This window comes from Kaistella sp. CFF1-2, from assembly GCF_059509915.1.
Map to the genome: position 1 here is coordinate 230,687 of NZ_JCAKLF010000001.1, position 461,373 is coordinate 692,059.

Here is a 461,373-nt window from a genome sequence, read left to right on the forward strand (position 1 = left end):
AAAAATTTATGTGTAAAAATCAGTTGGAAGACTTGGTCGTATTCTTTATATTTGCTTAAATAAAAAATTCATGAGCTCCACGGAAAAAATTCTTATTACCGGTGCCTTAGGACAAATAGGAACCGAACTTACCAACCGCTTGGTTGAAATTCACGGAAAAGAAAATGTAATTGCATCTGGCCTAGATCGTTGGGACAAGTCACTTACTTCAGCTGGATATTATGAACGAATGGACGTTAGTAACACTCAATTAGTGAAACAAGTTGTTCAAGATTACGAGATTACAACGGTATATCATTTGGCTTCTTTACTTTCCGGAACGTCAGAAAAACAGCCACTTTTCGCTTGGAGACTGAATGTGGAACCTTTATTGAATTTCTTAGAATTAGCTAAAGAAGGGTTAATTAAAAAAGTGTTTTGGCCAAGTTCAATTGCCGTTTTCGGTACAGGTATTCCAAAACATGATGTTGGTCAAGATGTCGTTTTGAATCCGACCACGGTTTATGGAATCTCAAAAATGGCAGGAGAGAAGTGGTGTGAATATTATCATGCAAAACATGGAGTTGATGTACGAAGCATCCGTTACCCTGGTTTAATTTCTTGGAAAACGCCTGCGGGTGGAGGAACAACTGATTATGCGGTTGAAATTTTTTACGAAGCTTTAGAAGAAGGTAAATACAAAAGTTTTATCAAAGAAGATACGGGAATGCCAATGTTGTACATGGATGATGCCATTGATGCAACTTTGAAGTTAATGGAAGCTCCAAAAGAACAATTAACTGTACATTCATCGTATAATTTAGGGGGAATGAGTTTTACACCATCGGAATTAGCTGCTGAAATCAAAAAACATCTTCCTGAATTTGAAATTTCCTACGAACCTGATTTTAGACAAGCCATTGCCGATTCTTGGCCTGCGTCTATCGATGATTCGATTGCGAAAAAAGATTGGGGACTTAATTATCAGTTCGGTATTGAAGAAATGACCGCTGATATGTTGAAAAACCTTCGAGTAAAACTTGGAAAATAAATAGTAGTTCGTCCCAGCCTTTGGCTGGGATGAATTGTTTTTACACCGAAATCTGTTTTCATTCTAAAAACGTATCTTTGCACTCCCATAAAGGAAAATCAACCTTAATTTCATCACATGAAAACCACATTTGCCCATTTTGACCTTTCAGAAAAAATCTTGGATGCTCTTGCAGACTTGAACCTTTTCGAGCCTACACCAATTCAAGAAAAAAGCTGGAGTCCGATTCTTTCTGGGCGCGATGTGATGGGAATTGCACAAACGGGAACGGGAAAAACATTAGCCTATTTACTGCCCACTTTAAAAACCTGGAACTATAATAAAACAGGAAATCCTTCCATCTTAATTCTTGTTCCAACAAGAGAATTAGTAGTTCAAGTAACCGAAATTGTTGAGTCGTTAACAAAGAATTTAACAGCTCGAGTAATCGGAATTTACGGTGGAAAAAATATCAATACACAGAAATTATTATTCAATGACGGTTGTGATATCTTAATTGGAACTCCCGGACGTGTGATGGATTTATCAATTGATAACGCAATCTCTTTAAAAGAAGTTAAGAAATTAATCATTGACGAATTTGATGAAATGCTAAACTTAGGTTTCCGACCTCAGTTGACGCATATATTCGAAATGATGAAGGAGAAAAGACAAAACATCCTATTTTCGGCTACGATGACGGAAGCTGTTGATGTGATGTTAGACGAATATTTTGCAAATCCTTTAGAAGTTACCCTTACAAAATCGGGAACGCCACTTGAAAAAATTGCTCAAAAAGGCTATAAAGTGGAGAATTTCAATACGAAAATCAACCTTCTAAAACACCTTATAGAAACTCAAGAAGATCTTTCGAAAATCTTAATTTTTACCAATAATAAACGTCATGCCGATTTGCTTTTCAACAAAATTGACGAGCTTTTCCCAGAACAATTTGATGTAATTCACTCCAACAAATCTCAAAACTATCGTCTTAAGGCGATGAATCGATTTGAACATGGTGAAATCAAAGGTTTAATTACCACCGACGTCATGGCTCGTGGATTGGACATTTCAGACATTACTCATGTTATTAACTTTGAAGTTCCAGATATTCCAGAACAGTACATTCACAGAATTGGTAGAACAGGTAGAGCTGATAAAGACGGAACTTCGATAACATTTACGACCAAGAAAGAAGAGATTTTACTTCTTGAAATTGAGATGTTAATGAGCAAAGAAGTGGATATGATTGACTTTCCTTCAGAAGTGAAAATCAATCCGCAGAAAATTGCGTCTGAAAAAGAAGATGTGATTATGAAAAACCCAGTTCAAATCAAGATGAACGAAGGTGGAGCGGCTTTCCATGAGAAAAAAGATAAAAACAAAAAAGAAAATTGGGGAGGCCCACATAAGCGAAAAGCACCAAAAAAAATCGGAGCCAATCGTGCACAACAAAAGGCAAAATCCAAAGCCAAAAGAAAAAAATAGCGAAAGTCTTTACTTTCGTTTTTTTATGTCTTAACTTTAAGTCTAGGAACACTTTTTGAAAGTCTAAACATAGAAATTATCGTATGTTCGAAAACCCAAGTAGAAAAATAAAGCGTTCGGCTAAGCTTATTTCCGTTTTAAGTAAATATGGATTTCAAGATTTACTTTTTCGGATGAATTTGCTGTCTGAAAACAAGAAAAATACATCTGAAAATCAAGAGCCCAATTCCGTGTATGTACGGATGCGAGGTGCGATTGAAGAATTAGGCCCAACCTTTATTAAGTTGGGACAAACCTTTAGTAATCGGGAAGATTTGCTACCGCTGCCCTTGATTAAGGAACTTCAAAAGTTGCAAGACAATGTCGATTCCGTAACGTTGGATGTCCCACAAATTCTAGAAGACGAATTTGGAATTTCTTGGCAAGATCACTTCATTTCAATTTCGCAAGAACCTTTGGCTTCCGCATCTATTGCTCAAGTTTATAAAGCCGTTTTAAAGGACGGAAGTCCCGTTATTTTAAAGATCAAGCGTCCAGGAATTGACCAAGTAATCAAAGATGATTTGATGTTGTTGAAAGATTTAGTAAAATTGATCGATTCTTATTCTGAGATTGCGGATAAAATCAATTTGAAAAATGCGATTGCAGCTTTTGAAAAATCTCTTTTGGAGGAACTTTCCTTGGTTAAAGAGCGAACAAATATTCAACAATTTGCATTGAACTTTAGAAATCATCCCGAAACGTACGTTCCGAAAGTCTATGATGATTATTCATCCGATTCGGTTTTATGTATGGAGTTTGTAGATGGCGTCAAAGTAACTGATGTTGACAAATTAAAAGCGCTAGGTTTAGATGCTAAAAAGATTTCGGAAACGGGTTTACGACTTTTCGTAGCACAGATGTTAGAGTATGGATTTTTCCATGCAGATCCGCATGCAGGAAATATTTTAATCCTCAAAGATGGTCGAATTGTGTTTATCGATTTCGGTGCCGTTGGTGTTATTCAGCCTAATGATCAAGAGATTTTGGAAAGTTTAATTCTCAATTTTCTAGCCAAACGACCGCAAAAAATTATTCGGAATCTAAAGAAAATGGCGATACAATACGATATTCCTGATGATAAAAAGTTTGAAAATGATGTTCGTCAAGTCCTAGAATTCATTCATAACACTTCTTTGAAAGATATTGAAGTTGCTGATATTTTGGATAAGATGAAAGATGTTCTCAAGGAAAACAAATTGGTGATGCCCGATTATTTTTATCTTTTATTTAAAGGAATCTCCTTGATTGAAGGTGTTGGACGAAGCATAAATCCTGATTTGGATATTGTTGAAAGTTTAAAACCCTACACAAAAAAGCTATTTTTCAATAGAATTCAACCAGAAAAACTTGCTAGAACAGGTTTTGAAAAGGCAAGTATGTTTGCAGAACAATTGGAGGAAATCCCGAATGAAGTTCGGTCTGTGCTTCATAAATTGGATGAAAATCAACTTAAAATAAATGCTGAAATCAAAAACATGGATCGTTTGGATTCGGTTTTGAAAAACGGAATGATCAATCTAATTTTAGGAATGATAATTTCTGCAAATATCATATCAACGGCAATACTTTGGGCGGCAGATTTAGGTCCCAAAATTGGCGACGTTTCCGTTTTACCAATTATTGGGATATTAATTTCGCTAAGCTTGATTATTTTGCTATTCGTACGAGTATTACGTAGATAAAAAAACTCCCAATGATTGGGAGTTTTTCAATTTTCTATTTTAAATATGGAGCCATTTTCTTGGTCCACAATTCGTATCCCGAAGGCTTCATGTGCAGCATATCTTCTAAGAAAATATCTTTGCGAACATTTCCATTTTTATCTTCCATCACTTTGGTGATATCAATGTATGACGCATTTTTCTCGCGCTTCATAAACTTTTTAATCATCTTGTTTGTTGCTTCAAACTGATTCCAAAGACGCTCTCTACTTGGCGACATTTTGATAGAAACATAATCCACTTGAATGTTTGGATAGTATTTTCTAATTGTTGAATAGAACTTCTTATAACGCTCAAAAGCAACTTTTGGATCTAATTTTTCATCAGCAGAAAAATCGTTTTCGCCACAATAAATAACAATTTGTCTTGGATTATATGGCTTAAGCAAGTCATCAGCAAAAACGTTTAAGTCTTTAATGGAAGAACCTCCAAAACCTCGATTAATAATGCCTTTTCCTGGAAAATAGTCGTTTACATCTTGCCAATTTGTAAAGGAAGAACTTCCGATAAACAGAATTTCATTTGCTTTTGGTGGCGAAGCAACGTCTAGTTGTTTAAATTTTTGAATATCATCCCAAAATTGGGGCTTTTGTTGAGCCATTGTCAACATAGAAATGCATACGAGCATCCAAGTCATCCATCTTTTCATAAAACCTAATTTTCCTCGAAATTACGGATAATCTAGGGAAGTCACGAAAGACTGTGAACCCAATTTTTACAAATTCTTTTTAGTACCTTTGTAGTCCTTATTTTTTGAAGTTATGCATAAAGCAGGATTTGTAAATATCGTCGGAAAGCCCAATGCTGGGAAATCAACTTTACTCAACCAATTAATGGGTGAGAAGTTGGCTATCGTTACCCAAAAAGCGCAAACGACACGACATAGAATTTTTGGAATTTATAACGAAGACGATTTGCAAATCGTGTTTTCGGATACGCCAGGTGTGTTAGATCCAAAATATATATTACAAGAAAAAATGATGGATTTTGTAAAGGATTCTTTACAAGATGCTGATGTTTTCTTATTTATTGTTGATGTGACGGATACAGCGCATCCATCGGAATTTTTAATTGATAAATTGAATAAAATTCCGGTTCCAGTTTTACTACTTTTAAACAAGGTAGACCAAACCAATCAACAAAAATTGGAGCAATTGGTAGAGGAGTGGCATCAAAAAATTCCAAAAGCAGAGATTTTACCAATATCGGCGTTAAATGCTTTTAATACGGATATTATTCTTCCAAAATTGAAATCTTTATTGCCAGAAAACCCGCCTTATTACGATAAAGATCAATATACCGATAAGCCTGAACGTTTCTTTGTAAACGAAGCGATTCGTGAAAAAATCTTGTTGAATTACGATAAAGAAATTCCATATTCTGTGGAAGTTGTAACCGAACTTTTCAAGGAAAAAGAAGGTATCATCTTCATAGATTCTATTATTTATGTAGAGCGCGATACCCAAAAAGGAATTTTAATTGGGCATAAAGGCGAAGCGATCAAAAAAGTTGGTACGGAAGCTCGTTTGGATTTAGAGAAGTTTTTCGGCAAAAAAATTCACCTTAATCTTTTTGTAAAAGTGAAAAAAGATTGGCGTAAAAATGATCGAGATCTTAAGAATTTTGGTTACAGATAGTGTATATTACACCTAAAAGTTTAGTTTATTACAATTATAATCTCTATTTTTGAGTTTAAAACACAGATTTATGAAATATTTTACATCAACCAAAACAAATACAATCGTGTCCGATGTTGTTTTATTGATCGTACGTTTGCTAGTAGGTTTCGCAATGCTTTCGCATGGTTTTCCGAAGTTGCAAATGCTGATGTCAGGAGAAGAAATTCAGTTCTTTAACTTCCTTGGATTAGGCCAAAAAACCAGTTTATTTTTAGCTGTTTTTGCTGAATTTGTATGTTCAATCTTTCTTATACTAGGTTTATTTACCCGATGGGCAAGCTTTTTCTTATTATTTACGATGTTGGTTGCCGTATTAGTTATTCATGCACCCGACGGATTTGATAAGAAGGAATTAGGAACACTTTACGCATCCATTTATATGATTTTTCTAGCGATGGGACCAGGAAAATTTTCCATCGATGCCATGATCAATCGAGGCAAAGAGAAATCCGAATGGTAGCTTTTCAGAACCTATAAAATTAAACAGTAGTTTGGCTACTGTTTTTTTTATGCCTATTTTTAGGACGATAAACTCATCAAATAGAAAATATGAAGATTAAACTTACTATTGCGTTGCTGGCATTTTTATCATTTGCCAAGGCACAAGAAAACATCGAGTATCAAAAACCATCAAAAGAAATTCTAGCTCTTGCCGAGTTTGAAAGAGCTCCGTCTGTGAGTATGACTGGAGATCGCGAATGGATGGTTCTTTCCTACAGAGATACGTACAAAACCTTGGATGATTTGAACCAAGACGAGTTACGTTTGGGTGGTTTAAGAATTAATCCAGTGACCAATATTTCAAGTTCGGTAACGTATGTGAAAAATTTGAAGGTTCAGAAAGTAAAAGGTGGTACCGAAACCCAAGTAAAAGGATTACCGCAAAATGCAAAATTGACCAATTTTAGCTTCTCACCGGATTATAAAAAAATGGCATTCACCAATACAACGGCGAAAGGAGTGGAGTTGTGGTATGTAGATTTAGCAACTGCAACAGCTAAGAAATTAACTTCCGACAACTTGAATGCAAATATGGGTGGACCATTCGATTGGTTTAAGGATTCAAGCGCACTTATTGTAAAGACAATTCCGGCAAACCGACCGGCTTTAATTGATAATCTAAAAGATTTACCAACCGGACCAATCGTTTCTTCTTCTGATGGTAAAGTTTCCCAAAATAGAACGTATCAGGATTTATTGAAAAATCCACAAGATGAAACGAATTTCCAAACAATCGTTACTTCAGAATTGTATAAAGTTGATTTAAATGGAAATGCTTCCAAGTTTAAAGGAGCAGACATGTATGCGGGAAGTTCATTCTCACCAGATGGAAAATACTATATGCTTACAACGCTTAAAAAACCGTTTTCGTACATCGTTCCGTTAAGCCGTTTCCCAATGACTACGTCAGTTTACGACTTAAATGGAAACCTTGTTAAAACCGTAAACGAAGTTCCTTTAAGTGAGATTATGCCGAAAGGTTTCTCATCTGTAAGAACTGGAAAGCGTAATATGAATTGGAAAGATAACGAACCTTCGACACTTGTTTTCGTAGAAGCTTTAGATGGCGGAGATCAATCTAAAAATGTAGAAAATAGAGACGAAATTTTCTTCTGGAAAGCGCCATTTAATAATGCGCCAACATCGTATTTCAAAACAAAACAGCGTTACGGTGGAATGGCTTCAACGAATAGTGATTACAGTATCGTTTATGATTCTTGGTATGACACAAGAAACTCCAAAGGCTACTTAATTGATAATAAAACAGGGAAGTCAAAGATTATTTTAGACCGAAATTATCAAGATGTTTACACAGATCCAGGAAATCCTAACACGGTTAAAAATGAATTCGGAAGAGATGTTATTGATGTTAACAACGGTAAAATGATCATGGTAGGAGCGGGTTATACTAAAGATGGCCAATTTCCTTTTATTGAAGAGTTTGATTTGCATTCTGGTCAGAAAAAACGTTTGTATACGTCAAAATTAACGGACAAAAAAGAATCATTTATTGAGATTCTAGATCCGAAAAAAGGTGATTTATTGGTTACTCAACAATCAGCAAAAGATTTCCCAAATTATTTTATTCGAAACTATAAAACTGGAAAAACAACGCCAATTACGAACTTTGAAAATCCGTTCAAAGCATTAGGAAATGTACATAAAGAAGTAATTACCTACAAGCGTAATGATGGTGTAACCTTATCTGGGACACTTTATTTGCCAGCTGGTTACGATATGAAATCAAAAAAGGAGAAGTTACCTTTACTAATTTGGGCTTATCCAGCAGAATATAAAGATAAAAATACAGCAGGACAAAGCACGAAAAATGCAAACGACTTTACATACCCAAGCTACGGATCTTTCATTTATTGGGTAAGCAAAGGCTATGCGGTTCTTGACGATGCAGCTTTCCCAATTATCGGTGAAGGAAAAACGGAACCTAATGACACATTCGTTCCGCAATTAGTTGCCAATGCGCAAGCAGCAATTGATGCCGTTGATAAATTGGGTTATATTGACAGAAAAAGAGTAGCAGTTGGTGGACATTCTTATGGAGCGTTTATGACGGCTAACTTGTTAACACATTCTAATTTATTTGCATGTGGAGTAGCTCGTAGTGGGGCTTATAACAGAACGTTAACACCATTTGGTTTCCAAAGTGAACAACGTAATTATTGGGATGTTCCGCAAATTTACAACACGATGTCACCATTTATGAACGCAGATAAAATGAAAACACCTTTGTTGTTAATTCACGGAGATGCAGATAACAATCCAGGAACATTTACACTTCAAACAGAACGTTATTTCCAAGCGTTGAAAAACTTGGGAGCACCTGTAAGAATGGTACTTTTACCAAAAGAATCGCATGGATATCAAGCTAAAGAAAGCATCATGCATACCTTATGGGAGCAAGATCAATTTTTAGAAAAATGTCTAAAAAAATAATAGAAAAGCCTTCAAAATGAAGGCTTTTTTTTATATTTGATAAAAGCTGAATTATGAATGATGACTATTTAGATTCCGAATTTGATCGTGCTGATCATTTAATTTCTCAAGATTTAATTGAAGAAGGAAAAGCAGTTCTGCAAAGTATTTTGGAAGAAAATCCCCGTTACGGAAAAGCCCATAATCACTTAGGTTGGATTTATAAAACCAAAGAAAATGATAATAGAACGGCAGAAAAACATTATCAACAAGCCTTAGAATTGGTTCCAGAATACGGTGCGATTTATATGAACTATTCGTATTTGCTATCTGAGGAAAAGCGTTATGAGGAATTAGAAAGACTTTTAACAAAAGGTGAATCAGTTGAAGACGTTAACAAAAGCAATCTTAATCGTGAATGGGCTTATTATTTTGAAGATACCAAACAATACGAACGCGCCATTGATAAATATAAAGAATACGCTTTAAGTCTTTATGATAACGCATTAATTGAAAAAGCTAAAGAAGGCATAATGCGTTGTCGACAGAAATTAGAAATCATGAATTTGTAAATAGAAAGCTATTTAAGGTAGCTTTTTTAATTTCACTATGAATGGAGGATTTCCATAATTTAAAAATTAGTACAATTTAACATAATATAAATTATAGGATTATTATAATTCATAAATGAATTAGTCAATCGTATGAAAATTCCAACTTCAAATTGAAGAATGTAAAATAAATTGAACAGCAACATAATTAATCCAATTTACTAGGTTACTCAATCAAAATATAGAAAATTCAAATTTTCGTATTTCGATATTTTGTTCGGAAATAAAATTCTGAGCGATTCTCAGCGATTAGGATTTTCTTGTAATTCTATTTAACATAATTTCAATTTTCGTAAATTTATACCTATAAAATTTAAAACTATGAAGAAGTTAAGTATTGCTGCATTTGCAATTTTGTTTGGTGTCATTTCCTGTACTAAAAAAGAAACAACCCATATCGCTCAAGAATCTGATAGTACGGCGACAACTGAAAATGTAGATTACGATACCATGGATATTAAAGTAAATTGTTATTTAGCAACATCTGGAAAAGATTCTGTTTTCTTACGCGTACAAGATAATCTTGGGACTTTAGTTGGAACTCTTAGCTACAAGAATTTCGAAAAAGACAATTCGTCTGGTGAAGTTATGGGAACTTCTAGTGGCGATACGTTAAAACTTAATTACGAATTTACCGCTGAAGGTCAAAAATCAGAACGTGAAATCTGGTTTTTAAAGAAAGATAACGGATTATTAGAAGGAATTGGTGATTATGATGCCACGGGTACTAAATATGCGAATCCAAAGAAAATACAATATGGTGATGGCCATAAATTTGAATCTCAACCATGTAAGGATTAATACAATAAGAAATAAAGAAAGCAGCTACTAGAGCTGCTTTCCTTTTGTTAACATGATATGAAAAATGGTGTTTTTTCGCTTATTTTTGTCCGCTTGTTTTATAAATTCGGACATAATCAATGTAAAACTTTTGAGGGTAAATAGATTCGTTAACACCTTCTTTACCGCCCCAATTTCCACCAACGGCTTGATTTAAAATCAAGAAAAATGGTTGATCAAAAGGCCACGCTTCATAACTTTTCTCTGTATTGATATACGTGAAAAATTTCTGATTATCTACAAACATTTCAATTTTATCGGGAGTCCAATCTGCACGATACACATGGAATTTTTCGCTCACATCTTTCACAACGATTGTATCGGTTTTTTGAGTTCCAATAATGTGATTGTATTTTTTAGTGTGTACCGATCCATGTATAAATCCATGATTGTAACCAACATGCTCCATGATATCAATTTCCCCATCATCAGGCCATTCCTTAATATTTTCACTCAACATCCAAATGGCTGGCCACGTTCCCACTCCTTTTGGAAGTTTTGCTCGAACTTCAACACTTCCATACTGAAAAGGAAATGTTTTTTGAGTTACCAGTTTTGCTGATGTGTACTCATTTTTCTCCCATTTTTCTTTCCGAGCTTCAATAATTAAATTTCCATTTTCGAGCCTCGCATTTTCAAGACGATCTTTGGTATAATATTGAAGTTCATTATTTCCAAAACCATCACCACCTGTTTCATACGTCCACTTTTTAGAGTCTGGAAGTCCTTTTCCATTAAATTCGTCGCTGAAAACGAGAACTCGATCTTTTGATTTTTCTACATTAGAACGACATGAAATTGCACTTACAAGCAAAACGAGTGCAATAGACGAAGTGGATAATTTGAATACAGGCTTCTTCATGGTATTACATTTTTTCTCTATTTATCAAAAACATACGTTGCAGCAGATTGCGCTGGTAACGTTGTTAAAGCCGAGTTTCCTTTGTATTTAATATTAAAATTTTCAGGTGATGAACCTTCATTTTGAATAATAACGACTGTTTTTCCTGCCGGAGTTAGAAACGCAACACTGCTTAAATTCCCTACCTGATTAGATTCAATTCTTTGTGAGTTTACAGGAACAAATTTTGAAGCTTGTCCAACAATATAATACGCTACATTTTTCTCAAAAGTATCATTTCCATTAATGGTAATCGCACCTTTACACACAGTACATCCACCAGGTGTGTAGGGTTGGAAACTCGCATTATTTGCAAGATTCCATTCCAATGCCGTTTTACTGTAATTACGCATACTTCCGATAATTACATTTTTTACATGCCACATGAAATCACCTCCAAATGAACCATTTGATGGTGTATATTGCTCTGTAAAATATACGTTTTTATTGGCAAATGCATTGTGTAATGTTCCCATTGCAGAGATATCTCCGTTGTACAAATGGAAAGCAGTTCCATCAACGTAAGGGTTTGCAGCAGCATCGTTTAAGATGGTTGTTGCATACGTGATGTTATCCAAATTATGATCATAAATCACAATCTTTGTATTGATTCCCGCAGCTTTAAAAGCTGGTCCCAAATGATTTTTAATAAAATCTGCTTGTTGTTCTGCAAGCATCAACAAAGATGGATTATTTCCTGGATGCAAAGGTTCGTTTTGAGGCGTAATTGCATCAATTGTAATTCCATTCGCCTTCATTGTTTGAATATACTTTACAAAATATTGCGCATAAACACCCAAGTATTCTGGTTTCAAACTTCCACCAATGGTTGATCCGTTATCTTTCATCCAAACCGGTGGCGACCAAGGTGTAGCCATTAATTTAATGTTCGGGTTGATCGCTAAAATTTTCTTTAACATATCAATTACAGGCTGGTCTTTTGCCATGTTGAATTTTGATAAAGTAAGATCGGTTTCGCCCGCTGGTAAATCATTGTATGAAAATACAGAACTATTAAGATCGGATGCACCAATACTCAACCGTAAATAGTTAACTCCTATCCCATTCTCTCCTAGTCCGAAAACCTCCTGTAATAGTTGATCTTTTTTTGCTGGACTCAGATTGTTGATTACTTCAACACTTCCACCAGTTAATGTATATCCGAATCCATCAATACTTTGATATACTTGATTGGGATTTACTTCAATGGTATTAAACAAATTTGGCTTCGCATTAAAAACGATATCAGCTTGTTTAAGAATTTTCGCACTTTCATCTGATTTAGTCATCCAAACCGATGCTGTCGGTCCTGTTGTGGTTGGCGGATTTGTTCCTCCTCCACCATTATCTGGGGTTTCTCCTCCACTTGCACTTTGGCAATAGATTAGTGTTGTTAAACCAAAGAAATACAAAAATTTTCCTTTCCTTAGGGTATTAAATACGTTATTCATTTTCGTTAATTTTTGTGTTATACTATGAATAAAAAAGGGAGACTAAGCTCCCTTTTTTTATTTTGAATTAATTTAGGCCTCTAAATTCTACGTTATCAACTTTAACATTGGCACTTGCGCCACCACATTTGATAAGGAAAAATACTTTACCCGTTTTTGTTGCTGTATAAACTCCTTTATTTTTATCACCATCACAACCGACAGCTGATATTTTACCATTAAATTCAGAATTTCCACAACCTGCCCAAGTATTGATCGTTCTATAAACTGTTCCGGAAACGTCATTTCCTTGAGGAGGTTCATTATCTAGAACTAGAACTTCAAACCAAGTATCTTTTAGACCTGGAGAAGAAACTTGCATATCCATTGTATATTTAGTTCCAGCTACAACATCCACCGCTTGATAAATCGCTTGTTGATTACTTAAACTTGCAATAAGTGTTGCTGCACCATTCCCTAAAGTCCATGCCGCATTTGCATTACTAATTTTTAAAATCTTCCAGTTTGCAATATCTTCAGCCGAATCAAATTTTCCACCTTTAATAAGATTTCCAGATTTAGGGTCAGATTTAGCAACCGTAATCGTTTGTTCTGTGATACCAGCAACATTACCACCTTGTCCAATCGCCGCATGTTTTATAACATATTTGCCAGCATCAGGAAGGAACAATTCTTCAGTTTGTTTACCATTATTAAAGCCTCCACCATCAATGTTCCATTTAGAAACAATATAATTATTAGCGTTCGCTTTTAATACATAGTGATTTGCAGAAGTTTCTGTGATCGTAAAACCAGCATCAATACTTGCATCCGGAACCAAGCCATTCCCATCCCCATCGATACTTTCAGGAACGCATGAAACAGCAAGTGTGCCTAACATGATCCCCGATAAAATAACATATTTTAAATTTGTTTTCATAATTTCTAAAATTAATAGTTAGGGTTCTGCTTAATTGCAGTGTTCAACAATTCATTGTAAGGGATTGGTAAAATTTCATTTTTACCAGCTTTAAATCCTTTAGATGCAAGTTTAGAAGAAGCTTCTCCCCATCGTACAAGATCATAGAAACGGTGTCCTTCTCCTGCTAATTCTTTTCTCCTTTCGTCTTTAATTGCTTGCATAGAAACTGGTACTGAAGCTAATTTCACTCTGCTTCGTACAGCATCTAATAACGCTTGAGCCCTTGCTCCTGTTCCACCCAAGGCTTCAGCTTCCATTAAATACGTATCCGCTAAACGAATCGCAATATAATTTTGTCTAAAGTTCAATTCCATTGCTCCTGGAAGAGTTGACTTATTAGCTTCGTAAGGGGCATATTTTTTCAAGAAATATCCTGTATCTGCGAATGCAGGCGAATAACTTGCTTTTCCTTCTGCTTGAAGTTTATTCATGTTAAGAATCGTAGCATTCTGTCGTGGATCTCCATTCAAAGCATTGAATAAACCTTCCGATGCCGTGTTAAATGACCAACCAGAAACTAATTTTGGAGCATCTCCACTCTTGTAGTTGTAGGATCTTGGACCAGTCATGATACAAATAGAGTTACCTTCGTCTTTACCCCAACCCCAGAATCCCCAATCGGACATTCCTTTGTTTGTGTAAACTGCTTCTAGAACGGATTCTGTCGTAAATTTATTATCTGTAACCCATAGGTCGTCATAATTAGCAACCAATTTGTAACCAAACTGACTGGTTCCTCCTGGAGTTCCATTAACTAAAGCTAATTGCGTTGCTGCTTCTGCTTTTTTGTTATTGTACAAATAAATCTTTCCTAGAATAGCTCTTGCGCTTCCTTGAGTAATACGACCTCTTTCGTCACCAGCAACTGTCATTGGCAAATCATCAATCGATTTTACCAAATCACTTTCGATCTGCGCATACACTTCAGCAGGTGTATTTTGAGGGATATTCCAATAATCATCATTTGCTCCGATTGGCGTTAAAATTAATGGAACATTTCCAAACATTCTTACCAATTCAAAGTAATAAAGTGATCTAAGAACCGTTACTTCGGCAACAATTCTCTTCTTAAAGCTATCGCTTACAGGCGAATCTGGCATTCTTTGAATTACCCAGTTTGCTCTAGCAACTCCTTGATAATAATCTCTCCAATAGCTACCTGGCATTGTGATTTCATTAATTGTAAAATTATTGAATCCCTGGATACCAGCACCATCTGTTGCACTACCACCTCCTGAATAAAAATCATCTGATCCTGCATTAAGGAAAGTTACCATATTCTCGAAACCACCGGCATATTTCTTCATGATATCATAAACAGATGCGGTAGCACTTAAACATTGTTCTTCACTTTTGAAATAATTCACATCATCAAAAGTTCCGATATTTTCAACATCACCAATGTAATCACCATTACAACTAAGGCTGCTGAAACTTAATCCTGCAAGCATTACTACTGCAAGACCTTTGTATATATATCTTCTATTTTTCATATTGTTTCGTTCTTAAAAAGTAATATTTGCTCCTAAAATAAAGGTTCTAGCTTGTGGATAATATCCTCTATCGATACCATACTCGTTACCTCCAGCGATTTCTGGATCGTATCCTGTATATTTTGTAAACGTAAATAAGTTTTCACCTGTTACATAGAAACGAACTTTGCTAGCTCCGAAGTTACTCGTAATATCTTTTGGAAGGGTATATCCTAATTGTACCAACTTAATTCTCATGTAATCCCCTTTTTGAAGGTAATACTTCGACATTTTACGGTAGTTTCCGTTAGGGTCATCACGAGTTAAACGAGGGTTAGAATTTGTAGAACCTTCACCTGTCCATCTATTTAGAATTGCAGTTTGCCAGTTTGCATCTAGCATATCCAATCTTCTAAGTCCTTGCAGCAACATATTTCCACCTTGACCTTGTGCAAACACCATGAAATCAAAGTTTTTGTAGTTCATGTTTAAAGTGAAACCGTAGTTGAACTTCGGTAAAGATCCGCCGATATCAACGATATCTTCTTCAGATATTTTACCATCGCCGTTGTTGTCTTGCCAAATAAAATCTCCAGGTTTTGCTCCAGGTAAAATTGCTTCACCGTTAGCGTTCACATAAGAATTGATTTGATCTTGATTTTGGAAAACTCCGCTATACGTATATCCATAGAATGTTCCCATTGGTTTCCCAACTTGCAATCTAGAAACGGTACCCATGGAGTGAAGTGAAGAAAACTCTCTCCATTCTACATCATCTTCCAAACGTAACACTTTGTTTTGGTTGGTTGAGAAGTTTCCGTTAAATGAAATATCAAAATTATCCCAACGTTTTTTATATCCTAATTCGAATTCCATCCCTTTATTTTCCATATCTCCAATGTTAGAATATGGGTTCGTAGGTACACCTACATATCCAGGAATAGAAACTTGTCTTAAGATATCTGTTGTTTTCTTACGATACCAATCGAATCCAAAAGTAAAATTTTGAAGGAATCTAATATCAGCACCAACGTTTGTTTGTGCCGTTTCTTCCCATTTTAAGTTTGGATTTCCTAGTGTATTTGGAGTATATCCGATAATAATAGAAGGATCTAACTCACCATTTGGATAATTACTTCCTGAAACTAGTGAACTTCTAAACATGAAATTCGGGATTGCATCATTTCCTAAGATACCATAACCACCACGAAGTTTCAATGTATTAATAATGTTATTATCTTTCCAGAATCCTTCTTTATGAACGTTCCATCCTAATGAGAATGATGGGAAATCTCCCCAATATTTAAGGAATTTTGAAGAGCCATCTCGTCTGTACGTTCCTGTAAATAAATATTTATCTTGATAATCATAGATTACTCTCGCAAAATAAGATGCTCTTCTTGTTTGAGCATAATCCCATGCACTAGCTGTAATATTTTTAGGATCTACCTCGTAGAAAGCTGCGTCTTGCCAGTTCTCAACAGGTAAATTGGTGTATGTAACACTTTCTCCCGAACCAATATCATAGCGGTAAACTCCTTGACCTAATAATACGCTTAAATTATGATTGTCGAATTTTTTCTGATACGTTAAGGTATTTTCAAAACTCCATTCAAATTTCGTTTGTGTCGTTCTGTTTAAGCTGTTGAATGATTGGTTATTCAAAGATGGACTCAAATAGAATTTTGGATTAAATCCTTGACTTCCCCAATATGATTTTTTACCATTTAATGATGTTTTGAAAGTTAAATCTTTCATTAGCTTTAACTCCGCAAAAACATTCCCAACGAAATCATCAGACCAACCTGTTCTACCCAAACGAGTATATTTATACGCTAAAGGATTAGACATTTCTTGATGTACGTATGGAGAAATACCATATGGATTCCCATGTTCATCACGAATAATTAATGGATTGGTATAATTCGCTGGATCGACCATAGACCAATCTGTAACAACAACTGGAGTTGTTGGATCTAAGTTGATTGCTGAACTTAAAGGTCCACCAAATAATTCATTGGTTCCAATACCTTGACTTTTCTGATGTGTGTATAAAAAGGTTTGACCAACTGTTAAAAAGTCTAGTACTTTATGAGTTGAATTCAACCTCGCATTAATTCTCTTATAATTTGAGATGTCACCCATTACAATACCCGACTGATCAAAATATCCGAATGAAGAAAAGAATGTTGACTTATCATTTCCTCCACTGATACTGATTTCTTGAGATTGTCTTTGTCCTGTATTAAAAATAGTGTCTTGCCAATCTGTTCCCTGACCGAATTTTGTTGGGTCTAAAAAGCGTGGCGCTTTATTATCATTAACTAAAGATTCATTAATCATGCTTGCATACTGAACTCCATTAAGAAGGTCCAATTTTCTTGCAGCATTAGAAACACCAAAACTTCCGTTATAAGAAATGGTTAAGGCTCCTCTTTTTCCTTTCTTTGTTGTGACAAGGATTACCCCTCTTGCAGCAGATACCCCGTAGATTGCAGATGAAGCTCCATCTTTTAGGATTTCCATACTTTCGATATCCGATTGGTTTAACCACCCGATACCATCTACGATAATACCATCAACAACCCAAAGCGGATCATTTCCACCAGCACCAAAACTGGTGATACCTCTAACTCTCACTGTTGCACTAGATCCCGGTTGCCCAGAATTGGTTACAACAGAAACACCGGCAGTTCTACCTTGAAGAATTTGCTCTGGTTTACCAGCGGGGATATCTTCAATATCTGAAGCTTTTAAGCTGGCAATAGAACCTGTTACGTTACTTTTTTTCTGAGTACCATAACCAATAACTACTACTTCCTCGATTTTATTCTCCTTAGTAATAGTGTCATTTTGCTGAGCGTGCATTGTTCCTGTAAAGTACATTACAGCAACCAATCCAAGACTCTTAGTAATCTTTATATTCATAGGATAATGATTTGTTTATCTCATTTTGAGACAATAAATATATTAAATTTTCTTTAACACCAAGAAAAATTTATTTTTTTTGCATATTTCTTTTATTTACCGATATTTACAGCCCTAAAATTACTAGATCAGTTAATTTTTTATTAACAAAGTTTAACGTAAACTGCATGACACAAGCTCTTTTTAGAGAATTTCTACCTTTAAAGCTCTCTTTTCTCATTTTTTCAATGTTACTCAACTGTATGGGGATTATCATCCTATTTTATTCAGGTTCAGATATTTCATACACGGGCTTAGGACAATTAGAATTTTTTAAGGATATTCCAATTGCGTTAATGTCCATTCTAGCCGTAAGTTTGATTAATAAAATGGGAACAAAGCGGTCTTTACAAGCTTCTTTATTTCTTGTTATGCTTTGCTGCTGCCTTTTACCCGTTGTTGATGATTTTTGGTTTTTAAGAATTTGGTTCGTGATTATTGGAATTTCGTTTGCGATAGCTAAAATCAGTGTCTTTGGATTGATTCGAGGAAATTCTGAAAATGAAAAACGACTTTCTCAAGTCATGAATTCTGTGGAAGCTTCCTTTATGATAGGGATTTTCTGTGTCAATATCTTATTCGGATGGTTGTTAGAAAGCTATTTTAAAGACAATTGGAAATGGGGATTTTTTCTTATCGCCGTTGTATCTTTAGTAACCATTATTTTGCTTCAAAGACGCGACTATAAAGATATTCCGCATCAAGATTCAATATCTAATTTTTCCAATATTAAACAGATAATCAATTCGAAAACCCTTATTTTCTTTGCAATTCTGTTCTGTATTGTCTTTGTAGAACAAGGTTTCAACTCTTGGATGCCTACTTTTTATAAGGAACATTTTGGTGTAAATTCCTTTTTTGCGTTACAATCAACCGCTTTTTTAGCTTTATTTTCTTTTATTGGAAGAATTGTTACGAGCAAGCTTATCCAACGATTCCATTGGTGGAACTACATCTTGTTTTGCTTAATTTCGGCGGGAAGTATCATGTTATTTGGTCAGTATTTAATTTCAAATATCAATCCCGTTCCTTTTTATTTAATGATGCTGCTACCTTGCATAGGATTATTCATATCACCACTCTATCCACTTTACAATTCGAAGTTTTTGGTACAAGTTCCGGTAGAGAAAGTTAATCTTTTGGTATCATTTATTGTCATCATTTCATCGCTTGGAAGCTCGATTGGATCGATGTTTATGGCATTTATTTTTGATTTTTCATTAAGTATATATTATTTATCATTTTCTTTTATACCTTTGGTTTTCATTTTTTTGCTAACTGCTGGATTCTTAAAAACCATCATTAAAAAAGACTGATCTTCAAAAAAAGAGACCTATGAAAATCGACGATTCTAAAAATAAACAGAATTTACAGGAACTAATTGACACCAGTAATTTCGTTCAACATATTTCAGTAGACTGTGTTATTTTTGGTTACAATAAAGAAAAATTACGTGTTTTACTTTTGAAATACCATGATTTGGATTTATGGTCGATTCCCGGCGGCTTCGTTTTTAATGATGAAGATTTAAGAACCGCAGCCGAGCGTGTTTTGTTTGAAAGAACGCATCTAGAAAATTTATTTTTAGATCAGTTTCACACGTTTGGGCGTGTTAATAGAACCGAAAATAACGTCCACCAAATGCTTCTACGAAATCGTGGAATTGATGTTTCTTTAGATCACTGGATTTTTCAACGTTTTATCACGGTTGGTTATTGCAGTTTGATTAATTATTCGTTGGTAGAAACCTTCCCAGATTCATTTAACGAAACCTGCGCTTGGTTTGATATTAATCACCTTCCTTCGATGGCGTTTGACCACGATCGAATTATCCAAGTTGGTTTGAATCACCTTCGTAAAAACCTAGATACCAAGATGGTTGCGTACAATCTTCTTCCAGAAAAATTCACAATGAATGATCTTCAAAAATTGTATGAAATCGTTTTGGGTGAAGAGTTTAGACGAAATAATTTTCAAAGAAAAATGTTAAGTTCTAACCTTCTTGAAAGAATGGAAAAATTGTATGATGGATCTGCTAACAAAGCGCCTTATTTGTACAAATTTGTAGAAAGTGAGGTTTTTAATATTGAAGATTAGAAGGAAAAGTTTTACCTTAGGGAAAAATCTTTTCTATGTCATATTACCCTCTACAAACCATTCCCGACTATTTTTTAATTGATCAATTATTAACGGAAGAACATAAACTTATCCGCCAATCTGTTCGTGATTGGGTAGAATCGTTTGTGATGCCTCAAATTGATCAAGCGGCACAAGACCACCATGATTTACCCAATTTAATGCGTGAATTAGGTGCTATTGGCGCTTTGGGACCATACATTCCCGAAGAATATGGTGGTTCAGGTTTGGATCAAATCTCTTACGGAATCATTATGCAGGAATTGGAAAGAGGCGATTCGGCAGTACGTTCAGCAGCTTCTGTACAAAGCTCTTTGGTGATGTACCCTATTTTTCAATTCGGTTCTGAAGAACAAAAGAGAAAATATTTACCACAATTAGCGAAAGGCGAACTTATTGGTTCATTTGGTTTAACGGAGCCTAATCACGGTTCTGATCCGGGTTCTATGGAAACACGAATCAAAGATAACGGTGATCATGTGATTTTAAATGGTGCCAAAATGTGGATTACCAATGCACCCGTTTGTGATATTGCAGTTGTTTGGGCAAAAAATGAAGATGGAAAAGTACAAGGTGTCATTGTAGAACGCGGTATGGAAGGTTTTACAACGCCAGAAACGCACAACAAATGGAGTCTTCGGGCTTCTAAAACAGGGGAATTGGTATTCAACAATGTCAAAATCCCAAAGGAAAACATTTTACCAAATGTCATTGGTTTAAAAGGTCCACTTTCGTGTTTAAATTCTGCTCGATACGGAATTTCGTGGGGAGTAATCGGTGCGGCGATTGATTGTTATTGTACAGCTTTGCAATATGCAAAAGAACGTCAACAATTTGGAAAACCAATCGCTTCATTCCAGCTTCAACAAAAGAAATTAGCGGAATTTGTAACAGAAATTACGAAAGCACAATTGCTTTGTTGGCAACTAGGAAATTTGAAAAATGAAAATACCGCAACTCCAGCGCAAATTTCGATGGCGAAACGCAACAACGTAAAAATGGCAATTGATATTGCTCGTGAAAGCCGTCAAATCCTAGGTGGAATGGGCATTATGGGCGAATTCCCAATGATGCGTCACGCAGCAAACCTAGAATCGGTAATTACGTACGAAGGAACACACGATATCCATCTATTAATCACAGGTTTGGACGTTACGGGAATTAACGCGTTCTAACCTTGAAATTGATACGTCACCTTTTCAGATTCAATAAACGGAACTTCCGGATTGAGAATTTCGAGAATTAAATTTTTAATGGAAATCATGGCGGTGTCATGGTTTCCATTTATATATTCGAGGATTTGTGGACCTTTACTTGCATCTGCAAAACTCCAAATTCCCGCTTCAAATTGATTTCCTGAAAACTCATTAGATTGCTCCAGATAATGCATGTAAATACACAATTGTATTGCTTGCTTAAATTTATCCTGCATCAAAAGTGTATCGATATTATCATCCTTAAAAGTTAATTTTAACTCTTTGGCTTTCGCCGTCTTATAATCAATTAAACGAATAGTTCCATCCAAACGGTCAATTCTATCGATATATCCAAAAAACAAAACTTCATTTTCATTGGCTTCATCTAGGAACAAGGAAACATTTTCAATACGTTTTTCAATGGCTATAATTTCTAGCGATTTTCCATTTTTGACTTCATTTAAATCATGCTGAACAATCTTTTCTAAAACCTTTTTAGCAATGTTTTTATGAACATAGTTCATCCCACGACTGTAAAATTCGGGTTGATGTTTTAATCGAATAATCGCTGCATCCAAAGCTGCATCTACCCTATTTAAAAGGTTTTCTAAATCTTGCGTTGTTAGTTTTACTCCAACAAGATCTCCATAAAGTTCTTCCAAAGAATAGTGAACTAAATTTCCATAATTTCGGTTAGAAAGTTCTTCTTCAATTTCCGAGGTTTCCTTTGTTTTCAGAATATAATTCAAATAAAACTGAATTGGATCATACAAATACGAAGTTAAATGGGTAGCCGAAATATGTGTTTTCCATTCGGCTAATTTTTCTTGAACTTTCGGCGTTTTTTCAATCGTAATCCGTGTTTCCGCAATGGGTTCCGATTGATTTTCGATGACAATTTCTTCAATATGATGTGGACTTTCAAGTTCTAATTGAGTAATAAATCGACTTTTTTCCCCAGTATTAACACCCGAAGAAAGTCCGTTGTAAAGCAAGAAAGCATTTTCCGTATCCTGCAATAATCGATAAAAATGATATGCATAAATACTGTCATTTTCTAAGAATGTGTGCATATCAAATTTCTTCCGAACATCAAATGGCAGATACGTATTTTGCGTATTCCCTAAAGGTAATTTCCCTTCATTAACCGAGAGTAAAATGATATTTTTGAAGTTCAATAACCGCGTTTCCAAAAGTCCCATAATTTGTAAACCTTCCAATGGTTCCCCTTGAAAATCCAATGTTTCCAAATTAATCATTTGGTTGACGAGAACTTCTAAAGTTTCAATTTTAATTTCTGTTTTGAACTCAGAAATCAAATTTTTAATTAATTGAAAACTCTGTTCGAAATGCGAAATATTTTCAAAAACAATCGAATCGCTCACTTCAAATTTAAGTGTAAAACAGAACGGAATCAAATGATTTAAAAATGAAGTTGCACTTTCAGCCTTTTTTAGCAACGAATAATGCGACCAATCTGAAAGCATTTCATTCATTTTCTTAGCCGAAATATAGACCATGTTACGATCTTTGATTTCAAAAAGAAACTGATTAACCAATTTTCGATCTTCTGAATTCTGAGGAATTCCTTCCAAAAACGCTACGATGTCGCTATGATAGTAGGTTTTCGGATTTTTAACCAATTGTTTTTGAATGTGAAACAACTGTTTTATCAAATTACTAAAATGAAGATTTTTCAGCGGAAACCCCATTGTAATGTTCATTTCCGAAACGGAATTTACCGCGTCCAAAGTCGCTGGCAAAAGGTTTTCATCAAGAAGAACCAAAGCCGTATTTTCTAATTTATCATTTGAGATTTTAGCAAAAACTTCTGGCAAAACTTTGGTTTGTGTTATATTTCCTGAAACCTCAAAAACTTGAATGTTTTTTGGTTTTTCAAAATCATCTTCAATCCACTTGAAAGCTCGATAATCATTGAATTCTTTCCATTGAATGTGCTTTCTAAGAAATGATCCCGCTTCTTGTCGAGTATCATTAATGTAATATGAATCGGCTTGAAAATAACATAATGCTTTGTCCCATTGCAATAATCCACGAACCAGTTTTTCTTCAACTGGAGTTAATGCATTAAAACCGATGAACACGAATTTTTTAGTCGTTTTTTCAACATAATCTGCAATGTTTTGCTTGGAAAACTGATGAATCATTCCAGAAGTCGCCAGATTTTTATCTATCAACGTTTGCTTAAAAATAGGCAAAAACTGATTCATCTTTCGCCAAAAATCAAGATTTTTCTTTCTAGCCGTATCATCGCCAAGATCTTCTCCCCAATTTTTGATTCGTTCTTCGTCCAACATATAACGAAGAACAGCTTCATCATTCTCCGAAAACTTCATCATATCATCCCAATCTTTTGCCAAGGTTGGAAACCACTTCACAAACGAATCAAAATCTTCGTCACCAATGGTTTGCTGATATACTTCAAAGCCTAAAAGCCACATTCCAACGCCTTGAATAGGCGTTTTTCCCGAAATATCCGTAATGCAATCTTCAATGGTAAGAAAATCTGGAAGAAAGCCTTCATACTGCTTGCTAGCAAGGATTTGTTTGATAAAAACAATCGGTCTTTTTCCAGGAATAACAAAGGTATATTGGGATAAATCACTCGTTTGTGAAAGGATGTCGTCTAGGACTTTGTTTAAAAACTTCATAAAAAAATTCTCTGCTAAAATTAGCAAAGAATTTTTGATTTCCCTTTTAAAAATACGCTATTTCACGACTATTTTCTTTTCTATCCAAAGGTCGCCACCGGCAGTATCTTGACCATTCCAAAATTGAAACGTATAGGTTCCGGTAGTTTGAGGTTGAAAGTTTAATTTTGATTCAACCGCCGTTTCATTAGTTCCGCACGCTTCATTCGTTTTAAATTTTACTGCGGCTACTTTTCTTAGTAAACCCGATTCACTTCGATAATCATAACCAGAAAAACCTTCACAATTATCTTTTAACTGCGAAAAAGTAGAAATAACTTGTGTTTGATAAACATCCATGGTATCACTTGCAATTCGAACACTATCAATTTTCACTATTTCTATTGCTTCTATTGGTGTATCTTCGTCATTAAGACATGACGTTACGACCAACAATGAAAACCCGCAAAGCATTGAAATTGGAATAAACTTTTTCATAATCAGTTGATTTTATCAAGTAAACTTACGAATTAAAATTTCCTTTGGAAAGGTAAACGACTTTTTTAGTTTCGAAGAACTCTTCTTCAAAATGCGAACTCAACTTAAAAATTTCACATTTTATTCCTGCTAATTCTTCTCCTAAATCACCACCTTTCAAATACAAAACGCCATTATGTTTAGCATTGATTTGATCTTTTAGAAATTTTCCTTTCAACCATCGTAAAAATTCTGGCATTGCCGTAACCGCACGCGATACAACAAAATGAAACTGATCTTTCACTTTCTCCGCTCTTCCATGAATGGCAGTCACATTTTTCAAACCTAACGCTTCAGAAACGCCTTCTACCACTTTAATTTTTTTACCAATAGAATCTATTAACGTAAAGTGGGAATCTGGAAATAAAATAGCTAATGGAATTCCTGGAAAACCACCACCAGTACCAATATCCAAAACTTTGGATCCTGGAGCAAATTCCATGATTTTTGCAATTCCCAACGAATGAAGAATGTGTTTTTCGTACAAAAACTCGGTGTCTTTTCTTGAAATCACATTGATTTTTTCGTTCCAATCCAAATACAATCCTTCCAAAGCTTCGAATTTCTGCTTTTGATCTTCTGTAATATTTGGAAAATATTTTAAAACTAAGTGAACTCCCATAAAATAAAATGTCTACAAAAATAAGGTTTTAAAAGTGTTTGAAAAAATGTTTTACAACTTCTATTTGTTATCTAACTTTTGTATCTTTAAGGCATGATTACGTTGTCTGAAGAAAACTATTTGAAAGCCATTTTCCATTTAATTGATTCTAAAAATCAAGTTACGGTGAATGAAATTAGCAAGTTTTTGAACATTAAAATGCCGAGTGTGAATAGCATGATGAAGAAATTTGCGGATAAAAATTGGGTTATTTATGAAAGTTACAAACCGCTTACGATAACCAAAGAAGGGAAAATTCAAGCGGCTCAAGTAGTACGTAAACATCGATTAACAGAGATGTTTTTGGTGGATAAAATGGATTTCGGATGGGAAGAAGTTCATGAAATTGCGGAGCAAATTGAACATATCAAATCCGAACGATTTTTTGATAAGATTGATGAACTTCTGCATTATCCAAAAGTGGATCCCCATGGCTCTCCGATTCCTGATAAAGAAGGAAATATCATTGAAAAAAATTATAAAAAGCTCAGCGAATGTCAGGAAAATCAAACGGTCATTTTCAAAAGCATTGCAGAATCAACCAAAGAATTTTTAAATTATCTTAATCAAAAAGAATTGGCTTTAGAAGCGGAAATGAAAATTTTGGAAAAAGATAGTTTTGACAAAACCATCTTAGTTGAATACGATCAAAAGAAAGAAAAATTCAGTCTTATTGTTTCAGAAAAGCTTTTAGTTGAACAAAAAAAACCGGAATAAATTCCGGTTTTTATTTTTAGTAGTTGCTACTATTTATTTTCCTTTCGCTTGTAAAGCTGCTTCCTTCGCTTTGAATTCTGCTGCTTTAGCTTCATTTCTTGTCGAAGTATATAAACCTCTTAGAAGTGATACTGCATCGATGTTTTCTGGATCTGCTTGATACCATTTTTCTGCAACTGGTAATGCTGAAGCCATTCTCTTTCTTCTTGCATCAATAACCGCATTCGCTTCATCTACTTTCCCAGATTTTCTCAAATCATTGTATTCCTTCATAACCTTTTCATCATCACCAATCGTCAAGAAAGCCATATTCTGCCAAGCATTTGCAAATTTCGGATCAATATCCGTTGCTTTTTTCAAATATCCAAGAGCTTCATCTAAACGTGCTGGATCTTTTCCAGCTAAAACTCCAAGGTTATACCATGAATTTTTATCGTTTGGATTTTTAGTAACTGTATTTTTCAATGAAGCCATGAACTGATCTGTGTTTCCAGAATTATAAAACGCTAAGCCTTTCGCTTCTTCAAATTTTGAATTATTTGGAAACTTCTTAATCGCTTTATCTGCTAAAGAAATTGCTTCATCATAACGTCTTAATTCACTCAATAAAACAATATTGCTTTCGTACAATTCTGCTTCAATGTTCTTTGCTGTTTCTGTTGTGAAATCTTTATATTCTTTAGTTCTCCAGTTTTTTTTGTAGTATTCCCAAGCTTTTTTTTCTAATGTTACTAAATGTCCAGTCCTATTTCTTGCAAGATATTTAGTTTCCGAACCTGTATATCCAGAATCAATTAAATGATTGAAAGCTTCTACCGCTTTGTCTTTATAATCTGAAACTGCATAGGTAATTGCAGAGTAATATAAATACTGCTTGTTGTCTTGTCCAGCTGCTTTTAATAAGTTGTACAATTCTCCAAATTTAGGTCCTGCTGTATTGTAATCTTTTTTTTCATAGGCTGCCATTGCTTCATCATTTACTTTTTGAATCTTATATTCTAAATTTTTGTTAATATTAACAGCCATATTTTTATTGAAATCACTATAAGAATCAATCTCTCTTTTTTTTAAAATTATTAACTCATTACCAGATAATTGTATTGTTCCTAATTTAGAGATTGCAGAAAGCCCCAATAGTAATGGTGCTTTAGTTTCATGTACAATAGATGCTGAAACATTATATAAAAAATGACCTTCTATTTCAATAACCTTAATATTAACTAGAGTTCCTTCATGTATATCTCCATTTGCTATACTATACCTGACCTTCCCACCAATATCTTCAGTTGAAAGAAAACCATTCTTTAACATAAACATGGCTTCAGTTAGTGAAATTGAAACATCTGAAGCACCTGTATCTAGAATAAACTTCATGGGAAGTCCATTTATTTTACAAGGTACTAAATAAACTCCACCATATTCCTCCATTAGAACACGAGTTTGCGCAAAACTAGAACTTGTAAAAAATAGAAAAAAAAAGCATATCAGTTTAATAAGAAATTTACTTTTTCTCTCCCTTTTCATTTAGCATTTTTTTAAATTCTTCCGCCTTTAAATTATTACCAGTTGATGAATATAGACTTCTTAGTATTGAGATAACATCTAAGTTACTTGGATCTGTCTGATACCATTTTTCTGCAATTGGTAATGCTTCAGCCATTCTTTTTCTTCTTGCTTCAATTACTGCATTAGCCTCATCTACTTTTCCCGATTTTCTCAAAGCATTATAGCTATCCATCGTTTTCTCATCGTCACCAATTTTAAGCATAACCATCTGGTACCATGAATCAGTATTTTTTGGATCTAATTCCACTACCTTTTTAAAATAATTAAACGATTCTTCAGAACGAGATGGATCTTTACTTGTCACAATCCCTAAATTTAGCCAAGAAATTTTATCATTTGGGTCTTTTGTTATAGATTCCTTTAATGAAATAATAAATTGATCAATTTGGCCAGTATTATAATATGCAAGCCCTTTCTCTTCTTGAAATTTACTATTCTTTGGGAATTTTTTAATTGCTTTATCAGTTAACTCAATAATTTCATTATTACGTTTAAGTTCCTTTAATACTTGAATATTTGCTTCATATATTTCCTCCTCAATATTCTTTGTAGTTTCTATTGTGAAATCTTTGTATTCACTTCCACCACCCATTTTTTTATACAAATCCCAAGCGCTCTTATCTAAAGCAACTGTTTGTCCAGTCTTATCTTTAGCTAAATATTTAGTCTCAGATCCTGTGTAACCAGAATTAATTAATTGATTAAAAGCATCTACCGCCTTATCTTTATGATCTGAAACCGCATACGTAATTGCAGAATAATATAAATACTGTCTACCGTCTTGTCCAGCAGCTTTTATCAAATTGGACAATTCTGCAAATTTTGGTCCTGCAGTATTATAGTCTTTTTTCTCATAGGCTCCCATTGCCTCTTTATTAACGGCTTGGATGGTTGGTTCTAGAGATTGTCCAATTTTTGGGGCAAGTATTGGTGTATACTTTTCCTCTTTTAATCCAGAAATTCCTGATTGATCAGCTGCGGCTTTACCTACAAAATAAACTCTTTCTTTACCTTGTTTACCCGTATAAATAGTTTGCTTCAGATCGCCTATTCTCGCAAGAATATCTCCACCTTCAGCCACTTTTCCAGTTTTTAATAAAGCCAAACCTTTTGCATAATAGTATTGTTCTAAAACAGAAGGCTCTAATAAATATAATTTTCCTCCTAATTGAGATTCAGCTGCAGAAATTTGAGAATTTGCTGTAGAGGTATCTCCTGATTCAATTGCTTTTACAGCTGCTGCAATCTCTTTTTTCTGAGCATAAGAAAATGTCGCTGCTATTAACGTCAAACTTAAAATTACTTTTTTCATTGATATCGTATTAAGTGATTATAAACAGATTTTATTCATCATCTGCTTCATCTTCTAGTTTTTTATTGTCTTTTTCTTCTTGTTCTTCAATTTTCTTTAGAACGTCAGCGTCCCCCATATTGCTCACGGAATTATCTCCCGTTTGCGGAGCATTTTTAAACTCAGGGAAATCACTATTTACCGAAGCTTCACCTTCTTCCAATTCTTCCTCATCTCCTTCTACATCTTTATCCATTTCTACTTTCGCGATAGCTGCAATTTCGTCTCCTTTTTTCAGGTTAATAACACGAACTCCTTGTGTATTTCTACCCATAATACGAAGTTCGTCCATTCCCATTCGGATCGCAACACCAGACTTATTGATAATCATCAAACCATCTTCATCTGTTACATTCTGAATTGCAATTAACTCTCCTGTTTTTTCAGTGATATTTAAGGTAATAACTCCTTTTCCTCCTCTGTTGGTGATACGGTAATCTTCTACTGCTGTTCTTTTTCCATATCCTTTCTCCGAAACAACAAGTACTGATTCGTTATCAATGTCTTTCACAACAATCATACCAACCACTTCATCTTTCTCCTCAAGGGTAATTCCTTTCACCCCGATAGATCCTCTACCAACTTCACGAACTTTCTCTTCAGGGAAACGAATACACTTACCATTACGAGATGCAATCATAATTTCCGATGTTCCATCTGTTAATCTAGCCCCTAATAATTGGTCATTTTCACGAATTTCAATGGCGTTAATACCATTAACTCTTGGACGTGAATAAGCTTCTAATGACGTTTTCTTGATTGTTCCGTTTTTCGTAATCATCACGACGTTCATTTGGTTTACGTATTCAGTATCCTTAAGATCGTTCGTTCTAATATATGCCTTAATCTTATCATCTGGTTCGATGTTAATTAAGTTCTGGATCGCTCTTCCTTTTGCCGTTTTCGAGCCTTCTGGAATTTCGAATACACGTAACCAATAACATTTTCCTTTTTCTGTAAAGAACAACATATATTGGTGATTCGTTGCAGAAACGATGTATTCTAAGAAATCTTCATCACGAGTTGTTGCAGCTTTATTTCCTACACCACCACGGCTCTGAATTTTATATTCTGAAAGAAGTGTTCTCTTAATATATCCAGCATGTGAAATTGTAAGAACCACATTTTCATTCGGAATGATGTCTTCAATAGACATTTCACCACCAGAATAATCGATATCGGTTCTTCTTTCGTCACCGTATTTTTCTTTAACTTCTAATAACTCGTCTTTAATAATTTGGAATCTTCTTGGTTCGTTCGCCAAAATATCTTCTAAATCATTAATTAAATTCATGATTTCTTCGTATTCAGAACGGATTTTATCCAATTCCATACCCGTTAAACGAGCCAAACGTAAATCTAAAATTGCTTGAGCTTGAATATCAGATAATTCAAATTCCGACATTAAGCCTTCTTTCGCATCCTGCGGATTTTTCGCTCCACGGATAATTGCAATCGCTTTATCTAAGGTTGCTTGTGTTGCAATAACACGCATGAAACCTTCTAAAATATGCGCTCTTTCGCGTGCTTTTTTAAGATCGTATTCCGTTCTTCTGATCACTACTTCATGACGGTGATCCACAAAATGACGAATAATATCTTTTAAATTTAGCTGTTCAGGTCTTCCTTTAACTAAAGCAATGTTATTTACTGAAAACGAAGTTTGTAGCGCAGTGTATTTGTACAATAAGTTTAATACAACATTTGGAATCGCATCGTTCTTTAATTCATAAACAACACGCAAACCTTTTCTATCCGATTCGTCTCTGATTTCGTAAATACCAGGAATTTTATCGTCCTTCACCAACTCTGCAGTTCGGGCGATCATTTCCGCTTTATTTACTTGATATGGAATCTCGGTAACAATAATTGCATTACGGTTTCCGATTTCTTCAAAATTTACTTTTGCACGAAGAACGATTCGTCCACGACCTGTTTGGAACGCATCGCGAACTCCATCATAACCATAGATGATACCTCCTGTTGGGAAATCTGGAGCGATGATCAACTTCATTAAATCATCAATAGAAACTTCGTTATCATCAATGTAAGCACAAATCGCATCAACCGATTCTGATAAGTTATGAGGCGCCATATTCGTCGCCATACCTACTGCAATACCCGACGCTCCGTTCACTAATAGATTTGGGATTTTTGTAGGTAAAACCGTAGGTTCTGTTAAACTGTCGTCAAAGTTATTTTGAAAATCAACCGTTTCTTTGTCTAGTTCAGCCAGAACTTCATCTGAAATTTTCTTCAAACGAGCCTCGGTATAACGCATTGCTGCAGGCGGATCACCATCCATAGAACCGAAGTTCCCTTGTCCATCCACTTGCGGATATCTCAAACTCCAAGGTTGCGCCATACGAACCATTGCGTCGTACACGGAAGAATCTCCATGTGGGTGATATTTACCCAAAACATCCCCAACGATTCTGGCAGATTTTAAGTATTTTCTATTGGAAAAAACTCCCAAACCATACATCCCGTACAACACTCTTCTATGTACTGGTTTCAAACCATCTCGTACGTCTGGTAACGCTCTCGAGACAATTACAGACATCGAATAATCGATGTAAGACGATTTCATCTCATCAACAATGTTGATTGGAATTAACCTTTCTCCTTCCTTGTGCATATAATCTTTTATTTTACTGATAATCAGCGTTTAAAAAAGTTCGCTGATTGCAATTGTTTTTTAGTATTTAATAACGTGCTAATGTACGAAATTTTGCCGACTTTCTTTATAATAAGACCGTATAAAAAATCGAAAATCTTATCCACATTCAACTTTAAATAAAGCTCATTTTAGAGATTAAAATATTTTCATGGATAAATTCCTTATTTTCGCATAAAAAATTGAAATATGAGCGTTTTAAGCATCACCTTTCACTGTCCTAAGAGCTATTTAGAAGCTTGGGAAACCTATGTAAACGATACTTTGGGTTTGATGGCGGAAAATTTAATGGAAGTGGATCAATACATTTTATCGGAAGTACACACCGAAATGCTTAGTGAGGGAAAAAATTATAATTTGCTACTCATTTTTGCAAACGACGACCTAAGAGCACAATTCGTAGAAAACGAAATGCTTAATATCGAGGAACGAGTGCAAGCAAAATTTGGTGAAAATGTTATGATTTTCCCAACATTTTTAAATCCGATAAAATCTAGAAAAAACTAAAATCCGGCTTATGCCGGATTTTTTTTTCGTAAAATTATAAAATTTAGTAGCCAGTAATACTAAAAGTAAAAGATTCTGATTGCCTTGATTCCAATTTCCGAATTCCTTCTTTTTCTGTCAACTCTTGATTATGATCTGCATGATCTGCAACGCCTAACCATGGTTCAATACAAATATAAGGAGCATCTTTTTTAGTCCAAATTCCTAAGAATGGAAAATCAGGAAATTCTATCTTTACAACTTTCAAATCCTCTTTCCATAAAGTCACCTGACTTGTAGTATAATTTTTAAAGACAAGTGTATCATAATCAAATAATTCAATATTCAAATCAAAACGATTATTTTTCAAAGGAATATCAAACGTCCTTCCAGAAACAATTCGGTTATCCAATTGATACGAAATTACGTCTTCTTGAGGATCAAACTCTATCGAAAATTCGTCCAATTTCCCATCCAAAGCAAACGCGGGATGCGCTCCAATACTATACCACAACTCTCCACTACTTGGATTCGTAATTGTATACGTAATACACAGTGAATCATCTTTTAACAAATACGAAATCTCTAAAATAAAATCAAAAGGAAATTTCTTTTTGGTTTCTTCGTTGGACTCAATAAAAAAGGATACAAAATCTTCCTTTTGCGCTTTAATTTTGAATTCTATATCGCGAGCAAATCCATGGATAGTTAATGGATATTTTTCACCTTGATAGAAAAACGAATCATCTTTCAAAGCGCCTACAATTGGAAAAAGAACAGGTGAAGTTTTATTCCAAAACCGAGTATCAATATCCCAAAGTAGGTTTTTGCCGTCTTTTTTCAGACTGAACAATTCGGCACCTTGATGTTTGATCACCGCTTCTAATGACGAATTTTTAATTTTTGTTTCCATAAAAATCAATTATAAAACTTCTAAAAACTGCATCGTATCCACATTATCGGCATACGTATTTAGTGACGGATGCTGAGCTTCACCAAGACCAATACTGTCTTTAATGGACAATTTTGGACTTGCTACAACGCATTGGATGTCTTTTTCGTTTTCTGTCAAGAATTTTTCAACTTCTTTAATATCCGAATATCGACTGAAGTTAAGCACCGAAAGTGGAGAAAACAATTGATCATCTTCCTTCAAAAGGACAAAATTATTATCCCAGAACTTTTCTTGATTCAGTAAGTAAATTGCTCGATTATATTCGTAATTATTGGCGTATTTGTTATGATTAATCACCTCGCCAAAATTGATAAAATTCTCAAAAAGACGATCCAATTTAAAATCTTGCGGAATAAAAAGTCGAGTCACATTACGACATCCCAAACCATAATATCGGAAAATATCTTCAGCTAGAAGTTGTAATTCTTCATCGGTTTCAGTTCCTGATAAAACCGCAACTGAAGTTCTATTTTTTCTAATAATTGACAAATAATCTTTAAAGTAGAATTCTAGATAACGCGCCGTATTATTACTTCCAGTGGCAATTACAGCGTCAAAATTTTCTAATTTTTCAACAATTTCATACGAAATTGAATTATCAGAAAACTCATTCCATTTTTTCATTAAAAACGGAATCATCACTTGATCTTTTGATGACAATTTAATTAAAGGAATATTTCCACTTAACACAACGGAAATCACATCATGAAAACCAACCAACGGAATATTTCCTGCCAAAATCAACCCTACTTTTTTCGGTTTTTCACTTTGACTATACTGCGAAAGCCAATTCTCAATAGATTCCTTTTTCAACAAATCTGCCCATTGACCAAGCGCATACTTTTGATTTTCAATGGTGAACCACGGGTTATCAATTAAAGACTTTCTTAAAATAGGGTTCAATTCATCTTCCTGATTCATTGAATTTTCAGGATCTAATTCTACAAAATTACGTAGGTAATCTCCTAGTTTACAAAGACCTAAAATTTGCTTCTCTCGTGTGATAAATTCCATAAAATTGACAGATTTTTCTTACTTTTGTGCAAATTTAAAAATAATATCAGCAATGGCTATTAAAATAACAGATGAATGTATCAACTGTGGGGCATGTGAGCCAGAATGTCCGAACAATGCAATCTATGAAGGCGCTGTGGACTGGAAAGCTTCTGATGGAACCACTCTTAACGGAATGGTTACATTAACTTCTGGACTTACAATTGATGCAGATGCTCCTCAGGAACCGGTAAGTGACGATGTTTATTTTATTGTTACAGACAAATGTACCGAGTGTAAAGGTTTCCATGAAGAGCCTCAATGTGCGGCGGTTTGCCCTGTTGATTGTTGTATTCCGGATGAAGATCATGTGGAAACTGAATCTGAATTGCTAGAGAAAAAAGCATTTTTACACGAGGAATAATCGATCCTTGAACATAACTCGATTTTATTAAAATATTTTAATGAAGAAACATAATTTCAGCGCAGGACCAAGTATTTTACCTCAAGAGGTTTTTGAGAAGGCATCGCAAGCAGTGTTGGATTTTGAAGGAATGGGGCTTTCTATTTTAGAAATTTCGCATCGTAGTAAAGAATTCGTAGCAGTAATGGAGAATGCCAGGACCTTGGTGAAGAAATTAATGAAGCTTGGTGATGATTACGAAGTTTTGTTTTTACAAGGAGGCGCAAGTCTTCAGTTTGCAATGGTTCCCTATAATTTGCTTTCAGAGGGTGGAAAAGCAGCATATCTAGATACTGGAAATTGGGCAGCAAATGCTATAAAAGAAGCTAAAAAATTAGGAAATACCGAAATTATTGCATCTTCAAAAGCAGATCAATATTCGTATATTCCGAAAGATTACGTGGTAGATTCTTCTTTTGATTATTTCCACTGTACATCAAACAATACCATTTACGGAACGCAAATGCATGAATTTCCTGACATGGAAATCCCAATGGTTTGCGATATGAGTTCGGATATTTTTTCAAGAGAAATTGATTTTTCAAAATTTGGATTAATCTACGCTGGAGCTCAAAAAAACATGGGTCCGGCTGGTGCAACATTGGTTGTTGTAAAAAAAGATATTTTAGGAAAAGTTCAGCGAACGATGCCTACGTATTTTGATTTACAAGCACATATCGAAAAAGAATCCATGCTCAATACTCCACCTGTTTTTGCCGTGTACACTTCCCTATTGACTCTTCAATGGTTGGAAAACAACGGTGGAATTGCTGGTGCTGAAGCGAGAAATCAAGCGAAAGCAGATTTACTATATAACGAAATAGACGAAAACCCTTTGTTTGAAACATTTTGCCGAAAAGAAGATCGTTCTTTGATGAATGTTTCGTTTAAATTAACCGACGAAAATAGCAAAGAAGCTTTTGATAAAGCTTGGAAAGATGCTGGTATTAGCGGTTTGAATGGTCACAGAAGTCTTGGCGGTTACCGCGCAAGTATTTACAACGCAATGCCAATTGAAAGTGTTCAAGTATTGGTAGATGTAATGAAATCGTTTAGATAAAAAAGGAAAATTCCAAATTAAGGAAGGAAGCAAAATATGAAAGTGTTAGCCAATGACGGATTTTCTAAAGCAGCAGAACAAGTGCTTCAAAATTCGGAAATCGAACTTATCGAACATAAAGTGGCTCAAAGTCAGCTAGCCAAATTCATTCAAGAAAATGAAATTGAAGGCTTGGTGGTGAAAAACACGACAAAGGTTGATCAAAACCTTTTAGATGCTTGTCCTAACCTTAAACTAATCGGAAAATTAGGAAATCAACTCGATAATATTGATGCAGATGCTGTTATCGATCGAGGGATTTATTTACTTCATACCCCAAAAGCCGTTGCGCGATCTATCGCCGAATTGGTTTTTGCACACTTCTTTACCTTAGCCCGTTTTCTTCACGATTCCAACCGAATGATGCCTTTGGAAGGCGATACCATCTTTACAACGTTAAAGAAATCGTATAGTAATGCTTATGAATTAGAAGGAAAAACATTAGGTGTTATTGGAAGCGATGCTTCTGCACAAGAAGTTTTAAAAATGGGAATTTCTTTAGGAATGAAGGTATTCTACTTCGATTCTGAACAAAAAGAAGTATCTTTAGAAATAGACTTTTTTGATGGTCAAAAACTACAGTTTACTCTTCAAAGCGAAGCGAGTTTAGACGATCTTTTAGCGAAGTCAAAATTCATTTCTATCAATCAAAGAAAAGAAAGTAAGTATATCATTGATTTTCCAGAAATTGAGAAAATGCAAAGTGGTGCATTTCTTGTTAATGCTGGAGAAGCAGGAACTGTGAATGAAGTCGCTTTAGTAGAAGCTTTAGACAACAATAAATTGGCAGGAGCCGCTTTGGATGTCTTTGAGAAAGGAACCAAACCTGAGTTGCCTATTTTAATGAACACATCCATGTCGCTTTCGCCCAATTTAGGGAGTTACACTCTAGATGCCGATGATAAAATGGCCATTGAAATGGCAGAATTAGTAGTAAAAACACAAAAGAAATTTTAGGATATGCCCATATTTAGACCTTTTAGAGGGGTAAGACCAAATACCGATTATATCGATAAATTCCCGACGCGATCTTTAGACTTGTTTTCAGAAGAAGATATTGCAAAGAAAGCGCAGGAAAACGACACGTACATCCAAATGATTAAACCATTTGTGGTAAGCAAGTCGAAAGATTTAGATCGTAATCTTCGAAAAATTAGACATAATTTCGAAGAACTTTTGGAAGAGAAAAAATTGGTTCAAGATAATTCTTGTTATTATCTATATCAACAAATTATGCCTAACGGAACCATTTTCAGAGGTTTGTTAGGTCTTGCAAGTGTAGATGATTTCAACGAAGGGAAAATCAAAAAGCACGAAGCAACCATCAAAGATCGCAAAGAGAAACTTGCTCATTATTTGGACAAAGTGAATCTTCAAGCAGAACCTGTTCTTTTAACATACAAATCCAATTCGAAAATCGAATTGTTTATGAATCAAGAAGAAAAATCGGTTCCGATTATCAATTTCACTTCCGAAACGGGGACAAAACATAAAATTTGGCGCATTGACAATCGTTTGAAAATGCAACAGATTAAAGAAGTTTTAGATCAAGTTGATTCATTCTATATTGGTGATGGGCATCACCGAATTGGTTCTAGTGCGCTTCATGCACAAAAAATGAATGGTAAAGGCAAAAAGCATAATCCAAACGAACCACACAATTTCGTATTCAGTTATATCGTTTCCAAAGATTCTGTAAAAATTCATGACTACAATCGTCTTGTGAAGTCTTTGAATGGAATGAAAAAAGAAGATTTTTTAGCTAAAATTGAAAAAAACTTCAATATTCATAATAAAGGCGAAACTCCGTATTTCCCATCTCAAAAGTTTCACTTAAGTTTGTATTTAGACGGAGAGTTCTACTCGCTTCACGTCACGCATGATTTACGTAAAAAACATGCTGGTGGAAACGATTTAGATCATTTCTTTTTAGAAGAATATATTTTCAAAGAAATTCTAGGAATCGAATTGGAATCTGAAAGTGACAATATTGATTATCTGAAAGGAAATTCGTCTATTGATGGCATTAAAGCATTAAAAGACAAAGTAGATTCGGGTGAATATGAAGCTGCTTTTGGTGTGTATCCGGTAAGTTTTAATGATTTGATTAAAGTATCGGACAAACAAATAAAAATGCCACCAAAATGCACTTTAGTGGTTCCAAAATTAATGACTGCTTTGGTGATGTATGATATGAAACCATAAGATCACATCAAAATACTATGAAAAAATTAACGATGATTCCACTCTTTTTGGGTGGAATGTTGTTTTCACAACAAAAGCAAGACTCGGTTGAGTTTAGAAAAATCGCCTACGAAGTTCTAAATTACAGTAATGCGTACGACAATCTGAGATCATTAACCAAAGATATTGGACATCGCTTAAGCGGTTCGGATGCCTACGAAAAAGCAGTTGATTGGTCTGTTTCCAAACTAAAAGAAGCTGGAGCTGATAAAGTTTGGAAACAAGAAGTGATGATTCCCGTTTGGAAACGTGGTGCAGAATCACTTCAAATCAGATCCAAAGGTCAAAGATGGAAATCGGTGAACATGCTTTCACTTGGAAACTCAGAAGGAACCAAGGGAAAAGATTTAGTAGGTGAAGTAATCGTTGTTAATTCTTATGCTGAATTTGATAAACTTCCAGAGTCCGCTGTAAAGGGGAAAATCGTTTTGTTCAATTACCCTTTCAAACAAGAATTAATTAGCATGTCCGATGCTTACGGAGACGCATCTTCATATCGTTCAAGATCAGCATCAATTGTGGCTAAAAAAGGCGGAAAAGCAGTTATTGTACGTTCTTTAAGTTCAACTTATGATGAACATCCACATACGGGAAGTATGCGCTACGAAGAAAATACGGAGAAAATTCCTGCGGTTGCAGTTGGAACAAAAACGGCAGACCAAATGGAAAAACAGATTCGAAATCGTGGTTTAGAAATTAAACTTAATTCGAATTGCGGTATGCAAGCCGACAAGAAATCCTACAACGTTATAGCGGAAATCACAGGAAAGGTGAATCCACAAAATATTATTATTGCTGCGGGACATTTGGATTCTTGGGATGTGGGCGAAGGTGCGCATGATGACGGTACCGGAATTGTACAATCGATCGAGGTTTTGAGAGCTTTTAGAAAGTTAGGAATTCCAAATAAAAATACAATTCGTGTAATTTGTTATGCGAACGAAGAAAACGGCGTTCGTGGTGGAAACTCGTATTTAGATTATGCAAAAAAGACGAATGAAAAACACCTTTTTGCTATTGAAAGTGATGCGGGAGGCTTTACACCAAGAGGTTTTTCCTTGGATATGCCCGAATCAGATCGTCAGAAAATTCAAGCTTGGCGTGAGTTGTTTAAACCCTATCAACTTCATGATTTCGAAAACGTTTGGGGCGGTGTTGATATTGCGCCACTAAAAGCATTGAAAGTTCCTTTGGCTGGGCTTGTTCCCGATTCTCAACGTTATTTTGATTTGCATCACAGCGCTTTGGATACGTTTGAACAAGTTAACAAAAGAGAGCTTCTTTTAGGTGCGATGGCGATGACTCAATTAATCTATATGATTGATCAAAACTGGAAATAAGTTTAAACCAATTAAAACATAAAATAAAAAAGAGTAGAAAAATCTACTCTTTTTTTATTGTTATTTGTTTCCGGCGTCAACTAATTGAACTTCAAAAATCAACCAAGCATTTCCTGGAATAACTCCACCTCCTGCTCCTCTAGCACCATACCCTAAATCTGGCGGAATAAGGAACGTTGCTTCGTCACCTTCATGCAACAAAAGAACTCCTTCGTCCCAACCTTTGATAACTTGACCAATTCCTACTCCAAATTCAATAGGTTCTCCTCTTTTGAAAGAGTTATCAAACTCGTTTCCATTGGTTAGCTTTCCAGCATAATGAACTTTTACCGTGTTTCCAGGTGATGGTTGAGATCCCGTACCTTTTTTGGTAATTTTATACATCAAACCTGAAGGCGTTGTTTGCATTTCTGCTTTTAAATCTGCTAATTTTTTAGCAGCTTCCGCTTCTAATTTTGCTTGATAGGCTTTATTATTTTCTTCGATTTTGTCTTTACCCGCTTCAAAAATCTTCGCTGCGTCGTAATGCTTGTACTGATCTCCTTTAGAGAAAATAGATACTTTTTCTAAAACGATATCCGTTTTTGGTTTATCCGAAGGCCCTTTTTCAACATTAGCAATCACATCAATAATTCCTTCTCCTTGAACCACTTTACCGAAAATCGTGTGTCTTCCATCCAACCAAGGCGTAGCTACTTCCGTAATGAAAAATTGAGAACCATTTGTATTAGGACCTGAGTTTGCCATCGACAAAATTCCTTTTCCTGTATGCTTCAATTCGTTTTTCTCATCACCAAATTTGTATCCAGGATCACCCATTCCAGTTCCTTTTGGGTCACCACCTTGAATCATGAAATCCTTAATCACACGGTGAAAGATCGTTCCATCATAAAACGGAACTCCTTTTCCTTTTGATTTATTTTCAATTTTACCTTCAGCCAAACCAACGAAATTCGCTACCGTTACTGGTGATTTTTCGTCTTCAAACTTAACCACCATATTTCCTTTGGAAGTTTGAAAATTAGCATACAAGCCATCTTTTAAACCTTCGTACGTTTCTTTGTCTACATTCATTTTTTTATAAATTGGCGTACAGCTGACCATAGAGCCTATAACTGCCGCAGTTAATAATCGTTTTGAAATCATATTTATTGAATATCGTTTACTTTGAGTTTGATGATGATGGGCAAATCATTAGGGATTTTGTTTTCATCACCTTTCGATCCAAATGCAAGGACCGATGGAACTAGTAAAGTTGCTTCTTCTCCTTTATTCATGTGCATCAGGGCATCTTCAACAGCCAGAACTTCTCTTTCTTTTACTGGATAAACCTGATCTTTTATCGTTTTCTCAGGATAAATTTTCTCATTGTTAAAATCAAACAACTCATATTCGTAGGAAAACAATTTCGCTTGGTTAATCATTTTTCGATTTGAAAAATCAATCGACGACCAATAATTTTCTGTAGTTGAAAAAAAGGTTTGCTTACTTTTTACAATCCAATCCTCAATAAACTTTCGTTCTTGAGCATTACGGATTTTGTTTCGTTCCTTAGAAACATCCAAGTCGGTCACCTTTTTTTCGCCACCAATAGGAGCAAAAGCTTCCTGCTTTTTGCAAGCAAGACAAACCAAAAGAACTAAAAGAAAATATTTCCCATTCATGCAGGTGCGAAAATAAGAATAATTATCAAGTTTTTCAAACAAAAATGCCGAAGCATGTGCTCGGCATTTTATATCGATAATGTTTAAATCTTAGTATTTTTTCTCAACCAAAACTCTCCATCCGAATGGATCTTCTGCTTGGTTTGTTTGGATATCTACTAAATCTTTTTTCAAAGTCAACGCGTAGCTATCTTCTTGTGATAAAACTTCAAGATCAAGTCTTTCTCCTTCATATCCTAACGCTTTAAACGTATTGGTAACAACGGCAGTTCCTACACCCCAAACTTCTTTCAGGCTACCATGTTTGTGCGCAGCTACTACATCAGCAACTTTGATATCACCAACAACAACTTCAATTCCTCTTTTCTTAGCCAATTGAAGGAAGCTATCACGTGTAACTCCATCCAAAATTTTATCAGATGTTTCTGGCGTATAAATCGTATCGTTAATACGAACGAAAACGTTCATTGTTCCACTTTCTTCAAATTTAGTGTGCGTTGCATCATCCGTCCAAATAATTTGGTCGAAACCTTCATCATTAGCCAGTTGCGTTGGGTAGAAAGAAGCTGCGTAGTTTCCAGCCGCTTTAGCCGAACCAACACCTCCACTCGCTGCTCTTGAATAATAATCTGAGATTTTTACCGCAACTGGTTCTGCATAATACGTTTTTGCAGGTGTTGCAACAATTGCGAACATATATTTTTCTGAAACTCTCGCTTTCAAAGCTTCTTCAGTAGCGAAAATCAACGGTCTAATATATAATGACATTCCTTCTCCTTGCGGAATCCAACCTCTATCGATGTCTACTAAAGCTTTCAAACCTTCAACGAAGATTTCTTCAGTAACCTCAGGCATCGCAAGACGCTTCGCCGATTTGTTGATCCTTTCAAAGTTTTTCTGAACTCTAAATAAGAAAACATCGTCGTTTTGGTCTTTGTAAGCTTTCATTCCTTCGAAACAAGCTTGACCATAGTTAACTCCCATCATCGCTGGTGAAAAAGGTAGCGGTCCGTAAGGAACTACTTTTACATCACCCCATTTTCCGTTTTCATACTCACAAATCACCATATGATCGATGAACGTATTACCAAATGAGAAATTTTGAGGATCAAAACCTGCTAAACGAGAATCGGTGGTCTTTTGAATTATCATTTTTTTAAATTTTATTGAATAAAACAAATATATGATAAATTCTGTAAACTGAGAAAATTAATTTAAATTTGACAAAAAATAGGCATGCAACGGGAAATAAGAACGACCGAAGACGGTTATAAAACTTTATTTATCAATAAATTAGATGAAGGCTACCATTCAAGTCATGGTGCGCTTCAAGAAGCTAAACACGTTTTTATTGATAATGGACTAAAATTGATAAATGATTGCGAAATCAATATTTTAGAACTCGGATTCGGTACAGGTTTGAATCTTTTAGTGACAATTGATGAATTTTTGCAAAATCAGAAGTATGATAAAAATCATGTCATTCATTATTATACGATTGAAAAATATCCCGTTTCAGCAACTGAAATAGAAAGTCTAGCGTATTCACCACTTTTTACCTTTCCTAATGCGGAAGCTATTTTCAATAAAGCGCATGATTCAGTGTGGGGAACCGAAGTTGAGTTGCTTCCTAATTTCTTTCTTACAAAATTTGAAGCCGATTTTTTTGCAATTCCGCAATTGAATCTTCCACAAATTAATTTGGTTTATTTTGATTGTTTTGGTGCTCGTGTTCAACCTGATTTGTGGGAAAAGCCTTTATTTGAACTAGTTTCTGACCTTGTTAAATCCAATGGACTTTTAACAACGTATTCGTCTAAAGGAAGCGTACGTCGTATCTTAAAAGAATTAAATTTCAATGTTGAAAAAGTTCCTGGACCTCCTGGAAAACGTGAAATGATTAATGCATGGAAAGCCTAAAATTTCGTAGAATTTAGTACATTCGTTTAGAATTCAAATTTCAAAAAATGATTGATCGATTCAATGTTCGTGTTTATGGAGTCTGTTTAAAAGACCAATCCGTATTGGTTTTACATGAAGAGTATGCGGGAAATTATCTCACCAAACTTCCTGGTGGCGGACTCGAATTTGGTGAAGGAACAGTCCAATGTCTCGCTCGTGAATTGGAAGAAGAATTGAATCTGACACTTAAATCAGCTACTCATTTTTATACGCAAGAAGATTTCGTGCAATCTCGCTTTCGAGAAAACGAGCAACTTTTGACCATCTATTATTTAATGGAAGTTGAAAGCACGGAAGATTTATTAATTCTTGATCCTTGTATTGAACGTGTTGAGTGGGTTCCTATTTTCCAAGAAAATCCCTTTGAACTTCCTGTTGATCAAATTGTATACAAAAAACTACAAGAGCAATTCTTGTAGTTCTGTATTATTTTCGGACTTTAAAATCTTGATAACCCTCGTAAGGTTGTAGATAACCGAGATTCCAGTTACTTTGTAGCAGATTTTCTACAAAAGCATCTACTCTATTTTCGTGCGGATCGTAGGGCTCTTTCAAATCAACATCTGCGATATTCCCTTTAACATTCCACCAAAATGCGCTAAAACCACCACGAAGATCTTTGATGATTTCGTAGACTGTTTTTCCCGTTGCACGATTCATTAATTTAGCAAAAACTTGCCCTTCAGAAGTCGTTAAATCGCGCAATTTACTCTCATATTCCGATGCCAATTCAGCTTGTTTTTGTCTGGCAAATTTCCTTCTATCACTTCCCTCCATTGCGGCTAATTCTACCTGCAAATCTCGATATTGTTGCAATGCCATTAAAAACAACGGATACACACGATTCAGTTTTTTATTTAAAAAGAAATAATAATTACGATCTAGTTGATTATTGAAATCAGGTTTACTTGTTAAGATTAATTCATCCAAAACCACGACAGTTTCCCCATTTATCTCATAAATCTTCGCTTTTTGCGCTGCATCATAAACATAACGATTGCCAAACTCATCTACCTTAATTCTATCGGCTGGATACTGACTAAGCGTCTTAAAATCTTCTTTTTCTGTCTGCGCACTTAAGATTGATGAAGAAGTGATGAAAAGGATGAAACAAAACTTATTAAAATTCATTACTTTTACCTTCGTTATTTTGGTTCTCAAACCGCAAAAATCATTCCCTTTCTATGAAACTAACTAAAAATTCTGAAAGATTTCTTAAAAATTATTTAAACACTTCATCTCCAACAGGATACGAACATAACGGGCAAAAAATATGGATGGATTACATTCGGCCCTATGTGGACAAAATTGAAGTGGACAATTACGGAACGTGCTATGGTGTCATCAATCCTGAAGCCGAATTCAAGGTCGTTATCGAAGCACATGCTGATGAAATTTCATGGTATGTGAATTATATTACCGATGATGGATTGATTTATGTGATTCGAAATGGTGGTTCCGATCAAACGATTGCCCCATCGAAAGTAGTCAACATTCACGGTGAAAAAGGAGTTGTAAAAGGTGTTTTCGGATGGCCAGCTATTCATACAAGAGCTAATCAAAACGAACCAATCCCTAAAATTGAAAATATTTTTATCGATTGCGGAGCAACGACCAAAAAAGAAGTTGAAGATTTGGGAATTTATGTTGGATGCATGATTACGTATCCAGATGAGTTTTTCGAATTGAATGATCGTTATTTCGTTTGCCGCGCATTAGATAACCGAATTGGTGGATTTATGATTGCTGAAGTCGCTAGAATGCTGAAAGAAAACAAGAAAAAGTTGCCTTTTGGATTGTATATTACCAACTCCGTTCAGGAAGAAGTAGGACTTTATGGCGCTGACATGATCGCTGATACAATAAAGCCAAACATTGCTATTGTAACGGACGTTACGCACGATACAACAACACCAATGATTGATAAAAAGAAAGAAGGTGACCAAAAATGCGGTGATGGACCGGTTGTGTTTTTCGCACCAAGCGTTCACCATACCATTCGAGAATTGATTATTGATGCAGCTAAAGCAAATAAAATTCCTTTTCAAAGAGCGGCAGCTAGTCGAGCTACGGGAACGGATACGGATGCATTTGCGCATTCTAACGGCGGTGTTCCAAGTGCATTAATTTCGCTTCCACTTCGATACATGCATACAACGGTTGAAATGGTTTCTAAAGAAGATGTTGGAAACGTCATCAAACTGATTTACGAAAGTTTGCTGAAAATTAAACCAACAATGAAATTAAAATACCACTAGAATCTAATAAAAATCTAAATAAGAAGTAAAAATGAAAACAAAACTTATCGCTCCTTCCCTTTTATCAGCGGATTTCGGAAACTTGCAACGCGATATCGAAATGCTAAATCGATCTCAAGCAGATTGGTTCCATGTTGATGTCATGGACGGAAGATTTGTACCCAATATTTCGTTCGGTTTTCCAGTAATGAAGACAGTTCAGAAACACGCGAAGAAATTCGTTGACGTGCATTTGATGATTGTAGAACCAGAAAAATATGTTGAAGAATTTATTGATGCTGGTGCCGATTTGGTTTCGGTTCATTACGAAGCGTGTACGCATTTGCACAGAGTTATTAATCAAATTCAAAGTAAAGGAGCAAAAGCAGGTGTCGTTCTGAATCCTGCAACTCCCGTTTTAATGTTAGAAGACATTATCGCAGATGTTGATTTGGTTTTATTGATGAGTGTGAATCCAGGATTTGGAGGTCAGAAATTCATTGAAAACACGTACAAAAAGATTAGCGAGACCAAAGATTTAATCTTAGCAAACAACTCAACTGCTTTAATTCAAGTTGATGGCGGTGTTAATTTAGATAATGCATCAAAGCTATTTAATGCTGGTGCCGATGTTTTGGTTGCTGGAAACGCTGTTTTCTCTGCTGAAAATCCAGAAAGCATGATTGAATTGTTGAAGATTTAATTCAACACCAAATATAAAGCAATAAAAAAAAGTTCGGAGATTCTCCGAACTTTCTTTATTCTAAACCAATTTTCTTAGAAAATCTCTTTTCCTGCAAAATGGAAAGAAGCTTCGATTAACGCATTCTCATCAGAATCTGATCCGTGAACTGCATTTTCTCCAACGCTTCTAGCGAACATTTTTCTGATTGTACCTTCCGCAGCATTTTCTGGGTTAGTCGCTCCAATTAATGTTCTGAAATCTTCAACAGCATTGTCTTTTTCAAGAACAGCTGCAACGATAGGACCTCTACTCATGAATTCTACCAACTCCCCATAGAAAGGTCTTTCTGCGTGAACTTCATAAAATTTCTTTGCATCAGCAACCGTTAATTGAGTTAATTTTAAAGCTTTGATATTGAATCCCGCTTCTGTAATTTTACCAAGGATTGCTCCAATGTGCTTATCCTCAACCGCATCCGGTTTAATCATCGTAAAGGTGATGTTTCCTGCCATAATCTTTAAATTTTTGTTGTGCAAAATTAAGAAATAGTTTGTATATTTGCTATGGAAATTCACACATGTAGAGCTCAATGTCACTTTGGCATACTAGTTGCTAATTATTAATTGATTCTCATGTTTAATTTGAGTTTTCATGGTTATTAGTTTTTACCCAGCTTAGGCTGGGTTTTTTTATGCGTATATCGCTGAAAATCATATAAAAAAAGTCGAAACAAAAATTTCGACTCTAACTTTTATAATGATATTAAATTTATTTAGCATTCATTTCTTCTGCCTCATCCATCAACTTGATATAATTCATATAGCGACTTTCTTGGATTTCATCTTCCTCGACCGCTTGCAAAACCGCACATTTGGGTTCATTTATGTGCAAACAATTGTGAAACTTGCATGATCTTCCTTTTGTAAAAATCTCTGGAAAGAAATGTTGAATTTCTTCTTTCTCAACATCAATCATGGCAAATTCGCGGACTCCAGGTGTATCGATAACGCTTCCTCCAAAATCCCAAAAATGCATTTGAGCATAGGTTGTCGTATGTTTTCCTTTTAAATGAACATCAGAAATCTCACCAGTTTTTAAATTCAATTCCGGTTGTAAAGCATTAACTAATGTTGACTTTCCACATCCTGAATGTCCAAAAAATACAGAAACTTGATCTTTTATTTTCGATTGAAGAATATCTAAATTTTCTTTTGAAAACGAAGATGTTTGCAACGTTTCATATCCAATTTGCTCGTAAATCGATTGAACGAACTCAACAACTTCCAATTCTTCTTCATTCAATGTATCAATCTTATTAAATAAAATCAACGGTTTGATATTGTACGCTTCACAACACGCTAAAAATCGATCTAGAAAACCTAAAGACGTTTCTGGAAATTTATACGTGTAAATAAAGCAAGCAATATCAATATTGGACGCAATGATATGAGCCTCTTTTGAAAGATTTACAGATTTCCGAATTAAATAATTTTGTCTGGGTTCAATTTTCGTGATCCAAGCAACATCGTCTTGTTCCAAACTAAACTCAACTCGATCGCCAACCGCCAAAGGATTGGTTAATCTCGTTTTTATTAGTTTGAATTTCCCACGAATACGGGCCTCAAAAACAGTGTTGGTATCAAGTTCTAAGACCTGATACCAACTTCCTGTAGATTTTATGACTAAGCCTTTCAAGCCCAATTATTTATTGATCATAATACCATTTTGTACCTCGATAGATTCTTCGTGAATCGCTTTGAAAACCTTCTCAATAAAGTCTTGAGACATTCCTGTTTCTTGAGCTTTTGCTGTAGCATATTCCGTAATCACTTTCCATCTTTCCGGTTGGAAAATGGTGATGTTATTCTCCTTTTTAATCGTACCGATTTTCTCAGCAATTTTCATTCTGTTAGAAAGCAATTCAATTAATTGAAAGTCAATATCCGAAATCAACGTTCTTTCCTTATCTAAATCACTTTCGTATCCATGTGTATTCGAGTTACGAACTTCTAATTTAGAAACCAATTGACTCAAAACCTCAGGTGTAATTTGCTGTGCAGCATCACTCCACGCTTCATCTGGATTAGAATGCGTTTCGATCATAGAACCTTGGTAACCAACATTCAACGCTTCTTGTGTAACTTCCGCAAGACCAGTTCTATTTCCACAAATATGTGAAGGATCCACGATCATTGGAATATTTGGAAATTGATTTTTGAAATCAATTGCAATTTGCCAGTTTGGTGTATTTCTGTATTTCGTTTTTTGGTACGATGAAAACCCTCTGTGGATTGCTCCCAAGTTTTCAATTCCTTGACCTAAAAGACGCTCCATAGCACCAATCCATAAAGCTAAATCTGGATTTACAGGGTTTTTAACCAACACTGGTTTGTTCGTTCCTCTTAGAGCCATTGCAATTTCTTGAACCGTAAACGGGTTTACCGTAGAACGTGCTCCGATCCATAAAATATCAACATCCGCTTCTAAAGCAGCAAAAACGTGATGCGCATTCGCAACTTCCGTAGCTGTTTTAAAACCATATTCTTCTTTTACTTTCTTCAACCAATTAAGTCCAATCACGCCAACGCCTTCAAAACCATTTGGTTTCGTTCTTGGCTTCCAAATACCTGCACGAAAGACAGGAACATCAGCTGATGATTCTTTGATTCTTCTAGCGGTCTCCAACATTTGAGACTCACTCTCCGCACTACATGGTCCTGCAATGATTAGCGGATTGGGGAATTCGTTGATCCAATCGTTTTTAAGATCTTTCAATTCCTTTGTTTTTTCTATCTGCATTGTAAAAATTCTATTAAATAGTACTAAATTCTATACAAAGTAAAATAATTTTTAGGAGAAATCAAACTTTACTAAATCGTCTAAATCTTTTAGTAATGGGTTGATTTCTAAATATTTTTCAAAGATTGTTTTCTTCGTCACAATTTCTTTCTTCAAGGCAACATCTAAACTGAAAATTATTTCTAAATTAAAATGATTTACTTTATGTTTGAATTTGTTGAAAAATTCGGCTTGTATTTTTTCGAATTTCGATTTCGCCGAATCCGATGGATATCGAATTTCGATCGTATTTTGATCTATTTTATGCATGGTAAAGCCGCTTACAGCACTATAAACCACCATATCTTGATCTCGCAAGTTTTGTAAATACAAAGACCAAGCTTTTTCTAAATCGAGTTGTGTAAAATGATTATTTGGGAGCTCCTTTCCAGATTCAATGGTTGTCTCTTCTTCTTTAACAACTTCTTTTTCCCTCAAAGCATTACCAATATTAAAGCGCGAAATCGACAGTTTTTGCCCAATTGGTTGACTGACTTTTTTGATTCTAACTTCCTCTTTTTCAGGAATAACCACAGACGGCTTCGGCTCTACTTTTTTCTGAGGTTCTTTGTATTCTCGGACTAAAGCAGCTTCATTTCGTAAAAAAGGAGCAATTATGCTAAACTTTTTTTTTTTTGAGCGTCAGGATTCGTTCGAAGACTAGACAATTGCATCAATGCAATTTCCACTGTTAAACGAGGGTTCTTAGAAGCTTTGTAATGAATATCGGCATGGTTGCAAATTTCAATTGCATCAATAACCAATTGCGGCGCCCAAAGCTGACTTTGTTGTGCGAATTTTGACTTTGTATTTTCTCCAACTTCAATTAAAGCCAAAGTAGCTGGATTCTGAGCCATCATCAAATCACGGAAATGACTTCCAAGACCTGCAATAAAAATATGAGGATCAAACCCTTTTTTAACGATATCATTAAAAGCGGTAAGAACTTCTGGAATTTTATTTTCTGCTGCCAAATCAACGATTTTTAAATATTGATCGTAATCTAAAATATTTAAAACTTCCGCCGTTTTTGCTAACGTAATATTTTTCTGAGAAAACGTTGTTAATCGGTCGAAAATAGATAAAGCATCACGAAGCGCTCCATCGGCTTTTTGAGCAATTAAATATAGAGCATCATCTTCATAAAGAATTCCTTCCTTATCGGCGATTTTCTTTAAATGATCTTGAATGTCTTCAATTACGATTCTTTTGAAATCATAAATCTGACAACGCGACAAAATCGTCGGAATAATTTTATGTTTCTCCGTTGTTGCTAAAATAAAAATAGCATGCGCAGGCGGTTCTTCTAATGTTTTAAGAAAAGCATTAAACGCCGACGTAGATAGCATATGAACCTCGTCAATGATATAGACTTTATATTTTCCAACTTGAGGTGCAAAACGAACTTGATCTGTTAAATTCCGAATATCCTCCACCGAGTTATTCGAAGCAGCATCGAGTTCATGAATGTTATATGCAAAACCATCTTCAGACGTTGAACCGTCTTTTTCGTTAATTTTTCTAGCTAAAATACGAGCACAAGTTGTTTTACCAACACCACGAGGCCCGCAGAAAAGAAGCGCTTGCGCAATCTGATTAGATTCTATCGCATGTTCCAAAGTATCTGTAATATGCGACTGCCCAACAACAGTATCAAACTCTTGTGGACGGTACTTTCTTGCAGAGACGATGAAATTTTCCATAGGTCAAAAATAGGGAATATTCTTGTAAAAAGAAAACCGTTTTGAAGTAAAAATTTAACTACTTCTCTACCATTATTTTAGCATAAAAAAAGCCGACTGTTAGTCGGCTTCTGTTTATAGTTTGGTTACTCGAACATCAATTCTTCGATTTTGAGCTTTGCATTCGTCTGTTTCATTTTCAGGACAAATTGGAAATTGCAATCCAAAACCTTCGGTTGTTACTCGATCTGCATTTACTCCTAATTCCATTAAACGAAGTTTAGCGGTTTCGGCTCTTAATTTTGACAAAGTCAAGTTACTTTCTTCATTTCCTGTGTTATCGGTATACCCACCAAGTTTTACATTCAAATCAGGGTGAGCAACCATAATTTCAGCTAAGTTTTTTAAATTCTCTTCAGAAGCAGGTTTCAAATCACTACTTCCCGAATTGAAGAACAAATTTTCAATGGTGAACCAATTTTCATTGCTTAACAATTTTTGATCTTTACCTTTAATTCCAGTGTACAATTCGGTCATTTGACTCGTCGTTCCTAAAAGAATTTTTTTACCATTAGGAAGGCTGATTTCTTTCATGGTTCCCATTTCGTAAACATAATCGCCGTCCGCATTTACAGTTCCGATAGGAGCAACGGTTTGACTAACATCTACAGAACTCGTCTCTGTTGGCGCAACAAGTACTGCTCCACCAAGACCAATCGTTTGTAATTGATGAAGTTTTTCAGCTCTATTTTTTTCAATTTTATCTTTATGCATCGTGGCTAAAGTTGGCGCAATAACCAACGATACGATTGACATCAACTTAATCAAAATGTTCATTGACGGACCTGATGTATCTTTAAATGGATCACCAACGGTATCACCAGTCACTGAAGCCTTATGCGGATCTGAACCTTTATAAAACGTTTCTCCATTGATATCTACTCCTTTTTCAAATGATTTTTTAGCATTATCCCAAGCACCACCAGCGTTGTTTTGGAACATCCCCATCAATACACCCGAAACGGTTGCTCCTGCAAGGAAGCCTCCTAAAACTTCAGGACCAAAAATGAACCCCATCAACAAAGGCGAAATAATCGCAATTGCACCCGGAAGCATCATTTTTCTAATAGAAGCATCTGTAGAAATTGCGACACATTTGTCGTATTCTGGTTTTGCTTTTCCCTCTAGAATCCCTGGAATTTCGCGGAACTGTCTTCTCACTTCTTCAACCATCGCCATAGCCGCTTGACCAACCGCTGTAATTGCTAAAGACGAGAAAATAAATGGAATCATCGCTCCAACAAACAATCCCGCCAAAACATCAGCTCTATAAATATCAATACCATCAATTCCTGCGATACCCACAAACGCTGCAAATAATGCTAAAGCCGTTAAAGCTGCGGAAGCAATGGCAAATCCTTTTCCTGTCGCTGCTGTTGTGTTACCAACCGCATCTAGAATATCTGTTTTTTCACGAACTTCTTTTGGTAGTTCACTCATTTCTGCAATTCCACCGGCATTATCTGCGATCGGTCCAAATGCATCAATAGCCAACTGCATCGCCGTTGTAGCCATCATTCCTGCCGCTGCAATCGCAACACCATAAAGACCTGCACACAAATACGAACCGTAAATTCCCGCTGCTAAAACCAAGATTGGAAGTAAAGTAGATTCCATACCAACTGATAAACCACCAATAATGTTGGTTGCATGTCCTGTTGACGATTGTTTTACGATACTAGAAACAGGGCGTTTTCCCATTGCCGTATAATATTCTGTAATAATCGACATTAAAGTTCCGACTAATAAACCAACCATAATAGCTCCAAAAACGCCCATTCGAGTGAATTCTACACCACGAAGTTCCATTTTTTCTGGCAACAAATAGGTTACTAAGAAATATGATGCAATCGCAGTAAATATAATACTTCCCCAGTTTCCTAGGTTTAAAGCATTTTGAACAGCAGCCGTATTCGAATCTGAATCTTTAATTTTTACTAAGAATGTTCCCGCAATTGAAAATAGAATTCCAAATCCGGCAATTAACATGGGAAGAAGAATCGGTGCAAAACCACCAAAACTATCATTAGATAAGGTTTCTCTTCCCAAAACCATCGTTGCTAAAACCGTTGCCACGTACGAACCAAATAGATCAGCTCCCATACCTGCAACATCACCTACATTATCCCCAACGTTATCCGCAATTGTAGCTGGATTTCGTGGATCATCTTCGGGAATACCTGCTTCTACTTTTCCAACTAAGTCAGCGCCAACATCGGCTGCTTTTGTATAAATACCACCACCAACTCTCGCAAACAACGCAATGGATTCGGCTCCCAAAGAGAATCCTGTAAGAATCTCAATCGTTCTTCCCATTTCAACAGAGTTTGCTGCTGCTTCTGGCGCAAAAATTTGTTTAATGATTAAATATAGCGCTCCTAAACCTAGAACCGCTAAACCTGCAACACCCATTCCCATTACGGAACCTCCTGCAAAAGACACTTTTAAAGCTTTCGAAAGGGATGTTGTCGCTGCTTCGGCAGTTCGAACATTGGCTTTGGTTGCGATTTTCATCCCGATAAATCCCGCTAAAGCTGAAAAAACCGCTCCAATGACAAATGCTAAACCAATACTCCAATGCGAATGCTCGTTTGACATTCCCATCACGGCTAATAAAATACCAACTACAATAACAAAATACATCAGAATTTTGTATTCTGCTCGTAAGAAAGCCATGGCTCCATCTGCAATATGCCCACTAATTGTGCGCATTTTTTCGTTACCTGCATCTTGCTTAGAAACCCAATTGCTTTGTATAAAAGTGTAAAGTAAGGCCACCAATCCGAAAATTGGAATCAAAATGAATAGATCCATATCTAATTTTATTTAGGTGTTAATTAAATAAAATTAAAAAAACTTTATGAATTTTTAACCATAATCCCCTAATAATGGTAAAAAATAAAAAGACGACCTAAAAAGATCGTCTTTTATATGATAAAAAATCAGAAGATTATCCTCCGAATTTTTCTGCGTAGTCCTTTTGCGAAGCTTTGATTACTTCTCTTGCGTGTTCTGCGCCGTAAACCTCTTGAATACGGCATTTTGCAGGCTCATCCGGTAAATTTTTGTACGTTAAGAAGTAATGCATTAATCTTTTTACTTCCGCTAATGGCAATTCATTAATGTCTTTAAAGTGACCGAACGCGTGATCATCAACCATTACAGCTACGATTTTATCATCCGCTTCTCCTTTATCAATCATTTTGAATCCACCGATTGGAATAGCTTCCATTAACATTCCCCCAGAGTGAATCGTGTGCGAACTCAAAACGCAAATGTCCAATGGGTCATTATCTCCCATCGTTACGTCATCCGCTCCAGATTCAACTGCCAATTTCATTACTTCGTCGTGGCAATATGTTCTAGGAACAAAACCATATAACGCAGGAATAATATTAGAAAACTGTTGTGGTCTGTCCACTTTAAGATATCCTGTTTGTTTATCTACTTCATATTTAATCGTATCTGATGGAACGATTTCTACAAAAACATTTACTTTTTTTGGTGCATCCTCTCCTGCAGAAATTCCATGCCATGGATGTGCTTTAAAATTTGGTATCATTGCGTTGTTACTTATTGTAATTTATTATTAATTAGTCAAATTCGTTCTTAAAAACTCCAATTTCAGATCTTCTAAAACCTGATTTATGAAATCTCCTTCATTAATATAAGCCATTAACAAAACGGCTTTATAGTCTTTCAGATTTGGCTTCTCACCCATTCCTTCATACGTTGAATGTATTAGGTTAACCAGTTTTGTTTTGGCTTGCGAAACATCATTCCACTTCGCTTTACTTAAATACAATTGTTGCGAAGCATTGTAATCAAACTCTTCCTGAATACTTTTTGTAGCAAGGAAAACAAACTCATGTGCTGCCAAATTTTGATCTAAACGAGTAATCAAATTTGCAGGTTTGCTTCTCTCCAAAAACAAAGTCATTCTTTCGTAAGCTTGCGTTCTTCCGTCTAACGAGTTTCCTTGAGAGAGCATTTTTAGCTCTTTTTCTTTCATCGAAATATACGTATACACGAATTGTCTTAGCAAAACCAAAAATGGAATCACAAGCAACAATGCAAATGCATATGGAAGAATATTTTCGAAACTAAAACTCATCTCTTAAAAGAGTGCAAATTTACAAATAATGCGGTGAGAAATCTAATAATTCGACCAAAAACGTACGTTCATTTGAAAATTAAATTAGAATTTGAAAATTCTAAAAACAGAATTGAAAAGCATCTTTCTAATACCCTGATGAATAAAAGAATACGAATACTTTTCTGAACCAAAACGTTCATTAAATTCGGCAACTTTTGGAATGGAAGATCCAAAAAAATCAAAATTGATTTCTTCACAATGTTTTTGAAGAATTTTATCGATCACAATCGAGGGAATAGATTTGTTTTCCAAACGTTCATTATTCACAAAAAGTGATAAATAAATCGTTGATTTCCCTTGAAACAACAAAGCATATGATTGTGGAATTTCATTATACTGAACTCCAATTGAATAGCAATTTCCATCATCAAACAAAGAATTTGCTAATTGAAGAAGTTTTTGTTTTCCGCTTTCGCTGTGCGAATTTTTTCCATTTTCAAGAAGAAATTCGTGCCAAGAACTGGGATTTGAATTTTCTTCAATTTGAATCTTTGACTTCTCCGAATCTGGAATTTTCACATTTCGCTTTCGTGATTTTGAATATTTAGCTTGAACTACTTCATACTTGTCCTTGGAAATTTTATAAGAAACTTTCTGATCTAAATCTTCTTCAAATTTATTTTCGGGATTGAAAGCGTAATAATGTAGAAAAGACATTTTACGCAACTCGTTCACAAAAAGTTGATTAATTTTCGTCGAATCTACTTTTGAAAAAACACCAAAATAAGAAGCAAACATCGGCATCAGAACAATTTTGAATCCCCATTTTTCTTTAAAATAAACGGGCATCACGGCTTCATAATCGTTGTAAACTAGCAAAAACCAGTTTTTATCGGCAACCAAATCTAAAAATTCAAGCCCTACAAAATCTGAGTTTTGGACGCTTTCAGCAATACATTTTTGATATTTTTCGACCGAAATTTCGGAACGATGGAATTTTCTAATCATAGTAAACCTTCATCATTAAAGCTAAAATAAGCAGATCTCGTAATAATTAAATGATCAAGAAGTTGAACATTTAGAATTTTCCCGCCCTCGGAAATCTTTTCCGTAATTGATTTGTCTTCTGAACTTGGCTTTAAACTTCCACTTGGATGATTATGCGCAACAATAATTCCTGTTGCGTACTTTTCTAAAGCAACTTTAAACAAAATGCGAACATCTACAACCGACTGCGTAATTCCGCCTTGAGTAAGCTTTTCGGTATGAATCACTTTATTTGATTGGTTCAAAAACAACGCCCAAAACTCTTCAGTTTGTAAGTCTTCCAAATAGGATTTCAACAAAACATAAGCATCTTTTGATGACGAAACTTGGGGCTTATCAGGAATTTCTTGCAAACTTTTTCGTCTTCCGATTTCCATGGCAGCTACGATGGTTATTGCTTTGGCTTCACCAACGCCTTTAAAAGTCATTAAAGCATTCAATGTCATATCCGAAAGTTGGTTCCAATTATTTCCAACTGATTGCAAAATCCGTCTTGCCAATTCTACTGCCGACTCTTCCCTATTTCCGCTTCCCATAATGATTGCCAGCAATTCGGAATCCGAAACTGCTAGTTTTCCTTTGGAAAGAAATTTTTCCCGAGGACGATCATCTTGGGCAAGAAATTTAAGGCTCATGGTTCTCTAAAGTTACTTAATAAAACGCATATAAAATCACAGGTTTCTTTGATTTTTCAATATAAGACTCTAAAGTATCGAGAAATTTTGGCGAAACCATGGGACATCCCAAACTTAAACACAGTGGAGTTTTCAATTCAGAATCGGGAACGCAATCAAGCGAGTGTAAAACAATAGCACGTTCCATTGCGTTGGAATTGGAAGCGTCTAAACCTTTTAAACGGTATGACTTCCCAAATTTTCCTGAATACTTTTCTGCAATTTCATATTTCCCTAAAGAAGATTGATAGGAACCTTCAATATTGCTAAATTTAAGGTTTGAAGAACCTTTTATTTGAGAACCCGAACCGTGAGAAACCATTCCTTTTTCTAAAATTTCAGATTTTTTCAAATCATAAATATAGAATCGATACGTGTTTGAAGGTTTTTTGAAATCAATGAGAAAAACAAAATCTTGTTGGTATTTTAAATTTTCTACGAATTTGGAAATCTTTTGAATTTCCTGGTTTGAAATTTCATTTGAAATTATTTTATCTTCCTTTGAAATGCTTTCATAGGCATAAAATCCTGAAAAAAGGAACGCAAAAATCCAAAATAAAAATTTCCAAGTTTTCATTATTCAACTATCAAACCATCGCTCATCACCAATTTTCGATCGGTGATTTCTGCTAATTCTTTATTGTGCGTTACAATCACAAAAGTTTGATTGTACTTGTCTCGTAAATCGAAAAACAATTGATGCAAATCATTCGCATTTTTAGAATCTAAATTCCCCGTTGGTTCATCTGCAAAAATGATTTTTGGGGAATTGATTAGAGCTCTGGCAACGGCAACTCGTTGCGCTTCACCACCAGAAAGTTGATTGGGTTTGTGGTGCAAGCGATCTGCAATTTTTAAATCTTCAAAAAAAGTATATGCTTTTTCCATAGATTCTTTTTCATTCTTTCCTGCAATACGAGTCGGCAACAAAACGTTTTCTAATGCCGTAAACTCTGGTAAAAGCTGATGAAACTGAAAAACAAAGCCAATATTTTGATTTCGAAATTTTGATAATTCTTTATCAGACATATTAACAAACGAGTTTCCTGCAATCGCGATTTCCGTTTTGTATTGATTGGGGTTCGTTGGCGAATCCAAAGAGCCCAAAATCTGCAAAAGTGTTGACTTTCCAGCACCCGATTCTCCTACAATAGACACCACTTCGCCTTCTTTAATGTGGACATCAACCCCTTTTAGAACTTCTAAATTCCCGTAAAATTTATGAATATTTTTCGCTTTAATCATAATTCAAAAATAACAAATAAATGCTTCTAAAAAAACAAACCCTCTTAGAAAATCCAAGAGGGTTTGTCGTATGTGTAAAAACGATTACAGTAACAACGTTAATGGTTGTTCTAAATACGTTCTTAAAGTCTGTAAAAACTCGGCACCAGTTGCACCGTCAATTACTCTATGGTCACAAGCTAGAGACAATTTCATTGTATTTCCAACAACGATTTGTCCGTCTTTAACGACAGGCTTTTCGATAATTGCACCTACAGAAAGAATTGCAGAATTCGGTTGGTTAATAATCGAAGTAAATGTTTCGATACCGAACATTCCAAGATTAGAAATCGAGAATGTAGAACCTTCCATTTCATTTGCTTTAAGTGCTTTTGTTTTCGCTCTTGAAGCCATATCTTTCACACCTGCAGAAATCTGATTGTAGTTCATGAAATCTGTATTTTTCAATACAGGAACTACCAATCCGTCTGGAACTGCTACCGCAACACCAACGTTGATATCTCCATGGTGAACAATTTTATCACCTGCCCATGACGAGTTCACTTGTGGATGCTTTCTCAAAGCCATTGCACATGCTTTGATAATCATATCGTTGAATGAAATCTTCGTGTCTGGAAGTGAATTAATCTCTTTTCTCGCTTGGATTGCTTTATCCATAGTAATTTCTACCATTAGATAATAATGCGGAGCTGTAAATTTACTTTCAGCTAAACGCTTCGCAATAATGTTACGCATTTGAGAATTTGGAGTTTCTGTGGTTTCTCCAGCAACAAAATTCATTGCTTGAGCAGCAGCAGGCGCAGCCGAAGCTACAGTTTGAGTCGCTTGTTGTGCAGAAGGTTGATAGTTTTCAACATCTTTCTTTACAATTCGACCATTTTCTCCCGTTCCTTGAATTGCGCTAAAATCAATTCCTTTATCTTGAGCAATTTTCTTAGCTAAAGGCGAAATTGCTACTCTTCCTGTTGTGCTTGCCGCAACTTGAGGCGTAGCAACCGCAGCTGTTTGCGTTGGAGCATTAGCCGCTTCTGGCGCTGCTTTTCCAGGAGTCGAAGCTGGTTTACCACCACCTGCTACAATTGCAGAAACATCCGTTCCCGCAGGACCAATAATTGCTAAAATAGAATCTACTGGGGAAGAACCTCCTTCTTGAACACCTTGAAATAATAAAACTCCATTAAATTCCGATTCGAAATCTTGAACGGCTTTATCGGTTTCAATTTCAGCGATAATATCACCTTCTTTAACTTGATCACCAATATTTTTATTCCACTTGGCAACTTTACCTTCCGTCATCGTATCTGAAAGTCGAGGCATATTAATTACTTCTACACCAGCAGGGATTTCCGCTGGAGCTGCCGCTACTTCAACAGCAGGGGCCGCAGTTTCTATAGCCACGCTTTCTTGACTTGGAGCTGACGCAGGAGCTGCACCACCTTTCAAAGCAGAAATATCTTCACCTTCTTTTCCGATAATTGCTAACACCGAATCCACAGGAGAATTTCCCCCTTCCTGAACACCGATATACAATAAAGTTCCTGCAACTTCAGATTCGAAATCCTGAACGGCTTTGTCCGTCTCGATTTCCGCAAGAATATCGCCTTCTTTTACAGCGTCGCCTACATTTTTATGCCATTTTGCCACTTTACCTTCCGTCATTGTATCCGAAAGACGCGGCATTGTAATCACTTCAGCCATATAATTTTATTAGTTTTAGATTTGACTCTGAAATTCGAGATTATGAAATCGTTGAACTTCAAACGTCAAACAATCCTTTTTAGTTATTTTCTAATTTATTTAAGAACGGATAATCTTCTTGAGCATAAACATACTCGTAAACCTTATCTGGATCCGGATATGGTGAATTCTCCATAAAATCAATACACTCTTCTACAAAGTCTTTCGATTTGTTATCGATTTCTTCCAATTCCTGTTCTGTAGCCCATGAATTTGCTAAGATTCTTTCTTTCACCAATTCAATCGGGTCATCTTGCTTATGTAATGCAACTTCTTCTTTCGTTCTATACGGTTCAGCATCAGACATGGAGTGACCTCTATAACGATAGGTTCTCGCTTCGATAAACGTTGGTCCATCTCCTCTTCTTGCTCTTTCAATAGCTTCGTAAGCTGCTTCTGCAACTTTCTCAGGATCCATTGCATCTACTGCAAGGCAAGGCATTTCGTATCCTAAACCTAATTTGTAAATATCTTCGTGGTTTGCAGTTCTGTGAACTGAAGTACCCATTGCGTATTGATTATTTTCAACAACGAAAACTACTGGAAGCTTCCAGTTCATCGCCATGTTAAAAGTTTCGTGCAAAGAACCTTGTCTTGCTGCACCATCACCAAAGAATGTGATGTTTACTGCTTTTCTATCATAATATTTGTCTGCGAAAGCAATACCAGCTCCCAAAGGAATTTGTCCTCCTACAATACCATGACCACCATAAAAACGGTGTTCTTTGCTAAAGATATGCATAGACCCCCCCATTCCTCCAGAAGTTCCCGTTGCTTTACCGCATAATTCTGCCATAATTCTACGAGGATCAACGCCCATCGCCATTGGATGAATGTGACAACGGTACGCTGTAATCATACTATCTTTTGTAAGATCCATTGCATGTGCAAATCCTGCTGGAATTGCCTCTTGACCATTATACAAGTGTAAAAAACCTCTGATTTTTTGCTTTAAATAAAGAGAACGGCATTTATCTTCAAACCTTCTCCACATTGTCATATCTGCATACCATTGCAGATATACTTCTTTGGAAAATTCCTTCATACTTTTAGAAATTATAGCACAAAAATAGCAAAAAGAATTTGTATTATTTGCATATTAATCAGATTTCAAATAAATGATTAAAATCAATATTGTACATTTGATGTTTAAATGATTTTATGACAGCACCAAGTACGAATTGGGTAATTTCTGTTTCGAAACTTATTTCCAACTTTTTCAACCCAATTGTTTCGCTACTGATATTCTATGGTTATCATTCTGCAAAAAACTTAACTGTAAAAGGAGCGTTAAATTACATTACGCCTATCCTACTTATTATAATCATTCCTGTTGTTGTTTGGATTGTGATGAATGTTAAAAAAGGAAACTACACCAATATGGATGTTTCGAATCGGAAACAACGAAAAAGCTTGTATTACTTTCTAATAGCTGCTTTAGCTATTTATTTAGGATATTATTATTTTCGATTTTCCGAATTGGATTATATGATGTTTTATTTGTTGATTCTACTTATTCTAATGCATTTTTCCAATTTTTTTATAAAAAGTTCCATGCATACCGGCTTAAACATATTTGTGGCTGCCTTATTTTACAGTGAAAATCATACTTTAGGAATCGCTTGGTTTATATTATCATTAATTATTGGTATTACTCGTATTATTCTGAAAAGACATACACCAGCCGAAGTTTTTTCAGGGGCATTTCTAGCGATTTTAGTATCAATTCCTTATCTTTATAGCACCAACCAATTATATTATTAATGGATTTGAATATTTTAACTACCGCAGAAGAAAGTTTGATGAAGCTTTTATGGCAAATGGAAACCTTTTATCTAAAAGATATTATGGAGAAACATCCCGAGCCAAAACCGCATCAAAACACAGTTTCTACCTATTTGAAAATATTGGTTGAGAAAAATTTTTTGGGAACGGAAAAGGAAGGCCGAATTTTCAAATATTCTGTTAAAGTACCGTATCCTGAATACAAAACGTTTTTGGTAAAAACTTTGGTAGAACATCATTTTGATAATTCCAAACCGGAATTTATTAAGTTTTTAATTGATCAAAAAATCGTAGAATCATCAGATTTAAGTGATCATTTTGCCATTAAAACATCCATCATTCCGATTGTTGAAAATTCACAAACAACGGAAGAATCCAACCCACTTTCGGATTATATTGAAGAACTAATCCATCCTAAAAAAGAGGATAAAAAAGGAAAAGACAAGGATAAGAAAAAGGATAAAAAGAAGAAAAAGAAGTAATTTTTTCTAAACCAAATTAAGATCAATGCTTTGATGAGAAGCATTTTTTATTACTTTTCCATTTTCTAAAACAAGTAACTGTGGACTTTGGTGCGTCACACCAAAACGATTTTCTATTTCATTAGAAATAGCTCGATGTTTAATTAAATCCAGAAAATAGAATTTCACATCTTTCTTGTTATTCTGCATTTGACTTTCAAAATTTCGTAAAACTGTTTTGCTGATAAAACATCGCGTTGAATGTTTGAATAAAACAACCTTCTTTTCAAAGGATTCTTTTTCTGCACGGTCCAAATCTTCCATCGTTGTTAGAACTTCCCACAATTCCTCATGATTTCCCGAATCGGATTTCCCAGCAAATAATGATTGTAAAAAACTCATACCTATAAATTTGAAAAAATGGCACAAAAAATGCGCCGAAATGTCCCATTCCTTTTTTGGAAGTATTTTTGATACCTTGTACGAAGATACACATTAATCAAAATAGAGACTTAACAAATGAAAAAAGCACTTATTATAGTTGACGTTCAGAATGACTTTTGTGAAGGTGGCGCTTTGGCCGTTCCAGAAGCTAATTCTGTCATTCCATATATCAATTCATTAACACAAAACACCGATTACGATGAGATTATTTTAACTCAAGATTGGCATCCTGCAAATCATAAAAGCTTCGCTTCAAATAATGGACGAAATGTTGGTGAAACGATTACATTGAATGGTGGCCCCCAATTTATGTGGCCGGATCATTGCGTTCAAGGAACTTTTGGTGCCGAATTTCATGCAGACCTGGATCGCAGCAAAGTAACCCATATCGTTCAGAAAGGTAAAAACCCTGAAGTTGATAGTTACAGCGGTTTCCAAGACAACAACCATTTTGTAAAAACGGATTTGAATGATTACTTAAAATATCATGACATTAAATTGGTTGAGATCGTTGGTTTGGCGCTTGATTATTGTGTGAAATACACATGTCTCGATGCTGTAGAAAACGGTTTTATTACATGTTTACACTTCAAGGGAACTAAAGCAGTGAATGTAAAACCTGAAAACGGAAAAGATACAATCTATCAACTTATAGAAAACGGAGTTTCCATTTTATCCTAAACATACAAATTTAAATAAATATAAGCCAACTAGTTAAGTTGGCTTTTTTCTTTTACATAGGTTACCACCGATTTATTTTATCGAATGTAAATTTCATAATGATAGAAAAATAATATTTAATTATTCTAAATAAGCTTAATTTGTATTGATCTAAAATCTAAATTTGCGCCATCAAAAAATTGAATAATTGAAGTTAAGATGAATAAATCAATCATCCTTTTAGGATTACTAAGTATTTCAGGAGTTGCTCTTGCCCAAGATCGCTTTGAAGAAGACACAATTAAAATAAGACAAATTGAAGATGTAAAGCTTCACAAAACAGGAAATCCAAATACAGCAAAAAGCTTAACAAATAAATCTAGCTTAACGATTATGGAAACGCCTCAACCGCTTTCTATTGTTACGCATGAAATTATCGAGCAACAACAAGCGAAGCAATTGAGCGATGTTTTACAAAACGTAAACGGTCTTTACATTACATCAAGTCGTGGAAATTCTCAAGACAGTTTTGGTGGACGTGGTTTTTCTTTAGGGAATGACAATATGTTCAAAAATGGTGTTCGTGTAAACAGCGGAACGTTCCCAGAAGTAAGCGGACTAGAACGTGTTGAAGTTTTGAAAGGCGCTAATGCCATGATGTACGGAAATACAGCTGCCGGCGGTGTAATAAACATGGTAACTAAAAAACCAAGATTCGAATTTGGCGGAAGTGTTGGTCTAAGTGCAGGAAGCTGGAATACGTACAAACCTACAATCGATATTTATGGGCCGCTTTCTAAAGATGTTGCTTTCCGTGTTAATGGAACGTACGAAACGGCTGAGAGCTATCGTGATGGTGTGGAGTCTCAGAAATACTATTTCAACCCTTCGTTCTTATTCAACATTGGAGAAAAGTCTCAATTAATTGTTGAAGCCGATTATTTAAAGCATGATTTCACACCTGATTTCGGAATTGGATCGATTACCAACAAAGATAATTCATATGCTTTATTGAAAAATGTAGGACGAAATGTTTTCTTCGGAACGGATTGGCAATATCAAAATGTACAACAAGCATCTACTAACGTAACATTCAATCATCAAATTAATGATAATTGGACTTTGAACGCCGTTGCTTCGTATCAGAATTATACCAAAGATTATTTTTCTTCAGAACGTGTACAATGGGCTTACGATGCGAAAGATCGATTATTTTGGAAGAGACCTTTCAATAAAACATACAACGAACAAAACTACGGTTCTGCCCAAGTGAATGTGAATGGAGAATTTTCTACAGGAAAAATTTCACACAAATTATTAGTTGGCGCTGATGCGGATTACAGCCAATCAGATTCATACAGTTATACATTACCAACGATAAACAATACATTGTATTTAGATGATCCTTCAACTTGGGCTTCAATTGCTCAACCAGAATCAACCCGAAATACAAAAAACAGAATCAACACAAGAAGAGTTGGAGCCTATGCACAAGATTTTATTGGTTTAACAGATAAAATTAAAGTTCTAGCAGGTTTACGTTGGTCGTATTTGGAGAATATGCCAACCATCCAAACTAACTTTAAAAAAGGAACTAAAGAACTTTTAGGAAACACGGCGACTTATGATCAAGCTTTTTCACCGAAAGTAGGTTTAGTGTACATGCCGAATGATAATTTATCAGTTTTCGGAACCTATACCAATTCCTTCGTAACCAATACAGGATATACATCGGATGGATTTGGATCGATCAATACGTCATTACCTGATCAAGATGTTCAAAACCAATTGGCAAGTTTAGAAGTGAAAGCATTAAAGCCAACAACCATCGATCAATATGAAGTTGGTGTAAAGAAAAATTTCTGGAATGGAGGTTTAGCGGTAAACGTAACAGCGTATCAAATTCTATACAATAACTACTACCAAACCTATTGGTTTGAAAATTCAAAAGGACAAGTTGTTACCTCTCAAGATTCAAGCTTGAAAGCTTTTGCAGGAAAAATGAGAAGCCGCGGAGTTGAATTGGACATTACAGGAAATCCAACGAATTCACTTTCTATTATTGGAGGTTTCTCTTATAACAATGCGGTGTATTTGGACACACCAGAAAATGGATATGTTGAAAAACAGAGATTGGTAAGAACACCGGCTACAACTGCCAACTTATCCGTTTTTTATAAATTCCAAAGTGAATTGAAAGGATTGAAAATCGGAACTGGAATTTACTATATCGGCGATAGAATCGCTGGTTGGAATGATACGAAATCTACGTTAATTTCCAGAAAAGACGTTTCGAGAATGATGCCTTTGGACGATTATGCAACGGTTGCATTAAGCGTTGGTTACGAATGGAAAAAATACAGCATTCAAGCTCGTTTGAACAATGTGTTTAATGCTTTGAACTACAATGTTCACGAAAACTATTCGGTAAACCCAATTCCTCCAAGGAATTTCTATTTAACGTTTAACTATAAGTTATTCTAAAAACACAAATGAAACAAAAAAAAGATCCTCAATTTTGAGGATCTTTTTTTATTTAAAGATTTGAAAAGTATTAAAGCATTTTCAAATTATTCACTTCTAATTCGGTAAGAATTCTCCAGTGACCGCGTTTTACATTCTTCTTCGTAAGTCCTGCAAACGTTACTCGATCTAAAGTTTCTACTTCATATCCTAATTTTTGGAAGATACGTCTGATAACACGGTTCCAACCAATATGAATTTCGATTCCGATTTCATTTTTTGGTTTTCCTTCGATAAACGAAACGCTATCCACTTCCGCAACACCTTCTTCCAAACGAACACCGTTTTGGATTGCTGCTAAATCTTCTCCAGATAATTTACGATCTAAAACAACATGGTAGATTTTTCTCACGTTAAATGAAGGATGCGTCAACTTTTTAGTTAAATGTCCGTCATTCGTTAACAAAATAACCCCAGTCGTAGAACGATCCAAACGTCCAACAGGATACAAACGATATGGTGAAGCGTTTGCCACCAATTCCATAACCGTTTTTCTAGCTTTGTCGTCTTTGGTTGTTGAGATGTAGCCTTTTGGTTTGTTCAAAAGAACGTACACATTTTTTTCAGGAGTAATTGGTTGTCCGTCGAAAACAACTTTGTCTTCTTTCTGAACTTGGTACCCCATTTCAGAAATTACTTTTCCATTGACTTCAACTAAACCTTGAGTGATGAATTGATCTGCTTCTCTCCTACTGCAAATACCCGAGTTTGCGATGTATTTATTCAGACGGATGGTATCTTTATGAAGATCTTTATCAATTTTATTTTGCTTTCTTTTCTGTACGTACGAATTTACGCGATCATTTTGGTGATCGAAATTTTTCTTAAAAGGTTTACGATCTCCTTCACGAAGGTCTCCTTTTTCGTACTTCTTTCTGCTGTCGAAATTTCTAGAGCTTTGAGAACTTGGCCCATTTGTGCTTTTACTGATTCTTGGTCGTTTGGGTCTTCCTGATCCTTTCCCCTCTATGCTCATTATGTAAAAAATTTTTGCAAAAATACAACATAGTTTCCATTATTGAACCTTGAATCTAAAAATATTAACATTTGTACTAGTAAAATGAAAACAAAAAATCCAATCTGGTGAAAGATTGGATTTTACGTATTTTGAAATCGAATTCTCGATTATCCTTTAATAGCTCTGATTTTCTCAGTAAGAGCTGGAATAATTTGGAACGCGTCTCCAACAACTCCATAATCTGCAGATTTGAAAAAAGGAGCTTCTGGATCGTTATTAATTACCACAATCGTTTTCGATGAGTTTACTCCTGCTAAATGCTGGATTGCTCCCGAAATTCCTACGGCGATGTACAAGTTTGGAGAAATCGCTTTCCCTGTTTGCCCAACGTGCTCAGAGTGAGGTCTCCATCCGATATCAGAAACAGGTTTAGAACATGCTGTTGCCGCACCTAAAAGGTTGGCTAAATCTTCGATCATCCCCCAGTTTTCTGGACCTTTCATCCCTCTACCTGCAGAAACAACAACTTCAGCTTCTTTCAAATCTAATTTTCCAGAAGATTGTTCGTGTGAAATAACTTTCGTATCATCATTTGACAAGGTCATTTCTTTCACTTCTTCAGAACCTGCAACCGGATTCTCTTTAACACCATAAGCATTTTGAGAAACTGTTACTACTACATTTGCTAAATCTGATTTCGCATGCATAAATCCTTTTCCAGAAAAAGCTCTTCTTTTTACTTGGAATGGTGCCAAATTTTCAGGTGTATCAATTGCATTCGTAATCAAAGCATAATTTTTTGCTACTGAAAACATCGGTGCAATGGATGAAGCGTCTGTTGTATGTGGGAAAACAACGATATTCCCATCCACTATATCCCCAATTGCTTGAGCGAAAGCTTTCGGCGAAAAAGAAGCTAAACCAGAATCTTTAACATTAACAACTTTCGTAGCTCCATATTTATATAAAGCGTCTGAAGAATCTGTTGGGTTAATCGTAATTGCTGTTACGGTATCTCCTGCTTTATCAGCAATTGCTTTTGCATAAGAAACGGCTTCAAAAGCGGCTTTCTTATAAACTCCATTTATATTTTCTGCGTATACGTATACTGCCATTTTTCTAAGTTTTAAAAGTTAATTAAATTACTTTAGCTTCTTCGTGTAACAAACGTACCAACTCATCAAGATTATCTGCTGCAACCATTTTCACCGCTGCTCTTGGTGGAACGCTATCGTAAGAAACTCCTTCTACATGAACTTCTGTAGAAACAGGCTCTACAACTTGCAAAGGCTTTGTTCTTGCAGACATAATCCCTCTCATGTTCGGAATAATTAATTCTTTCTCATCCACTAAACCTTTCTGTCCTGCAACTACCGCTGGAAGTTTTACAGAAATTGTTTCTTTACCGCCTTCAATTTCACGAACTGCAGTAGCTTCGCCTCCATTAACGTCAAATCCAACAGCCGCATTTACGAATGGTTGATCCAACAATTGAGCAATCATTCCTGGAACCGAACCACCGTTATAGTCGATAGATTCTTTACCACACAAGATAAGATCGTAACCACCTGCTTGCGCAACGCTTACAATTTCTTTTGCTGTAGAATAGCTGTCTTTCGGATCTAGATTAACACGAACTGCATCATCAGCACCAATTGCTAATGCTTTTCTGATCACAGGTTCTGTATCTGTATTTCCTACATTAACTACGGTAACTTTCGCTCCGTTTGCAGCTTGCAATTTAATCGCTTTTGTTAAAGCGAATTCATCCAACGGATTAATTACCCACTGAATTCCGTTTTTATCAAATGCAGATTTGTCTGCAGTAAAATTAATCTTAGAAGTAGTATCAGGAACACTACTTATACAAACTAATATTTTCATAAGTGATGTATTGTTTTTAAAGTTTGATTTTGGTAAAGATAAACATAAAAGTATTATGCATGCATAATATTTATTAAAATTTTATATTCCATACATAAAATACTAATTCCCAGTCTTCAATGGCCGAATTTCGATCTTACTAGGAAGGATTGTAGAGCTCATTTTCAGAATATCCATAACTAAAATCCCAACATCTTCTGGAGTGATTTTCCATGAATCTTTTTCCGAAGGTTCGTTATTATTAAAGTGCGAAGTCACCGATCCTGGTAATATCGTGGTCACTTTCACATCGTCTTTTCGAAGGTCTAACATCGCAGCTTGTGTGAAACCTACAACACCAAATTTGGATGCATTGTAGCCACTTCCCTTTTCAAAGAAATTAATTCCAGCCAAAGAAGCAATCGAAATAAAATAGCCTTTATGTTCTTTCAATTGAGGAACAGATGCTTTTAGCGTATGAAAAACACCTGTTAAATTGGTATCAATCATCGCGTTCCATTCGTCCAATTCCATTTCGTAAACGCTTTTGAAAATTCCTAAACCGGCATTAGCAATGCTAACATCCAATTTTCCAAATTTCGAAACGATTGCTGAAATTGCTTTCACTTCATCTTCATAATTCGTTACATCCGAAACCAAACCTAAAACTTGATCTGAAATCTTTAACAAACCTGAAACCGCTTCATCAACTCCTTGCTGATTTCTCCCACTTATTGCAACTTGATACCCGTTTTTCAACAAAACTTCGGCAATTCCATAGCCAATTCCCTTTGTGCCACCTGTGATATAAACCACTTTTGAACTCATACTTTCTATTTTGTTTAAAGATACAATTTTGACTGCTTTTGAAACGAGGTTTTAACAAACTTTAAAACAAAAAAAGCAGCCTTATCGACTGCTTTTATTATATTTGATTTGAACTTCTTATGCTTTTGAATAATTTTCAAAAAACAACGGAATACTTTCAATTCCTTTATAGAAGTTAAACAAACCATAATGCTCGTTTGGTGAGTGAATCGCATCCGAATCCAATCCGAATCCCATTAACACTGATTTTGCACCTAAAACTTTCTCGAACATCGCTGTAATAGGAATACTTCCACCACTTCTGTACGGTAAAACTTCTTTTCCAAACGCTTGTTCCATTGCTTGTTTAGCAGCCAAAAATTCTTTGGTATCGCTAGGTAAAACGTACGGCATTCCTCCGTGATGCGGACGAACCGTTACTTTTACATTATCTGGAGCAATTTTCTCGAAATATTTCGTGAATTTTTCAGTGATTTCTTCTGGAGTTTGATACGGAACCAAACGCATTGAAATTTTCGCAAATGCTTTTGAAGGAATCACCGTTTTCGCTCCCTCACCTGTGTAGCCACCCCAAATTCCGTTGCAGTCTAAGGTTGGACGAATGGATGTTCTTTCCAAAGTTGTATAACCTTCTTCGCCTTCAACACCTTTCAATCCAATTGATTTTTTGAATTCCTCAGGATTGTCTTTCAACTTGTTCATATCCGCTCTTTCGGCATCAGAAACAACTTCAACATTATCGTAGAATCCATCAATGGTGATATGTCCTTTGTCATCAATTAAATCCGCAATCATTCTTGATAAAACGTGAATCGGATTTGGAACCGCTCCACCGTACAAACCAGAATGTAAATCACGATTTGGACCTTCTACTTCAACTTCAACATAACTCAAGCCACGAAGTCCCGTCGTTACCGTTGGTTGCTCGTTAGAATAAATATGCGTATCCGAAATCAAGATGCAATCGCAAGCTAATTTTTCCTTATTTTCATTAACAAAATCACCTAAACTGACCGATCCAACTTCTTCTTCCCCTTCTAAAATAAATTTCACATTACAAGGAAGCGTATCCGTTTTCATCATCGCTTCAAACGCTTTCACGTGCATGAAAAACTGACCCTTATCATCGGCAGAGCCACGAGCGAAAATTGCTCCATCTGGGTGAAGTTCTGTTTTTTCAATATATGGTTCAAAAGGAGGCTTCTTCCATAAATCCAATGGATCCGGTGGTTGAACATCATAATGTCCGTACACTAGAACTGTTGGCAAGTTTTTATCTAGAATTTTCTCTCCATAAACAATAGGATACCCTTTCGTTTGACAAACTTCTACTTGATCAGCACCCGCATTTTTTAGATGCTCTGCAACTTTATCTGCACATTGCAATACTTCATTTTTATACGCTGGATCCGCAGAAATAGAAGCAATTCGAAGCAACTCGAAAAGCTCTTCAACATAACGATCTTTGTTTTGATTAATGTAATCTAATGTCTTTTGCATTTAATTTTGATTTGGGTTAAAATTAAAAAAAATGTCTTGCAAAAGCAAGACATTCTATGATATAAAAAGTACTTTTATTTTGTAAACCGAACGGCTAATCTTCTATCTTTAGCTCTTTCGGCATCGCTTGCATCTGCAGGAACCGTAGCAAATTTGCTTCCGTAACCTTCCGCAGAAACAACTTGTGCTCCAACACCTAATTTACCAAGTTCAGCACTGATAAATTTAGCTCTTTCGGTTGAAATTTTAGTATTAACGGCTTCATCACCTGTTTTATCTGTATATCCACCAATTTTGATTTTTGAATCTGGATATGCTTTCAAGATAGCGGCTAAGTTCTTCAACTGTACATCAGAACCTGCTTCTAATTGTGTAGAAGATCCCATTTTGAATGTAATATTATCAAAATCAAACCAACGATCTTTCAAAGCGGCATCATCCGCTGCTTTTGTGTACGAACCATCTTTTAAGAAAGTAATCAATTGAGATTCCATCCCGTTTGCTTTTCCTTTAAGAGCAACTCCGTTCAAATCAACATCAACCAAAGCCGCGTGTTCTCCCGCTCCTGAAGCGTGTGCAGCATCATGCTCACCACCTTGATAATCTTCAGAATAACGTTCAACACCATCTTCTAATTTGATTCTCCCTTTATTCCCTCCGTCTGGAACTTTTTTACAACTTACGACTAGAGCTGCGATAGATATCCCTAATAATACTTTTTTCATTATTGTAAATTTAATTTTCCAAAAATAGCAAATAAACTGAGTTAAGACCAAACATTTTCCCAATTTTCATCCCAAATTTTGCCTGATTTTTCGTATTTTCGTCTGTTAGAATTGCTAATAGAATATGGCATACGATATAGAACAAGAAAATAAGGAAATCTCTGCTCGATACAAAGATTTGATTTCCAATACCTACCGCACACTTGATGAAGAAAATAACAAACTCATTCGTAAAGCTTTTGACATTGCCCTAGACGCGCACAAAGATCAAAGGAGAAAAACGGGTGAACCTTATATCTTCCATCCTATTGCTGTTGCTAAAATTGTCGCTGAGGAAATTGGTCTCGGTGCAACTTCCATTGCTTGTGCACTTTTGCACGATGTTATCGAAGATTCTGATTATACGTACGATGATCTCAGGAAAATTTTTGGTAAGAAAATCGCTGATATCGTTCAAGGTTTAACAAAGATCTCGGTGATGACCAATCAAAATATTTCTGCTCAATCGGAAAATTATCGTAAACTTTTATTGACACTTTCAGAAGATTTCCGAGTTATATTGGTAAAAATTGCAGACCGACTTCACAATATGCGAACGTTGGACAGCATGGCGCCGGACAAACAAAAGAAAATTGCTTCAGAAACTGTTTATATTTACTCGCCTTTGGCTCACCGTTTAGGTCTGTACAATATTAAATCTGAACTTGAAGATCTTTCCTTAAAATACAACAATCCAGATGTTTATAATGAAATTGTAAGCAAACTAGAACTTGCCGAAGAGCAACGTGAAAAATATATTGAAGAGTTTAAAAAAGAAGTTTCGGAGCAGTTAAGTGCCGAAGGTTTAAATTTCAGTATTAAAGGTCGAGCAAAAGCAATTTCCTCTATTTATCGAAAAATGCTGAAGCAAGGTGTTACCTTCGAAGAAGTTTTTGACAATTATGCTATTCGAATTACGTATAAATCAGATTTGAAAAACGAGAAATTTCTCGCTTGGAAAATTTATTCGATTGTTACCGACCTTTATCATTCGAATCCGTCGCGAATGCGTGATTGGATTACCCAGCCTCGAGCAACAGGTTACGAAAGTTTGCATTTAACGGTTTTAGGTCCTGATAAAAAATGGATTGAGGTGCAAATTCGTTCTGAAAGAATGGATGATATTGCGGAAAAAGGCGTTGCAGCACATTACAAATACAAAGAAGGCTTCAAAAAACAAGAAGAAATTAATTCCGATGAAAAGAATTTTGAGCATTGGGTAAAGGAAATACGTGAGGTTTTAGAAAATCAGCAATCCTACTCCACCAATGATTTCTTGGATGATATTAAGCTTAATTTATATTCCAAAGAAGTTTTTGTTTTTACACCAAAAGGTGAGATTAAAATTCTTCCGAAAGGTGCAACGGCATTGGATTTTGCTTTCTCCGTGCACTCGGATTTAGGAATGAAGTGTTTGGGTGCAAAAGTTAATGGAAAATTAGTTCCGATTTCCTATGTGCTTCAAAATGGCGATCAAATGGACATTTTATCGTCTCAAAATCAGAAACCCAAAATCGATTGGTTGGATTTTGTAGTAACGTCCAAAGCCAAATCAAAAATCAAGGCTTTCTTAAATTCTGAAAAAAGTTCGCTTGTTGAAGAAGGAAAAGAGATTATGCAACGAAAACTTCGTCATGCGAAATTAAATTTCAATGATGAGGAAATCAACAAAATGCAAAAATTCTTCGGCCTAAAAACATCTCAAGACTTATTTTTAGGATTCCAAGATGGAAGTTTGGATGCCTCGAGCATCAGAAAATATGTGGAAAGTAAAAATGTATTGAATAATCTACTTTCCAGATTCCGAAAGTCTCCAAATAAAAATAGCACCTACGAAGAAGCTCCAGAAACCAATCTCGACATGATTGTTTTTGGAAAAGATGAGGAAAAATTAAACTATACCTTTGCAAAATGTTGTACGGTTCTTCCAGGTGACAAAATTTTTGGATTCATCACGATTTCGGAAGGAATCAAAGTTCATAGTGACAACTGTCCTAATGCTATTAACCTACGTGCACAATACGATTATCGTGTAATTCCAGCGAAATGGGTGAACGAAGAAAGCTTCAAAAATAGAATTAAAATCGAAATTGAAGGTCTCGACCGTATGGGGATGATTAACGACATTACCCAAGTTATTTCCAATTCCATGAACTTGGATATGAAGAGTATGTCCATAGAATCCAACAATGGAATTTTCACTGGAAGTATCAATTTGGAAGTTAAAAATAGAAGTCAGCTCGAAGAAACCTTTAAAAAACTTAAAAATATTACCGGAGTTTCCAAAGTGAAGAGACTCTAAACCTATAAATAGAATTCATGACATTAACTCAGTATTTCAACAAATTTTTCCACAGTTCTCAATCATCAGGAATCCTTTTAATTCTTTGCGTTTTGGTTTCGCTACTCGTTGCCAATTCCGAATGGGGAATTCCTTTTCAAAATTTTCTAGACAAAAAAGTCGGTACCGAAATCTTCCATCTAAACTACAGCGTTAGCGTTTGGATAAACGACGGCTTGATGGCGATTTTCTTCTTACTTGTTGGTTTAGAAATAAAACGGGAAATTGTTGAAGGAGAATTGTCAAGCTTTAAAAACGCGTCACTGCCTATTTTCGCCGCAATTGGTGGAATGGTTGTTCCTGCAGGAATTTTCTATTTGTTGAATTACGGAACTCCTTACGCGAACGGTTGGGGAATCCCGATGGCGACTGACATTGCGTTTTCGTTAGCAATCGTCTCTATGCTTGGGAGTAAAGTTCCGGCGTCGGTGAAAATTTTCCTTGCAGCATTAGCTATTGTTGATGATTTGGGCGCGATTTTAGTCATTGCCATTTTCTACACAGACAATCTAGAATGGATGTATTTAGGACTTTCGGGATTGGTTATTTTAGTATTGATTGCATTAAATTATTTCAAAGTAACAAAGCATATTTTCTATATCGTTCCCGGTATTTTATTGTGGTATTTCATGCATCATTCTGGAATTCACGCCACTATTGCTGGCGTTTTATTAGCATTCACCATTCCAACCAATGTTTCAGTAACGGAAATTTCACCACTTGAAAAGTTAGAACAGAAGCTTCATCTTCCGGTGAATTTTATCATTATGCCAATTTTCGCTTTAGCCAACACCAACATTATGTTCCAAAAAGGCATGGTTGAAGGTTTATTTTCAACCTTTGGTTTAGGAATTATTCTTGGACTTTTTGCTGGAAAAGTGATCGGAATTTGCGCCTTTTCTTTCGTTGCCATCAAATCTAAAATCAGTTCGCTCCCACTTCACAGCAATTGGGCTCATATGATTGGGACAGGATTTTTGGCGGGAATTGGATTTACAATGTCAATTTTCATTGCCTTACTTTCCTTTAAAGGTCATGCGGAAATTCAAGCGGAGGGTAAATTTGCGATTCTATTTGCTTCCATCATTTCGGGATTTGCTGGCTATATCATTTTGAGTAAAGCTGCAAAAAAGTATCCGATGAAAGATATCGAAACGAATTTGTAATTAATTTTTGTTGAATTTTAAACTTCCGTTGCGGAAGTATTTAGTTCCGATTCTTGATTTCGAGCGGCCATTTCGTCGGCAATCATCTTTTCAAGACGCATTTTCTTTAATGTGATGTTCAACTCGTTCCCCAAAAGAATGAGAATGATGTTGATATTCACCCAAATCATAACGATGATAATGGAACCAATTGATCCATAGAAAACGTTGTATCTTGCGAAATTTGAAAGATAGATTGCAAAGAAATACGTTAACGCAATAAATAAAATTGTTGTTAAAACCGCTCCGGGAACGGCTTCTTTCCATCGCGTGATTTTCAAACAACCGACCCAATAGAAAAGGCTTAGCAAAACAAAATAGAAAACAGGGAATGAGAAATACCCAATAATTTTCGAAAGGTTTTGTACTAGCCACGACAATTCGAAATTTGGGGTGAAAAGTTTTAAAACAACTTCACTGTAGTAAATTCCAAGAAAGGTTAAAATAATCAAAGCGATGAACGCAATCGTTATCACCATAGAAATGGTGTATTCCTTGAGAAAATTACGCTTTAAATTCGTGTTTTCGTTAAATCCATTGATCAAAGAATGCGTTCCGTTTGTCCCAAAAATTAAAGCGAACAAAATCGTTAGATTGTTAATGTTTTTCAGGTTTGGAATAATATAATTCTCCAAATAATCGGTTACGTCGTACAAAATGTTTTCGGGAAGAATATTCGGGAGGAGAACATCAAAAATGTAAAACTGCAGTTTATCGTAATGCGGTAGAAACGGCAAGAGCGAAAGCATGAACAATAAGAACGGAAAAAGACTCAAGAAAAAAGCCCACGAAATGCTCGCAGCCTGCTTCCCTATTTGGTTTTTAAAAATACCCGAACCATAAACTTCGAATAACTTGAAAAGTGAAATTCCTAAAAAAGGAATGTAAATACTGTTCAGAAATTTCTTGATTTTGGTTAAGATCTTCGGAGTTTTCACCGCCATTGCTCTATATTTGCATAACAAAGATATAAAATGAGAATCAATTTGCTCTGCATTGGTAAAACAGATGATCGAGAAATCAAAAATTTAATCAATTATTACCTTCCTAGGCTTCCAAAACATTGGAATTTTGAGATGGTGGAGATTCCAGATGTCAAAAATTCTAAAAATCTAAGTCCCGATCAAATCAAAAAAGAAGAAGCCAAGTTATTTCTGAATCATTTTGAACCAGGTGATTATCTAATCATTTTGGACGAAAAGGGCAAACAATTTACGAGTCGCGAATTTGCTCAAAAACTAGATTTCCACATGGGAAATTCGGTTAAACGAATTCAACTTGTTATTGGTGGTGCTTATGGTTTTGCTGATGAAATTTATCAAAAAGCCAACGAAAAAATGGCGCTTTCTAAAATGACATTTACTCACCAAATGGTACGCTTATTTATTGTAGAACAAATTTACAGAGCGCATCAAATACTAGCGGGAAAGCCGTATCACAACGATTAATTTTTCTTGAAATACTGCTTGGCGATGACATTCTTTGCCAATGTCGCAAAAAATCCTCCAAGTAAAAATCCTATTAAAGCTCCGAACAAAATATCCATTGGAAAATGGACGCCTAAGTAAATTCGGCTGTAGGAAACCACAGCTGCCCAAACGAATAAAATGTACGGTAAAGCTTTGATTTTGTTTTTCAACAAAATAGAAATGTAGGTTGCTAGAAAAAATGTATTGGAAGCGTGCGCAGAATAAAAACCGAATCGACCACCGCATTTAACTTCACGAACCAAACCATCAATAGTTGGATCATGACATGGGCGAAAACGCATAATTCCATGTTTGAAAATACTGGCCAACTGGTCAGAAACTGTTACGCCTAATGCAATGAAAATGAAAATGAAAATTAAGGAGTTGAGTTTGAAATTTCGGAAAAGCAAGTACGCTAAAATAAAATAGAACGGAATCCAGATCCAAACTTCGGAAATAAGTATCCAAAAAGGATCAAACGTTTTGTTTCCGAAATTATTGAGATAGATCAATAATGCTTTATCTTCCTGAATTAGTTCGTACATCGTATCAATTATCTACTTACAGGGCCTTCGTGAGTTATGTCGTCTTGAGGTTTTAGTTTTGCTGTTTCATCAGCAACGTCATCCAACGGATTTTTCACATCATTAAACTGACTCATCGGATTGAAATCTTTTGCGGCATCTTTTACCTTTTCAATCTCTTTTTTGATTTCAGAAACCGGATTATCCGTTTCCTTCATAATTTCTGTTTTGATATCTTCTACCGCACCACGCATTTTGCGCATTCCTTGTCCTAGATCACGGGCAATAGACGGTAGTTTATCTGGGCCGAATAACACGATGATTACCAAGGCAATCAACAACATTTCACCAATACTCAATTCCATACTGCGAAAGTACAAAAGTTTCTAAATTAAATAAATCAAAAAAATCATTTTTAAGATGATTTTAATACAATTATGCTTTAAAAGTTCGTCGAACTAGAAAAATACTAATAACAAACAAGATAAAAGCTAGGAAAAATGGCGCTCCCGGAAACTTCATCGGCGCTTCATCATGCGTAAAATAATAAAACAACTGTGTCATTAATGGTGGACCAATAATAGATGTTCCACTCATTAAACTAGTTAAAGCACCTTGCAATTCTCCTTGACTGTTCGCAGGAACCGCTTTTGTAATAATAGACTGCAAGGAAGGGCCGCAAATTCCACCCAGACAATACGGAACAAGAAAAGCAAACATCATCCAACTTTCCGTAACAAAAGCAAATAACAACATTCCAAAGGCATACAAAGCCAAACCAACGTAAACACTATTATAATCACCCAAACGAGGTGTTGTCCAACGAATTAAACCGCCTTGCACCAAACCAATCACCAACCCCATTACACCAAGCGAGATCCCAACCATCTTTTCATCCCAATTGAATTCGTACATGGTGAAATAACTCCAGTTACTTTGCACCGCATGTCCACCAATATAAATTAAAACTAAAGCCGTAATTAAACCAGAAAGCTGCGGATGTTTTCTCAAAAATTTAAATGAACCTACAGGATTTGCACGTTTCCAATCAAAAGGACGCCTTTTTTCTTGAGGTAAACTCTCGGGAAGAATAAAATAACCGTAAATAAAATTGATAAAACACAATACAGCCGCCGCGTAAAACGGAACTCGAGGTCCATAAGCACCAAGCAAACCACCGATTACTGGACCAATAATAAATCCAACCCCAAATGCGGCACCTATAAGTCCAAAATTCTTTGCCCGATCTTCATCTGTTGATATATCAGCAATATAAGCACTTGCAGTCGTAATACTTGCGCCCGTAATTCCAGCGATAATTCGACCAACAAAAAGCCACCAAATACTTGGAGCCAAAGCCAAAAAGACATAATCGACCGCAAAACCAAACAAGGAGATCAGAATAATCGGGCGTCGGCCGTATTTATCACTCAAATTTCCAACAATTGGCGAGAAAATAAATTGTACAAAAGCATACGCAAAACTCAGCCAACCTCCATATTTAGAAGCTTCACTGATATCGGCATGAATTAACTCCTCAATCAATTTCGGGATTACAGGGATAATAATTCCCCATCCCGTAATATCGATGAGCATGGTGATAAAGATAAAACCGATGGCGGCTTGTTTGTTTTTCATTTTCATAAGCGGCTGTAAAGATAAACTGAATTCTAAAAATATAGCGTATTTCCTAAAATTTTGAAACGAATTTGAGTTTATAAACAAATGCAAGTCTTGACCTATATCAATGCAAAAGGAAATCAAAACCCCTACCTTTGTGTAAAATTTAGAAAAAATGAAAGTAGATATTTGGAGTGACACTCGGTGTCCGTTTTGTTTTGTCGGCAAACGAAATTTTGAAAATGCGTTGGCTCAATTTCCAGATGCAAAAAAAATCGAAGTTAATTGGCATAGTTTCCAACTGGATCCCACGATTGTTACCCAACCTGAAAAAGATCCATACGAGTTTCTGGCAGAGATTAAAGGACTTTCTTTGGATCAAATCAAAGGAATGCACGAACATCTAATTCAATCGGGAAAAGCGGTTGGTATTGATTTTAATTTTGATGAATCGAAAGTGGCGAATTCATTTCGTTCCCAAATGCTTCTTCAATTAGCAAAAACCAAAGGAAAAGCCAATGAAATGGAAGAATTGCTTTTTGAAGCGCAGTTTTTGAATGGTCAAAATGTTGACGATCCTTCTGTTTTGGTTGAATTAGGCGAAAAAGCTGGCATTTCGAAAGAGGAAGTTCTTAGCGGAATTGAATCGGATGATTTTAAATTTGCCGTAAATCAAGATATTCAAATGGCTAATAATCTAGGTATTCGCGGTGTTCCGTTCTTTATTTTTAATGATAAATATGCGGTTTCTGGCGCGCAACCTGAAGCGTTATTTTTAGAAGTTTTAGAAAAATCATATAGTGAATTCAAAGCTGGAGATTCTGGTTTGAAAATTATCAACGAAGGCGAATCTTGCGATATTAATGGAAATTGCAACTAAAAAATAGCATAACTAATTTTGAAAAAGCTGAAGTTTACCTTCGGCTTTTTTTATCTTAAAACTTCTCGAAGATTCCGTTTAAAAGCAAAAAAATAACTCCAATAAAAATCCAAAATCGAAGGACATTCATCAGCCAAAAAATACGTTTGATTCTGAAGTGAAAAACGGGCCATAACGAGGCTGCTAAAACTAAAGCCGAAAGACTAAAATAAATGACAACGAAATTAAATCTAGGTGCAAAAACCACAACCAAATACGCAACAAGCGCATTCAAAACTAAAAGAATTGAAATCACAACGGTTGTTTTCTTAAATCCAATCTTTAATGGTATGGTTGAATAGCCAAAAAGCTTGTCGGGACGCATGGTTAAAATGTCTTTCATAATATCTATAATCCACAAAAGCAGAAATAGAAAAGCGGCCATCCAAAACAATTTCCACGAAAAGTGTTGATAATACACCAATAATCCAAAAAACGGATACAATGATAATGAAACGTAGGTAAGATTATTAATGATGAAGATCTTGCTCAACTTATGGCTGTAAAACCACATCACAAACTGATAAATAAGGAAAAAAACAAAAATTCGCCACGACAAAATTCCAGCTATACTCAATGAAACGGCATTGAGAATCACATACATGTACAGAAAATATTTCTGTTTCAAAAAACTCTGCAACTTAGAACGAAAAGGTTTCTGAATTTTATCTTTTTCAAGATCGTAAAACTGATTGATTAATCCGCCTGCGGCAATGCTCAACAACGAACAAAAAATGATGCCGTGAACTTTGATATCAAAAACAAAACTTCTCAAACTTTCTTCTTGATTAAACAAAAAAAACGTAGAAACGTAAAGTCCGAAAGTGAAAAATATTAAAACAAAAAAACGTGCTCCCAGCAGCAAACTGATGAATTGCGAGAATCGATAAATCAAATTTTTATTTTGATTCATGCAGCTGAGTTTTATGTTTTAGAAATTCGAGGATAGAAACTAAAATCGATAGATCACCTCTTTTTGAAAACCTTCGAGCATTTTTTCGGCTTGGTCATAATCTTTGGTAAAACCTAAGATATAGCCTCCACCACCGCTACCACAAAGTTTTAAATAATACGCATTGGTATCCAAACCTTTTTTCCAAACATTGTAAATGCTTTCCGGAATCATCGGTTTGAAATGTTCATACGCCCAAACAGATAGTTTTTTCAAGTTTCTGAAAAACGGGTTCATCTCTTTCTTCAAAAATGCATCAATACACGCATTATTATAGCGGATAAACTCTTCTTTCATCGTTTTGCGGAAACCTTCGGTTTTCATTTTTTCAAAGAAAATCTGTACCATCGGTCCCGTCTCACCTACCATACCTGAGTCAATTAAAAAGATCGCTCCTTTTCCTTGCTCTCCTTGCGGAATATTCACCTTATCTACGTTTTCACGATTTTCAATAAGGATTGGAAGGTTCATATAACAAATCAACGGATCAATTCCTGAACTGGTTCCATGGAAATAACTTTCTAGTTTTCCGAAAACCTTTTTCAGCTCTTTTAATTCGTTTTTTGAGATTTCGTCTGGAGTTCGTTTTGTAAACGAATATTTTTCAAAAATAGCAGCCACCAAAGCTCCTGAACTTCCAACTCCATATCCTTGCGGAATATTCGAGTCGAAAAACAATCCTTTCGAAATATCTTTCTTGAAAGCGGAAACATTTAATTTGAAATTTTCTGGAAGTTCCAAATCAGCCAAATATTCAGCATAGCGCTGTAAATGCTCGTTGGATTTCTTTTCAAAATCTGAAAAGTCTTTTGAAAACTTCAAAGTCCCTTTGTAGAAGCTATAAGGCAAGGTAAGACCTTGGGAATCCTCTATAATTCCGTATTCACCGAAAAGTAAAATTTTTGCGTAGAATAAAGGGTTGGTCATGTAGTTACTATTTTGTTGCAAAATTACTAAAAATCAGCCAATAAGATACAATAATCGCACCAGAAATTACATCTTCCTATTTGTGATTTTTAATAACTACAAATCGAATAAGAAGAATTCCTAACGCAAAGAATATAGACATTGCAATAAACGCATATTGCATGTTTCCAAATTTCTGAATAAACACCGTGAAAATAAGCATTCCACAAATAATTGCAAGCTTTTCTAATACATCATAAAAACTGAAAAACGTGGTATTTTCCATGGAATTTTCCGGCAATAATTTGGAATACGTGGAACGTGACATCGCCTGTAAGCCGCCCATAACCAAGCCAATAAAACCTGCTAAAATGTAAAACTGCATTTGCATGTTCGGGTTTTCTTTCTTCAATAAATAAGCCGATAAACAACATGCAATCCAAATAACTCCAGCGATCGAAATAACGTTTTTATTTCCGATTCGTTTCGACAATTTAGAGAAAATAAAGGCCCCAAAAATTGCAATAATTTGAATAACCAGAATCGTGATAATCAACTTGTATTTATCTTCCTGCTTTGGAAAAACCATCGTACTTCCAAAAGGCGTTGCCATTAAGAAAATCGTTTGCATCCCAACACTGTAAAAGAAGAAACTGGATAAGAAGAATTTTAAATTTCGGTTTGCAAAGAGTTTGTTTCCAACCTTGAAAAGTTCTCTAAAACTTTCTTTGGCTACATCAATATAAAAGCTGATATTATCCTTTAAAACTTCAAAAAAACCACCTTGTTCCTCGTGTCTTTTGAAAATATTCTTGTAATTAAGCAAGACCAAATCCTTTGGTAATTTATCACTAACATTTCCAAATTGAGGTAAGTTTTTGAACGTATATTGAGAAAAACCAAACCACCAAGCTCCTGTCAATAGGAATGTAATTCGGATCATAATATTTTGTTGTTTCGGGTCTGTTGTTATTCCTTGAATTAAAAACAAACAAATAATCAACAAAACAACCGATCCCACATACCCATAAATATAGCCTTTTGCGGAAAGTGAATCTTGCTTATCAGGCGTTGCAATATCGGGTAAAAAGGAGTTGTAGAAAACCAAACTCCCCCAGAAACCGACGCTGGCTGTAATACTAAATAATAAACCTAAAAAGACGTTTTCCATCCCTGTAAATAAGGCTAATCCCATACAAGATGTCGCTCCCAAATAACAGAAAAACTGAAGAAAAGATTTTTTGTTCCCAATGGTATCCGCCAAGGAGGATAAAAATGGGGAAATCAAAACAACTAAAAAGAATGAAATAGCATACGAAAAACTTAAAACTGCGTCGGGCTCATAATGCTCTCCGAAAATTTTAATCATATGACGTACGGGAATTTCCTGATACTCATTTGCGGCTTCCACAAATTCTTTTTTATTGAATTTGGTGGTAAGAATCGTATAGTAAATAGGAAAAATAGTAGATGTAATTACCAATGAATATACCGAATTTGCCCAGTCATATGTGGCCCAAGCCTTCATTATTTTCGGGTTATTCTTGATATTCTTTTGCGCCAAAGCATCGTTTGTCTCAGACATTCTTCAAAAATTGTTTAAACAAAAATAAAAAAACCATTAAGATAAACACGAAAATAATCGTGAATTATGCTTAATGGCTATATTTTTATGGAAATTGGCTTACGCCATGTTCTCAATCACAATGGCAGAAGCTCCTCCACCACCGTTGCAGATTGCTGCTGCACCGTATTTTCCGCTGTTCTGTTTTAGAACGTTAATCAATGTTACGATGATTCTAGAACCTGAACTTCCCAGTGGGTGACCTAAAGAAACCGCACCACCGTTCACATTCACTTTAGCTCCATCTAAACCTAAAATTTTATTATTCGCTAAACCAACTACAGAAAACGCTTCGTTGAACTCGAAAAAGTCAATATCAGAAACTTCCAAACCAGCTTTTTTCAAAGCAATTGGAAGCGCTTTTGCAGGCGCTGTTGTAAACCACTCTGGCTCTTGCGCTGCATCCGCATACGAAACGATTTTTGCTAAAGGTTTCAATCCTAGTTCTTCCATTTTTTCTTTGGAAACTAAAATTAAAGCCGAAGCTCCATCGTTAATTGTCGAAGCATTCGCTGCTGTTACCGTTCCACCATCTCTTTGGAAAGCCGGTGGCAACGAACCAATTTTATCGAATTTCACGTTTTTATATTCTTCGTCTTCTGCAAAGATTACAGGATCACCTTTTCTTTGAGGAACCGAAACCGGAACTACTTCATTCGCAAATTTTCCATCCGCCCAAGCCTGTGATGATCTTTTGTACGATTGAATCGCAAATTGATCTTGATCTTCTCTTGAAAACTCATATTTTGAAGCACATTTCTCAGCGAAATTTCCCATATGTTGTCCGTGGAATGCATCAAGTAAACCATCGCGAAGCATTCCATCTTGCATTTTGATTTCACCCAATTTTACTCCATTTCTTCCATCTAAATAATGTGGAATACGAGACATATTTTCCATTCCACCAGCAACGATAACGTCAACATCTCCAGCTTTAATTGCTTGAGCGCCCATCATTACGGCTTTCATACCAGAAGCACACACTTTATTTACGGTTGTACAAGGTGTTTCGTTGGATAAACCTGCTCCTAAAGCAGCTTGTCTCGCTGGCGCTTGACCTTCTCCTGCTTGGATTACATTTCCCATATACACTTCTTGAACAGCGTTTGGGTCTAGGCTAATTTTTTCTAAAGCTCCTTTAATTGCTGCAGTCCCCAATTGTGGTGCAGGCACGGAAGATAAACTTCCCATAAAACTTCCCATCGGCGTTCTTACTGCCGATACGATGAAAACTTCTTTCATATTCTTAATTAATCTTTTTTTGTTTGAAAAATGAGGAAAATAATAAGACAACTGCACCTATCAAGATTACTTGCCAGCCCCATTTTAAAGTCACCATTCCTGTCGCAAGATTCTTCAACTTTGCAATAGGAATAAAGGAAAAGAAATCGTTGGTTTGATAGCGAACGGCATACATACTAAAAGCCATGTGAACCAAGAGCAGAACCGCTCCTATCCTCACGACTTTCGAATGTTGAAATACAATTCCTAACAAACACAATAAGCAAATAGCCCAAAAACTAATTGCTAAATAATGATCGGTTTCCCAAAAATTCCAATTTCCCAAAATTGGAACATGCACTAATGGAAGAAAGCTTCCGATGAAGGCTAAAAATAGCGCAAAGTACTGTGTATAGGGTATTATCTTCATAATTCTCTCTTTGCCAAGATACAAAAAAAAACGCACTTTCAAAAAGTGCATTTGCTTATTTTAATGAGTGGCTTTCGCCATTTCTTCGGGATTATGTTTATGCTTAAAGATAAACGCAAACAAGATGGTAACCACTAATGCATAGCCTGCAAAAATATACCAAGAGGTCTTCCAACCTTCTAATTGAGCTCCTAAATCGGTTTGACTAAACACAAAATGATTTACAATTTCTTGTGCTCCAAGCATTCCTAAAGTTGCACCAAAACCGTTGGTCATCATCATAAAAACACCTTGAGCTGATGAACGAATATCTTTATCCGTTTCGTTATCCACATACAATGAACCCGAAACATTAAAGAAATCAAATGCAATTCCGTACACGATCATGGAGATAATGAACATCCAAACACCTGTTCCTGGATTTCCTAATCCGAATAATCCGAAACGTAAAACCCAGCCTACCATCGCCATTAACATTACGGTTTTGATCCCGAAACGCTTCAAGAAAAAGGGAATTAACAAAATACACAAGGTTTCCGAAACTTGAGAAAGAGAGATTAACGCATTCGCATTATTCGCTCCCCACGTATTTGCATATTCTGGGACGCTTTTAAACGTTGTAATAAACGGATTTGCGTATCCATTGGTAATTTGCAACGAAACACCTAACAACATCGAGAAGACAAAGAAAATCGCCATCTTACGATCTTTGAACAAGGAGAATGCTTTTAAACCTAAAGCTTCATTCAACGTTTTCTTTTCTCTTGATTTATCTACTGGACAATTCGGTAATGTGAAGCTATACAAGAACAAAACAATTCCTAAAATCCCTGAAACATAAAACTGATTGTAATCGGATTGGAAACTTTTAAACGTTCCTTCGCCCGAGAAATTGAAACTAAAACTTCCGTCTTGAGTTCCAAAGAAATTTACAAACAACATCGCGACAATAAAACCAACCGTTCCGAATGTTCTAATCGGTGGAAACGCTTTAATAGTGTTGAGATTGTTTTGTTTTAGAATAGTATACGCTGTAGAATTGGACAAAGCAATCGTAGGCATAAAGAACGCCACACTTAAAGAATACAAGGTGAAAATCGTTGTAAAATCTACATCTGCACCCGAAGTTTGTCCATAATATCCAGCAGCGATAATAAATACAGCAGCAAGGAGATGATTAATACCTAATAATCGTTGAACGGGAATCCATCGATCGGCAATGATACCCATAATAGCCGGCATAAAGATGGAAACAATTCCTTGCATGGCATAAAATAATCCGATTTTCGGACCCAATCCCACAGAACCTAGATAATTACCCATTGAGGTAAGATAAGCCCCCCAAACGGCAAACTCCAAGAAGTTCATTATGGTTAAACGTAACTTTACATTCATATAGCGTACACGTATTTATTTAGTCAATTTTCTTTTTTCTGCGTTTGATTTCTTCTTGAATTTCAAGCGCTGTGTCATAATCTTCGTCACGAACAGCACAATCTAAAAGATTTTGCAAATCTTCCATCGTAAGATCGCTAAAACCTCCAGCAGCAATAGGTTCGTCTGAAATTTCTTCGGCATCTTCAGGCTTTGAAGCATCTTCAATATCCAATAAAATTCCAGCCTCGTTAAGAACTTGTGAAGTGGTATAGATAGGCGCATCGAAACGAACTGCCATGGCTACAGCATCCGAAGTTCGAGCATCCAAAACCAATTCTTCTTTGGATTCGTTATTTACAAAATTAATGTTCGAAAAAAAGACACCATCTACAATCTGATAAATCACCACTGAAGAAAGTGTATAATTGGCTAATTCTACAAATTTTGAAAATAAATCATGCGTTAATGGTCGTGGTGGATTAATATCCTTTTCTAACCCCAATGATATGGACTGCGCTTCAAAATTACCGATAACAACAGGCAATTTTACCGATGTTTCTTCATCTTCTAATAACAAAGCGTATGCCCCAGATTGGGTTTGGCTATAGGAAATACCACGAATTATCAATCTCTTAAAATCCATGAAGCAAATATAGGATAATTAGCGTATCACACCGAGACTTTTATTAAAAAATGAAACCAAAAAAAAGTCCTTTAGCAAAAACTAAAGGACTCTTTTATGTTGTATAACTAAATTTATTTAGCCGTTGTGGTTTTACCCGTAACTTTTTCCTCTTTACCTTTCCCTTTCAACGTGTCATACGCAATTGCAGATGCTACGAAGATTGATGAATATGCACCGAAACCAATACCGATTAACAACGCGAAGATAAATCCTCTCAAGTTGTCACCACCAAAGATGAAGATTGCTAACAATACTAATAATGTCGTAAATGTTGTGTTGAATGTTCTACCCAATGTACTTGAAATAGAGTCATCAAACAATCCTGCTAAAGTGATAGATTTTTTCTCACGTAAATACTCTCGAATTCTGTCGAAGATAATTACGGTATCATTCAAGGAATATCCAATTACGGTAAGAATTGCCGCAATGAAATCCTGATTGATTTCTAAGTTGAAAGGCATCACTTTGTATAATAATGAGTACGCACCGATTACGATTATAGCATCGTGGAATAACGATACAACCGCTCCTAATGAGAACTGCCATTTGTTGAATCTAAACAAGATATAGATGAAGATTCCCGCTAATGCAGCAGCAACTGCTAATGTACCACGGTATTTAATATCTTCTGCTACAGAAGGTCCAACTTTCGCCGAAGAAACAATTCCATAGTGATCTTTATCTGCCGATTTGAAATCTTGAATCGTTGTTTTAGCTGGTAAGAATGGTTTTAAACCTTGGAATAGTTTATTTTCAATTTCTTGGTCAGCTGCTAATGATTCATCATCAATTTTGTAGTCTGTTGTAATTTTCAATTGGTTATCTGTACCAAATGTTTTTACATCAACTGTATTATTTTTTCCGTCTTTCGTTACAAACAATTTAGATAAAGCATCTTTCGCTTGATCCGAATCGATTGTTTTTTCCAACTTCACAACGTAGTTTCTACCTCCTTCAAAGTCAACGCCGAATTTAAATCCGTTTGTGAACATTGAAGCAACACAAATACCAGTAAGAACTAAAGAGAAGATGTATGCATATTTTCTTTTTCCAATAAAGTCGATCCAAATATTACGGAACATATTCTTCGTTGGAGCCGTCCAAACCGAAAGTTGTTTTCCTTTTTCAAGTCTGTTGAAGATCATTACCCTAGCCAAACCAACGTTGGTAAAGAACGTCATCACAATACCGATAATTAACGTTACAGCAAAACCTTTAATTGGTCCCGTACCGAAAACTAACAATACAACTGCCGTTAGAATTGTCGTTAAGTGACCATCTAAGATCGCCGAGAATGCATGTTTGAAACCATCTTTATAGGCTTGCATAATGTTTTTCCCTGCAAATAATTCTTCCTTCGTCCTTTCGTAAATAATTACGTTGGTATCCACTGCCATCGCCATGGATAAAACAATACCTGCGATACCTGGAAGCGTTAACGTAAAGTCTCCCGAATCCATAATACCGAAGATGTAGAACAAGTTGATGATCATCGCGATTACCGCATAAACACCCGCTCCACCGTAATAGAAAATAATGTAGATAATCATTACTGCAAAAGCAACGATAAATGACATTAAACCTGCATTAATAGACTCTTGTCCTAAGGATGGTCCTACAACATCTGCTTGTACTACTTTGGCACCAGCCGGCAATTTTCCTGCTCCTAAAACGTTTACTAAGTCTTGTGCCTCGTTCAATGAGAAGTTTCCAGAGATCTGGGTTCTACCATTAGGAATTACACTTACAACGTTTGGTGCCGTATATACGTGACCATCTAACGTAACCGCAACTGGTTTGTTTACGTTTCTTTCGGTCATTGTTTTCCATTCTTTTGCTCCTTTAGAATCCATCTGCATATCTACAACTACTCTACCCATTTGGTCGTAGTTGATGTTTGATGTTTCTACTGCTCCATCTACTGGTGCTTTCTTTTGAGGATTCCCACGAATTGCATATAATACCAAATGCTCTGGACTGCTAGATTCTGGCTTGTACCCCCACATAAACTCCGTATAACGCATGTTTATTGGTCTTGCTTTGATAGCAACAGCACTGTTCAAAACCTTATTAACCATCGCTGTATCTGCCAAGTTTACATTTGCAATACCGTTAGACTGCAATTCTTTTGAAGTTAAAGCTTTGATTAAGTTGGTGTTTTTATCAACACCCATAGAATCTCCTTTTGCAGCGATTACTGATTGTAATTGCTCTAAATATGGAGCCACTTCGTTTACTTGCTGTACCTCCCAAAATTGAAGTTTTGCAGAAGATTGAAGCATTTTTTTAACTCTATCGATATCTTTGATACCTGGCATTTCTACAGAAATTCTTGCGGTACCTGGTACTCTTTGTACGTTCGGTTGTACAGCACCAATCTTGTCAATACGCGTTTTGATAACCTCAAACGCCGTTCCTACTGACTGGTCAATTTTTGTACGAACGATTTTTTTAACTTGATCGTCTGTTGTGTTGTATTTTACCTCAGTAAGCGTCGTGTTTCCGAATACTTCTGGGTCTGCAAGTTTCAAACCAGCATTTTTTTCCTTATTTACGGCATCAAACTGATCAAAGAAAATATCGATGTACGCTTTGTTCGCAGTCGTTTTTTGGAGTTTGTCTGATCTATCCAACGCTTCAACCACTACTGGGTTTGCTGTATAGTTGGTTAAATCATTCACCAAATCTCTTTGGTTGATCTCTAATAAAACGTTGATCCCTCCTTTTAAGTCAAGACCTAGTTTCATTTCTTTCTCCTTCGCTCGGGAATAGTACAACTTGGTGAAACCAAGATTTAGTGTGTCTTCTTTGAGTTTTTTAATTTCCTTTTCATTGCCGTTTGCAGCTTCTATCTTTCTTTCAATGCGGCTTGCATACCAAGTTGGCAACAATTCATTGAAACAGATAAGGCCCAAAACGATCGCAATCGTAATAATAAATCCTTTTCCTTGCATATGAATACAACATTAATTTTATAGTCGGCAAATATAATGAAATTCTTCATAGTTTAAGATTTTTTTAAGACAATCTCAGACTTGATTTCGTGCATTTTCAAATGTTTAGCTTAAAATTTAATTTCCATCTCAATCAAATTAAAAAATGTGAATCGAAAATTGAAATTGATAAAACAAAAAAGCAGAACCAAAGTTCTGCTCTATTCTCTATTTTTTTTAAAGTAAATTTCGTTAAATCGTCATCGAAAAAATTCTAGTTTCAGGCTTACTGCGTAACATTCTCAAATCAAACGTCATCGCTACATTTCGTGTAAATGCACGACCTTTTTCAGTGATTTTAATTCCGTTTTCTTCAATAATAACCAAACCATCTTCCTGCATTTCTTCAAGTTGAATCAACGAGTTATCCAATTCGGAAACAAAATTTTGGGCATCCCAAGACGTTTCCAAACGGCACATTAAATTCAAAATATGTTTTCTAATTAGCAAATCTTCTTCTGACAGAATATGGCCTTTCACAACTGGAATTTCACCCTCTTCAACCAATTTTTGATATTCTTCAACCGATTTTTCATTTTGTGCAAAAACATACCACGAATCGGAAATGGAACTCATCCCCAAACCAACCATTAACTGGGTTTTACTTGATGAATATCCCATAAAATTACGGTGAATTTTACCATTAATCATCGACTGGTACAAATCATCATGCTCCAAAGCAAAATGGTCCATTCCCACTTCTTTATAACCTAAATCTTCTAAAAGTTGCTTTCCGTTTTCGTATAATTTTCTTTTCTCTTCGCCACTCGGAAGGTCTTTTTCATCAAAACCACGTTGTCCAACTCCTTTAATCCAAGGAACATGAGCGTATGAATAAAATGCCAAACGATCGGGTTTCAATTCCATAGTTTTACGAATCGTGTTTTCCATACTTTCCCAATTGGAAAATGGCAAGCCAAAAACCAAATCATGCGAAATACTCACATAACCAATTTCACGTGCCCATTCGGTAACGTTTTTCACATTTTCAAAAGGCTGAACTCGATTAATCGCTTTTTGGACTGTTGGATTGTAATCTTGAACTCCAAAACTGCATCGTCTAAAACCTAAATCATACAAAACCTGCAAATGCTCACGGGTTGTATTATTTGGATGTCCTTCAAAACTAAATTCGGGTTCTTCCGCAATATCTGAAATTGAAAAAATCCCTTCCAATAAGGTTTTCAAATTGTCAGGCGAAAAGAACGTCGGCGTTCCGCCACCTAAATGCAATTCTTTAATTTTAGGTTTTCTTCCAAACAAATCAACATATAATTTCCATTCTTTGAGAACGGTTTCTATGTATGGGGTTTCTACAGAATGTTGTTTTGTAATACGCTTGTGACATGCACAAAATGTACATAAAGCTTCGCAAAAAGGAAGGTGAATATAAATTGAAATTCCTTCAGAATCATTGGATTCATTAAATGATCGAACGACTGAAGATTCCCATGCTTTTTTATCAAAATTTTCCAAATCCCAATACGGAACCGTTGGATACGACGTGTACCTCGGACCTGGAATATTGTATTTGTCTATTAAAGAATTCATGTTGCAAAATTACGGAATAAAGAATGGATTATCCCCTATGAATCGAACTGATATTTATTATCAATTAAAAGTCATTTTGGAGATTTTGTTATTCCCTGCAAGAATCACCGTGTTATAATCTTGCCATTCGCAAGCGTAAAAACCAGTTTCATTGGAGATTTTCGTCCACGTTTTACCAGCATCTTTAGAATACGAAATATGCTGATCTCCAATTGCTAAAATCTCTTTCCCTTTTGTTCTTGGACGAAATTTAACACAAGTAGAATATCCTGCATTCTTTCCAGATGCCTGAATTTGCCAAGTTTTCCCACCATCCTTAGTCGTTGCAATATTGTTTTCGTTTCCTGATTGATTTTTATAATCGCCTCCAACAGCAATTCCGAATTTAGAATCATAAAAATCGATGGAATAAATTCCAGTACTCGCCGTTCCTTGAATAAAAGGCGTTTCGTAAGCCGTCCATTGGTATGGGTTTTTCCAATTAAATTTAAAAATTCGAGATTTCATACCGCCTGTTGCAATCCACACATTGTCTTTTACCATTGCAATATTTGAATTACTCGCCGCAAAATGAGCTTCTCCTTGCGCATAATTTGGCAACTTCGCTTTGCTTTTATCAAAAAATTTCTTCGACGTTATTCTAAACAAAGGTCGGCCGTCATTATAGGGATCACTTATAGCCAAACTATTTTTTCGTTTGGTTTTGGAAACTTTATGAGAATCAAAAAAAACTTCACTTTGAGCATATCGATCCAAAGATGAAACTTTTAGATTAGAAGAAACATTTTTGAAAACCGCTGGAGAACCAATATTTACCGTCGTAAAAGCATTTTCAGGATACAATGCAATGGTTCTAAAGTCCTGATTTAAAGAATCTAAACGAACTTGTTTTTGATTTTTAGGATTGGAAATATCCACATATCCAAACTTGGATTGAGAACCCGCGTACCATACTTTTCCTCTCCAAATCTCAATTGCTCGAATACTAATTTGGTCTTCCAATAATGTTTCAAATTTTACATTTTGAGAAAACCCAAGCGCAGAAATTGTTAAACCAAAAATCAAGAATGTTTTTTTCATGGTGCAAAAATAAAAATTCCGCATGGTATGCGGAATTTCTTTTGATATTATTTTTTTACTTAATCTTTGGAATCAGGATCTTTATTGTCGATATCAATTTCAATATCTTCTAAAGGCTGTTGTTCTGCTTTAAACGTCTCCCCAAAACCTCCATTTTGAAGCTTCGAATGTTTTTTCGAATACAAGAAATAAACGATAATTCCAAGAACAACCCAAATAAATGATAATTGTAATGCTAATTTATCCAAAGTAATAATCAAATAAATATTAATTAAAACTCCGCAAGCAACAATTACATTCACAAAAGGAACTTTGAAAGGTCTAATCAAATTCGGTTCTTTTCTTCTTAAAACCCAAACAGCGATACACACCATCGTAAAAGCGAACAACGTTCCGAAACTTGTCATGTGAGCAAGTGTTGAAATTGGCGTCATAGAAGCGACAACTGATACAACACAACCTAAAAGAACGATTCCTTTTACTGGAGTTTGTGTTTTAGGATGTACTTCTCCAAAGAATTTCGGAATCAAACCATCTTTCGCCATTCCCATGAAAATTCTTGATTGTCCCATGATCATAACCATGATTACTGAAATTAATCCAACAGTCGCTGCAATGGTAATAATATTACTTGCCCAGTGCTTTCCTGCAACTTCAAATGCATAGGCAACAGGCGCTTTAATCGCTTCTGGATAAGGACCTTGCGGATCGAATAATTTGTAATCCATCATACCAGTTAATACTAAAGAAACAGCAATATAAAGTACCGTACAAATTAATAATGAAGCGATAATTGCAAATGGAACATCCTTTTTCGGATTAATTGCTTCTCCAGCTTGTGTTGAAACGGCATCAAAACCAATATAGGCGAAGAAAATTGCGGCGGCTCCAGAGATAATCCCATGCAAACCATAAGCAGAAGCTTCTTCCCCATTTGGCATTACCAATGTTTTTTCTTCAGGAATAAAAGGAATCCAATTATCAGGAATTACATAAAAAGCACCAACAACCACCACGAAGACAACAGCTGAAGTTTTTAATAATACAATTAAGTTATTTGTTTTAGCCGCTTCTTTAGTTCCTTTTGCAACCAAAGCTGTAATTAGTAGTACAATTACAAAAGCCGGCAGATTCATAGAAAACCCTTCACCGGTATAACTTATAGGGTCATTTGTAAGATAATCTGGAAGATGAACTCCAAACATCTTGAGAAATTTATTAAAATATCCGGACCAGGAAACGGCGACCGCCATACTTGCCATCGCATATTCGAGGATTAAACACCAACCCAATCCCCAAGCAAAAATCTCACCTACAGTTCCGTATGCATAAGCATAAGCTGAACCTTCCACAGGAATAATTGATGAAAATTCCGCGTAACATAAAGCGGCAAAAATACAAGCGATACCCGCAACAACGAATGATAAAGCAAGTGCAGGTCCTGCATGGTAATAAGCTCCCGTACCCGTTAGAACGAAAATCCCTCCTCCGATAATGGCACCAACACCGATTGCTGTTAAACTCCATTTACCCAAAACGCGTTTCAGTTCGCTTTTCTTCATTTCAGCTTCATAAGCGCTGATGGGTTTTTTAATCCAAATATTAGACATAAAGTGATTTGATAAAATTAATTTCACGAAAATATAAATTAATTCGGAATGTTAACGTTTATTAAGATTTTTTTTTCAAAAAATGTATGTATTCGTCATTAGTTGATTCAATATGTTATCAAGTTAATATTTAGATTTTACGAATTCAAATTGAATATAAAACAGAAATCAAATCATTTTTTTACTAAATCTAAAACGTGTTTATCACTAATAAATCAACTAAATTATAATACAACTATACTACAAATAATCTAAAATTTAAATTATGAAAAGGCATTGGGATTTCGAAAAATTTTGAATTAATTTAGTCCACTGAAAAACAAAGCCCTTGGATTTATACGAATTATTCTTAAAACCGTACGAAACCTATACAACGACTCAAATCGCAATTGAAGCAATTGCCGTCGTTTTTGGAATTTTAAGTGTTTACTTTTCCATCAAGAAAAATATTTGGGTGTACCCTACTGGGATCATTTCTACCTCACTTTATGTGTATATCCTTTTTGTTTTTGGTCTTTTAGGAGATTGTCTTATCAATGTCTATTACACAATTATGAGTGTTTATGGCTGGATTTTGTGGTCCAAGCATACGAATGATCAAATTCATATTTCTGTTTCTTGGGCTACGAAAAAAGATTGGATCGTGTCGGGAGTTCTTTTCGTGCTAAGTTTACTTTTGGTCACATTCGTTTATTACTACAAGCCTTTTATTGATAATAATTTTTCTCATGTAAATGTTGAGCTCGGTTTGTATCATCTCGATTGGGCAAATTGGATCGATATTTTTGTTACCGCATTACTTTTAGTTGGAATGTGGTTAATGGCCAAAAGGCGCATTGAGAACTGGATTTTCTGGATTATTGCCGATATAATATCGATACCCATGTATATTTATAAAGGACTTGGATTAACTTCGGTTCAATATTTGGTATTTACCATAATGGCTATCATTGGATACCAAGAATGGAAAAAAAGTTTAAAAGAGAATTAATTAAAAAAGTCATGAAAAATTTATTGAAAATATCTATTGGTTTAGTATTGATGGGATCATTAACATCTTGTGTTATTTACCCAGACAATTATTCAGGGAACGAGCAATATTATGATCCGTACTACCAAGGAGGATACTACTACGCACCACAATCCTATTACGGAAACGGTGGTTATTATGGAAATGATGGATATTATTATCGTGATAATTTCAACTATTATTATGATAACGGAGCTCCTTATTATTATGGGGTAAATCGTCAAAAGATTTACGTTCAGAGAAACGATTATTATTATAACAACAATAATAATGGATACAATAATGGATATAGAGATACAACGACCAACCGAAATACGAATACGAACAACGGACCTGGGTTTAATGCGAGCAGCAACAGACCGAATAACGTAAATTCGAATTCAAATAACAATTCGTCAGGACGTTATCCTTCTACAAACCAAAATAATACGAGTACGAATAGAAATGGTGGCGGAGGTTTCAGAACCAACACGCAACAACAGCAGCAACAAAACACACAATCTAATAGAAGTTCTTCAAACTCAGGATTTAGACAAAACGCATCAAGCCGTTCTAATTCTCAGCCCACAAGAACTGAAAATACGACAGTACAAAGAAATGTTGCCCCACAGAACTCAAACTCCAATTCGAATTCCAACTCAAATACGAATACTAGAGGGAATAATTCGAGCAGAACGAGAACAGGCGATAATAGATAATTTATTGATCTAAGGTATTAAAGTGAACAAATTCTTTTTGTAATTTTGTTCACTTTTCTTTTTAATATATATGGAATTTTACAAATATCAAGGAACAGGAAACGATTTTATCCTGATTGATAATCGAGATCAGCAATTTCCTAAAGAGCAACCAACGATTGAACGCTTATGCGATCGCCGATTCGGGATTGGTGGCGACGGATTGATTCTTTTAGAACACGATAACGCTTCTGATTTCCGCATGGTGTATTACAATTCGGACGGAAACGAAAGTACGATGTGTGGCAATGGAGGTCGATGTATAGTCGCTTTCGCTCATTTTCTGAATGTTTTCGATAAAAAAACATTGTTCAATGCAATCGATGGACTACACGAAGCAGAAATTGATGGAAATATTGTTAAACTTAAAATGATTAACGTTTCCGAAATCAATAAAGATGAAAATAATTTCGTTTTAAATACGGGTTCACCTCACTTTGTACAATACGTTTCCGATTTAAAAAATCTAGATGTTTATAAAGAAGGCTACGCCGTGCGAAATTCTGACACGTATAAAAAGGAAGGTATCAACGTCAATTTTGTTGAAAAAACAGGAAACAGTGATTTGTTTGTTCGGACCTACGAACGTGGTGTTGAAGATGAAACTTTCAGTTGTGGAACGGGCGCAACAGCCGCTGCCCTATCATTAATGAGTCAAGAAAACACCAATGAAGTTGCTATTCAAGTTTTAGGTGGAAAACTGAAAGTTTATGCCGAAAAAGAAGGTGATGCTTTCAAAAATATTTGGCTTGAAGGTCCTGCAGATCAAGTTTTTAAAGGAAAAATTTCCCTATAACGTATTCTATGAAAAAAGTCGTATTAATCATATTGTTAGTTGTAATCGCCATTGCGGGATATTTCGGCATTCGCTATTACACAAAAAACATGTCTAATAACGTTGCAAAAGATGGTTATTTATTAATTCCGTCTAATGCGAAATTTGAACAAATTTTAGATTCAATTAAACCGTATTTGAAAGATCCAGAAAGTTTCAAAGCCGTAGCTTTGGACAAAAATATGAATCAATATTTCAAAGGCGGGCGTTACGCAATTAAAGACGGAGCCGATAACCGAGAGTTAGTCAACATGATTAAAGCGGGAAATCAAACTCCAGATCAATTCCGAATTGGAGATTTTTATGATGTCTATCAAATGGTAGGTCGAGTAAGTCGAAAAACGGAAGCCGATTCGGCGACTTTTGCAAAAAGCTTAGATCAAATTGCGATAAAAGAAGGCTATCAAAATGCTGAAGATTTAAAGAAATATTTCTTTATCGATACCTATCAATTCTTTTGGACCGTAACTCCAGAAGAGTTTTTCAAGAAATTCCAAGATCAGTATAATGAATTTTGGAATGCGGAACGCGTAGCGAAAGAAAAACAAAGTGGATTAACCCGAAATCAGATTTATGCTTTGGCCTCCATCGTTTATAAAGAATCAGGTGGAAAAACGGATGAGCAAAAGACGATTGCAGGTTTGTATCTCAACAGATACCATAAAGGAATGAAGTTGCAAAGTGATCCAACGGTAATTTACGCTGTAAACAAAGCCAATAATTTTCAGTCAAAAATTAGACGTGTTTTGTATAAGGATTTGCGAACACCTTCGCCATACAACACCTACTCCAATGCAGGAATTCCTCCAGGACCAATTTGCGTTGTTGATAAAAACTCTGTGGATGCAGTTCTTAATGCAGAATCGAATAAGTATATCTTCATGTGTGCTGATCCTAAAAGACCAGGATTACATAAATTTACCGATAATGATGCGGAACATGCACGAAATGCAAAAGAGTATCAAGATTGGTTGAATTCGAAAAATATCAAGAATTAAAAATCATTATTTAGAATTATTCTAAAAAAGAGACGGAGTTTAACTTTTCGTCTTTTTTTTCGTCTAATACCATTGTAAACTATAGAATTTATGAGTACTCAAATTGAATTTTCTTCAATTATCAAAAAACGAACTTTAGGATTAGTATTTGTGTTAGGAGCAGCCAGCATGGCCTTCGCACAAGAAAAAGTAAATGTAGGTGGAAAAATTGTAGACAATGCAAACCAAGCGATTCCTTATGCTTCGGTTACTTTCTCCAACAAAACCAATAAATTATTAAGCGACGCTGTACTTACCGATGAAAGCGGAAGTTACCAAGTTGCCCTAGTTCCAGGCCAATACGAAGTTAGTATTGAAGCCATTGACTATAAAAAACTAGTCACAGATCGATCGATCACAGCAGGAAAAAATGATGGTAATTTCACCATTACTAAAGAAGCTGGACAAACATTAACGCCCACTCAAAATATTGAAGGGGTAACAATTGTAGCGGCATCAACAAAACCTTACAAAGTTGAATTAGACAAGAAAACCTATAACGTAAGTGCCGACTTATTAAGCAAGGGAGGAAACTTACAAGATGTTTTGCAAAACGTACCTTCGGTGTCTGTTGATACAGATGGAACGGTAACGATGAGAGGAAATTCGAATGTTCGATTCTTAATTAATGGAAAACCATCTTCCCTACTTGGAATTGATGACGGAGCCAATGCGCTTCAATCAATCCCGTCTGAAAGTATTGATCGTATCGAAGTGATTACCAATCCATCTTCAAAATACGAAGCTTCAGGAACTGCCGGAATCTTAAATATTATCTTGAAGAAAGAGAAAAAAGCTGGATTTAATGGTAGCGTAACAGGATCTATTGGATATCTTCCGAGAACAAACCTGAACGCCAACTTAAATTGGAGAAAAGGTGATTGGACTTGGTATGTGAACGGTGGTGGTGGTTACCAAAAAGGTGAAAGTACCAGCAAAAATTACATGACAAGAAAAGAAGATCCATCTTCTTTAACTTCGGATAAATTCCCGTTCATTAAATCATCAAATCAGGATGGAAAAAGTACTCGTGAGGGTGAAAACTATAATTTAACTGCAGGATTTGTTCGTGACATTGGCGAGAAAACATCCATTAATTTTTCAGGAATGATCCGTACATTCGATAATGATTCGGATAATCTAAACCGTTACGGAGAAAAAATCTACAGTGATGCATCTAATTTTCAAGATGTGGTTAGAGAAAGACAAAGTATAGGAAACAACAATAACCTTGCAACTCAAATCGATTTTGGGATCGATCAAAAATTGGATGATAAAGGACAAAACCTATCGGTTTCTGGAAGTTTCCAAACTAATAAAACGGATGGAGACAATCAAATTCTACAAAACTTCTTCGTAAACAATATCATTCAGAATACCGGTAATTCCGTTAATAATGTAATGACTGATTCTAAATCTACTACATTCATTGGAAAAGCAGATTACGAACTTCCTTTAGGTGAAAATTCAAGAATTGAAGCTGGTGCGAGATACGATTACAATAAAAATACGTACGATTATTTTGTAAACCAAAGTGATGATGGCGGACCTCTTTTCCAACGTTATGATTTTACAAGTAACACCGTTTATGCAGAAAATATTTTAGGACTTTACGCTCAGTTTAAGAGTAAAATCGGAGAAAAATTTGCTTATCAATTAGGTTTAAGAAGTGAAATGTCAAAAATTGATATTGATTTCAATAACTATGATACCAATGGAAATCCAGCGCACACGCCAACTGTAAATAAAAACTACACCAAGTTTTTCCCAACTGTTTTCTTAAGCTATAATATTACAGATGATAGTCAATTCTTAGTCAATTATTCTAGAAGAATTAATCGTCCTAGAGCATTTTCTATGATTCCGTTTATGTCATTTGATGACGATAGAAACTATTTCAGAGGAAATCCAGATTTGAACCCGAGTTATGAGAACTCATTTGAATTTGGATATAGCATTGCTAAAAAGAAATTTACCATCAACCCAACTTTATACTACAAAAAGTCGGAGGATGAGCAGAATAGATATCAATACCTTGATGACTCGAATGCAATTAATACCATTCCAGTTAACGTCGGATCAGAAAACAATTATGGTTTAGATTTAAACGGTACCTACGATCCATTCACTTGGTGGAAAATGATGTTTTCAGCCGATTTATATGGATATAAAAACACAGGAACGTACAATATGTTCCCGAATGATCCAACGAAAGAAATGGACTTTTCGGGTGATGGTTTTTCTTACAGATTGCGTTTAACAAACACGTTTAGACCAAACAAAAATCTGAATTTACAAATTCAAAGTTTCTACAGAGCTGGAGAAAAAACAGCAATGATGAACCGTAAAGCGATGTATGGAATTGATTTTGGAGCAACGCAAACCATTTGGAAAGGAAATGGAACCTTAGCTTTTAACGTTCGAGATATTTTCAATACTAGAAAAATGCGTGTAGATACCAATTCTCAGCAGTTTACAAGAAGTATGGAAATGCAATGGATGCCAAGACAATTCTCACTTTCTTTAACGTATAGATTCAAACAAGGAGATCGTGTTGAAACCAAAAAGCAGAAAAAAGACATTAACAACAATTACTCTGGCGACGACGAAATGGGCGGCGGTCAAATGTAAAAAATCAATAAATCCTGAAAGTAGTTTCAGGATTTTTTTATAATATTACTACTCGAAAAAAAATCACAGTCAACCGAAAATTTTCATGAAAAAATCATTGTTCCTTATTGGGCAACTCGCTCTTGTACTTTCTGCAAGCGCTTTGGCTTCCAATTATGCGAGCTCGCAAACAACGACCATTGCGCCGCAATCCAATACCAAAACAGCATCTATCACATCAGCAAAGATGCTTAACGAAACCCTAGTTGAAGTTCAATTTTCAGATTCCAAGAAAATGCTTGTGGATTTTTATGGAAAAGGAATTTTCAGAATGTTTCAAGATCCAAATTCTGAATTAGGACTTCGAAATCCTGCAGCAAAGCCAGAAGCACAGATTTTGGTTAATCAGCCAAGAAAGAATCCCGGAAAAATTCAAATAAAAGAAGATGGAAACTCGTTAGTTATCGCCTCAGAAGCCATTTCTATTCAGTTTAATAAATCGGCAGCAACGTTTATTGTTACGGATTTGAAAAGGAATAAAGTTATTCTAGAATCTGTTGAGCCTTTAAAATTTGAAAAAGGTAGAACAACCGTTACTTTCAAAGAAAATCCAAATGAATATTTCTTCGGAGGTGGCGTTCAAAACGGCCGCTTCTCACATAAAGGAAAAACGATTGCCATTGAAAATCAAAATTCGTGGACGGATGGTGGTGTTGCCTCACCTACTCCATTTTATTGGTCAACCAATGGGTATGGCTTGATGTGGTACACCTTCAAAAAAGGGAAATACGATTTCGGAACTCAGAATTCTAAGAAAGTAAAAATTAGCCATGATGATAATTATGCTGATTTCTTTATCATGGTCAATGACGGAGTTGTCCCGCTTTTGAACGATTTTTATCAATTAACAGGAAATCCTGTTTTGTTACCAAAAATGAGTTTGTACGAAGGACATCTTAATGCCTACAATCGTGATTATTGGAAAGAAGACGAAAAAGGAATCTTATTTGAAGATGGTAAAAAATATAAGGAAAGTCAAAAAGATCAAACAGGAATCAAAGAATCCTTAAATGGAGAAAAAAACAACTATCAATTTTCTGCAAGAGCTGTAATTGACCGCTATAATAAACACGATATGCCATTAGGTTGGATTCTTCCAAATGACGGTTATGGTGCAGGTTATGGACAAGAAGAAACTCTAGATGGAAATATTAAAAACCTGAAAACTTTTGGCGAATACGCCAAGAAAAATGGAGTTGAAATTGGTTTGTGGACGCAATCTGATTTGCATCCAAAAGAAGGTGTAAGCGCTTTATTGCAGCGTGATATCGTAAAAGAAGTTGGTGAAGCTGGCGTTCGTGTTCTAAAAACCGATGTTGCGTGGGTTGGGCCAGGTTACTCTTTTGGTTTGAATGGTATTACTGACGTTGCTCAAATCATGACGAAACACGGGAATAATGCAAGACCATTCATTATTTCTTTGGATGGATGGGCTGGAACGCAGCGTTATGCAGGGATTTGGAGTGGTGACCAAACGGGTGGAGTTTGGGAGTATATTCGTTTCCACATTCCGACGTATATCGGAAGTGGGTTGTCAGGTCAACCCAATATCACTTCCGATGTAGATGGTATTTTCGGTGGAAAAAATGTAGCAGTCAATGTTCGAGATTTCCAATGGAAAGCCTTTACACCAATACAATTAAATATGGATGGCTGGGGAAGTAATCCGAAATATCCGCAAGCATTGGACGAACCAGCAACTTCCATCAATAGAAATTATTTGAAGTGGAAATCCGAGTTGGTTCCGTATGCCTACTCTATTGCGAAAGAGTCTGTTGATGGTCTTCCCGTGATTCGTGCGATGTTCACAGAAGAGCAAAATCCGTACACATTGGGTAAGAAAACCCAATACCAATTTATGTATGGACCAAATATTTTGGTAGCACCAATTTATCAAGAAACAAAGGCTGATAAAGAAGGAAACGATATTCGAAATCAAATCTATTTACCGAAAGGAAAATGGATGGATTATTTTTCAGGAGAAATTTACGAGGGTAACAAAATCATCAACAATATTAATGCGCCACTTTGGAAACTTCCTGTTTTCGTGAAATTGGGAGCGATTATTCCGCTAACGAATCCCAATAATAATCCATCTCAAATTGATAAGACACGTCGAATTTATGAGATTTATCCATCTGGAAAATCAACTTTTACAGAATATGATGATGATGGAACAACGCAAGAATACTTGAATGGTAAAGGAGCAAAAACAAAAGTTGATGTTGAAGATTCTAAAAATTCAGTAAAAATTGCAATCAACAAAACGGAAGGTCATTTTAAAGGAATGGTTGTTGAAAAAGCTACAGAACTGAGAATCAAAACGTCTCAAAAACCAGAAAAAGTAAGTGCGAAAATCAATCGTAAAAAAGTAAAACTTACGGAAGTAAAATCGCTTGCTGAATTAGAAAAAGTAGATCAAGGATATTTCTTTAATTCTGAACCCGAATTCAATCGATTTGCAACCGCAAATACAGAATTCGCAAAGAAAAAATTGACTTTACCGTCCGAATTGGTTATTAAACTTCCAAAAACGGACACAAAGAAGAATACAATTGATGTCGAAATCAAAGGGTTTCAGTTAAACTCTAAAACACCACTTCAAGTAAAAACGGGAAGTTTAGCAAGTTTTAATTCTGCTGAAATTAAACCTGAAAACACAACCGCTTATACCGTTAAACCAACTTGGAAATCGGTAGATAACGCCGATTACTACGAAGTTGAATTTGAAAACATGCTGTATTCAACAATCAAAGATTCAGAATATCTAATAGACGGATTATCGCCAAGTATGGATTACGAAGTGAAAGTTCGTGCCGTGAACAAAGAAAATACTTCCGATTGGATAAGTGTAAAAGCCAAAACGAAAACCGATCCATTACAATTTGCAATAAAAGGAGCAACTGCGGAAACAACATATGGCGACCAAAGTGGATTCCCAATTTCGAAATTATTTGATGGTGACGAAGGAAGTATATGGCATACGAAATACGCGGTGAAGAAAGTTCCGTTTGATGTGGTTATTGATTTAAAATCAGTAAACCAACTTGATAAAATTCAGTATTTACCGAGAACGGATGGTAAAAACGGAATTATCTTGAAAGGAAAAATCTTTGCAAGCACCGATAAGAAAACATGGAAGGAAATTTCTGATTTCAAATGGGAAAATAATTCCGAAGTAAAAGAGCTTGTTTTTGGACAAAAAATCACCGCTCGTTACATGAAAATTGAAGTTGCTGAAAGTATTGGAAACTTCGGAACGGGGCGTGAATTATACATTTTCAAAGTTCCTGGAACCGAGTCTGTTTATCCTGGAGACATCAACAACGATAAGAAAATTGACAGTAACGACCTTACTTCCTACACGAACTATACTGGTTTGAGAGCTGGTGATGCCGATTTTGAAGGTTATGTAAGCAATGGTGATGTCAATAAAAATGGATTGATTGACGCTTATGACATCAGCCAAGTTACCACACAATTGGAAGGTGGAATTACGAATTTGGAAGAAACAGATTTGGAAGGAAGTTTAGATTTCAAATCAGATAAAACGAAATATCAAACGGGAGATTTAGTAACAATTACCGTTTCTTCGAAGGATTTCAAAGATGTGAATGCGTTGAGTTTTGCAATTCCATACAACCAAACCGAATTGGAATACGTACAAGTAAAACCATTGGGAATGAAAAATATGGAAAACTTAACCAACGATCGACTTCACTCTAATGGTAAAAAAGCTTTGTATCCGACGTTTGTGAACTTGGGTGACCAACCCCAATTGGAAGGAAATACGGAGTTAATGCAAATCATTTTCCGAGCGAAACAACCGATTACGTATCAGCTGAAACCACAAGATATTATCTTAGTCGATCAGCGATTAAATTCAAAATAAAACAAAAAGCGAGGTGGAAATTCCACCTCGCTTTCTGTTTCAATACGTCGAGATTAATTTGCTCTCGATTCCAAATACTTTTGCCATTGCCAAGTCGTTCTCAACGCTTCTTCCAAGGTTGTTTCCGACTTCCAATTTAATTCTCTTTCGGCTTTATCTGCATTCGCATACGCAATCGTGATATCACCAGCGCGACGCTCACAGATTTGATACGGAACTTGAACATCATTCGCCGATTCAAAAGCTTGTACAACTTCTAAAACTGATGAACCTTGCCCCGTTCCCAAATTATAAATATCAATAACGGTAGATTCCGTTTCAGCCATTAATTTCTGCAACGCTTTTACGTGTGCTTTCGCTAAATCAACCACATAAATATAATCACGAACCGCCGTTCCATCATTCGTTGGATAATCGTCACCCCAAATGTTTAGTTTTTCACGAATTCCTGCCGCCGTTTGCGTCACATACGGAACTAAATTATTAGGAATACCGATAGGTAATTCGCCCAACAAAGCTGTTGGATGTGCTCCAATTGGATTGAAATAACGTAATAAACAAATTTTCTTTTCATGTCCAAGTGCGAAATCTTTTAAAATCTCCTCGCCCATTTGTTTTGTTTTTCCGTAAACACTTTCCGGCATTTTCAGAGGCGTATTCTCATCAATTGGCATTTCATCCGCTTGTCCATAAACTGTACATGAAGAAGAAAAAATGAAATTTGAAATATTTCTTTGTTTGAATTCTTGAAGAATATTAATCAACGAAAATAAATTGTTTTCGTAATAATCAATTGGCTTTTCTTGACTTTCTCCAACTGCCTTAAACGCCGCGAAATTAATGCAACCTTGAATATCATGCGCATCAAAAACTTGATTCAACAATTCTTTTCTTTTCAAATCAAAAGGATAGAAAATCGGTTTCTTACCCGTAATTTCTTCAATATTTTGTAGAATAAATTTCTCCGAATTGGAAAGATCATCTACGATCACCACGTTGAAATTCGCATTCAATAATTCTACCACAGTATGCGAACCAATATAACCTAATCCGCCAGTTACTAATATCGTCATTGTCTTTTTTATATTTAAAAAGCTATCCAAATCTGAATAGCTCAAGTTTTATTTTATTAAGAATTCATGAATTCTAAAACGGCTTCGGTAATGTACGTCAGCTGCTCTTCGTCCAATTCGGTATGCATTGGTAATGAAATTACTTCTGTTAAAAGCTTGTCTGTATTCACAAAATCGGCATCGTTGCTTTCTTGGTAATACGCTTTTTGCTTTCTCAATGCCACTGGATAATAAATCATTGCCGGAACTTCTTTATCTGCTAAAAAAGCTTGCAATTCATTTCGTTTTCCATTCAAAATTCTCAAGGTATATTGATGAAAAACGTGTGTTGAATTCGGATCACGAACCGGAACTAAAATATGTGGATGCTCTTGAAAAGCTTCATCATAGAAATCGGCAGCTTTTCTTCTCGCTTCATTATACAAATCCAATTGTGGTAGTTTCTTTCTAAGAACGGCAGCTTGTACGCTATCCAAGCGGGAATTCACACCAACTTCATCATGATAATAACGCTCATACATTCCGTGGTTTACAATTCCGCGAATACGATGCACAATTTCATCATCATTGGTGAAAATAGCACCACCATCACCATAACATCCTAAATTTTTCGAAGGAAAAAACGACGTGGTACCAATAGTTCCCATCGTTCCAGACTTTTTCACTTCACCATTAGCAAACGTATATTCTGCACCAATAGCTTGGGCATTATCTTCAATAACGTACAGATTATGTTCTTTCGCGATTTTTAGAATTTCCTCCATGTTGGCGCACTGTCCAAACAAATGAACCGGAATAATCGCTTTTGTTTTATCCGTTATTGCTGCTTTTAATTTATCGGTATCAATCGTAAATGTGTTGTAATCAACATCAACTAAAACAGATTTCAGTTTCAATAAATGGATCACTTCAACGGTTGCTGCAAAAGTGAAATCTGCCGTAATAATTTCATCACCTTCTTTTAAATCCAACGCCATTAACGCAATTTGCAACGCATCCGTTCCGTTTGCACAAGGAATAACATGCTTTACATCTTGATATTCTTCTAATTCTTTTTGAAACAATTTTACCTCGGGACCGTTGATAAATGCTGCAGAATCCATCACATTAAGAACCGCATTATCTACATCATTTTTTATCTTGTAATATTGACTCTGTAAGTCAACCATTTGAATTTTCTTCATAAAAAAAATTTGTGTCGTAAATTTAGTGTTTTCAATCGGGAATCTCTAATTTTATTCAATGAAATTCTAAAGTAAAAAACACATGAAAACAATCTACATCTTCTGTATTCTTTCCTTTTTTACGAATCTGAAAGCACAAAACGAATTTATTTTTTTATTTTTTAAAGATAAACCAAACAAAGCGCAGTTTTACGCCAATCCATCTGCTGAATTAAGTCAATTTTCTTTGGATAGAAGGGCAAAAATGAACATTCCCCTAGCCGATTCGGATGCACCTTTGGAGAAGTCTTACGTTACTTCATTGCAGCAATTAGGTTTTACAATTACCGCTCAATCAAAGTGGTTAAACGGTGTTGGACTAGAAATTAACACTTCGCAACTGGCTCAAATTCAAAACCTTGCTTTTGTAGATCACGTTGAATCTTTTGTGAAAAATCAAGCAGCAAAAAATGCAATTCAAAAAACGAAATCGAAATTTGAAAACTCAAAAGCGAATAAAAATTTAAATTATGGAGTTACACAAAGTCAATTGGAGCAAATTAATATCAAAGCCTTGCATGACTTAGGTTATACAGGAAAAAACGTTCGAATTGCCGTTATTGACGTTGGTTTTCCAACGGTAGATACAGGAAGTACATTTGCTAAAATTCGAAATCAAAATCAAATCAAAGAAACCTATAATTTCGTTTCTCGATCTTCTAATGTTTATGATCCAAATTTAAATGCTCATGGAACAGCATGTCTAGGAATTTTAGCGGGTTCTATTGAAAACACCTTCGTAGGAAGTGCTCCCGATGCCGATTACTACTTGTATGTCACCGAAGTTAATGATCAAGAAATTCCAGCGGAAGAGTTGTATTGGATTGAAGCTGCAGAACAAGCGGATCGCTCTGGCGTTGATGTTATTTCGTCGTCATTAGGCTACGCCAATGGTTTTGATGATCCTCGTTACGACTATACTTATTCTTCAATGAATGGTAAAACATCGTTTATCGCTCGCGGTGCAAAAATCGCCACCGATAAAGGAATTTTAGTAGCCAATGCCATCGGAAATGAAGGCAATAAGACTTGGCATTACTTGGTTTCGCCTTCGGATGTTCCACAAGTTTTTAGCGTTGGAGGCGTTGATGTTTCGGGAAATCCATCGGTTTTTTCATCGTTTGGTCCCAATGCCGATGGTGTAACAAAACCTGATGGAAGCGCACGTGGTACAGCAACCTATTTAACCATCGATAATTCGTATTTTAGTGGAAACGGAACTTCATTCGCAACACCGTTGGTCGCTGGCGGTTTTGCTTGTTTGATTCAAGCTTCACCCAATCAAAAGATAGATGAATTACAAGATAAAATTCGGAAAACCGCTTCGTTATACCCGTCAACAACAGATCAATTAGGAAATGGAATTGTCAATTTTTATGCGGCGTATCAAAGCGTTTTAGCTACTCACGAAAATCCATTTAAGAATGATGTAAAAATCGCTCCAAATCCAGTGAAATCGAGCTTTAAAATTCAAACCAATTTTAAAATTCTGAATGTTGAAGTTTATGATAGTTCTGGACGACTAGTCAAATCATTTCCAAATCAAGAATCCTATTCATTAGAAAGTTTTTCCAAAGGAATTTATCATATAAAAATTCAATCGGAAAAAGGAACTTCTATTGAAAAACTAATCAAAGAATAAAAAAAGAACCTTCAAAGCAACTGAAGGTTCTAGTATAATTATTGTATAAAAATTGTACTTAAGCCGAGTTTCTACCTGCATTAATATTTCCGAATAAGGAACGAATAACGAGTTTTTCGTAAACATCTTTGAGTTCGTCTTCTTGTTGAATTTTCATCAACGCATATTGCTGAATCGTCAATAATGGAAGAACAATTTTTTCGCGAATTTTCACGGATTTACGTGACATGGGTTCATCTTGTTGAAGCATTGTATAGCCCGTCAATTCCAACATAATGCTTTTCGATAGTTCAAATTCATCATGAAGGACATTCCAAAATGCGCCAAAACGAGCGTTGGATTTCATGTACGAAGTCAACGGAAAATAGGTTTTATTCATACTCATCATCGAGTTCAGAACTAAGGTTTTGAAAAACGCAGATTCTCTAAACAAAGCTTTCAAATCATCAAAACGACCTTCTTCTTTCAATTGATTCAAAGCGAAACCAAAGCCATAAAAACCTGGCACATTTTGCTTCAATTGTGACCACGAACCGACAAAAGGAATCGCTCGTAAATCTTCAAACTTAAGTTGATCATCACCACCACGTTTGGAAGGACGACTTCCAATATTGGTTTTCCCGTAATACGGAAGCGTGCTCATCTCCTGTAAATACGGAACAAACATTGGATGCGCCTTCAAATCTGAATATTTTTTATAACTAATCTCCGCCAATTCTTCAATTAACGCTCGATTCTTTTTACAAAGCTCATTTTTAGCACTGTAGAAAACCGCGGTTTCAATTCCCGCAGTCAAAAGTTGCTCAAAATTATATTTCGCTTGATCCACATTTCCATAAACGCTGGTAATCGTTTGTCCTTGAATGGTTAATTCAATTTTATTATTTGCAATCGTATTTCCCTGTGATGCGTAGAAGTCGTGTGTTTTTCCACCACCACGAGCTGGTGGTCCGCCACGACCATCAAAGAAAATAACGCTAATTCCATTTTCTTCCGAAACCGAAGTTAATCGCTCTTTCGTTGTATAAATTTCCCAATTCGCTTTCAGATAACCACCATCTTTCGTTCCATCAGAAAAACCTAACATGATGGTTTGATTTTTCTTACGGCGAGCCAAATGATCGATGTATAGCGGATTTTGATACAAATTTCGCATCACTTCCTCCGCTTGATCAAGACCTTCCATCGTTTCAAAAAGAGGAATAATGTCCATCTTGATTTCGTCATCTTGATAGCCAGCAACTTTAAACAAAGCCAAAACATTCAATACGTCTTTCACTTCACTCGAATTAGAAATAATGTAGCGATACATTCCACGCTCACCATTCGTTTTCTGAATGTCTTTTATTTGAACAATATTTTTCAGTGTATCTTGAGTCGTTTCAGAATACGTATCAAATGGTAAATGTGTTTTAGCTTGAATTAATTTTTCAAATTTTTCATCATTTGAAGCCGTTGTATTTGGAAATTCAGCTTCAAAAATTTCATCAATAACCGATTGATGCACACGACTATCTTGACGAATATCCAAAGTCGCGAAGTGAGTTCCGAAAATTTTCACTCGATCTCGGAATTCATGTAACAAGTCGATAAACAAGGAATTATGTTCTTCAACAAGAATTTTTTCCGCTTCACTAATCTTGTTCAAAATGATTTCAGAGTCCAAATGTAAATTATCAAACATCGCTTGATAAATATGGTCATTAAGCTCGGTAAGAACTTCTGCAACACCTCGAAAACTCATTCTACGACGAATTTCTTTCAAATGCGCGTAATATTCTTTAATAATCGACGAACGCAATTCTTGAGCGACAGAACGGGTGACATCGGCCGTCACAAATGGATTTCCGTCACGATCTCCTCCAGGCCAGAATCCCAGTTGAAAAACATCTTCATGAATATGCGTTTTCCCATCACCAAACATGGTGTTGATTTTCGTGTACAACTCACCAATTGTGTCATAATAAACATAACGCAAGTAATAAATAATGCTCAATGCCTCGTCAAAAGGAGTTGGTTTTTCTTTATTGACGAACGGCGTTTTCCCTAATTGCTGCAACAAAACATCAATATCAGAAATCGAATCATTAAGAACCGCTTGTCGCAAATCATGGATAATATGCTGAACAGAAGACGGATAAAACTGCGTTGGATGCGCTGTAAACACCATTTTCACTGCAAAATGCTGCAATTTCTCACGAACCTTTTCTAACTGATGTTCTTGCATCGTTCTTTCATGCAAATTCATCAAGGTTCCGTTGTCACTATCCGAATGAAGTTGCGGAAAAGCCGCGTCTTCAATAGAATCAAAAAGAACGACTTGTCTTTCGATGTACTGAATTATTTTAAACAAAAGATCAATCTTTTGCTCGTCGGTTTTCAGGTCGGTATGATTTTTAAAAAAGGTTTCTACAATAGCCAAAGGCGTTTTTTCTTCTTCATATCCCACCCGACTTTCCTCGGTAAGAAACGGGAGCAACATCCCAATGTTAGTCATTTTATCATAAGGCAAGCTCATGAAAAGCGCATTGTAAATTTGGAATTTGTTTTCTACAACTTGCCGAAATTGTTCTTTCTTCTGATCGTTTAGCATACTTCATTTTTTAGCACAAAAAAAGAGTGCGGAAAGAATCTCGCACTCGATTTTTTGTTTATTTCCAAACAAATTTATAAAATAATTTGTCAGTTTTTAAAGATCAGAGGTAAAATTTCATTTTTATTCAATCCATACTTTCGAATTTCTTCGTCTGAGAATTTCTGTGAATAAAAATTAGCATCGACTTCAAAGCCTACACTCTTCAAACGATCAAAATAATCCATTCCATACCAACGAACATGATCGTACTGTCCGAAATGCTTTTGACGCTCTTTTGGATCGGTAATTGTGAAATCCTCGTAGGTTTTTTCCAATGAAATTTTCATCGGAACCTGAACAATTCCCCATCCACCTTTTTTCATCACACGATACAACTCGGACATCGCTTTTGTATCGTCTTGAATATGCTCTAAAACATGGTTGCAAATAACCACATCAAACGATTCATTTTCAAAAGGAAGATCCAAAATATCTGCTTTGACATCCACAATTGGCGAAAATAAATCGGCAGACGTGTAGTCCAAATTCTTCATTTTTTTAAATTTCCTTAAAAACTCTTGTTCAGGAGCAATATGAAGAACTTTTATTTTTTTTGAAAAGAATTCGGTTTCGTTTTGCAAATACAACCACATCTGACGATGCCTTTCCAAAGATAACGTTCCTGGAGAAAGTGCATTTTCTCTTTGTTTTCCGTATCCGTATGGCAAAAATTTGCGGTAACCTTTTCCATCAATCGGATCAAGGAACTTATCACCCTTGAAAAATTGATAAATTAACGGACGAGCCGCAATACTCAATTGAATGAGAACAGGTCTCGGTAAAGTATTGAGTAATATTTTAGAAAGCTTTTTCACTAAATACGTGTATTACCAATCGTATTGGAAGGCTTTTTCTTCGTCACTTACAATTCCCAATGCATCGTAAATATATTGGAACGTCGAAAGCAAGACCGGTTTCCCGTTGATAATCGTCACATCATGCTCAAAATGTGCAGAAGGCTTCTTATCTAAAGTCGTTACTGTCCAACCATCTTTATGGAACTCTACTTTTTCGGTTCCTAAATTCACCATCGGTTCAATCGCAAGGGTAATTCCGTCTTTTAAAACTTTTCCGCTTCCTTTTCTTCCGTAATTCGGAACTTGAGGATCTTCATGCATTGTTCTACCAACTCCATGCCCGACCAACTCACGAACGACACCATAGCCTTCGTTTTCGCAATAGGTTTGGATGGCATTAGAAATATCTCCTACTCGCTTTCCACGAACACATTGTTCGATTCCTTTGTACAAAGATTCTTTGGTGATTTTTAATAATTTTTTTGTTTCAGGAGCAACTTCTCCAACCTCAAATGTATAAGCGTGATCTCCAACTAAACCGTTCAGGAAAGTTCCGCAATCCACCGAAATAATTTCTCCATCTTCTAAGGGAACATCCGTTGGAAAACCGTGTACAACTTGCTCGTTAGGCGACATACATAAAGTGTTTGGAAAACCTCCGTATCCTAAAAAAGCAGGTTCGGCTCCATGATCTTTAATGTAGTCATAAGCCAATTTGTCTAAATATTTGGTCGTAACTCCTGGTTTGATTTCTTTCGCTAGCATACCCAAGGTTTTAGAAACCAATTGCGCTGCTTCACGCATCAAATAGAGTTCTTCTAATGTTTTTAAATGAATCATTTAGTATAATTTTAAAGAAGATATTCTGCTTACCAGAACAAACCTTTCTTTTTATCTTTTTTCAATTTGGAATAGGCCAAAACCTCTCTTCCTTCAACACGAAATTCAATTTTCTCGTTGATAATGTTGTAAATTTCTCCCCATCCTGGAAAACCACCTAGATTTCGGTCGTCAATAAACAAATCTGCATCCAACTTACGAGATTGTGTTGCCGAATCAAAAACTTCACCTTCAAAACTAGAGTTTACGGCGTAAAACTCAATTCCGTTTTTACGACAAAACTCAACAGCATCTTGCAAGGTTTGACCGTGACGGTACGTCCATAAAATCAAACGATAACCTTCAGCTTGAAGTTGTTTTAAAGTTTCGAAAACAAACGTTTTTGGTTTCCCAATTCCCGGATAGGCATCATCTACGATCGTTCCGTCAAAATCTACAGCAATTTTTTTATTACTTTTCAACATGGAAATTAATTTAATGGATGCAAAGATACTAAAATCCACAAAAAATGGCTGATTTCTCAGCCATCTTAATTTTTATCTTCGTTTACGATCGTACCCATTTAAAATTATACGACGTATCTGGAGTTGTAATTCTGTCCGTAATACGTTGCAAACGGTCTGGTAGCTTCAATAAATATTCTCTTGCGCGTTCTGCAGAATCATTCAGTCCTGTCACCGATTCGATTTTCCAAGTATCCAATAAATCCTTCAAAATATTGATATAATCTTGCGCAGTATAAACGGAGCAACGTTGAGCTGCATCCGAAAAATGCTGCCACAATTCGCCAACTTTCTGACCTGATTCACGCATTAAATGTGCTGGCATAACAATTTTGCTCTTCATCATTCCTTCGAAAGCCTTCATCATTTCGGAAGGATCCATTTGGAAAATTTCATTCACAAAAGTTTGATATGCTTTGGCGTGACGTGCTTCATCAGCAGCGATAACACCACACATTTGAGCTAATTTTTTGTTTCCACTTTGCTTCGCCAAAGTTCCTACACGACGGTGCGAAATATTGGTTGCTGTCTCTTGAAAACTCGTATATACAAAATTACGATACGGATCACTTCCGGTTTCAATATCAAAACCATCACTAATCAAATATTGCGTTGTAATCTCCATTTCTCGCATGTTGACGCGACCACACAAATACAAATATTTTCCAAGTAAATCTCCGTGTCTATTCTCTTCTGCTGTCCAGTTTCTAGTCCACTTTGACCAACTGTTATTTTCTTGCTGATTCACTCCATCAATACCCATAATCCAAGATTCGTATGTTGGTAGAGCTTCCTCTGTAATACAGTCTCCAATAAGCGTTACAAATAAATCGTATGGCATTTCGTGCGCAAATTCACGAAGTTCATTAAGATCCTCAACGAAAGAATCTTTTGAGCTATCGGGTAAAAAGTCTGATGGTTGCCAAATCTTTTCAATTGGCGTTAAAAATGAAGAAATGTATTCGTCCATTTTTTTACCAATGGTTTCCATGACTTCAAGTTTGGTGAAGGATAAGTTCATTCTGTTTGTTTATTGTTAAGGCAAAAATACAAATTACAATGCAATGCATATTAGTAAAACTAAAAAAAGCCGAAAGTAATTCGGCTCTAAAATACTATTATTTCGTTAAAGTATCGATAAACACTAGGAAATAATTACATTTCCTGACATTTGTTCAGGAACTTCCACACCCATCGCAACTAAAATCGAAGGCGCCAAATCTCCTAATTTACCAGGTTTTAAATGCCAAGTTCTTTCTTTATCCATCACAATTAACGGAACCAAATTCGTAGAATGCTGTGTATTTGGACTTCCATCAGGATTAATCATCACATCAGAATTCCCATGATCGGCAAGAATAAATACCGTATATCCATTTTCATAAGCGGCTGTCGCCACTTTTTGAATGCATTGATCTACCGTTTCGGCTGCCTTTACTGCTGCAGAAAAAACGCCCGTATGCCCAACCATATCTGTATTTGCAAAGTTTAAAACAACAAAATCAGGTTTTCCTGCTTCCAATTCTGGAACAATCTTTTCGGTAATATCGTATGCCGCCATTTCAGGTTTTAAATCGTAGGTTGCAACGTCTTTCGGACTTGGACAAAGAATTCTACTTTCTCCAACGAAAGGTTCTTCCCGTCCACCCGAGAAAAAGAAAGTTACGTGAGGATATTTCTCCGTTTCTGCAACACGAATTTGTGTTTTCCCATTGGCTTCAAGAATTTCGCCCAAAGTATGACTCAACACTTCTTCATCAAATACAACATGAACTTTTTTGAATTCACTATCGTAGTTTGTTAAAGTCACATAATACAAATCTAATTTCTGCATTCCATACTCTGGAAAATCTTGCTGTGTAAGGACTTCTGTAATTTCACGTCCACGATCTGTTCTAAAATTAAAACAAACCACCACATCTCCATTTTGAATGGTTGCTACAGGATTATTTCCTTCGTTTAAACAAACAATTGGCTTAATAAATTCATCCGTAACATCAGCATCATACGACTTTTGAATCGCGTCTAAAACATTGAAAGTAGTTTCACCTACTCCATTAACCATGACATCATACGCCAATTTCACACGCTCCCAACGCTTATCACGATCCATCGCATAATATCTTCCAACAACGGTTGCTAATTTACCAACCGAATGCTCCATGTGAATCAACAATTCTTCAATAAAACCTTTACCAGACTTCGGATCACAGTCGCGACCGTCTGTAAATGCATGAACATATACGCGATCATTAAATCCGAATTCATGAGCCGCCGTTAACAAACCTTTTAAATGGTTAATATGGGAATGAACCCCTCCATTAGAACACAAACCAATGAAATGAACATTAACATTTTCTTTCATCGCGTATTCAAAAGCAGCAACGATTTCTTTTTCCTTTCCTAAACTTCCGTTTTCAACCGCCATATTGAGTTTAACCAAATTTTGATAAACTACTCTTCCGGCACCTAAATTCATGTGTCCAACCTCCGAATTCCCCATCTGTCCAGCAGGCAAACCCACAGCCAAACCGCTCGCTTCAAGCGTTGTGTGCGGGAATTTCTCATAACAAGAATCTATAAAAGGAGTTTTTGCTTGCGCTATTGCTGAAACTTCAGGATTCGGACCTAATCCCCAACCATCTAAAATGGCTAAAAGTGCTTTATTTGACATTGATTTTCTTCGCTTTAAATTGTAACAAACAAATTTACAAATTCTAAAATGGATTTTCAACAGACTTTTGATGATATTTTTAGGCTTTATTTTTTTTGAATTGCTTAATTTTAGCCTTTCAATACAAGACTATGGATTTACGAGATCAATTAAAAAATCTTTTCCCAGAACACGAAGAACAGGATTTTGAGATGCCCGAAGAAAAATTCGAGCAAAAGGAACCTTTGATTTGTAAATTTGAAAAAAAAGGCCGCAATGGCAAGCCCGTAACCCTTATTGAAGGTTTTGAAGGAAGCGATGAAGACTTAAAAATTATCTCAAAAAAAATAAAGACAACCCTAGGAATTGGTGGTTCTGAAAAAGATGGAACCATAATTATCCAAGGGGACAACAGAGATAAAATCATGAAAATCCTAAAAGACATGGGTTACAAAACCAAACGTGTTGGCGGCTAACCTAGTTCTCAAACAATTTAAAAATAAAAATTAGACGATATGCTTAATAAACTTGCAGCTTCTGAGCTGGTTCTTAATGATGATGGAAGTGTCTATCACTTGAATTTATTACCCGAAGATATTGCCCACAAAATCATTTTAGTTGGCGATCCAGATCGTGTTTCGAGGGTTTCGAAATATTTTGATTCTATTGAAATCAAAAAGAATAAACGTGAATTTTACACGCATACCGGAATGTTACGCGGTGAGCGAATCACTGTAATGTCATCTGGAATTGGCACTGAGAACATCGATATCGTAATGAACGAATTGGATGCTTTGGTGAATATTGACTTAAAAGAAAAGGAATTCAAAACCAATCATACATCGCTTGAACTTTTCCGTTTGGGAACGTGTGGAAGTGTAAATCCGGATATTCAAGTAGATAATATGTTAGTTACTCAAAATGTTGTTGGACTAGATGGTTTGCTACATTTTTACCAAGATTATCAGTTTGAAAATGAGTTTTCAAAGAATTTCCTAGAAAAATTCCCGTACGAGAAAATTAAGCCAATGTTGTATTTTTCGGATTGGGCAGAAGAAATCTCTCCTTATTATAAAGATGCAAAATACCACGGAAACACAGCGACTTTTCCAGGTTTCTATGCACCGCAAGGAAGACAATTGCGTCTAAAGGCACTGGATGATCAGTTTTTAGAAACATTGAATGATCTTGGCGTAAGTAATTTCGAAATGGAAACATCAGCTATTTATGGACTTTCAAAGCTTTTAGGTCACAAAGCATTAACCGTAAACTGCGTCATTGCTAACCGAAGAAGAGGCGAATTTGCTTCTGACCATCATGCATCAGAAAAAATGATGATTGAGTGGGTTTTGGAGCGAATTATTCCTTAGGAAAATAGTAATAAAAATATTTTTCCACGAGTTTCGGGCGGCCTTTGGCCGCCCGAAACTCGTGGAAACTCAATCAAAAAAAATCTACTTTCGAGTATGACAATTTAAAATATGATCGTTCACCATCCCTGTCGCTTGCATATGCGCATAAACAACGGTTGGCCCCAAAAATTTAAAACCTCGTTTTTTCAAATCTTTAGCCCAACGATCGGAAATTTCTGTTGTTGCAGGAACATCCTTTAATGAATTCGGTTTATTGTCAATGGGCTTTCCACCAACAAAATCCCACATGTATTTTGAAAAACTCCCGAACTCTTTTTGAACTTCGATAAACGCTTTTGCATTGTTAATCGTCGCCAAAACTTTTAATCGATTACGGACAATTCCTTCATCTTGCATTAACGCTTCAATCTTTTGATCATCGTATTTTGCAATCTTTTTATAATTGAATTTATCAAACGCTTTACGGAATGAATCGCGCTTCTTTAAAATCGTATACCAACTTAGCCCTGCTTGAAAGCTTTCAAGAATCAAAAACTCAAAAATAGTTTCATCATCATATACAGGACTTCCCCACTCAGAATCGTGATAATCCCTATACAAATCATCTTTTTCACACCATCCACAACGTACTATTTCGTTCATTTTCAAATGTTTTTAAAATTGTAAATCAAAATTTATATAATTCGCATATTAAGATTTATTTAACGCTTAATATTTTAGAAAGGTAGTAATAATCTCTAATTTTAGGGTACAAAAGTGATAAAGTTTAACCCAAAAACCTTAAAAAAATGGACAATTCAGATTTCAATAAAGCAGAAAATGCAGTAAATGAAGCAAAATGGAAAATTGATCAGTATGCTGATAGAGTAAAAGATTATATCCGTGATCAAAAAGCTAAAAACCAAGAAGCAACGCAAGAAGGTTGGTTTGATCAGGTAAAAAATAACGTTTCTGACGCTTGGGAAGACACGAAAGACGCAGCAGGTCAAGCATGGGAAAACACCAAAAGCTGGGCAGATGAAGCTTGGGATAAGACGAAAGATGCCGCTGAAGATGTAAAAGCGGAGATTAAAAAATCGACAAACTAAAATTCATCACAATAACATACAAGGCTATTTCGATAACGGAATAGCCTTGTATTTTTTTTATTTCAATGATTTTAAAACCTCAATAAATCGATCGACTTCCTCTTCTGGTGTTGCCCAAGAAGTTATCAAACGTATTGCCGACTTTTCTTCATTAATTTTCGTCCAAACATAAAAGTCAAATTGTTGCGCTAAGACTTCAATTTCCTGATTTTTTAGAATGGGAAAAATCTGATTGGTTGCTGTATCAGAAAGCAATTCAAAATTCAAATCTAAAAAAGCTTGCTTTACCTTCATCGCTTGCTGATTGGCTTTTCGAGCTAATTCAAAGTATAAATCAGATTCAAATAAAGCCAAAAACTGCAAACCTAAAACACGACCTTTAGCTAATAAAGCACCATTTTGTTTCAAATGAAAATCAAAATCTTGGGAAATAATTGGATTGGTAATGATAATTGCTTCACCAAACAAAGCTCCGTTTTTAGTTCCTCCAACGTAAAAAGCATCAGTTAACTTAGCAATATCAGCCAATGTCAAATCCGATGATTCCGCAGTTAATGCATGTCCTAGACGCGCTCCATCCATAAATAGGAACATATTTTTGGATTGGCAAAACGAATACAAAGCTTTCAATTCTGATTTCGTATAAATGGTTCCTAATTCCGTAGAATTGGAAATATAAACCATTTTTGGTCGTACTTGATGCGGAAAATTGGTATGCTCATCTAAAATTAGTTGAATATCGCTTGGGTTTAATTTTCCATCATCGGACAAAACGCCATGAACTTTGTGTCCTGTATTTTCAATTGCTCCCGTTTCATTCGTATTGATATGTCCAGTATAAGCGGAAATAACGCTTTCATACGGCTTTAACGCTGCGCCAATAACTAAAAGATTCGCTAAAGTCCCACCCGAAACAAAAAATATATTAGACTTGGGAGCTTCACATTGTGAGCGTAAAACTTGTTTCGCATTTTCGCAATATTCATCCAATCCATAACCATTTTGCTGTGTCATATTATGTTCCAAAAGCTTTTGAAGCACTTGTGGATGCGCACCTTCGGAATAATCATTTTTAAAAGAAAATTTCATAGCGTAAAAGTAAATAAAATCATACTTCAAACGCATTTTTACCCATAAATACTTCCTATCTTTGTAAGGAAAACAAACCTAGATACATATATGAGCAAATTATCAGACCGCATCAACAGATTGAGTTACTCCCAAACCTTTGTTATGAGTAATAAAGCGAGGGAAATGAAAGCAGAAGGAATAGATGTCATCAGCTTAACACTTGGAGAGCCTGATTTTGATGTCCCTGATAATATAAAGGAAGCCGCTTTTAAAGCAATTAATGAAAATTTTAGCCATTATTCGCCGGTTCCAGGATTTTTGGATCTTCGAAAAGCGATTGCTCATAAATTAAAGCGTGATAACAATTTAGACTACGCTCCTACCCAAATTTGCGTTTCAAATGGCGCAAAGCAATCCATTATTAATATTTTGATGGCCTTGGTAAACGATGGTGACGAAGTGATTTTGCCAGTTCCATTTTGGGTGAGTTATGAAGAAATGGTGAAAATGGTAGGCGGAAAAGCCGTTTTGGTGAAATCTTCTTACGTTAATGATTTTAAAATTACAGCGGAACAACTAGAAGCGGCTATTACAGACAAAACGAAAGTTATTCTGTATTCATCACCTTGTAATCCATCTGGAAGTTACTACACGTATGATGAATTAAAATCCATTGCAAAAGTTGTCGAAAAATATCCGCATGTAACCGTGATTTCCGATGAAATCTACGAATACATTAATTATGAAACGACTCACAAATCAATAGTCGCAGTTCATCCAGAAATCTACGAACAAGTTGCGATTGTCAACGGAATGTCAAAAGGTTATGCGATGACTGGTTGGAGAATTGGATATTCAGCCGCTCCGGAATGGTTAGCAAAAGCGTGCGATAAAGTTCAGGGTCAAATGACCAGCGGAGCCAATACGGTTGCTCAGCAAGCTTCTATTACTGCTTTAATGACAGATCCAAAGGAATATCGTTACATGATTGATGAATTCAGAAAACGAAGAGATTTGGTTTTTGATTTAATGAAGGAAATCCCTGGTTTTAAAGTTCTACTTCCGAAGTCGGCGTTTTATTTCTTCCCAGATATTTCTTTTTATTTAGGAAAATCAATTAATGGTATTGAAATTAAAAACTCGGACGACTTTGCGATGTTTTTATTAGAACAAGCTCATGTTGCATGCGTTGGTGGTGTCTCTTTTGGGAGCCCAGAATGTATCAGATTCTCATATGCAGCATCTGAAGAAGAGCTCAAAGAAGCAATGAAAAGGCTTAAAACATGCTTAGAAACAGCTGAAATCCGCTAAATAAGTTTGATAGATTTTATAAATCGATTTTAATTTGTTTGATAGATAATTATATATATCTTTGCATCAGTAAATAATCACAGAACTAACATCAAAAAAAATTATAAAATTATGTCATTAGTAGGAAAAAAATTCCCAAATGTAGCAATCGATGCCATGTCAGAAATGGGGGACAATTTAAGAATTAACGTTTTAGAAGAAGCGGTAAACAACGAGCAAAAAATCGTTCTTTTCTGGTATCCAAAAGACTTTACATTCGTATGCCCTACAGAATTACACGCTTTCCAAGAAGCTTCTGAAGAGTTCGCAAAAAGAAACACGAAAGTTATCGGTGCTTCTTGCGACACAAACGAAGTACACTTCGCATGGTTGAACACACCAAAAGATCACGGAGGTATTGAAGGAGTAACGTACCCAATTTTAGCTGATACGCACAGACAACTGGCTAATATGTTAGGAATTGTTGATCAAGATTTCGAATTCGATGAAGAAGGAAACGAAATTTTCACAGGATCTAACGTTACGTACAGAGCAACGTATTTAATCGATGAGACTGGAAAAATTTTCCACGAGTCAGTAAACGATATGCCTCTTGGTAGAAACGTAAAAGAATATTTAAGATTAATCGACGCTTACACGCACGTACAAAAGAACGGAGAAGTTTGCCCTGCAAACTGGGAAGAAGGAAAAGAAGCGATGAGTGCTGACAGAAAGTCTACAGCTGAATATTTAGCTAAGCATTAATCTCAACCCACAGAATGAGGTTTGAGATGATTTTCAAACCTCATTTTTTTTAACCTCAAATTTTTATACCATGTTCACAGAAATTACAGAAGATAATTTACAAGAATTAATCGCTAATAACGACAAAGTTGTTGTACAATACGGAGCAACTTGGTGCGGAAACTGCCGAATTATGAAGCCAAAATTCAAAAAATTGGCTACAGAAAACGAAAACGTACCATTCTTATATGTTGATGCAGAAAAGTTTCCCGAAAGTAGAAAATTAGCGAACGTAAGCAACTTACCTACATTTGCAACCTTTGTAGGCGGACAATTGAAAGGCGAAGTACAAACAAACAAAGCAGAAGTTTTAACAGATTTAGTTCATGAAGTTACCTCTAATTAAGCATCTTACTCAATTTATTGAGAATAACGATGAAGATTACATTGTAGAAACCATAGAAGTTTTAGAACACATCACAGAACTTCCTTCCTTGAAAGATGAAGAATTGGACGTTGTGGGTGAATTAATTTCTAACCTTTATGGCGCTCTCGAAGTTAAAAAAATGACCCGCGAAGGGAAAGATCAAAAAGAAGCTCTTAACGAGTTTATGAAACGAGTAATGGGAAGTATTGATAAATAATCTCCACTTCTAAAGCATAAAAAAGGTAGACCAATCGGTCTACCTTTTTTATTAATCGTCGTAACGATCGTAGTATTTTTTGTTCTTTTTATACTTTTTGTTTTTATGGTGGTGATCATTTTTGTAGTATTTCTTTTGTTGACCAGGTGCATAATCTTTTGCACTTCCACCATAAATTTTCTTCGCTTGTCCAGGAGGTAATTTCTTACCATTTCTGTAACCTCCGTAACCATATGTATCATTACCACCATAACGGTAGATTCTACCATCTCGGTACACATTACCATTTAAGTCTCTATAGATTTGTCCAGATTTGTAAGTACCACCATCTGGAGCTCGATATACTCTACCGTTGTTTCCGTAATATCCATTATCATAGGTTGTACAAGCAATCACAATTGAACCTACGAAAAATGACATTAGAATAATTTTTAAACTTTTCATAACACTAAAATTTCACATTATGAATAGTTACGATCCAAGGATAATGCCAAAACCTTACAAATTCCACAATCAGTCGATTCCTACTTCTTTACTTCGGCGCTCTAATAAAACAACATCTTCCCAACGACCATTGAGTTTTCCCATCTTTTCACGAATACCCACTTTTCTAAAACCAGCTTTTTGATGTAGTGAAATACTTCCTTCATTTTGCGGGAAAATTCCCGCTTGAAGCAACCAAATTCCATGTTCTTCGGAATCTTTAATTAGTTTTTGAAGCAACATCGTTCCCAAGCCCAATCGTTGAAAATCTTGGTGAATATAAACACTTACTTCCGCGACTCCGGCATAACAATCCCTCTTGCTGATTGGTTTTATCGCCACCCAACCAACGATTTTATCCTCTGAATTTTCGATGACAAAACGAGAAAAATTATAAAATTCAATATCCCAAGCGTCCCACGTAGGAACGCTGGTTTCAAAAGTAGCCAAACCGTATTCAATTCCTTGTTTAAAAATTTCTAAAACACTTTTACCATCATCAATGGTCATGCGTCTAATTTCAAAGTTATTGGTGTTCATTTTCTGATTTAATTGAAATTAAAATTACTAAAAAACTCAACACAAAATAAAACCGATTTGAAAAAATCAAATCGGTTCGAGTCATTAAAAATAATAGATAGGATTCACGGATCTCTGGAAATGAACTTTCTCATCCTAATCCACAACAAATTTAGTTGTAATCATGAAATCCTACTACAGGAAAAACACCTTTTTTAGGGCTTTATTTGAAATTTAATTCATTTCTTTCTTCAAGAATTTCCCTGTTAATGATTTCTTACTTTTTATAATATCTTCTGGAGTTCCTTGAGCAATGATTTGTCCACCATGTTTTCCACCTTCCGGACCAACATCAATAATATGATCTGCTAATTTTATGACATCCATATTATGCTCAATAATAATGAATGAATTTCCTAAATCAACCAAACGATTAATCGCTTCCATCAGGATTTTCACATCCTCAAAATGCAGTCCAGTTGTTGGTTCATCCAAAATATAAAGCGTATTTCCAGTTGCTTTTTTAGCTAATTCTGTTGCTAACTTAATTCGCTGCGCTTCCCCACCCGACAAGGTTGTCGATTGTTGACCTAACGTTACATAACCTAAACCAATTTCTTGTAAAGTTTTCACTTTAGCGAATATTTTTGGAATCGGTTGGAAAAAATCTACCGCTTCATCAATCGTCATTTCCAAAACATCTGAAATCGATTTTCCTTTATAACGAACTTCCAAGGTTTCTCTGTTAAAACGCTTTCCATGACACGTTTCGCAATGTACATAAACGTCTGGCAAGAAATTCATTTCAATAACTTTTAACCCGCCTCCTTGACAGGTTTCACAACGTCCACCTTTCACATTAAATGAAAAACGACCAGGCTTGTAACCTCTAATTTTCGATTCTGGAAGTTCAGAAAACAAATTTCGAATATCCGTAAACATTCCCGTATACGTTGCTGGATTTGATCGTGGAGTTCGACCAATAGGCGTTTGATCAACATCAACAATTTTGTCGATATTCTCTATACCTTCAATTTTCTTGTATGGTAACGGCTCTTGAACGGCTCTATAAAAATGTCGGTTCAAAATAGGATACAACGTTCCATTAATCAAAGAAGATTTTCCACTACCTGAAATCCCCGTAACAACAGCTAATAACCCCAATGGAACTTCTAAAGTAACATTCTTTAAATTGTTTCCAGAAGCACCTTTAAGAACAATTTTCTTCCCGTTTCCTTTTCTTCTTTCCTTCGGAATTTCAATATTTTTCTTGCCGTTTAAATACTGCGCAGTAATTGTATCAGCTTTTGTCAAATCTTTTGGTTTCCCTTGCCAAAGCACTTCTCCACCAAATTTTCCTGCTTTTGGACCAATATCTAAAACTTCATCCGCCTCCAAAATCATGTCTTTATCGTGCTCAACAACCAAAACGGAGTTTCCAATATCTCGTAGATTCTTAAGCGAATTAATCAAACGTTCGTTATCTCGTTGATGTAAACCAATACTCGGCTCATCCAAAATATACAATACATTTACTAATTGCGAACCAATTTGCGTCGCCAAACGAATCCTCTGTGATTCGCCTCCAGAAAGAGTTCTCGAACTTCGGCTTAAACTTAAATAATCCAAACCAACATCTAAAAGGAATTGCAAACGAGTAGAAATTTCTTTCAAAATTTCGTAGGCAATAATTTTATTTTTTTCGGAAAAACTCCCTTCAACTTCCGCTAACCAATCTTTGAAATCAGCTAAACTTAATGCGCTAACTTCGGCAATATTTTTTCCGTCAATTTTAAAACTTAAACTCGATTGTTGCAAACGAGCACCATGACATTCCGGACACGTTTCTTCCGTTGTATAACGTCTTTCAAGCAAAACTGCGTCGTAACTTTCCTTATCTTCAATCATTTCGCTGATGATTGAAATTAGTCCGTCGAAATTCAGTTTTACTTTCTTCGAAATCCCAGCATACGTTAAATCCTTCGTAAATTCTTTATGAATTCCGTTGTAAATAAAATCCAATGCTTCTTTTGAAATTTTCTCAAACGGAGTCGATAAATCCAAACCAAAAGTTTCTAAAATTAATTTGATTTGAGCGACAATCCATTTGTTTGATTTAATATCTTCCAAAGGCAACAAAGCACCATTACTGATGGATAATTTACCATTTTCGACAAAATAATCTGGATTCACTCGCTTGATCGTTCCCAAACCTTTACAATTCGGGCAACTTCCTTTGGGTGAATTAAAAGAAAACGTATTCGGCTCTGGAACCGCCATGGACATTCCTGTATCGTCGTCCATCAAATTTTTAGAAAAATACTCCACTTCGTCATTCCCCATAATTTGGATTCCAATCGTCCCCTCGCCCATTTCCATGGCTGTGCGAAGGGACTTCTCCATGCGGGTTTCTGTTGCGTTTTCGCCAATAATCCAGCGATCAACCACAATATCAATATCGTGGGTTTTATATCGGTCAAGCTTTAAATCGTATTCAATATCTTGTAATTCGCCATCAATTCTAGCTTGAGAATAGCCTTTCTTCGCCATTTGAACGAACAATTCATGATAATGTCCTTTTCTTGCTCGAATAACAGGCGAAAGCAACAACACTTTTTTTCCTGAGAAATTGGTTTTGATGATTTCTAAAATCTGCTCTTCTGTATAACTAACTAGTTTTCTTCCTGTTGTCAAGGAATACGCGTCCGAAACTCTTGCATATAACAATCGCAAAAAGTCATACAATTCCGTAATGGTTCCAACTGTAGAACGTGGATTTTTATTCGTTGTCTTTTGTTCAATGGCAATTACGGGAGAAAGTCCATCAATTTTATCAACATCAGGTCGTTCCAAACCACCTAAAAACTGTCTTGCATAAGCTGAAAACGTTTCAATATATCGTCTTTGCCCTTCTGCAAAAATCGTATCAAAAGCCAAAGATGATTTTCCGCTTCCCGAAAGACCAGTAATGACCACCAATTCGTTTCTAGGAATGCGAACATTGATATTTTTAAGGTTATGTTCGCGAGCGCCATAAACCTCTATATATTCTTTATTTTCAGTATTTTTCATGAGAATTTCTCCTACCTGCTTCAGTTAAAATTGAAACGTGCAAATTTACGAATTTCTACCAAGAAAACCTTTCATTCTTAATTTAAAATCAGAAATATCCTACCCAAAGTATCCTAATTTTTATCATTTTTAAATTCAACTAAACTTTTCGTCGAATTCCGTTAAAATTACTACCTTTAGAGAAGATTTTAAATACAGAAAGCCCTTTGGCCTAAATTATTTTCTTAAAAATTCAAAACCCTGTTAGTGATATGAAAAAAATACTTTTTCCAACCGATTTTTCTGAAACTGCCAACAATGCCTTTATTTATGCTATTCATCTTGCAAAAAGTTTGGAAGCCGATTTAATTGTCTTGCATACGTTTGAACGACCTGTAATTTCTAGTTTACATGGTGGTCGCCCCGAACTTTTGGAAGACGTTTACACCAGCATCGAAATGAACCAGTTTGATCATTTTAAAGCTGAAGTTCCCAAAATGCGTGAAATAGCCGAAAAATATAATCTTCAAGATACAAACATGTCGTTTGTTTTCGAGAATGGCTTATTAGTGCATGTCATTAAAAACATTGTACGTAAGGAAAAAGTAGATCTTATCGTGATGGGAACCAGCGGTGCGAGTGGATTTTTGAAAAAATTCTGGGGAACCAACACCGTAAACACCATTCAAGCTTTGAATGTACCGGTTTTAAGTGTTCCGCATTATGCGAAATTCCATTCAATAAAAAATATCGGATTAACAACAACCTTTAAAGAATCAGACAAGCCAATTGTTGCTGCCGTTTTGAAAGCTGCAGCTTATTATGATGGAAAAGTAAAATGCTTGCATCTTATGGAATACAGCGGAAATATGGACCGTAAGCAAGCAGACGCGGATAAACATATTAAAGAATGGACTCAACTTTTTGACAATCCAAGGTTGGAATTTTTTGTTGAAAAAACAGACGATATGAAAAAATCCGTAATTCAATTTGTAGCTAACGAGAATATCGATATGCTAGTTGTTGTAAAACGAAATCTAAGTTTCGTAGATTCCATGTTCTACTCTAGTTTGAGTAAAATGCTCGCAACGACCGTAACCATACCACTTATGATCGTTCGTGAACCTGGAAATAAAGTTAAAGACCACTAAATACAAAAGCTTTCTAAATTTTAGAAAGCTTTTGTGTGGATAAGTTAAAATAAGATTCATCTAAAATACATTTTGAAAAAGTATCTTTGCGCTATGAAATCATCACATTCTTTTATTACAAAACTAGCGTGTTTATCGCTATTAGTAAGTCATATATCGGTTTTCGCTTGGGGATTAACAGGCCACCGTGTGATCGCTGAAATTGCAGAAAATCATTTAAGTTGCAAATCAAAAAGACAAATCAAAAAGCTTTTAGGAAAAGAAAAGTTGGCTTATTGGGCAAACTGGCCAGACTTTATCAAATCGGATACAACTGGAGTTTGGAAAGAAGCTGGTGCTTGGCATTACGTAAACATTGAACCAAGTGCAGACTTCAAAACTTTTGAAACCGAGTTAAAGAAACAAGCTGGACCAAGTTTGTACAATCAATTATATGTTTTGCAAAGCAAACTAAAGAACAAAAACTTACCTGAAAATGAGCGTAAAAATGCTTTGGTATTTGTTATTCACATGATGGGTGATCTTGCACAACCAATGCACACGGGAAGAGCTGGGGATTTGGGTGGTAACAAAATTCAAATGACGTATTTTGGAGATAAAACTAACTTACATTCACTTTGGGACGGAAAACTAATTGATTCGCAAAAATATAGTTATACCGAATATGCGAAGCTTTTGGATATCAAAACCAGAAAAGAAAGAAAAGCGATCCAAGCAGGAACTTTGGAAGATTGGCTTTTTGACTCTCATAAAATTGCGAATAAAATTTATGCGCAAACCCCAGCCGATTCTAAATTATCGTACGATTATCAATATAAATTCAATGATACGATGGAAAGACAATTATTGTACGGAGGATTGCGATTGGCTAAATTCTTAAACGACACTTTTAAATAAAGAGATTCAACTAATGAAATACACAATAGGTTTAGAAACACATATGTTCTTAAACCTATTTTTTTTTGCTTAAAATCATAAAATTTCAAATAAAAGTGGATCAAGTGTAACCTTTTGGCAATTCTCATCGTATATATAATTGTAGCCCTACAAATAAAGGGTGAATTTGTACATGAGACAGTTAAAGATTACAAAACAGGTTACCAACAGGGAAACCGCATCGCTTGACAAGTATTTGCAGGAAATCGGTAAAGTAGAATTGATTACTGCGGATGAAGAAGTAGAATTGGCTCAACGAATTCGCGCCGGTGATAGAGCCGCTCTTGAGAAATTAATTAAAGCGAACCTTCGTTTCGTAGTTTCCGTATCTAAACAGTATCAAAACCAAGGACTTTCCCTTCCTGACCTTATTAATGAAGGTAACTTAGGATTGATGAAAGCAGCAAAAAGATACGACGAAACTAGAGGTTTCAAATTTATCTCATATGCGGTATGGTGGATTCGTCAGTCTATTTTACAAGCTCTTGCAGAGCAGTCAAGAATTGTAAGATTGCCTTTGAACAAAATTGGATCAATCAACAAAATCAACAAAGCGTACGCCCACTTAGAGCAAGAAAACGAAAGACCGCCATCTCCAGAAGAATTGGCAGAAGTGCTTGACATGAGTGAGGAAGACATCAAGGAATCCATGAAAAATAGTGGTAGACACTTATCTATGGATGCGCCGCTTGTTGAAGGTGAAGACTCTAACTTGTACGACGTATTACGTTCCGGAGAATCTCCAAGTCCAGACAAAGATTTGATGCTAGAATCTCTTCAAATTGAGATCGAAAGAGCATTACAAACATTAACTCCAAGAGAGGCAGACTTAGTGAGATTGTATTTCGGATTGAATGGAAAACACCCAATGACTTTAGAAGAAATTGGTGAAACATTCGACCTAACGAGAGAACGTGTTCGTCAGATCAAAGAAAAAGCAATCAAAAGATTGAAACACAATTCCAGAAGCAAGATCCTAAAATCTTATTTAGGAAAATAATTGAATACGGTAAAAATGCAAAGCAGAGCTCACAGCTCTGCTTTTTATATGATTTGAATTTTAAATTTTCCCTGGTTTAAAATTCTTTTTAGCTAACTCTTTTCGTACTCGGCTTAAACTTTCTGGTGTAATTCCCAAGTACGAAGCCACCATCCATTGCGGAACTCGAAGCATAATATCCGGATACATTTTCACAAATTTCAAATAGCGTTCTTCGGCTGTATCCGATAAAAGTGAATTAATACGATCTTGCAGAGCGCGAATATGTTTATGAAGCAATAAATCATTATTATCCACCGTTTCAGGAAATTTTTCATGCATTTCGTTAAAGAAATCAGGTTTTAACATCCAAACTTCAGAATCTTCTGTTGCGTCTATAAAATATTTGGATTTTTCGTTAAAATACATTGAGGAACGATCTCCGATTAACCAATTTTCTGGAGCAAACTGAACAATATGCTCTTTCCCTTGTTCATCAATGGAATACATTCGCAGCAAGCCTTTCTCTACAAAAACATTGTCATGACAAATTTCCCCTTCACGAAGCAAAAATTCACCTTTTTTAATCTTTTTAAGATGGTAATGTTGTTCGCAAGAAACAATTTGATCTACAGGAACTCCCAACACTTTAGAGAGATAATTCGAAATATTAACCACAGTATATACTTTGTTGTGCTACAAATTAAATAAATAATCGGTGAACAATCAATTATTTGAGGCAGATTATCTATAATTTTCGTATTTTTGCACCTTATAAAACAATTTGAGAAACGTATGATCAAAATCACACTTCCAGACGGAAGCATCAAGGAATTTGAAAAAGCGGTAACTCCGCTTGAAGTAGCAAAATCTATCAGTGAAGGTTTGGCGAGAAACACCATTTCTGCAATCGTAAACGGAACGCAAGTGGAAGTCACGACACCAATCGAAGAAGATGCCACGGTTCAGTTGCTTACCTGGAATGATGATATGGGGAAAAAAGCATTTTGGCATTCATCTGCCCACTTGCTAGCTCAAGCGATTCAGGAATTTTATCCGGAAGCGAAACTAACCATTGGTCCTGCAATAGAAAATGGTTTTTACTACGATGTTGATTTTGGAGATGAATCTTTAAGCGAAAAAGATTTCGAAAAAATCGAAAAGAAAATGATTGAGAATGCGAAAAAAGATTCCACGTTCCAATTATATCCCGTTTCTAAAGCGGAAGCGCTAAAAACGTATGCTGGAAACCAATACAAAACCGAACTAATTGACAACCTAAACGACGGAGAAATTACGTTTGTAACCCATGATAACTTCACCGATTTATGTCGTGGTGGTCACATCCCAGCAACAGGAATTGTAAAAGCAGCTAAAATTTTGAACGCTGCCGGTGCCTATTGGAGAGGAGATGAAAAAAATAAGCAGCTTACTCGTGTTTACGGAATCACATTCCCTAAGCAAAAAGAATTGACGGAATATTTAGAAAGATTAGAGGAAGCAAAAAGAAGAGATCACAGAAAATTAGGTAAGGAACTGGGAATTTTCACTTTTTCAGAAAAAGTTGGCCTAGGATTACCATTGTGGCTACCAAAAGGAGCTTCACTAAGAAAGAAATTAGAAGATTTCCTTTCTAAAGCTCAGAAAAAAGCAGGGTATGAATTCGTTATGACTCCGCATATTGGAGCTAAAGAATTGTACATCACCTCTGGACACTGGGATAAATACGGAGAAGATTCTTTCCAACCGATTAAAACCCCAAATGAAGGTGAAGAGTTTTTGCTAAAACCAATGAACTGTCCGCACCACTGCGAAATTTACAAAGCGCAACAATGGTCGTACAGAGATTTACCAAAAAGATATGCAGAGTTCGGTACCGTGTATCGTTACGAGCAGTCTGGTGAGTTGCATGGGTTGACTCGAGTTCGTGGATTCACTCAGGATGATGCGCACCTTTTCTGTACTCCAGATCAGCTTTTGTCTGAGTTTGAAAAAACAATTGATTTGGTTCTTTATGTATTTGGTTCTTTAGGATTTGAAGATTTTACAACGCAAGTTTCTTTAAGAGACCCTGAAAACAAACAAAAATATATTGGTAGTGATGAAAACTGGGAGAAAGCAGAAAATGCAATTATCACAGCCGCAAAAAATAAAAATCTAAAAACAGTAGTAGAATACGGAGAAGCCGCATTCTACGGTCCGAAATTGGACTTCATGGTGAAAGATGCTCTAGGAAGAAGCTGGCAGCTTGGAACCATCCAAGTAGATTACAACCTACCAGAACGTTTTGATCTTTGGTATACAGGAAGCGACAACGAAAAACACAGACCTGTGATGATTCACAGAGCGCCGTTTGGTTCTATGGAACGTTTCGTTGCAATCTTGCTAGAAAACACTGCTGGAGACTTCCCATTGTGGTTAAGTCCAGACCAATACATCATTTTGCCAATCAGCGAAAAATATGTAGACTACGCAAAAAAAGTTTCTCAATTATTAGAAATTAACGATATTAGCGGTCTAGTTGACGAGCGAAACGAGAAGACAGGAAAAAAGATTCGCGATGCCGAGTTAAAGAAAATTCCATTTATGTTAGTTGTTGGTGAAAATGAAGAGCAAGATGGTACGGTTTCTGTTAGAAGACGTGGTGAAGGAGATTTAGGCGTAATGAAAATGGATGATTTTGTTACGTACTTTAAAAAAGCAGCGGAAACAGGATTTGAATTTAAAGGATAGAAAACCAAATTCGTCCAAAAAAAAGCGAGAAAATCTCGCGACAAAATAGAAGTTAACTTTAAAATATAAAACAATAGCACAGAAATTTAGCAGTAGAGGAAGAGGACCAATGCGTCGCCCTGTACAAGAAGATTTACATCAGATTAACGACAAAATCCGAGCGAAAGAAGTTCGTTTGGTAGGTGATAACGTTGAGCCAGGAGTTTATCCATTAGCGAAAGCACAGCAAATTGCAAAAGAGCAAGAATTGGATCTTGTGGTAATCTCTGACAAGTCGGAGCCGTATATCACACGTATCTTAGATTATAAAAAATTCTTGTACGAGCAGAAGAAGAAACAAAAAGAGCTTAAAGCAAAACAAGTAAAAGTGGTGGTTAAGGAAATCCGTTTCGGACCTCAAACTGATGATCACGATTACGAGTTCAAAAAGAAGCATGCTGAAAAGTTCTTGGAAGAAGGTTCTAAACTAAAAACCTACGTTTTCTTCAAAGGTCGTTCTATTGTCTTCAAAGATCAAGGAGAAATTTTACTTTTGAAACTTGCTCAAGAACTAGAGCACGTTGGTAAGGTAGACCAACTTCCAAAGCTTGAAGGGAAAAGAATGATTATGATGATGAGCCCTAAGAAGCCAGCGAAATAGTTTTCGCACCCTCAAAGTAAAGCTTAAAAAACAGTATAAAATAAGAGATTTTCTGTCGAGAATCTCTTATTTGCATGCATACGAAAAGACTTTTATAGGTTTATCTCTATGAAAGGCTTCAGATTGCGGAATTTTTTGTAATTTTGCAGTCTGTTATGCGTAAGGGATAGTAGCGGTTACCCCACAATGAGCTGCGAAGCAGCGAAATGAGGAGTATAAGCGAATAGCCCGGTCTCGAGCGAGCGAATGAAACGAAGTGGAATGAGCGAACGAAGAGATACACCCAAAGAAAAATATTGATAACAAAACATAAAAAAGCAGAACAATGCCAAAATTAAAAACGAAATCAGGTGCTAAGAAACGTTTTGCTCTAACCGGAACAGGTAAGATCAAAAGAAAAAACGCTTACAAAAGCCACATATTGACTAAGAAAGAAACGAAGCAAAAGAGAAATCTTACGCAAACTTCTTATGTTGCTAAAGTGGACGAGAAAAGTGTACAACGTCAATTAGCAATAAAGTAGTTTTTATAACCTTATATCGGTTTATAAGAATTCGAAAAACAAATTCACAATTTTAACCCTGAATTGGAGCCCAAAAGAATGTTGAAATATAACATCGCACAATTCAAAAAAACAATTTAAATTATGCCAAGATCAGTAAACGCTGTAGCGTCTAGAGCGCGCAGAAAAAAAGTGCTAAAACAAGCTAAAGGTTTTTTCGGTAGAAGAAAGAACGTTTGGACTGTAGCTAAAAACGCGGTAGAAAAAGCAATGCAATATGCTTACCGTGGTAGAAAAGAGAAGAAAAGAAACTTCAGAGCTCTTTGGATTACCAGAATTAACGCTGGTGCTAGAGAACACGGAATGTCTTACTCTCAGTTCATGGGAGCTCTTAAGAAAAACAACATCGAATTGAACAGAAAAGTTCTTGCAGACCTTGCAATGAACCACCCTGAAGCTTTCAAAGCTGTTGTAGATCAAGTAAAATAATATCAACTTTTTGTTATCAATATAAAATCCCAAGCCTTTGGCTTGGGATTTTTCTTTCGACTACGTTTGAAAATTATTTCGATCGACTTTTCAAAACGGCTTCAATATCTTCCAGTTGAAAGCCTTTGGCTTTCAATAAAATCAAATAATGATAGAGCAAATCTGCTGCTTCATTAACAAATAAATCATCATTAGAATCTTTGGCTTCGATAACCAATTCTACAGCCTCCTCGCCTACTTTCTGTGCAACTTTATTCATTCCTCTTTCAAACAAGGAATACGTATATGAACCGCTTTCTTTGGTGTCAATTTTCTTAGAAATCGTTTCTTGCAAATCGTACACAAAACCTTTGGTTTCCTTTTCGCCAAAACATGAAAAACTTCCCGTATGACAAACCACATTCGTTGGCTTTACCTTAATCAATAAACAATCATTGTCGCAATCAATTTGAATGGATTGTACCCAAAGAAAATTACCCGACCTCTCACCTTTCGTCCACAATCTATTTTTAGTTCGGCTAAAAAAAGTGACTTTTCCTTCTTGTTCCGTTTTGTCAAATGCTTCCTGATTCATAAAGCCTTGCATAAGCACTTGCAACGTTACCGAATCCTGAATAATCACAGGAACAAGACCATTTCCTTTATCAAAATTTATATTCATCGTACTGGGATTTCTTGTTTTTTTAAATAGGTTTTTAATTCTGGAATTGGGATTTCGGAAAAGTGAAAAACACTCGCTGCCAAAGCTCCCGTTGCTTTTGTCTTTTCAAAAACATCTTGAAAATCTTCCTTAGAACCAGCACCACCCGAAGCAATAACTGGAATAGAAACCAAATCAGCAACTTGTTTTGTAATCTCCAAATCAAAACCCGCTTTAGTTCCATCTGCATTCATGGAGGTTAATAGGATTTCACCCGCACCCAAATTTTCAATTTCTTTCGCCCATTCAAGGGTTTTCAACTCGGTTGCTTCTCTTCCACCTTTTACATGAACTAAATGAACGCCGTTAACTTCTTTGGTATCAATAGCCACTACAACGCATTGTGAACCAAATTCATTTGCTATATCTTGAATCAATTGCGGACTTTTCACCGCCGATGAATTGATACTGATTTTATCGGCACCGGCTTTTAGTAGTTTGGAAACATCAGAAATAGATGAAATTCCACCACCGACCGTAAAAGGAATACTTAATTCAGCAGAAATTTTCTCAACCAAATCCACTAAGGTTTTTCTATTTTCAACCGTCGCTGTAATATCCAAAAACACCAATTCGTCAGCACCTTGCTCTTCGTAGCGTTTTGCCAATTCGACAGGATCGCCCGCTTTAACAAGGTTTATAAAATTGACTCCCTTCACCGTTTCACCATCTTTGATATCCAAACATGGAATAATTCGTTTTTTTAACATAACTCTGAATTCAATTTCTGGAGTTCTTGCATCGATATTTTTCCTTCATAAATAGCTTTTCCAATGATGGTTCCGAAACACCCGATTTCTTTCATTTTAACTACATCAGCAGCATTCGAAATTCCGCCACTTGCAATTAATTTCGCATTGGTTTTCTCTAAAATTTCTTCATAAAGTTCCGTCGAAGGACCAGCCAACATGCCATCTTTAGCGATGTCAGTACAAATGACCGTGTTCAAACCATTCTTTTGATAGGATTGAATAAATTCAACTACATCCAAATCGCTTTCTTCCAACCAGCCTGAAGTTTTGATAATTCTATTTAAACAATCCGCACCCAAAATCAGTTTCTCAGAACCGTATTCCGTTAGTAACTGCAAACAGAAATCTCGATCTGAAACTGCAATAGATCCAATGGTAATTTGATTCGCTCCCGAATTAAAAGCCAATTCAACATCCGACTTGGATTTAATTCCACCGCCAAAATCAAGTTTTAAATTCGTATTGGAAGCAAGACTTTCCAAAACTTTAGCATTAACAATATGCTTTGCTTTGGCGCCATCCAAATCAACCAGATGCAAATACTGAATTCCAATATCTTCAAAGGCTTTCGCCACTTCTAACGGATTTTCATTATAGACCTTTTGTGTTGCGTAATCGCCTTTCGAGAGCCGAACGCATTTACCATCAATAATATCAATTGCAGGAATTATTTTCATAGTTTAAAGTTTTAAAAAATTTGACAAAATTTTTACCCCTATACCACTCGATTTTTCGGGGTGAAATTGAGTTGCATAGAAATTATCTTTTTGTAAGGCAGCACTGTATGGCAAAATATAATCGCATTTTGCAATTGTATACTTTGACAATTCACAGTAATAAGAATGTACAAAATAAACATCTTCAATTTCTGAAACGCCTTTAAACAAAGGAGATTCTAAATCAAAGACGGTATTCCATCCCATATGCGGAATAATTCCAGAACTCGGAAAACGTTTAACATTCACGTCAAAAATTTTCATGCCAATGGTATTTCCTTCTTCAATTTGATTACACATTAATTGCTGTCCCAAACAAATTCCTAAAACGGGTTGTTTTAAGTTCGGAATCAGTTGATCTAAACTTTTTTCTTTGAGGAAATTCATCGCTGAAGATGCTTCACCAACACCCGGAAAAATAACTTTATCTGCCGATTTAAGTTCTTCAAAATCACTTGTAATTATAGGTTCAGTTCCTAAACGTCGTAACGCATTTCGCACCGAAGCAACGTTTCCTGCGTTGTATTCAACTATCGCTACTTTCATATTATAAACTTCCTTTGGTTGAAGGCAAATTAAAATTAGAATCCGTTTGTGCCACCGCCATTTTTATCGCTTTTGCAAAAGCTTTGAAAATGCTTTCAATCTTGTGATGCTCGTTCTCGCCTTTTACTTTGATGTTGAGATTCGATTTGGAAGCATCTGTAAACGATTTAAAAAAGTGGAAAAACATTTCTGTGGGTACATCGCCGATTTTTTCACGTTGAAATTGCGCATCCCAAACCAACCAAGGTCGTCCGCCAAAATCAATGGCTACTTGCGCCAAACACTCGTCCATAGGCAGCAAAAAGCCGTAACGCTCAATTCCTTTTTTACTTCCTAAAGCCTTTGCAATAGCTTCTCCCAGAACAATCGCAGTATCTTCAATCGTATGATGTTCATCGACTTCCAAATCGCCTTTGACATTAACTGTTAAATCCAAATTTCCGTGACGCGCAATTTGATCCAACATATGATCAAAAAAGGATAAACCGGTGTTGATATTTGCGACTCCTTGACCATCCAAATTCACTTCAAGATCGATTTCCGTTTCTTTTGTTTTGCGAGAAACCTTTGCTTTACGAGGTTGAGCTTTCAAATATTGATAAATTTCTGTCCAAGAATTTGTCGTCAATTCCGCATCTGAATCTTCTTCATTTGTAATAAAAATAGCTTTTGAACCTAAGTTTTTTGCTAATTGAATATCTGTCTTTCGATCGCCAATAACATACGAATTAGCCAAATCGTAATTTCCATAAATGTATTTTCCCAAAAGTCCAACTCCAGGTTTTCTTGTAGAAAGATTTTCACTCTCAAAACTTCGATCAATAAAGATATCTTGAAAAATGATACCTTCATTTTCAAATGCTTGAAGCATTTTTTCTTGAGGTTTTATAAAATCTGCTTCAGGAAAACTTTCCGTTCCCAAACCATCTTGATTGGTTACCATCACCAACTCATAATCCAATTCGCGAGCAATTTTGGCTAAATTCTGAAAAACACCTTGCAAAAACTCCAGTTTCTCTAAAGAATCCACTTGAAAGTCTGTTGGTGGTTCTACAATTAAAGTTCCATCACGATCGATAAATAGTACTTTTTTCATATTACAATTGGCTAAGTGTTTTGATTAATTGGTTATTTTCTTCTTCCGATCCGACGTTGATTCTCAACGCGTTTGGAATGCTCGGAAATCGTTTGCTTGTCAAAATTTTAGATTCAACAAGTTTTGAATACAAGTTTTCACAGTTAGAAAACTCAACTAAGAAAAAATTGGCATCTGATGGATAGATTTTTGTCACACAAGAAAGCTTTTCTAGTTCTGCTTTTAGCTTTGCTTTCTCTGATTTTATTTTTTGAATATTAGCTTGTATTTCTGCTTCATTTTCTAGCAACTCAAGAGCCGTTTGAAGATTCGCATTACTCATGTTATAAGGAGACTTCACAGTTTGAATAAGTTGGGTTATAAAAGGCGAGGCAACTGCCATTCCTATTCGTAAACCTGCCATTCCATATGCTTTTGAAAGTGTTTTTAACACTATTAAATTTGGAAAGTCATTGAGATAATTTAATGCCGATTCTTTATCCGAAAATTCTACATACGCTTCGTCTACAACTACAATTCCCTTAAAATTTTCGACATAATAGCGAACATCCGAAATGGAAATTCCTGTTGGATTGTTTGGCGTACATAAGAACAAAACTTTTGCTTTTTGATTCTTTAATTTAGATTGAAATTCTTCTTTCTGTAAATCAAAACTCTCATCCAAATTAAGTTTGATCACAGGGTTTTCATTCACTGCAGCATAAAACTCATACATCGCAAAAGAAGGATTCAGAACAGCAATGGCATCTTTTTGAGGAGAACAAAAAATATTGATAATCAAATCAATCAATTCATCACTTCCATTCCCTAAACTCAATTGATTACTTGAAATCGAGTTGATTTGTGCTAATTTCTCTTTCAACTTCTTTTGTGTAGAATCCGGATAACGATTGTACGTGCCAAAAGGATTTTCGTTAGCATCCAAAAAGACGTAATCATCACATTCTATTGAATCACGAAAACTGATGTAAGGCTTCAAAGCCAATATGTTGGGGCGAACCAAAGATTCAATTGTCTTAGTCATTGTTTTGATTTAAGTAGTTTAAACGAACCGAAACTGCATTTTTGTGCGCAAATAAACCTTCAGCTTCAGCCATAATCTCAATTGTTGAACCAAGATTTTGAATTCCTTTTTCTGAAATCGTCTGAAACGTTATTTTCTTCACAAAACTATCGACAGAAACGCCGCTATATTGTAACGCATTTCCATTCGTCGGTAAGGTGTGATTGGTTCCACTAGCGTAATCACCGGCACTTTCACAAGCAAAATTACCCAGGAAAACAGAACCCGCATTTTCAATTTTTGAAATAAATTCCTCTGGATTTTGAAGCGCTAAAATTAAATGTTCTGGTGCGTATTGGTTACTCAAATCAAACGCATCATCCAAATCGGCGACCAATACAAAACGACTATTAGTTAAAGCCTTTTCAGCGATTTCCTTTCTTGGTAAGCTTAAAACTTGCTTTTCCACTTCATCAATTGTCTCCTCCAAAATAGAAATTGAATTCGTAAGAAAGATAACTTGACTATCAGGTCCATGCTCCGCTTGAGACAATAAATCAGCAGCACAAAATTCGGGAACAGCCTGTTCATCAGCAATAACCAAAACTTCACTTGGACCAGCAGGCATATCAATGCTTACTCCCATTTCCGTAGCAAATTTTTTTGCTGCAGTTACGTACTGATTTCCTGGGCCAAAGATTTTATACACCTTGGGAAGCGTTTCCGTTCCTAAAGTCATCGCCGCAATTGCTTGTCCTCCACCCACTTTAAATATTTGAGTAACGCCACATAATTTCGCAGCATATAAAATTGCTGGGTTAATTTTCCCATCTTTTGAAGGAGGTGTACAAAGGATAATTTCTTTGCAACCCGCAATTTTAGCTGGAATCGCAAGCATTAAAACGGTAGAAAATAAAGGCGCGGAACCTCCAGGAATGTACAATCCAACCTTTTCAATGCCACGAGATTCTCTCCAGCAAACAATGCCTGGACTAGTTTCAACTTTTTCTGACGCTTCCGCTTGACCTTGGTGGAATTTTTGAATGTTTTGTTTCGCAACTTGAATTGCCTTTTTCAAATCAGAACTAATTAGCGTTTCCGATTCATCTAATTCATCTTGGCTAACAATTAAAGAGTCAATTTCAACTTGATCAAACTCTTTGGTTAATTCTCTCAAAGCGGTGTCTCCGTCTTTTTCAACGCGTTCAAAAATATTCTGAATAGAAAATTTTAAACTGACTTTTTCCAAAGTCGGCCTTTGGACCAAGTCTGGCCAAAGCGCTTTTGCAGGTTTTGTATATATTTTCATTGTGTTTTTTTTAAATAACCATTTTCGAAATTGGGATAATCAAAATATCTTGCGCTCCAGCATTTTTTAATGCGTCAATCACTTCCCAGAATCGATCTTCTTCAATGACAGAATGAATACTGCTCCAACCTTCTTCAGCCAAAGGAATTACGGTTGGACTTTTTAAAACAGGAAGAACTTTAGAAACCGAGTTAATCTTATCATTGGGAACATTCATCAAAATGTATTTGGTGTTTTTCGCTTTCAAAACGGAATCTATCCGAAAAACCAATTGGTTCAAAATAGAATTTGCTTCTTCAGATAAATTTGGATTTTTGGCGAGAACAGCTTCCGATTTTAAAATGGTTTTGGTTTCTCGAAGACCATTCTTAAAAAGCGTACTTCCCGAACTCACGATATCACAAATACCGTCTGCTAATCCCATATTCGGAGCTATTTCAACAGAGCCAGAGATGTAGTGAATCTCTGCTGAAATTTGATTTTCTTTTAAGAATTTTGAAAGCGTATTCGGATAAGAAGTTGCAATTTTTTTATTTTGGAAATAGGAAATATCATCCGTTTCCACTTCTTTAGGCACAGCAAGTGAAACTTTGCATTTTGAAAACCCCAATCGAACCACGACATCAATATCTTTTTCCTTTTCGATGAGCAAATTTTCACCGAGAATAGCGACATCAACAACGCCATCTGCAACATACTGAGGAATATCTGAGTTTCGAAGAAAGTAAATCTCCAAAGGAAAATTGGAAACTGCAACCTTAAGTTGATCTTTGCCGTTGTTGTAGTCGATTCCGCAATCTTTTAGCAATTGCAATGATTCTTCATAGAGTCGACCACTTTTTTGAATGGCAATTTTTAATTTACTCATGTTTTTTATTTTAAAATTTGATCTGAGTAAATCCTTTTTTCAACCTTATTTAAAAGAAAAAAACCGTCTTTACTCAGACGGTTTTCTATTATTTTTTTGTTCACTTTAAAACAACACAATACATTCCGTCCTTTAGATAGAATGATGATGATGAATTAAAATTGTTGAAATCATTTTCCGATTATTTGATACAAATGTAGAAACATTTTTGAATTCCACAAATAAAAATGTGAAAAATCTCTAATTTTATAATAGTTACTAGATAATTATATAAATCACATTACGAACGATAACATGCTAAATATTCTTTCGCAGCACGATCCCAGTTAAAAAAATCAGCACGTTCAATTAATTTTCTTTGATAAAATTCTTTCTGATTTTCAAATTGGTTTAAACCATTTTGTAGAACATTTTTCATAGAAACAGGATCAAAGTCGTCCCAATAAAAAGCGGCATCGCCACCAATTTCGGGTAACGAAGCTCGATTCGCAAGAAAAACGGGTTTTCCAAACTTCATTGCTTCAATAGGCGGCAGTCCAAAACCTTCTTGCAACGAAGGAAAAACAAAAGCCAACGCATTTTTAATGTAAAACTGCTTGCCTTCATCTGAAACTCGACCTGTTAAAAAAACACGATTTTGTAAACCTAAATTTTCAATCTCTTGTTGAACTTGAACGCCGTAGTCTTTCTTGTTATTTCCAGAAATAATCAAATACAAATCTGGAATTTCCTTCATCATTTTAATCAACGAAATAAAGTTCTTCTTAGGAAGGAAGTCTCCAATAGAATACAAAAATGGTTTATCTAAAGGAACAATTGGTTTAAAATTCTCTGTAGAAAGCAATTCTGAAATTGGATTTCCGTTGAAAATAATTTTTTCTTCAACATTGGGAACGTCAAAATATTGATGCGTATGGTCTTTTGCAAACTGCGATATATACGTAATCAGATCCGCTCTTTTCAGTTTATTTTTGAAAAGTTCGACACGTTTTTTATCCTTTCTACCTGTGCCTTCTGCAAAATTGACATCATGAACGGTTAAAATATATTTCTTCTGTTTGAAAAATGGTTCTACTGCAATATTTTGGTTCATACAATGCCACACATCATACACCTTTTTTGGACGAAACAACGCTAATCTTTGCAATTCCGAGTAGGCTGAATATTTAAATCGATTTCCAAACTCTTCAACAATGGCATCCTTACGCTTTAAATTCACATAAAAATCAAGATCGGACGTATCCATCTTCGCAAAAGACTTGAGTAAAGAGTGGTTAAAAACTCCAAATCCGCTCGACAGATTTTTAAGATTATGTGTTTCTAAAAGAACTTTTTTTGACATAAATTTTGAATCTAAAAAAAATTAAATCACTACTTTTTTGTGAATACTCAAAAGAGTCTCACACCAATGTTCAAGCGTATATCGATTGTAAATTGATTCTGGAATTGGCTCATATTTCCCATCCAAAAACAATTTTGGAATAACGATTTTTTCGACATCTTCAATCACAAAAATATTTTTAGGATTATAGAAGTCATAATTTACAATATCTATGTTGTTGGTGATCATTTTTTTCTGATACGACATTGCTTCATACACTCTAAAACTCAAGCCTTTTTGTGCATATTTTCCTTTACTTAAAATATCCAAAACGATCTCCGAATTTTGAATATACTCACCCACTTTTTCGAAACACAAAGAGTCCGAAAGAAACTCGATTTCTTTTGCAAAACCCGCAATAGGTTTGGCTTTCATCTGAATTAAAAACGGATACCCTTTCAGTTGCTGAGCAATTCGATCTAGAATTTTCAATCGATAAAAGTCCTGATTCAAAATTGTATAAGCTTTATATTTAAATTGCTGATTACTAATTTCCGTTTTCTCTTTATAATTGAAGTTCGGAAGAAACTGTAATTCCTCCCGTTTAAGCGCATCAATACGGTCAAAAGTTAAAAGTTGATCAAAAATCGTGGTGTGAAAACTCGTAATTTTCTTACGTTTTGCCGAATCGTAATTCCATCCCACCAAAATGTTTGTTGAATTCCGAATTTTAGCCAAAAGTTTGTTATTGTATTCACCAGGATTTACAATCAAAGTAAAATCCTGATTACCTTTGATAAGCTTACTGATTTCTGCATCACGGTTTTCCTTTTTCAAGTTTTTGCTTAGAAATGTTTTCGCAAAAAAATTCTTCGATTTAAAGAGAATATTTCGATGCGGAAACTGATACAAAGTTGAATTGATAAAATGCACTTCATGCCCTTGCTTCTCCAGGAATTTTGCAATTTCACCAACATAACCCCAAATATCAAAACCTAAAATGGTTATCTTCATTCTTTTTCAATTTCGATTCATCACACAGCACTAATGTTGCTGCAGTATTCAAGCAAAAATAACCAAATTTTAATGCTGAGAAGCTTTTAAATTGCTATTTTTGAAAAAAATTCTGGAGAATGGGTTTGCAAGTCAGTCAATTGTATGAAAAAAATCGAAAAGAGATAGAAAGAATCATTCATTCTTTTGAAAATGAAGGCGAAGATTTTGTCATTGGAAACCGAAACAAACTGAAATTATTTGATTTGAATGGTGAAAAAATCAACGTCAAATCTTTTAAAAAACCCAATCTCGTTAATCAAATTGCGTATAAATATTTCAGAAAATCCAAAGCGCAACGTTCTTTTGAATATGCCGAAATCCTTTTAAATAAAGGCATTAAAACGCCAAAACCCATTGGCTATTTTGAAAACTTTGGAGCTTTTGGAATTAAGGATAGTTACTATGCATCTGAGCAACTAAAAGCCAATTTCACTTTGCGAGCGTTAGTAGATGATGATCAGTTTCCGGATTACGAAAATATCCTTCGAAAATTCACCCAGTTTACATTTGACCTGCATCAACAAGGTATTGAATTTAAAGATCATTCTCCTGGCAATACATTAATCGTGGACAAAGGTGACGGAAATTATGATTTCTATTTGGTTGATCTTAACCGAATGACGTTCCATTCCGATATGACTTTTGAGCAACGAATTAAGAATTTGGGCCGACTTACACCCCATCAAAAAATGGTAAAAATAATCAGCGACGAATATGCAAAATTGTATAAAATGGATGCTGAAACCTTTTTCGATAATTTCTGGGAAGCAACGTGCAAATTTCAGTATCGTTTTTTCAGAAAAAAGATTCTAAAATCGAAGCTTAGGAAATAATACTTAATTGATCTTATCCGAAAGCCACTGATGCAGCTTTTCTTTGAACAATTCGGGTTTTAAATCTGCGTACAATTCTGAACTTGCAATATAATCGTGGACGTGAATTGATGTATTTTTTACACCATCTTCCGCCCAAGCCCACGTTTTTTTATCCACATACGGAGCGAAAATTCCAAAAGTTGGAATTCCTAACGCTTTTGAAACATTGGTTGCACCACCTTCATTACCCACAAGAACTTTACAAAAACTTGTTACCGCAATAAATTCACGAAGATTCTTCGTATCAAAATCCAATACAATTTTACTTTTCGTTTCCGTATTTAAAGATTCAAATAACGTTTTGAAATCCTCTTTTTGCGAAGGCAAATAATTGCATAAAATTTGAACATTGGAAAATTGAGCAATATCTTCCAAAACATCTTTCATAAAAGGATACGTCTTTTCTGGCGTACTTCCAAAAGTAGAAATCATCGCAATTGGTTTTGAAAAATCAACTCCAAATTTTTGCAAAAGCAGTTTTGCATTTGACTTTTCTTCTTCAGACAAATAAATCTTCGGAAAAACCTTAGAAAACGTGATTCCCAAAGGCTCTAAAACTTGTTGGCGATGTTCAATTGCTAGTGCCGTTTCTTTAGAAATTGGCTCTTTCTTACGCGAAACAGGATGAGTATACAGAAATGACAAATATGATTTACGATATCCCGACGTTTTTTTAACGCCCGATAATTTGGACAAAAGTGCCGTTCCAATTTTGCTGTAAACATCAACAATAGCATCGTATCTTTGATTTTTAATGAACTTTAAATTAGCTGAAAACGAATCTTCAAAAAGTACGAGTTGATCTATTTCAGGATTATTTTTCAAGATATCTTGATGTTTTTTGTCAATCATGAAATGCAATTCAGCATCAGGAAACTTTTTTCTCAACAAGGTAAAAAGAGAGGATGCAACCAGTACATCCCCCATAAATTTTTTCTGTATAACTAAGATTTTCATCCAATAAAAATCAATTAAACTGCTACGTTATTATCACGCAAAGCATCGTTCAACGATGTTTTTTTATCAGTAGATTCCTTTCTTTTACCAATAATCAAAGCACATGGAACTTGGTATTCTCCAGCAGGAAATTTCTTCGTATAAGAACCTGGAATAACGACCGATCTCGCAGGAACTCTTCCTTTAATTTCAACTGGCTCATCACCTGTCACATCAATAATTTTAGTAGATGCAGTTAAAACAACATTTGCGCCCAAAACCGCTTCTTTTTCGACGTGAACACCTTCCACAACGATACAACGAGAACCAACGAAAACGTTATCTTCAATAATAACTGGCGCTGCTTGAAGCGGTTCTAAAACCCCACCAATACCAACACCACCGCTTAAGTGAACGTCTTTTCCGATTTGAGCACAGCTACCCACCGTTGCCCAAGTATCAACCATCGTTCCTGAATCTACGTATGCCCCAATATTCACATACGAAGGCATCATAATTACACCCGAAGCTACAAAACTTCCTTGTCTAGCGATTGCATGAGGTACTACTCTAACACCTTTCTCTGCGTAGTTTTTCTTCAATGGAATTTTATCATGGAATTCAAAAGGTCCAACTTCAATGGTTTCCATTTTTTGAATCGGGAAATACATTACAACGGCTTTCTTCACCCATTCGTTTACTTGCCATCCGTTTTCTGTAGGCTCAGCAACACGTAATTCTCCTAAATCTAATTTTGCAACGACTTCTCTAATTGCCGCTTTACTATCTTCATTTTGTAGCAAGTCACGGTTATCCCAGATTTGCTCGATTGTTTGTTGTAATGACATTATTTTTTTATTTCTTTAAAATTTCTACTATAAAACTCGTGTGGCGTGTAAATAAGCTTTGTTCCAATATTTTTCATTTAATGAAGAAATAATCACACCTTTGGATGTAGATGCGTGTATAAACTTCACTTCACCATCATTTCCGATATCATGAACAATTCCTACGTGAGAAACTCTTCCACCACCACCCGTCGCAAAAAACAATAAATCACCAGGTTTTGCATTTCTAATATCAATGCGCTCTCCCGTGGAAGCTTGATCGGTTGATCTTCTCGGTAAATTCATATCGTTTTCTTGAAAAACCTTTACCGTAAAACCCGAACAATCAAATCCTGAAGAGGTGTTCCCGCCAAATTTATAAGGAGCACCTAAATACTTTTCAGCATCTTTCAAAATCCCTTTTACAGTTTTATCTACATTTCCTGAAAAACGAGAATCCAATGTTCGTAAATCAGCAGATTTTGTTACTGTTTTTGATGGCGTATCTGGTTTTACAACTGCTGGTTTTGATGCTCCACAAGAAGCTAAAACCGCACTAGCAAAAGCGATAAACACAGCTTTTTTCAGCATTTCTTTTTGCGATTGTAAATGTACTAAAAATAGATTGTTCATAGAAATTTTAATTGAAAGTCTAAAAATAGAAAACTTCCCTTAAAAAATCGAAATTTTAAGAAATTTTAACTATACTATAACTATAAATAAAATATACTAGAATAGGTATTGAATTTTTTCTATATTTGCTTTTCTAGAATCAGATTATGGCGAAATACAAAAGTCTTGTCGAATTAAGTGGTAGCATTGGAGATTTGGTTTTCTACAATCTTAACGGAACGCCCGTTGTTAGGAGAAAAAGCGGGTTTTCCAAAGAAGGTTATGAAAGCAACCCGAAATACCAAAAAGTGCGTGAAAACAGCCAAGAATTTGGGCATTGCTCGAAATCTGGAAAACTGATTCGGAAAACGTTGGAAGATTTCATCGGTGATTGTGAAGACAAATATTTGTATCAAAAATTTGCAAAAGTGATGACGCAAATCAAAGATTTGGATACAAAAAATGAAAAAGGAAAACGTAGGATTGAGATTGGATTGCAAAACCCTAAAGCCTACGAACTTCTTGCCGATTTTCAATTTGGAAAATTCCCTAAACTTGAAGGGATTTCTCTTGACGATGCTTTCTTCACTAAATCGTTGAGTTTTAAAGATAAACCATCAGGAAGTTCTGTTCAGCTAATTACGATGAAACCTGATTTTGTGAATCTTAATATGGACTTGAAGGAGCAAACCTTGGATTTACAAGGCAAAAAACAGGTTTACGAATTTGATACCCATTTCGGAGACGACAATGCGCCTCTACTCTACTTTCTCGTCATAAAAAGCAAAGACGAAATTTTAAATGCAGGATTTCTTGCATAAAATCATGTTTTCTAACTTCTAAAAATTTGGCTCATCCTTAGAAAATCAGGAAATTTGCACTTTCGAATTTCCCCAATTTTCTATGAGAAATAAAGCCGTTTACCACAAATTCCTACGTAAAGAAGTTTTAAATTTTTTCAAATTTAAAAGCAGCGCGAGGAGTTGGCACATCCCTATTTTGGCAGGTTTGGCTGTTGGAATTCCATTATTAACAGGTTATTATTTCAATGACATTCGTTCGGGGCTTACCGCTAGTTTAGCCGGTTTGGTGATTTTGTACACACCCACCAACGGAAATTTGTTCGAAATTATGACCAAAATGTTCGTTTGTTCTTTCGGAATGATTGTTTCTTATACGTTGGCTTTATTCTTTAGCTTCTACGATATTACGGCAATTGTAGGGTTTGGACTCATCTCTGGAGCTACGTATTTTGTCAATCGATTTTTTATTCAAAAGCCACCAGGAAGTTTCTTTTTCATTATGATTGCTTCGATGGCGATTGCCGTTCCGCATGAATTGAATGCTATTCCTAGAATGGTTGGATTGTTTACTTTAGGAACATTTACAGCTTGTTTTTTGGTTTTACTTTACAGCTTACTCTTTCTTCCAAAAGCTTTAAAAACACGCTTCAATACCCAATTTAAAGTCAATCCGTACGTTGATTTTCGAGAAGTTTTGGTAATCACTGTGTTTATGATGCTTTCCATCTTCATCGGAAAGTTTTTCAATTTAGAATATCCATATTGGATTCCCATCTCATGTTTAGCTGTTTTGCAAGGTGTTGATCAATATTCCATTTGGAAACGAGGTTTTCATCGAATTATAGGAACCTTGGCTGGAATGCTTATCGTTTGGGGAATTTTCAGTTTAACACATTCGGCTTTGGTTTTGTGCTTTTCCATTATTATTTTACAAATTATTGTGGAATTATTAATTACCCGTCATTACGCTTTAACTGTTGTTTTTCTCACGCCTTTAGGTGTTCTCTTAGCAGAAACTGGTAGTTCTCTTAGTGCAGATCCCAATCATTTATTGCAAATACGATTCTTGGAGATTATTTTAGGAAGTATTTTAGGTGTTTGTGGTGGCTGGTTCTTGTTTAATGAACGTTTGCAGTATAAGAAAAAACGTTATGAAAAGCAGTCGAAAGCAGTTGTTCAAAAAAGTTTAGACAAAAAATAAGCTGATCGTTAGATTCAGCTTACCTTTTTCATTTCAGTCGAAAATGACTTTCATGAGTGCCATTTTAAATTTTATGAAAAAATATAAAATGAGCTTCAATGGTTATTAGTATATGAATGTGTTTTTAGTACTTCAAATCTACGCCAAGAACTAAAATAAAAAAACAGGAAAAACACACTAAATAAAGGGAAATTAGCTTTAAATATTGCATTAAAGTTGATGATTATCTACTCTTTTGAGGTTGATTTTAAGGCCAATCTACTGGCTAACCAACTTACATAAAACAGCTGGAAACTATGATAAAGCATCACAGGAAGTAGAAATAGTACTTTCTGAGATTCAGGAATCCCCAAGACCATCACGAATAAACTCCCATGTACTAAGGATTTTTTGGATCCGCAGAATGTAAGTGTAATTTGATCCTCCCAAGAAAAATTGAGTTTTTTGCTGATCCAAGTTAAAATGGAATACACCACAAAAAATAATCCTAAAACAGCAAGTGCAATGATTAAAAATGAGCTTTTAGGAACGGATGAGAAAATATTTTGAAGAAACGCATCCGAAAAGCTTTTGTAAACAATTAATAATATAATCAATCGATCAAATTCAGCGATCCATTTTGCATATTTGGTCACCCATTTTTTTAAGTACGGATTCAAAATCAAACCTAAAATAATGGGCAATAAAACCTTTAGAAGTAATTGATAAATAATCTCCAATTGATCGACATTTTCAGAAGAAGCTTTCATAAAAAAGCTCATCAATAAAGGGGTCATCACAATTCCGATTAACCCGGAAATTGAGGCATTAAATATTGCTGAAGTCACATTTCCTTTCGCAATGGAAACCATAACAACTGAAGAGGAAACGGTTGACGGTAGCGCCGCCAAAAAATAAATAGAAAGCCACGTTAAAAAATACGGGCCATCCAAAACCAAGGGATAGAAAAGTACGACTAATAAAGGAAATAAAATAAAAGTTGCACTTTGAACCAAGAGATGAAGTTTCCAATTTGAAACATCGTTCAAAACTTCTTTTAAATTGAGTTTGAGGCCATAAAGTAAAAATATTCCCGCGATTCCCCAATCAATAAAGGCATCCAAATTAAAAATTTGCGCATACGAATCGTGATACGGAAACCATTTTCCGAATAAGACCATCAAAACCAATAAAAGTAAAAAGGTATTTTGCTTCGTGAAAAGCCTTGAAATACGCAACGACATAGTTTTTCCTTAAAGAACAAAGATAGGGCTTGCATTTCTTTTTACAAATCGCCTAGAGATTTCTCACATTAAAAAACAATTAGAAAGTAGTGAAATCCACAAAAACACCGATTGATACAAGTAATTTCAAATTTTAAATGAGTACATTTGACGTTCATTAAAATGCAATTATGACTTTAGGCTACACAATTATTTATGGAATGTTGGCGCTTTCATTAGCTGCACCTTTTGTGGCTCTTTATGGAGCAAAACAAATCCGAAACGGAAACATCAATAGCCATATGAAAATCCAGAAAGGGCTTTTCTTTACATGTGTTGGTGGCGTGATCTTGTTGGAGCTGCTTATTCGTATTTCTGGAGGTTCTGGAAGTCTTGTTCAAGATAGTCCTTACAAACATACATGGTACTTCAAACCTATTTTAATTGCGCACATCATAGGTGCCGTTCTCACCTATATTGTTTGGGCATATACGATATTCAAAACCAATAAAAACTTTAAGAAAAAGGAAATTCCGGGGCAATTTTCTGCGGTTCATCGAAAATTAGGATATTTCATTATTTTTGGATTATTCTATACAGGAATTACCGCATTTATTGTTTGTACACTCGCTTTTTTTCTATAAAAAAAAATCCCAATTGAAAGATTGGGATTCTATTTTTACGGATTTGTTGAAAAAATGGATGCGTTAGCAATCATCGCACGACGATTCATTTTCAGAATATCGCGAACCCATTCTGCAAAATCTTCGGGTTGAAGAACTTTTTCAGGATTCCCATCCGTCAAACCACCTTCAATACTCATGTCCGATGCAATGGTACTCGGCGTTAACGTGATTACACGGATATTTTCTTTACGCCATTCCGCCATCATTGATTGTGATAGTGAAATCACCGCCGCTTTAGACGCAGCATATGCCGACATATTCCCACCTCCTTTCAAACCTGCTGTAGAAGCAACATTCACAATATCGCCTTCCCCATTTTTCTGTAAATATGGGTGAACCGCCTTGGCCGCGTAGTACACACCAAAAAGATTGGTTTTAATTACTTGTTCCCAAGTTTCAGATGGCATTTCATCGATTTTTCCGAAGTCACCGATTCCTGCATTATTTATTAAAATATCCACACCTCCTAATTGGGAAACCAAACTATCAATACCCGCTTTTACTTCGATTTCATTATCCATGTTGAATATATGATAATAGGCATTAACACCTAATTTCTGAAGCTCTTCTACGGTAATTTTTAAATTCCCTTCATTTCTTCCGCTAACCCCTACATGCACACCTTCAGCGGCTAATGCAAGAGCAACAGCTTTTCCTAAACCTCGTCCGCCACCTGTTATGATGGCCTTTTTACCTTCTAAATTCATAATATTTACCTTAAAAATCTTTTGCAAATTTACGAATTTGCACCTTCATAACTCAACATTCTGAAGTCGAAAATCAAGAACAGGTAGTAGATAAAATCAATAACAAACCTGATGAATATTAGCCTTGTTCATTCAAAATCAGAATTCATATTTCGTAAATTTAATAAGGTAAAAACGAAGAAACCATGCAAGATCAAATTTTAAATTCGGCTCCTAAAACGACACTATTACTCTATGCATCGGTTGATGGACAAACGGAGAAAATAAGTCGTTTTATCCAGGACGAGTTAAAGGTTATGGGAAGACATTCTACGATTGAAAATATTAGCAATTTTAAAGAAAATTTGGAGGAATTTGATAAGGTTCTTTTGGCATCAAACATTCGTTATGGACTTCACCATCCCGATTTCTTAAAGTTTGTTGAAGAAAACGCACCACTCTTAAACTCGAAAAAAACCGCTTTTGTTTCCGTAAATTTAGTTGCTCGTAAAATGGAGAAACAAAGTCCAGAAACCAATCCTTACGCTCTTAAATTTTTACAATCAACCTCATGGAAACCTCAATTAACGGCTGTGTTTCCAGGTAAATTAAATTATTCGACATACCCATTCAAAGATCGAATTATGATTCAGCTAATTATGTGGTTAACGAATGGACCCACCAATGCAAAGACAAATATTGAATATACGGATTGGAAAATTGTACAAGATTTTGCAAAAAAATTCGCATCATTGTAGTGTGAAATTTTACGCCATTATTCAATATGCACTTATCGGAAATTCTTGATCAATTCTACACTCTACCCGAATCCTCAAAAAAGGAATTGGAAAGCTGTATGACTGAAGTTTCGTACCCAAAAGGCTACATTTTACTGGAAGCTGACCGAATTGAAAAAGATATTTATTTCATCAAAAAGGGAATCGTTAGAGCGTACGCTACCCCATCGGATTCGGAAGTTACCTTTTGGTTTGGGAAAGAGGGTGAAGCCGTAATCTCCATGAAAAGTTATGTTTCTAACCAAAAAGGCTATGAAGATATTGAACTTTTAGAAGCTTGTGATTTCTATAAAATTAAAGCTAAAGATTTGCAGAATCTCTTTGAAAAAGACCTTGCAATCGCCAATTGGGGACGAAAATTTGCTGAACAAGAACTCGTAAAAACCGAAGAACGTCTAATTTCTAAACTCTTTGGTACGGCTTCTGAAAGATATTTGCAACTGATGCAAGACCATCCCGACCTGCTGCAGCGTGTGGCATTGGGACATATCGCATCCTATTTAGGGATCACCCAAGTGAGCCTTAGCCGCATCCGAGCGGAAATTCGTTAGATTTATTTTTTATCATTTGATAAATTTTTTCTCCTTTTCAAAAATGATCTTTGCATCAAAATTTATAGACAATGAGTTGGATTATTTTAGTTATTGCAGGTCTCTTCGAAGTTGGATTTGCATTTTGTTTAGGAAAAGCAAAAACAGCCACCGGAAATGAAATGATCATGTGGTATGCGGGATTTTTGGTAGCCTTATTTATTAGTATGACCTTACTAATTAAAGCCACACAGACGTTACCTCTTGGTACAGCTTATGCAGTTTGGACCGGAATTGGAGCGGTAGGAACCGTCCTTGTTGGAATCTTAGTTTTTAAAGAACCGGCAACATTCATGAGAATTTTATTCTTAACCACATTAATTGGATCTATTGTTGGTTTGAAAGCGGTTTCTAGCTAAAAAATAAAATACAAAATTAAAAATTAAGGAAGGTCGGTTTTGAAGTATTTCAAAACTGACCTTTATAGTTTAATAACATAGATAACAAAACATTATTATATGTTTTAATTCAAAATATTATCTCTCTATAATTTCAAAATCCTTGATTTACTCTTATTAACAACTAAAAAATACGATTTCTTGCTCTCACCATAACCTTCAAAAATCTGATATTTAATTTCGCTCGTTGTCTTGTTTACGATTTTGGTTTCTGAAATCATTGAAAGACAACTTTCAGTTAAAAACTCTTCACTCTTTTTTATCGTCCAATTTTTATCAAAATAAATAATTCTATAGCCTTTCTCACCTTCACTTGCCCCACATTGTCCACACGCATTGTGATTGGAAATACTTTCAAAATAAAAGATAGCGCGATTTTCTTTGACATCCTCCGTTAAACTATAAAACTGATTGCCACCATAGCCCGCAAACACCTTTCGTAAATCAATTTCTTTTTGATTGGGAAGTTTAAATTTCTCCGACTTTTTACCTATAAAAATATCATCCGTATTTACTAGAATTTCTAATGTCTTCGCATTGTTTTTAAACTCGCCTTTCCTGTTTTTATTTTTGTTTTCTGAATAAAAACATCGATCGAAAGATAGCGTTTCTACAGGATGAGAACTGCGATACAAACTATCGATTGTCGAATTGGTCACAGAATTTTGAAGTTTTGCAACAACCGTTTTATGATTTTTCCCATAATTAAACAATTTCATATCGCAGCCTTTTGTGTAACCATCTAAAGGAATTTTGATTTTAAAAGTATCGTAATAATACCAACCTTCAACAAATCGATCAAAGTCATCACAATCGATGATCTCTTGGTTTTTCAGAAATATCGTTATGGGACTACCGCTAATACTGCCTTTAAATTGAATGGAGTTTTCTGCTTTTGCAACCACTTTATTCTGAGAAAAAACGGAAATTGAAAGAAGAAAAAGTATGATTATTAATGTATTTTTCATTTTAATATTTGGTTTTTATTGAATAGTTTTTATATCTACTTCACTATCAAAAATAGCAAAACAATGTTCGAATTGGAGAATATTCAATTTTCATCTACTATCAAGTACTAAATATCTGTTAGCAAAATTAATATAGCACATTAAAAAAACCTTGCTTTGGCAAGGTTTACTATTTTATTCTACGAGATCATCATTTTCTTCTTCATGATCATCTTGATCAGATAAGCTCCAATAATTGTTCTCTTCATCTTCGGAGCCTACTTCTTCCATGTCATTGTCTTCGTTGGAACCAGGAACATCCAAATTCATTTCCATATCCAGATCTTCAACGTTTTCATCATAAATAGGATTTCCATTTTCATCTAAGGAGATATGCTCCTCCTGATTAAAAATATCGTCTTCAGAATTGTAATCCATTTCTCTTAAATTACGGTCTTGCTGTTTTTTATTGTCTTCTGGTATCATACTTTTAGGTTTTCAATTCGAATATGACACCACAAAAATAGTTCCATAATCGATTCGAAATTTAAACAAGAAATTTTCACTTAAAACTCACTACACTTTCGCAAACTGCAGTTTATAATCGGTCGGACTTAGGTTCCGTTGTTTTTTGAAAAAATTGGTGAGATGACTAACATCGGTGAAACCGAACTCAAAAGCGATTTGTTTCATATTCATTTGGCCAGATTCGATGCGCCTTTCTATTAATTTTGTTTTATAATCGTTAACGTAATTTCGGTACGAAACTTCAAAATTCCTTCTAAAATAAGCACTGAAATACGTTGGTGAAATATTGAAATGCTGTGCTATATTTTCGATTCGAATTTGTTCAGGATTATAAATATTTTGGTGAATGAAAGAAATAAGATCTTCCTGGCTCGGAATGCCGTTATCAATTCGAACATTGAGCTTCAAACTTGCTTCACGAATCAATCCAAACAACGATAAAACCTGAAAAAACATAATGGGCGACGTGGTAACCTCACAAATTTGATTGTAATCTAAAATATTCTCAACCGTTTTTCTCAATATCGTTTTGCAAGGTTCATCAAAATAAAGTTTCTCCTCTTTCAACAAGGCATTTCGCATCATATCCACAGGCGAAGCCGTCATAATCGTGTCCGGACAAAGATGTTTGTTCGATTCGAAATAGCTGTCATTAAACTTGATAAACGCAAACTTCGAGCATTTTTTAATATCAAAATAATGTTCGTCACCAGGCGAAAGCATCAACAAGTCCCCTGCTTTGTAAGGTTGAATAATTTGATTAATATGATGATCTCCACAACCTTTAAAAATATAAACCAACTCGTAATATGTATGGCTATGTCGCGGCAAAGGATATTCCATCGCTTCAAACGAATCGATTTCTAAAGATTTGAATTGCTTTCGTTTCATAGTGCAAAATTACAACAAAATAACAGATTATTACAACTATTTTAAATCCTTTATCATCTAATTTTGCAGTATTAAAATTAAAAAAAATGGAATATAGAAAATTAGGACACAGCGATTTAGAAGTTTCAGCAATTACATTTGGAGCATGGGCTGCAGGCGGCTGGATGTGGGGAAGCACTGATAGAAACGACGCTATTGAAGCCATTAAAGCATCCTACGATGAAGGTGTAACATCCATTGATACGGCACCCATTTACGGACAAGGAACGAGTGAAGAAATTGTAGGTGAAGCCATCAAAGGGATTTCGCGTGATAAAGTGCAAATCTTAACCAAATTCGGGATGCGTTGGGATTTGGCGAAAGGTGATTTTGCCATGCATAGCAAAGACAACAACGGAAAAGATATTGATGTTTACAAATACGCAGGAAAAGACAGCATTATTTACGAGGCGGAACAAAGTTTGAAACGTTTGGGAACCGACTATATCGACTTGTATCAAATCCATTGGCCAGAATCAACAACGCCGATTGATGAAACGTTCGAAGCCGTTTCACGATTGATTGAACAAGGAAAAGTACGTTTTGCAGGAGTTTGCAATTACAATGCCCAACAAATGGCAGAAGCCGAGAAAACATTGAAATTGGTTTCTAATCAAATTCCGTTCAGCATGGTGAACCGAGGTGTTGAAAAAGAAACCGTTCCGTATTGCATCGAAAACAACAAATCTATTTTGGCATACAGCCCAATGGAAAGAGGCTTGCTAACAGGGAAAATTTCTTCAGACTATAAGTTCCAAGAAGGCGATCACAGAGCCAGCTTACCACAATTTCAACCCGAATTTATCGAAAAAACCAATCAGCTTTTAGCGAAAATTAAACCTATTGCAGAAGCGCACAATGCTACTTTAGGACAACTAGTTCTTCGTTGGACGATCGAAAGACCTGGAATTACCATTGCCTTAGCGGGAGCACGAAACGCCGAGCAAGCTATTCAAAATGCAAAAGCCATCAACATCAACCTTTCCCAAGACGAATTGAAAACCATCAATGATTTAGTGGACGCATTTTAAGTTATAAGCATCAATTAAAATAATCAAAAGAGATTGCGCATTTTGCAGTCTCTTTTTTACATCTACAATTCTCTTTCTCCCAAAAGGTTTTCCCAACAAGTGGGATAGTTTATCAGCGGTGAATGGTAAATGGAAAATAGTAAATGGCGAATAATGAAAGTTGTCAATTGTTTCAAGTTTAAGGTTTCAAGTTCCCTGTCTGATCTTTCAATTGTCCATTAACAATTATCTACTATCAATTAACCAATCTCATTTTCTCATATCTAGTGTCTAATATCCAACCTCTAACAATCACAAAAAAGCCTCCAACCCCTAAAGGGGAGCTCAAGCCAAACATATCCATTATCCATTAACAATTATCCACTATCAATTAACCAGTCTCTAGTCAAAACCGACAAAGAAGAAGTCGCAATACACGGCCTTCAGCTGCGTTAGAGATGACGATCGTGAAAAAACCGACCTAATAAAAAAACCGTTAAGCAGTGAATTTTGAATGACGTTAAGAACAAAATACTGTTTGAGCGAAGCGAGTTTTATTTTGGTTAGCCATTCAAAATTCAATGTAGGTGTTTTTTATTGAGTCTTGACCTTTTTGTTACTTTTTGTGTCAAGACAAAAAGTAGTATTGTAAAAGAAATTATGAACTTTTCGTTCTTCTATTTCAAGACAAAAGATTAGCCTATCAATTTGTTGTTATAACAATATTTAAAAACAAAATATAACATTCCTACAATAGTTTAGCAGATTATTACAACAAAAACACGTCTATTACACACTACATTTGCACCTTAAAATTTCTAGATTCAAATGATCAATAAAAAAATACTACCTCTTGCATTAGGAGGATTAGCCATAGGAACCACAGAATTTGCTATTATGGGCTTACTCCCAGATATGGCGGCAACTTTTGGTGTAAGTATTCCTAAAGCGGGATTGCTAATTTCCGCCTATGCTTTAGGAGTTGTGGTTGGCGCCCCTGTATTAATTGGCTTTTCACTAAAATATCCGCCTAAAAAAGTACTGTTTTGGCTCATGGTTTTGTTCACGATATTCAATGGACTATCCATCATTGCACCCTCGTACGGTACGATGTTGCCTATTCGGTTTTTATCAGGACTGCCGCATGGCGCTTTTTTCGGAGTGGGAACCGTGGTAGCGTCATTAATTGGTGGAAAAGGAAAAGAAGCCCGCTACATCGCATTGATGTTTACCGGACTCACCGTTGCTAATCTGGCAATGGTTCCGCTTGTAACGTATATTGGACACACCTTTCATTGGCGTTGGTATTTTGCGATCGTTACGGTTATCGGACTTTTAACCATGTTTTTCATCTACAAATGGCTCCCTGATTTCGATGCAAAAGAAAACATTAATATAAAAGAAGAAATGCAGTTCCTAAAACGTAAAGAAACCTGGTTTGTACTTCTCATCACGGCAATTGGTTTTGGGGGATTGTTTACATGGTTCAGCTACATCACGCCTTTAATGACGATTGTTTCGGGAATCCAACCTCAAAATATGGCGTATATCATGATGCTTGCGGGTGGCGGAATGGTTGTTGGAAACCTTTTGGGAGGAATTCTCACCGATAAACTGGGAGCTCCAAAAACAGCAGCAACCTTATTATTCCTAATGGCAGCAGCTCTGCTGATCGTCTTTTTGTTTTCCGAAAACGTGTATATATCAATTGCCATGGTCTTCATTTGCGGTGGGTTATCGATGTCAACATCGGCGCCGCTCAATATGATGATTATGAAAGCGGCACCTGGATCAGAAATGATGGCGGCAGCCTTTATGCAAGCCGCATTTAATGTAGCCAATTCTGCGGGTGCGTTCTTTGGCGGAATTCCATTAGAAAAAGGGTTGCCCTACAACTACCCTTCTTTAGTAGGTGTTGCTATGGTTTTAATAGGTTTGATGATTACCCTAGGCTATATTAAAAACTTCGCAATGAAGAAGTCAGAAGCAATGGCTTAATTGAATAAAAATTCGAAACCCTTCCCGTTTCGGATTTTTTTTACTGCTTTCTTACATCAGCATTTTTGAGATACGACACAACGAAACTTCGAATCCCTTCCTCTCTGCAAGGATGATATTTCATTTTACATACATACCTTAAAACAAAAGCTTTTACTATATTTTTTAGTTCATCTAGTCGTTCCCATTGCGTCAGGCTTTAAAAGAATTGCCCACAAGATTATACCGGTTTACAAAACATTATCATGAGAAAACAAATACAGAGAACTCAAAAAAGGAAATTAAAAGGCTAAAGCATTCAGCACAAAGGAGTGTTTAATATTTTTTTTCTGATTTCATGGGTGTTTCAAGCCTAAAAAAGTATCTTTGTATAACTTTCATTAGAATCTCCAAAGACTTTAGCCAACATGAAAAGACAAACGCAAGTTTTACTTTTAAGTTTCCTTTATTTTTTGCTTCCGTTTAGTATTTCTGGCCAGCACCAGAAATTTCTCGATTCTTTAGAGAATCTTACGTCTTTCGAAAGACAAAGAGCGGTATTCGGATATTCAGAAGCGGCAAGCGACCTTTTAAATCGAAAAGGGCAAAGAACCATCTTTTTGGAACAAGTTCGAACGTTTGCAAATCGAAAAAACGATAAACCTCTTTTGGAGCAACTCCAGTTTATAAAGCGAAAGCAATCCGAAGTCATGGATTTCCCTAGAGCAGAAAGAGAGAAAAAATGCAAAGAAAATATAGAGAAATACAAAGATTCTAATGATTTGCTTTTTCTTGCATTTTGCCATCACGAATTAGGACAGATTCTGTTTCAGAACCAAAACTATGCACAAGCTTTTGATAATGACCTCAAGGCTTTAGAAATATACAATACCCTCGGTTACGAAAACGTTCCGAACATTGGGAAAGTCCTTCATGAAGTGGCTTTACATTACTATTTTTTCAGAGATTATGAAGAAGTAATCAAACTGATGAATATTTCCCTAAAATTCCAGCCGTTCGAAAAAGGTTTGGACATACAGCGCTATAACAATCTTGGGATGTCCTACTTACACCTGAAAAACTACGATAAAGCCGAGTTCTTTTTGAACAAAGCAATGGATGCAGCTAGCCGATACAACAACAAAATTTGGAAAGGAATCTTAAATGGAAATATAGGCGAAATGTACTATAATAAGAAGCAATACAACGCTTCGTTGGTTAATTTTCAAAAAAATTACGACTTCAACAAAAATGAAAGTCAGCACTCCACAGTCAAAATGAATTCATCCATCAATATGGCAAAAGTCTACCTGGCTTTGGGGAAAGTAACGGAAGCCTATCAGTTTCTGAAAATGGCAGAAGAGACATTGCATGTTTTAGAGTCGGATGCATCGTATGTCGGTTCAAAATACGTAGGCGACAGGCAGCAAATCGAAAATTCTAAAAAGCTTTATTTCGAAGCAAAAATTGATTTTCTAAAAAAGACCAATAATTTTCGCGAAGGCATACACTATCAAGACAGCTTAATGGCCATTCGAAAAGAAATCGAGGAAAAATACAATTCAACCATCGGAAAAATGGCATCGGATCGGTTAACCATCCAAAATAAAGAATTGCAACTGGCGGTAAAAGAACAAGAAAAAGCAAACCAACGATTTTTTTATTCTGGAATGCTGCTTGCAGTTTTAATTCCTGGTGGTTTAGGATATTTTTATTTGTACAAATCCCGTCAGAGAAAAAGCCGTCAAAACGAAAGACTGATCACAACAACTAGAATTTCGGTTTTAGAAAAACAGCAAGCCCAAAAAGAACTGGAAACCGCCCAAAAAGAAATCAATCATTTTATTCATAGAGTCAGCGAACAAAACAAAATGGTTTCTAACTTCGAGAGGGAACTAAAAAAATTGCAAGGTCTGAAAAATGAGGAACAGAACCAGATCCGAACAACCTTGAGCAAAATGAAAAAAATGAAAATCCTGACCAATGAAGATTGGATCGACTTTCAGCACCACTTCGATACGGTTTTTCCTGATTTCAAAAACAGTTTAAAAGAACACTTCCCAACAGTGACCACCTCCGAGATGCGCTATTTAATGCTTGTGAAACTCAATTTTTCCCATAAAGAAATGGCCAATGCATTAGGGGTTTCCGATACGGCCATCCGGGTAACCTGGAGTCGGGTCCGCAAAAAACTCAACGGAACCTTAGAAGATACACCTACGGATTTGGTGGATAGATTATTGACTAGAGAAAGTGCAATGCAAACTGAAGTTGTTGCTATATAGTAGTAATGGTTTTACCCACACCAACTTACGTTGGTGTTTTATACATTTACACATTTTAATTTTGGGTGCAAAAGCTTTATTTACGTATTATTAAATAAAACAAAGAAACCTGAATGGCTACCATAAAAATCGATAACCATATTTTGATTCTACATTTTTTTTTTACTTGAACCAAACAAAAAAACACCTACATTACTGCAAGTGTTTGAAATTCAATGGTGGAGAATACGGGGATCGAACCCGTCACCTTTAGACTGCCAGAAACATTTTGATATTTTTCAAATAGTTTCTTTTAGTTTCAAAATAATTGATTTTCAATACATTACAATTAAATAGTAATATTTTTGGTTTCATCAAATTTCATAAAAAAAGTACAACTGTTGTACTAATGTTGTACTTAAACCTAAAATGTTATGAAAGCTAGTGTCAAAATTGTCTGCAAAAAGAACCAATTACAAAATGGATTGTTCCCAATTTACTTACGAATAACAATCAATCGTAAATCCAAATTCTATTCGCTACCTTTTTCCTGTAAACTTACAGAATGGAATGAGAAGCAAGGCGAATTCAATACGAGATTTAGAAACCATATTTCATTTAATAAAACATTGTTGAAAATAAAAGATAAAGCTCTTGATACAATTTCAATTCTAGAAAACGATTATGAGACTTACAACTTAATCTTATTTGATAAATACTATCAAAAAGAAGATACATCAGAAAATAATTTTTGCAAAATATTTAAAAATGAAGTAAAACTACTTATCGATAATGGACAAATTGGTTATGCGGGATCAATGGAATTTACTTTAAGAACTTTAAAAAAATTCAAAAAAAACATTGAATCATTTAAGTTTGAAAATATTGATTATCAATTTCTTTCCGAATTTGAAAGTTTCTTAAGAAAAGGAGGTGCAAATGATGGAGGGATTGCTGTATATATGAAAAACATTAGAGCAATTTATAATCGTGCAATTAAATATAAAATTGTTCTATCACAATACTATCCATTTAGAGATTACAAAATTTCGAAATTCAAAAGAACAAAAATTCGTAAAGCTCTATCAATAAGTGAATTTCAAGCCCTGCTTAACTTTGATATTTCTCTTTTACCTGCAGCTAAAAATGCTCGTTACTTATATATCTTTAGCTATTATGCTCGAGGTATGAACTTTAGCGATCTAGCGGAATTAAAGTGGTCAGATATTGAAGATGATAAATTTTGCTACTCTCGAAACAAGACAAAAGCAATTCTAAAAGTTGAATTACCAGATCTCCCTATTATTAAAGAAATTCTCAATTTTTATAAAATTTATCGTCCTTTTGATACTTCTTATATTTTTCCAATTTTAAAAAAGGATGAAAAAAAATATGAAATCAAAGAATTAATGGACAGAAAAAATAGTGTTCGTTCTCATTACAATAAAGAATTAAAGAATATATTCAAAGAACTAAGTTTGCATTCCAAAATAAACTTTTATTCAGCACGACATACCTTTGCAACAACCGCAATGAGAAACAATGTTAACATTAATGTAATTAAGCAATCATTAGGTCACAAAAAGCTCAGTACTACTGAAAATTATCTTGATGATTTTACGGACAAAGAAGTCAATTCTGAAATTAATAAGATGTTTTAGTCTCAATAATCTATCTATCCAATTTAAATATATATATGAGCCTTTATCAAAGAGTCCGTATATTTCCATATTGTAAATAATAGCTCTATTATCAAAAAAAATCGCACCAGATATTTACAATTTCTTTTTCATCAAGACGATTAGCGTCATTTAATATAATAATCCAATTGTTTGAAAGCCTATCTATTATTAATCATCATCATAGAGTAAGATTCCAGTGGTCGGGTTTTCTGTGGGAGTTTTCTTACGGTCGTAGTAATTGAAATACATATCCAACTGTCCAATATCCAGATGTGTTAGTTTATCTGTTTTGATTTCGACGAATACTAAGCATTGAAGCAGATGGGTTATAAAATACCAAATCATTAAAAAATTCATCACAATCGATATGGATGCGCTTTTGACTTACTACATATGAAAAACCATTACCCAACTCCTGCAGATGAGTGATAATTTCCTGTTCGAGGTCTTTTTCATAATAAGATGCTTCATTTTTTTAATCCTAAGAACTCTAGATACATCGGATCCTTTATAATTTCTTTGGCATTGGAAGGTAGTTCCTCACTACGGTCAACGACCAAAATATCTTTCTTCTTATTATTGTTTGTTAATAGTCTTTCAATGAAATTGGAATATTCCTGCCTTTCCATTTGTTCTGAATGGTTCCTGCAATATAAAGGGCTCTCTGTTGTTGAGAATCAACACATAATAAAAATTTAAACTGCGTCCAACTCAATTGTGAATGCAATGCGTTCACAATTGAAAATATACGGTAAAGATTTGTCTGACAATATGAAAACCCATTATCATACTCCGATTGCAAAGATTCAGACATTGTTTTAATCAACTACATGCCAAAATCTACGCGGTCTTTCTAACTCTGTTCTTCATCAAAAACTCTTTTACCAATATGCTAATATATCAATGTACGTTCATGATCAAACGCAAGAATCACCTGATTGTGGGACCAGACAATAATATTTCGTATATCCTTAATAATGTTTTGACCACTGAGCATAGATATTTATGGTAATATAATTCATAGTTTTATTGTAAAAAAAAGAAAAATGCAAACGAGAAAAAAGCAAGTTAGGAAACCAAACTGACTAACGTTGTAAAGTCAACACTTCAAACAATCACCTACTCTCACCCCCTTCTTAAATTCAGAAACTCCTTTCCTTCTTTCGGATACGCGTCCCCACATTTGTTCATAATTTCGGTGTTGAGCTGCAGCTGTTTATAATCCACAACCTCATAAATCTATTGACCATCATCCCATAGTTCCTCTAGAATCGGATTTCAGTTTTGGTTTTGGGCATATGCTTTCTGAGAACTAATTGAATGAAAAAAACCAGAAAAATAAGAGAACGATCTCGAAAGCAGAAATTTCTCTGCCATTAGAAGGGAAAATCCTGATCTTCATCCCAACCATCATCATTTTCTGATTCTGTCATTTCGGACGGTACTTTCCAGTCGTGCGTCAAACTCATTAACAGTGAATACGGTAGCAAATCAGAATTTTTCCGAAAAATTTTCTGCAGACGAACATAATCCAGCATATGTTTTAAATCTATATTTATTCTTCCAAATGTGATGTAATTCTCCGCTTCGTTGACTATTGCATGCAGATGAAAGTTTACATCCGGGATTTCTTCCATACAGGCTAACATCCAAATCACTTTGGCTTCATCATCTTCAAATACTTTGTCATTTAGAAGCTTCAGATACAACGATGATTTATTACTTAGCTCAATAAATGATAAAGCATTTCTGATATTACCAAGGTAATTAGTTATTAGTCCGATGAAAGAATAATTTTTTCTATCAAATATTCTTAAATCGCCATAATGCGGTTGATATTTTCTCTGCCAATATTTTACGAATTCAAGTGAGAGGGTTCTATTTTTTTGTTGTTCATTTTCAATTTCATTAATTGCTTTGATGCAAAAATCCTTTTCAACCAACTCATCAAAAGTAAGCATATACCCTACTTTTTCATCATCACAGAATGTAATCCCATTAAAGTTGTCCAAGATATCTTCATTTGAGGAATTAAAATTATGGCAAACATAAATATCTGAGAAGTCATTCTCATCTTTAACAAAAATAAGCTCTCCGAAACAGGTCCCTTCTGAATTCACAAAAGAATAGCCAGTTTTACCTTTTGAGCAACCTTCACATTTGCCGGAGAATGCCTTGAAATCACAAATTACAGATTGGTCATCAATTAGATTTTGAAAATATTCACTATACCTTTCTACAAACAGCGATTTGGGCACATCTTGATATGTTTTATTGTCATCTAAAAGGTGGTCCAACGCGCTCGCATCCAGATTTTCGAAGGCGGAGATTATCAATTTTTTTTTGTCATTCATGAAAAATCATTTAAAATGGTAAATCTTCATCTAAAAAGTCATCTTTGACGTTGCTTCCAGACGAATTATGCTTAGGTAAACCTTTATAAGGTCTCTTTAGTTTATAAGGCCTTGTATCGTATTGCACCCCACAAGCACAGCTAAAAACATCATGAATATTCTCCATCACCATTGCTGATGCGCATTTATGACAAAAATACTCTGCTCTTTCAAGGTGACCTTCTTTGTATTCAACCAAATATCTAAGATTACTATGAATATAACCTCCTGTGAGCTCTAAATTATTAAGCCTTCTTTCGAGCATATTGTGTGAGCAGCAACTACCACAGTTTGAACATATGTACAGACCGTGACTACATTTCTTTGACTCTCGACTGTCAATAATACAACCACATTTACCATTAAGGCAATGGTTTAGATAAACCACTTTGTCTTTACAGGAACAGTTTGAATTCTGGCATTTAAATCGCACTACCGTGTAAGCTGCAAAATTTGAACTTTCAACTGGAAACAAAATATGATTACATTCATCACAATACAACTTTTCTAATAATCTATTAAACCGATTAATTAGCGAAATAAATTCGTAATACTTCCCTTTTACAACTATTCCTCCAACCGTATTTGTTGAATCTGTATTGAAGTTTAGAATCTCTAGGAAATCCAATAATGTATATTCTTCCCATTTTTCAGGTAAATGTACTGTTTCACAATTCTGAAAGCATGGCTCCCCTTTGCACCACCAAAACTCTTTTTTTAGAACTTGGTGCTTTTTATATGCTTTTATACTCTCACAATATCTAATACCAGACGGAATTACATCTCTTTTGAATTCTACCAAATGGGTATTATTAGCGTATTTGCTTCCCTCCTCATTTATAAAAAACCGGTGAGTTTTGGCAAATTCATGAACTTCTTCTTTATTTACTGTTGGCACCTGCCATTCCTTTTCATTAGGGTCCCATCTACGTCCTGTCAAAGCACGAACGCTTTCGACAAGAGTAGGATTGTAATCAAAAATAATTCTATAATAATCTCCAGCATTAATTATATCTCCTTTTGTTTTCCAATCATAAGAAGCAATTTGCCTTCCTTTACAAAATTCAAAATAATGACCCAATTTTATTTTGCAGGTTTCTTTATTCCGCATTCTTTCCAAGGCAAATTTGAAGAGTTCGCTTTCAATAAGAAATTTCTTCTGCTGATGAAAATTTCTAAGCGCCTGAATAAGAATTTCTGTAGAAATATCCACCTCAACCTCAGGGTTATAAACCTCATTCAGATTGTATAAATCCAAATCGAATCTAGATAAATTAGACAATTCATCAATTGAAAAATCAAACTTATTTATAGCTTTTAACCAGAAAAGTTTGCGGAGAATTCTAATTTGTTGCTCTGGCTTGAAATAAATGAACGCATCACATAGATCAGTGTAAGAGAAAACCTCTTCCTTATCTAAAAACCATAAAATGATTTCAAAATGGGGGTTATTTAATTCTTTAATTTGAACAGTACAATCATTATTTGCATACCATGTTATAAGTCGAAAAGCTTTAGAAAATTCAATTCTGTTTTGTAGTGCATTAGAATTGGAAAGCATACTAATAAGAATATTCCCAAGATCTTCTCTCGAAATTCTATTATTCCTTATCCAATTGTCAGTTCTTTGCTGAAAATCAACTTCGCTACTAACATATTCCCGAATTTCCAGTTCTGGAAACTTACTAGCCTTACCTGCTTCCCATAACTTCAAGAACTGGGATTTATCTTTAATGCTATGATAAACAACGTTATCAAAAAAATCAAAATTTGAACCTGCATATTCCTTTGCAAAGTCATAAAGTTTTGGAAGTCTGTAATAATCATATTCATTTCTTTCTTCTAAAACTTCAAAATAAACACAAAGAAAGTTCCAATTATTATCAAAATAACCTGGCTTCGCGTTATAATATAAATTTCTTTCTAATTCTGAGTCTGTATATTTTACAATCGTCTCCCCAAGTCTAATGTTAAAGAAAAATGCGGGTATAAGCTCAGAACGAAATAGTGTCACTAAAGAAGAAGAATCTAAATCAGCAGTAACAAAATCCTGCACTTCCTGAATTAAATATTTACAATCCTCAGGATAATTTTTGAACTTCTCATCATCCTTTTTCCAAGTACTCAATGATTCTTTAGGTATAGTATAATGCGAAATAACAAAGTCCCGCATTATCAACAGGGTATCTTCAGCGCTGTAGAGTTCATTAGTGGATTTAAGCAATTGAATTTTTTCTTCTCTATTACAATTCTTTAGAATCCTTGTTTTTTCAGTTTTTGAAGAGCTTGAATGCAAAAAAAAATATTCTTTTCTATCAGAAGGCAATAAGGAAAGGTCAAAATTTGAAATTAACCAATAATTATACAATTCTTCTGAAGAAAAATTCTTTCCAACTTCGGAAATAAGCTTTGAATAAATTTTGGTAGCATCGTCATCATTAAATACCTTTACAATATTGACAAATAAGAAATCTAAAAAGTCCTTTTGCTTGCTTACATCAAGGTTGCCCTCTAAATATCTAACAATACTACTTACTGCCTCTTGCACTTCTTTTCCAGAAAATATTTTTTTAAAAACAACCTCTAAAAGACTAAATTTTCTAATTTCTTTACCTTGGTAAACATTATTAAATCCACTTCTTGGTATATTAACTTCAATATCAACGTTGTCATTTGCTCCCAAATATTTCATCAAAGAAAAAAAGTGTTCCAATGTTTCCGCTTTTTTTGCATTAACAGCGATATTTCTTTGTTTCGTATTATCAAAGGATAGTTCAAAAACTATTGGTTCTTGTTGAGTTACAGTTTCTCCAATTATCTCAAGATTATTTTTGTGCAAAAATATATCTCCAATTTCAGGGTTTATTATAACCCCAAAACCTTTCTCAACATCAAACCATTTTACCAGACCAATATATTCCATATTTGTTTTATGTACTTTGTGACTGTGATAATACTTTACACTTCATTTTCAGATAAAAAAGATTTCATTTGTGCTTTTGTAACTGGATATTTTAAGAAATCAGATTCTCCATAACCTGGGATCCGCGCTCTGATTTTTATGCCGTCTTCTGTTAAAGTTACAATATTGGAACGACTTCCTAGTTCCATTATAAATTCACATTCCCCTCTTTTATAACCTCTCTTGCGAAGTAAACATTCTATTTGTTTTTGCGACAATTCTTTTCCATCCGGAATAGGTGTCATTAAGCACTCTAAATACCGTATCATAATTTAATAGGTTACTTGTTTCTATGCTTTGCAAGCTCCATTCTCAAATCAAAATACAATGACCTTATCCTCTCAATGGTTTGTTCAATTAGCTCAGGTTTTATGACGAAAATCTTGGAATCGAGCATGATTACCCCGTCAACGTTTGATATTTCTAAAAGATATTGCTGTGTTTCGACAAGTTTGACATCTTCCCTTAGTAAAAAACTGATATCATTAGCATTATGAACAATACTGTTTCTTATTTTACGCATTGTATCCAAAAATTTCCAGTCCTGAGATTTGAAGACGTGATCATTTACATTGCAAAATTTGGTTAAATACTTGCGAACTGCCTGCATATCATCTCCTTTTAACTCATTTACGTAAATTGGGATATTTAATTCTTTTCTTAGCTTGTCACAAATTTCCTTTAAGGATATTTCGAGTTGTGAATAAACTAAAATCAAATTAGAGTTGTTTTGAATTGACGAAAATTCACCATCCAAGTAGCTTCTTTGTTCGTTAAAGATATTTATATAATGACCTTTAATATCATATTCAAAATCACCCTCTAATCTCATCAATTCAGCATACAATGGAGATAATTCAACCACATTTTGAAGGGAGTTTTCAGGAGAATCGTCCTGTGAATTCTTTAGTTCGTCAATCTTTCTTTTTAGTTCATCAATTTTTTCTGAATTGTCTTTGATTGGTTGCTTAGATTGATCTGACAATGCTTGATTAATTGCTTCTTTTTCCTTTCGATTTATTTCATTCAGTTGTGATTCAATAAAACGATTCTGTTGTGCTAAATAATTTTTTAGGACATTAAGCGTGACTTCAGGTTGAGCAAAAAGTTTATTTACTTGCATTTTAAGTGTTTTTAATAATTATAGATTTCCGATAACTCATCTTGCAATCTGTTGAATTTTATGCAATATTAGCCTCTAACTATGCAATATTGTTGCATCTTAAATTAAAAAGGCAGACCATCATCATCTTCAGCATTCTCTTCCTCAATTTCATTATCATTTTTCTGAGATAAAACACCTTCCTGTTTATCGTTTACAAGAATCTCATTCTCAGAACTAGAAATTCTCCATGCTTTTACATCAGTATACCATTTACCATTAAACTCTCGACTCTCAATATCGAAATCAATATCATAATTTTTATTTAATTCCAATTTAGTTATGTCAATTTTGTCTCCCCAAATTGAAATGCATATTTTCTTCGGATACTGATCATTTGTTTCAACAATTATGTCTTGTTTTTTCCATTCACCGTTTTTTCCAGTTCCGGTTTGTAAAGGGAGAATTTGAAGGAGTTTTACTTGTGTTTGCATATTTCTATTTTAAAGTTTTTTAGCTCGGCATTAATTAGCATCTAATTCTAATAATTTTATAATCAGTTCTAATATTTCAACATTCATTTGAAAAGCATTAATTTTATTCTCGTCAGAAAGTAATTTTTTCGTGAAAATATTTAGTAAACTACTGTGTATGTAATCTGTTTCATTTCTAAATCTGTTGATTTTTCTAAATTTTTCTTCTAAAGAGTTTCTAATTTGTCCTTTTGAATAAGCATAAATTAATGAATAGACCTGTTCACTAAGATTAACTACTCCATCGAAATATCGCTCATCCTTAATCTTTACATTTTGAGCCTTATTTCTGGAATCAAAGTTTATTAAATAAGTTTCTTCTTTTTCCTGAAATTCAATAAAATATTCTTTATTCTTGAACTTCCAATTTCGTGTTCTATTGAACTTTGAATCCCATGTTACATTAAAATCCGTAAAAACTTTGGTAAGCTCTTCTAAAATTGACCAAAATATTAGGAAAGATAAAGATTCTTTATCATGACATAGTACATTAGCTTCAATCTGAGTTTGATTAGAAAATAACTGCGCATATCCAAGTTTCAATTTATCAATTACCCGCTGCTTAATATTCTGAACTTTCGAATCTTGAGTCTTGAAATACTTATGAGTCTCAAGAATATTCATAATTTGAAAACAAAACTTCCATATTTCATTCCTCTGTTCACCAATATGAATCAATTTCAGGAAGTTTTGCTGTAACAATTCTAGATTTTTTCTGGAGAATTCCTCAGAATATACAGTATCAGGATGTTCTTTCACATAAAATGAATCCGCACCATTTTCACGAAATGCATCAATGTACCAAATTTTATTTGAAGCAGTAAAAAGGATTACAGGAGTTGAAAAATTTTCACATTTAAAACTTTCTCTTATTTTTTTCAATAGCTTGAAACCAGAAAACTCACTCACATTATTTTTATAATGATCCTCTTCATCAAGCCTCACATCTAGAAAAATAATATCATATTTTGTCTCAATCAAATTTATTGCCTCAGAAAAGCTACTTGCTACTTTTAAAGCATTATTTTCTTTAATAACTGCTTTTTCAAGAATACTTTTCCATCCGTAATTGGCGCGATCATCAATCAATAGATATTTCATTTTTTTTGAAATTTCGTTAAATCAATTTTTCCTAGCACTTTTAATCCTTGAAGTTTTTCAGCATATTGCGCCTGTTCTGTTTTTTGTTCATTGGAAATTGGCTTATGTAACGAATTTTTTGTGATCATCCACTTAAAATAAATACGATTCAATTTTTCAAAATCGAAACCTTCAATTTCATTGAGATTGATTCCAGAATTTCTAGCCATTTGAAAAATCCCCCACTCATTGGCAACACTATGGTTGTCTCCGATATCCTTTGGCACATTCAGCTGCAACTTTTTCATTTCTGGTGAAATTTCTGATTCATCAAATTCACGAAGATTGAAATTCTTAATTTGTTCAAAGCCAACAACTGAATAATCAATTAAAAACACATTTTTTGTTTTCAATATATTAAAGTATTCACTCTGTAAAAGTTTTTTTGAATCCACAAAACTATAAATGAATATTGGCGTTAATTGATTCTGAGTTGATGTGCATCTGATATGGGTTGCCAACCTTAAACCATTAAAATCGGAAAGTGTCTGACCAAATGAAATAGGAATAAGAATTTTTTCATATTTCCGCACATCTAACCATTCGAGCGTTTTCTCATGCATCCTGTGGTCATTTGCATCCTTATTAAATAAAGTTCTGCTTTCACAAGGTAAAGAGAAAGGAGGTTCAATATCATTTCTTGATCTTATAAATAAAATATCATCATTACTGTCAATTTTAAACTCTATATGATTGAATGAATTTTTCTTTTGTAAAAAGCTTTCCTCAATTTCTTTTTCAATATCTGAATTTCTACCATATAGCAACTTATTTAAGTCATAATTACCAGTCTCTTGAAAGAAAAGTAGAAAATCGGACATATTTTGATATAAAATACTCACTGGCACACTTGCTGAATTTACTTCAAATTCCCGAGAATCATTACTACCACTAAATGTAACATAAATTGAATTGGGATTATCTTTTGCGAAGTTCAATAATTCAGTTCTTATTTCATTTACATCTTTATCTTGTTTATTTTTCTCGGAATCAAAAAAAGATTCATGAAATAAAATTACATTTCCATCTTTGAAAATTTCTTTTCTTACAGACAAGTCTGAAAATTGGCTATAGGTGTGAAAAATCTTAATGAAATCTTCTTTTTCCTTAAGCTCCTGCTTACTCCAACCAAACCCCTCCTGTCGTCTTATTTTATCGTCTATTAAATAAATCATTTCCTAAATTTTAATAAGTATTCTACACCTTTGAACTTTCCTAAAGGCTTACCTTCTCTCGGTTGCCCATTCCACAAGTTTATCTCTGCATAATTGGCACCCTCAAACTCTGCACGCAAAAATAAATCACAAAGTCCATTTATTTGATTATTAATAAGAGGTCGCATAAGTTGACCAAATGGTTTTTCAACTGTGCTGTTTATTGATTTGCCAAAAACAGAATTAATATGATGAATAGAAAAGACAATGCTGTTATCTGATACTTCCTCATAAAAATCAATGATTAATTTTGGGCGCTCTGAATTATTTTCTTCTTTAAATACTTTTCTACTAATATTTAGAATTTTTGTATAAGCCTGGAGTAATTTATCAACGTCAGTGTACAAGTTTGTAGAAATACTAAAGGAATCCGCAATCTTTATATCCGCCCACCTTTCAAAACCGTAAGATTTATTTCTAATTTCAACCATTGATTTTAGATTATTTCCTTTTTTAATATGCCATAGGGATTTAAAAAACAATACAAAATCTAAGAAAGAAATTATTTCTTTTTCAGAGTGTAAAGATTTAAACGGATTTCCCAACTTAAAACCTTCATTTTCAAAATGTTCAATATAATCCTCAGCTAGGTTTGGCATAACTCCTTGATGACTTAAAGACCAACTCAAAAGACTTGGATCGCTCCAACCAAAATTAATCTGCTGTGTAGACCAAGATCCTCCATGTAAATAATTATAGATAAGAGTGGCCATTTTCCCTCTGTAGTTAGACTTCGATTGTAGTGCTTTATAAGCTGCTTTTATTTTTTGCACATGAATTTGGAAATTGTAAGGTTGAAGTCCAAAAATATCACTTAGCATATCCGAATCAAAATCATGACATGTAGATCTTAAAACTGAATCTTGATTATAGCTCAAAAGAAATTGATATAACAAAGAAGGATCATTATATTGAGAGATAATTATCTGTTGATCATTTTTGATTTCTGCATTCCCTTGATTCTCATTTTTAAAACTAGCAAAACTTTGGTTTCCTTCTGGTATTTTAAATATTTCTTTGGAATTATTTCCGTCTAAAATTTTTATCTTATTATTATTTAATTCATCATTATCGTCAATAATTTGATTACCCATTACATTACTGTATGTCGCAGGTATTTTAGCCTCATCAACAACACTTATATCTCGATTGACAAGCTTAAAGAAACGATCACGTTGTGCAGACGTCATTTTCTTAGTCTGTAATATCTTTTTAAAAAAATCGTACCTATTCATTATCTGTGTCTCAATGTATCAATTTGGGGTTAGCAGCGCTTCCTTCAAAAAATGCAATTGCCTCAATAATACCTTTATTTTCCCACACATCAAGCAAGGAATCTATTTCATTTTCTTTTCCAATAGCTTTTTCGAACCTGGATTTAAGCAAAACATATACATGATCATTCTCTCCTTTTACCATTTTAAGGTATTGAAGCTTACCCATGATCACCGACACCATTGGATTGCCTGTATATTTAACATGACCTTTATCACGTATATAATCCTTTTGAAACAGGGCTTCAGCCTTATTTATTCCATATTTTTCAATATAGTAAATCCACATTCGAAGTTGCTTAATATACTTTTGATGTACATTAGGTTTCTCATTTACTATTACACCCGTTACTTCCTGCCTGAATCCCTTTTTCTGCAGTCGGGTTTTAGCTGGATTAATTTCCAGTTTCTGATCTTCTTCGATAATTCGGTTCAATTCCTTCAGAAATTCAGAATCTCTGAAAACATTTCTGTCTGAGGAAAAGGTGATATCATCCGCATATCTTGAATAACGGATTCTAAACCTTTTTGCCAATCCTTCCAGCCTTCTGTCAAGCGTAAGACACAGCATATTAGTTAACACCGGAGAAGCTGGACTTCCCTGCGGCAAAACAATTCTAGTTTCTTCTCCAATTTCGATTGGATGAGTACATAGAGCAGCAATAAGAAAAGCTAACTCCTCTCTCTCTTTGTCAAGGTTAAAAAATTGTTTCCAAATTCCCATTTTTACACGGTTTCTATCAAAAGAATGAAAAAAATCTTTCAAATCAATATTATAGACGTATTGTCTATTAATATGTTTTTGCGCGTTGGTAACGATAGATTTCCCTTCTACAAAACCATTTGCAGAAGAGTGAGGTTGATAAGAACATTCTAATATAACACTCAAACATTTCAAAATTGACTTCAAGCCTGATACTGGTGAATTAATTACGCGAGATTTTCCCGAACGTTTTTTGATTTCAAAGGTTGCATATCTTTTTTCAGAAATAGAAGGGTTAGCGTAATAGGTAATATGCTTTAAATCAAAAGGTTCTGATGGAACTTCACCATAAATCATTACTGCTACTTCATTTAAAAGTGTAACCAAATCATCTTTGCTTTTAAGCAAAGACAAACCTAATTTCATTTTCTTTTTTTGTTCTGTAGTCAGTTTAGTTCTCATGATTATTTTGTTTTTTCATGAGTTCGGAAACATCTGCGGTTTATTCTTTATGTATGAATTCTTATCTTATCATTTACTTATAATTTCCTTGAAAATAATAAAATATTATCCTGGAAAATAATAGAAGATACTTCTACCTAACTTAAAAATCAGCAGAAAGAAATTGTCGTACTAACTTTGCGCTCAAAAGAAATCTCCTAAAAACCTGTAAGTTAATAAGAGAAAACCTGGCTGATTGCCGATCATTGTTTCGCCTTTACAGACTACTCCCAGCAAACAAAATTCAATATTGCAGATGTTTCAATGAACTCTTTTCTTTTTCTGATGCAAACTTAGAGACTTAAAGTGCAAACTAATTGCATCATATTTTTTTTTCTGAAAATTTCAGAAAGTTATAATCTATCCCAAAATATTTATCTACTTCAAAACTTGAAAAATATTTTAAAGAATTTTCAGTTGACTTGCCTTCAGATAAATTTTTAGAAAAATTTTCTCTAAGGTATTTTAGTGCCTCCAAAACATCAACTTCCCGACGGTTAAGAAATAACGCAATTGAATTAGGAGTCTTAGAAGCATAATAGTCACCTTCATATAACCTAGAAAACATTTCATACTTATTTAAGTGATTCAAAACCTCTTTCGATAGCGCACTATCCTTATCGAATGGTTTACCTAAGTCTATATCGAAAAGTTTACAGAACCTTATGAACGAAGCATGTCTTCCAGTCAGCCTGTAAGCAACAGTTCCCATTCTCCGATTTTGACAATTCTCCATAGCCATCATACTTTTATTTATAATTATCCAATTGTTTTTTTACCCGTTCACAAATTTTTTCTGCCAATTCGCTTGGTTCTAATACAGTCATTTTATCTCCAAAAGATAAAATTAAGCTCTCTAGTTCATAATTTATTTTAACATTCAGCGTCAAAATATTTCCTTCTAACCATTGTTCGGGGTGAACTGGTTTTGTTTCCAAATAGGGAATAATATCTGATGTCACCTCTATTATGACTTTTTCTACTTGGGCATCAACTTTATTTGTCACTCCTATAATTTCGTTGAAATACTTTTCAAAATTAACATAGGTTGCTCTGTAAATTGTTTTTTCTTCAGCAAAATCTACTATTCTGTCTAATGCTAAGGTTTGTAAGTAGTCTTCATTATGGTTCCATCCAAGCAAAAACCATCTGTTATTATATTCTTTTAAATAATATGGGGAGATAGTAATGTATTTTGCATTTTCGTCTACAAACGGATGGTAATTAATTTTCAACACTTCCTGATTTATGATATTTCTATATAGCGGATGCAAGTATTCAATTCCCTTTAAGTAATCATTACTTTCAAAATTGATAATCTTATTTTGACTCATATCAATTTGCAGAGCTGTTTCAAGTTGAATTTGCATTTCATTGACCCAATCAAAACCAGGGAGCCCTTTAATTCTTGACATCGTAATCAATGCATCCTTTAAAACCGACAGTTCTGAAGCGTCCAAATCTTTTTTCATAAAAGAATAATCGGGGTCAGAATATCTGAAATATGACTTTCTGCCATCTTTAAATGCTTCAATGGGTGCATAATTTCCGCCAGAACCCTTCATAAACTCTATATCATATTGCACTGTTCTTTTTGATACAGTCATTTCAAAGCCAACGTAGTCTGAAAGTCTATCTGAACAAATTTTCATTAGATCTTCCAAAAAATACTTCCTGTGAATATTTGAAAAACATTCATCAAGAACTTGATATCTTAAAAATGCGTTTTTTGTTTCTGACATGAGTGAAACTACGGTTGCAAATAAATTTTTTTATGATGCAATACAACTGCACAATTTACAATAAATTATTGTTTTTTGACTAAGTCGACTCAAAGATTTCCGACTATATTTGAAAAACAAAACACTTCACTAAACCGGCACACTTTCTTTTGAAAACGTACAGTTAGTCTACTATAACTTATATTTAAATAAGTTGCCGTTTCTGTTGCAGAAAGAACAGGTTTAGAGTTTATGAAATTATCTTTTAGTAATTTCTTAAGCTCATTGAATTCTTGTTGAATTTGTGTTTGTGTCATAATCGTAAGTTTAAAACTAGCACGAAATAACAAGTATGAAATCAAATGCAACTAATAGAAATTACGCAGCATAACTTTTTTAATTCAGCAATTTTGGGTGCTATTGATTTAATTTCTCTTTGATTGGTAGCGGAAGTTGTACAGCCATAATTGATCTGTAAAAACCCTTTACTTTTGTAGTAATATACTCTTTCGGAAAAATCTTTTACATTTTGCTCCAAAACATGTTTTATTACTTTATGTAATAGGTAAGCTACTTTATTCTGTGGTAATGTTAAATAAAGTTCGCAAGGAGTCTTCTGAAAAACACTATTTACAAAATATTCTAAATATCCTTTTGTAAATTTATCCGCATATTTAAATTGATCTTCATCTGAAAGTTTAGTAATATCGAATGCGTGAGAATCTCTTAAAATCATATGCAAGAGATCTATTATTTTAGAAGAAGCATTATTTGGTCTTTCCCCGAAAGCTTCTACCTTCTTTTTATTGACTTCAACATTAACTATTGATTTCGGCTCAAATTTCTCCTTTAATATTTGAAAAAAATCTTTACCAACTACGTGACAGTAAATTGGCGGAATCAAAATAGATTGAGTTAAAAGGGCTAATACTAAAAATAAAGTTCCTGCTAGTATAGAGCCTTCGTAGAAAATACAAGTAAAGTAGAAAAATGTTGACGGAATAATTATTATCGAGAAAATCAAAAAGAACTTTGAATTTTGAAATTTCGTCTTTTGATTTTGAATATAATTTACAGAGTCAATAAGAAACTTACAGTAATACAAAAAAATATTTTCCATTTCAAGCGTATTTATTTGTTTTAAAAATACAAATAATTGCAATCAATTGAAAACAATAACTATCTTTGAGTCAACAAGTTTGTTGTACTTTTGTTGTACTTAAACCAAACAAAAAAACACCTACATTACTGCAAGTGTTTGAAATTCAATCGTGGAGAATACGGGGATCGAACCCGTCACCTTTAGACTGCCAGTCTAACGCTCTAGCCAGATGAGCTAATTCCCCAATTCGGTTCTGCAATGATAAGTTTTTTTTCGAAATGCACAAAATACGGCATAAAAAAACAAGCCCAAAGGCTTGTTTTAAAAATCATAGGTTTTTGGAATCCTATTTCCATCCACCACCTAGTGCACGATACAACTCGACACCGGATTGAAGTTTTGTGTATTTTGCATTGGCGATATTCAACTCTGCGTTTAAGCGGTTAACATCAGCATTAAGAACTTCTAGGAAGTTGGCCATCCCGTAGTTCACTAAATCCTGAGAAAATCCTGCGGCTTTAGAATACGCATCCAATTCCTTTTCTTTCAAATCAATAAATTGATCTTGGGAATTGAAAATCTTCAACGCATCAGAAACCTCCTTCCCTGCTGTTAATACCGTTTTACGGAAGTTTAAATACGCTTTTTCTTTGTTGATTAAACTAACATCGTAATTCGTTTGAATCTGACGTTTATTCAAAATAGGTTGAGCCAAACCAGCGACCACATTCGCAAACAACGATTTGGCACTGAATAAATGATCAATATCCACCGACTGAAGTCCAGCAGAACTCGTCAATCGCAACTGCGGATAAAATTGAGCTTTGGCAGCATTGACCATTTCGAAAGCGTTCATCAAATCAAATTCAGCTCTTTGAACATCGGGTCTGTTAGCCAATAACGAAGAGGCATAGCCTAATTCGGGTCTTGACATAGGTTGCTGACTAGCCAATGTGGTTCGGGCAATCGAGGTTCCTGGTTCACCTTTCAATAACGAAATGGTATTTTCTAAAAGCTCCATTTGCACACCTAGACTAATTAAAGAGGCTTCGGCATTGTACACTAAGGCCTGACTTTGCTGTACGGCAACTTCCGTTAACGTTCCCGCTTCTTTTAAGGCTTTGGTGGTTTCCAAATTCTTGTTACGAAGGGCAATCGTTTCAGTAATGATTTTCTTTTGCTCATCGTATGCCAACAATTGATAATAGGCGGTTGCTAAAGCGGCAACCAAACTGCTTTTCACCTGTTGATGCGTGGAAACACTTCCCAAATACGTAGCCAATTGTGCACGTTCTTGAGCTTTCATTTTACCCCAAATATCGGCTTCCCAACCAATACTGGCTGTTAAATCAAACTGGTTGATATACCGTCTTTCTCCAATGATTTGTCCCATTTGGGTATTCAAAGAAGAGGTACTGAACGTATATCCTGGTCCAACGGATAAGGTCGGCTGGTACGCAGCTTTGGCTTGTTTTAGATATGCATCGGCAGCTTCAATATTCTGCAATGCCGTACGGATATCCAGGTTGTTTTCTAAAGCTTTAGAAATATGACCTTGCAAAGTGGCATCGGTAAAAACCTCACGCCATGAAATCCCTCCCAATCCGATACTGTCACCAGCAATCTGGTCTGTACGGAAAAGTTTTTCATCCACCACATCGGTAGGCCTTTCGTATTGTTGTCTCGCCACACATGAAGAAAGCAATAATGCCATTCCTCCAACATAAAGCAAATATTTTATTTTAAAATTTTTCATAATTCTACCCTATTTTACTATTCGGAAAGATTCACTTCTTCTTTTTTCAATGGAACGATTTTTTCTTGAAGGGATTGGAAAATAATGTACAAAATCGGAATCACCAACAATCCTAAGAACGTACCAATTAACAATCCAAATGCCGCTCCTGTTGCAATAGATCGGTTACCAACGGCACCAATTCCTGATGCGAAAACCAACGGCATCAAACCAAAGATAAAGGCAAAGGACGTCATCAAAATCGGTCGTAAACGAGCCTTCGCTGCGTTAATTGCCGACATCACGATCGTTTCTCCATGATGCCTTCTCTGCACCGCAAATTCCACAATCAAGATGGCATTTTTCGCGAGTAAGCCTACGAGCATGATGAGGGCAATTTGGAAGAAAATGTTGTTTTCTAAGCCAAATAATTTCTGACTCAAATACGCTCCCATAACCCCAAGTGGTAAAGAAACAATCACCGTTAATGGTAAAATGTAACTTTCATACTGCGCCGATAAGATGAAGTAGACGAAGACCAAACTCAAAGCAAAAATCACCAACGTTTGAGATCCGGAGTTCAATTCCTCACGAGAAAGTCCCGTAAATTCAATATCGTAATTTCCACCAAGTGAACTTGCAGCAACTTCTTGGATAGCCGTAATGGCATCACCGGTACTGTATCCTTGCGCATTGGCACCCGAAATTTTTACAGAGGAGAACAAGTTATAACGGTTCACACTCTGTGGTCCATACGCTCTTTCCAACGTTACATATTGTGAAATAGGCGTCATCTCACCCGATTTTGAGCGAACAAACATCGAGTTCAAGGCGGTAGAATTTTGTCTGAATTCAGGTAATGCTTGTACCATCACTCGAAACTGCTTTCCGTATTTCGTGAAATCCGCCGTATACGTTCCTCCAATATATCCTTGCATCGTCGAAAGGATATCCGAAACCGAAACCCCAGATTGCTCTGCTAATGGAACATTAATAGACATTTGATACATCGGATATTTCGTGTTAAACGACGTTTGCGCATACTCAATTTCCGGACGTTGCATCAATTGACCTAAGAAGCCTTGAGTGGTTTGATCTAAATCGGTATATTCTCCTCCTGCTTTATCCAATAGAACAAATTCAAAACCTGCATTGGCACCAAATCCTGGTACCGAAGGTGGTTGGAAGAAAACGATTTTCGCATCGGGAATCGTCGCCGCAATTCCAAACAACTTTTTCGTAATCATTTCAACACTTTCGTCATCGCTATCACGTTTGGCAAAATCTTCCAAACGGATAAAGGCCAAACCATTATTACTACCAACACCCGCAAAGAAACCTCTACCTGATGAAATAGTTACGTTTTTTACGCCTGGAATTTTCAATGCTTTTTGTTGCATTTCTTTCAAAACAGCATACGTACGCTCCATAGAAGCACCCGCAGGTAATTCAACATTTGTAAACAAAATCCCTCGGTCTTCTGTAGGTACAAACCCTTTCTTCATAGTTGAATTAGACCAAAATAAAATGGCGAAAGTCACAACAAAAATAGCCCCAGTAACCCATTTATGACGAATTAAAAAGACAAAAGCGCGTCCGTATCGTTCGGTTCCTGTGTTAAAAGCAACATTAAATTTGTGGAAGAATTTTCCAATAAAGTTTTTCTCTTCATAGGCTTTATCGTGATGGCCTGGCTTTAATAACAAAGCACATAAAACGGGACTTAATGTTAAGGCGTTTACAGCAGAAATTAAAATCGCAACAATAAGCGTAATACCAAATTGCTGATAGAAAACCCCCGTTGGCCCTTTAATAAAGGTCACCGGGATAAATACCGCCGCCATAACAAGGGTAATCGAGATAATAGCTCCCGTAATCTCGCTCATCGCATCTACAGTTGCTTTTTTCGCATTATCAACTCCTTGCTCGAGCTTGGCATGGACGGCCTCGACGACGACAATCGCATCATCCACCACAATACCAATGGCCAATACCAAAGCAAATAGGGTCAATAAGTTCAAGGAATACCCTAATAAATTCAAGAAGAAGAACGCACCCACAATAGAAACCGGAACCGCAATGGCTGGAATCAACGTTGAACGGAAATCTTGCAAGAAGATATAAACCACGATAAATACTAAAAGAAACGCCTCAATAAGTGTATGAATTACTTTGTCAATTGAAGCTTCTAAGAATTCGTTGGTGTCAAAGTTAATGGTATATTTAATTCCTTCTGGAAAGTCTTTTTGAGCCGTTTCCAAATAGGCTTTAATATTTTGAATAATCTCTTGAGCATTAGACCCTGGAGTCTGGAAAATCCCCATACTTACCGCAGGGTTATTTCCATTTTCAGCTTTTCCTGTATAGGATAGTGCCGCCAATTCTACTCGGGCAACGTCCTTCAACATCAAGTTCTGGCCGTTTCCTAAAGCCTTAATAACAATATTATCGTATTGTTCTTCGGTATTAAATTTACCAACATACTTAATGGTATATTCGAATGAGTTTCCGGAATTCTGACCTAAAGATCCTGCAGCAGCTTCTCTTGATTGAGCCGCAATAGCACCCGTTACATCCGTTGGCTCCAAACCATACGACGCCATTTTTACAGGATCCAACCAAACTCGCATGGAATAGGTTTTCCCTCCCATAACATTGGCATCCCCAACACCGTTAATCCTTTTAATAGCCGGAACAACGTTGATGTTCATGTAATTTTGAAGGTAGGTATCATTCAGTTTCGGGTTCTCCGAATAGAACGACATATACATCAAAGCACTGGTTTGCTGCTTTTGCGTTACAACACCCGAACGTGTTACTTCACTTGGTAATAAAGGCGAAGCACGGTTAACACGGTTCTGAACGTTTACCGCAGCAATATCAGGATCAACTCCTTGTTTAAAGAAAATCTGAATCTGTGCCGAACCATCATTGGTTGCGGAAGAGGTAATGTAGTCCATCCCTTCAACCCCGTTAATCTGCTCTTCTAAAGGAACAACGACAGATTTCATCACGGTTTCGGCATTCGCACCAGTATAGTTTGCAGAAACACTCACCGTAGGCGGTGCAATATCTGGATATTGAGTCACCGGAAGCGCCATCAACCCCAAGATTCCCAATATCACAATGATAATGGAAATTACGGTGGATAGTACCGGCCTGTTTATAAACTGTTTAATCATTAGAAAATAGGTTTTACGGTTTGTACCAAACTATCCATCTTAATAGGCTTCGGAATAATTTCTAGGCCATCTTTTAGCGTGTTTACTCCTAAGGCAACTACTTTTTCACCTTTTTGGACACCAGAACTAATAATCGCCATATTATCCACGCGGTCTTTTACCTGAACGATGGTATTCTTCACCTTTTTATCGGCTCCTACTTTATAAACGTAAACAATCCCTTGCTGCTCGTACGTCGCACTTTCAGGAACAACAACGGCATTGCTATAATCGATGGGTAATTTTACCGTTCCACTGTTTCCGTTGGTTAACAATTTGGAGGCATTAGGGAAACCGGCACGGAACTGAATAGTTCCTGTATTGGCATCAACTTGACCCGTCACCGCTTCAATTCTCCCTTTTTCACCGTACGTACTTCCATTAGCCAAAGCCAGTTCAACCATAGGCATGTTTCTCAATTTTTCTGGAACTGTTGCTCCGTAAGATTTTTCTAAGAAATTTAAATACTCTTTTTCATTCATAGAGAAATACGCATACACCTCTCTCGTATCCGAAATGGTGGTTAAAGGAACTTGATCGGTTGGGCCAACTAAACTTCCCACTTTTAAAGGAAGTCTTCCCACAACTCCAGAAATAGGCGCTCTAATAACGGAATAATCAATATTCGCTTGTACGCCTTTATAGGTTGCGGTTGCTTGTTGTTGGGATGCTACGGCCTGAGCTAATTGAGCATTGGCACGAGCTAAATTGGCTTCTGCAGTTTGCAACTGAACAGAACTAATGATGTTCTTCGCAACAAGCGGTCGAAGTTTATCCACTTCCACTTTTGCAGCACTTACAGCTGCTCGAGAGGCTTGTACATTGGCTTGAGCCGCTGTAATACCTGAACGTGCAGCATCCGCATTTTCATTCAACATATTGGTCTCCAAACGAAAAAGAGGTTGTCCTTTGGATACATACTGACCTTCATCCACCAAAACTTGGGTAATATAGCCTTGGATTTTTGCACGAACATCGTTATTGACAATTCCTTGGATGGAAGCAGGAAACTCTTGGTAACCCGTTAAGTTTTTTACTTCCGCCGTAACGACTGGGGCTGGTTTTGGTCCGTCTTTTCTCATTTCTTCTTTCTTACAAGAAGCTAATGAAAGTGCTGCAAAAGACAGTATCCATAATGTATTTCTCATATTTAAAATTTGCTTAAAGATTCTTCTATATTTTTTATATTTTTCCTTAATAACGACTTATAGGCTTGCGATCGAACGGATAACTGATCCGATTTTTTCTTGTCAAATTCTTCCAAGCCTTCTATAATGTCAATTTCTTCCTTCAAACGATCAACAATTTCCACAAAACGGAGCTTCATAAAATTTTCATTCATGGAAAAGTAGCGCTTTCGATCATTCACTTTATTAAAATCAATAATCAAATTATTACTTAGCAACAAACATAAGCTGGTGGAAACCGAACTTTTACTTGCAGAGAAAATCGAGACGATTTCGTCAAATGAAAGACCTTCTCTATTAAAATCAAAAATCAGGTACCCATAGATTTTTGCTGCCAACGGCGGAAGATTGAATGTTTTTCCATACAACCGAACCATCTTGCAAAAGATGGCTTCGTCGATTTGAAATTTGTGTTTTGAATTCAATTCTTAAAAAATTTAGCTGCAAAAGTAAAAAATTAGTTCGGAACCAACCGAACCAAAATGGAAGTTTAATAAATATTTAACTTTGCTAAACCAATAAAATCAAGCTTTGCAGCGCAATTTATACCGTATTGTTTAATACTTTTTCGAATGCTTTTCGCGACGAACCTCGAAAATGGACTTCTCCACAATAAGTGTAGTTCAGCTTCTTCAAAATATGAAGCATCGCCAGATTATCAAAGTTGGTGTCCACCTTAATACTCGGTACATTTTGGGTTTTGGCAACATCTTCAATCTTCAAAAAAAGCTTCTGAGCCAAACCTTTTCCCACCGCCTTCTCCGAAATAGCAACACGATGAACAACGAGAAAATCACCATGGGTAAGCCACGCCCCTACAATATCCTCATACGCGGGTTCATCATTTTTAAGAATCGCGGCATATCCTAAAACCTCCTCATCCTCAACTAGCACATAACCAATCTCCTTTTCGATATCTTGAGCTACGGTATCGGGATTGGGATAGCCGTCCTGCCATTGCGAACTTCCATCGTTTTTCCTCCTTAAAATGGCGGCTTGCAAGAGTTCCCAAATAGCGGCTGCATCCTTTGCATAAGCTTTTCGTAAGTGGTAGTGGGTTGTTTCCATAGGTTTAAATGCTGCTTCTAATTCTACTTAATGTTTCTTGAGAGATGCCTAAATACGTCGCAATCATACCAAGCGGAGCGCGTAAAATAATATCAGGGTGCTCTTCCATCAATTTGGCGTATTTTTCCTTAGCGGTCATATACTGTAGTGAAGCAATACGATCTGCCATTTGCGTCATTAGTTTCCCTAAAATATACCGACTAAAATTGGCCGCCGAAAGGGATTGGTCGCACAGTTTCTCTAATTTCAGATAATTGCAAAATGCAATTTTCGTGTCTTCAATGGCTTCAATGGTATATTTGGTCGGCTTTTCATCAAAGAGCGTATCAATATTGGCAAAAAGCCTTCCTTCTGAATAAAAATTGGTCGTGATGTCTTTTCCACCTTCGTAATAAAAAGAGCGCACCAAACCCTTTTCTACAAAATAAACATTGCGATTCAAACTATCATGCGTGCTGATGAGTTCGCCCTTTTTCACTTCTATTGATTCGGTTTCATTTTCAAAAAACGAAAGAATAACCTCATCGGAAGGAAAAAAATCGGAAACGGTCTCTAAAAAGGTGGTCATAAACACATGAATTTCACGTAAAAATAACGTAAAAAAAAGAATTTCCCACACAGGTGGGAAATTCTTACAAACAAACAGAACTTAAAAAAGTATTACTCAGGAACATCGGTTGATGTTTCCTGAATTTCAACCTCTTTATTTTTTGAGAATCTCTTGAACAGAAATCCTATTTTTAATTTTAATGCAATCCAGCCTAACACGAAATACACCAAAGCCATAATCAACAAATGATTTATATACGGCTGATTTAAATACGATGACCCATTTTGAATCAACATAATTTTCAACGTTTCGAGATACGGCGTAAGCGGAATAATATTCGTTAAACCTTCAATAAAAGGCGGCATCGCGTATCGTGGCCATGTAAATCCACTAATAATAAAGGCGGGCGATGCAATCACCATTAATATTTGAGTAGCTTTTAACGCATTCGGAATTAAAATACTGACCAAAACACCCAAATTGGTGCATGCCAAAACAAATAAAAACGTTCCTATAAAAAACTGCGAAAGGTTATCCGGCGCAGGAATCATAAAGTATTTGCTCACCGCATAAAACATCAATACATTAATAATTGACAAGAGCCAAATAGGTAAACATTTGATGAGCATAATCAGGATTGTATAGCGTTCTTTCCCCGAATATTCACGGATAAATGAAGCGCGCTTAAACTCTTCCGAAAACGAAACCGCCATCGCCAAAAGAATAACTTGCTGCAAAACCACCGCCATCATTCCCGGCCACATAAAAATCAAATAATTACTCGTCGTGTTAAACATCGTGATGTAATTCGCTTTGAAAGGCTCGTACTTCGTTGCCGCTTGTTCAGCGTTCATTCCTTTTTTCTGCAAACCTTTCATTTCGGCTCCCGCAGAAAATGTTGCTAAAGTCAATTGCAAAGCCTTGGTAGCGAAATTGGCTGTTAAAACATTAGCCGTATTCACATAGACATTGACTTCCGGGTATTTTTGTTGAAGCATCATCGCTTCAAAACGATCCGGGATAATTACCACCGCAGCAGCTTCCGTTTTGATAACCTCATCTTTAAGATTGGCAGGTTCCTGAGCGTATTTTAAAATTTTGATACTGCTATTATCTTCCAACATATCCACCAATTGTTGGGATGTCGGGGTTTGATCGTTGTTAACCAAAATCACAGGTATATCCGTAACCTTCCCCTGTTTGTAGGTTGTCCCTATAAGCAATGCATAAACAATAGGTGCCAAAAAGAAAACCGATAACAACGTGGTATTCGAAAAAAACAGTTTAAACTCCCGTTTGAGTAAAGTGAAAAAATCTTTCATACCAACGTTTTTAGTGTTCAACAACCATCACACCCGAATTCACCAAAAGTTTAGTAACATCCTGAGATTCCGTCGGAATAACTTTGATTTCATACACCGCATCCTCAGGATTGTAATCTGGGAACGCCGTCGTAATATCGGCATACTTCGTTAATTGTTTGATGGAAACAATCTTTCCTTTAAATTTCACATCTCCATAAACCGTTTTCATCATAATATCCATACCTTTTTGGTATTTTGAAATCTTACTTTCAGGAATCGTAAATCTGAAATACGTTGATTGTGGAACATACCCGTTGAATAAAGCAAAACCAGCCGTTGCCAATTCTCCTTTACGAAGCGAAATCGTCTCAATCTCCATGTCGTTGGTTGCAATCACATACCGTTCAGAATAGGCTACACGAGCTTCTTGCAACGCGCCCATCGCTTGATTGGCTTGACCTTCGGCCATACCAATTTTCTCATAACGGGTTCCCGATTGTACATCATGCAATTCAGCATTTACCGCATCCAATTGGGCTTTCGCGCCTTGGTATTTCGCAAAAACCTCATCATAGCTCTGTGGCGACATCAAACTGTCACGATACATATTTTGAGCTCGTTGATACGATTTTCTGGCGTACGAATATTGTTCTTGCAATCCTTTTTGTTTTGCATTAAGTTGTCTTAACTGATCGGCAGTGGCTCCATTTTTAGCCATTTGAGCTTGCATCTTCGCCGCTTCGGTTGCGCCTTGAGCTTGAGCAATTTTTGCAGAAACTTCGGGTACATCAATTTTGGCAAGAGTATCTCCTACTTTTACGGTTTGCCCTTCTTCGACATAAATCTCAAGAATACGCCCCGTCACTTTCGGTGCGAACGAAATAACTTCCTTCTTGGTTTTACCGACGATAGAATCGTGCATTTCTTTTTCTTTACACGAAACAGCAGTGCCTAAAATCAATAAAGAAACTAAAGTGTATATAGAGGTTTTCATTTTCTGTTTGTTGTTTGTTGAGGTTTATTTGAACTAAATTTTTACTTAATACAATTTTTCCAATTGCAGATTTTGAGTGGATTTCATTAACTCGATGGCATTTCGACGTTGATTGAAAATAGCGGTTTGGTATTCCAATTCTGCGGTTTCCAAATCATTTTCGGCATCGATGAGGTCGGATGATTTTTTCGTTCCATAGCGGAATTCTTTTTCCACATTTTGCAACGCATTTTTCGCAATACTTCGTGCTTTGCTTTTCAACTCGATCTGCGCTTCTGCAATGTTTAGGTTGATGGTATTATTTTCTAGATTTAGTTTTAATTTCTTTTCAGCATCACGTTTTTTGTTTTCCAACATTTCCTTTTGAATCTTCGCCGTTTCTACAGCCGTTTTCCCTTCGTTACCATCCAAAATATCCCATTTGAATCCTACTCCAGCTTGGAAAAGTGGCGCAATATGCAAGGCTGATGGATCCCAATTCAATTTCGTACTAGTTCCAGGAATCAACGCTTTGGAAGTTGAAATATGATTATCGTACAGTCCAAAATACGTCAAAGATGTCAAGGCTTGCACTTTCGGAACCCACCAACGTTCTTCGGCTTTAATTTTAAATTCAGAAGCTCGAATACCGTGATCCAAAGCTTGAATTTCAGCTCTATTTTGAATGTTAGATTCTTTAGTTAAATAGTCAACACGTTTCAATTCGGGTTGAATCGCTTGAATTCGCTCTCTCTCAATTCCCGTTAACAAATGAAGATGCGTGATGAGCAATTGTTTCTTTCCTTCATATTCCACAAGTTTGGAATCCAAAGTTGCTTGAGCCAATTCTATTTTACGATGATCGTATGGTGTAATCAATCCGTATCCTAAAGCTTTATCCGCTGTTTTTCTATTGATATCCAAACGTTTTTTGGCTTCGTCTAAAACATTTTTAGTTTCAGCAATCAATGCAAATTGGTCGTAAGCTTTAGAAACTTCGGTGATAACTTCGTCTTTGGACTTGTCCATTAACTTCTGTTCGGATAGACTTTTTTCACGATTGGCTTCTTGCAGATACTTCACTTTTCCACCTGAATACAAAACCATAGAGGCCTCCGCATTTAATGCCGCAGAAAGCCCTGAAACATTTAGCGTATTGGATGATTCGGGTAAGCTCAATCCTGGAAAAACACCGGCAATGGCTGGAAGCAACGTCATTTCTGGAGTTTTATAATGTCCAGCGCCGTACATATACCCCACTTTCCCCGAAACATCTAGTTTGGGAAGAAAAACATCTTTCAGCTTTTCGTCATCCAATTGGGTAAGTTTGTTTTGTAAGACTTGGTCGGTAAGGTTCGCATCCTGAACCATGGCACTGTCCACCAATTCTTTTAACGTAGGTGCCGTCTGAGCGAATACGCTTGTCGAAAAAAGCGCGGCAGACACCAAGAAGGTTGTGCGAATTACTTTCATATGTTAGGTTGTTTGTTTGTGAGTACAAAGTTCCGACGAAAGAATTGGCTTTCCTTTGACAAATGTCAAAAAAAGCAACACCCCTAAATTATTGAAAATAATCAAAAAAAATATCCAACAATATTGCTGGATATTATATAATTATAAGAAAACGGAATGCTTACTTACTTCTCTTTTAACGATTGCATATCGATCACGAAACGATATTTCACATCCGCCTTCACCACACGATCCCACGCTTCATTAATGGTTTCCATTGAAATCATTTCCACTTCTGGGAGAACATTATGTTCGCCACAAAAATCAAGCATTTCTTGGGTTTCTTTAATTCCACCAATCATAGAACCAGCAAGGTTTTTACGCAAGCGAACCAAATCGGCACTATTTACATGAGTTAAAGGTTCAATAGCACCTACTAAAACCATCGTTCGATCACGCTTTAACAAACTGATATACGGATCAACGTTATGCCCTACTGGAATGGTGTTTAACAAGAAATCAAAGGTATTGGCTTGTGCTTTCATGGCTTCGGCATCATTAGAAATCAACACCTCATCAGCTCCTAATAGTTTGGCATCACTTCCTTTTTCGGGAGATGTGGTAATCATCACAACATGTGCACCCATAGCGTGAGCAAACTTAATTCCCATATGGCCAAGACCTCCTAAACCAATCACCCCTACTTTATCGCCTTTTTTTACATTCCAATGCACCAACGGTGACCACGTTGTAATCCCAGCACACAATAATGGAGCTGCTTTTGAAAGATCCAAACCATCCGGAATATGAAGTACAAAATTTTGATCGACCACAATTTTCTCGGAGTAACCACCAAATGTATGTCCGCCCGATATCAAATCTTTACCACCGTAGGTAAACGTCGCTCCATTTTCACAATACTGCTCCAAACCTTCATCGCATGAAGAACAATGTTGGCAAGAATCAACCATACAACCAACTCCTACTGCATCACCCACTTTAAAATGGGAAACCTCACTTCCTACAGCAATCACTTTCCCGATAATTTCATGACCAGGAACTACAGGATATCTTGCAGGACCCCACTCGCTGCGCGCCGTATGAATATCACTATGGCAAACACCACAATACAAGATATCAACAGCAACATCGGTAGGTTGCAAATCACGTCTTTCAATAGCCAAAGGCTTTAATAAATCGGTTGCTGATGTATTTCCGTATGCTTTTACTGTTTCTGACATATTTTTAAATTTTAATGAAGTAAAGGTAGGAATTTTCCATTTTTTTTGATTGTTAAGAAAGCATAAAAAAAAGTTCCAAATCTGGAACTTTCTCATTTATAATCTACTCAATGTTTCTTTGCTAATCCCTAAATAAGCAGCGAGCATCTTTTTGGGAATTCGTTGCAGGAGCTCAGGGCTTTTTTGTAAAAATTGGTTGTATCGCTCTTCAGCGGAATCTTTCATCTGCGACAATATACGATGCTGAAGATAAATAAAACCACGTTCTAATTTCTTTCTAAAAAAATTAGCAAAATCAATGTATTTCGCACATAAATCGTTTTTGGCTTTCTCGGAAAGGACCAAAACAAGACAATCTTCAACACAATCTATATTCAGAATGGCTGCTCGGCCTAAGATAATGGCGGCAAAATCACCTACCCAATAATTCTCTCTCGCAAACTGGATAATGTATTCTTTACCATTCTCATCCAATTCATAAGCTTTAATAATACCCGAAACGATAAAAAAAGAATCGCGCGTATGTTGGCCTTGCTCAATTAAAAATTCGTGTTTCTTTGCTTTCTTCACGTGGAAATGCGAGGAAATATCTTCCCACTCTTCATCGGAGAATACATAATGATCTCCGATATGCTTCCTTAAAAATTGATAAATTTCTTCTGTTTTCATGGTTAGTTAATATAAAATCAGCCAAAAGAAAAAATCCTTGGCTGATTGTTTCAAAAAAATAAAATTAGTTTCTTTCTTTTCCTAATTCTAAATCCGACTCCTGGAGATATGCATCAATAATATCAAAAGCTTTGGGCTCATCAACAAGATTCACTTGCAGCTTTAATACGGTTGCCGTAGGCGTTGTCGTAAAGGTCATATAGCCATTTTGCGTAAAACTTTCAATTCCAGCAGCATCCAATTTTGATTTGATTAATTGTACCTCCGCCGGACTATCACTCTCGAAAACCGAAACTCGTGTTTGTCTTTCCATGTTATTGAAATTTACGTCTAAAATAGGAAATTTTTACTAAAAATTTTGAGCCTCCTTTGTTAATTTTACAGATTTTTATCATACTTCTCCTTATATCGGCGATATAATTCTTTCTGATGATTGCTCAAATCAAGCTCTCTTCCATCGATAAAAGCATGGGTGACCTGATTCGTCAATTGATCCAACGCATCGCCTTCCGAAATAAACAAAGTCGCACTTTTACCTACTTCTAAACTTCCGTAATTTTGATCAATGCCCAACATTTTAGCTAGATTCAAGGTGATACTTTGTAACGCTTTTTCTTTATCCAAACCATAAGCTGCCGTTGTTCCTGCCAAAAAAGGAAGATTTCGAGAATCTGAAAAGTCCTTTCGCGCCGAATAATCTAAACCATGGAGAATTCCTTTATCAGCAACCATTTTTGCAAATTCATATTGAATTCTTGGCGATGAAGAATCATTTGGTGGCAACGAATGCGGATTGGTAACAATGAGCGGAAAACCACTTTTTTTGATTTCATCCAAAGCGCCTATTAACTGGGCATCTCCTAACAAAACGACTTTTTTGATTTGGTGATCTTTTGCAAATTTGATCACTTCAATTGCGTCATTCGATGTTGTTACATCCACAAAAACGGTTTTATCACCAGTTAATGCCGGTTTTATCGCTTCTAATTTATAATCCTTGGTTCCTGAGTTGGGTTGATAGGATTTTGCGCGAACAAACAAGGATTTAATTTCATTTAAATTTCGAGCACGCATTTCTGCAAAATCTTTATTTCGTTTTTCATCCGTAAAACGACGTACTTGCGGCCATGACAAATGAAGAACATTGTCTTTGGCTACAACCGCATCTTCCCAATTCCACGCATCCAAATTCATAATAGAAGATGTCCCTCTAAAAACGCCGCCCGCAAGAACAGGCTGCGTTAGCAAAACGCCATTCGTACGAACCGTAGGAATTACGTGACTATCGGTATTAAAGGCAATCATCGTACGCACTTCTGGAACTATCGAATTGGACTCATAGATATCGGCCGTTGCTTTTGTTGCAGCAATTTCTACCAAACCTAATGAATTGTTCACCAAAATAAATCCAGGATATACGTGTTTCCCTGAAGCATTAATCACTTTTGCATTGGAAGGAACATTCGCATTAATTCCTACAATCTTTCCTTGATCAAAAATAATCGTTGCGTTTTGCAATACCAAACCTGTTGCGGTATGAAGTGTCGCATTCGTAATCGCAATTGGCTGACTTTGTTTCACTGCGGGAACGGGACGCTGTCCGTACATCCAGCCAGAAATCCAAAGGGACAATCCCAAAACTTTATTGATATATCGTTTCATAAATTTTCAATTACTAATTAATGTTCGTGTAAGTGTCCTTCTTCTTCCAACGTATCGCAATGATAAAGAACCGGCGCTTCTTTTTTCACTTCCTGAGTGTTTCCTTTCTTCGCATCATCCGAATACAACATCTTTTGTATAATTCGGTTTTTCTCATCTTTAACTCGTTGATCTTTTGCAGCTTGCGTATCCGCATCAAAATAAAGAACTCCGTCTACAAACGTTTTATTCACCGTTGCATACACACTTAAAGGATTATCCGTCCACAAAACCAAATCGGCGTCTTTTCCAACTTCAATACTTCCAACTTTGTTTTCGATTTGAAGCATTTTTGCTGGATTTAGTGTGACCATTTTCCATGCTTCTTCTTGAGGTACATTTCCGTATTTCACTGTTTTTCCTGCCTCCTGATTCAGTCGTCTTGCCATTTCGGCATCGTCTGAATTAATCGCTGTATTAACACCTGCTTGAAGTAGCAATGCCGCATTGTAAGGGATCGCATCGCGAACTTCTTCCTTATACGCCCACCAATCGGAGAATGTGGATGCATTAACCCCATGTTTCTTCATTTTATCTGCCACTTTGTAGCCTTCTAAAATATGTGTAAACGTTTTCACTTTAAAATTGAATTTATCCGCAACATCCATCAACATGTTAATTTCACTTTGAACATACGAGTGACATGTGATGAAACGCTGCGATTTCAAAATCTCCAACATCGTTTCTAAACGAAGATCTTTACGATAGTTTTTATTAACTGCTTTTTCTTTTTCGTATTCTGAAGCGCGCGTGAACCAAAAATCAAAAGATTGCTCGACACCACCTCGAGACTGTGGAAAACGATTCGGGCTATTCCCCCAATTACTTTGCTTCACATTTTCACCTAAAGCGAATTTGATGTATGGCTTTGCGCCTTCAAACTTCATATCATCCATATTTCCACCCCAACGGAATTTCAACATCGAAGATTGACCACCAATCGGATTTGCCGAGCCATGCAATTGCTGTGCAGCGGTTACACCACCTACCAATTGTCTGTAGAAATTGATATCATCTGGATTCACCGCATCAGCCATTCGAACTTCACCGGAGTTGTTAGAGCCCGACTCGTTCACACCTCTTGAAAGTCCAATATGCGTGTGCTCATCAATAATCCCGTTTGTTAAATGGTAGTTACTTCCATCGATAACAACCGCTCCCGAGGCGGAAAGATTTTCACCAACTTGAACAATTTTCCCTTTAGAAACTTTTACATCCAAATTCTTCGCAATTCCTTTGGAGGTGTTCGTCCAAACCGTTGCATTTTTAATTAAATAATCCTTCTGCGTTGGCCGTGTTTCCTCGCCAAATGCCGTAAAAGGATACCAAACTTTCCCAACTTCTTGTGGTGATTGCTCTTTGGCTTTTGGCTTTTCAGCAACCATCTCTTTTACGAATTGAATATTTACAGGAACACTTCTCCCGTTTTTGTCAATCGCTTGCACGGTTTGATTTTTGAAATTGGCAACAGGATAGGAAATTCGATAATTCTGAATGGAATCATTTGGAAGTTTCAAATCCATCACCACTTTATAATCAGCAACCGTTAATTTTGCTTTTCCTTTTTTATCGTTTTGAAGAATTTCGGCTTCAGGCTTCCCCGCTTTTCCTTTAATCTTCAAATCATACTGTTGATTATTTAAACTTACTTTATACTCACCCCGCAAATCCGCATCTGGAATTTTATTGATTAAATTCTGTCTTCCTAAAACCCAGTTTTCATAAATCGTCGCATCCTTATTGAACAAATCGTCCGAAACCAAGATGAAATTCGCATAAGCTCCTTTGGTTAACTTTCCTAAGTTTTGTTCTTTCAATAAATTGGCAGGAAGTTCTGTTAAGGATTGCAGGATTTCTTCTTTTGAAAGCCCTTTCTCATTCAGTTCTCTTATTTTCGTTAAGAAGGATTTCTTGTCCTTTAGTTTATTTAGCGTAAACGCAAACGGAACTTTTTCTTTAGCTAAATACACGGCATTATACGGTGCCAATTCCCAATGCTTCAAATCAGAAACATCCACATCATCCGCCTCCAAAGGATCAAGAACTTGATACGGCTTTGGATATTCCAGAGGAAGAATCACGGTTCCTTGCGTTGCTTTAATTTCTTTCGCACGTTGATATTCGTCACCAGAACCTAAGAAAACAAATTGGAATCCAGCTTCGTCACCAATTTTATCAGCTCGTAAAACATCCCATTTTTCGGATGTTTCAATAATGGTTGGTAGCTTTTTGTATTGATTAAATGCTTCCAAATTCGTGTTCTTTCCTTCTGCCGAACCGCCTTTTGCATACCAATCGGCATCGATGTACAATTGTCTCAACAAGGCAATAGAACCTACCAAAGACGATGGATAGGCTTGTCTCGAACTTCCTTTTTGGAAAGACAACAAAAATGCAGCATCTTCTTTAATAACTTTGTCGGCAGCCAAACCATCACCCAAGCCAATAAGAACCGCCGAGCCACGAACAATTCCGTCTTCGTTAAAACTTAAAACCGAACCAAAGCCTTGCTGCAAATAGTCTTCATGATCTTTTCCAAGGTTGGTGAAATAATTCACCGCTCGAGTATCCGCTTTTACAGCATCGTTATACGCGGAAGCCGTCGCCTCGGTTGGAACATAAATGCTTCCTGAATTGTACGTGCTTCTTTTCGACTTTTCTACACCGACATTCGTATACGGATCGATAAATGACGGATAAACATAACCGCCCTTACCATCGATGACTACGGCGTCTTTAGGCACGACCACTTTCCCTGAAGCGACCACTTTTCCTTCTTTAAAAACCAAAGTTGCATTCTCAACTTTGGTTTTATAATCTTGATACAAAGTAACGTTGGTTACCGCATAAACGCTCTTGTCTTTTCCCTTCGTGTCATTGGGCCAATAGCCCACTTGAGCCTGACTAAAAAATAAAACGCCAAGAGAAAACACAGAAAGTATTTTCTTGATCATATAAATAGTTTTTTGATGATTCTCAATTCTCTTTAAAAACCATACGAAATGGTAATTCTGAAATATTTTTCTAATATAATACAAAAAACCAAATACTAAACTACAATTCATAAAAATAACCGTACATTTTTGCACGGTTATTAGTATTTGAGTCAAATTTAACAATTATCCTTAAGAGAGAATCTTTTTTATCGCTTGAATTGCTAAATCAATTTCCTGTTCTGAAACATTAAGATGCGGACGGAAACGCAACGATTGCGTTCCACATCCAAGAATAATGATTCTTTCGTCATACAAGGCTTTTTGAAGCTGATCTCGTTGTTCACCAGAAGGAAGATCAATGGCACACATCAAACCCTTTCCTCTAGGATTAGAAAGCTTTTCAGGAAACTGTTTTGCTAATTCTTGAAGTTGAGTTAGTAAATAATTCCCTACCATTCGGGCATTTTCTACTAAATTTTCTTTTTCAATAACTTCTAAAACCAATTGCAAACGAAGCATATCAATAAAATTCCCTCCAAAAGTTGAATTAATTCTCGAACTTTCTCGGAAAACATTATTTGGAATTTGATCGAACTTTTCTTTATTAGCTAAAACCCCACAAACTTGCGTTTTCTTACCAAAAGCCAAAATATCAGGCTGAATTGGCAAATGTTGGAATGCCCACATTTTCCCTGTAATTCCGATTCCCGTTTGTACTTCATCAAAAATCAGCAACACCTCATTGCTGTCACATAAATCGCGTAAGCCAACTAAAAACTCGTCTCTAAAATGATTATCACCGCCTTCCGCTTGAATCGGTTCAATAATCACACAAGCGACTTTATTTTCGTTCATAATAATCGCTTCTTGAATGTGCAATAAAGCCAATTGCTCTTGCTGCATCGTCTCCTCTAAACCTTCTTCTGTAATAGGAAAATGAAGTTTAGGATTGATAATTCGTGGCCAATCAAACTTGGGGAAATACTCATATTTTCTAGGGTCGGCTGTATTGGTTAAACTCAACGTGTATCCGCTTCGACCATGAAAAGCTTGCTTGAAGTGAATACAAATTCCAGCTTCCACTTGAATATCATTTTCAAAATTCTTTCTAGTTTTCCAGTCAAAACAAGCTTTCATCGCGTTTTCAACGCCTAAAGTGCCTCCAGAAATGAAAAATGCATATTGCAATTCTTCAGGAATCGCCACGCGTTCAAAAACCTTCATAAACTCAGCATATTCTTCCGAATAAACATCCGCTAACGTTGGTTTGTTAATAGCCATTTTTCCCAACCAAGCCGATTTCTCAACAAGATACGGATGATTGTAGCCAATAGCTCCCGAAGCAAACATGGAAAACATATCCAAATAATCTTGCCCCGAAACCCGATCATGAATCCAAGATCCATGGGATTTTTCAAAGTTCATTATAAAGTCGAAACCATCGGCCAGAATATGCTTTCCGAGGATTTCTTTAACATGATTAGTCGCTATAGGTTGCGACGCAATTGCATCATTCATATAATAATAGTGTTTGGTGTTGTGTGTATAAATTGGTGTTTAAATATCGAATTTGATTCCTTGCGCTAACGGCAATGTTGTGGAATAATTTATCGTATTCGTCTGTCGGCGCATATAATACTTCCAAACATCCGAACCGGATTCTCTTCCACCACCGGTTTCTTTCTCACCACCAAAGGCTCCGCCAATTTCAGCTCCAGAAGTACCGATATTAACATTCGCAATTCCGCAATCCGAACCAGCGTTAGACAAGAACAATTCAGATTCTCTCAAATTCTGAGTCATAATCGCAGAACTTAAACCTTGCGGAACGTCATTCTGCATCGCAATCGCCTCATCCAAGGTTTTGTATTTCATAATATATAAAATCGGTGCAAACGTCTCGTGTTGAACGATTTCAAAAGAGTTTTTCACTTCAGCGATGCATGGCTTCACATAACAACCCGACTCATACCCTTTTCCTTTTAAAACTTCGCCTTCAACAATAAATTTACCGCCTTCTTTTTTACATTTCTTAATCGCTTCCTCGTATTGAGCAACCGCTTGAGTATCGATTAATGGACCAACATGATTATTTTCATTTAATGGATCCCCGATTTTCAATTGACCATAAGCCTTAACCAAACGCTTTTTCACTTCGTTGTAAACGCTCTCATGAATAATCAATCTTCGAGTCGAAGTACAACGTTGTCCAGCCGTACCAACAGCTCCGAAAACCGCTCCAATAATAGACATATCCAAGTCGGCATGTTCCGAAATAATGATTGCATTATTTCCGCCTAATTCTAAAATGGATTTTCCAAAACGCTGCGCTACATTCACGCCAACTGTTCTTCCAACACGGGTAGAGCCTGTAAATGAAATTAACGCCGAACGTTTATCCTGAACCAATAAATCACCAATATGATGATCGCCCACAAGCATCGAAGAAATACCTTCCGGCATTTTGTTCTCCTTTAAAACTTGGGCGATGATATTTTGACAAGCAATGGCACACAAAGGTGTTTTTTCGGAAGGTTTCCAAACCGTAACATTTCCACAGATCCAAGCTAGCGCTGTATTCCACGACCAAACTGCTACTGGAAAATTGAAAGCCGAAATAACCCCAACAATTCCTATCGGATGATACTGCTCGTACATACGATGTCCAGGACGTTCCGAATGCATTGTATAGCCGTGAAGTTGACGAGACAATCCTACAGCAAAATCGCAGATATCAATCATTTCTTGCACTTCACCAAGACCTTCTTGCAAAGATTTACCCATTTCGTAGGAAACTAATTTCCCTAAATCATCTTTATATTCTCGTAATTTTTGCCCAAATTGACGTACCAATTCACCACGTTTTGGAGAAGGAATTTGTCGAAACTCTAGATAAGCCTTTTCAGCCGTAGCCATCACTTTTTGATAATCCTTTTCTGAAGCCGTCTTAATTTTTGCAATCAGTTTTCCATCCGTTGGCGAATAGGATTCTAACAAATCCCCGGTTGCAAAGTTTTTTCCACCCACAGAAACTCCTTTATTTTCATCAAGAATTCCTAACGATTTTAGTGTTTTTTCAATACCTGTTTCTTTCTTGGTTTTTGCCATAAAAATAGTTTGTTGATTTCCTAAATATACTGCTATTCTTAGAATTGGAAGAAAATTAAACCTTAAAATGCTGTTAAATCTCAGCTTTACAAATCGAAAACTTGAGTATCTTTGAGCCACAAATCACCAATAAATGAATGAACCTCAGGAAAAAACAACTGAAAATACTTCCAAATGGAAAAAATGGGTTGCGAAATTCGGGATCGGAGGAATAATTTTTTTTACGGTAAAAGGAATCATTTCTACCACTTTAATTTATTTTTTGGGTAAAAATGCTTGGGAAATAATCCAGAATTATTTTGCTAATCTTTTCTAACCTTTAGACAGATTTGTCTCGAATCACTTCACCGATTGGCTTATTTTGAATAATTGATTCCAGCCAAGAAATCACATCCAAATACACAAAATCTCTACTATTAAATGGATTTTCTTGCATTTGAATGTATTGTTTTAGATACTTTTCTGCAAGCTTTTTGCGATCACTAGCAAAAGCTTCTGAAATTTCAGAAAACGCCTTAATCGTTAAATGATGAAAATCGGTTGCCAGCTTCATTTTTTTAAAGAACTTTTGAGATTCTTCCATAAATTCATCGAGATTCTCATCCATTCCAGAATCAATCATCACCATAATGGCCAAAAGTCGGGAATTAAACAACAAATCGTCTTTTACCACCGTCTTTTTATGGTAAATAATTTGGAAAAGTTCGTTCAAACATTTATCATATTCCCGATTTCCCATATACGCAGACGCAATTTTGAAATGGAGAATTAAAATATGATGTTCATCTACTTTAAAATCTTGAAAAGCATTATCTGCATTGATTTCCTGAATCAATTTTTCAGATTCTTGATAATTTCCTGTTAAGAAAACTCGGTTCATTCGGGCATTGAACAAAACCGTAAACAAAACGGATTCTATGTTTTCGTTTTTGGGAAGTTTGTCTCCAACAACCAGTTCTAATTTATTCAGCCAAAACTCAAATCGCTTTCGCTTTCTCAACAAAAACAACGTGTTTAGTAAATACGAGTTCCCTTTCAAAAACCAAACGGGATGATTGACAATCATCTCGGGGTGCGAATAAAACAAATCCACCCATTGAAGCGAGTATTTATAGGCATTGATATGATCTTGAAGCAATAAATACTTCCAAACATGTGCTTTATAAAACCATAATTTTTCCCGAAAACCCATTAAATGCAAATCGGTTTTGGGTATATGAGAATCAAAAAAATGCTGAATTCTACTCTTGTCTTGATTGTTCTTGGCAAAACCGTTTGACAACATCATGCTAAACAGTTTTAGAGACAAATTGGAAAGTTTAGAATTCAAAGCGTTGACTTTTCCCAATCGTTTTGCATCGGCAATTAAATCATCAGCTCGCGAAGCAATACTCCGTGTAATATATTGAGATTCAATTACTTTTTCAAATTCAACAATCTCATAAGCAATATCTTTTTCTTCTAAATCAATCGCTGTTTGTTTGGTTTTATCCAAGATTTTCAAACTCTGCTTATACAAACCTTTGTTGTATAAAATCGTTGCAAAATCCATTTGTTCACGCAACAGAATTCGATTGTTCATATTGCTTGGATTCATTTTCAAACTAAACAAAATCTGCTTGTACAAATGCGCTTTAAGATTCGATAGTTGCTGTTTGGTTGTAATTTTTCGTTCTAAGATTTTCTTCTCATCGTATTCCGGCATTTTATCCAAAACATCGAACAACAACAGAAATTTGGCATCCGAGTTAATTCCTAATCGATTCACGAAAAGGCGAAATTGTCGTTTTTCCGACTTGGAAAGCGACTGAATTAACGCTAATAAAGGATCTTTTTGTATTTCTGCCATCGTAATTTACAACCTTATAAGTTTTTGAAATTCAATATTTTAACCTTAAAAATCATTTTTTTGATATTGTAACGCTTCACAAAATAAAGGATTTCTAAAAAACTATTCCCAATAGATTTGTTCAAAATTATCAAAAAAAGAACATCATGTCTACAGAAAAAATTCAAATTTTTGACACTACGTTGCGAGATGGCGAACAAGTTCCCGGATGCAAGTTAAACAAACAACAAAAAATTCGAATTGCCGAAAAACTTGATGAACTCGGTGTAGATATTATTGAGGCTGGTTTCCCTATTTCAAGTCCAGGTGATTTTGAAGCAGTGGACGCTATTGCTCAAATGGTGAAAAACGCAACCGTTTGTGGCTTAACAAGAGCCAATAAAAAAGATATTGAAGTTGCAGCTAAAGCTTTAGAAAAAGCAAAAAAGCCGAGAATACATACGGGAATTGGAACTTCGGAAAGTCATATGAAGTTTAAATTCAATGCCAGTCCACAAGAGATTATTGATCGTGCAGCAGAAGCGGTTGCGTACGCAAAAACGTTTGTTGATGATGTTGAATTCTATGCAGAAGACGCAGGACGCTCTGAAAATTTGTTTTTAGCACAAGTTTGCGCCGAAGTGATTAAAGCGGGTGCAACAGTTTTAAACATTCCTGACACAACGGGCTATTGCCTTCCAGAGGACTACGGAACAAAAATTAAATATCTAAAAACACATGTTCCCAATGTTGATTCGATAATTCTTTCTTGCCATTGTCATAACGATTTAGGTTTGGCAACGGCGAATTCCATCGCTGGAATCCGAAACGGTGCAAGACAAATAGAATGTACGATTAACGGAATTGGTGAGCGTGCGGGAAACACGTCTATGGAAGAAGTGGTGATGATTTTAAAACAACATCCGTATCTTAATTTTCATACTGATATTAACACGAGAATGCTTACAGAAATGAGCAATTTGGTTTCGGAAAATATGGGAATGATTGTTCAACCAAACAAAGCCATTGTAGGTTCTAACGCTTTCGCGCACTCATCCGGAATCCATCAAGATGGGGTTATTAAGAATAGAGAAACCTATGAAATCATTGATCCAGCAGATGTTGGTGTTAATGAGTCATCCATTATTTTAACAGCAAGAAGCGGTCGCTCTGCCTTAGCATATCGATTCAAAAATATCGGGTTTGAAGTTTCAAAACTTGAGTTAGATTATTTGTATCAACACTTTTTAGAAATTGCCGATACCAAGAAAGAAGTTGGCAATGACGATTTGAAGTTTATGATGCACGAGTTTCAATTTTCTAACCGCTCCAATATTATTTAATCCATGGGAAAAACCTTATTTGACAAAGTTTGGGATGCACACGTTGTTGAGTCTATCGAAAACGGACCCCAAATTATTTATATCGATCGACATTTAATTCACGAAGTGACCAGTCCGCAAGCATTTGATGAATTGGAAAGCAGAAATATCCCTTTATTTCGTCCAAATCAAGTGACGGCAACGGCAGATCATAACGTACCAACATTAAATCAGCATTTACCAATTGTTGATGAACTTTCAAGAAATCAAGTTGCTCAATTAGGAAAAAATTGTGAAAAATACGGCGTTGAATATTGGGGATTAGGCCACGAAAACCAGGGAATTGTTCACATTATTGCTCCTGAATTGGGAATTACACAACCTGGGATGAGTATCGTTTGTGGTGACAGCCATACCTCTACTCACGGCGCTTTTGGAGCGATTGCATTTGGAATCGGAACAAGCCAAGTGGCGATGGTTTTTGCAAGCCAATGTTTGTTGATGAACAAGCCAAAATCCATGCGCGTGAACGTAAATGGAAAATTAGGAAAAAACGTTCTTCCGAAAGATGTCATTCTGTATATAATTTCCAAAGTTGGAACCGATGCTGGTACAGGTTTTTTCTGCGAATATGCAGGAAACGTTTTCGAAGAAATGAGCATGGAAGGGCGAATGACGGTTTGTAATATGAGTATTGAAATGGGTGCTCGTGGTGGAATGATCGCTCCTGACCAAACGACTTTTGATTATGTTGAAGGAAAAAAATACGCACCAAAAGGCGAAGAATTTGATAAAAAAGTGGCGTACTGGAAAACATTAAAAACAGATGACGATGCCGTTTTTGATTTAGAATATCATTTTAATGCGGAGGACATTCAGCCGATGGTGACGTACGGAACAAACCCCGGGATGGGAATCAGTATTTACGATGAAATTCCGAAAGCGGATTCGGATTCGGAACAAAAAGCATTGCAGTATATGGGACTTTCGTCTGGACAAAAAATGTCTGAAATCCAAGTAAACTACGTCTTTATTGGAAGTTGCACGAATGCACGAATTGAAGATTTCCGTTCCGCAGCAGACTACATTAAAGGAAAAAAGAAAGCAGAAAACATTACAGCGCTTATTGTTCCTGGCTCCTTCCACGTTGCCCAACAAATTAAAAACGAAGGTTTAGACGCTATTTTTTCACAAGCAGGATTTCAAATCCGAGAAGCGGGATGCTCGGCTTGTTTAGCGATGAATGAAGATAAAATTCCTGAAGGTGAATATTGTGTGTCCACATCCAACCGAAATTTCGAAGGAAGACAAGGTCCTGGAGCGCGAACACTTTTAGCAAGTCCACTTACCGCAGCCATTGCTGCGATTGAAGGAAAAATAGCCATCAACCCAAATTAAGTTCATGAAAAAATTAACCCATTTGGAATCCACGGCGGTTCCTTTAGAAATAGAGAATATTGATACCGATCAAATTATTCCGGCGCGCTTTTTAAAAAGCATTAGTAAAGAAGGTTTTGGCGAGAATTTATTTCGTGATTGGAGGTTCCAAAAAGATGGAAATCCGAATTCGGAATTCGTTTTAAACAATCCGAATTATCAAGGTGAAATTTTAGTCGCTGGAAACAACTTCGGCTGTGGAAGTAGCCGTGAACACGCTGCTTGGGCATTAACTGATTACGGTTTCCGAGTTGTTATTTCAAGTTTTTTTGCCGATATTTTTAAAGGCAACGCTTTGAATAATGGATTGCTTCCCATTCAAGTTTCAGATGAATTTTTAAAAGAATTACTGAATGAAATCAAGCAAAATCCGGAAATACAATTGGAAGTTGATTTACCCAATCAAACACTATCCTATTCAAAAAACAAAACAACTTTTGACATTGATGGTTACAAGAAAATCTGCTTAATGGAAGGCTATGACGATCTCGATTTCTTATTGAATAAAAAGGAAGCGATCGAAAAATTTGAGCAACAACGAACAGTCACCTACTAAAAAATAAAAATGGAAAAGAAAAAATACAAAATAGCCTTATTAGCAGGTGATGGAATTGGTCCTGAAGTAGTTAACGAATCCGTAAAGGTTTTGCAAACCATTGAAAAGCAATATCCAATTGAATTCGAATTTTTACCAGCTGTTGTGGGCGCTCAAGCGATTTACGAAATCGGAAATCCGCTTCCTGATCAGACATTGGCGATTTGCCATGGAGCTGATGCAGTATTGTTTGGAGCTATCGGTGATCCAAGTTTTGATCAAAATCCAGATGCGAAAGTCCGTCCCGAGCAAGGTTTACTGAAACTCCGTTCTGAGTTGGGCTTATTTGCGAATATTAGACCCATAAAAGCCTATAAAACCTTAGCAGGAATCAGTCCACTAAAACCAGAAATCATCGAAGATACCGACATGGAAATCTATCGTGAATTGGTAAGCGGAATCTATTTCGGTGAGAAAAATACCAGCGAAGATGGAAATTCAGCGTACGATATTTGTTCGTATCAAAAATCAGAAATTGAAAAAATCGCACATTTAGCATTTCAAGCAGCAGAAAAAAGACGCAAAAAAGTAACGTTGGTAGATAAAGCCAATGTTTTGGAAACGTCTCGACTGTGGAGAAAAACGTGTCAAGAAATTGCGAAAGACTATCCGAACGTAAGTTTAGATTTCCTTTTTGTAGACAATGCAGCAATGCAAATGATTCTTAATCCAAAGCAGTTTGATGTTATCCTTACAGAAAATATGTTTGGAGATATTATTTCAGACGAAGGAAGCGTTATTGGGGGGTCTATCGGACTTTTACCTTCCGCTTCCATCGGAGAAAAAACAGGAATGTTCGAGCCTATTCACGGTTCGTATCCGCAAGCCAAAGGACAAAATATCGCCAATCCAATGGCTTCTATCTTGAGTACAGCTATGATGATGGATTATTTGGGCGAGAAAACCATTGCAGGACATATCGTTTTTGCAGTTGAACAAGCCATTCACAATGGAGTTGTTTCGGTGGATTTAAATCCGAGAAAGAATTTTTCCACCACATTTATCGGAGAGTACATTTGCAAATCTCTCCTTCACGATGCCGAAATTTTTCATCACGAAAATATCGAAATCGGAAAATCGACTATAATTTAGCATAATAGTAATGCGATAGTATATAGTGTATAAATTGTTTGTAGAAAACGCCGCTGTGAAGCCGGCGTTTTTTTATTTTTTATAGTCAGATTTCGCAATCCAATATTCCACATTCACTTTACTCGGTTCACCATAATACGTCACTTCGATTTCTTGATACGCCTTTGCTCCTAGCCTTTCCATGGCAATTCGAGAACGAACATTGTCTTTTCCAACGTGAAACTTCACCAAATCAACGTCATTAAAAATATAGTTAAGCATTAGCTTTTTCACTTCTGCATTGATGCCTTTTCCCCAAGAATCGGTTCCATAAAAAGTATAGCCAATAAATATTGAATTATCCTCCAAATTGAAATCATAAAAACGCGTACTTCCTAGGGCTTCGTTGCTTTTTTTATTCAAAATTAGAAACGCACCACCCGATTCCATCGCGCCTTTAAAAAAGTTTTGAAAAACTTCGCGTTGCCACCGATCTTTATTAGGATGCAGCTCCCAGACTTTCGGATCAGAAGCCACGAGATACAATGGCTCAAAATCCTCATCCTTTAAAGGACGTAAAATCCAGTTTTCATTTTCCAAAATCGGCTGTAGATTCATATTCAAAATTTTGATTAAAGATAAAAAGAGATTTTCAAATAATTAAAAATCTCTCTTACACAGGTTATTAGTTTTTGTTTTTAGGTTATAAAGTTCTTACCATCAAAAGGTTTTTAGTTTTGGTTTAACTCAAATGTAGTAGAATTACAAGTAAACATTCAAAAAAAGAGGTGGACAATGGGGTGGATATTTTCAAATTATTGATTTACATGTATTTAAATTAATTACTAAATAAAAAAAACGACCAAAAAACGTAGTTTTTGAACAAAATATACTTAAATTCGAATTAAAAAAAAGCATTTTTAAGCCTTTGAATATCAATTTTTTGGACTAGTTGGAAATAAATAGTCTAAAATATCAAGCAAAAACTATTTTCATGAAACTGCAATTTGAACAAATACATTCTGATTTTCCATACGAACTTTTATTGTTGGCGGATGAAACCCTAGAAGCGATTGACCGGTATCTTTTTCAATCGGAAGTCTTTTTGGTAAAATGGAATACAGAAAATGTGAGTATATTTTGTCTCTATGAAATCAATCTTCAAAATGTAGAACTCAAAAATATTGCGATTGCGGAAAAACATCAAAATCAAGGTTTAGGTGGAAAAATTTTAGAGTATATTAAAGAAATTTCGAAACCAAAATACCAAAAAATCATTGTAGGAACAGGAGATTCCAGCTTCTCACAAATTCGATTTTATGAGCGAAATAGCTTTAAAAAATTTGGTATTCGAGAGAATTTCTTTCTTGAAAATTATCCAGAACCCATTATTGAAAACGGAGTCCACTTAAAAGATATGGTTTTACTGAAATTTGAATTCTAAATATCTCTCCTAGTTTCTAGAACAAAATCGCTTTCTCTAGCTCCAATAGCTTTTGTTTACGCCAGATTCCGCCGCCGTATCCCGTTAATTTCCCGTCGCTACCAATAACACGATGACACGGAATAATAATGGAAATTTTATTCAAACCATTGGCATTAGCAACAGCGCGGACTCCATTAGGATTTCCCAAAATCACCGCTTGTTCCTGATAACTACGCGTAGTTCCGTACGGAATTCCACGCAAAACCGTCCAAACTTGCTTTTGAAAATCAGTTCCTACAGGCGCTAGCGGAACGGTAAAATCAATCAATTTCCCTTCGAAATACAACGCCAATTCTTTCTCTAAAAGTTTAAAATGCAGATTTTCACCTTGAACAATTGTTGCATCAAAATGCTTTGAAATCTGCTTCAATTCAGTTGGTAACGCTTTTCTATCGGAGAATTCCAGCATGCAAATTCCTTCCTGAGTTGCGCACGCAACCATCGTTCCAATGGGCGTTTCAATTCGTTTTAAATCAATTACTTTTTCCATTTTCGAATTTTTGGGCGAAACTCCAAATACCGTTTTGAAACCGTCATTAAATCCGCTCAAACTTTCATAACCACTATCCAATGCTGTATCCAAAACATTTTCTCCTTGTTGCAATTTCTTGAAAGCTGAATTCAGTTTTAACATTCGCTGAAATGCATGAAACGTCATTCCGTGGTTTTTCAAAAACCATCTGCGAACCGTTGCTGGTTCCAAATTTCGATCACGTAAATCTTGATCTTTCAATTTCAAAGCAGGATCGGCAATCACTTCATCGATTAACTTTTGAATTGAAGCAGGCGTTTCATCAGGCTTTCCAAGCGGATTGCAAATTTTACAAGGTCGATATCCTTTTAAAATGGGTTCTTTGGTGTTGTCAAAGAATTCTACATTTTCGAATTTCGGTTTTCTCGCCGTACATGTTGGACGACAAAAGATACCCGTTGTTTTTACCGCCATCCAAAAAACACCTTCAAAATCAGCATTCTTATCGCAAGAAGCTTGATACATTATCTCGTTGGAAATCTTCATTTTTTTTATTTCAAAAATAGATTACAACTTCAAATGGCTGCAACCGAAAAATGAACAACTATATTTTATTCGGGTAAAGCGCGCCATTTTCTAATTACTGCGGTGTATAAATACAATCCTACAAAACCAGCTATCAAGAAAAGTAAACTGTAGGTTTCTGCGGTATAATATTCTAAAATCCCTTTGCATTTTGAAATGGATTCATTTGGTTTTAAATTCGCTTTACAAATGTCGGTTTGAACCATCGTAATTAAGCCCAAAATAGAAAAAGGAATAACCAACATAAAATTCATGCTGATAACAACAGCGATGGAGTTAATAAACTTCGTAATGATTTTGTGTCCAAAAATGGAGAGCAACAAAATCCCTGATGTCAAAAGCAAAATAAATACAGTAACAATATACCCAACCCCAGAACTTCGAGAAATAGACCCCAAAATAACGCCTACCAAGGTAACGATCAAAATGAGTACGCCAACCGTTACAAATGAAAATAATAAGGCCGGTAAACTTGTTACTCGGAAGCTAAAAATAAGCATGGAAAGAACAAAACTTAACCATAAAAAAATATGAACCGTTTCTTTGAAAAATGGATTCAACTTGATTACTTCAACATTTTCTAATAAATCTTTTAAATGCTGACTTTCGTAATAGTATTTGGTCAGGTTTCTTTCATAATATTTTTGCGGACTTAACTCATTATCAAAATTCGGATTAAACGAACGAATGGAGTTTTCATTCTCAACCACCGCACCATTTGCAACAACGGCTGCTGCCGCTGCAGCATCTACAGCTGTTGTCGTAGTATAATCTTCGTAAGCACTTGCCGATGGATATATTTCACGTTCACTTTGTTTTATAAATTTCTTAACTTCAAAAGTATCCGGATGATACACCATGGAAGTCCAATCTTTAGCGGTGAGATTGGTTTTGATTTGATACTCTTTTGAAAGTGTCAAAAACTGAGTAAACAAAGCTTCAATTTCATTTGGATTTTTTCTTTCCAATAATTCGGTAACGGATTTATTCAAAGCAAATCGTGCTTTTCCGATTTCCGAATCTGAACCTTCGTCGTTAACCAAAGCATCAGGATAAGATTCATCAATTTCATAATTAGAAGTTGATGGTCCGTAAGGAACTCTTCCACCGCTATAAAATAATGTGGAATAATTGGTGTATGCTAACTTTTCCGTTTTTAAATAAGGCGACACGTCCACAACGCGCTTTTTAAAGTAAAAAACGTAAGAATTTCCTTTACGGATGGAATATGCGACGGGCTTTTTCTCGTTACGTTCCGGCTGCGGAACCAACCACTGTCCACGACTATTTTTCTCCGTAGCAACTTTTGAATACAACTCAAAAAACTGATAAACACGAGCATGATTCACAAAATATTTTTCGGTACGAATAACATGCTCTGGTCTCGTCTCACAATACAAATCAGAAAATACCTTCGGATAGCGTTTTTCGCTTAAATCATAGTTAATGTATTCTTGCGATAAAAATGCGGCAGATTTGTTGATCAACTCTACATTTTTGGCCATTTCATCATCGGGATATTTCGAGTTGATAAACGTTCGGAATCCCAACATATACGACCAATAAAAACTCGTAGAAACCAAAATAATCACAAAATATTGCACAAACTGACCAAACATTTGCGCTTTCGAAATGGGATAAAAGTTTTTGAATGCGTTATTTTTAAACATATTCACCAACCAAACCACCAAAATTAACAAGGTGATTATAATGCTAATGTAGATCATTCCACCACGGAAAAAATCATCAACAGCATTGGAATAATGTAGACTTTTCGGGTCCGAATGCGAGAAATAGCCAATAACGAAAAATAGCGCATGAACGAGTAATGCGGTAAGCAAAACCCAAACAATTTTGGTGTTCCAAATCGTGGGATAACGTTCAAGGATATACTGATTTATTTTTTTGATACGATCGTTCATAAAGTTGTAATCTGAAATTTGAAAACTAAGAATTCACAAAAAAGCGCCTTGTAGATGCCGAAATATTTCGGATGTATGTAATCTCTTTTTGAGATTGCCCCAAAGCCAATAAAACCTGGCTAAATGAGGTTTCTCCACTTAATGTTGCGATAAAAATTCCGCCATTGTAGGTTAAGTTTTCCAAAGCAAAACCGGTAAATAGTTGAAGTAACTCTTCTCTAGAATTTGCGGTATCAATTTCTAAAATTAGTTGGGAGGTTTCACGTTCGTTTTTCTCCAAATTACTTCTATATTGACCGTTTTTCAAGAAAATAACTTCATCTGAAATCTTTTCAACTTCGTACAATTGTTGCGAACTTAAAATAAGTGCAATCGGATTATTTACCGAGTTGCAAATCTCCTTCAAATCCTCTAAAATCACCTGTTGCGCCAAGACATCTAAATTCGCCAAAGGCTCATCCAGTAAGAGAATTTCAGGTTTTCGAAGTAAAGTTCTAGCCAACTCAAAACGCATTTTGTATCCAGAAGACAATTCACTCCATTTCAAATGTTTGTAATTCCACAAACCGAGACGCGCAATCATCATCAAAGTTCTCGTTTCGTTTTCTTCAGGTGAAAAGCCGTAATTGGACAAAACAAATTTGAGATTATCTTTCAAACTTCCGTACCATTTTTCCGTTCGTTGGGGGATGTAGATAAGTTTTGTTTTCAACTCATAATCACTTGGATTGGATTGCGAAAAGTGAAAATTCAGATTCCCTCTATCAAAAGAAAGTTCTTTCGCTAAAATTCGAAGTAACGTTGTTTTCCCATTTCCATTCTCGCCTACCAAACCGTAAACTTGTCCTTTTTTGATTTCAACAGAAACAGGACCTAAAGCAAAACGCTTATTTCCATAGGATTTTTGAATATCCTGCGCTTGCAGAACCCAAGAATCTCCCGAAACTTCATTAATAGCTACGTGCGCAATTTCTTCTAAAAACTGAAGACTTTTTTGGATAAACTCATCGATCTGTTCTGGATGATTTTCCTTCCAATCTGTGATGGCAATTGCTTTGTTGTACAACGCCATATTTTGAGTATCCATTGTACAATTGAGCATTTTGCGAAACCCTAAAGCCGTATCCCTATTTTCAAAATAGTTGCGTGCTTCTTTCACTCGAATTTGATGTTTTGTCATGGTGAAAAATGATTTTTCATTTAATGAACTCAGAAAACTGAAATTTAAATTAAGAATAGAACTTACTTTTCTCGCTCAATCTTTTTCACTTCGTTTATTTTCTCAATCATTCTGGTAATTTTATCTGCTTTTGCCACCTGTATCGGAACAGAAACTTTGCTAGCATCCCATTCAATATCGAGACTTAACTGGTTATCTGAAACGATCTTTAAGTCCATTGTAAACCATTCTTGTTTTGCGGTTAATTTCTGAACTGGAACCGTAACATCAACAACATTCAATTTTTCATCAAAACTAAAAGCGCCCCAACTTTGAGAATCTTTATTCAAAATAATTTTCCATTCGTTGGCTTGAGGAACGATGTATAAACCGTATGTTCCAGCTGCGACCTCTTTTCCACCAAAAGTGACCGCTTGACCAAACGTAATTTTTGACGAAGAATTGGCTCCAGCGCGCCAAACTTTTCCGTAAGGAACTAAATCTCCAAAAACGACACGACCTTTTACTGCAGGCCTTCCATAATCTAATGTTACTTTAGAAATGGAAAATTGTTGTTCAATTTTTTTACGTGGACTTGCGGCAGGAACCGAATAATCTTGAGCTGTAAGGCTTAATGCCACACCAAAACAAAGTGCAACTAGGAACTTTTTCATTTTCTTTTTTTTTAAAGATAGTAATTTCTCCCTTTCGTAACGTTCAAACATAAAAAAAACCGACTAAAAAAGTCGGTTTTACTTCTGAAGAAACTTCTATTTATTTTTTCCTTTTCCGTTTGAATTTCCATGTCCAGCGTGAGCTTTCGCTTTCCCATTGTCATGACTTGAATTCGAAGATTTTTTAGTCGATCTATAAATTGGCGTTGTTTTGTTTCCTTTATTTTGATATGGCTTATAATTATTTTTGTTTCGATTATAAACCGCTACTGGATTTTGTCCTTTGTAGTATTTATTTTTAAACTTCGTATATTTTGTTGTTCCAAAAATACGTTCCATTTCATTGTAACGATCCGTTCTCCAACGATCTGGATTTGATCCATAAACACGATTCCAAGAGTTATAATCATCGTATCTATTGTTCAGTGCGAATAATTGATCTTTCTGCTGCGGACTTAAAACTAAATCAGCAATAACCGCCGTCCAATCATAATCATTAATACTTCTTCGATAATCATTATAATACTCTGATTGTGAAAATCCTAAAGTGAAGCTTCCCACTAATAGGAATAAGGTAACTATCTTTTTCATTTTTTTAATTGTTTGGTTTCTATCACATTGCCAAGTATAATGCCATAAATTTCCAAAAAATGTTAAAACAAGCTATAGAACGGTGTTCCATATATAAAGAAACACCAAAAAACTTATCTTTGAAGCTTACATCTAAAATATGAATTCAAAATTCTTGTATCCACTACTAGCATTGGTATTTTCTAATATAATCGATGCGCAGCAAACTATTCCTTTTCATTTAACGAAATACAATAATATTTTGGTTAAAACTGTAATCAATAAAAAAGATTCGTTGGATTTAATGTTTCAAATTGCAGCAGATGCGAGCTCAATTTCACCCGAACGAAAGCATAAAGTAACGAGTTTAAAATTCGACGACAACGACATTAGCTATGGAAATACCATTTCTATTGGAAATCTGGAATGGAAAACCATGCGTTTTTTCAACAACGAATTATCGGGTCACGAATCGGACGGGAAACTGGGAACGTCTGTTTTCGCTGGAAAAGCATTTGCAATCAACTACGATAAAAATGAATTTCAAATTTTTGATCAAAATCCAAGCACAAAAGGCTATACCGAGCTTCCTTTAAAAATAAAAAATGGGCAATTTTTTATCACAGCCAAAAGTTTAATCGACGGCAAAGAATACGAATCGGAATTTCTTTTGCAGTCTGGCTATTCAGGTGGAATTTTATTTAGCAATGATTTTGCAGATGCCCATAATCTCAACAAACATCTAAAATCAACTTCTGAAAAAACGTTGAAAAATTCGCAAGGGCAAAGCGTCACAACTAAACAAGCTGTTTTATCACAACTAAAAATCGGCAAGTACAAACTGAAAAACGTAGGTGCTGGTTATTTTACGGGCGAACTAAAAATGCAGCATAACAGCTACTTTGCAGCGGATGTTATGAAACGTTTTAATTGGATTTTTGACATAAAGCGTGAGAAAGTTTACATAAAACCGAGTAAGTATTTTAATGAAGCTTATTTGAAAATTTAAATTTCAGTGATTCATTTTAGATGATTTAATTCCAGCGGCGGCTTCGCCGCCGCTGGAATTAAAAAAAGCCTCACAAACGACAACGTATGTGAGGCTTTACATTTATAGGGTTTGTAAACAAGCTATTTTACAGATTTAATTTGAATTTTCCCTTTACTTTCGTGATACAATCTGCAAGTTGGCACATTTCTTTTGTCTGTGCAATCTTTTGAAAAAGCATAAACAAAAGTAAGAACATCGCCCTCTTTTCTATCCTTTACCAACCAGTCGTTACATACCAAGTAATCGCCTTTTCCAGCAAATCTCACATACGTTCCTGTACAATCTCTAACGATTGTTCCTAATTCTGAACTTTCCGGAATCATGCTTGTGCACGATGTTAGTGCTAAACCTCCAACAAGTAAACTTAAAAATATTTTTTTCATAGTATTAATTTTAACTCAAATTTATAAAATAATTCAATACAATAACTGAAAATTAAACTACCATAAATCATATTTTAAAAATAATACATGAAAATATCGATAAATACTAAAATTATTTTCACTTTTAATTTTAAAACACTTTAAATTTTACTTTCAGCGTTTCTTGTTTTCGGCGACGGCTTCGCCGCCGCTGAAACTATAAAAATAAAACAAAAAAACACCTAACGCTTTTAAACGTTAGGTGTTTGTATTTCAATTTACTTCCTAAGAAGCATTTTTTACATTTGCTCCATTTTGAATGTCATGCTTTCAATAACATTTAAAATTGCTCCTACAGTATCCATCGATGTTAAACAAGGAACTCCATTTTCCACACTCATTCTTCGGATTTGGAAACCATCTCTTTCCGCTTGTTTTCCTTTGGTAGTCGTGTTAACAACGTATTGAACTTTCCCTTTTTGGATCAAGTCAATCAAGTTAACATCTTCCTCTCCTATTTTATATCCGATTTTTGCGTGAACTCCGTGCTCTTCAAAGAATTTTGCTGTTCCTTCCGTTGCCCAAATTCTAAATCCAACATCGTTGAAACGTCTTGCTAATTCTACAGCCTCTTCCTTATCATTATCAGCTACTGTGAACAAAATTGCTCCATACGTAGGAACTTTTCTTCCCGCTCCGATTAAACCTTTGTACAACGCTTTTTCCAACGTTTCGTCTTTCCCCATAACTTCACCCGTTGATTTCATCTCTGGGCCTAAGGAAATATCTACTTTTGACAACTTGCTGAACGAGAAAACAGGAACTTTTACATACACGCCTTCTTTATTCGGAACCAAACCATTTTTGTAACCTAGGTCGGTTAATTTAGCTCCTAAAACAGCTTTCGTTGCTAGATTAGCCATTGGCACATCCGTAATTTTTGATAAGAAAGGAACTGTTCTCGAAGACCTAGGGTTCACCTCGATAACATAGACGTTTCCATCTGAAATTACATATTGTATATTCATTAAACCTATAATATTCAGTCCTTTAGCTAAACGTTCGGTATAATCAACCAACGTATCAATTTGGGTCTGACTTAATTTTTGAGGAGGATACACGGCGATCGAGTCTCCAGAGTGAACTCCAGCTCTTTCGATATGCTCCATAATCCCAGGAATAATCACCGTTTCACCATCACAAATCGCATCCACTTCCACTTCTTGACCTGTCAAATAACGGTCGATAAGTACGGGATGTTCTGGACTCGCTTCTACCGCGTGCTCCATGTAGTGCGCTAGTTCGGTTTGATTGTACACAATTTCCATGGCACGACCTCCAAGAACGTAACTTGGACGAACCAAAACCGGATATCCAATTTCATTTGCAATCGCAATCGCTTCTTCTTTTGAAGTCGATGTTTTTCCTAAAGGCTGTGGAATTCCTAAGTCCTGAAGCGCTTTTTCGAATTTATCTCTGTTCTCCGCTCTATCAAGGTCTTCAAGCGAAGTTCCTAGGATTTGAACGCCATGTGAAGCTAATTTATCAGCCAAATTAATTGCTGTTTGACCTCCAAACTGAACCACAACACCTTTTGGCTTTTCCAAATCGATGATGTTCATAACATCTTCTTCGGTTAATGGCTCAAAATAAAGTTTATCCGAAATAGAGAAGTCTGTAGAAACTGTTTCTGGATTGGAGTTGATGATAATCGCTTCATACCCCATTTCCTTAATCGCCCAAACTGAGTGAACGGTCGCGTAGTCAAATTCTACACCTTGTCCGATTCGGATTGGTCCAGATCCTAAAACGATGATCTTCTCTTTGTCTGTAACGACGCTTTCATTCTCCTCCTCGTAGGTTCCGTAGAAATACGGTGTTTCCGATTCAAATTCAGCAGCACATGTATCTACCATTTTATAAACTGGAATTACCCCGTTTTCTTTTCTGAATTGGTACACTTCGCGGTTAGAAACACCCCACAAATATCCAATATTCACATCGGAGAAACCTAGTTTTTTAGCTTCTAAAAGTACTTCCTTATTGAATTTATTTTCTTTTATCTTCGTTTCAAAATCAATTAATTTTTTGATTTTCCAAATGAAGAATTTATCAATTTTACTCCATTCTACAATTTGTTCCCAATTGTATCCTCTTCGTAAAGCATCACCAATGATGAACAATCTTTCGTCATCACAAACGCGAATTCTTCTTTCGATTTCCTCGTCAGTAAGCGCTTCTGCTTGTTTCTTTTTCAAACCAAGGTGACGAATTCCCGTTTCTAGTGAGCGAATCGCTTTTTGCAGTGATTCTTCAAAATTTCTTCCGATTGCCATTACTTCACCAGTCGCTTTCATCTGTGTTGAAAGACGTCTATCAGCCGTTTCAAACTTATCGAATGGGAATCTTGGAAATTTAGTTACTACATAATCCAAAGCCGGTTCGAAACACGCGTACGTCTTTCCAGTAACTGGATTCATGATTTCGTCAAGCGTTAAACCAACTGCAATTTTCGCAGCGATTTTCGCAATTGGATATCCCGTTGCTTTCGATGCTAAAGCTGATGAACGTGAAACTCTTGGATTAACCTCGATAATATAATATTCAAATGAATGAGGATCTAAAGCCAACTGAACGTTACAACCTCCTTCAATTCCCAAAGCTCGGATGATTTTCAGCGAAGCGTTTCTCAACAATTGGTATTCTCTATCCGAAAGCGTTTGTGAAGGTGCAACGACGATAGAATCCCCTGTGTGAACTCCCACTGGATCGATGTTTTCCATATTACAAACCACAATGGCATTGTCGTTGGAATCTCGCATTACTTCGTATTCAATCTCTTTGAAACCAGCGATGGACTTTTCAATCAAACACTGTGTTACAGGAGAATATTTCAATCCTAATTCGGTGATTTCTTTTAATTCTGCTTCGGTAGCTGCGATCCCACCTCCAGTTCCTCCCATTGTAAACGCAGGACGAACGATTACTGGATATCCGATGGAATCTGCAAATTTCAAAGCTCCTTCAACCGTTGTAACAATATCCGATTCTGGAACTGGCTCGTTTAATTCGCGCATTAATTCACGGAACAAATCTCTATCTTCTGCTCTGTTAATTGCAGAAAGCTTCGTTCCTAGAACTTCCACTTTACATTCTTCAAGAATTCCTGAATTTTCTAGAGCTACCGCCATATTCAGACCTGTTTGTCCACCTAACGTTGGCAACAAAGCATCTGGACGTTCTTTTCTAATAATTCGCGATACAAATTCTAAAGAAATGGGTTCTATATATACTTTATCCGCAATTTCAACATCCGTCATGATGGTTGCAGGATTCGAGTTGATTAGGATAACTTTGTAGCCTTCTTCTTTTAATGAAAGACATGCTTGAGTTCCTGAGTAATCAAATTCTGCTGCTTGACCAATAATAATTGGACCTGAACCGATTACTAAAATTGTTTTTATATCTGTGCGTTTTGCCATGTTGTTTTTAGATATGAGACGCTAGATGTCAGATTTCAGACTTTCTAGCATTCGTGTTTTACTTTTTTAAATTAGATTTGAAAGTGTAAATCATTCTTTGAATTTCATTGAGATTTACAATTAAGCTGTTCACTTTTTCAGCATTTAGTAAATTTAATTCCTTTAATAAAATTAACTGCGTTTGTAATTCGAAAGAAGAAGCATTTGCTATTCCAAGAAAGTGATAAAACTCTCGGTCATTATTTCTTCCAGCACCTTCTGCAATATTTGAAGGAATTGAGATCACAGACCTTTTGATTTGAGAAATTAGTCCAAACTTTTCATCGTTAGGTAGTTCCGCACAAATAAAGTAAACCTCTTTTGCAAGTTCAATTGATTTTTGCCAGAAAATAAGTTTCTCAAAATTATGCATAAAAATCTGTTATCTGATGTCTAAAATCTGAAATCTTAATTACTTTTTAAACCCTTTCATCAACTCAATAAACTCATCGAATAAATAATTCGCGTCTTCTGGACCTGGGCTTGCTTCTGGATGGTATTGTACCGAAAACACAGGGTGAATCTTATGTTTAACCCCTTCATTCGTTCGGTCATTCAAAGCAATGTGCGTTTCAACCAAATCTGTATTTTTCAACGATTCTTGATCAACCGCATAACCGTGATTCTGTGATGTAATGGCTACTTTATTCTTTTCTAAATCCAATACTGGGTGATTTCCACCTCTGTGACCGAATTTTAGTTTAAACGTTTTCGCACCACAAGCTAAAGCGATTAATTGATGTCCTAAACAAATTCCGAAAATTGGAACTTTTCCGATCAATTGTCTAATTGTTTCGTGGATATGTGGAACATCTTCCGGATCTCCAGGACCGTTAGAAAGCATGATTCCGTCCGGATCCATCAGCAAAATATCTTCCGCGCTGGTATCTTGTGAAACAACGATGATATCGCAGTTTCGCATGGATAATTCTCGGATAATCCCGAGTTTGGACCCGAAATCCATTAAAACTACTTTAAAACCTCTACCAGGATTGGCAAAAGGCGTTTTTGTAGAAACTTCTTCTACTTGATTTATTGGGAACGTTGTACTGCTAAGCTCTTCAACAACCGTATTTTCATCTGCATCCGCATTAACAATTTTCCCTTTAACAACACCTGAATTTCTCAGAATTCTCGTTAATTTTCGTGTATCAATTCCTGAAATTCCTGAAAGTTTCTTTTTCTGAAACAATTCATCAAGGGTCATTTGGGTTCTAAAATTAGATGGCAAATCACACAATTCCTTTACGATAAGACCTTTAATCGCTGGTTCGATACTTTCGTAATCATCTCTATTGATCCCGTAATTCCCTATTAATGGGTAGGTCATACAAACGATTTGTCCGCAATACGAAGGGTCGGAAATCAGCTCCTGATATCCCGTCATCCCTGTATTGAAAACAACTTCTCCGGCCGTATCTTGTTCCGCTCCAAAGCCTTCGCCATGAAATACTTCGCCAGATTCTAAAATTAATTTCTTTTTCATTCTACTTTTTATCATTTTGCTTACGTTGCAGCAACGCTTTTTCTTTTTATTTTACTTCACTAAAGGTATATCCTTGCTTCTCCAAAAGGTGTTTAATGATCGCCATTCTAGCATAAACGCCGTTTTCCATTTGCTTGAAAATACGGGAACGTTTTCCTTCTACTAGGTCGCTGTCAATTTCCACTCCTCTATTAATTGGTGCCGGATGCATGATGATTGCTTCTTCTTTCATCATTTGCTCTCTTTCCTTGGTCAATCCATATCTTCTGTGATACGATTCTAGAGAAAGATCCATTTTATCTTCATGTCTTTCATGTTGAATTCTCAACAAAATCAAAACATCAACTTCTTTTACTAAATTATCTAATTGCAAGAACGTTCCGTTAATAATTGTTCCTTCATCAAACCAAGCTGATGGCCCAGAGAAATACACTTTCGCTCCAAGTTTCCTTAATGCTTCTGCGTCAGATTTTGCAACACGGCTGTGTTTTACATCACCAACAATTCCTACTTTCAATCCTTCGAACTTTCCAAACTCTTGATAAATCGTTAAAAGATCAAGCATACATTGTGATGGATGATTTCCTTTTCCATCTCCTGCGTTGATAATTGGAATTTTAATGGTATCTAATTCTTTATAATAAGCATCTTGAATGTGACGAATTACGACTAAATTCACCCCAATCGATTCTAAAGTACGCACCGTGTCATAAAGACTTTCTCCTTTATTGATAGAACTTGTCGAAGCTTCGAACGGAATTACGGACAAACCTAGTTTTCGTTCCGCCACTTCAAAACTTGTTTTGGTACGTGTGGAGTTTTCAAAAAATAAATTAGCAGCAAACAATTCTTGGTCTGCTTTCACTGTTTTTCCTTCGGCAAATTGAGTCGCATCTTGAAGGAGTTTTTCAATGGTACTTACTGTTAATTCGGCAGTTGTAAACATAGCTTTTTCGTTTTATGCAAAAAAAAACGAAGCCCAAAAAAAAGCTTCGTTATTAAAATTATCGTTTTCGGCAGCATTGCCTATGAAAATATCGTCAAAAAATACTTCCGTGTTCATTAGGTGCAAAGATATAACTTTCTATAAAAACTACCTAATAAGATTTTTCATAATTTTCGTTAAATACTTTTGCTAATTTATTATATATTTGCTTAATTAGTATATATTTATGCAAAACTCTTGCCCTAAATGCCAAGACAACGAGGTTGTAAAAGCTGGAATTATTAATGAAAGACAGCGCTACCATTGCAAAAACTGTAAATATTATTTTACCGTAAAAAAACTAGGTAAGCAAATAGATGACTATTTCGTTACCAAAGCTTTACAACTGTACTTGGAAGGTTTAAGCTTTCGCGAAATTGAGCGAATTATTGGGGTTTCACACGTTACTATAAGTTCATGGATCAAGAAATACAACATCAAACGTCCTCCACTTTCAGAATTTCATACATCATACAAAGTTTTCAAACAAAATGAATTAATCGAGTTCATGCAAAATGAAAACAACATCAAAGGAAGTGGCTTAATCATTACTGAATTTGGCGATAAGTATATGATGATTAAGTGGGAACGTTTTAAAAAATAAAATTAAATTTTTAAAACGATAGTATTACCATAAATATATATTAAATTTTATTCATCTGAATTTTAATTTCAATTTAGGGAACACAAAAATCACCTAGAAAAATTAAGAATCAATGAAAAAATATCTCATTTACGTAGGAATTCTATCATTATCACTTTCTAATATTCTGCAAGCTCAAGAAGTAAGCAACGAAGAACTTTTAAAGAGAATTGAAGCTTTAGAAGCTGAAAAAGCAAAAGCCAAAGAATGGGATATTTCTTTGTATGGATGGGTTCGCAGTGATTATATATTTGATTCTCGTCAATCGGCTTATGTCCGAGAGTATAATCTCAACCTCTACCCTTTAGATGAAAAACTTGATGCTAATGGTGATGATATTAATGCTGCTGGTGGTAGCAATTTCCTTTCTATTACCTCACGAGTTGGTGTAAAATTTCGAGGCCCTAATGTTTGGGGAGCAAAAGCAAGTGGTTTCATTGAAGGAGATTTTTTTGGAAATACAGAACTTAACAAAACATCTTCAGGTTCTGGAAGTATTGGATTGTTCCGATTGCGACATGCGGTTGCGACCTTAGAATGGGAGAAAACGGCCGTAAGTTTTGGACAAACGTGGTATCCATCGTTCATTCCTGAAGTATATCCAGGAGTAGCCAATTTCAATACGGGAATCCTTTTCAATCCCTTCGGTTGGGCGGGACAAGTGAAAATCACCCAAAAACTAACTCCTGAATTATCTTTAACAGCTGTAGCTTATAAGAATCGAGAATTTCAAACAGCAAGTGCAACTGGAGCATCACCTAATAGCGCGACATTTAACTCCTCAATTCCAACGTTGCATGCTCAACTTCAATATAAAAACAAAAATATAGTAGCCGGAATTGCTGCTGAATATCAGTCATTAAAACCTGTTATTGAATCAAACGCTTTGGTATCCGAAGAAAAAGTGAACTCAGCAAATTACTTAGCCTATTTCAAATATTCTAACGACAAAATCATTGCAAAAGTCTACGGGATAACCGGTGGAAATCTAAATCATTTCGTAATGTTGGGCGGTTTTGCAGGCTACACAGAAGCCAATGGCCAAGAGTCTTACAAACCGACCAAAACGACGGCGGCATGGGTTGACATGGCTAGTGCCAACGCTAAAATTGCTCCAGGCGTGTTTTTCGGATATACAAAAAATGGCGGTGTTGATGAAAATTTCAAAACCCTGTATATCCGAGGAAATTCTGGAAATCGCATTGTTGATGAAGTATGGCGTGCTTCCGCACGAGTGGAGTTCAAACAAAACAAATTCAACATCGCACCAGAACTGGAATATACAGCAGCAAAATGGGGAGATACCAACGCCAAGGGACAAGCTGCAAACAACATCAAAAATGTAGGAAATTTTCGTGGAATGGTTCGCGTGATGTATTCATTCTAAAAAAAATTTAAATCCAAATAAACCAAAAAAATCAAATAATATGAGTCAAGAAAACTACTCTTCTGAAGCGGAGCCAGCCGTTTCAGAAAAGCAAAAAAACAGAACCATTTGGGGCGTGATTATGGCGTCTTCATTGGGAACCCTTATTGAATGGTATGATTTCTATATTTTCGGAAGTCTTGCCATTGTTTTATCAACCAAATTTTTCCCAGCAGACAATCCTACTGCCGCATTTTTATCAACATTAGCAACTTTTGCTGCTGGGTTTGTTGTTCGTCCTTTCGGAGCCTTATTTTTCGGAAGATTAGGAGACATGATCGGGCGAAAATACACGTTCTTGGTCACCCTAATCATCATGGGAGTTTCCACTTTCCTAATCGGCTGTACACCATCGTATGAAACGATTGGTTATGCCGCTCCAGTTATCGTTTTAATCCTAAGATTATTACAAGGTTTAGCCTTAGGTGGTGAATACGGCGGCGCTGCGACCTATGTTGCGGAATACGCTCAACCTGGAAGAAGAGGTTATTGGACTTCATGGATTCAAACTACGGCAACAGCAGGTTTATTCATTTCACTTATCGTTATTTTAGTTACAAAATCATCTTTAACAGCGGAAGAATTTGATAGTTGGGGATGGAGAATTCCATTTTGGATTTCTATTTTAATGGTTGGTGTTTCGTACATCATCAGACGAAATATGAAAGAATCTCCACTTTTTGCAAAGGCCAAAAAAGAAGGAAAAACATCAACAAATCCTTTAAAAGAATCTTTCGGAAACAAATTCAATTTCAAATTTGTTCTATTAGCTTTATTTGGAGCAGTCATGGGACAAGGTGTTATTTGGTACACCGGTCAGTTTTACGCCATGAGTTTCATGCAAAAAACCATGAACCTAGAATCTGCACAAGTGGACTCTTTAATGGCGCTTGCCCTCTTCTTAGGAACGCCTTTCTTTGTTCTCTTCGGGTGGCTATCAGATAAAATCGGAAGGAAACCAATTATTCTCATCGGTATTTTGGTTGCCATTATATCCTATCGTCCGATTTATGATAAAATGTATAAACTAGCCGATACATCCCAAAAAACGGTTCTTGCAAATGGAATTTCAGACAAAAGAACAGCCGTTGCTCATGCTAAAATCGCTGGTGATAGTACAATTACTTTCCATCATGAAACCAAATACGAAGATGGATTTGTTGTAAAAAAAGATAGCATTGTTCATTTTTCACCTGCAGGACCAGTCATGAAAGATGGAAAAGTGGAAGAACCAAAAGTAAACACAGCGATAACTGTTGATCCAGACACACGTTGGACTTTAGTATTCCTCGTTTTTATCCAAGTCATTTTCGTAACTATGGTTTATGGACCGATCGCTGCTTTCTTGGTTGAAATGTTCCCCGTTCGAATCCGATACACGTCCATGTCACTGCCATATCACATTGGTAATGGGGTTTTTGGAGGACTTTTACCGGCGGTTTCTACCTATTTGGTTACTTCTGCAAAAACATCAGGACACTCGCAGTGGTACTTGGAAGGGCTTTGGTATCCGATAATTGTTGGCGCAATATGTTTCATTATTGGTTTAATCTACCTAAATGGAAAAGACAAAAATGTCGAATAATTAAACTCGAATATTCAACAATAAAACAAGAAAATCCTGAGAATTTTTTCTCATTCTAAATTTAAAATTCTCAGGTTAAACAAACTTAAAATTAAGTAAATTTAAAAAGTTATTACAATGGACAGTATTAAAAAAATATTAGGAATCGTTTGGATTCTTTTGGCAGCCGTAGTTCTATACTTCGGACTAACAGAAATGGGTGTTCCAAAGCTAACTTCCGATCACCAAGAAGATAAAGTATTCGGAATTATCATTGTGTTTATCCTTTTACCCATCGTGGTTGGCGGTTTAGGCGTATTCGGTTGGTACGCGTTAAAAGGCGAATATTCTAAAGAGAATATGTAATTAAGTAGTAAAAAAAAAAAAATCAGATTCAAATTTGCAAAAATTAGATCTTGATTCTAAACAAGGAACATGAAAAAAAGGCATCAGCAAAAATTAGTAATTTTAAGTTTTCTCTTGTTGGTGCTTTTTAATGTTCCGATTTTATTTCTATTCAATTCCTCGGAATCGATTCTTGGATTGCCCGCTATTTATGCATATATCTTTATCGTTTGGCTGGGTTCTAGTATAGCATCGTATTTCGTTTTCAAAAAATTTGATGAGTAGTTCGGTTTTATTCATATTGGTTATTATCTACCTTGGTTTATTGTTTCTCATTGCGTACACCGCAGAAAAAAAGAAGGGAAACTTTTGGCTGAACAATCCGTATATCTACTCTTTATCATTGGCGGTCTATTGCACGGCTTGGACCTATTACGGAAGTATTGGTGTGGCCGCAAATTCCGGTTTGGAATATTTAGCAATTTATATTGGTCCTGTCATCATCATTCCAGCGTGGATTGTGATCAATAAAAAGATCTTACGAATTGCACGAGTTCATAAAATCTCATCGATTGCTGATTTTATTTCGCTTCGCTACGGAAATAGCCGTTTAATGGGCGCAATTGTAGCCATTGTATGCATTGCAGCGATTATTCCGTATATCGGTTTGCAGATTAAAGCCATATCAGAAACATTCCATCTTTTAACGGAAACACCCGACTCTACTAATATTTTCACCGATTCGGCAACCTATGTGGTTTTGATAATTGCGATATTTTCCTCGTATTATGGAACCAAATATGTTGATGCTTCCGAAAAAAGATTAGGAATTATTTCGGCCGTTGCAGTTGAAAGTTTTTTAAAACTCATTTTCTTCATTATTCTTGGACTTTTCGTTGTTTATGGTGTGTTTAATGGTTTTGATGATTTGTATTCGAAAGCTGCAAAACTCCCTTTATTCAACAAAAAAAATACATTTTCTGGAATAGAGAGCGGTATTAATTGGTTTTTCATGACCTTGATTTCGATGTCGGCCATATTTTTATTGCCAAGACAGTTTCACACCGCAATCGTAGAAAACCGAAAGGAAAAGCATATTCACACGGCGATTTGGCTCTTCCCACTCTATTTATTATTGATTAACATTTTTGTTTTTCCAATCGCTTGGGGCGGAAATGTTTTATTCGAAGACCAAAACGTGAATCCAGAATTTTATTCCATATTGATCCCACAAAAATTCGGAACTCTTTTAATTACCAGCATGGTATTTTTAGGGGGATTAAGTGCGTGTATTTCGATGATCATTATTTCAAGTATTTCGCTATCCATCATGCTTTCCAATAACATTATCATTCCGTACGGCTGGCTTGATCGTTTTAAAAAGAAAGATGAAATAGATAACAATAATTCAATTATGAATATCCGAAAATTCGGAATTTTCTTTTTGATTATCAGCAGTTTCATTTTTTACAAATACCTCACTTCTCCATTTTCACTATTCTCAATAGGAATGATATCTTTTGTACTTATCGCTCAATTGGGACCTTCCTTTTTTGGTGCGTTTTTTTGGCGAAGAGGAACTTTTTATGGTGCGGTAGCGGGCTTGGTTTCTGGAATCGTAATATGTTATATGTTCTTAATTCTCCCAACGTATTTTCCACAAATTGAGCAAAATTCTATTTTTCAAGCGCTACAAATTCCGTATTTGGATGAGATTGCTAATGTATTTTTTTGGAGCATTTTGGTGAATATCATCTTATATGCTACCATTTCCGTAAGTACAATTGGGAATTATCGCGAACGTAATTTAGCCGAAATCTATGTTGATATTGATGATTATATTCAAAATCATGAAAACGCTTTTATTTGGAAAGGATCTGCAAATGTATCGGATATTCGTAAAATATTAGTTCGCTTTTTAGGTGAAAAGAAAACCGAGCAAGCCTTAAAAATTTTCAATATCAAATACGATATTCCTTCCGACAATAATGCTGCAGATGCGCGTTTTATCAAGTTTTCAGAAAATCTTTTAAGTGGTAGAATTGGCACTGCATCGGCGAAAATCCTCATAGAAGGGGTCGCCAAAGAAGAACATATTGCTCTTCCCGAAGTTTTAAAAATTCTCGAAGAATCTAAGGAAAACATCAGTATTAATAAGCAATTGCAAGAAAAATCATCAGAACTGCAAATTCTATCCAACGAACTTCAAAATGCTAATGAAAGTTTGTTAATAAAAGACAAACAAAAAGATGAGTTTTTGGATTCTGTTGCCCATGAACTTCGAACTCCAATTACAGCCATCAGAGCGACTTCGGAGATCCTTTTGGATGATGAAGATATGCCTTCAGATATTAAAAAAGACTTTTTAGAGAACATCATTTCCGAGTCGGATCGTTTGGCAGAAATCATTAATGATATTTTGTATTTAGATAAATTAGAAACCGGAAATCTCCCATTACAAAAGGGAAAACACAATATTTTAGAAACCTATTTAAAAGCCGTAAAACCTTTGCTCAATTTGATGGATCAAAAAAATCTTCATCATTCTGAAGTTAATTTGCTAGAGCAAGAGGTTTACGTTTATGATGAAAACAAATTAATTCAAGTTTTCCAGAATATCTTAGGAAATGCTGTAAAATTCACTTTAGAAAAAGGAATGATACAAACCAAATTCAAAGAGAATGAAGAGAGTTTGATCATTAGTATTTTCAATACTGGAAAACCTATTGAAGAAGAAGACTTACACTATATTTTTGATAAATTTTATCAAAGTAAAAATCAAAACATTAGAAAACCTTTAGGAAGCGGCCTTGGCTTAGCAATTTGCAAACGCATCATTGATGCCCACGAAGGTGAAATTTCTGTTAAAAATAAGAGTCTAGGAGTGGTTTTTGAGATCATTTTAAAAAAATAATCTTAAATTATTCCAACCAAAATAGACATAGTCACAACTAAATGAAAGAACGATATGCAAAAAATACTTATTGCAGATGATGAACACAAAATTGTAATGACGCTAGAATACGCCTTTCGCAAGGCGGGTTACGAAATCTTCATCGCAAGAGACGGAACCGAAGTTTTAGAAATCATTCAAAACGATAAGCCAGATCTGATTTTGTTGGATATTATGATGCCAAAGCTGGATGGATTTTCAACGTTAAATCATATAAAAAGTCAAGAAAAATTCAAGGATATTAAAGTAATTTTTCTATCAGCAAAAGCGGGAGAAAACGATATTCAAAAGGGATTAGACTTAGGCGCTGATGATTATATCACCAAGCCCTATTCCATCAAAAAGCTGCTTGAACGCGTTGAAGAACTTTTGACGTAATCGAGCAGAACACCACCTAAATAAACAAAAGAAAATATGAAATCTCAAGAAATGTTCGACCAAAGTGTCGAAAACAAAGAGCAATTTTGGGCCGAACAAGCCGACAAAATATCTTGGTTCAAAAAACCAGAAACCATTCTTTCTGAAGATAAAAATGGATATCCAATTTGGTTTCCTGATGGTGAAACAAATGCATGTTATTTAGCCGTTGACCGTCATGTAGAAGCAGGTTTTGGCGATCAAATCGCTTACATTTATGATTCGCCAGTAACGGATGTTATTGAAAAAATTAGCTTTAAAGATTTACAAGAACGGGTTTCAAAATTCGCGGGTGGACTTCAGAATTTAGGTTTATCCAAAGGCGATACGGTTGTTATTTATATGCCGATGATTCCAGAAGCTGCTTATGCGATGCTTGCTTGCGCGCGTTTGGGAATTATTCATTCTGTTGTTTTCGGTGGATTTGCACCACATGAACTGGCTATTCGTATTGACGATTGTCTTCCTAAGGCCATTATCACGGCAAGTGCTGGTGTAGAAATCAAGAAACGAATCCCCTATTTACCGTACGTGAAAGAGGCTTATAATTTAGCTGAAAACAAGGTGGATCACATCATTGCTTATGACAGACAACTTTGGGGCAATAAAATTGATTGGGAAAAAGAAAGCTTATTAACTAATTTTCAATCACTTATAGATACATCTGATCCAGCTGATTGTGTCCCAGTAGAATCAACTCATCCGTTGTATGTTTTGTACACTTCAGGAACAACAGGAAAGCCTAAAGGTGTCATTCGAGATACAGGCGGCTATGCAACGGCTTTAAAATTCTCCATGTCTCAAATTTATGGGTTGAAAGAAGGTGAAGTTTTTTGGGCAGCCTCGGATATTGGTTGGGTTGTTGGGCATTCTTTTATTATTTATGGCCCGTTGATTAATCGTAATACTTCGGTTATTTTTGAAGGAAAACCAATTATGACTCCTGATGCAGGAACCACGTGGCGAGTGATAGATAACCATAAAGTTTCTGTAATGTTTTGTGCTCCAACAGCGATTAGAGCAATTAAAAAGGACGACCCTGAAGGTGAATTAATAAAAAAATACGATATTTCTTCCCTCAGAACGCAGTTTTTGGCTGGAGAACGTTGTGATGTAGCGACTTTAGACTGGTATCAGGAAAAAATTGGAGTTCCCGCAATTGATCATTGGTGGCAAACAGAAAGCGGCTGGCCCATGTTAGCGTTAATGCCCGGTGTTGAAGAAGTTCAAATAAAGAGAGCCTCGGCTGGAAAACCAATTCCAGGTTATGATATTAAAATTTTTGACGAAGATGGATACGAATTAGAAGAGCATCACGAAGGGTTCTTGGTGATTAAACTTCCTCTTCCTCCAGGAACATTATCTGGAATTTGGGGCGATCAGGAACGATTTAAATTCGGATATTTATCAAAATTTCCAGGATATTATTTCTCAGGAGACGGCGCAATCCGCGATGAAGACGGCTATATCTTCATCACGGGTCGTGTTGATGACATTATTAATGTAGCTGGTCACCGCTTGTCAACAGCGGAAATGGAAGAAGCCGTTTCTAGCCATAAGGATGTTGCTGAATGTTGTGTGGTTGGAATTGATGACGATTTGAAAGGTCAAATTCCATTTGGATTGGCTGTACTAAAATCAAATTCGAAAACAACAGAAGAGGATGTTGAACGTGAAATTGTACAAATCGCTCGTGAAAAAATTGGAGCGGTCGCTTGTCTTAGAAACATTATGATAGTCAATAGATTACCTAAAACACGTTCAGGTAAAATTCTCAGAAAATTAATTCGAACTATGTTGGACGGAAAAGAATTTCAAATTCCTTCAACTATCGATGATGAAGCCATTATTGGGGAAATAGAATCCAAATTAGAAGAATATAGAGCTAAGCAGAAAAAATAACATAAAATAACAAAAAGAAAAATGAATAATTATGAAATAAGTGATCTTCCAGATTACTTTAAACAATACAAAAAATCCATTAAAAACCCGAAAAAATTCTGGGACAAAATAGCGGATGAAAACTTTGTTTGGTATCAACGTTGGACCAAAGTTTTTGATGTTGATATGGAAGAAGCCCAAATTAAATGGTTTAAAAATGCAAAACTGAACATCACCAAAAACTGCTTAGATCGACATCTATCCGAAAGAGGTGATAAAACTGCAATTATTTGGGAACCGAACAACCCAAAAGAAGAAGCACAACATATTACCTACCGTGATTTGTATGAAAGAGTCAATAAAATGGCGAATGTTTTAACGGACTTAGGTGTAAAACGTGGCGATCGAGTTTGTATTTATTTACCAATGATTCCGGAATTAGCTGTAACCATGCTTGCTTGTGCAAAAATGGGTGCTGTGCATTCGGTTATTTTTGCAGGATTCTCTGCTTCTGCAGTTTCTTCTCGTGTCAACGATTGTGAAGCAAAGCTAATCATCACATCTGATGGTAGTTATAGAGGCAACAAAGCTATTGACTTAAAAGGGATTATCGACGAAGCTGTAGAGAAGTGTCCTACAGTAGAAAAAGTTCTGGTTGTCAACCGAACTAATACCGAAATCAAAATTAAAGAAGGTCGAGATATTCTACTGAAAGACGTTTATCCAAAAGCTTCTGCTGATTTTGTTACTAAAATTATGGACGCAGAAGATCCGTTATTCATCCTTTATACTTCAGGTTCTACTGGAAAACCGAAAGGAATGCTTCATACATGCGCTGGATACATGGTTTATTCTGCATATACATTCAAAAACGTATTCAATTATAAAGAAAACGATATTTATTGGTGTACGGCGGATATCGGCTGGATTACGGGACATTCTTATATCGTTTACGGACCGTTATTAAATGGAGCGACAACGGTGATTTTTGAAGGTGTTCCGACATACCCTGAGCCCGATCGTTTTTGGGAAGTTATCGAGAAACACAAAGTTTCTCAATTCTACACCGCACCTACGGCGATTCGATCGCTTGCAAAAGAAAGTTACGAATGGGTTGAAAAGCACGATTTAAGCAGCCTTCGCGTTATTGGATCTGTTGGAGAACCTATTAATGATGAAGCTTGGCATTGGTACAATGATCACGTTGGTCAGAAAAAATGCCCGATTGTAGATACATGGTGGCAAACTGAAACGGGTGGAATTATGATTTCGCCGATTCCATTTGTCACACCTACAAAACCAACGTATGCAACTCTTCCACTTCCGGGAATCCAGCCTGTTTTAATGGACGAAAAACGTAATGAAATTTCTGGAAATCAAGTTGATGGAAACCTCTGCATTCGTTTTCCTTGGCCTGGAATTGCACGAACGATTTGGGGCGACCATCAACGTTATAAGGAAACCTATTTCACCGCCTTTCCAGGTAAATATTTCACTGGTGATGGTGCTTTGCGAGACGAGGTTGGCTACTACCGAATTACAGGTCGTGTCGATGATGTGATTATCGTTTCTGGACATAATTTAGGAACTGCTCCGATTGAAGACAGTGTTAATTTACATCCAGCTGTTGCTGAATCCGCAATCGTTGGTTATCCGCATGATATCAAAGGGAACGGCTTGTACGGTTATGTAATTTTGAAAGAAACTGGCGAAACGAGAGATCGTGAAAATTTACGCAAAGAAATAAATCAGGTGATTACGGAAACCATTGGTCCTATTGCGAAATTAGATAAGATTCAGTTTGTTTCTGGCTTACCAAAAACGCGTTCTGGTAAGATTATGAGACGTATTTTACGAAAAATTGCCGAAGGTGATTTCTCCAATTTTGGTGATATTTCAACTTTATTGAATCCAGAAATTGTGGATGAAATTAAAGATGAAAAAATATAATAATTCCCTATTTTACATCATTTCCAACGAAAACCTCACTTTGGTGAGGTTTTCTATTTTATAGATTTCAAAAGAATTTTCCCGCTAGAATCTTGCGTTGCAATAAGATAGTTTTCGCCACCATCTTGCAGTTTATACTTTTTCTTGATTTCTTCCGGTTTCAAAGGATAATTTTTTGAAATTATATTAAACTTCTCTCCTTTTTTAAGTTCTTTTCCGCTAATTTTATCAACGTTTAAAACACGACCTGGAAAATCATCAATATGTTTATTTGAAGTATATAATTGCGTATTTGAATGTAATTTTTGAATTCTGAATTGTTTTGAAACTAAATTAAAAGCTCCCGATTTTAAAATTGAATTATTCGGAATGTAAAGATAATTTTGAACCTCAGAAAATTTTGCATCCACTTTTTCATCACCCATTTCAAATTCAAAATTTGGTTCTGAAGCTTCTAAATTCACGCAAACAATTCGTGTAGAATCTGATGTCTCCCGCTTCAATAAAACCAAGACTTCCTTCACTTCATTTCGAACACCAACAATGTGAATTTCTGCCAAATTTCGAAGTTCATTTTTCAAATACTGCAAATCAATTAGAGGCGACAATTTTATTAAAATCTGCGGTGCGATTTTCAAAAGCTGCTCTTGAATTTCCAAAATATTTGGTGACAAATCTTCTAACAAAAAGACTTTCTTTTTCGTAGAATCTCGTCTTGCGGGATCAAAATAAATCGCATCAAAATTTTCATTTTCATTCAAAATAAAATCCTCAATTTTACTTGAATTAAATTCTGCATCCTGTTGTAAAATAGACCAATTATATTTCACTAACTCAAGTAAAGATTCATCTAAATCATTTAACAATACTTTAGAAAATTTTTGTGCAAAATAATAGGCATCAACTCCAAATCCTGAAGTTAAATCCGCAAAAGATTCCCCTTGAATAATTTTCGATTTATATCGTGCTGTTGATTCCGAACTACTCTGTTCTAAATTTAAATGCGGTGGAAAAATAATATCCGAGCGATCCAAAAACGGAAACTTTTTTGATGCTATTTTTCGACCTTGAATCTGCTGAACCAACTCCAAACTTGACACGTCTTTAAACGGCGATTTTTTCAATAACAAAGAATGCAAATCCGAATTCAGATTTGCATTGATATAGTCTTGTACTGATTTTTCTAAAATCTTCGTATTCACGTCAAATTTTATTTATTCATACGCTTCCGCCCAACGAACCGCTTGAATTTTATCTTTAGAATACAATTGCCCGATGTTCTTTGTAATGTCCTTCGTTGGATACAGATTCACTCCGATAAGTTTAATTTTACCATCAGAAACCCATTTTTGTTCTTCCGTCGCTTGCTTAAAAACATCATTTTGAATTTTCCCAACTTTCATCGCCTCAGAAAAACCACCCAGCGCCTCCAATTCTAAGAAATAGTCCCACGCTTTCTGGGCGATTTGTTGAGTTAAATCTTCAACATAATAACTTCCATTACCCGCATCTTCAAAAACATTAATAATGCTTTCGTACGCTAAGACAATTTGTTGTTTAAATGAAATCTCATCCGATAATTTGGTTGGATTTTTCATTTTGAAATTATTGGCAAAAACAGCATCAGCACCTCCAATCATTCCAGCCGCTAATTCCAAGGTAGAACGAATGAGGTTATTTTCTTCATCATCGATTGCTTTGTTTCGAAGTGACGTTTCTGCAAAAATATAAGCTAGTTGATCTTTACCCAACTCTTGTGACAACTGATTGAAAACTAATTTACAAGCTCTTATTTTTGCAATTTCAAAGAAATAATTTGGTCCAATTGCAATTTTAGTAACTAGAGAATCTAAAATGGAACTATCAAATTTCTCTACCAAATCTTTGGTTTTGGCTAATGCGATTCCCAATTGCTGCGCAATACTTGCACCCGCATTTTGAAAGAAACTCACATCAACTCCAATACTTCGCTCAAAACCTTTTTCTAGAAGCTCTTTCGCTAGATTTGCATCAAGCTCACCCGTTTCAGAAGTGAAAACATCAACCAAAGAAAGATATCGATTGGCATCATCTGGAATTATATGCTCTGCCAACGCTTTATTGTCAATAAACAATACTTTATCCTCCAAACCTTCTACATTTTGGTGCAATAAAAACGCAAAAGCATCTTGTTCCCATTCTTCATGATATTCGGAAACCAAATTGGTATTTTCTTCAATTTTTGGAAGAGTAACAAGTGGTTTTACCTCTTGATGATAATACGGCCTAACCTCTAATCCCTCCAAATTCTCTTTTTGAAGAATTTCTAGATAATTATCGGTTTTCAATTGTTTTTTAACAAGCGTTTCCCACTCTTGCAATCCAGCTTTTTCGAACATAGTATTGTGAAATTATTTAGTCGTATTTGCACTATCAGCAACCAAAATAAAGATCTCTTCATTTGGTTTCTTCATGAAATAATTTTCGCGAGCAAATTTTTCCTTTTCATCTTTATTATTCATCAATCGGTTATAAAACTCGGAATTCTTCTCGTATTCTGTTTTATAATACTCCAATTGATCTTCGTATTTATTCACTTCTTGATTTAGCTCATTAACAACCAAAAACGAAGTACTATCAAAGAAAACCATCCAAATCAAAAACAAAAAAATTGTAATTGTATATTTATTCAAAACGTATTTCTGAATAAATTTTAAAGCCGACGATTTGGGCGTTATTTCTTTGATAAGTTTCGGTTTCATATTAATGCACTTTTTTTAGTGAATTATTGATCACAGTCGTTAAAAAGTCAATAGCAACATTGTTGTGTTTCATATTTGGAACAATAAGATCCGCTTCATTCTTAGACGGCTCTATAAATTCCTGATGCATAGGCTTTAAGGTCGTTTGATAACGGTGTAAAACTTCGTTCAAATCACGTCCTCTCTCTTGCGTATCTCTTCGAATCCTACGAATCAAACGCTCATCCGAATCGGCATGAACAAAAACCTTTAAATCAAGTTCTTTTAGCAATTCCTTATTCGTTAAAACCAAAATCCCTTCTACAATAAGAACATTTTTAGGCTCCACCAAAACAAAATCTCCAGTTCTAGAGTGCGTTACAAAACTGTACACAGGCTGCTCTATCGTTTCTTTATTCTTCAGCATTTTCACTTGCTCAAGAAGCAAATCGAAATCGATGGATTTAGGATGATCGTAATTCAATTTTTCTCTTTCAGAAAGCGACAAATGTTGATTGTCGTGGTAGTAATTATCTTGTGAAAGAACATTAACCCCTTCCGCATTTAATTGTTGAAGTATTTTATTTACGACTGTCGTTTTTCCGGATCCAGTCCCTCCCGCAATTCCTATTACAAGCATGAAATAATTTTTTACAAATATACGAACTTATGAAATGTAATTCTGGAAAAAATTTCAAAAAAAATGTATTAAAGTATTATTTAAATAAATTTCATAACTATCTATTAATTAGATGTTAAAATATAATTTACTTAAACTATAACTTTACACTTTAGGTTTTTGCTCAATACCGAAAATATAGAAGACAACCGCTTGTACTCTAGCGAAAAATTCGCGAACTTGGTTACGATAAAAACTCTCTTTTTTATATACATCTTGCGCATCAAAACCAAGCGCATTGAGGTTATTATTACGAGCATAAAACAACGCTCGAAGGTTATGAAAACCCTGAGAAACGATGATGATATTTTTCTCGTGGTAGATATTTTTGACATTCTCAATTGAAATTTGCGTCTTAAATCCTTTCGGATCTTCAATAATCACATTTTCAGGAATCCCTTCTTCATACGCTAAATAACGCTTCATAGCCGCAGGTTCATCGTACCCTTTACTCTTCTCCCCACTTACAATAATCTTTTTGATTTTCCCGTGATGATACAAAAGCGCTGTGGCATCCATTCTTGCGACGAAGTAAGGATTGGCGACACCTGAACGCATTTTTGGAGAAGTCCCTAGCACTAAAGCCGTTTCTCTTGGTGGAATTTTAGAAATCTTCGTATAGGTTCGTCCGTTCGTTAAGGCGTACACCCAAATATTAGCCAACATCATTAAGACGATGGATAATTCCCCAACTCGGAACCCGATTTTTACTATGTTTCCAAATTTATTCAACTAAATCAAAATTTACTTTGATGTTTTTACTTAAAACAACTGACATACAAGCTAAAATATGGCCTTTTTCCACTTCTTTTTCCGTGAGATATTCATTTTCCAACAACTCCACATCACCTTCAATTAATTTACATTCGCAGCTTCCACATATCCCACTTTTACAGGAATATGGAACGGGAAACTTCTGTTCTAAAAGCTGTTGCAGAAGTCTTGTTTTATTATTTTCTAACTTCGTTTGATAAGAAGATCCTAGAATTTTGAAATCAACATCAATATCGGTAATCAATGGAAATTCAATCTCTTGCGGATAAATATCTTCGTTAAACTCTTCAAAGAGTTCAAAATGAATATTTTTTTTCGGTATTCCATTTTCGAAACATGCATTCGCTAACGTTTTAATCATCTCTCCTTTTCCACAAATCAAAACTTCATCCACAGCATCCCAGATCGTTGATTCTTCATCCGTATCATCCAAATGCAAGATTTGATTGATAATGAGTTTCAATTTATGTTCATCCAAACGCCCAAATAACAAATGATCATCCACCTGTTCCCTAGAAATAAAGTAGAACACTTGAAAACGATTTGCATATTGCTTTGCCAGCGCATCAATTTCGTCACGAAAAGCAATGTCTTCACGCGTTTTGTTCCCGTAAAACAAGAACAAACGTGTGCGTGGCTCGGACTGTAAAATATTTTTGAAATGACTTAAAATTGGTGTAATTCCGATTCCTGATACAAAACCTAAAATCGTTCTAAACTCATGCGGTTTCGAAACCAAAGTAAATCGTCCCTGAGGCTCTCCAACTTGAATTATAGAGCCAATTTCTTGTTCCACAAGCCCGTTTACCGAACTTTTATCTGAATTTATTTTTATGGCAATAGTCAATTTTGCTTCGTACGGAGCCGAAGTCATTGAATAGTCGTTAATAAACGTTTCACCCTTGAATTGATACTGAATTGGGATGTATTGCCCTGCCTGAAACTGAAAAACCGATTGCAAAGAAGATGGAATTTCAAATTCTAATGCAAAGGTATTTTTGGTTAGCTGTTGCTTTTTCGCTAATTTTAGGCCATGAAAGTGGATTTGTCTGCCTTTATTGTAGATCTTTTCCATATTTGATAATCCAAAAATAGGTAATATTTTTATTATGAAAAAGTTAATTTTCCCTTTGATTGCTGCACTCGTATTGGTTGCATGTAAAAAGGAAGAAACCACAACAACAAATTCGGAAAACCCAAGTGATTCTATCACAACAGTAGAAACGCCAGAAGTTTCTACAGCGGCATTAGAAGAGTTTTCACCAGAACAAACGACGCAATTACTTCAAAGTAAAAACGATACACTTTACGTAACTAATTTTTTTGCGACTTGGTGCGGACCTTGTGTTAAGGAAATCCCGCATTTCAAAGAAAAAATGGAGCAAATGAAAGGACAACCTGTTAAGTTCACCTTTGTTAATTTAGATAGCAAAACCGATTGGGGAACGCTTGTAAGCCCGTTCGTTGATGAACACGGAATCCGCAACCAAACGATACTTTTGGATGGAAATATGCTAGATGAAAACTTTTTCAGCTCGAATTTTAAAACGTGGAAAGGCGAATTTATTCCTTTTACAATTTTGAGAAAAGGGGATAAAGTTCAGGAAGTGAATGGAAGTATTTCGAAAGAAGAACTTGAAAATCAAATTCAAGCTTTTCAATAATTTCATTTTTGCTAAAGAAATTCAATAACGAATGGACAAGAATTTTAAAATACTCCTAGGAATTTTAGTGATTCTTGTCTTTTTTGCGTTGTTTTGGAACCTTTCAACAGGTTTTATTTCCTTAAATTTTTCCGACTTTTGGAATTCTCAAAGTGCAAACTCGGATGTTGCTGAATTACGTTTACAACGTGTAATAGCTGTTTTTTTAGCTGGAATTTCCATTCCTACATCTGGGTTTTTATTGCAAGAATATTTTCAAAATCCTTTGGCAGGACCTGAAGTTTTAGGGATCACTTCTGTGGCAAGTTTAATGGTCGCTTGCTACATTTTCATGTCGCAAGATTTGGTTCTACCTGAGTTTTTGCAGAACAGTTTTTTAAATATTAGTGCCATTTTAGGAAGTTTGATAATGCTTTTGGTCTTATTAACCTTCTCAAGGCGAATTTCCAATTCTTCATTCTTGATCATTTTTGGATTTTTGATTTCCGCATTATCAGGAGCGATCATTTCTCTGATGCAATTCTATGCAAACAATCAAAGTTTAAAAAATTACGTACTGTGGAGTTTCGGAGCCAATAACCAACTGTCTAACAACCAACTAACTGTTTTAGGAATTAGTGTTTTAGTAGGACTTTTCATCTGTTTTAAGACGATAAAACCTTTAATGGGAAATGCTTTGGGAAAACAATATGCAATGAGCATCGGAGTCAACCTTAACCATCTTAAGTATTTGATAATCATCGCTTCCTCCCTTTTATCTGCATCCGTTACGGCATTTTTAGGACCGGTTTTATTTATTGGAATTGTCATTCCTCATTTTGGGCGAATGCTGTATAATCCAGCCAAGCTATGGCAACAATGGATGATCAACATTCTTATGGGAATTTTAGTTATGGAAGTATTTTCATCTATTTCAGAAATTCTGAGTATTCCAATTAATATTATTAGTTCAATATTCGGGATTCCGGTGATTATTTTCATGTTGTTAAAAGGAAAAACCTTGTCGTAATGAGCTATTTAGAATTACAAAAAATTTCGATTGGGTATAAAACACCACTTATTTCAGATACGAATGCAAAACTGAATTTAGGTGATGTTTGTCTTCTTATTGGAAATAATGGCGTTGGAAAAACAACATTAATTAAATCCATTCTTCATCAGTTGGAATTATTTCATGGAAAAATAATTCTGAACAAAAAGGACATTCAAACACTTTCTACGGAGCAAATTGCACAAGAAATAGCTGTTGTGTTTTCAAAAGCTCAAATTCCTTCATATTACACGGTTCGCGATCTTATTTCTTTAGGAAAATACATTCATTATCCCTATTATTTTCAGCTAAAACAAGAAGATCTGGATGAAGTTCAACATATCATTGATGATCTCGAATTACAACCTTATCAAGATGTTTTGTTAACTAATTTATCCGATGGAAATCTTCAAAAAGCCTTTATTGGAAGAGCTATTGCACAGAATTCACCCATTCTAATTCTTGATGAGCCTACAACTCATTTGGACGAATCTAACAAGATAATTATACTACAACTATTACGAAAACTTGCAAAGCAGCATAACAAGCTTATTCTGTTCTCATCACATGATTGGCGATTAGCCAAGGAGTTTTCAGATAAAATTTGGTATGTCCTCAACCAAAAACTACATTCTGGAATTACGGAAGATATTTTGAATCAGCACCAAGAATTGACTAAAATTTCACTTTTCTCGTTCAGCGAAAACTTTAAACCACCTTATATTTCAGCACCTAATTTAGAGACTGAAATACTATACTCTTTTCTTCAAAAAAATCATCAAAAAGACCTTTCTGAGTTTAAATTTGAATTCAGCGACGGAATTTGGCTCATATCACAATCAAATTCTCAATACAAAGCGTCAAGTTTTGCAGAAATGGATGAAATATTGAAAAATATCCATTAAATCAACATTCTAAAACGGTTTAAAAAGTATTATGCATGCATAGTATTATGCATTGAATATTTTTTAAAACCTTGATTTCCATTATTTTAACAAAAATTAACAAAACAAAAAGTATTATGCATGCATAATATTAGTATTTTTGGGATATGTCACAAACCACAAATTAAGATGGCACAAAATCCAAAAGACAAAATTGAAAACATCGATCTTATTCTGAAGCAAACTTGGATTTCGGTTTCTAAAATGTATTCCGAGATGGCTCAAGAATATGATTCGACCGCAGTTCAAGCATTAACGCTGCTAAAAATCGATCCTAAACAAGGAACTCGAAGCACCAATTTGGGACCCAAAATGGCAATTGAACCCACCTCTTTAACAAGAATAATCAAGCTTTTAGAAGATAACGGCTATATCTATAAGGAAAAAACCAAAGTAGATAAACGCGAAGTGATTATTAAACTCACTGAAAAAGGGCTGAATTATCGAAATATTTCTAAAGACACCGTTGTGAATTTCAACTCGCGTGTGATGGAAAAGATCCCACAAGAAAAACTTCAAGTTTTTAAGGAAGTAATGAGTGAGATTATGCAAATTTCCATTGAACTTTCAACTAAAAAATAATTAGAATCATAATGTAGTCGAAAGGCTTCATTATTCAGTAATAGAAAATAAATAATATCATAATGAAAAGACGAATCAAACACGTTACAGTATTAGGTTCCGGAATCATGGGAAGCGGTATTGCTGCGCACTTTGCAAACATTGGCGTGGAAGTATTGCTTTTGGACATCGTTCCGTTTGAACTGAACGAAGCTGAACAGAAAAAAGGTTTGACTAAAGAAGACAAAGCCGTTCGTAACAGAATTGCAACCGAAAATTTAGGAAAACTTCAGAAAGCAAGTCCTGCACTACTCTATTCGCCAAGTTTTGCGAGCAGAATTAAAGTAGGAAACTTCGACGACGATATGAAGAAAATCGCGAATACCGATTGGATTATCGAAGTTGTGGTAGAAAGATTGGACATCAAAAAATCGGTTTACGAAAAGATCGAGCAATTCCGCAAGCCTGGAACTTTGGTTTCGTCGAATACATCGGGGATTCCAATTCATCTTTTAACAGAAGGCAGAAGCGATGATTTCAAAGATTATTTCGCAGGAACGCACTTCTTCAATCCTGTTCGTTATTTGCCGTTGTTGGAGATTATTCCAACGCCGCACACACTTCCTGAAGTTGTAGATTTCTACATGTCTTACGGCGCAAAATTCCTTGGAAAAACCACTGTTTTGGCGAAAGATACGCCTGCGTTTATCGCGAACAGAATCGGTGTTTTTGGAATTATGAACATCTTTAATACCATTCAGAAATTAGGTTTAAACATTTCTGATGTTGATAAATTGACAGGACCAGTTATCGGTCGTCCAAAATCAGCGACTTTCCGTACGGCGGATGTTGTTGGATTAGATACGTTGGTTCACGTGGCAAACGGCGTTCGCGAAAGCGGTGTTGAACAAGATATGTTCAAAGATCAGTTCGCAATGCCAAGTTACATCGATTTCTTAACGACGAATAATTTCTTAGGTTCGAAATCGGGTCAAGGTTTCTTCAAAAAAGTGAAAAACGCTGAAGGAAATTCAGAAATTCTAAGATTAAATCTTGATACTTTAGAATACGAAGCGCAAGGAAAAGTAAGTTTCCCAACTTTAGAATTAACGAAAACTATTGAAAAACCTTTGGATCGTTTCAAAGTGTTAATCGGTGGTAAAGATAAAGCGGGTGAATTCTACAGATTGACTTTAGGATCGATGTTTGCGTACGTTTCGCACAAAGTTCCTGAAATTTCTGATGACATCTATAAAATCGACGACGCGATGAAAGCTGGTTTCGGTTGGGAAAATGGACCTTTCGAAATTTGGGACGCGGTTGGCGTTCAAAATGGTGTAGAATTGGCTAAAGAAGCGGGTTACGAAGTTTCGGATTGGGCTAAAGAATTGGCTTCTAAAAATGAAACATTCTATAAAGTTAATGATGAAGGTCAAAGTACATTCTACGATAAAAACTCAGGAAACTACGATCAAATCCCTGGTCAAGAAGCCTTTATTATCCTTGATAATATCAGAAAAAACAAAACACTTTGGAGCAACTCTGGAGCTTCGATTGAAGATTTAGGCGACGGAATTATCAACTTCGAAATTCATTCTAAAATGAATTCTTTGGGTGGTGAAGTTTTGGACGGACTAAACCGTGCAATCGACCTTGCAGAAAAAGAATACGACGGATTGGTTATCGGAAATCAAGGTACAAACTTCTCTGTTGGTGCAAATTTAGCGATGATCATGATGATGGCGGTTGACCAAGACTGGGACGACCTAAATATGGCGATTGCGTACTTCCAAAACTCAATGATGAGAGTTCGTTATTCGTCAATTCCAGTTGTGGTAGCGCCTCACACGATGACTTTGGGTGGTGGTTGCGAAATGACGCTTCACGCTGACCGCGTTGTTGCCGCTGCAGAAACCTATATCGGATTGGTGGAACTTGGCGTTGGGGTAATTCCTGGCGGTGGTGGTACCAAAGAAATGACGTTGAGAACGTGTCGTGATTTTGTAAAAGATGACGTGAAAACCAACAGACTTCGTGATGCTTTCATGAATATCGCAATGGCAAAAGTAGCTACTTCGGCTTACGAAGCTTACGATATGGGAATTTTGGAGCACGGAAAAGACATCGTAGTTGTTGATAAAAAACGTCAAATTGCTGAAGCTAAAAAAGTTGCAAAATTAATGGCTGAGCAAGGTTACACACAACCCATCGAAGAAACCGTTACTGTTCTTGGAAAAGATGCTTTGGGAATGTTCTACGTTGGAACTGACCAAATGCTTGCCGGAAATTTCATTTCAGAATACGACAAGAAAATTGCAGACAAGCTAGCAAACGTAATGGTAGGAGGAAATCTTTCTGAGCCGACTGCCGTTTCCGAAAGATATTTACTGAATCTTGAAAGAGAAACTTTCCTTTCCCTTTGCGGCGAAAGAAAAACCCTTGAGAGAATTCAGCACATGTTACAAACTGGTAAACCGTTGCGTAATTGATTGTACGATGTAAAAAGTACAATGTACAATGTATTTTGAATTAAAATAATTTTTAAGATGCACAATTTTAGAGAATTGGAAGTTTGGAAAAAATCGATTGAATTAACAACAATTTATTACAAAGTTTCTAAATCTTTTCCAAAAGAAGAATTGTTCGGTTTAACTTCTCAATCACGCAGAAGTTTGGTTTCAGTTCCTTCAAATATAGCAGAAGGAGCAGGAAGAGATACAGACAAACAATTTGTTCAGTTTCTATCAATCGCTTTGGCTTCATCATTTGAGTTTGAAACACAATTATTAATTTCTTTCAACCTCGAATATGTAAATCTTGAAAATTTTGAATTGCTTTTAAATCACTTGAAACATGTTCAAAATATGCTTGTCAAATTAATTAACAACTTTAAATAATCCTGTACATTGTACTTTTTACATTGTACATAATACAAAAAAACAATGAAAACAGCATACATCATAAAAGGCTACCGTACTGCGGTTGGAAAGGCTCCAAAAGGATCTTTACGCTTTACAAGACCCGACGAAATGGCGGCTACAGTTATTGAAAAACTAATGGCTGAAGTTCCGCAATTAGATAAAAACAGAATCGACGATCTTATCGTTGGAAACGCAATGCCAGAAGCAGAACAAGGCTTGAACGTTGCTCGTTTAATCTCTTTAATGGGATTAAATACTGATAAAGTTCCGGGCGTTACAATTAACAGATATTGCGCATCAGGATCGGAGGCTATTGCGATTGCAACGGCAAAAATCCAATCAGGAATGGCAGATTGTATCATCGCAGGTGGTACAGAATCCATGAGTTATATTCCAATGGGTGGCTACAAACCCGTTCCAGATCCGATTTTAGCAAAATCAAATCCTGATTATTATTGGGGAATGGGCTATACAGCGGAAGCGGTTGCTAAGGAATTCAATGTTTCGAGAGCAGCTCAGGACGAATTTGCATTTAATTCACATCAAAAAGCTTTGAAAGCTATTGCTGAAGGGAGATTCAAAGACCAAATCGTTCCCGTTCCTGTTGAATATACGTTCGTAGATGATAATCAAAAATTGCAATCAAAGAAATTTGATTTCGCAATGGATGAAGGTCCTAGAGCAGACACTTCTTTGGAAGGCTTGGCTAAATTAAGACCCGTTTTCGCGCAAGGCGGAAGCGTAACAGCAGGAAATTCTTCTCAAATGTCAGACGGCGCGGCTTTCGTAATCGTAATGTCTGAAGAAATGGTGAAAGAACTTGGATTGGAACCAGAAGCAAGATTAGTTTCTTACGCTGCAGCAGGTTTAGAGCCAAGAATTATGGGAATGGGACCAGTTTACGCAGTTCCAAAAGCATTAAAACAAGCTGGACTTCAATTAAATGATATCGAATTAATCGAACTTAACGAAGCATTTGCGTCTCAATCGGTTGCCGTTATCAACGAATTGGGAATCAATCCAGAAATCACGAACGTAAACGGAGGCGCAATCGCACTTGGTCACCCACTTGGATGTACAGGCGCAAAATTGGCGGTTCAGCTATTCGACGAAATGAAAAAACGCGGCAACAAATACGGAATGGTAACCATGTGCGTGGGAACTGGACAAGGAGCGGCAGCGATTTACGAGTTACTTTAAGAGGAAAGAGGAAAGAGGAAAGAACAAAGAAAAAAGATTGAAGAAGCCAGATGAAGCATAATTTCAAAAATCTGAATATTTGGAAATTGTCAATTGAATTGACAAATGAAATTTATGCGGTTTCTGATTTTTTTCCAAAAAATGAAGAATTTGGATTGAAATCTCAAATCCGAAGATGCGCCGTTTCTGTTCCTTCCAACATTGCGGAAGGATCGAGTCGCAGTTCTGATAAAGATTTTAATAGATTTTTAGAGATTAGTCTCGGTTCTCTTTTCGAACTTCAAACTCAACTTATCATAGCAAATGCGAGAAATTACATTAACAACGAAAATTTTAATCAAATCGAACTAAGAATAATTGAATTACAAAAGATGATCTCGGGCTTTCAAAATAATTTGCTCTTGAGATGAGTCTTTTCTCTTTCATCTTTCTTCTTTCATCAAAATGTAAAATTAAAAAAATAAAATAATGGCAAATTTAATTGGCGGCGAGTTCCTAATTAAGGAAATCCCAGCAAACGAAATCTTCTCTTTGGAGGAGCTAAATGAAGAACAAAAAATGCTTCGCGACTCTGCAAAAGAGTTTATCGACAGAGAAGTTGTTCCGAATAGAGAAAAATTCGAACATAAAGATTATGCATTCACAGAAGAATGTATGAAAAAATTAGGAGAAATGGGAATGTTGGGAATCACCGTTCCTGAGCAATACGGCGGTATGGGAATGGGCTTCATCAACACGATGTTGGCTTGCGACTACCTTTCTGGTGCAACTGGATCATTGGCTACAGCTTTCGGTGCGCACACGGGAATTGGGACCCTTCCTACCCTTTTGTACGGTTCTGAGGAATTAAAAGCGAAATATCTTCCAGATTTGGCAGCAGGAACAAAATTCGGAGCATACTGTTTGACAGAGCCAGATGCAGGTTCGGATGCGAATTCAGGAAAAACAAAAGCGGTTCTTTCGGCTGATGGAAAACATTATATCATCAACGGACAAAAAATGTGGATTTCTAACGCAGGTTTTGCAGATACTTTCACGCTTTTCGCGAAAATTGATGATGATAAAAACATTACTGGTTTCGTTATTAATCGTTCTGAATTGGAAGATCCAAACTCTTTAACTTTAGGAGAAGAAGAGCACAAATTGGGTATCCGTGCGTCTTCTACAAGACAAGTTTTCTTCAACGACATGAAAGTTCCAGTGGAAAATATGTTAGGGGAAAGAAATAACGGTTTCAAAATCGCTTTAAATGCATTGAACGTTGGTCGTATCAAGTTGGCTGCGGCTTGTTTGGATGCGCAAAGAAGAATTTTAAATCATTCAATTCAATATTCTAACGAGAGAAAACAATTTGGTGTTTCGATTTCAACTTTCGGAGCTATCAGAAAAAAATTAGCTGAAATGGCGACTGGAACATTCGTTTCAGAATCAGGTTCTTATCGTGCTGCAAAAGATGTTCAGGATAAAATCGACGATTTGGTTGCTGGTGGAATGAACCACCAAGAAGCAGAATTGAAAGGTGTTGAAGAATTTGCGGTTGAATGTTCAATTCTAAAAGTTTTCGTATCAGATTTAGCACAACATACAGCGGATGAAGGTATCCAAATCTATGGCGGAATGGGCTTCTCAGAAGATACACCAATGGAAGCAGCTTGGAGAGATTCAAGAATTTCAAGAATTTATGAAGGAACCAACGAAATCAACAGACTTCTTGCAGTTGGAATGCTAATTAAGCGTGCTATGAAAGGGCAATTAGACCTTTTAACTCCTGCAATGGCGATTTCTAAAGAGTTGATGGGAATTCCATCTTTCGAAGTTCCAGATTATTCGGCTTACATGAGCGAAGAGAAAGCAATCATCGCCAACTTGAAAAAAGTATTCTTGATGGTTTCTGGTGCAGCGCTTCAGAAATATATGATGGATATTGAGAAACAACAACATTTATTGCTAAACGCTTCTGAAATTTTAAACCAAATTTACATGGCAGAATCTGCAATCTTAAGAGCTGAAAAACACTTCTCAGCGGATTCAGTAGAAGCTGCAATGGCTCAATTGAACCTTTATAAAGCAACTGAAAAAATAATTTCGGCGGCTAAAGAGGGTATCGTTTCTTTCGCAGAAGGCGACGAGCAAAGAATGATGTTGTCTGGTCTTAGAAGATTCACGAAATACACCAACACTCCAAACATTGTAGCACTTACAGAGAAAATTGCTGCGCATTACGTGGAGAAAGGGAATTACTAGACAATAGATTTCGAGAGTGGAGATTTGAGATTTAAACTCAAAAAACTTAAACTCGAAACAATAAAAAAACCTCGCGATTGCGAGGTTTTTTTATATCTAAACTATTCAAACAAAAATTTTAATGGCATCGAAATTGGACTCAAAAAACAATTCCTTATTTATAAATCTAAAAAATAATAGCCTATGTTTTTTTGGGTATCTCAATTAAAAGAAGCTTTTTACCCTGCAAATCACTTGCAAAATCCGGTAAAAAAAGACAATCCGATGACGGTGAATATTATCAGGACTCAGTCTAGAACAGCATTTTTTACAATTAATTCTAAAAAATCATTTACTGAATATTGGGATACAATTGACCAAAAAAAGATTCCAAAAAAATTATGGACTTCCGAAATGAAGGATTTTTCCAATCAAAAAATTCAGGAAACTCCAGCTCCTTCGTTTATGTTTAAATTTACCATCGTTGGTTGGATTTTTACCGCGGCTATAATTGGCTTTTTTGTGTATTTGATTTACGATTCCGTGAAGCCCGATGCACCGAAATCAGCAAAATATATCTCTATGGAAAAAGCACCACAAGCTGGCGACATTTATTTTGGTCGGTTTGAAGCGTTTACAAAGCCAGGCGATCGTATTGCATCAGATGTTGGTTTTGGCTGGTTTAAAATCTCCCAAGTCAATGGGGATACCTATACCATTTCGAAATCAAAGGAAATGAGTGATGGTTATAAGGCAAAAGAGCAACTGAACAATACCGAATTTGAAACAAACGGAACTCCAGCAAAGATTACAGAACAAGCAGGCTATATGCTCAATTTAAAGGCAACAGACGGTAAAATGGAAATCTATTTCACGGATAAAAAATAAAAAAACCTCGCAATGGCGAGGTTTTTTTTATTATCGTTCACCCAAAGTCGAAATAAAAGTTTCAAAAGTTTTCCTAAATTTTTCTAGACTTTCAGTTCCCGAATTGATCATTTTTCCTGATTTATAAACTTCATATTTCCCATTATCAGGACTTTTTGTATCGCTTTTCCAGATAATACCTCTATCTATTTTACCTTGGCTATCCGTTTTTAACCAAGCGGTAGCTTGTGGTTCAAATTTTTCGGCGTAGCTACCTTTATAAATTTTTAAAAGCGCATCTTCTTGTGAAAAGAATTTGGCAACATCATCAAAAATTGAGTCTAGAGAATTTAAAGTTGGATCAATATTCAATCGGTGAAAGAGCTTAAAAATTTTATCTGGATTATCATTTCCTAATTTTTCATAATCCATGACCAACAGGTTATAAAAAAAGGCATTCTTGTCATAAGAACCCGTGATAAAAGCATTTTTCGGTAAATTAGAACGATCAAAATCAATGGTCTCAATAGAAAGTATCGGATGTTTTTTATAGAAGAACGTTTTGAATTGCTTCCCATTTTTCAGCCCAAATTTCAGTAAAGAGTTTTCATCATTAATGCTTCTAGCGACAACTTCAGTATCCGTTTTGGTAAAAACTAAATGATTCCCATAATTTTCCGCCATCACCGAAACAACGAGACTATCTAGTTTGTTGCCTTTATACTTTTTATAAACTTGCCCACTTTCTATCTTGATGGTTTCTGTTTTTTGAGCTTTGATGTAACTCGATAATAGAATTGAAATAACGATAAACACTATTTTCTTACTCATTTGATCTGTTTTTAAGTATACTAAATGTACTTCTTTTTTGAAAAAAATAAATCGTTTTACTCTGTAAAAAAATACTTTGTATCTTTAAACAAATTAATTGTGATGAAAAAAGTATATTCACTTTTAGCGTTAGGAATCGTTTTCTTAGGTTATGCGCAAACAACTCCTAAAACTCCAGAGCTTAAAAATAATTTAGACGCTTCTAAACTTAACTTTAAGCCATTACCAAAATTAGAAAGCTTAAGTAAGCCAAAATTGGTGGATTCTTTTAATAAAAAGCCGAACGACTCGCAATTGTATGCATCATTAAAAGCTCCTAAGAGAAATGACGACTTGTTTACTATTCCTAATTTGCAAAAACCGGTTGCGAAAGCACCAGTAACAGACGATTTACTTAAACAAGTAGAAAAAAAATAGACTCTCTTTTAAGAAAGTCTATGTTTATTTTAACGAATCGTATAGCCAATTCCCACATGGAACCAGCGTCCCGGCATTGGCACACCGAAGGCTTCGGTATATTTTGTATTCGTTAGGTTGTTAATTGAAAGCGACCAATCAAAATTTCGGTATTGATACTTCCACTTGGCATCCAAAAGATGGTAACTTCCTGTTGTTACACGCTCCAAATAGCGGTATGAAAGCTGTTGATTGAAGTTTTTAAACAACTCCAAATCTGCTTTTGCGATAAACTGATGTCTTAAGTTTTCTGCAACGGATTTAGAAATCAAATTTCCCATATCCAATTTCGTATCCAAATACGTATAACTCACATTAAATCGAGAATTCAAAAATGTTGGAAACGCTTTTTCCACTTCCACTTCAGCACCTTTAGTATCTACTTTTGCTATATTTTGAGCTTTCCAAACGCTATTTTCGGTTTCTTTAATCCAATCAATTGCATTATCCGTATTTCGAGTGAAAACGCTGGTTTTAAATGTGAAATTTTCTCGTTGATAACGGTATCCAACTTCTGCTGACAAGGCTTTCTCTGCTTGTAAATTCGGATTTCCTTCTTCGGTTTTACTCACATAATACAAGTCCGTAAACGATGGAATTCGATGTACTTTTCCAATATTTCCGTAAAACTGATGGTGAGTGTTGATTTGATAGCCCACATCCAAACCAGGATAGAAGTAATCGCCACCAATATCGTATTTGGCCCAAGAAACACCTGGTGAAATTTTCAATTTGTTTTGCAATGCAGAAAAATGATGTTCAAAAAACACTTGCGTACCGAATCGATCACGCTTTCCAAGATTATTAGACTCTAAAAACTCTTTTCTCACTTCCACACCCAAACCGGTAATCCCTAGTTTGGAATGATAACTCGCGTTCACTTCCCCACCAACATTGTTTCCAATGTGCATATTTCGGTAGATTTCGGGTTTATGACGGTCGTACAGATAAAAATCCTGACCGCGACGCCAGTACACATTCGCATTTACATCCCAATTATTCAGACGTTGTTCATAGGTAATTCCCACAATCGATGCCTGTGTTTCTTCATATTGTTCCGTTGCTTTTGGCGAAGCGTAGAAACCATTCGCACCAAATTCTTTCTCAGAAAAACCTACTTGAAAACCTAACTTTCCGTTGTTGATTTTGTATTGGTTTTGGTAAAAAACATTTTGAATTTGATAATCTGTATTATGACGATAACCATCTGATGCTCCACGATTCACTTGCAACAAATGCTGTAATTTATCCGAACCAAAAGTTGACGTTAAACCCATAGAATAGGTCTTGTAATCGCCTACTTCAACCCCAATTCGCGCTTGCTCTTGTGCCGACGTTTTGGTGATAATATTAATCGCTCCCGTATAAGCACTAAAGCCGAAACGTCTTGCTGTAGGGCCTTTAATCAATTCAATTCGCTCCACAGAAGCCAAATCAACGGGAATATGAAGAGAATTATGTCCTGTTTGTGCATCATTCATTCGGATTCCATTGATGAGGATTAATACCTGCTCAAAAGAACCACCACGAAGTGAGATATCACTTTGTACCCCTTGTGCACCTCTCCTACGAATGTCCATTCCAGTAAATTGCTGTAAAAGCTCATCAATACTTTGCGCTGGTGATTTTGCAATTTCTTCTTGACTAATAACTTTGATGTTTTCAATGGCATTACGGTATTCCGTCTTGATAAACTTACCGTGAAGCAGTACCTGTTCTATGTCATTCTCTACTTGCGCATGGATGGAAACCGCAGAAAGAACGAATAGGGCAAACCAATTTTTTCGATTCATTTTTTAACTATTTTTCAATTCCATTTAGACAGATAAATCATTTAAGAAGTAGCTATTTAAAGGATATGTACAGATTATTTCGGCGCAAATGTATATAAAAAAATCGTAAAAAGAATGCTTTTTTCTAGAAATTATTCAATGCATAAAAAAAGAGGCTCCAATGGAACCCCTAAGAAATTGTTTATTTTCTTCTCATCAAATGTGTAACAAAACTTCTGAAAAAATTTCTCATTTTATTACGGCATTTAATAGCACAATATTAAAAAATAAGTTTCATTTTAACAAGATGCTTCTTCTACTTCTTATGTAATCTGATGGAATTTCCGTATTTTTGCAGATGGCAAATTTCGGTTTGCTCTATTCTTTATTTAATGAGAAATCAACCTATGGTTACTGAAAATCAAGTCGATATAAAAAAACAAATTTTCGTAAAAAATGCGCACCTCAATAATTTAAAACATATTGATGTGCTCATTCCGAAAAATAAATTGGTGGTGATTACTGGTGTCTCAGGAAGTGGAAAATCTTCCCTAGCTTTTGACACCATTTATGCTGAAGGTCAACGTCGTTATGTGGAAAGTTTAAGTTCGTATGCGCGTCAGTTTTTAGGAAAATTAGAAAAACCAAAAGTAGATGACATTAAAGGTCTAGCGCCTTCAATTGCCATTCAACAGAAAGTAATCTCGTCTAATCCACGATCAACGGTAGGAACATCCACCGAAGTTTACGACTATCTAAAACTTCTTTACGCTCGTATTGGCCGTACTTTTTCGCCGGTTTCTGGAGAAGAAGTAAAAAAAGATTCTGTTTCAGATGTTATTGATTTTATTCAAGCAGCACCAAAAAATACTGTTTTCATCCTTCGAACACCTTTAGAATTTGAAATTGATTCCTTTCAAGAAAACTTGAATACGCTAAAAGTTTCAGGTTTTACTCGTTTGGAAGTTAATGGAAATATCGCTGGAATTGAAGATTTGGAGAGTTTTGGTTTTGTACCGACGAAAGAAATGGATATCCAATTGGTGATTGACCGTTTCTCCTACGAAGAAGATGAAAACTTCCTTCAGCGTTTGGCAGACTCTGTACAAATGGCATTCTATGAAGGTCATGGCTATTGTTCGTTGAAAAATTCGGATACGGGTGATGTCAAAGAATTTTCGAATAAATTCGAAATGGATGGCATTGAATTCTTAGAACCGAATGTTCATTTCTTTAGTTTTAATAACCCTTACGGGGCTTGTCCAACATGCGAAGGCTATGGAAAAGTTATCGGAATTGATGAAGATTTGGTGGTTCCCAACAAATCACTTTCGGTTTTCGAAGATGCCATTGCACCTTGGAAAGGCGATTCGATGAGCGAATGGAAACGTTCTTTTATCAAAAAAGCAGGCAACTTCCCTATTCATAAGCCGTATCATCAATTAGATAAAGAGCAAAAAGCCTTTTTATGGAAAGGTGATAAATCGAAAAGCTTTCCAGGAATAGATAATTTCTTCCGCATGTTGGAGGAAAATTTGTATAAAATCCAGTATCGAGTGATGCTTTCCCGCTATCGTGGAAAAACATTATGTCCCGATTGTGAAGGTTTGCGTTTACGCCCTGAAACAGAATGGGTAAAAATCGATGGACACACCATTCAATCGATGATTGAGCTTCCTTTGGATGAACTTTTACCCTTAATTAAAAGTTTGAATCTAAACGAATACGAAGCTACCGTTGCCAAGCGATTGGTGTACGAAATTGAAACTCGATTGGAGTTTCTTACTAAAGTTGGTTTAGGCTACCTCACTTTGAACCGAACCTCCAATACCCTTTCTGGAGGAGAAAGTCAAAGAATTAATTTGGCGACAAGTTTAGGAAGTTCGTTGGTAGGTTCTATCTATATTTTGGACGAACCTTCTATTGGATTGCACTCTCGTGATACCGAAAACTTAATTCAAGTCTTAAAAAATCTTCGGGATTTAGGAAATACCGTTATCGTTGTTGAGCATGATGAAGACGTGATGCGAGCGGCAGATTACATAATTGATATCGGTCCAGAAGCAGGATATTTAGGCGGTGAACTGGTTTTTGCAGGTGATTTTAAAGATTTGAAAAAAGCCAACACGCTTACTTCTGAATATTTAATGGGACAATTGGAAATTGAAGTTCCGAAATCGAGACGAAAGCCAAAAGAATGGATTCACATTAAAGGCGCTCGTGAAAACAACTTGAAAAACATTGATATTGACGTTCCACTAGAGTCTTTGGTGGTTATTTCTGGTGTTTCAGGCTCCGGAAAATCGACCTTGATGAAGGAAATCCTTGCCAACGATATTCAAATTCAGTTAGGAATGGGTGGTAAAAAAGGAGATTACGACAGCGTTGAGTTCCCTAAAAAACTCATTAAAAATATTGAATTAATAGATCAAAACCCAATTGGAAAATCATCTCGATCTAATCCTGTAACCTATTTGAAAGCGTATGATGATATTCGGGATTTGTTTTTCAAACAAAAGGGTGCCAAATTATTAGGTTTGAAACCGAAACATTTTTCATTCAATGTCGATGGTGGACGATGCGACGAATGTAAAGGTGAAGGCGTTATTACCGTTTCCATGCAGTTTATGGCAGATATTGAATTGGAATGCGAAACCTGCCACGGAACGCGTTTTAAAAACGAAATCCTTGAAGTAAAATTCGACGAGAAAAATATTTCTGATATCCTAAAAATGACGGTTGATGAAGCGATTGCGTTTTTCAGTGATAACAAAGAAGAAAAAATTGTGACTAAGCTAAAACCGCTTCAGGAAGTTGGTTTAGGTTATTTGCAACTTGGACAAAGTTCATCTACCCTTTCTGGTGGAGAAGCGCAGCGAGTAAAGCTTGCCTCATTCTTGGTGAAAGGAGTAACCAACGATAAATCCTTATTTATTTTTGATGAACCTTCTACAGGACTGCATTTTCATGATATTCAGAAATTATTGAAATCCTTACAAGCTTTGATTAATTTGGGCCATTCTGTTCTCGTTATTGAGCATCAACCTGATATTATCAAAACGGCGGATTGGATTATCGATATTGGCCCCGAAGCCGGTAAATACGGTGGAGAAGTCGTTTTTGAAGGAACACCGGAAGATTTAGTGAAAAATAAGAAATCACACACGGCAAAATTTATTGCCGAAAAATTATAACGTACAGATACTTTAAAATCTAGGTTTTCCACATTTTTTTGTGGATAACGTGTTAATTTTAACATTTAATTCATTTGAAGTTTCATTTTATTTTCTATATTTGAGTAACAAATGATTCGAAATGGATATCAAACTGTCCTTTGAAATTGAAAAAGTAATCAACGAATTAAACTTGAATAAGATTTAAGCATAGCATTGTCGGCTATGCTTTTTTTGTGATGTATAACTAAAAAAATGAGATGTTTTATCTACTGAGTCTGCTTCTAAAGAGTAGGCTCTTTTTTTTGCCTAAACTTGAAATTCTAAAACTATTCAGGAAAATTACAAAAATTCAATTCCCTATTTTGGCACTTTACTTGAATTTAAAAACCGAATTTAAAAATATTTGATATGAAAAATTTGATGAAAGTATTGGCAACCCTAGTCGTTTTAGCCATGAGTGCTGTTGTTTTTACAGCGTGTTCTAGTGATGATGATCCAGCAGATAATGATTTCTTCGCAGGAACTTACAAAGGAAAAGTGTCATACAACACAGGAACAGCAACTGGAAACATTTCATCCGATGATGGAAGCGTATTTGTGACTAAGATCGCAAGTGGAACAAAATACAATTTTGCATTCTCTAACGGAATTCCTGATTTAGTAGGTGTTGAGTTTGAGAAAAAAGGCGACAACACGTTAGTAAGTGTGGGAGCAACAGAAGCAGAATTCATTAGAATTGACAACAAAAGCCTAAACATGGTTTACAAAAAAGATGGTAAAACATGGACTGCGGTTAATGCAACTAGAAACTAAAAACCATATTCTAAATAGGAGAACCTGATTTTTTAATCAGGTTTTTTTTATGCTTTTTAATATATTTCAACAAAAAAGCAGCTCTTTCGAGCTGCTTTTATATGATAACGAACGAATATTAACGGGTATTTTTTCCGTCAACGATAATTCGATCTTTTCTATTGGCCAATTCCCAAGCCGTTGCAAAAACCAACTTCGCTCTTTTTTCCAATAAAGGATAATCAATTTTATCTGGCGTATCTGTTGGTTTGTGGTAATCCTCGTGGATTCCATCAAAATAGAATGCTACCGGAATATTATTCTTTGCAAAGTTGTAGTGATCCGAACGGTAATACAAACGCATTGGATCTTTTGGATCGTCGTATTTGTAATTCAGCTCCAAATTTACGGTTGTTTTGTTGGCATTCTCATTGATTTTTTTCAATTCTGAGCTCAACATTTCAGATCCAATAACATACACATAATCTTTCCCTCTATTTTCTGGATCATCACGACCAATCATGTCGATATTTAAATTGGCAACCGTTTTATCCAATGGAAAAATTGGGAACTTTGAATAGTAATCGGAACCCAACAAACCGTGCTCTTCACCCGTTACCAAAAGGAATAAAATAGAACGCTTTGGTCCTTTACCCGATTTCTTTGCACTTTGGAACGCTTCCGCCAATTCCATTACCGCAACCGTTCCTGAACCGTCGTCATCCGCTCCAGGATAAACCACTCCTTTTTTCGTTCCCACATGATCGTAGTGCGCCGAAATAACAATCACCTCATCAGGATGTTCAGAACCCTCGATGTATGCTAAGATGTTTTCCGATTCTGGTAAGGTCGTTCTTCCTGTTTTCAAATATTCTGAAGGAACTTTCTGGAAATACGAAGACATCATTGGTGGATGCCCAATTCCTCTTTCTTTATAATATTTAGTGATATAGGCCGCTGCTTTTTTCATTCCTTCGCTGCCCGTATCACGTCCTTGCATTTCGTTGGATGCAACAACATACAAGTTTTTCTTAAGCTCGTCTGCCTTAATTGTTGAAATTGTTTTTTTAAACGCCGAGCCGTCTAAACCATAATTTACCGCACAACTCTGCATCAACGCAAAAGCAGCAGCTCCCAAGATAATTTTTGAATACTTCATATACTGTGATTGTTTTTATCGAATTCTATCGAGTGATAGGTCACGAAAATAAGCAAAAATGTTACAAATAAAAACACACATGGAGAAAAATAATCTTTTTTCATTCTCAAATTCTAAATAAAAGTGAAATCTTTTTAAGATATATTGAAAAATCATTTCTATTTTTTCTTCTGAATAATTATCTCGAAATTTGCAGTTCGTCCCAAAAAAAGAACCCGTTCATGAAGTTGTGTATTGCAGAAAAACCAAGTGTTGCCCGAGATATCGCCAAAGTTTTAGGTGCTACCACCTCCAAACAAGGCTATATGGAAGGAAACGGCTATTGGGTAACGTGGACGTTTGGGCATTTGTGCACCCTGAAAGAACCCCATGATTACGCTCCTGAGCTTAAATCTTGGAATCTTATCTTTCTCCCGATTATTCCGAAAAACTTTGGAATTAAAGTCATAGACAATCCTGGCGTTCAACGGCAATTTGAAGTAATTGAAAAACTAGTTGAAGACTGCGAAGAAGTCATTAACTGTGGGGATGCTGGACAAGAAGGAGAACTCATTCAGCGTTGGGTTTTGCAGAAAGCAAAAAACAAGAAACCCATGAAACGCTTGTGGATTTCTTCCCTAACCGAAGATGCCATTATTGAAGGATTTGAAAATCTTAAACCTGCGGAGAACTATCAAAATCTGTATTTAGCGGGTAATGCTCGAGCCATTGGCGATTGGTTGTTGGGCATCAATGCGACGCGACTTTTTACAAAAAAATTTGGTGCTAACAAAGCTGTTTTATCTATTGGACGCGTTCAAACACCGACTTTAGCGATGTTGGTTCAGCGTCAGAAAGAGATTAACGCTTTTCAATCCGAAGAATATTGGGAACTGAAAACGCAGTATCGAGAGGTGATTTTCAATGCTGCTATCGATCGACTAAAAACAATAGACCGAGCCGAAAAAGGTTTGGATTATCTAAAACAAAATCCTTTTGAAATTGTCGGTTTCGAAATCAAAGAAGGAAAAGAGAAAAATCCACGTTTGTTTGATTTGACCGGACTTCAAGTTGAAGCCAATAAAAAATACGGGTACTCCGCAGAACATACGCTAAATTATATTCAAAGTTTATACGAAAAAAAGCATGTGACCTATCCACGTGTGGACACCACATACCTTTCTGAGAATTTGCATCCAAAAATTGGAGGAATTTTACGAAGTATGAAAATTTATCAAACTTTGGTTTCCCCTTTATTGGAAGCTCCTATCCCAAAAACCAAAGCTGTTTTTGATGATACTAAAGTCACCGATCACCACGCGATTATTCCTACTGAAATTCCGCCTGGTCAGAATTTAACCAAGGAAGAAAAATTGGTTTACGATTTAATTGCACGACGTTTTATTGCTGTTTTCTATCCAGAGTGTAAAATTTCGAATACGTTGGTAGAAGCGCAAGTTGGAACCATTCCTTTTAAGGCCAGTGGAAAGCAGATTTTAGAACCTGGTTGGCGTCTTGTGTACGAAAAAGACAAAAAAGAAAGCTCGGACAAGGAAAAAGATGAAGAGCAAAATATTCCAGCGTTTGAAGTTGGTGAATCTGGTCCACACGAACCGTTTATTCATCAAGGAAAAACAACACCTCCAAAACCATACACTGAAGCAACTTTGCTGCGAGCGATGGAAACGGCAGGAAAGCAGGTGGAAGACGAAGAACTTCGTGAAATGTTGAAAAATAACGGTATTGGACGACCTTCTACCCGAGCGAATATTATTGAGACCCTTTTCAAACGAAAATACATCGAGAAGAAAAAGAAAAACCTTCTTGCGACCTCCACAGGAATTGAGTTGATCGATACCATCGAAGATGAACTTTTGAAAAGTCCAGAACTTACCGGAGAATGGGAATTTAAACTTCGAAAAATTGAAAAAGGCGAATACGAAGCCAATGATTTTAAAGACGAACTCATCCAAATGGTGACCAACCTTACCCAAAAAGTGATTAGTGGAAAAGGGCGAATGATTAGTATTCAGGAGGAAAACAAAAAGGAAGAACCAACTAAAAAGCCGCGCGAAAAGAAAATTGCTCCAGAATTTATTTGGGAAGATACTTCTTGTCCAAAATGTAAGAATTCGGCTTTAGTTAAAGGAAAAACCGCGTATGGATGTACCGATTTTAAAAATTGTGGTTTCAAAATCCCTTTTGTGGTTTACGGAAAAAAACTTTCGGAAAAGCAGATGCAAGATTTGGTTTTAAAAGGTAAAACCTCGAAGCTCAAAGGTTTTACCGAGAATCCGTTTAACCTTTCGGAAGGAATTTTAGTTTGGGATGATTTATTTAATTTACGAATTTCGTAAATTAGCGATATTTTTATTATCAAAATAACACCGATGCCAAGACCTAATTCTCAACCAATCAATAATCCGCAAAACGTTACCGACTATCCGAATAACAACACCTTTTTTCTAGTTTGGAAATTCAAGTCGGATGTAAAATCTGCAAAAGTAAAAGCTGTTTTTCACCGTATTTGTGCCTTGGTACTTAATCTCAACAATTCGATTTCTGATCGTTTTCCTGATGCGAAGGCCAGTGTTGTCTTAGGAATTGGTTACGACGCTTGGTTGCAATTAGACCTTCCAAAGCCACTTCCTAAAGAATTGAAGCCTTTTGACGAAATCAAAGGTAAAAAACATACAGCTGTTTCTACGCCTGGAGATTTGCATTTCCATATTCGATGTGATGAAAAAAGCCTTGCTTATGATTTGGCTACAACCATTAGTGGATTTTTAACCGAGGTTGCCGATTGCATTGTAGAAGTTCAAGGTTTTCGTTATTGGGATAGTCGTTCAATTCTCGGTTTTGTAGATGGAACCGAAAATCCACATGGAGCCGACCGTTCCTATTTTGCGGTTGTGGACAAAGAAGACCCTACCTACGCTGGTGGAAGCTATGTTTTTGTTCAAAAATATGTGCATGATTTGGTTGCGTGGCGCAATCTTCCCGTGTCGGAACAAGAAAAAGTTATTGGACGAAGCAAAGATCATGATGTTGAAATGACGGACGAAGAGAAACCGAAAAACTCACACAGTGCTTTAGCCAATGTTGGTGATGATTTAAAGGTCGTTCGTGACAACATGCCTTTTGGAAACACCAGTACTAACGAGATGGGAACCTATTTCATTTGTTATGCGAGCACCTTTTCCACGGTAGAGAAAATGCTAACGAACATGTTTATTGGCGATCCTCTAGGAAATTACGATCGTATTTTAGATTTCAGTACAGCCAAAACAGGAACTTTATTTTTCGCACCAAGTTTGGATATGCTGGATGATTTTTCAGGATAATCCCTGTTTTATTCATTCATAAAAAACACATTGACTTTTATCTATTTAAAATCCATTTTTTGAATGCGGATTGCATTGAGTATCGCTAAAAAAGCAACGCCAACATCAGCAAAAACAGCTTCCCACATGGTTGCTACACCACCCGCTCCCAAAGCCAAAACAATTCCTTTGACAACGAACGCGAGAATAATATTCTGCCATACAATTTTCTTGGTTTCTTTGCCAATTTTTATTGCCATCGGGATTTTCGATGGTTTATCATCTTGAATGACAATATCTGCCGTCTCAATCGTTGCATCACTTCCCAAACCACCCATCGCAATTCCTACGTCACTTAAAGCCACAACTGGAGCATCGTTCACCCCATCTCCCACAAAAGCAACAGATTCATTTTTAGATTTTATCTCCTTTACCTTGTTGACTTTGTCCTCCGGAAGTAAATCGCCAAAAGCGGTATCAATTCCCAATTCTTGGGCAACATGGTTCACCACCGTACTTTTATCACCGCTTAACATGGTGGCTTTTACTTTCAACGCGTGTAGTTTATCCACCGTCTGTTTTGCATCCTCTTTAATTTTATCAGCAATTGTAAGGTATCCCGCAAATTGACCTCCATATGCAATTGCAATAACTGTTGAAACAATATTGGAATGATCAAAATCGTAGCGAATGGAAAACCGATCCATCAATTTAAAATTCCCTACCAAAAGCTCTTTTCCTTCCACCATAGCTCGAAGTCCGTGCCCCGCAATCTCTTCTGAGTTTTCCAATAGTATTGATTCATCAACTGCACCAACGTGCTGATGAATGGCGGTCGCGACGGGATGCGTACTCAAATTCTCAAGAGCGTTGACTTTCTTTAAAATTTCCTCTTGATTAAATCCTGGTTGAATATGAACTTCTTGAACCTGAAATACCCCTTCAGTCATGGTTCCCGTTTTATCCATAACCACATTTTGAATTTCTGCTATTTTATCTAGAAAATTACTGCCTTTTAATAAAATTCCGTTTTTACTCGCAGCGCCTATTCCTCCAAAATACCCCAATGGAATTGAAATTACTAACGCACAAGGACATGAAATCACCAGAAAGATCAGTGCGCGATAAAGCCACGTTTTAAATTCGTAATCAGCTACAAAAAAATAAGGCAAAAAACAGATGCCCAATGCTAAGAAAACTACGATAGGCGTGTAAATACGAGCAAATTTTCGGATAAATAATTCTGTTGGAGCTTTTTGCGAAGTCGCATTCTGAACCAATTCCAAAATTTTACTCAGCTTACTATCTTCATAAGGCGTGGTTACTTTAACTTGAGAAATCGAATTTAAATTAATCATTCCCGCCAAAACAACGTCCCCTTTCACCTTGGTATCAGGCTTACTTTCGCCCGTTAAAGCGGCCGTATTAAAGGAGGACGATTCCGAAATCAACTCCCCATCTAAAGCCAATTTTTCGCCTGGTTTTAATTGGATTATGTGGCCTATTTTAGCTTCAATTGCTTTGAGTGTTTGGGGCTGATTGTTTTCCACAATAGTAACCTCATCAGGTCGCTGATCCAGTAAGGATTTAATATTACCTTGAGCTCTAGAAACGGCCAAGTCTTGAAACGCTTCGCCAACCGAATAAAAAAGCATCACCGCAACTCCTTCGGGGTATTCACCAATTGCAAAAGCACCTATGGTCGCTATTCCCATCAGGAAAAATTCAGAAAAAACATCTCCTTTGGTGATACTTTCCCACGCTTCTTTCAGAACGGGTAACCCTACAGGAATATAGGCAATTGCATACCAAATGACACGAACCCAACCTTGAAACCACTCTGGCTTCAGAAGATAATCAAAAGCTAAACCGGTCATTAAGATGACAAAAGAAATGATGGCTGGCAAAAACATTTTGAAAACACCTTCCTTGGTCGTTGGTGCCTCACCATGCGAGTGGCCATCATGATCAGAATGCCCTTCCTCAGCTGTATGTTGATGTGTTTTCGGTTCGTCGGTTTCGCAACAATGTTTTCCCATAATCAGATACTAAATTTATGAATCGAGTATTTCCTTCTCTATTTCAATCAAAAATACCCATTTTTTATGGGTTTTATCTTATAAAGGAAATTCAAAGTGTTTTATAATCTAAAGGCTATATAAGTTAAATATCCTGCTTAAATTGGTTATTTTTGCATATCGCTTTGGAAAAAAGAATTGGCTTGTTTTCCTGACTTTATTATTTCAATTTATATGACTTCAATTCCAAAACATAAACAAATACGAGAAGTTTCTTCTTTTGATGCGCTTGTAAGCACTCCATTTCGAGGAGAAATCAACGCTAGTTTTTGGAACCGAAATTTAGAGGGTGATTTTCAGGAAATCGTCGCTAAGCTTCAGCTAAAAGAAAATATTACCGAAGTGAGCATCGATGATTTAAACGCTTTAGAACTCACTGAAAATGGACAAAAAGCGAAAGCAATTATCCTTCAAGACTTGCAATTATTGAGTGATTTTGGTGCTTTACCCACACTTAATTTACTAAAATGTTATGATCGCGATGATGAATTTGACTTTATCTCCACGGATGTTTACTCTTATCATGTAGATCGTTCGCCTATTGCAACGGACACTTTTTTGTGTACTTATTGTGGCGCTTCTAGTGATATTTTGCCTAATGATGAAGCTATTCAGAAAATTCAAATTCCAGAAATCCGAAATCAACTCAAAGATTTATTTGATGGTTCTGAAGATGAATTTGAAAGCTTTCTCAAAGAATGTTTTTTTGATTTGCATTATCAAGCTAAATCCGACGCAACCCCGATCAATCTGGGAACGGGATTACTTTGGCGTCTTGCAGTAGATCATCCAAACCAACAAGTGCTGCCTTGCGTTCATCGTGCGCCAATCGAAAACGATGGTGAATATCGTTTGTTATTGATTTGTTAAGGACAATCGCATTTTTTTCTTTTGTTTCAAATAATACCCGATATGTATTTTGTATACTTCATCTATACTACAACCTAGCTTAGAAGTCACAAAAAATAGTAGCAATCAAGGGAAACTTGTATGCTGTTATAGCCGTTAAAAATTAGAAGAGAATAGAGGCTCCTAACGACCAATTTCGTTTTGAAGCTGGGTTATAGTAGCGATTCCCAAACGCGTTAAAGTCATACCCTAAAACATAATCCGCATTATATAGATTTTGAATTTGAAGGTAGAAATTGAGTGTTGATTGATCAATTTTTAGTGGAAATCTGACTTGAATATTTCCGATAAGGCTGGAGGTTGACCATACAGTATTTGCGTCGTTTAAGGGCATTTTCGAGGTATAAAAATGGGAATAGTCAACAGAAATACTTTTAAAAAATCGAAGATTCACCAAACTACTTATCGTAGATTTAGGGACGCCCGTGACTTCATTTCCTGAAAAATCTGTATCATTTTGTTGAAAATTCTTTAACGTAAACTTGTAAAAACTTCCCGAAAATCTAAATTTAATTGCATTAAAAACTTCATTTTCTAGGTTAAAATTTCGAGACTCAACGGTGATCTCCACTCCTTTTTGAATGGTTCCGCCAGCATTCACAAAATATTCTTGTCCAGCCTCATTTTGCCTTCTAACAATGGCGTCATTTAAGCGAAAACCGAAATAGCTTCCCTCAATATATATCGCATATCCGAGTTGTTTTCTAAAACCTAATTCGGCGTTCCAACCGTATTCTGGAGCTAGATTTTTGTTAATTTCCTGAGTAGAAGATCGAATTTCTTCGTTCGTAGGCGCTGAATTTCCTTTTCCTATTTTTCCTCGCAATGAAAATCCTTTTCCTAGTAAATAAGTAGCACCAAAATTAGGAAGCCATTGATTTTTAAAGTGGACTTTTCCATTTTCCGAATTTGGATAGATGCGCTTCCAATCGTAGGATGTATAATTTAAACTTAAAGAAATATCCGTAAACAAACGAGAATTCACATTCAACTTTTGAGAAATAAAGTAAAATCCGGATGTATTTTTTAGTTGATCAAAATTTTGAGGATTCCCCTCTACACCTCTATTGTTATCGTAATTTTTTACTAAAAAATTAGTTAACCCTCCTTCGTAACCCAATCGGTACGCCAAGCTAATCATCCCCAATTCTTTTTCATAATTAAAATGAGTACGCCAAGACAGCGACTTTTCAAACCTATTTTCGAAATTGGAGATAAATGGATTTTCAAAGTCAACATAAGACCCTTGTATTAATGCAAAATGAGATAGATGCTGATTCAAATTATAGTCATTGGAAAATCCTAGCAACACCATTTTATTTCGAATTCCTGCATTTTGTTCTTTCGCGCTTGGAAGCACAGCAGTTGCGGGTCTCGCCTGCTTTGGATTCGCTTGTTTTTGTTCCCACGTGAGTCCACCTGGCGTTTGATAATCTAAATCCGAATACAAGAGCATCGCTTTTAAAATTCCTTTTTGAGAATAGTGAAATTGATCTTTTAGAAATACTTGCTTTCGCTTAAGCTTTGACTGTTCTCGATAAGAATCTGTTTGATAATAATTTTGAAAAATTTGAATAAAGTGTTTATTCATCTGTTTTGCAAAGTCGAACGATTCAGAAAACGTTCCATAACTCCCTATCGACAGGTTTGCGTTTTGACTCTCTCTGTTTCTCGTTTTCAAAAGAACGGTTCCACCCGTCAAAGCGCCATAATCCCCACTTTCAGGACCTTTAAAAATTTCCATGTTGTGGATTAATTGAGGGGAAATGGTATTGAAATACGTATTTCCAGAAGCATCAGACAGGATAAAGTCATCCAAATAGACTTTCACATTACGAACTCCAAATGGCGATCGCAAGGTGCTTCCCCGAACCGAAATCCGATAACTTCCCGGCGAGCGTTCTTCCATTCTCGTTCCCGAAGTATGGTTAATTGCTTCCAACATTCGCTCCGGTGCATTCTGGCTCATCAAATTTTGTGAAACAACGGAAACCGATTTTGTTGACGAAATTAACTTCGTCGGCTTTTTATAGGCATCAATCTTTACTTCTGAAATCGAGGTTATAGAATCTTCTTCCTGCCCAAAGGAAAACGTAAAACTGAATAGAGAAAGAAAAATGCATATTTTGCTCATTTACTTGCAGTAAAAATAGAACTCAAAGGTACGAAAGATCGCGGCTTTAGCTTTCACAAAAGAGATCACCCAAAAATCAGATTTAAAAATTAGCTATTTTTTTCAATAAGTAAAAATATCCTGTACAAATTAAAATATGCCTATTTATCTTTGTTGAAAATTTAAAGTGATGAGTGAGCGAATTAACATTCAAAAATTAGAGCCAAAAGCCTATCAAGCCATGTTTGGATTAGAAAATTATATTCAGAATTCTGGACTATCCAAAACCCACATTGAACTAATCAAAATTAGAGCTTCGCAGATCAATGGTTGTGCATTTTGTATTAACATGCATACCGCAGATGCTTTAAAACAGGGCGAAACTGCTCAAAGAATCTTCTTATTGAACGCTTGGCGCGAAACAACTTTGTTTACCGAAGAAGAACAAATTATACTTGCCATGACGGAAGATATCACCTTAATTGCGCAAGGCGGATTATCAGAAGAGGTCTATCAAAAGGCAAAAACGCAATTTGACGAAAACACAATTGCGAAAATCATTATGGCGATTGTCACCATCAACGCATGGAACCGAATCGCTATTAGTACGCATATGCAAGTGAATTAAAATTCACAACAATACACATAAAAAAGCTGATTTACACGAATAGATCAGCTCTTTTAGTATTGAAAAATCTCTATTTAAATAAAGCTTTCTTTAAGCCAAGTGCCGCCAATTCTGATGAGAAATGTACTGCTTCAACGTGGTCTAAAGGATTTAGCAATCCGTAATCGTGGATAAACCCATTGAAAACCTGAATAGTCGTTGGTACGCCCGCTTCGTCTAATCTACGTGCATAAGCCAAACCTTCATCTGCCAAAATATCATTTTCTGCAATCATCACCAATGCTGGTGGAAGTCCTTTTAGTTTTTCAGCAGGCGCATTGAAAGGTGTTGCGTAATATTCTTTACGTTTTTCAAGATCTGGAAGATAATTGTCCCACATCCATTTCATCAAAGGCGCTGTCAGGAATCTACCTTCTGCATATTTTGACCAAGATTCTCTTGTGAAATCGGCATCGGTAACTGGCCACAACAATAGTTGCAATTTAATTTCTGGACCGCCTTTGTCTTTCGCCATCAAACAAAGTACTGCTGTCATATTTCCGCCAACGCTATTTCCCGCGGCAGCCATATTTTTACCGTCAACACCGATTTCATCACCGTTTTCGGAAACCCATTTTGTTGCTGCGTAAATTTGATTAATCGCAACTGGATATTGCGCTTCTGGTGATGGTGTGTAGTCTGTGAAAACTGCTGCTGCACCACTATTTACCACTAGATCTCTTACCAATCTTCTGTGTGTAGGATAATCTCCTAAAACCCAACCACCGCCATGTGTAAAGATAAATACAGGCAATTTCTCATTGGTTTTATTCGCTGGTTTTACGATGTGGATGTTCACCGTGATTCCATCTTGCGTGATTTCTCTTTCGGTTTCTACAATGTCCGAATAATCAAACTGAACCGAGTTTTGCGCATCTACAAGCACCTGGCGTGCTGCTTCTGGTGTCATTGTTTCCAATGGATCGCCACCGCTGTTATTCAATCCTTTTAAAAATTCTCTTATTCCTGCTAAGATTTGCGGATCGTTTTCCGCTTTTACATTTTGTGACATAATTTTGTTTTTTTTAAATTTAAAATTGATTTTCTTATTTCGTAGTCTAAATCTCCATTATTCAAAAAAGTTTCATTTTATTTAATTTTAGAAGATTTTAATAAAATTTCAGATTTTAACTAAACGATTGTCGGAATTCCAAAGGCGAAACAGCAGTTCTATTTTTGAACAATCGATGGAAGGATTGTGGATGTTCGAAACCTAAATCGTACGCAATTTCCGAAACCGATTTGTCCGTAGTTGAAAGCAATTCTTTTGCTTTTTCAATCATCCTATTTTGTATGTGCTGTTGCGTCGTTTGACCTGTATGAACGCGAAGCATGTCGCTTAAATAATTTGGACTTAAATTCAATTCGTTCGCAATAAATTGCACCGTTGGAATGCCATGCAAAAGCAGTTGATCCTGTTGAAAATACTTATCCAAAAGCGTTTCAAGCCTCGAAAGTAAATCATTGTTAACTTTTTTACGAGTGATAAACTGACGATTGTAGAAGCGGTCACAATATTTTAGCAATAATTCTAGATTGGACACCAACAAATCTTGCGTAAAACCATCCATATTGGTGTCGATTTCTTGTTTCATATTTTCCACAATGTCCATCAAAAATTTCTCTTCTTTATCAGAAAAAAACAAAGCTTCGTTGCTTGTGTACGAGAAATAACCGTAGTTTCTAATTTCGGAAGCCAACGGATAACCTTGGAAAAAATCGGGATGAACCGCCAAAACAAAGCCTTTAAGACTCGCCAAAACAATTTCATTAAATTGCAAAACCTGCTGCGGCGCAAAGAAATACATCATTCCTTCCTCAAAATCATACTGACTTTGCCCATATTTTTGAATTCCGCCTGCACAATCTTTTTTCAGTGCAATAAAATAAAGATCCGATGTAAATGGAGCTGTAATATTGTCTGGCGTCACGGAAATTTCACCCAAATCGAACACGCTAATCAACGGATTAGAAGGTTTCTTCAAGTTCAAAAGACTATGAAGTGTAGTTATAGAATTTATCTTAAATGGTGCTTTCATGCGTTATTTTGTACATTTAAAATTACAATTTATTGATTAGGGAATTTCGTGTAAATGAATTGTTTAATACTATTTTAACATTTGATTTTTAATTTCCGCCATTCCCTCTAGATAACTCGTTACTTTAAAATCAGGAAAACGTTTTCTAAATTTTGAATCATTAAAAATATTGTCATGCGCATACCGAGGCAACAATTCTAACAATTCTTTTGCCTGTTTATTGAACAAAGCGCCAATTCTAAAAACAAACTTTAGAATGACAGAATACCTTAATTTTTCATTAAAAACTTGCGAAGCTAAAGCGATAAATTCTTTGTAAGTAGGCCGACTTTCGTCGACAGGTAAATGCCAAGTTTGCCCAAAAGTATCGAGTGTATTCCCAATCAGAGCAGTTGCACGGCTTGCATCGGGCGTCCAAATCAGACTTCGCTTTTTAGAATCGCTTAAAGGAACTTTCAATTTTTTCCCTGCTTTTATATTGTCGAATATAAAAGTGTTGGTGATACTTTGCGTTTTTGCAGGACCGTAAAATTCTGGGGCGCGACAAACAACCGCCGTTAGATCTCCAGACTTTATTTCTTTCAAAACCATTTCAGCCATTTTTTGTCGAACTTTCGCCTTTCTACCGTAAGGTATGAAAGCCGTTTCTTCGGTTAAAACTCGTCCATCTTGTGGATACATATAGGTGTTATCGAAGAAAACCAATTTTGTATTGTTGATTTTACATGCTTCAATAACGTTTTTTAAAATCAGAGGAAATTGCTCTTCCCACATTTCTGAATTCATGGGAAGTCCCAATGTGAAATAGGCAATTTCGCTACCTTTTACCGCTTCAATAGCCTGATCTTTGACTGATAAATCGGCAGCAAAAACTTCATCCGTATCATTGACTTTCGTCGGTTTTCGACTAACAATCCTGATATCAGCAGTATAGTTTCGCTTTAATTCTCGTGCGAGTTCTTCTCCGATTTGTCCGTTTGCGCCTAATATTGTTTGCATATTTCTGAGTTTATAAATTAAGATTTTGATTTTTCTGCTTCATTTCAAGCTCTTTAATCACCACTTTCGCCATTTCTTTTGAGCTAAAAGGATTTTGCCCCGTAATCAAATTCCCATCCACCACAACTTTTGAAGTCATTGGGATAAAAGCGTTTTCATAGTTTGCACCACGTTCTTTCAAAGCTGCTTCTAAATTAAAAGGAACTTCTTTTTTTCGGCGAGCCAAACCTTCTTCAAACCAGTCGTAGCCAGTCAAATTTTTACTTTTAATTAAATAGCTACCATCAGATAATTTTACGTTTAGCAAGCCACCGACTCCATGGCAAATAGCAGCAACAATTTTATTGTTTTCATATTGTTTTGAGATTATATTTTGTAGCTCTATATTATCAGGAAAATCATACATTGTCCCGTGTCCACCTGCCAAATAAATTACGTCAAAGTTTTGATTTTTAATTGATTCTAAGCTTTTAGAATTCTTTAAAATGTCTTTAAAATTAGGATCAGTCCAATACTTTTTGGATAATTTATCTAAAGTAAATGTCTTTAAACTTTCAGGATCAATAGGAACTTCACCACCATTAGGGCTCGCAATGCTAATATCAAAACCGTTTTGTATAGCTGTGTCGTAAATATGTGTAAGTTCGCTTAACCACAAGCCTGTAGGATGATTTCCGCTTGCATAGATATTGACGTTGGTTACGACTATTAATATTTTAACTAGTGACATTGTGTTGTTTTTTGTTGATACAAATTTCCAACAAAATTGATGCTAATTAGTAACTGGATTTATGAAATAAGTAACAGAATCTCGGTAGAAAGAATAGATGAAAATTTAGTTTTTAATTTGAGCTTTTTCAAAAATTAAATCTAAATCTTCAGGAATTGGAAATGACTTCATCGGTGGAACGTTAGCACCATCAGGATTTCCAATGGGAACGATGCCCACAAACGATTTAACACCACCAAAAACCAGTCGAGGAATTCGGCCAACAACTTCCTTTAGACTTTTGATTTTGAAACCAAAAACCAACATCTTCCAATGAACAGAATTATGTGTAAAAGGAAAGCGCTGACCTAAAATATGAGCCCTTTCCGAATGGTGCCACGCCTTTTGTAAGTCATCATCTTCGTGCCTGTTTTTATATTGTTTTAGCTCTTCCAAATAAAATGGTTTCAAGGAAGCTGGCATCTTTGTGTATAGTTTCATAATCGTGTAATTAAATGTATTTTTTACAACCATAACCAGCAAAATAAGAATGATAACTTTCAAAAAAGGCTATTTTACATCCTTTTTTTTCGGTAGATAGCATAAATCAAGAAAGGATCGGACGGTTTCTAAATGTTTAGGACACATTGCATTGAAATTTAACACTTAACAACAGCCCGAATTTGGTGCACAACAAGCTGCTTGAGATTCTCCAATTTTGATTTTTTGCTTTTCAGGAGGAATTCCGCAAGCGTCTGAAGCCAAGCATGCCGTTTGCTTATTCTTGAGAATGAAAATTTTTCCGTCGAAATCCAAATCGTACTTCCCAATGGTTTCCGCTTGAAATTCTACTTCAATTTCGGAATCTTCAATACCTAATTTTTCTTCCGACAGTTGAATAATGTTCAGCAATTTGGTTGGTTTTAGGCGATGATCAAAATCGTTAGCGTTCCATAATTGGAAGTTTATCACTTTTTCGTGTCTGATTGTTCCCCCGCAATCGATAAAATGTTTCGTAATTTGTCCGATTTCCGTTACGTGAAAGTGCTCAGGAACCATGGTTCCGTTTTCTAATTGAAATTCAACATTGTCTAATGTTGCTAGGATTTCTTTGATTTGTGATAGTTTCATATTGATTTTATTTAAGATTTAGTTTATTTATAATCGTAATATTACGATGAATTTAAAAAAAAATGCTTTTAACAGCATTGATTTACTTTTGGATCTCGCTTAAAAAATGTTTCCAATTCTTTTTGAATATTTTTCCAATTTTCCGTGTCGATGCAGTAACAAACAGATTTTCCGTCGATATTTCCGTGGATAATTCCGATAGATTTTAATTCTTTTAAATGTTGAGAAATTGTTGCTTGAGCTAACCCCAATTCATCAACCAAATCATTACAAATGCATGCTTTCTGATTGACAATATGCTGCAAAATTGCAATCCTTGCAGGATGCCCAAGCACTTTGAAAACTGTCGCAATTTTGTTTTGTTCCTCCGAAAACATCTCTGATTTTGTGGTCCCCATTTATTAAATAATTATTATATCGCAATATTACGATAATAATTTACTTATGACCAAGAGAAATCATATTATTTTACTGGATACTGAACTGCTTTATCTAATTCAATTGGGTTATACGATTCTCGAATAACTCTTTGGGCGTCTTTCACCATTCCCATTAAATCTTTTCGGGTGTCTACTTTTCGTCCACCTTCGGTAACGATACGCCAAGAGCCTTCTGGTGCATTAAAAAATTCTGCATATGGATTCGTATATTCCTGCAGTAAAAGTTCATTATACTTTTGTTGAGAAATCAGTATTGGCTTCTTTACTTGATTTTTATCAATAAAGGTTTCTAAATTCAGAACCTCATTTTTCTTGTCTTTCACTTCAGTAAGGGAAAAAACAAAATGTCTTTTTTCATCTTCAATTTCAACAATTAATCCGGGAAGACCTCTAAATTTGTACGGACCTTCCATAATCGGAATTTCATTTGTAAACCAAGCCGTCCATTTTCTTCCACCAAAAGTTGTTATTGCTTTCTGAACTGTATAATTTTTCACCTTGTTTGTATCAGGAAGAATTTCCCAAACTGGTATTTCGTTCGAAACGATTTTATAACAATACCTTTCCAAAGGAAAATAGGTTGTACTACTTTTTCTATTTCTAGAATAAACCGTAGTGAGATTCAAAGGATCACTCATTGTCGCATTCTCTCCCGTACTCCTCATCGAGTCTGTTTTCATAACATTTTCACTAATGAAAGCTACCTCATCATCAGAAAATAGTAACGCAAATTGCGTTGAGAAGCTACTTATTCCTTTTTTGACGGTTACTTCGTATAAAAATTCCGTTTTCTCTTGTCCAAAAGACGAACAAAATATCATTAAAAGTGAAAAAACAAGCATTGTTCTTACAGGTTTAGATTTAGCCTTTAAATCATAAATAAATAGGTTGGTTTGGGCATATGCAGAATAGGAAAGAAATAGAATTAAATAAATTATTTTCATAAAACACGATCTTCTTTGTCATTTTTTTTAATAAACTCATTTAATAAAGATAAATATCTCATGAATATCATCTTTAAAAAATTTTAAAAAAAACGAAAAGAAATTCAAGAAATGTGTAAATAGTGAAAATAGAGTACCAACAAAAAAGTCCTAAACGTAAATGTTTAGGACTTTTAGTGGCGGAGAAAGAGGGATTCGAACCCCCGGACCTGTTACAGTCAACAGTTTTCAAGACTGCCGCAATCGACCACTCTGCCATTTCTCCAAAAAACGCCTTGTATCGTCGTTTTCAGTGGTGCAAATATAGAAAGGTTTTCTATTCTGTGCAAATAAATTTTTCAAAAATATTTTAAATTCCTCACTATCAAAAGGAAAATTTATACTTTAACCATTTGATGACCGACTAAAACAGCGAAAAACCCTAGTAGAACACTCAATAAAATGTAAGAAAACAGAATTCCATACGCGCCTTGATTCCATAAGGTCAGGTTTTCTAAAGAAAAAGTAGAAAATGTGGTAAAACCTCCACAAAATCCTGCGATGAGTAAGAACTTAATGTCAGATTCGTTTTTTAGAAAATAGGCAGTAAAATAACCAATTGCAAAGCAACCTAGTAGATTAACAAGCAACGTACCTATCGGAAAACCTCCTAACATCAACCATTTATTGGCGTACTTTGAAACCAAGAAACGTAAAACACTTCCACCACCACCACCCAGAAAAACAAATAAAAGCTGCTTCATAGTAATAAAAAAACGCACTTATGAAAAGTGCGTTTACGAATTTATAAAAATTTTCTTATTCTAATTCAGCAAGATATTTTTCTGCATCCATTGCTGCCATACAACCACTTCCAGCAGCTGTAATAGCCTGTCTGTAGATACTATCTTGAACATCTCCAGCCGCAAAAACGCCTGGAAGATTGGTTTTCGTAGTCCCTTTTTCTGTAAGAATATATCCCGTTTCGTCTAAATTGATTTGATTCACAAATAAATCTGTGTTTGGTTTATGTCCAATTGCGATAAAAATCCCATGAACATCAATCGTATATGTCTCTTGAGTCTGATTGTTAATCACTTTTGCACGTTCTACCATTGCGTTTTCACCTTCAATACCTACCAATTCGTGGAAAAACTTCACTTCAATGTTTGGTGTATTAAGAACACGATGAACCATCGCTTTAGAAGCTCGGAATTCTCCTTTACGAACCAATAAGGTTACTTTTTTACATAATTTAGCAAGATACGTTGCCTCTTCAGCGGCTGTATCACCACCTCCAACAACAATAACGTCTTTTCCTTTGTAAAAGAAACCATCACACGTTGCACATGCGGAAACCCCTCCTCCAGCATACTTTTTCTCATCATCTAAACCAAGATATTTCGCCGTTGCTCCTGTAGAAATAATCACCGAACGTGCTTCGATTTCCTTCGTTCCTGCCCATAATTTATGAACACCACCTACTTCTTTAGAAAACTCTGCTTTTGTGATCAATTCGTAATGAACTTTCGTTTCAAAACGCTCTGCTTGTTTTTGCAAATCCATCATCATTTGTGGCCCCGTAATTCCTGAAGGATATCCTGGGAAATTATCCACTTCTGTTGTGGTTGTCAACTGACCTCCAGGCTCAAGTCCTGTGTACAATTCTGGTTTCAAATCAGCTCTAGCTGCATAAATAGCAGCAGTAAATCCAGACGGTCCAGAACCGACAATCACGCAATCTAAAACAGTTTTTTCCATATTCTATCTCTGATCTATTTTTATTTTTAATGCTTCAAAATTCGACAAAAAAATTGGGTTGACTCTCATATTAGCAATGAATTTTATCAATTGGGATGAATAAAATTTTGTATTTGCTATTCTATCGTCTGTAAAACTTAAACTTTTACTTTTGTTTTGTCTAAATGAATTAATTTATACACCATTTCTTTCATTAGGTCTCCTGCTGAACTCGACGCTCCCAAACCTTTCGACTTCATATCAATTTCACGCAAAATACTAATCGCTCTCGTAGCTTGCTTTAAAGGATATTTGGACGCTGCCATTTTATATTCTTTTTCGAAAAACGGACTAATTCCAAGCGCTGAACCTACACTATTCGGCGATTTATCGGCTAGCGTATGATAAATAACTACTTTGGAGAAATACGAAAACACAGATCCAAGAATCAACGTAAGTGGATTTTGCTTTTCATTTTTCCCCATTCCGTTCACGATTTTAAAAGACTTTGCGTAGTCTTTCATGCCCAAAGCTTTGGTTAATTCAAACGTATTGTATTCTTTAGAAATTCCGATATAGCGTTCAACCAAACTTTCATCCAGAACCTCGCCTTCTTTCAAAATCATTTGAAGTTTAGCAAGTTCGTTAAAAATTCGAGACAAATCGGTTCCTAAATATTCTGTTAATAAATCCGGAATTGCAGGTGTCGTTTTGATTTTTAAACGTTGAATTTCATCTCGAATGACCTTCGGAATTTCATAATCCCGAACCGTATCCGAATGAAACAAATAGTTTTTTAAAGCGGCAGTCAGCTTTCTCTTCTTCCCATCAAGCTTTTTGTTCTTATGCGCAAAAACTAAAACCGTACTGGGAACTGGACTTTCAGCATACGCCATCAGCAAATTAGCTTCTTCTTCGTTAAGCTTTAAATCTTGAGCTTCTTTAACAATAATCACCATTTTATCTCCCATCATCGGAAACTGTCTTGCCAGAGCCAAAATCTCCTGATACGTGGTATCTTTCCCGTACACAACGGTTTGGTTAAAAGCCTTTTCATCCTCTTCCAAAAATTCATCTTCGATCTTATTGACAACCTGATCGATATAATACGATTCGGGTCCGTGAAGAAAATAAAGCGGAAGAATATCTTTATTTTTGATATTTTTGAGGAGTAATTCTAATTCTTTCATGCCTAATGCAATTGCCGAAGCTGAATTTTGCTGATGTTTTTGATTTTCAATTCAAGAAAGACAAAGATAAGTTTTTTATTTATGACCAAGTGCGGAAATCTTGGCTTCTGCTCACGCCAGAAGAATGGGTTCGCCAGCACTGGATTTGCTATTTCTTGCAAAATAAAGGCTATGCAACATCGGCTCTTATTACCGAAAAAAAGTTAGAATTAAACGGACTTACCAAACGTATTGATTTGTTGGTCACTGAGAAAACGCTTCCCAAAATTTTGGTTGAATGCAAAGCTCCACACATCAAATTAAACGAAAAAACCTTTGAACAAACCGCTCGGTACAATTCAGTTATCGGTGCCGAAAAAATTGTATTAACCAATGGTTTACAGCATATTTTTGCCGTTTTTGAAGACAATGAATATCGGTTTGTTCCCCAATTATAAGTTAAGAATAATCAGAAAATAGACAACACAATGAAGCAAGAAAACATATCGGGAACTATTAAGAATATTATTTTTGATTTTGGAGGAGTCGTAATGGATTGGGATCCGCGCTACTTCTTTAAATCGTATTTTAATGATGATGAAAAAATGGAGTATTTCCTTGAAAACATTGCCCAATCTTCGTGGAATATTGAGCAAGACCGAGGAAGACCTTTGCAAAAAGGAACGGATATTTTAGTTGCTCAACATCCGGAATGGGAGAAAGAAATCCGTGCGTATTATGACAATTGGCCGGTTATGTTACGTTCTGACATTCCTGAAAATGTAAATGTTTTACGTAATCTTTCCAATACCAATTATGAATTATTTGGTTTAACCAATTGGTCTCAAGAAACATTTCCTTACGCTTTGGAAAATTATGATTTCTTCCAATTATTTAATGGGAAAATTGTGGTTTCGGGCGATGAAAAATTAGTTAAACCAGATCCGAAAATCTGGCACATCCTAATCGATCGTTATCAAATTCAAGCTGAAGAATCGGTTTTTATTGATGATAACGCCGAGAATATTCGAGTCGCTGGCGAATTAGGTTTTAAAACCGTTCACGTCACCAATGAAACAAAACTAGATGAAGAGCTGAGGAAATTGGGAGTGCTTTTTTAAAACTAATTTCGGCGAGCCTTTGGCTCGCCGAAACTTTATATACTGTATTGAGATTTCAGATTAAAATCTCCTTCAAATTCAAAAATTATTCTGCTTCTCGATTCACCAGATCCATTGAAAATGCAGGAAGACAAATAGCAAGATATTCACAAACATCCTCAAATGGATTGCTATAACGAACTCGAGCTCCTTTTTCAATTAAAATACTTTCACCTGCATTCAACGTTATTTTTTCACCATCAATTTCAAAAAGCTTACTTCCTTTTATTACAATCGTGAATTCGTCAAATTGGGGCGTTTGATGAGGCTCAGACCATCCAGATGGCGCTTTCATATACGCAACCGACACATCAGGATTCCCTGTGGAATTCCCCCAATGTTCTAAAATAGTCTTTCCATCAGTGGTTGGAACTAAAAAAGGTGATTTTTGAACTCGAAATTTGGCCATAAATTATAACGTGATTTTGGTTTCATCTTTTACAACGGATAAAACAATAGCACTATGATATTGCCCGATATTAGGGATATTCGCTACTACTTTCGTCATAAAACTATTGTAGTCGTTAATATCTTTCGCGATTACTTTTATCATATAATCGTAGGTTCCAGACATACTAATAACTTCTAAAACCTGAGTTTCACTACATATTTTATCCTCAAATTCTTGAAGATTCTGTTGCGATTGTTCTTTCAATACGATATTACAATACGCCATAATACCAAAACCTACCGCTTCCCGATCTACAATAGCCACATTCTTTAAGATTACGCCTCGCTGTTTTAACGATTTTATTCGTTCATAAGTGGGTGTAAAAGAAAGTCCTACCTTCTCTGCAATATCCTTTACTGCAATAAAATTATCATCTTGAAGGATATTTAGTATCTGTAAATCGATTCCGTCTAATGGTTTCATATACGTTCTTATATTAAGTAATTTTACCAAATATAAGAATCTTATTATTTTATTGGATGTTTTTAGGAAAAATTATTAAAAACTTTATCAAATGCAGCTTTAATATCTTCCAAAGCTAAATTCCCAATACCTCCTTTATGGGTATGATTTAGATTTTTACGCTCGTATTCGTAAGTTCCATTTTCGATACTATTTCCTACTTCACGATACGCATCTCGGAATCCCATTCCAGAAAGCATTAACTCATTGATTTTCTCAACAGAAAATAGATAATCGTATTTTTTATCATCTAAAATCGATTCGTTGATTTGAATATGACCAATCATAAATTCAAAAATTTCTAAAGAGGCTTTTAAATCTGAAATCGCTGGAAACAAAATCTCCTTAGTTAATTGGTATTCACGATTATAGCCTGTTGACAGGTTATTCAGCAAAAGAGTTAATTCATTTGGAGTCGCTTGAATACGTGACGATTTCCCTCGAATCAATTCAAATACGTCCGGATTTTTTTTGTGCGGCATAATGCTGCTCCCCGTTGTTAATTCTGCGGGGAACGTAAAAAAGCCGTAATTCTGATTGGAATACAAGCAAATATCATTTGCCATTTTCCCAATAGTTGCTGCGATAGAAGCCAATGCAAAAGCCAAAAACTTCTCTGACTTCCCACGTGTCGATTGCGCGTAAATGGAATTGACATTTAGGCCTTTAAAGCCAAGTTGCTTAGTCGTAAAATCTCGATCTAAAGGAAAGGAAGATCCATATCCAGCCCCGCTTCCCAAAGGATTTTTACTTGCAGATGAATACGCCGTTGCCAACAATTCTAAATCTTCAGAAAGTGACTCTGCAAAAGCGGAAAACCACAATCCAAAAGACGAAGGCATTGCAATTTGATAGTGCGTATAACCCGGCATTAAAATATGCTGATTTTCTTTCGCCAACGTCATGAATTTATCAAATAAATTCTTGGTTAACGACGCGATTTCTTCGATTTCAGAACGTAGATATAATTTAATATCCAATAAAACTTGGTCGTTTCTTGATCTTCCGGTATGGATTTTCTTACCCGCATCTCCCAATTTTTGCGTTAAATTAATCTCAATTTGGCTGTGAATATCTTCAACATCATCGTCAATCTCCAACAAATCATCTTTTGCTAAGATAAACATCGCATCCAGTTCTTTTTGGATGGCTTCATTTTCTTCATCGGTGATAAATCCAATTTTATTCAGCATTGCGACATGCGCTTTATTCCCAATAACATCGAATTTCGCTAGCATCGTATCGAATTCACGATCCTTTCCTACCGTGAATTTCCCGATGATTTTTTGAAAATTTTTATTGGCATTATCTTTTGCCCAAAGCTTTTTAAATTCCATACGTTTTTTCTAAACTAAATATAAAATAAACTTGTTGTTCTACTTGAAGTGAAATTCGTCAGTTCGAGTGATTTTTCAAAATGAAATGTAGAAAAATCGTATCGAGAATAGAAATTTATCTTCAAAAAAGGTTGTTCTCGATACAAAACTACATCCGTAATTTCACTCGAACTGACGTCTATCAGATAAACAACTTATTAAAATTAATAACACTTAATCAACCAATAAAGGTTTTAAAATTCGAATGTATTTCGGAATTCCTTCTTCCAATTCCTTCCAATAAATAAATTCATCTGCGGTGTGCGATCTCAATGAATCTCCAATTCCCATTTTCACCGAATCAAAAGGCATCATCGCTTGGTCTGAAACTGTTGGCGAGCCGTATAATTCGCAACCATCAGCTTTTGCTGCTAAAACGAAAGGATGATCTAATGGAATTTTGGACGAATTCAAATTCAACGAACGAGGTTGCACTTCCGACTCCAAAAGGCTAGAAACCACATCCACAATTTCTTGATTCGAATAATGTTCGTTGGTGCGAACATCAATCGTAAAATCGCAATGATCAGGAACCACATTATGTTGCGAACCCGCATTGATAATGGTTACCGTCGCTTTCACTTTTCCCAAAACGTCTGAAACCTTTTCGAATTCGTAATCCTGAATGGTTTGAATATCTTTTGCCGCTTTATAAATTGGATTATCATCGTTTTGATGCGCCGCATGCGAAGCCGTTCCTTTTGCCGTGCAATTCAACACCACCAAGCCTTTTTCAGCGATGGCTAAATCCATTTTTGTTGGTTCGCCTACAATGGCAAAATTAATTTCACCCAATTCAGGAAGGATGGATTTTACGCCATTTAAACCTGAAATTTCTTCCTCTGCAGTTGCCGAGAAAATAATATTGTATTTTAATTTTTTATCGTAATAATGTCGAAATGTTGCGAACAAACCAACTAGCGAAGCACCCGCATCATTACTACCCAAACCAAATAATTTCCCATCCTTTTCCAAAGCCGAAAACGGATCAATCGTATAGGATTTATTCGGTTTTACGGTGTCGTGATGTGAATTGAACAAAATCGTTGGCAAGTTTTCATCAAAATGAAGATTCTTCGCCCATAGATTATTTCCACTTCGGAAAAATGGAATTGAATTTTTGTCAAAATACGATTCAAAAATACGAGCCGTATCGTGTTCTTCCTTACTGAAAGAAGGCGTTTTCACCAAGGCGATGAGTAATTCTTTTGCTTCCTGAATTAAACCTTCCATTAGTGCAATATAATTTGAGTTCCGGGTTGTTCTGCATTGAAATACGACTCTAAATGAGCGCTATTCATGATGCGAACTTCTTCTACGCCGTGAAATAAAACTTTATAAGCCGATTGCAATTTCGGAATCATACCATCTGCAATTTGTTTCGTTTCTTTCATTTGGTTGAATTCCTTTTGTGAAATGGATTTCAAAACCGATTCATCATCAGTAATATCCGTTAACACGCCATTTTTTTCAAAACAATATATCAAATGAACTTGGTATTCTTTGGACATCGCTTTTGCCACTTCCGAAGCAATCGTGTCGGCGTTGGTATTTAGCAATTCGCCTTCCTTACTCAAGGTCACTGAACATAAAACGGGAATCACGTTTTTAGATACAAAATCGCCTAAAATTCCCGCATCAACATGTTCTACATCGCCCACCATTCCGTAGTTGATAGTTGGATGATTTCGTTTGGTGGAAAGAATGCAATTAAAATCGGCACCAGAAAGTCCCGCAGCTTTTTTACCATTTTTATAAAAGGAAGCCACCAGATTTTTATTGATTAAACCGGCATAGATCATGGTGCATAAATCCATTGTTTCAGGCGACGTAATACGTCTTCCTTCAATCATTTGCTGTGGAATTTCCAATTTCGAAGCCAGTTCTGTCACTTTTTTGCCACCACCGTGAATCAAAATCAGATTTTTACCACTCTCAGCACAAGCTGCAATACATTTTTGCAAGCCAGCTTCGTTATTCAGCGTGTCGCCACCAATTTTGATGATATAAACATCTTTCATCATTTTCATTTTTTTATTGAACTGAAAACTTTTCCTACTCCTTTCCTATTTTACAAATCTCTCTAAAGGTAACAAATCACTAGCAAGTTTCGGAAAAGTTACAGCTTCAATGTCTAGAATTAGACAATCAACACACTCTCTTTATAAGCTGTTTTCCAGCATTTTTTTAATAATTGTTTGTACAGAAACCGTTCTGTTGTATGCTTGTTGATAGATTAACGAATTAGGCGAATCTAAAACCGCATCACTCATTTCCACATTACGACGAACGGGTAAACAATGCATGAATTTGGTTTCAGGATTGGCTTCAACAAAATCTTCACCCAAAAGCCAATCGCCTTCTACAGCTGGCATTGCACCATAATCATCGTACGAAGACCAATTTTTAAAGTACACATAATCCGCCCCTTCTAAAGCTTCCGCTTGATTGTGATAGACTTTTGCATCACCTACGTAATGTGGATCCAAATCATAGCCTTCAGGATTTGCAATCACAAAATCAACATCTGCAACGTTCATCCATTCTGCAAATGAATTTCCAACACAATGTGGAATTGGTTTGATGTGCGGTGCCCAAGTTAAAACTACTTTCGGTTTCCCTGGTTTTTTCCACGTTTCCTTAATCGTAATAATATCCGCAAGTGACTGCAAAGGATGTCGCGTCGCCGATTCCAACGAAATCACAGGCACATCCGCATATTTGATAAACGTATTTAAAATCTTATCGGTGCTATCGTCTTCCTTGGATTTTAAACCTGGAAAACAACGAATCCCAATAATATCGCAATATTGACTCAACACTTTCGCTGCGTCTTTGATATGCTCGGTTGTTCCACCGTCCATTACCGCGCCTTCTTCAAATTCCCACACCCAAGCATCTTGTCCTGCATTGATCACCTGAACTTGCATTCCTAAATTTTCGCCCGCTTTGATACTGCTCATTCGCGTACGCAAACTTGGATTAAGAAACACCAATCCTAAGGTTTTGTTTTTTCCTAAATCAACGTTGGAGTTTTGATTTTTCTTCACCTCTAAAGCTTCTTCTACTAAAGCATTGAGATCTTTGATATCGTGAATCGATGTAAAATTTTTCATCGTGTATTTTTTAAAATTAAAACTGATTTTAAGCTAAAGCTACTTTTAAGCTCGACAAGAAATAATCAATTTCTTCTTTGCAAATCGTTAAAGGTGGAAGCAATCGCATCGTTTTTGGATCCGTTGCACTACCCACCAAAATTTTGGCATCTTCACGAAGCTTTTTGGAAACGTCTTTTGCTGGAAAGTCAAAATCGATCGCTATCATCAAGCCTTTTCCACGAACTTCTTTTATCGCTTCAATCGTTTTTAATTCGTCCATTAAATAATTTCCTAAATCAAGAGATTTCTGAACCAAATTTTCTTCGTCCATAATCTCCAAAACTGCGATTCCTGCAGCACAAGCCAAGTGATTTCCACCAAACGTTGTTCCTAACATTTTATGCTTTGCAGGAATGGATTCGTGCACCAAAACACCACCAATTGGAAATCCATTCCCCATTCCTTTTGCCGTCGTAATGATATCCGGTTTCACCCCGAAATACTGAAAAGCAAAGAATTTCCCGCTTCTTCCGTATCCAGACTGGATTTCGTCACAAATGAAATAGGCTTTTGCGTCTTGACAAAACTTCTGAATTGTTTCTAAAAATTCTTGAGTTGGAATGTTGATTCCACCAATTCCCTGAATTCCTTCTACAATGACACCAGCCAATTCATTTTTATTCGCTTCAAAAGTCGATTTTAATGCTTCAATATCGTTGAATGGACAGAAAATAAAATTGTCGGATTCGTTTACTGGAGCGATAATTGAAGGATCGTCCGTCGCAGCAACTACGGCTGAAGTACGTCCATGAAATGAATGTGAAAAAGCAATGAATTTCTTTTTTCCCGTCATAAAAGACGCCACTTTCAGAGCATTCTCATTCGCTTCGGCACCTGAATTACACAAGAAAAGAGCGTAATCTTCACAATTGGAAAAGACTCCTAATTTCTGAGCTAATTCTTCTTGAACCGGATTAATCACCGCGTTGGAATAAAAACCAATTTGGTCGAGTTGATTTTTTAGTTTGGCGACGTATTTCGGGTGCGAATGTCCCACCGAAATCACCGCATGACCGCCATAAAAATCTAAATATTGAGTTCCATTTTCGTCCCAAAGTTTGCAATTTTCTGCCTTTACAATCGTAATGGGAAGTAATGGATAAACGTCGTATAATTTCATTTAAATATCTTTTGTACTAGGTACAATGTCGCATGTACATTGTACTTTTTACATTTTACTTTTACAAATTAAAAAACCGAAGGCTTCAAATGAAGACCTGCCGTTTCTTCAAATCCAAACATCAAATTCATGTTTTGAACCGCTTGTCCAGACGCACCTTTCAACAGATTATCAATCGCAACATGCACCGCTAATTGGTTATCCACTTTTTCAAGATAAATCAATGCTTTGTTGGTGTTCACCACCAATTTCAAATCGATCGGCCCATTTGAAACATGAACAAACTTCGAATACTTATAAGCATATTTGTACAATTCATTCAGTTGACCAATTGTTTTGGACGATTTCATCATTAGAGTCACGAAAATTCCACGTGTAAAATCTCCTCTCCAAGGCACAAAATTGATTTCTGGAACTTTGGAACTCACTTTTGAAACACTTTTCTGAATTTCGGCTAAATGCTGATGTGTAAAGGTTTTATAAGGAGAAATATTATTGTTTCTCCAATTAAAATTCGTTGTTTGATGCAATGCTTTTCCCGCTCCCGTAGAACCGGTAATTCCCACCACATGAACCGAATCCAAATCTTCTTCTTTCGCCAACGGCAGCAAACCTAACTGAATTGCCGTCGCAAAACATCCTGGATTCGCTACGTAATCGGCTTTCATGATTTCTTCCTTGTGAAATTCACACAGTCCGTAAACGAAGTTAAGATCCAACGTCAGGTCTGTCCAATGTTCATCAATGCGGAAATCGTTTCCTAAATCGATAATTTTTACTTGATCTGAAATACGTTTTGCATTGCCATCCATCCAATTTTTGCTTTCGCCATGTGGCAAACAAAGGAAAATAACATCAGCCGGTTGCGCTAATTCTTCAAATTTAAGATCGGTTTCCCCAATCAAATCTTTATGAACTTCCGTAATGAATGCTCCTTGCAGACTTTGACTGGTTACAAATGAAATCTCAGCGTTTGGGTGATACAACAAAATACGAATTAATTCGCCCGCTGTAAAGCCCGTTCCGCCTACGATTCCTACTTTTATTTTATTTTGATTTGGCATGTTTGTGTGTTGATTTTGTTGATATTAAGACTGATTGTCTCGATGAACTTGGTGGTAAATACTTAACGCATTCGAGTAGATTTTTGAAAAACCTTTGACATCTTTTTCCGTCCACGTTTTATTCATTTCACCGTAAGTTCCGAATTTAGATGACATTAAATCATTTGACGATTCTACCCCAATCATCGAGAAATAATACGGCTGAAGTTGGATCTTCACCAAGCCACTTACTTTATCTTGCGAACTTGTGAACAAAGCTTCAATGTTCTTCATCACAGGATCTAAAACCAATCCATCGTGAAGGAAATTTCCGTATGGAATACTCAATTGATCTTTAATTAATAGTTCGTTTTTCGTCAACGTGTGTTTTTCTAGCAAATGATGCGCTTTGACAATAATCAACGAAGCTGCAGCCTCGAAACTTACGCGACCTTTGATCCCAATAATCGTATCTCCAACGTGCGTATCACGACCAATCCCAAACGGTTGCGCAATTTCTTGAACCTTTTGAATAGCTTCGACTGGGCGAGAAAATTTCTCATCATTTACCCCAACCAATTCACCTTTTGAAAATTCTAAACTTAAAATTTCAGGTTGCGTTTTGGTCACTTGCGTTGGGAATGCTGATTCTGGAAGCGCTTCGTTGGAAGTCAACGTTTCTTTTCCACCAACTGAAGTTCCCCAAAGTCCTTTATTAATGGAATATTGAGACTTTTCAAAATTCATATCCACACCATTTTCTTTCAAGAATTCGATTTCCTCGTTACGAGATAATTTCAAATCACGAATTGGCGTAATTACTTCTACTTCTGGCAATAAAATTCCAAAAATTGAATCAAAACGGATTTGATCATTTCCAGCTCCCGTACTTCCGTGCGCGATATATTTTGCACCTACTTTTTTCGCATAATGCGCAATCGCAGTCGCTTGGAACACACGCTCCGAGCTTACTGATAATGGATAGGTATTATTTTTTAGGACATTTCCGAAAATAAGATACTTGATACAGTCTTCATAATAGCGCTCTTCATCATTGATTACTTCAAAAGTTTTCACCCCCATTGTATATGCCCTCGCTTCTGTTTGTTTGATTTCTTCTTCTGAGAAACCACCCAAATTAACCATTACAGCATGCACTTCTAGGTTTTTTACTTTCGTTAGCCAAACAGCGCAAAACGACGTATCTAAACCTCCACTGTAAGCTAAAACTACTTTTTCCATATCAATTTCTTTATTTTTTTAAATTTTGAAAATAAGGTTGTATCATCAATTTCCACTTTCTTTTTTTCTTCCCATTTTGGGTCGTAAAGCATTGCTGTACATAAACAATTTGAGCGGTCTTTACTTTTTAAAATTTCATAATTCACGCAACTTTGGCAACCTTTCCAAAAGACATCGTCTTGTGTTAATTCGGAATACGGAACCGGACGATATCCTAGTTCACTATTGATTTTCATTACTGCTAAACCTGTTGTTAAACCGAAAATTTTAGCATCAGGAAAACGTTCGCGAGAATGCTGAAATGTTTTTTCCTTTATCTTTTTCGCAAGACCATCTTTACGGAATGCGTGCGCTACAATTAAACCAGAATTGGCAACATATTCTTTGTTACTCCACGTTTCGATATAACAGAAACCTGCCCATTGGCCTTCATCAGAAAACGCAATAATTGCTTTTCCTTCCCTAATTTTTTCCTCTACATAGGTTGCACTTCTTTTGGCTATCCCTGTCCCACGCTCTTTCGCAGACAGCTCGATCTCCTGTAAAATCTCAGGGACATACGAAATATCCCATTCATTAGCAATTCTAACTATAAAATTTGGTTGTTGTTTCAATTTTAATCTAATTAAAGACGCAAAGATAGATATTTTTATCCGCTAAAAACAAATATTTAGATATCATTTTAAAATACTCAAGTATAAATAGATTATTTATCTATAAAAACTAAAATATCTTAAATTAATTTCTGTTTACTAAATAAGAAAAGCGAGTTTGTAGATAAATTATTTAAACAAGCATTTAACTTTATGCAAAACATTGAATTTAGAAATAAAAAAAGCCGCTAAAAAGCGGCTCTATATCTCGATTTTCTTGAATTATTTTGCGTTCAATTTCTTAAATCTGAAATAAGAAACTAAAGATAAAACAATCATAAATGAAATCCCAATATAAACCCAAGCTGGAACTGGTACGGGATCTCCCGCTGCATAAGAATGCAAGCCGCTTAAGTAATAATTAACTCCAAAATACGTCATAACCATCGAGCAGAACGAGAACATCGTCGCAACATGGAACGCCCATCTTCCTCTTAATCCTGGAACCAATCTCATGTGCAATACAATAGCATACACCATAATCGAAACAAATGCCCACGTTTCTTTCGGATCCCAAGACCAATAACGACCCCAAGATTCATTGGCCCAAATTCCACCCAAGAAGTTCCCTACTGTTAATGTAAACAAACCTAATGTTAATGACATTTCTGATACAATCGTCAATTCTTTAATCGTAGAATCATGATGCTTTTTGTACAATGGTTTGTTTGCAATAATAAAGAACAACAAAGTAATCACCGCAATAATCATCGACAAAGCAAAGAAGCCATAACTTGATGTAATAATTGCAACGTGAACAATTAACCAATACGATTTAAGGACCGGAACTAGCGGCGTAATTTGAGGATCCAAAGCAGAACCTCCGTGCGCGAATCCCATCATAATTACCGCAACCATAAATCCAGCTGCTGGAATTAATGCATTGGAATTTCGATATAATGCATAACCTGCAGAAATTCCCACCCATGAAATGAAAATAATTGCTTCGTAACCATTACTCCAAGGAGCGTGACCCGACATATACCATCGAGCAATTAATCCTAAAAGATGCGCCACATAACCGATGCTTCCTAGAATAAGAATAACCTTAATTATTTTATGTAGAACCTTTGAAGGTTTGAATAATTCTACAAATCCAAGAATTAATAATAAACCACCAATCAGTGTGTAGAAGATAAGCAACTTGAAATACAAGTTAATTTTGTTCGTGAAAACTTCAACATCAACTTTTGATTTGGAAGGAACAACGTTTTTGCCCCAAGTTTGCTGATAATCTGACAGTTTTTTAAGTTCTGCATCTGCTTTTGCCCAATTTCCTGTTTTCTGAGCATCCAAAACTGATAAGAAATACGGTCCCATTACTGCTTGAGCATCCATATCGGGTTCGAATTCCGTATTCAACCAAGAATTCCAACGGTGGTTCGGGTCGTTCTTCACGGGAACAATTCGCATAAATTGACCGCTAAAAAACTCATTAAATGCTTGAACTCTATCATTTAAATCAATAACCGCTAAATCATACTTCGATTGTTCTGCCGGTTTTTTGATAAACGCTTTGTTATAATCATCTTCCAAAACATAATGCAATTGACCTGTTTTGGGATCCATTGGGAACAAATTCATCAATGACGTATAACCTTCTTCATTTGCTTTCACTTTCTTTTTCAAATCATCACCTCCAAGGTGCAATTTGATAATCGGAACCATGGTCCAACTTTCCGTATCCGTATTTACCGATAAAAACCATTGGTTAGCATCTAAAGACTTCCCGTCGGTTCCTTTAAAACTATCACTTTTATACAATTTTCTAAGAACATCCAAGGCTTGGGTGTTCATAGGAACAATTCGTCCTTCGAAATTCTGAACTAATAAATATCCGAATTTATCTGCGTGTTCTTTTGAAATTTTGTTTCTCGAAATAATTTCATCTGGAGAAATCGAACGCATCGTATTCAACGGCCTTGCAAGTGAATTTTGCTCTTGCGAATGAGCAGGCATACCACTTCCAGTCGTATCATGAGCTTGGACTTGAGTCGTATTAGTTGTTGGCGTTGGTGATGTTTTGCTTCCATCTTTTCCATGCATGTCAATTTCCTGAGCATTCAAATTCAAAGAAAAAGCAAGTAACAATGCAACTACAGCAGCCGAAGCTTTCTTTTTACCAATACTTTTCAGCATGGAATTTAATTTCCAGAAGTGTGATCCTTTCCAGAAGAAGGTTACGAACATGCCTAAAAATAAGAATCCGTATCCGATATAACTAATCACAGTTCCCCACCAGTCGTGGTTTACAGATAAAATGGTCCCTCGTAAATCTGGGTCAAAACTCGCTTGATAAAAACGGTATCCACCGTGATTCAGAACATGGTTCATGTAAATCGTGTACGGAGTTTGTTTTCCTTCATCAACAATCTGAACGTGGCTTTCATAAGCACTTGGAGAGCTACTTCCTGGGTAATTTTCCATAACGAAATCATCCAACTTCAATGAGAAAGGGGTATTGTAAATTTTAGGACCAAAACCTAAAATAACATTCATACCATCAATATTAATTTGTTTAAAGGCATTTGGATTTCCTTTTTCAACCGATAAATCAACAATCTGAGAGGTTTTCGGACCGGTAACTTCCACTTTCATTAAGTCTGGAACTTTCTGATCTTTCTTTCTATCACCTTCGAAATACATTAATTTTCCTTTACGTAAACCTTCAGGAACAACTATTCTTAAATCATTGATTGAATATAGGCTTCGTAAAACAAGCGGTTGAAATTCATCTTTCTTAGTTTCACCCGTTGCTTGGGTCGCCATCGTCATAAAAGAAGCATCAACAGGTGTTTTTATTGATAAAACTCCATTTTCATTTTTGAATTCCACAGCGCCTTCTATTGGGCGATTATACGTAACTAAAGTTCCATTAATATTTTTTGCTTCACCTGGTTTTACAAAGAAATTTTCTCTTCCAGAATCTCCTGCAACTACAAAATGAAGATATTCAACACCCTTAGGATCAGCAACTAAGCTATCTTTCTTACGTTGTACGTAATCCAATTGTTTCACACTAAGTTTCGTCCCATGATAATCATAAGCCGCTTTAAAACTATGAGGTGTAAGTTTAGCAATTAGAGGTTTATCCGATGCCAATGTGTACGGAACATCTTGATAATTCAAACGATCTCCATCTTTCTCAATCTGAATTTTAAAAAAGTTCTTATCCGTGATAATCTCATTAGCCATTTCACCTTCACGGATATGCATAATACCTTCGAAGCTGATGTATCTTGTAATAGCACCACCAATAAAAATTAAAATAAATGCTAAGTGAAATACTAAAACTGGCCATTTTTCCTTTCTAAATAAACGATAACGAGAAATATTCCCGATGAAATTTAGAATTAAAATGAGCATAATGGCTTCGAACCATTTCGCTTCATAAATTAAGGCTTTGGCAGTTGGCGTACCATAATCGTTTTCTACGAAAGTGGCATACGCCATAGCAAACGCATACACAAAAAGCAAAACAGCCATCGTACGCGTAGATATTAGAATATTAATGAGCTTCTTCATTAAACAGGGGTGTGAAAAATTGTCGTAATTATTGATGAAATGCAAAAATAAGGAAGTATTTTAATTACCCTACTAGAAAATATTGATAAAAGTCATCTTATTCAGACTTTAACATAACTTAACATAATATGAAAAACTTCGTTTATTTTAAATTTTAGACCAAAAAAATCTCCTTTTTTTTGTTAAATTTGCCCATATATTATGGAGAAAAACACAAAGAATTCTCAAGCAGAATCTCAAAAATCGACTAAAACACTTGCCAAGCCACGAATCCTTTTCGGGCTCTTGTTTATTTTCATTTCCTTGGTTCTTACCATTTCTTTCGTTTCGTATTTATTACAATGGAAGGCCGACCAAAGCCAAGCTGGAACGATGATGGACAAAACCATCAAATCATCCAATATGTTCGGGAAATTAGGTGATTGGTTAGGAAATCTATTTATTTTCGAAAGTTTAGGAATAGCCGCTTTCATCGTTGCTTTTCTATTTTTCGTTTTTGGAACGTTGATTTTGAAGAAAAACTATTTCAAACCTTGGAAAACATTAGGTCATTCTTTATTTTTCATCTGTTGGCTACCCATATTTATGGGAGCTGTTACCAAAGGACAAGGCGTTTTATCGGGAGTTTATGGATATCAAATCATGGATTTTTTGAAATCCATTATCGGGAATTTCGGGATGTGGATGACGGTTATCGTAAGCATCCTACTCTATTTTGTATTAGAATTTAATTTGCGCCCAAGCGCGATTAAAAATAAACTGGAAAGCATCAACGAAAAAGCGAAAGACAAAATGAGCGCGCTCATGCCGAATTCTTCTGAAGAATTTGAAGCTGACCAGGAACTGGATGAGATGACTGCTGACGGGAACGAACTTCCCAAAGAAGAACCGAAATCAACCTTTCCCAATGCTCGTAAATCGGAAGCTGAAAAAATTGCTCCCAAAGGTTTTCCAGAAGTGGCACAAACCAACGATTTGGATACCATTAAAACTCCAAACAACACGTCACTTGATATCGAAAAAGCAAGTCCAACCATTGAAGTTACTTTAGGACCAGGCGTTGTCGCTGGAGCTGCTGGAGCCGCAGCTTCAAATGCTGCATCAATTGGAGGTGCAGGCGCTGCCGCGTTAGCTGGTGCAGAAAATTTTGACTTTAAAGTTGAAGTTGCCGAAACAAAAGACGAAGCGCAAACCGAAAACAAAACCAATGATTTAGTTGAAAAACACGGTTTGTATGATCATAAATTGGATTTGGCGAAATTCCAAATGCCGACAATCGATTTGTTAAAAGATTACGGAAACGAAGAAATCTCGGTAAACAAAGAAGAATTAGAAGAAAATAAAAACAAAATTGTTGGCTTACTAAAAAACTTTAATGTCGGAATTAAAGAAATTAAAGCAACCATCGGCCCAACAGTTACGTTGTACGAAATCGTTCCTGAAGCGGGAATTCGAGTTTCTGCAATTAAAAAATTGCAAGATGATATTGCGTTAAATCTTTCGGCATTAGGAATCCGAATTATCGCACCAATGCCAGGAAAAGGAACAATCGGTATCGAAGTTCCAAGAAAGAGCCCATCCATGGTTTCCATGCGAAGTGTGATTGCTTCTCAGAAATTCCAAAATACAGACATGGATCTTCCGGTAGTTTTTGGAAAAACCATTTCCAACGAAATTTTCATGGCTGACCTTGCGAAAATGCCGCACTTATTGATGGCTGGAGCAACTGGACAAGGAAAATCTGTCGGTATTAATGCGATTTTAACGTCACTTCTTTATAAGAAACATCCAAGCGAATTGAAATTCGTTATGGTGGATCCGAAGAAAGTGGAATTAACTTTATATTCAAAAATTGAGCGTCATTATTTAGCAAAACTTCCAGACGCGGAAGATGCGATTATCACGGATACAACGAAGGTAATTAATACATTGAACTCGTTGTGTATCGAAATGGATACACGTTACGAATTGCTAAAAAGTGCTTTCTGTAGAACTATTAAAGAATACAACAAGAAATTCTCAGAGCGAAAATTAAATCCAGAAAACGGACATCGCTACTTACCGTACATTGTATTGGTTGTGGACGAGTTTGCTGATTTAATTATGACCGCAGGAAAAGAAGTAGAACATCCAATTGCTCGTTTGGCTCAATTAGCGCGGGCGGTTGGAATTCACTTAATCGTGGCAACGCAAAGACCTTCTGTAAACGTAATTACGGGGATGATTAAAGCCAACTTCCCTGCCAGAGCTGCTTTTAGAGTAATTTCTAGTGTGGATTCGCGTACGATTTTAGATTCACCAGGAGCCGATCAATTAATTGGTAAGGGAGATATGTTGTACTTCAACGGAAACGAAATTCTGCGTTTGCAATGTGCTTTCGTTGATACGCCAGAAGTAGAACGCCTAGCTGATTTTATCGGTGAACAAAAAGGATATGCATCCGCATTTTTACTTCCAGAATATACATCCGAAGAAACAACGAGTACGGTTGGCGCTTTTGATCCAAATGAAAAAGATGCTTTGTTTGAAGATGCAGCAAGAATTGTGGTTTCTACACAACAAGGATCAACATCGATGCTTCAAAGACAATTGAAATTAGGATACAACAGAGCGGGACGAATTATGGATCAGTTGGAAGCTTCAGGCGTTGTTGGCGGCTTCAACGGAGCCAAAGCAAGAGAAGTTCTTATTACCGATTTGCATTCTTTGGAACAGTATTTGGAAGAATTGAGAAAAGGATAATAAATGAAAGCCTTTTTCAACTTAGAAATTAATAGTATGAAAAGAATTGTATCAACGATGGTTACGGGCGCACTAGTTGCAGGAAGTATGATGCTGGTTCAAGCACAGAAAGCCGACGCTCGTTCGCAACAAGTATTAGATAAAGTAGCAGCCAAATATAAAGCGAATAAAAACACGTATTTTAAATTTGCTTTCGGATCGGGTTCTAACGGAAAAGTGACAAAAAACGAGACCGGAATTTTCTACACGACTCCTACTAAGTATCGTTTGAAAATTATGGGTACAGAACAGATTTTTGACGGTAGCAAAATTTACAACATTAGTGACGAAGATCAAGAAGTAACCATTGCTAAAGCAAACGGCAGTGAAATGATGTTCTCCCCTACTACGTATTTGAACAACTATAAAAAAGAATACAACACAACGTACCAAGGAAAAGCTACTGTTGCTGGAAAAAGTACGGATGTTGTAAAATTGGTTCCTGTAAAGGACAACGGAATTAAAGAAGTGAAAATCTATCTTGATCCGTCGAGTAATCAATTGGTGAAAATTGAGCAATACAGCTCTGATAATGATTTTTCGACCATTACGATTCAAGATTATAGAGCCAATCAGAATTTGAAGGCAGATATGTTTACCTTCAACAAAAATTTGTATAAAAATTATATGGTAACCAACTTATAAGCGGTTGCCGAGATAAAACCAAAGCCACAAAGTTTGTTTGTGGCTTTTTTTGATTATTTTTGCGACCATGAAAATCCTTGACAGGTATATCATTAAAACCTTTTTTGGACCTTTCTTCTTCATTTTCAGCGTTCTGTTTTTCATCTTCATGGTGAATATCGTTTGGGTACAGATGTCGCAAATTGTTGGGAAAGGGCTTACGTATTGGGAAATTTTCAAATTCCTATTCTATAGTAGTGCCACGGTGGTTTCTATGGTTTTGCCATTAACCATCCTACTTTCGTCCATTATGACATTTGGTGATTTTGGAGAACGATATGAATTAGCCGCAATGAAAGCCGCTGGAATCTCGTTAACCCGCGTAATGATGCCCCTTTTCATCGTAACGATGGTACTTTCAATTATTTTGGTTCTCTTTCAGAACAACATCAATCCAGCCTTTCAGCGGAAGGCTCGAAATATGATGTACAATATCGCCCTAACAAAACCAGCTCTGAATTTCATTCCAGGACAGTTTGTAAATACACTTCCAGGATTTTCAATTAAATTCGATAAAATTGAAGGTGAAAAAGGTGAACATATAGAGGGTGTTTTCCTACATAAGGCCACGAACGTTTATGATGATCAACAATCCATCATTGCCAAAAAAGGACTTTTCTCGGATTCTCAAAACAAAAATTATTTGAAATTAACGTTGTTTGATGGCTATATCTACGAAGATAATTTGAAAAACAAATCTTATCAAGATCGTTTTAAGCAGCAGAATCAATCGATAAAATTTGATACGATGGTGTATCATTTTGATATATCAGAAATCACGAAAAAAGCGATTGAAAAGGAACAACTTGGTGATGATTATCGCTTTCAACGTTATGATGAAATTGAAGAAACGGTGATTACGAAGAAAAAAGAAAACACCGAAACCTTTAAATCACTGAGTGCTTCTTTAGTAAACAGTACGAATTCCTATGTAACTTATATTGACAGTAGAAAATTTGACAAGAAAGTTCAACCTCAATATAAATTGGATACCCTTAAAAAGGATAAAAAATTAGAAATTTTATACAATGCGTATAATAAAATAGAAGTTTTAAAATCCGATCAGAAAGCGAAAGAAGACGAAATCGGGCGAAATATAAAGTCGCATAGTAAAATGATTATCTTCCAACAACGTATTTTCTCGTACGGATTTACGTGTATTATCTTCTTTTTAATTGGTGCGAGTTTAGGATCGATTATTAGAAAAGGAGGAATGGGACTTCCTGTAGTTATTGCCATCATTATTTTCATTATTTATTTCGTGATGAATTTGGGTATTGAAAATATTTCGTGGAAAGGAAAATTAGACCCGTATTTGGCGGCTTGGCTCCCGAATATGATATTGTTCCCATTCGGGGTTTGGCTTACCTATAAAGCGATGACGGATTCCCAAGTGTTTGATGGGGAGAAATACAAAAAATTCTTCAAACCTATTATCAATCTTTTCCAAAAGAACAAAGAACACTCGAGATATCGATAACAAAAAAAGACTGCAATTGCAGTCTTTTTTATTTTGATTAGGAAAGCATTAAACTTTCATAATTTCAGCTTCTTTTACTTTCAGTACTTCTTCTGCTTTCTTCGAAAAATTGTCTGTTAATTGTTGGATTTCTGCTTCTTTATCTTTTACAAGATCTTCGGAAATTCCCTCAACTTTTTTCAAATCTTTCATTCCTTCTTGACGTGCGTTACGAATCACAACTTTCGTTTGCTCGGATTCTGCTTTCGCTTGTTTTGCTAATTCTTTTCTTCTTTCCTCTGTTAAAGGCGGTACGTTCAAAATAATAATATCACCATTGTTAGAAGGCGCAAATCCCAAGTTAGAATTGATGATCGCCTTTTCGATTGGACCTAAAGCGCCACGATCCCAAGGCTGAATAGAAATTGTCATCGCATCAGGAACCGAAACGTTTGCCACTTGATTAAGCGGTGTCATAGCTCCGTAATATTCTACCATCACATCCTGAACCATCGTTGTAGAAGCTCTTCCAGCTCTAATTTTTTGGAAAGCGTGATCTAAGTGTTTTAACGCAGCCTGCATTTCTTCTTTTACAGTTTCCACGATTAGGTTTAATTCTTCCATTCCGTATTTTAAAATTTGATAATTGACTAATTTATTTGACTTTAGCTTTTTCTTAAAGATCGACCAAAGTACCGATATTTTCTCCTTGAACCAATTTTTGAAGGTTATTTTCCTTATTCATATCAAAAACGATAATTGGTAATTTGTTTTCGTGGCTTAATGTAAACGCCGTCATATCCATTACTTTCAAATCTTTTTCGAAAACTTCTTCAAAAGTCAACGAGTTGAATTTTACTGCATTTACATTTTTTTCAGGATCGCTATCGTAGATTCCATCTACACGCGTTCCTTTTAAGATTACATCTGCTCCAATTTCAATTGCGCGAAGTGTTGCTGCTGTATCTGTCGTAAAATATGGGTTTCCAGTTCCAGCACCGAAAATCACCACTCTACCTTTTTCAAGGTGACGTACTGCTCTTCTTTTGATAAAAGGCTCCGCCACTTTATCCATTTCAATTGCAGACATTAATCTTGTCTTCATTCCAGCATCTTCCATCGCGCCTTGCAGTGCCATCCCGTTAATTACCGTTGCTAGCATTCCCATATAATCGCCTTGGACACGATCCATTCCAGATGCAGCACCAGCCAAACCTCTGAAAATATTTCCTCCTCCAATGACAATCGCAACTTCACAACCTAAATCGACAACTTTCTTGATTTCGTTTGCATATTCTTGCAATCTATCGTTATCAATTCCGTATTGTCTTGCACCCATTAACGCTTCACCGCTAAGTTTAAGAAGGATTCTTTTATATTTCATTTGATTTTATTTATGATGCAAATATAATGAAATAAGCAAAATTTCGTTTAACGAATTATATTTTGTTTTTTTATTTTAATTCAAATTAAAATGAGGTATTTTTGCACCAATATCTATGTATAAAAGAAATTTATTAGCGCTTTTTTCCGTAGCAATTTCGTGCTTTTCACTTGCTCAGACTGGTGAAAACGTTTATACATTCTTAAATATTCCCGTATCGGCAAGACAATCTGCTTTAGGAGGTGACGCCGTTTCTATACGAGATTACGATGTTAGTTTGGTGAATGTGAATCCATCCTTGATGAATTTGGAAATGGATAATCGCGTTTCCGTAAACTACGCTTCGTATTTAGCCGATTCAAAATTTGGAACGTTATCTTATGTTCGAGATTTGGGAGAAGGACATTTAGTCGCGTTCAATGCTCGATATATGGATTACGGCGATATGCCAAGAACCGACGAATCTGGAAACATTTCAGGCGATTTTAAAGCATCAGATGCGATGCTTGGTTTGAGTTATGCCTATCAATTTGAATCCAATTGGACAATCGGTGGAAGCGTTAACTTCATCAGTTCTAAAATTGACAATTATACGTCAATGGCTGTCGCAGGAACCGGAGCAATCACCTATCATCTAGACGAAAGTAAAGAAAGTATTTCCTTAATTGCGCGTAATTTCGGTTACCAGTTTAAGACTTTTAATGGTGAACGAGAAACATTACCATTCCGAATTGATTTAGGCTATACTAAAATTCTAGATGAATTTCCGATTGCCATAACGATTACAGCGCATGATTTACAAAAATTTAATATTTCACAAGACTATAATAACAACGGACAAGAAGTAAAAACACTCCGAAAAATCGCTGATCATTTTTCGATTGGTGCCGAATTGTTCCCAGAGCAATCCTTCAACTTCCGTTTGGGATATAATGTAAAACGAGGAAATGAATTAGCCGTTCTCGATCAACGCAGCTTTGCGGGATTATCAGTAGGATTTGGAGTTAAAATTTCTTATTTCCGATTTGATTATTCGCATGCGCGCTATCACAATTCATCCAATATGAATATGTTCGGCTTAACGATGGATTTAATAGAAATTGGAGGAAACAGAAGATAATATGAAAAAGAAACCCGTAATTGCCATTGATGGCTACTCATCAACCGGAAAAAGCTCAATCTCGAAAGCGATTGCAAAAGAATTAGGAATTATCCACATGGATACTGGAGCTTTATACCGAGGTATTACGTTTTATGCACTTCAGCATTGTTCGAAAGAAAACAAAATTGACTTAAACTGCCTTTTTGACAGCTTTTCGAATTTAGAATTGCAATTTAAAGAATCGAATCAAGTTTTAGAATTGTATTTGAATGGTCAAAATATCGATCATGAAATCCGAACTCAAGAAGTTTCAGACAACGTGAGTTTTATTGCGAAGCAACCCGAAGTTCGTGAATTTCTACTGAAAACACAACGTGATATCGCTAAAAATGGTGGTGTGATTATGGATGGAAGAGACATTGCAACCGTCGTACTTCCTGACGCAGATTATAAATTTTTCCTTACGGCAAGTATTGAAGAACGTACTAGAAGACGTTATAAAGAGCTTATTGAACTGGGAATGGAAACACCTCTAGAATCCGTACGCGAAAATTTAATTTCAAGAGATAAGATTGATAGTGAACGTGAAGTAGCGCCCTTAAAAAAAGCAGATGATGCCATTTTAATTGACAATTCTGACATCACGAAAGATGAAACCATTGCCCTCATTCTTTCTTATATTAAATAGTTTAACAAACTTTAAGACACGACAACATGTCAATGGCATTTTTGTTGCAGTTTCTTGGTAACTATCAACAAAATACTTAACTTTAAAAAAATAAACTATTATGTCGAAAAAAGGAAATAACACAGCAGGTGTACTAGCAGGATTATTAGCAGGAGCAGCAGCAGGAGTTGTTCTAGGAATGCTTTACGCACCAGAAGAAGGAAAAGAAACAAGAAAAAAAATCAAAACCAAAGCGAACGATCTAAAAGATCAGGCTTCTGATCAGTATCACAAAACAGCTGAGAAGGTTAAAGATCAGTATCACAATGTTTCGGATAAAGTAAAAGATCAGTACGATTCTTTTTCAACACAATTCAAAGAAACATCAAACAAAGTAGCTTCTTCTGTAAAAGAAGGATACGATAAGTACAAAGACAAAGCTGCAAAAACAGTTGCTGATGTCTCTGAAGAGATTGAAACAGAATTAGACGGACTAAAATAAGACTCCGTTTCCATAAAAAATTAACATAAAAGGAAACTTTTTCAAGTTTCCTTTTTTTGCATAAAAACTAGAAGTATGATAGAAATTCTGAAGGATTTCGCAGAGAAAAAAGTAGATTTACTGAAAATGGAAGCCACCGAGAAATCTGCCATGGTTTCGGGACTACTCTATTTTCTGGTAATAGCACTCACTTTTTTAGTCTTTTTCGTGGTATTCTTAATTTTAGGATTAGGATTGTGGATTGGCTATTTATTGGGTAATTATGCGTACGGATTGCTTATCATGTCGGCACTATGTTTGATTTTTTTCATCATTGTCATTATGAAACGAAAAGCCATCCAAAATTACGCTGCTAATATGTTTATTAAATTTTTAAATGATTAACCATGTCGTATCACTATAAAAGCTTAGAAGAACTGAGAAGGAAAAAAGAATTGTTGAAATCTGAAGTTAAAGATTTGGAAAATTTAATCACCTTTAAAAATCCAAAAGAGACTTTAAGTGCCGCAACACATGGCTACACAGACCAATTCTTAAAAGAAGTAGAACATGAAGATGGAAGCTCAAGTGTTCAACTCGATGCCTCACCTATTGTACGCGGAATTTCAAGTCAAATAAAATCTAAAATGAACAAGAATACAATGGTTCAAATGGCGAGCAGTGAGCCTGGACAAGAATTGATTCAAAATGCATTAAAATTGGGTGCTGTTTCTTTCGTTGCTAGTTATGCGCAAAAAAGTTTAACCAAATCGAGCTGGAAAAAGAAAGCCATTGGTTTGGCTTTAATTTACGTAGCTCCTATTGTATTGAAATACGCTCGTGAAAAATTAGAAGAATATCAAAAAAATAAGACCGCTTCGAGCTTAGAACAACTTATTTAAACTTCATTTTCGAGAAGATTTCGCTCAGGATAATCGATGTTGCGATCGATACATTCAAACTCTCTGTGCTTTGCGTTTTTCCAAAACGAGGTATGGAGATTTTTTTATTTAGAAACGTTTCCGTTGATGCGCGCATTCCGTTGCCTTCATTTCCCATAATCAGGTTCATTTTTTCTGGAAAGTCAGCCATATAAATATTCTCGCCATCCACGTCGGTTCCGACATTTTGATGTTCTGATTTTTCTAAATACGAATCCAAATCAACATAGACAACGTTCACTCTCGCAAAACTTCCCATAGTAGCTTGAATCACCTTTGGATTGTACAAATCCACCGTATCTTCACTGCAAATAATCTGTTCTACACCGAACCAATCTGCCATTCGGATAATCGTTCCAAAGTTTCCAGGATCTTGAATGCCATCTAAAATGATATTGAAATTTGTATCAACAATACTACTTTCTGGGATTTCGCAAACCGCTACCGAATCCTTCGGATGCTGAAGAAAACTAATTTTTTTCAGTTCGCGATCATCAATTTTATGAATTTCAACACTAGGAAAATTCAAATTTTCTGGTGCAATAGAAAATATTTCTTGAACTTTAATGTTAGAAGATATAAGTTCATTGATGGTTTTGTTCCCTTCAACCAAAAACAAATTGTATTTTTGTCTGAACTTTTTTTTATCTAGCGATTGAAAAATCTTGATTTTATGGGCAGTAAGCATATTAAAAAATATTTTCAAAAGTATCATATATTTTTCTCCTCTGCAACATCTTTAGCAGTTCTTGTCGGATGTAGCACCACGAGAAAAGTTCCCGACGGACAGTTTTTATTAACAAAAAACTCGTACACCTACGAAGATCACAAAGCCCATGCGGATGAACTTCCTGATTATGTTTTGCAGAAACCGAATAAAAAGCAGCTTTTCTTTTTGCCACTAAGTTTATGGTTTTACAATTCGGCAAATCCGAAATACGACACGATTATTACGGAATATTTAACCTATCCATCGGAAATGAGAGATCAGGAATTACGAGATTCTCTTTTCATCAAAAATGGAAAGCCTGAATTGGTGGGCAAATCGTTATTTAAAGATCGTATTTTGCATAATTTCGGGACACCACCCGTGATTTTAGAACATGGGAAAACCGAATCAAGTGCGGATAATATAAGAAAAAGATTGGTTTTTCGAGGGTATTGGGATGCTAAAGTTCAGTTTAACGAAAAACTTGATTCAGCAAGTAAAAAGGCTCAGGTAGAATATAAGATTAACCACCTGCAGCCAACTTTCATTAAAGATTATTATTACAATATTTCAGACCCTGAAGTAAAACGTATCTACGAAAAAAATATCGCCAAATCTATTGTTCGTTCTGGTCAAATTTTAGATCAAACGAAATTAGAAGATGAAGTAAAACGTTTGAATGATTTAATGCGTCAAGAAGGCTATTATAAATTCAATAATGCCAATCAAGATATTTATTTCACTGCGGATACCTTAAAAGACCGCAAAAACGTTCCGCTTACCATTGATATTCAAAAAGATTCCATTGGAAGTCCGTATAAAAAAACGACTATTGGAAAAATTAATTTAATTGTTCGAGAAGAAGCCGAAGATCAATTAACTCGAGATTCCTTACGTGGAATCACCTTCCAAAGAGCGGATGAACGCTACAAAATCCCAGCGTTATGGCGACCAATCATCTTAAAAACAGGTGATTTGTATGATCAACGAAATCTAGATCAAACCAAAAAGAACCTCGCGACAATGAATAATTTCACGATTATTCCGACCATCGAAGAGCGAAAAGGTTCTGATAGTATTTTGGATGTTCAGTATGAGTTACGTCCACTTCCGAAATACGAATTCCGAGTTTCGACGGATTTAACGTATTCGCAAATATTAAATTTTGGAGTTTCTCCTGCTGTTGAATTATTAACACGAAATGTTTTTGGCGGTGCGGAAAACTTAACTACCAGCTTTTCGGGAACGTTTGGTAGTGTAAAAAACACGAAAAACCCGGATAAACGAGCAATCGCATACGAAATTGCTGCGCAAGCGAATTTGGCCCTTCCAAAGCTATTGTTACCATTCCGATATTATAAAATTATTCCGAAAAAATATTCACCGACATCTTCTATCACATTAGGAACGTCCGTGCAAGAGAATATTGGTTTGGGACGTATTAACTTTAATGCGGGACTTAATTATTATGCTACGGTAAATGATATTGTAACGCATCGATTATCGTTGTTCAACACCCAATTAAGTTTTACTCGAAGTAAGGATAAATACTACGATTTCTTCCCTAGAGATCGTGATATTCGAGATGATATTTTCCAAATCTACGATCCTGCGTTGTATTCCCAATTCGAAAATGGATTAATCTCCTCGGATGATTTTACGCAAAAAATTATGCAAGATCCTAATTTTGCCGGTTCTTTAGATCCAAATCAAATGGATACCTATAATTCTTTTGTTCAATCGTTATTTAATAAAGACAGACAAACGCAAGACGTTATTATTTCGTCTATTTTGTATAATTTCATCTACAACGAAATTGGTAAGAAAGATTACCCAAATCCATTTTATCTTAATGCAAAAGTAGAAACGTCCGGAAATATGCTTGGAATTTTCGGGAAAACTAGAGAACAAGCGGGACAAACATTCGATAGTGAAGTCAAAACGATTTTCGGAACACCGTATTCTCAGTTTGTAAAATTTGATTTTGATGTTCGAAAATACTTCCAATTCTTTGGAAATCATACGTTGGTTTTAAGACAATTCGTCGGAGTTGGTATTCCTTACGGAAACTCGTCAACGATGCCTTTTGTTCGTTCGTATTTCAACGGAGGTTCCAATGATATCCGAGCTTGGCGTGTATTTGGAGGTTTAGGTCCATCCGATTCTCAATTGGATGAGCGAGTGCGTTCGTACGTAATGGAAAATATGAAACTAACGACTAACATTGAATATCGAATGCCTTTCAATGAAATGTTTGAAGGAGCGGCGTTTATTGATGCCGGAAACATCTGGAGCTTGAAGAAGAATCAGTTCGGAGATCATTTTACATTTAAAGATTTCATTAGCGAAATGGGCGTTGGTACCGGCGTTGGACTTCGTATCAACATTGCATATGTTACATTACGATTGGATGCGGCGTACAAAATGTACGATCCGAATAAACCCGTTGGTGATCGTTGGGTAATCAACAAATGGCAACCACTAAAACCGGTTATTAACTTTGCATTTGGATATCCATTCTAAAACAAAGATTCCTAGTAAACATAAAAAAAGCTCCGTAATTCGGAGCTTTTTTTATTATTCAATTTCACTTGTTAATCCTCGTGAAAGTAATTTTTTATGCATTGGGAGGAGTTTCTCCATCGGACCGGATTTCACCGTGCATTTCCCCTTGTAATGAACCAAAATGGTGCATTGTTCGGCTTGAATTAAAGTATGTCCGCAAATCTCAATTAAACATTCAATAACGAAATCAAAAGTATTGACTTCATCGTTGTACAAAACCAATTTGCTTTCTTCATCCGTTTCTTCCATCACGAGAATATCCTCCTCCCACTTTCGTTGCGGATGATCGTAATCGTGAATACTAAAAATCGTTTTACTCATCTTCATTTTTTTAATTATCCGTCATTTCTACAAAATCCTGATCTTCATCTGAACCTTCATAAATCAACTCTACCACATCTACGGATTTGTTTTGCATTTTCAAAATCTTAAAATGATAATCCAAAATATCAAATTCTTGATTTTCTTCTGGAATATCTTCTAATTTATGCAAAATAAAACCTGCTAATGTATTATAATCGCCATCATCTGAAAGCGGCAACGCTTTCGGCAAATAATCGTTAATCTCTTCTAAAGGCTGCGTTGCTTGCACCCAAAATGTGTTCTCTCCTACTTTATCAACGATTTGATCTTCATCATCTTCTTCATCTTGGATTTCACCAACCAATTCTTCAAGAATATCTTCTAAAGTAATAATTCCTTCCGTACCTCCAAATTCATCAATAACAATCGCTAAATGCTGCTTTTTCATTTGGAAAATCTTCAACAAATCAGAGATTTTTTTACTTCCAATGACGAAGAACGCTTCACGCATTAATTCGCGCAAATCTTCATGTGAAATATTCCCACTTCGTTTGATAAACTCACGAATAATTTCTTTCGTGTACAAAATACCAATCACGTTATCGATGGAATCTTCATAGACTGGAATTCGTGAATAACCGCTTTCCATGATGATATCAATGATTTCGTTAATTGGATCTTCAATATCGATAGACAAAATGTTTTGTCTTGGAACCATAATTTGTTTCGCAGAATGATCTGTAAAATCAAACGCGTTTTTGATGATTTCGTAGTTTTCTTCTTCAATCTCACCTGAATCCGCACTTTGCTTCACCAAAAGCTGAAGTTCCTCCGTGGAATGAATATCCGCATCACTAACGGGTGGAATGTTGATTAAACGTAAAAAACCATTCGACATGGAATTCATTAACCAAATAATAGGTTTACAAATAATCGTGAACCAACGTAGCGGATATGCAATCGCCATCGTTGTTTGCTCCGCTTTACGAATCGCAATTGATTTCGGAACCAATTCTCCAAAAACAATATGCAAAACCGTAATAATCGCAAAACTAATCACCAAAGAAATGGTTGTAATAGTGCTTTCGGCAAGGTTTAAATTGAAATAGTGAAAAACCTTATCAACAACATGATGCATTGCACTTTCCCCAACCCAACCTAAAGCTAGTGAAGCCAAGGTAATACCAAGCTGGGTTGCTGATAAATACGCGTCTAATTGTTTGATAATATGTTCAGCTTGTTTTGCCAAAGCATTTCCTTCAGCAGCTTTTAGCTGTATTTGGGAATATCTAACTTTTACAATTGAAAATTCGGCTGCTACGAAAAAGCCGTTAAGTAATACTAAGAATAAAGCTAATAAAAGCTTGACTATGTCCGAGTCCATTAATAATTATACAATATAATGTGCAAAGATACTATTTTTTTGAAAACTCCAATTTTAACAAAAAAAGCACCGGAATAAAATTCCAGTGCTTTTGTATAAATTGAAATTTATTTCTTACGAATTCTTCAACGCTTCTGCTCCAGAAACAATCTCCAAGATTTCGTTGGTAATTGCAGCCTGACGCGCTTTGTTGTAGAAAATAACCAAATCGTTTTTCAATGCTTGTGCATTGTCCGTCGCTTTGTGCATCGCTGTCATTCTCGCTCCGTGCTCAGATGCAACAGAATCTAGAACTGCTTTGAACAATTGCGTTTTGATGGATTTTGGGATCAAATTATCCAAAATTTCGTTACGGCTTGGTTCGAAAATATAATCCGTTTCTACACCTGCAACTTCATCTTGTTCAGGCATTGAAATCGGTAATAATTTTTCTGTTTGAATTTCTTGTGTTGCTGCGTTTACGAATTTGTTATAAATGATATATACTTCATCAAAAGTACCATCTACGAAATCTTTCATCGCACGAATTGCAACGTTTGATACCCCTTCGAAAGTTAAATTATCGAACAATAAACTATCGTTACTGTACACTTCTTTGTGCTTTCTTACGGCATCGTAGGCTTTCTTACCAATAGTTACTACACTTGTTTCAACGTTTCCGTGCGCTTGTAACTGGTGATTAAGCTCTTTTACTACTGAAGAGTTGAAAGCTCCCGCAAGACCTCTGTTAGAAGTCACTACGATGAATAAAACTTTCTGTACTTCTCTTTCTTGTGCATAAACAGAAACCTGGTCTACACTCGAACTAGAATTGACATTCTGGATAAGCTCTTGTAATTTCTCAGAATAAGGTCTTAACATCTGAATCGCATCTTGTGCTTTTTTCAACTTTGCAGCAGATACCATTTTCATAGCACTTGTAATCTGCATCGTAGATGAGATGGATGTAATTCTTCCTCTGATTTCTTTTAAGTTTGCCATTATTCTATAAAGGTTTCAAGTTTTCTAGGTTTCAGGTTTAGTAGAATTTGCTAAACCTGAAACTTGAAATTAATTCTAATTAAATTTTGAAGCGATATCGCTTGCAGCAGATTTCAAAACATCTGTTACGCTATTGTCAATCTTTCCAGATTTGATTGCAGCCATTGTTTCAGGATGCTTCGCTTTCAATAACTCAACATAGTCTTTCATGAATTCTTTCACTTTCTTAACAGGAACACTTCTTAACAAGTTTTCTGTACCTGCGTAAACCATTGCAACTTGCTCTTCTACTGGAAGTGGAGAGTTTACTGGTTGCTTCAAGATTTCTACGTTTTTCTCACCTTTAGAGATTACAGACAAAGTAGCTGCATCTAAGTCGGATCCGAATTTAGCAAACGCTTCTAATTCTTTGTATTGAGCCTGGTCTAATTTTAAAGTACCAGATACTTTTTTCATTGATTTAATCTGTGCATTACCTCCAACACGAGATACAGAGATACCTACGTTGATCGCTGGACGAACCCCAGAGTTGAATAAATCAGACTCCAAGAAAATCTGTCCATCTGTAATCGAAATTACGTTTGTTGGGATATATGCAGAAACGTCACCCGCTTGAGTTTCGATAATTGGAAGGGCTGTTAAAGATCCTCCTCCTTTTACGATTGGTTTCAACGATTCTGGAAGGTCGTTCATTTGCTTTGCAATATCATCATCAGCAATAACTTTTGCAGCTCTTTCTAACAATCTTGAGTGAAGGTAGAAAACGTCCCCTGGATAAGCTTCACGGCCCGGTGGTCTTCTTAACAATAAAGAAAGCTCACGGTAAGCTACCGCTTGTTTAGAAAGATCATCATAAACGATCAAACCTGGACGTCCAGTGTCTCTGAAATATTCTCCAATTGCAGCACCAGCCATTGCTGAATATACCTGCATTGGAACTGGATCTGAAGCGTTAGCCGCAACGATAACCGTATACGCCATTGCTCCTTTATCTGTTAACGTTTGAACAATCTGAGCTACCGTAGATGCTTTTTGTCCAATCGCTACATAAATACAATATACTGGTTGACCAGCATCGTAAAATTCTTTTTGATTGATGATCGTGTCAATAGCAACCGTCGTTTTACCTGTTTGACGGTCACCAATGATAAGCTCCCTTTGCCCTCTTCCTACTGGAATCATTGAGTCAACAGCTACAATACCTGTTTGCAAAGGTTCTGTTACTGGTTGTCTGTAGATTACCCCTGGAGCTTTTCTTTCCAATGGCATTTCGTAAAGTTCACCTGTGATAGGTCCTTTACCATCGATTGGGTTACCCAATGTATCTACAACACGTCCTAGCATTCCTTCTCCTACTTTGATAGAAGAAATTCTATTTGTTCTTTTTACTGTATCTCCTTCTTTAACCAATTTGGATTCACCTAATAAAGCTACACCAACGTTATCTTCTTCAAGGTTCAATACAATCCCTTCAACATCTGAAGAGAAACGTACTAATTCTCCGTATTCAACATTCTGAAGACCGTATACACGAGCGATACCATCACCGATCGTCAATACTGTTCCAACTTCCTCGATGTTCGACTGCGTGTCGAAATTCGCTAACTGTTGTTTTAAAATTGCTGATACTTCAGCTGGATTTATTTCTGCCATTGTATGGTTAATTTTCTTAGTTTAATTGAAATTCTTTTTGAACTTTATTCAGTTTTGTCTTTACAGACGCATCTACTTGTTGATCTCCTACTCTTAGGATGTATCCTCCTAAAATTTCTGGTTTTACAACCGTTTCAAGATCAAACTGCGAACCTGCATTAACAAGTGATGTTGATTTTAAAATATCTTCAACCGTCTTTTGAGACAATTGAACTGCAGAGGTAATAGAAATTTTTTGCACACCGTTCAACTGATCAACTTTTGTGATGAATCCTTGTGCAATCTCATCTAGATGAGTTTCTCTACCATGCGTGATAACCAACTTTACTAAATTTTGAACCACTGGAGAAAATCCTTTGAAGATTTCCTGAGCTGCGGCCAATTTCTTTTTATAATCGATAAAAGGTGTTGCAAAAAACAATCTCAAATCCGGAGAATTCGATAGAATCTTGCTTACATCCTTCATTTCTGCATAGACCACAGCTGTTTGCCCAGCTTCTTGTGAGAAGTCTAGTAAACCTTGTGCGTATCTTCTTGCTACTTTACTGGTAAGCATTCTTAGTTTTGATTAGAATTGTTTAAATAATTTTCTACCAATGTATTTTGAGCATCAGTATTATCAAGCTTTTGCTTCAAGATTTGCTCTGCAATACCCACAGAAAGAGCACCAATTTGGCTCTTAATATCAGCCATTGCAGCAGATTTTTCAGATTGAATGCTTTGTCTCGCTTGTTCAATCATTTTATCTCCTTCAGATTTTGCTGCATCTTTAGCATCAGCAACAATTTTATCTTTCATCTCACGAGCATCTTTCAAGATTGCATCACGCTCGATTTTAGCTTCACGAATGATTCTTTCGTTATCCGCTTTAAGATCTTCCATTTCTTTTTTAGCCATCTTAGCTTGGTTAAGAGAATCAACGATAAAAACCTCTCTTTCTTCGATCGATTTCATAATTGGTCTCCAAGCATATTTCCCTAGGAGCATCAATAAGATGAAAAATACGACAGCTGTCCAGAAAATATTACCAATTGAAGGAGTTAGTAAGTCCATTGTATATCAATTAAGATTTATGTGTAAAAATATGTTAACTTTTTTAATGTAAAGAATTCTACAAACCAACCGTTTGTAGAATTCTTACTTTTTTCTTATCCGTTTCCTAGTAATGCTACTACGATTCCGAAAAGACCAGCACCCTCGATAAGAGCTGCTGCGATAATCATTGCAGTTTGGATTTTCCCTGATTGCTCTGGTTGTCTAGCGATACCTTCCATAGCGCTTCCACCGATTTTTCCAATTCCTAATCCAACTCCAAGAACTGCTAAACCAGCTCCGATTGCTGCGATACTACCTGTCATAATACTATAATTTAAAAAGTTGATATTTGTTTTTTTGTTTCTTTTCTATTCTAATTTCTTAGTGATCGTGGTGAGGCTCCTCAACCGCAGATCCGATAAATAATGCTGTTAACATCGTGAAGATATACGCTTGCAATGCCGCAACCAATACTTCCAATACATAGATAAACAACGTTAATCCTAAGGATACTGGAGCGATCATATATGTTTTCATGATGAAAATAAGCGCTATCAAACTCATGATGATAATGTGTCCTGCAGTCATGTTTGCAAAAAGACGAATCATCAAGGCGAATGGCTTCGTAATAATTCCTAATAATTCTACAGGAACTAAAATGATGTATACTAAAATTTTACCACCGATTGGCATGTTGTTCCCCAATGGGTCTAGCATGTGCATCCAATATGTTTTTCTACCGCTTAAATTAACAACTAACAATGTGAATACGGCTAATACCATGGTAAATGCAATATTTCCTGTTGTGTTTGCTGCTCCTGGAACCAAACCAAGGATATTCAAAATCCAAATAAATAAGAATAAAGTGGTTAAATACGGTACATATTTTCTGTATTTTTTCGCTCCAATGTTTTGCAAAGCGATATCGTCTCTTACGAAAAGAACGATTGGTTCTAAGAACTTCGCAATTCCTGATGGAACGTTTGATTTTTTGTAAGAAGCCTTCATACCGAAAGCCAAAAGAATAATAATTAAAGCAGCAAGCATCATTTGAGCAACTACTTTCGTGATAGAGAAATCTAGAGGTTTAGCATTTGTTGGATGCTCTACTCCTTTTGCGTCTTTCTCCATTGTTAAGGTTCCAGCCGCGTCTGTTTCGTAAACTTTTCCGTGATAGATTTTGTAGAATTTACCATCTACTTCTGCTACTTTTTCTAATTCGTGACCGAATTCGTTAGAACTGAAAACGTGAAGTCCATTATCCCAAAGAATTACAGGAAGGGCAATTCCTACAGAATTTTCTCCCTCACCCCACAAATGCCAGTTGTGTCCATCGGCAATGTGATGCATGATAAATGGTACAGGATTGTATTTTTCTTCTTTTCCAGTTTCGGCATGCCCTTCAGAAGCGCTTGCAAACCCTAATGAGAAGGCAAACATTGAAAGAACAAGTAACAGTTTTTTAAAACCCATGGCTAGACTCTATTTCTAAAATTTTTGCAAAAGTATGAAATTATATTCGATTTCGTTCAATATTTTAACCCAATTATTATATGATTTTAGTCTTGTTTTTTAACAAGTTTAACAACGTAAACAACCTCAATCGCTAAATAAAGCCAGTACAATATAAAATAGGAAATCAAATTCTTTTGAAATTCGGGTTCTTTAATTGCGATATACGCAATTGCAATGATTTTGAAGAGCACAAAACCCAAAAAGAAAAAACCAATCCACCCTGTTTTTCCAAACGCAAAAACACTTAAAATGGTAGCCAAACTAATAAAACTCACAAAGAATATGAAAAAATGAATTTTAAAATCCAAATTCAAGATTCCTTGTTCCTTCAAAAGATACTGAGCGCCAAAAAAAACAGTAGAAATTAGGAGAAACCCTAAAAAGTAAAGCAGCGCTGTTTTGGTATTTTTCATGAATGGCAAAGCTATCAAAATTATTTGAATTGGGAGAATAAAGAATAAAATCACTATTTTTGCGCACGATAATAATCAGAATTCATGTTTAATAGCTTACAGGATAAATTAGACAAAGCGCTACACAACCTTTCAGGGCGCGGAAAAATTACCGAAATCAACGTTGCGGAAACCGTAAAAGAAATCCGTAGAGCATTGGTAGATGCCGATGTAAACTATAAAGTTGCGAAAGATCTTACCAAAAGAGTTCAGGATAAAGCTTTAGGAGAAAACGTATTAACATCCCTAACTCCAGGTCAGTTAATGACCAAAATCGTTCATGACGAATTGGTTGGGTTAATGGGTGGAACTCAAGAAGGAATCAATCTTTCTGGGAAGCCAAGCGTGATCTTAATTGCAGGTCTTCAAGGTTCGGGGAAAACAACGTTTTCAGGTAAGCTTGCTCACTATTTAAAAACAAAACGTAGCAAAAAACCTTTATTGGTAGCGTGTGACGTTTATCGTCCAGCTGCGATTGATCAGTTGAAAGTTTTAGGTGGACAAATCGATGTTCCCGTTTATACAGAAGAAGGCGCAACAAACCCTTCTACAATTGCTGAAAACGCGGTGAATTTTGCAAAAGCAAACAACCATGATGTGGTTATTGTGGATACCGCAGGACGTTTAGCGATTGACGAGCAAATGATGAACGAAATAAAATCAGTTCATTATTTCATTAAACCAGACGAAACGCTTTTCGTTGTTGATTCCATGACTGGGCAAGATGCTGTAAACACGGCAAAAGCCTTTAACGATGCGTTAAATTTTGATGGGGTTGTTTTAACAAAATTAGATGGTGATACTCGAGGTGGAGCCGCTTTAACAATACGTTCCGTTGTCGAGAAGCCAATCAAATTTATTTCTACAGGTGAGAAAATGGAAGCCTTGGATCTTTTCTACCCAGAAAGGATGGCCGACAGAATCTTAGGAATGGGAGACGTTGTTTCCTTAGTAGAAAGAGCTCAAGAGCAGTTTGATGAAGAAGAGGCTAAAAAACTTCACAAGAAAATTGCGAAAAACGAATTCGGGTTTGATGATTTCCTAAAACAAATCAACCAGATCAAGAAAATGGGTAATATGAAAGATTTAATGGGAATGATTCCAGGTGTTGGAAAAGCCATTAAAGATGTTGAAATTTCAGACGACGCATTTAAACATATTGAAGCCATCATTCACTCCATGACGCCAGATGAAAGAAGACATCCTTCTATCATCGATATGAATCGTAAAAAGCGTATCGCAAGAGGTGCTGGAAGAAAATTGGAAGATGTGAATCAGTTAATGAAACAATTCGACCAAATGGGGAAAATGATGAAGATGATGCAAGGTCCTCAAGGAAAGCAAATGATGCAGATGATGAGCAAAATGCCGAACATGCCAGGAATGGGCGGTATGATGGGAAAATAAATTAGAAATTTATTCTAGAATATAAAAAACTCGAGCCAATGGCTCGAGTCTTTGTTTTTGTCCTATTTCGGTTTGGATTAGAATTTGTATCCCAACCCAATTTGAAATGAATTTACAAATTCTTTATCTTCTCCTTTATCATCACTTTTCCAAAGTTTAAAATCTGTTACACCCCAATTGTATCGACCATCGATAAACAATCCGTTTTTGAAGTTGTATTCAGCACCAACAAAAGGTCCGGCATAAAAATGGGATGGTTTGCCGCCCCACACTTCTTCATCAAAAATATCGCGTTTTGACTCTTCACCTTGATTAAATTGGCTTTTATGTTCTCCAGAAATAAAATACCCTAAATTGAAACCCGCAGAAACATTAAAATCCGTATTTGCATAGTATTTCACAGAAAGCGGCAACACAACTTGATGCACATTAAGGGAATATTTATTATTCTGAGTTGTTTGCACACCATTATTATCGGTGTACATATACTCGTCTTCATATTTGTAACCAACATTCGCATACAAAAGTTCGGCTTGAAAAGCCCAATTTGGTTTGAATTTATACTCAACTAAACCACCTCCATAAAAAGAGTATTTAGTTCCATTGACAAAGCGAGCTGATTCCGAATCGTCTTTCTCAGTAAGATTTGAACCAATTAGTCCACCTTTAATACCATACTTAATTTGTGCAGATGCCATGGTTGTCATCAAAACACCTAAAATAAAAATCGTTTTTTTCATTTTCAAAATTTAAAATTTTCCATAAATAACGTAAAAATAAAATACTTCGTATTTTCAACTAAAAAAACCGCCCTAAAAGAGCGGTTTTCAAATTTTGTATCAAAATAGATTATTTTCCGAAAGTATAAGCGTAACCCAAGTTAACAGAACTCACTGTACCTCCATCTTTAGAAATACCTCTATAACTAACGTTTACTTCACTAGGTCCGAAATGGTATGCTGCTTTTGGTGCATAATAAAATCCACCTTCAGCTCCGTCCTCAGTTGCAAACGCATATCCAAGATCAGCACCAAGACTAAACTCAGGAGTTAACTTATATTGTGCTGAAGCCGCTAAAGGAATGGTTAACGCATTATCCGTTTCAACTGTACCATACCCTGGGATATTCGCTTCTTTTTTTCCAAACCACATTTGTGCTCCAGTTGCTAAACCTAGATTAAAGTCCGCAGCCACCGGCCATAAATATCCAGCATCAATTCCCGCAGTAAAGCTAGAAAAATCAGCAGCATCACCAACTGGTAAACCGACATTGGCGCCAATCTTAAATCCCGATTGAGCAGATACTGCTCCGAAAAGTGCTAAAGCACCTACTAAAAATAATTTCTTCATCGTTTTTTTATTAAAGTTATCCTACAAAAATAAAAACACTTCGTTAATACACAACTTTTTTTATATAAAAAACGTTAAAAAATGAAAATTATACAAAAAAAATACGCCATCTTTAAAGATAGCGTATAGATATACTTAAAAATCCGAATCGAATTAGAAGAATAATGAGAAACCAATTAATCCTTGGAAAGCACTTGGTGCTTTGTTCTCATCTAATGTAAGGTTATATCTCAACTTAGGAGTTACAGCGATGTTTGGTGCTACGAACCAAGCATAACCACCTTCGAAACCAACCCAGTTTGCATTATCACCATCGCTAGATGTTCCTGTGAAATCTACTCCTACAGGAATTTGGTTGATGATATAATACTGAGCTCCTACTTTATAAACGAAGTTACCTTCTTCTCCATCTACACCAGTTTCTCCATAACCTAAACCAGCTTTAATAGCCAATTTGTCCATTACGAAATAACCACCATCAACACCTAGGTTCCACGATGTCGTATTAGCTCCGTCAACTGAAGTTAAACCGAAAGATGTGTTTCCTGTTGCGTGAGAACCTGTGTTCGCTTCAATTACCCATTTCCCTTTTGCTAAAGCAGCGTTAGTCGTTTGAGCGCTTGCGAAACCGAAAAGTGCTACTGCACCAGCTAAAAATAATTTTTTCATTTTCTTGTCATTATTTAAGGCTGCAAAGGTAGGTACAGTTGGATTCTTAACAAAAAATTAACATAGTTTTTAAAGTGATATATATCATGTTTTACGCTTCGTTTTCACGCAATCTTTTTTCTTCAGCTCCATAAGCACCGATGATTTTTTTCACAACAGGGTGTCTAACCACGTCTTCTTCTGTAAGATGAACAAAACCGATCTCTTTAATTCCATCTAAAATCCGCATCGCTTCTTTTAGTCCAGATTTCTGTTTCAATGGTAAATCTACTTGACTGGGATCGCCCGTAATTATGAATTTCGCATTCATACCCATTCTTGTGAGAAACATTTTCATTTGAGAATGCGTTGTATTTTGTGCTTCATCTAGAATTACAAACGCCTTATCCAACGTTCTACCACGCATAAATGCTAAAGGTGCAATCTCGATAACGCGTTTTTCAATAAATCCTTCCAGCTTTTCATGCGGAATCATATCACGCAATGCATCATATAAAGGCTGCATATACGGATCCAGCTTTTCCTTCATATCACCAGGAAGAAACCCCAAACTCTCCCCAGCTTCTACCGCCGGCCTCGTTAGGATAATACGTTTCACCTCTTTGTCACGAAGTGCACGCGCTGCCAAAGCAACACTGGTATAGGTTTTCCCCGTCCCTGCTGGACCAATGGCAAAAACCATATCCTTCTTATCAACTTCTTTTACAAGCTTTTTAAGATTTGTGGTTTTGGCTTTAATCACCTTTCCATTAACGCCTTTTACAATAATATCTTGATCAAAAACCAAGGTTTTCTCATCTTCTCCTTTTAGTTGAAGCAAATTTTCAACATCTTTAATTGTAATTGCATTGTATTTGGACAAAAAAGCAACGATATCATCCAATTTTGCTTTAAAAACATCCAAAGCTTCTTGGTTACCCATCGCAAAAACAAAATTATCGCGTCCAGTTATTTTTAAAGTGGGAAAACTTGATTTTATTAAATTGAAATTCTGATTCTGAACACCATAAAATGCTTTGGTATCAATGTCAGTAAGTTCATAGTTGAGTTCAAACATAAACAGATTGTATTATTTTGACTTAAAAATAGTACAAAAAAATCAAATTCAATCTTTTTTCGTTGGGAATATCTACCCCTTTTTTGCGCTCTATTTCTTATTTTTGCGATATGCCTATTATTACGCTTACGTCCGATTACGGAATTGTCGATCATCGAGTTGCTTCTATTAAAGGAACAATCCTAAGTCTGAATCCTGAAATTACGATTGTGGATATCACCCACCAGATTGAAGCATTTAACTTGAAACAGACTGCTTACATTGTTCGCAATGCGTTTCGTCATTTTCCAACCGGAACCGTGCATATCATAGCCGTTGACAGCTTTTTTAAAAAAGACTTTAGAGGCTTGATTTTCAAAGTGGATGGGCATTATTTCATCGCGCCTGATAATGGAATTTTGAAATTGATTTTTCATGATATCAAACCAGAATTGATTCACGAAATAACGTTTACCAATCGATTTGATGATGTTATCAACTTCCCTGCTTTGGATATTTTTGTTCCCGCAGCCGTACATTTATGCAATGGTGGACTTCCAGAAGTCGTTGGGAGACCATTCAAAAAACCATTGGATATTAAATTTCCGCATTCGGTGTTCAATCCTGGCGAAAATATGATTGTTGGAGAAGTCATTTACATCGATTCTTTCGGGAATATCGTTTCCAATATTTCAAAACAGTTTTTCCAGAAATATCAAGCCAATACGACGAAATTGACGATTAAATTTAGAAATTTAGCGTTATCACACGTTTATAATCATTATTCCGAATTCGTTACTGATTGGTCGGACGAACCTAGTTTTCATGGTAAATCCATTGCGATTTTCAACGATGTCGATTTACTCGAATTATGCATCTACAAAGGTTCAGGACGTAACGGCGCCAAAGACCTTTATGGAATGAAAGTGGGCGAAAATATCTTTGTGGAATTTCAAAAATAGTCCCAAGCAAAAATCTGTATATTTGCGCTCAAATTTCACCCTATGGCCTATACCATTATCAAAGCATTGCACATCATTTTCATGGTAAGTTATTTTGCTGGAATTTTCTATCTCGTGCGTCTTTTTGTCTATTATAAAGATTCCGACGCTTTTGAGGAAACTAAAAAGCAAATTCTTCGTGAACAATACGTCTTTATGATGCGTCGTTTGTGGAATATCATTATTTGTCCCGCAGGTGTTTTAATGACGATTTTTGGTATTACCATGATTGTGATGAATATGGAATTGTTCAAAGCGCCTTGGTTTCATTTGAAATTGACGTTTTTAATTGGACTTGCTTTGTATCACTATTGGTCATGGAAAAAGGTGGTAACCATTAAAAATCTGAATGGTGGTGATCTTCAAAATTCAAATATCGCATTACGCCAATTCAACGAAATTGCAACCTTTCTTTTATTCTTAATCGTCTTCACCGTTATTTTAAAATATCAAATAATTGCGTATTGGTGGCAATTATTACTAGGTTTTATCGTTTTGGTTGGTGGGATTATGATGATTGTGAAATTGGTGAATAAAAATAAAAAACAATAACCGCATGTTGGCTATTTATAAAAAAGAACTTTTCGGAAGTTTTGGCAACTGGAGCGCATGGATTATCATGTTGGCATTCAGCATTATAAGCACTTTATTCCTTTTTATTTTCGAAAACAACTCTAATATTTTTGATATCGGAACGGCTTCTTTGCAAAGCTATTTCGTTTTGGCTCCTTGGATTTTGCTTTTCATCATTCCAGCGATTTCCATGCGAACTTTGGCCGAAGAACAGCAAAATGGAACGTTAACATGGTTGTTTTCGCAACCTATTTCCATTAAAAATATTGTCGTTGGAAAGTTCCTTTCGGTTTGGAGCATTGGTGTTTTATGTATTTTACCTTCATTGGTTTTCTTATATACGATTTATGTTTTAGGAGTTCCAGAAGGAAATATCGATATGGGCGCAACTTTAGGAAGTTATATTGGTTTAGTCTTTCTAATTGGTGCGTTTTCAGGAATCGGAATTCTAGCTTCATCACTTGCTAGCAACCAAATTATTGGGTATTTGTTAGGTTTGATTTTCTGTTTTATTTCGTATTTCGGGATTGAACAATTAGCAAGTTATCGATTGTTAGGCGGTGCCGATTATGTTTTGCAAAACATTGGTTTTTATCAACATTATATTGCTTTTACACGTGGTTTGGTGGACAGCCGAGATTTGTTTTATTTCATTTTGGTGATTGCTGTTTCCCTTTTTGTTTCCATCCTTTTAGTTTCCAAGAAAAAATAAAATGCTGAAAAAAAATATACCTTTTCTAATCGCTTTAATCGTTCTACTACTCGGAGTTTTAGGAATATTTCAGTTTCGTTGGGATCTTACGAAAGAAAAAAGATACACCCTTTCCGAATCTACCGTTAAAGTTTTAAAAGACATTAAAAAACCGCTAAAAGTAGAAGTTTATTTGGATGGTGAATTTCCAGCCTCGTTCAAACAACTTCAAAGCGAAACCAAATTTTTACTAGAAGAATTTAGACGAATTAACTCCAATGTGGATTTCACTTTTATTGATCCGGTGAAAAACAAAATCCCAATGGAAACTTTGGCGGCGATGGGTATGCAACCTTCCATTCTTCCTGATGTTCGAGATGGAAAGGTTTCCGAAATTGTTCTTTACCCGTATGCGGTGATGAAACACAATAATTCGGGCATTTCTGTCCCGTTAGTGATCCAACAAACCGGGATTGATGCGAATGATCAGTTGAGTAGATCGATTGAAAATTTAGAATACAACTTAATTTCCAACATCAAAAGCGTTTCTCAAGAAACTCGAAAAAGCATTGGAATCCTCATCAATCAAGACGAACTGCGTCCTGATGAGTTTCAAGGTTTTATGAATATGGCTTTGGAAAATTATCAAGCCGGACCGATTATTCCAAAAAATCAAAAAGAATTAAGTTTTGAAGATGTTCCCATGCTTCAAAAAATGGATGCCTTAGTGATTGCAAAACCACGTAAAGCATTTACAGATACGGAAAAAGTGATTTTGGATCAATACATTATGAAAGGCGGAAAAACCCTTTGGATGATGGACGCTGTTAATGCCGAAATGGATACGCTTTTCCAATCCAAAGAGATTATGGCCTACCCGATTGATGTGAAAATGACTGATTTTTTCTTTAATTATGGAATCCGAATTAACTCGTCTTTAGTGAAAGATTTAAAAAAATCGGCGATGATTCGTTTGAAAACGGGTGAAGTTGCTGGAAATCCACAATTCAGTTCGTTTTTATGGCCGTATTTCCCGTTAGGAATTGCCGAAGATAAAAATCCAATTACAAAAAATATCAATCCAGTAAAATTTGAATTCCCGACATCTATTGATACATTATCGCGACCTGGAATTCAAAAAGAAGTTTTGTTTGAATCTAGTGAAAGAACACTTTTGAAGAATGTTCCCAATTTAATTTCGTTGAATGAAATCGTTCGTGCGGATTCCATCGGACAAATGGAACGTCCTTCTACTCCAAAAATATTTGCCTTAAGTGTAAAAGGAAAATTCAAATCGGCCTATGCAACGCGTAGCGAGCGAAATTCAATTCCAAATTTCACAGCTCAAACATCAGGAGAAAACAAAATGATTGTTGTCGCGGATGGTGATATTGCTCGTAACCAAATTATCAAAGGAAAACCGCTTCCATTGGGCTATGATGTGATGAACGATCAACATTATGGTAATGAACAATTTCTTCGAAATGCGTTGGATTATTTGTTGGATGATTCTAATTTAATTCAACTTCGAAACCGAAATATCGAAGCTCGGCTTCTAGATCGACAACGAATTGATTACGAAAAAAGCAACTGGCAATGGTTCAATTTATTGGTTCCAGCTGGGTTAATTGCTATTTTTGCTGGAGCGTTCTATTGGTTTAGAAAGAGAAAATTTAATTAAAATCGTTTAAACGTCTTTGATAAAATCTTCATATTCGTAGAAAAACGTCTCGAAAGCCGTCATTTTTTCGACAAAAAATTCGAAAATCTCTTGCCATGTATTTTTGTTGTAAATGGATACATTTTCTTTTGCAACCCAAACTCGTGAGATGATTTTACCATTTTCCAATTCGTAAAACTCCTCTCTACGAACCGGTCCAACGTAATCTTCCAAAAGAGATTCTAGGCTCCAAATTTTGTTATAATAAGCATCACGATAGACTTCGTCTTTCATTTCGATATCCAAAGAAACTTCCGCTTTTTTGGCTTCCGCTGTGAATTTGAACGAGAAATCCTTAATCTTCGTATCATACAACAACCATTTTCTGGGGAATGATTTCCCAAAAGCCACCCAAAACTCCTTCTTCAATTGCTGCGATTCCTGCTTACTAAACATAGATTTTCTTTAAAAAACATTCAAATATAGCCTAATCATAGTAAATTGAAGATGCTAAAAAATTAGTATTTTTGTCTCATGCTGTCCAAAAAATCCCAATACGCATTTAAAGCATTGTCCTATTTAGTTGACAAGAAAGAGCAAGGTCCAGTTTTGATTTCCGAAATTTCAGAGACCAAAAAAATCCCGTTAAAATTCTTAGAAAACATTCTTCTTCAACTTAAGAATGCGGAAATTCTCGACTCTAAAAAGGGAAAAGGCGGTGGTTATTTCTTTAGGGCGGAACCCAAAGATGTTAGCTTAGCAAAAATTATTCGTTTGGTGAACGGCCCTATTGCGATGCTTCCTTGCGTGAGCTTGAACTTCTACGAAAAATGTGAGAATTGCAATGAAGAACATTGTGGTTTGCACGATGTACTGATTGAAGTACGTGATGTTACACTAGGAATTTTGGAGCAAAAAACGCTTTTGGATTTAACTGATTAAAATCTTTTTTTTAAAATTATTACCCTACTAATTTGGTAGGTAATTAATTTTCGTTCAAATTTGCACAGTAAAAAAGTGCAAAATGCAAATTAACGAAGAAGAAATTCAGAAGTTATCTACCCTTTCTTTAGTAGATGCTTTGCAATTCATCACACTGAAATTCGATGATTCTATCGTGTTTTCTACCTCTTTGGGACAAGAAGATCAAGTAATTAGCGATGCTATTTTCAAAAATAAACTTCCGATTGAAGTTTTCACTTTAGATACTGGGCGTTTATTTTACGAGCATTATGAACTTCTCGCTCAAAATAATTCGAAATATAAAATTCCGACCAAAGTTTATTTTCCAGAATCCGAAGATGTTGAAAAATATGTTAGCGAAAAAGGAATTAATGCGTTTTTCCATTCCGTTGAAAACAGAAAAGAGTGCTGTTTTATTCGAAAAGTAAAACCTTTGAATCGAGCATTGGAAGGTGCTAAAGTTTGGATCACCGGTTTACGAGCAGAACAGTCTGAAAATCGTGAACAAATGGCTATTCTAGAATGGGATGAATCTCGAAATCTCTACAAGTTCAATCCTTTAATTCATTGGACTTATCAAGATGTTTTGGATTATCTCGAAAGTGAAAAAGTTCAAGATTTAAGTCTTCACAAAAAAGGATTTATAAGCATTGGTTGCGCTCCTTGTACACGAGCCATATCAGAAGGCGAAAACCCACGCGCCGGCCGTTGGTGGTGGGAAGAAAGCAAAAAAGAATGCGGCTTGCATTCCATCAAATCTTAATTACATTTATGAACGAATTCAATACAACCTATCTCGATCAACTCGAGGCAGAAAGCATTTACATCATGCGAGAGGTGGCGGCTCAATTTGAGAAACCGGCTCTACTTTTCAGCGGTGGAAAGGACTCCATCACTTTGGTTCAATTAGCAATAAAAGCATTTGCACCGATGAAAATTCCATTTCCTTTGGTACACGTCGATACGGGACATAATTTTCCCGAAGCATTGAAATATCGAGATTGGCTGGCTAAAGAAATTGGAGCAACACTAATTGTCCGAAATGTTGAAGACACGATTCGTGAGAAAAAATTAACGGAACCCAAAGGAAAATTTGCGAGCCGAAATTGGTTGCAAACACACACTTTGCTAGATACCATTGAAGAATTTGGTTTTGATGCTTGCATTGGTGGCGCAAGACGTGACGAAGAAAAAGCGAGAGCCAAAGAACGTTTTTTTTCCGTTCGGGATGAGTTCGGACAGTGGGATCCGAAATTACAAAGACCTGAACTCTGGAATATCTATAATGGACGGATTCACAAAGGTGAAAATGTTCGCGTTTTTCCAATTTCCAATTGGACGGAACTCGATGTTTGGGGGTATCTAGAACGAGAAAAAATTGAATTACCATCCATTTATTTCGCTCACGAAAGAGATGTAATTGAATACGATGGACAATTAATTGCCGTTTCCGACCATATTCAAATTGATGATTCGGATGAAATTCGTACAAAAAAAGTTCGCTATAGAACCGTTGGTGATATGACGTGTACTGCCGCAGTAGAAAGCGATGCCGAAACTTTACAAGATGTTGTTCAGGAAATTCGAGCTTCAAGAATATCCGAACGTGGTGAAACGAGAATTGATGATAAAGTAACCGAAGCAGCAATGGAAGACCGTAAAAAAGGCGGTTATTTCTAACATTTCAACCTTAATTAGCAAAAGAAAAATGGACATATTACGAATAATCACAGCAGGAAGTGTCGATGATGGGAAAAGTACTCTAATTGGTCGCTTACTATACGATAGCAAAAGTATTTTGGTGGATCAGCTGGAAGCTTTGGAGAAGCAATCGAAAAACAAAAACGAAAACGGAATTGACTTAGCGATACTTACCGACGGCTTACGTGCAGAACGCGAACAAGGCATTACGATTGACGTGGCGTATCGTTATTTCACGACTCCGAAAAGAAAATTCATTATTGCGGATGCGCCCGGGCACGTGCAATACACACGAAATATGATTACTGGTGCTTCCAATTCCGAACTCATTATTATTTTGGTAGATGCGCGTCATGGCGTAACCGAACAAACGCGACGTCACTCTATTATTGCGTCTTTACTTCGCATGAAAAATGTAGTCGTTGCAGTTAATAAAATGGATTTGGTGGCATATTCTCAAGACATTTTCGAAAATATAAAATCAGAATATCAAAAAATAGCCGACCGTTTGGAATTGAAAAACGTTCACTTCTTCCCTATTTCGGCGTTTGTTGGTGATACTATTGTAAATAAATCAGTTGCAATGCCTTGGTATGAAGGTCCGTCACTGCTTGATTTCTTAGAAAATGTTTCGGTTGAAAATCAGCGTTTTGATGCTCCAAGATTTCAAGTTCAATATGTTATTCGTCCGCAAACCGAAGAATTGCATGATTATCGTGGTTATGCTGGGCAAATCATTTCAGGAAGCTATTCTAAAAATGATTCCATTCGAATTCTACCACAAGATGTGACAACTAAGATTTCAAAAATCGAAATTCATGGAAACGAAGTAGAATCGGCGATTGAAGGGCAACCCGCGGTACTTCATTTAGAAGAAGATATTGACGTTTCGAGAGGCGATTATTTCGTGAAATTAGATAACGAACCTCAAATTTCGAATGAAATAGAAGCGGTTGTTTGCTGGCTTGATAAGCGAGAATTGCAGGAAGGAAATAAATATCTTTTGCAGCATCGTTCTAAAATTGTGAAAGCTATTATAAAGGAAATTGAATACTCGATTGATGTCAACACTTTAGAGCAAAAGCCTACTGATTCAAGCATAAAACTGAATGAGATCGTTAAAGTAAAACTGAAAACGGCATCACCATTCGTTTTTGATTCGTTTGAAATAAACAATGCGACGGGAAGCGCCATTCTCATTGATGAAACAAGTAATGCGACTGTGGGCGCTTTAATGATTTCCTAAAATGCATCATCCAAAGAAGTCGCTTTTTCCTTTATATCTTCAAGCCCAACAAACACATATTTTGCTGTTTGGTGAAGCTGATTTGCTTAAAAAGCGGCTTTCTTCGTATTTGGAATTTGACTTTGCATCGATTTCAATCTTTGTTTCCAATTCCGATTCTCCCGTTTTAGATAAATTTCAAAACAAATCGGAAATCACCATTAATAAAGGCTTTCCAAAAGAAGATGATTTTAAAAATAAAGACGTTGCTATTTATTTATCAACCGATAAAACCGATTGGAATTCTTTTCAAGAACAAGCGCATCAATTCTGTTCGTACGTTCATCATGATTCGGCAGAACCAATTTTAGAGCGAATTTCAAATCAAGAAAAGGAAATTATTAGAAAAGCGAAATCCGAGATTCCAAAAACGAAAACGTATCAAACTCCATATGAGGTTTTAGAGTATTTTACACAATATGCCAAAGCTGCAAAGCTTAAAGCCAATATTTTCCTAGCAATAATCGGATTGTTGTTACTTGTCGGATTTCTATTCATATCAATTTATGAATTTCATTGGTATCCTGAAGCCAAAGCATTTTTTGAGCAAGATCGCTATCTTTTTCTTTGGATGATTTTGGTTGGATTTATCGCCGAAATGGTTGCTGGATCTATGGGACTGGGCTACGGCGTAATTTGTACGACTATTTTATTGTTGCTGAATGTTCCACCACCTATTGTGAGCGCAAGTATTCATTCCGCAGAATCATTTACATCGGCAGCGGGAACCTACAGCCATTACAAATTGAAAAACATCAACTTCAAATTGGTAAAAAATCTGGCTCCATATGCCACTGTTGGGGCGATTCTCGGTTCTTTAGCATTAACCTATTTTGGCGAGAATTATGCTCACATTGTTAAACCAATAATAGCAGCATACACCTTTTTTCTTGGAGTCAATATTTTTACGAAAACCCTTTCATCAAAACAAAAAAGCCGACTAAAACGAAAAGCGACAAACTTACCATTTATAGGGACTTTAGGTGGGTTTATCGATGGATTTGCGGGTGGTGGCTGGGGACCATTAGTTACAGGATCCTTAATTAAAGATGGTCGAACTCCACGCTACGTGGTGGGAAGTTCAACTTTCGCTAAATTTTTATTGACGATTACCAGCGCAATAACTTTTCTATTTACACTTGGAGGTCATCATTGGAATATTATTCTTGGGCTGTTGCTTGGAGGTGTAATTACAGCACCTTTTTCAGCGATGCTAACGTCTAGATTGCCCGTTAAGAAAATGACGATTGCTATTAGTATTTTGGTGATGATTATGAGTTCCATAACCATTTACAAGTCTATTTTCTAATATAGGGTTTGTCTACAATTGTTGAATCTCGTTTTTTAAAGTCAAAAACTTTGGTGGTTCGTAAACTTCCATCTTCGTTGTAGTATTTCCAAAGTCCGTCGTAATACCAGTTTACGTAGATTGATGTGTGCTCAACCTTTGAAGCACCCTCTTCCATTTTTTTTCCGTTTGAGTGATAAAAAGTTATCCAAGACGTATTTCCTTTGAATTTTTCTCTGTGATATCTTTTTCCTTGGTAGGTTGTTTTCCATGTTCCGATCTTGTTTCCAAGTTTGTATTTTCCTTTGGAAATATATTCGCCCAACTCGTCTTTATCTTTCTCAACCCAACGTCCATCACGAACTTTTATTTTATCTTGAGTGACATACTGATTGATTTTCTTGGAACATGAAGCCAATAAAACAAATGCACTTACGAATAGTAGAAATCGAGTCATAAAAAAAACGGAATTTCAATAAAAGTATGAAATTCCGTTTTATGATTTAAATTTTTTGAAATTAAATTACGCCTAATTCTTTTCCAACTTTTTCAAAAGCAGCAATCGCCTTGTCCAAATGTTCTCTTGTATGCGCCGCAGAAAGCTGAACACGAATTCTCGCTTTTCCTTTTGGCACTACAGGATAGAAGAAACCGATAACATAAATTCCTTCATCCATTAGCTTTTCAGCCATTTTTTGAGAAAGCGGAGCGTCGTAAAGCATTACCGGAACGATCGCTGCGTCACCATCAGGAATATCAAAACCTCTGTTTTTCATTTCTGTACGGAAATACTGAGCATTATCCATCACTTTATCACGAAGACTTGTGTCATCCGAGATCATATCCAAAACCTTCATTGCTGCACCTACAATTCCTGGCGCTAAAGAATTCGAAAATAAATACGGACGAGATCTTTGTCTCAACATATCGATGATTTCTTTTTTTCCTGATGTGAAACCTCCTAAAGCTCCACCTAAAGCTTTTCCTAGCGTCGATGTGATAATATCTACTCTACCCATCACTTCATTTGCTTCGTGCGTTCCACGTCCTGTTTTACCAATAAAACCGGTTGCGTGAGAATCATCAACCATCACGATTGCATCGTATTTGTCAGCAAGGTCACAAACTCCTTTCAAATCAGCAACAATACCATCCATAGAGAAAACTCCATCAGTAACAATAATACGGAAACGATGATTTTTTTCTGAAGCTGCTTTCAATTGCGCTTCCAAATCTTCCATATTGTTGTTTTTATAACGGTATCTCGCCGCTTTACACAAACGAACTCCGTCAATAATTGAAGCGTGATTTAGTTCATCCGAAATAATAGCGTCTTCTTCTGAAAATAAAGGCTCGAAAACCCCACCATTCGCGTCAAAACAAGCAGCATATAGAATCGTATCTTCCATGCCTAAAAATTTGGAAACTTTTGCTTCTAATTCTTTGTGAATATCCTGCGTTCCGCAAATAAAACGTACCGAAGACATCCCGTATCCGTGCGACTGAATCGCATCTTGAGACGCTTTGATAACCTCAGCATTATCGGATAATCCTAAATAATTATTCGCACAAAAATTGAGTAATTTTTTCCCATTGGCAACGATTTCTGCGGATTGAGGCGACGTAATAATACGCTCTCTCTTAAAAAGTCCTTCGTTGTCGATATTTTGAAGTTCAGATTGTAAATGATCTACAAATTTTGATGATAGCATTTTTCGTAATTTTAGTTTCGCTAAGATACAAATTTAGGCTTGATTTCCCGAATCGGATTCCCTTAAAAATTCGTTAAAAACAAAAAGCATCTTCCGAAGAAGATGCCTTAATTTCTATTTTAATTTACCGAATTCTATAAATCAATCGCAGGGTCCAAAATACGTTCCATACGTGCTTTTACTTGATCTACACTTCCTGTATAATTGTTAATCATTAACGAGAAAGGCAACAATTTTCCTGATCTTGTTTTGATGTATCCAGCTAAGGTTTTCACACGATTCAAAGTTCCGGTTTTTGCAAAAACTTGTCCGTATCCATTTCCTTGAAATGATTTTTTCAACGTTCCGGATTGTCCGCCAATCGGAAGCGATTCAAAATAATCTTTAAAATACGGTTCGTTCATCAACTTCGTTAAGAATTTCACTTGAGCAATCGGAGTTACTAGATTACTTCTAGACAATCCGCTTCCATCGAAAATATTCAAACCATCAGTATCAAAATTGATACTTTCCAAATGCTCACGAATCACTTTTCTTCCCGACTCTAACGTTTGGTCACCATCTTTTTGAAAACCGACCATACGTAAAAGCGCTTCCGCATTTGCGTTGTCACTTCGTTGGTTGGTATCATAAACGATATCTTTCAAAGTCGGCGATTTATACGTATGAATTACCGTTCTTGATTCCGGATTTGGATCAACCACTTTGCTAATCACTTTTCCTGAAACTCCAACACCTGACTTCACTAATGAAGCTCGTAAATTATTTGCTAAATATGCTGGTGGATCTGGTAATTTAGACGTTAAGCCTTTCCCTTCGTAAGTATCGGAATACACCATTTTTTTACTCCACGGTGAGATATAGAAATAACGTTTTTTATCATCAAATGGATTTGACTTTCTAGCCGTTAATTGCTCATTTCTAGGATTAACATCTGCAGTACTTCCCGCTGGTAAATAATAGCCGCCATGCTCCATCCATACGATATTCGCTGGAAGCTCATCACGCTTATTATTCTTGAACACTGCCGTTTGGATAACAATATCCCCTGCAATTTTCTTAATTCCCTTCGAAGCAATTTCTGATTTAAAATCATTAATCAATTCTGCATAACGGAGTGCACCAGCTTTACCCGTTCCCAATGAGGGATCGCCACTACCTACAATGTATAGGTTTCCGTTCAAAGTTCCACTTTCATCGATACTTCCCGAATATTCCAATTGCGTTTGCCACGTATACTTCATTCCTAAAATCGCCACAGCGGTTTCCGTTGTAAGCAATTTGGTTGTTGAAGCTGGAATTAAAGAAGAAGTTTCATTGAAAGAATTAATCACTTTCTTTGTCTTTGGATCATAAATCACAAAACCCCAACTGGCGTTTCGCAAAACGGGATCAGACATTACCGAATTCACCGCAATATCAATTTGATCTTTCACCGTCATAACAGCTTCCCGAGTCTCCTTAGAATTGGCGACTTGGTTGTCATACATGTTCGGGTAATGCGATGTGGATATAGAAGTCTGACCGAATACGATCGAAGTGGCAAAGAAAGAAAGTCCTACATAAAAATTTTTCAGTTTCGTCATCAATCTAAATTTGGATAGCAAGAATGAGTTTGAAATTTAATTTTAACAAAATCTCATTCTTCTTACAAACAATCAAAAGTATAAAAATATTGTGCTAACGATACCCGAACAAATGATAAAATAGGCCTAAAATGCGTTAAAAATTGTTAAAAATCGACAAGAATGGATTTTTTGATGGAATGGTACGCTTGAATTTCATCAAATTCTTCCAAACTCTTTTTTAACAAATCTTTGCAGGCTTGATAGTTTTTTCCGCGTGGAAATTTCAATAAAATTTGATACTGATAGTAGGTATTTAATCTCGGAATTGGCGCTTTTTCGGGTCCTAAAACCATGGCTTCGTGAAGATATTTTCGCAAAATACTTCCCATAAAAGTTGCCGCTCGATGAACTTTGTCTTCTTTGCGGTGTTTCAACTCCAACATCACCAATCGAGTGAATGGCGGATAATGGAATTTTTTGCGCTCTTCTAAAAAGTATTGATAGATTTTATCAGGATTTTCTTCCTTGATTAATTGAAATATAGAATGATCTGGCGAAAAGGTCTGAATCATTACTTTTCCTTTCCCAGAAGTTCTTCCCGCTCTTCCTGAAACTTGAGTTATCAGTTGATATGCTCGTTCTTCGGCACGGAAATCTTGAACATACAACATCTGATCAGCACGTGGAATCGCCACCAATTCGATATGATCAAAATCCAAACCTTTAGAAATCATCTGCGTTCCTACCAAAATATCGGTTTCACCAGAATCCATTTTCTCAAAAAGCTTCTCGTAGGCGAACTTTCGGCGCATGGAATCTACATCCATACGATCGACTTCAGATTTCGGAAATAATTTGGAAACTTCTTCATGAATTTGCTCGACACCGATTCCTTTTTCATTTAAGTTTTTAGAATGGCATTTCGGACAAGAAGTAGGTTTTGCCGCTTTATGACCGCAATAGTGGCATTTCATTTCATGTGAAAACTTATGATACGTCATCACCACATCGCAATTGGAGCAATAGGTTACGTAGCCACAACTTTCGCATTCAATGACATTAGAATAGCCTCTTTTGTTATGCAGAATCATGATTTGCTTATGCTCTTCCAAAATCAAATTCATCTGACCTAAAACGTCATTCGAGAAATTCCCGATCGCATTTTTGGTGTCCAAAGCTTTTTTGAAATCAACGATTTCCAATTTCGGCAACGCAATATCTTGAAAACGAAATTCCAGTTTCACATAAGCCAACTTCCCTGTTTGAACCAAAAAATACGATTCCAAAGAAGGCGTAGCCGAACTCAAAATAACAGGTGCTTGATACAAGCTGGCAAGATACAAAGCTGCATCACGACCATGAAAATGCGGAGTTGCCTCCCGAGGTTTATAGGCTTGATCATGCTCTTCATCCACCACAATTAATCCTAAATTCTGATACGGAAGGAAAAGCGCATTTCGAGTCCCAATAATCACTTGAAGCTCATTTTGGCGAACTTTTTTCCAAATTTCAACCTTCTCAAAATCGGTCATTTTTTGGTGGTAAAAACCTAATTTGGATCCGTATTTTTTCTCCAAACGACCAATAATCTGCTTCGTTAATGAGATTTCTGGGAGAAGAACCAAAACCGTTTTTCCTTGTTCGGTAAATTCTTCCATCGTCTTCAGATAGACGTGGGTTTTCCCAGAAGATGTAACGCCGTGTAAGAGAACATTTTTTCCTTCGTTAAAAGCTTCATCAATTTGACTTTTTGCTTGTAGTTGCAGTTCCGAAAGTTGCTCTGTAGATTCGGTTTCACCTTGATACAAGCTAACTCGATCTTCATTCAACACATATTCTCGAACGAAATCTTTTTCTAGCAAACCTTTTAAATGACTTGAAGAAAATTCTCCGCTTTCAAAAACGTCGGATTTCCGAATCGGTTTTGAAGTATCTTCTGAATAAATTCCGAGAATGTGAAGTAATAAAGCATTTTGTTTTGGTGATTTTTTAAGAACTTTAAAAACCTCTGAAAGCTGATTATCCTTCATAATTTCTGGATTAATCAACAAATATTTCACTTCTTTGGATTTGTATTTTTCTTGAACGGCTTCATCAATCTCGATAAACTGAAGATCAATTAACGCATGAACCGTTTTAATGATTTCCTTTTTCGGAATAAACGCTTCAATGTCCTTTAAATTAATAATTTGACGAACTTCCAATGCTTGAATCAAAAACAACTCATTAGCATCTAAAATCTCGTGATCAATAACCGCTTCGGGTTTTAATTTTAAATACGTTTCACTTTCCAATTTCATCGAAGACGGAAACGCAAAACGATACACATCACCAATATTGCATAGATAATATGAACTTAACCAAGACCAAAATTTCAAGGATTGAATGGGCAAAATAGGCATATCGTCCAACAAACTAAGAATATCTTTAGGCTGAAAAGTTTCCGGTTCGTTGTCATGAAATTCGAGGACAATTCCTGTGTAGATTTTCTTACCACCAAAAGGCACCAAAACCCGCATACCTAGCTGAATGTGATCTTGTAACTCCTCAGGAATACGGTACGTAAAGCTTCCTTTGAGGTTAAGCGGTAAAATAATCTGAGCAAAAGTCATGAATGTGAGAAATCCGATTTTGAGAGATCTAATCTTGTTTTGTTAAACACAAAAATAGGAAATATTTAGTCGGAAACCTCATATAGCAAAACAATAAAAGCGGAAACACTTCCGCTTTTTGTTTTGTATGTCGCATTCAAAATAAAATCACAAAAAGGAATTATTTTGATTTTCTTCTTTTAAGTTCTTTTTCGATAAGCCCTAATTCTCTTCCGGTTTGTCCTGCAACCGAAGTATTTTCTGCAGCTCTACGCGTTAAATAAGGAACGACATCTTTCACTGGGCCGTACGGAAGATATTTCGCCACATTATAGCCTTTATCTGCAAGATAGAACGTCATATTATCGCTCATACCGTATAACTGACCAAAATAAATATTGTTCAAATCATGTGGTAGGTTGTCTTGCTTCATCTTATCCATCGTTAACTCCGCAGATTTTTCATTGTGTGTTCCAAAGAAACCTGAAATTACATCCATATTAGCCATAACGAAGTCAATACCAGCGTTATAATTATCATCTGTTGCTTGTTTCGTTGGTTGAATAGGATCTGCATACCCTTTTACGGCAGCTCTTTCTCTTTCCTTTTCCATATAAGCACCACGCACAATCTTATATCCTATATAGTATCCTTTTTCTTTCGCTCTTTGCAAATGCTCCGTCATGTACTCAATTCGACCCGTTCTGTACATCTGAATCGTGTTCCAAACAATAGGTTTTTCCTTATTGTATTTCTCCATCATCTCCTCACAGAGCTGATCTGCTGCTCCTTGCATCCATGTTTCCTCTGCATCAACCATCACTTTTTTGTCATTCTCCCAACACATTTTACAAACTTCATCAAAACGACGTACAACGCGCTCCCACTCTGCCTTTTCTGTTTCTGTTAACTCCACTCCTTTTCCAACTTCTTCATACAAATCAATCCTACCAAAAGCAGTTGGTTTGAATACGATAAACGGAATTGCAGGATTTCCTACCGAAAAACGAACAATGTCTTTAATCTCTTTACAAACCGCATCAAATGTCTCCTCATCTTGCTTGCCCTCAATAGAATAATCAAAAATACTTCCCACACCTCTTTTAAAAAGCTGTTTTACCACTTTCATACTTTCCTCACGCGTCTCGCCACCAACAAATTGTTCGAACAATGTATTCTTTACAATATCCTTCACAAATGGAAAGTTATTATGAACGGTAAAATTCAAAATGGAAGTACCCAACGTAGTTAAAGTGGGTTTTTCAATCATTTTAAACATCCAATAAGCTTTTTTTAGCTGCTTATCGGTTTTATCTGCAAAAGCAATTTGAGTATCGTTGAAAATAGACATTATAGATTGTTTTTTAATAGCGACAAATTTAATAATCATTAAGCAATTGCACCTAACAAATTATGGTTTAAATTTGTGCAAAAATTACGACATGATCACCATGCTTGATGCTGACTTTTCGCAGCTAAATCAATTTATATCTGAGACCAACCCAAGCAAACTATTTATTCTTTGCGACGAAAATACGCATCACTACTGTCTTCCCTTTCTTTTAGCCAACCTGGAAACCGAGATTCCTTTCGAAATTTTAGAAATCGAGCCAGGCGAAGAAATGAAGACGATAGAAACCGCAGCCCAACTTTGGGAAATTCTTTCAGAATTCGAATGTGACCGAAAAGCATTGATGATAAATGTGGGCGGAGGTGTTATCACAGATATGGGTGGATTTGTGGCTTCAACTTATAAAAGAGGTATTAAGTTCATCAACGTTCCAACCACTTTATTGGCGATGTGCGATGCCTCTATTGGAGGAAAAACGGGCATTGATCATCAATTTCTTAAAAATATTGTCGGGACTTTTGCTTTACCAGAAGAAATATTCGTGTCCCCAACTTTTTTAAATACCTTAGCTTTCACTGAACTTCGAAGTGGATTTGCTGAAATGCTAAAGCACGGTTTAATTGCTGATGCTAATCATTGGAACATACTGACGGCTATTGAAGAATTAACACCAGAAACCATTGCACCGTCAATAGAAACCTCCATGCAGATTAAGCAACACGTAGTGGAAACCGATTTTAAGGAACAAAACATCCGTAAAACCTTAAATTTTGGTCATACCATAGGTCACGCTTTTGAAAGCCTTTTTCTGCAAAGCGGAAATATAATTCCACATGGTGAAGCCGTTGCCGCAGGAATGATCTGCGAAACCTATCTTTCGTACTTAGAAAATCTAATTTCTGAAGAAACCTGCAACGAAATCATCAAAAAGCTAAATCAATATTATCCTAAACTAAATATTTCTAGCTTTTCGAACGAAACCTTGATAAAATTAATGGTGAATGACAAAAAGAATGAAGCTGGGAATATCATTTTTTCATTACTAGATGGGATTGGAAGTTGTACTTATGATTACAAATCGGGTGAAAACGCAATCGTAAAAGCTTTAGACTTTTATAAAAATCTCTAAATTTTTCTAAATTTTTCTCATTTCATACTACCGTTTTTCCACAAAAATTGATTTTGTGGACTGAACAGTGATGCTTTCGCTTCCGCTTCAGAAATACCTATTTTACCAATATATACAATTGATTACCAATATTTTAAACCAAACTAAAGTAATGCGGAATTGTGTTAAAATTCAATTTTAACATCAAAAACAATCTATTTTGGCAAGTATTTTGACACTTACACACCTTAATTTAAGAAATACTTTAGTAAAATTTAATATTATGAAAAAATTATTTTTAGGAGCGGCGATTACGATGAGTGCTTTGAGTTTTGCACAATCTTTTGGTATTAAAGGTGGTGGTAATATCACCACAGTTAGTGGATTGGAAAATATTGACGCTAAATATAATTTTGGGTGGAATGCTGGTGCTTTTGTTAACATCCCTGTTAATGAAAAATTTAGCATACAACCTGAAGTGCTTTATAACACCATGGGTGCCATGTTGAATTCTGACGAACCAATTATAGGTACTGAAGTGGAAGAAGTAAACTGGAAATTAAACTATATTTCTGTACCTGTTATGTTTCAGTACAATGCAACACCAAAATTTTATGTTGAAGCGGGTCCACAATTTAGTTATATGTTGTTAAGTAAATTCAAATCAAATAATCTAACAACAAAAAATAACGCGGACGATCTGAATAAATTTGATTTTGGAGTTGGCGCAGGATTAGGATATTGGATTACACCAAATCTAGGAGTTAATGCTAGATATGTTGCTGGAATTACAGATATAACAAAAGATAATGAATCTGATAAAAAAGTAAGAAACAATAACAACGTACAAGTTGGTTTGGCTTTCAGATTTAAATAAATAGCAATTCACTTATATTAAATAAGGAAACAATTAAAATTTTAAAATTAAAGTTATGAAGAAAATATTTTTAGGAGCAGCGCTTGCAATAGGTACTCTAGGTTATGCTCAATCTTTTGGTATCAAAGGAGGTGGTAATTTATCTACTGTGGCAGGACTTGAAAATGTAAATACAGAATATAAATTTGGATGGAATGCGGGTGCATTTATCAACATTCCGCTTTCAGAATCTTTCAGTTTGCAACCCGAAGCACTTTACAATACATTAGGTACAAAAGGTAAAGCTGATCAATCAGTAGATAATGATCTATTACAAGATACAACTTGGAAATTGGATTATGTTACCGTTCCAGTTATGATCCAGTATAATGCTACGCCAAAATTTTATTTGGAAGCTGGACCACAATTCGGAATTCTAGTTTCTAGTAAATTCAAAAACGATAATGAAACGACTGAAAGTAATGTAGACAATTTAAATCATTTCGATTTTGGAGCTGCAGCAGGTTTAGGATATTGGATTACTCCAAATCTAGGAGTTAATGCGAGATATGTTGCTGGTTTTTCTGATATTATGAGAGGAAATGGAAGCAACAAAGATGTACGAAATAATAACATCCAAGTAGGTTTATCTTACAAATTCAAATAAGGAAATATAGCTTAAATAAAAGCCCGAAAATAAATTTTTCGGGCTTTTATCTTTTAGAATTGATAAATAACAGTACTTATTTTATAATAAAAAACCCATAAATCTCTACTTGTGCACCTAAACTAGAATTTTGAAACATTTTTAGTTTTAAATACAAATCTATTTTTAATTAGCTGATTTACAATGATTTAAAATATAAAAAAATTAAACATTTATTTAAATTTTTACCTAAAAATGTCATTTTTTTTCATTTTGGCAAAGAATTTGAAATATACGCCTCGTCTTCAACGATAAAAAAAAGTAACGAAGACATTTGAAAATAGAAATTAAAAATTTGAAATTATGAAAAAGTTATTTTTAGGATTAGGATTAGTTGTTGGGACTATGACTTTCGCACAGCAATTTGGTATTAAAGGTGGGGCAAACATTTCAAGCATTAGTGATGATGGTTTTAATGATGCGAAATCTAAAGTAGGTTTTAACGCAGGTGTTTTCATGAATGCACCATTAGCTGAATCTTTCAGCATTCAACCAGAAGTTCTTTATAACAGATTAGGTTCGAAATTGGGAGAAATAAATGGTGATAATGTAAATCTAAATTTGGATTATATTTCAGTTCCATTAATGTTCCAATATAATGCAACGCCTCAATTTTATTTAGAAGCAGGTCCACAGTTTAGCTTTTTAACAAGTGCAAAAGTAAAAAACTCAGGAAATGATAATGAGTCTGATGACATCAAAAAATATATGAATAATTTTGACTTTGGTGTTGGATTAGGAGCTGGGTATTATTTTACACAGAATATTGGACTAACAGCAAGATATGTGGCAGGTTTTACAGATTTCACGAAAGATGATAGTGGAATTAGTGCAGATGCTAAAAACAAAAACAATGCATTCCACGTTGGTTTAGCGTATAAATTCTAATACACATTTTAGTTAAACTTAAAATATAAATCAGGTCATTTTATGGCCTGATTTTTTTATGAAATAGATTATATTGAAATCGTATAAAATAATTAACAAATATTAATAATCTTCGTTCTCATTTTGGTACGCTTTTTACATTACATAAAACATCAACACTTAGTTAAATAAAAAAATCAGAAATCATGAGTAATAAAAGAAATGGCTTATTAGCATTATTAGGATTAGGAGCATTAGCTTATTGGAAATATAAAAAATCAACTCCAGAAGAAAAACAAATGGTAAAAGATAAAATCAATACCGCAAAAGACAACTTTAATAAATGGGGTAATGATATTAAGGACAAGGCTAATCAAGTAGCAGATCAGGTGCAAGATAAAGCCAGCCAACTTAAAAACAAAGCTGAAGATCAAGTATCCTAAGCAGTTTATATGCATTCATATTACACACAACACGGCAAAAACCACTCTTTCGAGTGGTTTTTGTTTTTTAATCCTTAGTTGCAACAACCGAATAAATATACGGAGCATGCTCTCCCAAATTCGGAATAATAAATTTTTTCGGTGCTATTTCTTTTACTTCTTTAAAACAAGGCCACGGCGAATAGGTATGTTCTTCGAAATGTTGAATCTTTAGATTTTGATTTCGTAAAGCATTAAAAACGTTGGATAGCGAGTGATTCCACATGACATATTCTTGTTTTATTGGCGCCGATGTATCGGCATATGTTCCTTCAAACTCTTCAACAATTGGATTTTTGGAAGTGTATGGATATTTAATCTTTGTAAAATCGTCATTAAACATCCATAGAAAAGGATGAAACTCCACAAAAACCAATTTCCCACCTGGTCTTAGAAAATGAGAAATAACCTCCGCCCAACGATTTAGATCAGGAAGCCAACCAATAGTCCCGTAACTCGTATAAACGACATCGAACTTTTCGTCCAATTCATTTGGTAAATTGTAAATATCACAACACAAAAATTGGGCATCCAACTGAAGTTGTTCTGTGATCAATTTCGCTGAATCAATAGCTTTATTCGATAAATCAACGCCAGTTACTTTCGCACCTAATCGTGAAATTGATAATGAATCTTGACCAAAATGACATTGCAAATGCAATACAGTTTTTCCTTGTACATTTCCCAACAACTCAACATCCAAACTTGGAAGGGAGGTTTCGCCTTTCATAAATCCTTCCATATCATAAAACTTGGAATCTAAATGATAGGCAACTTTGTTATTCCAAGATTCTTGGTTTATTTTCAAATATTCGTCCATAAAAAAACTCAATTTTCATCAAAGATAAAAATCGAGTTTGAATTATGTAAAAATTACTATCCTAAAAATTCAGAAATAGAAATTGTTTTTTGTTCACCATTTTCTTGATTCTTAATGGTAATGGTTTGATTTTCGATTTCAGATTCACCTAGAAAAACCAAATTCTTCACACCACGTTTTTCTGAATAAGAAAAGAATTTTTTCATTTTTCCAGCATCTGGAAAAAGTTCAGCAGAATTTCCCTTTAAACGCAATTGTGTAATCACTTTCTGAGCGTGAATTGCTTCTTTATCACCATAGTTTGCAAAAAGATAATCGATTCCAGAAGTCGTATTCTCAGGAAAAAGTTTCAATTCTTCCATCACCAAAAAGATACGATCCAATCCAAACGAAATCCCAATTCCAGGAACATTTTTCACACCAAACGTTTCCGTAAGATTGTTATATCTTCCACCACCACCGATAGAACCCATTTCTACTCCTTCGGCTTTAATTTCAAAAATTGCACCTGTGTAATAATCGAGTCCACGAGCTAATGTAATGTTGAAAACCAAATCATTAGCTGCACCCAATTTTTTAGATTCTTCTAAGACAAATTCAAGCTCTTCAACACCAGATTTTCCTATTTCAACTTCCGCAAAAGACGTTTTTAGAATTTCTAAAACTTTCTCTTGAGGATAATTTTCAAACAAGAAACTTAGTTTCTCAATTGCATCATCAGCAACTCCCTTTTCTTGAAGCTCTTTGACAACACCGTCTTTTCCAATTTTATCTAGCTTATCCAAAGCCACTGTAAAATCGATTAATTGCTCTGAAATATTAGCGTATTCAGCCAAGCCTGAAAGAATTTTCCGGTTATTAAACTGGATTTTCACTGGAATATTCAAATCGCGAAATGACTTCAAATACAATTGAACGAAATCAATTTCTTGCCATAAACTCTCGCTACCAACAACATCCGCATCACATTGATAAAACTCTCTGAAACGACCTTTTTGAGGTCGATCTGCGCGCCAAACGGGTTGAATTTGATATCGTTTAAATGGGAAATTCAATTGACCTTGATTCATCGCTACAAAACGTGCGAAAGGAACCGTAAGATCGTATCTCAACGCTTTTTCAGAAATCTGAGAAATTAGTTTTTGAGAATTTTTCGCATTCCAATCTTCATCTTTCGTTTTTGAAGCGTAATCACCAGAATTCAATATTTTAAAAATAAGACGATCACCCTCTTCACCGTACTTTCCAGTTAAAGTTGCTAAATTTTCAAAACTTGGCGTCTCCAAAGGTTGAAAACCAAACAATTCAAAATTCTTTTGCAAGGTGTTGATAATGTAACGTCTTTTGACAACTTCTGCTGCTGTAAAATCTCGAGTTCCTTTTGCTAGTGATGGCTTCATGAATTTCGTACTAAAAGTCTGTATTAAAATAAGCGACAAAAATACGGAATTTATTCGGCTCTGTTTTTAGAAACGTAAGAAAAACAAAGGACGAAATTCGAATTCGTCCTTTGTTTAGAATAAAAAGGAATTTTTAACTAAAAATTCTCCACTAATTGGATGATTTCATCACCATAGTTTTCAATTTTGTGTTTTCCAAAACCTTTAATAAGTTTCAACTCTTCCTTTTTGTGAGGCTTGCTTTTCGCAACAACTAAAAGTTCTTTATTGGTCGCAATGCAATACGTTGGAATTTTCTGAACCTTTGATTTTTCGCTTCGCCAAAGCTTTAACGCTTCTAGAATTTTCTCTTCCGATTCGGAAATCACTTCTTCAGAATACGTCAAATTATCATTCTCATTAAGCATCATTTTCGTTTCAGAATTCACAAAAATAATTACCGACCAATACGGTTCTTTCGTTTGAACAAAAGCAGTTTCTACTTTATAAACTTCATTTCGAGAAAGAAACTCATCTAAATCGTGCTGATCTTGAAGAAGAAACTTTTCCTCTAACCGAATTTTAAATAGTTGGAGTTTCATGGTTATTCGCTTTTAGGTTTTCCTAATAATATAATTTCCTCAATTCGAATTTCGGTGATGTATCTTTTTTGACCATCATTTCCTTCATACGAGCGGTAAACAATTTTACCTTCCACCGCAATTTCTTGTCCTTTTTCGACATACTTCTGCATAATATCAGCTGTTTTCCCGTAGGCAACCAAATTATGCCATTGGGTTTCTTCTACTCGATCGCCTTTCGAATTTGTAAAAAAATCCGAAGTTGCTAAACTTACTTTTGCTAAAATCCCATTTTCTAGATTGATGATTTCAACTTCTTTTCCTGTTCTACCAATTAAGGTTACTTTGTTTCTTAGTGACATGATTTCTAAAATTTTAATTAAACATTCAGATTCGAGTCTTTCATTTGTCTCTCAAATCTCTGGGACAAAGGTTGACAAAAACGGAAATCGTAGTCGGTAAAGAAGCGTTTATTATCGTTTGTAGTCGTTTGAAAACGGATACAAAACATAGAAAAAACCAATGAATAAAGGAAAAGTAATCAAAATTGAAAATTAGAAAATATTCAATAAAACGTCCAGCGAAACTTTGTTTCGCTGGACGTTTTATTATATAAGTCAAAATTCTTTATTTAACCGCAATAAAAATATCGACTTCCGAGTTTTCGCCGTTTTGAGATTTGGCGCCATAAACCTCGTAATCGTACGTGTATTCTCTTTTGAGTTGTGAATCTTGGCTCCAGATTTCCATCCATTTTGCACCAACAGCTTTGGGCATTTCACCTTTTGCTGTGAATAGTTGAAAATTCTCTGCTGGAAATTCACGACCTATCATCCCTTCTGGAATTTCGTCTAATTCGGAAACTTTCATTCCAATGATTGTGGTATATTCTTCCGTATAATCACTTTGATAATCGGTATAAATAGCTATAATTTCATCCGAAATCTTATGTGGAATTTTCTCTGCAACTGCTTCTGAAAAAAATCGTCCCCAAAGTGCGCCCAAATCTTGCAAGGCTTGACTGTTTTTATTGGCTGTTCTAATCGCAATTCCAATAATTTTAAATCCGTCTTTCATCGTATTTTATTTTAAACCTAACATTTGTGGACCTTGTTCAAAAACAATATCCACCGGAATGTTCTGCGTTTTTAATTTATCCAAATCCTTTTGTAAATCTGTAGGAATTATTCCTTTCGTTGCGTACAGATTTTTTACACCTTCATAATCTCCATTTCCTTGAAGTGTTAAAACCAGCTCCGAAAGTCCATTCATCGCTTGTTCCATTTTGGTAACATCCACTTTATATTTTCCGTTTGAAAGCTTTTGAAAAGCTCCTTTTTCAGCAAAATAATTGAATGCAATCATATTTGCTTGGCCGTGAGCGGAACTTGCTCCAAAACGAACCGATCTAAAAATTCCCGCCAAAAAAGTCACGAAATAATCTTCTTTAGAACCTTGTAATTCTCCTTTTTTAAGAAGTTGATTCACCATATACAAACCAAGAATATCTGCTTTCCCTTCCTCTAAAGCGGAATTCGCTTCCTTCAAAGATTCACGAACAGAACCTTTTCCATTAATCGTTGATTTAATTCCTAATCCATGCGCTACTTCGTGAAACATCACATTGGAAAAAAACGCATCAAACTTAATATTTTTCTTTTGACTATCGTCGATTAATGAATTTGCAATTGGAACTAAAATTTGATCAAACTTCGCTTTCATCGCATTTTTAAGTTGAAGGCGTCTCGTTCCTTTTTCCAATTGAACTTTCTCGTCATTTGGAAGGTTGATCGCAATGGTTTTTCCCGCAGCATTACAATCTCCTGCGTAATACACGACATCATATGCATTAAGATCCGAATCCGTTCCCGGAACTTCTTTCTTATACGCCGAAGGAACCGGAAGGTTTCGTTGCAATTCTGGTAAATATTTTACAAATTTTGCCAATTTTGCGCTCCACTCCACGTCTTTTACCAAAACATAGGCCTCATACGATGTTTTATAACCAAATAATTGGTCTTCATAATTTTCAATTGGCCCAATCACCAAATCCAATTTGGAATTTTTCATATCCATCCAAGCCATATCACTCGGATAAAAATCGTCGTTCAACAATGATTTTGCTCGAAGTTGTAAATAGTTTTTAAGCCCAGTATCGTCGGCAGATTCAGCAGCTTTATTTAAATACGAAGCTGCTTCTTGAAGTTTCGATTTAAATTGAACTGAATACGGAACACTTATTAATTTTCCGTTTGAATCTCTTTTAATAACCGTGTATGGAGATTTTCCATCTTTCAGATTTGCTTTTTCAAACTCTTCCTTAGACATATTTTCAGGATAAAATGTTGCACCGGCTGGTTTTGCACTTACATTAGCCAAAAATGGAACATCATTATTCAATCGATCCCAAGGGCCATAATTGATTTCCGCATATTGCTTTGCTTCGCCAGAAAGACCTTTCAATAGTGAAGATTTATTTCCATAGGCTTGCTCCCAATACAAATCATCCATAACTTTCGCCGCTTTGAACATATTGGCAAGAACTTCTTTTTCATTCTTCGTTAAATGCGAAATATCAGCTGTTAACGCCACTTTTGCATAGTCTTGGTATGCGTAGCCATTTTCTTTAACTTGGGAATTTTCCATAGGATTTTGTTTCTGAGGATTTTGAGTCGTACATGATGCCAAAAGCCCTGCACAAACAACGGAACCCAATAATATGTATTTAAAATTCATTGTTCTAATTTTCATGTGAAGGTACGGAAAACTGAAAAAATGAATGCGAATACGAAAAAATTAGTATCTTTTATTTGAAATTATCATCGTATGCAAACGTGTTTGGAATGTGGAGAAATTATTAAAGGTAGAGCCGACAAAAAGTTCTGCAATGATGCGTGTCGCAATGCCTTTAACAACAAACAAAACAAAGTTTCGTCTAACTTGATGAGGGCGATTAACAATCGTTTGCGTAAGAATCATCGCATTTTAGAAAGTCAGAAATTCACTGACGGAAAAGCGAAAGTTACCAAACAAAGTTTGATTGCTTTAGATTTTAGTTTTGATTATTTCACCAATCTTAAAAAGTATAAAAATGGCGCTGAATACCAATTCGTCTATGATATTGGCTATCGCTATTTAGAAGATGATTGGATATTGCTTGTCAAGAAAAACGACGATTAATTCTTTAAAAATTGAATTATCATCCAATGATTTGGATGATTCTTCACCAATTCTGCTTTCATTTTGTCATTATTCGTGTTAATCGCCGTGTACACTTGCAACGGAATTGATTCTGGGTGTGCTTTGAAACCTTTTGCAACAACCTCTTTAGATTCGTCCTTCTTTCCCGCAGATTGAAGCATTTCTGCATGTAAAATCGTAATCATTACAGGTTCTTTTTTATAGACAAAATTGTACTCATTTTTCATTGCTACAACCAAATCGACTAAAAAATTGTAATCCGGATTTTCAGAAGAAATTTCTTTTCGAAACACTTCGTTATAGTATAGATGTAGTATAGTTAAATACGTATTCTTGCTTTTCGGGTTATCAAGAAAGGCATTTAAATTTTTAACGAAATCGGTTTTTTCCAAGTCACCCTGATCTTGCTGCAATGTCACTTGATAGACTTGTTCCAACAAATCCCAAGCATTTGAATCGGATGCATCAATCGGCGAATCCTTTTTCACCTCACTCACCAAAGAATTCACTCGATAATCCGAAACCTCTTGAGCCGAAAACATAGTCAAACTCATTATTAACAAAACTAAAATCAACTTTCTCATACCTTAAAAATAAGGAAATAAAGATAGAACCTATTTGGATTGAAACTCAAAAAAATGTACTTTTCAAAAAAAACAGATTAAAATTCACATGTAACACCATCTTTCCTACTGCTCTTATCGGGTTATTCTTATTTTCTTGTCAAGGAAAACCGAAACCTAATGATGAATTTCGAAATGATGTTTTGGGAAAGATGAAATTGCACCAAGATACATTGAAAGTGATGAACCAATTTTTGGATCAACTGGACGAACGTAATACGACTTTTGGTGATTATTATGTGAAAGCTCACCAGACCATTCAAGATTCGTGTTATGAAGTTTTGAAAGCTAAATACGAACCCGATTATTTTATCAATAACAACAGAACGGACGAAGATTCAGAGTTTTTATACCAAAATACAATCTAGGACTTTATATTCCAGAAGATTTGGTGCAAGATGCCGCTGTTGAAAAGTAATTACAACAACCTAATTTTATCTTCTAAAATTTCGATTTTTTTGTCTTTATAAAGAGAACCAATAGCTTTTTTAAAGTTCTTTTTACTCATTTGCAAGAAATCTTTAATTTGCTCTGACTCTGATTTATCCGAAAGATGTAGAATTCCGTAGCTTTCATCTAAAGCATCAAGAACTTTTTGTTTGAAAGCATCAATATTTTCAAAACCTTGAGGTTGAAGCGTGATATCAATTTTACCGTCTTCACGAATCGCTTTAATATAGCCTGTTTCATCAGAAAGTGGATACAGTTTTTTGAAAACATCCGATGCATAAACCAATCCTAAATATTTTTGATCAATAACGACATTCCATCCTAATTCGGATTCGTTCATTAAAATCAATTTTACTTGGTCGCCTTCTTTGTAAGGCAATTCAGAATACGACGGATTACGTTTGAACTTGGCTGTACCGGTAATTAAACCTGTTTTTTCATCTTCATAAACGTACAATAAGTAGCGTTTTCCAGGAATCATTTTTCCTTTTTGCTCTTTGTAAGGAACGAACAAATCTTTGATAATTCCCCAATCCATAAACGCTCCCGGAGGCAAAACCTCAACGCAAGACATCACCCCATATTCGCCAACTTGAGCGTAAGGTTTTTCGGTCGTTGCTTTAAGTTGATTATCATCTTGATAGATAAAAACCTCCACAAGGTCGTCTACTTCCCATGAATTTTCAGCGAAAATTTGGGCAATAAAGACCTGATTTCCTTCTTCATCGGCTAATTGAAAACCCGCATTATTTTTTTCGACAATGCGCAGCTGTTGCATTTTTCCTAATTCCATAAAATGATAATCTGCGGCAAAGGTACTGAAAAAACGTTTTAGAAAAAGCGTTTCGTAGCTTCATAAAAAAAGAGACCTATTCAGTCTCTTTCTTTTCTATTTTATTTTTGGGTAATTCGGGAGGTCGCATTCTGTAATTTAAACTATGCAATGTTTTTAGAAAATTTTCCAAATCATTAATTTCAGTATCCGTTAAATTTAACTTTACTAACATTTCCGATTTTTTAGGAAAAAGTTCACTTTCAGGGTTTCTTTTTTCCGTTGGCATTCCCGAGTTGTAAAGATTAAGGACTCCTCGAAGGTGTGGAAATAATCCATTATGCATATAAGGTGCAGTGCTTGTAATTTCACGAAGTGTTGGTGTTTTAAACTTCCCAACATCTTCATTTTTTTTCGTTATCTCATACAAACCTAGATCTTGTAATGTTCTTCCAAAATACGTTAATCCAACGTTATGAAATTTCTGATCGGAGAAATACGATGAGTTGTGACAGTTGATGCAATTAGCTTTTGTACGGAACAAATGCAAACCATTAATTTCCGAATCTGTAAACTCATCTTTTTTTCCCTTCACAAATTTATCAAACCTCGACGTATGGCTTACAATGGTTCTTTCAAAAGTCGCAATCGCTTTGTTGATACGATCTTTACTCACTTTGTCATCACCAAAAGCTTTATCAAATAACGGTCTATATCCTTTTATTTTTGCGATTCGTTTAACCGCTAAATCCGAGTGGAAATTCATTTCAACAGGATTTTCTATAGGATGCGTAACTTGCTCCTCAAGCGTACTTGCCCGACCATCCCAGAAAAAAGTCTTTGCATAACCTATATTGATAAGTGTAGGTGCATTACGATTACCGGGTAAACGGTCATGACCAAAAGAAACCCGTTGTCCATCTGCCCAACCAATTTCTGGGTTATGGCAATTGGCGCATGAAATTTGCCCTGATTTGGAAAGCCTAGGATCAAAAAATAAGGCTTTACCTAACTCTTCTTTATCTTTTGAATAGGGATTATCTGCAGGAAATGCCATCTCGCCTAATGGTCCTATATCCTGAAACCCCTCTTTAGCTTCATCAAACAATTGCGGCTTTGGCCAGATAGAAGGATTTCCACTACCATAAAGTGCTCTTAGCTCGTCTGGCGTATAGCCGTTATGTACCTTTTCTTCAGTAGAAAAAGCATAAATTATACTCATGGCTGCCGCCAAAACAAGTAATTTCTTCATTAATAATAAAAATTAAATCCCAAGGAAACATATTGGCTTGCATCCGTATTGATATTCCCCTTTTCTTGCCCGTTTCTATTGTTTACAAAATACCATTGTTGTCCCTTAGCATAAACTTCATAGCGTACTCTTTTCAAATCAATAAAGTACTTTAATTGTATCCCAAGATTAAGTCTTGTGGAAGAATCATAAAAGTAGTCTGGTATCACGATATTTTTAACAAAAATATTCTCCTGACTGCTTTGGTAAGGCTCGTAAATCATTTTAGAATCTAAAGGCAAATATAAGCCATGTCGAACTTCCAATGCTATTTTTTGGTTTTGTTTTAGTCGGAATTCTTTTTCTCCACTAATTTGATAGTCTAAAAACTGTAACTTTTTGTTCATAACTACCGAAAGATCCTTTACGTTTTGATTTCCGACAGTTAAATGACCACCTAATCTCAACAATTCATTTTTAGAATTCCATCTTGAAAAATAGTTCTGCCATGACAAATTTTGATTCAAAGCCTTATACGATGTATACAACCCTTGATAGTCATAATTAAGGTCTTCTTGATCAACAAAATCCATTTTTGAACTCCACTTCCAATTTCCGATATTTCCTAAATACCGTGCATAGATTTGATGCTTATCCGTTCGCAATCCTGCTATTTTTTGGATATCTCGGAATGTTCGTAGTACATTATTTTCGTCTCGAATTTGGTACGTATAAAATCGCGTTAATCTATCAATATAAAACTCATTTTTATATCCTACTAATAGTACATTTTTTTGTGTTTCATATAGGTATTCTGCACCAAAAGACACCCCATCATATTGATATTCAACATCACCAAATGTATCATTATAATAGTAATTTCCGTAACCTCTGTTGAACCTTATATACGTATCGAAATGATTAGGCGCATTTAGATTCGTGTTTGAATACGATATTTTAGATCGTTTTTGACGATTAAAATAACCCGCTTTCACGAACAAAGAATGATTTTTCAGTTTATACCCTAGTTTTGCATCCAAATGATACTCATAATTACCAATTTCTGGTCTTGGATCTCTACTGGAATAAGCTTTTAAAAAGGATCCTTCTACTTCTGCACCAATTAAAAGTCCTTTCCAGGGATTGTATGCTAAATTTCCATTGATATAATAATTTTGTCGTAACCAATCAGACTTTCTAGGCGCATAAAAATAGGCTGGATTACTAATAAAATTTTGGTTCGTTGTTCGTTCCTCCGTTAAAATATAAGGAACTTCTGATTCATTTTCAGATTCCACTTTTAGCTTTCCGGAAAGAATTAAATTCGGTTTAAATTGAAAAATACCTTGAGAGCCAAAACCTAAAATTGTTGTTTTAGATGGCGTTTGCGCACGACTAAAATTTAATTTTTGGTGTTCAAACATTACTTGAGTATCCGTGAAGTCCAAAGGTTTACTAAACGTAATTTCTGGATGTGATAATCGCAGCTCTTTTTCCGTAGGATCAATATTTATGGTATCCAATTGAGATTGTTGTGCCTGAATTTGTGAGATACCTAATAAACCAGAAAGACTAAGAAAAACCTTAATCTTTGCAGTAGTATTAAATTCTATGAAAGCCCTAATTCGCATACCCTCGAGGATTCGCTTTAATAGTAACAAAATCGTTTGTGGAGTTGTTTGTATCTTGTAAAATTACTCTTCCGTTAATTATAGATTTAGTTTTTCTAATGACAGAAAACGATGTATAATCAGCATAATTTTCACCGGCTGCATTCTTAATACTCGCTTTTCCAGCATCAACATCAGAAGGTAAATCTTTAGGATTATCATCATTTTTACTACCGATATCCACACCATCCATAATTACTTTTTTCGAAATCCTTGTGTAAACATTTCCAGTTGGAGCGTTAGGAAGTGGAATTTTATTCCAACTTTTAACTTCAGCATCAGTTACTCCATTGAAAATAACCACAGCTGGTCTATGAGCTAGATTTAATATCCAATCGTTGCTACCACTAGTCCAATGAACAATTTCCACATCTTTTACTGCAGGATTCTGAATATCTGTCGCAAAAGGCTTATCTCCAATTGAAATGAAATAATCACCTAAATATGCTTCAAAATCAGCTGAACTTAAATCTACTGTAAGACTAGGATCTAAAATCGGTACATTAACCCCATTAATATTGGTATAGGGTGCTTTATGATTAATTGCTGTTTGGGCAATAATGATGCTTTTCCCAGGAGCTACTGGATAATCTTTTCCTGAGCCTGGAATTTTGATGATGTTTGTTGCGTAAACATAATCTGTATTAGCCGCAGAACCTAGACTATTCCCAGCCGACTGGCTCCAATCCCATTGTCCATTGGGCAATGTATATTGAGTAACCGTCGCATTATTTTTCCCATGAACTAGGGCGATATATAATCCATCCGCATACAAAGTGGTATTTGAGTTATTGTGAATCTCAGTAAATTGATCACGTAATAAAGCTCCATTTTTGGTATCTGAACCTGCATAATAATGCTGTTTAATCACGAAATCACCAACCGTTCCGTTAGATAATGTAATTGCTGTAGAAGAAATATTAGCATTAATACTAACTTTTTCTTGAGAACCATTGAAATTGATTTCTTCCCTATTTGTTGACATTCCAAAAATATCAAAATACTGCTCTTTCGTAAGAGAAAGGTCAGCAACAATAGAATAAACTCCTGGAAAAACTTGCGTTAATTTCAGTTCTCCATTTTCATCTGTTTTCCCTTTAACTTCTTCACCTGTAGCATCATTTTTCAGCACCACATTTGTATTTTTTGCATTAAGTCCTCCAACGGTCTGATCAAACTTAACCATTACTGTAAATGGTACCGGTTGCAAGGTTGCACCATCACCAAAATCATCATCTCTACAGGCTACAATAAGTAACATGAGGGAAAGTAAAGTAAAAAATAACGACTTTTTCATAAACTATATTTTTAAATTATTAAAATTGATATGATATATTCCCACCAAAAGATATCGGTGTAAAATTTGCGTATTCGTATCCTAAACTATCATAACCTTTTAAATTGAACATGTTATTAAGATATACTGAGATCCGAAGCTTGCTTTGGAATTCCTTACTAATACGTAAATGAAAATTATGAAATGTTTGCCCCTGAGAAGAGAAGTTAGTAACACCAGATCCCGAATTTGTCATGGATTTAATCGCAGGATTGGATAACATTTCCTCGGTAACAGCATGTTGCGTAAAACTAGGATCGAGATAAGCAAATGGTAATTTAGCCGAAGTAGATCCTTTTTCCTCATACAAAAAGTGATCGGTATTTACGGAAATAACCAATCCGGCTTGCGGAATATGATAATCTAGCATTACCCCAGCACTAGCTCTTTGGGCTTTTGTTTTATGCGGAGCGAAAATTCCGTACGAAACTAGAAGGTCTTCAACATTTGATTTCACTAACGTATTTACGGACTTTTCTGATTTCGTTTGTACATAACTTCCTTTTAAGGAAATGTTCAGATTGAGACTTTCAATACGTTTGAAAGACCAAAAAGTTTCCAATCCCATATCTAAAGACTCCAAACCGTTGGTTTGAAAATTTTGCAAATGTCGTACTCGCTGAACACCATCTATGGTAAATGTCGGAGCTTCGGTACCAACCTGGTGAATTTTAACCAACGCTTTGTCATACTCCTGAATCGTTCCTACGGTTGTAAAACCATCAAACAGTTTGTTTCGATATCCTGTTAAAGCAATATTTGCAAAAGGAACTTTAAAATCAATACCTAATTCGGAACGCCAACTTTTAGACGGTTTCAAATCCACATTATTAGCAGGAATCATGATGGTTTGCATAATTGCAACTGAATATTCACCTGGCAACCGATAATCACCAAGTAGAACATCCAAGAAACGCGGCCCAGTATACAACTGATTCAATGATGGCGCTTTACTAGCTAATCCTAATCCACCCCGAATGGTGAAATTTTTCATCCGATACGATGAATTAATTCTCGGTGAAAGAACAGAAGCCGAATTCTGTACATCGAAGCGAATCCCTGAATTGATTTGAAGCAAATGATTATTCGCAAATTTCTTCGAGATATTATCTTGAAAATAAACCGCAAACTGACTACTAGATCGTACACCTTTCTCAAAATCATACTCGCGTGTTCCGTTTTCTGCTGCACCTACCGTATTAGAGCCCGAAAATTGATTAATGTCTCCATATCTTCCACGCCCAAAATTGTTTGCATAGCGATAATTCAACCCTAGGGAAAGGCTATGAACCCATCTATTTTTGGTCACAAAATTGGTTCCAGCATCTACATCACCAAAAATATTGAATGGATTCCCCTGAACGTAATTATGATTAAAATACTGCGGAGGCATATAAGGAGCGAAATAAACATCATCTTTCATCGCCGTTCCGTACGGTAATCCGTACGAATTAATAAAGTTCCTTCGCAATGATAGCTGATCTCCATAACTAATTCCGAAATTTGCATTTACTTGCTTTATCCATTTTGATTTCAGCTTTAAATTGGTATTGTTTGATAAGGAATAGCTATTATTTTTTCCTTCCACATAAATCCCTTGATACTCGTCCTCTCCCGCTTGTCCTTTGTTTGTATCTGCATTTATATTTAGCCCAAGTCTATTTCTAAAAGTCTTGGATCGATTCGAAGTGGTATGTTGAATATTAGCACTAAAGCGATTATAAGTAACGTCGGAAAAACGAGGGTCCGTGCGAGAATTCATATAATTAACAGAAACATTCAAGGCATCTCCATTTCTGTTGAGTAAAAACCCTTTACTAGCACCCAACTGATAGGTTCCCGCATTTAATGATGACTGCACTCGTAGAGGTCTCTGTCCCGCTTTGGTTTCTACTTTAACCAAACCTGAAGTTAGATCACCGTATTTCGCATCTGGAATCCCTGCAATAACTTCAATTCGTTCAATATCTTCTGTTGGAATTTGTCGAAGATCGACTCCATAATTGGGTTGCGCAGGAGTTACGCGACCTTTATTTGTTGATATCGTAAATCCTTGGTTAAATGGATTATCATACGCCGCATTATAACTTTGCATATTCGCGTTGTTACTTAATGCAACGTCATTTATCATGATTTGGGTACCAAACGCTTTATTTCCAAAATCTTGTCCCGAAGCATTACTATTACCAAACATTCCAGTTCCATCAGCAGTTCTTAAAACAATATTTCGCATCTCTGAAATACGCATTGGTTCTACATATTGACCTGGTAATTGTTGTAAAATATCACCTAAAGAAAATGCTTGATTTTTTTGCAAAGCTTCTTCCGTAATCTCGATTGCTGAAAATTTATTTTTCTTCGCGACTAAGGAAACTTCAGGAATATGTATTGTCGAAGGAAACAACTTAACATCTAAGACCTGATCATTTGTCCCTTGTATATCTTTTGATTGTACAATCCAGCCTGATTTATAGAAAACCAATTTGGCACCATCAGTATAATTTAAAGAGAACTCTCCATTTTGATTTGTTAATGCCCATGCGCCCGTAGATTCATTAGTTACACGTACATTAGAAAGACGCGTATCATTGGAGCCATCTACAATTACACCGGAAATTTTTTGACCAAATAGTAATGACGTTCCTAATAATTGTATTGTAATAAATACAGCTATTTTCATTTAGAATTTTTAAAGTAACAAACTTATTAATAATTATTCTAAATAAAAATAAAAATTCAAAAAAATAAAAAAAAAATGCTCTAATTTCTTAGAGCATTTTTTATTAGCATTTACAAGCGTTACCGCTGCAGCATTTGCTTTGCAATTCGGTTTTCATTCTTGTTTTGAATTCTTGATATTGTTCATCATTCATTTCACGAATTTTATCTGCTACTCCAAATGGTGTTTTTTCTTGAATCCCGAAATCTCCCAATATTGTACGTACTGCTTTTTTCTTATCGATTGCTTTTTTTGCCAATAAACCTACACCTACAACAGCTAATGCTCCTAGAGCTCCTTTTAAATTTGAATTTTTCATTTTCTTTCTTTTACTTGTTTTGTATAAGTAAAGACGTTCGTTTTTAAGGTTTACTTTAAAAAAGAAAAAGTTTAACATCATTTAACAAAAAAAGGGAAACCGAAGTTCCTCTTTTTCTATTAAAATTATGGATTTAACGTGAATTGGAAATAAAATTAAGTAAATCTCGTCTAGAAGATTCAAAAGAGAACGCATCGGTTACTAAGTAATAATTCTCCCGATCCACACAACTTCTATAAAGTCTTTTAGCCATTTCTAAACGCTCATTGTCAAATGAAAACTCTTTTAAAAGCAACACAATTTGACCGGTTGTAAACTGCGTTGTTTTCAATTGTTGAGTAATGAATTCTTTTCTATTATTGTCGAATGATGCATTACGTTTCATCATGCTTAAAAACTGCTGAAACGAAGCCTTATTCATCACATTCCCGTAATTATAGTTTGGTTGATTATTCCATCCAGAATTGTTATTATAAGGATTATTCCAAACATCGTCCCACTCGTTAAAACCATACATTTGACCTTGAACTGGATATGAATCTAACAAATACAAACCTTTGTTGGTAAAGAAATCCAAAACCATTCGGGTATTGTTTGCAATTCGAAGTTGCGTTCTGTAGATCAAAAATCCATTTTCATAGATGGAGATTGGGTTTCGTCCCGATCCTAGATCAAAAAATCGAAACTTACCGGATGCATTAGTGATTTGTTGATCACCGATTTCCACTGTAAAATAACCACGTTCTGGAATTCTCAAGAAAACTTCGGAATAACCATAGTTTTGATTCCACTGATACCGAGGTTGATTATTCGTATTTCCACGATCAGGATTTCGGTTACTTGAAGTGTTGTTTCCAGAATTTCCTAAAATCGTATTCCCAGGTCTTGAAGATCCTGATGAAATATCCGAACGTTTTTTTTGCATTTCAGATATGGTCGCTTCATTCTTCAGAAGTTCACCAGTTTTTATAGCTTCTTGAGCATAAAATAATATCGAAATTGCGAATGCCGAAAGTGTAAATATTCTTTTCATATCTTTTATTTTTGCTTGTATGTTATGGCATTCTACAAACATGCCAAAACCTCATGAATTCTATTAAATTCAATTAAAAAGTACAATATTTCGCAATGTATCAAAAATCGTGTAAAATCGATTTAACTTTAGGTTTAAAGATGAATCCAAGTGAAGTTTGATACAAAAAAAAGAGAAGCCAAAATTGACTTCTCTTTCTTATATATTTTGATTTTAAAAATCTTACATGTGGATTGCTCTTTTTCCTGTAGCGTCCAGAGCAGCTTCTTTTACAGCTTCTGCGTAGGTTGGGTGCGCGTGAGACATTCTTGTTAAATCTTCTGCACTTGCACGGAATTCCATTGCAGTAACACCTTCAGCAACTAAGTCTGCAGCTCTTGCTCCAATCATGTGGAAACCAAGGATTTCGTCCGTTTTTGCATCAGCAATAATTTTAACGAAACCATCTGTATCACCTGAAGCACGGCTTCTTCCTAAAGCTCTCATTGGGAAATTACCCACTTTGTACTCAACACCAGCTTCTTTCAATTGCTCTTCTGTTTGTCCAACTCCAGCAACTTCTGGCCAAGTGTAAACAACTCCTGGGATTAAATTATAATTGATGTGTGGTTTTTGACCAGCCAAAGTTTCAGCAACGAAAACGCCTTCTTCTTCCGCTTTGTGAGCCAACATTGCCCCTTTGATAACGTCACCAATTGCATAAATATTTGCAACATTTGTTTGAAGATGGTCGTTTACTTTTACTCTTCCTCTTTCATCCAACTCAACACCTGCAGCTTCAAGACCAAGTCCGTCTGTGTACGGTTTTCTACCAACAGAAACTAAACAATAATCTCCTTCGAAAGCAACTTCTTCACCTTTTTTGTTTTTAGCAGTCACTTTTACGTTATCGCCATTTCTTTCAACACCAGAAACTGCTGTAGAAAGTTCGAACTTCATCCCTTGTTTTTTCAACACTTTTTGAAGCTCTTTAGACAAAGAACCATCCATTCCTGGAATGATTTTGTCCATATATTCAACCACAGTTACTTGAGAACCTAATCTCAAATAAACAGAACCCAACTCAAGACCGATAACTCCACCACCGATTACGATAAGGTGTTTTGGGATTTCTTTTAAGTTTAAAGCTTCTGTAGAAGTGATAACTCTTTCTTTATCTAATGTGATAAATGGCAACGAAGAAGGCTTAGAACCCGTTGCGATAATCGTATATTTTGACTCGATAGATTCTGAAGAACCATCGTTTTTAGTCACTTTAATTTTTGTAGCCGATTCAAAACTTCCTACACCTTCAAAAACAGTAATTTTGTTTTTGTCCATCAGGAAACTGATTCCTTTCGTCGTCATATCAACCACTTCGTTTTTACGAGCGATCATTCTTGCTAAATCTGCTTTGGGCTCGTTGATGATAATACCGAAATCTGCAAAATCGTGTTTTGCTTTTTCGAAATGCTCAGAGCTATCCAAAAGTGCTTTCGAAGGAATACATCCTACGTTAAGACACGTTCCACCCATAGTTGGGTATTTTTCAATAATTGCTGTTTTGAAACCCAATTGCGCTGCACGAATTGCAGCAACGTATCCACCAGGACCAGAACCGATTACGGTAACATCAAATTGTGACATTATATATTTTTTATGTTAATACTTTTTAAGCGTTACAAATTTAAAGATAATATACAGCATCGCCAACTGAGATTGCGCAAAATTTTGTTAAACCTGCGATAGATGTTATAAATTTCCTAAAACTTGCTCGTATTTTTTCATAATGATGTCTTTCGAAAATCTTGTAAGAATCGAATTTCGAATCGAATTAACATCATGTTCTTGTTTTAAAATTTTTAAAATATCTTGTGCAAAATCTTCATGGTTATCAATATCCGAAACTTCGCCATTAATTCCTTCTTGTACAATTTCGTTAATTCCACCTGGACAATTATTAGCTAAAGAAAAAGTTCCGCAAGCGCCAGCTTCCAACAAAACATTGGGAAAACCTTCATAGCGAGACGATAAAACAAACAAATCTGCAAACTTTAAAAACTGATACGGATTTTCTTGTCTTCCATGAAAAATCACATTTTTTAATCCAAGAAGTTCTTTCATTTCATGGAGCATTTCTTTATCACGTCCATCGCCCAAAATGTGCAGTAAAATATTTTCGTTTTTTAATCTTGAAAATACTTTTAATAAATTATCAAAACCCTTTCTCGAAGAAAGGTTTCCGATGGCGACAACGTTTTTAAAATTGGTTTTAAAACTTTCTGGACGTTGAGAAGATTTTAGTTTTTCATCAATAAAATCAAAGTCGACGGGATTATTTATTTTGACGATTTTATTGGATTTAATATCAAAATTTTTGAGTAAATCTTGCGCCATATCATCACTCTGGCAAATGATGTTTTTGTAACTGTTGTAAAATTTATAAAAAAATCGAATTTCCTTTCTGGTAACGTGTTCCGAAACAACATTCGTTTCTCTCGCAATAAATTTTGTTTTCGGAAAAAGCTTTATAAACAGGGATAAATATGCATTAACTTCTCCAAATCCTGAAAAAACAATGTCGGGCTTTCTTTTCCGAATTTCTTTTAAAATTGGACGAATCGAATGTCGAATGCGTTCTGTATTGAGGTCGATAATTTCCACATCATCTTTCACATAACGCAGATAGCCGCCTTCTTTACGCAAAAGCATGATTTTAGGTTCAAACTTTTCGCGAGGAAGATGGTTGGCAAGCGTCATCACAATGCGCTCGGCACCGCCAGTTTCCAAATCGGGAAGAATGAATATGATGTTTTGTTTTTTCATAAAAAATCTACGCTTATCGATTTACAAAAATGCAAAAAAGAAATATTATTTGCTACATTTACATTCCTTCAAAAATGAAAGAAACCTATGAAGCGTCTCATTTTTACTTTTTTTATTGGCTCTAGCCTGCTTTTTAATGCCCAAAATAACGAACTTGTAAGTTCTCCTGTCGATTACGTTAATCCTTTAATGGGAACCGATTCCAAATACGAATTATCCAACGGAAACACCTATCCAGCAATTGGACTTCCTTGGGGAATGAATTATTGGACACCACAAACCAATTCTATGGGAAATGGCTGGGCGTACCAATATTCAGCAAATCAAATAAATGGTTTCAAGCAAACCCATCAACCATCGCCTTGGATGAATGACTATGGGTATTTTTCCATCATGCCAATGACCAACAAATTGGCTTTTCCAGAAAAAGAAAGACAAAGTTGGTTTTCGCACAAAGCGGAAATTTCAAAACCGCATTACTACAGTGTTTATCTAGCTGATTACAATTTAACAACTGAAATCACTCCAACCGAAAGAGCGGCCGTTTTCAGATTTTCATTTCCTGAAAACACGCCTGCTTACGTTGTAATTGATGCAATTGATAAAGGTTCTTATATCAAAATCATTCCAGAACAAAATAAAATTATTGGCTATTCTACAAGAAATAGTGGCGGCGTTTCGGCAAATTTTAAAAACTATTTTGTAATTCAATTCAACAGACCATTTGCAATGAAGCAGGTTTGGAACGATGGTAAATTTCAAAATCAAAATGAAATAAACAGTGCTCATGCTGGAGCAGGAATCGGATTTGGAATCATATCCAATGGAGAAAAAATCGAAGCGAAAGTTGCTTCATCGTTTATCAGTTTTGAACAAGCTGAGTTAAATCTTAAATCAGAAGTTGGAAACAAAAGTTTTGACCAAGTAAAAAACGAAGGTGAAAAACGTTGGAATGATGTTTTGGGTAAAATTCAAGTGGGTGGCGGAAGCGATGATCAACTCAAAACCTTCTACTCTAGCCTTTATAGAACAGTAATGTTCCCTATGACGATGTCCGAATTTAATGCTCAAAAAGAACGCGTGCATTACAGCCCATACACCGGAAAAACAGAAAAAGGCCATATGTTCGCTGGAACAGGATTCTGGGACACATTTCGTGCCTTATATCCATTATTGAATTTAGTCTATCCTTCTGTTTCTAAAGATATGCAAGAAGGCTTAATCAATGCGTATAAAGAAGGTGGTTGGCTGCCGGAATGGTCTTCACCTGGCTATCGCGGAATCATGATTGGGAATAATTCGGCGTCGGTTGTTTCTGAAGCGTATTTGAAAGGTCTTCGTGGTTATGATGCGGAAACGTTATGGCAAGCTTTAGTTCACGGTGCTAATAATGAAGGACCAGCTGCAACCGGGCGAAAAGGTGTTGACTATTACAACAAGCTTGGATACATCCCAAATGATGTAAAAATTAACGAAAATGTTGCTCGAAGTTTAGAATACGCATACGATGATTACGCGATTTATGCTTTTGGAAAAGAGTTAGGAAAACCAGAATCCGAATTGAAAATCTTCAAAGATCGAGCGATGAATTACAAAAATCTTTTCGATCCTAAATTTTCGCTTATGGCTCCTAAAAATGCAGATGGAAGTTTTACTAAAAATTTCAATCCGTATTCATGGGGCGGCCCTTTTACAGAAGGAAATAGTTGGCATTATTCATGGTCCGTTTTTCAAGATATTGAAGGTTTGAAAAACCTAATGGGAGGTGACAAAAAATTCATCGGAATGCTTGATAAAGTTTTTGCACTTCCACCCGATTTTGGTGATTACTCGTATTACGGGCAAGTAATTCATGAAATGCGTGAAATGCAAATTGCTAATTTTGGTCAGTATGCGCATGGAAATCAACCAATTCAGCACATGATTTATTTGTACAACTACACATCGCAACCGTATAAAACGCAGTATTGGGTTCGCGAAGTGATGAATCGTTTGTATAGCTATCAACCTAATGGATATTGTGGTGATGAAGATAATGGACAAACTTCGGCTTGGTATGTATTTTCTGCTTTAGGTTTCTACCCAGTAACTCCCGCAAGCACGCAGTATGTTGTGGGCGCGCCATTGTTCAAAAAAGCAGAAATTCATTTTGAAAATGGTAATTCTTTAGAAATAGAAGCGGCTAATAACTCCGATAAAAATAGATACGTAAACTCGGCTCGTTTCCGAGGTGAACGCTTAAAAGTAAATTATCTGGATCATTTTGAAGTTTTAAAAGGCGGAAATTTGAAATTCAAAATGGATGACAAACCAAATACAGAGCGAAATACAGAGGCAAGTGCTCAACCTTTTTCAATGAGTACAACTCCATAAAATCAGTTGCGGCAAGCTTCGCTTGCCGCAACTGATTTTTATTTATTTAATTTAGATTAAATTCTTAACTTGATTAATTTGCAACGTCACTAATAAATTTGATACGCAACATTCGGATTTCTTCATCCGAAAGATCGTCGCCAAATTCTCCAGTCAACACTTTCATGCTATCGCTTTCCGATTCGGTCATGAATTCCATAAATTCTTCCACACTATCTTCGTCAAAATTATCTTCGATATAGTAGTCGATATTTAACTTAGTACCTTGATATACAATGGATTCCATTTCCTTTAGAAGTTCATCCATTTTTAGATTTTTTGCACGAGCAATATCTTCTAAATCAAGCTTTTTATCAGTACTTTGAATAATAAAAACCTTGTGGCTGGACTTGTTTGCAACTTGTTTCAAAACCATATCTTGCGTACGCTCGATGCCGTTTTCTTCAACATAGTTTTTGATATAATCGGCAAAATCTTTCCCGAATTTTCGAGCTTTCCCTTCACCAACGCCATAAACTTTTGCAATTTCTTCCACTGAAATTGGATACTGCACCGTCATATCTTCCAAACTCGGATCCATAAACACCGTGTAAGGCGGGATTCCAAGTTTTTTTGCAATCTTTTTTCGAAGCTCTTTTAGTTGACCAAACAATTCCTGATCTAAACCACCACCCGACTGAACTTGAACATTTTCTGCTTCTTTTGTCGTTTGAGACAAATCATAGGTTCTATCTTCTGCGATTTGGAAAAGCTCTTTATAAACGCCATCCAGAACACTTTGTCCTTTTGGTGTCACTTTTAAAACCCCGTAGGTTTCAATATCTTTTTGAAGGAAATTCTGCACCGTTGCTTGTCGAATAATCGATTTCCAATAGTTTTCAGATTTATCTTTTCCAATTCCGAAAAGTTTATGCGTTTCTAGCTTATACGATTTGGTTACCGCCGTTTCTTTTCCAACAATAATGTTGATTAAATCTTTCGTTCGGAATTTTTCTTCCAGTTTTTTAGAAACATCGAGAACCAATTTTAAATCTCCTGATGCATCCAATAATTTAGGTGGATTAACGGAATTATCATCCATTTTGGCTCCTGCACCAGTATTCGGATCAAATTCTTCTCCGAAATAATAAAGCAAATATTGTCTTCTGCTCATTGAAGTTTCAGCATAGCCAACGACTTCATTTAAAAGCTGCAAACCGATTTCACGTTCAGAAACTGGTTTCTGCGCTAAGAATTTCTCTAACTTCTCAACGTCTTTAGGATCGTAAAAAGCAACGCAAATTCCTTCGCCACCGTCTCGTCCCGCTCTTCCCGTTTCTTGGTAATAACTTTCTAACGATTTCGGAATATCGTAATGAATTACAAAACGTACATCTGGCTTGTCAATTCCCATTCCGAAAGCGATGGTTGCAACGATAACGTCGCATTCTTCCATCAAAAATTTATCCTGATTGGCAACGCGTGTTTTTTGATCTAAACCTGCATGATAAGGCAATGCATCTACTCCATTTACTTGTAGCAATTGAGCAAACTCTTCAACTTTTCTTCGGCTTAAACAATAGACAATCCCTGATTTCCCTTTATGTTGATTGATAAATCGTACAATTTCCTTATCTACATTCACCTTTGGGCGAATCTCATAATACAAATTCGGACGATTGAAACTTTCTTTGAAAACTTGTGCATTGACCATTCCTAAAGTTTTTTGAATATCATCTTGAACTTTAGGTGTTGCCGTTGCTGTAAGCGCAATTACCGGAACTTCGGCAATTTTATCAATGATTGATTTTAGATTTCTGTATTCAGGACGGAAATCATGCCCCCATTCCGAGATACAGTGCGCTTCATCAATCGCACAAAATGAAATTTTCACATCGCGTAAAAACTCCAAATATTCTTCTTTAATTAAACTTTCTGGGGCAACGTAAAGCAGTTTGGTTTTACCGCTTCTGATATCATCAAAAACCTGTTTGGTTTGGGATTTATTTAAAGATGAATTCAAGACATGCGCTGTCCCTTCCTCAGAAAGGCCATTTACCGCATCTACCTGATTTTTCATCAAGGCAATCAAAGGCGAAACAACAATCGCTGTTCCTTCCGATATAAGTGCAGGAAGCTGGTAACAAAGGGATTTCCCGCCACCAGTAGGCATCAACACAAAAACATCTTTTCCTCCTAAAAGGGTTTCGATAATTTTCTCTTGCTGCCCTTTAAACTGTGAAAAACCGAAATACTTTTTTAATTCTTTGGATAAATCGGTTGAGTTTGTCTTCATCTAATATTAAGTTTGCTAAATTTGCATGTAATCAAAAGTACTAAATAATAATTAGAAATAAAAATATTTACAAGTCTTGGTCAAGATTCAAAATTTATTTTTTTCTATAGTTTCATACGTAACTCATGACAACAAAAGAAATACTAAAACTTGCAAAAAGTTCCATCGAAATTGAGATTTCTGAACTCCAAAAATTATCCGAACGATTAGACGACAGCTTTATTAAGGCCGTAGAAACCATCAACGCAGCCAAAGGAAAACTGATTATCGTTGGAATCGGAAAATCGGCGCACGTTGCAAATAAATTAGTAGCAACATTGAATTCTACAGGAACACCTTCCCAGTTCTTACATGCCTCAGAAGCCATTCACGGAGATTTAGGATTAATTCAAAAGCAAGATGTGGTTCTTTGTATTTCGAATTCGGGAAACTCTCCTGAAATTGTGAATTTGATTCCGTATTTGAAAAAATATTCTTCTGCTTTAATCGGGATGACAGGAAACTTGAAAAGTAAGCTAGCGGAAAACTCGCATATCATTTTAAACTCCTATGTAGAACGTGAAGCATGCCCAATCAGTTTGGCTCCAACAAGTTCTACAACGGTACAAATGGCTTTGGGTGACGCTTTAGCAATTTGCTTAATGGAAATGAAGAAATTCAAAGACACCGATTTTGCTAAATACCATCCTGGAGGAAGTTTAGGAAAGAATTTAACAGCAACTGTAGATCAATTCGTTTCTCAACAAAAACCTGAAGTTCCAGAAATTGCGAATATTCGTGATGTAATTATCAGCATTAGTGCTTCAACTCATGGAATTACCGTTGTTACCAATGCTGGAAAAATTTTAGGCGTTATTACCGACGGTGATCTTCGTAGAATGTTGATGAATAATGAAGATGTGAGCAAACTTACCGCTTCTGAAGTAATGAGTAAAAACCCGAAATCGATTGAAAAAGTCGCTTTAGCAAAAGAAGCAATGCGTATTTTGAAAGCCAACAATATTGGTCAACTGATCGTAACCGATAACGGAAAATATTACGGAATTATAGATATTCACCGTTTGTTAGACGAAGGAATTAATTAGTATGATGACAGAAAATCAAGTGAAATACGACTTCTCCCTTTCGAAGGAAGATTATTGGGAATATTATTTATACCACGCGTCAACCGATCCGCAAACATTAGCAAAACGCAAGAAAAATCATGGGATGTTTCTTGTGGTTTTAGTAGCGATTACCGCATTTTTCATTTATCGAAACTATACGATTAATCAGCAATTTAATGCGATGTATATTGGGATTTATCTCATATTATTGATTGTCGCAGCTGCTTTACGGAAGGTTTTAGAAAAAAATAGAATTAAAAATCTATTGTTGAAACAAATCGATCAAGATTTGGCTTCCGAAATTGGAAAAACACATGAAATTCAGTTTTCAAATAACGGAATTCAATTAACTGAAAACGGCGCGACAGCTTTAATCGCGTATTCTGACTTGAAGCGAATTATTGAAGCACCAAATCATTTTTACCTAATTTCGAAAGATGATTCGGCTTTAATTGTACCTAAAGAAGCTATTGACGCTACTTCTTTTGAAAATTCTTTACAAGAAATTGCCACGGAAAATTCGATTTCATACGATAAAGATTTAAAATGGAAATGGTAGATTTTCATACGTTGAGATTATTACCTAATTTCGCAACTTCCTAAACCTGAGAACAGATCGATGAGTGAAGAAAAAGACATGTCTTTTTGGGGACATATTGGAGAGCTTAGAGGCCATTTAATTAGAAGTATTATTGCCATTATTGTTGGCGGATTGATTGTTGGTTTCAACATCAATTGGATTATGGATCATGTTTTCTTTGGCCCAACACGAAACGATTTTGCAACTTTTGAGCTTATCAATCATTTTTCTCGTGAGTTTTTAGGACACGACAGTTTTCATCTTCCTGATGAGTTCCGAGTACAACAGAAAAAACTTTTCCAACAGTTTAACGTGATGATGGCAGTTGCCATTTTTGGAGGAATGGTTTTAGCGTTTCCGTACATCGTTTGGGAACTTTGGCGTTTCATCAGTCCCGCTTTGCATCCCAACGAGCGTAAGAATTCTGCATTTATGATTAATTTCATTTGGATTCTTTTTGCCTTAGGAATTTGTACGGGTTATTTCTTGATTTTACCTTTAGCAATCAACTTTGGATTGTTATTTAAAATATCCAATTCCATAGAGCAGTTATTCGATTTATCAGATTACACGACGCTTTTCCTACAAGTTGTTTTAGGAATGGGATTGATTTTCTTATTTCCTGTAATTGTCTATTTCTTAACAAATATTGGAATTTTGACACCCAAATTCTTGAGAACGTACCGAAGACACGCTATTGTTTTAATTATGGTGGTTGCGGCAATTGTAACGCCAGCGGATGTTTTCTCGATGATGGCAGCGGCGGTTCCGTTGCTGTTATTGTACGAATTCAGTATTATTATGGCGAATCGTACGTATAAAAAAATACAAAAGCGTGAAGCAGCATCAGCTGTAGCGAAAACGCAGGACTAATTTTCAAAACTTTTTCAGATTTCATTTTAACATTCAAAATTAAATTTTTGACGATGTTGAATGCGTATTTTTCAAGCATCGTACAAGTCAATTCAAAAATTCCTATTATTTTTGAAGTCGAAATTTCAAATTCATATGAAATTTCAGCATTCAACCACAATTTAGGAATATGAAAAAACTTTTTATATCGTGTATTTTCCTTTCGGGAATTGCATTTGGACAACAATTCACCAAACAAGATACACTGAAGGGATCTAATACCGAGTTTCGAAACTTTTGGGATGTTAAAAAATACGAACTGACCGTAGAGCCGAATTTTGAAACTAAAGCTCTTTCGGGAACCAATAAAATTTCACTAGAAATTGTAAAAGATGTACTGAATCCCGTTTTTCAAATTGACCTTCAACAACCGATGGATGTTGACAAAATCAAATGTTCATTTGCAACCATTGATAATCACAAACGAGATGGCGATTTTATTTTCATTCAATCTAAAGGGAAATTCAAAAAAGGACAAAAACTTACGATTGATATCGACTATTCTGGAAATCCAACGATTGCAAAACGCGCACCTTGGGACGGCGGTTGGGTTTTCACCAAAGATACCAATGGAAATCCTTGGGCAACTGTAGCTCAGGAGGGAATCGGAACTTCCGTTTGGCTTCCCATCAAAGATATTTGGAGTGACGAGCCCGATCACGGAATTGTGATGCATATAGTGACACCAAAGGATTTAGTTGGCGTCGGAAATGGTCGATTAATTTCGCAAAAAAAAGAAAACGGGAAAAATGTTTTTACTTGGCAAGTAAAGAATCCCATCAACGATTACAGCATCGTGCCTTCTATCGGAAAATACGTTAATTTCAAAGAAACCTATGCCGGTGAAAAGGGAAAATTGGACTTGGATTATTGGGTTCTCGATTATAATTTAGAAAAAGCCAAAAAGCATTTTCAGATCGTTCATCCGATGATGAAAGCGTTTGAAAATTGGTTCGGTCCGTATCCTTTTTATGAGGATTCCTACAAATTGGTGGATGCACCGCATTTGGGAATGGAACATCAATCGAATGTTGCCTACGGGAATAAATATCTGAACGGGTATCTTGGTCGCGACCTTTCCGGAACAGGCTTTGGCTTAAATTGGGACTTTATCATTATTCATGAAACGGGACACGAATGGTTCGCCAATAATATTACTGCCAAAGATCAAGCGGATATGTGGATTCACGAAGCGTTTACCACCTATTCGGAATCATTATTTGTAAATGATTTTACGAGCAAAGAAGCAGGTGACAAATACACACAAGGCCTTCGAAATAATATTCAAAACGACATTCCAATTATAGGAAAATACGGCGTCAGAAATGAAGGAAGTGGCGATATGTACCCAAAAGGTGCCAATATGATTCACACGATGCGCCAAGTGATCAATGATGACGCGAAATTCCGAATGATTCTTCGAGGAATGAACAAGGATTTTTACCATCAAACAGTAACTACAGAGCAAGTTTTGAAGTATTTCAACGATAAAGCAAAATTTGATTTCAAAACGATTTTTGATCAATTCCTGAGAACAACTCAAATTCCAACTTTCGAATATCAACAAAACGGAAAGGAATTGAAATTTAAATGGATAAATGCAATCGATAATTTTAATTTGCCAATTCGTGTAAAGCAAGGTTCAAAGGAAATTACGTTGAAGCCAACAAATAGCGTTCAAACTATTCAACTTCCAGATGCAAGTTCTATTGAAACGAATCCGAATTATTACGTGAAATACAACAACACGATATTATAAACTACGATTCCATTTTTAGCCGAATCCTGAAGGTAGAACCTTTGTTGATTTCGGTTTGGGCAACATAAATACTACCTTTGTGGTAATCATGAATAACGCGGTGCGCGAGACTTAAACCAAGTCCCCAACCGCGTTTTTTCGTGGAAAAACCGGGATTAAAAACCTTTCGAGCTTGCTTGCTGGTCATTCCACAACCGCTGTCCTTAAAATCGATCACCAAACTTTTGTTTTTTTCATACATGGAAACGTGCAATTTTCCTGCACCTTTCATGGCATCAACGGCGTTTTTCACCAAGTTTTCGATGACCCACGAAAACAGAATTCGATTATGCGGAAGCAAAATTTCTTCTTCGGGAAGTTGCAAACTAAAATCGACTTTCGTTGAAATTCGGGTCTTCAGATAATCGAAATTCTGTTGCAAGGTTTCATTCAGATTATAATCATTCAACTCCGGAACCGAACCGATCTTTGAAAAACGTTCGGAAATCGTTTTCAGCCGAACGATATCTTTTTCAATTTCGGAAACGCCCATAGCATCCGCATTTTCCATCTTCATAATTTCAATCCAACCAATCATGGATGATAATGGCGTACCAATTTGATGAGCCGTTTCCTTCGCCAAACCCGCCCAAAGAAAGCCTTCATCTTGCTTTTTCACCGTTCGCATCAACCAAATGGAGCAAAATAAATACGCCAAAATAAACAAGCCCAAAAACAAAGGATAGTATTGTAAATTGTTTAGCAATCGGCTGTTGTCAAAATAAACGTATTGTTTTGTGTCGGCAAAATTCATTTCAAACGGCTTATAATGCCGCTCCATTCCTAGAATATATTTATTAAGTTTCTCAGGATTGCTTAACACATCTGCAGGAATATTTTTATACGTTCCTTCTTCTAACAAAGGTTTTTTATTAGCATCCGTAATGATCAAAGGAAGTTGATTATTTTCTTCTAAAATAGGCAAAATTAAGTCCATCGTTTCTGCGGAAACCGACTCCGAGTTCTTTTGTAAAAACTGCATGGATTTCACCAACAATTCTACCCTGCTCGTTTCACGAATTCGTAAATCTTTAATCAAAACGCCTGAATAGACGATCATTGCCGTAATTACAAGCGTAAAAAGGACGTAAACAAACCAAATATTAATTTTTGATAAATAGGGCTTCATGAAACTATTTCAGCGAATTTAAAACTTGATACAAGGCATCGCTGATGTTTCCGCCTTGATAATTGTTAATGATGATGGCAAACGTGTAATTTTTATAGTATCCCGCAAACGATTTGGTGTCTTTCATCGTTCCACTTTTCATTTTCATACCATTTCCTTGTGTTAGAAACCCTTCATAAAAAGCCGAATACCATTCTTGTTTTTTCGCGTATTGCAACGCTTGAACTTCCGCTTTTGCAGAAACATAATTTTGAGGTGAAAGTCCGCTTCCGTCGGCAAAATTAATAGCATTTCCATTAATACCTTTTGTCTTCCAAAATGATTTTAAATAATCAATTCCAGCAGAAAAACTTCCTTCGTCTTTCTTTTGCTTTGCCATGGTTTTCACGAAAGCTTCTCCGTAAAGGTTGATGCTTTTTCGCATAAACCAATACACGATTTTATCTAAAGTTGGCGATTTATATTCTAAAATCGCCGTTTTATTTTGATTTGAATTGATACTTTTTCCGTCGATAAGATTTCCAGAATACGTTTGCACCGTTCCAGAAATAGAAATTCCATTTTTTTGAAGTTCAGTATGAATTTCACTTCCTAAACTAAGTGGCGGATTGGGTGTTGCTCCAGAAACCGTCATCGTTTTTCCTGCAGGAAGTTTTCCGTTGATGTAAGCTACTTCGGAGTGCGGAGCCGTAAAAATCAAACTTTGATCAGAATTTCCCGAAGCTTTCACTTCGGAAACCCATTCCACATTCGGTAAATCGATATTGGATTTGATGATTTTACTTCCATTCATTTCCAAATCAAATTGGTTTTCACGCCAATTCACTCCCCAAACTCCGGCTCCATAATAATTTCCCATATCGTTCCAAGGCCAACCACCAGGCGTCGTTTGGAAATCAAAATACGAATCATCAACTATAATATTTCCTTTAATCGAACTAATTCCTGCTTTTTTGATTGCCTCTAGAAGTTGTTTCTTGAAATCTTCGGGTTTGTAACCATCGTACCGCCAACTTCCCAACGTAGGATCACCATTCGATTGAATGTACAAATCACCTTGTAATTGACCATTTTCTAATTTTCCTGTATATGATGCGGTAGTTGTGTATTGATAGTTTTTCCCAAGCGTTTCTAAAGCCGCAGCAGCCGTGAAAATTTTCTGAGTTGATGCTGTAGAAAGTCCTCTATCGCCTTGATATTCATACACTAGTTTACCATCTGCATCACTAACATACAAGGACAAATTTGCCGCCGAAGCCGCATTTGTTTTTAATAAATTTTTAACGGCTGTATCTAGTTTTTGCGAAGTGGTTTGCGCAAATGCCATTTGGGAACACACCAATAATCCAACAAAAAATATCTTCATAAAAATCAACTTCTAAAATTAAATAACGAAAAAAAATAAAAAATATTAATTTTCTAAAGCGTACACTGCAAAACTAGCCAACCAATGATCGCCACCATAATTTCCTTTAAAAATCAGGGGTAATGCATTATTTAAAAAACGATTAGCATCTTGTTTAAATGCATTTTTCAGCTTATGATTTTCGGGTAATGACTTAGAAATCCCCTTCATACACCACGCACGCGAAAACGATAAACCTACCAAATGAACGGTTTGAAAATCATTCAAATCACTTACAATAGGCATTTGTTCAATGTTTTTTAAACTTCGCTTTGAGTAAAATTTGGTCAACCATGGTCCAAATTCTTTTTGCGGTAAAATCCGACGCATCAAATCGGCAATTTGTAAACTCGGTGAGAAAAAATCACTCCCATCAGGTTCTAAATATGCTGGCGTGTCTTGATCATTCAAATAAAACTTTTTGGAATTTGAAATCAACAAACTTTCAAACTCTTTTTTCTGAGCAACCCGAGCCCAATCAATTGCAAAACCTAATGCAAAAGCGGAATTCGGATGAACTCCTGTTCGGTTTGGATAGGTTTGTTTCGGTAAATACAATGACCACAAATCCACAACTTTTGATGTTAGTGGTTGCAAATTTTGATGCCACTTTTTGGCTCTTGGATCATTCCATGTTAGTAATTCTTCATCCAATTTCAGCAACCAAGCCCATCCATATGTTCGCTCAAAAGTAGAACTTAACTGAAATTTTGTAAAATAATCTGCTTCAGATTTTAACTTTTCAGGTTGAAAAGATTGATCTAAAATTCGTTCAATTTCCTTTGCATTTGCGAGATGCGGTTTTGTTTTCAGTAATCGCACTAACATCCAATGTCCATGGACAGAGCTATGCCAGTCAAAACATCCATAAAAAGAAGGGTGCAATTCTTTGGGTGACAAAGTAACTTCCTGAGCCGTATTGATGATATGCGCTGTTTTATTCGGATATTCCTGATTGATACAATGCATTGGAAGTTGTGCAAGTTGAGATGCTACTTCATCCGTTAACGAAGGTTTTTGCTGACTAAAAGCCAAAAAAGGCAATAGAATTGGGATTAAAGCTAATTTCATTCATTAAAAATACTAAAAACTCTCCATTTTTACGAACAGAAAAAAATAAGCTCTTTCCATTTACGAAAAGAGCTTAGCATATTTAATTTTTTCCAAGGACAAAAACCGCTGGAATTTTGTGAAGATCAATTTTCGAAGTTTTCCAATCTTTGATTTTCAAAGTTTTAACCATTTCATCTTGCGGATGATTGACATTTGCCGAAATAGAGAGCAATGTATTTGGAGCCAAAAACTTGGTTAAATCTTCCAACAATTGATTGTTTCGATACGGTGTTTCCATGAAAATCTGCGAGTATCCCGTTTTTTGAACTTGACTTTCTAAAAATTGAATTTTGGATTTTCGTTGCCCCTTATCAATCGGTAAATACCCATGAAACGTAAATTCTTGTCCGTTGAATCCACTTCCAATCAACGCTAAAATAATAGACGAAGGCCCGTTTATAGGAACTACTTTGATGTTATTAGCATGCGCCCATTGAACCATAATGTTTCCAGGATCTGCAATGCAAGGTAGTCCAGCTTCTGAAAGCAAACCAAAATCTTGACCTTCCAACATTAGTTTTTGAGCTTCTTTTAAATCATTTGACTGCGAATATTTATCAAGAACATACAATTTCAAATCACTTTGTTTTTTCTCTGGAGCGAAAAATTTAACGACTTTACGGGCCGTTTTTTCATTTTCAACAAAGAAATAATCCGTCTTTAAAATATAGTCTTTAATGACAGGTGCAAAATAATCGAGCGGACTCGCATCCGATAAATAGGCAGGAATTAAAAATAACATAGCGCAAAATTACGAATTCTTACAAAGCGGAAGTCTGAAGTTTGGCTGCAATTTTATCGGAAGCTTCATCAAGCATTTCAAAGACTTTCTCAAATCCTGAAATTCCACCATAATACGGATCAGGAACTTCATTTCGTCCCATTCCTGCAAACTCCAAAATAAGATGAACTTTCGATTTTTGAACTTCAGAATCAGCCAAGTTCAAAACATTAAAATAATTCTCTTCGTCCATACAAAAAATGAAATCAAAGGAATCCAAATCCGATTTTGTAATCGGACGAGAACGTTGATCGGTAATATCGATTCCATAAACACGAGCCGTAGAAATCGATCGTGAATCTGGCAGTTTACCTTGATGCATCGCAATGGTTCCCGCGGAATCAATTTCGAAATCACTAGAAAGTTTTGATTTTAGAATTCCTTCTGCTAAAGGGCTTCTACAAATATTCCCTAAACAAACCATCAATATTTTCATAACGTAACTTTTAGGCATAAAAAAAGGAATTTCCCAAACTTGCATCCGAAAAATTCCTATCTATTATTTTAGTATTCTTATTGTTTGATACGTTCCGTAAGGTCTTTCACAAACTTTTTAATCTCTTTATCAATTTTGGATACGTCTTTAATCGTATCGCAAGCGTACATCACGGTTGAGTGATCTTTTCCGCCCATTTCTTCACCAATTTTCGAGAATGTCGCGTTGGTTAATTCTTTAGAAAAATACATCGCCAACTGTCTTGGTAACGCCACTTCTCTACGTCGTGATTTCGAAAGTAGATCTTCTCTCTTGATTCCAAAATACTCGCAAACCACTTCTTGAATGTATGGAATATTGATTACCTTCTTCTGAGTCGAAGCGATTTTGTTAATCGTTTCTTTTAGCAAATCTAAACTTAAATCAGACTTATAAACCGTAGAATACGCAATTACAGAATTGATTACGCCGATAAGCTCACGAACGTTAGATTTTACTTCACCAGCAAGAAAATCAACCATATCTTCGGTTAAAACAATTCCGTCACGGTGTAGTTTTTCTAGGATAATTTTCTTTCTCGTATCGAAGTCTGGAGATTTAATCTCTGCAGAAAGTCCCCACTTAAAACGCGAAACGATACGTTCTTGAATATCTTGAATGTCAACTGGAGCCTTGTCCGACGTTAAAATAATCTGTTTTCCGTTTTGATGTAAATAATCAAAAATATGGAAGAAACTATCTTGTGTCGCTGCTTTTCCAGATAAAAACTGAATATCATCGATAATCAAAACATCTACCATTTGATAGAAATTTTGGAAATCTGTTTTGTTCTGAGCTTTCGCCGCAGAAACGAATTGTTGAATGAATTTTTCCGAAGAAAGATATAGAACCACCTTCTCAGGATACAAATTTTTCACTTCAAGCCCAATCGCATGAGCCAAGTGCGTTTTCCCAACACCTACTCCACCATGAACAAATAAAGGGTTGAAAGCCGTTGCTCCAGGGCGTTTTGCAATAGATTTCGCAACCGTAGATGCAAATTTATTGCTCTCTCCTTCAATAAAATTATCGAATGAAAGTTGAGCGTTTAGGTTGGGTTCAATAGTCACCTTTTTGATTCCAGGTGCAATAAAAGGATTTACTAAATTTTTCGCTTTTGGAGTCGCTTCCTGAACTTTAGGAGCAGGAATCGAATTTCCTTTCATGTTCTGAACAACAGGCTTTTGCTGTCCTACAGGTTTATTTTCCATTACAGAATACCACAACTTCACCCCTTTACCAATGTACTTACGTAAAGCAGCTGAAAGAAGAGACAAATAATTGTCTTCAATATATTCTTTATAGAAATCGCTAGGAACTAAAAGCGTAAGATTGTGATTCACCAAAGAAATAGGCGCCACTTTTTCGAACAAAAGATCAAAAGACTTTTCAAGCTTCTTAAGATCATCATTGTCTTCCGTAGCATTTAAATTGTCTCTCATAAATTGGAGACATCTTTCCCATATCAACGATAAATCTTGATCCATTATTTGTGCGAAAAATTTTAATTTGAAACGTTAGTAATTATCCTCAGACAAAGATGCCATAATTATTGTGGAAAAAAAAATCTTTGATGTATTGATTATTTAAAAATATATTTGTATGTCTTATTAATCACTTGAAAATGCTACACACAACACATTCAATACGAGTTCGTTACACAGAAACTGACCCTATGAAATACGTCTATTATGGTAACTACGCTACCTATTTTGAAGTTGCCCGCGTCGAACTTTTTCGAAGCATCGGTATTTCGTATGACGAGATCGAAAATCGTGGAATTTGGCTTCCCGTTTCAGACTATAAAATTAAATATTTAAAACCAGCTAAATACGATGATCTATTAGAAATTCATACTTTTATAAAAAAAATCCCGGGCGTTCGAATTGAGTTCGAGTACGAAATTTACAATGAAAAAGGGGAAAAACTAACGGAAGCCTCTACAACTTTGTACTTTCTCGATGCCGAAAAACAAAAAATCATTCGTTGCCCCGAATTTTTAATGAACTACATCGAAAAACATTGGAAAAATGAATAAAGAAAACATCATTCTCGCATCAACCTCAACACTTTTTGGAGGCGAGTATTTAGAATACTTGAAAAACGAAATTATTTCATTATTTCATGGAATAGACGAAATTATTTTCATTCCGTTTGCAAGGCCTTCTGGACTAACTCATGACGCATATACTGAGAAAGCACGACTTTTCTTTGCAAAACTAAATATTCAAGTTCGCGGACTTCATGAATTTGATGAAATGAAACAAGCGCTACAAAGCGGAAAAGGCTTTTTCACAGGCGGTGGAAACACATTTTTATTGGTAAAAACATTGCATGAAAATGGTTTAATGAACGTTCTAAAATCAGAAGTTCAATCGGGAAAACCGTATTTAGGTTGCAGCGCAGGAAGTAATATTGGTGGATTGAATATGAAAACGACGAACGATATGCCGATTGTGTATCCTCCAAGTTTTGAAACGATGGGCTTGGTTCCGTTCAATTTGAATCCGCATTATTTAGATCCAAATCCGGATTTACATCACAATGGCGAGACTCGAGAAACTCGAATTCTAGAATTCTTAACCCAAAATGACACGATGGTTGTTGGATTGCGAGAAGGAAACTGGATTCGAAAAATTGGAGATTCTATTACCGTTCAAGGCGAAAACGAAACGCGAATTTTCATTCAAGGAAAAGAACCTTTTGAAATTAAATCGGGTTCAGATTTACTTCAATTGAACTAAAATTAAAAAAGCTGCATTTTTCTAGTGCAGCTTTTTTTATTCTCTATTTTAAAATTCCTTAAGCAGGATATTCTGGTTTTTCATTTTCAGCTTCGGAGATTTTGTATTTCGGCGAAATAAGCATTAACACCACACCTGCAATCATAAACGGTAACGATAGAACTTGTCCAGTGTTCAAAGTCCCCAATTTAATAAACTCTTCACCTTGCGGTTCTTTCAAGAATTCTACAAAGAAACGAATCGACCAAAGCACAAAGAAAAAGAAACCAAAAAGCCATCCTTGCTGGTATTTTTTATTGGTATAACGATACAAAATCCACAAAATTACAAATAAGATAAGATATCCAATAGCTTCAAACAATTGCGATGGATAACGCGGAACCGTCGCTCCATATTCATTACTCATGTTTGGAAATAACACGGCGAAAGGCGAATCTTCAGCAACAGCTTTTCCAATAATTTCTGAGTTGAAAAAATTCCCCATTCGAATAAAGAAACCTCCTAAAGCCACAACAATTCCTAATCTATCATACACCCAAAGCGGATTTTTCTTGATAATTTTAAATGAATAATACAGTGTTGTTAAAAGTAAAGCAATGGAAGCACCGTGACTTGCCAATCCCATAAAACCAGTAAATTCTAAAGTTGGTTTCGTACGAATCGGAAGGAAAACCGACCAAAAATCTTCTTTAAACAATTCGGGTTGATAGAAAATAACGTGACCTAAACGTGCTCCTAAAATGGTTCCGATTAATGTCCACGTAAACAAAGGTTCCAAATATTTGTCGTTAACATTGTCGATTTTGAAAATTCGATGCATCAACAAATACCCTAAACCAAAGGCAAAAACAAACATCAAACTATAAAAATGCAAGGTAAATCCTCCGATTTTAATTCCTTTGGAAGGATCCCAAATTTTATATTTCGTTTTTAGTTCTACCGTACTTCCCTGCCCAATCAATTCATTTTTGCTTTGCGGGCGGTACATATATTTAATATCGTTTTGCTCTTGAGCAACCGGTTGGAAATTCTTATCCAGAATCTGAAAACCCGAAAATGCAAACATTTGATACAATCCTGAAGCCTGATCGTTAAGATCATCATTCAAAATTACTAAAACGTTATTCGGAATTTCTTTTTTAGAAAATGCATCCAAATCATGACCCGAAGTCGTTGAAAAGATTTTTACGGGAACATTTTTTTGGTTTACTTCTAAAACCCCATCAGACAAACCGTCTGGATACAATTGTGCGAACGTTGACTGAAAAGAAAACGCCAACATGACCATGACAAATCGAAGAAAAAACTGCTTCATTTACTCTAGTTTAACATTATTTTTTGGGCGGTACAGGATCATAACCACTTCCACCCCATGGATGACATCTCAAAATACGTTTCACTCCCATAAACAGGCCTTTAAAAGGTCCATGAATATTCAGCGCATCGACCATATAATGAGAACAAGTAGGCTGATACCTGCAATTATTTCCCAAAAATGGCGAAATCGCACCTTGATAAAATTTGATCAATAATATCAATGGAAAGGATAGTATTTTGTACATTGTCGATTTCAAAACGCTACAAAAATAACTTAAAAAAGTCATACATTTGAAAAGAAATCCCCATTGATTCCAATTTCGTACACAACCTTTTTCTTTTGCAAAACCGCTTTTGCAGAAATTACGTTTTAGATAGTTGGTAAACTATTTTTGAAATTGTTACACTTTTGGGTGATTCATTTGAGAAAAAATCATGAGCAACATTCCTTTAGCTGAAAAATTACGTCCTAAAACATTAGATGATGTCCTTGGACAAGAACATTTGACGGGAAAATCGGGTCCCATCCGAAAAATGATTGAAAATGACACCTTGAATTCATTGATTTTTTGGGGACCTCCAGGAACGGGAAAAACGACTTTAGCCGAGATTATCTCGGAAAACTCGGGACGAAAATTTTATAAACTTTCGGCTGTTTCCTCAGGTGTGAAAGACGTTCGAGATGTTATTGAAGAAGCCAAAAAGCAAAATCTTTTTTCAGGAAAATCACCCATTCTTTTTATTGACGAAATTCATCGTTTTAATAAAAGCCAGCAAGATTCGCTTTTGCATGCAGTAGAAAAAGGCTGGATCGTTTTGGTGGGTGCAACAACAGAAAATCCAAGTTTTGAAGTTGTTTCGGCTTTGCTTTCTCGATCGCAAGTCTACGTTTTGAAAGCGCTTTCGTATGAAAAGTTGGAAGAGTTAATTGATATTGCATTAGAACGATACAATCAAGACGAAAAGGAAAAATTCAAAATTGAAGAAAAAACAGCATTGATCCAATATTCAGGTGGTGATGCTCGAAAATTAATAAATTCTGTTGAAATCGTTCTTAATCAATACAAAAACTCCAAAAAAGAACGTATTTCTAATGAAGACGTATTGGCTGTTTTACAAGAAAATATGGCGCTTTACGATAAAAATGGTGAGCAACATTACGATATTATTTCAGCCTTCATTAAATCCATTCGTGGAAGCGATCCTAATGCGGCGGTCTATTGGCTTGCCAGAATGTTAGTTGGTGGTGAAGACATTAAATTTATCGCCCGCCGAATGGTGATTTTAGCATCTGAAGATATTGGCTTAGCCAATCCCAATGCGTTAACGATGGCGAATGCGTGTTTTCAAGCCATCAACCTCATCGGAAATCCTGAAGCTCGAATTATTTTAAGTGAAACGGCGGTTTATCTTGCTGTTTCGCCGAAAAGTAATTCAACATACCTTGCCATCAATATGGCGATGGATTTTGTAAAAAAGACAGGAAATCTTCCGGTGCCTTTGCATTTGCGAAATGCGCCAACCAAGTTGATGAAAGAAATGGATTATGGTAAAAACTATCAATATGCCCATTCCCATCAAGGAAATTTTGTGGATTTGGAATTCCTTCCGCAAGAAATTACTGGAGTACAATTTTATGAACCAGGTTCTAATTCTACCGAAAAAAAAATCGCGGAAGAACTCAAGAAAAAATGGAAAGACAAGTACAAATAAATAAAGCACTGAAAAATCAGTGCTTTATTATTTGAAAAATCTAATGTTAAATATGAATGAATGTTTTTTGCTTAATCATTTAATCGAATTTATAATCACAAAAAAAATGCCGTTAATGATAACGGCCATCTTTTCTTAACAAACTTTATAAAAACTTTATAAACCGTTAATAATTCGGTAAAATTGTCTTTTGTGTGATTTGCTCACGGACAAAATTTCTTATTTCTATTATTCGTCCAAAAGAAATTCGTCGTAATCTCCTAGGAAACGAGCTTTCGCATGAATTGATTCCAATTCTGCTAACGAATTTTGATACAAAACGTTATCCCAATCGCCATTCACATTGATAAAAAAGAAATAATTTCCTAAACCTGTTTTCAGCGTTCGGGATTCAATTTTTGAAAGGTTCATTTTACGCCAAGCAAAAACCGAAAGAACTTGATGCAAACCTCCCGCATGATCTTCCGGAAGTGTGATTAGCAAAGACGATTTTCGAGTAATGGGAACTCTATTTAATTCTATTCTGTTTCGTTGTTTTGAAATCACGATAAAACGGGTGTGATTTTGTTCAAAATCCTGAACATTTTCATGTAGAATTTTCAAGCCATACAATTCCGCCGCCGACTTATTAGCGATCGCCGCCCATTTTTCATTGGGATTATCCGCAACACGCTTTGCAGAAGCCGCTGTAGAACTAAATTCTTGAGTCGGAATATCTTTAAAATAGGAAAATCTGAAATGAAATGTTTGCGCTAACGCCTGCGGATGCGAATAAATTTTCTCAAACGTATCGTTATCAGGATGAACCATCAAATGATGGGCAATGGGTAAAACAGCTTCGCCTTCGATAAAAATATCTTCGAAATCATACAACAAATCCAACGTCATCGAAACCGTTCCTTCAATGGAATTTTCCAAAGGAACGACGGCCTTATCAACCATTCCGTTACGTACGGCGTAAAAACAATCCAAAATGGTGGTTTGAGGAATAATTTCTTCGTGGGCAAAAATTTTGGAGGTCACCAACTGCGTAAAACTAGCTTCTGGACCTAAAAATGCAATTTTCATCTTGCAAAAATAAAAAAAGCACTCAGATGAGCGCTTTATTTTATTAAATTCCTGGGGATAATTTCGGTTTGCTATGAACAGCAAGGAAATTTTGTCCTTCCACCGAAATCAAACTGTATTCATTTTTCGGACTTTCTACCAAATTGTATTTTGACGAAACCTTGTTTCCATCCACATAAATTGGCTGCGAAGGATCTAGATTATATTTTTTGTTTAAATCTTGAATCGAAACCGTTTCCAATGTAGGAGAATCCTTTTTCACTTTAACTAAAATAATACCTGATATCGGATTATCAAAAAGCGTTTTAAACTCCTGTGGTGAATTTGCCGCATTTGTAAGAACGGTAACCGACTCAATAACGTCCATTTTTCCATCCAAGACATTCAAATTAGTTGAAACCGCATTTTCTATGAAATAAATTGACTTCGATAATTCAAAAACTTTTGAAAACGCGTAATTTCTTTGATCTTGTTCTTTTTTCGAAGTTCCTTTAAAATCGTTCTTCAAATCTTGAGCTAATGCAAAACTTGAACAAAGCGCCAATGCGAAAACAATTCCTTTTTTCATAACATTCATTTTTATCAAATATACTCTTTATTCTGATTTCATAACAGGAGTTCTTTCCGAAATTCCGTTCGCGTTAAACGCTTCAATCTGAAAATAATACGAGTCAACACGATCAGCTCCTGTCCAGAAATATTCATTTTTACCGTAAACCATGATGCTTCCATATAATTTGTCAGGATCTTTCCCAAAATAAATGACATAACCGTCAGCTGCGATGTTTTGACGCCATTTCATCCAAATGCTTCGTCGCTCGCCAAACTTCTTCGGATCTGCTCGAAGTGGAACAAAATCTTCTACCATTTTCGGGGCAACACCGCCGCCTTTTCCAAAAACTCGGAAACCACTCAACGCAAATTTCCCCGTTGGCATTTTCAAGTTTTCCATTTTCATGAATCGAGCGGTTGCTGGTTTTTCCAATTCAACATAATCGTGCGGAACGTCTTTTTGGTTCTTGGATTTGTCAACAATAACTTTCCAATTTTTACCATCATTAGATCCATAAATTTTGTATTGATGCATCTTTCCATGAGTTTTTCCCATAAACTCAACATCCTGATCGGCATAATTTATCTGAATCGCATTGATTGTTGAAATTTCTCCTAAATCCGTTTGAAACCACTCACCCGAATTCCCCGATTTGGCCGACCAATAGGTTTTAATATCTTCATCCACAGCATAATTTGGTTGATAACCTCCTATTGTTGACGAAACCTGAACAGGCTTATTGTAATTCAACAACATCCAACCCGTGAATAAACCTTTTGTAAAGTCTTTTCCTTGTGCATATTGAGGCAACAACGTTGGATAATCGCCGTACGCCGTATTGCTGTACATGACATCATCTTTATCAAAACCAGCAGGCCAAATCCCTAAACGTCTTTCGAAATTATTTTTAGTTGAAATAAAAATCGTTGAAACATGCCAATAATTGCTGAAATTATCTTGGAACGTTGCTCCATGACCAGCACCACGAGCAAAACCACCTGGTTTGTAGGAAAATGGATTGTGCTTTTGGTATTCATATCCTTCGAGCGGATTATTACTTACATAAACGCCATCTGCATATCCGCTAAATTCGGTTGCTGGAGCGCCATACTGCATATAGTATTTTCCATTATGTTTCGTCACCCAAGCGCCTTCTGTAAAGGGTTGCAAGAAAACATTATCATTGTATTCGCCAAAACGTTCCCAGCCGTGATCTTCAGGCTTCAGCTTAATTATAGGTTTCACAAAACCTTCCGATTGCAATGTTTTGGTTTTCACTTCTGTTCCTAAAAGAGGCCATTCGTTGCTTGAACCCCAATATAAATAGAGTTTGTCTTTATCTTCATCATAATGAAAAGCAGGATCCCAAGCGCCAACTTTTAATGTATCAACAGCGATCTTCCAATCATCAACAGTAGGATTTGTGCTTTTCCAAATCGGAAAATCTTGCTCCCAAGTCGAACCGTACACATACAACGTATCTTTCATCGCCCAAACAGCAGGTGCATTAAGATCATGAATGTATTTGTTATCGCGGAGAAATTTACGTTTAACAAAAGTCCAATCCAACATATTATCGCTATGCCAGTAGCCTTCTTGATTGGTAGAAAAAAGAAATAATTTTTTCTGAAAATTAACAATGACTGGATCAGCCGTCGCACGATGCTTCCCTTGTTTAGAAAAAACGTCAAAAGGCGTATATCCATAATCGATATTAATAGGATTGCAATAGGTTTTTTGTTGCGCAAAAGCCAATGCCGAAACCGACATAAAAACAGGAATCCATCGATTTTTAAAATTCATAACCACACAATTTAGCTTATAAAATTAGAAAATTAAAACCAAAAAGACGAGGGAATTACGTTTTGAAATCAGCGTTCATTTCGTATCTTTGTGGGCATTAAGAATTTAATAAAAGGAAGAATGAAATTTTTTATTGACACAGCCAATCTCGAACAAATTAAAGAAGCTCGTGATTTAGGTATTTTAGATGGTGTAACAACCAATCCTTCATTAATGGCAAAAGAAGGAATCAGCGGTGCTGAAGCCATCAAAAACCATTACAAAGCGATTTGCGAATTGGTAGATGGAGCTATTTCTGCGGAAGTACTTTCTACAACGTACGAAGAAATGATTAAAGAAGGTGACGAGCTTGCTGCAATTCACCCGAACATCGTGGTAAAAATCCCGATGATTAAAGACGGAATCAAAGCGTTGAAGTATTTTTCTGACAAAGGAATTAAAACCAACTGTACGCTTATTTTCTCTGCTGGACAAGCTTTGCTAGCTGCAAAAGCGGGTGCAACGTACGTTTCGCCTTTCTTGGGAAGATTGGATGATATTTCTACAGATGGTTTGGCTTTAATTGAAGAGATTAGAATAATCTACGATAACTACGGTTACGATACAGAGATTCTAGCAGCTTCCATTCGTCATTCGATGCATATTATCAACTGTGCAAAAATTGGTGCCGATGTGATCACATCACCACTTCCTCCGATTTTGTCTTTATTGAACCACCCTTTAACAGATAAAGGTTTGGAACAATTTATCGCAGATTCTAAAAAATTAGTGTAAGCTACTTTTCTAAAAATAAAAAACCCCTGAAAATTCAGGGGTTTTTGTTTATTCTTTAATTAAATCTTTATCAATTGGAGTGAGATCATATAACTTTCGAGTCTTAGCTTGTTCGTTTTGTTTGCGTTCCATTTCCTTCATATCAACTTCTTTTCCATTTTCTATCATTTTAAATGAGGTAACAGTGCCACTCATACTTCCCGTCATTGCACGCATAGATTTCCCTGGATCCAAATAGTTTTCTTGATAGGCTTTTCTAAACTTATCGTAGTTAATTTTCATCAACTTGTCCTTTTTGATGTTAGCTACAGTAAACTTATTTTTAACTCCTTCTAATTCGAAGGTGTATAAGTTTTCCAAATCTGAAATTTTGACAATAAGCCCTGGCAATCCGTGAAAAATATAGGGTCCATCTTGAACCGGAATATCTGATGTAAACCAAGCTATCCACTCTCTTCCTAGATACGAAAGCGACGCTTTTTGACATTCCCATTCGCCAATTTTTTGTTTTTCTGGAAGAATTTTCCATTCTGGTTTGCGGGTTTCATCATACTCGAACAAATTACCACCAACTCTATCCATCACGGTTGTCGTATAGCTAGGATAGGTTTTGTTCACAATTGGAGAAAACGTTGCCATTTTCACACCACTAAAATCTAAGTTGAAATTTCCAGTTCCTTTTGCTTTTTGAATGGATGAAGAAATAGTTGAGTCTGCTATTACTTTATCTTCGTTATAGAATAGAGAGCCTTCTTTGGAAACCACCAAAGCAACCATTTCTTCTAAGGGCTTTTTTTCAGAACCATCTTTGCTATTCTTTTGCATGGTCAATTTATACGTAAATTTTTGGTTTTGAGCAAAGCTCATTGCAGCTGCCATTACGGCAAAAAGTAGAAATAGTCTTTTCATGAATCGTGATTTTTTTTCGATGTTAATTTATATAAAATTAGTAATCAATATTTTATTTTTTTGAATTAAAAAACCTAAAAATTACTTTTTAGGTTTTTCAAGATTATTCATAAAGATTAGGTTCAATCTTGTTATTGTCTTTTTTGATCCGTTCTTTTGCATCTTGTTCCATAAAACGCAATGCTTCTTCGTTCGATGAAGACATCTTTCCACTATTATCTTGAAAACGAATCGTTACTTTATTCGTAGGCCCCGCACTAGCGAGCATTTGACGCATTTCTTTAGCTGGATCATTCGCATATTCTTTGTACGACTTCTTGAATTGAGCTGCGGTAACATTTAATTCTTTACCATTCAATCCACCAATCACAATGCTTTGTCCTGGAATATTTAAACTTTCATCCGTTGCTTTATCGGTAGCAAAAGTGGTATTTCCTTCCAACGTAATACGATGTGTTTTAGATGCATCTTCTAATTTCACAATCAGACCTGGAAGACCATGAAACTTGTACGGTCCATCTTGAAATGGTAAATCGCTAGAAAACCAAGCCGTCCATTCTCTTCCGCCAAACGAAGTTGTTGCTTTTTGAGCCATATATTCGCCTACTTTTTCCTTTTCAGGTAGAATATTCCATTGCATTTTAGAAGTATCTAGTACTTTGTAGCGATAGTTTCCAATAGATGTTTTTAGAATCATTTCAAAAGAAGGATAGGTTTTAATAACTTCTTCCTTCACCAAACCTTGCTTTCCTGTTGACTTTACGGAGAAACTTCCTGGTGTTGTTCGCATTTGCTCCTTAATTTGCGCAGTCATAATGGAGTCTGAAATAAATTTCTGACGGCTGTAATAATGCGAACCTGTTGGTGTAATATCCAAATACATCATTTCCGTTTTCACCGTATCTTTTACATTGATATCGGGAACAAATTTGTATTCGTACATAAAACGTTGATTCTGTGCCGATACTAAAGCTGAAAAAGCTAAAAATAAACCTAGTAAAAATTTCATATTAATCTCGTTTTAGTTCTATTTTGTTATTGTTTTTACGCAAACGTTCCTTGATAATTTCCTCTTGCTTTTTCATGTCAGCGCTTTGTCCATCCGCCATAATCATAACCATCCCGCCCATTTGCATTTGTCTATATCCTTTTGTAGGATCATTTTCATAATCTTCTACCAAACGATTGTATTGTTTTCTATTAATTGCAATTTCTTTAGCAGAAAAAGGCATTTCAACTTTTTGAACTGAATTTTTGATTCCTTTTAATTCAAAACGATGGGTTCCTGTTCTATCTTCCAATTTAACAATTATGCCGGGTAAACCGTGAAATTTGTAAGGACCATCTTGAACAGGAATATCGGTAGAGAACCAAGCAATCCAATGCCGCCCACCGAAATCGGTTTCTGCTTTTTGAGCATTCCATTCACCAATTTTTTGTTTCTCTGAACTTATTTTCCAATTCATTTTTCGATCCTCCGCTACTTTGTATTGATCTGACAATAAACGAGTATGCATGAAAACATCGTATTTCGGATAGGTTTTGGTCACCGAATATCGAACATCTCCTTTTCGCATATCGGAGCGAACATTAATTGATCCTGTAGCTTTCAATTGTTTTTCTAAATCCGCTTTCATAATTGAGTCGGATTCAAAAACAGTTCGGCTGTAAAAATGCGATCCTTCCTTGAAAGCATCCAAATACATGAGTTCATTTTTCACATCTTCTTTATTTGTGGAGTCCATTACGAATTTATATTCGTACATAAATCGTTGATTTTGTGCGAAATATAAAGCAGAGAATAGGATTAAGAAAATCGTTAATTTTTTCATAGTACAGTGATCTGGGAATTTGGAATTTAGTTTCGAGCGCCTGCGACGCTCGAAACTAAATTAATAGCTATTATTTTTTTAGGATTATTTCAATTTCGTTTGCCTTTTGACCATCATTGTTATTTTTGAAAACACTGATATGATCAATTTTTTTAGGATCTAAATCTTTTATATCTTGTTTAGAAGCCTCTTTCCCATCGATTGTAATCTTAGTGTATGATTCATCTTTGAAATTATCTTTCGAGAATCCTTGTCCTTTAGCCGTAGGATAAGCATTAACATTCAACATCCAACCTGGTTCTATTTTTAAAGAAGATTTTGGAGGCGTAGGCGTTTTTGGAGTTGTAGGCGTAAACGTATATCGAGATGAACTTGTAATGTACTTATCCGTTTTCAAAAGCTTTGCTCTTTCTTTTGCCAATTTTGCAGCTTCTTCAGCAAGTTCTTTTTGTTTTTTGTTTAACTCATTAAGTTTTTTCTGTTCTTTTTTGGTAAGAGTTTGCCTTGCTTTTGCATCATCATAAAATACACTTTCTAGGCGATAAACGTTTGATTTTCGCAATTCCTCATTAGCAATTTTACTTGCTTCAGCTGCCAATTTATTGGCTTCTGCCGCTCTTTTTGAAGCTTCCTTTTTTATAGCATCTAAATTTAGCTCAGTCCCTTCAACAACTTTCCACTCTTGATCCGTATCCTGGTATTTACCAAAATATTGCTTTACATACGATGAATCCATTTCAACACCATTAATTATAACCTTTTTAATTTTTCCCTGATAATCTCTTAATGGCAATTTTCGCATAGCAGAATCTAATATGGCTAATTTTAATTGCTTTTTTGCAATCTCAACTTCTTTATCACCGTTTGAATTCAACTTTAAATTTTTCAATTCCAATTTCAATTTTTCTTGCTCTTTTTTAATTTTATGAGCTTCCAACTCGATGCTCTCACCTTTTGGAGTTTTAGCCTTTGCGGTATCTGAAATTTGAGTTTGACCCATTTCCTCAACCATAGCTTTCAATTCGTTGTTCGTCGTTTTTATTTCTCTATTTTTAGCGTTTACCAAATAGGCAAAGGCCATGACAAACAAAATGGGTAAGGCAAAAAGCCTACGCGCATAACTGTACTTTGTTTTAGGTTTTTGTAACATTTTTAATCGTTTTTTTAGGTTTGAGCTTAAAAACGGACTGGTTGCGGGCAATACTTTTCCGGAAAAGTGGCTTGCCAAAAGCATCTGCGCAAATGCTTTCGTATCCGAATTCTTCACCGATTTTTTATCGGCTAAATACTCATGAATTAAAGAGATTTCTTTTTTGATGATATGAAAAAATGGATTGAACCAAAATACAGCAACCAAAACCTCTGATAAAAGCTTGTCGATACTGTGTTTCTGTTCAATATGAACCATTTCGTGTTTTAGAATTTGGCGTCCCAAATCCGATTGCAAAAGGATGGTATCTTTCCAAAATAGATTTCGGAAAAATGAGAAAGGCGCATCCAATAAGTTTGTTTGATAAAACTTAATTCCTTGGATACTTTCTTCGCTAAACGTTCTTTTAAACTGTATAATCTTTACAATTCCATAGCCCAATTTGGCTAGAAAAAAGAAAGAAACCAATCCAAGAGCGTAAGCAGCATATTGAAGATAAATGTAGTCATGGTTATCTGTATTAGCGGTATTAAAATTCTGAAACTTACTCAACAAAATATACATACTAGAATCTACTTCGATGGTAAAATAATCTATCTTCAATAGAGGCAATACCAAAGAAACAAGCAACACGCCAACCAAGTAAAACCGATTGTAGTGATGAAACGTTCTGTCTCTTAAGAACAACTGATAGTACGAAAATAGTACACCGGAACATAAAATCATTTTACCGATGTAGAGTAAAATTGCTTCCATTAGTCCTTATCTTTAAGTTCGTTTAACAACATTTCAAGATCTTCAATGCTCATTTCGTTCTTTTCGACAAGGAAAGAAACTGCATTTTTATACGATCCTGAAAAATAATTTTTCACCAAACTTTTCATAGATTTTCCGCTGTACTGCTCTTGCGTAATCATCGGAAAATATTCATGCTGTCTCCCAAAAACCTCAAAATCAACAAAGTTTTTGTCCTTCAAAACTTTTAATATGGTAGACACCGTATTGGTATGAGGTTTCGGTTCTGGAAACTGATCAAGAACATCTTTTAGAAAACCTTTTTTGATTTTCCATAGATATTGCATGATTTGCTCTTCTGCTTTGGTTAACGTTTGTATCTTCATCTCAATAACTAATTACGTAGTGATACAAATATAGATATTAAAACAATTTATACAACTATTTTTTTAGTGATAAATGTTAAGTTATTGATTTACAATCAATTAAATTTAAATTTTAATACTTTAATAAGAATTTTGGCTGAAATATTAACGAAAATTGGGAAGGAAAAAAGCCAAATAAAAGCACAAAAAAAGGAGAATCACGACTTGATTCTCCTGTTGGTAGCGGGGACACGACTCGAACGTGCGACCTCCGGGTTATGAGCCCGACGAGCTACCTACTGCTCTACCCCGCGGTATATTTTCTGTAACGCCTACCGAAAGCGTTGTCTTAGTAGCGGGGACACGACTCGAACGTGCGACCTCCGGGTTATGAGCCCGACGAGCTACCTACTGCTCTACCCCGCGATATTGGACTGCAAATATACGACTATTTATTCACCTTCCAAATTTTTTTCCCTTTTTGTCGTACTTTTATTAAAATTTGTACCTTTGGATTATGGCAAAAATTCTAAAAATATACCCAGACAATCCTCAAGAAAATCTTATTAATGAGGTAGTTAAAACACTGGCAAAAGGTGGATTAATAATTTATCCTTCGGACACAGTTTATGCCCTTGGTTGCAACATTTATGATGTGAAAGCCATGGAAAAGCTGGCTCAACTTAAAAAAATCAAGCTTGAAAAAGCCCAATTTTCGATTATCTGTAACGATCTTAGTCACCTTTCTAGCTTCACAAAACCAATTGATACGTCTGTTTTTCGATTTTTGAAAAGTCATATTCCTGGACCATTTACGTTTATTTTAGAAGCAAATAAGAATTTGCCCCTTGCTTACAAAGGAAATAAGGAAATTGGAATTCGAGTTCCCGACCATTCTATTCCGCAGTTAATTGTTGAAAAACTTGGCCATCCTATTGCATCTACATCCATTAAAGATGATGATGAAATCCTCGAATATTCTACCGATCCAGAACTCATAGCAGAGAAATACGATCATTTAGTGGATATAGTTATCGACAGTGGTTATGGAGATAATGTGGCTTCAACCATTGTAGATTTAACTTCTGGTGAACCTGAAATTATCCGACAAGGTAAAGGCGAATTGTAAATCCAAAACTATGAATTGGTCCAATCAAATAACGGACTTGCTCAAGATTCAATATCCTATTCTGCAAGCACCTATGTTAGGCGCTTCAAGCATTCCTATGCTTTTGGCTGCTCAAAAAGCGAATTGTCTTGGTTCTTTGGCTTTAGGTGATTGGGATGGCGAAATTTGTCTTGAGAAAGTTAAAGAAGTTAAAACGCTAACAGATCGACCTTTTTCAGTAAATATTTTCGCTAATGCAATTCCAGAAATCACTGATGAATTGCGAGAAAAATACAACAGAACAAAAAAACGTTTAGAAGCAATTGCGTTTCAACTCAATTGGGATGTTCTTTTCCCAGAAATTGATGCCATAAAACCGCAAGGTTATCGAAAACAAATTGAGAAGATTATCGAAGGAAATATCAAGATTTTAAGTTTCACTTTTGGAAGTTTAGATCGAGAAACCATTCAGCAATTAAAAAGTTACGATGTTATTTTAATCGGAACATGTACTTCGCTAAAGGAAGCTTTAATTCTCGAAAATTTGGATATCGATATTCTTTGCGTACAAGGTTTGGAAGCAGGTGGACATCGAGGAAGTTTCCAAGAAAATAAAATTCCAAAAATCGGCGGTTTTGCCCTTTTAAATGAGGTTTCTAACCATGTGAAAACTCCTTTAATTTATGGTGGCGGAATCAGAAACGGAAAAACACTTCTTGCTGCGAAAAATTTAGGGGCACAAGGTTTTGTTGTTGGTACCGCATTGCTGTGTTCAGAAGAAAGCAATTTCAAACCCTTTGAAAAACAAAAAATCAGCAATCTTTCTGAAGATGAAATTATGCTCACGAAAAGTTTTTCAGGTCGCTATGCGCAAGGAATACGAAATAAGTTTATCAACGAGCTCGAAAATTCGAATTTGATTTTGCCATATCCTTATCAAAACAAGCTTACTCAGCCGCTTCGCGATTATGCAAAAAAAATGGAAAATACAGATTTTGTTGGAATTTGGGTGGGACAAGCCTTTCGAAATCTTAAAACAACTTCTACAACAGAAATCTTAAGACAACTAATTTCAGATGCAGAAACTTTGAATGCTTAAACGCTTTCGCTAATTTTACCACTCCTTTTTAATTTACTTTTATGAAAATCGTTACGTCACCTGCAAAACTGATGAATATTGAAAATAAGAGCGATCTTTTGAGAGCGACAACTCCAAAATTCATTGATGATGCTGCACATATTCAAAAATATTTAAAAGAAAAATCACCAAAATATTTATCCGATTTAATGGAGATTTCGTCAAAATTAGCAGATGAAAATTGGGAACGAAACCAAAAATGGAATGACAAACCAAAAGCTAAAGAATCTACCTCTGCCCTTTTTGCGTTTACTGGAGAGGTTTACAGAGGTTTGGATGCTGCGACTTTGGATAAATCTGCCATAGATTATCTTCAAAAAAATTACCGAATGCTTTCCGGTTTGTACGGACTTTTAAAACCTTCTGACAAAGTCATGTTGTATCGTTTGGAAATGGGAAGGCCGTTTAAATTCGATAAATACAAGAATCTATACGATTTTTGGACAGAAAAAGTGACGGAACAATTAGATTCTGAAATGACGAAGACTGAAATTCTTCTCAATTTAGCGAGCAAAGAATACGGAAAAGTGATTGATCGAAAAAAATTGAATCGTAAAGTGATCGATTTTGATTTTTATGAATTGAAAGACGGGAAACTAAAAACCATCGTTGTTTACACGAAACACGCTCGAGGTTTAGTCGTGCGTTATTGTGCGGAAACCAAAGCCAAAACGTTGAATGACGTAAAAGCATTTAATTACGAAGGTTATAGAATTGATGAAGAAAAATCGACGGATACCAATTTAGTTTTCACAAGATAAATGACGATACTCGAGTGCAAGCGTTATTTTAAACGTGAATTAGCCGATTTATATTCCGATTCGGAAACCGCCTTTATCTACTCTTTTTTGGTAGAAAAAATTGTTGGTTTTGGGCTGCATCATCAAAGAACGTTTCCCGATCAAGAGCTTTTGCAGCAAGATCAAGAAGAATTGGAAGCACGACTTCAAGAATTAAAAACAGGAAAACCGTATCAACAAATTTTAGGTGAAACCGAGTTTTATGGACTTTTATTTTCGGTGAATGAACACGTTCTCATTCCACGTCCGGAAACCGAAGAACTGCTTGAAATAGCCATCAGTACGATTAGAGATCAATTTGAGAAAGATACTCAACCGAAAATACTAGATATCGGAACGGGAAGCGGAATTATCCCGATCATTTTGAAAAAATATTTTCCAAATGCGCAAGTTCAAACGATGGATATTTCTGAAGATGCTATCCAAGTTGCCACAAAAAACGCGGAAAAACATCAACTTGAAATTCAATTTCATCAGGCTGATTATTTGAATTATTCACTTCAAGAAGAGTTCGATATTATCATTTCAAATCCGCCATACATTGGAAAAGATGAGTTTAACGAAATTGGATTTGGTGTCAAAAATTTCGAACCCAATATTGCTTTATTTTCACCGACGGAAGACGCATTGCTTTTCTACCGAAAAATTGCGCTTGATGGCTTGAAACATTTAAAAAACGGAGGTTTGGTTTTCTTAGAAATTAATCAGAAATTAGGGCTTGAAACTTTGGCTTTATTTGAAGCTTATTCTGAAGCGAAACTTATCCAGGATCTCTCTGGAAACGACCGCTTTGTAGTTGCAAAAAAATAATCAAATCAAAATAAATTTATGAAAAGAAAAATTCAACTTTTTGCATTTTTCGTGCTTTCGCTTAACCTGTTTGCACAGAAAAAAGCGCTTGACCATTCGGTTTACGACAGTTGGCAAAACATTACAACACGACTGATTTCCAATGATGGAAAATGGACAGGTTATAGTGTTGATGCTCAAGAAGGCGATAATGTTTTGACCTTACAAAAGACCGATAATTCTAAAAAAATAGACTTCCCAAGAGGAACTAAAGTTCAGTTCACAAGCGATTCAAAATTCGCAATTTTCTCTGTAAAACCTTTCTATAAGGATAGCAAAGCTGTGAAAGACAAAAAAATGAAGAAGGAAAAATTAGCAAAAGATTCCCTTTTTATTGTGAATTTACAGACGCTTGCAGTCGAGAAAATCCCGAATGTGCAATCCTTTAAAATTCCTACAAAAGGAGGTTCTATAATCGCTTATTTACTAGAAAATTTAAAAGATAAATCGGCAGAGCCTGCAAAAGAAGATGGAGATGCAACTCCGGCAGAAGATTCCAATGCAAAACCTTTGAAAATGGTGGTTCGTAATTTGGCTACAAACAAGTCGGAAACCTATGAAAACGTTACTAAATTTAGCTTTAACGATTTCGGACAACAGCTCGCTTATGTAACAAAAAAGCCTGAAGAGAAGAAAAAACCAGACGCTAAAAAAGACGATTCTAAGGAAAAAACAGAAGAAAAAGTAGCTTCTAATGAGGAGGGTGAAAAGTCTGAAAAAGAGGACAAAACGAAGAAAGAAGATAAAAATGCACCTAAAAAATATGAGTTACAGTCTGTTAATTGGGTGAATTTGGATAAGAATAAAGTCAACAAATTGGTGGAAACGGAAGGTGATTTCAGCCAACTTTCTTTCGATGAAGCTGGAACTCAGTTGGCTTTCGTTGGAACAACTTCCCACAAAAATGATCTTATTAAAGACTATTCGCTTTATTACTACGGGCAAGACGGCTCGAAAAGCAAGACATACAAAAAAGAAAATCCGAAAATGCCGAAGAATTGGGTGATTTCGGAAAACAGCTTGCCACGATTTAGCAAAAACGGAAAACAATTGTATTTTGGGATTGCGCCAAAGCCCGTGGTAAAAGACACGGCTTTAATTGTAAACGATCACGCCATTGTGGATATTTGGGGTTATAAGGACGAAGATTTGCAAACCATTCAATTAAAAAATCTTAGAAACGACCTGAAGAGATCGTATTTATCGGTAACGAATACGCAACAAACCAACACCGTTTTCATTCCTTTGGGTAATGAAAAAATGGAGTCCGTTCGAATGGTGAATGAAGGAAATGCGCCTTTTGTTATTGGAACGGAAACCAATAAAGATTCGCGTTTGGCTTCGCAGTGGACAGGATCCGATTTGAAGGATATTTACTTAGTTCAAACATCAAACGGTCAAAAAACAGAAGTTATCAAAAATCTAAATGGTAATGTAATCCCTTCCCCACTTGGTCAATACATGGTGTATTTCAACCGAGTTGATGGAAACTGGTACAGTTATAATGTAGCGACCAAAAAGACCGTTAAATTAAATGAAAACACTCAAATTTCGTTTGTTGACGAAGAGTTTGACATGCCTGATTTACCTAGAGCCTACGGTTTGGCTGGATTTACGGAAAACGATGAGTCGGTTTTAATTAAGGATCGCTATGATATTTGGGAATTCTACTTGAATGGAAAGCAAAAACCAAGAAATCTTACACAATCGTACGGAAGAACAAATAAAATTTCATTCGACACCTATACGTTTGATCCTGATGTAAAAAGCTACTCACGAAAGAAACCTTTGTTGCTTTCGGCATTCAGTGAAGTGACTAAAGAAAATGGAATTTTCCAAACCAATTTCAACGGAACAAAATATCCTGAAAAGATTGCAATGGAAGCGGTTTGGGGTTACAATGGTGTTATTAAGGCAAAAAATGCAGATGAATATATTCTAACAAAAGAATCTTCAACCCAATCTGCAAATCTGTATGCCACTTCAGATTTTAAAAATCAAATTAAACTTTCAACGACCAATCCGCAGCAAAAAAACTACAATTGGCTAACCGCAGAATTGGTAAAATGGACTACTGATAAAGGGCATACATCCGAAGGCGTTCTTTACAAACCTGAAAATTTTGACCCGAATAAGAAATACCCTATGTTGGTATATTTCTATGAAAAACTTTCGGACAACTTAAACAAATATCAGGCGCCAGCGCCAACTCCATCTCGTTTGAACATTTCGTATTTCGCAAGTAATGGTTATATTGTTTTCACACCAGACATATCTTATATAGATGGATATCCAGGTGAATCGGCTATGGAATACATTAATTCTGGAGTTGATTATTTAGCTAAAAATTCTTGGATTGATGCCAAAAAAATCGGAATTCAAGGGCAAAGTTGGGGTGGTTATCAAGTGGCTTATTTGATTACACAAACCGATCGTTACGCAGCTGCTTGGGCAGGAGCGCCGGTCGCAAACATGACTTCTGCATATGGTGGAATCCGTTGGGGATCTGGGATGAACAGACAGTTTCAGTACGAAAAATCGCAAAGTAGAATTGGTAAAACGCTTTGGGAAGCGCAAGATTTGTATTTGAAAAACTCCCCTTTATTTTACTTGGATAAAGTGAATACGCCAGTGGCGATTATGAGTAATGATAATGATGGAGCTGTGCCATGGTATCAAGGTATTGAAATGTTTACAGGACTAAAACGTTTAGGGAAACCATCTTGGTTGCTAAACTACAACCGTGAAGAGCATAATTTGGAAAAACGTCAGAATAGAAAAGATATCCAGATTAGACAACAACAATTCTTTGATTATTATTTGAAGGGTGCTAAAGCTCCAGTTTGGATGACAACAGGAGTTCCGGCTACAATGAAAGGAATTGATTGGGGATTTGAATTAACCAATGAAAAACCTTAGTTGGTAGATAATATTGTTTTAAACTAGTTTCGGCGGGCCTTTGGCCCGCCGAAACTGTTTTATATCTACAAAATTCATAAACTATCCAATACGTTTGCGAACAAAAATTTCGTATGCTAAATACAATAAAGGCAACGCCATAATTCCTAAATACAAGGCATTGGAAATCGCAACATGAGGCGCCATGGCAACAGAATAAATCAATCCTAAAAAGGCTCCACCCAAATGCGCAGCGTGGCCAATATTATCATTTTGTCTAGGATTTAACATGGAATAAACCGAGTATCCAAAATATGCTAATCCAAAGAGATATCCAGGAATCGGAATTGGAATAAAAAAGAACATAATTCCAATATGAGGATACATTGCAATCGCGGCAAACAAAATCCCCGAAACACCTCCACTTGCACCAATAGCCGAATACCAACTTTGATTTTTATAAATGAATAAGGAGAAAATATTTCCTAATAAAATGGAACCAATGTAAACGATTAAAAAACCTAAATCTCCAAAAGCATCAATAACAATTGGCCCAAAGAAATACAACGTCAACATATTGAAAATTAAATGCGTGATATCCGCATGTAAAAATCCCGCACTTAGCAAACGGATGTATTCTTTTTGATGCAAAACTGCACCTACATTGAATTTGTACTTTTCGAAAAAAGCCAAATTATTAAATCCATAAAAACTGATAATAGCCGTAATGGCGATGGTGGCGATAAGAATTGTCGTCATTTTTCTTTACTTTTTATTGTAATTTTATAATGGGAATAGCCATCGTTTCGGTAGCTTTCATTGGGTTAGCCATTTGATTGTATAAGTAGTAACTACCCTTTACTTCTTCCAAAAAGAAACCAGTATTTCGTCCCTTATCTTCTCCATTGGAAATCACTTGCGGAAGAAATTCAATCTTGGTATTGTCCGAATTTGCCTTCGTACAATTCCCATAAACATGATATCCTTCGTCGATTTCATATCTTTCTTTGCCTTGATAATTAATTACTAGATGAGTGTCGCCATTCGGCTCAATGGAAATATCGATAATAACATCATAAGGTCTTTCACCAGCATCTTCAATAAATTTGATTTGATATTTTCCAACCCATTTTTTCAAATCAGCAGCAGAAAGCGGATCTCCCGACTCAGAAAAACGTAAATAATCATCCATATCGGGTTCCTCAGAATTAATCGAGGCTTCTGCTTCTTGTGGCGTCGAATAAGCCGAATCTACCGCCACAGCAGATGAATCTGCTTGATATTCAACATCCGAATCTTCCGCTTGATGACTTGACGAAAGGTGAATATAATCCATCTTTAACAAGCCAAAAATTAGCGCTCCTGTAAAAACTAGAAGTCCAATAACAAAGAGCAGAATGGTTTTAAACTTTTTCATTATTCTTCATCAAAAAGTTCTCCAATAATGCCTTCTTCTGGGATTTCCGTTTCTTCATCTTCTTCAAGGATGATTTCCTCTTCCTCCTCTTCTTCAACAGGTTCTGGAACGATGATATTAATGGATTTCACTTTATCTTTAATGAATTGATTTCCCATGGCTTTGATACCTTTTACAGAGATAAATTCATCTAAATTAATGGTTTCCGGATCTTTTACTTTGCCCGTTTTATCTTTAGCAAATGTAATTTCTGCAATGCTACCATCCACATTTCCTACAAATTCAATAAATGACTTTGGATGTTCGGACGGCATGAACGTTTGTACATTCGTTGTGTTTTCCAAAAGGAAACGTTTGATGAAATAGATTCCTTTCTCTCCATCAAAATAAATACATGAAATCGACTGATTCGGCTTCCATTTTTCTAAAATAATGTATTCGTCATCAAAACGATTACTTAAGTCAAATGAAATCAATTTAACATCACCTTTCGAATTGACGGTAAGTATTTTATCATCACCTTTAAACGTTCCTAAAAGCGTTCCACGTCCATCTGCATTCAATCTTCTCACGGTTTCATCAAACCAAATTCTTCGTGGCGCCAATGTAGAAACCCCTTCTTCTTTCAAATCAATTTTCTTAATCGCGTATTTGGTTACCAGATTTCCTCTGGAATTTCGACCTTTAATCGCTAAATCGGAAAAGTCAATTTCCAAACGCTGTTTTCTAATTCGCGCATTGGGTTTCAAAAGAACATTAACAACTTCGGCTTCACCATTCGGGTTAGCTGAAAAATACAGAACTTCTGATCCTTTTTGCTCTGATGCCAAAGGATATTCTGTATTTCTTGTAATCGCCGTTACGGTAAAACGTTTCATATAATACGGGCCGTTTCGTCCTTCACGATAAATCATATTGTAAACCGTTCGCGTGTCGTTTTTCTTCCAAACACCGACGTGCAAAATATCCTTTCCTACAAAGGTTTTTGGCTCCACTTTTACGACTTGCATACTTCCATCTCGACGGAAGGTCACGATGTCATCAATATCCGAACAATCGAACAAATATTCGTCTTTACGAAGCGAAGTTCCGATAAATCCTTCTTCAAAATTCGCATAGAATTTGACATTAGCAACGGCAACTTTTGTCGCATCAATCGTATCAAACACACGCAATTCCGTTTTTCTTTCGCGGTTTTTACCGTATTTTTTCTGAATGTTAAGGTAATAATCAATAGCGTACGTAATTAAATTCGCCAAATGATGTTTTACTTCTTCAATTTTTCCTTCTAGAGAAGCAATATTTTCTTTGAATTTATCTAAGTCAAAACGAGAAATACGCTTAATTCGAATCTCAGTTAATCGAACGATATCGTCTTCTGTAACTTCGCGTAAAAGATGTTTTGTATGCGGTTTCAAACCTAAATCTATGGTTTTGATTACGTCTTCCCAAGATTTTACTTCTTCAATATCGTGGTAAATTCTATTCTCGATGAAAATTCGCTCCAACGACGCAAAATGCCAACTTTCTTGCAATTCGAACAACTCAATTTCTAGTTCACGTTGTAATAAATGAACCGTGTGATCGGTGTTGTGACGAAGAATATGCGATACATTCGTAAAAATCGGTTTATCATCAACAATAACGCAGGCATTTGGAGAAATCGTCACTTGACAATCCGTAAACGCGTACAATGCATCAATCGTTTTATCAGGCGAAACATCGTTGTGTAAGTGAATTAAAATTTCCACTTTATCCGATGTATTATCTTCGATTTTCTTGATTTTGATTTTCCCCTTTTCGTTGGCTTTCAAGATGGAATCAATCAAATCTCCTGTTGTTCTCGAAAACGGAAGTTCATTAATAACCAACGTATGCTTATCTTGCTGAATAATTCGAGCACGAGCACGGACTTTTCCACCTCGCTGCCCATCATTGTATTCAGAGACATCTAAAAAGCCGCCCGTTTGAAAATCAGGAAATAATTCAAATTTTTTCCCTTTCAAGTAAGCAACCGATGCATTGATCAGTTCATTGAAATTATGTGGTAAAATCTTTGTGGACATTCCCACCGCAATCCCTTCAACACCTTGTGTTAAAAGCAATGGAAACTTAACTGGCAAGTCAATAGGTTCGTTGTTACGACCGTCATAAGACTTGGACCAATGCGTGGTTTTCGGATTAAAAACCACATCCAAAGCAAATGGTGTTAAACGTGCTTCGATATAACGCGCAGCAGCTGCAGAGTCACCCGTGAAAATATTTCCCCAGTTTCCTTGGGTATCAATTAGCAATTCTTTTTGCCCGATTTGAACCATCGCATCGGTAATAGACGCATCCCCATGCGGGTGATACTTCATCGTATTACCAACAATGTTCGCCACTTTATTGTAGCGACCATCCTCCAATTCTCTCATGGAGTGCATAATCCGTCTCTGAACCGGCTTAAAACCGTCATAAATCGATGGAATTGCTCGATCTAAAATTACATACGAAGCATAATCTAAAAACCAGTCTTTATACAGTCCTGATACTTTTCTTAAACTTCCTTCTTCGTTTGCGAATTCTTCTGCCATTAACCTATTTCTTGACTCTTAGTATTTTTCTCTTGATTGGCTTTCACCACTTTGTTTAACGATGATTTTAAATCTCGAATTTCACGATTCGACAAGTACGAAATATCGTATTTCAGTACAATAAATTTGGACTTTTTGCTTTGAACTTTTACATACAATTTCTTTAATACAAAGGCATTAAATACTTCATATGACATCAATTTATATTTTGGAAACTCATCACTTGCAGTATTTCCAAAGAAAGTAACTACATTTCTATTTTTAAAATTAAGTGCTTCACCGTCGCTATCGTATTCAAAAATCTGTCTTCCTCTCAAATAATATACTATCCATAAAGCAATGGGAACTACCAATAATAAATAGCTTTCAACGCCTAAAAAATCAATCCTGTATCGTTCAATTATAAATAAAGCAACTCCAAAAATTAAAAGCATCAATAATAAGGTGCTTATAAAATTGTAAAAAGGAGCTTTCGTCCTATTACTTAATCTCATTTCAAAAAAAGTTGGTTATCGTTTTTAGTTTTTTTTAATAAATCCTTATTCAAATCTGTGGGTGTGTTTTTTGTTTTTTATGCTTCGTCTAAAGCGACTTTCTTATCTATATCAGGATCTTCAACAACGAGATTATCCATGATGAAAACTTGTCTATCCGGTGTGTTTTTCCCCATGTAGAATTCGAGAAGCTGCTCAATGGTTTGGTCTTTTCCAATAACCACGGGCTCTAAGCGAATATCTTGTCCAATAAAATGTTTAAACTCATCGGGTGAAATCTCTCCTAAACCTTTAAATCGGGTAATTTCTGGATTTTTCCCCATTTCATTTAACGCTCTCAAGCGCTCTTCTTCATTGTAGCAATAGCGCGTTTCTTTCTTATTTCGAACTCGAAACAACGGCGTTTGCAAAATATACAAATGTCCATTTTTAATAACATCAGGGAAAAATTGAAGGAAAAATGTAATCATCAACAAACGGATGTGCATTCCATCAACATCGGCATCGGTTGCGATTATGACTTGATTGTAACGAAGATCTTCCAAACTGTCTTCAATATTCAAAGCGGCTTGAAGAAGATTAAATTCTTCATTTTCATACACCACTTTCTTCGTTAAACCATAACAATTCAACGGTTTTCCTTTTAATGAAAAAACCGCTTGCGTTTCAACATCTCTCGATTTCGTAATTGATCCCGATGCAGAATCTCCCTCGGTAATGAATATCTGCGTTTCCGATTTACGCTCTGCCTTTTGATCATTGTAATGTTGACGGCAATCACGTAGTTTTTTATTGTGTAGAGAAACTTTTTTCGCACGCTCGCGAGCTAATTTCTGAATTCCAGAAAGTTCTTTTCTTTCACGCTCAGAAACTAAAATTTTACGATGAATCGCTTCTGCGATCTCCGGATTTTTATGTAAATAATTATCAAGTTGATTTTTCAAAAAATCAACAATAAATGTTCGTACACTTGGACCGTTTGGTCCCATATCGTTGGAACCTAATTTGGTTTTCGTTTGCGATTCGAAAACAGGTTCTTCTACATTGATAGAAACGGCTGCAATAATCGACTTTCGAATATCCGAAGCTTCAAAATTCTTATTAAAAAACTCACGAATTGTTTTTACATATGCTTCCCGAAATGCATTCAAATGCGTTCCACCTTGTGTAGTATTTTGTCCGTTAACAAACGAAAAATACGTTTCTGTTTGAGATTTGTCCGAGTGGGTAATGGCAAGCTCAATATCTTCCGCTTTTAAATGGACAATTGGATACAAAATATCGCTTTCCAACTCTTCATTCAGTAAATCTTTTAGTCCGTTTTCCGAGTAAAAAACTTCACCGTTAAACGCAATTTTCAAACCTGGATTCAGGTAGGCGTAATTGCGAAGCATACGCTCGATATACTCTTTGCGAAACTTGAAATGCGGGAAAATATCCATATCAGGAACGAAAGTCGTTTCTGTCCCGTTACGTTCTGTAGATTCAGAAATTGGAAATTCTTCAATTAAATTTCCTTTCGAAAACTCGGCCACTTTGGTTTGTCCATCACGAACAGAGCGCACTTTGAAAAACGTAGAAAGCGCATTAACCGCCTTGGTACCAACCCCATTTAAACCAACGGATTTCTTAAATGCTTTGGAATCGTATTTACCACCGGTATTCATTTTAGAAACTACGTCTACGACTTTCCCCAACGGAATTCCACGACCGTAATCTCGAATCACCATTTTCGTGTCATCCAACTTAATTTCGATACGTTTTCCGGCTTTCATACGGAACTCATCAATCGAGTTATCAATAACTTCCTTCAACAAAATATAAATACCATCATCCGCCGAAGAACCGTCACCAAGTTTCCCGATGTACATTCCTGGACGCAAGCGCACGTGCTCTTGCCATTCCAGCGTACGGATATTTTCTTCTGAATAATTTACCTGTGGTTGATTTTCACTCATACAATTCCCTCAAATTTGATTAGGCAACACTTCTTGCATAACTCACAAATTTAATGAAATAAGAAGATATTTGAAAATTAAAATCGAGGTTTCTTGTTAATTTCTTCAAGAATATGAGAACAAAAAGCATAAAAAAATCAGAGTTGCAAAAACTCTGATTTTCTATTTTAAGTTGATTTGATATTAAAAACCATCGCCATCTAAAAGATTTCCTAATTTCCCAAGAACACTTCCTTCCTCTCCTTTTCTACCACCTGCATATTGCAAAATACGTCCCGCTAAACGATTGATTGGCAAGGTTTGAACAAAAACTTTTCCTGGACCTCGTAATTGCGCAAAGAACAAACCTTCACCCCAAAAAGTGAATTTTTAATTCCACCAACAAATTGAATATCATAGTCAACAGTTTGAGTGAAACCTACAATACAGCCTGTATCTACTTTCAAAATTTCGCCAGGCTTCAACTCACGTTCAATCACGTGTCCACCGCTATGCACAAAACACATTCCGTCACCTTCCAGCTTCTGCATAATGAAACCTTCACCTCCAAAAAGACCCGTTCCTAGCTTTTTCTGAAATTCAATCCCAATTGCAACTCCCTTTGCAGCGCACAAAAAACTATCTTTCTGACAAATAATTCGTCCACCATATTCAGCAAGATTAAGCGGAATTATTTTCCCTGCGTACGGAGCTGCAAAACTTACTTGCTTTTTCTCAGAAGATGTATTTGTAAACACCGTCATAAAAAGACTTTCGCCAGTAAGCATACGCTTTCCAGCGGAAAACAACTTCCCCATGATACCGCCACCATTATTGCTACCGTCACCGAACATTGTTTCCATCGAAATCCCTTCCGTCATCATCATGAAACCGCCGGGTTCTGCAATAACCGATTCTTGCGGATCTAATTCAACTTCAACACATTGAAGCTCTTCACCAAAAATTTTATAATCTATTTCGTGATTTCTCATTTTTTCTAACTTTAAATTTTGTCCTTAATTAGTTTAAACTCGACGATTTTTGTTACAACAATGGCGACATTAATCGAGCTAGATGTTCGAAGAACACACGCGCTTTCGGTCGTTTCTCCCAGTCTTCTAATCGAATTTCAGTGCTTGATTTTAAATCTTCAAAAAAAGCGTCGGCAAGTTTTGCATTGATTTCAGAATTATAAACATGCGTATTCACTTCAAAATTCAATTCTTGGCTTCGAATATCCATATTTGCGGTTCCAATACACGCAAAATCATCGTCAATTAACATCGTTTTGGCGTGAACAAATCCTTTTTCGTAGAAATAAACTTTGACATTACTCTCCAACAATTCCTCATAATAGGAATACGCTGCGGAATTCACCATCAAAGAATCTCCATTTTTCGGAACCAAAAGTCGGACATCAACACCTGCAATTGCCTGTTGTTTAATCGCATTGAGAATTGACGTGGTCGGAATAAAATACGGTGTCGTGATAAAAACTCTTTTCGTAGCCGCGTAAATTGAAGAAGCCGTAGAAAGCATTATTCCGGGCTTAATATCAGGGCCGCTCACCGCAACTTGAACCAACTTATCGCCTTCCACTTCGACTTTTTGATTGAAATACGAACGATCAATAGAAACCATTTTTTCAGTCGCAACCATCCAATTACTCAAAAATAAAAATTGGAAATAGTAAGCACAATTTCCACGCATATACAAATGCGAATCTCGCCAATAAATTTTCAGATTTGGGTTGATGTATTTATCTGAAACGTTGATTCCGCCTGTGAAAACGTGCAAGCCATCGACAATAATAATTTTTCGGTGATCGCGATAATTGATTCGGTTTGCAAATAATTTAAATGTGATTTTATTGACCGGAGCAACTTCAACACCCGCTTGAATTAGTTTTTCTCGAAATGGCTTTTTCAAATTTGAACTTCCTAAATCATCGTATAACAAACGTACTTTCACGCCAGAACGCGCTTTTTCCATTAAAATATCCGCAATCGTATTTCCAATTACATCATTGTCGTAAATGTAGTATTCGAGATGAATGTGATGTTTTGCGTTTTTTAAAACCTCTAAAACCTTAGGAAATTTTTCTTCACCATTGATTAGAACCTCCGCGTGATTGCTATGCGTTAAAGGTGAATAAAAACCACGATAAAGAAAATCAATCGTTTTTACGAAACGATTCAAATCTTTCGGAGCGATATTCAGTGAAGCACTATGCTCCGACTGAATAAACTTTCGTATTTCTTGATAAATCTTCTCGTTATGTTCAATTTTAAACTTATAAAATTTATTTTTTCGATAATTGACCCCAAAAACAAAATAAATAATAATCCCTACAAAAGGCAGAAAAACAATAAGCATGAGATACGCCAAAGTTTTACTCGTAGTCTTGGTATCCATAATGATTTTGCCACCCAATAAAATGGTAAAAACGAGGTAAACGCCCTCCAAAATCAATAAAACATACGGATAGTTTTCAAAAAATTCTTTCATAGGTTTAGAATTTGGATAAAAATAAAAAAAGTGCTGCGAAAACAGCACTTTTATATTCTATAATTTACAATAATATCTTACACATTAAAACGGAAATGCATCACATCACCATCTTTCACAACGTATTCTTTCCCTTCTACAGAAAGCTTTCCCGCTTCTTTTACTTTTGCTTCAGAACCGTAGGTAACGAAATCTTCGTACTGAATAACTTCCGCACGGATAAATCCTTTTTCGAAATCGGTGTGAATAACTCCAGCCGCTTGCGGAGCCGTCCAACCTTGTTCAATAGTCCAAGCACGAACTTCTTTTACTCCTGCAGTGAAATACGTTTGCAACTTCAGTAAATCGTACGCTTTACGAATCAAACGATTTACTCCTGGCTCTTCCAAACCAAGCTCTTCTAAGAACATTTGTCTTTCTTCGAACGTTTCTAATTCGTTAATATCAGCCTCAATTTGAGCTGCAAGAACAACAACTTCTGCGTTTTCACGCTTCGCCATTTCTTCTACTTTCGCAATCCATTCGTTACCGTTTTTAATGGAGTTTTCATCCACATTACAAACATACAAAACAGGCTTGTTCGTCAGCATTTGAACCTCATCTAGAATCGCCTTGGTAACATCATCTGTTGCAAATTCACGAGCATTATTTCCATCCTCGATGAATTTCTCCAATTTTTGAAGCGTTTCAAAACGAAAAACATCTTCTTTTTTACCCGATTTAATGAACTTCTTTGCCTTTTCAGCTGCTTTGGCAACCGTTTCAAGATCTTTCAACTGAAGTTCAATATCAATAATATCTTTATCTCTCAAAGGATCAACCGAACCTTCAACGTGAATAATATTTCCGTTTTCAAAACAACGTAAAACGTGGATAATCGCTTCACACTCTCTAATATTAGCAAGAAACTGATTTCCAAGACCTTCTCCTTTACTAGCACCTTTCACCAAGCCAGCGATATCTACAATTTCTACAACCGCAGGCAATACACGTTCTGGCTTTACCAATTCTTCTAATTTATTCAATCGAGGATCTGGAACGGAAACCGTACCCAAATTTGGCTCGATCGTACAGAATGGATAGTTAGCAGACTGCGCTTTTGCGTTGCTTAAACAGTTAAAAAGCGTTGATTTCCCAACATTCGGTAAACCGACAATTCCACATTTCATATAGTTGAAGGATATTTTAATTAATACTATAAAACCTTCACAATCGGAAGGTTTGCAAAGATACTTTTTTTAGTTCACTAAAGAAAAAATCTGCCCCAATTTGCGGTGCAGATTCTGTATTGTTGCTTGATTTTTTCAATTTAAGGATTTTCACCATTGGCATCGCGAGCCATTGGCGCATCGTCAGGAGTTTCTTCAAGCGTTTTATCAAGATTGAATAAAGATTCGTCACTAGCTTTGTCACCACCAGCAATTTTCAATTTATCAATTAAGCCCATTGCTAATGTTTCTTCTTCAATTTGTTCTTCCACAAACCACTGCAAGAAATTCCATGTTGCCCAATCTTTTTCCTCAAAAGCCAAGTTAACGAGTTGATAAATTTTCTCGGTATTTTCAACTTCATGTTTGAAAACAAGATCAAAACATTCGGTTAATTTTTTGGGATCTTTTCCAGGAGCTGGTAACGCATTAATCTTGGGTTTTCCACCACGATTAAGTATGTACATCATGAATTTTACCGCATGATTACGTTCTTCTTGTGCATGACGGAAGAGGAAATTTCCAATACCTCCATAACCTTGATCTGTAGCCCAAATTCCGTAAGAAAAATAGACTCTAGATTGTAAATCTTCTACATTCATTTGCTCGCTAAGAGCCTTTTCCATTTTTGCTGAAAGTCTTTTTGTATTGATCATTTTTTTCGTATTTGCATTAAAATTACAAGAAGATGCCTAGAATATCAAAGAAAGATGGAAACTTTATAAAAATCTATTGACTTTTAGAATGAAGTCAAAAAAAAAATCCCGACTGAGTCGGGATTGTATTTTTAGTATCTGTTGTTGTTTCTTCTGAAACCACCGTTACCACCTCCTCTAGAGTTAGATTCTTTTGGTTTAGCTTCTACAACGTTAAGAACTCTTGCTTTGTAATCTGTTTGGTGAAGACCTTCGATTGCTTTAAGAGCTTCTTCAGAGTTTGGCATTTCTACGAAACCAAATCCACGGCTTCTACCAGTTTCTCTATCAGTAACAATCTTTACAGATTCTACCTCTCCGTAATTTTCGAATAATGCTTGAAGTTCTTGCTCAACTGTGTTGTAACTCAAGTTTGAAATAAAAATGTTCATATTAAAAAAATAAATGTTGTTATTGAACTGACTAAAATGAAAACAACTACTGAATGAACATGTATTGAGTCCTTTTTACCAATTTTGGCGCAAGTTAAGTTATTTTTTTTTATTGTACACTATTTTGAGTAAAAACATCCGTTAAGATTGCTATTTAATTTTTTTTGCAGTATAATCACTTTCGTTTGAAAGCCTATCTACGGCTTTAATTGCGATGTTATTTAGATTTTTTCCATTTTTTGATTTTGCAATGGATTTCGTCAAGACATTTTTTTCAACAATCTCCGTTTCCCAATCGCTTCCATATTGCGTGTAAACAATCCATTTATAGACATTTTGAGGCGTTGATGAATTCCAACGAAGTATAATATTTCCACCTGTTGTAGTATAATCTAAACTTGGTTTTGCTAAAGTCAATGGTTTCAACCAAGGGCTTGAAGGAATCAACGCTTGCGCACTATACGGCCCATTTTTCAAAGAAGGAAGCATGTTGAAGTTCTTTGTAAGACCAGCCATGCTATAATGAATTTCTCCCGCATCTTTTTTCAAAATCGTACGGGTCATTTCAATTTGATTAACAATTTCTTTTGGACGATCAGAAACTTTGATTTCAACCGTGTTTAAACCTGGCCATAAATGACGACTTTTTGTATTCTCGTCTTTCCACCATTGCAATAACGCTGGAAAACTTTGTCCTTTTGATTCGATTGGCCAATACAATTGTGGCGAGAAATAATCAACCCAACCTTGATTTAACCATAATTTAGCATCTGCATACAATTCATCGTATTGAGAAGAACCTGTAATTCCTTGCGGATATCCCGGCTTCCAAATTCCAAATGGACTAATTCCAAATTTCACATAATTCTTTTCTGATTTAATTTCACGATAAATACGCTCGACAAATTTATTAACATTCGCACGTCTCCAATCTGCTCTAGAAAGTGTTCCACCCGAATTTTTGTAGATATTCCACGTTTTTGAATCAGGAAAATCCGCACCTCCATTATAAGTCGCATATGGATAAAAATAATCGTCAAAATGAATTCCATCAATATCGTAACGTTTCACAATATCGCGAACCACGTTGGATACGTGATCTTGCGTTTTTTCACTAGACGGATCAAACCAATACATTCCGTTTTTCAAACGAACGACGTTGTCACTAGAACGTCTCACCATAGACTCAGAGGTCACCGAACCACCGCCCGTGTGGTGCGCACGATATGGATTGAGCCAAACGTGAATTTCAATTCCTCTTTTATGAGATTCTTCGACCCAAAATTCTAAAGGATCATAAGCTGGATACGGCGCGCGACCAATCTCACCAGTTAAAAAATACGACCATGGTTCCAAATCACTTTTATACAAAGCGTCCGCCGAAGGGCGAACTTGAAGAATCACCGCATTGAAATTATTATTCTGCAACGTTTCTAATATGGTAATCGCTTCCGCTTTTTGCTGCTCTGTCGTCAAATCTTTTCTTGAAGGCCAGTTGATATTAGCAACCGATGCAATCCAAGCGGCACGAAACTCTCGTTTCACTTCAGGAAGCGTAACTTTCACCGCATCAACATCTTTAGGACTCGTTGCCGTTTCAGTTGGTTTTGTTTCTTTTTTTGGAGGAACGGGCTGCGTTGTTGTCGGTTTTTTAGGTGGTGTTTTCTTAGGTTGCGAACCACAAGCCGCAACAATTAACAACATCATAAGCGCCCAAAGCGAAATTTTGAAATTACGTCTATTCATAGATTGCGAAAATACTTAAAATTTTTAGAAGAAAAGGCTTGGAAAACCCAAACTACATTGCTTATCTAAACGAAAAAATCCCCAAATTATTGGGGATTCTATATTATTGAGTTCGAAATGAATTATGCTTTTGCATTTCTTTCTAATCTCTTTCTTTCTTCTTCTGAAAGAATTTTCTTTCTCATACGGACGAAATTCGGAGTTACCTCGATCGCTTCATCAGCTTGGATATATTCCATACATTCTTCAAGAGAGAACAAGATTTTCGGTGCAACACCTGTATCTTTATCTTTACCAGAAGCACGCATGTTGTTCAATTGTTTTGCTTCAACGATGTTTACCACCAAATCTCCAGGTTTATTTTGTTCACCGATGATCATTCCTGTGTAGATTTCCTCTCCCGGATCCACAAAGAACTTACCTCTATCTTGCAATTTAGCAATTGAATATTCTGTAGCAGGACCTGTTCCTTTACTTACTAATACGCCATTGTTTCTACCTGGAATAGCACCTTTGAAAGGCTTGTATTCTGTGAAACGGTGAGCCATAATCGCTTCACCAGCAGTTGCAGTAAGCATTTGAGAACGCAATCCGATCAAACCTCTAGAAGGAATTTCGAATTCCATATGCTGCATTTCCCCTTTTGTCTCCATAATGTGAAGATCTCCTTTTCTTTGCGTAGCCAAATCGATTACACGAGAAGCAAATTCTTCTGGAACGTCTACTACCAAAGATTCGTAAGGCTCACATTGCTCACCATCGATTTCTCTAAAGATAACTTGAGGCTGACCAATCGTCATTTCGTACCCTTCTCTTCTCATCGTTTCAATTAAAACAGATAAGTGAAGAATACCACGACCGAAAACTAAGAATGTATTTGCATCATCTGTTTGTTGAACACGTAATGCCAAGTTTTTCTCTAATTCTTTTTCTAGTCTTTCTTTAAGGTGATTCGATGTTACATATTTCCCGTCTTTTCCGAAGAAAGGTGAATTGTTAATTGAGAACGTCATGTTCAACGTAGGCTCATCAATAGCAATTCTTGGAAGTGGTTCTGGATTATCAACGTCAACGAAAGTATCACCAATTTGGAATTTGTCGAATCCTACGATCGCACAAATATCACCAGCGAAAACTTCCTGAACTTTTTTCTTACCTAATCCTTCAAATACGTAAAGTTCTTTTACTTTTCCTTTTACAATTTTGTCTCCTTCTTGCGCAAGACCAATCCATTGTCCTTCTTTAACAGAACCTCTCGCAATTTTACCAATCGCAATTCTTCCTAAGAAAGATGAAAAATCTAAAGATGTAATTTGCATTTGAAGTGTACCTTCCTCAACTTTTGGTTCTGGAACGTATTTAAGAACACCATCTAAAATTGGTAAAATACTATCTGTAGGCTCCAAAGATGTATTGAACCATCCTTGTTTTGAAGAACCGTAATAGGTTGGAAAATCCAACTGCTCTTCTGTTGCATCCAAAGCAAAAAATAAATCAAAAACCTTGTCGTGAACTTCGTCTGGACGGCAGTTTTCTTTATCTACTTTGTTGATAACTACAATTGGTTTAAGACCCAATTGCAACGCTTTTTGCAATACGAATCTCGTTTGTGGCATTGGTCCTTCGAAAGCATCTACTAGCAAAATTACCCCATCCGCCATTTTCAATACACGCTCAACTTCACCACCAAAATCGGCGTGACCAGGTGTATCAATTACATTGATTTTCGTGTCTTTGTACGTTACCGAAATGTTCTTAGACAAAATGGTAATCCCTCTTTCACGCTCCAAATCATTGTTGTCCATGATAAGCTCACCAGACTCTTGATTTTCTCTGAAAATATTGGTTGCGTGGATGATTTTGTCAACCAAAGTCGTCTTTCCGTGGTCAACGTGTGCGATAATCGCAATATTTCTAATGTTTTGCATCTTTATTTTTTACGGGTGCAAAAGTACGAAATTTTTAAAAAAAATAAACAATTAGATTGAACAATTAACAAAAAAGCAATATTCTGAAATAAAACACTGCGTCTTTTTCAATATAATCGCAAAAAAATCCGAAAAACATAAAAGAAATTCTTGATTTTAGATTTGAATCGTATAGAAATAATAGCCCAAAGCCACTTGAAATAGTAAAATAAACCCTATTTTGACGAGAAATGAAGGTTTTGAAGTTTTATGTCGAAAAAATAGCATTCCGAGAACCGCTCCCAAACTTCCACCCAAAAAAGCCACCACCAACAAAGTGTTTTCCGAAGTTCGCCATTGTTTATTCTTCGCCTGTCTTTTATCCCAACCATAAAGTAAGAATGTGGAAACATTCAGCACCAAAAGTAAAATGAAAATTAGACTCATAAATTACTTTCAATCGCTCCCACTTTTTCACGATACAAATCAATTGGGCCATCTAGTAAAACCGCAATAACTGTAAGATTCTTGTCTAAACGTTCTTTCGGAATATCGATATACACGATTCCCGGAATCGGGCTCCAATACAACTTATTATAGATATGATGATTGATCATGGAACCTTCACCAACAATACGAATTCTAGAGATTTTATTTTTCAAACCTTTCAAAGCAATCGGTCCCGTAGGCGTTCCTTCAACAAAAAGATAGAGCGTTTGTTTATCTTTTGAAAGCGCCGTCATTCCTGAATAATGTCCAGAAGGAAATCCTTTTTCGGTTTCGTATAAAGCTTCTGCAGATTTAGAAATCCAATTTAAAGTTTCCGAATTTGAGTTTGAAGGCGTCTTAATTTTCATATCTAAACCATCAGAAGTTAAACCCGAGTTATTCAATACATTGGTTCCTTTATTCAATTGAAAAGCGATTTGATATGCCGCTTGCTTAGCCTCTTTTTCTTTTAAAATAGTTTCCAAACTCGACTTTTCAAAATCGATTTTTTCTTTTAGAGTCAACGGAGATTCAAATTGAATTTCAATCACAGGAACATCTTGATCGAATTTAACTTGATGAAATTTCAGTAAAGCATTTCCCTTTTCATTTTGTTTAAATTCTACCTTCCCAGTCGGATCGCCCAAAACTTTAGCAGATGTAATTTTTGAATTCAAACCATAAATTTTAGCAAAATCCTTTGCTTCTTCCAAATACAAAAACAACTTCTTTTTATCTTTTGACAACGCGGATTTCCCTTGATAGTTTTCTGCAGGAATTCCCTTTTGCGTTTTATAAACAGCTTCTTCGTGCTTTTTCGTCCAACGTCCCAAATTTTCCAAAATCGCTTTCTGCTCTTGAGGAATCGTTCCATCTTCTTTTGGACCGATATCAATCAATAAATTTCCACCCATCGAAATTACATCCGCCAACGTTCGAACAATCATATTTGGTGTTTTGTAATTGGTATCAAATGGCTGAAACCCCCACGAATCATTCATGGTATAACACAATTCCCAGTACGTTGCATTTGGTGCCAAAACAGGAACTCCTTGCTCCGGAGTTTCGTAATCACCATGCGTATTCAATCGAGAATTGATGATAATATTAGGATTGTATTTTCTAAGATTTGACAAGGTTTTTGGAGCTTGCCATTCTTCTGAAGTATGCTCCCAATCGCCGTCAAACCAAATTAAATCTGGCTTATATTGTGACGAAAGTTCGTTAAGTTGACTTTGATAATACGTAACAAATTCGTTCCAACGTTTTGGTTCGTCTTTAAGTTTATATCGAATTTTAGTTCGGGTATTTACATCATAATTAGGATGACTCCAATCGGGAAGCGAATAATAAAGTCCCGTCTTAAGATCGGTTTTTTGCAAAGCGGAAACAAAACTTGTAAGCAAATCTCGTTTTGCAGCTGCATCCTTCTTGGTCGTGACCGCTTTATCTGCTTTCGAATCCCACAGAGAAACACCATCGTGATGTCTAGTTGTGATTACAGAATATTTCGCACCCGAATTTTTAATAAGCCGAACCCATTCCTCAGGATTGTAGTTGGAAGCCGTAAAACCGTCCAACTGCTTCATGTAATTTTCGTGGTTGATGTAGTTATTGAAAAAAGCCCAAGACTCCGAAATTCCCTTCACTGAGTAAATTCCCCAATGGACGAAAATTCCCAATTTGGCGTCTTGAAACCATTCCATTTTCTGTTCCGTCTTGACTTCTTGCTTTTGCGCATAAAAAGTCGACATACAAAATCCCACTAAAACTAAGCTAACAACTCTTTTAACCATACTTTTTGATTCGTTTCTAAATTTAGAAAAAATCAGTGAAAGTTTGTGTGGAAATTTAAGATTGAAAATTACCTAGTTATTCTTTTATTCTCAAAGGACTAATAATGATTCCGTAACCATCAGGATCATGAACTAATATTCCATTTTTCTGCCAATATGGATTTGTAGGAACATGTATTTCGATCGAATTGGACGCTATCGAATTAATAATAAAATCATATTCGTTAGTCGTTGAAGGGTAAAAAACCAACAAATCATCAGGATCAAATAAATGATGAGCACCATTAGCAGAAGTCGTAAACTCCAAATGCCATGAGCAGCCCTTTTTTCCTAGGAAAACCCCATCATAACCATCATGATTATTGAATTTCCCATTAACTTCAAGTCCAATAATTTTGGTGTAAAAATCGATAACACTCCCAAGATTATGCGTATGACGAGCTACTCTAAGATCCATTTAAGTCCAAAATTTAATTTTTACAATTGTAAGAAACACATTTATTTAGCTTTCGTATCCATCGCATAAGTATAAACATTATAAGAAAGAAGTTTTTTTGCAAAATATTGAGCCACAAAACTCGCAATTAAAATAGGTAAAAATAAAACGTAACCATTTGGAGCAAGATTACATACTAGAAATAACGCAGTTAAAGGTGCATAAATAGAAGCCGACAAAGTTGCAGCCGCACCCACAAGCATAAAATTGAGATAAATAAATGTTGCCCCGAAATACGTATTGCAAACAAAAGCAAACAAAAATCCTAAGAACGCTCCAACCACAATACTTGGTGCAAAAACGCCTCCATCACCGCCTGCTCCTAATGTCAATGCCGAAGCCAAAGGTTTCAACAAAACCAATAGAAATAGAAAAACAAAGGAATAATTTGTGGGATGAAGTACCATTTCACCCAACGAATGATAGCTATCACCGTACAAAAACGGAAATATAAAAATTAGTATCCCAACAATCAAAGCACCAAGATTTACTCTCAGAAAACTATTATTAATTCCGGAGAAAAAATCTTTAATTCTGGTTACCAGTAGTGTAAAATACACCGACAAAACACCGCCCAAAAGACTTAACACCATAAAAAATGGCAACGCAGACCATTTCCATTCTGTGATGGCGAAGGGAAATAAAGGCTCTGTTTTAATAAAATACAGAAATCCCCAAGAAACCAAAGCCGAAGCCGTACAACTTAAAAATAAGGTTTTACTAACCTTTTTTGCGATGACTTCTAAAGCAAAAAGCCATCCTACAATTGGGCTTCCAAACAAAACAGAAACGCCCGCCACGACGCCTGCACAAATCAGTTCTAATTTGTAAAGATTAGGCGAGAATCTATTTTCGTACGCTGTATTTCCAATAGTTGCGCTCGCCACAACAGTGGAAACTTCAATCCCAGTTGAGCCTCCAAAAATGACCGTCAAAAAACCATTGATAAAATGCGACGGAATTTTAAAAATGGGCAAATGATCTTTTCGCTGGTCAACGGTTTTGTAAATCTCCGTAATCCCTTTATTTTTCCGGTTTTTGAAAAGATATTTTCTTAAAAAATAAATTGCCGTGATACCAATCGTTGGAAAAACAATAAACATCCACGATTTTTCTTTTGCACTATCAAAAAGCAACTCTTGAAAATAAATGGTGATTGTTTTCAGCAACCACGCCAAAATAGATGCGGCAACACCAACAATAACACTAAAAAATAGTAATTTGAAATAATAATGTCGTTTGATTTTAACTCTGTCCATCTGATTAATTGCTTAAGATTCACAAATTTAGGTGATGGAAATTATTTCTTCAGATTTTTCTCAGCTAAAAATCAATTTCAATTTTAAAATTACTAATCACTCATTCCGTTTCACAGGTTCCAAATTCTGCAATTCTTCGGGAGTAAATAATCTATAATGAACTTTAAAGGTCTTTCCTAAAGGCGTTTCTAAAGAAAAACCACCTGGACCGAAACCATCCAAAACATCTAATGTAAAATGGGAATATTTCCAGTATTCGAACAAATCTCGGTCGATCCAAAATTCAAAATCTTTGATGTGACCAATCAAAACATCATTCATTCTTGGAAAAAAACCGCCCTTCTCAAAACATTGCGGTTGCGTTCCTTCACAACATCCACCTGCTTGATAAAACATGAGTGGACCATGCTTCTGCTCCAAATTTTCAATTACTTCCAAAGCTTTATCTGTAACGTCTAAGCGCGATATCATATTCTTATTTTTTATTAAAGTTAAAAAAACCTGGCATTTCTGCCAGGCTCACTAAAAACACAAATTATAAAAACTATATATACTATGAATAAAAATTCCTATTAAAAGAAACCAAGCTTGTTTTTGTTGTACGAAATCAACATATTCTTGGTTTGACGGTAATGATCCAACATCATTTTATGGTTTTCTCTACCGATTCCCGACTGCTTATATCCTCCGAAAGGTGCTCCAGCTGGATAAGAATGGTATTGATTTACCCAAACTCTTCCCGCCTGAATTGCTCTTGGAACAGTATATAATTGGTGCGCATCTCTTGTCCAAACTCCTGCTCCTAAACCATAAATCGTATCATTTGCAATCGCAATAGCCTCCGCTTCGTCTTTGAACGTCGTTACCGCCAGAACAGGTCCAAAAATCTCTTCTTGGAAAATTCTCATCTTATTATTTCCTTTGAAAAGCGTTGGTTTAATGTAATAACCATTCTCGCAGCCATCACCAATTGAATTTACATCGCCACCAGTCAACACTTCTGCTCCTTCTTCTTTTCCAAGGTTGATGTACGACATGATTTTATCTTTTTGAATTTGTGAAGCTTGAGCTCCCATCATCACCGTTGGATCTAAAGGATTTCCTGTTTTAATGGCATTCACTCGTTCGACAACTCTTTCAATAAATGCATCGTAAATATCTTCTTGAATCAATAATCTTGAAGGACATGTACAAATTTCACCTTGATTTAAAGCAAATAAAACAGCTCCTTCAATCGCTTTGTCCAAGAATTCATCATCGTGATCCATCACAGAATTAAAGAATACATTTGGCGACTTTCCTCCTAATTCTAAAGTTACCGGAATGATATTTTCAGTTGCATATTGCATTACCAAACGTCCTGTTGCTGTAGAACCTGTGAAAGCTGCTTTTGCTACTTTTGGATTCGTTACCAAAGCACGTCCAAGCTCCGCTCCGAAACCATTAACGATATTAATAACTCCAGCTGGAATTAAATCGCCAATAATTTCCATTAAAACCATAATAGAAACGGGTGTACTTTCTGCTGGTTTCAAAACAACGCAATTTCCTGCGGCCAAAGCAGGAGCCAACTTCCAAACCGCCATTAAAATTGGGAAATTCCATGGAATAATTTGCGCAATTACACCCAAAGGCTCGTTTACAATTAAAGAAACCGTGTCTTTATCCAATTCATTCATTGAACCTTCTTCCGCACGAATTACGCTCGCAAAATATCTGAAATGGTCGATTGCTAAAGGAATATCCGCTGCTAAAGTTTCACGAACTGCTTTTCCATTATCAACCGTTTCCACTGCTGCGATATATTGAAGTTTTTCCTCCATTCTATCCGCAATTTTGTTCAGAATAATGCTACGCTCTGTTGGTGACGTATTTTTCCAAGTTTCAAAAGCTTTAGAAGCCGTATCAACCGCCAATTCTAAATCTTCTTTTGTTGAATGTGCTACTTGCGTAAACACTTTTCCGTCAATCGGCGAAACGACATCAAAATACTTCCCTAAAACGGGTGCCGTAAATTTTCCACCGATATAATTGTCGTATTTTGCTTTGAATTCTGGTCTTTGCAAAGCATTATCTTTTTTTGGTTCTGCTACTGTACTCATATAGATTGTTTTTAATTTTAATAGTTCTAAATTACTTTCTATGCGTTGAATAAAATAGCATAATACTATCTTTTTATAGCAAAATCCTATTCTATATATAAAGTTTAGTATTTCATTAACAAAACATTAGAAAAGCATTGAGAAAATTTTCAGTATATTTAAATTCTTGCAAAATAAAAATCCGAGGAAATGAAGAATGCTAAGCAAATGCTGTATCAACCTGCATTATTACACGAAAGTCAACTATCCAATCTTGTAGAAAACAAAACCACGTTTACTCTAAAAGATTGTGAATTCAGCATCTACGAAACGCATAGAAGCGCTTTTGATGTTAAATTGAATTTCGAGAATTTGGCTTTTACAGGAATGCTTCGCGGTAAAAAAATGATGAAATTGGATGGCAAGACCGATTATTTCGAATATTTACCAGGAGAAAGCGTTTTGGTAGCGCCTGGAGAAACGATGGTTATTGATTTTCCTGAAGCGGATGAAGATCCGTCGCAATGTGTTTCTTTAAGTTTCAATCCAGATTTTGTAGAAAATGCGTTAGATTATTTGAATTTAAAATCTCCAAAAGTGGATGAATCGAGTAATTGGAACATTTCAAAAGATGAATATTATCTTTTCAATACGCCTTCTTTAGCTTCGGCAACCAATAACATTATGCGAATTGCCATGGACGATAATTCCCATAAAGATGTGATGGCAGATTTTGCATTGAAAGAACTTCTTATTCGATTGATGCAAACTCAAGGACGAAATTTGGTGGAGAAAAATTTAGTAAAACCCAAATCGAGAATTGGTTTTGTGGTTGATTATATCAAGAAAAATCTTCATCAAAAATTATCCATTGATGCGATTGCGAAAATGGCTTATGTAAGTAAGTCGAATTTCTTTAAAATGTTCAAAGAAGAATTGGGAATTTCGCCCAACGAATTTATCCTTCAAGAACGAATTTCACGCGCAAAAGAACTTTTGCAAAGTCAAGAAAGTATTAAAGAAGTCGCTTTCCAAACAGGTTTTACGGACACCAATTATTTCACACGAGTTTTCAAACAACACGAAGGAACAACGCCTAAATCGTTTCAGAATAAGACGTTGTTTATTTGATTTAGAGTTTATTGTCCTTTCCGAACCTAAATCCCAAGGTGATAGGAGCAATTTATAAAAAATGAAAATCGAGAAAGCAGCGATTGAGGATCATGAAATACTAAGCGACATAGCATTTAAAGGAAAATCGTATTGGAATTACGAGGCTCAACTACTCGAATCATGGCGAGAGAGTTTAACAATCACCAAAAAATATATTCTAGAAAATGAGGTTTATAAAGTAGTTGATGACATGAAAATCATTGGATTCTATTCTTTAGTTCGTATTGATGAAGCAACAGCAAAATTGGATTTCCTTTTTATGTATCCCGAATTTATTGGAAAAGGAATTGGAAAATTTTTACTAGAAAATTGCATCGAAATTGCAAAATCGAAGAACGTAAAACGACTTATTTTAGACGCCGATCCTAATGCGGAAAACTTCTACGCACATTTTGGTTTCGTTACTTATGGAAAATTGGAATCTTCAATCAAAAATAGATTTCTCCCACAAATGGAACTTATTCTCTCATAAAAACAGTTTACAAATTCCTATATTCTTTCAAAAGTCAGTATTTTAGCCGTTCAAAAGCAATTTATGACTTCAATAGAATTTATTCAAACTCAAGTTTCCGTTTCTGAAAAAAGCATTCAAAACACCGTACAACTTCTCAATCAAGATTGCACAATTCCTTTTATTGCTCGTTACAGAAAGGATCAAACAGGAAATTTAGATGAAGTTCAGATTGAGCAAATTGCAAAACTTCAAAAGCAGTTTGACGACCTTTTAAAGCGAAAAGAAAGTATTCTCAATTCCATTGAAGAACAAAACGCATTAACCGAAGATTTAAAACAAAAAATCGAGAAAAGTTTTGACTTACAAGAGTTGGAAGACCTCTATTTGCCTTATAAAAAACGTAAAAAAACAAAAGCAGATGCAGCACGCGAAAAAGGTTTGGAAACTTTAGCGAAAATTATGATGAGTCAAAACTCACGCAATATAGAAGAAGCCGCTTCTCGATTTTTAGGAAAAGATGTTCAAGATGAAGACGAAGCGTTGCAAGGCGCTAGAGATATTGTTGCCGAGTGGATTAATGAAAACATCTTTGTTAGACGACAAATTCGACGCTTGTTTCAAAGAAAAGCAACTATTGCAACCAAAATTGTTAAAGCAAAACAAGAGGAAGAGGCTGCGCAAAAATTTTCTCAGTATTTTGATTGGGAAGAGAGCTTACAACGAATTCCTTCACATCGTTTATTAGCAATTTTGAGAGCCGAAAACGAAGGATTCATCAAGGTTTCCATTAAAGTTGATAAAGACGAAGCTTTGAATTTAATTGAAAATGCCATCCTCAAAAGTTCAGGCGACGCCGCAAATCAAATAAAAATTGCGATTGCCGATTGCTACAAACGTCTTTTGGAACCTGCTATTTCTAATGAAAGTTTGCAAGAAGCTAAGGAAAAAGCCGACATTAAAGCAATTGATGTCTTTTCGCAAAATTTACAGCAACTTCTCCTAGCTGCCCCTTTAGGTGAAAAGCGAATTTTGGCGATCGATCCGGGATACAGAACTGGTTGCAAAGTGGTTTGTCTGGATGAAAAAGGTGATTTATTGCACAACGAAACCATATATCCACACGCGCCACAAAACGAAACCGGAATGGCAATAAAGAAAATCCGTTCTATGGTGAACGCGTACAATGTTGAAGCAATCTCCATTGGAAACGGAACCGCAAGTCGTGAAACCGAGTTTTTCATTAAGAAAATTGCTTTCGATCGTCCTTTACAAGTTTTTGTTGTTTCTGAAGCAGGCGCATCGGTCTATTCTGCAAGTAAAATAGCACGTGAAGAATTCCCAAACTACGATGTTACAGTTCGTGGTGCGGTTTCCATTGGAAGACGTTTAGCTGATCCTTTGGCCGAATTAGTGAAAATTGACCCAAAGTCTATTGGCGTTGGACAATATCAGCATGATGTTGATCAAACTTTATTGAAAAACGATCTTGACCAAACCGTTGTCAGATGTGTGAATTCGGTGGGAATTAATTTGAATACCGCAAGTAAATCTTTATTAAGCTATGTTTCTGGAATTGGTGAGAAAATGGCTGAAAATATTGTTCAATATCGAGCAGAACATGGTGCTTTCGAATCTCGAAAAGACTTGAAAAAAGTTCCACGTTTAGGTGAAAAAGCGTTTCAACAAGCAGCGGCTTTTATCCGAATTAAAAATGCAAAAAATCCGCTGGATGATTCTTCCGTACATCCAGAAGCCTACTCTATTGTTGAAAAAATGGCTAAAGATTTAGGTTTGAAAACCAATGATTTAATTGCAAATAAAGAAAAAGTAGAAACAATAGAACCCAAAAAGTACATCACGGAAGAAATCGGAATTTTAGGAATTCAAGATATTCTAAAAGAATTACAAAAACCGGGTTTAGATCCTCGAAAAGCGGCAAAAGTTTTCGAATTCGATCCCAATGTAAAAACAATCAAAGACCTTAAAACGGGTATGATTTTACCAGGAATTGTCAATAATATAACGGCTTTTGGCTGCTTTGTTGACTTGGGAATTAAAGAAAGCGGCTTGGTTCATATTTCACAACTCAAAGAAGGCTTTGTTTCGGATGTCAATGAAGTGGTAAAACTGCATCAACACGTCCAAGTAAAAGTGGTTGAAATTTGTGAACAACGCAAACGAATTCAGCTAAGTATGATTTTGTAAAAGTTGAAATCTTATTTGGTAAGATTCCAACGCAGTCCCATTCTTAGGTGGAAATTCAGTGGTTTTTCTTTGTAAACGCTACCAATCTGACTTCCGTTATCAATGTAGTACACCATCAAAGGTTCTGCATAAATCCCTAACCTTGGGGTAAAATTGTATTGCGCACCAACACCAGCCGATGTGGAAAATTGCATTTTTAGACCACTGAGTTTTTGATTTTCATTGTTTGTGGAAGCAACACCGTTTACGTATTTGGTTTTGATAACGCCATCAATTGGTTGATCTATTTGTCCACCTAAACTCACGTACGAATTCCATTTTTCTTTATTCAAGAACGAATAATTAAAACTTATAGGAACCCCAATATATTGAATCACTTGTTCGCTTTTAATGTAGTTTTCGTCTGTCCCAGCCTTCAAATCGGAAACCAATTTGGTGTACTGAACACCCGAAGAAATCCCCACTTTATTGGAAATCTGATACTGAACGGTCGCCCCAACACTAATTGGATTTCGGTGCTTAATTTCCGTTTCGACTTCCTTTCCTTGATTTCGAACAAAAACATCCATATACGGCGACTGCCAATACGTTGCATTCCCCATAACAATGGGCGCTAGCGACATTTGATTACGTCCCATTGAATAATAGCCACTCAAAGCTTCATTCGAGCTTAGTGACAACCCAGACGTTTGCACGCCGGCAATCCAATGGTCTTTTGAAACCTCTTTCTTCGTTTTCATTGCTTCAATTTCTTTTTCAAGTTTTGCAATGAGTGCTTTCTGTTCCAAATCTTCCTCCAAAGGCTTTTCAGCTTCCGATTTCGTTGTTGGAACTGGATTATTTTGAGTTGAATTGGATTCGTTTTTCGTTGGGGTTTGAACCGCAATTTGCTTATCGTTTGGTTTCGTTGAACTGTGCGTTTGATTTGAATTTATTTGATACTTCGTTCCTTTTTCGGCGTTTGATTTTAAAGTTGAATTTACAGCAATTGGGTTGGCATTCGACAATTTTTCGTTTGAAATTATATCAACATGAACAAATTCACGATTTATTTGTTGAGACGGCTGATTTCTTGTAGTTGAGTTTACAGCAACTTTTGGTTGATTTCTTGAAGCTCCATCAATTGGATTTTCAAGATTTTGATTTTCAGAATTAGAACTCGAACTCGAATCGATAGGTGAATTCACTTCCTTGCCGCCAGACGTTCCATGGTTAGAAGCGGTCGGTTGCATTGAATTTTCATTTTGATTCGTCCAAAACCAATAGCCTCCACCCATGCTTAAAAGCAAAATTGCGGCAGCAGCAATTCGCCCCCAAGGGAAAGCCGTTTTTTGAATTCTTGCCGCTTCGTGAACATTAGAATTGATAGGAACAACCAAAGTTTCTTCCTCTTCTGCAGGAAATAACGTTTTTTCAAGATCATTCCAAAGCCCTTCTGGTGGTGTTTCAGAATGTTCTTCAACAAGGTTACGCATATGATTTAACCATGGATCTTTCATAATACGCTGGTTTTAGACAATTGGTATTTTTTTATTTGAGTAGCCAATACTTTTTTAGCTCTTGAAAATTGAGATGCCGAAGTCCCTTCGGAAATCCCTAATAATTGGGCAATTTCTTGATGTGATTTTTCTTCGAAAACGTACAAGTTAAAAACAGTTCGGTAGCCATCAGGTAACATTTGGATATGCTCCATAATTTCGCTTGCTGTCACCATATCTAGACTTGGTTCTGCTTCCGATTCTTCTGCTGCAATCGATTCCCATTGCGTTTCGTTAGTATCAAATGGATTTCCATTTTTCTTTAAAAATTGGAGAGATTCATTAACCACGATTCGCGACATCCAAGCTCGTAATGCTCCTTTACCACGATTTTCGAACTGATGAATATTGGTAAACATGTTTACAAAACTATTTTGCAAAACGTCACGCCTATCATCTTGACCCATGATATAGCGGCAGCAAATAGCCGTCAACTTTCCGGAGTATGATGTATACACCTCTTTCCACGCAGAAGACTCCTTCTTCAAGAGCCTCTGTAGTAAATGATGTTCTTCTAATTCTTCCGGATTCATATGTCTAGAAAGCTGCTTTATATTCAGCTAAAATAAAAAGGTTGCCTTCTACTGAAACGCAACCTTTTTAAGTTTCTTATTTCGTTTGTGTTGAATAAGGTAACGTGTATGTAATCGCGTTGAAAGGATCTAATTTTACACCGTCCACAGAAATCTCGTCTACTTTGAAACGAATAGCCATCGCTTTTTCCGTTGTTGAGTAGAAACCAGCTTCTTTTGCACTGAATGTAACTATTGCTTTTTTCGCTCCAGCTTTCGTTGGAATTGTCAACGCTAAAGGTTGTGGATTTAAAATCAACTCAGCACCTCCGTAATCTTGACGTACTTTTGCTTCGTAACCGAATCCATAAGGAACTTTCCCCATTTCTTTCACAATATCTGCAGCATCAACTTCGTTAGGCTCAATCGATTTTACGATTTCCATTAATGGCAACTCTGCAAATTTGATGCTATCTGCCGTTGTTGTGTGAAGAATTAAACTTTCTTTATTTAGTTCGTTGTGGTTAATCACAATCTTACCAGAGTAGTTTCCAGGAATATCAGCAACATTTACTGGTAGATATTCAATAGGATCGTTTTCAATACATGCAACTAAAGTTAGTGCGGATAAACCTGCGATTAACGCAAATAAATTAACTTTCAAAAATTTTTTCATTACAAATTAACATTAAGATTAGTATAATTTTTTATCGAGTACTCATTGATATAAATGCCGATTTGCAAAATCCTTGCATCAAAATTCGAAAAAAAATCAAAATAAAATATAATCAACTGAAAATCAGTAACAAAATTTTGAATTCGAAATGAAATACGTTTACTTTTTGGAGAATTTTGCTTTCAAAAACTCGTAAACCATTGGTAAAAGTGATAATCCAATGATACCAAAAATTACCGTTTCAAAGTTTTTCTGAACAAATGGAAGGTTTCCGAAGAAATACCCAACTAAAGTTAATCCCCAAACCCAAACCAATCCACCAATCACATTGTATTTAATGAACGTTTTATAGTCCATTGATCCAATACCTGCTACAAATGGAGCAAAAGTTCTCACGATAGGAACAAAACGTGCAATGATAATGGTTTTCGGTCCGTGTTTTTCAAAAAACTCATGCGTTTGATCGATATACTGTTGTTTTACTAAAGTTCTACCCGCAATTTTCCAGTTCAAAACCTTTAAACCAATGGATTTTCCGAGATAGTAATTGAGTGAATCTCCAAGAATTGCCGCGACCGAAAGCAACAACAAAACGAGCCAAAGATTCATACTTGCCACCTGGCCATCAGCTCCAACCACACCTGCACAAAAAGTTCCCGCTGCGAAAAGCAAAGAATCTCCCGGCAAGAAAGGCATCACCACCAAACCTGTTTCCACAAAAATGATTAGGAAAAGAATTAAGTAGATCCATGGACCGTAATCTACGATCATGGTGAATAAATATTGATCTAAATGAAGAAAAAAATCGAGTGCTGATTTCAGTAATTCCATAGTTTAAAAAAAATTCGAACGGCAAAAATACCACTATTTTATGGTCTGCGGAAACGATATGGTAAATCTTAAGAAGATTTAACGTATTGAAACACCTATCAATAAACAAAAAAGACAGCACTAAAGGCTGTCTTTTTCGTCAATATTTAGATTCAAAATTGGTTGTGTTGAATCCGTAAATATAGGGATAGTTTAACTATGATTTGTTGATACAAAACTAGTGATGAAAGCCGTTACAAACAATATGAAACATATCACCCTATCCTTTTTGGAAGTGCATTAAATTAATATTTGTCGCTATTTCTTGCTGGCTCTACCACAGCTGGCCAGGCAACTGCTTTTCCAGAAGCGTCTGTAGGCATAACACGTTTTTCACGATTCACAAACTCCTCATCCTCAGAAGCCATATACGCCATAGTTGCTGCTAAGATCACATTATTTTTCACCTCATCGAAAACGATTTTATCGTAGGTATCTTTTGTAGTATGCCACGTGTACCCGAAATATCCCCAATTCAATGAACTTAAAGAGAATCCTGGCGCACCCGCTGCTACGAAAGAAGAATGATCGGACCCACCACCACTAGGCATTCCTGGGAAATCCGTTTTAATATGGTCACGAACTTCTTTTGGAACTCCGCCTAACCATCTTGTAATGTATTCGTATGATTTAGCAAAACCTTGACCGCTGATATTCACCACTCTACCGGTTCCGTTATCCTGATTGAAAACCGCTTGCGTTCCTTTGATAATTTCTGGATTGTCAAAAACAAAACCACGAGAACCGTTCAAACCTTGCTCTTCTCCACCCCAAAGACCCACTAAAATAGTACGCTTGTTATTTGGGTAATACTTCTTCAAAATACGCATTACTTCCATCATCGTAATCGTACCAGTTCCGTTATCTGTAGCTCCTTGAGCTCCATCCCACGAATCCAAATGCGCAGAAAGAATGACGTATTCGTTTGGCTTTTCCTTTCCTTTAATCACACCAATCGTGTTGAACGTTTTTGCTGTAGGCAACACTTTTGATTGGGTATCGATTTTAATTTTTGGCTTCTTACCGTTTTCGGCAAGACGATACAACATTCCATAATCTTCAACATCGATATCAATCATTGGGATTGCTTTTGTTTTAGCACCAAAAATTCGGTTAGCCCCCATGATTCCTGTCCAATTGGAAATTGCAACTCCCGAAGCACCTGCTTTTTCTAAAACCTCGATAAGTTCGTTATTGTTATATCCTATTTTTTGAAAATACTCACGGTACACTTTTGCATCGTTTTCTTTTTCTGTTTTCAATTTTTCGTAAAGTTCCGGAGTTGCAAATTCTTTAATTTGATAATCTGGTCTTCCCACTTTCTGATTTTGAGCAATCAAAACCACTTTTCCTTTTACCGACGGCAACCAACGATCAAACCCTGCTTTGTCTGTCACATTAGGAAGTACAACTACTTCTGATTCTACTGCTTTTTTTGTTGCTGGACTCCAAGCCAATTGCGTTGCACTTAAACTTTTCACACGAGGATACGTCATATCCACATGCGTTGTTCCACGCTGCCAACCTTTCCAAGTTCCGTATTGCTGGTTATACGCATCAACCCCCCAACCTTTCATCTTACTCACTGCCCAATCGTGCGAAGCTTGCAATTCTGGCGTTCCTACCAAACGAGGCCCGATTTCGTCCAACAATTCCGTTGCTAAAACTTCAACCTGAGAATTGTTTTTCACCTCATTTACGATGCTTTGAACCACCGGATTCAGTTTTTCCTGGCTTCTTGTTGCTGTTTGTGCAAAAGTCATTTGTGTAGCAAGTACGATCGCTGCTACCGAGAAAATTCTGTTTTTCTTCATATTTTATCAGATTTCGATAAAGATATAAAACTTTTATTACATTAACCTCAAAACACCGATAAATAAAGGAAAGTTTATCGATTTTTCGTTTTATTTATGTAAAATATTCAAAAGTTGTTTATTGAAAATCACTCGTTAATTCGAACAGAAAATGTATTTTTAAGAAAAAAAACAATGAATAGTACGGACAAAATGAATGATGATGATTTGATGAACAAAATATTTGATCACATTAACAACAATGAAAAATTGCAAGCTATTAAAGTTTTAGTTGATAATAAATCGATTGGTTTAAAAGAAGCTAAGGACTTTGTTGAAGCGCTTTCCATGGGAAATCATTTGGACTTTTCCGAATTGGATAGACTAACCGAAAGAAGAGAAGATTTTGAAAGTTTTACCAATAAAGAACGAGGAAGTATTATCTCGCAAGGAAACAACTATAAAGCTTTGTATACGGACAATACGGGCAAAAAGCACACGTTAACACCGGATCATGAATTATGGCCAAGATTCAAAGCGTTAATGGGTGTCAACAACCATGCAGTAAAGGAATATGAAGAGCATTACCAGTCAACTGGAGGGACTATTAATTCAAGTTCAAAAGCCAATTATTCAACACCTCAGAAAAGTAATTTATTTATTGAAGAAAATAAAAGTCAGAAGTTCATCATCATTTTATTAGTGGGAGCCGTCATCGCTTTTACGATGTGGTATTTCTTTTTAAAATCCTAATTAGTTGTCTAAATGTTGATGAACAAAAACAAAAAACCACCTAATAAAGGTGGTTTTTTAATTATATAGTGGTCGCAGAAGGATTCGAACCCTCACTGTCGGAGCCGAAATCCGAAGTTCTATCCATTAAACTATGCAACCAAAAGGAAACGTCTTAAAAAGTGATTTTCACACCTCCTAAAATCTGAGCTCCTAAAACCTTATACCCGTTGAAGGTCTGGTATTTAGAGTTCAGTAGGTTATTTCCGTTGGCAAAAATACTGAAATTTTTGTGGATTTTGTACTCTGCAGACAAATTTAAATCGGCATAACCGCCAACTTTCGTATTTGTACTTTCTTGCGTATTGAAACTAGCTGGTCCTGCAACTGCTTCATACGAGTTTGTCGTTCTATCGCTCACGAAAAAGCCTTTAAATCCTAGCAATAACTTCTTATCTAGCATCGTATATTTTGCACCAATTTGCGCACGAATCAAAGGAACATTGTAGATATCTGAAAAGTTGTCCAACTTGTATTTTTGGAACTTTATTTCACCATCCAAAGCTAAGTTTTCCAATGGAAAATACTGCAAACTTGCCTTCACTTCACTCAACGTACCGTTATCGTATGCTGTGTTAAATGTATTGGCTAAGCCATAACCATAACTGCCATCTGCTGGATGAATAATATAATCAGTTCCTCGGAAGAACATAATGTCTTCTAGTTTTCCGAAACCTGCAGAAACATCGTATTTGAAATCTTCTTCAATATCTCCTTTCATCCCGAAATACACATGGTATTTACTACGCGTAGGCTTCAAATACAAATCCGAAAGCGTGTATGGATTTTGTTGAAGTGAATTCGCGTACGAATTAAACTTCAAACCACCATCAACGCCAGCATAAAAGCTAAACTCATCCGTCGCCGCAAGCATTAACTCTGCTTTTGGAAACCAATAGGTTTTAGATAGTTTTTCTTCTTGAGCCAATTGAGCTCCTTCATTTTTCCCACTAGCTAAAGAGAAATTAGAACCCAACATTAAATACGAATTCCCTTTAAACAAAGTAATCTTCGGCGTAATTCCGAAATTAAAAAAGTTCGATTTATTTTTATTTAATAAATCAAATTCTGTTTTTTGACTTTCGATTCCTAAACCTAAATCTGCATTCAACGAAATATCCCCATTTACATCAACTCCGTGTTTAGAAAGGTTTGCAGTTATATCCGCTAGATTTTCTTTGGCCCCGTAATGATCTTTCAAAAACGTTGATTTTACTCGAACGTCATTCAAAATTTCATTCGAATAGAAATCATAATATCCATTTACATGAAACTGATTAACACTTTGCTCGATATTGATATCGCTCGTCGGTTTGAACATGTAAATTCCGTAGTAATTATAATCATCGCGATTGTAATCTACATTGATGTTGAATTTCCCTAATTCACCGTAGTTATTCAAGTATGCGCCAACATTAATCGTTCTTTGATCGGAATCCCAATCGTAAACCTTTTTCAAACCGCTTGTCGAAAGATAATGAACATCCGCTCCCAACTGCATTTTGTTTTCCAAAACCGTTGAAATATTGGCATCGGCAAGCATTTTACTGTAATTCCCGAATCCCAATTGGAAATAGTTGTCCTGATATTCTGAATTGAATTTTGGCGTAATATCTGCTCCTTGAATGGTTGAAGTTTTAAACTCAGAAACCGCAGGAACGTCCGTGATATCGTATTTCAAATTCAAAGAATCCTGAATTTTCTTTTCCTTGGGAGGATAGTTTTTCTCAGCAGGAATCGATGTTTTCTTCTTTTCAATTCTTTTTACTTCGGGTTCTCTTTTTCGATCAAGAATCAATCGCTCGTCCTTAATCTGGCCGAAAGCGAATTGAGAGACACCAAAACATACGAATGATAGTATTTTAAGATTTTTATTCATAATTCTGAAGGCTGCGCCTTTTTTCAATTTTCAATAATTTCGGAGGTTCTCCGTTTACTTGATTTGTTTTTTTATCTCTTTAGCTTCTGCAACAACATCTGGGAAATCCTGATAATTGGCAATGACTTCGTCCACCGTGTAACTTGCTTGATACTTATCTTTTAAGCCAATATAGTTGCGAGCCATCACCAAAAGGGCTTTTGCACCCCAATATTCTTCACCAGCGTAGTTATTCGCAAGTTTGAAAATAGTCTCGTTAGATGATTTGAAAGCTTTTGCTTTGTTCTGATAAAACGCTTTTGCATACAACGCTTCTGCAGCAACTTCGGTATTTCCAGACTTTTCTAAAGCCGCAAATGCCGTTTGTGCCTCTTTGTCTTTACCACTTTGCATCAAGCTTCTCGCTTTAATCACTTTTGCGCTTTCTAGAACCGCAGCCGAGTTTTTCGCGTTTGCTATAACCTGATCTGCATATTTTTCAGCTTCTTTAAAGTTCTTTTCATCCGCATAAAGCTTCATCAACTCTACATTAGCAAAGTTTTTAATTGTTGAATTTGTAGACGATGCCAATCCAGCCAAGAATGTTTTCGCTTCTTCTTTTTTGTTTTGACTCAAATAAATCTGAGCAACACGAGTTTGCGCATCTTCTTGATAGTCGTTTTGCACTTTTGCAACTTCCAATAAAACAACCAACGCTTTATTTGTACTTGCCGTTTGGTAATAACTTTCACCTAATTCGTATTGCGCTTGATACAAACCTTCCCCCGTTGGATTTTGAGCTAAATATTTTTCGTAATACGAAATCGCATTCTTATAATCCTTTTTCGCATACAGATTTCGAGCATTGGTCAAGTTGATTTCATCAATATCCGACGCATCAACCTTAACTCCTAATGATTTTGCAAACGCTTCATAACCGGCAACATCTCCTTTCTTTACATAAATTGGTTTCGAAGCCTGAACGATTTTAGAAGCAAAAGCCGAGTTTCTGTAGGTATTTCCTAAAGCTTTCAATTCAGATAGCGCTTTGTCATCTTGGTTCATCCCAACGTAATTCTGCGCTCTATAAATCTGTGCATTCGCAATCAAATCTTTATCGCTACTTTCTTTGATTACTCGAGAAAGGAAATCGTTCGAATTTTTGAAATCGTCTTGAGCAGCGTATGCAGAACCAATTTCATACAAAGAATCATCAGCATACTCACTTTGCGGATACTTCGAAAGTAGATTTTTCAAATTCGTAATCTTCGCTTCGGTATCGCCTTTAAATCCTAAAGCCATCGCTTTTTGGAACAATGTATAATCATCACCTGATTCCGCTTTATCGTAAATCGCAATCGCTTCATTCAACTGATTATCCGCATAATAGGTATCTGCTAAACGCAATTCGGCATCTGTTTTAAATTCCGATTTTGGATTTTTCAGATAGTCTTTGAAATACGCTTGCGCTTTATCAAACTTCTTCGATTTGAAATACGCATATCCCAAATCATATGAAAGCTGTTGCTTTTCTGGGAAAGTTTGATTCAGCAAACGTTCGTAACGTGTAATTGCCGATGGATAATTCCCTTTTTGGAAATACGTTTGTGCTAACCAATATGTTGCACGAGGCGTAATTTCTTTATTTTGATTAATCTCTAAACTTCGTGTAAAATACGTTTCCGCAGCATCATAATTTCCTTTGTTGAATTCTTCCGTACCCAACAAAAACGAAACCTCCTGATCTACTTTGTCCGTTTCCGGATCCGAATTTGGAAGTTTATCAATCGCTTCCAATGTTTCTTTATAATTCCCAGAATACAAATACGATTTCACCAAAAGACCTTTCAATTCAGCTGTTTTTGGACTTGAAGGATATTTTTTGGTGTAATTTTGAATCACCGTAGGTGCTGCCTCAAATGGATTTCCGATATCGTAACTCAATTTCGCATACTGTTCATGTGCTAATTGTTGAACTTTAGGATCGTAATTCATTTGATACGCTGAACGGAACGCTGAAAGCGCTTCTTGTTTTTTCCCTGTCAACAAATACGCGTTTCCTAACTGATAATACGCATTCTGCGACATCGCCGAATTGGAATTAGTCAACTGACTGTAATAAAAAACCGCTTCATCGTATTTTTTTGCTTGAGAAGCTACGTAACCAATCTCGTACAAATCACTTTCAGAAGGCTGTTTTTGCGTTTCTAAATAGGTTTTCAAGTGCGGATATGCTGCTTGATACTCCTTTTTCATAAAATAACTTTCGCCAATTATTTTATGAACTTCTGCTTTGTATTCGTTGGAAATATCATAGTTCAGCAACTGTTCACCTTCCTTAATAGCTTGATCGTATTCTTTATTATTGAAATACAATTGAACGTAATATGGACGAACGATTTGGGCGTATTTTTCATCATCTTTTATCGAATCAAAATATTCAAACGCTTTTGCATTATTTCCTTCCGCATAATTTAAGTGCCCTAACATGTAAGCCACCTCACTTTTCTGAGAATCATCCATGTTTTGATACGCTTCATCCAAGGCTTCAATTGCACCTTTGGAATCTCCCGTCATGAACTTCGCATAACCCAATTTCATAATGTATTGGGTGTTTTCTTCTCTGGAAAGTTGATATTGATTCACTTTTTGTAAAGTCTCTAACGCTTTTTCAAAATCTTTTTGCGCTAAATAATAATCCGCCAAAGGCATATTCGCTTGTGCAAAATAAGCTGAATGCGGATATTCTTTCATAAACGCTTCCAATCCTTTTTCAGCATGATTTTTCTGCAAAATCCCCCCAATCACGTTATCAAAAAACTGAGCTGCCTCTTTTTTCGATCGAGATAGGTGTTGATTATAGAAATACTGCTGCGCATACTCGTATTGAGACGCATTATAAACCTTGGTTTGATACAGGTTTTCAGCTAGGTTGAATTTATAGTGTTCTCTATCGCTATAATACTGCGATTGCTGCGCTTCGGCAAGGCCAAAATAAAGAACAGCAGCGGAAAGTAAGATTTTTCTCGTATTCATTAAATCTAGATTTCATTCGGTGAAAAAAGCATCACCTTGTTGAATTGATATAGAGTTTTCGTTTGGGATAATTTTATCCACAAATTAGCAACGAAAATATAGAAAACTTATTGTATAAACAAGTAATTTATGATAATGTTAATTTGTGGATAACTTTGAAAATTAAATGGAGAACCGTTGAAAATCAAGCAAAAATAAAACTTCAACCCAAAGATATGGATTGAAGTTTTGATTTAAATTTTAACAATTTTAATTTCTATTTTTAAGAAGAATCCAACCTTGTCGGACTTCGTTTTTCTTGGTTGAAGGATCAAACCATTTCACCACGTACCAATACGTGCCCGTGACTAAAGGCTTTCCGTTATGTTTTCCGTCCCAAATCAACTGATTTTTATCCGACGTTTTGAAAACATTTTTCCCGAAACGATCTGTAATCACGATTTCCACTTGATCCATTTTATCCAAATTCGGAATCGTCCATGTATCGTTGATTCCGTCACCGTTAGGTGTAATGGCATTAGGAATTACTATCGAATAAATGTAAAGTAATTCACTATTGCAATACAATCCATTAGCAGCATCCAACGTCGATTGAACTTGAATTACATATTCCTTTTCGGTTGGATTTAGTAAAATATTGGAATTTTGGAAAGTCAATCCACCGTCAAAAGAATAGCGGTATGGAGGAACACCACCCGAAGCAATCACCTCAATCTTCGTATTATCTTGAATAATTTGAACTTTAGGTTGTTGCTCATCCGAAATAATAAACGAATGCGAATATGAACACCCGTCAGCATTCTCTAAAACCACAGAATACGTCCCCGCTTTGTCAAAAACACGAATATTCGGTGTAAAACCCGCTACTCCACCACTCCAATTAAATTTTACATTTTCTGTTCCTGCATCAACAGAAACTTGTGAACCAAAACAAATCGGATATTTTTCTTTCAGCGTCGTTGATTTTGTTGGAGAATTTACTTTCAAAGCAAGTTCACCCAACGAAGGACAAGCACCAACCGCCGTCACTTTCACATAAATGGTTTGATTAAATGCCGTTGTGTTTGTAAAACTTGTTTGAATTTCATTTTGTCGAGCCGCATCGGAGTAAAACTGAACTTTAGCAGTTGTATCGTTGGTAAAACTTGATTTTTTCGAATTCAAATCGAAAGAAGTAAATCCATCATACGTATCACCAACCGAATCACAAAGCGGATATTGTACTGGCGAAGTTGTCAAAATCGGTGTTGCCGAACCTTGTGAATATGTAATATCAGTGGGATCCGAAATACAACCAGAAGTATTGTCTTTGATAAGAATCGTGATCGTTTTCGGAAGCGAACTCACATCAAAATTCATCGGTAAAGGAGAACCATCACTCATCGTAAATGTATAATTCGCAGGATTCGCAATTACTTCTGCAATGAGTCTAGACGAAGCGTAGGTTGTTTCTCCGCAAATTGGGAAAGTGGTTTTTAAAGGAACTGGTTTTGAAGACGTTTGTAACGTAAAATTAATACGATCACTACATTGTCCATTGTTTGTCGAATTGTAATAAAACTCCATATACGGCGTTCCTCGTACGTCTGCATTGTAATTTTCCCATTCGGTTTGATTCAACATTCGGGTGCCACTTCCATCGAAATATCGAATTTCTGAATATCGATTCCAAACACCAATATAATCTTGAATATTGGTCGTTAAATTATACGTATTTGTACCGCAAGTTGATTTCTTTAATTCTGGTGTCGTTTTAATTAAAGAAGGTTTACTATAAATCTCCAAATTAAGTTCAGGCGGAACTCCATTATAAACACAACCACCCTCACCAATAAGCTCTACGTAAATCTTTCCGCTACCACGAAAATGCAAATTGGTTACTTCATTTGAAAAAACACCAGCTACATAACTTGCATAAAACCTGGCTTTAACATTCCCATATTCTAATTGATTTTTCGTCACGTTAAGATCAAAATATTCTGTTGAACTAAAGCAATGTGCCGGAAACTGAGTATATGGTTTAACAACAATTTCTTCGTTGAAATTAACCTTCAATTCTAAAGCAGATGAACATGTAAAACCAGATTTCTTTAACTCAACATAAATTGGATTGTGTGGGTTTTTATCATTTGAATCAAAGTTGACATTGTCAGACGAAAATTTCGCATCAAAACTAGCATACTGGGGAAAATCAACTTTAAACTGATTTATTGAATATGAATTCGCATCAAAACATAATTTATTCGTTGGAGAAACTACAGTTCCATTAATAGGAAACGATTGATAATTGACCTTAAAATTTGCGACAAAAGTACACGAAGGCGTTACCGAAGCAAGAGTTTCAACTTTGATTGTAAAATTCCTTGAAGTACCCGAATTCATAGTTACAGAAGGTGAAATAGGCGTCCCATTTTCAAGAAAAGTAATGGTATACTTTGTCACATCTGCTGGATAACTAGTTAATGTATTTAAATCAATAATTTTAGAGCTCGAACCTAAATTTTCACAAAACGTGTAGCCTCCAACTGGCGGTGCAAAAACAGGTAAAATAGATGCAACATTTACCACTTTCGGTAAAGACTCACCACAAAACCCGCCGCTAGAACTCTTTGCTTTTGCAATATAACTTCCCGTTCCCACATTGATCGAAGTTCCCGATCCAATTTCAGTTGCTGGATTCAAAACATTAAACCAATGATAGGTTAAACCCGCGATTGGTGAATCGATTTCTAATTTTGCTGGATTTCCGCAGCCCGAAGTATAAACAGGATCTTTAACAACAACAGGTTGAATTTTATTTAGAATTACGTAACTCGATTCCGATGTACCATCTACATATAGAATTTTTACTTCTAGATTTTCATTTGGATCACTCGATGGCGTATAGTTAGGATAAGAATCTCCATGATGAACATCAACACCATTCACATACCAAATAACATCCGACTTTACTTTCAAATTAGGCTTCCATTCGAATGTAACACCTTCACTTCTCCATTTACCATTATTATAATTAGAACCAGAAATTGAATGTTCTGGAACGGAGAACTTTGTACCATCTTCGCTCTGAATTCCCATTATGGCATTGTATGAGGCATCAGTCTTATTTTGAACTCTTGTTAGTATTCTTCCATCTTTTAGAATTAAAATATAAGAATCAAATTGCGAAGCGGATAAATTTCCTGTCCCATCAGTTCTAACTAACCCTTGCATGTAGATGAGCAATCCACTAGAACCATCAAAAGTAAAATTTGGATCGTAATAATAAAAAGTCTTAGTCAAATAACTTGCACTAAAATAAATATCTGTATAACCCGCAAAAATTTGAGCCAATGGAAATTCCTGTGAAGGATTATTTTTATAAATTTTATTGTAATTTGTTGAAGGTAAAACAGAATAATTTAAAGGGTTCACACCACTAAACACTCTATCAGTATACTTTGTATTATCTTTCAAATTATCAATTTCGGAATCTTGCGACAATACGACGCGACCATTACGCCCTACAACAATTTTATCATATTTCTTTCCGTAAAAATTAAAATTAAATCCAAGCGGAATACTTTTACTAAAAACATTTGCATCATTTGATCCAAAATCAACAGTATTTTTACTTTTGATTTCAAGTTGACTTGTTAATTTGTTCAAAGTATAAGAGTCAGACGAAACAGCTGATGAATTAACACTTAGATTAAAGTTTTCACCTTGACAATAATACAGAACATCTGGAACTTTAACTCCGGAATTATCTAAAATATGGGTATTGGATGGAGTTTGAGCAAACCCTAAAAAGGTGATTAGAAGAAAGAAGGAAAAAAGGTATTTTTTCAGCATTTGAATTTCGTATTCCGATGGTTTTGCAAAGATAAAAATTAAGTTTTTAACGCTAAATTTCATTTTAAATTATGAATACTTGAGTCAAATATTTACATTTGTTAAAATTAACCCAAAATACCGCCTAAAAAATGAATCAGTTATTCAGAAGAAAAAATTACGAAAACGCAGGTCAATCTTCTGGTTTACTGAGGGTTTTAGGAACTTGGGATATTGTATTTTTTGGAATTGCTGCCATTATCGGAGCGGGAAGTTTTAGCTCATTAGGTGAGGCTATTTACAAAGGAGGACCAGGCGTTACGCTTTTGTATATTATTTGCGGGGTCGCTTGCGCTTTTACGGCGATGTGTTATGCAGAATTCGCAAGTAGAATTCCTGTCGCAGGATCGGCGTATACCTATGCTTACGCTAGTTTTGGGGAATTAATTGCGTGGATCATCGGTTGGGCGCTGATCATGGAATATTCTTTCGGAAATATTTACGTTGCCTTTTCATGGTCTGATTACTTTACAAGCTTCGTAGAACGGCTTGGAATGCATATTCCGGATTATTTAACATGCAGTTATTCGGAAGCTAAAAAAGCATTCGAAGGCGGTTCAACCAATTCTGAATTGCTGAATGCTTGGAAAACAGCCCCATTTCTAGGTAGTCAAAAAATCATTTTCGATTTACCCGCATTATGCATTAATGGCTTGATTACGTGGCTTTGCTACGTTGGAGTTCGCGAAAGTAAGAATTTCAATAACGCATTGGTTTTATTAAAATTAGCTGTTATTATTTTGGTGATTCTTGTTGGCGTAGCCTACGTTAATGCAGATAATTGGATGCCCGTAAGTCAAGTGACAAACGAACCTTCGTTTATGCCGAATGGTTTTTCGGGTGTGATGAGCGCCGTTTCGGGAGTTTTCTTTGCCTATATTGGTTTTGACGCCCTAAGTGTTCTTTCTGAAGAGACTAAAAATCCGCAAAAAACACTTCCCAAAGGAATGATTATTTCTTTGGTTTTGTGTACAGTTATTTACATTGCTTTAACTTTAGTTCTTACTGGAATGGTGGATTACAGACGTTTTGATGGCGTTGGAGATCCTTTAGCATTCATCTTTGATAAAACCAATGCTAATGTCGCTTGGATGGAATTAACGGTTTCTTTTGTGGCAATTGTAGCGATTACGACCGTACTTCTAGTTTTCCAAATGGGACAACCAAGAATTTGGTACGCCATGAGTAGAGATGGGTTGATGCCGAAAAAATTCTTAACCATTCATCCAAAATACAAAACACCTTCTTTTGCAACGATTATCACAGGGGTTGTCGTTGGAATTCCGATTCTGTTTACGGATAAAGTTTTTATTCTAGACTTCACAAGTATCGGGACTATATTTGCGTTTGTTTTGGTTTGTGCTGGTGTTCTGATGTTGCCTCCAAAACCAAAAGAAAAAGGGCGTTTTCAAATGCCTTATGTGAATGCGAAATACATTTTCCCATTACTTTTCGTGGGCGCTGTTTCGGCGTTTGCAATTTGGCAACCGAGTTTTTTCACCGATTTGCTAGATTGGTCAGTTGAAAATGAAAGAGAGTTCCGTATGTCCATGTGTGTTTATCTTGTAATAAACGTTGTACTATGTATCATTGCTTTCACCAAAAATCTTTCCTTGATTCCATTAATGGGACTTACTTCATGTTTGTATCTTTTAACGGGAATGAGCCATGAAAACTGGTTTTGGTTCGGATTGTGGTTTGCTATTGGTTTAATTATTTATTTCACCTACGGTATGAAACATAGCAAATTGAGAAAAGAGAATCAGGAATAAGTTATTTCTGAAAGGAAGTATGCTTCATATTAGTTGATTTCAAATTGAAAGCGTTCTTGAAAATCGGCACGGTTATTGACTTTTCAAAATTTTAAATATACCTATCATGAAAATTAAACTTCCCTTACTCCTACTTGGATTTATCAGTTTAGTATTTATCCAATGTACGGTACAAACTTCCGATTCGAGTAGTATTAAAACAATTATTGTTGGGCCAGAAACCAAAGAATGTGTTGCTGGAGTTATGAAAAAACAATGTCTGATGGTGAAAGAAAAAGCAGGCGATAACTGGACGATGTTTTATGACACGATTAGTGGCTTCAATTATGAGCCGGGATACGAATACGTTTTAACGGTGAATGTTCAAAAAATTGAAAACCCACCTGCAGATGCTTCTTCTAACCAATACACTTTGATTAAGCAGATTTCAAAAGTAAAACGAACCATGTATTAATTTTGAATCGATTTTAAATAGAGTTCGGGCGGCCCTTTGGGCCGCCCGAAATTTATTCCAACAAAGAAATCAATCTATTTTTGATTTCTCAATGTTTCTTCCATTTTCTGAGTTGCCGACATAGAAACCACTAAGTCATTCAACATAGAACTTGCTGCTGTTGGTGAATTCGGTAATAATACCAAATTACTTCTGTTGTTTGCTCCAATTGAATTTAAGGTGTCGTAATGCTGAGTAACAACGATTAATGCTGAAGCTTCTTGCGCATTGATATTGGCCGCGTTTAGCATTTTCACAGATTCTTCCAAACCACGCGCAATCTCACGTCTTTGATCTGCGATACCTTGTCCTTGAAGTTTTTTAGATTCCGCTTCTGCTTTTGCAACCGCAACGATACGGATTCTCTGTGCTTCAGATTCGTATTCAGCTGCTGTTTTTTCACGTTCAGCTGCGTTAATTCTGTTCATCGCATGCTTTACTTGCTCATCTGGATCAATATCCGTTACCAACGCCTTTACAATATCATAACCATACGAGTTCATCGCTTCTTGAAGTTCTCCTTTTACCGCTACTGCAATATCATCTTTACGTACGAAAACGTCATCCAATTTCAATTTTGGAACCTCCGCTCTAACCACGTCAAAAACGAATGATGTAATCTGATTTTCTGGATTTTCCAAACGATAATAAGCATCACCAACTTGCGTACGAATTACTTGATACTGAACCGAAACTTTCATTTTGATGAATACGTTATCCAAGGTTTTGGTATCAATCATTACATCCAATTGTTGAATTCTCAAATTCAATCTTTTCGAAATTTGATCGATGATCGGAATTTTAAGATGCAATCCCGAATGACGAACGGAATGGAACTTTCCAAAACGCTCAACAATAGCTGCCGTCTCTTGTTTTACAACGAAAAACGAAGCAAAAAGTAAAATAAGGCCGAAAAAAATAATAGGTCCTAAAAAAATCATAATTTATATTTTAACATTTTCAATGGGTAAGATACGATTTTACATGGTCATTCCAATATCAATTCCCTTGATTTTTCGATAAATATCGGTTGCGTAATTATCCGTCATCCCTGAAACAAAATCTAGAACACCTAAAACCTTTTGATACGAACTTCCTTCAGCGTATACGAACTGTTCTGGAAGTAGTTTCAATGCCATTTTATCATACGATTTAATTTCATTTGATTCTTTTAAAACAGGGAATACAAAATGGTTTAAAAGTTCATACATGACATTGTATCCTGCATTTTCAATCTCAACAACCACTTTATGATTGTAAATCTTTGCAATAGAAAAACTTTCAATTTCTTGAAGCGATGGATTATCTTTCTGATACATCGAAAGTAACGCTTGATCCAATTCACCATGTAAAATTGCTTCAAAATTGGTTTGATACAACTCGATAGCTTTTACAATTAAAGAATTAATCACTTTTGCTCTCAAATACGAAATACGCTCGTTTTTATTCGTTAAACTCGGCAATTTTCGCTCTACCCTTTCGGTTGAAGAATCCACAGATCGAATTAAATCAAAAAACAAATTCTCGCAATCAGAAGTCGAAACAATTCCCAAACGATGAGCATCTTCCATGTCGATAATATTGTAGCAAATATCGTCTGCAGCTTCTACCAACCAAACAAACGGATTTCGTTTAAAAATCATCGGCTCTTCACTTTCTTGAATCATTCCCGTTTCTTTCGCGATGTCCAAAAACGTTTCTTTTTCATTTTGGAAAAACCCAAATTTCTTACGATGCAAAACACCTTTTTTCTTTGCTATGGCTTCACACGGATATTTTGCAATACTCGCCAAAGTAGAATACGTTAATTGCGCACCACCTTGATCTTTTCCTTTTTGCTGATGCGTTAAAACTCGAATTGCATTGGCATTTCCTTCAAAATTGAGCAAATCCGCCCATTCTTTTTCGTTGAATTTGGACTTCAAATCGGATTCATTTCTTTCGAAAAAAGACGCAATTGCATCTTCTCCGGAATGCCCAAAAGCGGGATTTCCAATATCATGACACAAACAAGCAGCCGCAACCACTTCTTTTAGATGATGCAAATAAAATTCTTGCGCGGCTGGGGCTAAATTAGGTTTTTGAGAATCCACAATAAACTCACCGATAGCACTTCCCAAACTACGACCAACAGAAGAAACTTCCAAAGAATGCGTCAACCGATTGTGAACAAAAACACTTCCTGGCAAAGGAAAAACTTGTGTTTTGTTCTGTAGTCGTCTAAAAGCCGATGAAAAGATAATTCTGTCGTAATCGCGTTGAAAATCAGTTCTCGAAGCTGCCGTTGCAGAATGATTTCCAGATCTTTTATTAGTAAAAAGTGTATTTAAATCCATAGATTTTCAAAATTACGCTATTTTTATATTTATAAAAGAATTTCTAGCCACTTCATTATGGATACTATAAAAACCAATCAGGATACAAACAATCGTAGTGATGAACCTAAAGTAAATCTTGCTAATTTGAGTCGGCATTTTTTTGATTTTATCAAACAAAATCACCCTGAATACACCGTTGAATCTCAACTTCCGGTTTCCGAGATTAACATTCTTAGAAACGAATATCTTTCCTCAATTCTTACCGAAGAATTGGGCGAACTTTCGGAAGATGAAAAAGAAGTCATTCAATCGATTTCTCAAAAAACGATCTTGAGCGGAAAATTGGATGACGAAACAGATGATGTTTTGAAAAAGGAAGGTTTTGGCGCTCGTTTAGCGGATAAAGTTGCCAGTTTCGGGGGAAGCTGGAAGTTTATAATCATTTTTTCAACGTTGCTTGCTGGCTGGATTATTCTCAATGTTTACGTTTTCAAAGATAAAGGTTTTGATCCCTATCCCTTTATTTTATTAAATCTTTTCCTTTCGTGTATTGCAGCAATTCAAGCTCCAATTATTATGATGAGCCAAAATCGTCAAGAGGAAAAAGACCGTCAAAGAGCCAAAAAAGATTACATGATTAATCTGAAAAGTGAATTTGAAATACGGTCTTTACATGAAAAGCTCGATCACTTGATTATACTACAACAGCAAAAAATGATTGAAATTGAGCAAAATCAAATTAAAAGAATCGAGCAGATTTTAAGTGAAATTCAAAATAAAAAATCCTGAATTAAAATTCAGGATTTTTTTATTTTATTTATTGAAAAATGAATTACATATAACTTTCAATTGGTGCACATGTACAAACTAAGTTTCTGTCTCCATAGGCTTCGTCTACACGAGAAACCGAAGCGAAGAACTTGTTGTGACGCACCCAATCCAATGGATATGCCGCTTTTTCTCTGCTGTACGGCTTGTCCCAAGAATCCGAAATCACCACTTGTTCTGTGTGAGGTGCATTTTTCAATAAGTTGTTTTCAGCATCCGCTTCACCGTTTGCAATCTCATCAATTTCATGTTTGATACTGATTAATGCCGAAGCAAAACGATCGATTTCAGCTTTACTTTCAGATTCAGTTGGCTCAATCATCAATGTTCCTGCCACTGGGAAAGAAACCGTTGGTGCGTGGAAACCGTAATCCATTAAACGCTTCGCAACATCAGCCACTTCAATTCCTAAAGATTTGAACTGACGGAAATCGACGATACATTCGTGAGCCACTCTTCCGCTTTCGTTTGCGTATAAAATTGGGAAATGCTCTGCCAATACTTCTTTCAAGTAATTCGCATTCAAAATTGCATGTTCAGTAGCTTTTTTCAAACCTGGAGTTCCCAACATTTTGATGTACGCGTATGAAATATTCAATACCAATCCAGAACCGTAAGGCGCTGAAGAAATAGCATCAATAGAATCTTTACCTCCAATTTTAATATTCGGATTGCTAGGCAAGAAAGGTGCTAAATGCGCCGCAACACAAATAGGACCAACACCAGGACCTCCACCTCCGTGAGGAATTGCAAATGTTTTATGTAAGTTTAGGTGACAAACGTCGGCACCGATATTTCCTGGACTTGTAAATCCTACCTGCGCATTCATGTTTGCTCCATCCATATACACTTGACCACCATGGTCGTGAATCAACTTCGTAATTTCTTTAATATTAGCATCAAAGAATCCGTATGTTGATGGATACGTAATCATTACCGCTGCAAGATTTTCTGAATATTGTTCTGCTTTCACTTTCAAATCGTCGAAATCAATTTCTCCATTTTCAAGATTCTTCACAACAACGACTTTCATCCCAGCCATAACTGCTGACGCTGGATTTGTTCCGTGCGCAGATTGTGGAATTAAAGCGATATTTCTATGATGATCTCCTCTTGATTTGTGGTACTCACGAATCACCATTAAACCAGCGTATTCTCCTTGAGCACCTGAATTTGGTTGAAGTGATGTTTTTGCAAAACCTGTAATTTCTGCTAAATCTTCTTCCAAACTTTGAATCATGGTTTGATATCCTTTTGCTTGTGCTAAAGGAACAAACGGGTGTAAACCTCCCCATTCTGCCCAAGAAAGTGGTAACATTTCTGCTGCTGCGTTCAATTTCATCGTACAAGAACCTAACGAAATCATGGAGTGAACTAAAGAAAGATCTTTTCGTTCCAATCCTTTGATATAACGCATCAATTCTGTTTCCGTGTGGTATTTGTTGAACACCTCATCAGACAAAATATCATCTGTTCTTAATAACGAAGCTGGAATAGAATATTCTTCTTTCAACTCAATTTTGAATGCTTGTTTCTGCAAGTTACTTGCTAAAGCATCTACTAATTTTTGAATTTTCTCTAACGTAGAAGTTTCATCAATTGAAATCGAAACAATACCTTCTGAGAAATAGTTCAAGTTGATTTTCTGATCTTGAAGAATTCGTTGCAAATTCGCTTTATCGCTCTCGTGAATTCTAATTTTTACGGTATCAAAAACCGGCTCATCAACAACATCATATCCAAATACTTTCAACGCTTGTCTTAATGCATTTGCTTTGTAGTGAATTTGATCTGCAATAAATCTTAATCCATCCGGACCGTGATAAACAGCGTACATTCCAGCCATTACCGATAATAAAACCTGTGCTGTACAAATGTTCGATGTAGCTTTTTCACGCTTAATGTGCTGCTCACGTGTTTGAAGCGCCATACGTAACGCTCTCTTTCCGTACGCATCTTGAGAAACTCCAATAATTCTTCCTGGAATATCTCTCTTATATTCGTCTTTACAAGCAAAATATGCTGCGTGAGGACCACCGTAACCCATCGGAATACCGAAACGTTGCGTAGTTCCTACCGCACAATCAGCACCCATAGAAGCTGGAGATTTTAGACGCACTAATGATAAAATATCACAAGCCATCGCTACTTGCATATTCACCCCTTTCATAGTCTGAATAAGCTCCGTATAATCGATTACGATTCCGTTTTTCCCTGGATATTGCAATAATGCCCCGAAATACGAATCGTTGAACTGATGTTCTTGGTGATTTCCAACAATAACGTCAATTCCTAAACCGTCAGCTTTCGTTTTAAGAACCGCAATTGTTTGAGGATATACTAAATCTGAAATGAAGAATTTCGTTGCTTCACCTTTCTTTTGCTCTTTTGTTCTACTTTCGAAGAACATGTGCATGGCTTCTGCAGCCGCTGTTCCTTCATCCAACAAAGATGCGTTTGCTAAAGGGAATCCTGATAAGTTGGTTACCACTGTTTGGTAGTTCAACAAAGCTTCTAATCTTCCTTGAGCGATTTCCGCTTGGTATGGTGTGTACGCCGTGTACCATCCTGGATTTTCGAAAATATTTCTTTGAATTGGCGATGGAAGTACCGTTCCGTAATATCCAAAACCAATATAGTTATCAAATAATTTGTTTTGAGAAGCTAGGTCTTTTGAATGTTGAAGCAATTCAAACTCAGATAAAGCTTCCGAAATGTCCAAATCCTTTTCCAAACGAATGCTTGAGGGAATAGTTTGATTGATCAACTCTTCGATGGTAGACACCCCAATTTTGGCCAACATTTCTTGCTTATCCTTTTCATTAAGCGAAATGTGACGATTCACAAACTGCGTTGTATTCATATATTTTACTAGATTTATTTGTCGAAAAATAGAATGGTAAATTTAGTGATTATTACGCGAATCACAAAACGTGACAAATGTCAGTATTTTCCAAAGCAAAAATTCAAAAAACCTCTATTTCAAGCCTAATACCAATGAAAAAAACTTCAAATATTCGTATTCAAATCAAGTAATTAAGAATTTAACCTATTAAAAATCAATCAATTGATGATTCGATTCTAAATAAGATTATTATTTAAATTTATTCTAAATTAATTTATATATTTGCGACATGAATGCGAACATCATCCCATTTAAAGTGGCTCCTTTAATGCCCGCAAGTAGCATCCAAGAAGAAATGTATTGTGGTAAGAAAAACTGCTGCAAGAAATTCAAAAAAGGAAAGCGTTGCAAAAAGTGTCCAGGACGCTTGAAGATGGCGTAATTAGCTTGTAAAAAAGTAAATAGCCAACGCCACCAAAATGGCGATAACCAAAAACGGAACAAGTTTTTTGGTGAAACCTAAATCTTCTTTTTCAGAAATCGACTGTTTCGGTTTCAAGATTTCTTCAATATTATTCGGATTTTGAGCTTTCTCGCTCTCCGAAATCTCCGTCAATGAAATTCCTTTTACTATTGTCTTATTCAGAAACGAATTATTCGCCTGCAAAAGCAGTTGAAATTTACCGTCTATAAATTCTGTTATTTTAATTCGTTTTTCACCGAAAGGTTTCATCAAGCCAAAAGGCATAATTTTCACCACATCCGCATTCAACGTGTTCCACGTAATAATAATTTCTTCGCCTTTTACGACCCGAACTTTATTCACATGAAACGATTTGATAACGGGCGGTAGCGCCGAACGCATATTGGATAGTTGCGAATTGAAAATAAGATCGTACGCCTTTTTCTTCACCGAATCGCCCAACGTATCGTAGGCTTCTTGAACTTCTCGAAAACGATTTTCAAAAAAAGCATCGTCATCGTTTTTATCGGGATGATATTTTACGCTCAATTTTCTATACGCCTTACGAATGTCCTCCTCAGAAGCATCCGACGCTACGCCTAGAAAATAATAGTAATCTTTCAAGAATTTGATTTTGACTAATGAATTGCAAAAATACTTAAAATAAAAAAAGCAGTGCTTAATTGCAACTGCTTTTATCGTATTAGTCTTGATTTTTTTTACACATTGAAGCGTATTTCGATTTGAACATTTCCTTGAACTTTTCATGGGAAGTACAGTCTTGACCAGGATTTGGTCCGCAAGATTCATTGGCTTGTTTCCATTTATGAAATCCACCTCGAAAACCTCCGAAAAGAATTTTGCATAACAACATCAGGCCCATCGCTTGCCAATAGGAAATACTTTTGAATCCCGTTACATCGGGCACAACGGCGTTCCACAAAAGCATTACAATTGCCGACAACCCAAACACGATGAGTGGGATGATAAATAGTAAACAAAAAACTTTATTACAACGCTTTTTCATGATTTTATGCTCCATTAATAGGCCAATTCTTGATACAATCGGCTTAATTTTTTTCTTAAATATTTTACTGCGTATTGCTTTCTACTGATGATGGTTTTTAGGTTTTCTCCTTGCTCATCGGCAATATCTTGCAAAGTACGGTCATTAATTTCGTTTTCCACAAAAACATAACTTTGTTTTTCTGGCAACTCTTCTAAAGCTGCAAATAAAGTACGCCAGAATTCGTCTTGAAACAACTTCAGTTCAGGACTATTTGCTGTATCCATCAACAAAATTTCCTTTATTGAAAAGCTTCCATCTTCATCTTCATACATAAAATCCTCCAGCGATTCCGACTTTTTCTTACGATACGAATCGGTGATTTTATTTGCAGAAACCCGATACAGCCAGCTTCCGACATTCACAATTTCTGAAATATTCGAGAGATTACTGAATTGATACCAAACTTCCTGCATAATATCTTCGGCATCCTGAGCAGACTTCACCTTCGGACGAATATACGACATTAAACGGCTTCCGTATTGGGAAACCGCGCTAGAAATCAGGTTTTCTTTCTCTACATCTGACATGTGAATTGGTACAATCGCATCCATATACATCCTAAGACGATTGGAATTTTGATTTACTTTAAACTTTTTTTAAAAAATTTTGAATGCCCTTTTAGGAAGCAAAAAAAATACCGAACTCAAAGCTCGGCATTTCATTTATTGTTCGGCTAAACGTTTGACTTCTTTTATTGCAAAATCAAATCCTTTATCCATCATTTCTTCGTATTCTGGGAAGGTTTGCACTTCCATTTGTAATTTCACTAAACCTCCATCCAAAGGCGTAATAAAATACTTTTCTTGTAGCCCAATCCAATCCACAACTGCTTTTGAATTTCGATCAGCAACTCCATTTTCGAGCATACCCAAATGCTTAAAAACAACTTCAAACGGTTTGTTCAAACTAGAAATTGTAGCGATCATTCCGTTTTTCCCGGTTTTATCGAGGAAATAGGTTTCGCCATCGATTTTCCAATCGGATTTCATCACGCAATCTGGTTGAAAAGCATGCGTCCATTTCGAATACGTTTCTGGATTCCACAAAATATCCCAAATTTTTTCGGGCGTAGCCTTAATATCGGTTACATAAGACAATGTTCTCATAGATTTAAAATTTTAAGATTACCCTTCTTGATGTGCCGCTTCAATCTTTGCAATATCAATTTTCTGCATGCCCATCATGGCTTGAATTACTTTATTAACTTTTTCAGGATGATCAACATCGTTCATCAACTCAATGAGTTTTTTCGGAACAATCTGCCAACTCACCCCGTATTTATCCTTCAACCAACCGCACATACTTTCTCGTCCACCATCAGCGGTAAGCGCATTCCATAAATAATCGGTTTCGGTTTGGTTATCCGTCATTTTCACAATGGAAATTGCTTCGTTGAAATCAAATGGATGATCTATCGACGAATCCATGCAGAAAAACGTGTACGAACTCAAATTGAAATCAGCATGCTGAACATGGTCTCCCGGTTCACCGTTGTTTTCACCTCCATTTTTATATTCTAAAACACCGCCAATTTCTGAATTTGGAAAAACCTTCGTGTAAAACTCCATCGCTGATTTCGCTTTGCCGTTGTTTTCATGCATAAACATCAAATTCGGGACTAAGCGCTGTGCATCTTCGGGCGTTTCACCAAAGTAAAACTGCCACGTAACGCCGTATTTATCACGAATCCAGCCGTACAACTCGCTCCAAGGGTACGAATCTAAAGGCATTAACGCGATCCCACCATCCAACATCGCGTCCCAATACTTGTGAATTTCTTCTTTCGAATGGCAAATCACCATAAACGAAATCGACGCATTTTTTACAAATTGAGGTCCCGCATTAAGGATCATGACCCGTTGACCAAAAAGGTCTAAATTAAGAACCATTGGTGTATCAACATCGATTTTACCACCAAAAAGTGTGGTATAAAAATCGGCTGCTTCTTTTCCATCACCATCAAACCAAAGGCATGGAAAGATATCATTATTCATAAAAATCAATTTATGGTTACAAAAAAAGCTTGGACAATCCATCCAAGCTTGGTATTATTCTACGAATGGTTAGTGATTTTCAACGTATTTATGAAAATTATTCAAAATACTATACCAACCTTCGCGTTGCATTTCTAACGTATTTTCGGTTTCTGGCTCGAAAATTTGAATAACCTTCGTGGTATTTTCATCTATTTTTTCAAATAAAACATCCACTTTACGGTTGTCGTCTAATCGATACTGAATCTTATCAAAAGGCGTAATTTCTTCGAATTTCCCTGAAAAATCAAAACCAAAAGATTTGTCTTTAGCTTCCATACGATAGCTAAATTTTCCACCTTCTTTAAAATCACTTTCGGCTTTCGGGCATTGCCAACTTTCGTGTGCAAAGTTCCATTTGGTGATATGTTTCGGATCAATAAAATAATCCCACACTTTCTTCACTGGTTCTAAAATGGTAATGTCTATTTTGATCGGATTCATAACTAAAATTTTACTAAAGATACTAAATTTTTCTTTTAATCACGTGATGATTCTCATCAAAATGGCGTGATATAGGATAAGTCCGTGTCTTAAAAAATTCTATTTCAACTAGCGTTTTACTTCAAAGAATGAAGTCCAATCATATTTCCTTCAGTATCGGTAACCAACGACATAAAACCGAATTCGCCAATACCCATTTTAGGTTTAAAAACCTTACCTCCGGCCGCTTCTACTCTACTTTCTTCCACCGAACAATCATCACAAGCGAAATAAACAATCGTGCTATTTCCACCACTTGGAACACCTTGCATCTGAACCAACGACCCAGAAGCTCCAGGAAGAAATTCGTCGCCACCTTCCATTGGAAAGCCAACCATTTTCATACTTTCGTCTGTAGGATCAGTCATTTGAATCATTTTAACTTGTAAAACGTCTTCATAAAACTTTTGAGCTTTGTTCATGTCTTGAACATAAATCTCAAACCAGCATACTGGATTTATTTTCGTATTTTCCATCGTATTTAATTTTTTATTTTAGATTTTCTTCATTATAATTAATCATCCATCCGATGCCGAATTTATCTTGGAAACATCCAAAATAATCACCCCAGAACTGATCTTCCAAAGGCATTTCGATAACACCGCCTTCCGAAAGCCCTTTGAATAGTGTATTTGCTTCTTCACGCGAATCAGGAAAAACGGAAATATAATTGTGATTGCCTTTCACCAAAGTTTGTCCAAATTCTGGGATAATGTCCGACGCCATCAAAAGATCGCCACCAATCGGAAGTGCGATGTGCATTACCCTGTTTTTCGAATCATCGGAAATATTTTCCGTTCCTGGAGCATTCCCCATTCTGTGGATTTCGCCAACGAAATCACCACCAAAAATGGATTTATAAAAAGTGAATGCTTCTTCTGCTTGACCATCATAATTGAGGTACGAATTTAATTTTGCCATAATCTTTTGGTTTTAAATGTTTTACTTTTTGCTTAAAGTTACAAGTTTAGCGCACTGAATTTCCATTCTTTTTCCTAACCTGGGAACTTTGACATATCCGAATAGATAACTTCCCATTGATGTCCATCAACATCTGAAAATGAACGTTGGTACATCCATCCATAATCTCTGGTTTCGTTATACGATTCGCCGCCATTTTCTAATGCAGTTTGTATCATTTCATCCACAAATTCTTTTGAAGCTAATTCAATACAAAGTAACGTTTGCGTTGTATCTCCTTTGGCAACTGGTCTGTTTGTAAAGGTTTGAAAAAACTCTTCTAATAAAAACATCACGTAGATTTGTCCTTCTTTCAAAGCAACCATAATTGCTTTATCATCGGAGAATTGTTCATTAATACCAAATCCCAGCTTCGTCCAAAAAGCTCTTGTTTTTGTAAGGTCCTTAACAGGAAGGTTTACATAAATTTGACTGATTTCCATATTTGCTATTTTTTTTGTTAAAGTTTTACGAGACAATAAAAGATGTAATCTTTTTTCTTAAACCAAAGTTAGAAAGCTGATTTTCAAATCCACTTTGCATAAGACAAGTTTTCGCAGAAAACAAAAAAACTTGCCCTAGGACAAGTTTTGATTTTATTTGTGAGAGACGATTTCTTTCCGAATTCTACTGAGCGAAGTGTCCGTAATTCCTAAAAATGATGCGATAAATTTTAACGGAACCGTTTGCAGAATCTGCGGTTTTTCTTTGGATAATTTTAAATATCGACTCGTTGCGCTTATCGTAATCATGTCCAACGAACGTTGTTTCAAGGTGAACAACTGATACGTAAACCATAATCTTCCCCACTCTGCAAAACCTGGAATAGAACGAAAAACTTCCTGAAAATCATCGTATTTAATTTCCCAAACTTCGCAATCCGTCACAGCTTGTAAGCTTTCTTGAGAAGGAATTTGCTGGAATAAAGAACTCGGAATTATCACAATATCGCCATCAATAAAAAATTCGGTGGTGATATCATTGTTATCCATATCATTTACAAATGCCCTAACTACGCCTTTTTCCAAAAGATAATAGGATTCTAAAACCTGATCTTTAGCAAGAATTAGTTCATCTTTTGCAAAAGTTCTTTTCTTGTGAAACGAAGCAATTTGATTGATATCTTCTTCACTTAAAAGAAAGTGCTGATAGATATTTTGAAAAATTTCAGAATTCAAAATTGGAGAAAATTAATGTTTAATAATTTCTTTGACAATTCCACCTTGAGGCTCACGGACCGTTGAAGTAAAAATAAAGGCTTTTGGATCAATTTCGTGAACGATATTTCGAAGTTTACGAACTTCTAATCTTGTTACAATCGTGAAAATAATATCAACTTCCGCGCTTTGTTCAAAAGATTCTTTCATAAAACCTCTTTCACCTTTATAAACCGTAATCCCACGATTTAAAGTTAAAACCAAAGCTTTTTTCACCGCTTCTGGATTGCTGGATACAATGGTAACACCTGTATAGGCTTCAATTCCTTCAATCACATATTTTGTCATTTGACCAGCAATTACGTAGGTTAAAATCGCATACAAAGCCGTTTCTACTTTTAAAAATAAAGCAGCGATGATGAAAATAATGATGTTCATCCCCAGAATAATTTCGGTAATGCTAAAGCTACTTCGTTTTAAAGTCAACAAAGCTAAAACTTCCATTCCATCGAATGTTCCGCCACCGCGCATCGATAATCCAATTCCGATTCCGAGGAAAAATCCTCCAAACATCGCAACCAATAATTTGTCGTGCGTTAATTCTGGAAAAGGTATAAAATGCAGTGTTAATGCGATTAAAACAATCGTTAAGGCTGAACGAATCGCAAAATGTTTGGAAACTTTAAAATACGCCAAAGCGATGAATGGAATGTTCAATAAAATAAGAATCAAACCTAAATTCCAGCCTTGAACTTCGTGAAATAAAAGTGAGATTCCTGTTACGCCACCATCCAAAAAATGGTTGGGAACAAGGAAACTTTTAAGTGCAAAACTTGCGGACAAAACGCCCAAAATAAGATAAATAATATCAGAAAGTGTGAATAATGGATGATTCTGATGCGTTCCTGCCTGCATTGTTCGGTTGTAATTTTATAGTTTAGATTTGATGATCGCTAGATTTTCTGCTTTCTTAGCTGCACGATTTTCAATCGCGGTTTTGGTAAAATAATGGTGATTTTCGAGGAAACGTTCTTGTAGAAGATTCCAATCGCGCTCGCTGGAAATCATCCCGAACATCGCTAATTCCTCGTACAATTTATCACCAATGGTGAAGAAATCATCTCGCCCAAGATAGTCCAAATCGGCATCAGCAAGGATTTCTTCAAAATGATTCTTTGGAGATTGCGGAATTTTAGTCGCCATAATCATTCCTTTTATCAAGTCGATTTTTTCTTGAGAATAACCGTGATTTGGTAAGTATTCTTGGGCGATTTCGCACGATTTTTCTTCATGATCTTTAGAACCATACAAGAAACCTGTATCGTGGAAAAGCGCCGCCGTTTCTAGCAAAACCAAATCTTCCTCCGAAAGACCTTCAGCTTTACCGATTTCTCTCGCAGCCTGAATCACATCCTCGATATGTGACACACTGTGATACGACAAATGTTTCGGCAACTTGTTCTGAAGCTCCGACAGAATTATGTTTTTTACCTCGTGATAATTCATATGTCAAATATAATTGAAATTGTGACTAAATACTATGCTTCAACAAAATACATTTCCTGTTCACCTTTTCCTTTCACAGAAATCTTGCCGCGACAAGTCGTTTGGAAATCGTCTTTTACTAATTCGTAAGTATTTTTTGAAATATTTATTTTTCCTTTTTCGCCCGCTTGTTCCATTCTCGCCGCCGTATTTACGGTATCGCCCCAAATGTCGTAGGCGAATTTCTTCACGCCAACAATTCCCGCAATTACGTGTCCAGAGTGAATTCCGATACGTAAATCCAAGGCGTTTGGACTTACTTTTTTACGTTCTTCGATAAATTTTAGAATTTCTTGACTTGCTGCAATGGCATTTTTAGCGTGATCCTTATTAACCGTTGGCAGTCCGCTCACTGCAAGATAGGCATCACCGATGGTTTTAATTTTTTCCAAACCATGTCTGCCCATAATGTTATCAAACTCGGTGAAGCAAACATTGAGTTCTTCTAATAATTCTTGAACACCAATTTTTTCAGAAGTCGTTGTGAAATTCACAAAATCGGTGAACAAAACGGAAACCTCATCGTAGTATTTTGCATCGGATTTTCCTTTTTCCTTAAGCTCTTGCGCGACTTCTTGTGGAAGAATATTCAACAATAAATCTTCGGATTTCTTTTTCTCCGCTGCGATTTTAATTCCGTCTTTTCGTTTTTGATTGTACGACCAACCTGCAAAACCTAATAGTAGCAAAGCCGTCACAGCGCCTCCAATAGACATATTTCGGATATTCTTCGATTTTGAAAGTTCGGCTTTCGCTTCGGCATCTTTCTTTTCTTGCTCTGCTTTGGCAACTTTCTTTTCTTGAGCATATTTTAATGCCACAGCTTTTTGCTCTTCATCGTATTTAATGCTAATTTCACGTCGCTTATGCTCTTCTTCTAACAACAATCTTTGTCGTTCTTCTTCTGTTTTTGCTGCTGCTTGTTTTTTGTCAAACTCGTAACGCAAAGCTTTTAATTCCAATTCTTTTTGAAGCTGAATCCGTTTGGTTTCTTCTTCGAATTTGATTTTTAAACGTTGCTCAGACAAATCACGATCCGATTGAACCTGCTCAACTCCCCTGATATTTTCAGCACTTGTGCTTCGATTTTCAAGTTCTTTATACTTTTTATAATAGTCAAATGCAGATTTGTAATCACCAAGCATTTCGTCTATTTTATAATAGCCTTCGTAAGATTGAGCTTCAACATCATCATTATGAAACATTTGCTTCGATAAAATATCCTTATAATTTGCATCTAACTCTGATCGGAGACTATTTAATCTCTCTTTTTTCTCTCCATCATTCGCGAAAGTGATGCTTCCATCTTGTATTGCGTCTACTTCAACCACAAGCATTAGCTGCTTAGATCCAGTTTTAATCTGATATATATCATTTTCTGGGGATAAATCAAATGCTTTTTTAGCATAGTCCATCGCCTTTTTATAGTCTTTTTCTTTTTGATATATGTTTGAAAAAATATAATAAATTCGTCCCAAATTTTGATTTAAACCCAGACTTTCAGATTGGCTCAGTGCTTTTGAGGCAGCTTCCTTTGCTTTTGTGTAGTCTTTTAATTCTAGATAAGAAAAAGATCGAACAATGTTAATTTCGGATAAAAAAGGTGTATTTTTTTGAGGTAGTAATTCTTCACACTTTTTTAATGATTCGATTGCTTTTGAAGCATTTTTCATTTTGTACTGCAAATAACCAATATAATACATCGGAATAAATGAGTTTGCCTTATCATATTTGGTCGTGTAATCATAAAAGTCCAAAGCTCTCTTATATGAATCTGAAAGTTTATTCCGAAGCATGTAATTTGATAAGCTCATAGAAAAGGCGTTAAGCATTCTTTGCGGGGATACTTTAATACTCTTATTTCTTTCTGATTGAATAACTTGTTCTAGAATATCACCAGCTTCAATATATTTATTCTTTAAGGTTAATTCCTGTGCTTTTGATAACTCCACCATTACATAATCATCCGCATTGTTAGTTTTTTCCAAGTATTTTTGCGCTTCTAACCTATACTTATCGGCATTAGCCTTGTCGCCTTGCAATAGATAATTCGTATTAATCGACATGTACAATTCTCCAACATTTTGAAATTTTTTCTCTTTCTTAAAAAAATCAATTAACTGAAAGCCATAGACAAGTGCACTATCTTGTTTACTCTCTCGACCAAACTGATTATACAATTCGATCTTAGCATTTACACGACTTTTCTCATCCTTCGCCTCTTTCAACTTCTGGCGAAGTTCTTTGATAGCGTTAGAATCTTGGGCAAACGAAAATTGGGTACCTAAAAATGTAAATATAAAGGCGAAGAGAATATGTGAGTATAGATTTTTCAAACTTTAGTTTTTCTGAAAACAAAAATAAAAATTTCAAGCAAGTAGGCACTATATTAATTCAAATAGTTTCAAAAACAAAAAAAAGCATCTTCCCAAAGGAAAGATGCTTTTATATATTCTATGTAACCTACTATTTTACAGCTGCTAAAGCATCTGCGTAGTTTGGTTCTTGACCAATTTCTGGAACTTGCTCTGTGTAAACGACTTTTCCATTCTCGTCCAAAACGACAACCGCACGGCTTAAAAGACCATGAAGTGGAGAATCTTCTAAAGTTACTCCATAATCTTCACCAAAACTTCCTCTAAAATCTGAAAGCACATCAACATTATCAAGACCTTCTGCAGCGCAAAAACGACTCAATGCAAATGGTAAATCACGAGAAACATTAACAACAACTGTATTCTCTAATGACGTTGCATCTTGATTAAAATGTCTTGCAGACGCCGCACAAACACCTGTGTCAATACTTGGAAAAATATTCAAAACAACTTTTTTCCCTTGATAATCTGACAGCTTTTTTTCAGATAAATCCGAATTAACTAACGTGAACTCTTTTGCTTGCGTACCTACTTCTGGAAGATTTCCAACCGTATGAATAGGATTTCCTTTAAATGTAATATTTGCCATATTTTCTTTGTTTTTTAATTGTATAAAAATAAAAAAAGATTCACGAAAAAACTCCTAAATCTTTTGTAAATCTTTGTTAATATGTTGCAGAATTTCGCGTTAAAATTTATAAACTCGCTTCTTCTGTCTTGCTAGAATCACCAATCAAATCGTTGAGTTCTTTCATCTCCGCTTTAGATAATTCTCTGAATTTACCATAAGGAACATCGAGTTGAATACTCATAATTCGAATGCGTTTTAACTTGGTTACTTCGTAATCCAAATATTCGCACATTCTTCGAATTTGACGGTTCAAACCTTGTGTTAAAACAATTCGGAACACAAATTTGGAAAGCTGTTCTACTTCACATTTGTTGGTCATAGTATCCAAAATCGGAATTCCATTTCCCATACGTTTAATAAAACGCTCTGTTATTGGCTTGTCTACAGTAACAATATATTCTTTTTCATGATTATTTCGAGCACGAAGAATTTTATTGACAATATCGCCGTCATTGGTCATGATAATCAAGCCTTCACTCGCTTTATCTAATCTTCCAACAGGAAAAATTCGTTTTGGATAGTTCATGTAATCCACGATATTTTTCTTGACTTTCGGATTGGTTGTACATTCAATTCCGACGGGCTTATTCAATGCGATATAGACAAAATCTTCTTTCGGCTCCGTAATTAATTTTCCATCAACCGTTACTTCGTCATTGGGACCAACTTTTGTTCCCATTTCAGGGATTTTCCCGTTTATTTTTACTTTCCCGGCTTCGATTAAACGATCGGCTTCGCGACGCGAACAAAATCCCGACTCGCTTAGAAATTTATTTACTCTTTTTAATTGCTCTTCCATAATTACGAAACAAAGGTAGCCATAAATCTGTTTTATTGATAAAAAATGATTGCAACCTTATTCTTAAATCAAGCTCTTTTTTGAATCATTATTCTTAAATTTGTAGAACGTAGAATTTATATAAATTAAATATCATATAATGTCAGGAAAATCAAAAATCTATTACACCCTTACGGATGAAGCGCCAATGCTGGCAACGCACTCGTTTTTACCTATTGTAAAAGCCTTTACCCATTCTGCAGATATCGAAATTGCCGTTCCGGACATTTCTCTTTCAGGAAGAATTTTGGCTAATTTTCCAGAATTTTTAAAAGAAGATCAGCGTATTGCTGATGCATTAAGTGAGCTTGGTCAGTTGGCAACACAACCTGATGCAAACATCATTAAACTTCCGAACATTTCGGCTTCTGTTCCTCAGTTGGATGAAGCGATTGCGGAACTTCAAGCTAAAGGATTTGCAGTTCCTAATTACCCTGCAGAACCTAAAAATGAAGATGAAAAAGCAATTAAAGCAAAATATGCTAAAGTTTTAGGATCGGCTGTAAACCCAGTTTTACGTGAAGGAAACTCGGACAGACGTGCTCCAAAGGCGGTAAAAAATTACGCAAAAGCGAATCCTCACAAAATGGGAGATTGGGCTTCGGATAGCAAAACCGATGTTGCAAACATGACTGAAGGCGATTTCTACGGAACTGAAACTTCTACAACATTAGAGAATGCAACAAAATTCAGAATCGTTTTCAAAGGAAATGATGGTTCAGAACAAGTTTTGAAAGATTTTTCAGCCTTACAAGCAGGTGAAGTTATTGATTCTTCTGTGATGAATCTAAACGCTTTAAAAGCATTTGTACAAACAGCAATTCAAGAAGCGAAAGACAAAAACGTTTTGCTTTCTGCACACTTGAAAGCAACCATGATGAAGGTTTCGGATCCAATTATTTTTGGGGCGATTGTAGAAACGTATTTTAAAGATGTTTTTGCAAACTATGGTGAGCTTTTCAAATCACTAGATATTAACCCGAACAACGGTTTGGCTGATTTATTTGAAAAAATCAAAGGTCAACCTCAAGAAGCTGAAATCACAACTGCAATCAACTCAGCGATTGAAAATGGACCAAGATTGGCGATGGTAAATTCGGATAAAGGAATTACGAATTTCCACGTTCCATCGGATGTTATCGTTGATGCTTCTATGGCGGCTTTAGTTCGTGGTGGCGGAAAAATGTGGAATAAAGATGGCGCTGAAGAAGATACGATTGCGATTATTCCAGATCGTTCGTATTCTGGTTTCTATGAAGCGGTTGTCAACGATATGAAAGCGAACGGAAAATTAGATCCAACAACTATGGGATCTGTTCCAAACGTTGGTTTAATGGCTCAAAAAGCGGAGGAATACGGTTCGCACGATAAAACATTCCAAATGACAGCGGACGGAACGGTTGAAGTTCAAGACGAAGCTGGAAACGTTCTTCTTACTCAAAAAGTAGAGAACAACGACATTTTCAGAATGTGTCAAACGAAAGATGCTCCAATTCAAGATTGGGTAAAATTAGCGGTTAACAGAGCAAGATTGTCTGATACGCCTGCAATTTTCTGGTTAGACAAAGGACGAGCACACGATAGAGAAATCATCAAAAAAGTAGAAAAATATTTAGCTGATCACGATACGGCAGGTCTTGACATCCGAATTTTAGATGTTAAAGATGCAATGACGGAAACGTTGAAAAGAGCTAGAGAAGGAAAAGATACGATTTCTGTTTCTGGGAACGTATTGAGAGATTATCTTACCGACCTTTTCCCAATTGTGGAATTAGGTACATCGGCTAAAATGCTTTCCATCGTTCCATTAATGAATGGTGGAGGTTTGTTCGAAACAGGAGCTGGAGGTTCAGCACCAAAACACATCGAGCAATTCTTGGAAGAAGGTTATTTACGTTGGGATTCTTTAGGAGAATTCTTAGCGCTTCAGGCTTCTTTGGAGCATTTAGCACAAACGCAAAACAATCCAAAATCTCAAGTTTTAGCGGATGCTTTAGATGAAGCGAATGCGAAATTCTTAGCTACGGATAAATCTCCTGGAAGAAAGCTTGGAACAATCGATAACCGAGGTTCTCACTTCTATTTGGCGATGTATTGGGCAGAAGCATTAGGAGCACAAACAAAGGATGCGAATATCGCGGCGAAGTTTGCTCCAATTGCAAAAGCATTGCAAGAAAATGAAGCTAAAATCAATGAAGAATTGATCGCAGCACAAGGAAAAGCGCAAAACATAGATGGTTATTACAGACCTGATGAAAACAAAACCTACGCAGCAATGCGTCCAAGTTTGACATTAGACACGATTATCAACGGAATCTAATCAAACATATACCAAATCGAAAAGGCTCTCAAATTGAGAGCCTTTTCTTTTTTAGATCATCATTTGTGTTTTCAGATCGTTTGTGTTTTTGTATCCTATGGAACTTGTGTTTTTTGGATATTGCTATCCCATCATTTGTAAGACAAAGATAGCCTGCTTCTCTATTCAACAAAGGAAAATGAAATCGATATTTATCGAATCTCTTGTAGATATTTATCTACAAAAAGAGAACAAAATTGATAAAATTAATAAGAATTGGATTTAAGAAGGTCGATAAGCTCGACTAGATTTTCGATTTCCAATTTCTCGAAAATTCTCTTTTTAACGGTACTTATCGTATTTTGCTTCAGGTCAAGTTGGTTGGCTATTTCTAGATTTCCAAGACCTTGCGCGTAAAGATTTGCAATTTCTAATTCCCTTTCTGATAACAAAGAAACTGGATTGGTCGATTTCGGATTTCGAATCGAGTCCAGCAATAAAGCTTTCGTTTTATCGGAAAGATATTCCCCCTCAAAAATAACTTTCTGAATCGCTGTTTTCACTTCCTCTTCTTCCGAAAGTTTGCTTACAAAACCGTTTACACCAGCATTTAGGAACTTCAACGCATAAGTATCTTCTTCCAAACCGCTGAAAACTAAAATTTTTAAATCCGGTTTTAGCTCCTTCAGCTTTGAAATAATGGAAAGACTGTTTCCATCGGGGAAATGCGCATCCGTAATCAGAATATCAATAGGAAGCGCTTCAATTTTTTCTTGAACTTGAAGCAACGAATTCGCTTGATTCAACTCGCAATTAATTTCCAAATCTTCGATAAGAAAAATAACGCCTTGCCTCATCAAACTGTGATCGTCAGCAATTAAAAAAGTGATGGCTTTTTCCAAAAATTAGTTTTTTACGTCCATTAAAAGAGTAAATTTCACAGTCGTGCCCTTCCCTATTTGGCTGTTTGCAGAAATATTTCCGTCATACAAAGCTACAATTTCCTTACATAAACTCAAACCTAAACCTGCTCCCAAATTTTCAACTTCTTTAGACAAAACACCTTGATAATACGGCTCAAAAATATTTTTCAAATCCGTTTCGGAAATCCCTGCACCTGTATCGATTACTTCTGTTTCCAGCGAAATGGTTTTAGAGTCAACCGGAATCACTTTAGAAATCACCGAAATTTTTCCGTTTTCCGTGAATTTATTTGCGTTGCCGATGATATTCATAAAAAGTTGATTCAACTTCGTTCGATCCGAATTCACAACCAAACTTGGGTCAATCGTTTCTGAAATGGAAAATTGATTATTTCGAGTTTCAATATACGGTTCAATTGATTTTAAAATTGATGAAACCTCATCTTTTAGATTAAAGTTTTCTTTAACCAATTTGTTTTCAACTTCCTGATTTTTGGTGTATTCTAAAATTTGATTGGCTTGCATGAGCAAAGAATTACTCGTAAAGCTGATGGATTTTAGGTTTTCCTTAATTCCTTCATCAGCCGTTTTCTTGGAAATTCGATTAGCAAAAATTCCGATAATTTTTAATGGCGAACGAAGTTCGTGACTTAACATACCAAGAATTCGATTTTTAAACTTCAAATTTTCTTTATTCAATTGGTCTGCTTCACGTAATTTTTCCTCGTAAAAGAACGCCAAACGTGTAAAATACAACATTAAAACGGACACGATAAACATAAAAACCAATGCCGCAATAATAAAATTTAAACGGCGTTTATCATTTTTCTCGCGCTGATTTTCCAACTCATTTTCAAGTTTGGATTTCGCTAAATGAATATTGGTATCGTAAAAGTCCATTAAATCATTGCTGTAATTAATCACTTTTTCGAAAATCTGCAACTCGTCTGAATTATGGGTATTTTTTGCAAATTCATTTTTCTGAATGGTGACTTGTACATTTTTGATTTGCTTGGTATAATGCTGATCTGCTGCAGTCATCAAACTATCTAAAATCTTGTGAGAACGTTCTGCATTTTCAGCAACAATCTCCTTCATTTTGACAACCGTACTGTCTTTACGCACATTTTCTTTACCCGAAATTGCGTCTTTCAACCTCCCGAAAAGTTTCTTTTTTTGGATGGTATCCGTGTAGGTTTCCGTTTCAACATTAATCTCAGGGGCTTTGTACTCGTAATCATACTTCTTTACAGTGGGTAGCTTTTCAACTTTAGCCGCAGCCGTCGGTTTAGCGATATTCTGCGTCACGGAATCAATGATCGTGCGGAGTTTTTCCGTTTTCGGGAACTCACGTTCTTTGCTAAGATTTGCTTTTTTAAGATTCTGATTTTTATTCGTAAAATAGCTAAGCGTGTCAAAGCTTTTTGTCAAGTTTCCAACAGATTGATAATAGGCATTTAAATCATCCGAGTTTCGACTTGCTAAGTATTTTTGAAAATTTCGCTGAACATCGTAAAAATTGGATTTTGACTTTTTTGTGAATTGATCAAGGTAAGCAACCTCTTTTAGCTGATTTTCAACGAAGGAAACATCCTTTCGATTTTTTATTTCGCTAATGATGAAAGCAGCAATAAACACCTGAATTATCAGAATGCAAATAAACAGAGAATACTGTATAAATTTCCTTTTTCTAAGGTTCAAAAATTGATCCGATGCCATTATTCAACGAACAACAATGTTATTACTTAAATTAAAAATCCGACAAAGATAAACAAATGTTAATTAGCATGAAAGACACCTTTTCCTGCATACAAATTAAATATTTGTAAAACAGGCTTTTTACGACCGAGCGCATCAAATAATTTGTACTTTTGGAATAGTAAAAACGACTCTAATTTATGAAAAAACACGCCCTATTACTACTCTTCACCTTATTGAGTCTAGGTAGTAACGCCCAAATCCTCAACGCTCTTAAAGATAAATTAAAAGAAAAAGCAACGGAAAAAGCGACCAACCTCGTTGGTGCAAATGCCAAAGGCCTTATCACTTCTGAAGCCATCACAACCAATTTCAAAGATTGTGATAAAGCCAATATCAAAGATCCTAACTTTGGAAAAGATGCAAAATATACAAATCTTTGCAGCGCCGACTTTACGGAAAAAGGATATGTACTAAAACCTGGCTATTACGAATTGAAAGTTAAAAGTTTTTGTTTGAAAGCCGGAACTCACGCGCCAAGCAAAGGCGATGGCTATCTATACGCTCCATTAAAAGGTCCGAAAAAAGAAATTGTTGACAGACTTGTTAAAAATTGGTCTTATCATCCTGAAATCAAACAATCGGATGTACAGGCTTTGCTTTGGGCTATTATTGCGAAAGCTAATTTTAAAAATTTAGGCCCAGAACTTCAGCTTGCTGCTTCTAAATTACTAGAACCGAAAGATTTACTAAATCTTAGTAAAATGGGGTTGGATTTCATTCCACAAAGCACGATGTCTGATGTGAAAAACAGCCTTCCGAAATCGGTACAATTGGTTCTTGATGCTGAAAACAAAATGAGACAGCTCTTCACCTCGTCATCATACAACTATTCTGAACTAGAAAAATACGCGATGCTGGCTGGATTTAACACAGAAAAATCTGAAATCGAATACGGAACTTGGGGATTGCATCCAAACGGCTTTTGGATTTCGTATTTACCAAGTGGCTACAGCCATATGACGGTACGAATTTATGTTCCAGAAACTTTGAAAACCGCTTATTATAGGCCTTCGGACGATGTTGCCGTACCTGCAAATACATCGAGCCAACGTCTTATGTTAAGCGACGTTAAAGATTGCATGTAGACGATCTCAAAATACGATACAAAAAAAAGCCTCTGTTGAGGCTTTTTTTATTAAATACTAATTTGACATCATCACTCCCAAGTAACCTAGTGTAAAGCCTGCTATAAAAGCAAGTGTAACAAGAACCATAAAACCTAAGAAAAACCAGAAAATATAGTTGTACCACAAACCTGAGTTACCAAACTTACGCTCGAAGAAATTTCGAGTCTTCATAAACGGTTTGAACTTCACTTCTGATTGTAATGATTTTCTATCATAAACAAAATCATCTTTTTCATCCGTTAACTGCATAACCAAGTCGGAAATTTCAATAATGTATTTTCCATAGAATTCTCGCAACCAAAGTTTTCCTAAAAAGTACATCGAGATTGACGCAGCTAACGTGATAGACATTATAAAGATAAAATGCGACATCGTCTCATCTCGAACACCATATATAATGAAATACGCACAAAAAATGATCGGAATGTAACTGATATAATACGATTTATACAATTCTGTATTCAAAACCAACTCGTAGCGCAAATTCAATAATTGATGAAATGTCGAAAAATTTTGGGTATTGATTTTCTGATACAACGTATTGAACTTCATAAAATAATAAATGGCAATCGCCATCGAAATCACTAAAAGTGCAACGATCATTTTCCATTGTTCCATACCTTGAGCAAAGTAATAAATAATCACAGCCAACATCGGGTATGACAAGATGGTATACCAAAACTCAATTCGCATATTCTTGCGGATTTTCTCCAAAGGCGAATGAATTTCGTTTTGTTTTTCTAAAGAAACTTCCGGTGTTTCTTGTATGTCTTCTTTATTCCAAATGTCTTTTAATTCGTTAAGGTCCATAGCACAAAGGAGTTTTAGTTAGTTTGGCCAGCAATAAGCTGCTTTAGTTTTTCTTTCGCACGATTTAGTTTTACTCGTGCATTCACTTCGGTAATTCCTAATTGCTCAGCCATTTCTTTACCTGAAACGTCTTCCAAATAATAGAAAATTAAGGCTTTGTCAATAGGATTTAGTTGATTGATCGCTTGGTACATCGTTTTCAACTTCTGCTCGTCTTCCCAATTGTAGTCTTCCGATTTGATGTTGAAATTCTCCAATTCATTATTCTGAATTAAATTACGTTTCCGCTTTTCACTCTTCAAAAAAACAATGGCAGTATTCAATGCGATTCGATATAACCATGTTGAAAACTCACTTTTTCCTTCAAAACTGGAATACGATTTCCAAACTTGATAGGTTATTTCCTGAAAAAGATCGCGCTGATCGTCCGGATGATCCATATACATCCTGGAGATCTTGAAAATCACTCCTTTGTGTTTTTCAATTCTAGCGACAAATTCCTTTTCCAAAGTGCTCATTAAGCGAGTTTCTGATTGGTTAGTAGTAGATCTAAAAAAATGTTACAAAAATGACCCTTCAAATTTTCAGAAAGGTTGTATTTTTCACCTATACAAAGCAAAAAATAAATCATATATTCAAATAAAAAATGAAAAAATCGAGTTTTTATATTTTAATTCTTTTAATCATCACAATTTCGTGTGAAAAATCTACAAATGTTGAAAAATTAACGCCACAAGAAGATAGCTTGAAAACAGCTATGTCAACACGTTTTACAACTGAAGAAATCAATGCGAAATATGAAGAAAGGCTACAAACCAAATTACTTTCTGACAGTATTTTGGCGCTAGCTTTTCCTACTGAAATGCTTGGTATGAAACGCGATACCATTAGTGTTATTTTCGAAAATCACACCCCGAATTCTGAATTTAAAGGTACCGTGTTATGGGCTTCGTACAAAAAAGGGAATTCTTCTGTAAAAATTGGTTTTAGCGACTGTTCTGATAAATTTTCTAGTTTAACCATGAAAACAACCATGATTATGGAAACCGAATACGTGAACAAAATTTTAGAAAATGGTTTTCTAAAATCGCAAGTCTATAAAGGTCATATCCTAAGAACGAAACAAACGACCGAAAATGGACAAGTACAATCCAATATTAAAATGCAACTTAAAGAACGATACTTCGTTGACATCTATGGAACCAATATTTCTGTTGAAAAATTAATACCTGTACTTTCAGAAATCAAATATCAAGACCTTCCTGATTAAAAAAAATCCTCACAAGTTTCAAGCTTATGAGGATTGTATTTAGATGATTTTAAATTTTACTTCAAATCATATCGATCTGCGTTCATCATTTTAACCCAAGCTGCAACGAAATCTGTTACGAATTTCTCTTTATTGTCGTCTTGTGCATATACTTCTGCATACGATCTCAAAATTGAATTAGATCCGAAAACCAAATCCACACGTGTCGCCGTCCATTTTGTAGAACCAGAATTGCGATCCACAATACTGTACAAATTCTCTCCTGTTGGAATCCATTTGTTATTCATGTCGGTTAAGTTAACAAAGAAATCGTTCGTTAAAACCCCTTCTCTATCTGTGAAAACGCCATGTTTTGTTCCTGCATAATTGGTTCCTAAAACGCGCATTCCACCAATTAAAGCCACCATTTCTGGCGCTGTTAATCCCATTAATTGCGTTCTGTCTAGCAATAATTCTTCGGCTTTAACATCATAATTGTGCTTCAAGAAATTTCGGTAACCGTCGTAAAGTGGCTCCAAATATTCAAAAGATTCAATGTCGGTTTGTTCTTGAGTTGCATCGCCACGACCTGCAGCAAATGGAACTGTAATATTCACACCCGCTTCTTGAGCTGCTTTTTCAACTGCTGCAGTTCCTCCCAAAACAATTAAATCCGCAATAGAAACTTTCTTCGCCAATCCAGCTTGAATTTCTTCCAATTTTGCTAAAACTTTGTTCAATCTTTCAGGCTCGTTAGCAACCCAATTTCTTTGTGGTTCTAGTCTAATTCTCGCTCCATTAGCACCACCACGATAATCGGAACCTCTCCAAGTTCTTGCAGAATCCCAAGCGGTGTTGATTAATTCCGTTCTTGAAAGTCCAGAATTTAATAACGTTTGTTTTAAATCAGCAATTTCAGAATCGCTTAAAGTATAATCAACTTTCGGAATTGGATCTTGCCAAATCAAATCTTCAGCAGGAACATCCGCTCCCAAATAACGGTTTTTTGGACCCATATCCCGGTGCGTTAACTTGAACCACGCTCTTGCGAAAACGTCCGCTAATTGATCTGGATTATTTAAAAAGTTTAAAGAAATTTCTCTGTAAATAGGGTCAAATTTCATTGCCATATCGGCATCTGTCATCATCGGATTACGCTTCACATTCGGGTTGAAAGCATCAACTGGCATATCCTCTTCAGCAATATTAACTGGTTCGTATTGATGAGCTCCGGCTGGAGATTTCGTTAATTGCCAATCGTATTTAAAAAGCAATGTCAAGAATTCGTTATCCCAACGCGTCGGATTGGTTGTCCAAGCGCCTTCAATCCCCGAAACCATCGTGTTACCACGATTTCCAGTTCCTTCAGGATTATGCCATCCTAAACCTTGCGAAAAAACATCTGCCTCTTCTGGGTCAGGCCCCAATTTATCTGCATTTCCGTTTCCATGAGATTTTCCAATTGTGTGACCACCAACTGTTAAAGCTACTGTTTCCTCATCATCCATTCCCATTCTTTTGAAGGTGACACGAATGTCTTGTCCCGTTTTAATTGGATCAGGATTTCCGTCCACACCTTCAGGATTTACATAAATTAATCCCATTTGCACCGCTGCCAAAGGATTTTCTAAGGTGTCACGGTTTTCATCATCACCATAACGATGCTTTGTTGAATCTAACCATTTTTTCTCCGAACCCCAATAAACGTCTTTTTCAGGAGCCCAAATATCTAGACGACCACCGCCGTAACCGAAAGTTTTCAAACCAACAGCTTCGTAAGCAACCGTTCCTGCAAGGATAATTAAATCTCCCCAAGAAATTTTATTTCCGTATTTCTTTTTAATAGGCCAAAGCAAACGACGACCTTTGTCTGTATTTACGTTATCTGGCCAAGAATTTAACGGTGCAAAACGTTGGTTTCCTGTGTTCGCACCACCACGTCCGTCCATGGCACGGTAACTTCCCGCCATATGCCACGCTGTACGTACAAACATTCCTGCGTAGTTTCCGTAATCTGCCGGCCACCAATCTTGACTGTCCGTTAATAAAGTTTTTATATCATTTTTAACAGCTTCTAAATCCAGTTTTTTGAATTCTTCGGCATAATTAAAATCATCACCAAAAGGATTTGTTTTTTTGTCGTGTTGCGCCAAAATATCCAAATTAAGTGCATTTGGCCACCAATCCATCACCGATTCGTTGTTGGAAGTTAAGCCACCATGAATCACGGGGCATTTTCCACTTGATGAGGAAGATGAAGATGTCTTTTCATTTTCACTGTGAACATTTTCTCCTTTATTGGGATTGTTTTCTGGCATTTCTTTTCCATGATTAAAAGGGCATTTGCCTTCTCCGTTTTCTGTGTTCATATGAGTTTGATTTTATGTTATCTAAATTGAATGAAACAAAACTAGCCGTTTCATTTCACTGAAAACTGTATTTTTGATGCAATGAAAAAATAGTAATTATTTGAAATATCTATTAGATTTAAAATTTCAATTTAATCCATCTATATAAACTCTTTTTGGACTTACTAAAATTATGAAATATTTTCTATTCTTTTGCATCGTTCTGTTTTGTATTTCATGTACAAGTGTTTCGAAGTATAATGAGCAATTGAAAACGCAGATTTCAGTTGAAAAACTTCATCAAGACGTAGATTATTCGTACATGCAGCTCCAAAAATTTCACCCTGATTTGTACGGATACATCACAAAAGATAGTTTGGATTCCGTTTTTAAAATGGTGAAAAATGATATTCAGAAACCGCTAACGCCAGCAGAATTATTTCAAAAACTTGCGCCTGCAATTACACAAGTTCGCCAAGGACATCTCGCTTTGCGATCCCCCTTTCAAAGATTCACAAAAAAAGAAACCAAAAGATTGGAATTGCAAAAAGGACTTTTGGCACGTATGGGTTATGTAGTGGATGGGAACCGACTTTTCGTAAAAAATAATGCCGAAAAATTTGCTAACATTAAAGTTGGAACCGAAATCTTAAAAATTGGAGATGTTCCTGTAAAAACAATCTTGGATGATTATCGAAAATACATAACAGGAGATGGCTGGAACCGAACTTATCCCAAATACAGTCTTGCTCGCCGTTGGCCCGATTTGTACACCTTACAACATGGTTTTTTGGATAGTGTAAAACTTGAAACGAAGTATCAAAATGAAATTCAATCATTTTATATTAAGCGTGAATATCAAACAAAAGAAGAGAAAAAAGAGGAAACTAAAAAGGCTTCAGCTCTGAAAACGGATCCTCAGAAAAAAATATTGGATTACAACCCAAAAACGAAGTCGTATAACCGATCCATGCAGTATTTAGGAAAAGATAGCACAATTGCCTACATGAAAATCAATTCTTTTTCAGGAACTTTTTCTTCCAAGTTTTACAAAGAAAGTTTTGCAAGGCTTCAACAAAATAAAACCAACTATCTTATCCTCGACGTTCGCGATAATTTGGGCGGATCTTTATCTGAAATTCATAACCTGTACTCGTATTTAGCAAAAGAAGAATTTCAGTTTATCAAAGATATTGGAGTGACCCGAAGATCGTCTATGACCCATGCCAACTATTTTTCCGACATTCCTACATTAGCAAAACCAATTGCGGGAATTACGTATCCATTATATTATATTGGAAGCTTACTCAGTGTTAAGAAAATGAATGACCATTTTTACTTGAAAAACAATACAATTTTTACGCTTAAAAAACCAAAAAAGACCGCATTTCAAGGAACTGTTTACGTTTTAATAAATGGGAGTAGTTTTTCGGCTTCATCAATACTGAGTTCCAAATTAAAATATGAAAAAAGAGCAACTTTAGTGGGTGAAGAAACCGGTGGAGCTAATGACGGAACGGTCGCAGGACGATATCACACCATAAAACTTCCAAACTCAAAGCTCGTTTTACCAGTCGGTTTAATGCTTATTCAACCCGATATTAAAGCTACAAATTCGAAAAAAGGTGTCATTCCAGATCATCAAATCATCCCAACTTTGCAAGAAAATCTAGGCAAAAAAGATGTTGCGCTACAATGGATTTTGAAAGATATTGGGGTGGTAAAAGAGTAAATATTTTAAAATTCATTAAATTTTTATTGTTTTTCAATAAATAATTTGTGATATTTGCTAAACAAAATACCAAAATTATGAAAACGAATACCGTATTACTTATTTTAAAATTTATTGTTCTTGCTGTATTTCTAGGACTTTTAGTGCAATTGCTAGCAATTTTAGCGATGGGTGCCTATTCTCTTTTTAGTGTAGAATGGAACAGTTTGCAAAGTTTTATTAAAGATGCAACAACAGGAATTTTTATAAATAATGATTCCAATGCTATTTCAACTTCGCTATTATTAATAGGCATTATTGGTCTATTACCTATTAAAGTTTATTTATCCTACTTACTTTGGAAGGTTCTTAACAAAATGAACCTAAATAGCCCTTTCACAAAATATCTATTAAAGTTGATTGTAAAAATCGGATATGTTTCTTTGATTACTGGAGTTCTTCTTTCCATAATATCATTTGGAATCAGTTCATTAAATACCCCTGACGCCAAAACCTTAAGTAATGCGAGACTTGAAAACTCTGGATTTCAATACTTATTTTTCGCATTAATTATTTTCGTGATCACTCAAGTTTTTAAACGTGGAGTTGAGATGCAAGAGGAACATGAATTATTAGTTTAATACTATGGGAATTGTAGTAAATTTAGATGTCATGATGGCCAAAAGGAAGATTTCACTTAACGAACTTTCAGTAAAAGTAGATCTCACGCTTTCTAATTTGTCCATTTTAAAAACAGGAAAAGCGAAAGCTATTCGTTTTAGGACATTAGAAGCAATTTGTAAAGCTTTAAACTGCCAACCAGGAGATATTTTGGAATACGTTTCTGATGATCCAGAAGATTCAAAACCATAAAAAAAAAGTCCTCAATCGAGGACTTTTACATTTTATATCGAGTTATTTTTTACTTTTCAGTAAGTTCAAAATCACCTTTGATGCGAACTAAATCACTAATAACCGCTTCTGGAAATTTCGGTCCAACGCCGTAATCCGATCTTTTTAAAGTTCCTAAAACTTGATAGGAATATGTTTTTGCTTTACTCATTGGATTCACGGTAGAACCTCTATAAACTAAAACCACAGTCGCCGGCTTTGTAACACCATGCATCGTTAGATTTCCGTTTAGTTTGTAGTAGTTTTTTTGTTTTCCTTTTTGAATAGATGTGGACACAAATACAATTTTTGGATTGTTTGCCGCATCAAAGAAATCTGCGCTTTTCAAATGTGTATCTCTTGCTTCGATATGTGTATCGATTGAATTAATATCAGCCGAAAACGTAAATGATGAGTTTAGGAAATTCTTTTCATCAGCCTTAATTTGTAAATCTGCCGTATTGAAGTTTCCCGTAATATCATTAATTCCCAAGTGCGTCACCACAAATTGGATTCTAGAATGCGCAGGGTCTGAAGCTAAATTTTTTACTTGAGCGAATGTAGAAATCGAATATAGCACTACAGCGAACAAGGAGAGTAATTTTTTCATAAGTATATAAATTTTAAATTTTCTATTGCAAAGGTAGGTCAGCAGCAAAATCTGCACATTGACCTAGGATAAGAAATGGTTTTTATACTACTTCAACTATTTCCCAAGTGCCTCTTTTTGAAACATCTCAGGGAAAATAGCTGACAATGCAAAATAGCCTATAATCATAACAATTAACAGGATTATCGCAATGAGTACACCTGTTGGAGGGGTATTTTTTTTAGATTCCATCTTTTACGTTTAGATTTATAAAGGTAGGACTATTAAAAAAAAGAATGTTATACATTCTAATTTTATCTTTTCATTTTTATACCGTAAATTTGAAACTCTAGAAATACTAACACAAAAAAAAGTAAATCATATGTCTAAAGCAATTTCTCAAGTTCCTTTCGCAGTAAATGAGCCAGTGAATTCGTACGCACCAGGAACACCAGAGGTGAAAAGTTTAATCTCAACCTACAAAACAATGTGGAAAGAGAAAATGGAAATCCCAATGGTTATTGGTGGTAAAGATGTAACAACAAAAAAGAAAACAAAACTACAATCTCCACAAGATCATAAGCATGATTTAGGTTTCTACTATGAAGGTGACATGAGCCATGTAGATCAAGCTATTGAAGCAGCTTTAGCTGCTAAAGAAAAGTGGAATGCATTAGGTTGGGAACAAAGAGCTGCTATATTTTTAAAAGCGGCAGATCTTGTTGCTGGTCCTTATAGAGATAGATTAAACGCTGCAACCATGATTGGGCAATCGAAAAACGTGCACCAAGCAGAAATTGATGCAGCTTGTGAGTTTATTGATTTCCTACGTTTCAACGTAGAATTCATGACAGAAATGTACGCTGAACAACCTGTTTCTGATGCTGGAATTTGGAATCGTGTAGAATACAGACCGCTTGAAGGTTTTTGTTTTGCCGTAACTCCATTTAACTTTACAGCAATTTCAGGAAACTTACCTTCTTGTATGGCGATGATGGGTAACGTTGTTGTTTGGAAACCTTCAGACAAGCAAGTATATTCGGCTCACGTGTTAATGGAAGTTTTCAGAGAAGCGGGGCTTCCTGATGGGGTAATCAACATGATTTTCACGGATGGTAAAGAAACGGCTGAAAAAGTATTAGCTCATAGAGATTTCGCTGGATTGCATTTTACAGGATCTACAAGAGTTTTCCAAGGAATGTGGAAAATGATTGGTGATAATATCCATAACTACAGAACGTATCCAAGAATTGTTGGTGAAACAGGAGGAAAAGACTTCGTTATGGTTCACCCAAGCGCAAATGTTGAAGCGGTTGCTACGGCTTTGGTAAGAGGTGCTTTCGAATATCAAGGTCAGAAATGTTCTGCGGCTTCTAGAGCTTACATCCCTGTTTCTCTTTGGGACGATGTGAAAGCGGTTATGGAAGCGCAAATGAAAACTATTAAAGTGGGGTCTCCAGAAGACACATCAAACTTTGTAAACGCGGTTATCGACAAAAACTCATTCGAAAAATGTAAAGGATACATTGAAAGAGCGAAAAAAGCAAAAGATGCAGAGGTTGTGCTTGGTGGAAAATGTGATGATAAAAAAGGATGGTTTGTACATCCAACAGTTATTAAAACAACAAACCCTCAATACGAAAGTATGGTAGAAGAAATCTTCGGACCTGTACTTACTCTATATGTTTACGAAGATAAAAACTGGGCAGAAACATTGAAATTGGTTGACGAAACATCTCCATATTCTTTGACAGGATCTATCTTCTCACAATGCAGATATGCAATTGATGAAGCGTACAAAGCATTAGAAAATGCATCTGGAAACTTCTACATCAATGACAAGCCAACAGGTGCTGTTGTTGGTCAACAACCTTTTGGTGGTGGTAGAGCTTCTGGAACTAATGATAAAGCAGGTTCTAAAATGAACTTACTACGTTGGGTTTCTGTACGTTCAATTAAAGAAACGTTTGTTTCTCCAAAAGACTATAAATATCCATATTTAGGATAATTCGGAATTTCAATCCAATAAAATTAACAACGGGCTTCTTTTTGGGAGCCCGTTGTTGTTTTAAATAGTAAATTTAATCACTTAATTATCAACAAATTAAATATTAATGACAACTTTTATTAAAATTTTTTAAAAAAAACTGTAACCTTTTTGGGGAAAGCGTGTCTATTAGTATAGAAAACAAAACTGTGGGAATCGTATTAGGAAATAAAAATGAAGATTTGCTCAAGCGACTGGTTCGGCAAGAATCGGCTGCTCAGAAAATATACTACGAAAAAAACGTTGGTAAATTTTTAAGCATCAGTCGTTCCTATATCAACGATATTTTTCATGCCGAAGATTGTGTTATCAAAGCATTTTGTAAGATATTCAAGAGCATTGAAACCTATCGTAGTGAGGGAAATTTTGATGGATGGGCACGACGAATCGTCGTAAATGAATGCTTAAATTTTCTAAAAACTCGTAAAAATATCTTTTACATCGACGACACCCAATATGAGTTTGTTGCTGAAGCCGAAGAATCCTATGAAGTTGAAGAAATCATTGATGTTCAAGCTTTATTAGATGAACTTCCAGAAGCGTATCGAATGGTTTTTAACCTTCATGTTTTAGAAGAATATTCGCATCAGGAAATCGCAGAAATGCTACAAATAAGTGTTAATGCAAGTAAAACGCAACTTTTTAGAGCAAAGCAAAAACTGAAAACCATCTACTACAACCAAAAAGAAAAACAAAATGAAGCCCAATAATATCGAAAACCAAATAAAAAAGCACTTGGAAAATCGCGAGATCGCCCCAAGTCGAAACCTTTGGGATGCCATTGAGCAAGGAAATCTTGCTATTGAACCTACGAAAAAGAAAAACTCGTATTGGATAGGTATTGCAGCTTCTTTTGTGCTCCTATTTTCAGCGGGTTGGTTTTTGCTAAACTCGAAGTCGGATGAACCAAAAATAGCTCAAAAAGAAACTTCGAAAGTGCGCACTGCGCCTCAAAATTCGGTTGAAAATACAACGAAAGAACCAGCAGCACCAATTGCCCTTCAAAAAATTGAACCCAAAGAAAAAGAACCAGCAAAGTCTTTAGCAACGAATAAGGAAACGCAAACTGTAGTGAAAGAAAATGCAACGACGTCACCATCGAAAATAACCATCAACGTTGATGCATTGAAAAAAGAACAGGAAACTATCTCAAAAAATGTTCTTGCAAAAACAGATTCAGCGAAAATAAAACCAGCCGTTCAAAAGAAAAAATATACCGATGCTAATGCGCTTTTATTTTCGGTAGAAAACAAAAACATAATCAAGCAAACCCGCGACGGATCCAACGTTGCGACCATTGAGCTGGAAAAAAAATAAATCCATTTTTTAGAAATTAAATTATTTAGATATGATAAAGAAAATTATTGTAGCAGGAGCATTATGCTTTGTAGCAGCACAAGTTGAGGCTCAAGTTAATTTGAAGATTAACATTCCGCAAAAGGAATCCACTTCGGTAAGTCCGATCGTTAAGGAGAAAATCGAAAACTACGCTAACGAAATCAACACCATTATTCAAGCTGAAAAAGCAAAAATGGAAGGTGAAATCACAGCAGTTAATGAAAAATTAAACGCTGGGACAATTACCCAAAGTGAAGCCAATGCTCAAAAAGCCGCTATTGCAGATCGATATTCTGCAGCTATTGATGAAAAAATCACCTCGCTTGGATTCGATTTGGATGATGTCGTTTCAAAACAAGTACGTTATTCGCTTTTGAATGAGGACGCAAATTCTGAAAAAGAACTTAAAGATAAACTCGTAAAGCGCTATAAACCCGCTCGAAGCGTAACGACTTATATTTCTTACGGTG

At 35.8% G+C, this 461,373-nt stretch carries 418 protein-coding genes, 5 tRNA genes and 1 pseudogene (1 of these 424 running past the window's edge); 153 read left to right on the top strand and 271 right to left on the bottom strand.

The window, feature by feature from the left end; all coding sequences use genetic code 11:
• Positions 1-70 precede the first annotated feature (70 nt).
• From AC5XHR_RS01090 to AC5XHR_RS01100, 3 genes are all read left to right on the top strand, one after another.
• Positions 71-1,030 (top strand): NAD-dependent epimerase/dehydratase family protein, encoded by a 960-nt coding sequence (locus AC5XHR_RS01090; protein WP_495948924.1) that lies wholly within the window; start codon positions 71-73, stop codon positions 1,028-1,030.
• Between the two features lie 117 nt (positions 1,031-1,147).
• On the top strand, positions 1,148-2,497 hold the full coding sequence (locus AC5XHR_RS01095; protein ID WP_495948925.1) for a DEAD/DEAH box helicase: 1,350 nt from the start codon (positions 1,148-1,150) through the stop codon (positions 2,495-2,497).
• 83 nt (positions 2,498-2,580) lie between these two features.
• Positions 2,581-4,221, top strand: coding sequence for an ABC1 kinase family protein (locus tag AC5XHR_RS01100; protein WP_495948926.1), 1,641 nt, complete (start codon positions 2,581-2,583; stop codon positions 4,219-4,221).
• Positions 4,222-4,255: 34 nt separating this feature from the next.
• Here AC5XHR_RS01100 and AC5XHR_RS01105 read toward each other — a convergent pair whose 3' ends face one another.
• A complete protein-coding gene (locus AC5XHR_RS01105) occupies positions 4,256-4,909 on the bottom strand; it encodes a GDSL-type esterase/lipase family protein (RefSeq protein ID WP_495948927.1) in 654 nt (217 codons plus the stop codon).
• A gap of 112 nt (positions 4,910-5,021) precedes the next feature.
• On the opposite strand from AC5XHR_RS01105, the gene era reads away from it, so the two are divergent.
• From era to AC5XHR_RS01130, 5 genes are all read left to right on the top strand, one after another.
• Entirely contained in the window at positions 5,022-5,897 is an 876-nt protein-coding gene (gene era, locus AC5XHR_RS01110) for a GTPase Era (RefSeq protein WP_495948928.1), read from the top strand.
• Between the two features lie 70 nt (positions 5,898-5,967).
• The gene (locus AC5XHR_RS01115) at positions 5,968-6,399 is read left to right on the top strand and encodes a DoxX family protein (protein WP_495948929.1); all 432 of its coding nucleotides are present in this window, start codon (positions 5,968-5,970) and stop codon (positions 6,397-6,399) included.
• Positions 6,400-6,488: 89 nt separating this feature from the next.
• Positions 6,489-8,891 (top strand): alpha/beta hydrolase family protein, encoded by a 2,403-nt coding sequence (locus AC5XHR_RS01120; protein ID WP_495948930.1) that lies wholly within the window; start codon positions 6,489-6,491, stop codon positions 8,889-8,891.
• A gap of 53 nt (positions 8,892-8,944) precedes the next feature.
• A complete protein-coding gene (locus tag AC5XHR_RS01125; RefSeq protein WP_495948931.1) occupies positions 8,945-9,442 on the top strand; it encodes a hypothetical protein in 498 nt (165 codons plus the stop codon).
• A gap of 360 nt (positions 9,443-9,802) precedes the next feature.
• Positions 9,803-10,282 carry a hypothetical protein gene (locus AC5XHR_RS01130; protein WP_495948932.1) on the top strand — a complete coding sequence of 160 codons (480 nt, stop codon included), beginning with the start codon at positions 9,803-9,805 and terminating at the stop codon, positions 10,280-10,282.
• A gap of 79 nt (positions 10,283-10,361) precedes the next feature.
• On the opposite strand, the gene AC5XHR_RS01135 is transcribed toward AC5XHR_RS01130, so the two are convergent.
• From AC5XHR_RS01135 to AC5XHR_RS01155, 5 genes are all read right to left on the bottom strand, one after another.
• On the bottom strand, positions 10,362-11,183 hold the full coding sequence (locus AC5XHR_RS01135) for a glycoside hydrolase family 16 protein (protein ID WP_495948933.1): 822 nt from the start codon (positions 11,181-11,183) through the stop codon (positions 10,362-10,364).
• A 17-nt stretch (positions 11,184-11,200) separates the two neighbouring features.
• Positions 11,201-12,673 carry a glycoside hydrolase family 30 protein gene (locus tag AC5XHR_RS01140; protein WP_495948934.1) on the bottom strand — a complete coding sequence of 491 codons (1,473 nt, stop codon included), beginning with the start codon at positions 12,671-12,673 and terminating at the stop codon, positions 11,201-11,203.
• A 67-nt stretch (positions 12,674-12,740) separates the two neighbouring features.
• Positions 12,741-13,553 (bottom strand): hypothetical protein, encoded by an 813-nt coding sequence (locus AC5XHR_RS01145; protein WP_495948935.1) that lies wholly within the window; start codon positions 13,551-13,553, stop codon positions 12,741-12,743.
• Between the two features lie 50 nt (positions 13,554-13,603).
• On the bottom strand, positions 13,604-15,127 hold the full coding sequence (locus AC5XHR_RS01150; RefSeq protein ID WP_495948936.1) for a RagB/SusD family nutrient uptake outer membrane protein: 1,524 nt from the start codon (positions 15,125-15,127) through the stop codon (positions 13,604-13,606).
• 12 nt (positions 15,128-15,139) lie between these two features.
• Positions 15,140-18,034: a SusC/RagA family TonB-linked outer membrane protein gene (locus tag AC5XHR_RS01155; RefSeq protein ID WP_495948937.1), complete on the bottom strand. Its 2,895-nt coding sequence runs from the start codon at positions 18,032-18,034 to the stop codon at positions 15,140-15,142.
• A 227-nt stretch (positions 18,035-18,261) separates the two neighbouring features.
• Between AC5XHR_RS01155 and AC5XHR_RS01160 the strand changes: the two genes are divergently transcribed.
• Genes AC5XHR_RS01160 through AC5XHR_RS01170 form a run of 3 tightly spaced genes read left to right on the top strand, consistent with a single transcriptional unit; the run spans position 18,262 to position 21,384 of the window.
• The gene (locus AC5XHR_RS01160) at positions 18,262-19,389 is read left to right on the top strand and encodes an MFS transporter (RefSeq protein WP_495948938.1); all 1,128 of its coding nucleotides are present in this window, start codon (positions 18,262-18,264) and stop codon (positions 19,387-19,389) included.
• A 19-nt stretch (positions 19,390-19,408) separates the two neighbouring features.
• Positions 19,409-20,170: an NUDIX hydrolase gene (locus AC5XHR_RS01165; protein ID WP_495948939.1), complete on the top strand. Its 762-nt coding sequence runs from the start codon at positions 19,409-19,411 to the stop codon at positions 20,168-20,170.
• A 35-nt stretch (positions 20,171-20,205) separates the two neighbouring features.
• The gene (locus AC5XHR_RS01170) at positions 20,206-21,384 is read left to right on the top strand and encodes an acyl-CoA dehydrogenase family protein (protein ID WP_495948940.1); all 1,179 of its coding nucleotides are present in this window, start codon (positions 20,206-20,208) and stop codon (positions 21,382-21,384) included.
• Here the strand turns inward: AC5XHR_RS01170 and AC5XHR_RS01175 are convergent.
• The 3 genes from AC5XHR_RS01175 to rsmG are packed head-to-tail and all read right to left on the bottom strand — an operon-like array spanning position 21,381 to position 25,215.
• Positions 21,381-24,077: a PD-(D/E)XK nuclease family protein gene (locus tag AC5XHR_RS01175; protein ID WP_495948941.1), complete on the bottom strand. Its 2,697-nt coding sequence runs from the start codon at positions 24,075-24,077 to the stop codon at positions 21,381-21,383. The two genes, AC5XHR_RS01170 and AC5XHR_RS01175, sit on opposite strands and share 4 nt — an antisense overlap.
• 57 nt (positions 24,078-24,134) lie before the next feature.
• Positions 24,135-24,554: a hypothetical protein gene (locus AC5XHR_RS01180; RefSeq protein ID WP_495948942.1), complete on the bottom strand. Its 420-nt coding sequence runs from the start codon at positions 24,552-24,554 to the stop codon at positions 24,135-24,137.
• Positions 24,555-24,579: 25 nt separating this feature from the next.
• Positions 24,580-25,215, bottom strand: coding sequence for a 16S rRNA (guanine(527)-N(7))-methyltransferase RsmG (gene rsmG, locus AC5XHR_RS01185; protein WP_495948943.1), 636 nt, complete (start codon positions 25,213-25,215; stop codon positions 24,580-24,582).
• Positions 25,216-25,308: 93 nt separating this feature from the next.
• On the opposite strand from rsmG, the gene AC5XHR_RS01190 reads away from it, so the two are divergent.
• The gene (locus AC5XHR_RS01190) at positions 25,309-25,971 is read left to right on the top strand and encodes a metal-dependent transcriptional regulator (RefSeq protein WP_495948944.1); all 663 of its coding nucleotides are present in this window, start codon (positions 25,309-25,311) and stop codon (positions 25,969-25,971) included.
• A gap of 33 nt (positions 25,972-26,004) precedes the next feature.
• Here the strand turns inward: AC5XHR_RS01190 and AC5XHR_RS01195 are convergent, their stop codons facing one another.
• From AC5XHR_RS01195 to gyrA, 3 genes are all read right to left on the bottom strand, one after another.
• The gene (locus AC5XHR_RS01195; protein ID WP_495948945.1) at positions 26,005-27,399 is read right to left on the bottom strand and encodes a retroviral-like aspartic protease family protein; all 1,395 of its coding nucleotides are present in this window, start codon (positions 27,397-27,399) and stop codon (positions 26,005-26,007) included.
• 73 nt (positions 27,400-27,472) lie between these two features.
• Positions 27,473-28,849, bottom strand: a complete 1,377-nt coding sequence (locus AC5XHR_RS01200) for a tetratricopeptide repeat protein (protein WP_495948946.1) — start codon at positions 28,847-28,849, stop codon at positions 27,473-27,475.
• Positions 28,850-28,880: 31 nt separating this feature from the next.
• On the bottom strand, positions 28,881-31,526 hold the full coding sequence (gene gyrA, locus AC5XHR_RS01205; protein WP_495948947.1) for a DNA gyrase subunit A: 2,646 nt from the start codon (positions 31,524-31,526) through the stop codon (positions 28,881-28,883).
• 228 nt (positions 31,527-31,754) lie between these two features.
• On the opposite strand from gyrA, the gene AC5XHR_RS01210 reads away from it, so the two are divergent.
• Positions 31,755-32,072 (top strand): DUF4286 family protein, encoded by a 318-nt coding sequence (locus AC5XHR_RS01210; protein WP_495948948.1) that lies wholly within the window; start codon positions 31,755-31,757, stop codon positions 32,070-32,072.
• 43 nt (positions 32,073-32,115) lie between these two features.
• Here AC5XHR_RS01210 and AC5XHR_RS01215 read toward each other — a convergent pair whose 3' ends face one another.
• Positions 32,116-32,964, bottom strand: a complete 849-nt coding sequence (locus tag AC5XHR_RS01215; protein WP_495948949.1) for an aldose 1-epimerase family protein — start codon at positions 32,962-32,964, stop codon at positions 32,116-32,118.
• Between the two features lie 9 nt (positions 32,965-32,973).
• Complete coding sequence (locus tag AC5XHR_RS01220; RefSeq protein WP_495948950.1) at positions 32,974-34,020, bottom strand: acyl-CoA reductase; 1,047 nt, start codon at positions 34,018-34,020, stop codon at positions 32,974-32,976.
• Positions 34,021-34,072: 52 nt separating this feature from the next.
• Between AC5XHR_RS01220 and AC5XHR_RS01225 the strand changes: the two genes are divergently transcribed.
• Genes AC5XHR_RS01225 through AC5XHR_RS01245 form a run of 5 tightly spaced genes read left to right on the top strand, consistent with a single transcriptional unit; the run spans position 34,073 to position 39,145 of the window.
• Positions 34,073-34,423 (top strand): 4Fe-4S binding protein, encoded by a 351-nt coding sequence (locus AC5XHR_RS01225; protein ID WP_495948951.1) that lies wholly within the window; start codon positions 34,073-34,075, stop codon positions 34,421-34,423.
• 40 nt (positions 34,424-34,463) lie between these two features.
• Positions 34,464-35,522 carry a 3-phosphoserine/phosphohydroxythreonine transaminase gene (gene serC / locus AC5XHR_RS01230; protein ID WP_495948952.1) on the top strand — a complete coding sequence of 353 codons (1,059 nt, stop codon included), beginning with the start codon at positions 34,464-34,466 and terminating at the stop codon, positions 35,520-35,522.
• 36 nt (positions 35,523-35,558) lie between these two features.
• Positions 35,559-36,518, top strand: a complete 960-nt coding sequence (locus AC5XHR_RS01235) for an NAD(P)-dependent oxidoreductase (RefSeq protein WP_495948953.1) — start codon at positions 35,559-35,561, stop codon at positions 36,516-36,518.
• Positions 36,519-36,521: 3 nt separating this feature from the next.
• Entirely contained in the window at positions 36,522-37,766 is a 1,245-nt protein-coding gene (locus AC5XHR_RS01240; RefSeq protein ID WP_495948954.1) for a DUF1015 domain-containing protein, read from the top strand.
• Between the two features lie 17 nt (positions 37,767-37,783).
• On the top strand, positions 37,784-39,145 hold the full coding sequence (locus tag AC5XHR_RS01245; protein ID WP_495948955.1) for a M20/M25/M40 family metallo-hydrolase: 1,362 nt from the start codon (positions 37,784-37,786) through the stop codon (positions 39,143-39,145).
• 60 nt (positions 39,146-39,205) lie between these two features.
• Here AC5XHR_RS01245 and AC5XHR_RS01250 read toward each other — a convergent pair whose 3' ends face one another.
• From AC5XHR_RS01250 to AC5XHR_RS01260, 3 genes are all read right to left on the bottom strand, one after another.
• On the bottom strand, positions 39,206-40,219 hold the full coding sequence (locus tag AC5XHR_RS01250; RefSeq protein ID WP_495948956.1) for a peptidylprolyl isomerase: 1,014 nt from the start codon (positions 40,217-40,219) through the stop codon (positions 39,206-39,208).
• A 74-nt stretch (positions 40,220-40,293) separates the two neighbouring features.
• Positions 40,294-40,809, bottom strand: coding sequence for an FKBP-type peptidyl-prolyl cis-trans isomerase (locus tag AC5XHR_RS01255; protein ID WP_495948957.1), 516 nt, complete (start codon positions 40,807-40,809; stop codon positions 40,294-40,296).
• Between the two features lie 90 nt (positions 40,810-40,899).
• Positions 40,900-41,961 carry a branched-chain amino acid aminotransferase gene (locus AC5XHR_RS01260; RefSeq protein WP_495948958.1) on the bottom strand — a complete coding sequence of 354 codons (1,062 nt, stop codon included), beginning with the start codon at positions 41,959-41,961 and terminating at the stop codon, positions 40,900-40,902.
• Positions 41,962-42,045: 84 nt separating this feature from the next.
• Between AC5XHR_RS01260 and mnmC2 the strand changes: the two genes are divergently transcribed.
• Both mnmC2 and AC5XHR_RS01270 read left to right on the top strand, forming a co-directional pair.
• Positions 42,046-42,729, top strand: a complete 684-nt coding sequence (gene mnmC2 / locus AC5XHR_RS01265) for a tRNA (5-methylaminomethyl-2-thiouridine)(34)-methyltransferase MnmC2 (protein WP_495948959.1) — start codon at positions 42,046-42,048, stop codon at positions 42,727-42,729.
• A gap of 47 nt (positions 42,730-42,776) precedes the next feature.
• Complete coding sequence (locus AC5XHR_RS01270; protein WP_495948960.1) at positions 42,777-43,190, top strand: NUDIX domain-containing protein; 414 nt, start codon at positions 42,777-42,779, stop codon at positions 43,188-43,190.
• 7 nt (positions 43,191-43,197) lie between these two features.
• On the opposite strand, the gene AC5XHR_RS01275 is transcribed toward AC5XHR_RS01270, so the two are convergent.
• Complete coding sequence (locus tag AC5XHR_RS01275) at positions 43,198-43,902, bottom strand: DUF4294 domain-containing protein (RefSeq protein ID WP_495948961.1); 705 nt, start codon at positions 43,900-43,902, stop codon at positions 43,198-43,200.
• Positions 43,903-43,955: 53 nt separating this feature from the next.
• Here AC5XHR_RS01275 and chrP point away from each other — a divergent pair, with 53 nt between their 5' ends.
• Positions 43,956-45,029 carry a chryseobasin maturation metalloprotease ChrP gene (chrP, locus tag AC5XHR_RS01280; RefSeq protein WP_495948962.1) on the top strand — a complete coding sequence of 358 codons (1,074 nt, stop codon included), beginning with the start codon at positions 43,956-43,958 and terminating at the stop codon, positions 45,027-45,029.
• Positions 45,030-45,060: 31 nt separating this feature from the next.
• Positions 45,061-45,711 (top strand): ribulose-phosphate 3-epimerase, encoded by a 651-nt coding sequence (rpe, locus tag AC5XHR_RS01285; RefSeq protein ID WP_495948963.1) that lies wholly within the window; start codon positions 45,061-45,063, stop codon positions 45,709-45,711.
• Between the two features lie 74 nt (positions 45,712-45,785).
• Here the strand turns inward: rpe and AC5XHR_RS01290 are convergent, their stop codons facing one another.
• The 14 genes from AC5XHR_RS01290 to pdhA form a co-directional block, all read right to left on the bottom strand.
• On the bottom strand, positions 45,786-46,205 hold the full coding sequence (locus AC5XHR_RS01290; RefSeq protein WP_495948964.1) for a nucleoside-diphosphate kinase: 420 nt from the start codon (positions 46,203-46,205) through the stop codon (positions 45,786-45,788).
• 256 nt (positions 46,206-46,461) lie between these two features.
• Entirely contained in the window at positions 46,462-47,388 is a 927-nt protein-coding gene (gene rsgA, locus AC5XHR_RS01295; protein ID WP_495948965.1) for a ribosome small subunit-dependent GTPase A, read from the bottom strand.
• A gap of 6 nt (positions 47,389-47,394) precedes the next feature.
• Complete coding sequence (locus AC5XHR_RS01300) at positions 47,395-48,492, bottom strand: chorismate mutase (RefSeq protein WP_495948966.1); 1,098 nt, start codon at positions 48,490-48,492, stop codon at positions 47,395-47,397.
• Between the two features lie 51 nt (positions 48,493-48,543).
• Positions 48,544-49,065, bottom strand: coding sequence for a DUF8439 domain-containing protein (locus AC5XHR_RS01305; RefSeq protein WP_495948967.1), 522 nt, complete (start codon positions 49,063-49,065; stop codon positions 48,544-48,546).
• Between the two features lie 80 nt (positions 49,066-49,145).
• Positions 49,146-50,234 carry a DNA polymerase III subunit gamma/tau gene (gene dnaX / locus AC5XHR_RS01310; RefSeq protein WP_495948968.1) on the bottom strand — a complete coding sequence of 363 codons (1,089 nt, stop codon included), beginning with the start codon at positions 50,232-50,234 and terminating at the stop codon, positions 49,146-49,148.
• Positions 50,235-50,348: 114 nt separating this feature from the next.
• Entirely contained in the window at positions 50,349-53,087 is a 2,739-nt protein-coding gene (locus AC5XHR_RS01315) for a sodium-translocating pyrophosphatase (RefSeq protein WP_495948969.1), read from the bottom strand.
• A 136-nt stretch (positions 53,088-53,223) separates the two neighbouring features.
• Entirely contained in the window at positions 53,224-53,835 is a 612-nt protein-coding gene (locus AC5XHR_RS01320) for an inorganic pyrophosphatase (protein ID WP_495948970.1), read from the bottom strand.
• A gap of 27 nt (positions 53,836-53,862) precedes the next feature.
• Positions 53,863-54,387 (bottom strand): DUF7935 family protein, encoded by a 525-nt coding sequence (locus tag AC5XHR_RS01325; protein ID WP_495948971.1) that lies wholly within the window; start codon positions 54,385-54,387, stop codon positions 53,863-53,865.
• Between the two features lie 84 nt (positions 54,388-54,471).
• Positions 54,472-55,377, bottom strand: a complete 906-nt coding sequence (locus AC5XHR_RS01330) for a hypothetical protein (RefSeq protein WP_495948972.1) — start codon at positions 55,375-55,377, stop codon at positions 54,472-54,474.
• Positions 55,374-56,051: a RadC family protein gene (radC, locus tag AC5XHR_RS01335; RefSeq protein WP_495948973.1), complete on the bottom strand. Its 678-nt coding sequence runs from the start codon at positions 56,049-56,051 to the stop codon at positions 55,374-55,376. The genes AC5XHR_RS01330 and radC overlap by 4 nt, the downstream gene beginning before the upstream one ends.
• A gap of 16 nt (positions 56,052-56,067) precedes the next feature.
• Positions 56,068-56,667 carry a murein L,D-transpeptidase catalytic domain-containing protein gene (locus AC5XHR_RS01340; protein ID WP_495948974.1) on the bottom strand — a complete coding sequence of 200 codons (600 nt, stop codon included), beginning with the start codon at positions 56,665-56,667 and terminating at the stop codon, positions 56,068-56,070.
• Positions 56,667-57,335 carry an ABC transporter ATP-binding protein gene (locus AC5XHR_RS01345; protein WP_495948975.1) on the bottom strand — a complete coding sequence of 223 codons (669 nt, stop codon included), beginning with the start codon at positions 57,333-57,335 and terminating at the stop codon, positions 56,667-56,669. The genes AC5XHR_RS01340 and AC5XHR_RS01345 overlap by 1 nt, the downstream gene beginning before the upstream one ends.
• 84 nt (positions 57,336-57,419) lie before the next feature.
• Entirely contained in the window at positions 57,420-59,033 is a 1,614-nt protein-coding gene (locus AC5XHR_RS01350) for a dihydrolipoyl dehydrogenase family protein (RefSeq protein WP_495948976.1), read from the bottom strand.
• A gap of 79 nt (positions 59,034-59,112) precedes the next feature.
• Entirely contained in the window at positions 59,113-60,117 is a 1,005-nt protein-coding gene (gene pdhA / locus AC5XHR_RS01355; RefSeq protein ID WP_495948977.1) for a pyruvate dehydrogenase (acetyl-transferring) E1 component subunit alpha, read from the bottom strand.
• Positions 60,118-60,233: 116 nt separating this feature from the next.
• Between pdhA and AC5XHR_RS01360 the strand changes: the two genes are divergently transcribed.
• A complete protein-coding gene (locus AC5XHR_RS01360) occupies positions 60,234-60,836 on the top strand; it encodes a phosphatase PAP2 family protein (RefSeq protein ID WP_495948978.1) in 603 nt (200 codons plus the stop codon).
• A complete protein-coding gene (locus tag AC5XHR_RS01365; protein ID WP_495948979.1) occupies positions 60,836-61,339 on the top strand; it encodes a BlaI/MecI/CopY family transcriptional regulator in 504 nt (167 codons plus the stop codon). The genes AC5XHR_RS01360 and AC5XHR_RS01365 overlap by 1 nt, the downstream gene beginning before the upstream one ends.
• 6 nt (positions 61,340-61,345) lie before the next feature.
• On the opposite strand, the gene ytxJ is transcribed toward AC5XHR_RS01365, so the two are convergent.
• Positions 61,346-61,720, bottom strand: a complete 375-nt coding sequence (gene ytxJ, locus AC5XHR_RS01370; RefSeq protein WP_495948980.1) for a bacillithiol system redox-active protein YtxJ — start codon at positions 61,718-61,720, stop codon at positions 61,346-61,348.
• A 117-nt stretch (positions 61,721-61,837) separates the two neighbouring features.
• Here ytxJ and pncA point away from each other — a divergent pair, with 117 nt between their 5' ends.
• Positions 61,838-62,443: a bifunctional nicotinamidase/pyrazinamidase gene (gene pncA, locus AC5XHR_RS01375; protein ID WP_495948981.1), complete on the top strand. Its 606-nt coding sequence runs from the start codon at positions 61,838-61,840 to the stop codon at positions 62,441-62,443.
• A gap of 198 nt (positions 62,444-62,641) precedes the next feature.
• Positions 62,642-64,906 carry a TonB-dependent siderophore receptor gene (locus tag AC5XHR_RS01380; RefSeq protein WP_495948982.1) on the top strand — a complete coding sequence of 755 codons (2,265 nt, stop codon included), beginning with the start codon at positions 62,642-62,644 and terminating at the stop codon, positions 64,904-64,906.
• A 70-nt stretch (positions 64,907-64,976) separates the two neighbouring features.
• Here the strand turns inward: AC5XHR_RS01380 and AC5XHR_RS01385 are convergent, their stop codons facing one another.
• The 6 genes from AC5XHR_RS01385 to AC5XHR_RS01410 form a co-directional block, all read right to left on the bottom strand.
• The gene (locus tag AC5XHR_RS01385) at positions 64,977-65,921 is read right to left on the bottom strand and encodes a pseudouridine synthase (protein ID WP_495948983.1); all 945 of its coding nucleotides are present in this window, start codon (positions 65,919-65,921) and stop codon (positions 64,977-64,979) included.
• Positions 65,922-66,070: 149 nt separating this feature from the next.
• Positions 66,071-67,018 carry an electron transfer flavoprotein subunit alpha/FixB family protein gene (locus AC5XHR_RS01390; RefSeq protein WP_495948984.1) on the bottom strand — a complete coding sequence of 316 codons (948 nt, stop codon included), beginning with the start codon at positions 67,016-67,018 and terminating at the stop codon, positions 66,071-66,073.
• A 22-nt stretch (positions 67,019-67,040) separates the two neighbouring features.
• Positions 67,041-67,787, bottom strand: a complete 747-nt coding sequence (locus AC5XHR_RS01395) for an electron transfer flavoprotein subunit beta/FixA family protein (RefSeq protein ID WP_495948985.1) — start codon at positions 67,785-67,787, stop codon at positions 67,041-67,043.
• A 102-nt stretch (positions 67,788-67,889) separates the two neighbouring features.
• Positions 67,890-68,594, bottom strand: a complete 705-nt coding sequence (locus tag AC5XHR_RS01400; RefSeq protein ID WP_495948986.1) for an SDR family oxidoreductase — start codon at positions 68,592-68,594, stop codon at positions 67,890-67,892.
• Positions 68,595-68,711: 117 nt separating this feature from the next.
• Positions 68,712-70,094: a dipeptidase gene (locus AC5XHR_RS01405; protein ID WP_495948987.1), complete on the bottom strand. Its 1,383-nt coding sequence runs from the start codon at positions 70,092-70,094 to the stop codon at positions 68,712-68,714.
• 74 nt (positions 70,095-70,168) lie between these two features.
• Entirely contained in the window at positions 70,169-70,819 is a 651-nt protein-coding gene (locus AC5XHR_RS01410) for an OmpA family protein (RefSeq protein ID WP_495948988.1), read from the bottom strand.
• Positions 70,820-70,943: 124 nt separating this feature from the next.
• Between AC5XHR_RS01410 and AC5XHR_RS01415 the strand changes: the two genes are divergently transcribed.
• Both AC5XHR_RS01415 and nhaA read left to right on the top strand, forming a co-directional pair.
• The gene (locus AC5XHR_RS01415) at positions 70,944-73,160 is read left to right on the top strand and encodes a RelA/SpoT family protein (RefSeq protein WP_495948989.1); all 2,217 of its coding nucleotides are present in this window, start codon (positions 70,944-70,946) and stop codon (positions 73,158-73,160) included.
• A gap of 17 nt (positions 73,161-73,177) precedes the next feature.
• Positions 73,178-74,365 carry a Na+/H+ antiporter NhaA gene (gene nhaA, locus AC5XHR_RS01420; RefSeq protein WP_495948990.1) on the top strand — a complete coding sequence of 396 codons (1,188 nt, stop codon included), beginning with the start codon at positions 73,178-73,180 and terminating at the stop codon, positions 74,363-74,365.
• 17 nt (positions 74,366-74,382) lie between these two features.
• On the opposite strand, the gene AC5XHR_RS01425 is transcribed toward nhaA, so the two are convergent.
• A complete protein-coding gene (locus tag AC5XHR_RS01425; protein ID WP_495948991.1) occupies positions 74,383-75,348 on the bottom strand; it encodes a YihY/virulence factor BrkB family protein in 966 nt (321 codons plus the stop codon).
• A 30-nt stretch (positions 75,349-75,378) separates the two neighbouring features.
• Here AC5XHR_RS01425 and AC5XHR_RS01430 point away from each other — a divergent pair, with 30 nt between their 5' ends.
• Positions 75,379-75,852, top strand: coding sequence for a 23S rRNA (pseudouridine(1915)-N(3))-methyltransferase RlmH (locus AC5XHR_RS01430; RefSeq protein ID WP_495948992.1), 474 nt, complete (start codon positions 75,379-75,381; stop codon positions 75,850-75,852).
• Here the strand turns inward: AC5XHR_RS01430 and AC5XHR_RS01435 are convergent.
• The 3 genes from AC5XHR_RS01435 to AC5XHR_RS01445 all read right to left on the bottom strand — a co-directional run bounded on the left by AC5XHR_RS01435 (position 75,849) and on the right by AC5XHR_RS01445 (position 78,041).
• Positions 75,849-76,418: a phosphatase PAP2 family protein gene (locus AC5XHR_RS01435; RefSeq protein WP_495948993.1), complete on the bottom strand. Its 570-nt coding sequence runs from the start codon at positions 76,416-76,418 to the stop codon at positions 75,849-75,851. The genes AC5XHR_RS01430 and AC5XHR_RS01435 overlap by 4 nt on opposite strands.
• An 8-nt stretch (positions 76,419-76,426) precedes the next feature.
• A complete protein-coding gene (locus AC5XHR_RS01440; protein WP_495948994.1) occupies positions 76,427-76,762 on the bottom strand; it encodes a Sec-independent protein translocase subunit TatA/TatB in 336 nt (111 codons plus the stop codon).
• A gap of 70 nt (positions 76,763-76,832) precedes the next feature.
• Positions 76,833-78,041, bottom strand: coding sequence for a TCR/Tet family MFS transporter (locus AC5XHR_RS01445; RefSeq protein ID WP_495948995.1), 1,209 nt, complete (start codon positions 78,039-78,041; stop codon positions 76,833-76,835).
• Between the two features lie 151 nt (positions 78,042-78,192).
• Between AC5XHR_RS01445 and AC5XHR_RS01450 the strand changes: the two genes are divergently transcribed.
• Positions 78,193-78,897 (top strand): DsbA family oxidoreductase, encoded by a 705-nt coding sequence (locus AC5XHR_RS01450; protein WP_495948996.1) that lies wholly within the window; start codon positions 78,193-78,195, stop codon positions 78,895-78,897.
• 55 nt (positions 78,898-78,952) lie between these two features.
• On the opposite strand, the gene AC5XHR_RS01455 is transcribed toward AC5XHR_RS01450, so the two are convergent.
• The 11 genes from AC5XHR_RS01455 to AC5XHR_RS01505 all read right to left on the bottom strand — a co-directional run bounded on the left by AC5XHR_RS01455 (position 78,953) and on the right by AC5XHR_RS01505 (position 93,365).
• A complete protein-coding gene (locus AC5XHR_RS01455) occupies positions 78,953-79,849 on the bottom strand; it encodes a UbiA family prenyltransferase (RefSeq protein ID WP_495948997.1) in 897 nt (298 codons plus the stop codon).
• A gap of 39 nt (positions 79,850-79,888) precedes the next feature.
• A complete protein-coding gene (locus AC5XHR_RS01460) occupies positions 79,889-80,815 on the bottom strand; it encodes a mevalonate kinase family protein (RefSeq protein WP_495948998.1) in 927 nt (308 codons plus the stop codon).
• A 76-nt stretch (positions 80,816-80,891) separates the two neighbouring features.
• A complete protein-coding gene (locus AC5XHR_RS01465; protein ID WP_495948999.1) occupies positions 80,892-82,379 on the bottom strand; it encodes an MFS transporter in 1,488 nt (495 codons plus the stop codon).
• Positions 82,380-82,478: 99 nt separating this feature from the next.
• Positions 82,479-83,660, bottom strand: coding sequence for an acetyl-CoA C-acyltransferase (locus tag AC5XHR_RS01470; protein ID WP_495949000.1), 1,182 nt, complete (start codon positions 83,658-83,660; stop codon positions 82,479-82,481).
• Between the two features lie 4 nt (positions 83,661-83,664).
• On the bottom strand, positions 83,665-84,069 hold the full coding sequence (locus AC5XHR_RS01475; protein ID WP_495949001.1) for a hypothetical protein: 405 nt from the start codon (positions 84,067-84,069) through the stop codon (positions 83,665-83,667).
• A 60-nt stretch (positions 84,070-84,129) separates the two neighbouring features.
• Complete coding sequence (locus tag AC5XHR_RS01480) at positions 84,130-85,464, bottom strand: MFS transporter (RefSeq protein ID WP_495949002.1); 1,335 nt, start codon at positions 85,462-85,464, stop codon at positions 84,130-84,132.
• Between the two features lie 19 nt (positions 85,465-85,483).
• On the bottom strand, positions 85,484-86,089 hold the full coding sequence (locus AC5XHR_RS01485) for a bifunctional nuclease family protein (protein ID WP_495949003.1): 606 nt from the start codon (positions 86,087-86,089) through the stop codon (positions 85,484-85,486).
• A 113-nt stretch (positions 86,090-86,202) separates the two neighbouring features.
• On the bottom strand, positions 86,203-89,085 hold the full coding sequence (secD, locus tag AC5XHR_RS01490; protein WP_495949004.1) for a protein translocase subunit SecD: 2,883 nt from the start codon (positions 89,083-89,085) through the stop codon (positions 86,203-86,205).
• A gap of 231 nt (positions 89,086-89,316) precedes the next feature.
• Positions 89,317-90,675, bottom strand: a complete 1,359-nt coding sequence (hemN, locus tag AC5XHR_RS01495) for an oxygen-independent coproporphyrinogen III oxidase (protein ID WP_495949005.1) — start codon at positions 90,673-90,675, stop codon at positions 89,317-89,319.
• A gap of 60 nt (positions 90,676-90,735) precedes the next feature.
• Complete coding sequence (locus tag AC5XHR_RS01500; protein WP_495949006.1) at positions 90,736-91,755, bottom strand: WD40/YVTN/BNR-like repeat-containing protein; 1,020 nt, start codon at positions 91,753-91,755, stop codon at positions 90,736-90,738.
• A gap of 59 nt (positions 91,756-91,814) precedes the next feature.
• On the bottom strand, positions 91,815-93,365 hold the full coding sequence (locus AC5XHR_RS01505; protein ID WP_495949007.1) for an APC family permease: 1,551 nt from the start codon (positions 93,363-93,365) through the stop codon (positions 91,815-91,817).
• A 328-nt stretch (positions 93,366-93,693) separates the two neighbouring features.
• Between AC5XHR_RS01505 and pnuC the strand changes: the two genes are divergently transcribed.
• From pnuC to AC5XHR_RS01535, 6 genes are all read left to right on the top strand, one after another.
• Positions 93,694-94,356 (top strand): nicotinamide riboside transporter PnuC, encoded by a 663-nt coding sequence (pnuC, locus tag AC5XHR_RS01510; protein WP_495949008.1) that lies wholly within the window; start codon positions 93,694-93,696, stop codon positions 94,354-94,356.
• 11 nt (positions 94,357-94,367) lie between these two features.
• Positions 94,368-95,093 (top strand): hypothetical protein, encoded by a 726-nt coding sequence (locus AC5XHR_RS01515; protein ID WP_495949009.1) that lies wholly within the window; start codon positions 94,368-94,370, stop codon positions 95,091-95,093.
• 70 nt (positions 95,094-95,163) lie between these two features.
• A complete protein-coding gene (dapF, locus tag AC5XHR_RS01520) occupies positions 95,164-95,928 on the top strand; it encodes a diaminopimelate epimerase (protein ID WP_495949010.1) in 765 nt (254 codons plus the stop codon).
• 8 nt (positions 95,929-95,936) lie between these two features.
• Positions 95,937-96,965: an endolytic transglycosylase MltG gene (gene mltG, locus AC5XHR_RS01525; RefSeq protein ID WP_495949011.1), complete on the top strand. Its 1,029-nt coding sequence runs from the start codon at positions 95,937-95,939 to the stop codon at positions 96,963-96,965.
• Between the two features lie 90 nt (positions 96,966-97,055).
• Positions 97,056-99,635: a TonB-dependent receptor domain-containing protein gene (locus tag AC5XHR_RS01530; RefSeq protein ID WP_495949012.1), complete on the top strand. Its 2,580-nt coding sequence runs from the start codon at positions 97,056-97,058 to the stop codon at positions 99,633-99,635.
• Between the two features lie 85 nt (positions 99,636-99,720).
• The gene (locus AC5XHR_RS01535; RefSeq protein ID WP_495949013.1) at positions 99,721-103,566 is read left to right on the top strand and encodes a TIM-barrel domain-containing protein; all 3,846 of its coding nucleotides are present in this window, start codon (positions 99,721-99,723) and stop codon (positions 103,564-103,566) included.
• Positions 103,567-103,619: 53 nt separating this feature from the next.
• On the opposite strand, the gene galE is transcribed toward AC5XHR_RS01535, so the two are convergent.
• Together galE and AC5XHR_RS01545 are read right to left on the bottom strand one after the other, a co-directional pair.
• Positions 103,620-104,639: a UDP-glucose 4-epimerase GalE gene (gene galE / locus AC5XHR_RS01540; protein ID WP_495949014.1), complete on the bottom strand. Its 1,020-nt coding sequence runs from the start codon at positions 104,637-104,639 to the stop codon at positions 103,620-103,622.
• Between the two features lie 56 nt (positions 104,640-104,695).
• On the bottom strand, positions 104,696-105,823 hold the full coding sequence (locus tag AC5XHR_RS01545; RefSeq protein ID WP_495949015.1) for a DegT/DnrJ/EryC1/StrS family aminotransferase: 1,128 nt from the start codon (positions 105,821-105,823) through the stop codon (positions 104,696-104,698).
• A gap of 82 nt (positions 105,824-105,905) precedes the next feature.
• On the opposite strand from AC5XHR_RS01545, the gene AC5XHR_RS01550 reads away from it, so the two are divergent.
• Positions 105,906-107,504, top strand: coding sequence for a S8 family peptidase (locus tag AC5XHR_RS01550; RefSeq protein ID WP_495949016.1), 1,599 nt, complete (start codon positions 105,906-105,908; stop codon positions 107,502-107,504).
• Positions 107,505-107,562: 58 nt separating this feature from the next.
• Here the strand turns inward: AC5XHR_RS01550 and AC5XHR_RS01555 are convergent, their stop codons facing one another.
• The 6 genes from AC5XHR_RS01555 to gpmI form a co-directional block, all read right to left on the bottom strand.
• Positions 107,563-110,097, bottom strand: a complete 2,535-nt coding sequence (locus AC5XHR_RS01555) for a phosphoenolpyruvate carboxylase (protein ID WP_495949017.1) — start codon at positions 110,095-110,097, stop codon at positions 107,563-107,565.
• An 89-nt stretch (positions 110,098-110,186) separates the two neighbouring features.
• Complete coding sequence (locus AC5XHR_RS01560; RefSeq protein WP_495949018.1) at positions 110,187-110,954, bottom strand: class I SAM-dependent methyltransferase; 768 nt, start codon at positions 110,952-110,954, stop codon at positions 110,187-110,189.
• 12 nt (positions 110,955-110,966) lie between these two features.
• Complete coding sequence (map, locus tag AC5XHR_RS01565) at positions 110,967-111,776, bottom strand: type I methionyl aminopeptidase (RefSeq protein ID WP_495949019.1); 810 nt, start codon at positions 111,774-111,776, stop codon at positions 110,967-110,969.
• Positions 111,777-111,805: 29 nt separating this feature from the next.
• A complete protein-coding gene (locus AC5XHR_RS01570) occupies positions 111,806-112,237 on the bottom strand; it encodes a BT0820 family HAD-type phosphatase (RefSeq protein WP_495949703.1) in 432 nt (143 codons plus the stop codon).
• 85 nt (positions 112,238-112,322) lie between these two features.
• Positions 112,323-113,300 (bottom strand): acyl-ACP desaturase, encoded by a 978-nt coding sequence (locus tag AC5XHR_RS01575; RefSeq protein ID WP_495949020.1) that lies wholly within the window; start codon positions 113,298-113,300, stop codon positions 112,323-112,325.
• Between the two features lie 123 nt (positions 113,301-113,423).
• Positions 113,424-114,953 (bottom strand): 2,3-bisphosphoglycerate-independent phosphoglycerate mutase, encoded by a 1,530-nt coding sequence (gene gpmI, locus AC5XHR_RS01580; protein ID WP_495949021.1) that lies wholly within the window; start codon positions 114,951-114,953, stop codon positions 113,424-113,426.
• A gap of 131 nt (positions 114,954-115,084) precedes the next feature.
• On the opposite strand from gpmI, the gene AC5XHR_RS01585 reads away from it, so the two are divergent.
• A complete protein-coding gene (locus AC5XHR_RS01585) occupies positions 115,085-115,408 on the top strand; it encodes a translation initiation factor (protein WP_495949022.1) in 324 nt (107 codons plus the stop codon).
• A 39-nt stretch (positions 115,409-115,447) separates the two neighbouring features.
• A complete protein-coding gene (locus tag AC5XHR_RS01590) occupies positions 115,448-116,302 on the top strand; it encodes a nucleoside phosphorylase (protein WP_495949023.1) in 855 nt (284 codons plus the stop codon).
• Between the two features lie 84 nt (positions 116,303-116,386).
• Here AC5XHR_RS01590 and AC5XHR_RS01595 read toward each other — a convergent pair whose 3' ends face one another.
• Positions 116,387-116,947 (bottom strand): DNA-3-methyladenine glycosylase I, encoded by a 561-nt coding sequence (locus AC5XHR_RS01595; protein ID WP_495949024.1) that lies wholly within the window; start codon positions 116,945-116,947, stop codon positions 116,387-116,389.
• Positions 116,948-117,093: 146 nt separating this feature from the next.
• Here AC5XHR_RS01595 and AC5XHR_RS01600 point away from each other — a divergent pair, with 146 nt between their 5' ends.
• Positions 117,094-117,393: a hypothetical protein gene (locus AC5XHR_RS01600; protein WP_495949025.1), complete on the top strand. Its 300-nt coding sequence runs from the start codon at positions 117,094-117,096 to the stop codon at positions 117,391-117,393.
• Between the two features lie 57 nt (positions 117,394-117,450).
• Here the strand turns inward: AC5XHR_RS01600 and AC5XHR_RS01605 are convergent, their stop codons facing one another.
• The gene (locus AC5XHR_RS01605; protein WP_495949026.1) at positions 117,451-118,482 is read right to left on the bottom strand and encodes a threonine aldolase family protein; all 1,032 of its coding nucleotides are present in this window, start codon (positions 118,480-118,482) and stop codon (positions 117,451-117,453) included.
• A gap of 90 nt (positions 118,483-118,572) precedes the next feature.
• On the opposite strand from AC5XHR_RS01605, the gene AC5XHR_RS01610 reads away from it, so the two are divergent.
• The 4 genes from AC5XHR_RS01610 to AC5XHR_RS01625 all read left to right on the top strand — a co-directional run bounded on the left by AC5XHR_RS01610 (position 118,573) and on the right by AC5XHR_RS01625 (position 121,142).
• Positions 118,573-119,775 carry a pyridoxal phosphate-dependent aminotransferase gene (locus tag AC5XHR_RS01610; RefSeq protein ID WP_495949027.1) on the top strand — a complete coding sequence of 401 codons (1,203 nt, stop codon included), beginning with the start codon at positions 118,573-118,575 and terminating at the stop codon, positions 119,773-119,775.
• Positions 119,776-119,886: 111 nt separating this feature from the next.
• Positions 119,887-120,519 carry a peroxiredoxin gene (locus tag AC5XHR_RS01615; RefSeq protein WP_495949028.1) on the top strand — a complete coding sequence of 211 codons (633 nt, stop codon included), beginning with the start codon at positions 119,887-119,889 and terminating at the stop codon, positions 120,517-120,519.
• A gap of 70 nt (positions 120,520-120,589) precedes the next feature.
• The gene (locus AC5XHR_RS01620; RefSeq protein ID WP_495949029.1) at positions 120,590-120,904 is read left to right on the top strand and encodes a thioredoxin family protein; all 315 of its coding nucleotides are present in this window, start codon (positions 120,590-120,592) and stop codon (positions 120,902-120,904) included.
• The gene (locus AC5XHR_RS01625) at positions 120,885-121,142 is read left to right on the top strand and encodes a DUF6952 family protein (RefSeq protein WP_495949030.1); all 258 of its coding nucleotides are present in this window, start codon (positions 120,885-120,887) and stop codon (positions 121,140-121,142) included. Before AC5XHR_RS01620 ends, AC5XHR_RS01625 begins: the two co-directional genes overlap by 20 nt.
• A 51-nt stretch (positions 121,143-121,193) precedes the next feature.
• On the opposite strand, the gene AC5XHR_RS01630 is transcribed toward AC5XHR_RS01625, so the two are convergent.
• The 3 genes from AC5XHR_RS01630 to uvrA (AC5XHR_RS01640) form a co-directional block, all read right to left on the bottom strand.
• Positions 121,194-121,562 (bottom strand): hypothetical protein, encoded by a 369-nt coding sequence (locus AC5XHR_RS01630; protein ID WP_495949031.1) that lies wholly within the window; start codon positions 121,560-121,562, stop codon positions 121,194-121,196.
• A 93-nt stretch (positions 121,563-121,655) separates the two neighbouring features.
• Complete coding sequence (locus AC5XHR_RS01635) at positions 121,656-122,165, bottom strand: GNAT family N-acetyltransferase (RefSeq protein ID WP_495949032.1); 510 nt, start codon at positions 122,163-122,165, stop codon at positions 121,656-121,658.
• A gap of 213 nt (positions 122,166-122,378) precedes the next feature.
• Positions 122,379-125,216 (bottom strand): excinuclease ABC subunit UvrA, encoded by a 2,838-nt coding sequence (gene uvrA / locus AC5XHR_RS01640; protein WP_495949033.1) that lies wholly within the window; start codon positions 125,214-125,216, stop codon positions 122,379-122,381.
• A gap of 251 nt (positions 125,217-125,467) precedes the next feature.
• Here uvrA (AC5XHR_RS01640) and AC5XHR_RS01645 point away from each other — a divergent pair, with 251 nt between their 5' ends.
• The 3 genes from AC5XHR_RS01645 (at position 125,468) to AC5XHR_RS01655 (ending at position 128,282) form a co-directional block, all read left to right on the top strand.
• Positions 125,468-126,346, top strand: coding sequence for a universal stress protein (locus AC5XHR_RS01645; protein ID WP_495949034.1), 879 nt, complete (start codon positions 125,468-125,470; stop codon positions 126,344-126,346).
• A gap of 93 nt (positions 126,347-126,439) precedes the next feature.
• On the top strand, positions 126,440-127,243 hold the full coding sequence (locus AC5XHR_RS01650) for a S1/P1 nuclease (RefSeq protein WP_495949035.1): 804 nt from the start codon (positions 126,440-126,442) through the stop codon (positions 127,241-127,243).
• A gap of 172 nt (positions 127,244-127,415) precedes the next feature.
• Positions 127,416-128,282 carry a sigma-70 family RNA polymerase sigma factor gene (locus AC5XHR_RS01655; RefSeq protein ID WP_495949036.1) on the top strand — a complete coding sequence of 289 codons (867 nt, stop codon included), beginning with the start codon at positions 127,416-127,418 and terminating at the stop codon, positions 128,280-128,282.
• A 60-nt stretch (positions 128,283-128,342) separates the two neighbouring features.
• Here the strand turns inward: AC5XHR_RS01655 and AC5XHR_RS01660 are convergent, their stop codons facing one another.
• Positions 128,343-128,939 carry a Crp/Fnr family transcriptional regulator gene (locus tag AC5XHR_RS01660; RefSeq protein WP_495949037.1) on the bottom strand — a complete coding sequence of 199 codons (597 nt, stop codon included), beginning with the start codon at positions 128,937-128,939 and terminating at the stop codon, positions 128,343-128,345.
• A gap of 117 nt (positions 128,940-129,056) precedes the next feature.
• On the opposite strand from AC5XHR_RS01660, the gene thrS reads away from it, so the two are divergent.
• The 4 genes from thrS (at position 129,057) to rplT (ending at position 132,625) form a co-directional block, all read left to right on the top strand.
• The gene (gene thrS / locus AC5XHR_RS01665) at positions 129,057-130,994 is read left to right on the top strand and encodes a threonine--tRNA ligase (RefSeq protein ID WP_495949038.1); all 1,938 of its coding nucleotides are present in this window, start codon (positions 129,057-129,059) and stop codon (positions 130,992-130,994) included.
• 109 nt (positions 130,995-131,103) lie between these two features.
• Positions 131,104-131,634, top strand: a complete 531-nt coding sequence (infC, locus tag AC5XHR_RS01670) for a translation initiation factor IF-3 (protein WP_495949039.1) — start codon at positions 131,104-131,106, stop codon at positions 131,632-131,634.
• Positions 131,635-131,959: 325 nt separating this feature from the next.
• Positions 131,960-132,157 carry a 50S ribosomal protein L35 gene (rpmI, locus tag AC5XHR_RS01675; RefSeq protein WP_495949040.1) on the top strand — a complete coding sequence of 66 codons (198 nt, stop codon included), beginning with the start codon at positions 131,960-131,962 and terminating at the stop codon, positions 132,155-132,157.
• Between the two features lie 123 nt (positions 132,158-132,280).
• On the top strand, positions 132,281-132,625 hold the full coding sequence (gene rplT, locus AC5XHR_RS01680) for a 50S ribosomal protein L20 (protein WP_495949041.1): 345 nt from the start codon (positions 132,281-132,283) through the stop codon (positions 132,623-132,625).
• Positions 132,626-132,698: 73 nt separating this feature from the next.
• On the opposite strand, the gene hisIE is transcribed toward rplT, so the two are convergent.
• The 10 genes from hisIE to AC5XHR_RS01730 form a co-directional block, all read right to left on the bottom strand.
• Entirely contained in the window at positions 132,699-133,286 is a 588-nt protein-coding gene (hisIE, locus tag AC5XHR_RS01685) for a bifunctional phosphoribosyl-AMP cyclohydrolase/phosphoribosyl-ATP diphosphatase HisIE (RefSeq protein WP_495949042.1), read from the bottom strand.
• Positions 133,283-134,035, bottom strand: a complete 753-nt coding sequence (hisF, locus tag AC5XHR_RS01690; RefSeq protein WP_495949043.1) for an imidazole glycerol phosphate synthase subunit HisF — start codon at positions 134,033-134,035, stop codon at positions 133,283-133,285. Before hisF ends, hisIE begins: the two co-directional genes overlap by 4 nt.
• Positions 134,029-134,754 carry a 1-(5-phosphoribosyl)-5-[(5-phosphoribosylamino)methylideneamino]imidazole-4-carboxamide isomerase gene (gene hisA, locus AC5XHR_RS01695; RefSeq protein ID WP_495949044.1) on the bottom strand — a complete coding sequence of 242 codons (726 nt, stop codon included), beginning with the start codon at positions 134,752-134,754 and terminating at the stop codon, positions 134,029-134,031. Before hisA ends, hisF begins: the two co-directional genes overlap by 7 nt.
• A 3-nt stretch (positions 134,755-134,757) precedes the next feature.
• Positions 134,758-135,339: an imidazole glycerol phosphate synthase subunit HisH gene (gene hisH, locus AC5XHR_RS01700; protein WP_495949045.1), complete on the bottom strand. Its 582-nt coding sequence runs from the start codon at positions 135,337-135,339 to the stop codon at positions 134,758-134,760.
• A 1-nt stretch (position 135,340) separates the two neighbouring features.
• Entirely contained in the window at positions 135,341-136,435 is a 1,095-nt protein-coding gene (hisB, locus tag AC5XHR_RS01705; RefSeq protein WP_495949046.1) for a bifunctional histidinol-phosphatase/imidazoleglycerol-phosphate dehydratase HisB, read from the bottom strand.
• A gap of 1 nt (position 136,436) precedes the next feature.
• Complete coding sequence (hisC, locus tag AC5XHR_RS01710; RefSeq protein ID WP_495949047.1) at positions 136,437-137,459, bottom strand: histidinol-phosphate transaminase; 1,023 nt, start codon at positions 137,457-137,459, stop codon at positions 136,437-136,439.
• Complete coding sequence (gene hisD, locus AC5XHR_RS01715) at positions 137,452-138,747, bottom strand: histidinol dehydrogenase (protein WP_495949048.1); 1,296 nt, start codon at positions 138,745-138,747, stop codon at positions 137,452-137,454. Before hisD ends, hisC begins: the two co-directional genes overlap by 8 nt.
• A gap of 10 nt (positions 138,748-138,757) precedes the next feature.
• Positions 138,758-139,615: an ATP phosphoribosyltransferase gene (gene hisG, locus AC5XHR_RS01720; protein WP_495949049.1), complete on the bottom strand. Its 858-nt coding sequence runs from the start codon at positions 139,613-139,615 to the stop codon at positions 138,758-138,760.
• Between the two features lie 280 nt (positions 139,616-139,895).
• Positions 139,896-140,957: a glycosyltransferase family 4 protein gene (locus AC5XHR_RS01725; RefSeq protein ID WP_495949050.1), complete on the bottom strand. Its 1,062-nt coding sequence runs from the start codon at positions 140,955-140,957 to the stop codon at positions 139,896-139,898.
• Positions 140,958-140,978: 21 nt separating this feature from the next.
• Positions 140,979-141,950: a WaaS/CpsH family glycosyltransferase gene (locus AC5XHR_RS01730; protein WP_495949051.1), complete on the bottom strand. Its 972-nt coding sequence runs from the start codon at positions 141,948-141,950 to the stop codon at positions 140,979-140,981.
• 119 nt (positions 141,951-142,069) lie between these two features.
• Between AC5XHR_RS01730 and AC5XHR_RS01735 the strand changes: the two genes are divergently transcribed.
• Positions 142,070-142,825 (top strand): lipopolysaccharide kinase InaA family protein, encoded by a 756-nt coding sequence (locus tag AC5XHR_RS01735; protein ID WP_495949052.1) that lies wholly within the window; start codon positions 142,070-142,072, stop codon positions 142,823-142,825.
• A gap of 3 nt (positions 142,826-142,828) precedes the next feature.
• Here AC5XHR_RS01735 and AC5XHR_RS01740 read toward each other — a convergent pair whose 3' ends face one another.
• From AC5XHR_RS01740 to AC5XHR_RS01750, 3 genes are read right to left on the bottom strand one after another with little or no spacing between them, the layout of a single operon-like run.
• A complete protein-coding gene (locus AC5XHR_RS01740) occupies positions 142,829-143,794 on the bottom strand; it encodes a glycosyltransferase family 9 protein (protein WP_495949053.1) in 966 nt (321 codons plus the stop codon).
• Positions 143,795-143,838: 44 nt separating this feature from the next.
• Entirely contained in the window at positions 143,839-144,651 is an 813-nt protein-coding gene (locus AC5XHR_RS01745; protein WP_495949054.1) for a 2,3,4,5-tetrahydropyridine-2,6-dicarboxylate N-succinyltransferase, read from the bottom strand.
• A gap of 27 nt (positions 144,652-144,678) precedes the next feature.
• A complete protein-coding gene (locus tag AC5XHR_RS01750; protein ID WP_495949055.1) occupies positions 144,679-145,263 on the bottom strand; it encodes a C40 family peptidase in 585 nt (194 codons plus the stop codon).
• 146 nt (positions 145,264-145,409) lie between these two features.
• Between AC5XHR_RS01750 and AC5XHR_RS01755 the strand changes: the two genes are divergently transcribed.
• A complete protein-coding gene (locus AC5XHR_RS01755) occupies positions 145,410-146,063 on the top strand; it encodes a hypothetical protein (RefSeq protein WP_495949056.1) in 654 nt (217 codons plus the stop codon).
• A gap of 82 nt (positions 146,064-146,145) precedes the next feature.
• Positions 146,146-147,246 (top strand): FUSC family protein, encoded by a 1,101-nt coding sequence (locus tag AC5XHR_RS01760; protein ID WP_495949057.1) that lies wholly within the window; start codon positions 146,146-146,148, stop codon positions 147,244-147,246.
• Positions 147,247-147,473: 227 nt separating this feature from the next.
• Here AC5XHR_RS01760 and AC5XHR_RS01765 read toward each other — a convergent pair whose 3' ends face one another.
• Positions 147,474-148,469, bottom strand: coding sequence for a bile acid:sodium symporter family protein (locus tag AC5XHR_RS01765; RefSeq protein WP_495949058.1), 996 nt, complete (start codon positions 148,467-148,469; stop codon positions 147,474-147,476).
• Positions 148,470-148,639: 170 nt separating this feature from the next.
• Here AC5XHR_RS01765 and AC5XHR_RS01770 point away from each other — a divergent pair, with 170 nt between their 5' ends.
• Positions 148,640-149,092 carry a DUF420 domain-containing protein gene (locus AC5XHR_RS01770; protein ID WP_495949059.1) on the top strand — a complete coding sequence of 151 codons (453 nt, stop codon included), beginning with the start codon at positions 148,640-148,642 and terminating at the stop codon, positions 149,090-149,092.
• A 35-nt stretch (positions 149,093-149,127) separates the two neighbouring features.
• On the opposite strand, the gene AC5XHR_RS01775 is transcribed toward AC5XHR_RS01770, so the two are convergent.
• A complete protein-coding gene (locus AC5XHR_RS01775) occupies positions 149,128-149,841 on the bottom strand; it encodes a 3-ketoacyl-ACP reductase (RefSeq protein ID WP_495949060.1) in 714 nt (237 codons plus the stop codon).
• A 185-nt stretch (positions 149,842-150,026) separates the two neighbouring features.
• Between AC5XHR_RS01775 and hemG the strand changes: the two genes are divergently transcribed.
• The 3 genes from hemG to AC5XHR_RS01790 all read left to right on the top strand — a co-directional run bounded on the left by hemG (position 150,027) and on the right by AC5XHR_RS01790 (position 151,566).
• On the top strand, positions 150,027-150,578 hold the full coding sequence (hemG, locus tag AC5XHR_RS01780; RefSeq protein WP_495949061.1) for a menaquinone-dependent protoporphyrinogen IX dehydrogenase: 552 nt from the start codon (positions 150,027-150,029) through the stop codon (positions 150,576-150,578).
• 26 nt (positions 150,579-150,604) lie between these two features.
• On the top strand, positions 150,605-151,168 hold the full coding sequence (locus AC5XHR_RS01785) for a Crp/Fnr family transcriptional regulator (RefSeq protein WP_495949062.1): 564 nt from the start codon (positions 150,605-150,607) through the stop codon (positions 151,166-151,168).
• Between the two features lie 71 nt (positions 151,169-151,239).
• On the top strand, positions 151,240-151,566 hold the full coding sequence (locus tag AC5XHR_RS01790) for a DMT family transporter (protein WP_495949063.1): 327 nt from the start codon (positions 151,240-151,242) through the stop codon (positions 151,564-151,566).
• Positions 151,567-151,691: 125 nt separating this feature from the next.
• On the opposite strand, the gene AC5XHR_RS01795 is transcribed toward AC5XHR_RS01790, so the two are convergent.
• From AC5XHR_RS01795 to AC5XHR_RS01805, 3 genes are all read right to left on the bottom strand, one after another.
• The gene (locus AC5XHR_RS01795; RefSeq protein WP_495949064.1) at positions 151,692-152,573 is read right to left on the bottom strand and encodes a hypothetical protein; all 882 of its coding nucleotides are present in this window, start codon (positions 152,571-152,573) and stop codon (positions 151,692-151,694) included.
• A gap of 174 nt (positions 152,574-152,747) precedes the next feature.
• Positions 152,748-153,038: a hypothetical protein gene (locus tag AC5XHR_RS01800; protein WP_495949065.1), complete on the bottom strand. Its 291-nt coding sequence runs from the start codon at positions 153,036-153,038 to the stop codon at positions 152,748-152,750.
• 90 nt (positions 153,039-153,128) lie between these two features.
• The gene (locus AC5XHR_RS01805; RefSeq protein ID WP_495949066.1) at positions 153,129-153,971 is read right to left on the bottom strand and encodes a helix-turn-helix domain-containing protein; all 843 of its coding nucleotides are present in this window, start codon (positions 153,969-153,971) and stop codon (positions 153,129-153,131) included.
• Between the two features lie 86 nt (positions 153,972-154,057).
• Here AC5XHR_RS01805 and AC5XHR_RS01810 point away from each other — a divergent pair, with 86 nt between their 5' ends.
• The 4 genes from AC5XHR_RS01810 to AC5XHR_RS01825 all read left to right on the top strand — a co-directional run bounded on the left by AC5XHR_RS01810 (position 154,058) and on the right by AC5XHR_RS01825 (position 160,922).
• Entirely contained in the window at positions 154,058-155,041 is a 984-nt protein-coding gene (locus tag AC5XHR_RS01810) for an aldo/keto reductase (protein ID WP_495949067.1), read from the top strand.
• A gap of 807 nt (positions 155,042-155,848) precedes the next feature.
• Complete coding sequence (locus AC5XHR_RS01815) at positions 155,849-157,018, top strand: MFS transporter (protein WP_495949068.1); 1,170 nt, start codon at positions 155,849-155,851, stop codon at positions 157,016-157,018.
• Positions 157,019-157,425: 407 nt separating this feature from the next.
• The gene (locus AC5XHR_RS01820; protein WP_495949069.1) at positions 157,426-159,282 is read left to right on the top strand and encodes a hypothetical protein; all 1,857 of its coding nucleotides are present in this window, start codon (positions 157,426-157,428) and stop codon (positions 159,280-159,282) included.
• Between the two features lie 413 nt (positions 159,283-159,695).
• Positions 159,696-160,922 (top strand): phage integrase SAM-like domain-containing protein, encoded by a 1,227-nt coding sequence (locus AC5XHR_RS01825; protein ID WP_495949070.1) that lies wholly within the window; start codon positions 159,696-159,698, stop codon positions 160,920-160,922.
• Between the two features lie 189 nt (positions 160,923-161,111).
• On the opposite strand, the gene AC5XHR_RS01830 is transcribed toward AC5XHR_RS01825, so the two are convergent.
• The 32 genes from AC5XHR_RS01830 to AC5XHR_RS01985 all read right to left on the bottom strand — a co-directional run bounded on the left by AC5XHR_RS01830 (position 161,112) and on the right by AC5XHR_RS01985 (position 198,582).
• Positions 161,112-161,300, bottom strand: coding sequence for a PDDEXK nuclease domain-containing protein (locus AC5XHR_RS01830; protein WP_495949071.1), 189 nt, complete (start codon positions 161,298-161,300; stop codon positions 161,112-161,114).
• Between the two features lie 229 nt (positions 161,301-161,529).
• The gene (locus AC5XHR_RS01835; RefSeq protein ID WP_495949072.1) at positions 161,530-161,757 is read right to left on the bottom strand and encodes a DUF1016 N-terminal domain-containing protein; all 228 of its coding nucleotides are present in this window, start codon (positions 161,755-161,757) and stop codon (positions 161,530-161,532) included.
• 562 nt (positions 161,758-162,319) lie between these two features.
• Positions 162,320-163,297 carry a hypothetical protein gene (locus AC5XHR_RS01840; protein ID WP_495949073.1) on the bottom strand — a complete coding sequence of 326 codons (978 nt, stop codon included), beginning with the start codon at positions 163,295-163,297 and terminating at the stop codon, positions 162,320-162,322.
• A gap of 10 nt (positions 163,298-163,307) precedes the next feature.
• The gene (locus AC5XHR_RS01845; RefSeq protein WP_495949074.1) at positions 163,308-166,259 is read right to left on the bottom strand and encodes a cold shock domain-containing protein; all 2,952 of its coding nucleotides are present in this window, start codon (positions 166,257-166,259) and stop codon (positions 163,308-163,310) included.
• Between the two features lie 35 nt (positions 166,260-166,294).
• Positions 166,295-166,567: a hypothetical protein gene (locus AC5XHR_RS01850; protein ID WP_495949075.1), complete on the bottom strand. Its 273-nt coding sequence runs from the start codon at positions 166,565-166,567 to the stop codon at positions 166,295-166,297.
• A gap of 11 nt (positions 166,568-166,578) precedes the next feature.
• On the bottom strand, positions 166,579-167,421 hold the full coding sequence (locus tag AC5XHR_RS01855) for a hypothetical protein (RefSeq protein WP_495949076.1): 843 nt from the start codon (positions 167,419-167,421) through the stop codon (positions 166,579-166,581).
• A gap of 104 nt (positions 167,422-167,525) precedes the next feature.
• Positions 167,526-167,894, bottom strand: coding sequence for a DUF3127 domain-containing protein (locus AC5XHR_RS01860; protein WP_495949077.1), 369 nt, complete (start codon positions 167,892-167,894; stop codon positions 167,526-167,528).
• A gap of 30 nt (positions 167,895-167,924) precedes the next feature.
• Positions 167,925-169,034, bottom strand: coding sequence for a response regulator (locus AC5XHR_RS01865; protein WP_495949078.1), 1,110 nt, complete (start codon positions 169,032-169,034; stop codon positions 167,925-167,927).
• Positions 169,031-170,248 carry a hypothetical protein gene (locus tag AC5XHR_RS01870; protein ID WP_495949079.1) on the bottom strand — a complete coding sequence of 406 codons (1,218 nt, stop codon included), beginning with the start codon at positions 170,246-170,248 and terminating at the stop codon, positions 169,031-169,033. The genes AC5XHR_RS01865 and AC5XHR_RS01870 overlap by 4 nt, the downstream gene beginning before the upstream one ends.
• A complete protein-coding gene (locus AC5XHR_RS01875; protein WP_495949080.1) occupies positions 170,245-171,522 on the bottom strand; it encodes a hypothetical protein in 1,278 nt (425 codons plus the stop codon). The genes AC5XHR_RS01870 and AC5XHR_RS01875 overlap by 4 nt, the downstream gene beginning before the upstream one ends.
• Before the next feature lie 10 nt (positions 171,523-171,532).
• A complete protein-coding gene (locus tag AC5XHR_RS01880) occupies positions 171,533-172,726 on the bottom strand; it encodes a reverse transcriptase domain-containing protein (protein WP_495949081.1) in 1,194 nt (397 codons plus the stop codon).
• A 361-nt stretch (positions 172,727-173,087) separates the two neighbouring features.
• A complete protein-coding gene (locus AC5XHR_RS01885; protein ID WP_495949082.1) occupies positions 173,088-173,477 on the bottom strand; it encodes a hypothetical protein in 390 nt (129 codons plus the stop codon).
• A 37-nt stretch (positions 173,478-173,514) separates the two neighbouring features.
• A complete protein-coding gene (locus tag AC5XHR_RS01890; protein WP_495949083.1) occupies positions 173,515-174,507 on the bottom strand; it encodes a helix-turn-helix transcriptional regulator in 993 nt (330 codons plus the stop codon).
• Positions 174,508-174,844: 337 nt separating this feature from the next.
• Positions 174,845-175,606, bottom strand: a complete 762-nt coding sequence (locus AC5XHR_RS01895; RefSeq protein WP_495949084.1) for a hypothetical protein — start codon at positions 175,604-175,606, stop codon at positions 174,845-174,847.
• A 152-nt stretch (positions 175,607-175,758) separates the two neighbouring features.
• A tRNA-Ala gene (locus AC5XHR_RS01900) sits at positions 175,759-175,832 on the bottom strand.
• A gap of 102 nt (positions 175,833-175,934) precedes the next feature.
• Positions 175,935-177,344: an efflux transporter outer membrane subunit gene (locus AC5XHR_RS01905; RefSeq protein WP_495949085.1), complete on the bottom strand. Its 1,410-nt coding sequence runs from the start codon at positions 177,342-177,344 to the stop codon at positions 175,935-175,937.
• 17 nt (positions 177,345-177,361) lie between these two features.
• Positions 177,362-180,505, bottom strand: a complete 3,144-nt coding sequence (locus AC5XHR_RS01910; protein ID WP_495949086.1) for an efflux RND transporter permease subunit — start codon at positions 180,503-180,505, stop codon at positions 177,362-177,364.
• A complete protein-coding gene (locus AC5XHR_RS01915) occupies positions 180,505-181,692 on the bottom strand; it encodes an efflux RND transporter periplasmic adaptor subunit (protein ID WP_495949087.1) in 1,188 nt (395 codons plus the stop codon). Before AC5XHR_RS01915 ends, AC5XHR_RS01910 begins: the two co-directional genes overlap by 1 nt.
• Before the next feature lie 2 nt (positions 181,693-181,694).
• On the bottom strand, positions 181,695-182,156 hold the full coding sequence (locus tag AC5XHR_RS01920; protein WP_495949088.1) for a transcriptional regulator: 462 nt from the start codon (positions 182,154-182,156) through the stop codon (positions 181,695-181,697).
• A gap of 118 nt (positions 182,157-182,274) precedes the next feature.
• Positions 182,275-182,799: a GNAT family N-acetyltransferase gene (locus AC5XHR_RS01925; protein WP_495949089.1), complete on the bottom strand. Its 525-nt coding sequence runs from the start codon at positions 182,797-182,799 to the stop codon at positions 182,275-182,277.
• A 4-nt stretch (positions 182,800-182,803) separates the two neighbouring features.
• Positions 182,804-183,367: a Crp/Fnr family transcriptional regulator gene (locus AC5XHR_RS01930; protein ID WP_495949090.1), complete on the bottom strand. Its 564-nt coding sequence runs from the start codon at positions 183,365-183,367 to the stop codon at positions 182,804-182,806.
• A gap of 92 nt (positions 183,368-183,459) precedes the next feature.
• The gene (locus AC5XHR_RS01935; RefSeq protein WP_495949091.1) at positions 183,460-184,671 is read right to left on the bottom strand and encodes an ABC transporter permease; all 1,212 of its coding nucleotides are present in this window, start codon (positions 184,669-184,671) and stop codon (positions 183,460-183,462) included.
• 10 nt (positions 184,672-184,681) lie between these two features.
• Entirely contained in the window at positions 184,682-185,647 is a 966-nt protein-coding gene (locus AC5XHR_RS01940; protein ID WP_495949092.1) for an HlyD family secretion protein, read from the bottom strand.
• 45 nt (positions 185,648-185,692) lie between these two features.
• Entirely contained in the window at positions 185,693-187,099 is a 1,407-nt protein-coding gene (locus AC5XHR_RS01945; protein ID WP_495949093.1) for a TolC family protein, read from the bottom strand.
• A 164-nt stretch (positions 187,100-187,263) separates the two neighbouring features.
• Positions 187,264-188,319 (bottom strand): NAD(P)-dependent alcohol dehydrogenase, encoded by a 1,056-nt coding sequence (locus AC5XHR_RS01950; RefSeq protein ID WP_495949094.1) that lies wholly within the window; start codon positions 188,317-188,319, stop codon positions 187,264-187,266.
• 96 nt (positions 188,320-188,415) lie between these two features.
• Positions 188,416-188,988: a Crp/Fnr family transcriptional regulator gene (locus AC5XHR_RS01955; RefSeq protein ID WP_495949095.1), complete on the bottom strand. Its 573-nt coding sequence runs from the start codon at positions 188,986-188,988 to the stop codon at positions 188,416-188,418.
• Between the two features lie 64 nt (positions 188,989-189,052).
• Positions 189,053-189,301, bottom strand: coding sequence for a DUF2007 domain-containing protein (locus AC5XHR_RS01960; RefSeq protein WP_495949096.1), 249 nt, complete (start codon positions 189,299-189,301; stop codon positions 189,053-189,055).
• 65 nt (positions 189,302-189,366) lie between these two features.
• Positions 189,367-190,650: an amidohydrolase family protein gene (locus tag AC5XHR_RS01965; RefSeq protein ID WP_495949097.1), complete on the bottom strand. Its 1,284-nt coding sequence runs from the start codon at positions 190,648-190,650 to the stop codon at positions 189,367-189,369.
• Between the two features lie 17 nt (positions 190,651-190,667).
• A complete protein-coding gene (locus AC5XHR_RS01970) occupies positions 190,668-193,643 on the bottom strand; it encodes an amidohydrolase family protein (RefSeq protein ID WP_495949098.1) in 2,976 nt (991 codons plus the stop codon).
• A gap of 171 nt (positions 193,644-193,814) precedes the next feature.
• Entirely contained in the window at positions 193,815-195,143 is a 1,329-nt protein-coding gene (lat, locus tag AC5XHR_RS01975) for an L-lysine 6-transaminase (protein WP_495949099.1), read from the bottom strand.
• A 39-nt stretch (positions 195,144-195,182) separates the two neighbouring features.
• The gene (amaB, locus tag AC5XHR_RS01980; RefSeq protein ID WP_495949100.1) at positions 195,183-196,733 is read right to left on the bottom strand and encodes an L-piperidine-6-carboxylate dehydrogenase; all 1,551 of its coding nucleotides are present in this window, start codon (positions 196,731-196,733) and stop codon (positions 195,183-195,185) included.
• Between the two features lie 319 nt (positions 196,734-197,052).
• Positions 197,053-198,582, bottom strand: coding sequence for a hypothetical protein (locus tag AC5XHR_RS01985; protein ID WP_495949101.1), 1,530 nt, complete (start codon positions 198,580-198,582; stop codon positions 197,053-197,055).
• Positions 198,583-198,728: 146 nt separating this feature from the next.
• On the opposite strand from AC5XHR_RS01985, the gene AC5XHR_RS01990 reads away from it, so the two are divergent.
• Genes AC5XHR_RS01990 through leuB form a run of 4 tightly spaced genes read left to right on the top strand, consistent with a single transcriptional unit; the run spans position 198,729 to position 203,007 of the window.
• On the top strand, positions 198,729-199,904 hold the full coding sequence (locus tag AC5XHR_RS01990; RefSeq protein WP_495949102.1) for a 2-isopropylmalate synthase: 1,176 nt from the start codon (positions 198,729-198,731) through the stop codon (positions 199,902-199,904).
• A gap of 3 nt (positions 199,905-199,907) precedes the next feature.
• Positions 199,908-201,281, top strand: a complete 1,374-nt coding sequence (leuC, locus tag AC5XHR_RS01995) for a 3-isopropylmalate dehydratase large subunit (protein WP_495949103.1) — start codon at positions 199,908-199,910, stop codon at positions 201,279-201,281.
• A 4-nt stretch (positions 201,282-201,285) separates the two neighbouring features.
• Positions 201,286-201,876: a 3-isopropylmalate dehydratase small subunit gene (gene leuD / locus AC5XHR_RS02000; RefSeq protein WP_495949104.1), complete on the top strand. Its 591-nt coding sequence runs from the start codon at positions 201,286-201,288 to the stop codon at positions 201,874-201,876.
• A gap of 9 nt (positions 201,877-201,885) precedes the next feature.
• A complete protein-coding gene (leuB, locus tag AC5XHR_RS02005) occupies positions 201,886-203,007 on the top strand; it encodes a 3-isopropylmalate dehydrogenase (protein ID WP_495949105.1) in 1,122 nt (373 codons plus the stop codon).
• A 72-nt stretch (positions 203,008-203,079) separates the two neighbouring features.
• On the opposite strand, the gene AC5XHR_RS02010 is transcribed toward leuB, so the two are convergent.
• Entirely contained in the window at positions 203,080-203,604 is a 525-nt protein-coding gene (locus AC5XHR_RS02010) for a GNAT family N-acetyltransferase (RefSeq protein WP_495949106.1), read from the bottom strand.
• A gap of 376 nt (positions 203,605-203,980) precedes the next feature.
• Between AC5XHR_RS02010 and AC5XHR_RS02015 the strand changes: the two genes are divergently transcribed.
• Positions 203,981-204,430 carry a GNAT family N-acetyltransferase gene (locus AC5XHR_RS02015; RefSeq protein WP_495949107.1) on the top strand — a complete coding sequence of 150 codons (450 nt, stop codon included), beginning with the start codon at positions 203,981-203,983 and terminating at the stop codon, positions 204,428-204,430.
• A 16-nt stretch (positions 204,431-204,446) separates the two neighbouring features.
• Here the strand turns inward: AC5XHR_RS02015 and AC5XHR_RS02020 are convergent, their stop codons facing one another.
• The 5 genes from AC5XHR_RS02020 to AC5XHR_RS02040 form a co-directional block, all read right to left on the bottom strand.
• Positions 204,447-205,490, bottom strand: coding sequence for a bifunctional transcriptional activator/DNA repair enzyme AdaA (locus tag AC5XHR_RS02020; protein ID WP_495949108.1), 1,044 nt, complete (start codon positions 205,488-205,490; stop codon positions 204,447-204,449).
• A gap of 65 nt (positions 205,491-205,555) precedes the next feature.
• Entirely contained in the window at positions 205,556-207,451 is a 1,896-nt protein-coding gene (locus tag AC5XHR_RS02025) for a hypothetical protein (protein ID WP_495949109.1), read from the bottom strand.
• Positions 207,452-207,476: 25 nt separating this feature from the next.
• Positions 207,477-208,631 (bottom strand): ABC transporter ATP-binding protein, encoded by a 1,155-nt coding sequence (locus AC5XHR_RS02030; RefSeq protein ID WP_495949110.1) that lies wholly within the window; start codon positions 208,629-208,631, stop codon positions 207,477-207,479.
• A gap of 62 nt (positions 208,632-208,693) precedes the next feature.
• On the bottom strand, positions 208,694-209,284 hold the full coding sequence (locus tag AC5XHR_RS02035) for a DUF2911 domain-containing protein (RefSeq protein ID WP_495949111.1): 591 nt from the start codon (positions 209,282-209,284) through the stop codon (positions 208,694-208,696).
• A gap of 96 nt (positions 209,285-209,380) precedes the next feature.
• Positions 209,381-209,875, bottom strand: a complete 495-nt coding sequence (locus tag AC5XHR_RS02040) for a hypothetical protein (protein ID WP_495949112.1) — start codon at positions 209,873-209,875, stop codon at positions 209,381-209,383.
• Positions 209,876-210,014: 139 nt separating this feature from the next.
• Between AC5XHR_RS02040 and AC5XHR_RS02045 the strand changes: the two genes are divergently transcribed.
• A complete protein-coding gene (locus tag AC5XHR_RS02045; protein ID WP_495949113.1) occupies positions 210,015-210,863 on the top strand; it encodes a hypothetical protein in 849 nt (282 codons plus the stop codon).
• A 122-nt stretch (positions 210,864-210,985) separates the two neighbouring features.
• On the opposite strand, the gene AC5XHR_RS02050 is transcribed toward AC5XHR_RS02045, so the two are convergent.
• The 5 genes from AC5XHR_RS02050 to AC5XHR_RS02070 form a co-directional block, all read right to left on the bottom strand.
• Positions 210,986-211,288: a hypothetical protein gene (locus AC5XHR_RS02050; RefSeq protein ID WP_495949114.1), complete on the bottom strand. Its 303-nt coding sequence runs from the start codon at positions 211,286-211,288 to the stop codon at positions 210,986-210,988.
• A gap of 278 nt (positions 211,289-211,566) precedes the next feature.
• A complete protein-coding gene (gene carB, locus AC5XHR_RS02055; protein ID WP_495949115.1) occupies positions 211,567-214,749 on the bottom strand; it encodes a carbamoyl-phosphate synthase large subunit in 3,183 nt (1,060 codons plus the stop codon).
• A gap of 58 nt (positions 214,750-214,807) precedes the next feature.
• Complete coding sequence (locus AC5XHR_RS02060; protein ID WP_495949116.1) at positions 214,808-215,161, bottom strand: four helix bundle protein; 354 nt, start codon at positions 215,159-215,161, stop codon at positions 214,808-214,810.
• A gap of 39 nt (positions 215,162-215,200) precedes the next feature.
• A complete protein-coding gene (locus tag AC5XHR_RS02065) occupies positions 215,201-216,274 on the bottom strand; it encodes a carbamoyl phosphate synthase small subunit (protein ID WP_495949117.1) in 1,074 nt (357 codons plus the stop codon).
• Between the two features lie 46 nt (positions 216,275-216,320).
• A complete protein-coding gene (locus tag AC5XHR_RS02070) occupies positions 216,321-217,220 on the bottom strand; it encodes an aspartate carbamoyltransferase catalytic subunit (protein ID WP_495949118.1) in 900 nt (299 codons plus the stop codon).
• Positions 217,221-217,446: 226 nt separating this feature from the next.
• Between AC5XHR_RS02070 and AC5XHR_RS02075 the strand changes: the two genes are divergently transcribed.
• From AC5XHR_RS02075 to acs, 8 genes are all read left to right on the top strand, one after another.
• Positions 217,447-217,863, top strand: a complete 417-nt coding sequence (locus AC5XHR_RS02075; RefSeq protein WP_495949119.1) for an IS1/IS1595 family N-terminal zinc-binding domain-containing protein — start codon at positions 217,447-217,449, stop codon at positions 217,861-217,863.
• Between the two features lie 112 nt (positions 217,864-217,975).
• Positions 217,976-219,289, top strand: a complete 1,314-nt coding sequence (locus tag AC5XHR_RS02080) for a hypothetical protein (protein ID WP_495949120.1) — start codon at positions 217,976-217,978, stop codon at positions 219,287-219,289.
• Between the two features lie 121 nt (positions 219,290-219,410).
• Complete coding sequence (locus tag AC5XHR_RS02085) at positions 219,411-220,913, top strand: MFS transporter (protein WP_495949704.1); 1,503 nt, start codon at positions 219,411-219,413, stop codon at positions 220,911-220,913.
• Between the two features lie 117 nt (positions 220,914-221,030).
• Positions 221,031-221,258, top strand: a complete 228-nt coding sequence (locus tag AC5XHR_RS02090; protein ID WP_495949121.1) for a DUF6814 family protein — start codon at positions 221,031-221,033, stop codon at positions 221,256-221,258.
• Between the two features lie 256 nt (positions 221,259-221,514).
• On the top strand, positions 221,515-224,151 hold the full coding sequence (locus AC5XHR_RS02095; protein ID WP_495949122.1) for an ATP-binding protein: 2,637 nt from the start codon (positions 221,515-221,517) through the stop codon (positions 224,149-224,151).
• Positions 224,152-224,205: 54 nt separating this feature from the next.
• The gene (locus tag AC5XHR_RS02100; protein ID WP_495949123.1) at positions 224,206-224,568 is read left to right on the top strand and encodes a response regulator transcription factor; all 363 of its coding nucleotides are present in this window, start codon (positions 224,206-224,208) and stop codon (positions 224,566-224,568) included.
• Between the two features lie 36 nt (positions 224,569-224,604).
• Positions 224,605-226,509 (top strand): acetate--CoA ligase, encoded by a 1,905-nt coding sequence (locus tag AC5XHR_RS02105; protein WP_495949124.1) that lies wholly within the window; start codon positions 224,605-224,607, stop codon positions 226,507-226,509.
• 21 nt (positions 226,510-226,530) lie between these two features.
• Positions 226,531-228,438, top strand: a complete 1,908-nt coding sequence (gene acs / locus AC5XHR_RS02110) for an acetate--CoA ligase (RefSeq protein ID WP_495949125.1) — start codon at positions 226,531-226,533, stop codon at positions 228,436-228,438.
• Positions 228,439-228,491: 53 nt separating this feature from the next.
• Here the strand turns inward: acs and AC5XHR_RS02115 are convergent, their stop codons facing one another.
• The 6 genes from AC5XHR_RS02115 to AC5XHR_RS02140 form a co-directional block, all read right to left on the bottom strand.
• Positions 228,492-229,640: a class I SAM-dependent methyltransferase gene (locus AC5XHR_RS02115; RefSeq protein WP_495949126.1), complete on the bottom strand. Its 1,149-nt coding sequence runs from the start codon at positions 229,638-229,640 to the stop codon at positions 228,492-228,494.
• Between the two features lie 12 nt (positions 229,641-229,652).
• Positions 229,653-230,816, bottom strand: a complete 1,164-nt coding sequence (locus AC5XHR_RS02120; RefSeq protein ID WP_495949127.1) for a methylmalonyl-CoA mutase family protein — start codon at positions 230,814-230,816, stop codon at positions 229,653-229,655.
• A 12-nt stretch (positions 230,817-230,828) separates the two neighbouring features.
• Positions 230,829-231,179 (bottom strand): FtsB family cell division protein, encoded by a 351-nt coding sequence (locus AC5XHR_RS02125; RefSeq protein ID WP_495949128.1) that lies wholly within the window; start codon positions 231,177-231,179, stop codon positions 230,829-230,831.
• 1 nt (position 231,180) lies between these two features.
• Positions 231,181-231,798, bottom strand: a complete 618-nt coding sequence (udk, locus tag AC5XHR_RS02130; protein WP_495949129.1) for a uridine kinase — start codon at positions 231,796-231,798, stop codon at positions 231,181-231,183.
• Between the two features lie 144 nt (positions 231,799-231,942).
• On the bottom strand, positions 231,943-232,506 hold the full coding sequence (locus AC5XHR_RS02135) for a SanA/YdcF family protein (RefSeq protein ID WP_495949705.1): 564 nt from the start codon (positions 232,504-232,506) through the stop codon (positions 231,943-231,945).
• Between the two features lie 55 nt (positions 232,507-232,561).
• Positions 232,562-233,686, bottom strand: coding sequence for a 2Fe-2S iron-sulfur cluster-binding protein (locus AC5XHR_RS02140; RefSeq protein WP_495949130.1), 1,125 nt, complete (start codon positions 233,684-233,686; stop codon positions 232,562-232,564).
• 34 nt (positions 233,687-233,720) lie between these two features.
• On the opposite strand from AC5XHR_RS02140, the gene AC5XHR_RS02145 reads away from it, so the two are divergent.
• From AC5XHR_RS02145 to AC5XHR_RS02190, 10 genes are all read left to right on the top strand, one after another.
• Entirely contained in the window at positions 233,721-234,275 is a 555-nt protein-coding gene (locus AC5XHR_RS02145) for a TlpA family protein disulfide reductase (RefSeq protein ID WP_495949131.1), read from the top strand.
• A gap of 31 nt (positions 234,276-234,306) precedes the next feature.
• Positions 234,307-235,284, top strand: a complete 978-nt coding sequence (locus AC5XHR_RS02150) for an iron chelate uptake ABC transporter family permease subunit (RefSeq protein ID WP_495949132.1) — start codon at positions 234,307-234,309, stop codon at positions 235,282-235,284.
• Positions 235,284-236,210 carry an ABC transporter ATP-binding protein gene (locus AC5XHR_RS02155; RefSeq protein ID WP_495949133.1) on the top strand — a complete coding sequence of 309 codons (927 nt, stop codon included), beginning with the start codon at positions 235,284-235,286 and terminating at the stop codon, positions 236,208-236,210. The genes AC5XHR_RS02150 and AC5XHR_RS02155 overlap by 1 nt, the downstream gene beginning before the upstream one ends.
• Positions 236,211-236,378: 168 nt before the next feature.
• On the top strand, positions 236,379-236,831 hold the full coding sequence (locus tag AC5XHR_RS02160) for a MarR family winged helix-turn-helix transcriptional regulator (RefSeq protein WP_495949134.1): 453 nt from the start codon (positions 236,379-236,381) through the stop codon (positions 236,829-236,831).
• 62 nt (positions 236,832-236,893) lie between these two features.
• Positions 236,894-239,299 (top strand): 3-hydroxyacyl-CoA dehydrogenase/enoyl-CoA hydratase family protein, encoded by a 2,406-nt coding sequence (locus AC5XHR_RS02165; RefSeq protein ID WP_495949135.1) that lies wholly within the window; start codon positions 236,894-236,896, stop codon positions 239,297-239,299.
• 57 nt (positions 239,300-239,356) lie between these two features.
• Entirely contained in the window at positions 239,357-239,707 is a 351-nt protein-coding gene (locus tag AC5XHR_RS02170) for a four helix bundle protein (RefSeq protein ID WP_495949136.1), read from the top strand.
• Between the two features lie 45 nt (positions 239,708-239,752).
• Positions 239,753-240,931, top strand: coding sequence for a thiolase family protein (locus AC5XHR_RS02175; protein ID WP_495949137.1), 1,179 nt, complete (start codon positions 239,753-239,755; stop codon positions 240,929-240,931).
• A gap of 50 nt (positions 240,932-240,981) precedes the next feature.
• Positions 240,982-241,341, top strand: coding sequence for a four helix bundle protein (locus AC5XHR_RS02180; protein ID WP_495949138.1), 360 nt, complete (start codon positions 240,982-240,984; stop codon positions 241,339-241,341).
• A 58-nt stretch (positions 241,342-241,399) separates the two neighbouring features.
• Positions 241,400-243,175: an acyl-CoA dehydrogenase FadE gene (locus AC5XHR_RS02185; RefSeq protein WP_495949139.1), complete on the top strand. Its 1,776-nt coding sequence runs from the start codon at positions 241,400-241,402 to the stop codon at positions 243,173-243,175.
• A 183-nt stretch (positions 243,176-243,358) separates the two neighbouring features.
• A complete protein-coding gene (locus AC5XHR_RS02190) occupies positions 243,359-244,042 on the top strand; it encodes a hypothetical protein (protein ID WP_495949140.1) in 684 nt (227 codons plus the stop codon).
• A gap of 30 nt (positions 244,043-244,072) precedes the next feature.
• On the opposite strand, the gene AC5XHR_RS02195 is transcribed toward AC5XHR_RS02190, so the two are convergent.
• On the bottom strand, positions 244,073-244,852 hold the full coding sequence (locus tag AC5XHR_RS02195; RefSeq protein WP_495949141.1) for a hypothetical protein: 780 nt from the start codon (positions 244,850-244,852) through the stop codon (positions 244,073-244,075).
• A 102-nt stretch (positions 244,853-244,954) separates the two neighbouring features.
• Between AC5XHR_RS02195 and AC5XHR_RS02200 the strand changes: the two genes are divergently transcribed.
• Positions 244,955-245,269, top strand: a complete 315-nt coding sequence (locus tag AC5XHR_RS02200; protein ID WP_495949142.1) for a hypothetical protein — start codon at positions 244,955-244,957, stop codon at positions 245,267-245,269.
• Between the two features lie 29 nt (positions 245,270-245,298).
• On the opposite strand, the gene AC5XHR_RS02205 is transcribed toward AC5XHR_RS02200, so the two are convergent.
• On the bottom strand, positions 245,299-247,101 hold the full coding sequence (locus AC5XHR_RS02205; RefSeq protein WP_495949143.1) for a TonB-dependent receptor plug domain-containing protein: 1,803 nt from the start codon (positions 247,099-247,101) through the stop codon (positions 245,299-245,301).
• A gap of 371 nt (positions 247,102-247,472) precedes the next feature.
• Here AC5XHR_RS02205 and uvrA (AC5XHR_RS02210) point away from each other — a divergent pair, with 371 nt between their 5' ends.
• Positions 247,473-250,274 carry an excinuclease ABC subunit UvrA gene (gene uvrA, locus AC5XHR_RS02210; protein WP_495949144.1) on the top strand — a complete coding sequence of 934 codons (2,802 nt, stop codon included), beginning with the start codon at positions 247,473-247,475 and terminating at the stop codon, positions 250,272-250,274.
• Between the two features lie 390 nt (positions 250,275-250,664).
• On the top strand, positions 250,665-251,069 hold the full coding sequence (locus AC5XHR_RS02215) for a hypothetical protein (RefSeq protein WP_495949145.1): 405 nt from the start codon (positions 250,665-250,667) through the stop codon (positions 251,067-251,069).
• A 118-nt stretch (positions 251,070-251,187) separates the two neighbouring features.
• Here AC5XHR_RS02215 and AC5XHR_RS02220 read toward each other — a convergent pair whose 3' ends face one another.
• Positions 251,188-252,207, bottom strand: coding sequence for a M28 family metallopeptidase (locus tag AC5XHR_RS02220; protein WP_495949146.1), 1,020 nt, complete (start codon positions 252,205-252,207; stop codon positions 251,188-251,190).
• A gap of 221 nt (positions 252,208-252,428) precedes the next feature.
• Between AC5XHR_RS02220 and AC5XHR_RS02225 the strand changes: the two genes are divergently transcribed.
• Positions 252,429-254,543 carry a type IA DNA topoisomerase gene (locus tag AC5XHR_RS02225; protein WP_495949147.1) on the top strand — a complete coding sequence of 705 codons (2,115 nt, stop codon included), beginning with the start codon at positions 252,429-252,431 and terminating at the stop codon, positions 254,541-254,543.
• Positions 254,544-254,576: 33 nt separating this feature from the next.
• Positions 254,577-255,530, top strand: a complete 954-nt coding sequence (locus tag AC5XHR_RS02230) for a Dyp-type peroxidase (RefSeq protein ID WP_495949148.1) — start codon at positions 254,577-254,579, stop codon at positions 255,528-255,530.
• 41 nt (positions 255,531-255,571) lie between these two features.
• On the opposite strand, the gene AC5XHR_RS02235 is transcribed toward AC5XHR_RS02230, so the two are convergent.
• Positions 255,572-257,548 carry a heavy metal translocating P-type ATPase gene (locus AC5XHR_RS02235; protein WP_495949149.1) on the bottom strand — a complete coding sequence of 659 codons (1,977 nt, stop codon included), beginning with the start codon at positions 257,546-257,548 and terminating at the stop codon, positions 255,572-255,574.
• A 213-nt stretch (positions 257,549-257,761) separates the two neighbouring features.
• On the opposite strand from AC5XHR_RS02235, the gene AC5XHR_RS02240 reads away from it, so the two are divergent.
• Positions 257,762-258,457 (top strand): DUF1826 domain-containing protein, encoded by a 696-nt coding sequence (locus tag AC5XHR_RS02240; RefSeq protein WP_495949150.1) that lies wholly within the window; start codon positions 257,762-257,764, stop codon positions 258,455-258,457.
• A gap of 142 nt (positions 258,458-258,599) precedes the next feature.
• Here AC5XHR_RS02240 and AC5XHR_RS02245 read toward each other — a convergent pair whose 3' ends face one another.
• Positions 258,600-260,630 carry a TonB-dependent receptor gene (locus tag AC5XHR_RS02245; RefSeq protein WP_495949151.1) on the bottom strand — a complete coding sequence of 677 codons (2,031 nt, stop codon included), beginning with the start codon at positions 260,628-260,630 and terminating at the stop codon, positions 258,600-258,602.
• Positions 260,631-260,799: 169 nt separating this feature from the next.
• Here AC5XHR_RS02245 and AC5XHR_RS02250 point away from each other — a divergent pair, with 169 nt between their 5' ends.
• Positions 260,800-261,237, top strand: a complete 438-nt coding sequence (locus AC5XHR_RS02250) for a carboxymuconolactone decarboxylase family protein (RefSeq protein WP_495949152.1) — start codon at positions 260,800-260,802, stop codon at positions 261,235-261,237.
• 70 nt (positions 261,238-261,307) lie between these two features.
• Here AC5XHR_RS02250 and AC5XHR_RS02255 read toward each other — a convergent pair whose 3' ends face one another.
• The 12 genes from AC5XHR_RS02255 to holA form a co-directional block, all read right to left on the bottom strand.
• Complete coding sequence (locus AC5XHR_RS02255) at positions 261,308-262,288, bottom strand: alpha/beta hydrolase (RefSeq protein ID WP_495949153.1); 981 nt, start codon at positions 262,286-262,288, stop codon at positions 261,308-261,310.
• Between the two features lie 115 nt (positions 262,289-262,403).
• A complete protein-coding gene (locus tag AC5XHR_RS02260; protein ID WP_495949154.1) occupies positions 262,404-263,315 on the bottom strand; it encodes a helix-turn-helix domain-containing protein in 912 nt (303 codons plus the stop codon).
• A gap of 69 nt (positions 263,316-263,384) precedes the next feature.
• On the bottom strand, positions 263,385-264,314 hold the full coding sequence (locus AC5XHR_RS02265; protein WP_495949155.1) for an NAD-dependent epimerase/dehydratase family protein: 930 nt from the start codon (positions 264,312-264,314) through the stop codon (positions 263,385-263,387).
• Positions 264,315-264,324: 10 nt separating this feature from the next.
• Positions 264,325-265,044 (bottom strand): type 1 glutamine amidotransferase domain-containing protein, encoded by a 720-nt coding sequence (locus tag AC5XHR_RS02270; protein WP_495949156.1) that lies wholly within the window; start codon positions 265,042-265,044, stop codon positions 264,325-264,327.
• Positions 265,045-265,149: 105 nt separating this feature from the next.
• Complete coding sequence (locus AC5XHR_RS02275) at positions 265,150-265,524, bottom strand: DUF3703 domain-containing protein (protein ID WP_495949157.1); 375 nt, start codon at positions 265,522-265,524, stop codon at positions 265,150-265,152.
• 165 nt (positions 265,525-265,689) lie between these two features.
• Complete coding sequence (locus tag AC5XHR_RS02280; RefSeq protein ID WP_495949158.1) at positions 265,690-266,154, bottom strand: DUF6428 family protein; 465 nt, start codon at positions 266,152-266,154, stop codon at positions 265,690-265,692.
• A gap of 68 nt (positions 266,155-266,222) precedes the next feature.
• Entirely contained in the window at positions 266,223-266,552 is a 330-nt protein-coding gene (locus tag AC5XHR_RS02285; RefSeq protein ID WP_495949159.1) for an ArsR/SmtB family transcription factor, read from the bottom strand.
• 65 nt (positions 266,553-266,617) lie between these two features.
• A complete protein-coding gene (locus AC5XHR_RS02290; protein ID WP_495949160.1) occupies positions 266,618-267,538 on the bottom strand; it encodes a GLPGLI family protein in 921 nt (306 codons plus the stop codon).
• A gap of 177 nt (positions 267,539-267,715) precedes the next feature.
• A tRNA-Ser gene (locus AC5XHR_RS02295) sits at positions 267,716-267,803 on the bottom strand.
• A gap of 112 nt (positions 267,804-267,915) precedes the next feature.
• Complete coding sequence (crcB, locus tag AC5XHR_RS02300) at positions 267,916-268,281, bottom strand: fluoride efflux transporter CrcB (RefSeq protein ID WP_495949161.1); 366 nt, start codon at positions 268,279-268,281, stop codon at positions 267,916-267,918.
• Between the two features lie 55 nt (positions 268,282-268,336).
• A complete protein-coding gene (trxB, locus tag AC5XHR_RS02305) occupies positions 268,337-269,278 on the bottom strand; it encodes a thioredoxin-disulfide reductase (protein ID WP_495949162.1) in 942 nt (313 codons plus the stop codon).
• A gap of 137 nt (positions 269,279-269,415) precedes the next feature.
• The gene (gene holA / locus AC5XHR_RS02310; protein ID WP_495949163.1) at positions 269,416-270,447 is read right to left on the bottom strand and encodes a DNA polymerase III subunit delta; all 1,032 of its coding nucleotides are present in this window, start codon (positions 270,445-270,447) and stop codon (positions 269,416-269,418) included.
• Between the two features lie 5 nt (positions 270,448-270,452).
• Between holA and AC5XHR_RS02315 the strand changes: the two genes are divergently transcribed.
• Positions 270,453-270,884 (top strand): type I restriction enzyme HsdR N-terminal domain-containing protein, encoded by a 432-nt coding sequence (locus tag AC5XHR_RS02315; protein WP_495949164.1) that lies wholly within the window; start codon positions 270,453-270,455, stop codon positions 270,882-270,884.
• 30 nt (positions 270,885-270,914) lie between these two features.
• Positions 270,915-271,547 (top strand): HAD family hydrolase, encoded by a 633-nt coding sequence (locus AC5XHR_RS02320; protein ID WP_495949165.1) that lies wholly within the window; start codon positions 270,915-270,917, stop codon positions 271,545-271,547.
• Between the two features lie 85 nt (positions 271,548-271,632).
• Here AC5XHR_RS02320 and AC5XHR_RS02325 read toward each other — a convergent pair whose 3' ends face one another.
• The 11 genes from AC5XHR_RS02325 to AC5XHR_RS02375 all read right to left on the bottom strand — a co-directional run bounded on the left by AC5XHR_RS02325 (position 271,633) and on the right by AC5XHR_RS02375 (position 284,616).
• Positions 271,633-271,995: a cupin domain-containing protein gene (locus AC5XHR_RS02325; protein ID WP_495949166.1), complete on the bottom strand. Its 363-nt coding sequence runs from the start codon at positions 271,993-271,995 to the stop codon at positions 271,633-271,635.
• 3 nt (positions 271,996-271,998) lie between these two features.
• The gene (locus tag AC5XHR_RS02330; RefSeq protein WP_495949167.1) at positions 271,999-272,460 is read right to left on the bottom strand and encodes an Lrp/AsnC family transcriptional regulator; all 462 of its coding nucleotides are present in this window, start codon (positions 272,458-272,460) and stop codon (positions 271,999-272,001) included.
• A 62-nt stretch (positions 272,461-272,522) separates the two neighbouring features.
• Positions 272,523-273,836 carry an argininosuccinate lyase gene (argH, locus tag AC5XHR_RS02335; RefSeq protein ID WP_495949168.1) on the bottom strand — a complete coding sequence of 438 codons (1,314 nt, stop codon included), beginning with the start codon at positions 273,834-273,836 and terminating at the stop codon, positions 272,523-272,525.
• Between the two features lie 213 nt (positions 273,837-274,049).
• The gene (locus AC5XHR_RS02340; RefSeq protein WP_495949169.1) at positions 274,050-275,108 is read right to left on the bottom strand and encodes a M20 family metallo-hydrolase; all 1,059 of its coding nucleotides are present in this window, start codon (positions 275,106-275,108) and stop codon (positions 274,050-274,052) included.
• Entirely contained in the window at positions 275,108-275,899 is a 792-nt protein-coding gene (gene argB / locus AC5XHR_RS02345) for an acetylglutamate kinase (protein WP_495949170.1), read from the bottom strand. Before argB ends, AC5XHR_RS02340 begins: the two co-directional genes overlap by 1 nt.
• A gap of 138 nt (positions 275,900-276,037) precedes the next feature.
• Positions 276,038-276,991: a Rossmann-fold NAD(P)-binding domain-containing protein gene (locus AC5XHR_RS02350; RefSeq protein WP_495949171.1), complete on the bottom strand. Its 954-nt coding sequence runs from the start codon at positions 276,989-276,991 to the stop codon at positions 276,038-276,040.
• 28 nt (positions 276,992-277,019) lie between these two features.
• Entirely contained in the window at positions 277,020-278,153 is a 1,134-nt protein-coding gene (locus tag AC5XHR_RS02355; RefSeq protein ID WP_495949172.1) for an aspartate aminotransferase family protein, read from the bottom strand.
• Between the two features lie 68 nt (positions 278,154-278,221).
• Positions 278,222-279,217: an N-acetyl-gamma-glutamyl-phosphate reductase gene (gene argC / locus AC5XHR_RS02360; protein WP_495949173.1), complete on the bottom strand. Its 996-nt coding sequence runs from the start codon at positions 279,215-279,217 to the stop codon at positions 278,222-278,224.
• Positions 279,218-279,241: 24 nt separating this feature from the next.
• On the bottom strand, positions 279,242-280,438 hold the full coding sequence (gene argG / locus AC5XHR_RS02365; protein WP_495949174.1) for an argininosuccinate synthase: 1,197 nt from the start codon (positions 280,436-280,438) through the stop codon (positions 279,242-279,244).
• Positions 280,426-281,052 carry an N-acetyltransferase gene (locus tag AC5XHR_RS02370; RefSeq protein ID WP_495949175.1) on the bottom strand — a complete coding sequence of 209 codons (627 nt, stop codon included), beginning with the start codon at positions 281,050-281,052 and terminating at the stop codon, positions 280,426-280,428. Before AC5XHR_RS02370 ends, argG begins: the two co-directional genes overlap by 13 nt.
• 261 nt (positions 281,053-281,313) lie before the next feature.
• Positions 281,314-284,616 (bottom strand): cytochrome c biogenesis protein, encoded by a 3,303-nt coding sequence (locus AC5XHR_RS02375; protein ID WP_495949176.1) that lies wholly within the window; start codon positions 284,614-284,616, stop codon positions 281,314-281,316.
• 201 nt (positions 284,617-284,817) lie between these two features.
• Here AC5XHR_RS02375 and AC5XHR_RS02380 point away from each other — a divergent pair, with 201 nt between their 5' ends.
• The 3 genes from AC5XHR_RS02380 (at position 284,818) to AC5XHR_RS02390 (ending at position 289,561) form a co-directional block, all read left to right on the top strand.
• Positions 284,818-287,358, top strand: a complete 2,541-nt coding sequence (locus AC5XHR_RS02380) for an FtsK/SpoIIIE family DNA translocase (RefSeq protein WP_495949177.1) — start codon at positions 284,818-284,820, stop codon at positions 287,356-287,358.
• Positions 287,359-287,394: 36 nt separating this feature from the next.
• Complete coding sequence (gene lolA1, locus AC5XHR_RS02385; RefSeq protein ID WP_495949178.1) at positions 287,395-288,042, top strand: outer membrane lipoprotein periplasmic chaperone LolA1; 648 nt, start codon at positions 287,395-287,397, stop codon at positions 288,040-288,042.
• Between the two features lie 67 nt (positions 288,043-288,109).
• Entirely contained in the window at positions 288,110-289,561 is a 1,452-nt protein-coding gene (locus tag AC5XHR_RS02390) for an LptF/LptG family permease (protein WP_495949179.1), read from the top strand.
• A 48-nt stretch (positions 289,562-289,609) separates the two neighbouring features.
• On the opposite strand, the gene frr is transcribed toward AC5XHR_RS02390, so the two are convergent.
• Positions 289,610-290,164, bottom strand: a complete 555-nt coding sequence (frr, locus tag AC5XHR_RS02395; protein WP_495949180.1) for a ribosome recycling factor — start codon at positions 290,162-290,164, stop codon at positions 289,610-289,612.
• 52 nt (positions 290,165-290,216) lie between these two features.
• Positions 290,217-290,924, bottom strand: a complete 708-nt coding sequence (gene pyrH, locus AC5XHR_RS02400; protein WP_495949181.1) for a UMP kinase — start codon at positions 290,922-290,924, stop codon at positions 290,217-290,219.
• Between the two features lie 115 nt (positions 290,925-291,039).
• Here pyrH and porQ point away from each other — a divergent pair, with 115 nt between their 5' ends.
• From porQ to AC5XHR_RS02425, 5 genes are all read left to right on the top strand, one after another.
• Complete coding sequence (porQ, locus tag AC5XHR_RS02405; RefSeq protein ID WP_495949182.1) at positions 291,040-292,044, top strand: type IX secretion system protein PorQ; 1,005 nt, start codon at positions 291,040-291,042, stop codon at positions 292,042-292,044.
• Between the two features lies 1 nt (position 292,045).
• The gene (gene cmk, locus AC5XHR_RS02410; protein WP_495949183.1) at positions 292,046-292,714 is read left to right on the top strand and encodes a (d)CMP kinase; all 669 of its coding nucleotides are present in this window, start codon (positions 292,046-292,048) and stop codon (positions 292,712-292,714) included.
• A gap of 100 nt (positions 292,715-292,814) precedes the next feature.
• Positions 292,815-293,195, top strand: a complete 381-nt coding sequence (locus AC5XHR_RS02415) for a YtxH domain-containing protein (RefSeq protein ID WP_495949184.1) — start codon at positions 292,815-292,817, stop codon at positions 293,193-293,195.
• A gap of 75 nt (positions 293,196-293,270) precedes the next feature.
• On the top strand, positions 293,271-293,579 hold the full coding sequence (locus tag AC5XHR_RS02420; RefSeq protein WP_495949185.1) for a phage holin family protein: 309 nt from the start codon (positions 293,271-293,273) through the stop codon (positions 293,577-293,579).
• 2 nt (positions 293,580-293,581) lie between these two features.
• The gene (locus tag AC5XHR_RS02425) at positions 293,582-294,076 is read left to right on the top strand and encodes a phosphoribosyl-ATP pyrophosphatase (RefSeq protein ID WP_495949186.1); all 495 of its coding nucleotides are present in this window, start codon (positions 293,582-293,584) and stop codon (positions 294,074-294,076) included.
• On the opposite strand, the gene AC5XHR_RS02430 is transcribed toward AC5XHR_RS02425, so the two are convergent.
• Entirely contained in the window at positions 294,069-294,803 is a 735-nt protein-coding gene (locus AC5XHR_RS02430) for a TrmH family RNA methyltransferase (RefSeq protein ID WP_495949187.1), read from the bottom strand. The two genes, AC5XHR_RS02425 and AC5XHR_RS02430, sit on opposite strands and share 8 nt — an antisense overlap.
• Between AC5XHR_RS02430 and tamL the strand changes: the two genes are divergently transcribed.
• Complete coding sequence (gene tamL / locus AC5XHR_RS02435; protein ID WP_495949188.1) at positions 294,789-297,347, top strand: translocation and assembly module lipoprotein TamL; 2,559 nt, start codon at positions 294,789-294,791, stop codon at positions 297,345-297,347. The two genes, AC5XHR_RS02430 and tamL, sit on opposite strands and share 15 nt — an antisense overlap.
• Positions 297,348-297,401: 54 nt before the next feature.
• On the opposite strand, the gene AC5XHR_RS02440 is transcribed toward tamL, so the two are convergent.
• From AC5XHR_RS02440 to AC5XHR_RS02480, 9 genes are all read right to left on the bottom strand, one after another.
• Complete coding sequence (locus AC5XHR_RS02440) at positions 297,402-297,638, bottom strand: ATP-dependent Clp protease adaptor ClpS (protein ID WP_495949706.1); 237 nt, start codon at positions 297,636-297,638, stop codon at positions 297,402-297,404.
• Between the two features lie 82 nt (positions 297,639-297,720).
• Positions 297,721-299,076, bottom strand: coding sequence for a hemolysin family protein (locus AC5XHR_RS02445; RefSeq protein ID WP_495949189.1), 1,356 nt, complete (start codon positions 299,074-299,076; stop codon positions 297,721-297,723).
• 114 nt (positions 299,077-299,190) lie between these two features.
• Positions 299,191-300,057 carry an ATP synthase F1 subunit gamma gene (gene atpG, locus AC5XHR_RS02450; RefSeq protein ID WP_495949190.1) on the bottom strand — a complete coding sequence of 289 codons (867 nt, stop codon included), beginning with the start codon at positions 300,055-300,057 and terminating at the stop codon, positions 299,191-299,193.
• Between the two features lie 75 nt (positions 300,058-300,132).
• Entirely contained in the window at positions 300,133-301,710 is a 1,578-nt protein-coding gene (gene atpA, locus AC5XHR_RS02455) for a F0F1 ATP synthase subunit alpha (protein ID WP_495949191.1), read from the bottom strand.
• 16 nt (positions 301,711-301,726) lie between these two features.
• Complete coding sequence (atpH, locus tag AC5XHR_RS02460) at positions 301,727-302,266, bottom strand: ATP synthase F1 subunit delta (protein WP_495949192.1); 540 nt, start codon at positions 302,264-302,266, stop codon at positions 301,727-301,729.
• 2 nt (positions 302,267-302,268) lie between these two features.
• Positions 302,269-302,763 (bottom strand): F0F1 ATP synthase subunit B, encoded by a 495-nt coding sequence (locus AC5XHR_RS02465; protein ID WP_495949193.1) that lies wholly within the window; start codon positions 302,761-302,763, stop codon positions 302,269-302,271.
• Between the two features lie 95 nt (positions 302,764-302,858).
• Positions 302,859-303,068, bottom strand: coding sequence for an ATP synthase F0 subunit C (gene atpE / locus AC5XHR_RS02470; protein WP_034675836.1), 210 nt, complete (start codon positions 303,066-303,068; stop codon positions 302,859-302,861).
• A 58-nt stretch (positions 303,069-303,126) separates the two neighbouring features.
• Positions 303,127-304,218: a F0F1 ATP synthase subunit A gene (atpB, locus tag AC5XHR_RS02475; RefSeq protein ID WP_495949194.1), complete on the bottom strand. Its 1,092-nt coding sequence runs from the start codon at positions 304,216-304,218 to the stop codon at positions 303,127-303,129.
• 86 nt (positions 304,219-304,304) lie between these two features.
• Positions 304,305-304,673 carry a hypothetical protein gene (locus AC5XHR_RS02480; RefSeq protein WP_495949195.1) on the bottom strand — a complete coding sequence of 123 codons (369 nt, stop codon included), beginning with the start codon at positions 304,671-304,673 and terminating at the stop codon, positions 304,305-304,307.
• Positions 304,674-304,757: 84 nt separating this feature from the next.
• Here AC5XHR_RS02480 and ffh point away from each other — a divergent pair, with 84 nt between their 5' ends.
• The gene (gene ffh, locus AC5XHR_RS02485; RefSeq protein WP_495949196.1) at positions 304,758-306,119 is read left to right on the top strand and encodes a signal recognition particle protein; all 1,362 of its coding nucleotides are present in this window, start codon (positions 304,758-304,760) and stop codon (positions 306,117-306,119) included.
• A 77-nt stretch (positions 306,120-306,196) separates the two neighbouring features.
• On the opposite strand, the gene AC5XHR_RS02490 is transcribed toward ffh, so the two are convergent.
• The 4 genes from AC5XHR_RS02490 to AC5XHR_RS02505 all read right to left on the bottom strand — a co-directional run bounded on the left by AC5XHR_RS02490 (position 306,197) and on the right by AC5XHR_RS02505 (position 309,195).
• The gene (locus tag AC5XHR_RS02490) at positions 306,197-306,859 is read right to left on the bottom strand and encodes a porin family protein (RefSeq protein WP_495949197.1); all 663 of its coding nucleotides are present in this window, start codon (positions 306,857-306,859) and stop codon (positions 306,197-306,199) included.
• A 109-nt stretch (positions 306,860-306,968) separates the two neighbouring features.
• Positions 306,969-307,469 (bottom strand): outer membrane beta-barrel protein, encoded by a 501-nt coding sequence (locus tag AC5XHR_RS02495; protein ID WP_495949198.1) that lies wholly within the window; start codon positions 307,467-307,469, stop codon positions 306,969-306,971.
• A gap of 153 nt (positions 307,470-307,622) precedes the next feature.
• Positions 307,623-308,138, bottom strand: a complete 516-nt coding sequence (locus AC5XHR_RS02500; RefSeq protein ID WP_495949199.1) for a hypothetical protein — start codon at positions 308,136-308,138, stop codon at positions 307,623-307,625.
• A gap of 91 nt (positions 308,139-308,229) precedes the next feature.
• Entirely contained in the window at positions 308,230-309,195 is a 966-nt protein-coding gene (locus tag AC5XHR_RS02505) for a PhoH family protein (protein ID WP_495949200.1), read from the bottom strand.
• A gap of 110 nt (positions 309,196-309,305) precedes the next feature.
• Here AC5XHR_RS02505 and AC5XHR_RS02510 point away from each other — a divergent pair, with 110 nt between their 5' ends.
• Genes AC5XHR_RS02510 through gldG form a run of 4 tightly spaced genes read left to right on the top strand, consistent with a single transcriptional unit; the run spans position 309,306 to position 313,120 of the window.
• Positions 309,306-310,136, top strand: a complete 831-nt coding sequence (locus tag AC5XHR_RS02510; protein ID WP_495949201.1) for an SAM hydrolase/SAM-dependent halogenase family protein — start codon at positions 309,306-309,308, stop codon at positions 310,134-310,136.
• A 42-nt stretch (positions 310,137-310,178) separates the two neighbouring features.
• Positions 310,179-310,727 (top strand): CopD family protein, encoded by a 549-nt coding sequence (locus AC5XHR_RS02515; RefSeq protein WP_495949202.1) that lies wholly within the window; start codon positions 310,179-310,181, stop codon positions 310,725-310,727.
• Between the two features lie 4 nt (positions 310,728-310,731).
• The gene (locus AC5XHR_RS02520) at positions 310,732-311,460 is read left to right on the top strand and encodes an ABC transporter permease subunit (protein ID WP_495949203.1); all 729 of its coding nucleotides are present in this window, start codon (positions 310,732-310,734) and stop codon (positions 311,458-311,460) included.
• Between the two features lies 1 nt (position 311,461).
• Complete coding sequence (gene gldG / locus AC5XHR_RS02525; protein ID WP_495949204.1) at positions 311,462-313,120, top strand: gliding motility-associated ABC transporter substrate-binding protein GldG; 1,659 nt, start codon at positions 311,462-311,464, stop codon at positions 313,118-313,120.
• A 6-nt stretch (positions 313,121-313,126) separates the two neighbouring features.
• Here gldG and AC5XHR_RS02530 read toward each other — a convergent pair whose 3' ends face one another.
• The gene (locus AC5XHR_RS02530) at positions 313,127-313,555 is read right to left on the bottom strand and encodes a DUF4268 domain-containing protein (RefSeq protein ID WP_495949205.1); all 429 of its coding nucleotides are present in this window, start codon (positions 313,553-313,555) and stop codon (positions 313,127-313,129) included.
• 78 nt (positions 313,556-313,633) lie between these two features.
• On the opposite strand from AC5XHR_RS02530, the gene AC5XHR_RS02535 reads away from it, so the two are divergent.
• The 5 genes from AC5XHR_RS02535 (at position 313,634) to AC5XHR_RS02555 (ending at position 318,357) form a co-directional block, all read left to right on the top strand.
• Entirely contained in the window at positions 313,634-314,041 is a 408-nt protein-coding gene (locus AC5XHR_RS02535; RefSeq protein WP_495949206.1) for an RrF2 family transcriptional regulator, read from the top strand.
• An 82-nt stretch (positions 314,042-314,123) separates the two neighbouring features.
• On the top strand, positions 314,124-314,825 hold the full coding sequence (locus tag AC5XHR_RS02540; protein ID WP_495949207.1) for a phosphoadenylyl-sulfate reductase: 702 nt from the start codon (positions 314,124-314,126) through the stop codon (positions 314,823-314,825).
• An 8-nt stretch (positions 314,826-314,833) separates the two neighbouring features.
• Positions 314,834-315,742 (top strand): sulfate adenylyltransferase subunit CysD, encoded by a 909-nt coding sequence (cysD, locus tag AC5XHR_RS02545; protein ID WP_495949208.1) that lies wholly within the window; start codon positions 314,834-314,836, stop codon positions 315,740-315,742.
• Positions 315,743-315,770: 28 nt separating this feature from the next.
• Positions 315,771-317,009, top strand: a complete 1,239-nt coding sequence (locus AC5XHR_RS02550; protein WP_495949209.1) for a sulfate adenylyltransferase subunit 1 — start codon at positions 315,771-315,773, stop codon at positions 317,007-317,009.
• A 1-nt stretch (position 317,010) separates the two neighbouring features.
• On the top strand, positions 317,011-318,357 hold the full coding sequence (locus AC5XHR_RS02555) for a sulfite exporter TauE/SafE family protein (protein WP_495949210.1): 1,347 nt from the start codon (positions 317,011-317,013) through the stop codon (positions 318,355-318,357).
• On the opposite strand, the gene AC5XHR_RS02560 is transcribed toward AC5XHR_RS02555, so the two are convergent.
• From AC5XHR_RS02560 to AC5XHR_RS02580, 5 genes are all read right to left on the bottom strand, one after another.
• Positions 318,347-318,793 (bottom strand): toxin-antitoxin system YwqK family antitoxin, encoded by a 447-nt coding sequence (locus AC5XHR_RS02560; RefSeq protein ID WP_495949211.1) that lies wholly within the window; start codon positions 318,791-318,793, stop codon positions 318,347-318,349. The two genes, AC5XHR_RS02555 and AC5XHR_RS02560, sit on opposite strands and share 11 nt — an antisense overlap.
• Positions 318,794-318,854: 61 nt before the next feature.
• Entirely contained in the window at positions 318,855-320,048 is a 1,194-nt protein-coding gene (kbl, locus tag AC5XHR_RS02565; RefSeq protein WP_495949212.1) for a glycine C-acetyltransferase, read from the bottom strand.
• A gap of 134 nt (positions 320,049-320,182) precedes the next feature.
• Positions 320,183-321,634, bottom strand: a complete 1,452-nt coding sequence (gene dacB / locus AC5XHR_RS02570) for a D-alanyl-D-alanine carboxypeptidase/D-alanyl-D-alanine endopeptidase (protein ID WP_495949213.1) — start codon at positions 321,632-321,634, stop codon at positions 320,183-320,185.
• Between the two features lie 146 nt (positions 321,635-321,780).
• Entirely contained in the window at positions 321,781-324,228 is a 2,448-nt protein-coding gene (gene priA / locus AC5XHR_RS02575) for a replication restart helicase PriA (protein ID WP_495949214.1), read from the bottom strand.
• Positions 324,229-324,388: 160 nt separating this feature from the next.
• Positions 324,389-325,558: a proline dehydrogenase family protein gene (locus tag AC5XHR_RS02580; RefSeq protein ID WP_495949215.1), complete on the bottom strand. Its 1,170-nt coding sequence runs from the start codon at positions 325,556-325,558 to the stop codon at positions 324,389-324,391.
• Between the two features lie 91 nt (positions 325,559-325,649).
• On the opposite strand from AC5XHR_RS02580, the gene aroB reads away from it, so the two are divergent.
• The 5 genes from aroB (at position 325,650) to AC5XHR_RS02605 (ending at position 329,538) form a co-directional block, all read left to right on the top strand.
• The gene (aroB, locus tag AC5XHR_RS02585; RefSeq protein WP_495949216.1) at positions 325,650-326,687 is read left to right on the top strand and encodes a 3-dehydroquinate synthase; all 1,038 of its coding nucleotides are present in this window, start codon (positions 325,650-325,652) and stop codon (positions 326,685-326,687) included.
• 262 nt (positions 326,688-326,949) lie between these two features.
• Positions 326,950-327,543, top strand: coding sequence for a porin family protein (locus AC5XHR_RS02590; protein ID WP_495949217.1), 594 nt, complete (start codon positions 326,950-326,952; stop codon positions 327,541-327,543).
• 55 nt (positions 327,544-327,598) lie between these two features.
• Positions 327,599-328,189, top strand: coding sequence for a porin family protein (locus AC5XHR_RS02595; RefSeq protein WP_495949218.1), 591 nt, complete (start codon positions 327,599-327,601; stop codon positions 328,187-328,189).
• Positions 328,190-328,531: 342 nt separating this feature from the next.
• Entirely contained in the window at positions 328,532-329,116 is a 585-nt protein-coding gene (locus AC5XHR_RS02600) for a porin family protein (protein ID WP_495949219.1), read from the top strand.
• 185 nt (positions 329,117-329,301) lie between these two features.
• Positions 329,302-329,538, top strand: coding sequence for a YtxH domain-containing protein (locus AC5XHR_RS02605; RefSeq protein ID WP_495949220.1), 237 nt, complete (start codon positions 329,302-329,304; stop codon positions 329,536-329,538).
• A gap of 67 nt (positions 329,539-329,605) precedes the next feature.
• Here the strand turns inward: AC5XHR_RS02605 and AC5XHR_RS02610 are convergent, their stop codons facing one another.
• The 6 genes from AC5XHR_RS02610 to AC5XHR_RS02635 all read right to left on the bottom strand — a co-directional run bounded on the left by AC5XHR_RS02610 (position 329,606) and on the right by AC5XHR_RS02635 (position 335,093).
• Positions 329,606-330,397: a class I SAM-dependent methyltransferase gene (locus AC5XHR_RS02610; protein WP_495949221.1), complete on the bottom strand. Its 792-nt coding sequence runs from the start codon at positions 330,395-330,397 to the stop codon at positions 329,606-329,608.
• Between the two features lie 56 nt (positions 330,398-330,453).
• Positions 330,454-331,797, bottom strand: coding sequence for a histidine--tRNA ligase (gene hisS / locus AC5XHR_RS02615; protein ID WP_495949222.1), 1,344 nt, complete (start codon positions 331,795-331,797; stop codon positions 330,454-330,456).
• A gap of 137 nt (positions 331,798-331,934) precedes the next feature.
• On the bottom strand, positions 331,935-332,378 hold the full coding sequence (locus tag AC5XHR_RS02620; protein ID WP_495949223.1) for an HRDC domain-containing protein: 444 nt from the start codon (positions 332,376-332,378) through the stop codon (positions 331,935-331,937).
• 2 nt (positions 332,379-332,380) lie between these two features.
• Positions 332,381-332,719: a single-stranded DNA-binding protein gene (locus AC5XHR_RS02625; RefSeq protein ID WP_495949224.1), complete on the bottom strand. Its 339-nt coding sequence runs from the start codon at positions 332,717-332,719 to the stop codon at positions 332,381-332,383.
• A 265-nt stretch (positions 332,720-332,984) separates the two neighbouring features.
• On the bottom strand, positions 332,985-333,434 hold the full coding sequence (locus tag AC5XHR_RS02630; RefSeq protein WP_495949225.1) for a GyrI-like domain-containing protein: 450 nt from the start codon (positions 333,432-333,434) through the stop codon (positions 332,985-332,987).
• A gap of 6 nt (positions 333,435-333,440) precedes the next feature.
• Positions 333,441-335,093, bottom strand: coding sequence for a dipeptidyl-peptidase 3 family protein (locus tag AC5XHR_RS02635; RefSeq protein WP_495949226.1), 1,653 nt, complete (start codon positions 335,091-335,093; stop codon positions 333,441-333,443).
• A gap of 90 nt (positions 335,094-335,183) precedes the next feature.
• On the opposite strand from AC5XHR_RS02635, the gene AC5XHR_RS02640 reads away from it, so the two are divergent.
• Positions 335,184-335,537 carry a hypothetical protein gene (locus tag AC5XHR_RS02640; RefSeq protein ID WP_495949227.1) on the top strand — a complete coding sequence of 118 codons (354 nt, stop codon included), beginning with the start codon at positions 335,184-335,186 and terminating at the stop codon, positions 335,535-335,537.
• Here AC5XHR_RS02640 and AC5XHR_RS02645 read toward each other — a convergent pair.
• Positions 335,534-336,142, bottom strand: coding sequence for a hypothetical protein (locus AC5XHR_RS02645; protein WP_495949228.1), 609 nt, complete (start codon positions 336,140-336,142; stop codon positions 335,534-335,536). The genes AC5XHR_RS02640 and AC5XHR_RS02645 overlap by 4 nt on opposite strands.
• Positions 336,143-336,333: 191 nt before the next feature.
• On the opposite strand from AC5XHR_RS02645, the gene AC5XHR_RS02650 reads away from it, so the two are divergent.
• Positions 336,334-336,549, top strand: coding sequence for a hypothetical protein (locus tag AC5XHR_RS02650; protein WP_495949229.1), 216 nt, complete (start codon positions 336,334-336,336; stop codon positions 336,547-336,549).
• Between the two features lie 50 nt (positions 336,550-336,599).
• Here AC5XHR_RS02650 and AC5XHR_RS02655 read toward each other — a convergent pair whose 3' ends face one another.
• The 9 genes from AC5XHR_RS02655 to AC5XHR_RS02695 all read right to left on the bottom strand — a co-directional run bounded on the left by AC5XHR_RS02655 (position 336,600) and on the right by AC5XHR_RS02695 (position 348,516).
• The gene (locus AC5XHR_RS02655; RefSeq protein WP_495949230.1) at positions 336,600-337,424 is read right to left on the bottom strand and encodes a CvfB family protein; all 825 of its coding nucleotides are present in this window, start codon (positions 337,422-337,424) and stop codon (positions 336,600-336,602) included.
• 76 nt (positions 337,425-337,500) lie between these two features.
• A complete protein-coding gene (locus AC5XHR_RS02660) occupies positions 337,501-338,655 on the bottom strand; it encodes a cytochrome-c peroxidase (protein WP_495949231.1) in 1,155 nt (384 codons plus the stop codon).
• A complete protein-coding gene (locus AC5XHR_RS02665) occupies positions 338,655-340,265 on the bottom strand; it encodes a DUF6850 family outer membrane beta-barrel protein (RefSeq protein WP_495949232.1) in 1,611 nt (536 codons plus the stop codon). The genes AC5XHR_RS02660 and AC5XHR_RS02665 overlap by 1 nt, the downstream gene beginning before the upstream one ends.
• Positions 340,255-341,601 carry a DUF4876 domain-containing protein gene (locus tag AC5XHR_RS02670; RefSeq protein ID WP_495949233.1) on the bottom strand — a complete coding sequence of 449 codons (1,347 nt, stop codon included), beginning with the start codon at positions 341,599-341,601 and terminating at the stop codon, positions 340,255-340,257. Before AC5XHR_RS02670 ends, AC5XHR_RS02665 begins: the two co-directional genes overlap by 11 nt.
• Positions 341,602-341,620: 19 nt before the next feature.
• Positions 341,621-344,320, bottom strand: a complete 2,700-nt coding sequence (locus AC5XHR_RS02675; protein ID WP_495949234.1) for a TonB-dependent receptor — start codon at positions 344,318-344,320, stop codon at positions 341,621-341,623.
• A 103-nt stretch (positions 344,321-344,423) separates the two neighbouring features.
• On the bottom strand, positions 344,424-344,678 hold the full coding sequence (locus tag AC5XHR_RS02680) for a hypothetical protein (protein WP_495949235.1): 255 nt from the start codon (positions 344,676-344,678) through the stop codon (positions 344,424-344,426).
• Between the two features lie 133 nt (positions 344,679-344,811).
• Positions 344,812-345,711, bottom strand: a complete 900-nt coding sequence (locus AC5XHR_RS02685; RefSeq protein ID WP_495949236.1) for a proline and serine-rich protein 1 family protein — start codon at positions 345,709-345,711, stop codon at positions 344,812-344,814.
• A gap of 222 nt (positions 345,712-345,933) precedes the next feature.
• Positions 345,934-347,337: a dihydrolipoyl dehydrogenase gene (gene lpdA / locus AC5XHR_RS02690; RefSeq protein WP_495949237.1), complete on the bottom strand. Its 1,404-nt coding sequence runs from the start codon at positions 347,335-347,337 to the stop codon at positions 345,934-345,936.
• A 105-nt stretch (positions 347,338-347,442) separates the two neighbouring features.
• Positions 347,443-348,516: a glycosyltransferase gene (locus AC5XHR_RS02695; protein WP_495949238.1), complete on the bottom strand. Its 1,074-nt coding sequence runs from the start codon at positions 348,514-348,516 to the stop codon at positions 347,443-347,445.
• An 87-nt stretch (positions 348,517-348,603) separates the two neighbouring features.
• On the opposite strand from AC5XHR_RS02695, the gene AC5XHR_RS02700 reads away from it, so the two are divergent.
• The gene (locus tag AC5XHR_RS02700; RefSeq protein ID WP_495949239.1) at positions 348,604-350,889 is read left to right on the top strand and encodes a GH92 family glycosyl hydrolase; all 2,286 of its coding nucleotides are present in this window, start codon (positions 348,604-348,606) and stop codon (positions 350,887-350,889) included.
• Positions 350,890-350,962: 73 nt separating this feature from the next.
• On the opposite strand, the gene recQ is transcribed toward AC5XHR_RS02700, so the two are convergent.
• Complete coding sequence (gene recQ / locus AC5XHR_RS02705; RefSeq protein WP_495949240.1) at positions 350,963-353,164, bottom strand: DNA helicase RecQ; 2,202 nt, start codon at positions 353,162-353,164, stop codon at positions 350,963-350,965.
• Between the two features lie 125 nt (positions 353,165-353,289).
• Between recQ and AC5XHR_RS02710 the strand changes: the two genes are divergently transcribed.
• The 4 genes from AC5XHR_RS02710 to AC5XHR_RS02725 all read left to right on the top strand — a co-directional run bounded on the left by AC5XHR_RS02710 (position 353,290) and on the right by AC5XHR_RS02725 (position 357,521).
• Positions 353,290-354,249, top strand: a complete 960-nt coding sequence (locus tag AC5XHR_RS02710; RefSeq protein ID WP_495949241.1) for a KpsF/GutQ family sugar-phosphate isomerase — start codon at positions 353,290-353,292, stop codon at positions 354,247-354,249.
• A gap of 1 nt (position 354,250) precedes the next feature.
• Positions 354,251-354,829: a YcxB family protein gene (locus tag AC5XHR_RS02715; RefSeq protein ID WP_495949242.1), complete on the top strand. Its 579-nt coding sequence runs from the start codon at positions 354,251-354,253 to the stop codon at positions 354,827-354,829.
• Positions 354,830-354,889: 60 nt separating this feature from the next.
• The gene (tatC, locus tag AC5XHR_RS02720) at positions 354,890-355,723 is read left to right on the top strand and encodes a twin-arginine translocase subunit TatC (RefSeq protein ID WP_495949243.1); all 834 of its coding nucleotides are present in this window, start codon (positions 354,890-354,892) and stop codon (positions 355,721-355,723) included.
• A gap of 169 nt (positions 355,724-355,892) precedes the next feature.
• Positions 355,893-357,521 (top strand): M1 family metallopeptidase, encoded by a 1,629-nt coding sequence (locus AC5XHR_RS02725; protein ID WP_495949244.1) that lies wholly within the window; start codon positions 355,893-355,895, stop codon positions 357,519-357,521.
• 1 nt (position 357,522) lies between these two features.
• Here the strand turns inward: AC5XHR_RS02725 and AC5XHR_RS02730 are convergent, their stop codons facing one another.
• From AC5XHR_RS02730 to dnaA, 6 genes are all read right to left on the bottom strand, one after another.
• Positions 357,523-358,689 carry a sensor histidine kinase gene (locus tag AC5XHR_RS02730; protein WP_495949245.1) on the bottom strand — a complete coding sequence of 389 codons (1,167 nt, stop codon included), beginning with the start codon at positions 358,687-358,689 and terminating at the stop codon, positions 357,523-357,525.
• A gap of 4 nt (positions 358,690-358,693) precedes the next feature.
• The gene (dacB, locus tag AC5XHR_RS02735) at positions 358,694-360,055 is read right to left on the bottom strand and encodes a D-alanyl-D-alanine carboxypeptidase/D-alanyl-D-alanine endopeptidase (RefSeq protein ID WP_495949246.1); all 1,362 of its coding nucleotides are present in this window, start codon (positions 360,053-360,055) and stop codon (positions 358,694-358,696) included.
• Positions 360,056-360,100: 45 nt separating this feature from the next.
• Positions 360,101-361,165 carry a DUF2891 domain-containing protein gene (locus AC5XHR_RS02740; protein ID WP_495949247.1) on the bottom strand — a complete coding sequence of 355 codons (1,065 nt, stop codon included), beginning with the start codon at positions 361,163-361,165 and terminating at the stop codon, positions 360,101-360,103.
• An 82-nt stretch (positions 361,166-361,247) separates the two neighbouring features.
• Entirely contained in the window at positions 361,248-361,949 is a 702-nt protein-coding gene (locus AC5XHR_RS02745) for an SAM-dependent methyltransferase (protein WP_495949248.1), read from the bottom strand.
• A gap of 19 nt (positions 361,950-361,968) precedes the next feature.
• Positions 361,969-362,424 carry a low molecular weight protein-tyrosine-phosphatase gene (locus AC5XHR_RS02750; RefSeq protein ID WP_495949249.1) on the bottom strand — a complete coding sequence of 152 codons (456 nt, stop codon included), beginning with the start codon at positions 362,422-362,424 and terminating at the stop codon, positions 361,969-361,971.
• Positions 362,425-362,501: 77 nt separating this feature from the next.
• Positions 362,502-363,950 (bottom strand): chromosomal replication initiator protein DnaA, encoded by a 1,449-nt coding sequence (gene dnaA / locus AC5XHR_RS02755; RefSeq protein WP_495949250.1) that lies wholly within the window; start codon positions 363,948-363,950, stop codon positions 362,502-362,504.
• 137 nt (positions 363,951-364,087) lie between these two features.
• Between dnaA and AC5XHR_RS02760 the strand changes: the two genes are divergently transcribed.
• Positions 364,088-364,501 carry an acyl-CoA thioesterase gene (locus AC5XHR_RS02760; protein WP_495949251.1) on the top strand — a complete coding sequence of 138 codons (414 nt, stop codon included), beginning with the start codon at positions 364,088-364,090 and terminating at the stop codon, positions 364,499-364,501.
• Positions 364,494-365,207 carry a dipeptidase PepE gene (gene pepE, locus AC5XHR_RS02765; RefSeq protein ID WP_495949252.1) on the top strand — a complete coding sequence of 238 codons (714 nt, stop codon included), beginning with the start codon at positions 364,494-364,496 and terminating at the stop codon, positions 365,205-365,207. Before AC5XHR_RS02760 ends, pepE begins: the two co-directional genes overlap by 8 nt.
• Before the next feature lie 58 nt (positions 365,208-365,265).
• Here pepE and lgt read toward each other — a convergent pair whose 3' ends face one another.
• Positions 365,266-366,123, bottom strand: coding sequence for a prolipoprotein diacylglyceryl transferase (gene lgt, locus AC5XHR_RS02770; RefSeq protein ID WP_495949707.1), 858 nt, complete (start codon positions 366,121-366,123; stop codon positions 365,266-365,268).
• A gap of 415 nt (positions 366,124-366,538) precedes the next feature.
• Positions 366,539-366,769 (bottom strand): membrane protein insertion efficiency factor YidD, encoded by a 231-nt coding sequence (yidD, locus tag AC5XHR_RS02775; RefSeq protein ID WP_495949253.1) that lies wholly within the window; start codon positions 366,767-366,769, stop codon positions 366,539-366,541.
• Between the two features lie 187 nt (positions 366,770-366,956).
• On the opposite strand from yidD, the gene AC5XHR_RS02780 reads away from it, so the two are divergent.
• Positions 366,957-368,237 carry a replication-associated recombination protein A gene (locus tag AC5XHR_RS02780; protein ID WP_495949708.1) on the top strand — a complete coding sequence of 427 codons (1,281 nt, stop codon included), beginning with the start codon at positions 366,957-366,959 and terminating at the stop codon, positions 368,235-368,237.
• 228 nt (positions 368,238-368,465) lie between these two features.
• On the opposite strand, the gene pheA is transcribed toward AC5XHR_RS02780, so the two are convergent.
• From pheA to AC5XHR_RS02795, 3 genes are read right to left on the bottom strand one after another with little or no spacing between them, the layout of a single operon-like run.
• Entirely contained in the window at positions 368,466-369,305 is an 840-nt protein-coding gene (pheA, locus tag AC5XHR_RS02785; RefSeq protein WP_495949254.1) for a prephenate dehydratase, read from the bottom strand.
• A 43-nt stretch (positions 369,306-369,348) separates the two neighbouring features.
• The gene (locus tag AC5XHR_RS02790) at positions 369,349-369,873 is read right to left on the bottom strand and encodes a hypothetical protein (protein WP_495949255.1); all 525 of its coding nucleotides are present in this window, start codon (positions 369,871-369,873) and stop codon (positions 369,349-369,351) included.
• A gap of 27 nt (positions 369,874-369,900) precedes the next feature.
• Positions 369,901-371,661 carry a discoidin domain-containing protein gene (locus AC5XHR_RS02795; RefSeq protein ID WP_495949256.1) on the bottom strand — a complete coding sequence of 587 codons (1,761 nt, stop codon included), beginning with the start codon at positions 371,659-371,661 and terminating at the stop codon, positions 369,901-369,903.
• 120 nt (positions 371,662-371,781) lie between these two features.
• Between AC5XHR_RS02795 and fsa the strand changes: the two genes are divergently transcribed.
• The gene (fsa, locus tag AC5XHR_RS02800; RefSeq protein ID WP_495949257.1) at positions 371,782-372,435 is read left to right on the top strand and encodes a fructose-6-phosphate aldolase; all 654 of its coding nucleotides are present in this window, start codon (positions 371,782-371,784) and stop codon (positions 372,433-372,435) included.
• 48 nt (positions 372,436-372,483) lie between these two features.
• On the opposite strand, the gene AC5XHR_RS02805 is transcribed toward fsa, so the two are convergent.
• From AC5XHR_RS02805 to AC5XHR_RS02835, 7 genes are all read right to left on the bottom strand, one after another.
• On the bottom strand, positions 372,484-373,344 hold the full coding sequence (locus AC5XHR_RS02805; RefSeq protein ID WP_495949258.1) for a GLPGLI family protein: 861 nt from the start codon (positions 373,342-373,344) through the stop codon (positions 372,484-372,486).
• A 103-nt stretch (positions 373,345-373,447) separates the two neighbouring features.
• Entirely contained in the window at positions 373,448-374,353 is a 906-nt protein-coding gene (locus AC5XHR_RS02810) for a GLPGLI family protein (protein ID WP_495949259.1), read from the bottom strand.
• Between the two features lies 1 nt (position 374,354).
• A complete protein-coding gene (locus AC5XHR_RS02815) occupies positions 374,355-375,176 on the bottom strand; it encodes a GLPGLI family protein (RefSeq protein ID WP_495949260.1) in 822 nt (273 codons plus the stop codon).
• 70 nt (positions 375,177-375,246) lie between these two features.
• Entirely contained in the window at positions 375,247-377,082 is a 1,836-nt protein-coding gene (locus AC5XHR_RS02820) for a M56 family metallopeptidase (RefSeq protein ID WP_495949261.1), read from the bottom strand.
• Positions 377,082-377,447 (bottom strand): BlaI/MecI/CopY family transcriptional regulator, encoded by a 366-nt coding sequence (locus tag AC5XHR_RS02825; RefSeq protein ID WP_495949262.1) that lies wholly within the window; start codon positions 377,445-377,447, stop codon positions 377,082-377,084. Before AC5XHR_RS02825 ends, AC5XHR_RS02820 begins: the two co-directional genes overlap by 1 nt.
• 217 nt (positions 377,448-377,664) lie before the next feature.
• A tRNA-Met gene (locus AC5XHR_RS02830) sits at positions 377,665-377,740 on the bottom strand.
• Positions 377,741-377,779: 39 nt separating this feature from the next.
• Positions 377,780-377,852, bottom strand: a tRNA-Met gene (locus AC5XHR_RS02835).
• Between the two features lie 91 nt (positions 377,853-377,943).
• Here AC5XHR_RS02835 and AC5XHR_RS02840 point away from each other — a divergent pair.
• Genes AC5XHR_RS02840 through AC5XHR_RS02860 form a run of 5 tightly spaced genes read left to right on the top strand, consistent with a single transcriptional unit; the run spans position 377,944 to position 384,240 of the window.
• Entirely contained in the window at positions 377,944-378,555 is a 612-nt protein-coding gene (locus AC5XHR_RS02840) for an L-threonylcarbamoyladenylate synthase (RefSeq protein ID WP_495949263.1), read from the top strand.
• A gap of 10 nt (positions 378,556-378,565) precedes the next feature.
• Positions 378,566-379,633, top strand: coding sequence for an NAD(P)H-dependent flavin oxidoreductase (locus AC5XHR_RS02845; RefSeq protein ID WP_495949264.1), 1,068 nt, complete (start codon positions 378,566-378,568; stop codon positions 379,631-379,633).
• 41 nt (positions 379,634-379,674) lie between these two features.
• Positions 379,675-380,433 carry a peroxide stress protein YaaA gene (gene yaaA / locus AC5XHR_RS02850; protein ID WP_495949265.1) on the top strand — a complete coding sequence of 253 codons (759 nt, stop codon included), beginning with the start codon at positions 379,675-379,677 and terminating at the stop codon, positions 380,431-380,433.
• Entirely contained in the window at positions 380,434-381,282 is an 849-nt protein-coding gene (gene prmC / locus AC5XHR_RS02855; protein ID WP_495949266.1) for a peptide chain release factor N(5)-glutamine methyltransferase, read from the top strand.
• An 18-nt stretch (positions 381,283-381,300) separates the two neighbouring features.
• A complete protein-coding gene (locus AC5XHR_RS02860) occupies positions 381,301-384,240 on the top strand; it encodes an alpha/beta hydrolase family protein (RefSeq protein ID WP_495949267.1) in 2,940 nt (979 codons plus the stop codon).
• 81 nt (positions 384,241-384,321) lie between these two features.
• Here AC5XHR_RS02860 and AC5XHR_RS02865 read toward each other — a convergent pair whose 3' ends face one another.
• The 18 genes and pseudogenes from AC5XHR_RS02865 to AC5XHR_RS02950 form a co-directional block, all read right to left on the bottom strand.
• The gene (locus AC5XHR_RS02865; RefSeq protein ID WP_495949268.1) at positions 384,322-384,978 is read right to left on the bottom strand and encodes a rhomboid family intramembrane serine protease; all 657 of its coding nucleotides are present in this window, start codon (positions 384,976-384,978) and stop codon (positions 384,322-384,324) included.
• A 13-nt stretch (positions 384,979-384,991) separates the two neighbouring features.
• Positions 384,992-385,636 (bottom strand): hypothetical protein, encoded by a 645-nt coding sequence (locus AC5XHR_RS02870; RefSeq protein WP_495949269.1) that lies wholly within the window; start codon positions 385,634-385,636, stop codon positions 384,992-384,994.
• Positions 385,636-388,212, bottom strand: coding sequence for a DNA gyrase/topoisomerase IV subunit A (locus AC5XHR_RS02875; RefSeq protein ID WP_495949270.1), 2,577 nt, complete (start codon positions 388,210-388,212; stop codon positions 385,636-385,638). The genes AC5XHR_RS02870 and AC5XHR_RS02875 overlap by 1 nt, the downstream gene beginning before the upstream one ends.
• A complete protein-coding gene (locus AC5XHR_RS02880) occupies positions 388,212-388,706 on the bottom strand; it encodes a hypothetical protein (protein ID WP_495949271.1) in 495 nt (164 codons plus the stop codon). Before AC5XHR_RS02880 ends, AC5XHR_RS02875 begins: the two co-directional genes overlap by 1 nt.
• Positions 388,707-388,783: 77 nt before the next feature.
• Positions 388,784-390,664 (bottom strand): DNA topoisomerase IV subunit B, encoded by a 1,881-nt coding sequence (locus tag AC5XHR_RS02885; protein ID WP_495949272.1) that lies wholly within the window; start codon positions 390,662-390,664, stop codon positions 388,784-388,786.
• Between the two features lie 183 nt (positions 390,665-390,847).
• Positions 390,848-391,635, bottom strand: a pseudogene (locus AC5XHR_RS02890) (TIGR00266 family protein).
• A gap of 52 nt (positions 391,636-391,687) precedes the next feature.
• Positions 391,688-393,151: a cardiolipin synthase gene (gene cls / locus AC5XHR_RS02895; protein ID WP_495949273.1), complete on the bottom strand. Its 1,464-nt coding sequence runs from the start codon at positions 393,149-393,151 to the stop codon at positions 391,688-391,690.
• A gap of 77 nt (positions 393,152-393,228) precedes the next feature.
• Positions 393,229-394,320 carry a redox-regulated ATPase YchF gene (ychF, locus tag AC5XHR_RS02900; RefSeq protein WP_495949274.1) on the bottom strand — a complete coding sequence of 364 codons (1,092 nt, stop codon included), beginning with the start codon at positions 394,318-394,320 and terminating at the stop codon, positions 393,229-393,231.
• 140 nt (positions 394,321-394,460) lie between these two features.
• Positions 394,461-395,015, bottom strand: a complete 555-nt coding sequence (locus AC5XHR_RS02905) for a ferritin (RefSeq protein ID WP_495949275.1) — start codon at positions 395,013-395,015, stop codon at positions 394,461-394,463.
• Between the two features lie 131 nt (positions 395,016-395,146).
• The gene (rbp, locus tag AC5XHR_RS02910; protein WP_495949276.1) at positions 395,147-395,446 is read right to left on the bottom strand and encodes an RNA-binding regulator; all 300 of its coding nucleotides are present in this window, start codon (positions 395,444-395,446) and stop codon (positions 395,147-395,149) included.
• A gap of 150 nt (positions 395,447-395,596) precedes the next feature.
• Positions 395,597-397,192: a glycoside hydrolase family 10-like protein gene (locus tag AC5XHR_RS02915; protein ID WP_495949277.1), complete on the bottom strand. Its 1,596-nt coding sequence runs from the start codon at positions 397,190-397,192 to the stop codon at positions 395,597-395,599.
• 122 nt (positions 397,193-397,314) lie between these two features.
• Positions 397,315-399,120: a translational GTPase TypA gene (gene typA, locus AC5XHR_RS02920; protein WP_495949278.1), complete on the bottom strand. Its 1,806-nt coding sequence runs from the start codon at positions 399,118-399,120 to the stop codon at positions 397,315-397,317.
• Positions 399,121-399,276: 156 nt separating this feature from the next.
• Complete coding sequence (locus tag AC5XHR_RS02925) at positions 399,277-399,546, bottom strand: DUF1294 domain-containing protein (protein WP_495949279.1); 270 nt, start codon at positions 399,544-399,546, stop codon at positions 399,277-399,279.
• Positions 399,543-401,384 (bottom strand): alpha-L-fucosidase, encoded by a 1,842-nt coding sequence (locus tag AC5XHR_RS02930; RefSeq protein ID WP_495949280.1) that lies wholly within the window; start codon positions 401,382-401,384, stop codon positions 399,543-399,545. Before AC5XHR_RS02930 ends, AC5XHR_RS02925 begins: the two co-directional genes overlap by 4 nt.
• A gap of 76 nt (positions 401,385-401,460) precedes the next feature.
• Positions 401,461-401,841, bottom strand: coding sequence for a VOC family protein (locus AC5XHR_RS02935; RefSeq protein ID WP_495949281.1), 381 nt, complete (start codon positions 401,839-401,841; stop codon positions 401,461-401,463).
• A 41-nt stretch (positions 401,842-401,882) separates the two neighbouring features.
• Positions 401,883-403,139, bottom strand: coding sequence for a chloride channel protein (locus AC5XHR_RS02940; RefSeq protein ID WP_495949282.1), 1,257 nt, complete (start codon positions 403,137-403,139; stop codon positions 401,883-401,885).
• A 96-nt stretch (positions 403,140-403,235) separates the two neighbouring features.
• Positions 403,236-403,610, bottom strand: coding sequence for a DUF779 domain-containing protein (locus tag AC5XHR_RS02945; RefSeq protein ID WP_495949283.1), 375 nt, complete (start codon positions 403,608-403,610; stop codon positions 403,236-403,238).
• Between the two features lie 101 nt (positions 403,611-403,711).
• On the bottom strand, positions 403,712-405,241 hold the full coding sequence (locus AC5XHR_RS02950; protein WP_495949284.1) for an aldehyde dehydrogenase family protein: 1,530 nt from the start codon (positions 405,239-405,241) through the stop codon (positions 403,712-403,714).
• 189 nt (positions 405,242-405,430) lie between these two features.
• On the opposite strand from AC5XHR_RS02950, the gene AC5XHR_RS02955 reads away from it, so the two are divergent.
• The 3 genes from AC5XHR_RS02955 (at position 405,431) to AC5XHR_RS02965 (ending at position 409,052) form a co-directional block, all read left to right on the top strand.
• Positions 405,431-406,351 carry an AraC family transcriptional regulator gene (locus AC5XHR_RS02955; protein ID WP_495949285.1) on the top strand — a complete coding sequence of 307 codons (921 nt, stop codon included), beginning with the start codon at positions 405,431-405,433 and terminating at the stop codon, positions 406,349-406,351.
• A gap of 61 nt (positions 406,352-406,412) precedes the next feature.
• Positions 406,413-406,865, top strand: coding sequence for a GNAT family N-acetyltransferase (locus tag AC5XHR_RS02960; protein ID WP_495949286.1), 453 nt, complete (start codon positions 406,413-406,415; stop codon positions 406,863-406,865).
• Between the two features lie 63 nt (positions 406,866-406,928).
• Positions 406,929-409,052: a Tex family protein gene (locus AC5XHR_RS02965; protein ID WP_495949287.1), complete on the top strand. Its 2,124-nt coding sequence runs from the start codon at positions 406,929-406,931 to the stop codon at positions 409,050-409,052.
• Between the two features lie 11 nt (positions 409,053-409,063).
• On the opposite strand, the gene AC5XHR_RS02970 is transcribed toward AC5XHR_RS02965, so the two are convergent.
• From AC5XHR_RS02970 to AC5XHR_RS02990, 5 genes are all read right to left on the bottom strand, one after another.
• Positions 409,064-410,551: an outer membrane beta-barrel protein gene (locus tag AC5XHR_RS02970; RefSeq protein WP_495949288.1), complete on the bottom strand. Its 1,488-nt coding sequence runs from the start codon at positions 410,549-410,551 to the stop codon at positions 409,064-409,066.
• A complete protein-coding gene (locus tag AC5XHR_RS02975) occupies positions 410,548-411,123 on the bottom strand; it encodes an RNA polymerase sigma factor (RefSeq protein WP_495949289.1) in 576 nt (191 codons plus the stop codon). Before AC5XHR_RS02975 ends, AC5XHR_RS02970 begins: the two co-directional genes overlap by 4 nt.
• Positions 411,124-411,199: 76 nt before the next feature.
• The gene (locus tag AC5XHR_RS02980; RefSeq protein ID WP_495949290.1) at positions 411,200-411,778 is read right to left on the bottom strand and encodes a DUF4840 domain-containing protein; all 579 of its coding nucleotides are present in this window, start codon (positions 411,776-411,778) and stop codon (positions 411,200-411,202) included.
• A gap of 159 nt (positions 411,779-411,937) precedes the next feature.
• Positions 411,938-412,609 carry a DedA family protein gene (locus AC5XHR_RS02985; RefSeq protein WP_495949291.1) on the bottom strand — a complete coding sequence of 224 codons (672 nt, stop codon included), beginning with the start codon at positions 412,607-412,609 and terminating at the stop codon, positions 411,938-411,940.
• Positions 412,610-412,893: 284 nt separating this feature from the next.
• Positions 412,894-414,462, bottom strand: a complete 1,569-nt coding sequence (locus AC5XHR_RS02990) for a M28 family peptidase (protein ID WP_495949292.1) — start codon at positions 414,460-414,462, stop codon at positions 412,894-412,896.
• 174 nt (positions 414,463-414,636) lie between these two features.
• Here AC5XHR_RS02990 and AC5XHR_RS02995 point away from each other — a divergent pair, with 174 nt between their 5' ends.
• Positions 414,637-415,194 carry a hypothetical protein gene (locus AC5XHR_RS02995; RefSeq protein ID WP_495949293.1) on the top strand — a complete coding sequence of 186 codons (558 nt, stop codon included), beginning with the start codon at positions 414,637-414,639 and terminating at the stop codon, positions 415,192-415,194.
• A gap of 69 nt (positions 415,195-415,263) precedes the next feature.
• On the opposite strand, the gene AC5XHR_RS03000 is transcribed toward AC5XHR_RS02995, so the two are convergent.
• From AC5XHR_RS03000 to AC5XHR_RS03015, 4 genes are all read right to left on the bottom strand, one after another.
• Positions 415,264-415,335: transfer RNA gene (locus AC5XHR_RS03000), tRNA-Arg, on the bottom strand.
• 13 nt (positions 415,336-415,348) lie between these two features.
• On the bottom strand, positions 415,349-417,112 hold the full coding sequence (locus tag AC5XHR_RS03005; RefSeq protein WP_495949294.1) for a porin family protein: 1,764 nt from the start codon (positions 417,110-417,112) through the stop codon (positions 415,349-415,351).
• A 54-nt stretch (positions 417,113-417,166) separates the two neighbouring features.
• Positions 417,167-420,127: a tetratricopeptide repeat protein gene (locus tag AC5XHR_RS03010; RefSeq protein WP_495949295.1), complete on the bottom strand. Its 2,961-nt coding sequence runs from the start codon at positions 420,125-420,127 to the stop codon at positions 417,167-417,169.
• 249 nt (positions 420,128-420,376) lie between these two features.
• Positions 420,377-424,024, bottom strand: coding sequence for a T9SS type B sorting domain-containing protein (locus AC5XHR_RS03015; protein WP_495949296.1), 3,648 nt, complete (start codon positions 424,022-424,024; stop codon positions 420,377-420,379).
• Between the two features lie 68 nt (positions 424,025-424,092).
• Between AC5XHR_RS03015 and AC5XHR_RS03020 the strand changes: the two genes are divergently transcribed.
• Entirely contained in the window at positions 424,093-425,772 is a 1,680-nt protein-coding gene (locus tag AC5XHR_RS03020) for an APC family permease (RefSeq protein ID WP_495949297.1), read from the top strand.
• 106 nt (positions 425,773-425,878) lie between these two features.
• Entirely contained in the window at positions 425,879-426,226 is a 348-nt protein-coding gene (locus tag AC5XHR_RS03025) for a DUF4377 domain-containing protein (protein WP_495949298.1), read from the top strand.
• Between the two features lie 74 nt (positions 426,227-426,300).
• Here AC5XHR_RS03025 and AC5XHR_RS03030 read toward each other — a convergent pair whose 3' ends face one another.
• A complete protein-coding gene (locus tag AC5XHR_RS03030) occupies positions 426,301-427,206 on the bottom strand; it encodes an SPFH domain-containing protein (RefSeq protein ID WP_495949299.1) in 906 nt (301 codons plus the stop codon).
• Between the two features lie 39 nt (positions 427,207-427,245).
• Positions 427,246-428,601, bottom strand: a complete 1,356-nt coding sequence (gene dgt, locus AC5XHR_RS03035; RefSeq protein WP_495949300.1) for a dGTP triphosphohydrolase — start codon at positions 428,599-428,601, stop codon at positions 427,246-427,248.
• 57 nt (positions 428,602-428,658) lie between these two features.
• Here dgt and AC5XHR_RS03040 point away from each other — a divergent pair, with 57 nt between their 5' ends.
• Complete coding sequence (locus tag AC5XHR_RS03040; protein WP_495949301.1) at positions 428,659-429,372, top strand: DUF1003 domain-containing protein; 714 nt, start codon at positions 428,659-428,661, stop codon at positions 429,370-429,372.
• 43 nt (positions 429,373-429,415) lie between these two features.
• On the opposite strand, the gene gcvP is transcribed toward AC5XHR_RS03040, so the two are convergent.
• On the bottom strand, positions 429,416-432,274 hold the full coding sequence (gcvP, locus tag AC5XHR_RS03045; protein WP_495949302.1) for an aminomethyl-transferring glycine dehydrogenase: 2,859 nt from the start codon (positions 432,272-432,274) through the stop codon (positions 429,416-429,418).
• Positions 432,275-432,545: 271 nt separating this feature from the next.
• On the opposite strand from gcvP, the gene AC5XHR_RS03050 reads away from it, so the two are divergent.
• The gene (locus AC5XHR_RS03050) at positions 432,546-432,698 is read left to right on the top strand and encodes a hypothetical protein (protein WP_495949303.1); all 153 of its coding nucleotides are present in this window, start codon (positions 432,546-432,548) and stop codon (positions 432,696-432,698) included.
• Here the strand turns inward: AC5XHR_RS03050 and AC5XHR_RS03055 are convergent, their stop codons facing one another.
• From AC5XHR_RS03055 to rluF, 15 genes are all read right to left on the bottom strand, one after another.
• Positions 432,699-433,343, bottom strand: a complete 645-nt coding sequence (locus tag AC5XHR_RS03055; RefSeq protein WP_495949304.1) for a J domain-containing protein — start codon at positions 433,341-433,343, stop codon at positions 432,699-432,701.
• A 79-nt stretch (positions 433,344-433,422) separates the two neighbouring features.
• Positions 433,423-433,746 carry a hypothetical protein gene (locus tag AC5XHR_RS03060; RefSeq protein ID WP_495949305.1) on the bottom strand — a complete coding sequence of 108 codons (324 nt, stop codon included), beginning with the start codon at positions 433,744-433,746 and terminating at the stop codon, positions 433,423-433,425.
• A gap of 14 nt (positions 433,747-433,760) precedes the next feature.
• Positions 433,761-434,339 carry an RNA polymerase sigma factor gene (locus AC5XHR_RS03065; protein WP_495949306.1) on the bottom strand — a complete coding sequence of 193 codons (579 nt, stop codon included), beginning with the start codon at positions 434,337-434,339 and terminating at the stop codon, positions 433,761-433,763.
• Between the two features lie 111 nt (positions 434,340-434,450).
• Entirely contained in the window at positions 434,451-434,894 is a 444-nt protein-coding gene (locus AC5XHR_RS03070) for an SRPBCC family protein (RefSeq protein WP_495949307.1), read from the bottom strand.
• An 18-nt stretch (positions 434,895-434,912) separates the two neighbouring features.
• The gene (locus tag AC5XHR_RS03075; protein ID WP_495949308.1) at positions 434,913-435,782 is read right to left on the bottom strand and encodes a VOC family protein; all 870 of its coding nucleotides are present in this window, start codon (positions 435,780-435,782) and stop codon (positions 434,913-434,915) included.
• Between the two features lie 69 nt (positions 435,783-435,851).
• Positions 435,852-436,265 carry an SRPBCC domain-containing protein gene (locus AC5XHR_RS03080; protein ID WP_495949309.1) on the bottom strand — a complete coding sequence of 138 codons (414 nt, stop codon included), beginning with the start codon at positions 436,263-436,265 and terminating at the stop codon, positions 435,852-435,854.
• A 116-nt stretch (positions 436,266-436,381) separates the two neighbouring features.
• Positions 436,382-436,780, bottom strand: coding sequence for a VOC family protein (locus tag AC5XHR_RS03085; RefSeq protein WP_495949310.1), 399 nt, complete (start codon positions 436,778-436,780; stop codon positions 436,382-436,384).
• A 13-nt stretch (positions 436,781-436,793) separates the two neighbouring features.
• On the bottom strand, positions 436,794-437,225 hold the full coding sequence (locus tag AC5XHR_RS03090; protein ID WP_495949311.1) for a VOC family protein: 432 nt from the start codon (positions 437,223-437,225) through the stop codon (positions 436,794-436,796).
• Positions 437,226-437,299: 74 nt separating this feature from the next.
• Complete coding sequence (locus tag AC5XHR_RS03095; protein ID WP_495949312.1) at positions 437,300-437,707, bottom strand: VOC family protein; 408 nt, start codon at positions 437,705-437,707, stop codon at positions 437,300-437,302.
• 153 nt (positions 437,708-437,860) lie between these two features.
• Positions 437,861-438,442, bottom strand: coding sequence for a Crp/Fnr family transcriptional regulator (locus AC5XHR_RS03100; protein ID WP_495949313.1), 582 nt, complete (start codon positions 438,440-438,442; stop codon positions 437,861-437,863).
• Between the two features lie 12 nt (positions 438,443-438,454).
• Positions 438,455-439,336, bottom strand: coding sequence for a YitT family protein (locus tag AC5XHR_RS03105; protein WP_495949314.1), 882 nt, complete (start codon positions 439,334-439,336; stop codon positions 438,455-438,457).
• Positions 439,337-439,351: 15 nt separating this feature from the next.
• Entirely contained in the window at positions 439,352-439,927 is a 576-nt protein-coding gene (locus AC5XHR_RS03110; RefSeq protein WP_495949315.1) for an HD domain-containing protein, read from the bottom strand.
• 32 nt (positions 439,928-439,959) lie between these two features.
• Positions 439,960-442,302 carry an adenylate/guanylate cyclase domain-containing protein gene (locus AC5XHR_RS03115; RefSeq protein WP_495949316.1) on the bottom strand — a complete coding sequence of 781 codons (2,343 nt, stop codon included), beginning with the start codon at positions 442,300-442,302 and terminating at the stop codon, positions 439,960-439,962.
• A 130-nt stretch (positions 442,303-442,432) separates the two neighbouring features.
• Positions 442,433-442,930, bottom strand: a complete 498-nt coding sequence (tpx, locus tag AC5XHR_RS03120; RefSeq protein WP_495949317.1) for a thiol peroxidase — start codon at positions 442,928-442,930, stop codon at positions 442,433-442,435.
• A 106-nt stretch (positions 442,931-443,036) separates the two neighbouring features.
• Complete coding sequence (gene rluF, locus AC5XHR_RS03125; RefSeq protein WP_495949318.1) at positions 443,037-443,771, bottom strand: 23S rRNA pseudouridine(2604) synthase RluF; 735 nt, start codon at positions 443,769-443,771, stop codon at positions 443,037-443,039.
• A 139-nt stretch (positions 443,772-443,910) separates the two neighbouring features.
• Between rluF and AC5XHR_RS03130 the strand changes: the two genes are divergently transcribed.
• Positions 443,911-446,130: an NADP-dependent isocitrate dehydrogenase gene (locus tag AC5XHR_RS03130; RefSeq protein WP_495949319.1), complete on the top strand. Its 2,220-nt coding sequence runs from the start codon at positions 443,911-443,913 to the stop codon at positions 446,128-446,130.
• Between the two features lie 245 nt (positions 446,131-446,375).
• Here AC5XHR_RS03130 and AC5XHR_RS03135 read toward each other — a convergent pair whose 3' ends face one another.
• A complete protein-coding gene (locus AC5XHR_RS03135; protein ID WP_495949320.1) occupies positions 446,376-447,011 on the bottom strand; it encodes a response regulator in 636 nt (211 codons plus the stop codon).
• Between the two features lie 3 nt (positions 447,012-447,014).
• The gene (locus AC5XHR_RS03140; protein ID WP_495949321.1) at positions 447,015-448,751 is read right to left on the bottom strand and encodes a sensor histidine kinase; all 1,737 of its coding nucleotides are present in this window, start codon (positions 448,749-448,751) and stop codon (positions 447,015-447,017) included.
• Between the two features lie 179 nt (positions 448,752-448,930).
• Between AC5XHR_RS03140 and AC5XHR_RS03145 the strand changes: the two genes are divergently transcribed.
• Positions 448,931-449,878 carry a hypothetical protein gene (locus AC5XHR_RS03145; RefSeq protein ID WP_495949322.1) on the top strand — a complete coding sequence of 316 codons (948 nt, stop codon included), beginning with the start codon at positions 448,931-448,933 and terminating at the stop codon, positions 449,876-449,878.
• A 57-nt stretch (positions 449,879-449,935) separates the two neighbouring features.
• Here the strand turns inward: AC5XHR_RS03145 and AC5XHR_RS03150 are convergent, their stop codons facing one another.
• Entirely contained in the window at positions 449,936-450,730 is a 795-nt protein-coding gene (locus AC5XHR_RS03150) for a hypothetical protein (protein WP_495949323.1), read from the bottom strand.
• A 14-nt stretch (positions 450,731-450,744) separates the two neighbouring features.
• Positions 450,745-451,248 carry an RNA polymerase sigma factor gene (locus tag AC5XHR_RS03155; RefSeq protein ID WP_495949324.1) on the bottom strand — a complete coding sequence of 168 codons (504 nt, stop codon included), beginning with the start codon at positions 451,246-451,248 and terminating at the stop codon, positions 450,745-450,747.
• Positions 451,249-451,376: 128 nt separating this feature from the next.
• Here AC5XHR_RS03155 and AC5XHR_RS03160 point away from each other — a divergent pair, with 128 nt between their 5' ends.
• Positions 451,377-452,000: a hypothetical protein gene (locus AC5XHR_RS03160; protein ID WP_495949325.1), complete on the top strand. Its 624-nt coding sequence runs from the start codon at positions 451,377-451,379 to the stop codon at positions 451,998-452,000.
• A 56-nt stretch (positions 452,001-452,056) separates the two neighbouring features.
• On the opposite strand, the gene katG is transcribed toward AC5XHR_RS03160, so the two are convergent.
• Positions 452,057-454,348 carry a catalase/peroxidase HPI gene (gene katG, locus AC5XHR_RS03165; protein ID WP_495949326.1) on the bottom strand — a complete coding sequence of 764 codons (2,292 nt, stop codon included), beginning with the start codon at positions 454,346-454,348 and terminating at the stop codon, positions 452,057-452,059.
• A 172-nt stretch (positions 454,349-454,520) separates the two neighbouring features.
• On the opposite strand from katG, the gene AC5XHR_RS03170 reads away from it, so the two are divergent.
• From AC5XHR_RS03170 to AC5XHR_RS03180, 3 genes are all read left to right on the top strand, one after another.
• Complete coding sequence (locus AC5XHR_RS03170) at positions 454,521-456,059, top strand: S41 family peptidase (RefSeq protein ID WP_495949327.1); 1,539 nt, start codon at positions 454,521-454,523, stop codon at positions 456,057-456,059.
• Between the two features lie 77 nt (positions 456,060-456,136).
• Positions 456,137-456,679, top strand: a complete 543-nt coding sequence (locus tag AC5XHR_RS03175) for a DUF2975 domain-containing protein (RefSeq protein WP_495949328.1) — start codon at positions 456,137-456,139, stop codon at positions 456,677-456,679.
• Positions 456,680-456,683: 4 nt separating this feature from the next.
• Complete coding sequence (locus tag AC5XHR_RS03180) at positions 456,684-456,911, top strand: helix-turn-helix domain-containing protein (RefSeq protein ID WP_495949329.1); 228 nt, start codon at positions 456,684-456,686, stop codon at positions 456,909-456,911.
• Between the two features lie 49 nt (positions 456,912-456,960).
• Here the strand turns inward: AC5XHR_RS03180 and AC5XHR_RS03185 are convergent, their stop codons facing one another.
• A complete protein-coding gene (locus tag AC5XHR_RS03185; RefSeq protein WP_495949330.1) occupies positions 456,961-457,539 on the bottom strand; it encodes a YceI family protein in 579 nt (192 codons plus the stop codon).
• Positions 457,540-457,900: 361 nt separating this feature from the next.
• Between AC5XHR_RS03185 and pruA the strand changes: the two genes are divergently transcribed.
• The 4 genes from pruA to AC5XHR_RS03205 all read left to right on the top strand — a co-directional run.
• The gene (gene pruA, locus AC5XHR_RS03190; protein WP_495949331.1) at positions 457,901-459,526 is read left to right on the top strand and encodes an L-glutamate gamma-semialdehyde dehydrogenase; all 1,626 of its coding nucleotides are present in this window, start codon (positions 457,901-457,903) and stop codon (positions 459,524-459,526) included.
• Between the two features lie 188 nt (positions 459,527-459,714).
• Positions 459,715-460,275 (top strand): RNA polymerase sigma factor, encoded by a 561-nt coding sequence (locus AC5XHR_RS03195; RefSeq protein WP_495949332.1) that lies wholly within the window; start codon positions 459,715-459,717, stop codon positions 460,273-460,275.
• Complete coding sequence (locus AC5XHR_RS03200) at positions 460,262-460,882, top strand: hypothetical protein (RefSeq protein WP_495949333.1); 621 nt, start codon at positions 460,262-460,264, stop codon at positions 460,880-460,882. Before AC5XHR_RS03195 ends, AC5XHR_RS03200 begins: the two co-directional genes overlap by 14 nt.
• A gap of 31 nt (positions 460,883-460,913) precedes the next feature.
• On the top strand, positions 460,914-461,373 hold the beginning of the coding sequence (locus AC5XHR_RS03205) for a porin family protein (protein ID WP_495949334.1). The gene runs 587 nt beyond the window's last position; 460 of the gene's 1,047 nt are visible here — the first part of the coding sequence; its start codon is at positions 460,914-460,916; its stop codon lies beyond the right edge, outside the window.

What these genes read in the sequence shown, in the direction of transcription:
- AC5XHR_RS01435 (WP_495948993.1), bottom strand. Translation starts at nt 76,418, where the DNA reads ATGTACGAACTAATTCAGGAAGATAAAGCATTATTGATCTATCTCAAT.
- AC5XHR_RS01260 (WP_495948958.1), bottom strand. Translation starts at nt 41,961, where the DNA reads ATGATAATTCAAAAGACCACCGATTCTCGTTTAGCAGGTTTTGATCCT.
- atpG (WP_495949190.1), bottom strand. Translation starts at nt 300,057, where the DNA reads ATGGCAAACTTAAAAGAAATCAGAGGAAGAATTACATCCATCTCATCT.
- AC5XHR_RS01330 (WP_495948972.1), bottom strand. Translation starts at nt 55,377, where the DNA reads ATGATTAGAAAATTCCATCGTTCCGAAATTTCGGTCGAAAAATATCAA.
- AC5XHR_RS01625 (WP_495949030.1), top strand. Translation starts at nt 120,885, where the DNA reads ATGAAGTTACCTCTAATTAAGCATCTTACTCAATTTATTGAGAATAAC.
- AC5XHR_RS01500 (WP_495949006.1), bottom strand. Translation starts at nt 91,755, where the DNA reads ATGAAAAAAACATTCTTGATTTTTGGTTTAACAATTTCTGCGCTTGGG.
- AC5XHR_RS03085 (WP_495949310.1), bottom strand. Translation starts at nt 436,780, where the DNA reads ATGGAAAATACGAAAATAAATCCAGTATGCTGGTTTGAGATTTATGTT.
- AC5XHR_RS02610 (WP_495949221.1), bottom strand. Translation starts at nt 330,397, where the DNA reads ATGGACGAATATTTGAAAATAAACCAAGAATCTTGGAATAACAAAGTT.
- AC5XHR_RS01410 (WP_495948988.1), bottom strand. Translation starts at nt 70,819, where the DNA reads ATGAAAAAAGTATTATTAGGGATATCTATCGCAGCTCTAGTCGTAAGT.
- AC5XHR_RS01880 (WP_495949081.1), bottom strand. Translation starts at nt 172,726, where the DNA reads ATGAGAACTAAACTGACTACAGAACAAAAAAAGAAAATGAAATTAGGT.
- AC5XHR_RS01115 (WP_495948929.1), top strand. Translation starts at nt 5,968, where the DNA reads ATGAAATATTTTACATCAACCAAAACAAATACAATCGTGTCCGATGTT.
- AC5XHR_RS01925 (WP_495949089.1), bottom strand. Translation starts at nt 182,799, where the DNA reads ATGGAAACAACCCACTACCACTTACGAAAAGCTTATGCAAAGGATGCA.
- pdhA (WP_495948977.1), bottom strand. Translation starts at nt 60,117, where the DNA reads ATGAAGGAATTTTCCAAAGAAGTATATCTGCAATGGTATGCAGATATG.
- AC5XHR_RS03200 (WP_495949333.1), top strand. Translation starts at nt 460,262, where the DNA reads ATGAAGCCCAATAATATCGAAAACCAAATAAAAAAGCACTTGGAAAAT.
- AC5XHR_RS02125 (WP_495949128.1), bottom strand. Translation starts at nt 231,179, where the DNA reads ATGAAACCGAAACTTATCAAAGAAATAACGCCCAAATCGTCGGCTTTA.
- AC5XHR_RS02185 (WP_495949139.1), top strand. Translation starts at nt 241,400, where the DNA reads ATGGCAAATTTAATTGGCGGCGAGTTCCTAATTAAGGAAATCCCAGCA.
- AC5XHR_RS03155 (WP_495949324.1), bottom strand. Translation starts at nt 451,248, where the DNA reads ATGAGCACTTTGGAAAAGGAATTTGTCGCTAGAATTGAAAAACACAAA.
- AC5XHR_RS03095 (WP_495949312.1), bottom strand. Translation starts at nt 437,707, where the DNA reads ATGGAAATCAGTCAAATTTATGTAAACCTTCCTGTTAAGGACCTTACA.
- yaaA (WP_495949265.1), top strand. Translation starts at nt 379,675, where the DNA reads ATGAAAATCGTTACGTCACCTGCAAAACTGATGAATATTGAAAATAAG.
- AC5XHR_RS01945 (WP_495949093.1), bottom strand. Translation starts at nt 187,099, where the DNA reads ATGAAAGTAATTCGCACAACCTTCTTGGTGTCTGCCGCGCTTTTTTCG.
- AC5XHR_RS02685 (WP_495949236.1), bottom strand. Translation starts at nt 345,711, where the DNA reads ATGAAAAGAATATTTACACTTTCGGCATTCGCAATTTCGATATTATTT.
- pncA (WP_495948981.1), top strand. Translation starts at nt 61,838, where the DNA reads ATGAAAAAAGCACTTATTATAGTTGACGTTCAGAATGACTTTTGTGAA.
- AC5XHR_RS02080 (WP_495949120.1), top strand. Translation starts at nt 217,976, where the DNA reads ATGAAAAAATATCTCATTTACGTAGGAATTCTATCATTATCACTTTCT.
- AC5XHR_RS01575 (WP_495949020.1), bottom strand. Translation starts at nt 113,300, where the DNA reads ATGAACTTATCCTTCACCAAACTTGAAGTCATGGAAACCATTGGTAAA.
- secD (WP_495949004.1), bottom strand. Translation starts at nt 89,085, where the DNA reads ATGCAAGGAAAAGGATTTATTATTACGATTGCGATCGTTTTGGGCCTT.
- AC5XHR_RS02290 (WP_495949160.1), bottom strand. Translation starts at nt 267,538, where the DNA reads ATGAAAATAATTTATTTAATTCTATTTCTTTCCTATTCTGCATATGCC.
- AC5XHR_RS02195 (WP_495949141.1), bottom strand. Translation starts at nt 244,852, where the DNA reads ATGAGTAAGAAAATAGTGTTTATCGTTATTTCAATTCTATTATCGAGT.
- AC5XHR_RS02630 (WP_495949225.1), bottom strand. Translation starts at nt 333,434, where the DNA reads ATGAAAGACGGATTTAAAATTATTGGAATTGCGATTAGAACAGCCAAT.
- AC5XHR_RS02265 (WP_495949155.1), bottom strand. Translation starts at nt 264,314, where the DNA reads ATGCAAACAATATTAGGCGCAAACGGACAAATCGGAGAAGAACTCGCA.
- rluF (WP_495949318.1), bottom strand. Translation starts at nt 443,771, where the DNA reads ATGGAAGAGCAATTAAAAAGAGTAAATAAATTTCTAAGCGAGTCGGGA.
- AC5XHR_RS01765 (WP_495949058.1), bottom strand. Translation starts at nt 148,469, where the DNA reads ATGTCGTTGCGTATTTCAAGGCTTTTCACGAAGCAAAATACCTTTTTA.
- AC5XHR_RS01360 (WP_495948978.1), top strand. Translation starts at nt 60,234, where the DNA reads ATGACAGCACCAAGTACGAATTGGGTAATTTCTGTTTCGAAACTTATT.
- AC5XHR_RS02710 (WP_495949241.1), top strand. Translation starts at nt 353,290, where the DNA reads ATGACAACAAAAGAAATACTAAAACTTGCAAAAAGTTCCATCGAAATT.
- AC5XHR_RS02535 (WP_495949206.1), top strand. Translation starts at nt 313,634, where the DNA reads ATGCTGTCCAAAAAATCCCAATACGCATTTAAAGCATTGTCCTATTTA.
- AC5XHR_RS01820 (WP_495949069.1), top strand. Translation starts at nt 157,426, where the DNA reads ATGAAAAGACAAACGCAAGTTTTACTTTTAAGTTTCCTTTATTTTTTG.
- AC5XHR_RS02500 (WP_495949199.1), bottom strand. Translation starts at nt 308,138, where the DNA reads ATGAAAAAATTATTTTTAGCTGGTGCAGTAGCACTTTTCGGTTTCGCA.
- AC5XHR_RS01180 (WP_495948942.1), bottom strand. Translation starts at nt 24,554, where the DNA reads ATGAAAAAGTTTATTCCAATTTCAATGCTTTGCGGGTTTTCATTGTTG.
- AC5XHR_RS03070 (WP_495949307.1), bottom strand. Translation starts at nt 434,894, where the DNA reads ATGAGAACATTGTCTTATGTAACCGATATTAAGGCTACGCCCGAAAAA.
- AC5XHR_RS02275 (WP_495949157.1), bottom strand. Translation starts at nt 265,524, where the DNA reads ATGAAACTATACACAAAGATGCCAGCTTCCTTGAAACCATTTTATTTG.
- amaB (WP_495949100.1), bottom strand. Translation starts at nt 196,733, where the DNA reads ATGGCAAAAACCAAGAAAGAAACAGGTATTGAAAAAACACTAAAATCG.
- AC5XHR_RS02510 (WP_495949201.1), top strand. Translation starts at nt 309,306, where the DNA reads ATGCCTATTATTACGCTTACGTCCGATTACGGAATTGTCGATCATCGA.
- AC5XHR_RS01950 (WP_495949094.1), bottom strand. Translation starts at nt 188,319, where the DNA reads ATGTCAGAAACAGTAAAAGCATACGGAAATACATCAGCAACCGATTTA.
- hisC (WP_495949047.1), bottom strand. Translation starts at nt 137,459, where the DNA reads ATGACTAAGACAATTGAATCTTTGGTTCGCCCCAACATATTGGCTTTG.
- AC5XHR_RS02760 (WP_495949251.1), top strand. Translation starts at nt 364,088, where the DNA reads ATGCTACACACAACACATTCAATACGAGTTCGTTACACAGAAACTGAC.
- AC5XHR_RS01805 (WP_495949066.1), bottom strand. Translation starts at nt 153,971, where the DNA reads ATGAAACGAAAGCAATTCAAATCTTTAGAAATCGATTCGTTTGAAGCG.
- argH (WP_495949168.1), bottom strand. Translation starts at nt 273,836, where the DNA reads ATGGAATTTAAAAAGCTTTGGGCAAAAGATAATGCCAATAAAAATTTT.
- AC5XHR_RS02390 (WP_495949179.1), top strand. Translation starts at nt 288,110, where the DNA reads ATGAAAATCCTTGACAGGTATATCATTAAAACCTTTTTTGGACCTTTC.
- AC5XHR_RS03150 (WP_495949323.1), bottom strand. Translation starts at nt 450,730, where the DNA reads ATGGACCTTAACGAATTAAAAGACATTTGGAATAAAGAAGACATACAA.
- AC5XHR_RS02440 (WP_495949706.1), bottom strand. Translation starts at nt 297,638, where the DNA reads ATGGAAGAAACGGATGAAGAAAGCAAATTGGTTTTGTACAACGATGAA.
- AC5XHR_RS02515 (WP_495949202.1), top strand. Translation starts at nt 310,179, where the DNA reads ATGGCCTATACCATTATCAAAGCATTGCACATCATTTTCATGGTAAGT.
- AC5XHR_RS02530 (WP_495949205.1), bottom strand. Translation starts at nt 313,555, where the DNA reads ATGTTTAGTAAGCAGGAATCGCAGCAATTGAAGAAGGAGTTTTGGGTG.
- hisB (WP_495949046.1), bottom strand. Translation starts at nt 136,435, where the DNA reads ATGAAAAAAGTACTATTTATCGATCGTGATGGAACTTTAATTGTAGAA.
- AC5XHR_RS01595 (WP_495949024.1), bottom strand. Translation starts at nt 116,947, where the DNA reads ATGAACGAAATAGTACGTTGTGGATGGTGTGAAAAAGATGATTTGTAT.
- hemN (WP_495949005.1), bottom strand. Translation starts at nt 90,675, where the DNA reads ATGAATTCTTTAATAGACAAATACAATATTCCAGGTCCGAGGTACACG.
- AC5XHR_RS02190 (WP_495949140.1), top strand. Translation starts at nt 243,359, where the DNA reads ATGTTTTTTTGGGTATCTCAATTAAAAGAAGCTTTTTACCCTGCAAAT.
- hisF (WP_495949043.1), bottom strand. Translation starts at nt 134,035, where the DNA reads ATGTTAAAAAAACGAATTATTCCATGTTTGGATATCAAAGATGGTGAA.
- nhaA (WP_495948990.1), top strand. Translation starts at nt 73,178, where the DNA reads ATGACATTAACTCAGTATTTCAACAAATTTTTCCACAGTTCTCAATCA.
- AC5XHR_RS01215 (WP_495948949.1), bottom strand. Translation starts at nt 32,964, where the DNA reads ATGGAAACAAAAATTAAAAATTCGTCATTAGAAGCGGTGATCAAACAT.
- serC (WP_495948952.1), top strand. Translation starts at nt 34,464, where the DNA reads ATGAAGAAACATAATTTCAGCGCAGGACCAAGTATTTTACCTCAAGAG.
- AC5XHR_RS01530 (WP_495949012.1), top strand. Translation starts at nt 97,056, where the DNA reads ATGAGTACTCAAATTGAATTTTCTTCAATTATCAAAAAACGAACTTTA.
- AC5XHR_RS01970 (WP_495949098.1), bottom strand. Translation starts at nt 193,643, where the DNA reads ATGATCAAGAAAATACTTTCTGTGTTTTCTCTTGGCGTTTTATTTTTT.
- era (WP_495948928.1), top strand. Translation starts at nt 5,022, where the DNA reads ATGCATAAAGCAGGATTTGTAAATATCGTCGGAAAGCCCAATGCTGGG.
- pruA (WP_495949331.1), top strand. Translation starts at nt 457,901, where the DNA reads ATGTCTAAAGCAATTTCTCAAGTTCCTTTCGCAGTAAATGAGCCAGTG.
- AC5XHR_RS03080 (WP_495949309.1), bottom strand. Translation starts at nt 436,265, where the DNA reads ATGAATCCGATCAAAATAGACATTACCATTTTAGAACCAGTGAAGAAA.
- AC5XHR_RS02940 (WP_495949282.1), bottom strand. Translation starts at nt 403,139, where the DNA reads ATGGACAGAGTTAAAATCAAACGACATTATTATTTCAAATTACTATTT.
- hemG (WP_495949061.1), top strand. Translation starts at nt 150,027, where the DNA reads ATGCAAGATCAAATTTTAAATTCGGCTCCTAAAACGACACTATTACTC.
- radC (WP_495948973.1), bottom strand. Translation starts at nt 56,051, where the DNA reads ATGAGCCTTAAATTTCTTGCCCAAGATGATCGTCCTCGGGAAAAATTT.
- ffh (WP_495949196.1), top strand. Translation starts at nt 304,758, where the DNA reads ATGTTTAATAGCTTACAGGATAAATTAGACAAAGCGCTACACAACCTT.
- AC5XHR_RS01460 (WP_495948998.1), bottom strand. Translation starts at nt 80,815, where the DNA reads ATGACCAACCCTTTATTCTACGCAAAAATTTTACTTTTCGGTGAATAC.
- atpA (WP_495949191.1), bottom strand. Translation starts at nt 301,710, where the DNA reads ATGGCAGAAATAAATCCAGCTGAAGTATCAGCAATTTTAAAACAACAG.
- AC5XHR_RS03020 (WP_495949297.1), top strand. Translation starts at nt 424,093, where the DNA reads ATGAATCAGTTATTCAGAAGAAAAAATTACGAAAACGCAGGTCAATCT.
- AC5XHR_RS02205 (WP_495949143.1), bottom strand. Translation starts at nt 247,101, where the DNA reads ATGAATCGAAAAAATTGGTTTGCCCTATTCGTTCTTTCTGCGGTTTCC.
- AC5XHR_RS01345 (WP_495948975.1), bottom strand. Translation starts at nt 57,335, where the DNA reads ATGATTAAAGCGAAAAATATTCATAAATTTTACGGGAATTTAGAAGTT.
- AC5XHR_RS01340 (WP_495948974.1), bottom strand. Translation starts at nt 56,667, where the DNA reads ATGAAAACTTGGAAATTTTTATTTTGGATTTTTGCGTTCCTTTTTTCA.
- AC5XHR_RS02070 (WP_495949118.1), bottom strand. Translation starts at nt 217,220, where the DNA reads ATGTTTACAACTGCCGAATTAACAGTAAGTACCATTGAAAAACTCCTT.
- atpE (WP_034675836.1), bottom strand. Translation starts at nt 303,068, where the DNA reads ATGACAGGTAGTATCGCAGCAATCGGAGCTGGTTTAGCAGTTCTTGGA.
- hisS (WP_495949222.1), bottom strand. Translation starts at nt 331,797, where the DNA reads ATGAAGCCATCACTAGCAAAAGGAACTCGAGATTTTACAGCAGCAGAA.
- AC5XHR_RS01600 (WP_495949025.1), top strand. Translation starts at nt 117,094, where the DNA reads ATGGACAATTCAGATTTCAATAAAGCAGAAAATGCAGTAAATGAAGCA.
- AC5XHR_RS01170 (WP_495948940.1), top strand. Translation starts at nt 20,206, where the DNA reads ATGTCATATTACCCTCTACAAACCATTCCCGACTATTTTTTAATTGAT.
- AC5XHR_RS01875 (WP_495949080.1), bottom strand. Translation starts at nt 171,522, where the DNA reads ATGAATAGGTACGATTTTTTTAAAAAGATATTACAGACTAAGAAAATG.
- AC5XHR_RS02285 (WP_495949159.1), bottom strand. Translation starts at nt 266,552, where the DNA reads ATGGGGACCACAAAATCAGAGATGTTTTCGGAGGAACAAAACAAAATT.
- AC5XHR_RS02260 (WP_495949154.1), bottom strand. Translation starts at nt 263,315, where the DNA reads ATGAAAGCACCATTTAAGATAAATTCTATAACTACACTTCATAGTCTT.
- AC5XHR_RS01350 (WP_495948976.1), bottom strand. Translation starts at nt 59,033, where the DNA reads ATGGCTGAAGTGATTACAATGCCGCGTCTTTCGGATACAATGACGGAA.
- AC5XHR_RS02945 (WP_495949283.1), bottom strand. Translation starts at nt 403,610, where the DNA reads ATGATATCGCGCTTAGACGTTACAGATAAAGCTTTGGAAGTAATTGAA.
- AC5XHR_RS02270 (WP_495949156.1), bottom strand. Translation starts at nt 265,044, where the DNA reads ATGTCACTAGTTAAAATATTAATAGTCGTAACCAACGTCAATATCTAT.
- AC5XHR_RS02805 (WP_495949258.1), bottom strand. Translation starts at nt 373,344, where the DNA reads ATGAAAAGACTATTTCTACTTTTTGCCGTAATGGCAGCTGCAATGAGC.
- tamL (WP_495949188.1), top strand. Translation starts at nt 294,789, where the DNA reads ATGGGCAGTAAGCATATTAAAAAATATTTTCAAAAGTATCATATATTT.
- AC5XHR_RS01200 (WP_495948946.1), bottom strand. Translation starts at nt 28,849, where the DNA reads ATGAAAAAAGTAATTTTAAGTTTGACGTTAATAGCAGCGACATTTTCT.
- AC5XHR_RS01175 (WP_495948941.1), bottom strand. Translation starts at nt 24,077, where the DNA reads ATGAAGTTTTTAAACAAAGTCCTAGACGACATCCTTTCACAAACGAGT.
- AC5XHR_RS01585 (WP_495949022.1), top strand. Translation starts at nt 115,085, where the DNA reads ATGGATTTACGAGATCAATTAAAAAATCTTTTCCCAGAACACGAAGAA.
- AC5XHR_RS02595 (WP_495949218.1), top strand. Translation starts at nt 327,599, where the DNA reads ATGAAGAAAATATTTTTAGGAGCAGCGCTTGCAATAGGTACTCTAGGT.
- AC5XHR_RS01465 (WP_495948999.1), bottom strand. Translation starts at nt 82,379, where the DNA reads ATGTCTGAGACAAACGATGCTTTGGCGCAAAAGAATATCAAGAATAAC.
- AC5XHR_RS03025 (WP_495949298.1), top strand. Translation starts at nt 425,879, where the DNA reads ATGAAAATTAAACTTCCCTTACTCCTACTTGGATTTATCAGTTTAGTA.
- AC5XHR_RS01725 (WP_495949050.1), bottom strand. Translation starts at nt 140,957, where the DNA reads ATGTCAAAAAAAGTTCTTTTAGAAACACATAATCTTAAAAATCTGTCG.
- AC5XHR_RS01940 (WP_495949092.1), bottom strand. Translation starts at nt 185,647, where the DNA reads ATGAAAACCTCTATATACACTTTAGTTTCTTTATTGATTTTAGGCACT.
- AC5XHR_RS02965 (WP_495949287.1), top strand. Translation starts at nt 406,929, where the DNA reads ATGACTTCAATAGAATTTATTCAAACTCAAGTTTCCGTTTCTGAAAAA.
- AC5XHR_RS01120 (WP_495948930.1), top strand. Translation starts at nt 6,489, where the DNA reads ATGAAGATTAAACTTACTATTGCGTTGCTGGCATTTTTATCATTTGCC.
- AC5XHR_RS01300 (WP_495948966.1), bottom strand. Translation starts at nt 48,492, where the DNA reads ATGCAGATAGAAAAAACAAAGGAATTGAAAGATCTTAAAAACGATTGG.
- AC5XHR_RS02845 (WP_495949264.1), top strand. Translation starts at nt 378,566, where the DNA reads ATGAATTGGTCCAATCAAATAACGGACTTGCTCAAGATTCAATATCCT.
- rbp (WP_495949276.1), bottom strand. Translation starts at nt 395,446, where the DNA reads ATGAACATTTTTATTTCAAACTTGAGTTACAACACAGTTGAGCAAGAA.
- AC5XHR_RS02825 (WP_495949262.1), bottom strand. Translation starts at nt 377,447, where the DNA reads ATGAAGATACAAACGTTAACCAAAGCAGAAGAGCAAATCATGCAATAT.
- AC5XHR_RS02665 (WP_495949232.1), bottom strand. Translation starts at nt 340,265, where the DNA reads ATGCGAATTAGGGCTTTCATAGAATTTAATACTACTGCAAAGATTAAG.
- AC5XHR_RS03005 (WP_495949294.1), bottom strand. Translation starts at nt 417,112, where the DNA reads ATGAATAAAAATCTTAAAATACTATCATTCGTATGTTTTGGTGTCTCT.
- AC5XHR_RS02135 (WP_495949705.1), bottom strand. Translation starts at nt 232,506, where the DNA reads ATGATGTTGGCTAATATTTGGGTGTACGCCTTAACGAACGGACGAACC.
- AC5XHR_RS02700 (WP_495949239.1), top strand. Translation starts at nt 348,604, where the DNA reads ATGAAGCGTCTCATTTTTACTTTTTTTATTGGCTCTAGCCTGCTTTTT.
- AC5XHR_RS01790 (WP_495949063.1), top strand. Translation starts at nt 151,240, where the DNA reads ATGAGTTGGATTATTTTAGTTATTGCAGGTCTCTTCGAAGTTGGATTT.
- AC5XHR_RS02160 (WP_495949134.1), top strand. Translation starts at nt 236,379, where the DNA reads ATGGCACAAAATCCAAAAGACAAAATTGAAAACATCGATCTTATTCTG.
- ytxJ (WP_495948980.1), bottom strand. Translation starts at nt 61,720, where the DNA reads ATGAGTTTTTTACAATCATTATTTGCTGGGAAATCCGATTCGGGAAAT.
- AC5XHR_RS01645 (WP_495949034.1), top strand. Translation starts at nt 125,468, where the DNA reads ATGAAAAAAATACTTTTTCCAACCGATTTTTCTGAAACTGCCAACAAT.
- AC5XHR_RS02060 (WP_495949116.1), bottom strand. Translation starts at nt 215,161, where the DNA reads ATGCATAATTTTGAGAAACTTATTTTCTGGCAAAAATCAATTGAACTT.
- hisD (WP_495949048.1), bottom strand. Translation starts at nt 138,747, where the DNA reads ATGAAAATATATACAAAACCTGCAAAAGCGCTTTGGCCAGACTTGGTC.
- AC5XHR_RS02340 (WP_495949169.1), bottom strand. Translation starts at nt 275,108, where the DNA reads ATGGAAGGTTTAATTCAGGAAGCAAAAGAATTACTCATCGCCTTGGTG.
- AC5XHR_RS02730 (WP_495949245.1), bottom strand. Translation starts at nt 358,689, where the DNA reads ATGAAGCCCTATTTATCAAAAATTAATATTTGGTTTGTTTACGTCCTT.
- dacB (WP_495949213.1), bottom strand. Translation starts at nt 321,634, where the DNA reads ATGACGAAACTGAAAAATTTTTATGTAGGACTTTCTTTCTTTGCCACT.
- AC5XHR_RS02655 (WP_495949230.1), bottom strand. Translation starts at nt 337,424, where the DNA reads ATGGAATTAGGAAAAATGCAACAGCTGCGCATTGTCGAAAAAAATAAT.
- AC5XHR_RS01650 (WP_495949035.1), top strand. Translation starts at nt 126,440, where the DNA reads ATGAAATCATCACATTCTTTTATTACAAAACTAGCGTGTTTATCGCTA.
- rplT (WP_495949041.1), top strand. Translation starts at nt 132,281, where the DNA reads ATGCCAAGATCAGTAAACGCTGTAGCGTCTAGAGCGCGCAGAAAAAAA.
- AC5XHR_RS02715 (WP_495949242.1), top strand. Translation starts at nt 354,251, where the DNA reads ATGATGACAGAAAATCAAGTGAAATACGACTTCTCCCTTTCGAAGGAA.
- mnmC2 (WP_495948959.1), top strand. Translation starts at nt 42,046, where the DNA reads ATGCAACGGGAAATAAGAACGACCGAAGACGGTTATAAAACTTTATTT.
- AC5XHR_RS02605 (WP_495949220.1), top strand. Translation starts at nt 329,302, where the DNA reads ATGAGTAATAAAAGAAATGGCTTATTAGCATTATTAGGATTAGGAGCA.
- AC5XHR_RS02885 (WP_495949272.1), bottom strand. Translation starts at nt 390,664, where the DNA reads ATGAGTGAAAATCAACCACAGGTAAATTATTCAGAAGAAAATATCCGT.
- AC5XHR_RS03160 (WP_495949325.1), top strand. Translation starts at nt 451,377, where the DNA reads ATGAAAAAATCGAGTTTTTATATTTTAATTCTTTTAATCATCACAATT.
- chrP (WP_495948962.1), top strand. Translation starts at nt 43,956, where the DNA reads ATGAAACTAACTAAAAATTCTGAAAGATTTCTTAAAAATTATTTAAAC.
- AC5XHR_RS01555 (WP_495949017.1), bottom strand. Translation starts at nt 110,097, where the DNA reads ATGCTAAACGATCAGAAGAAAGAACAATTTCGGCAAGTTGTAGAAAAC.
- AC5XHR_RS01550 (WP_495949016.1), top strand. Translation starts at nt 105,906, where the DNA reads ATGAAAACAATCTACATCTTCTGTATTCTTTCCTTTTTTACGAATCTG.
- leuB (WP_495949105.1), top strand. Translation starts at nt 201,886, where the DNA reads ATGGAAAAGAAAAAATACAAAATAGCCTTATTAGCAGGTGATGGAATT.
- dnaA (WP_495949250.1), bottom strand. Translation starts at nt 363,950, where the DNA reads ATGGATCAAGATTTATCGTTGATATGGGAAAGATGTCTCCAATTTATG.
- AC5XHR_RS03140 (WP_495949321.1), bottom strand. Translation starts at nt 448,751, where the DNA reads ATGGCATCGGATCAATTTTTGAACCTTAGAAAAAGGAAATTTATACAG.
- AC5XHR_RS03175 (WP_495949328.1), top strand. Translation starts at nt 456,137, where the DNA reads ATGAAAACGAATACCGTATTACTTATTTTAAAATTTATTGTTCTTGCT.
- AC5XHR_RS02645 (WP_495949228.1), bottom strand. Translation starts at nt 336,142, where the DNA reads ATGAGAAAGTTGATTTTAGTTTTGTTAATAATGAGTTTGACTATGTTT.
- AC5XHR_RS01290 (WP_495948964.1), bottom strand. Translation starts at nt 46,205, where the DNA reads ATGGCAGGAAACATCACCTTTACGATGATTAAACCGGATGCGGTTGAG.
- AC5XHR_RS02960 (WP_495949286.1), top strand. Translation starts at nt 406,413, where the DNA reads ATGAAAATCGAGAAAGCAGCGATTGAGGATCATGAAATACTAAGCGAC.
- AC5XHR_RS02635 (WP_495949226.1), bottom strand. Translation starts at nt 335,093, where the DNA reads ATGAATTTTAAATACATATTATTGGGTTCCGTTGTTTGTGCAGGGCTT.
- AC5XHR_RS02590 (WP_495949217.1), top strand. Translation starts at nt 326,950, where the DNA reads ATGAAAAAATTATTTTTAGGAGCGGCGATTACGATGAGTGCTTTGAGT.
- AC5XHR_RS01770 (WP_495949059.1), top strand. Translation starts at nt 148,640, where the DNA reads ATGACTTTAGGCTACACAATTATTTATGGAATGTTGGCGCTTTCATTA.
- AC5XHR_RS01165 (WP_495948939.1), top strand. Translation starts at nt 19,409, where the DNA reads ATGAAAATCGACGATTCTAAAAATAAACAGAATTTACAGGAACTAATT.
- AC5XHR_RS03105 (WP_495949314.1), bottom strand. Translation starts at nt 439,336, where the DNA reads ATGCAGGCAGGAACGCATCAGAATCATCCATTATTCACACTTTCTGAT.
- AC5XHR_RS02280 (WP_495949158.1), bottom strand. Translation starts at nt 266,154, where the DNA reads ATGAAACTATCACAAATCAAAGAAATCCTAGCAACATTAGACAATGTT.
- AC5XHR_RS02350 (WP_495949171.1), bottom strand. Translation starts at nt 276,991, where the DNA reads ATGAAAAATTTTACATCGATTCACGATATCAAAGATCTCAATGCTTTA.
- dapF (WP_495949010.1), top strand. Translation starts at nt 95,164, where the DNA reads ATGGAATTTTACAAATATCAAGGAACAGGAAACGATTTTATCCTGATT.
- AC5XHR_RS02430 (WP_495949187.1), bottom strand. Translation starts at nt 294,803, where the DNA reads ATGCTTACTGCCCATAAAATCAAGATTTTTCAATCGCTAGATAAAAAA.
- AC5XHR_RS02745 (WP_495949248.1), bottom strand. Translation starts at nt 361,949, where the DNA reads ATGTTATTTTTAATTCCTGCCTATTTATCGGATGCGAGTCCGCTCGAT.
- AC5XHR_RS01485 (WP_495949003.1), bottom strand. Translation starts at nt 86,089, where the DNA reads ATGGATTTTAAGAGATTGATAATTCGTGGTATTTCCTATAGCCAAACC.
- AC5XHR_RS02815 (WP_495949260.1), bottom strand. Translation starts at nt 375,176, where the DNA reads ATGAAAAAATTAACGATTTTCTTAATCCTATTCTCTGCTTTATATTTC.
- AC5XHR_RS01795 (WP_495949064.1), bottom strand. Translation starts at nt 152,573, where the DNA reads ATGAAAAATACATTAATAATCATACTTTTTCTTCTTTCAATTTCCGTT.
- AC5XHR_RS01870 (WP_495949079.1), bottom strand. Translation starts at nt 170,248, where the DNA reads ATGATTTATTTAATAGACGATAAAATAAGACGACAGGAGGGGTTTGGT.
- AC5XHR_RS01440 (WP_495948994.1), bottom strand. Translation starts at nt 76,762, where the DNA reads ATGGAATTGAGTATTGGTGAAATGTTGTTGATTGCCTTGGTAATCATC.
- AC5XHR_RS01730 (WP_495949051.1), bottom strand. Translation starts at nt 141,950, where the DNA reads ATGAAGATAACCATTTTAGGTTTTGATATTTGGGGTTATGTTGGTGAA.
- map (WP_495949019.1), bottom strand. Translation starts at nt 111,776, where the DNA reads ATGATTCATTTAAAAACATTAGAAGAACTCTATTTGATGCGTGAAGCA.
- AC5XHR_RS01235 (WP_495948953.1), top strand. Translation starts at nt 35,559, where the DNA reads ATGAAAGTGTTAGCCAATGACGGATTTTCTAAAGCAGCAGAACAAGTG.
- AC5XHR_RS02990 (WP_495949292.1), bottom strand. Translation starts at nt 414,462, where the DNA reads ATGAAGAAAAACAGAATTTTCTCGGTAGCAGCGATCGTACTTGCTACA.
- AC5XHR_RS03110 (WP_495949315.1), bottom strand. Translation starts at nt 439,927, where the DNA reads ATGAATTATCACGAGGTAAAAAACATAATTCTGTCGGAGCTTCAGAAC.
- hisH (WP_495949045.1), bottom strand. Translation starts at nt 135,339, where the DNA reads ATGAAAGTAGCGATAGTTGAATACAACGCAGGAAACGTTGCTTCGGTG.
- AC5XHR_RS01095 (WP_495948925.1), top strand. Translation starts at nt 1,148, where the DNA reads ATGAAAACCACATTTGCCCATTTTGACCTTTCAGAAAAAATCTTGGAT.
- uvrA (WP_495949033.1), bottom strand. Translation starts at nt 125,216, where the DNA reads ATGAAAAATACTGAAAATAAAGAATATATAGAGGTTTATGGCGCTCGC.
- AC5XHR_RS02505 (WP_495949200.1), bottom strand. Translation starts at nt 309,195, where the DNA reads ATGTTTGAACTCAACTATGAACTTACTGACATTGATACCAAAGCATTT.
- AC5XHR_RS02065 (WP_495949117.1), bottom strand. Translation starts at nt 216,274, where the DNA reads ATGAAAAAGAAATTAATTTTAGAATCTGGCGAAGTATTTCATGGCGAA.
- rpmI (WP_495949040.1), top strand. Translation starts at nt 131,960, where the DNA reads ATGCCAAAATTAAAAACGAAATCAGGTGCTAAGAAACGTTTTGCTCTA.
- cmk (WP_495949183.1), top strand. Translation starts at nt 292,046, where the DNA reads ATGAAAAAGAAACCCGTAATTGCCATTGATGGCTACTCATCAACCGGA.
- AC5XHR_RS01275 (WP_495948961.1), bottom strand. Translation starts at nt 43,902, where the DNA reads ATGAATTTTAATAAGTTTTGTTTCATCCTTTTCATCACTTCTTCATCA.
- porQ (WP_495949182.1), top strand. Translation starts at nt 291,040, where the DNA reads ATGTATAAAAGAAATTTATTAGCGCTTTTTTCCGTAGCAATTTCGTGC.
- AC5XHR_RS02230 (WP_495949148.1), top strand. Translation starts at nt 254,577, where the DNA reads ATGCCAAGACCTAATTCTCAACCAATCAATAATCCGCAAAACGTTACC.
- AC5XHR_RS02725 (WP_495949244.1), top strand. Translation starts at nt 355,893, where the DNA reads ATGAAAAAACTTTTTATATCGTGTATTTTCCTTTCGGGAATTGCATTT.
- AC5XHR_RS01210 (WP_495948948.1), top strand. Translation starts at nt 31,755, where the DNA reads ATGAGCGTTTTAAGCATCACCTTTCACTGTCCTAAGAGCTATTTAGAA.
- rpe (WP_495948963.1), top strand. Translation starts at nt 45,061, where the DNA reads ATGAAAACAAAACTTATCGCTCCTTCCCTTTTATCAGCGGATTTCGGA.
- AC5XHR_RS03030 (WP_495949299.1), bottom strand. Translation starts at nt 427,206, where the DNA reads ATGATTTTTTTAGGACCTATTATTTTTTTCGGCCTTATTTTACTTTTT.
- AC5XHR_RS02975 (WP_495949289.1), bottom strand. Translation starts at nt 411,123, where the DNA reads ATGAATCCGGAAGAATTAGAAGAACATCATTTACTACAGAGGCTCTTG.
- AC5XHR_RS02215 (WP_495949145.1), top strand. Translation starts at nt 250,665, where the DNA reads ATGAAAAATTTGATGAAAGTATTGGCAACCCTAGTCGTTTTAGCCATG.
- AC5XHR_RS02105 (WP_495949124.1), top strand. Translation starts at nt 224,605, where the DNA reads ATGAAATCTCAAGAAATGTTCGACCAAAGTGTCGAAAACAAAGAGCAA.
- crcB (WP_495949161.1), bottom strand. Translation starts at nt 268,281, where the DNA reads ATGAAGCAGCTTTTATTTGTTTTTCTGGGTGGTGGTGGTGGAAGTGTT.
- AC5XHR_RS01745 (WP_495949054.1), bottom strand. Translation starts at nt 144,651, where the DNA reads ATGTCATTACAACAAACAATCGAGCAAATCTGGGATAACCGTGACTTG.
- AC5XHR_RS01605 (WP_495949026.1), bottom strand. Translation starts at nt 118,482, where the DNA reads ATGAAATTTTCTTTTAAAAATGATTATTCCGAAGGTGCGCATCCACAA.
- AC5XHR_RS02555 (WP_495949210.1), top strand. Translation starts at nt 317,011, where the DNA reads ATGCATCATCCAAAGAAGTCGCTTTTTCCTTTATATCTTCAAGCCCAA.
- hisA (WP_495949044.1), bottom strand. Translation starts at nt 134,754, where the DNA reads ATGAAAATAATTCCTGCAATTGATATTATTGATGGTAAATGCGTTCGG.
- AC5XHR_RS02255 (WP_495949153.1), bottom strand. Translation starts at nt 262,288, where the DNA reads ATGTCACAAAATGTAAAAGCGGAAAACGATCCGCAAATCTTAGCAGGA.
- AC5XHR_RS01100 (WP_495948926.1), top strand. Translation starts at nt 2,581, where the DNA reads ATGTTCGAAAACCCAAGTAGAAAAATAAAGCGTTCGGCTAAGCTTATT.
- holA (WP_495949163.1), bottom strand. Translation starts at nt 270,447, where the DNA reads ATGAAAGAATTAGAATTACTCCTCAAAAATATCAAAAATAAAGATATT.
- AC5XHR_RS02820 (WP_495949261.1), bottom strand. Translation starts at nt 377,082, where the DNA reads ATGGAAGCAATTTTACTCTACATCGGTAAAATGATTTTATGTTCCGGT.
- AC5XHR_RS01515 (WP_495949009.1), top strand. Translation starts at nt 94,368, where the DNA reads ATGAAAAATTTATTGAAAATATCTATTGGTTTAGTATTGATGGGATCA.
- AC5XHR_RS02660 (WP_495949231.1), bottom strand. Translation starts at nt 338,655, where the DNA reads ATGAAGAAATTACTTGTTTTGGCGGCAGCCATGAGTATAATTTATGCT.
- AC5XHR_RS01145 (WP_495948935.1), bottom strand. Translation starts at nt 13,553, where the DNA reads ATGTTAGGCACACTTGCTGTTTCATGCGTTCCTGAAAGTATCGATGGG.
- AC5XHR_RS02465 (WP_495949193.1), bottom strand. Translation starts at nt 302,763, where the DNA reads ATGGACTTACTAACTCCTTCAATTGGTAATATTTTCTGGACAGCTGTC.
- AC5XHR_RS01960 (WP_495949096.1), bottom strand. Translation starts at nt 189,301, where the DNA reads ATGGAAAGACAAACACGAGTTTCGGTTTTCGAGAGTGATAGTCCGGCG.
- AC5XHR_RS01830 (WP_495949071.1), bottom strand. Translation starts at nt 161,300, where the DNA reads ATGAATTTTTTAATGATTTGGTATTTTATAACCCATCTGCTTCAATGC.
- leuC (WP_495949103.1), top strand. Translation starts at nt 199,908, where the DNA reads ATGGGAAAAACCTTATTTGACAAAGTTTGGGATGCACACGTTGTTGAG.
- aroB (WP_495949216.1), top strand. Translation starts at nt 325,650, where the DNA reads ATGATCACCATGCTTGATGCTGACTTTTCGCAGCTAAATCAATTTATA.
- AC5XHR_RS01905 (WP_495949085.1), bottom strand. Translation starts at nt 177,344, where the DNA reads ATGAAAAATTTTAAAATAAAATATTTGCTTTATGTTGGAGGAATGGCA.
- AC5XHR_RS01130 (WP_495948932.1), top strand. Translation starts at nt 9,803, where the DNA reads ATGAAGAAGTTAAGTATTGCTGCATTTGCAATTTTGTTTGGTGTCATT.
- AC5XHR_RS02625 (WP_495949224.1), bottom strand. Translation starts at nt 332,719, where the DNA reads ATGTCACTAAGAAACAAAGTAACCTTAATTGGTAGAACAGGAAAAGAA.
- gldG (WP_495949204.1), top strand. Translation starts at nt 311,462, where the DNA reads ATGCTGAAAAAAAATATACCTTTTCTAATCGCTTTAATCGTTCTACTA.
- AC5XHR_RS01400 (WP_495948986.1), bottom strand. Translation starts at nt 68,594, where the DNA reads ATGAGTTCAAAAGTGGTTTATATCACAGGTGGCACAAAGGGAATTGGC.
- AC5XHR_RS02810 (WP_495949259.1), bottom strand. Translation starts at nt 374,353, where the DNA reads ATGAAATTTTTACTAGGTTTATTTTTAGCTTTTTCAGCTTTAGTATCG.
- AC5XHR_RS01240 (WP_495948954.1), top strand. Translation starts at nt 36,522, where the DNA reads ATGCCCATATTTAGACCTTTTAGAGGGGTAAGACCAAATACCGATTAT.
- dnaX (WP_495948968.1), bottom strand. Translation starts at nt 50,234, where the DNA reads ATGGAAAATTTCATCGTCTCTGCAAGAAAGTACCGTCCACAAGAGTTT.
- AC5XHR_RS02015 (WP_495949107.1), top strand. Translation starts at nt 203,981, where the DNA reads ATGAAACTGCAATTTGAACAAATACATTCTGATTTTCCATACGAACTT.
- AC5XHR_RS01810 (WP_495949067.1), top strand. Translation starts at nt 154,058, where the DNA reads ATGGAATATAGAAAATTAGGACACAGCGATTTAGAAGTTTCAGCAATT.
- AC5XHR_RS03075 (WP_495949308.1), bottom strand. Translation starts at nt 435,782, where the DNA reads ATGAATAATGATATCTTTCCATGCCTTTGGTTTGATGGTGATGGAAAA.
- AC5XHR_RS01105 (WP_495948927.1), bottom strand. Translation starts at nt 4,909, where the DNA reads ATGAAAAGATGGATGACTTGGATGCTCGTATGCATTTCTATGTTGACA.
- pheA (WP_495949254.1), bottom strand. Translation starts at nt 369,305, where the DNA reads ATGAAAATTGCATTTTTAGGTCCAGAAGCTAGTTTTACGCAGTTGGTG.
- AC5XHR_RS02695 (WP_495949238.1), bottom strand. Translation starts at nt 348,516, where the DNA reads ATGAAAAAACAAAACATCATATTCATTCTTCCCGATTTGGAAACTGGC.
- AC5XHR_RS01140 (WP_495948934.1), bottom strand. Translation starts at nt 12,673, where the DNA reads ATGAATAACGTATTTAATACCCTAAGGAAAGGAAAATTTTTGTATTTC.
- AC5XHR_RS02540 (WP_495949207.1), top strand. Translation starts at nt 314,124, where the DNA reads ATGCAAATTAACGAAGAAGAAATTCAGAAGTTATCTACCCTTTCTTTA.
- AC5XHR_RS02075 (WP_495949119.1), top strand. Translation starts at nt 217,447, where the DNA reads ATGCAAAACTCTTGCCCTAAATGCCAAGACAACGAGGTTGTAAAAGCT.
- lolA1 (WP_495949178.1), top strand. Translation starts at nt 287,395, where the DNA reads ATGAAAAGAATTGTATCAACGATGGTTACGGGCGCACTAGTTGCAGGA.
- AC5XHR_RS01270 (WP_495948960.1), top strand. Translation starts at nt 42,777, where the DNA reads ATGATTGATCGATTCAATGTTCGTGTTTATGGAGTCTGTTTAAAAGAC.
- AC5XHR_RS02935 (WP_495949281.1), bottom strand. Translation starts at nt 401,841, where the DNA reads ATGGATCTTAGAGTAGCTCGTCATACGCATAATCTTGGGAGTGTTATC.
- AC5XHR_RS01470 (WP_495949000.1), bottom strand. Translation starts at nt 83,660, where the DNA reads ATGAAAGAAGTTTTCATCGTATCGGCAGTAAGAACGCCGATGGGAAGT.
- AC5XHR_RS02145 (WP_495949131.1), top strand. Translation starts at nt 233,721, where the DNA reads ATGAAAAAGTTAATTTTCCCTTTGATTGCTGCACTCGTATTGGTTGCA.
- AC5XHR_RS02235 (WP_495949149.1), bottom strand. Translation starts at nt 257,548, where the DNA reads ATGGGAAAACATTGTTGCGAAACCGACGAACCGAAAACACATCAACAT.
- infC (WP_495949039.1), top strand. Translation starts at nt 131,104, where the DNA reads ATGCGTCGCCCTGTACAAGAAGATTTACATCAGATTAACGACAAAATC.
- AC5XHR_RS02875 (WP_495949270.1), bottom strand. Translation starts at nt 388,212, where the DNA reads ATGGCAGAAGAATTCGCAAACGAAGAAGGAAGTTTAAGAAAAGTATCA.
- AC5XHR_RS02955 (WP_495949285.1), top strand. Translation starts at nt 405,431, where the DNA reads ATGAAGAATGCTAAGCAAATGCTGTATCAACCTGCATTATTACACGAA.
- AC5XHR_RS01910 (WP_495949086.1), bottom strand. Translation starts at nt 180,505, where the DNA reads ATGATTAAACAGTTTATAAACAGGCCGGTACTATCCACCGTAATTTCC.
- AC5XHR_RS02930 (WP_495949280.1), bottom strand. Translation starts at nt 401,384, where the DNA reads ATGGTTAAAAGAGTTGTTAGCTTAGTTTTAGTGGGATTTTGTATGTCG.
- AC5XHR_RS01535 (WP_495949013.1), top strand. Translation starts at nt 99,721, where the DNA reads ATGAAAAAATCATTGTTCCTTATTGGGCAACTCGCTCTTGTACTTTCT.
- AC5XHR_RS02325 (WP_495949166.1), bottom strand. Translation starts at nt 271,995, where the DNA reads ATGGCCAAATTTCGAGTTCAAAAATCACCTTTTTTAGTTCCAACCACT.
- AC5XHR_RS01775 (WP_495949060.1), bottom strand. Translation starts at nt 149,841, where the DNA reads ATGAATTTAGAAGGTAAAAAGGCCATCATAACAGGTGGCGGACGAGGT.
- AC5XHR_RS01855 (WP_495949076.1), bottom strand. Translation starts at nt 167,421, where the DNA reads ATGCAAGTAAATAAACTTTTTGCTCAACCTGAAGTCACGCTTAATGTC.
- AC5XHR_RS02140 (WP_495949130.1), bottom strand. Translation starts at nt 233,686, where the DNA reads ATGGAAAAGATCTACAATAAAGGCAGACAAATCCACTTTCATGGCCTA.
- tatC (WP_495949243.1), top strand. Translation starts at nt 354,890, where the DNA reads ATGAGTGAAGAAAAAGACATGTCTTTTTGGGGACATATTGGAGAGCTT.
- AC5XHR_RS03185 (WP_495949330.1), bottom strand. Translation starts at nt 457,539, where the DNA reads ATGAAAAAATTACTCTCCTTGTTCGCTGTAGTGCTATATTCGATTTCT.
- AC5XHR_RS03060 (WP_495949305.1), bottom strand. Translation starts at nt 433,746, where the DNA reads ATGAAAAAGCGTTGTAATAAAGTTTTTTGTTTACTATTTATCATCCCA.
- AC5XHR_RS01425 (WP_495948991.1), bottom strand. Translation starts at nt 75,348, where the DNA reads ATGGCGGTGAAAACTCCGAAGATCTTAACCAAAATCAAGAAATTTCTG.
- AC5XHR_RS02380 (WP_495949177.1), top strand. Translation starts at nt 284,818, where the DNA reads ATGGAGAAAAACACAAAGAATTCTCAAGCAGAATCTCAAAAATCGACT.
- AC5XHR_RS02170 (WP_495949136.1), top strand. Translation starts at nt 239,357, where the DNA reads ATGCACAATTTTAGAGAATTGGAAGTTTGGAAAAAATCGATTGAATTA.
- AC5XHR_RS01090 (WP_495948924.1), top strand. Translation starts at nt 71, where the DNA reads ATGAGCTCCACGGAAAAAATTCTTATTACCGGTGCCTTAGGACAAATA.
- AC5XHR_RS02925 (WP_495949279.1), bottom strand. Translation starts at nt 399,546, where the DNA reads ATGAGTCTAATTTTCATTTTACTTTTGGTGCTGAATGTTTCCACATTC.
- AC5XHR_RS01840 (WP_495949073.1), bottom strand. Translation starts at nt 163,297, where the DNA reads ATGAATGACAAAAAAAAATTGATAATCTCCGCCTTCGAAAATCTGGAT.
- AC5XHR_RS01445 (WP_495948995.1), bottom strand. Translation starts at nt 78,041, where the DNA reads ATGAAAATGAAAAACAAACAAGCCGCCATCGGTTTTATCTTTATCACC.
- AC5XHR_RS01150 (WP_495948936.1), bottom strand. Translation starts at nt 15,127, where the DNA reads ATGAAAAATAGAAGATATATATACAAAGGTCTTGCAGTAGTAATGCTT.
- AC5XHR_RS01755 (WP_495949056.1), top strand. Translation starts at nt 145,410, where the DNA reads ATGGCGAAATACAAAAGTCTTGTCGAATTAAGTGGTAGCATTGGAGAT.
- AC5XHR_RS01480 (WP_495949002.1), bottom strand. Translation starts at nt 85,464, where the DNA reads ATGAATGTAAAGTTACGTTTAACCATAATGAACTTCTTGGAGTTTGCC.
- AC5XHR_RS01990 (WP_495949102.1), top strand. Translation starts at nt 198,729, where the DNA reads ATGTCTACAGAAAAAATTCAAATTTTTGACACTACGTTGCGAGATGGC.
- kbl (WP_495949212.1), bottom strand. Translation starts at nt 320,048, where the DNA reads ATGCTATCATCAAAATTTGTAGATCATTTACAATCTGAACTTCAAAAT.
- AC5XHR_RS01915 (WP_495949087.1), bottom strand. Translation starts at nt 181,692, where the DNA reads ATGAGAAATACATTATGGATACTGTCTTTTGCAGCACTTTCATTAGCT.
- AC5XHR_RS02740 (WP_495949247.1), bottom strand. Translation starts at nt 361,165, where the DNA reads ATGAAATTAGCTTTAATCCCAATTCTATTGCCTTTTTTGGCTTTTAGT.
- AC5XHR_RS02995 (WP_495949293.1), top strand. Translation starts at nt 414,637, where the DNA reads ATGAATAGTACGGACAAAATGAATGATGATGATTTGATGAACAAAATA.
- AC5XHR_RS02020 (WP_495949108.1), bottom strand. Translation starts at nt 205,490, where the DNA reads ATGAAGATTTCCAACGAGATAATGTATCAAGCTTCTTGCGATAAGAAT.
- AC5XHR_RS02025 (WP_495949109.1), bottom strand. Translation starts at nt 207,451, where the DNA reads ATGAACGATCGTATCAAAAAAATAAATCAGTATATCCTTGAACGTTAT.
- leuD (WP_495949104.1), top strand. Translation starts at nt 201,286, where the DNA reads ATGAAAAAATTAACCCATTTGGAATCCACGGCGGTTCCTTTAGAAATA.
- AC5XHR_RS01955 (WP_495949095.1), bottom strand. Translation starts at nt 188,988, where the DNA reads ATGAAAACAGAAGAAATTTATCAATTTTTAAGGAAGCATATCGGAGAT.
- AC5XHR_RS03130 (WP_495949319.1), top strand. Translation starts at nt 443,911, where the DNA reads ATGTCAGGAAAATCAAAAATCTATTACACCCTTACGGATGAAGCGCCA.
- dgt (WP_495949300.1), bottom strand. Translation starts at nt 428,601, where the DNA reads ATGGATTTAAATACACTTTTTACTAATAAAAGATCTGGAAATCATTCT.
- AC5XHR_RS02120 (WP_495949127.1), bottom strand. Translation starts at nt 230,816, where the DNA reads ATGTTCGAAAAAGCTGGATTGCAAGAGTGGGAAACGCTTGTTAAAAAA.
- AC5XHR_RS02915 (WP_495949277.1), bottom strand. Translation starts at nt 397,192, where the DNA reads ATGAATAGACGTAATTTCAAAATTTCGCTTTGGGCGCTTATGATGTTG.
- AC5XHR_RS02620 (WP_495949223.1), bottom strand. Translation starts at nt 332,378, where the DNA reads ATGAAACTCCAACTATTTAAAATTCGGTTAGAGGAAAAGTTTCTTCTT.
- thrS (WP_495949038.1), top strand. Translation starts at nt 129,057, where the DNA reads ATGATCAAAATCACACTTCCAGACGGAAGCATCAAGGAATTTGAAAAA.
- AC5XHR_RS01190 (WP_495948944.1), top strand. Translation starts at nt 25,309, where the DNA reads ATGATTACGTTGTCTGAAGAAAACTATTTGAAAGCCATTTTCCATTTA.
- AC5XHR_RS02165 (WP_495949135.1), top strand. Translation starts at nt 236,894, where the DNA reads ATGAAAAGACGAATCAAACACGTTACAGTATTAGGTTCCGGAATCATG.
- AC5XHR_RS02050 (WP_495949114.1), bottom strand. Translation starts at nt 211,288, where the DNA reads ATGAAAAAAATATTTTTAAGTTTACTTGTTGGAGGTTTAGCACTAACA.
- AC5XHR_RS01740 (WP_495949053.1), bottom strand. Translation starts at nt 143,794, where the DNA reads ATGGGGGATGTACTGGTTGCATCCTCTCTTTTTACCTTGTTGAGAAAA.
- AC5XHR_RS01620 (WP_495949029.1), top strand. Translation starts at nt 120,590, where the DNA reads ATGTTCACAGAAATTACAGAAGATAATTTACAAGAATTAATCGCTAAT.
- AC5XHR_RS01125 (WP_495948931.1), top strand. Translation starts at nt 8,945, where the DNA reads ATGAATGATGACTATTTAGATTCCGAATTTGATCGTGCTGATCATTTA.
- AC5XHR_RS01365 (WP_495948979.1), top strand. Translation starts at nt 60,836, where the DNA reads ATGGATTTGAATATTTTAACTACCGCAGAAGAAAGTTTGATGAAGCTT.
- AC5XHR_RS02870 (WP_495949269.1), bottom strand. Translation starts at nt 385,636, where the DNA reads ATGAAAAAGTTTAAAACCATTCTGCTCTTTGTTATTGGACTTCTAGTT.
- AC5XHR_RS03010 (WP_495949295.1), bottom strand. Translation starts at nt 420,127, where the DNA reads ATGAATACGAGAAAAATCTTACTTTCCGCTGCTGTTCTTTATTTTGGC.
- AC5XHR_RS01935 (WP_495949091.1), bottom strand. Translation starts at nt 184,671, where the DNA reads ATGAAAGATTTTTTCACTTTACTCAAACGGGAGTTTAAACTGTTTTTT.
- AC5XHR_RS02420 (WP_495949185.1), top strand. Translation starts at nt 293,271, where the DNA reads ATGATAGAAATTCTGAAGGATTTCGCAGAGAAAAAAGTAGATTTACTG.
- AC5XHR_RS02985 (WP_495949291.1), bottom strand. Translation starts at nt 412,609, where the DNA reads ATGGAATTACTGAAATCAGCACTCGATTTTTTTCTTCATTTAGATCAA.
- AC5XHR_RS01245 (WP_495948955.1), top strand. Translation starts at nt 37,784, where the DNA reads ATGAAAAAATTAACGATGATTCCACTCTTTTTGGGTGGAATGTTGTTT.
- gyrA (WP_495948947.1), bottom strand. Translation starts at nt 31,526, where the DNA reads ATGCACAAGGAAGGAGAAAGGTTAATTCCAATCAACATTGTTGATGAG.
- AC5XHR_RS02480 (WP_495949195.1), bottom strand. Translation starts at nt 304,673, where the DNA reads ATGAAAAATACCAAAACAGCGCTGCTTTACTTTTTAGGGTTTCTCCTA.
- AC5XHR_RS02375 (WP_495949176.1), bottom strand. Translation starts at nt 284,616, where the DNA reads ATGAAGAAGCTCATTAATATTCTAATATCTACGCGTACGATGGCTGTT.
- AC5XHR_RS01320 (WP_495948970.1), bottom strand. Translation starts at nt 53,835, where the DNA reads ATGATACCAAATTTTAAAGCACATCCATGGCATGGAATTTCTGCAGGA.
- fsa (WP_495949257.1), top strand. Translation starts at nt 371,782, where the DNA reads ATGAAATTTTTTATTGACACAGCCAATCTCGAACAAATTAAAGAAGCT.
- AC5XHR_RS01325 (WP_495948971.1), bottom strand. Translation starts at nt 54,387, where the DNA reads ATGAGTTTTAGTTTCGAAAATATTCTTCCATATGCATTTGCATTGTTG.
- AC5XHR_RS02355 (WP_495949172.1), bottom strand. Translation starts at nt 278,153, where the DNA reads ATGAAATTATACGACGTTTATCCATTACTTCCCATTACGATTGTAAAG.
- AC5XHR_RS01455 (WP_495948997.1), bottom strand. Translation starts at nt 79,849, where the DNA reads ATGAATCAAAATAAAAATTTGATTTATCGATTCTCGCAATTCATCAGT.
- AC5XHR_RS02980 (WP_495949290.1), bottom strand. Translation starts at nt 411,778, where the DNA reads ATGAAAAAATTTTTGAAAGTTAATTTATTTGCGTTAATCGCAGGTTTA.
- AC5XHR_RS01890 (WP_495949083.1), bottom strand. Translation starts at nt 174,507, where the DNA reads ATGTCAGAAACAAAAAACGCATTTTTAAGATATCAAGTTCTTGATGAA.
- AC5XHR_RS01225 (WP_495948951.1), top strand. Translation starts at nt 34,073, where the DNA reads ATGGCTATTAAAATAACAGATGAATGTATCAACTGTGGGGCATGTGAG.
- AC5XHR_RS01405 (WP_495948987.1), bottom strand. Translation starts at nt 70,094, where the DNA reads ATGCAAAAGACATTAGATTACATTAATCAAAACAAAGATCGTTATGTT.
- AC5XHR_RS02790 (WP_495949255.1), bottom strand. Translation starts at nt 369,873, where the DNA reads ATGAAAAAAGGAATTGTTTTCGCATTGGCGCTTTGTTCAAGTTTTGCA.
- AC5XHR_RS01395 (WP_495948985.1), bottom strand. Translation starts at nt 67,787, where the DNA reads ATGAAAATATTAGTTTGTATAAGTAGTGTTCCTGATACTACTTCTAAG.
- AC5XHR_RS01635 (WP_495949032.1), bottom strand. Translation starts at nt 122,165, where the DNA reads ATGAACACCAATAACTTTGAAATTAGACGCATGACCATTGATGATGGT.
- AC5XHR_RS03040 (WP_495949301.1), top strand. Translation starts at nt 428,659, where the DNA reads ATGGATACTATAAAAACCAATCAGGATACAAACAATCGTAGTGATGAA.
- AC5XHR_RS01825 (WP_495949070.1), top strand. Translation starts at nt 159,696, where the DNA reads ATGAAAGCTAGTGTCAAAATTGTCTGCAAAAAGAACCAATTACAAAAT.
- argC (WP_495949173.1), bottom strand. Translation starts at nt 279,217, where the DNA reads ATGCCAAATCAAAATAAAATAAAAGTAGGAATCGTAGGCGGAACGGGC.
- AC5XHR_RS02425 (WP_495949186.1), top strand. Translation starts at nt 293,582, where the DNA reads ATGTCGTATCACTATAAAAGCTTAGAAGAACTGAGAAGGAAAAAAGAA.
- AC5XHR_RS02795 (WP_495949256.1), bottom strand. Translation starts at nt 371,661, where the DNA reads ATGAATTTTAAAAATCGATGGATTCCTGTTTTTATGTCGGTTTCGGCA.
- AC5XHR_RS01385 (WP_495948983.1), bottom strand. Translation starts at nt 65,921, where the DNA reads ATGAGCATAGAGGGGAAAGGATCAGGAAGACCCAAACGACCAAGAATC.
- tpx (WP_495949317.1), bottom strand. Translation starts at nt 442,930, where the DNA reads ATGGCAAATATTACATTTAAAGGAAATCCTATTCATACGGTTGGAAAT.
- AC5XHR_RS02100 (WP_495949123.1), top strand. Translation starts at nt 224,206, where the DNA reads ATGCAAAAAATACTTATTGCAGATGATGAACACAAAATTGTAATGACG.
- AC5XHR_RS02750 (WP_495949249.1), bottom strand. Translation starts at nt 362,424, where the DNA reads ATGAAAATATTGATGGTTTGTTTAGGGAATATTTGTAGAAGCCCTTTA.
- AC5XHR_RS02840 (WP_495949263.1), top strand. Translation starts at nt 377,944, where the DNA reads ATGGCAAAAATTCTAAAAATATACCCAGACAATCCTCAAGAAAATCTT.
- AC5XHR_RS01380 (WP_495948982.1), top strand. Translation starts at nt 62,642, where the DNA reads ATGAATAAATCAATCATCCTTTTAGGATTACTAAGTATTTCAGGAGTT.
- AC5XHR_RS01590 (WP_495949023.1), top strand. Translation starts at nt 115,448, where the DNA reads ATGCTTAATAAACTTGCAGCTTCTGAGCTGGTTCTTAATGATGATGGA.
- AC5XHR_RS01220 (WP_495948950.1), bottom strand. Translation starts at nt 34,020, where the DNA reads ATGGAATTTATCACACGAGAGAAGCAAATTTTAGGTCTTTGTAAACTA.
- AC5XHR_RS02240 (WP_495949150.1), top strand. Translation starts at nt 257,762, where the DNA reads ATGACTTCAATTCCAAAACATAAACAAATACGAGAAGTTTCTTCTTTT.
- AC5XHR_RS02950 (WP_495949284.1), bottom strand. Translation starts at nt 405,241, where the DNA reads ATGAGTACAGTAGCAGAACCAAAAAAAGATAATGCTTTGCAAAGACCA.
- AC5XHR_RS02155 (WP_495949133.1), top strand. Translation starts at nt 235,284, where the DNA reads ATGAGCTATTTAGAATTACAAAAAATTTCGATTGGGTATAAAACACCA.
- pepE (WP_495949252.1), top strand. Translation starts at nt 364,494, where the DNA reads ATGAATAAAGAAAACATCATTCTCGCATCAACCTCAACACTTTTTGGA.
- AC5XHR_RS02550 (WP_495949209.1), top strand. Translation starts at nt 315,771, where the DNA reads ATGGACATATTACGAATAATCACAGCAGGAAGTGTCGATGATGGGAAA.
- AC5XHR_RS01985 (WP_495949101.1), bottom strand. Translation starts at nt 198,582, where the DNA reads ATGGCAGAAATACAAAAAGATCCTTTATTAGCGTTAATTCAGTCGCTT.
- AC5XHR_RS01415 (WP_495948989.1), top strand. Translation starts at nt 70,944, where the DNA reads ATGGCATACGATATAGAACAAGAAAATAAGGAAATCTCTGCTCGATAC.
- frr (WP_495949180.1), bottom strand. Translation starts at nt 290,164, where the DNA reads ATGGAAGAATTAAACCTAATCGTGGAAACTGTAAAAGAAGAAATGCAG.
- priA (WP_495949214.1), bottom strand. Translation starts at nt 324,228, where the DNA reads ATGACTTTTGCTCAGATTATTTTACCGCTTAACCTCAAAGGAAGCTTT.
- AC5XHR_RS01475 (WP_495949001.1), bottom strand. Translation starts at nt 84,069, where the DNA reads ATGAAGATAATACCCTATACACAGTACTTTGCGCTATTTTTAGCCTTC.
- pyrH (WP_495949181.1), bottom strand. Translation starts at nt 290,924, where the DNA reads ATGAAATATAAAAGAATCCTTCTTAAACTTAGCGGTGAAGCGTTAATG.
- AC5XHR_RS02045 (WP_495949113.1), top strand. Translation starts at nt 210,015, where the DNA reads ATGAATTCAAAATTCTTGTATCCACTACTAGCATTGGTATTTTCTAAT.
- lpdA (WP_495949237.1), bottom strand. Translation starts at nt 347,337, where the DNA reads ATGTCACAATTTGATGTTACCGTAATCGGTTCTGGTCCTGGTGGATAC.
- AC5XHR_RS01135 (WP_495948933.1), bottom strand. Translation starts at nt 11,183, where the DNA reads ATGAAGAAGCCTGTATTCAAATTATCCACTTCGTCTATTGCACTCGTT.
- AC5XHR_RS02490 (WP_495949197.1), bottom strand. Translation starts at nt 306,859, where the DNA reads ATGAAAAAAACGATTTTTATTTTAGGTGTTTTGATGACAACCATGGCA.
- AC5XHR_RS01195 (WP_495948945.1), bottom strand. Translation starts at nt 27,399, where the DNA reads ATGGAGGAATATGGTGGAGTTTATTTAGTACCTTGTAAAATAAATGGA.
- typA (WP_495949278.1), bottom strand. Translation starts at nt 399,120, where the DNA reads ATGCAAAACATTAGAAATATTGCGATTATCGCACACGTTGACCACGGA.
- AC5XHR_RS02010 (WP_495949106.1), bottom strand. Translation starts at nt 203,604, where the DNA reads ATGAATCTACAGCCGATTTTGGAAAATGAAAACTGGATTTTACGTCCT.
- AC5XHR_RS02225 (WP_495949147.1), top strand. Translation starts at nt 252,429, where the DNA reads ATGAAGTTGTGTATTGCAGAAAAACCAAGTGTTGCCCGAGATATCGCC.
- argB (WP_495949170.1), bottom strand. Translation starts at nt 275,899, where the DNA reads ATGATGAAAGATGTTTATATCATCAAAATTGGTGGCGACACGCTGAAT.
- katG (WP_495949326.1), bottom strand. Translation starts at nt 454,348, where the DNA reads ATGAACACAGAAAACGGAGAAGGCAAATGCCCTTTTAATCATGGAAAA.
- AC5XHR_RS01815 (WP_495949068.1), top strand. Translation starts at nt 155,849, where the DNA reads ATGATCAATAAAAAAATACTACCTCTTGCATTAGGAGGATTAGCCATA.
- carB (WP_495949115.1), bottom strand. Translation starts at nt 214,749, where the DNA reads ATGGCAAAACGCACAGATATAAAAACAATTTTAGTAATCGGTTCAGGT.
- AC5XHR_RS01160 (WP_495948938.1), top strand. Translation starts at nt 18,262, where the DNA reads ATGTTACTCAACTGTATGGGGATTATCATCCTATTTTATTCAGGTTCA.
- dacB (WP_495949246.1), bottom strand. Translation starts at nt 360,055, where the DNA reads ATGAAGATATTTTTTGTTGGATTATTGGTGTGTTCCCAAATGGCATTT.
- AC5XHR_RS02650 (WP_495949229.1), top strand. Translation starts at nt 336,334, where the DNA reads ATGAAATTGCACCAAGATACATTGAAAGTGATGAACCAATTTTTGGAT.
- AC5XHR_RS01860 (WP_495949077.1), bottom strand. Translation starts at nt 167,894, where the DNA reads ATGCAAACACAAGTAAAACTCCTTCAAATTCTCCCTTTACAAACCGGA.
- AC5XHR_RS01930 (WP_495949090.1), bottom strand. Translation starts at nt 183,367, where the DNA reads ATGACCACCTTTTTAGAGACCGTTTCCGATTTTTTTCCTTCCGATGAG.
- AC5XHR_RS03065 (WP_495949306.1), bottom strand. Translation starts at nt 434,339, where the DNA reads ATGGATGCGATTGTACCAATTCACATGTCAGATGTAGAGAAAGAAAAC.
- AC5XHR_RS01735 (WP_495949052.1), top strand. Translation starts at nt 142,070, where the DNA reads ATGGGTTTGCAAGTCAGTCAATTGTATGAAAAAAATCGAAAAGAGATA.
- AC5XHR_RS03180 (WP_495949329.1), top strand. Translation starts at nt 456,684, where the DNA reads ATGGGAATTGTAGTAAATTTAGATGTCATGATGGCCAAAAGGAAGATT.
- AC5XHR_RS01895 (WP_495949084.1), bottom strand. Translation starts at nt 175,606, where the DNA reads ATGGAAAATATTTTTTTGTATTACTGTAAGTTTCTTATTGACTCTGTA.
- AC5XHR_RS02095 (WP_495949122.1), top strand. Translation starts at nt 221,515, where the DNA reads ATGAGTAGTTCGGTTTTATTCATATTGGTTATTATCTACCTTGGTTTA.
- AC5XHR_RS02415 (WP_495949184.1), top strand. Translation starts at nt 292,815, where the DNA reads ATGTCGAAAAAAGGAAATAACACAGCAGGTGTACTAGCAGGATTATTA.
- AC5XHR_RS01965 (WP_495949097.1), bottom strand. Translation starts at nt 190,650, where the DNA reads ATGAAACGATATATCAATAAAGTTTTGGGATTGTCCCTTTGGATTTCT.
- hisG (WP_495949049.1), bottom strand. Translation starts at nt 139,615, where the DNA reads ATGAGTAAATTAAAAATTGCCATTCAAAAAAGTGGTCGACTCTATGAA.
- udk (WP_495949129.1), bottom strand. Translation starts at nt 231,798, where the DNA reads ATGCTTGTAATAGGAATTGCGGGAGGGACTGGATCCGGAAAAACGACA.
- AC5XHR_RS01155 (WP_495948937.1), bottom strand. Translation starts at nt 18,034, where the DNA reads ATGAATATAAAGATTACTAAGAGTCTTGGATTGGTTGCTGTAATGTAC.
- AC5XHR_RS03015 (WP_495949296.1), bottom strand. Translation starts at nt 424,024, where the DNA reads ATGAAATTTAGCGTTAAAAACTTAATTTTTATCTTTGCAAAACCATCG.
- rsmG (WP_495948943.1), bottom strand. Translation starts at nt 25,215, where the DNA reads ATGGGAGTTCACTTAGTTTTAAAATATTTTCCAAATATTACAGAAGAT.
- AC5XHR_RS02600 (WP_495949219.1), top strand. Translation starts at nt 328,532, where the DNA reads ATGAAAAAGTTATTTTTAGGATTAGGATTAGTTGTTGGGACTATGACT.
- AC5XHR_RS01750 (WP_495949055.1), bottom strand. Translation starts at nt 145,263, where the DNA reads ATGAACAATCTATTTTTAGTACATTTACAATCGCAAAAAGAAATGCTG.
- AC5XHR_RS03145 (WP_495949322.1), top strand. Translation starts at nt 448,931, where the DNA reads ATGAAAAAACACGCCCTATTACTACTCTTCACCTTATTGAGTCTAGGT.
- AC5XHR_RS02445 (WP_495949189.1), bottom strand. Translation starts at nt 299,076, where the DNA reads ATGGACTCGGACATAGTCAAGCTTTTATTAGCTTTATTCTTAGTATTA.
- AC5XHR_RS01450 (WP_495948996.1), top strand. Translation starts at nt 78,193, where the DNA reads ATGAAAGTAGATATTTGGAGTGACACTCGGTGTCCGTTTTGTTTTGTC.
- atpB (WP_495949194.1), bottom strand. Translation starts at nt 304,218, where the DNA reads ATGGGTTTTAAAAAACTGTTACTTGTTCTTTCAATGTTTGCCTTCTCA.
- AC5XHR_RS03090 (WP_495949311.1), bottom strand. Translation starts at nt 437,225, where the DNA reads ATGGCAAAATTAAATTCGTACCTCAATTATGATGGTCAAGCAGAAGAA.
- AC5XHR_RS02640 (WP_495949227.1), top strand. Translation starts at nt 335,184, where the DNA reads ATGCAAACGTGTTTGGAATGTGGAGAAATTATTAAAGGTAGAGCCGAC.
- ychF (WP_495949274.1), bottom strand. Translation starts at nt 394,320, where the DNA reads ATGAAATGTGGAATTGTCGGTTTACCGAATGTTGGGAAATCAACGCTT.
- AC5XHR_RS02090 (WP_495949121.1), top strand. Translation starts at nt 221,031, where the DNA reads ATGGACAGTATTAAAAAAATATTAGGAATCGTTTGGATTCTTTTGGCA.
- AC5XHR_RS02315 (WP_495949164.1), top strand. Translation starts at nt 270,453, where the DNA reads ATGCAATTGCCGAAGCTGAATTTTGCTGATGTTTTTGATTTTCAATTC.
- AC5XHR_RS02670 (WP_495949233.1), bottom strand. Translation starts at nt 341,601, where the DNA reads ATGAAAAAGTCGTTATTTTTTACTTTACTTTCCCTCATGTTACTTATT.
- atpH (WP_495949192.1), bottom strand. Translation starts at nt 302,266, where the DNA reads ATGCTTACCAGTAAAGTAGCAAGAAGATACGCACAAGGTTTACTAGAC.
- AC5XHR_RS01505 (WP_495949007.1), bottom strand. Translation starts at nt 93,365, where the DNA reads ATGTCTAATATTTGGATTAAAAAACCCATCAGCGCTTATGAAGCTGAA.
- AC5XHR_RS01835 (WP_495949072.1), bottom strand. Translation starts at nt 161,757, where the DNA reads ATGTCTGAATCTTTGCAATCGGAGTATGATAATGGGTTTTCATATTGT.
- gpmI (WP_495949021.1), bottom strand. Translation starts at nt 114,953, where the DNA reads ATGTCAAATAAAGCACTTTTAGCCATTTTAGATGGTTGGGGATTAGGT.
- AC5XHR_RS01630 (WP_495949031.1), bottom strand. Translation starts at nt 121,562, where the DNA reads ATGTCATTTTTCGTAGGTTCAATTGTGATTGCTTGTACAACCTATGAT.
- AC5XHR_RS01760 (WP_495949057.1), top strand. Translation starts at nt 146,146, where the DNA reads ATGAGAAATAAAGCCGTTTACCACAAATTCCTACGTAAAGAAGTTTTA.
- AC5XHR_RS01865 (WP_495949078.1), bottom strand. Translation starts at nt 169,034, where the DNA reads ATGAAATATCTATTGATTGATGATCGCGCCAATTACGGATGGAAAAGT.
- AC5XHR_RS02030 (WP_495949110.1), bottom strand. Translation starts at nt 208,631, where the DNA reads ATGACAAAACATCAAATTCGAGTGAAAGAAGCACGCAACTATTTTGAA.
- AC5XHR_RS01250 (WP_495948956.1), bottom strand. Translation starts at nt 40,219, where the DNA reads ATGAATGTAGACAAAGAAACGTACGAAGGTTTAAAAGATGGCTTGTAT.
- AC5XHR_RS01615 (WP_495949028.1), top strand. Translation starts at nt 119,887, where the DNA reads ATGTCATTAGTAGGAAAAAAATTCCCAAATGTAGCAATCGATGCCATG.
- AC5XHR_RS02085 (WP_495949704.1), top strand. Translation starts at nt 219,411, where the DNA reads ATGGCGTCTTCATTGGGAACCCTTATTGAATGGTATGATTTCTATATT.
- AC5XHR_RS02865 (WP_495949268.1), bottom strand. Translation starts at nt 384,978, where the DNA reads ATGACGACAATTCTTATCGCCACCATCGCCATTACGGCTATTATCAGT.
- AC5XHR_RS01610 (WP_495949027.1), top strand. Translation starts at nt 118,573, where the DNA reads ATGAGCAAATTATCAGACCGCATCAACAGATTGAGTTACTCCCAAACC.
- AC5XHR_RS02860 (WP_495949267.1), top strand. Translation starts at nt 381,301, where the DNA reads ATGAAAAGAAAAATTCAACTTTTTGCATTTTTCGTGCTTTCGCTTAAC.
- AC5XHR_RS02035 (WP_495949111.1), bottom strand. Translation starts at nt 209,284, where the DNA reads ATGAAAAAGTTCCTAGTTGCACTTTGTTTTGGTGTGGCATTAAGCCTT.
- AC5XHR_RS01785 (WP_495949062.1), top strand. Translation starts at nt 150,605, where the DNA reads ATGCACTTATCGGAAATTCTTGATCAATTCTACACTCTACCCGAATCC.
- AC5XHR_RS02880 (WP_495949271.1), bottom strand. Translation starts at nt 388,706, where the DNA reads ATGAGATTAAGTAATAGGACGAAAGCTCCTTTTTACAATTTTATAAGC.
- AC5XHR_RS01655 (WP_495949036.1), top strand. Translation starts at nt 127,416, where the DNA reads ATGAGACAGTTAAAGATTACAAAACAGGTTACCAACAGGGAAACCGCA.
- AC5XHR_RS01390 (WP_495948984.1), bottom strand. Translation starts at nt 67,018, where the DNA reads ATGGCAGTATACGTATACGCAGAAAATATAAATGGAGTTTATAAGAAA.
- AC5XHR_RS02905 (WP_495949275.1), bottom strand. Translation starts at nt 395,015, where the DNA reads ATGATCAATACAAAAAGACTTTCAGCAAAAATGGAAAAGGCTCTTAGC.
- AC5XHR_RS03170 (WP_495949327.1), top strand. Translation starts at nt 454,521, where the DNA reads ATGAAATATTTTCTATTCTTTTGCATCGTTCTGTTTTGTATTTCATGT.
- mltG (WP_495949011.1), top strand. Translation starts at nt 95,937, where the DNA reads ATGAAAAAAGTCGTATTAATCATATTGTTAGTTGTAATCGCCATTGCG.
- AC5XHR_RS02680 (WP_495949235.1), bottom strand. Translation starts at nt 344,678, where the DNA reads ATGAAAAATTCAAATTTAAAAGGAGCTCTAGGAGCATTAGCTGTTGTA.
- AC5XHR_RS01430 (WP_495948992.1), top strand. Translation starts at nt 75,379, where the DNA reads ATGAGAATCAATTTGCTCTGCATTGGTAAAACAGATGATCGAGAAATC.
- AC5XHR_RS01885 (WP_495949082.1), bottom strand. Translation starts at nt 173,477, where the DNA reads ATGGGAACTGTTGCTTACAGGCTGACTGGAAGACATGCTTCGTTCATA.
- AC5XHR_RS02520 (WP_495949203.1), top strand. Translation starts at nt 310,732, where the DNA reads ATGTTGGCTATTTATAAAAAAGAACTTTTCGGAAGTTTTGGCAACTGG.
- AC5XHR_RS02040 (WP_495949112.1), bottom strand. Translation starts at nt 209,875, where the DNA reads ATGAAAAAGATAGTTACCTTATTCCTATTAGTGGGAAGCTTCACTTTA.
- cls (WP_495949273.1), bottom strand. Translation starts at nt 393,151, where the DNA reads ATGAAAGAATTTTTTGAAAACTATCCGTATGTTTTATTGATTTTGGAG.
- AC5XHR_RS01850 (WP_495949075.1), bottom strand. Translation starts at nt 166,567, where the DNA reads ATGATACGGTATTTAGAGTGCTTAATGACACCTATTCCGGATGGAAAA.
- argG (WP_495949174.1), bottom strand. Translation starts at nt 280,438, where the DNA reads ATGGAAAAAGTAGTTTTAGCTTACAGTGGAGGTTTAGATACGTCGTTT.
- AC5XHR_RS02330 (WP_495949167.1), bottom strand. Translation starts at nt 272,460, where the DNA reads ATGAAACCATTAGACGGAATCGATTTACAGATACTAAATATCCTTCAA.
- AC5XHR_RS01800 (WP_495949065.1), bottom strand. Translation starts at nt 153,038, where the DNA reads ATGATACCAGAAGACAATAAAAAACAGCAAGACCGTAATTTAAGAGAA.
- recQ (WP_495949240.1), bottom strand. Translation starts at nt 353,164, where the DNA reads ATGAAGACAAACTCAACCGATTTATCCAAAGAATTAAAAAAGTATTTC.
- AC5XHR_RS02580 (WP_495949215.1), bottom strand. Translation starts at nt 325,558, where the DNA reads ATGTCTATTTTCAACGATACTCAAATTGCTTTTGCAGATAAAACCGAT.
- AC5XHR_RS01255 (WP_495948957.1), bottom strand. Translation starts at nt 40,809, where the DNA reads ATGAATGGGAAATATTTTCTTTTAGTTCTTTTGGTTTGTCTTGCTTGC.
- AC5XHR_RS02320 (WP_495949165.1), top strand. Translation starts at nt 270,915, where the DNA reads ATGAAGCAAGAAAACATATCGGGAACTATTAAGAATATTATTTTTGAT.
- cysD (WP_495949208.1), top strand. Translation starts at nt 314,834, where the DNA reads ATGAACGAATTCAATACAACCTATCTCGATCAACTCGAGGCAGAAAGC.
- AC5XHR_RS03050 (WP_495949303.1), top strand. Translation starts at nt 432,546, where the DNA reads ATGAATGCGAACATCATCCCATTTAAAGTGGCTCCTTTAATGCCCGCA.
- AC5XHR_RS02175 (WP_495949137.1), top strand. Translation starts at nt 239,753, where the DNA reads ATGAAAACAGCATACATCATAAAAGGCTACCGTACTGCGGTTGGAAAG.
- AC5XHR_RS02970 (WP_495949288.1), bottom strand. Translation starts at nt 410,551, where the DNA reads ATGAAAGATCCATGGTTAAATCATATGCGTAACCTTGTTGAAGAACAT.
- lat (WP_495949099.1), bottom strand. Translation starts at nt 195,143, where the DNA reads ATGAATGATGCAATTGCGTCGCAACCTATAGCGACTAATCATGTTAAA.
- uvrA (WP_495949144.1), top strand. Translation starts at nt 247,473, where the DNA reads ATGAGAAATCAACCTATGGTTACTGAAAATCAAGTCGATATAAAAAAA.
- AC5XHR_RS02200 (WP_495949142.1), top strand. Translation starts at nt 244,955, where the DNA reads ATGAAAAAAGTATATTCACTTTTAGCGTTAGGAATCGTTTTCTTAGGT.
- hisIE (WP_495949042.1), bottom strand. Translation starts at nt 133,286, where the DNA reads ATGAATATAAATTTTGATAAAGGAAATGGTCTTGTTCCTGTGATTATT.
- yidD (WP_495949253.1), bottom strand. Translation starts at nt 366,769, where the DNA reads ATGTACAAAATACTATCCTTTCCATTGATATTATTGATCAAATTTTAT.
- AC5XHR_RS01545 (WP_495949015.1), bottom strand. Translation starts at nt 105,823, where the DNA reads ATGAAGAAAATTCAAATGGTTGACTTACAGAGTCAATATTACAAGATA.
- AC5XHR_RS02560 (WP_495949211.1), bottom strand. Translation starts at nt 318,793, where the DNA reads ATGACTCGATTTCTACTATTCGTAAGTGCATTTGTTTTATTGGCTTCA.
- AC5XHR_RS02220 (WP_495949146.1), bottom strand. Translation starts at nt 252,207, where the DNA reads ATGAAGTATTCAAAAATTATCTTGGGAGCTGCTGCTTTTGCGTTGATG.
- galE (WP_495949014.1), bottom strand. Translation starts at nt 104,639, where the DNA reads ATGACGATATTAGTAACTGGCGGATTAGGTTATATTGGTTCGCATACT.
- AC5XHR_RS02250 (WP_495949152.1), top strand. Translation starts at nt 260,800, where the DNA reads ATGAGTGAGCGAATTAACATTCAAAAATTAGAGCCAAAAGCCTATCAA.
- prmC (WP_495949266.1), top strand. Translation starts at nt 380,434, where the DNA reads ATGACGATACTCGAGTGCAAGCGTTATTTTAAACGTGAATTAGCCGAT.
- AC5XHR_RS02150 (WP_495949132.1), top strand. Translation starts at nt 234,307, where the DNA reads ATGGACAAGAATTTTAAAATACTCCTAGGAATTTTAGTGATTCTTGTC.
- AC5XHR_RS02495 (WP_495949198.1), bottom strand. Translation starts at nt 307,469, where the DNA reads ATGAAGAAATTATTTTTAGTAGGTGCTTTAGCACTTTTCGGAGCAGTA.
- AC5XHR_RS01315 (WP_495948969.1), bottom strand. Translation starts at nt 53,087, where the DNA reads ATGGATCTATTCATTTTGATTCCAATTTTCGGATTGGTGGCCTTACTT.
- AC5XHR_RS02245 (WP_495949151.1), bottom strand. Translation starts at nt 260,630, where the DNA reads ATGAGCAAAATATGCATTTTTCTTTCTCTATTCAGTTTTACGTTTTCC.
- AC5XHR_RS01845 (WP_495949074.1), bottom strand. Translation starts at nt 166,259, where the DNA reads ATGGAATATATTGGTCTGGTAAAATGGTTTGATGTTGAGAAAGGTTTT.
- trxB (WP_495949162.1), bottom strand. Translation starts at nt 269,278, where the DNA reads ATGGAAAAAACTGTTTTAGATTGCGTGATTGTCGGTTCTGGACCGTCT.
- gcvP (WP_495949302.1), bottom strand. Translation starts at nt 432,274, where the DNA reads ATGAATACAACGCAGTTTGTGAATCGTCACATTTCGCTTAATGAAAAG.
- acs (WP_495949125.1), top strand. Translation starts at nt 226,531, where the DNA reads ATGAATAATTATGAAATAAGTGATCTTCCAGATTACTTTAAACAATAC.
- AC5XHR_RS02180 (WP_495949138.1), top strand. Translation starts at nt 240,982, where the DNA reads ATGAAGCATAATTTCAAAAATCTGAATATTTGGAAATTGTCAATTGAA.
- AC5XHR_RS02675 (WP_495949234.1), bottom strand. Translation starts at nt 344,320, where the DNA reads ATGAAAATAGCTGTATTTATTACAATACAATTATTAGGAACGTCATTA.